393 protein-coding genes, 33 tRNA genes, 9 rRNA genes, 1 other RNA gene, 8 pseudogenes, 4 riboswitches and 3 other annotated features (2 of these 451 cut by a window edge) are annotated in these 461,373 nt (G+C 36.4%); of the genes and pseudogenes, 358 read left to right on the plus strand and 86 right to left on the minus strand.

All coding sequences use genetic code 11. The features are described from left to right. The 9 genes from BR50_RS06890 to BR50_RS06930 form a co-directional block, all read left to right on the plus strand. A 23S ribosomal RNA gene (locus BR50_RS06890) occupies window positions 1–2,013 on the plus strand (it extends 908 nt beyond the left edge of the window). 89 nt (window positions 2,014–2,102) lie between these two features. Then, a 5S ribosomal RNA gene (rrf, locus tag BR50_RS06895) occupies window positions 2,103–2,218 on the plus strand. A 12-nt stretch (window positions 2,219–2,230) separates the two neighbouring features. Beyond that, a tRNA-Asn gene (locus BR50_RS06900) sits at window positions 2,231–2,303 on the plus strand. 40 nt (window positions 2,304–2,343) lie between these two features. Then, window positions 2,344–2,416: transfer RNA gene (locus BR50_RS06905), tRNA-Thr, on the plus strand. 1,679 nt (window positions 2,417–4,095) lie between these two features. After that, window positions 4,096–4,371 carry a GNAT family N-acetyltransferase gene (locus BR50_RS06910; RefSeq protein ID WP_034547386.1) on the plus strand — a complete coding sequence of 92 codons (276 nt, stop codon included), beginning with the start codon at window positions 4,096–4,098 and terminating at the stop codon, window positions 4,369–4,371. Between the two features lie 192 nt (window positions 4,372–4,563). Further along, a tRNA-Glu gene (locus BR50_RS06915) sits at window positions 4,564–4,635 on the plus strand. A gap of 22 nt (window positions 4,636–4,657) precedes the next feature. Then, window positions 4,658–4,730 (plus strand) — tRNA-Thr (locus tag BR50_RS06920). Between the two features lie 42 nt (window positions 4,731–4,772). Beyond that, window positions 4,773–4,856 (plus strand) — tRNA-Tyr (locus BR50_RS06925). A 4-nt stretch (window positions 4,857–4,860) separates the two neighbouring features. Further along, a tRNA-Gln gene (locus BR50_RS06930) sits at window positions 4,861–4,932 on the plus strand. Window positions 4,933–5,345: 413 nt separating this feature from the next. On the opposite strand, the gene BR50_RS06935 is transcribed toward BR50_RS06930, so the two are convergent. Further along, on the minus strand, window positions 5,346–6,683 hold the full coding sequence (locus BR50_RS06935; RefSeq protein WP_034547388.1) for a M20 family metallopeptidase: 1,338 nt from the start codon (window positions 6,681–6,683) through the stop codon (window positions 5,346–5,348). Between the two features lie 45 nt (window positions 6,684–6,728). Next, window positions 6,729–8,237 (minus strand): YfcC family protein, encoded by a 1,509-nt coding sequence (locus BR50_RS06940; protein ID WP_034547390.1) that lies wholly within the window; start codon window positions 8,235–8,237, stop codon window positions 6,729–6,731. Window positions 8,238–8,599: 362 nt separating this feature from the next. On the opposite strand from BR50_RS06940, the gene rrf (BR50_RS06945) reads away from it, so the two are divergent. The 6 genes from rrf (BR50_RS06945) to BR50_RS06970 all read left to right on the plus strand — a co-directional run bounded on the left by rrf (BR50_RS06945) (window position 8,600) and on the right by BR50_RS06970 (window position 14,639). Continuing rightward, window positions 8,600–8,715: ribosomal RNA gene (gene rrf, locus BR50_RS06945) — 5S ribosomal RNA — on the plus strand. A gap of 19 nt (window positions 8,716–8,734) precedes the next feature. Further along, a tRNA-Lys gene (locus tag BR50_RS06950) sits at window positions 8,735–8,807 on the plus strand. 179 nt (window positions 8,808–8,986) lie between these two features. Next, window positions 8,987–9,823 carry a diadenylate cyclase CdaA gene (gene cdaA / locus BR50_RS06955; protein ID WP_034547392.1) on the plus strand — a complete coding sequence of 279 codons (837 nt, stop codon included), beginning with the start codon at window positions 8,987–8,989 and terminating at the stop codon, window positions 9,821–9,823. 3 nt (window positions 9,824–9,826) lie between these two features. Beyond that, on the plus strand, window positions 9,827–10,990 hold the full coding sequence (locus BR50_RS06960) for a CdaR family protein (RefSeq protein ID WP_051905759.1): 1,164 nt from the start codon (window positions 9,827–9,829) through the stop codon (window positions 10,988–10,990). 55 nt (window positions 10,991–11,045) lie between these two features. Beyond that, window positions 11,046–12,404: a phosphoglucosamine mutase gene (glmM, locus tag BR50_RS06965; RefSeq protein WP_034547396.1), complete on the plus strand. Its 1,359-nt coding sequence runs from the start codon at window positions 11,046–11,048 to the stop codon at window positions 12,402–12,404. A gap of 254 nt (window positions 12,405–12,658) precedes the next feature. After that, window positions 12,659–12,838, plus strand: a riboswitch (Lysine riboswitch). A gap of 97 nt (window positions 12,839–12,935) precedes the next feature. Further along, entirely contained in the window at window positions 12,936–14,639 is a 1,704-nt protein-coding gene (locus BR50_RS06970) for a Na+/H+ antiporter NhaC family protein (RefSeq protein WP_034547398.1), read from the plus strand. Window positions 14,640–14,734: 95 nt separating this feature from the next. On the opposite strand, the gene BR50_RS06975 is transcribed toward BR50_RS06970, so the two are convergent. Further along, a complete protein-coding gene (locus BR50_RS06975) occupies window positions 14,735–15,424 on the minus strand; it encodes a zinc metallopeptidase (protein WP_034547400.1) in 690 nt (229 codons plus the stop codon). 371 nt (window positions 15,425–15,795) lie between these two features. Between BR50_RS06975 and BR50_RS06980 the strand changes: the two genes are divergently transcribed. From BR50_RS06980 to BR50_RS06990, 3 genes are all read left to right on the plus strand, one after another. Continuing rightward, window positions 15,796–18,468: a cation-translocating P-type ATPase gene (locus tag BR50_RS06980; RefSeq protein ID WP_034547402.1), complete on the plus strand. Its 2,673-nt coding sequence runs from the start codon at window positions 15,796–15,798 to the stop codon at window positions 18,466–18,468. Between the two features lie 202 nt (window positions 18,469–18,670). After that, on the plus strand, window positions 18,671–20,026 hold the full coding sequence (locus BR50_RS06985) for a DUF1576 domain-containing protein (RefSeq protein ID WP_034547404.1): 1,356 nt from the start codon (window positions 18,671–18,673) through the stop codon (window positions 20,024–20,026). A 256-nt stretch (window positions 20,027–20,282) separates the two neighbouring features. Further along, complete coding sequence (locus BR50_RS06990) at window positions 20,283–21,674, plus strand: L-cystine transporter (RefSeq protein ID WP_034547406.1); 1,392 nt, start codon at window positions 20,283–20,285, stop codon at window positions 21,672–21,674. Window positions 21,675–21,960: 286 nt separating this feature from the next. On the opposite strand, the gene BR50_RS06995 is transcribed toward BR50_RS06990, so the two are convergent. Genes BR50_RS06995 through BR50_RS07005 form a run of 3 tightly spaced genes read right to left on the minus strand, consistent with a single transcriptional unit; the run spans window position 21,961 to window position 24,760 of the window. Then, the gene (locus tag BR50_RS06995) at window positions 21,961–23,187 is read right to left on the minus strand and encodes an ABC transporter permease (protein WP_034547408.1); all 1,227 of its coding nucleotides are present in this window, start codon (window positions 23,185–23,187) and stop codon (window positions 21,961–21,963) included. Further along, on the minus strand, window positions 23,184–23,885 hold the full coding sequence (locus BR50_RS07000; protein ID WP_034547410.1) for an ABC transporter ATP-binding protein: 702 nt from the start codon (window positions 23,883–23,885) through the stop codon (window positions 23,184–23,186). The genes BR50_RS06995 and BR50_RS07000 overlap by 4 nt, the downstream gene beginning before the upstream one ends. Window positions 23,886–23,899: 14 nt before the next feature. After that, on the minus strand, window positions 23,900–24,760 hold the full coding sequence (locus tag BR50_RS07005; RefSeq protein WP_034547412.1) for an efflux RND transporter periplasmic adaptor subunit: 861 nt from the start codon (window positions 24,758–24,760) through the stop codon (window positions 23,900–23,902). A 177-nt stretch (window positions 24,761–24,937) separates the two neighbouring features. Here BR50_RS07005 and BR50_RS07010 point away from each other — a divergent pair, with 177 nt between their 5' ends. The 15 genes from BR50_RS07010 to BR50_RS07080 all read left to right on the plus strand — a co-directional run bounded on the left by BR50_RS07010 (window position 24,938) and on the right by BR50_RS07080 (window position 42,890). Continuing rightward, a complete protein-coding gene (locus BR50_RS07010; protein ID WP_034549054.1) occupies window positions 24,938–25,672 on the plus strand; it encodes a metallophosphoesterase in 735 nt (244 codons plus the stop codon). A gap of 39 nt (window positions 25,673–25,711) precedes the next feature. After that, the gene (locus BR50_RS07015) at window positions 25,712–26,692 is read left to right on the plus strand and encodes an ABC transporter ATP-binding protein (RefSeq protein ID WP_034547414.1); all 981 of its coding nucleotides are present in this window, start codon (window positions 25,712–25,714) and stop codon (window positions 26,690–26,692) included. Window position 26,693: 1 nt separating this feature from the next. Beyond that, window positions 26,694–28,211, plus strand: coding sequence for an ABC transporter permease/substrate-binding protein (locus BR50_RS07020; protein ID WP_034547416.1), 1,518 nt, complete (start codon window positions 26,694–26,696; stop codon window positions 28,209–28,211). Window positions 28,212–28,246: 35 nt separating this feature from the next. Continuing rightward, entirely contained in the window at window positions 28,247–29,077 is an 831-nt protein-coding gene (locus BR50_RS07025; RefSeq protein WP_034547419.1) for a metallophosphoesterase, read from the plus strand. Between the two features lie 145 nt (window positions 29,078–29,222). After that, window positions 29,223–31,406, plus strand: a complete 2,184-nt coding sequence (locus BR50_RS07030; protein ID WP_034547421.1) for a Tex family protein — start codon at window positions 29,223–29,225, stop codon at window positions 31,404–31,406. A 168-nt stretch (window positions 31,407–31,574) separates the two neighbouring features. Then, window positions 31,575–32,030, plus strand: coding sequence for a SprT family protein (locus BR50_RS07035; protein WP_034547423.1), 456 nt, complete (start codon window positions 31,575–31,577; stop codon window positions 32,028–32,030). A 34-nt stretch (window positions 32,031–32,064) separates the two neighbouring features. Further along, window positions 32,065–33,474, plus strand: coding sequence for a glycosyl hydrolase family 28-related protein (locus BR50_RS07040; protein ID WP_034547425.1), 1,410 nt, complete (start codon window positions 32,065–32,067; stop codon window positions 33,472–33,474). A 100-nt stretch (window positions 33,475–33,574) separates the two neighbouring features. Next, entirely contained in the window at window positions 33,575–35,044 is a 1,470-nt protein-coding gene (locus BR50_RS07045) for a nicotinate phosphoribosyltransferase (RefSeq protein ID WP_034547427.1), read from the plus strand. A 114-nt stretch (window positions 35,045–35,158) separates the two neighbouring features. Next, window positions 35,159–35,986, plus strand: coding sequence for an ammonia-dependent NAD(+) synthetase (gene nadE, locus BR50_RS07050; protein WP_034547429.1), 828 nt, complete (start codon window positions 35,159–35,161; stop codon window positions 35,984–35,986). A gap of 130 nt (window positions 35,987–36,116) precedes the next feature. Next, window positions 36,117–37,061 carry a glycosyltransferase family 2 protein gene (locus tag BR50_RS07055; RefSeq protein WP_034549057.1) on the plus strand — a complete coding sequence of 315 codons (945 nt, stop codon included), beginning with the start codon at window positions 36,117–36,119 and terminating at the stop codon, window positions 37,059–37,061. Between the two features lie 31 nt (window positions 37,062–37,092). Next, window positions 37,093–38,994, plus strand: a complete 1,902-nt coding sequence (locus tag BR50_RS07060) for an LTA synthase family protein (protein ID WP_034547431.1) — start codon at window positions 37,093–37,095, stop codon at window positions 38,992–38,994. Window positions 38,995–39,067: 73 nt separating this feature from the next. Continuing rightward, window positions 39,068–40,198 carry an N-acetylglucosamine-6-phosphate deacetylase gene (gene nagA / locus BR50_RS07065; RefSeq protein ID WP_034547433.1) on the plus strand — a complete coding sequence of 377 codons (1,131 nt, stop codon included), beginning with the start codon at window positions 39,068–39,070 and terminating at the stop codon, window positions 40,196–40,198. A 32-nt stretch (window positions 40,199–40,230) separates the two neighbouring features. Continuing rightward, window positions 40,231–40,938 (plus strand): glucosamine-6-phosphate deaminase, encoded by a 708-nt coding sequence (gene nagB, locus BR50_RS07070; protein ID WP_034547435.1) that lies wholly within the window; start codon window positions 40,231–40,233, stop codon window positions 40,936–40,938. A 10-nt stretch (window positions 40,939–40,948) separates the two neighbouring features. Beyond that, window positions 40,949–41,665 (plus strand): GntR family transcriptional regulator, encoded by a 717-nt coding sequence (locus tag BR50_RS07075; protein ID WP_034547437.1) that lies wholly within the window; start codon window positions 40,949–40,951, stop codon window positions 41,663–41,665. 145 nt (window positions 41,666–41,810) lie between these two features. Further along, complete coding sequence (locus tag BR50_RS07080; RefSeq protein WP_034549060.1) at window positions 41,811–42,890, plus strand: glycosyltransferase family 4 protein; 1,080 nt, start codon at window positions 41,811–41,813, stop codon at window positions 42,888–42,890. 85 nt (window positions 42,891–42,975) lie between these two features. Here the strand turns inward: BR50_RS07080 and BR50_RS07085 are convergent, their stop codons facing one another. Together BR50_RS07085 and BR50_RS07090 are read right to left on the minus strand one after the other, a co-directional pair. Then, window positions 42,976–44,025, minus strand: coding sequence for an LCP family protein (locus BR50_RS07085; protein WP_034547439.1), 1,050 nt, complete (start codon window positions 44,023–44,025; stop codon window positions 42,976–42,978). 149 nt (window positions 44,026–44,174) lie between these two features. After that, window positions 44,175–44,813: a YigZ family protein gene (locus tag BR50_RS07090; protein ID WP_034547441.1), complete on the minus strand. Its 639-nt coding sequence runs from the start codon at window positions 44,811–44,813 to the stop codon at window positions 44,175–44,177. A gap of 201 nt (window positions 44,814–45,014) precedes the next feature. On the opposite strand from BR50_RS07090, the gene BR50_RS07095 reads away from it, so the two are divergent. The 56 genes and pseudogenes from BR50_RS07095 (at window position 45,015) to ssrA (ending at window position 108,607) form a co-directional block, all read left to right on the plus strand. Next, window positions 45,015–45,866, plus strand: coding sequence for a DegV family protein (locus tag BR50_RS07095; RefSeq protein ID WP_034547443.1), 852 nt, complete (start codon window positions 45,015–45,017; stop codon window positions 45,864–45,866). 88 nt (window positions 45,867–45,954) lie between these two features. Then, complete coding sequence (locus tag BR50_RS07100; RefSeq protein WP_245792758.1) at window positions 45,955–47,307, plus strand: ATP-dependent helicase ComFA; 1,353 nt, start codon at window positions 45,955–45,957, stop codon at window positions 47,305–47,307. After that, complete coding sequence (locus BR50_RS07105; protein WP_034547447.1) at window positions 47,304–47,990, plus strand: ComF family protein; 687 nt, start codon at window positions 47,304–47,306, stop codon at window positions 47,988–47,990. Before BR50_RS07100 ends, BR50_RS07105 begins: the two co-directional genes overlap by 4 nt. 137 nt (window positions 47,991–48,127) lie before the next feature. Then, on the plus strand, window positions 48,128–48,670 hold the full coding sequence (hpf, locus tag BR50_RS07110; RefSeq protein WP_034547449.1) for a ribosome hibernation-promoting factor, HPF/YfiA family: 543 nt from the start codon (window positions 48,128–48,130) through the stop codon (window positions 48,668–48,670). Window positions 48,671–49,035: 365 nt separating this feature from the next. Further along, window positions 49,036–51,273 (plus strand): annotated as a pseudogene (gene secA, locus BR50_RS07115) (preprotein translocase subunit SecA); the annotation flags it as partial. 144 nt (window positions 51,274–51,417) lie between these two features. Beyond that, a pseudogene (locus tag BR50_RS13130) lies at window positions 51,418–51,501 on the plus strand (SEC-C metal-binding domain-containing protein); the annotation flags it as partial. 101 nt (window positions 51,502–51,602) lie between these two features. Further along, window positions 51,603–52,716 (plus strand): peptide chain release factor 2 gene (gene prfB, locus BR50_RS07120; protein WP_178377443.1). Its coding sequence is split into 2 segments (ribosomal slippage): window positions 51,603–51,674 and window positions 51,676–52,716, totalling 1,113 coding nucleotides; the frame shifts between segments, so codons are not numbered across the junction. A gap of 377 nt (window positions 52,717–53,093) precedes the next feature. Then, window positions 53,094–53,780, plus strand: coding sequence for a cell division ATP-binding protein FtsE (gene ftsE / locus BR50_RS07125; protein WP_034547453.1), 687 nt, complete (start codon window positions 53,094–53,096; stop codon window positions 53,778–53,780). Then, complete coding sequence (gene ftsX / locus BR50_RS07130; RefSeq protein WP_034547455.1) at window positions 53,770–54,660, plus strand: permease-like cell division protein FtsX; 891 nt, start codon at window positions 53,770–53,772, stop codon at window positions 54,658–54,660. Before ftsE ends, ftsX begins: the two co-directional genes overlap by 11 nt. 53 nt (window positions 54,661–54,713) lie before the next feature. After that, entirely contained in the window at window positions 54,714–55,931 is a 1,218-nt protein-coding gene (locus tag BR50_RS07135; RefSeq protein ID WP_034547457.1) for a C40 family peptidase, read from the plus strand. A 576-nt stretch (window positions 55,932–56,507) separates the two neighbouring features. Beyond that, window positions 56,508–57,692, plus strand: a complete 1,185-nt coding sequence (locus BR50_RS07140) for a PDZ domain-containing protein (RefSeq protein ID WP_034547458.1) — start codon at window positions 56,508–56,510, stop codon at window positions 57,690–57,692. 51 nt (window positions 57,693–57,743) lie between these two features. Beyond that, window positions 57,744–58,472: a response regulator transcription factor gene (locus tag BR50_RS07145; protein WP_034547459.1), complete on the plus strand. Its 729-nt coding sequence runs from the start codon at window positions 57,744–57,746 to the stop codon at window positions 58,470–58,472. Further along, window positions 58,469–60,244 carry a two-component system histidine kinase PnpS gene (pnpS, locus tag BR50_RS07150; protein ID WP_034547460.1) on the plus strand — a complete coding sequence of 592 codons (1,776 nt, stop codon included), beginning with the start codon at window positions 58,469–58,471 and terminating at the stop codon, window positions 60,242–60,244. The genes BR50_RS07145 and pnpS overlap by 4 nt, the downstream gene beginning before the upstream one ends. A gap of 432 nt (window positions 60,245–60,676) precedes the next feature. Beyond that, window positions 60,677–61,540 (plus strand): phosphate ABC transporter substrate-binding protein PstS family protein, encoded by an 864-nt coding sequence (locus BR50_RS07160; RefSeq protein ID WP_034547464.1) that lies wholly within the window; start codon window positions 60,677–60,679, stop codon window positions 61,538–61,540. Between the two features lie 118 nt (window positions 61,541–61,658). After that, entirely contained in the window at window positions 61,659–62,579 is a 921-nt protein-coding gene (pstC, locus tag BR50_RS07165) for a phosphate ABC transporter permease subunit PstC (RefSeq protein WP_034547466.1), read from the plus strand. Beyond that, the gene (pstA, locus tag BR50_RS07170; RefSeq protein WP_034547467.1) at window positions 62,579–63,463 is read left to right on the plus strand and encodes a phosphate ABC transporter permease PstA; all 885 of its coding nucleotides are present in this window, start codon (window positions 62,579–62,581) and stop codon (window positions 63,461–63,463) included. The genes pstC and pstA overlap by 1 nt, the downstream gene beginning before the upstream one ends. Before the next feature lie 90 nt (window positions 63,464–63,553). Then, on the plus strand, window positions 63,554–64,321 hold the full coding sequence (pstB, locus tag BR50_RS07175; protein ID WP_425429672.1) for a phosphate ABC transporter ATP-binding protein PstB: 768 nt from the start codon (window positions 63,554–63,556) through the stop codon (window positions 64,319–64,321). Between the two features lie 12 nt (window positions 64,322–64,333). After that, the gene (pstB, locus tag BR50_RS07180) at window positions 64,334–65,098 is read left to right on the plus strand and encodes a phosphate ABC transporter ATP-binding protein PstB (RefSeq protein ID WP_034547470.1); all 765 of its coding nucleotides are present in this window, start codon (window positions 64,334–64,336) and stop codon (window positions 65,096–65,098) included. A 40-nt stretch (window positions 65,099–65,138) separates the two neighbouring features. Next, window positions 65,139–65,819, plus strand: coding sequence for a phosphate signaling complex protein PhoU (gene phoU, locus BR50_RS07185; protein ID WP_034547471.1), 681 nt, complete (start codon window positions 65,139–65,141; stop codon window positions 65,817–65,819). Window positions 65,820–66,021: 202 nt separating this feature from the next. Beyond that, window positions 66,022–66,666, plus strand: a complete 645-nt coding sequence (locus tag BR50_RS07190; RefSeq protein ID WP_034547473.1) for an HD domain-containing protein — start codon at window positions 66,022–66,024, stop codon at window positions 66,664–66,666. Window positions 66,667–66,818: 152 nt separating this feature from the next. Beyond that, window positions 66,819–69,662 (plus strand): excinuclease ABC subunit UvrA, encoded by a 2,844-nt coding sequence (gene uvrA, locus BR50_RS07195; protein WP_034547475.1) that lies wholly within the window; start codon window positions 66,819–66,821, stop codon window positions 69,660–69,662. 400 nt (window positions 69,663–70,062) lie between these two features. Further along, window positions 70,063–71,655, plus strand: coding sequence for a daptomycin-sensing surface protein LiaX (liaX, locus tag BR50_RS07200; RefSeq protein ID WP_034547477.1), 1,593 nt, complete (start codon window positions 70,063–70,065; stop codon window positions 71,653–71,655). Window positions 71,656–71,684: 29 nt separating this feature from the next. Next, window positions 71,685–71,990, plus strand: coding sequence for a PspC domain-containing protein (locus BR50_RS07205; RefSeq protein WP_034547479.1), 306 nt, complete (start codon window positions 71,685–71,687; stop codon window positions 71,988–71,990). Next, window positions 71,990–72,337, plus strand: coding sequence for a phage holin family protein (locus BR50_RS07210; RefSeq protein WP_034547482.1), 348 nt, complete (start codon window positions 71,990–71,992; stop codon window positions 72,335–72,337). The genes BR50_RS07205 and BR50_RS07210 overlap by 1 nt, the downstream gene beginning before the upstream one ends. Before the next feature lie 228 nt (window positions 72,338–72,565). Continuing rightward, window positions 72,566–73,501, plus strand: a complete 936-nt coding sequence (gene hprK, locus BR50_RS07215; RefSeq protein ID WP_034547483.1) for an HPr(Ser) kinase/phosphatase — start codon at window positions 72,566–72,568, stop codon at window positions 73,499–73,501. A 16-nt stretch (window positions 73,502–73,517) separates the two neighbouring features. After that, on the plus strand, window positions 73,518–74,378 hold the full coding sequence (lgt, locus tag BR50_RS07220) for a prolipoprotein diacylglyceryl transferase (RefSeq protein ID WP_034547485.1): 861 nt from the start codon (window positions 73,518–73,520) through the stop codon (window positions 74,376–74,378). 24 nt (window positions 74,379–74,402) lie between these two features. Next, a complete protein-coding gene (locus tag BR50_RS07225; protein ID WP_034547487.1) occupies window positions 74,403–75,407 on the plus strand; it encodes an NAD(P)H-dependent glycerol-3-phosphate dehydrogenase in 1,005 nt (334 codons plus the stop codon). Between the two features lie 46 nt (window positions 75,408–75,453). Next, window positions 75,454–76,335, plus strand: coding sequence for a UTP--glucose-1-phosphate uridylyltransferase GalU (gene galU / locus BR50_RS07230; protein ID WP_034547489.1), 882 nt, complete (start codon window positions 75,454–75,456; stop codon window positions 76,333–76,335). Window positions 76,336–76,471: 136 nt separating this feature from the next. Next, window positions 76,472–76,903, plus strand: a complete 432-nt coding sequence (locus BR50_RS07235) for a tetratricopeptide repeat protein (RefSeq protein WP_034547491.1) — start codon at window positions 76,472–76,474, stop codon at window positions 76,901–76,903. A 104-nt stretch (window positions 76,904–77,007) separates the two neighbouring features. After that, complete coding sequence (gene trxB, locus BR50_RS07240) at window positions 77,008–77,973, plus strand: thioredoxin-disulfide reductase (protein ID WP_034547493.1); 966 nt, start codon at window positions 77,008–77,010, stop codon at window positions 77,971–77,973. A gap of 265 nt (window positions 77,974–78,238) precedes the next feature. After that, the gene (locus tag BR50_RS07245; RefSeq protein WP_034547495.1) at window positions 78,239–79,966 is read left to right on the plus strand and encodes a phospho-sugar mutase; all 1,728 of its coding nucleotides are present in this window, start codon (window positions 78,239–78,241) and stop codon (window positions 79,964–79,966) included. Window positions 79,967–80,323: 357 nt separating this feature from the next. Continuing rightward, complete coding sequence (gene rapZ, locus BR50_RS07250) at window positions 80,324–81,211, plus strand: RNase adapter RapZ (protein ID WP_034547497.1); 888 nt, start codon at window positions 80,324–80,326, stop codon at window positions 81,209–81,211. Next, window positions 81,208–82,221, plus strand: a complete 1,014-nt coding sequence (locus BR50_RS07255; RefSeq protein WP_034547499.1) for a gluconeogenesis factor YvcK family protein — start codon at window positions 81,208–81,210, stop codon at window positions 82,219–82,221. The genes rapZ and BR50_RS07255 overlap by 4 nt, the downstream gene beginning before the upstream one ends. Before the next feature lie 33 nt (window positions 82,222–82,254). Beyond that, entirely contained in the window at window positions 82,255–83,211 is a 957-nt protein-coding gene (gene whiA / locus BR50_RS07260) for a DNA-binding protein WhiA (RefSeq protein ID WP_034547501.1), read from the plus strand. Between the two features lie 186 nt (window positions 83,212–83,397). Continuing rightward, window positions 83,398–83,469, plus strand: a tRNA-Arg gene (locus BR50_RS07265). 163 nt (window positions 83,470–83,632) lie between these two features. Continuing rightward, window positions 83,633–84,229 (plus strand): ATP-dependent Clp endopeptidase proteolytic subunit ClpP, encoded by a 597-nt coding sequence (gene clpP / locus BR50_RS07270; protein ID WP_034547503.1) that lies wholly within the window; start codon window positions 83,633–83,635, stop codon window positions 84,227–84,229. Window positions 84,230–84,403: 174 nt separating this feature from the next. Then, the gene (locus BR50_RS07275; RefSeq protein WP_034547505.1) at window positions 84,404–84,940 is read left to right on the plus strand and encodes a thioredoxin domain-containing protein; all 537 of its coding nucleotides are present in this window, start codon (window positions 84,404–84,406) and stop codon (window positions 84,938–84,940) included. Window positions 84,941–85,233: 293 nt separating this feature from the next. Further along, entirely contained in the window at window positions 85,234–86,271 is a 1,038-nt protein-coding gene (locus BR50_RS07280) for a sugar-binding transcriptional regulator (RefSeq protein ID WP_034547506.1), read from the plus strand. Window positions 86,272–86,312: 41 nt separating this feature from the next. Further along, complete coding sequence (gap, locus tag BR50_RS07285; protein WP_034547507.1) at window positions 86,313–87,317, plus strand: type I glyceraldehyde-3-phosphate dehydrogenase; 1,005 nt, start codon at window positions 86,313–86,315, stop codon at window positions 87,315–87,317. Window positions 87,318–87,441: 124 nt separating this feature from the next. After that, window positions 87,442–88,629, plus strand: coding sequence for a phosphoglycerate kinase (locus BR50_RS07290; protein WP_034547509.1), 1,188 nt, complete (start codon window positions 87,442–87,444; stop codon window positions 88,627–88,629). A gap of 31 nt (window positions 88,630–88,660) precedes the next feature. Beyond that, window positions 88,661–89,416 carry a triose-phosphate isomerase gene (gene tpiA / locus BR50_RS07295; RefSeq protein ID WP_034547511.1) on the plus strand — a complete coding sequence of 252 codons (756 nt, stop codon included), beginning with the start codon at window positions 88,661–88,663 and terminating at the stop codon, window positions 89,414–89,416. Further along, window positions 89,416–90,945 (plus strand): 2,3-bisphosphoglycerate-independent phosphoglycerate mutase, encoded by a 1,530-nt coding sequence (gene gpmI, locus BR50_RS07300; protein WP_034547513.1) that lies wholly within the window; start codon window positions 89,416–89,418, stop codon window positions 90,943–90,945. The genes tpiA and gpmI overlap by 1 nt, the downstream gene beginning before the upstream one ends. Window positions 90,946–91,155: 210 nt before the next feature. Then, complete coding sequence (eno, locus tag BR50_RS07305) at window positions 91,156–92,454, plus strand: phosphopyruvate hydratase (RefSeq protein ID WP_034547515.1); 1,299 nt, start codon at window positions 91,156–91,158, stop codon at window positions 92,452–92,454. Window positions 92,455–92,809: 355 nt separating this feature from the next. Then, entirely contained in the window at window positions 92,810–95,632 is a 2,823-nt protein-coding gene (locus BR50_RS07310) for a sigma-54-dependent transcriptional regulator (RefSeq protein WP_034547517.1), read from the plus strand. Between the two features lie 86 nt (window positions 95,633–95,718). Beyond that, window positions 95,719–96,216, plus strand: a complete 498-nt coding sequence (locus BR50_RS07315; protein WP_034547519.1) for a mannose/fructose/sorbose PTS transporter subunit IIB — start codon at window positions 95,719–95,721, stop codon at window positions 96,214–96,216. A gap of 226 nt (window positions 96,217–96,442) precedes the next feature. Then, window positions 96,443–96,679 (plus strand): preprotein translocase subunit SecG, encoded by a 237-nt coding sequence (gene secG / locus BR50_RS07320; protein WP_034547521.1) that lies wholly within the window; start codon window positions 96,443–96,445, stop codon window positions 96,677–96,679. A 187-nt stretch (window positions 96,680–96,866) separates the two neighbouring features. Beyond that, the gene (locus tag BR50_RS07325; protein ID WP_034547523.1) at window positions 96,867–97,619 is read left to right on the plus strand and encodes an alpha/beta hydrolase; all 753 of its coding nucleotides are present in this window, start codon (window positions 96,867–96,869) and stop codon (window positions 97,617–97,619) included. Between the two features lie 3 nt (window positions 97,620–97,622). After that, window positions 97,623–99,974 carry a ribonuclease R gene (rnr, locus tag BR50_RS07330; RefSeq protein WP_034547525.1) on the plus strand — a complete coding sequence of 784 codons (2,352 nt, stop codon included), beginning with the start codon at window positions 97,623–97,625 and terminating at the stop codon, window positions 99,972–99,974. A gap of 32 nt (window positions 99,975–100,006) precedes the next feature. After that, window positions 100,007–100,465 carry an SsrA-binding protein SmpB gene (gene smpB, locus BR50_RS07335; protein WP_034547527.1) on the plus strand — a complete coding sequence of 153 codons (459 nt, stop codon included), beginning with the start codon at window positions 100,007–100,009 and terminating at the stop codon, window positions 100,463–100,465. Between the two features lie 115 nt (window positions 100,466–100,580). Continuing rightward, window positions 100,581–101,054, plus strand: coding sequence for a glutathione peroxidase (locus tag BR50_RS07340; RefSeq protein ID WP_034547529.1), 474 nt, complete (start codon window positions 100,581–100,583; stop codon window positions 101,052–101,054). 175 nt (window positions 101,055–101,229) lie between these two features. Then, window positions 101,230–103,203 carry a fructose-bisphosphatase class III gene (locus BR50_RS07345; protein WP_034547531.1) on the plus strand — a complete coding sequence of 658 codons (1,974 nt, stop codon included), beginning with the start codon at window positions 101,230–101,232 and terminating at the stop codon, window positions 103,201–103,203. A gap of 149 nt (window positions 103,204–103,352) precedes the next feature. Beyond that, window positions 103,353–104,033 (plus strand): histidine phosphatase family protein, encoded by a 681-nt coding sequence (locus BR50_RS07350; protein ID WP_034547533.1) that lies wholly within the window; start codon window positions 103,353–103,355, stop codon window positions 104,031–104,033. Window positions 104,034–104,090: 57 nt separating this feature from the next. Continuing rightward, complete coding sequence (locus BR50_RS07355) at window positions 104,091–104,873, plus strand: Cof-type HAD-IIB family hydrolase (RefSeq protein WP_034547534.1); 783 nt, start codon at window positions 104,091–104,093, stop codon at window positions 104,871–104,873. A 562-nt stretch (window positions 104,874–105,435) separates the two neighbouring features. Next, window positions 105,436–106,674: a bifunctional ornithine acetyltransferase/N-acetylglutamate synthase gene (gene argJ, locus BR50_RS07360; RefSeq protein ID WP_342741928.1), complete on the plus strand. Its 1,239-nt coding sequence runs from the start codon at window positions 105,436–105,438 to the stop codon at window positions 106,672–106,674. 134 nt (window positions 106,675–106,808) lie between these two features. Continuing rightward, entirely contained in the window at window positions 106,809–108,008 is a 1,200-nt protein-coding gene (gene argD, locus BR50_RS07365; protein WP_034547538.1) for an acetylornithine transaminase, read from the plus strand. A 232-nt stretch (window positions 108,009–108,240) separates the two neighbouring features. Next, window positions 108,241–108,607, plus strand: a transfer-messenger RNA (tmRNA) gene (gene ssrA, locus BR50_RS12590). 1,228 nt (window positions 108,608–109,835) lie between these two features. On the opposite strand, the gene BR50_RS07370 is transcribed toward ssrA, so the two are convergent. The 6 genes from BR50_RS07370 to BR50_RS07395 all read right to left on the minus strand — a co-directional run bounded on the left by BR50_RS07370 (window position 109,836) and on the right by BR50_RS07395 (window position 115,549). After that, the gene (locus BR50_RS07370; RefSeq protein WP_034547540.1) at window positions 109,836–110,210 is read right to left on the minus strand and encodes a hypothetical protein; all 375 of its coding nucleotides are present in this window, start codon (window positions 110,208–110,210) and stop codon (window positions 109,836–109,838) included. A gap of 130 nt (window positions 110,211–110,340) precedes the next feature. Continuing rightward, window positions 110,341–111,591: a phage major capsid protein gene (locus tag BR50_RS07375; RefSeq protein ID WP_034547542.1), complete on the minus strand. Its 1,251-nt coding sequence runs from the start codon at window positions 111,589–111,591 to the stop codon at window positions 110,341–110,343. A 7-nt stretch (window positions 111,592–111,598) separates the two neighbouring features. Continuing rightward, window positions 111,599–111,991 (minus strand): hypothetical protein, encoded by a 393-nt coding sequence (locus BR50_RS07380; protein WP_034547543.1) that lies wholly within the window; start codon window positions 111,989–111,991, stop codon window positions 111,599–111,601. A 279-nt stretch (window positions 111,992–112,270) separates the two neighbouring features. Next, a complete protein-coding gene (locus tag BR50_RS07385; RefSeq protein ID WP_034547544.1) occupies window positions 112,271–114,805 on the minus strand; it encodes a DNA primase family protein in 2,535 nt (844 codons plus the stop codon). Between the two features lie 95 nt (window positions 114,806–114,900). Further along, window positions 114,901–115,206, minus strand: a complete 306-nt coding sequence (locus tag BR50_RS07390; protein ID WP_034547546.1) for a hypothetical protein — start codon at window positions 115,204–115,206, stop codon at window positions 114,901–114,903. A gap of 67 nt (window positions 115,207–115,273) precedes the next feature. Continuing rightward, window positions 115,274–115,549 (minus strand): hypothetical protein, encoded by a 276-nt coding sequence (locus BR50_RS07395; RefSeq protein WP_034547548.1) that lies wholly within the window; start codon window positions 115,547–115,549, stop codon window positions 115,274–115,276. A gap of 238 nt (window positions 115,550–115,787) precedes the next feature. Here BR50_RS07395 and BR50_RS07400 point away from each other — a divergent pair, with 238 nt between their 5' ends. From BR50_RS07400 to BR50_RS07465, 14 genes and pseudogenes are all read left to right on the plus strand, one after another. Beyond that, window positions 115,788–116,186: a helix-turn-helix domain-containing protein gene (locus tag BR50_RS07400; RefSeq protein ID WP_051905761.1), complete on the plus strand. Its 399-nt coding sequence runs from the start codon at window positions 115,788–115,790 to the stop codon at window positions 116,184–116,186. 211 nt (window positions 116,187–116,397) lie between these two features. Then, the gene (locus BR50_RS07405) at window positions 116,398–117,549 is read left to right on the plus strand and encodes a tyrosine-type recombinase/integrase (RefSeq protein WP_034547553.1); all 1,152 of its coding nucleotides are present in this window, start codon (window positions 116,398–116,400) and stop codon (window positions 117,547–117,549) included. 708 nt (window positions 117,550–118,257) lie between these two features. Next, window positions 118,258–119,373, plus strand: a complete 1,116-nt coding sequence (ald, locus tag BR50_RS07410; protein ID WP_034547555.1) for an alanine dehydrogenase — start codon at window positions 118,258–118,260, stop codon at window positions 119,371–119,373. A 90-nt stretch (window positions 119,374–119,463) separates the two neighbouring features. Continuing rightward, window positions 119,464–119,694, plus strand: coding sequence for a DUF2969 family protein (locus tag BR50_RS07415; protein ID WP_034547557.1), 231 nt, complete (start codon window positions 119,464–119,466; stop codon window positions 119,692–119,694). Window positions 119,695–119,827: 133 nt separating this feature from the next. After that, a complete protein-coding gene (locus tag BR50_RS07420) occupies window positions 119,828–120,814 on the plus strand; it encodes a YihY/virulence factor BrkB family protein (RefSeq protein WP_034547559.1) in 987 nt (328 codons plus the stop codon). Window positions 120,815–120,980: 166 nt separating this feature from the next. Next, the gene (locus tag BR50_RS07425; protein ID WP_034547561.1) at window positions 120,981–122,156 is read left to right on the plus strand and encodes an FtsW/RodA/SpoVE family cell cycle protein; all 1,176 of its coding nucleotides are present in this window, start codon (window positions 120,981–120,983) and stop codon (window positions 122,154–122,156) included. A 29-nt stretch (window positions 122,157–122,185) separates the two neighbouring features. Next, window positions 122,186–122,553 (plus strand): annotated as a pseudogene (locus BR50_RS07430) (arsenate reductase family protein). A 20-nt stretch (window positions 122,554–122,573) separates the two neighbouring features. Continuing rightward, complete coding sequence (locus BR50_RS07435; RefSeq protein WP_034547563.1) at window positions 122,574–122,924, plus strand: glycine cleavage system H family protein; 351 nt, start codon at window positions 122,574–122,576, stop codon at window positions 122,922–122,924. A gap of 48 nt (window positions 122,925–122,972) precedes the next feature. Beyond that, window positions 122,973–123,236 (plus strand) — a binding site (T-box leader). A gap of 67 nt (window positions 123,237–123,303) precedes the next feature. Further along, entirely contained in the window at window positions 123,304–124,344 is a 1,041-nt protein-coding gene (locus BR50_RS07440) for a methionine ABC transporter ATP-binding protein (protein WP_034547565.1), read from the plus strand. Beyond that, window positions 124,328–125,032: a methionine ABC transporter permease gene (locus BR50_RS07445; protein ID WP_034547567.1), complete on the plus strand. Its 705-nt coding sequence runs from the start codon at window positions 124,328–124,330 to the stop codon at window positions 125,030–125,032. The genes BR50_RS07440 and BR50_RS07445 overlap by 17 nt, the downstream gene beginning before the upstream one ends. A 111-nt stretch (window positions 125,033–125,143) precedes the next feature. Then, window positions 125,144–125,998, plus strand: coding sequence for a MetQ/NlpA family ABC transporter substrate-binding protein (locus BR50_RS07450; protein ID WP_034547569.1), 855 nt, complete (start codon window positions 125,144–125,146; stop codon window positions 125,996–125,998). Window positions 125,999–126,131: 133 nt separating this feature from the next. Further along, on the plus strand, window positions 126,132–126,614 hold the full coding sequence (locus BR50_RS07455) for a PH domain-containing protein (RefSeq protein ID WP_034547571.1): 483 nt from the start codon (window positions 126,132–126,134) through the stop codon (window positions 126,612–126,614). Further along, on the plus strand, window positions 126,607–128,136 hold the full coding sequence (locus BR50_RS07460; RefSeq protein WP_034547573.1) for a PH domain-containing protein: 1,530 nt from the start codon (window positions 126,607–126,609) through the stop codon (window positions 128,134–128,136). Before BR50_RS07455 ends, BR50_RS07460 begins: the two co-directional genes overlap by 8 nt. Beyond that, a complete protein-coding gene (locus BR50_RS07465; RefSeq protein WP_245792759.1) occupies window positions 128,118–128,591 on the plus strand; it encodes a PH domain-containing protein in 474 nt (157 codons plus the stop codon). Before BR50_RS07460 ends, BR50_RS07465 begins: the two co-directional genes overlap by 19 nt. 77 nt (window positions 128,592–128,668) lie before the next feature. On the opposite strand, the gene BR50_RS07470 is transcribed toward BR50_RS07465, so the two are convergent. Beyond that, the gene (locus tag BR50_RS07470; RefSeq protein ID WP_034547575.1) at window positions 128,669–129,397 is read right to left on the minus strand and encodes a gamma-glutamyl-gamma-aminobutyrate hydrolase family protein; all 729 of its coding nucleotides are present in this window, start codon (window positions 129,395–129,397) and stop codon (window positions 128,669–128,671) included. A gap of 245 nt (window positions 129,398–129,642) precedes the next feature. Between BR50_RS07470 and BR50_RS07475 the strand changes: the two genes are divergently transcribed. The 9 genes from BR50_RS07475 (at window position 129,643) to BR50_RS07515 (ending at window position 138,650) form a co-directional block, all read left to right on the plus strand. Continuing rightward, on the plus strand, window positions 129,643–131,028 hold the full coding sequence (locus tag BR50_RS07475) for an ISLre2 family transposase (protein ID WP_034547577.1): 1,386 nt from the start codon (window positions 129,643–129,645) through the stop codon (window positions 131,026–131,028). Window positions 131,029–131,291: 263 nt separating this feature from the next. Then, window positions 131,292–132,065: a Fe-S cluster assembly ATPase SufC gene (sufC, locus tag BR50_RS07480; RefSeq protein WP_034547579.1), complete on the plus strand. Its 774-nt coding sequence runs from the start codon at window positions 131,292–131,294 to the stop codon at window positions 132,063–132,065. Between the two features lie 11 nt (window positions 132,066–132,076). Then, on the plus strand, window positions 132,077–133,363 hold the full coding sequence (gene sufD / locus BR50_RS07485) for a Fe-S cluster assembly protein SufD (protein ID WP_034547581.1): 1,287 nt from the start codon (window positions 132,077–132,079) through the stop codon (window positions 133,361–133,363). Next, on the plus strand, window positions 133,360–134,598 hold the full coding sequence (locus tag BR50_RS07490) for a cysteine desulfurase (RefSeq protein WP_034547583.1): 1,239 nt from the start codon (window positions 133,360–133,362) through the stop codon (window positions 134,596–134,598). Before sufD ends, BR50_RS07490 begins: the two co-directional genes overlap by 4 nt. Then, entirely contained in the window at window positions 134,585–135,013 is a 429-nt protein-coding gene (gene sufU, locus BR50_RS07495; RefSeq protein ID WP_034547585.1) for a Fe-S cluster assembly sulfur transfer protein SufU, read from the plus strand. Before BR50_RS07490 ends, sufU begins: the two co-directional genes overlap by 14 nt. A gap of 36 nt (window positions 135,014–135,049) precedes the next feature. Next, complete coding sequence (gene sufB / locus BR50_RS07500) at window positions 135,050–136,444, plus strand: Fe-S cluster assembly protein SufB (RefSeq protein ID WP_034547587.1); 1,395 nt, start codon at window positions 135,050–135,052, stop codon at window positions 136,442–136,444. A 190-nt stretch (window positions 136,445–136,634) separates the two neighbouring features. Next, window positions 136,635–137,714, plus strand: coding sequence for an IS30 family transposase (locus tag BR50_RS07505; protein WP_034547589.1), 1,080 nt, complete (start codon window positions 136,635–136,637; stop codon window positions 137,712–137,714). A 430-nt stretch (window positions 137,715–138,144) separates the two neighbouring features. After that, window positions 138,145–138,399 carry a type II toxin-antitoxin system Phd/YefM family antitoxin gene (locus BR50_RS07510; RefSeq protein WP_034547591.1) on the plus strand — a complete coding sequence of 85 codons (255 nt, stop codon included), beginning with the start codon at window positions 138,145–138,147 and terminating at the stop codon, window positions 138,397–138,399. Then, window positions 138,384–138,650 carry a Txe/YoeB family addiction module toxin gene (locus BR50_RS07515; RefSeq protein WP_034547593.1) on the plus strand — a complete coding sequence of 89 codons (267 nt, stop codon included), beginning with the start codon at window positions 138,384–138,386 and terminating at the stop codon, window positions 138,648–138,650. The genes BR50_RS07510 and BR50_RS07515 overlap by 16 nt, the downstream gene beginning before the upstream one ends. Window positions 138,651–138,802: 152 nt before the next feature. On the opposite strand, the gene BR50_RS07520 is transcribed toward BR50_RS07515, so the two are convergent. After that, window positions 138,803–139,738, minus strand: coding sequence for an IS30 family transposase (locus BR50_RS07520; protein WP_034547595.1), 936 nt, complete (start codon window positions 139,736–139,738; stop codon window positions 138,803–138,805). Between the two features lie 40 nt (window positions 139,739–139,778). Further along, the gene (locus BR50_RS07525; RefSeq protein ID WP_034547597.1) at window positions 139,779–140,774 is read right to left on the minus strand and encodes a GGDEF domain-containing protein; all 996 of its coding nucleotides are present in this window, start codon (window positions 140,772–140,774) and stop codon (window positions 139,779–139,781) included. A 320-nt stretch (window positions 140,775–141,094) separates the two neighbouring features. Between BR50_RS07525 and BR50_RS07530 the strand changes: the two genes are divergently transcribed. From BR50_RS07530 to BR50_RS07585, 11 genes are all read left to right on the plus strand, one after another. Further along, a complete protein-coding gene (locus BR50_RS07530) occupies window positions 141,095–142,609 on the plus strand; it encodes an IS3 family transposase (RefSeq protein ID WP_034547599.1) in 1,515 nt (504 codons plus the stop codon). 658 nt (window positions 142,610–143,267) lie between these two features. After that, complete coding sequence (locus BR50_RS07540) at window positions 143,268–144,584, plus strand: IS1380 family transposase (protein ID WP_034546678.1); 1,317 nt, start codon at window positions 143,268–143,270, stop codon at window positions 144,582–144,584. A 275-nt stretch (window positions 144,585–144,859) separates the two neighbouring features. Further along, window positions 144,860–145,015: a DUF305 domain-containing protein gene (locus tag BR50_RS07545; RefSeq protein ID WP_245792760.1), complete on the plus strand. Its 156-nt coding sequence runs from the start codon at window positions 144,860–144,862 to the stop codon at window positions 145,013–145,015. A 224-nt stretch (window positions 145,016–145,239) separates the two neighbouring features. Continuing rightward, a complete protein-coding gene (locus tag BR50_RS07550; protein WP_034547601.1) occupies window positions 145,240–145,866 on the plus strand; it encodes a class I SAM-dependent methyltransferase in 627 nt (208 codons plus the stop codon). Window positions 145,867–146,074: 208 nt separating this feature from the next. Beyond that, the gene (locus BR50_RS07555) at window positions 146,075–146,710 is read left to right on the plus strand and encodes a YdhK family protein (RefSeq protein ID WP_034547603.1); all 636 of its coding nucleotides are present in this window, start codon (window positions 146,075–146,077) and stop codon (window positions 146,708–146,710) included. Window positions 146,711–146,978: 268 nt separating this feature from the next. Then, window positions 146,979–147,404, plus strand: coding sequence for a CopY/TcrY family copper transport repressor (locus BR50_RS07560; protein WP_034547605.1), 426 nt, complete (start codon window positions 146,979–146,981; stop codon window positions 147,402–147,404). A gap of 16 nt (window positions 147,405–147,420) precedes the next feature. Further along, window positions 147,421–149,883, plus strand: coding sequence for a heavy metal translocating P-type ATPase (locus BR50_RS07565; protein WP_034547607.1), 2,463 nt, complete (start codon window positions 147,421–147,423; stop codon window positions 149,881–149,883). A gap of 136 nt (window positions 149,884–150,019) precedes the next feature. After that, window positions 150,020–152,101 (plus strand): heavy metal translocating P-type ATPase, encoded by a 2,082-nt coding sequence (locus tag BR50_RS07570; protein WP_034547609.1) that lies wholly within the window; start codon window positions 150,020–150,022, stop codon window positions 152,099–152,101. A 241-nt stretch (window positions 152,102–152,342) separates the two neighbouring features. Beyond that, window positions 152,343–153,344: a type I glyceraldehyde-3-phosphate dehydrogenase gene (gene gap / locus BR50_RS07575; RefSeq protein ID WP_034547611.1), complete on the plus strand. Its 1,002-nt coding sequence runs from the start codon at window positions 152,343–152,345 to the stop codon at window positions 153,342–153,344. A gap of 42 nt (window positions 153,345–153,386) precedes the next feature. Then, window positions 153,387–153,587: a hypothetical protein gene (locus BR50_RS07580; protein ID WP_034549066.1), complete on the plus strand. Its 201-nt coding sequence runs from the start codon at window positions 153,387–153,389 to the stop codon at window positions 153,585–153,587. Window positions 153,588–153,713: 126 nt separating this feature from the next. Beyond that, the gene (locus tag BR50_RS07585; protein WP_034547613.1) at window positions 153,714–153,917 is read left to right on the plus strand and encodes a heavy-metal-associated domain-containing protein; all 204 of its coding nucleotides are present in this window, start codon (window positions 153,714–153,716) and stop codon (window positions 153,915–153,917) included. A gap of 261 nt (window positions 153,918–154,178) precedes the next feature. On the opposite strand, the gene BR50_RS07590 is transcribed toward BR50_RS07585, so the two are convergent. Both BR50_RS07590 and BR50_RS07595 read right to left on the minus strand, forming a co-directional pair. Further along, complete coding sequence (locus tag BR50_RS07590; RefSeq protein ID WP_074200261.1) at window positions 154,179–154,826, minus strand: TIGR01906 family membrane protein; 648 nt, start codon at window positions 154,824–154,826, stop codon at window positions 154,179–154,181. 22 nt (window positions 154,827–154,848) lie between these two features. Next, window positions 154,849–155,046: a hypothetical protein gene (locus BR50_RS07595; protein ID WP_034547614.1), complete on the minus strand. Its 198-nt coding sequence runs from the start codon at window positions 155,044–155,046 to the stop codon at window positions 154,849–154,851. Window positions 155,047–155,614: 568 nt separating this feature from the next. Between BR50_RS07595 and BR50_RS07600 the strand changes: the two genes are divergently transcribed. From BR50_RS07600 to BR50_RS07610, 3 genes are all read left to right on the plus strand, one after another. After that, the gene (locus tag BR50_RS07600) at window positions 155,615–156,973 is read left to right on the plus strand and encodes a M23 family metallopeptidase (RefSeq protein WP_034547615.1); all 1,359 of its coding nucleotides are present in this window, start codon (window positions 155,615–155,617) and stop codon (window positions 156,971–156,973) included. A gap of 113 nt (window positions 156,974–157,086) precedes the next feature. Then, the gene (gene lgt / locus BR50_RS07605) at window positions 157,087–157,953 is read left to right on the plus strand and encodes a prolipoprotein diacylglyceryl transferase (RefSeq protein WP_034547617.1); all 867 of its coding nucleotides are present in this window, start codon (window positions 157,087–157,089) and stop codon (window positions 157,951–157,953) included. A 21-nt stretch (window positions 157,954–157,974) separates the two neighbouring features. Beyond that, a complete protein-coding gene (locus BR50_RS07610; RefSeq protein ID WP_034547619.1) occupies window positions 157,975–158,208 on the plus strand; it encodes an SHOCT domain-containing protein in 234 nt (77 codons plus the stop codon). A gap of 214 nt (window positions 158,209–158,422) precedes the next feature. Here the strand turns inward: BR50_RS07610 and BR50_RS07615 are convergent, their stop codons facing one another. Further along, window positions 158,423–159,739 carry an IS1380 family transposase gene (locus BR50_RS07615; RefSeq protein WP_034546789.1) on the minus strand — a complete coding sequence of 439 codons (1,317 nt, stop codon included), beginning with the start codon at window positions 159,737–159,739 and terminating at the stop codon, window positions 158,423–158,425. A 391-nt stretch (window positions 159,740–160,130) separates the two neighbouring features. Here BR50_RS07615 and BR50_RS12980 point away from each other — a divergent pair, with 391 nt between their 5' ends. Together BR50_RS12980 and BR50_RS12985 are read left to right on the plus strand one after the other, a co-directional pair. Beyond that, on the plus strand, window positions 160,131–160,319 hold the full coding sequence (locus BR50_RS12980; protein ID WP_051905762.1) for a hypothetical protein: 189 nt from the start codon (window positions 160,131–160,133) through the stop codon (window positions 160,317–160,319). Window positions 160,320–160,322: 3 nt separating this feature from the next. Continuing rightward, on the plus strand, window positions 160,323–160,667 hold the full coding sequence (locus tag BR50_RS12985) for a YncE family protein (RefSeq protein WP_051905763.1): 345 nt from the start codon (window positions 160,323–160,325) through the stop codon (window positions 160,665–160,667). 169 nt (window positions 160,668–160,836) lie between these two features. Here the strand turns inward: BR50_RS12985 and BR50_RS07625 are convergent, their stop codons facing one another. From BR50_RS07625 to BR50_RS07635, 3 genes are read right to left on the minus strand one after another with little or no spacing between them, the layout of a single operon-like run. Then, on the minus strand, window positions 160,837–162,231 hold the full coding sequence (locus BR50_RS07625) for a sensor histidine kinase (RefSeq protein WP_034547621.1): 1,395 nt from the start codon (window positions 162,229–162,231) through the stop codon (window positions 160,837–160,839). Then, on the minus strand, window positions 162,215–162,916 hold the full coding sequence (locus tag BR50_RS07630; RefSeq protein ID WP_034549069.1) for a response regulator transcription factor: 702 nt from the start codon (window positions 162,914–162,916) through the stop codon (window positions 162,215–162,217). Before BR50_RS07630 ends, BR50_RS07625 begins: the two co-directional genes overlap by 17 nt. A 44-nt stretch (window positions 162,917–162,960) precedes the next feature. Then, window positions 162,961–164,466: a multicopper oxidase family protein gene (locus tag BR50_RS07635; protein WP_034547624.1), complete on the minus strand. Its 1,506-nt coding sequence runs from the start codon at window positions 164,464–164,466 to the stop codon at window positions 162,961–162,963. A gap of 385 nt (window positions 164,467–164,851) precedes the next feature. On the opposite strand from BR50_RS07635, the gene BR50_RS07640 reads away from it, so the two are divergent. The 10 genes and pseudogenes from BR50_RS07640 to BR50_RS07685 all read left to right on the plus strand — a co-directional run bounded on the left by BR50_RS07640 (window position 164,852) and on the right by BR50_RS07685 (window position 174,101). After that, window positions 164,852–165,208 carry a hypothetical protein gene (locus tag BR50_RS07640; protein ID WP_034547625.1) on the plus strand — a complete coding sequence of 119 codons (357 nt, stop codon included), beginning with the start codon at window positions 164,852–164,854 and terminating at the stop codon, window positions 165,206–165,208. A gap of 18 nt (window positions 165,209–165,226) precedes the next feature. Next, window positions 165,227–165,340 (plus strand): annotated as a pseudogene (locus BR50_RS13135) (DUF1541 domain-containing protein); the annotation flags it as partial. 192 nt (window positions 165,341–165,532) lie between these two features. Next, the gene (locus tag BR50_RS07645) at window positions 165,533–166,135 is read left to right on the plus strand and encodes an adenylate kinase (protein ID WP_281247047.1); all 603 of its coding nucleotides are present in this window, start codon (window positions 165,533–165,535) and stop codon (window positions 166,133–166,135) included. Window positions 166,136–166,266: 131 nt separating this feature from the next. After that, window positions 166,267–166,506 (plus strand): annotated as a pseudogene (locus BR50_RS07650) (glyceraldehyde 3-phosphate dehydrogenase NAD-binding domain-containing protein); the annotation flags it as partial. Between the two features lie 247 nt (window positions 166,507–166,753). After that, window positions 166,754–167,320: a helix-turn-helix domain-containing protein gene (locus BR50_RS07655; RefSeq protein WP_034546224.1), complete on the plus strand. Its 567-nt coding sequence runs from the start codon at window positions 166,754–166,756 to the stop codon at window positions 167,318–167,320. Then, window positions 167,284–168,150, plus strand: coding sequence for an IS3 family transposase (locus tag BR50_RS07660; protein WP_081884465.1), 867 nt, complete (start codon window positions 167,284–167,286; stop codon window positions 168,148–168,150). The genes BR50_RS07655 and BR50_RS07660 overlap by 37 nt, the downstream gene beginning before the upstream one ends. Window positions 168,151–168,300: 150 nt before the next feature. Beyond that, window positions 168,301–169,625 (plus strand): IS3 family transposase gene (locus BR50_RS12600; RefSeq protein ID WP_143298344.1). Its coding sequence is split into 2 segments (ribosomal slippage): window positions 168,301–168,427 and window positions 168,427–169,625, totalling 1,326 coding nucleotides; the frame shifts between segments, so codons are not numbered across the junction. Window positions 169,626–170,072: 447 nt separating this feature from the next. Then, entirely contained in the window at window positions 170,073–171,545 is a 1,473-nt protein-coding gene (locus BR50_RS07675) for a C69 family dipeptidase (RefSeq protein ID WP_034547631.1), read from the plus strand. A 396-nt stretch (window positions 171,546–171,941) separates the two neighbouring features. After that, window positions 171,942–173,291: a dihydrolipoyl dehydrogenase family protein gene (locus BR50_RS07680; RefSeq protein WP_034547633.1), complete on the plus strand. Its 1,350-nt coding sequence runs from the start codon at window positions 171,942–171,944 to the stop codon at window positions 173,289–173,291. 186 nt (window positions 173,292–173,477) lie between these two features. Beyond that, the gene (locus BR50_RS07685; protein ID WP_034547635.1) at window positions 173,478–174,101 is read left to right on the plus strand and encodes a flavodoxin family protein; all 624 of its coding nucleotides are present in this window, start codon (window positions 173,478–173,480) and stop codon (window positions 174,099–174,101) included. A gap of 348 nt (window positions 174,102–174,449) precedes the next feature. On the opposite strand, the gene BR50_RS07690 is transcribed toward BR50_RS07685, so the two are convergent. Then, a complete protein-coding gene (locus tag BR50_RS07690) occupies window positions 174,450–176,498 on the minus strand; it encodes a methyl-accepting chemotaxis protein (protein ID WP_051905765.1) in 2,049 nt (682 codons plus the stop codon). Between the two features lie 883 nt (window positions 176,499–177,381). Here BR50_RS07690 and BR50_RS07700 point away from each other — a divergent pair. Then, a complete protein-coding gene (locus BR50_RS07700) occupies window positions 177,382–177,828 on the plus strand; it encodes a GNAT family N-acetyltransferase (protein WP_034547639.1) in 447 nt (148 codons plus the stop codon). A 244-nt stretch (window positions 177,829–178,072) separates the two neighbouring features. Here BR50_RS07700 and BR50_RS07705 read toward each other — a convergent pair whose 3' ends face one another. From BR50_RS07705 to BR50_RS07715, 3 genes are all read right to left on the minus strand, one after another. Beyond that, complete coding sequence (locus BR50_RS07705; RefSeq protein ID WP_034547641.1) at window positions 178,073–178,345, minus strand: type II toxin-antitoxin system RelE family toxin; 273 nt, start codon at window positions 178,343–178,345, stop codon at window positions 178,073–178,075. Next, window positions 178,346–178,567 carry a type II toxin-antitoxin system RelB family antitoxin gene (relB, locus tag BR50_RS07710; RefSeq protein WP_034547643.1) on the minus strand — a complete coding sequence of 74 codons (222 nt, stop codon included), beginning with the start codon at window positions 178,565–178,567 and terminating at the stop codon, window positions 178,346–178,348. It lies immediately after the preceding gene. Between the two features lie 297 nt (window positions 178,568–178,864). Continuing rightward, window positions 178,865–180,205, minus strand: coding sequence for a DUF2254 domain-containing protein (locus BR50_RS07715; protein WP_034547645.1), 1,341 nt, complete (start codon window positions 180,203–180,205; stop codon window positions 178,865–178,867). Between the two features lie 530 nt (window positions 180,206–180,735). Here BR50_RS07715 and BR50_RS07720 point away from each other — a divergent pair. The 13 genes from BR50_RS07720 (at window position 180,736) to BR50_RS07775 (ending at window position 195,055) form a co-directional block, all read left to right on the plus strand. Beyond that, window positions 180,736–182,085 carry a dihydrolipoyl dehydrogenase family protein gene (locus tag BR50_RS07720; RefSeq protein WP_034547647.1) on the plus strand — a complete coding sequence of 450 codons (1,350 nt, stop codon included), beginning with the start codon at window positions 180,736–180,738 and terminating at the stop codon, window positions 182,083–182,085. Window positions 182,086–182,098: 13 nt separating this feature from the next. Further along, window positions 182,099–183,130: a thiamine pyrophosphate-dependent dehydrogenase E1 component subunit alpha gene (locus BR50_RS07725; RefSeq protein ID WP_425429667.1), complete on the plus strand. Its 1,032-nt coding sequence runs from the start codon at window positions 182,099–182,101 to the stop codon at window positions 183,128–183,130. 19 nt (window positions 183,131–183,149) lie between these two features. After that, entirely contained in the window at window positions 183,150–184,202 is a 1,053-nt protein-coding gene (locus tag BR50_RS07730; RefSeq protein ID WP_034547648.1) for an alpha-ketoacid dehydrogenase subunit beta, read from the plus strand. Window positions 184,203–184,218: 16 nt separating this feature from the next. After that, window positions 184,219–185,526 (plus strand): dihydrolipoamide acetyltransferase family protein, encoded by a 1,308-nt coding sequence (locus BR50_RS07735; RefSeq protein WP_034547651.1) that lies wholly within the window; start codon window positions 184,219–184,221, stop codon window positions 185,524–185,526. A 524-nt stretch (window positions 185,527–186,050) separates the two neighbouring features. Then, window positions 186,051–186,191: a hypothetical protein gene (locus BR50_RS12775; protein WP_156097504.1), complete on the plus strand. Its 141-nt coding sequence runs from the start codon at window positions 186,051–186,053 to the stop codon at window positions 186,189–186,191. A gap of 202 nt (window positions 186,192–186,393) precedes the next feature. Beyond that, window positions 186,394–187,434, plus strand: a complete 1,041-nt coding sequence (locus BR50_RS07740) for an ABC transporter substrate-binding protein (protein ID WP_034547653.1) — start codon at window positions 186,394–186,396, stop codon at window positions 187,432–187,434. 25 nt (window positions 187,435–187,459) lie between these two features. After that, the gene (locus tag BR50_RS07745) at window positions 187,460–188,527 is read left to right on the plus strand and encodes a FecCD family ABC transporter permease (RefSeq protein WP_051905821.1); all 1,068 of its coding nucleotides are present in this window, start codon (window positions 187,460–187,462) and stop codon (window positions 188,525–188,527) included. Between the two features lie 2 nt (window positions 188,528–188,529). Then, complete coding sequence (locus tag BR50_RS07750; protein WP_034547655.1) at window positions 188,530–189,288, plus strand: ABC transporter ATP-binding protein; 759 nt, start codon at window positions 188,530–188,532, stop codon at window positions 189,286–189,288. A gap of 369 nt (window positions 189,289–189,657) precedes the next feature. Beyond that, on the plus strand, window positions 189,658–190,695 hold the full coding sequence (locus BR50_RS07755) for a zinc-binding dehydrogenase (protein ID WP_034547657.1): 1,038 nt from the start codon (window positions 189,658–189,660) through the stop codon (window positions 190,693–190,695). 186 nt (window positions 190,696–190,881) lie between these two features. Next, complete coding sequence (locus BR50_RS07760; protein WP_034547659.1) at window positions 190,882–191,694, plus strand: alpha/beta fold hydrolase; 813 nt, start codon at window positions 190,882–190,884, stop codon at window positions 191,692–191,694. A gap of 384 nt (window positions 191,695–192,078) precedes the next feature. After that, the gene (locus BR50_RS07765) at window positions 192,079–192,867 is read left to right on the plus strand and encodes an enoyl-CoA hydratase/isomerase family protein (RefSeq protein ID WP_034547660.1); all 789 of its coding nucleotides are present in this window, start codon (window positions 192,079–192,081) and stop codon (window positions 192,865–192,867) included. A 151-nt stretch (window positions 192,868–193,018) separates the two neighbouring features. Next, the gene (locus BR50_RS07770; RefSeq protein ID WP_074200263.1) at window positions 193,019–193,960 is read left to right on the plus strand and encodes an ABC transporter permease; all 942 of its coding nucleotides are present in this window, start codon (window positions 193,019–193,021) and stop codon (window positions 193,958–193,960) included. Continuing rightward, window positions 193,961–195,055 carry an ABC transporter permease gene (locus BR50_RS07775; RefSeq protein WP_034547662.1) on the plus strand — a complete coding sequence of 365 codons (1,095 nt, stop codon included), beginning with the start codon at window positions 193,961–193,963 and terminating at the stop codon, window positions 195,053–195,055. Window positions 195,056–195,883: 828 nt separating this feature from the next. On the opposite strand, the gene BR50_RS12605 is transcribed toward BR50_RS07775, so the two are convergent. Next, window positions 195,884–196,659 (minus strand): IS5 family transposase gene (locus BR50_RS12605; protein ID WP_143298334.1). Its coding sequence is split into 2 segments (ribosomal slippage): window positions 195,884–196,320 and window positions 196,320–196,659, totalling 777 coding nucleotides; the frame shifts between segments, so codons are not numbered across the junction. 154 nt (window positions 196,660–196,813) lie between these two features. Here BR50_RS12605 and BR50_RS07785 point away from each other — a divergent pair. The 3 genes from BR50_RS07785 (at window position 196,814) to BR50_RS07795 (ending at window position 200,266) form a co-directional block, all read left to right on the plus strand. Next, window positions 196,814–197,800, plus strand: coding sequence for a tRNA dihydrouridine synthase (locus BR50_RS07785; protein ID WP_034547664.1), 987 nt, complete (start codon window positions 196,814–196,816; stop codon window positions 197,798–197,800). A 455-nt stretch (window positions 197,801–198,255) separates the two neighbouring features. Next, window positions 198,256–198,912: a potassium channel family protein gene (locus BR50_RS07790; RefSeq protein WP_034547665.1), complete on the plus strand. Its 657-nt coding sequence runs from the start codon at window positions 198,256–198,258 to the stop codon at window positions 198,910–198,912. 64 nt (window positions 198,913–198,976) lie between these two features. After that, complete coding sequence (locus BR50_RS07795; RefSeq protein ID WP_245792761.1) at window positions 198,977–200,266, plus strand: TrkH family potassium uptake protein; 1,290 nt, start codon at window positions 198,977–198,979, stop codon at window positions 200,264–200,266. A gap of 267 nt (window positions 200,267–200,533) precedes the next feature. Here BR50_RS07795 and BR50_RS12610 read toward each other — a convergent pair. Both BR50_RS12610 and BR50_RS07805 read right to left on the minus strand, forming a co-directional pair. Next, window positions 200,534–201,309 (minus strand): IS5 family transposase gene (locus tag BR50_RS12610; protein WP_143298345.1). Its coding sequence is split into 2 segments (ribosomal slippage): window positions 200,534–200,970 and window positions 200,970–201,309, totalling 777 coding nucleotides; the frame shifts between segments, so codons are not numbered across the junction. Window positions 201,310–201,530: 221 nt separating this feature from the next. After that, window positions 201,531–202,940 carry an ISLre2 family transposase gene (locus BR50_RS07805; protein WP_034545297.1) on the minus strand — a complete coding sequence of 470 codons (1,410 nt, stop codon included), beginning with the start codon at window positions 202,938–202,940 and terminating at the stop codon, window positions 201,531–201,533. Window positions 202,941–203,226: 286 nt separating this feature from the next. Here BR50_RS07805 and BR50_RS07810 point away from each other — a divergent pair, with 286 nt between their 5' ends. Then, window positions 203,227–205,005, plus strand: coding sequence for a DUF2207 domain-containing protein (locus tag BR50_RS07810; RefSeq protein ID WP_051905768.1), 1,779 nt, complete (start codon window positions 203,227–203,229; stop codon window positions 205,003–205,005). A 333-nt stretch (window positions 205,006–205,338) separates the two neighbouring features. Here BR50_RS07810 and BR50_RS07815 read toward each other — a convergent pair whose 3' ends face one another. Then, on the minus strand, window positions 205,339–205,710 hold the full coding sequence (locus tag BR50_RS07815; RefSeq protein WP_034547669.1) for a Zn-finger containing protein: 372 nt from the start codon (window positions 205,708–205,710) through the stop codon (window positions 205,339–205,341). 288 nt (window positions 205,711–205,998) lie between these two features. Here BR50_RS07815 and BR50_RS07820 point away from each other — a divergent pair, with 288 nt between their 5' ends. Beyond that, window positions 205,999–207,183 carry a CapA family protein gene (locus tag BR50_RS07820; RefSeq protein WP_034547671.1) on the plus strand — a complete coding sequence of 395 codons (1,185 nt, stop codon included), beginning with the start codon at window positions 205,999–206,001 and terminating at the stop codon, window positions 207,181–207,183. Between the two features lie 20 nt (window positions 207,184–207,203). Here the strand turns inward: BR50_RS07820 and BR50_RS12615 are convergent. Next, window positions 207,204–207,979, minus strand: a protein-coding gene (locus BR50_RS12615; protein WP_143298346.1) for an IS5 family transposase whose coding sequence is annotated in 2 segments (ribosomal slippage) — window positions 207,204–207,640 and window positions 207,640–207,979 — 777 coding nt in all. Because the reading frame shifts where the segments join, the coding sequence is not laid out codon by codon here. Window positions 207,980–208,103: 124 nt separating this feature from the next. Between BR50_RS12615 and BR50_RS07830 the strand changes: the two genes are divergently transcribed. The 15 genes and pseudogenes from BR50_RS07830 to BR50_RS07900 all read left to right on the plus strand — a co-directional run bounded on the left by BR50_RS07830 (window position 208,104) and on the right by BR50_RS07900 (window position 224,769). Further along, window positions 208,104–209,018 carry an ABC transporter ATP-binding protein gene (locus tag BR50_RS07830; RefSeq protein ID WP_034547675.1) on the plus strand — a complete coding sequence of 305 codons (915 nt, stop codon included), beginning with the start codon at window positions 208,104–208,106 and terminating at the stop codon, window positions 209,016–209,018. A gap of 2 nt (window positions 209,019–209,020) precedes the next feature. After that, window positions 209,021–210,619 carry an ABC transporter permease gene (locus tag BR50_RS07835; protein WP_034547677.1) on the plus strand — a complete coding sequence of 533 codons (1,599 nt, stop codon included), beginning with the start codon at window positions 209,021–209,023 and terminating at the stop codon, window positions 210,617–210,619. A 118-nt stretch (window positions 210,620–210,737) separates the two neighbouring features. Continuing rightward, window positions 210,738–210,853: riboswitch (FMN riboswitch) on the plus strand. Between the two features lie 154 nt (window positions 210,854–211,007). Next, window positions 211,008–211,122, plus strand: a riboswitch (FMN riboswitch). A gap of 142 nt (window positions 211,123–211,264) precedes the next feature. Next, complete coding sequence (gene ribD, locus BR50_RS07840; protein WP_178377459.1) at window positions 211,265–212,338, plus strand: bifunctional diaminohydroxyphosphoribosylaminopyrimidine deaminase/5-amino-6-(5-phosphoribosylamino)uracil reductase RibD; 1,074 nt, start codon at window positions 211,265–211,267, stop codon at window positions 212,336–212,338. 24 nt (window positions 212,339–212,362) lie between these two features. After that, window positions 212,363–213,016, plus strand: coding sequence for a riboflavin synthase (locus BR50_RS07845; protein ID WP_034547681.1), 654 nt, complete (start codon window positions 212,363–212,365; stop codon window positions 213,014–213,016). An 18-nt stretch (window positions 213,017–213,034) separates the two neighbouring features. Continuing rightward, window positions 213,035–214,228, plus strand: a complete 1,194-nt coding sequence (locus tag BR50_RS07850) for a bifunctional 3,4-dihydroxy-2-butanone-4-phosphate synthase/GTP cyclohydrolase II (RefSeq protein ID WP_081884489.1) — start codon at window positions 213,035–213,037, stop codon at window positions 214,226–214,228. A gap of 51 nt (window positions 214,229–214,279) precedes the next feature. Then, window positions 214,280–214,741 (plus strand): 6,7-dimethyl-8-ribityllumazine synthase, encoded by a 462-nt coding sequence (gene ribH, locus BR50_RS07855; RefSeq protein WP_034547683.1) that lies wholly within the window; start codon window positions 214,280–214,282, stop codon window positions 214,739–214,741. Between the two features lie 9 nt (window positions 214,742–214,750). Next, on the plus strand, window positions 214,751–215,416 hold the full coding sequence (locus tag BR50_RS07860) for an HAD family hydrolase (protein WP_034547685.1): 666 nt from the start codon (window positions 214,751–214,753) through the stop codon (window positions 215,414–215,416). Window positions 215,417–215,783: 367 nt separating this feature from the next. Further along, on the plus strand, window positions 215,784–216,773 hold the full coding sequence (locus tag BR50_RS07865; protein ID WP_034547687.1) for a mannose/fructose/sorbose PTS transporter subunit IIA: 990 nt from the start codon (window positions 215,784–215,786) through the stop codon (window positions 216,771–216,773). Window positions 216,774–216,814: 41 nt separating this feature from the next. Beyond that, a complete protein-coding gene (locus tag BR50_RS07870) occupies window positions 216,815–217,615 on the plus strand; it encodes a PTS mannose/fructose/sorbose transporter subunit IIC (RefSeq protein WP_034547688.1) in 801 nt (266 codons plus the stop codon). A gap of 21 nt (window positions 217,616–217,636) precedes the next feature. After that, window positions 217,637–218,548 carry a PTS system mannose/fructose/sorbose family transporter subunit IID gene (locus BR50_RS07875; RefSeq protein ID WP_034547690.1) on the plus strand — a complete coding sequence of 304 codons (912 nt, stop codon included), beginning with the start codon at window positions 217,637–217,639 and terminating at the stop codon, window positions 218,546–218,548. 146 nt (window positions 218,549–218,694) lie between these two features. Next, a complete protein-coding gene (locus BR50_RS07880) occupies window positions 218,695–219,072 on the plus strand; it encodes a DUF956 family protein (RefSeq protein WP_034547692.1) in 378 nt (125 codons plus the stop codon). Window positions 219,073–219,280: 208 nt separating this feature from the next. Further along, window positions 219,281–219,682 carry a (deoxy)nucleoside triphosphate pyrophosphohydrolase gene (locus BR50_RS07885; RefSeq protein WP_034547694.1) on the plus strand — a complete coding sequence of 134 codons (402 nt, stop codon included), beginning with the start codon at window positions 219,281–219,283 and terminating at the stop codon, window positions 219,680–219,682. Beyond that, a pseudogene (locus BR50_RS07890) lies at window positions 219,679–222,552 on the plus strand (DEAD/DEAH box helicase). Before BR50_RS07885 ends, BR50_RS07890 begins: the two are co-directional and overlap by 4 nt. Before the next feature lie 248 nt (window positions 222,553–222,800). Next, entirely contained in the window at window positions 222,801–223,721 is a 921-nt protein-coding gene (locus BR50_RS07895) for an alpha/beta fold hydrolase (protein ID WP_034547696.1), read from the plus strand. 451 nt (window positions 223,722–224,172) lie between these two features. Next, window positions 224,173–224,769, plus strand: coding sequence for a polymer-forming cytoskeletal protein (locus tag BR50_RS07900; protein ID WP_342741929.1), 597 nt, complete (start codon window positions 224,173–224,175; stop codon window positions 224,767–224,769). 110 nt (window positions 224,770–224,879) lie between these two features. On the opposite strand, the gene BR50_RS07905 is transcribed toward BR50_RS07900, so the two are convergent. Then, window positions 224,880–225,839: an IS30 family transposase gene (locus tag BR50_RS07905; RefSeq protein ID WP_034545409.1), complete on the minus strand. Its 960-nt coding sequence runs from the start codon at window positions 225,837–225,839 to the stop codon at window positions 224,880–224,882. Between the two features lie 189 nt (window positions 225,840–226,028). Between BR50_RS07905 and BR50_RS07910 the strand changes: the two genes are divergently transcribed. Both BR50_RS07910 and BR50_RS07915 read left to right on the plus strand, forming a co-directional pair. Beyond that, the gene (locus BR50_RS07910) at window positions 226,029–226,838 is read left to right on the plus strand and encodes an aldo/keto reductase family protein (RefSeq protein WP_034547697.1); all 810 of its coding nucleotides are present in this window, start codon (window positions 226,029–226,031) and stop codon (window positions 226,836–226,838) included. A gap of 14 nt (window positions 226,839–226,852) precedes the next feature. After that, a complete protein-coding gene (locus BR50_RS07915; protein ID WP_034547698.1) occupies window positions 226,853–227,293 on the plus strand; it encodes a VOC family protein in 441 nt (146 codons plus the stop codon). 339 nt (window positions 227,294–227,632) lie between these two features. Here BR50_RS07915 and BR50_RS07920 read toward each other — a convergent pair whose 3' ends face one another. The 5 genes from BR50_RS07920 to BR50_RS07940 form a co-directional block, all read right to left on the minus strand. Then, window positions 227,633–227,965: an MGMT family protein gene (locus BR50_RS07920; RefSeq protein WP_034547699.1), complete on the minus strand. Its 333-nt coding sequence runs from the start codon at window positions 227,963–227,965 to the stop codon at window positions 227,633–227,635. 112 nt (window positions 227,966–228,077) lie between these two features. Further along, window positions 228,078–228,701, minus strand: a complete 624-nt coding sequence (locus BR50_RS07925) for an amino acid ABC transporter permease (RefSeq protein ID WP_034549095.1) — start codon at window positions 228,699–228,701, stop codon at window positions 228,078–228,080. A gap of 43 nt (window positions 228,702–228,744) precedes the next feature. Then, window positions 228,745–229,392 carry an amino acid ABC transporter permease gene (locus BR50_RS07930; protein ID WP_034547700.1) on the minus strand — a complete coding sequence of 216 codons (648 nt, stop codon included), beginning with the start codon at window positions 229,390–229,392 and terminating at the stop codon, window positions 228,745–228,747. Window positions 229,393–229,460: 68 nt separating this feature from the next. Beyond that, window positions 229,461–230,261 carry a transporter substrate-binding domain-containing protein gene (locus tag BR50_RS07935; protein ID WP_034547702.1) on the minus strand — a complete coding sequence of 267 codons (801 nt, stop codon included), beginning with the start codon at window positions 230,259–230,261 and terminating at the stop codon, window positions 229,461–229,463. Between the two features lie 21 nt (window positions 230,262–230,282). Then, the gene (locus BR50_RS07940; RefSeq protein WP_034547703.1) at window positions 230,283–231,011 is read right to left on the minus strand and encodes an amino acid ABC transporter ATP-binding protein; all 729 of its coding nucleotides are present in this window, start codon (window positions 231,009–231,011) and stop codon (window positions 230,283–230,285) included. 604 nt (window positions 231,012–231,615) lie between these two features. On the opposite strand from BR50_RS07940, the gene BR50_RS07945 reads away from it, so the two are divergent. From BR50_RS07945 to BR50_RS07960, 4 genes are read left to right on the plus strand one after another with little or no spacing between them, the layout of a single operon-like run. Continuing rightward, complete coding sequence (locus BR50_RS07945; RefSeq protein ID WP_034547704.1) at window positions 231,616–233,007, plus strand: bifunctional metallophosphatase/5'-nucleotidase; 1,392 nt, start codon at window positions 231,616–231,618, stop codon at window positions 233,005–233,007. 26 nt (window positions 233,008–233,033) lie between these two features. Then, a complete protein-coding gene (locus BR50_RS07950) occupies window positions 233,034–233,858 on the plus strand; it encodes a YutD family protein (protein WP_051905770.1) in 825 nt (274 codons plus the stop codon). 30 nt (window positions 233,859–233,888) lie between these two features. Then, on the plus strand, window positions 233,889–234,653 hold the full coding sequence (locus BR50_RS07955; RefSeq protein ID WP_034547706.1) for a TIGR01457 family HAD-type hydrolase: 765 nt from the start codon (window positions 233,889–233,891) through the stop codon (window positions 234,651–234,653). 44 nt (window positions 234,654–234,697) lie between these two features. Beyond that, the gene (locus tag BR50_RS07960; protein ID WP_051905823.1) at window positions 234,698–235,282 is read left to right on the plus strand and encodes a TIGR01906 family membrane protein; all 585 of its coding nucleotides are present in this window, start codon (window positions 234,698–234,700) and stop codon (window positions 235,280–235,282) included. A gap of 95 nt (window positions 235,283–235,377) precedes the next feature. On the opposite strand, the gene BR50_RS07965 is transcribed toward BR50_RS07960, so the two are convergent. From BR50_RS07965 to BR50_RS07975, 3 genes are all read right to left on the minus strand, one after another. Beyond that, window positions 235,378–235,884 carry a phosphatidylglycerophosphatase A family protein gene (locus tag BR50_RS07965; RefSeq protein ID WP_034547708.1) on the minus strand — a complete coding sequence of 169 codons (507 nt, stop codon included), beginning with the start codon at window positions 235,882–235,884 and terminating at the stop codon, window positions 235,378–235,380. A gap of 52 nt (window positions 235,885–235,936) precedes the next feature. Further along, window positions 235,937–236,929, minus strand: a complete 993-nt coding sequence (locus tag BR50_RS07970) for an NAD(P)/FAD-dependent oxidoreductase (RefSeq protein WP_034547710.1) — start codon at window positions 236,927–236,929, stop codon at window positions 235,937–235,939. 154 nt (window positions 236,930–237,083) lie between these two features. Continuing rightward, window positions 237,084–237,587 carry a divergent PAP2 family protein gene (locus BR50_RS07975; RefSeq protein WP_034547712.1) on the minus strand — a complete coding sequence of 168 codons (504 nt, stop codon included), beginning with the start codon at window positions 237,585–237,587 and terminating at the stop codon, window positions 237,084–237,086. 210 nt (window positions 237,588–237,797) lie between these two features. Here BR50_RS07975 and BR50_RS07980 point away from each other — a divergent pair, with 210 nt between their 5' ends. Continuing rightward, window positions 237,798–238,388, plus strand: coding sequence for a peptidylprolyl isomerase (locus tag BR50_RS07980; RefSeq protein WP_034547714.1), 591 nt, complete (start codon window positions 237,798–237,800; stop codon window positions 238,386–238,388). 90 nt (window positions 238,389–238,478) lie between these two features. Here BR50_RS07980 and BR50_RS07985 read toward each other — a convergent pair whose 3' ends face one another. Further along, window positions 238,479–239,660, minus strand: coding sequence for a MalY/PatB family protein (locus BR50_RS07985; protein ID WP_034547716.1), 1,182 nt, complete (start codon window positions 239,658–239,660; stop codon window positions 238,479–238,481). 222 nt (window positions 239,661–239,882) lie between these two features. Between BR50_RS07985 and BR50_RS07990 the strand changes: the two genes are divergently transcribed. The 4 genes from BR50_RS07990 to BR50_RS08005 all read left to right on the plus strand — a co-directional run bounded on the left by BR50_RS07990 (window position 239,883) and on the right by BR50_RS08005 (window position 242,931). Then, complete coding sequence (locus BR50_RS07990; RefSeq protein ID WP_034547718.1) at window positions 239,883–240,272, plus strand: CvfD/Ygs/GSP13 family RNA-binding post-transcriptional regulator; 390 nt, start codon at window positions 239,883–239,885, stop codon at window positions 240,270–240,272. 55 nt (window positions 240,273–240,327) lie between these two features. After that, window positions 240,328–240,711 carry a hypothetical protein gene (locus BR50_RS07995; protein ID WP_034547721.1) on the plus strand — a complete coding sequence of 128 codons (384 nt, stop codon included), beginning with the start codon at window positions 240,328–240,330 and terminating at the stop codon, window positions 240,709–240,711. 132 nt (window positions 240,712–240,843) lie between these two features. Then, window positions 240,844–242,190, plus strand: coding sequence for a glucose-6-phosphate isomerase (locus BR50_RS08000; RefSeq protein WP_034547722.1), 1,347 nt, complete (start codon window positions 240,844–240,846; stop codon window positions 242,188–242,190). A 294-nt stretch (window positions 242,191–242,484) separates the two neighbouring features. Continuing rightward, entirely contained in the window at window positions 242,485–242,931 is a 447-nt protein-coding gene (locus BR50_RS08005) for a hypothetical protein (protein ID WP_034547724.1), read from the plus strand. A gap of 24 nt (window positions 242,932–242,955) precedes the next feature. Here the strand turns inward: BR50_RS08005 and BR50_RS08010 are convergent, their stop codons facing one another. Beyond that, window positions 242,956–243,849: a LysR family transcriptional regulator gene (locus tag BR50_RS08010; RefSeq protein WP_034547726.1), complete on the minus strand. Its 894-nt coding sequence runs from the start codon at window positions 243,847–243,849 to the stop codon at window positions 242,956–242,958. A gap of 175 nt (window positions 243,850–244,024) precedes the next feature. Here BR50_RS08010 and BR50_RS08015 point away from each other — a divergent pair, with 175 nt between their 5' ends. The 33 genes from BR50_RS08015 to BR50_RS08175 all read left to right on the plus strand — a co-directional run bounded on the left by BR50_RS08015 (window position 244,025) and on the right by BR50_RS08175 (window position 256,074). Next, entirely contained in the window at window positions 244,025–244,288 is a 264-nt protein-coding gene (locus BR50_RS08015; RefSeq protein ID WP_245792762.1) for a CidA/LrgA family protein, read from the plus strand. Between the two features lie 121 nt (window positions 244,289–244,409). Continuing rightward, window positions 244,410–245,114, plus strand: coding sequence for an LrgB family protein (locus BR50_RS08020; RefSeq protein WP_034547728.1), 705 nt, complete (start codon window positions 244,410–244,412; stop codon window positions 245,112–245,114). 98 nt (window positions 245,115–245,212) lie between these two features. Next, window positions 245,213–246,172 (plus strand): IS30 family transposase, encoded by a 960-nt coding sequence (locus BR50_RS08025; protein WP_034545409.1) that lies wholly within the window; start codon window positions 245,213–245,215, stop codon window positions 246,170–246,172. 56 nt (window positions 246,173–246,228) lie between these two features. Continuing rightward, window positions 246,229–247,347, plus strand: a complete 1,119-nt coding sequence (locus tag BR50_RS08030; protein ID WP_034547730.1) for a lactate oxidase — start codon at window positions 246,229–246,231, stop codon at window positions 247,345–247,347. 269 nt (window positions 247,348–247,616) lie between these two features. Next, the gene (locus tag BR50_RS08035) at window positions 247,617–248,147 is read left to right on the plus strand and encodes a GNAT family N-acetyltransferase (RefSeq protein ID WP_034547731.1); all 531 of its coding nucleotides are present in this window, start codon (window positions 247,617–247,619) and stop codon (window positions 248,145–248,147) included. 544 nt (window positions 248,148–248,691) lie between these two features. Continuing rightward, a 16S ribosomal RNA gene (locus BR50_RS08040) occupies window positions 248,692–250,253 on the plus strand. 225 nt (window positions 250,254–250,478) lie between these two features. Then, window positions 250,479–253,399 (plus strand): 23S ribosomal RNA (locus BR50_RS08045). A gap of 89 nt (window positions 253,400–253,488) precedes the next feature. Beyond that, window positions 253,489–253,604: ribosomal RNA gene (gene rrf / locus BR50_RS08050) — 5S ribosomal RNA — on the plus strand. Together the 16S, 23S and 5S rRNA genes with 25 tRNA genes alongside form the textbook arrangement of a ribosomal RNA operon. A gap of 22 nt (window positions 253,605–253,626) precedes the next feature. Next, window positions 253,627–253,702, plus strand: a tRNA-Val gene (locus BR50_RS08055). A 1-nt stretch (window position 253,703) separates the two neighbouring features. Further along, window positions 253,704–253,776: transfer RNA gene (locus tag BR50_RS08060), tRNA-Lys, on the plus strand. Between the two features lie 40 nt (window positions 253,777–253,816). Further along, window positions 253,817–253,898: transfer RNA gene (locus tag BR50_RS08065), tRNA-Leu, on the plus strand. 33 nt (window positions 253,899–253,931) lie between these two features. Continuing rightward, window positions 253,932–254,004: transfer RNA gene (locus BR50_RS08070), tRNA-Thr, on the plus strand. A 7-nt stretch (window positions 254,005–254,011) separates the two neighbouring features. After that, window positions 254,012–254,083 (plus strand) — tRNA-Gly (locus BR50_RS08075). A 50-nt stretch (window positions 254,084–254,133) separates the two neighbouring features. After that, a tRNA-Leu gene (locus BR50_RS08080) sits at window positions 254,134–254,222 on the plus strand. Between the two features lie 3 nt (window positions 254,223–254,225). Beyond that, a tRNA-Arg gene (locus BR50_RS08085) sits at window positions 254,226–254,299 on the plus strand. A gap of 26 nt (window positions 254,300–254,325) precedes the next feature. Beyond that, window positions 254,326–254,399, plus strand: a tRNA-Pro gene (locus BR50_RS08090). A gap of 11 nt (window positions 254,400–254,410) precedes the next feature. Next, a tRNA-Ala gene (locus BR50_RS08095) sits at window positions 254,411–254,483 on the plus strand. Window positions 254,484–254,512: 29 nt separating this feature from the next. After that, window positions 254,513–254,586 (plus strand) — tRNA-Met (locus BR50_RS08100). A gap of 18 nt (window positions 254,587–254,604) precedes the next feature. Continuing rightward, window positions 254,605–254,678 (plus strand) — tRNA-Ile (locus tag BR50_RS08105). A gap of 37 nt (window positions 254,679–254,715) precedes the next feature. Continuing rightward, window positions 254,716–254,805 (plus strand) — tRNA-Ser (locus tag BR50_RS08110). A gap of 25 nt (window positions 254,806–254,830) precedes the next feature. Continuing rightward, window positions 254,831–254,903: transfer RNA gene (locus tag BR50_RS08115), tRNA-Met, on the plus strand. Window positions 254,904–254,940: 37 nt separating this feature from the next. Further along, a tRNA-Asp gene (locus BR50_RS08120) sits at window positions 254,941–255,013 on the plus strand. 5 nt (window positions 255,014–255,018) lie between these two features. Beyond that, window positions 255,019–255,089 (plus strand) — tRNA-Gly (locus BR50_RS08125). An 8-nt stretch (window positions 255,090–255,097) separates the two neighbouring features. Beyond that, window positions 255,098–255,171: transfer RNA gene (locus BR50_RS08130), tRNA-Ile, on the plus strand. A gap of 31 nt (window positions 255,172–255,202) precedes the next feature. Then, window positions 255,203–255,290, plus strand: a tRNA-Ser gene (locus BR50_RS08135). A 22-nt stretch (window positions 255,291–255,312) separates the two neighbouring features. Next, window positions 255,313–255,384: transfer RNA gene (locus BR50_RS08140), tRNA-Glu, on the plus strand. 47 nt (window positions 255,385–255,431) lie between these two features. Beyond that, window positions 255,432–255,521 (plus strand) — tRNA-Ser (locus tag BR50_RS08145). Window positions 255,522–255,546: 25 nt separating this feature from the next. Further along, window positions 255,547–255,619, plus strand: a tRNA-Met gene (locus tag BR50_RS08150). A 36-nt stretch (window positions 255,620–255,655) separates the two neighbouring features. Next, a tRNA-Asp gene (locus BR50_RS08155) sits at window positions 255,656–255,728 on the plus strand. A gap of 15 nt (window positions 255,729–255,743) precedes the next feature. After that, window positions 255,744–255,816: transfer RNA gene (locus BR50_RS08160), tRNA-Phe, on the plus strand. Between the two features lie 11 nt (window positions 255,817–255,827). Next, window positions 255,828–255,898, plus strand: a tRNA-Gly gene (locus tag BR50_RS08165). Between the two features lie 11 nt (window positions 255,899–255,909). Beyond that, window positions 255,910–255,983, plus strand: a tRNA-Ile gene (locus BR50_RS08170). Window positions 255,984–256,002: 19 nt separating this feature from the next. After that, window positions 256,003–256,074, plus strand: a tRNA-Glu gene (locus BR50_RS08175). A 70-nt stretch (window positions 256,075–256,144) separates the two neighbouring features. Here BR50_RS08175 and BR50_RS08180 read toward each other — a convergent pair. Next, entirely contained in the window at window positions 256,145–257,104 is a 960-nt protein-coding gene (locus BR50_RS08180; RefSeq protein WP_034547732.1) for an IS30 family transposase, read from the minus strand. Between the two features lie 331 nt (window positions 257,105–257,435). Here BR50_RS08180 and BR50_RS12990 point away from each other — a divergent pair. Beyond that, window positions 257,436–257,643, plus strand: a pseudogene (locus BR50_RS12990) (IS30 family transposase); the annotation flags it as partial. A gap of 201 nt (window positions 257,644–257,844) precedes the next feature. Next, window positions 257,845–258,186 (plus strand): zinc ribbon domain-containing protein YjdM, encoded by a 342-nt coding sequence (locus BR50_RS08185; protein WP_034547733.1) that lies wholly within the window; start codon window positions 257,845–257,847, stop codon window positions 258,184–258,186. A 293-nt stretch (window positions 258,187–258,479) separates the two neighbouring features. Here the strand turns inward: BR50_RS08185 and BR50_RS08190 are convergent, their stop codons facing one another. Then, complete coding sequence (locus BR50_RS08190; RefSeq protein ID WP_034545409.1) at window positions 258,480–259,439, minus strand: IS30 family transposase; 960 nt, start codon at window positions 259,437–259,439, stop codon at window positions 258,480–258,482. A gap of 1,211 nt (window positions 259,440–260,650) precedes the next feature. After that, window positions 260,651–260,738: riboswitch (SMK box riboswitch) on the plus strand. Between BR50_RS08190 and metK the strand changes: the two genes are divergently transcribed. Beyond that, window positions 260,736–261,926, plus strand: a complete 1,191-nt coding sequence (gene metK / locus BR50_RS08200) for a methionine adenosyltransferase (RefSeq protein ID WP_034547735.1) — start codon at window positions 260,736–260,738, stop codon at window positions 261,924–261,926. Its footprint overlaps the riboswitch before it by 3 nt. Before the next feature lie 220 nt (window positions 261,927–262,146). Here the strand turns inward: metK and BR50_RS08205 are convergent, their stop codons facing one another. Continuing rightward, window positions 262,147–262,785, minus strand: a complete 639-nt coding sequence (locus BR50_RS08205) for a phosphatase PAP2 family protein (RefSeq protein ID WP_034547737.1) — start codon at window positions 262,783–262,785, stop codon at window positions 262,147–262,149. 313 nt (window positions 262,786–263,098) lie between these two features. Between BR50_RS08205 and BR50_RS08210 the strand changes: the two genes are divergently transcribed. From BR50_RS08210 to BR50_RS08230, 5 genes are all read left to right on the plus strand, one after another. Continuing rightward, entirely contained in the window at window positions 263,099–267,091 is a 3,993-nt protein-coding gene (locus BR50_RS08210) for a LysM peptidoglycan-binding domain-containing protein (RefSeq protein ID WP_034547739.1), read from the plus strand. 110 nt (window positions 267,092–267,201) lie between these two features. Next, window positions 267,202–267,531 carry a heavy metal-binding domain-containing protein gene (locus BR50_RS08215; protein ID WP_034547740.1) on the plus strand — a complete coding sequence of 110 codons (330 nt, stop codon included), beginning with the start codon at window positions 267,202–267,204 and terminating at the stop codon, window positions 267,529–267,531. A gap of 87 nt (window positions 267,532–267,618) precedes the next feature. Next, window positions 267,619–267,864: a binding site (T-box leader), on the plus strand. 67 nt (window positions 267,865–267,931) lie between these two features. Then, window positions 267,932–270,349, plus strand: coding sequence for a leucine--tRNA ligase (gene leuS, locus BR50_RS08220; RefSeq protein ID WP_034547741.1), 2,418 nt, complete (start codon window positions 267,932–267,934; stop codon window positions 270,347–270,349). Window positions 270,350–270,563: 214 nt separating this feature from the next. Continuing rightward, on the plus strand, window positions 270,564–272,243 hold the full coding sequence (locus tag BR50_RS08225) for a putative polysaccharide biosynthesis protein (RefSeq protein ID WP_051905771.1): 1,680 nt from the start codon (window positions 270,564–270,566) through the stop codon (window positions 272,241–272,243). A gap of 71 nt (window positions 272,244–272,314) precedes the next feature. Then, window positions 272,315–273,031, plus strand: coding sequence for a pseudouridine synthase (locus tag BR50_RS08230; RefSeq protein WP_034547742.1), 717 nt, complete (start codon window positions 272,315–272,317; stop codon window positions 273,029–273,031). A 57-nt stretch (window positions 273,032–273,088) separates the two neighbouring features. Here the strand turns inward: BR50_RS08230 and BR50_RS08235 are convergent, their stop codons facing one another. Beyond that, window positions 273,089–273,595 carry a hypothetical protein gene (locus BR50_RS08235; protein ID WP_034547743.1) on the minus strand — a complete coding sequence of 169 codons (507 nt, stop codon included), beginning with the start codon at window positions 273,593–273,595 and terminating at the stop codon, window positions 273,089–273,091. A gap of 153 nt (window positions 273,596–273,748) precedes the next feature. Then, entirely contained in the window at window positions 273,749–274,585 is an 837-nt protein-coding gene (locus BR50_RS08240) for an NAD(P)H-hydrate dehydratase (RefSeq protein ID WP_034547744.1), read from the minus strand. Window positions 274,586–274,772: 187 nt separating this feature from the next. Here BR50_RS08240 and pepV point away from each other — a divergent pair, with 187 nt between their 5' ends. Continuing rightward, window positions 274,773–276,173, plus strand: a complete 1,401-nt coding sequence (gene pepV, locus BR50_RS08245) for a dipeptidase PepV (protein ID WP_034547745.1) — start codon at window positions 274,773–274,775, stop codon at window positions 276,171–276,173. Between the two features lie 549 nt (window positions 276,174–276,722). Further along, window positions 276,723–276,956, plus strand: a complete 234-nt coding sequence (locus tag BR50_RS08250; RefSeq protein ID WP_034547747.1) for an SHOCT domain-containing protein — start codon at window positions 276,723–276,725, stop codon at window positions 276,954–276,956. Window positions 276,957–277,042: 86 nt separating this feature from the next. On the opposite strand, the gene BR50_RS08255 is transcribed toward BR50_RS08250, so the two are convergent. The 3 genes from BR50_RS08255 to BR50_RS08265 are packed head-to-tail and all read right to left on the minus strand — an operon-like array spanning window position 277,043 to window position 280,683. Next, window positions 277,043–278,437, minus strand: a complete 1,395-nt coding sequence (locus BR50_RS08255) for a sensor histidine kinase (protein ID WP_034547748.1) — start codon at window positions 278,435–278,437, stop codon at window positions 277,043–277,045. Next, complete coding sequence (locus BR50_RS08260) at window positions 278,421–279,122, minus strand: response regulator transcription factor (protein ID WP_034547750.1); 702 nt, start codon at window positions 279,120–279,122, stop codon at window positions 278,421–278,423. The genes BR50_RS08255 and BR50_RS08260 overlap by 17 nt, the downstream gene beginning before the upstream one ends. Window positions 279,123–279,165: 43 nt before the next feature. Beyond that, window positions 279,166–280,683 (minus strand): multicopper oxidase family protein, encoded by a 1,518-nt coding sequence (locus BR50_RS08265; RefSeq protein ID WP_245792763.1) that lies wholly within the window; start codon window positions 280,681–280,683, stop codon window positions 279,166–279,168. A 295-nt stretch (window positions 280,684–280,978) separates the two neighbouring features. Here BR50_RS08265 and BR50_RS08270 point away from each other — a divergent pair, with 295 nt between their 5' ends. The 5 genes from BR50_RS08270 (at window position 280,979) to BR50_RS08290 (ending at window position 285,584) form a co-directional block, all read left to right on the plus strand. After that, window positions 280,979–281,764, plus strand: coding sequence for an SDR family oxidoreductase (locus BR50_RS08270; protein ID WP_034547754.1), 786 nt, complete (start codon window positions 280,979–280,981; stop codon window positions 281,762–281,764). A gap of 89 nt (window positions 281,765–281,853) precedes the next feature. Further along, on the plus strand, window positions 281,854–282,861 hold the full coding sequence (locus BR50_RS08275; RefSeq protein ID WP_034547756.1) for a glycosyltransferase family 2 protein: 1,008 nt from the start codon (window positions 281,854–281,856) through the stop codon (window positions 282,859–282,861). Window positions 282,862–282,973: 112 nt separating this feature from the next. Further along, window positions 282,974–283,687 (plus strand): DUF975 family protein, encoded by a 714-nt coding sequence (locus tag BR50_RS08280; protein WP_034547757.1) that lies wholly within the window; start codon window positions 282,974–282,976, stop codon window positions 283,685–283,687. 200 nt (window positions 283,688–283,887) lie between these two features. Continuing rightward, a complete protein-coding gene (locus tag BR50_RS08285) occupies window positions 283,888–284,457 on the plus strand; it encodes a DsbA family protein (protein WP_034547759.1) in 570 nt (189 codons plus the stop codon). Between the two features lie 326 nt (window positions 284,458–284,783). Next, window positions 284,784–285,584: a formate/nitrite transporter family protein gene (locus BR50_RS08290; protein ID WP_034547761.1), complete on the plus strand. Its 801-nt coding sequence runs from the start codon at window positions 284,784–284,786 to the stop codon at window positions 285,582–285,584. 148 nt (window positions 285,585–285,732) lie between these two features. On the opposite strand, the gene BR50_RS08295 is transcribed toward BR50_RS08290, so the two are convergent. After that, on the minus strand, window positions 285,733–286,623 hold the full coding sequence (locus BR50_RS08295) for a mechanosensitive ion channel family protein (RefSeq protein ID WP_034547763.1): 891 nt from the start codon (window positions 286,621–286,623) through the stop codon (window positions 285,733–285,735). Between the two features lie 246 nt (window positions 286,624–286,869). Between BR50_RS08295 and BR50_RS08300 the strand changes: the two genes are divergently transcribed. Continuing rightward, window positions 286,870–288,669, plus strand: coding sequence for a DUF4153 domain-containing protein (locus BR50_RS08300; protein WP_034547765.1), 1,800 nt, complete (start codon window positions 286,870–286,872; stop codon window positions 288,667–288,669). A gap of 48 nt (window positions 288,670–288,717) precedes the next feature. On the opposite strand, the gene rpoN is transcribed toward BR50_RS08300, so the two are convergent. Then, window positions 288,718–290,067 carry an RNA polymerase factor sigma-54 gene (gene rpoN, locus BR50_RS08305; protein ID WP_034547767.1) on the minus strand — a complete coding sequence of 450 codons (1,350 nt, stop codon included), beginning with the start codon at window positions 290,065–290,067 and terminating at the stop codon, window positions 288,718–288,720. A 388-nt stretch (window positions 290,068–290,455) separates the two neighbouring features. On the opposite strand from rpoN, the gene BR50_RS08310 reads away from it, so the two are divergent. From BR50_RS08310 to BR50_RS08320, 3 genes are all read left to right on the plus strand, one after another. After that, the gene (locus BR50_RS08310; protein WP_034545409.1) at window positions 290,456–291,415 is read left to right on the plus strand and encodes an IS30 family transposase; all 960 of its coding nucleotides are present in this window, start codon (window positions 290,456–290,458) and stop codon (window positions 291,413–291,415) included. A gap of 10 nt (window positions 291,416–291,425) precedes the next feature. Further along, window positions 291,426–291,806, plus strand: a complete 381-nt coding sequence (locus tag BR50_RS08315; protein WP_081884491.1) for an LURP-one-related family protein — start codon at window positions 291,426–291,428, stop codon at window positions 291,804–291,806. A 110-nt stretch (window positions 291,807–291,916) separates the two neighbouring features. After that, window positions 291,917–292,303, plus strand: a complete 387-nt coding sequence (locus tag BR50_RS08320; RefSeq protein WP_034547769.1) for a general stress protein — start codon at window positions 291,917–291,919, stop codon at window positions 292,301–292,303. A gap of 109 nt (window positions 292,304–292,412) precedes the next feature. Here the strand turns inward: BR50_RS08320 and BR50_RS08325 are convergent, their stop codons facing one another. From BR50_RS08325 to BR50_RS08335, 3 genes are all read right to left on the minus strand, one after another. Beyond that, the gene (locus tag BR50_RS08325; protein WP_034547771.1) at window positions 292,413–293,633 is read right to left on the minus strand and encodes an MFS transporter; all 1,221 of its coding nucleotides are present in this window, start codon (window positions 293,631–293,633) and stop codon (window positions 292,413–292,415) included. A 300-nt stretch (window positions 293,634–293,933) separates the two neighbouring features. Beyond that, on the minus strand, window positions 293,934–294,749 hold the full coding sequence (locus BR50_RS08330; protein WP_034547773.1) for an aldo/keto reductase: 816 nt from the start codon (window positions 294,747–294,749) through the stop codon (window positions 293,934–293,936). A gap of 221 nt (window positions 294,750–294,970) precedes the next feature. After that, window positions 294,971–295,453, minus strand: a complete 483-nt coding sequence (locus BR50_RS08335; protein WP_034547775.1) for an ECF transporter S component — start codon at window positions 295,451–295,453, stop codon at window positions 294,971–294,973. Window positions 295,454–295,617: 164 nt separating this feature from the next. On the opposite strand from BR50_RS08335, the gene BR50_RS08340 reads away from it, so the two are divergent. The 3 genes from BR50_RS08340 (at window position 295,618) to BR50_RS08350 (ending at window position 299,134) form a co-directional block, all read left to right on the plus strand. Next, a complete protein-coding gene (locus BR50_RS08340; RefSeq protein ID WP_051905772.1) occupies window positions 295,618–296,475 on the plus strand; it encodes a pyridoxamine kinase in 858 nt (285 codons plus the stop codon). A gap of 155 nt (window positions 296,476–296,630) precedes the next feature. Next, a complete protein-coding gene (locus BR50_RS08345) occupies window positions 296,631–297,572 on the plus strand; it encodes an NADP-dependent oxidoreductase (protein ID WP_034547779.1) in 942 nt (313 codons plus the stop codon). A gap of 236 nt (window positions 297,573–297,808) precedes the next feature. After that, window positions 297,809–299,134: an IS3 family transposase gene (locus tag BR50_RS08350; RefSeq protein ID WP_034545653.1), complete on the plus strand. Its 1,326-nt coding sequence runs from the start codon at window positions 297,809–297,811 to the stop codon at window positions 299,132–299,134. A gap of 393 nt (window positions 299,135–299,527) precedes the next feature. On the opposite strand, the gene BR50_RS13065 is transcribed toward BR50_RS08350, so the two are convergent. Then, a complete protein-coding gene (locus tag BR50_RS13065) occupies window positions 299,528–299,950 on the minus strand; it encodes a cytochrome b5 domain-containing protein (RefSeq protein ID WP_081884492.1) in 423 nt (140 codons plus the stop codon). A 35-nt stretch (window positions 299,951–299,985) separates the two neighbouring features. Continuing rightward, entirely contained in the window at window positions 299,986–301,317 is a 1,332-nt protein-coding gene (locus BR50_RS08360; protein WP_034547781.1) for a ferredoxin reductase family protein, read from the minus strand. A gap of 149 nt (window positions 301,318–301,466) precedes the next feature. On the opposite strand from BR50_RS08360, the gene BR50_RS08365 reads away from it, so the two are divergent. The 5 genes from BR50_RS08365 to BR50_RS08385 all read left to right on the plus strand — a co-directional run bounded on the left by BR50_RS08365 (window position 301,467) and on the right by BR50_RS08385 (window position 307,176). After that, window positions 301,467–302,150, plus strand: a complete 684-nt coding sequence (locus BR50_RS08365) for a response regulator transcription factor (protein ID WP_034547783.1) — start codon at window positions 301,467–301,469, stop codon at window positions 302,148–302,150. Then, window positions 302,147–303,490 carry a sensor histidine kinase gene (locus BR50_RS08370; protein WP_081884494.1) on the plus strand — a complete coding sequence of 448 codons (1,344 nt, stop codon included), beginning with the start codon at window positions 302,147–302,149 and terminating at the stop codon, window positions 303,488–303,490. Before BR50_RS08365 ends, BR50_RS08370 begins: the two co-directional genes overlap by 4 nt. A 773-nt stretch (window positions 303,491–304,263) precedes the next feature. Next, a complete protein-coding gene (locus BR50_RS08375) occupies window positions 304,264–305,601 on the plus strand; it encodes a murein hydrolase activator EnvC family protein (RefSeq protein WP_034547787.1) in 1,338 nt (445 codons plus the stop codon). Window positions 305,602–305,743: 142 nt separating this feature from the next. Further along, window positions 305,744–306,508, plus strand: coding sequence for a TrmH family RNA methyltransferase (locus BR50_RS08380; RefSeq protein WP_034547789.1), 765 nt, complete (start codon window positions 305,744–305,746; stop codon window positions 306,506–306,508). Window positions 306,509–306,666: 158 nt separating this feature from the next. Next, on the plus strand, window positions 306,667–307,176 hold the full coding sequence (locus tag BR50_RS08385) for an HD domain-containing protein (protein ID WP_170206185.1): 510 nt from the start codon (window positions 306,667–306,669) through the stop codon (window positions 307,174–307,176). Window positions 307,177–307,245: 69 nt separating this feature from the next. Here BR50_RS08385 and BR50_RS13000 read toward each other — a convergent pair whose 3' ends face one another. Together BR50_RS13000 and BR50_RS13005 are read right to left on the minus strand one after the other, a co-directional pair. After that, window positions 307,246–307,641 (minus strand): hypothetical protein, encoded by a 396-nt coding sequence (locus BR50_RS13000; protein ID WP_248699991.1) that lies wholly within the window; start codon window positions 307,639–307,641, stop codon window positions 307,246–307,248. Window positions 307,642–307,985: 344 nt separating this feature from the next. Further along, complete coding sequence (locus BR50_RS13005) at window positions 307,986–308,237, minus strand: hypothetical protein (protein ID WP_245792768.1); 252 nt, start codon at window positions 308,235–308,237, stop codon at window positions 307,986–307,988. A 326-nt stretch (window positions 308,238–308,563) separates the two neighbouring features. On the opposite strand from BR50_RS13005, the gene BR50_RS08395 reads away from it, so the two are divergent. The 8 genes from BR50_RS08395 to BR50_RS08430 all read left to right on the plus strand — a co-directional run bounded on the left by BR50_RS08395 (window position 308,564) and on the right by BR50_RS08430 (window position 320,563). After that, window positions 308,564–309,088 carry a GNAT family N-acetyltransferase gene (locus BR50_RS08395; RefSeq protein WP_034547793.1) on the plus strand — a complete coding sequence of 175 codons (525 nt, stop codon included), beginning with the start codon at window positions 308,564–308,566 and terminating at the stop codon, window positions 309,086–309,088. Window positions 309,089–309,616: 528 nt separating this feature from the next. Continuing rightward, window positions 309,617–311,178: ribosomal RNA gene (locus tag BR50_RS08400) — 16S ribosomal RNA — on the plus strand. A 225-nt stretch (window positions 311,179–311,403) separates the two neighbouring features. Beyond that, a 23S ribosomal RNA gene (locus tag BR50_RS08405) occupies window positions 311,404–314,324 on the plus strand. Window positions 314,325–314,413: 89 nt separating this feature from the next. Continuing rightward, window positions 314,414–314,529, plus strand: a 5S ribosomal RNA gene (rrf, locus tag BR50_RS08410). A gap of 275 nt (window positions 314,530–314,804) precedes the next feature. After that, window positions 314,805–315,170: a winged helix-turn-helix transcriptional regulator gene (locus tag BR50_RS08415; RefSeq protein ID WP_051905773.1), complete on the plus strand. Its 366-nt coding sequence runs from the start codon at window positions 314,805–314,807 to the stop codon at window positions 315,168–315,170. Window positions 315,171–315,241: 71 nt separating this feature from the next. After that, window positions 315,242–315,488, plus strand: a binding site (T-box leader). A gap of 91 nt (window positions 315,489–315,579) precedes the next feature. Further along, window positions 315,580–316,626 (plus strand): phenylalanine--tRNA ligase subunit alpha, encoded by a 1,047-nt coding sequence (pheS, locus tag BR50_RS08420; RefSeq protein ID WP_034547795.1) that lies wholly within the window; start codon window positions 315,580–315,582, stop codon window positions 316,624–316,626. 4 nt (window positions 316,627–316,630) lie between these two features. Beyond that, on the plus strand, window positions 316,631–319,048 hold the full coding sequence (gene pheT, locus BR50_RS08425; RefSeq protein ID WP_034547796.1) for a phenylalanine--tRNA ligase subunit beta: 2,418 nt from the start codon (window positions 316,631–316,633) through the stop codon (window positions 319,046–319,048). A 183-nt stretch (window positions 319,049–319,231) separates the two neighbouring features. Beyond that, window positions 319,232–320,563 carry an APC family permease gene (locus tag BR50_RS08430; protein WP_034547798.1) on the plus strand — a complete coding sequence of 444 codons (1,332 nt, stop codon included), beginning with the start codon at window positions 319,232–319,234 and terminating at the stop codon, window positions 320,561–320,563. 60 nt (window positions 320,564–320,623) lie between these two features. On the opposite strand, the gene rnhC is transcribed toward BR50_RS08430, so the two are convergent. After that, window positions 320,624–321,562: a ribonuclease HIII gene (rnhC, locus tag BR50_RS08435; RefSeq protein ID WP_034547800.1), complete on the minus strand. Its 939-nt coding sequence runs from the start codon at window positions 321,560–321,562 to the stop codon at window positions 320,624–320,626. Window positions 321,563–321,718: 156 nt separating this feature from the next. Here rnhC and BR50_RS08440 point away from each other — a divergent pair, with 156 nt between their 5' ends. The 5 genes from BR50_RS08440 to trxA all read left to right on the plus strand — a co-directional run bounded on the left by BR50_RS08440 (window position 321,719) and on the right by trxA (window position 327,203). Continuing rightward, on the plus strand, window positions 321,719–322,015 hold the full coding sequence (locus BR50_RS08440) for a cell division protein ZapA (protein ID WP_034547802.1): 297 nt from the start codon (window positions 321,719–321,721) through the stop codon (window positions 322,013–322,015). A gap of 23 nt (window positions 322,016–322,038) precedes the next feature. Next, on the plus strand, window positions 322,039–322,590 hold the full coding sequence (locus BR50_RS08445; RefSeq protein WP_178377444.1) for a CvpA family protein: 552 nt from the start codon (window positions 322,039–322,041) through the stop codon (window positions 322,588–322,590). 148 nt (window positions 322,591–322,738) lie between these two features. Continuing rightward, window positions 322,739–325,105 (plus strand): endonuclease MutS2, encoded by a 2,367-nt coding sequence (locus BR50_RS08450; protein WP_034547804.1) that lies wholly within the window; start codon window positions 322,739–322,741, stop codon window positions 325,103–325,105. A gap of 116 nt (window positions 325,106–325,221) precedes the next feature. Then, a complete protein-coding gene (locus BR50_RS08455; protein ID WP_034545297.1) occupies window positions 325,222–326,631 on the plus strand; it encodes an ISLre2 family transposase in 1,410 nt (469 codons plus the stop codon). 260 nt (window positions 326,632–326,891) lie between these two features. Next, complete coding sequence (trxA, locus tag BR50_RS08460; RefSeq protein ID WP_034547806.1) at window positions 326,892–327,203, plus strand: thioredoxin; 312 nt, start codon at window positions 326,892–326,894, stop codon at window positions 327,201–327,203. Window positions 327,204–327,275: 72 nt separating this feature from the next. On the opposite strand, the gene BR50_RS12625 is transcribed toward trxA, so the two are convergent. Together BR50_RS12625 and BR50_RS08470 are read right to left on the minus strand one after the other, a co-directional pair. After that, the gene (locus tag BR50_RS12625) at window positions 327,276–328,610 is read right to left on the minus strand and encodes an IS3 family transposase (protein ID WP_034547808.1); all 1,335 of its coding nucleotides are present in this window, start codon (window positions 328,608–328,610) and stop codon (window positions 327,276–327,278) included. 116 nt (window positions 328,611–328,726) lie between these two features. Continuing rightward, window positions 328,727–329,620, minus strand: a complete 894-nt coding sequence (locus BR50_RS08470; RefSeq protein WP_034547810.1) for a helix-turn-helix domain-containing protein — start codon at window positions 329,618–329,620, stop codon at window positions 328,727–328,729. Window positions 329,621–329,929: 309 nt separating this feature from the next. On the opposite strand from BR50_RS08470, the gene BR50_RS08475 reads away from it, so the two are divergent. Continuing rightward, window positions 329,930–330,154 carry a hypothetical protein gene (locus BR50_RS08475; protein WP_034547811.1) on the plus strand — a complete coding sequence of 75 codons (225 nt, stop codon included), beginning with the start codon at window positions 329,930–329,932 and terminating at the stop codon, window positions 330,152–330,154. Here the strand turns inward: BR50_RS08475 and BR50_RS08480 are convergent. Further along, on the minus strand, window positions 330,118–331,077 hold the full coding sequence (locus tag BR50_RS08480) for an IS30 family transposase (RefSeq protein ID WP_034546336.1): 960 nt from the start codon (window positions 331,075–331,077) through the stop codon (window positions 330,118–330,120). The genes BR50_RS08475 and BR50_RS08480 overlap by 37 nt on opposite strands. A gap of 332 nt (window positions 331,078–331,409) precedes the next feature. On the opposite strand from BR50_RS08480, the gene BR50_RS08485 reads away from it, so the two are divergent. The 6 genes from BR50_RS08485 to BR50_RS08510 all read left to right on the plus strand — a co-directional run bounded on the left by BR50_RS08485 (window position 331,410) and on the right by BR50_RS08510 (window position 336,653). Next, the gene (locus BR50_RS08485) at window positions 331,410–332,132 is read left to right on the plus strand and encodes an alpha/beta fold hydrolase (protein WP_034547812.1); all 723 of its coding nucleotides are present in this window, start codon (window positions 331,410–331,412) and stop codon (window positions 332,130–332,132) included. A gap of 284 nt (window positions 332,133–332,416) precedes the next feature. Next, entirely contained in the window at window positions 332,417–333,064 is a 648-nt protein-coding gene (trhA, locus tag BR50_RS08490; RefSeq protein WP_034547813.1) for a PAQR family membrane homeostasis protein TrhA, read from the plus strand. 166 nt (window positions 333,065–333,230) lie between these two features. Further along, window positions 333,231–334,487 (plus strand): UV DNA damage repair endonuclease UvsE, encoded by a 1,257-nt coding sequence (gene uvsE, locus BR50_RS08495; protein WP_034547814.1) that lies wholly within the window; start codon window positions 333,231–333,233, stop codon window positions 334,485–334,487. A 106-nt stretch (window positions 334,488–334,593) separates the two neighbouring features. Next, the gene (locus BR50_RS08500) at window positions 334,594–334,755 is read left to right on the plus strand and encodes a UV damage endonuclease UvsE (protein WP_034547815.1); all 162 of its coding nucleotides are present in this window, start codon (window positions 334,594–334,596) and stop codon (window positions 334,753–334,755) included. Between the two features lie 380 nt (window positions 334,756–335,135). Continuing rightward, window positions 335,136–335,927, plus strand: a complete 792-nt coding sequence (gene heR, locus BR50_RS08505; protein ID WP_034547816.1) for a heliorhodopsin HeR — start codon at window positions 335,136–335,138, stop codon at window positions 335,925–335,927. An 87-nt stretch (window positions 335,928–336,014) separates the two neighbouring features. Beyond that, entirely contained in the window at window positions 336,015–336,653 is a 639-nt protein-coding gene (locus tag BR50_RS08510) for a ferritin-like domain-containing protein (RefSeq protein WP_051905774.1), read from the plus strand. Between the two features lie 153 nt (window positions 336,654–336,806). Here BR50_RS08510 and BR50_RS08515 read toward each other — a convergent pair whose 3' ends face one another. Then, the gene (locus BR50_RS08515) at window positions 336,807–337,406 is read right to left on the minus strand and encodes a carboxymuconolactone decarboxylase family protein (RefSeq protein ID WP_034547817.1); all 600 of its coding nucleotides are present in this window, start codon (window positions 337,404–337,406) and stop codon (window positions 336,807–336,809) included. A gap of 601 nt (window positions 337,407–338,007) precedes the next feature. On the opposite strand from BR50_RS08515, the gene BR50_RS08520 reads away from it, so the two are divergent. The 4 genes and pseudogenes from BR50_RS08520 to BR50_RS08530 all read left to right on the plus strand — a co-directional run bounded on the left by BR50_RS08520 (window position 338,008) and on the right by BR50_RS08530 (window position 340,895). Further along, on the plus strand, window positions 338,008–338,592 hold the full coding sequence (locus BR50_RS08520; RefSeq protein WP_051905775.1) for a general stress protein: 585 nt from the start codon (window positions 338,008–338,010) through the stop codon (window positions 338,590–338,592). Window positions 338,593–338,743: 151 nt separating this feature from the next. Beyond that, window positions 338,744–339,434 (plus strand): annotated as a pseudogene (locus BR50_RS08525) (ABC transporter ATP-binding protein); the annotation flags it as partial. Beyond that, window positions 339,422–339,643: a DUF4162 domain-containing protein gene (locus BR50_RS13140; protein WP_425429673.1), complete on the plus strand. Its 222-nt coding sequence runs from the start codon at window positions 339,422–339,424 to the stop codon at window positions 339,641–339,643. The pseudogene BR50_RS08525 and the gene BR50_RS13140, both read left to right, overlap by 13 nt. Next, window positions 339,627–340,895, plus strand: coding sequence for an ABC transporter permease (locus BR50_RS08530; protein ID WP_245792770.1), 1,269 nt, complete (start codon window positions 339,627–339,629; stop codon window positions 340,893–340,895). Before BR50_RS13140 ends, BR50_RS08530 begins: the two co-directional genes overlap by 17 nt. A gap of 48 nt (window positions 340,896–340,943) precedes the next feature. On the opposite strand, the gene BR50_RS08535 is transcribed toward BR50_RS08530, so the two are convergent. Then, window positions 340,944–341,531 carry a YslB family protein gene (locus BR50_RS08535; protein ID WP_245792772.1) on the minus strand — a complete coding sequence of 196 codons (588 nt, stop codon included), beginning with the start codon at window positions 341,529–341,531 and terminating at the stop codon, window positions 340,944–340,946. 196 nt (window positions 341,532–341,727) lie between these two features. Here BR50_RS08535 and BR50_RS08540 point away from each other — a divergent pair, with 196 nt between their 5' ends. The 7 genes from BR50_RS08540 (at window position 341,728) to BR50_RS08570 (ending at window position 348,154) form a co-directional block, all read left to right on the plus strand. Further along, window positions 341,728–342,687 carry an IS30 family transposase gene (locus tag BR50_RS08540; protein ID WP_034546336.1) on the plus strand — a complete coding sequence of 320 codons (960 nt, stop codon included), beginning with the start codon at window positions 341,728–341,730 and terminating at the stop codon, window positions 342,685–342,687. 130 nt (window positions 342,688–342,817) lie between these two features. Next, window positions 342,818–343,636: a glutamate racemase gene (gene racE / locus BR50_RS08545; protein ID WP_034547821.1), complete on the plus strand. Its 819-nt coding sequence runs from the start codon at window positions 342,818–342,820 to the stop codon at window positions 343,634–343,636. Between the two features lie 40 nt (window positions 343,637–343,676). Next, the gene (gene rph, locus BR50_RS08550) at window positions 343,677–345,041 is read left to right on the plus strand and encodes a ribonuclease PH (protein ID WP_034547823.1); all 1,365 of its coding nucleotides are present in this window, start codon (window positions 343,677–343,679) and stop codon (window positions 345,039–345,041) included. Window positions 345,042–345,069: 28 nt separating this feature from the next. Continuing rightward, the gene (locus BR50_RS08555; RefSeq protein WP_034547826.1) at window positions 345,070–345,588 is read left to right on the plus strand and encodes a metallophosphoesterase; all 519 of its coding nucleotides are present in this window, start codon (window positions 345,070–345,072) and stop codon (window positions 345,586–345,588) included. A gap of 124 nt (window positions 345,589–345,712) precedes the next feature. Further along, on the plus strand, window positions 345,713–346,192 hold the full coding sequence (cbpB, locus tag BR50_RS08560) for a cyclic-di-AMP-binding protein CbpB (protein ID WP_034547828.1): 480 nt from the start codon (window positions 345,713–345,715) through the stop codon (window positions 346,190–346,192). Between the two features lie 30 nt (window positions 346,193–346,222). Next, a complete protein-coding gene (dapD, locus tag BR50_RS08565) occupies window positions 346,223–346,924 on the plus strand; it encodes a 2,3,4,5-tetrahydropyridine-2,6-dicarboxylate N-acetyltransferase (protein WP_143298350.1) in 702 nt (233 codons plus the stop codon). A gap of 90 nt (window positions 346,925–347,014) precedes the next feature. Continuing rightward, window positions 347,015–348,154 (plus strand): N-acetyldiaminopimelate deacetylase, encoded by a 1,140-nt coding sequence (locus tag BR50_RS08570; protein WP_034547834.1) that lies wholly within the window; start codon window positions 347,015–347,017, stop codon window positions 348,152–348,154. 172 nt (window positions 348,155–348,326) lie between these two features. Here BR50_RS08570 and BR50_RS08575 read toward each other — a convergent pair whose 3' ends face one another. Together BR50_RS08575 and BR50_RS08580 are read right to left on the minus strand one after the other, a co-directional pair. Next, window positions 348,327–349,493: an MGDG synthase family glycosyltransferase gene (locus BR50_RS08575; protein WP_034547836.1), complete on the minus strand. Its 1,167-nt coding sequence runs from the start codon at window positions 349,491–349,493 to the stop codon at window positions 348,327–348,329. Between the two features lie 36 nt (window positions 349,494–349,529). After that, window positions 349,530–350,432, minus strand: coding sequence for a mechanosensitive ion channel family protein (locus BR50_RS08580; protein ID WP_034547838.1), 903 nt, complete (start codon window positions 350,430–350,432; stop codon window positions 349,530–349,532). A 279-nt stretch (window positions 350,433–350,711) separates the two neighbouring features. Between BR50_RS08580 and BR50_RS08585 the strand changes: the two genes are divergently transcribed. The 3 genes from BR50_RS08585 (at window position 350,712) to BR50_RS08595 (ending at window position 353,407) form a co-directional block, all read left to right on the plus strand. Further along, the gene (locus BR50_RS08585; protein WP_034547577.1) at window positions 350,712–352,097 is read left to right on the plus strand and encodes an ISLre2 family transposase; all 1,386 of its coding nucleotides are present in this window, start codon (window positions 350,712–350,714) and stop codon (window positions 352,095–352,097) included. 265 nt (window positions 352,098–352,362) lie between these two features. Then, window positions 352,363–352,797 (plus strand): DUF948 domain-containing protein, encoded by a 435-nt coding sequence (locus BR50_RS08590; protein ID WP_034547840.1) that lies wholly within the window; start codon window positions 352,363–352,365, stop codon window positions 352,795–352,797. Between the two features lie 58 nt (window positions 352,798–352,855). Continuing rightward, window positions 352,856–353,407, plus strand: a complete 552-nt coding sequence (locus BR50_RS08595) for a YtxH domain-containing protein (RefSeq protein WP_034547843.1) — start codon at window positions 352,856–352,858, stop codon at window positions 353,405–353,407. Window positions 353,408–353,530: 123 nt separating this feature from the next. Here the strand turns inward: BR50_RS08595 and BR50_RS08600 are convergent, their stop codons facing one another. After that, complete coding sequence (locus BR50_RS08600) at window positions 353,531–354,625, minus strand: M24 family metallopeptidase (protein ID WP_051905777.1); 1,095 nt, start codon at window positions 354,623–354,625, stop codon at window positions 353,531–353,533. Window positions 354,626–354,854: 229 nt separating this feature from the next. Here BR50_RS08600 and ccpA point away from each other — a divergent pair, with 229 nt between their 5' ends. Next, on the plus strand, window positions 354,855–355,865 hold the full coding sequence (gene ccpA / locus BR50_RS08605; RefSeq protein ID WP_034547845.1) for a catabolite control protein A: 1,011 nt from the start codon (window positions 354,855–354,857) through the stop codon (window positions 355,863–355,865). A gap of 93 nt (window positions 355,866–355,958) precedes the next feature. On the opposite strand, the gene BR50_RS08610 is transcribed toward ccpA, so the two are convergent. Then, the gene (locus BR50_RS08610; protein WP_034547847.1) at window positions 355,959–358,799 is read right to left on the minus strand and encodes a transglycosylase domain-containing protein; all 2,841 of its coding nucleotides are present in this window, start codon (window positions 358,797–358,799) and stop codon (window positions 355,959–355,961) included. A gap of 580 nt (window positions 358,800–359,379) precedes the next feature. Here BR50_RS08610 and BR50_RS08615 point away from each other — a divergent pair. From BR50_RS08615 to BR50_RS08625, 3 genes are read left to right on the plus strand one after another with little or no spacing between them, the layout of a single operon-like run. After that, window positions 359,380–360,366 carry an ABC transporter substrate-binding protein gene (locus BR50_RS08615; protein ID WP_034547849.1) on the plus strand — a complete coding sequence of 329 codons (987 nt, stop codon included), beginning with the start codon at window positions 359,380–359,382 and terminating at the stop codon, window positions 360,364–360,366. A gap of 26 nt (window positions 360,367–360,392) precedes the next feature. Beyond that, window positions 360,393–361,283 carry an ABC transporter permease gene (locus BR50_RS08620; protein WP_034547851.1) on the plus strand — a complete coding sequence of 297 codons (891 nt, stop codon included), beginning with the start codon at window positions 360,393–360,395 and terminating at the stop codon, window positions 361,281–361,283. Continuing rightward, the gene (locus tag BR50_RS08625; protein WP_034547853.1) at window positions 361,280–362,083 is read left to right on the plus strand and encodes an ABC transporter ATP-binding protein; all 804 of its coding nucleotides are present in this window, start codon (window positions 361,280–361,282) and stop codon (window positions 362,081–362,083) included. Before BR50_RS08620 ends, BR50_RS08625 begins: the two co-directional genes overlap by 4 nt. Before the next feature lie 41 nt (window positions 362,084–362,124). Here the strand turns inward: BR50_RS08625 and trhO are convergent, their stop codons facing one another. Continuing rightward, on the minus strand, window positions 362,125–363,090 hold the full coding sequence (gene trhO, locus BR50_RS08630; RefSeq protein ID WP_034547856.1) for an oxygen-dependent tRNA uridine(34) hydroxylase TrhO: 966 nt from the start codon (window positions 363,088–363,090) through the stop codon (window positions 362,125–362,127). 151 nt (window positions 363,091–363,241) lie between these two features. Between trhO and BR50_RS08635 the strand changes: the two genes are divergently transcribed. From BR50_RS08635 to BR50_RS08645, 3 genes are all read left to right on the plus strand, one after another. After that, window positions 363,242–363,787 (plus strand): DNA-3-methyladenine glycosylase I, encoded by a 546-nt coding sequence (locus BR50_RS08635; protein ID WP_034547859.1) that lies wholly within the window; start codon window positions 363,242–363,244, stop codon window positions 363,785–363,787. 138 nt (window positions 363,788–363,925) lie between these two features. Beyond that, the gene (locus BR50_RS08640; RefSeq protein WP_034547862.1) at window positions 363,926–365,422 is read left to right on the plus strand and encodes a C40 family peptidase; all 1,497 of its coding nucleotides are present in this window, start codon (window positions 363,926–363,928) and stop codon (window positions 365,420–365,422) included. A gap of 264 nt (window positions 365,423–365,686) precedes the next feature. Further along, window positions 365,687–366,595 (plus strand): diacylglycerol/lipid kinase family protein, encoded by a 909-nt coding sequence (locus tag BR50_RS08645; protein ID WP_034547864.1) that lies wholly within the window; start codon window positions 365,687–365,689, stop codon window positions 366,593–366,595. A gap of 41 nt (window positions 366,596–366,636) precedes the next feature. On the opposite strand, the gene BR50_RS08650 is transcribed toward BR50_RS08645, so the two are convergent. Further along, window positions 366,637–368,448 (minus strand): M3 family oligoendopeptidase, encoded by a 1,812-nt coding sequence (locus tag BR50_RS08650; protein WP_034547866.1) that lies wholly within the window; start codon window positions 368,446–368,448, stop codon window positions 366,637–366,639. Window positions 368,449–368,661: 213 nt separating this feature from the next. Here BR50_RS08650 and BR50_RS08655 point away from each other — a divergent pair, with 213 nt between their 5' ends. The 13 genes from BR50_RS08655 to nusB all read left to right on the plus strand — a co-directional run bounded on the left by BR50_RS08655 (window position 368,662) and on the right by nusB (window position 376,940). Next, complete coding sequence (locus BR50_RS08655) at window positions 368,662–369,192, plus strand: VanZ family protein (protein WP_034547868.1); 531 nt, start codon at window positions 368,662–368,664, stop codon at window positions 369,190–369,192. A 102-nt stretch (window positions 369,193–369,294) separates the two neighbouring features. Continuing rightward, window positions 369,295–370,020 carry a YebC/PmpR family DNA-binding transcriptional regulator gene (locus tag BR50_RS08660; RefSeq protein WP_034547870.1) on the plus strand — a complete coding sequence of 242 codons (726 nt, stop codon included), beginning with the start codon at window positions 369,295–369,297 and terminating at the stop codon, window positions 370,018–370,020. Window positions 370,021–370,180: 160 nt separating this feature from the next. Next, complete coding sequence (comGA, locus tag BR50_RS08665; protein ID WP_034547873.1) at window positions 370,181–371,248, plus strand: competence type IV pilus ATPase ComGA; 1,068 nt, start codon at window positions 370,181–370,183, stop codon at window positions 371,246–371,248. After that, the gene (comGB, locus tag BR50_RS08670) at window positions 371,202–372,260 is read left to right on the plus strand and encodes a competence type IV pilus assembly protein ComGB (RefSeq protein ID WP_034547875.1); all 1,059 of its coding nucleotides are present in this window, start codon (window positions 371,202–371,204) and stop codon (window positions 372,258–372,260) included. Before comGA ends, comGB begins: the two co-directional genes overlap by 47 nt. Continuing rightward, the gene (comGC, locus tag BR50_RS08675) at window positions 372,257–372,577 is read left to right on the plus strand and encodes a competence type IV pilus major pilin ComGC (protein ID WP_034547878.1); all 321 of its coding nucleotides are present in this window, start codon (window positions 372,257–372,259) and stop codon (window positions 372,575–372,577) included. The genes comGB and comGC overlap by 4 nt, the downstream gene beginning before the upstream one ends. After that, window positions 372,577–373,014 carry a competence type IV pilus minor pilin ComGD gene (comGD, locus tag BR50_RS08680; RefSeq protein WP_034547880.1) on the plus strand — a complete coding sequence of 146 codons (438 nt, stop codon included), beginning with the start codon at window positions 372,577–372,579 and terminating at the stop codon, window positions 373,012–373,014. Before comGC ends, comGD begins: the two co-directional genes overlap by 1 nt. Beyond that, the gene (locus BR50_RS08685; protein ID WP_034547883.1) at window positions 372,992–373,342 is read left to right on the plus strand and encodes a type II secretion system protein; all 351 of its coding nucleotides are present in this window, start codon (window positions 372,992–372,994) and stop codon (window positions 373,340–373,342) included. The genes comGD and BR50_RS08685 overlap by 23 nt, the downstream gene beginning before the upstream one ends. Continuing rightward, window positions 373,308–373,793 (plus strand): competence type IV pilus minor pilin ComGF, encoded by a 486-nt coding sequence (gene comGF, locus BR50_RS08690; RefSeq protein WP_074200283.1) that lies wholly within the window; start codon window positions 373,308–373,310, stop codon window positions 373,791–373,793. Before BR50_RS08685 ends, comGF begins: the two co-directional genes overlap by 35 nt. Beyond that, window positions 373,786–374,175: a hypothetical protein gene (locus tag BR50_RS08695; RefSeq protein ID WP_034547888.1), complete on the plus strand. Its 390-nt coding sequence runs from the start codon at window positions 373,786–373,788 to the stop codon at window positions 374,173–374,175. Before comGF ends, BR50_RS08695 begins: the two co-directional genes overlap by 8 nt. Window positions 374,176–374,340: 165 nt before the next feature. Next, complete coding sequence (locus tag BR50_RS08700) at window positions 374,341–375,372, plus strand: M24 family metallopeptidase (RefSeq protein ID WP_425429674.1); 1,032 nt, start codon at window positions 374,341–374,343, stop codon at window positions 375,370–375,372. Between the two features lie 89 nt (window positions 375,373–375,461). Then, the gene (gene efp / locus BR50_RS08705; protein WP_034547893.1) at window positions 375,462–376,019 is read left to right on the plus strand and encodes an elongation factor P; all 558 of its coding nucleotides are present in this window, start codon (window positions 375,462–375,464) and stop codon (window positions 376,017–376,019) included. Between the two features lie 52 nt (window positions 376,020–376,071). After that, window positions 376,072–376,497: an Asp23/Gls24 family envelope stress response protein gene (locus BR50_RS08710; RefSeq protein WP_034547895.1), complete on the plus strand. Its 426-nt coding sequence runs from the start codon at window positions 376,072–376,074 to the stop codon at window positions 376,495–376,497. Continuing rightward, a complete protein-coding gene (gene nusB, locus BR50_RS08715; protein ID WP_034547897.1) occupies window positions 376,497–376,940 on the plus strand; it encodes a transcription antitermination factor NusB in 444 nt (147 codons plus the stop codon). The genes BR50_RS08710 and nusB overlap by 1 nt, the downstream gene beginning before the upstream one ends. 100 nt (window positions 376,941–377,040) lie before the next feature. On the opposite strand, the gene BR50_RS08720 is transcribed toward nusB, so the two are convergent. Continuing rightward, entirely contained in the window at window positions 377,041–378,360 is a 1,320-nt protein-coding gene (locus BR50_RS08720; protein ID WP_034546213.1) for an ISL3 family transposase, read from the minus strand. A 346-nt stretch (window positions 378,361–378,706) separates the two neighbouring features. Between BR50_RS08720 and BR50_RS08725 the strand changes: the two genes are divergently transcribed. The 5 genes from BR50_RS08725 to BR50_RS08745 are packed head-to-tail and all read left to right on the plus strand — an operon-like array spanning window position 378,707 to window position 382,944. After that, entirely contained in the window at window positions 378,707–379,573 is an 867-nt protein-coding gene (locus tag BR50_RS08725) for a bifunctional methylenetetrahydrofolate dehydrogenase/methenyltetrahydrofolate cyclohydrolase (protein WP_034547898.1), read from the plus strand. A gap of 30 nt (window positions 379,574–379,603) precedes the next feature. Further along, window positions 379,604–380,953 (plus strand): exodeoxyribonuclease VII large subunit, encoded by a 1,350-nt coding sequence (gene xseA, locus BR50_RS08730; RefSeq protein WP_425429668.1) that lies wholly within the window; start codon window positions 379,604–379,606, stop codon window positions 380,951–380,953. Continuing rightward, entirely contained in the window at window positions 380,950–381,186 is a 237-nt protein-coding gene (locus BR50_RS08735; protein WP_034547902.1) for an exodeoxyribonuclease VII small subunit, read from the plus strand. The genes xseA and BR50_RS08735 overlap by 4 nt, the downstream gene beginning before the upstream one ends. Before the next feature lie 15 nt (window positions 381,187–381,201). Beyond that, complete coding sequence (locus BR50_RS08740; protein ID WP_034547904.1) at window positions 381,202–382,101, plus strand: polyprenyl synthetase family protein; 900 nt, start codon at window positions 381,202–381,204, stop codon at window positions 382,099–382,101. 18 nt (window positions 382,102–382,119) lie between these two features. Further along, entirely contained in the window at window positions 382,120–382,944 is an 825-nt protein-coding gene (locus BR50_RS08745; protein WP_034547905.1) for a TlyA family RNA methyltransferase, read from the plus strand. Between the two features lie 241 nt (window positions 382,945–383,185). On the opposite strand, the gene BR50_RS08750 is transcribed toward BR50_RS08745, so the two are convergent. Continuing rightward, entirely contained in the window at window positions 383,186–384,265 is a 1,080-nt protein-coding gene (locus tag BR50_RS08750) for an IS30 family transposase (protein ID WP_034545658.1), read from the minus strand. Window positions 384,266–384,462: 197 nt separating this feature from the next. Here BR50_RS08750 and argR point away from each other — a divergent pair, with 197 nt between their 5' ends. Together argR and recN are read left to right on the plus strand one after the other, a co-directional pair. Next, the gene (gene argR, locus BR50_RS08755; protein ID WP_034547908.1) at window positions 384,463–384,912 is read left to right on the plus strand and encodes an arginine repressor; all 450 of its coding nucleotides are present in this window, start codon (window positions 384,463–384,465) and stop codon (window positions 384,910–384,912) included. Between the two features lie 34 nt (window positions 384,913–384,946). Then, on the plus strand, window positions 384,947–386,665 hold the full coding sequence (gene recN, locus BR50_RS08760) for a DNA repair protein RecN (protein ID WP_034547909.1): 1,719 nt from the start codon (window positions 384,947–384,949) through the stop codon (window positions 386,663–386,665). A gap of 83 nt (window positions 386,666–386,748) precedes the next feature. On the opposite strand, the gene msrA is transcribed toward recN, so the two are convergent. From msrA to BR50_RS08770, 3 genes are all read right to left on the minus strand, one after another. Further along, window positions 386,749–387,396 (minus strand): peptide-methionine (S)-S-oxide reductase MsrA, encoded by a 648-nt coding sequence (msrA, locus tag BR50_RS08765; protein ID WP_034547911.1) that lies wholly within the window; start codon window positions 387,394–387,396, stop codon window positions 386,749–386,751. Window positions 387,397–387,471: 75 nt separating this feature from the next. Further along, the gene (locus BR50_RS13050; protein ID WP_143298351.1) at window positions 387,472–387,624 is read right to left on the minus strand and encodes a DUF4044 domain-containing protein; all 153 of its coding nucleotides are present in this window, start codon (window positions 387,622–387,624) and stop codon (window positions 387,472–387,474) included. Window positions 387,625–387,676: 52 nt separating this feature from the next. Then, the gene (locus tag BR50_RS08770) at window positions 387,677–388,633 is read right to left on the minus strand and encodes a magnesium transporter CorA family protein (protein ID WP_034547913.1); all 957 of its coding nucleotides are present in this window, start codon (window positions 388,631–388,633) and stop codon (window positions 387,677–387,679) included. 281 nt (window positions 388,634–388,914) lie between these two features. Between BR50_RS08770 and gndA the strand changes: the two genes are divergently transcribed. From gndA to BR50_RS08785, 3 genes are all read left to right on the plus strand, one after another. Further along, complete coding sequence (gndA, locus tag BR50_RS08775) at window positions 388,915–390,348, plus strand: NADP-dependent phosphogluconate dehydrogenase (protein WP_034547914.1); 1,434 nt, start codon at window positions 388,915–388,917, stop codon at window positions 390,346–390,348. A gap of 283 nt (window positions 390,349–390,631) precedes the next feature. Further along, the gene (locus BR50_RS08780; RefSeq protein WP_034547916.1) at window positions 390,632–391,324 is read left to right on the plus strand and encodes a response regulator transcription factor; all 693 of its coding nucleotides are present in this window, start codon (window positions 390,632–390,634) and stop codon (window positions 391,322–391,324) included. Between the two features lie 146 nt (window positions 391,325–391,470). Next, entirely contained in the window at window positions 391,471–392,868 is a 1,398-nt protein-coding gene (locus BR50_RS08785; protein WP_081884519.1) for a sensor histidine kinase, read from the plus strand. 42 nt (window positions 392,869–392,910) lie between these two features. Here BR50_RS08785 and yidC read toward each other — a convergent pair whose 3' ends face one another. Next, window positions 392,911–393,834, minus strand: coding sequence for a membrane protein insertase YidC (gene yidC / locus BR50_RS08790; protein ID WP_156097505.1), 924 nt, complete (start codon window positions 393,832–393,834; stop codon window positions 392,911–392,913). 68 nt (window positions 393,835–393,902) lie between these two features. Next, on the minus strand, window positions 393,903–394,274 hold the full coding sequence (locus tag BR50_RS08795) for an acylphosphatase (protein WP_143298352.1): 372 nt from the start codon (window positions 394,272–394,274) through the stop codon (window positions 393,903–393,905). Window positions 394,275–394,484: 210 nt separating this feature from the next. Between BR50_RS08795 and BR50_RS08800 the strand changes: the two genes are divergently transcribed. From BR50_RS08800 to BR50_RS08980, 37 genes are all read left to right on the plus strand, one after another. Next, complete coding sequence (locus BR50_RS08800; protein WP_034549119.1) at window positions 394,485–396,563, plus strand: DNA topoisomerase 3; 2,079 nt, start codon at window positions 394,485–394,487, stop codon at window positions 396,561–396,563. Window positions 396,564–396,690: 127 nt separating this feature from the next. After that, complete coding sequence (locus tag BR50_RS08805; protein ID WP_034547921.1) at window positions 396,691–399,039, plus strand: FtsK/SpoIIIE family DNA translocase; 2,349 nt, start codon at window positions 396,691–396,693, stop codon at window positions 399,037–399,039. A 257-nt stretch (window positions 399,040–399,296) separates the two neighbouring features. Next, on the plus strand, window positions 399,297–400,349 hold the full coding sequence (locus BR50_RS08810; RefSeq protein ID WP_034547923.1) for a BMP family lipoprotein: 1,053 nt from the start codon (window positions 399,297–399,299) through the stop codon (window positions 400,347–400,349). A 251-nt stretch (window positions 400,350–400,600) separates the two neighbouring features. Then, entirely contained in the window at window positions 400,601–402,148 is a 1,548-nt protein-coding gene (locus tag BR50_RS08815) for an ABC transporter ATP-binding protein (RefSeq protein ID WP_034549121.1), read from the plus strand. Then, the gene (locus BR50_RS08820) at window positions 402,141–403,208 is read left to right on the plus strand and encodes an ABC transporter permease (protein ID WP_034547925.1); all 1,068 of its coding nucleotides are present in this window, start codon (window positions 402,141–402,143) and stop codon (window positions 403,206–403,208) included. The genes BR50_RS08815 and BR50_RS08820 overlap by 8 nt, the downstream gene beginning before the upstream one ends. A 1-nt stretch (window position 403,209) precedes the next feature. Continuing rightward, window positions 403,210–404,169: an ABC transporter permease gene (locus BR50_RS08825; RefSeq protein ID WP_034547927.1), complete on the plus strand. Its 960-nt coding sequence runs from the start codon at window positions 403,210–403,212 to the stop codon at window positions 404,167–404,169. A 110-nt stretch (window positions 404,170–404,279) separates the two neighbouring features. Continuing rightward, complete coding sequence (yfmF, locus tag BR50_RS08830; RefSeq protein ID WP_034547929.1) at window positions 404,280–405,542, plus strand: EF-P 5-aminopentanol modification-associated protein YfmF; 1,263 nt, start codon at window positions 404,280–404,282, stop codon at window positions 405,540–405,542. Continuing rightward, complete coding sequence (gene yfmH, locus BR50_RS08835) at window positions 405,542–406,843, plus strand: EF-P 5-aminopentanol modification-associated protein YfmH (protein ID WP_034547931.1); 1,302 nt, start codon at window positions 405,542–405,544, stop codon at window positions 406,841–406,843. The genes yfmF and yfmH overlap by 1 nt, the downstream gene beginning before the upstream one ends. Beyond that, window positions 406,840–407,565: an elongation factor P 5-aminopentanone reductase gene (ymfI, locus tag BR50_RS08840; protein ID WP_034547932.1), complete on the plus strand. Its 726-nt coding sequence runs from the start codon at window positions 406,840–406,842 to the stop codon at window positions 407,563–407,565. The genes yfmH and ymfI overlap by 4 nt, the downstream gene beginning before the upstream one ends. Window positions 407,566–407,646: 81 nt before the next feature. Beyond that, on the plus strand, window positions 407,647–408,513 hold the full coding sequence (locus BR50_RS08845) for a helix-turn-helix domain-containing protein (RefSeq protein WP_245792774.1): 867 nt from the start codon (window positions 407,647–407,649) through the stop codon (window positions 408,511–408,513). A 90-nt stretch (window positions 408,514–408,603) separates the two neighbouring features. Continuing rightward, window positions 408,604–409,185: a CDP-diacylglycerol--glycerol-3-phosphate 3-phosphatidyltransferase gene (pgsA, locus tag BR50_RS08850; protein ID WP_034547934.1), complete on the plus strand. Its 582-nt coding sequence runs from the start codon at window positions 408,604–408,606 to the stop codon at window positions 409,183–409,185. 176 nt (window positions 409,186–409,361) lie between these two features. Beyond that, a complete protein-coding gene (locus BR50_RS08855) occupies window positions 409,362–410,297 on the plus strand; it encodes an IS30 family transposase (protein ID WP_034546361.1) in 936 nt (311 codons plus the stop codon). A gap of 134 nt (window positions 410,298–410,431) precedes the next feature. Beyond that, on the plus strand, window positions 410,432–411,712 hold the full coding sequence (locus BR50_RS08860) for a competence/damage-inducible protein A (protein WP_034547937.1): 1,281 nt from the start codon (window positions 410,432–410,434) through the stop codon (window positions 411,710–411,712). Between the two features lie 139 nt (window positions 411,713–411,851). Then, window positions 411,852–412,898, plus strand: coding sequence for a recombinase RecA (gene recA, locus BR50_RS08865; RefSeq protein WP_034547939.1), 1,047 nt, complete (start codon window positions 411,852–411,854; stop codon window positions 412,896–412,898). Window positions 412,899–413,203: 305 nt separating this feature from the next. Then, entirely contained in the window at window positions 413,204–414,763 is a 1,560-nt protein-coding gene (gene rny / locus BR50_RS08870; RefSeq protein WP_034547940.1) for a ribonuclease Y, read from the plus strand. A 165-nt stretch (window positions 414,764–414,928) separates the two neighbouring features. After that, on the plus strand, window positions 414,929–415,735 hold the full coding sequence (locus BR50_RS08875; RefSeq protein WP_034547941.1) for a TIGR00282 family metallophosphoesterase: 807 nt from the start codon (window positions 414,929–414,931) through the stop codon (window positions 415,733–415,735). Window positions 415,736–415,790: 55 nt separating this feature from the next. Further along, window positions 415,791–418,415 carry a DNA mismatch repair protein MutS gene (mutS, locus tag BR50_RS08880; RefSeq protein WP_034547943.1) on the plus strand — a complete coding sequence of 875 codons (2,625 nt, stop codon included), beginning with the start codon at window positions 415,791–415,793 and terminating at the stop codon, window positions 418,413–418,415. A 28-nt stretch (window positions 418,416–418,443) separates the two neighbouring features. Further along, window positions 418,444–420,414: a DNA mismatch repair endonuclease MutL gene (gene mutL, locus BR50_RS08885; RefSeq protein ID WP_034547945.1), complete on the plus strand. Its 1,971-nt coding sequence runs from the start codon at window positions 418,444–418,446 to the stop codon at window positions 420,412–420,414. Between the two features lie 82 nt (window positions 420,415–420,496). Continuing rightward, entirely contained in the window at window positions 420,497–420,934 is a 438-nt protein-coding gene (msrB, locus tag BR50_RS08890; RefSeq protein WP_034547947.1) for a peptide-methionine (R)-S-oxide reductase MsrB, read from the plus strand. A 185-nt stretch (window positions 420,935–421,119) separates the two neighbouring features. Beyond that, window positions 421,120–421,734, plus strand: a complete 615-nt coding sequence (ruvA, locus tag BR50_RS08895) for a Holliday junction branch migration protein RuvA (RefSeq protein WP_034547950.1) — start codon at window positions 421,120–421,122, stop codon at window positions 421,732–421,734. A gap of 33 nt (window positions 421,735–421,767) precedes the next feature. After that, entirely contained in the window at window positions 421,768–422,781 is a 1,014-nt protein-coding gene (gene ruvB, locus BR50_RS08900) for a Holliday junction branch migration DNA helicase RuvB (RefSeq protein WP_034547952.1), read from the plus strand. 10 nt (window positions 422,782–422,791) lie between these two features. After that, window positions 422,792–423,823 carry a tRNA preQ1(34) S-adenosylmethionine ribosyltransferase-isomerase QueA gene (gene queA / locus BR50_RS08905; protein ID WP_034547955.1) on the plus strand — a complete coding sequence of 344 codons (1,032 nt, stop codon included), beginning with the start codon at window positions 422,792–422,794 and terminating at the stop codon, window positions 423,821–423,823. 481 nt (window positions 423,824–424,304) lie between these two features. Further along, complete coding sequence (locus tag BR50_RS08910) at window positions 424,305–424,901, plus strand: TetR/AcrR family transcriptional regulator (RefSeq protein ID WP_034547958.1); 597 nt, start codon at window positions 424,305–424,307, stop codon at window positions 424,899–424,901. A gap of 256 nt (window positions 424,902–425,157) precedes the next feature. Continuing rightward, the gene (tgt, locus tag BR50_RS08915) at window positions 425,158–426,303 is read left to right on the plus strand and encodes a tRNA guanosine(34) transglycosylase Tgt (protein ID WP_034547960.1); all 1,146 of its coding nucleotides are present in this window, start codon (window positions 425,158–425,160) and stop codon (window positions 426,301–426,303) included. Window positions 426,304–426,403: 100 nt separating this feature from the next. Further along, window positions 426,404–426,745, plus strand: a complete 342-nt coding sequence (gene yajC, locus BR50_RS08920) for a preprotein translocase subunit YajC (protein ID WP_034547962.1) — start codon at window positions 426,404–426,406, stop codon at window positions 426,743–426,745. Between the two features lie 145 nt (window positions 426,746–426,890). After that, entirely contained in the window at window positions 426,891–427,178 is a 288-nt protein-coding gene (locus BR50_RS08925; protein WP_034547964.1) for a post-transcriptional regulator, read from the plus strand. A 230-nt stretch (window positions 427,179–427,408) separates the two neighbouring features. Continuing rightward, the gene (gene adhE, locus BR50_RS08930) at window positions 427,409–430,036 is read left to right on the plus strand and encodes a bifunctional acetaldehyde-CoA/alcohol dehydrogenase (protein WP_034547966.1); all 2,628 of its coding nucleotides are present in this window, start codon (window positions 427,409–427,411) and stop codon (window positions 430,034–430,036) included. Between the two features lie 147 nt (window positions 430,037–430,183). Next, window positions 430,184–431,518 (plus strand): IS3 family transposase, encoded by a 1,335-nt coding sequence (locus BR50_RS12635; protein ID WP_034547968.1) that lies wholly within the window; start codon window positions 430,184–430,186, stop codon window positions 431,516–431,518. Between the two features lie 167 nt (window positions 431,519–431,685). Then, window positions 431,686–432,333 (plus strand): metal-dependent transcriptional regulator, encoded by a 648-nt coding sequence (locus BR50_RS08940; RefSeq protein WP_034547970.1) that lies wholly within the window; start codon window positions 431,686–431,688, stop codon window positions 432,331–432,333. A gap of 14 nt (window positions 432,334–432,347) precedes the next feature. Then, complete coding sequence (locus tag BR50_RS08945) at window positions 432,348–433,280, plus strand: metal ABC transporter solute-binding protein, Zn/Mn family (protein WP_034547972.1); 933 nt, start codon at window positions 432,348–432,350, stop codon at window positions 433,278–433,280. Between the two features lie 26 nt (window positions 433,281–433,306). Further along, window positions 433,307–434,077 carry a metal ABC transporter ATP-binding protein gene (locus BR50_RS08950; RefSeq protein ID WP_034547974.1) on the plus strand — a complete coding sequence of 257 codons (771 nt, stop codon included), beginning with the start codon at window positions 433,307–433,309 and terminating at the stop codon, window positions 434,075–434,077. After that, window positions 434,078–434,989: a metal ABC transporter permease gene (locus BR50_RS08955; RefSeq protein WP_034547976.1), complete on the plus strand. Its 912-nt coding sequence runs from the start codon at window positions 434,078–434,080 to the stop codon at window positions 434,987–434,989. It begins immediately after the preceding gene. A 2-nt stretch (window positions 434,990–434,991) separates the two neighbouring features. After that, window positions 434,992–435,903, plus strand: a complete 912-nt coding sequence (locus BR50_RS08960) for a metal ABC transporter permease (RefSeq protein ID WP_034547978.1) — start codon at window positions 434,992–434,994, stop codon at window positions 435,901–435,903. Window positions 435,904–436,075: 172 nt separating this feature from the next. Beyond that, window positions 436,076–437,209 (plus strand): DNA polymerase IV, encoded by a 1,134-nt coding sequence (gene dinB, locus BR50_RS08965; protein WP_034547980.1) that lies wholly within the window; start codon window positions 436,076–436,078, stop codon window positions 437,207–437,209. A 102-nt stretch (window positions 437,210–437,311) separates the two neighbouring features. Beyond that, window positions 437,312–438,001: a metal-dependent hydrolase gene (locus tag BR50_RS08970; protein ID WP_034547982.1), complete on the plus strand. Its 690-nt coding sequence runs from the start codon at window positions 437,312–437,314 to the stop codon at window positions 437,999–438,001. A gap of 15 nt (window positions 438,002–438,016) precedes the next feature. Further along, window positions 438,017–439,348 (plus strand): DRTGG domain-containing protein, encoded by a 1,332-nt coding sequence (locus tag BR50_RS08975; RefSeq protein ID WP_034547984.1) that lies wholly within the window; start codon window positions 438,017–438,019, stop codon window positions 439,346–439,348. An 18-nt stretch (window positions 439,349–439,366) separates the two neighbouring features. Next, window positions 439,367–440,311, plus strand: a complete 945-nt coding sequence (locus BR50_RS08980) for a DHH family phosphoesterase (protein ID WP_178377462.1) — start codon at window positions 439,367–439,369, stop codon at window positions 440,309–440,311. Window positions 440,312–440,369: 58 nt separating this feature from the next. Here BR50_RS08980 and BR50_RS08985 read toward each other — a convergent pair whose 3' ends face one another. The 3 genes from BR50_RS08985 to BR50_RS08990 all read right to left on the minus strand — a co-directional run bounded on the left by BR50_RS08985 (window position 440,370) and on the right by BR50_RS08990 (window position 443,260). Beyond that, complete coding sequence (locus tag BR50_RS08985) at window positions 440,370–441,530, minus strand: ISL3 family transposase (protein WP_051905780.1); 1,161 nt, start codon at window positions 441,528–441,530, stop codon at window positions 440,370–440,372. A gap of 9 nt (window positions 441,531–441,539) precedes the next feature. Then, on the minus strand, window positions 441,540–441,689 hold the full coding sequence (locus BR50_RS12780; protein ID WP_156097506.1) for a hypothetical protein: 150 nt from the start codon (window positions 441,687–441,689) through the stop codon (window positions 441,540–441,542). 233 nt (window positions 441,690–441,922) lie between these two features. Continuing rightward, window positions 441,923–443,260 carry a hemolysin family protein gene (locus BR50_RS08990; RefSeq protein ID WP_034547988.1) on the minus strand — a complete coding sequence of 446 codons (1,338 nt, stop codon included), beginning with the start codon at window positions 443,258–443,260 and terminating at the stop codon, window positions 441,923–441,925. 492 nt (window positions 443,261–443,752) lie between these two features. Here BR50_RS08990 and BR50_RS08995 point away from each other — a divergent pair, with 492 nt between their 5' ends. From BR50_RS08995 to BR50_RS09015, 5 genes are all read left to right on the plus strand, one after another. Further along, a complete protein-coding gene (locus tag BR50_RS08995; protein ID WP_034547990.1) occupies window positions 443,753–445,897 on the plus strand; it encodes a PBP1A family penicillin-binding protein in 2,145 nt (714 codons plus the stop codon). Between the two features lie 103 nt (window positions 445,898–446,000). Continuing rightward, a complete protein-coding gene (locus BR50_RS09000) occupies window positions 446,001–446,345 on the plus strand; it encodes a YlbF/YmcA family competence regulator (RefSeq protein WP_034547993.1) in 345 nt (114 codons plus the stop codon). A gap of 120 nt (window positions 446,346–446,465) precedes the next feature. After that, window positions 446,466–447,710 (plus strand): metallophosphoesterase family protein, encoded by a 1,245-nt coding sequence (locus BR50_RS09005; RefSeq protein WP_034547995.1) that lies wholly within the window; start codon window positions 446,466–446,468, stop codon window positions 447,708–447,710. Then, entirely contained in the window at window positions 447,691–450,537 is a 2,847-nt protein-coding gene (locus tag BR50_RS09010; protein WP_245792776.1) for an ATP-binding protein, read from the plus strand. Before BR50_RS09005 ends, BR50_RS09010 begins: the two co-directional genes overlap by 20 nt. 34 nt (window positions 450,538–450,571) lie before the next feature. Next, window positions 450,572–451,537: a 3'-5' exoribonuclease YhaM family protein gene (locus BR50_RS09015; protein WP_034548000.1), complete on the plus strand. Its 966-nt coding sequence runs from the start codon at window positions 450,572–450,574 to the stop codon at window positions 451,535–451,537. Between the two features lie 98 nt (window positions 451,538–451,635). Here BR50_RS09015 and BR50_RS09020 read toward each other — a convergent pair whose 3' ends face one another. The 3 genes from BR50_RS09020 to BR50_RS09030 all read right to left on the minus strand — a co-directional run bounded on the left by BR50_RS09020 (window position 451,636) and on the right by BR50_RS09030 (window position 453,674). After that, the gene (locus BR50_RS09020) at window positions 451,636–452,622 is read right to left on the minus strand and encodes a peptidylprolyl isomerase (protein WP_034548002.1); all 987 of its coding nucleotides are present in this window, start codon (window positions 452,620–452,622) and stop codon (window positions 451,636–451,638) included. Between the two features lie 273 nt (window positions 452,623–452,895). Then, window positions 452,896–453,243: a YtxH domain-containing protein gene (locus BR50_RS09025; RefSeq protein WP_034548006.1), complete on the minus strand. Its 348-nt coding sequence runs from the start codon at window positions 453,241–453,243 to the stop codon at window positions 452,896–452,898. Further along, complete coding sequence (locus BR50_RS09030; RefSeq protein WP_034548008.1) at window positions 453,243–453,674, minus strand: HIT family protein; 432 nt, start codon at window positions 453,672–453,674, stop codon at window positions 453,243–453,245. Before BR50_RS09030 ends, BR50_RS09025 begins: the two co-directional genes overlap by 1 nt. 194 nt (window positions 453,675–453,868) lie before the next feature. Here BR50_RS09030 and BR50_RS09035 point away from each other — a divergent pair, with 194 nt between their 5' ends. The 5 genes from BR50_RS09035 (at window position 453,869) to trmB (ending at window position 458,786) form a co-directional block, all read left to right on the plus strand. Next, the gene (locus BR50_RS09035; RefSeq protein ID WP_034548011.1) at window positions 453,869–454,606 is read left to right on the plus strand and encodes an ABC transporter ATP-binding protein; all 738 of its coding nucleotides are present in this window, start codon (window positions 453,869–453,871) and stop codon (window positions 454,604–454,606) included. Continuing rightward, window positions 454,603–455,829, plus strand: a complete 1,227-nt coding sequence (locus tag BR50_RS09040; RefSeq protein WP_051905781.1) for an ABC transporter permease — start codon at window positions 454,603–454,605, stop codon at window positions 455,827–455,829. The genes BR50_RS09035 and BR50_RS09040 overlap by 4 nt, the downstream gene beginning before the upstream one ends. Window positions 455,830–455,936: 107 nt before the next feature. Continuing rightward, window positions 455,937–456,797: a D-amino-acid transaminase gene (dat, locus tag BR50_RS09045; RefSeq protein ID WP_034548014.1), complete on the plus strand. Its 861-nt coding sequence runs from the start codon at window positions 455,937–455,939 to the stop codon at window positions 456,795–456,797. A 415-nt stretch (window positions 456,798–457,212) separates the two neighbouring features. Further along, window positions 457,213–458,013 (plus strand): phosphotransferase family protein, encoded by an 801-nt coding sequence (locus BR50_RS09050; RefSeq protein WP_034548020.1) that lies wholly within the window; start codon window positions 457,213–457,215, stop codon window positions 458,011–458,013. A gap of 122 nt (window positions 458,014–458,135) precedes the next feature. Beyond that, window positions 458,136–458,786 (plus strand): tRNA (guanosine(46)-N7)-methyltransferase TrmB, encoded by a 651-nt coding sequence (gene trmB / locus BR50_RS09055; RefSeq protein WP_034548023.1) that lies wholly within the window; start codon window positions 458,136–458,138, stop codon window positions 458,784–458,786. Window positions 458,787–458,834: 48 nt separating this feature from the next. Here trmB and BR50_RS09060 read toward each other — a convergent pair whose 3' ends face one another. Next, the gene (locus BR50_RS09060) at window positions 458,835–459,173 is read right to left on the minus strand and encodes a membrane protein (RefSeq protein ID WP_034548026.1); all 339 of its coding nucleotides are present in this window, start codon (window positions 459,171–459,173) and stop codon (window positions 458,835–458,837) included. Between the two features lie 176 nt (window positions 459,174–459,349). Here BR50_RS09060 and pepA point away from each other — a divergent pair, with 176 nt between their 5' ends. The 4 genes in view from pepA to ytpR are tightly spaced (at most 60 nt apart) and all read left to right on the plus strand, a layout consistent with a single transcriptional unit that may run on beyond the window. Next, window positions 459,350–460,429 (plus strand): glutamyl aminopeptidase, encoded by a 1,080-nt coding sequence (gene pepA, locus BR50_RS09065; RefSeq protein WP_034548029.1) that lies wholly within the window; start codon window positions 459,350–459,352, stop codon window positions 460,427–460,429. Window positions 460,430–460,489: 60 nt separating this feature from the next. Then, on the plus strand, window positions 460,490–460,771 hold the full coding sequence (locus BR50_RS09070) for a thioredoxin family protein (RefSeq protein ID WP_211249849.1): 282 nt from the start codon (window positions 460,490–460,492) through the stop codon (window positions 460,769–460,771). 34 nt (window positions 460,772–460,805) lie between these two features. Next, window positions 460,806–461,300 (plus strand): universal stress protein, encoded by a 495-nt coding sequence (locus BR50_RS09075; RefSeq protein ID WP_034548035.1) that lies wholly within the window; start codon window positions 460,806–460,808, stop codon window positions 461,298–461,300. Further along, window positions 461,293–461,373, plus strand: partial view of a YtpR family tRNA-binding protein gene (ytpR, locus tag BR50_RS09080; RefSeq protein ID WP_034548038.1) — the 5' portion only. Its footprint extends 528 nt past the window's final position; only the first 81 of its 609 coding nucleotides appear in the window; its start codon is at window positions 461,293–461,295; its stop codon lies off the right edge, out of view. Before BR50_RS09075 ends, ytpR begins: the two co-directional genes overlap by 8 nt.

The raw sequence follows: 461,373 nt of genomic DNA on the forward strand, positions 1-461,373 counted from the left end.
AGCAACTGTTTGGACTAGGGGCCCTTCTAGGGTTACCGAATTCAGATAAACTCCGAATGCCATTGATTTATATCCGGGAGTCAGACTGCGAGTGATAAGATCCGTAGTCGAAAGGGAAACAGCCCAGACCACCAGCTAAGGTCCCAAAGTTTATGTTAAGTGGAAAAGGATGTGGAGTTGCTTAGACAACTAGGATGTTGGCTCAGAAGCAGCCATCATTTAAAGAGTGCGTAATAGCTCACTAGTCGAGTGACCCTGCGCCGAAAATTTACCGGGGCTAAACATAACACCGAAGCTGTGGATAGAACCATTGGTTCTATGGTAGGAGAGCGTTCTAAGGGCGTTGAAGCTAGATCGTGAGGACTAGTGGAGCGCTTAGAAGTGAGAATGCCGGTATGAGTAGCGAAAGACGGGTGAGAATCCCGTCCACCGAATGACTAAGGTTTCCTGGGGAAGGCTCGTCCTCCCAGGGTTAGTCGGGACCTAAGTCGAGGCCGAATGGCGTAGACGATGGACAACAGGTTGAGATTCCTGTACCAGTTTGTTTTGTTTGAACAATGGAGGGACACAGTAGGCTAAGGAATACGTGCTGTTGGATATGCACGTCCAAGCAACAAGTTTTGAAGTGAGTCAAATGCTTGCTTCTTTAAGAACAAGTTGTGATGGGGAGGGAAATTAAGTACCGAAGTTCCCGATGTCACACTGTCAAGAAAAGCTTCTAGTTAGAAACAAACTGCCCGTACCGCAAACCGACACAGGTAGTCGAGGAGAGAATCCTAAGGTGTGCGAGAGAACTCTCGTTAAGGAACTCGGCAAAATGACCCCGTAACTTCGGGAGAAGGGGTGCTGACCAATTGGTCAGCCGCAGTGAATAGGCCCAGGCGACTGTTTATCAAAAACACAGGTCTCTGCAAAATCGTAAGATGACGTATAGGGGCTGACGCCTGCCCGGTGCTGGAAGGTTAAGAGGATGGGTTAGCTTTAGGGCGAAGCTCAGAATTGAAGCCCCAGTAAACGGCGGCCGTAACTATAACGGTCCTAAGGTAGCGAAATTCCTTGTCGGGTAAGTTCCGACCCGCACGAAAGGCGTAACGATCTGGGCACTGTCTCAACGAGAGACTCGGTGAAATTATAGTACCTGTGAAGATGCAGGTTACCCGCGACAGGACGGAAAGACCCCATGGAGCTTTACTGCAGTTTGATATTGAGTGTTTGTACAGCTTGTACAGGATAGGTAGGAGCCAATGAAGCCAGGACGCCAGTCTTGGTGGAGGCGTTGGTGGGATACTACCCTTGCTGTATGACCACTCTAACCCACAGCCCTTATCGGGCTGGGAGACAGTGTCTGACGGGCAGTTTGACTGGGGCGGTCGCCTCCTAAAGTGTAACGGAGGCGCCCAAAGGTTCCCTCAGAATGGTTGGAAATCATTCGCAGAGTGTAAAGGCATAAGGGAGCTTGACTGCGAGACCTACAAGTCGAGCAGGGACGAAAGTCGGGCTTAGTGATCCGGTGGTTCCGTATGGAAGGGCCATCGCTCAACGGATAAAAGCTACCCTGGGGATAACAGGCTTATCTCCCCCAAGAGTCCACATCGACGGGGAGGTTTGGCACCTCGATGTCGGCTCATCGCATCCTGGGGCTGTAGTCGGTCCCAAGGGTTGGGCTGTTCGCCCATTAAAGCGGTACGCGAGCTGGGTTCAGAACGTCGTGAGACAGTTCGGTCCCTATCCGTCGCGGGCGTAGGAAATTTGAGAGGAGCTGTCCTTAGTACGAGAGGACCGGGATGGACACACCTCTGGTGTACCAGTTGTTCTGCCAAGGGCATTGCTGGGTAGCTATGTGTGGACGGGATAAACGCTGAAAGCATCTAAGCGTGAAGCCCCCCTCAAGATGAGATTTCCCATCACGTAAGTGAGTAAGACCCCTGAGAGATGATCAGGTTGATAGGTTGGAAGTGGAAGTATAGCGATATATGGAGCGGACCAATACTAATCGGTCGAGGACTTAACCAAAGATTTAAACGGTGATAGACGGTCAATGAACGGAAACGATTTTTAACTTATCCAGTTTTGAGAGAATAATGTTCTCTTGATTGAAATTGTGTGGTGATGATGGCAAGAAGGTCACACCTGTTCCCATGCCGAACACAGAAGTTAAGCTTCTTAGCGCCGATGGTAGTGAAGGGTTTCCCTTTGTGAGAGTAGGACGTTGCCACGCAGATTCAATTATTCCGCAATAGCTCAGCTGGTAGAGCGCATGACTGTTAATCATGATGTCGTAGGTTCGAGCCCTACTTGTGGAGTTTTTTTTTTTGCAGATAAATAATAGGTTAATCTAGTAGTGCCGCTTTAGCTCAGTCGGTAGAGCGCTTCCATGGTAAGGAAGAGGTCGCCGGTTCGAATCCGGCAAGTGGCTTCATGCAACTGAAAAAGAAACCTTATGAAAATAAGGTTTCTTTTTTTTGCGTAGATCGTAAGATCAAGGTTCTACGTCAAAGGGTGTGGATACCTCAAAATGAAATTTTTTTCTGAAATGATCGGGTTTGCTTATAGAAAAGAGCTCTCTACTCGGAAGATAATGAGTAATCAAAATAATTTTGTTATCTGTTTTTCAGATTCAGAAATACCATCCCAATAAGCTTTAAATGAATATTTTAACAGCCTACTCCAAAAAGGTAGCTCACCAAAAGAAATAGATTTTAATCAAGTGGATCAATCATTTGTTTCCATCGCATCTGCTAGAAGAAATCAAATCCCAAGAAAATCTCTCCATTATTTAGAGGATACTAGAAGTGTCTTTAAGCTATATTTAATGAGCAAGAAAGGGATAACTTAATTTGATAAATGAAAATGCTGGAAAATTTAAGCATATTAATTACCAAATAAAAAAATATAGTAAACAGAAGAAGTAAAGAATTCTCATCTCTGCTTCTTCTATCATTCAAATGCTTTAGGATATTCAATAATCCCAGATACATCTTTTAATCCATCCGCAACTAAAGGTTTAATCATAAAGGCCTCATCTGGAACATCGAAAGGTGCTCTTATGTTAAATTTGCTGACGATTTGATAATCGAATTTTGTATAATAATCAGGATCTCCTAATATATTGATAAATGGATAAAAAAATTCACATGCCCTAATTTCTAATTTATGGATTAAAAATTTGCCTACATTTTTTTAGGTAACTTGGTAATACAGCAAAAGGTACTAATACTAAGCCAATAAATTCCATATTTTTATCAACAACTTTTATTTCACTCATTAGACCATGCCGATGATTTTATTCTCCTCAAATGCTGCAATTTCTAATTCATAATTATACCTTGGTTCTAAACGAAGCTTATCTACAAGTTCCGATTCGTTGCTATAACCATATTTTGATTTTAAAAATGCTTCTCTGATTAGTTTATCTACAGATGTGCAATCCTCTTTTTTAATAGTTCTTAAATCAATTAGATTCCTCTTATAATAAATAGTACTAGTTCTGCAGAACGTTTTCTGAGTAAGTTATCGAGTATGTATAATCATATATATGGTTACAAGCAACCCTACTCTTCTAGAAATTTTTGGATAAGCAGTTGGTTTAAATCTATTACCACTAAAATTATAGAACCCAACTTTGCAGAGGTTATAAGTCGAGAAGGAGAATAAGCAACAATATTTAAGATAGGCGATGAAGCCATCAGTAAACCCTAATATAGGTTGGCTAGATAATGCGTCAGTACACCCAGGTGCTTTAACAGTCTGCAGGTCATTTTCTTGCAAAAGGCGACAATCTAATCAGCAAACAATCATAGTTCCAGGAATCAGCGCTAGAAGGGCGGATAACTTATTTCAATTCGTTAAGACAGTCAGTGCAAAAGTTTATGTTAAATCACGATCAGAAAAAAGTGAATAAGCCTATAAAAATTTGAGAGAGTTCTTTTAAGGATTCTAAAATGGTTTCTAATAGATTAGAAGCAGTGAAGTAAATAGAGAAGATTAGGATATGTATCAGCAAAAAAAAGTGCCTTTATTTTTTGTAAGGCTTTTCTTGGTATCTAATTTAATAAGTGTTAAACTGAATGAAGTAAATATAAAGGAAGTGTTAATATGGAATTTGAAAAGAGTGAGAATCGTTTCTTTAAAAATGATGAATCTGGAAAAATGATTGCTGAAGTGACCTATATTCCTTCAGGTGAAGATAAAGTGATCTTAGACCACACATTTGTTGATCCATCTTTAAGAGGTCAAGGTATTGCTGCTCAACTAGTAGACAGAGTTGTTGAGGAAATGCAAAGTGAAGGGAAAAAAATTGTTCCGCTTTGCCCATATGCAAAAGAATTATTTAATAGAAAACCTGAAAAATATAAAATGATAGAAGCTTAATAGTGATCGTCACATTGAATACAATTTTTTTGTCTAAGTGACTACGGGTAGAAATTATTCGTAGTTATTTTTTTGATTAAGGATGAAATATTATAAAATGATTAAAAATACAAAAAAATGGAAGAATAGACTTTACATTCTGATGAATTATTTATATAATAAATCTTGTGCTTGAATATTTTTAGCGCGTATGACCCGTTGGTCAAGCGGTTAAGACACCGCCCTTTCACGGCGGTATCACGGGTTCGATTCCCGTACGGGTCATATTCTTTATTATTGATTTCTTGCCGGCTTAGCTCAGTTGGTAGAGCATCTGAATCGTAATCAGAGGGTCGAGGGTTCAACTCCTTTAGCCGGCATACATTTAGAAAGTCGTTTAATAGTATAGATTATTTTATTGCGGAGGGGTAGCGAAGTGGCTAAACGCGGCGGACTGTAAATCCGCTCCTTCGGGTTCGGCAGTTCGAATCTGCCCCCCTCCACCATTAATGGGCTATAGCCAAGCGGTAAGGCAAGGGACTTTGACTCCCTCATGCGTTGGTTCGAATCCAGCTAGCCCAGTTGATTAAGTACAAATAAATAGATGGGTTTTTTGTTACCCATTTACTAATGATCATTTCGCTGTCGTCTAGCAGTGGAATGGTCTTTTTTTTATTTTATACTCTTGTAAGAAATTTGGAAAAATAAAGTATCCTTTAACGAAAAAACAAAAATGCTGATGAGTAAAAACTCATCAGCATTTTTGTTTTTTATTATTTAGGTTCTATAATTATTAGTGTTGATAAATTTAATCCAATTACTTACCTAAAAGTTCTGAAGGAATAGGGTTGCTTGCAGCATGAAATGAAGCACTATGGGCAATTAATGCCCAAGTATATCATGGTTTGCAGTCGGTCCAGCGGCTCAACAAGCAGACCCGTTCATTTCAGAAGAAATTTTATTTTGAAGTATCCGTATCATTTGACGTAGAACCACTATTTGCAAGCTAGGCGGTAAACAGCTTCTGCATAAATGTCCATTGCGTTATAGATGTCGCGTAAGGTCATTTTTTCGTTAGGCATATGGAAAGTAACTTCAGAATCTGGGAATACAGCACCAAAAGCCACACAATTTTTCATTGTTCTCGCAAATGTTGCTCCTCCGGTAGTTAGTGGGTCACTTTTATCTCCAGTTTTTTCACGATAAATATCTAATAAAGTTGTGATCAATAAACTATCTTTTGGAACATAAAGGGAAGCAAGATAATCATATTCCTCATAGTTCAGTTGATACTCTGCTGCACTAGCTGTTAATTTTTTGACGATTTCTTCTTTATCAGCTGTAACTGGAATTCTTAAATCTAATCCAATCGTGGACTCTTTATCGTCAATAGATAGAGTGGCTAAGTTTACAGTAAGTGGTCCAGAAATATCATCTTTTATTTTACCGAAAATAGTCTGACCAGTTGCATCATCTTTTAGTTTCTCAGTAATAAAGGCAAGCGTCTCATTTTTTATAGATGAAGAAAGTGCAGTGACTAGCCGAGTTATAGCGTTGACTCCTTCAGGTGCATCTTTAGAGTGAACAGCTTTACCTTTGACGATCACCTGCCCATCTGATAATTGGTATTCATAACCCAATGACTTTAATTCATTTTCTAATGTAACGTTAAGGGGACCTTGATAAGCTGCTTCATCCGGAACAATGTTCAAAGATTTTCCGCAGTTTACTCTTAATTCTTGATCTCCAGGTCCATGAAGTTTGACTTGCAATAATCCCTTTTCAGCATAAGTTAATGGGAATTCAGCGTCAGGAGTAAAACCCATCGTTGAAGGCTCTTCTAATTTATTGTAACGATCTAGGCATCTCCATAGCGTTTCCTCATCTGTACCAAAAATGAAACGTACGCGCTTATTAAATGTAGCTCCGGAGTCTACAACTGCTTTAAAAGCATAAAGAGCAGCCATTGCTGGTCCTTTGTCGTCTTGAGATCCTCTTCCATATAGTGCCTCGTTCTTTTCAATGGCTTCAAAAGGATTGGTATCCCAAGAATCTAAATTACCCGGCGGTACAACGTCTAGGTGACAGAGGATAGCTAAAGATTCCTCTCCTTCACCATAATCCGCGTATCCATAATACCCTTTTGGATCAATAAAAGATTTCATACCTAAGTTTTCGCAAATTGTAAGTGTTTTTTCTAAAACAGCTTGGATATCATCACCAAAAGGAGTTTTTCCTTGGTGGTCTTCTCTTAAATAAGAAGGATAAGAAATTAATGTTTTGATTGCTTCAATGCAATCTACTTTATGTTGTTCTTGAATAAAATTTTTCATGAAATTCTCCATTCATTTATAAAAGTAATAAAGCTATCTATCTGCTCAGCTAACTGCGGCAGCTATACCAAGAATAATACAAGAGATCACGAAAATGATAACCATTAGTTTAAACATGAATTTCCACCAAACGGTTACGTCAATTCGAGCGATGGCTAAAGCGCCCATAACAACTCCAGAAGTAGGAGTAATCAAATTAATGAACCCGCTAGCAGCTTGGTAAGCAGTAATGACTAAATGTTCAGGTACGCCAGAGAAGTTCCCTAGTGGCCCCATAATACCCATAGTAGCAGCGGCTAATCCTGAAGTAGAAGGAATTAAGAAAGACATTGGGATGTAGAAGATATAAGTCAAGATAGAGAAAATAATTGGAGATAATCCACTCAATCCTTTTTCTCCCCAATTTAAAATAGTAGCAGTAATCAGGCCATCGTTCATAACCACCTGTATACCACGAGCAAGAGCTACAACTAAGGCTACGCTCAATAAGTCTCTTGCTCCATCCATGAATGAATCAACAATTTCACCTTCGGGCATTCTATAAAATAATCCAATTAAAACAGCCATTAAGAAAAATAACATGGTGATTTCTTGGAAATACCAGTCGCCTAAAGGAATCATTCTTTCGCCAAGAAGAGTACCAATGAACGGTATACCAAGTAGGAAAGCGTTAAGACTTTCAAAGAATGTCCAATTTTCGCTCAGAGCTGTCCAAGGGATCAAAGACATAATCATAATAAGAAAAGATAAAGCAAATAAAATCATTACATTTCGTTGACGTTTATTCATTTCTTCTTGATCTTCTGGAATTTTAAAGTAAGCGATATTTTCTTCTCTTTGATAGGCAACTAAAGAACTACTTGGATCTTTTTCAACTTTCATAGCATAACGATAAACATAAAGTGTAGAAACGGCGTACATGGCAACAAAAAAGATTAGCCGCCAAATGATTCCTTCTCCGGGACTGATAGACAGTGCCTGAGAAGCAACTCCGGTAGCAAAAGGATTTACTGTCGAAGCTAAAACACCTATTTGTGAACCAACTAAAACAATTGCAACCGCTACGATAGTATCAAAACCAACACCGATCATAACTGGAATGATTAAAGGATAAAAGGCCATTGTTTCTTCAGCCATCCCGTAAGTAGTTCCTCCTATAGCGAACAATAGCATGAGTATAGGAATTAATTTTTTTTCTTTTCCTTTATAATTTTTAACAATTGATGCGATACCCGCATCAAGAGCACCTGTTTTTGTGACAACGCCTAAAAATCCTCCGAGAATTAAAATAAATAGAGAAATTTCAATAGCGCCAGGTGTTGTTTCTGTACCTAACATCCCTTTTATAGGGGAAATAAAGATATCCCAGATACCTTGTGGTTGTGAATCTACGGTGTGGTACGTACCTGACAAAATATTACCAGCATCGTCCATATCGTATACTCCAGCAGGGATGATCCAAGTCAAAATTGCTATAAAGACGATAATAAGGAATAAAACAGTAAATGACGATGGCATTGAAAATTTCTTTTTAGTTTTTTTATTGTTTTCCAAAATAATCTCCTCCTCTATGCTTATCAAATGACTTTTCTTAAGTTGCACTTGTTTAAATAGTACCTTTAGCCTCCCTTCTTTAATAAAAGCGATAACGTAAATGTCGTTCGAAAAAAACAAGAAATGAAATCCCTATTAAGTAAGAGCTTACAATCTAATTATAAAAAAATAAAAAGTTATTTCACGATAAATTAGGCATAATAAATAAGAAATAGACGACATTTAACACTTTTATTTTAAATAAGCTTGAAATATTTACTAAGATGCGGTAAGATTTAAAAAGACGTTTTGGGATTTCATTCTATTTCGTTGATTATACCAAGTATTATAAAAAGAAACAAATTTAATAAGTTAAAACTATGTGTGGTGATGACGGCAAGAAGGTCACACCTGTTCCCATGCCGAACACAGCAGTTAAGCTTCTTAGCGCCGATGGTAGTGAAGGGTTTCCCTTTGTGAGAGTAGGACGTTGCCACGCAGATTAACTTGTTTTATTTGAGTCATTAGCTCAGTTGGTAGAGCATCTGACTTTTAATCAGAGGGTCGCAGGTTCGAATCCTGCATGACTCATATTTGAAACTTGCAACGGCGTTATTGTTGCAAGTTTTTTTGTATTTGAAATTAAAAGTAGACATATTAGTTAAGGATAGTGAGGGGTTATCGATCAGATGGAATAATATTATTCGTATACGATATTATGGTATACTGTAAAATAGGTGACAATGAGAAAGATTATCGGAGGTGCGTATATGTCTATAGATTGGTCACAATTAGTAACGTGGCGAAATTTTATTAATGTAGCAGATATATTAGTGGTTACATTTTTTATTTACCAACTTATTAAAATTTTGCGTGGTACAAGAGCCGTTCAATTATTAAAGGGAATTGCTATAATCATGTTAATAAAAGTAGCTAGTTTTTTTCTAGGATTACAAACAGTGGACTGGATCGTTGATTTAGTGATCCAATGGAGTGTCCTTGCCGTTATCATTATTTTTCAGCCAGAATTACGAAGAGGGCTAGAGCATCTTGGTCGAGGATCTATTTTTAATCGAACAAAAAGAAAAATCAATCCTGGAGAAAATTTAGTTCAACAATTAGTAAAGGCTGTTCAATATATGGCGAAAAGAAGAATTGGTGCTTTGATCTCTATCCAAATGGATACAGAATTGGATGAATTTATCGGGACAGGAATTGCCCTAGATGCGGATATCTCTAGCGAGTTATTGATTAATATCTTCATTCCGAATACACCATTGCATGATGGAGCAGTAATTATTAGAGATTATAAAATAGCCTCTGCTGCTAGTTATTTACCATTATCTGAGAGTACATTGATTTCTAAAGAACTAGGAACAAGACATAGGGCTGCAATTGGTTTAAGTGAAGTAACCGATGCTGTGACTATTATTGTTTCAGAAGAAACTGGTGGAGTGAGCGTTTCATATAAAGGTGAATTGTTACGAGAATTATCCAAAGAAGATTTTGAGAAATTCTTAAGTAAAAATTTGATTATTGATGAAGAAAAAGTAAAGAAAAATTCTTTCCAAGAATTGGTGGATAGTTTTAAAAAAGGGGGCTTCTAAATAATGGAGAAGATTTACAATAATCCATGGTTTATAAAAATAGTTGCACTCGCATTTGCTATTCTTCTCTTTACGTATGTAAACAGTAGTAATAATAGGGGGCAAACAGCCAGTAATGTTGATGGGCTCAGTGCGACTACAACGGATACTATACTTGAGGTGCCAATTGTCGTTGAAATCGACCAAGATAATTATTACGTAACGGGTTTTCCGGAAACTGTTTCAGTTGATATATCAGGACCTTCTAGTATTGTATTAAATACAAAAACGACTAAAAATTTTGATATTGTAGCAGCTGATTTAGATAGTTTAGGGGTCGGTACTCATACAATTGAATTAGTTGCAGAAGGTCTTTCACCGCAACTAGATTATAAAGTTTCACCAGAAGAAGTGACGATAACTATCGAAGAAAAGAAAGTGGAAACATTTAGTGTTGAAGTTGAGTTCGACGATTCCTTGATTGAAGAAGATTTTGAAGCGGGTACACCAACTATTGATTACGAAACCATAGAATTAACCGGTACGGCTTCTACGATCGATCAAGTTGAAGAAGTTAAAGTAGTTGTAAATGGAGAAGAGGGTATCACAGAAGATATCGTTCAAACGCTGCCTGTTGTAATTAGTGACGCTGATGGAGAAAAATTAGATGTTGAACTTAATCCTAGTGAAGTAACGGTGAGCATACCGGTCGATCCAATCAAAAAAGAAGTACCAATCGTATTAAACCAAATGGGTACTGCGGATGCTGATTTAAGCTATGAATTGGGCATTAGCAACCAGTCAGCTACCACAGTTGCTGTACAAGCAGATAATGAAATCTTAAGTAGTTTGAGCAGCTACCCAATCGATATTGATGTAACAGATATAACTGAAACAGCAACTCAAACAATTGATTTGCCCTTGCTTGATGGTGTAACAATTATAGATCCAGAAAAAATTGATGTAACTATAACAGTTACTAAAAAAAACTCACAGGAAAATGAACAGAATACTACTGAAATAAACGATGAAAGCTCAAGTTCAAATAATTCTAGTTCATCTAGTGAATCTACACAAATTGAAAGTGAAGAATCAGAGAGTGAACCTGCTTCAGACTCTGCTTCAGACTCTTCAAGTGAAAAATCCGATGAGTCATCAAGCGAATCTAGTCAAGAAGTAAGCGAATAGGAAAAAAGTAAGCCTGTATGAATAAGGTTTGAACTTTGAAAAGGGGTAAAGTAAAATGGGAAAATATTTTGGAACAGATGGAGTAAGAGGTGTTGCTAACTCTGAGTTAACTCCAGAATTAGCTTTTAAATTAGGAAGATATGGCGGGTTTGTTTTAACCCAGCATGCTGAAGGTGAGGAACATCCACGTGTTTTAGTTGGAAGAGATACTCGTATTTCTGGTGAGATGTTAGAATCTGCCTTGATTGCTGGTCTTTTATCAGTCGGAATCGAGGTAATGAAACTAGGCGTCATAACAACTCCTGGAGTAGCTTATTTAACACGTATCCAAAGAGCAGCAGCAGGTGTAATGATTTCAGCTTCACACAATCCTGCACCTGATAATGGTATCAAATTCTTCGGATCAGATGGTTATAAATTATTTGATGCTACTGAATTAGAAATTGAAGCATTATTAGATGAAGATATTGATAATTTGCCTCGTCCAAGTGCAAAAGGTTTAGGTACGGTTGATGAATATCCAGAAGGTGCTTTAAAATATACTCAATTTCTACAACAAACGATTCCAAATGATCTAGCTGGATTACAAGTTTGTTTAGATGGTGCTAATGGAGCAACGAGCCCTCTTATTAATCGGTTATTTGCAGATTTAGAAACAGAGTTCGACGTAATGGCATCAACACCAAACGGGTTAAATATTAATGATGGTGTTGGTTCAACACATCCTGAGAAATTAGCTGAATTTGTAGTTGAAAAAGGTGCCGATGCTGGATTAGCTTTCGACGGTGACGGCGATAGAGTCATAGCGATTGATGAGTTAGGCAATATCATTGACGGAGATAAGATTATGTTTATTTGTGGGAAATATTTGCAAGAAAAAGGCCGTTTGAAAAAAGATACGATCGTCTCTACGGTTATGAGCAACTTAGGATTCCACAAAGCAATTGAGGCAAACAATATGATTGCTCTTCAAACGAAAGTTGGCGATCGTTACGTAGTTGAAGAAATGCGTAAAAACGGCTACAATTTTGGTGGGGAACAATCAGGACATTTGGTGTTTTTAGACTACAACACTACTGGTGATGGAATGTTATCAGGAATTCAATTGTTGAATGTTATGAAAGAAACAGGAAAAAAACTTTCAGAACTAGCTGCAGAAGTTCAAACGTATCCTCAAAAATTGGTCAATATTCGCGTTAGTAATAAAAATGGAGCAATGGATGTGCCAGCAATTAAGGCCATCATTGATGAAGTTGAGAGTGAAATGAACGGTAATGGACGTATTTTAGTTCGTCCTAGCGGAACTGAGCCGTTACTTCGTGTAATGGCAGAAGCTCCTTCGCAAGAAAAAGTAAATCTTTATGTTGATCGAATTGCTGCTGTTGTAAAAGAAGAAATTGGTTTGGCTGAATAAAAATTATTTCTTAGTCGTTCTGATATAAATACAACTAAAAAAAGAGCTCTAAATCATTGATTTAGAGCTCTTTTTTTTTTTTGGAAAGTAGTGTAGGAGCTCTTTTAATAATCGTGGATTATATGCCAGTCGTTTTTGATTAAATTGTTCTTGAATTATTTTAACAGAGTGCATAAATCATGAATTAAAAAGATTTAAGGTAACTTTTGTTGCATAATGATCAGCGATATAGTATATTTAAAACCATAATTTAATAGAAAGATAGAGGTGCAATTTTTAAGAGTACAGTTATTGTGAAGGCACAATCTGATAGCTGGAAAGGAGAAATTGCCGAAGTGTACAGTATTGCCAAGTACTGTATGCTGGGGTTAAACAGAATATGTTTAACACTGTCGAAAATTTCAATATGAAGTTTTTGAAGGGCTATCAACAAAAGGGTTAAAGGGACATTACATATGGAACTATTCTAACACCTTGAGTTGTATAGAACTCAAGGTGTTTTTTTGTGCACAAGTAGAGAGGGAGTTTAGAATGAAAAAGAAAGTTGCTATCGGTTTATTCATTAGTGCGTTTATCTTATTTTCAATGAATGGAGAGTTTCGAGATGCTACTGGTGACACAGTGGACTTTGGTTGGTTTTCTCTAGTACCGCCAGTTGTATCCATTATTTTAGCGTTTATTTCAAAGGATGTTATTATTTCATTGTTCTTTGGTATTTTTGCTGGAGGGTTTATCTTGCATTTAGCAGATGGATCGATTTTCTATGCGATCGTTCAATCATTTTTAAGTATAGTTGATTATACGCTAAACTCATTAGCTGATCCGTGGAACGCAGGAATCATTTTACAAGTGCTCACTATTGGTGGATTGATCGCACTGATGACAAAAATGGGAGGAGCAAAAGCTATTGCAAATGCACTATCCAAAAAAGCAAAAGGTCCTATTAGTGCTCAAATCATCACTTGGATTTTAGGCATTTTACTTTTTTTCGATGACTACGCAAACTCATTGATTGTTGGTCCAGTTATGCGTCCAGTAACGGATGAAAAGAAAGTATCACGTGAAAAACTGTCCTTTATCGTAGATGCTACAGCTGCTCCGATTGCTGGAATTGCATTGATTTCTACTTGGGTCGGTTACGAAGTAGGATTGATCAAAGATGGGTATGAAGCTATCGGTCAAGAAGTCAATGCTTATAGTATTTTTGTTGAAACGATTCCTTATCGCTTTTATAATATTTTAATGCTTTTATTTGTATTATCTACAGCTGTATTTTTAAGAGAATTTGGTCCTATGCTGACAGCAGAAAGAAGAGCGCGAAAATACGATCAAACAAATGAAGCAGATATCAATCCTAATGCTTCAAATGAAATTGATGAAATGGAGCCAGCTGAAGGGATACACCTGAGCATTTGGAACGCGATTGTTCCGATCAGTACCTTGATCGGTGTTGCTATTGTTGGTTTTTACGTCAATGGATATCAGGCTATCTTAACAGGAGAAGATACTGCATTAATAAACTCGCTAAAAGAAAGTCCATTTTCATTTACGTCCATCCAAGAAGCTTTTGGGGCATCGGATGCGAGCATCGTATTGTTCCAAGCAGCACTGTTGGCAAGTATCGTAGCTATGACTATGGGAGTATCACAAAAGATATTTACATGGGGTAAAGCAGTTGAAACGTGGATAAATGGGATGAAATCACTTGTTATCACAGGGGCCATCCTATTACTGGCATGGTCATTAAGTGAGATTATAACCGATTTAGGAACGGCTCAATTTTTAGTTTCATTATTATCTGATTCTATGCCGGCATTCTTGCTGCCATCTGTTATTTTTATCTTAGGTTCCATCATTTCCTTTGCAACTGGGACGTCTTATGGCACAATGGGGATCTTGATGCCTCTGACGATACCTTTAGCAGCAGCTTTATCACCAGATCCAGAATTTATTGTTATGTCTGCGGGAGCAGTCTTAACAGGAGCGATTTTTGGTGATCATTGTTCGCCGATTTCAGATACAACGATTCTTTCTTCAATGGGTGCAGGTGTGAACCATATGGAGCATGTTAAAACCCAAATACCTTATGCCATGTTAGTTGGTTCTATTGCTGTTTTATTCGGCTTCATCCCAGTCGGGTTAGGTATGCCGATAGGGATCGTCCTTCCCATTTCGATGATCATCATCGTTTTAGCCGTTTATTTCTTTGGTAAACCGATCGAGGAAAAGAAATAGAAGACTAAATTTTTTAAATTTCATCAACTTAATGATTGACTAAAAAAAGAGAATCCACAAATTGGATTCTCTTTTTTTGTATAATGGATCGTTGGTTAGTCATTCCTTCTGCCGCCAAATAATAGAACTAATCTAAGAACTTGCAAGAAGGATGCAATTGCTGCCGCAACATAAGTAAGTGCTGCTGCACTTAAAACTTTCTTAGCTTGTGAGACCTCATTAGGACTTAAAATCTGGTGATCTCTTAAAATAGCAACGGCCCGGTTAGAAGCGTTAAATTCAACGGGTAATGTAACCAATTGGAAAAGCAATGCTATAGAAAAGAAAATGATACCCAGATTGATCAACGTTTGATTGTAACCAAAAATAAAACCTAACAAAATCATGGGAAAAGAGATTTTTTGTCCGAAATTTGTTGCTGGAACTAACGCACTTCTTAGTTTTAATGGAATGTAGTTCCTTTGATCTTGGATGGCATGCCCTACTTCATGAGCAGCAACACCAATAGCAGCAACAGATCGTGACTGACGTGTGGTATCTGAAAGACGTAAAATATCGGTACTTGAGTCGTAATGGTCTGTTAAATCACCACTAACGGCCTCAATTTTGACATGCTGTAATCCCGCATTATCTAAAATCAGACGCGAAACTTCAGTTGCAGTATAGCCTTTTGAATTATTAATGCTGCTATATTTTTTATACGTACTTTTAACGAAGGAGCTCGCAATTCCAGACAATATAACACCAATAATAATTAAAATATAGGTTGGGTCAAAGAAAAACATCTTAGTTTCCACCTTTCGACTTCTTTTTGATTAGTATAACATAAGCGGTGAATGCCAGATATGAAGATTTTTATAATATTATGGAATTTTTGAAGAAATATAGGTACTGCTTGTAGCTGTGTAAATGATGCGGATCGTCTCTTGGTTCTCTACAAGTAGAACCATCAATTCACCAGAAGAGCTTTTGTGGTGTTGCAGGAATACTAGGTGTTAAACAGCTACTAGTATTCCTACTCTATTTAATAAAAAACGTTAAAACACGTATACTTTGCTTTAAAAAACAGTGAAAGTTATAATCAGATTGATAAATGGGAATCAATTTTTTTGTCTTTAATGATAATTTTGATTGGACCGGAAAGGATGGATGATAGATGGAAAGAAAGCAGCAACTTAAAGAAGCTTTTTTTACTCAGGATGAAGAAACCGTTCTAAAAAAAATGGGAACAACTCAAAAAGGACTCACATCTAATGAGGCCGAAAAGCGCATCATAGAATATGGACCAAACGAATTAGATCAAGGGAAAAATAAGAGTATAATCGTTAAATTTCTAGAGCAGTTCAAAGATTTTATGATTCTAGTCTTGTTGGCGGCAGCGCTCATTTCCGCTATTTTTGGAAATATCACGGATGGCATTATTATCTTAGTCGTTGTTGTATTGAATGCGGTATTAGGTGTTTATCAAGAAGCAAAAGCAGAGGAAGCTATTGATGCTTTAAAGAAAATGTCATCTCCGGAAGCAAGAGTTAAGCGAGATGGCAATGTTATTTCTTTAAAAAGTGACCAATTAGTTCCTGGAGATATCTTGTTATTGGAAGCTGGTGATGTAGTAGCGGCTGATCTACGGTTATTTGAAAGTGCTTCACTTAAAATAGAGGAATCTGCATTAACAGGAGAATCAGAAGCGGTAGAAAAAGATGTTACTGTGATCGAAAATGAAAAGGTAGGCATTGGTGAGCGACTAAATATGGCTTTCATGAACAGTAATGTGACTTATGGTCGTGGAGAAGGAGTCGTTGTTGGAACAGGCATGAATACAGAAGTAGGTAAAATTGCAGATATACTGGCAACCTCTGAAGAAACAATGACTCCTTTGCAAGAAAATTTAAACCGTTTAGGAAAATATTTAACCGTTGCAATTTTGATTATTGCGGTAGTGATGTTTGGTGTAGGGATGTACAATGGCCGTGAATGGTTAGATATGTTGTTGACATCGATTTCTTTGGCAGTCGCAGCTATACCGGAAGGACTGCCGGCAATCGTGACTATTATTTTAGCTTTAGGTACACAAAAGATGGCAAAACGCAAAGCACTGATCAGAAATTTACCAGCTGTTGAAACGTTGGGCAGCACTGATATTATTTGCACAGATAAGACAGGGACCTTAACGATGAATAAAATGACTATTGAAAAGGTCTACTTCAATGGAGTGATACAAGATGTTAAAGAAGATATTGATTTAGGGACTCAAGTTGTTCGAGTCATGACCTATAGCAATGATACACAGGTCGCGAATGACGGAACATTGATTGGAGATCCAACAGAAACAGCGATGGTTCAATACGCTATCGATAAAGGAATGAATGTTCAAGAAGAATTATCTAAAGAGCCGCGAATTGCTGAAGTTCCTTTTGATTCAGATCGTAAATTGATGTCAACGATCCATCAGCTGCCGGATGGGAAATTTTTTATTAGTGCAAAAGGAGCGCCGGATGAACTGCTGAAAAGATGTACGCAAATAGACAATAAAGGAAAGATAGCACCATTAGATGAAAAAACTAATCAAACCATTTTAGATACGAATCATGATTTAGCAACTCAAGCTTTAAGAGTGTTGGCGATGGCTTACAAAATCGTAGACCAAATGCCTAAAGATATCACAACGCAAGGAGTCGAACAAAATTTGGTCTTTGCTGGTATGACCGGGATGATCGATCCAGAGAGGGCCGAAGCTAAAGATGCGGTCAGAGTCGCTAAGGAGGCTGGAATCCGTTCGGTCATGATTACGGGAGACCATAGAGATACAGCTGAAGCTATTGCACGCCGATTGGGTATTTTAGCAGAAAACCAACAAGGCGGTGTGCTGACGGGTACCGAATTAAACCAAATTGATGATAATGATTTTGCTTCTAGGGTAAAGGATTATTCTGTTTATGCTAGGGTATCTCCTGAACACAAGGTTCGTATTGTTAAAGCTTGGCAAAAAGCGGGGAAAATCGTGGCTATGACTGGTGACGGTGTCAACGATGCACCTGCGCTTAAAATTGCTGATATTGGCATAGGAATGGGAATCACAGGTACAGAAGTCTCAAAAGGTGCAAGCGATATGGTCTTAGCAGACGACAACTTTTCAACGATCGTCATTTCGGTAGAAGAAGGGCGCAAGGTATTTTCAAATATCCAAAAAGCTATCCAATTCTTATTATCGGCTAACCTAGGAGAAGTTCTGACATTATTTATCGCTACTCTACTAGGATGGAGCATTTTAGCACCCGTTCACATTTTATGGATCAATCTTGTGACCGATACATTTCCAGCAATCGCACTAGGCTTAGAACCAGCAGAAGCAGATGCGATGAAAAAACCACCAAGAGGACGAAAAGCAACGTTCTTTTCAAATGGTGTTTTGCCAAGCTTGATCTACCAAGGGATTTTTGAAGGAATAATCACTTTATTTGTTTACTGGTGGGCAACTAACAACCCAGTGCATGCAAATGATGTAGAGTTGGTCCATGCAGATGCGTTAACCATGGTATTTGCCACATTAGGATTGCTTCAGTTATTCCATGCCTTTAATGTCAAATCGATTAAAAAATCATTGTTCACGGTTGGCTTCTTTAAAAATAAAGCTTTCAACTTAGCAATTCTATTGTCAGCTGCATTATTAAGTGTGGTTATCTTAATACCGGGGTTAAATGATGCGTTTAGTGTATCTCCATTAAATGTTGAACAATGGTTGTTGGTATTTGGAGCAGCTATTTCAATTATTCCTTTAGTGGAAATAGTGAAGTTCTTTATGCGTAAGTTTTCTAATGATGAACAGTAATGAAGGATAAGAAATTGAAATTTTGAAAAAGCATCCCTATATATTTAGGGGTGCTTTTTCTCAAAAAAGTTATTTTTAGTTAAAATTAAATTGTATCAATTGAAAAATCGTGTTATTATTTTTCTAATAGCAAGTACTCGCTTTATCTAAAAAAAGGTTTTAAAGTCTAATTAAGCTTTTTAAAGAAAAGAGGTTGATGCTTATGGGAAAATTATGGTTCCTACCTTTACAGGATGAGAATCCAGTAGTAATGGAAAGAATAAAATATATGATTGCTCTTTTTTTCTCTTTTACGTTAGTCGGATTAGCACTGCACTTCAATACACTTGAAGAAATTTGGCAGGGAAGTCTTAAAATTCTCATTTCTCCAGCTAATCTAGTAACAGATTATTTTGAATTGGCAAATGTTGGCGCAGCATTCATCAATGCAGCATTGATGATCATAAAAAGTCTATTCATTATCCGATCAACAAAAGTTGCATTATCTGGTCCATTACTTGCGGCTATCTTCACGATAGCAGGATTTTCATTGTTTGGTAAAAATTTGTTTAATTCTATCCCAATTATTTTGGGAGTGTTTTTGTACGCTAAATTGACTCGTACTCCGTTTAAGAATTATTTGTTATCTGCTTTATACGGGACGGCTTTAGGGCCATTAGTGAGTGAAGTAGCGTTCAACAGCGGATTCTCATTTTTTACAGGGATTTTTTTAGGATGGATAGCTGGAGCCATTGTTGGTCTTATTTTGCCGCCTTTATCACGTCATTTTGTAAGTTTCCATAAAGGGTTTAGTCTATATAATATAGGGTTTACTGCTGGAATTATTGGTATGGCTTTCATTGCTTTTTTTAGAGCCTACGGAATAGAAGTAGATACGGTTCATTTAGTATCAAGTGGTTACAACCAACCGTTATCCATCTATCTTTATAGTTTATTTTTATTATTGTTTAGTGGCGGACTATACTTTAATAAGAGTTCATTTTCCGGATACGCTGCTTTTTTGAAAGAAGACGGAAAAGGCGGCACAGATTTTATAAAGAATCATGGTTTAGGCTTAACTTTGATAAATATGGCTTTATTAGGTTTTCTGACGACAACGCTTGTTTTAACCGTAAGGGGAGAATTAAACGGTCCAGTTATTGGAGGAATATTTACAGTAGTTGGATTTGGAGCCTATGGAAAGCACGTGAAAAACGTTTTCCCCATTCTGTTAGGAGTATTGATCGTAGGTTGGCTGACATCAGCTGAATTATCAAGTACCAGTTTTTTACTTACGGCTTTATTTGGGACAACTCTAGCACCAGTTAGCGGACACTATGGAGTGATAGCTGGAATTTTGGCAGGTGGTTTGCATATGGTTATCGTAACGAATATAAGTTATTTACATGCGGGTATGAATCTTTACAACAATGGGTTTTCAGGAGGATTTACAGCGGCTATAATCGTTCCTTTATTGGAAGTCGTTTTCTTCCATAAAAAAGAAAGAAAAAATAAAAGTATTGTAAAGCCTTTAATCAATACTGAACCCGTTGAAGACTTAGAAAAAAACAAACAATGATCTGAATAGTATAATTGAAATAATAAAAAATAAAGTTTTCAAACTAATGATCCATCATTAGTTTGAAGACTTTATTTTTTTGCGTTTTTTCTTGATTTCCTTACAAAAGTAAAGTAAACTTTAAGAATCACTGAAAATGCAAGGAATTTCCTCGTTTTTAGGGTAGTTACTTTGGACTGGGCTACTTGAGACCTTTAATCTTATGATGGATCTGTTTTCTTAACGCAATTAAGGAAGCAAAAAAGGGAGGATCATTATGACAAATCTTTATATTGGTATGGTGTTGGTATTATTCATTGCCGTACTTGTTGGATTCTGGCAATTACAAAAAAAACACATAAAATTTTCAACACGTGTTTTTATTGCTTTAGGATCAGGTGTTGTGTTTGGAGCTATATTACAGCTTATCTTTGGAGCTGGCAGTGAGGTCACTACTGGATCGATCGATTGGATCAATATCGTCGGAAATGGCTATGTTAAATTCTTACAAATGTTGATCATGCCACTAATTTTTGTGTCTATTGTAGGAGCATTTACAAAAATTGAAGGGTCAAAAGACCTCGGCAAAATAAGTTTTACAGTATTAGCAACACTTTTAGGAACAACGGCTATTGCCGCATTGATTGGAATATTGAGTGTTATGGTATTTAATTTAGATGGCGCAGAATTTGTACAAGGTACAGCTGAAACGGCACGTATCGAGGAATTAAATATCAGCCAAGAGCAAGTCGCTGATTTAAGTATTCCAGAACAAATTATAGCATTTATCCCTGTAAACTTTTTCGCTGATTTATCAAACTCACGCTCGACAAGTACAATTGCGGTTGTTATTTTCTCTGCTTTTGTTGGAGTAGCCTATTTAGGAGTACACCGTAAAGATCCAGAAGCAGGAGAGTTTTTTGCTAAAATAATTGAAAGTTTGTATGCTATCGTAATGCGCATTGTTACCTTAGTATTGCGATTAACACCCTATGGAATTTTTGCTTTAATGACTAAGGCACTTGCTACAAGTGACTTTAATGCCTTGCTTAGTTTAGGTATGTTTGTTATTGCTTCATACGCAGCTCTTATCGCTATGTTTTTGATCCACATGTTGATATTGATGGGAGTAAAAGTTAACCCCATTCAATACCTTAAAAAGACATTTACGGTACTGAGTTTTGCCTTTACTTCTCGTTCAAGTGCAGGTGCATTACCTTTGAATATTGAAACACAAACAAAATCTTTAGGAGTCGATCAAGCGTCAGCAAACTTCTCTGGAACATTTGGATTATCGATTGGTCAAAATGGGTGTGCAGGTATTTATCCAGCTATGCTGGCAGCTATCGTAGCACCTACTGTAGGAATAGATATTTTTAGTCCTGCTTATATTCTTACTATCTTAGCTGTTGTTACAATCAGTTCATTTGGTGTTGCTGGTGTTGGCGGCGGAGCAACATTTGCTGCGTTGATCGTGCTAGGTGCATTAGATTTACCAGTAGCAATCGTAGGGTTGGTTATTTCTGTAGAACCGCTTATTGATATGGGACGTACATTGTTAAATGTAAATGGCAGTATGATTGCTGGAATCATCTCATCAAAGAGAATTAAGAGCTTTGATGCTAAAATATTAAATGATGATTTAACAGCTATAAAATCAGATATTTAAAGCAATAATAAAGTAAATAAAAAGCGTTCAAGAATACTCTTGTGCGCTTTTTATTTGGATACTGATCCTTTTTCACTACGTATTTAATATGAAAAGGGATTTTGTTTAGGGTTATTGATCAGAGAAGTACCAGATAAGGCTTTTTTTGACTAATAAATTTAATATATTGATTAAATGAGCATAACATATATTTTCATTTGACTAATAAAGAAGGTTTATTGATCTAATGAGTATCAAAAAAGTTTTCGTTTGACTAATAATGCAGACTCAAAGACCTTTTTTTAAATTATTCGTATCTTAAAGCTTCTATTGGATCTAATTTTGCAGCTTTTCGAGCAGGATAAATACCGAAAAAGATTCCTACTGCAGTAGAAAAGAGGAGAACGAGGACGACAGATCCTAAGGTAATAGTAGGGACGATATTTAAAGCACTAGATATTCCATTTGCAAGGAGTATACCCAGGAATAAACCAAGAATTCCACCAATCAGAGTTAGGATGACGGCTTCCATTAGGAATTGGAAAAGAATGGTAGTCGTTGTCGCGCCTAAAGCTTTTCTTGTCCCAATCTCACGTGTTCGTTCGGTTACAGATACCAGCATAATATTCATGACGCCAATCCCGCCTACCAATAAAGCAATCGCCGCGACGGCAGCAATAAAGTTAACAAATAAACCTAAAACTGAATCTACTTGATCAAGAGCTTGTAAGAAGTTAGTTGCTGTATAAAAGTTTTCTCCTACAGTGTCATGTCTTGTTTCTAATAGTCGGACCATACGATTAGAGACCGATTCGATTGCATCCTTATCTGTCACTTGAACCGTCAAATTGTTCATAAGGGGCAGTGTAGGGTTTAACTTTTCTATTGTTGTAAGAGGAAGGGCTAAAAATAAGGGCATTTGGCTTAAGTCGAATGAGCCTTGTAATTCTTTGAAGGTTCCTTCTACAATACCAATAATGGTTAAATTAACGGTGTTTCCGGCACTGCTGAGTAGCTGGATATCCTCACCGATCACATTTTGACGCCCATTGAATAAAGTTGTAGCTGTATCTTCAGTAATCACGACTACTTCTTTTGCATCATCGTAATCATTTTGATTGAAGTAGCGTCCATAGATGAGTGTACTTTCCATTGATCGATTAGTATATTGTAAATCGGTTGTACCGCTGAATGCTACAGCTGTGCGGCTTTCGAAATCTGACTGTACGGTTGTAGTGACCGTATTGTCTGGTGAAATACGCGTGATCTCAGGGATCGATTTTTTTAGTGCGTTGATGTCTGCATCTGTGATCGTTGCATCAGTTGAAGCATTGTCGCTTAGAGATAATGAAATAGTAGAAGCTCCAAAATCATTGAACGTTTTAGTTATTTCTGAGGTAGCACCATTTCCTATTGATAAAATAGCGATAACCGCTGCGATACCTATAATGATTCCCAACATAGTCAAAAGAGAACGTAATTTGTTTGAAAAGATACTATCGACGGCCATTTTGAAATTTTCACGAATAGTCATGCGAAAGCTCCTTTATAGACTGATTTTTGAGGCTGGTCATCCACTAATGCACCATCATTAAATGTGAGGATCCGCTTAGTGTATAAAGATACTTCGGATTCATGGGTGATCATCAGAATTGTTGTTCCTTCAGCATTTAACTCTTGAAAAATACGCATAATGTCGACAGTTGTCTTGGAATCTAGGTTTCCGGTGGGTTCATCTGCCATTAATACAGAAGGGTTATTTACGATTGCTCGGGCAATGGCCACTCGCTGTTTTTGACCACCCGAAATTTCGTTTGGTTTATGCTTGACGCGATCGCTTAAACCGACCCGTTCTAAAGCTTTTAGAGCTCGTTCTTTTCTTTCTTTAGATTTCACACCTGCGTATACTAAAGGTAATTCAACATTTTCTAAAACAGACATACGAGGCATCAAATTAAAGGATTGGAAAATAAAGCCGATCTCTTTGTTGCGAATTTTGGCACTCTCTTTATCATTTAAATCACTTACGTTTTGACCGTTGAGTATATAAGTGCCTGAATCAAAACGATCTAATAGCCCTAAAATATTCATTAACGTCGATTTTCCTGATCCGCTTGGGCCCATTATTGCAGTAAACTCGCCAGCCATTATTTCTAGTGAAACATTATCTAATGCAACTAATGTTTCGTCACCAGTAGTATAAGTTTTAACGATATTTTTTATACTGATCATGTTTGAGCTCCTTTCTATTTACTAGTTACCATGGTGCCGTCACTGATCGTATCATCTGGAGATAAGATGATCGTGTCATCCAACGTTAGACCATCTGTTACTTCTACGTGTGTAGCGGATTGGATACCAGATTCTATCGGTGTATTTATTGCTTTTTCATTTTCAACAACATAAACATATGGTTTATTGTCTTCATCATATAATAGAGCTTCGATTGGAATGGCCAAAACATTGTCTGCAGTGTTTGTTGTCACATCTACATCAATATCGAAACCAACAAATAGGCCTTCAGGCGGTTTATCAAAAGAAACAATAGACTTTAAAACCATAGATGTACTGGTCGGACTTGTCACAGTAGAAGCGGTAGGATCAATATGCGATACAGTACCATTAAATGAATTATCGCCAGTCATTAAGAGGGCAACTTGCCCTTCTTCAATAAGAGCTGCATCTGATTTACTTAAATTGATCGTAACTTGTAAATCGCTCAAGTCAGCGATCGCAACAGCGGGCTCACCATTTTGACTGCTTAAATCGATTTGACCGTTTTTTGCATTAACGATCGTGACTGTTCCATTAAAATCAGCTGTCCGATTTGTTCCATCACTATAAGAAATAAGATTAGCGCCTTCTTCAACGGCATCTCCTACACTTACAGGCACATCTTGAATAAGTCCTTGACCAAAAATAGCTTGTGTTTGAGTAGATTCAATTATTCCAGTTGTACTTAATGTTTCTTTGATCGTCTCTTGCGATACTTTCGCAGTTTGCACAGTGATTGCTTCTTCCTCAGTGTTAGAATTTACAACACTATAAAAAATAAAAGCGATGATGGCAATAGCAATGACAATTCCGATTCCTTTTTTCCAATTCATGGTTTGATACTTCCTTTCTGTATTATCATTAGCAATGGTAAACGTTTTACTAATTATAATGATTCTGGTTTTTATAGTCTAGATTAACGTCTTGTAAACTAAAGTATAAAATCATTATTTTATAAAATTCATTGATCAACTGGTATAATAATAAAAAGTTCAAAGAGGTGTTGGATGATGAAAAAAGAATTATTTGCAATCGGAGATGTTCATGGACAAATTTCATTGTTTAAAAAAATGTTGACTCATTGGAATGAAGAAACACAGCAGCTTCTTTTGATCGGTGATTTAGGCGATCGCGGCGAAAATCCAAAAGATTGTTTTTTATTGGCAAAGATGTTGGTAGAACAAAAAGGAGCAATCTATTTAAAGGGCAATCATGAAGCGATGTTGTTGGCATTTATGAACCACCCAGAAAAAAATTATGGCCTTTATTGTCTAAACGGTGGTATGAAAACTCTTGAAACTTTCTTGCATCCTGGTTTAGACGATGAATACTCACCTACTGAAATTGTGATGATGTTGACTAGTCGTTATCCAACGCTGCAACCATTCCTTGAAACATTGCCTCTGTACTACGAATGGGGAGATTTTTTATTTGTTCATGCTGGTGTTGATTTAACTAAAAGTGACTGGCGCCAAACAGCTGATTATGATTATGTTTGGATCCGTGAGCCCTTTCATAAAGAAAAAAATAATACAGGAAAGACAATTGTATTTGGTCATACGATTACGCCTGCTTTATATGGAGACAATCAAACAACTGATCTATGGATAGAAGATCATAAAATCGGTATAGATGGGGGGGCTGTGTATGGAGGAGCCCTTCATGGTGTTTTATTCAATAAACAAGAACTAGTCAAAGATGTCAAAATAGACAACGCAGGATTTGTTTGGGATGGAAGAGTATAAATGAAAGCAGCTAAAAAGGAAAATTGAAGGAGAGATGAAATGATACTTTTTGAAAATGTTTCTAAAGAATATGAAAAAGGTAAACCGGTTGTGTCAAATATCAATTTGGAAATAGAAGATGGGGAATTTTTTGTGATCATTGGACCAAGTGGAAGTGGGAAAACGACAACACTTAAAATGATCAATCGCCTGATTCCATTAACGTCAGGTTTTATCCGAATAAATGAAAAACCGATCAGCGATTATAACTTGCAAGAATTACGATGGAACATTGGATATGTATTGCAGCAAATCGCTTTGTTCCCAAATATGACGGTTGAAGAAAATATTATGATTGTACCAGAAATGAAAAAATGGTCTAAAGAAGATATCCAAAATAGAGTGACAGAGCTGCTTGATAATGTTGGACTGGATCCAGAAACATACCGAAATCGCAAACCGTCTGAACTTTCAGGTGGAGAGCAGCAGAGAATCGGTGTGATCAGAGCCCTAGCTGCTAATCCGGATATCATTCTAATGGATGAGCCATTTAGTGCGTTAGACCCAATCAGCAAACGTAATTTACAAAATGATGTAGCTAAGTTGCAAAAAAAATTGAATAAGACAGTCGTCTTTGTAACACATGATATTCAAGAGGCACTAGCTTTGGGAGACCGTATCTGTTTGATGAATAAAGGAAAAATAGAACAAATAGGAACACCAAGTGAAATTCAAAAAAACCCTAAAAATGATTTTGTCCGTAAATTTTTACAAACAGGAATCAGTGATTTTAAAAACACCCCAACGATCCAACAGATCCTTACAACCGGAAAGATGGAAATCGTTGAAGCAGTTGAAGAAATAGGACCTTATTTGACAACGGAAGATACAGTTGATACATTAGTTGTTGCTCTAGCTAAGGAAGAGTTTGTTATCATCAAAGAAAAAGAAGGCAATAGGATAGGCAAGATCACAAAACAACAGCTGCTCAATTATTTAGCTCAAGAAATTCATGTTGAAAAAGAAAGAGTGGTGCTATAGTATGAATGAATTTATCGCTACCTTTCAAGAACGTAAAGGTGAATTAGTGACAGCACTGATTGAACATATGCAATTATCATTTGTTTCATTATTTATAGCGGTCGTTATAGCTATTCCGCTAGCAATCTACTTAACTAGACATAAAAAAATGGCAACCGTCATGATACAAATCACCTCTATTTTCCAAACTATCCCGTCACTTGCTCTTTTAGGATTGATGATACCTTTAGTAGGAATAGGAACTTTACCAGCTATTATAGCATTGGTGATTTATGCCCTGTTGCCTATTTTAAGAAATGCATATACCGGAATAATGGAAGTTGATCCATCGTTAAATGAAGCGGCAGACGCAATGGGAATGAATCGATTCAAGAAACTTATTAAAGTACAGATCCCGATTGCTATGCCGGTCATCATGGCGGGGATCCGTACTGCCATGGTGCTGATCATCGGAACTGGTACTATCGCAGCTTTAATTGGAGCCGGTGGACTAGGAAGTCTTATTCTATTAGGGATCGATCGCGGAAATAATTATTTGATTTTATTAGGAGCGATTCCAGCAGCATTACTAGCCATCTTATTTGATTACCTTTTGAGCTTGTTTGAAAAAATCTCTTTCAAGAAAACAGTGATCACATTGGGTATTCTTAGTGTTATTATTTTAAGTTTACTAATTGTACCTTTGTTGGCGAAAGACAAAGAAGAATTGGTCATTGCTGGTAAATTAGGTGCAGAACCTGAAATTATTATGAATATGTATAAATACTTGATTGAAGAAGAAACAGATGTAGCCGTTACGCTGCAGCCGAATATGGGGAAAACAACTTTCGTATTCAACGCATTAGAATCAGGAGATATCGATATTTATACGGAATATACTGGAACGATTTTGGCAACTTTTTTAAATGAAGAAGTGACTTCAACAGATGGACAAGCTGTTTATCAACAAGCTAAGGAAGGTTTGGCGAAGCAGTATGATATGTCTTTGTTGGAACCGATGGCCTTTAATAATACGTATACGCTTGCAGTTACTGCAGAACTAGCAGAAAAATATCAACTTGAAACTATTTCTGATTTGATTCCGATCGCAGATGAAATCAAAGCTGGCTTTACATTAGAATTTTCTGATCGTCAAGATGGGTATTTGGGAATTCAAGAGTTATATGGACTAGCTTTTGGGGATGTTCAAACAATGGAACCAAAACTGCGCTACACAGCTATTGAAACAGGGGATATTAACTTAGTTGATGCTTATTCAACAGACAGTGAACTTGCTCAATATGATCTAGTTGTTTTAGAGGATGATCGCGGCTTATTTCCACCTTATCAAGGAGCTCCTTTAATGCTGACTGAAACGTTGGCAGATTTCCCAGAATTAGATGATATTTTAAACCAATTATCTGGTGAAATTACTGATGCAGAGATGCGGGAAATGAATTATGCTGTAAATGTTGAGGGAAAGAGCACAAGTGAAGTTGCCCAACAATTTTTAACAGAGCAAGGCTTGATAGAAGAATAAAAAGCAGCTAGTATAAAGTTATAAGGGAGAGGTTTATGAAAATTGGTGTATTATCAGATTTGCATATTGATACCAATCAGAAAAAACTAACTGGAGAAGAAACGTTTTCAGAAATTGTTAGTAAACAAATCAGTCAGCAGCAGATCGATTTGATGCTGATTGCTGGCGATATCAGCAGTGATTATTTAGTATCACAACAGTTTCTAGATGAAGTGACCAATAAAAGCGGTATTCCTGTTTTATTTGTCCCAGGGAATCACGACTTTTGGTCGTTAAAAAATGGAGAAACAGATACGAAAAAAATCTACCGATTTTTCAAAAACCAAACGAATAGTTTGTTAAATAAACCGTATATTTTGAATGATGAATGGGCAATTGTTGGAAATGCTGGATGGTATGACCATGGCTACGGAGATCAAACAAAATATACACAAGCAGAATTTAATGAAATGACATTAAGATTTGGGACATGGCAAGACAAGCGTTATGTTCATTGGGGAGAAGAAAATAGGGAGACTGCTCAATGGATGCTGGATAAGATAGAATCAGATCTTCAGTCAGTTGGGAAACGAAAGATCATCTTAATGACGCATGTGGTTACTCATCCAAAATTCGTCGTTTCTTTGCCACATAAAATTTATGACTATTTCAATGCTTTTCTAGGAAGTTCTTCATATGAAAAGCTGTATCAAACATACCCGATCGCTTACAGTATTATGGGACATGTCCATTATAGGAAAACTTTAGTGGACAACCAAGTAAATTACATCTGCGCTTGTTTGGGTGGATCTAAACATTGGCTGACCAAAGATCCAGCAGCAGAAATCAGTAAAGCGATAGTGGTATTTCAATTGCCAGAAAAGTAAAAAGTACGCAAAAAGGGTAAAACCTTTTTGCGTACTTTTTTTTTGAAAAGATAAAATCCTCCTATGCATATGAGAGTGATTTGGATAGCCCGCTATATTTATGGTAAAATAGCTAAGCAAAGTGGAACAAGAGAGGGAGAACTACATGACTGAAACAAATGAATCGATTGTATTAGATTTACTAAAAAACGAATTGAAAAGCTATTCTAAAAAGCAATTAACAACGGTCTTAGACTTACTAGCTGAAGGCAACACTGTCCCTTTTATAGCCCGATACCGCAAAGAAATGACTGGGACTTTGGATGAAGTCCAAATACGCGAAATAGAAGAACGTCATAATTACCTAACGAATTTAGAAAAAAGAAAAAATGATGTTTTAAGAACGATTGAAGAACAAGGGAAATTAACTCCAGAACTTGAAGAAGAAATAAAAAAGGCAGCAAAAATGCAGCTAGTGGAAGATTTGTATCGTCCATTTAAACAAAAACGTCGTACAAAAGCAACGATTGCAAAAGAAAGTGATTTAGAACCATTAGCAGAATGGCTGTTGTCTTTTCCAAACGACAATGTACAAGCGGAAGCAGAAAAGTATATCAATAAAGAGAATAAAGTTGCAACAAGTGAGGATGCATTAACTGGAGCACACGAAATTCTGGCGGAACAAATCGGAGATGAACCTAGATATCGGACTTGGATCCGTGAGTATAGTGCTAAAAATGGGGCTATCACAGCTAAAGTTAAAAAGGTAGAAAAAGATGAAAAAGGAACTTTTGAGATGTATTATGACTACAGTGAACCGTTGTCAAAAGTAGCTTCACATCGTGTTTTAGCCATGAATCGTGGCGAAAAAGAAGATATTCTGAAAATTTCTTTTGTTTTGGATGAAAATAAAATCCATGAGTATTTAGAAAAACAATTGATCAAGCAGCCAAAATCAACAGCTGCACCGCTTATAAAGGCAGCTTACGAAGATAGTTATAAGCGATTTATCGGACCATCGATCGAACGTGAGATCCGTGCTGAATTAACTGAAACAGCAGGAGAACAAGCCATTCATATCTTTGGCGAAAATTTACGCAATTTACTATTGCAAGCACCGCTAAAAGGTAAAATTTTATTAGGTTTGGATCCAGCATACCGCACAGGGTGTAAGTTAGCTGTTATTGATCCTACAGGTAAAGTATTATCGATCGATGTGATTTATCCGCATAAGCCGGCAGGTGTAAACGCACGTGCTGAAGCAGCTGTTAAATTCAAAGAATTAGTTGAGTCTTACCAAGTTGAAATGATTGCAATTGGAAATGGGACCGCTAGTCGTGAATCTGAAACATTTGTTGCTGAAAACTTAAAGGAAATGGGACGACAAGTTTTCTATGTTATTGTAAATGAAGCAGGTGCATCGGTCTATTCAGCCAGTAAAACAGCTCGAGAAGAATTTCCTGATTTACAAGTTGAGCAAAGAAGTGCCGTTAGTATCGCACGTCGTTTGCAAGATCCATTAGCTGAGCTTGTTAAAATCGATCCTAAATCGGTTGGAGTGGGTCAATATCAGCATGATGTTTCTCAAAAAAAATTAGAGGAACGACTTGATTTTGTAGTAGAAACGGCCGTTAACCAAGTTGGGGTAAATGTAAATACTGCCAGTGCACCTTTATTGCAACACGTAGCAGGATTAAATAAAACGACCGCAACGAATGTAGTGGCTTATCGTGAAGAAAATGGCCGGTTTGAGAGCCGTGCTCAATTGAAGAAAGTTTCTCGCTTAGGTCCAAAAGCTTATGAACAAGCAGTCGGGTTCTTGCGCATCATTGGTGGGAAAAATGTATTAGATAACACTGGGATTCATCCTGAAACCTACAAAGAAGCAAAACAAATTATTGAATTAGCAGGATTAGCTTTGTCAGATGTAGGTAGTATGGAAGCCAAAAAAGTTCTAGAAAAAATGGATCTAGCAGTATTAACTGATCAAGTTGGTCTAGGTAAGGAAACGGTAAAAGATATGGTGCAAGCTTTGTCAAAACCTGGCCGTGACTTACGTGATGAATTAGCTGCACCATTGTTGCGCACAGATGTCTTAAGCATGGAAGATCTAATACCAGGTATGGAATTAGAAGGTACTGTCAGAAATGTTGTTGATTTTGGCGCCTTTGTAGACATAGGGGTTAAACAAGACGGGATGGTCCACATTTCTAAACTAAGCAAAGGGTACGTCCAACATCCAACAAATGTTGTTTCAGTCGGAGATGTTGTAACTGTTTGGGTCGATAACGTGGATCTGAAAAAAGGACGAATTGCTCTAACGATGTTGAAACCAAAAGAACAAAAATAGAAATATCTTAGTATAATCATTCAAACATAGAAAGGGGTTGGGATTTTTTCTCAATTCCTTTTTCGTGATGGCTTACATTTGTAGAACAGTTTGCAAACTTGTAAAATAAAACATAAAGAAACTGTTGGAAAAGTGAAAACTAAGATTTAATTAAAAGGAAGAATGTATATGAATCAAGACGAACTACAGGTATTAGTGGAAAAGATATCACGCGATTGCTTTGGGCTGCCTTTTCAGCATCAAGCAGTATTTAATAATCGTTTGCGTACAACAGGGGGACGTTACCATTTAAATTCCCATAATCTAGATTTCAATCCTAAAATTCTTGAAACCTTTGGAACAGGTGAATTTTTAGGAGTGATCAAGCATGAACTTTGCCATTATCATCTGCATTTATTGGGCAAAGGCTTTCAACATAAAGACAAAGAATTTAAATGGTTATTAGCAGAAGTCGGTGGTTCGAGATTTGTAAAATCATTAAACGAGAAGGCTAAACCAGTAAAGAAAAGAATCCTTTATCAATGTCAAGGTTGTTCACAGTTTATCTATCGACAGCGTAAAGTTAATACTCAAAAGTACGTTTGTGGCCAATGCAAAGGAAAGTTAACGCATATTGAGATTTGAAAAATAGGATAGGGAACTTTAAGGGGTGAAGAGAATGGATCAAGAACAAATCATTCAGCAAAAATTAACGTCTATTTTCCCTGCATATGGCAGCCCGATAAAAAAATTAGAAGCTGTTGATAAAACGGAAAAACTTTTCCGAACTTTAACAGGAAGTTTGGCAAAACAAAAATCCAGTTGGTTAAGCGTAAATGCACTCAGCTATGAGAAAAACGATTTTATGACAGAACCACCAGTTTTAGTAAGTAAAGCAGGAAATGTTTTTCCTCTTTGGAAAATGGTATTGGATTTTGAAATGACTTGGTTAAAAAAAAGGACAAAAACAGTTTCTATTCTTGATTATGGTGCAGTGGGAGATGGGAAAAAAGATTGCACAAAATCCTTTGAAAAAGCTATTTCCAAGGGATTTAGACGTGTGGTCATACCTCCTGGAGAATACATTGTTAGAGGGATAGAACTCCCTTCTCATACTGAATTGATCGGAAGCGGCATAAATCAGACCGTTCTTATTTTGCATCAGAATGCTCCAAAAAAAACACGTTTGATCACCAACAAGCATCATTTAAATGGGGATCATCATATTTATATCGAAGGAATGAGTTTAGATTGGAATGTCAAAAGATTGAGCAGCACTGAAAAAACTGCTAGTGGAGGAACTTACTCAAGCGGGATCACGTTAGCTCAAGTAACATATGCCATGATCCGTAATGTCAATATAACTGATCCAGGTTTGCACGGCGTCGATGTTACCGCAACACTTTATAATTACGCAGGAGATGGCCGTAGAGCAAATGGAGGCAGTCGGTATGTTTGGATCGATCAAATAAAAACTAGTGGATTTGGTGATGATGGGATCACCACACACCATAGTGATTATATTTTTATTTCTAATTCTTATGCCCATCATCCTAGTGGCCGTTCGCATAAAAAAGGCTACTCCAATTCAAATGGAATTGAGGTGGATGACGGATCGCAACATGTCACTTTGGTGAATAATCATACAGCTTTTTGTTTTGGAGGAATCGAGATAAAAGCTCATGAAACAAGTTCTGCCGCATCCGATATTCAAATCATTGGTCATCTTTCGGAACATGATAATCGTTCTTACAATTTTAGACACATTGGTCACCATCAAGGAGACGATGCTTATTCCAAAACAGCATTTGGTATACGGGGAACTTTTCTTGCCGCTTGTTATCCACAATTAACAGAGCTTTACACAGCTTCTACCCCAAGAGCATTGGTTATATCAGCCTACCAAAAAGTAGCCATTCACCATTTCTTTGCTGTAACCAAACAAGAGGATCGCTCAGATAAAATCGCCTTATCAATCCAATATCGTGCAGGAGAAGTAGCAATCAAAGAAGTTCGTCTAAAAAATTATGAACAAGCAATAAAATCTGTTCGTATTGGAAAAGAAACCGGTAGAGTATATATGGATTGATATAGGGTAGGATATAGCTAGCCAATATCGTGAAATCTCTATATTTACACTGATTTTATGTTATGATTAACGGGAATAAATTAAAGATAGGGGAAGAGTAATGAATACGATACATCCAGATGACAGTTGGGCATTACACACTGATCTATACCAAATAAATATGATAAAGACCTATTGGGAATTAGGAAAATCAGATTCTCATGCGGTTTTTGAAGCATATTATAGAAATAACCCTTTTCAAAGCGGCTATGCTATTTTTGCTGGCTTAGAACGTGTGATCAATTACATTCAAAAATTGAAATTCACAAAGAGTGATATCGATTATTTAAGAAGTTTAGCTACTTATCCTGAAGAATTTTTAGATTACTTAGGAAAATTCAAATTTAGAGGAACGATCCGCTCCATGATTGAAGGGGAAGTTGTTTTTGCAGGTGAACCGCTCATTCAAGTGGAGGGACCATTAGCCGATTGTCAATTGGTAGAAACGGCTATTTTAAATATTTTGAATTATCAGACTTTGATTGCAACTAAAGCCGCTAATATCAAATCGATCGTAAAAGATGAACCAGTATTAGAATTTGGAACTAGAAGAGCGCAAGAAATGGACGCTGCTATTTGGGGAACAAGAGCAGCATATATTGGCGGATGCGACGCTACCAGCAATACACGTGCGGGTAAGATTTTTGGGATCCCAGTCAGTGGAACGCATGCTCATTCATTAGTGCAAGTTTATCGAAATGATTATGATGCTTTTATGGCATATGCTACAACGCATAAAGATAGTGTGTTTTTAGTGGATACGTACGATACTTTAAGATCCGGTGTTCCAAATGCTATTCGAGTTGCAAAAGAACTAGGCGATAAAATGAACTTTTTAGGTGTACGTATTGATAGCGGTGATATGGCATATATTTCAAAACGGGTACGCCAACAGCTTGATGATGCAGGCTTTACTGAAGCAAAAATATATGCATCAAATGATTTAGATGAAAAAACAATTTTAAATTTAAAAATGCAAGGTGCCCGCATTGATGTTTGGGGTGTGGGAACAAAATTGATCACGGCTTATGATCAACCTGCTTTGGGAGCTGTTTATAAATTAGTTTCTATTGAAGATGAGCAAGGAAATATGGTAGATACATTGAAGCTTTCCAGTAACGCTGAAAAAGTTTCCACCCCCGGAAAAAAACAGGTGTGGCGTATTACCAAAAATGATGGTGGAAAGTCTCAAGGAGATTATATTACACTATGGGAAGAAAGACCGGATCAAAAAGAAGAGTTGTTTATGTTCCATCCCGTTCACACCTACATTAATAAAACAGTAACCGATTTTAGCGCTAGACCCTTATTAAAAGACATTTTTGTGGATGGAAAATTAGTGTATGACCTGCCGAAATTAATCGAAATCAAAATGTATGCTAAAAACAGCTTAGGTATGCTCTGGGAAGAATACAAGCGTAACCTGAATCCAGAAGGTTATCCAGTAGATTTATCACAAGCTGCTTACGATCATAAAATCAAGTCTATTGAAAATGCACGTGATAATGTAAAGCGATTTTCTGAAAAATAGTGCAAAGTAGATCATTAAATAGTCTCAACCTCTTGAACTAAAAAATAATAGAGTCATGGAGGAAATCATGCAATACTCCATTTAACGATCAATCGAAGAGAAGAGGATGCAGATATGTCAAAATTAAAAGAACAAATTATTAAAGAAATGCGTGTTGATCCATCTATTGATCCAAAAGTTGAAATCCAAAAAAGTGTCGATTTTTTGAAAGACTATTTGAAAAAGCATTTATTTTTAAAAACGTTGGTACTCGGTATCAGCGGAGGACAGGACTCAACATTAGTCGGAAAATTAAGCCAATTGGCTATAATTGAATTGCGAGAAGAGACTGGCGATAACGAATACCAATTTATTGCTATACGTCTTCCTTACGGCGAACAAGCAGATGAAAAAGATGCTATGGATGCCATTGAGTTCATCGGGGCAGATAAAATCGTTAAAGTAAACGTTAAGCCCAGCGTAGATGCAACAGTACAGACACTAGAAGATGGAGGCATATCCATTAGTGATTTTGTTAAAGGAAATATCAAGGCTCGTCAACGTATGATCATTCAATATGCTATAGCTGGAAGTCATAACGGAGCTGTAGTAGGAACGGATCACTCTGCGGAAGCTGTTACCGGATTTTATACAAAATTTGGCGATGGTGGGACAGATATCAATCCAATCTTTAGATTAAATAAACGTCAAGGAAAAGCCCTATTAAAAGAACTGAGAGCTCCTAAAGAGCTATACGAAAAAATACCTACGGCTGATCTAGAAGAAGATAAACCCTCTTTACCAGATGAAAAAGCCTTAGGTGTGACCTATGATCAAATTGATGATTATTTAGAAGGCAAAGAAGTACCAAAAGAAGCAGCTCAAAAAATTGAAAGCTGGTTCTTAAAAACAAACCATAAACGTCACTTACCGATTACGATATTTGATGATTTTTGGAAATGAAGGTTAATTTTATAAAGAATAAAGACCGATAAAAGGCTGGAACATAAATTCCAGCTTTTTTGTTATTGTAAATTCGGTAATTTTTTATAGCTTTTTTCAAAAATTAGACAAGGAGGTGAAAGGGGTGGAAATGGAAAAGCTTTCGCTTGTTGTTCCCTGTTACAATGAAGAGCAAACGATTCCCCTCTTTTTTACTGCGGTTGAAAAGATTCGAGCAGCGTTAACGAACATAACTATCGAATATATATTTGTCAACGATGGTTCAAAAGATCACACTTTGGCCGTATTAAGAGAAATGGCACAACAATACCCCGATTCTATTAAGTATTTATCTTTTTCACGAAATTTTGGCAAAGAAGCTGCTTTATATGCAGGAATGGAATATTCCACTGGCGACTACGTAGCTGTAATGGATGTCGATTTGCAAGATCCGCCTGATTTGTTGCCTCAAATGCTCCATTTGATAAGACATGAAGCATATGATTGCATAGGTACAAGAAGGATAAGTCGAAAGGGTGAGCCGCTTTTTCGCTCATTCTTGGCTAAAGAATTTTATCGGATCATGAATCGTATTTCAGCTGTTGAATTCGTAGACGGAGCAAGAGACTACAGACTAATGACTCGTCAAATGGTCGAGGCTGTTCTTTCTATGACTGAAGTCAATCGTTTTTCAAAAGGGATGTTCAGTTGGGTAGGGTTTGACACGAAATATTTAGAGTATGAAAATAAAGAACGGGTGGCTGGCAAATCTTCTTGGTCGATATGGTCTTTATTTAAATATTCATTAGATGCAATTGTCGATTTTTCAGATATCCCCTTGGCAATAGCTTCTTTTGTTGGATTGACGTCTTTTATAATGGCTATTTTCTTCATGATCGCAATTATCATTCGAACGGTATTATTTGACGATCCAACTGCAGGATGGCCTTCTCTAGTGACTATTATACTGGCTATTGGAGGGTTACAATTATTCTGCTTAGGAATAGTAGGCAAATACCTTGGGAAAACATATCTTGAAACGAAGAAGAGACCAATCTATATTCTGAAGGAAACAGATAAAAAAAATAAAAAATAAAGTAAATATTATTTTAGCAAAGGTGGATAGAATGAAAAAAATAAACAAACACAAAACGAATCGATCTGTATATAAAGAGTCAAGTATTTTTATAAATAGTTTGAAAACGGTTTTAGTAGGGCTGAGTACAGCCTTCATTGGGAATTTTTTACTCCAACTTTTTCAAAATCACTATAGTTTTTCCTTAGCTGTTAATTTTATTTTTCTGTGGCATACAGAATTATTTTTACTGGGAGTATTTCTATTATTTCTGCTGTATTTATGGATAGCAGCAGTGATCGGTTCTCGTTGGTTGAGTGTTCTGGTTATGACAGTCATCATAATAGCAATAGGAGTGGCGACGCAACAGAAAATGGCCTTGCGAGGAGAACCGTTGTATCCTTCCGACTTTCTATTGATCAATGATTTGCCTTTTTTGATTCAAATGGTCGATAGTAAATTGATCTTAGCTGTTATTATTTTTTTGATCGGTGTAGTGAGTTTAAGTATTTATATTCTTATTAAAAAGAAAAAAAATAGTTCCAAACGATTGGATAAATCGGTCGAAAAGAAGTTGAGCTGGCTAACGAGAGGGAGTACTTTCATCATTACCAGCAGCATTCTTTTTTACAGTATGGGTTTCAGTCAGCCAGGTAATGTACTAAGGTATGCATATGATCGATACGCTCATTGGATACCTTATAGCCAGCAAATGAATTATTATAATAATGGATTTATAGGAGGGTTTTTGTATAATATTGGCGTAGATGCAATGGAAAAACCAGCTGATTATTCGAAAAACCAAATAATAGATATTGTTCAAAAGTATGAAGAAAAAGCATCTGAAATAAACGAAACCAGACCAGCGGTAATAAATGATGTGAATATTATATATGTAATGAATGAAAGCTTTTCAGATCCTTTAGCGCTTGATGGGGTAACCGTTTCAGAAGATCCTATTCCAACAATACGATCTTTGAAGGAAAGAGCAGTGAGTGGGAATATTTTATCTCAAGGTTATGGAGGCGGAACAGCCAATATTGAATTTGAAGCATTGACCGGATTGTCAATGGAACCAATGTCTGCGAGTCTAACGACACCTTACACGCAACTGGTTTCTAGGATGAGCGAGCTGTCATCAGTTGTCTCTTACCTAAAACAGCAAGGTTATGCAACAACCGCTATCCATCCTTACAATACAACAATGTATAAACGGAATGAAGTGTATCAAAATTTAGGATTCACAACATTTTTAAATGAAACAAATATGACGTTTTTAGATAGAAAAGATCAAAATCCTTATATTTCAGATGAATCTGCTTACCAAGAAATTTTGAAAAAAATGCAAACGACAGAAGAATCGGATTTTATTCATTTGGTTACTATGCAGAATCATATGGTTTACAGTGGTAAATACCCTAACACAGATTTTTCAGCTCAAGGAACGGGCAATGCCGAAGAAGCAGCTAATTATTTGCAGGATCTAGCTTATAGCGATGAGGCATTAGATGGTTTTTTGACCACTATAGAGCAGTTACCTGAAAAAACAGTCGTTGTTTTCTGGGGAGACCATCTGCCTAGCTTTTTTAGTGAAACTAATGTACAAACCAACGGAAGTTTAAAAATGCATCAGACTCCGCTGCTTATCTACTCTAATTTTACTGAAAATAATGATACGGTAGGGACCATTAGTCCAATCTATTTTATGAATCATATTTTAGAGATTGCTAATGCCCAAGTCACACCTTTTTATGCTCTTTTGATGGAATTAGAAGAGGCATTACCGGCTTTTGAAAAAGGGTTATATATTGAACGAGATACAAAAGCAGTGTCCGAAAAACGAGGTGAACTCTCAAAAGAAACGCAAGAGCTATTAAAGGTTTATGATGCGATTCAATACGATGTCACTGTTGGTGAAAATTACAGTAAAGCACTTAACTTCTTTGAAGATTAAGTGCTTTGTTTTTTATTTGCTTTTTTGGTCTATACCACTTATAATGATAAAAAAGAGTAAAGGAGATAAAAAAATGGTTAATGTATTGAAAAATGTAACTGTATATACAGGAGAAGAAAAAATTGAAGATGCTTTTATTCGTTTTTCTGAAGAAATTTTAACGGTAGGAAAAATGAGTGATTATAAAAAAGAACCAACTGATCAAGAACAAGATGCTGCTGGAAAAATAGTTTTGCCTGGTTTTATTGATGTTCACAGTCATGGCGGGTATAGCTACGACAACATGGATAGCAGTGCGGCTGAAATCAATCAGATGCTCCAAGAAATGTATAAAGAAGGCATTACTTCTTACTTTGCGACAACAATGACACAGTCTTATGAAGCCATTGATAAAGCACTTATCGCCATCAATGAAGCAGCAACTAAAAATCCGGTGATTCAAGGGATCCATTTAGAAGGCCCTTTTGTGTCAAAAGAGTTTAAAGGGGCTCAACCAGAAGAATTTATTCGCATACCGGATGCAAAACAAATGGAAAAATGGAATAAGTTAAGTGGAAATCGTATTCGTTTAGTCACTTATGCTTCTGAAACAAGTGATGCATCAGAATTTGAAGATTATTGTGTGAAACATAATATTATCCTTTCAATCGGTCACAGCAACGCAACTAGAGCGCAGCTGATGGACTCTAAAGCTTCTCATATTACACATTTGTATAATGCACAAAGAGGGTTGCATCACCGTGAGCCAGGAGTAACGGGGCATGCCTTTCTAGAAGACGCTATTTATACAGAAATGATTGTTGACGGCTATCATATTCATCCTGATATGGTCAACTTAGCGTATAAAATTAAAGGCCCAGACCGAATTGAAGTCATTACTGATTCGATGCGTGCAAAAGGATTGCCTGATGGCGAGAGCGAATTAGGTGGTCAAAAAGTCCTAGTAAAGAATAATCAGGCCAGATTAGAAGATGGAACATTAGCAGGAAGTGTATTGACGTTTAATGACGCATTTAAAAATATTATGGCTTTTACAGGTTGCTCCATTGAGGATGCTGTAAAAATGACTTCTGTCAATCAGGCAAGAGAATTCGGTTTGAATAAAAAAGGCAATCTCAAAGTGGGTAAAGATGCCGATATGATAGTGATGAATAGTGAATTTGATGTAGAGCATACATTTAGTTTTGGAAAAATGGTTTATTAAACTAGAATCGAAAAGAAAAGGTGGAAATTCAAATGGAAATAATTATTGTGAAGGATAACGTAGAAGGCGGAAAAAAAGCATTCGAATTGATTAAGGAAGGTATGGACCAAGGAGCAAAAGTATTAGGATTAGCTACAGGTAGTACACCTATTTCGTTGTATCATGAAATGATCAAAAGTGACGTAGATTTTTCAGATATGACGGCACTTAATTTAGATGAATATGTTGGACTTGCTCCTACAGATCCACAAAGCTACCATCATTTTATGGAAGAACAGCTGTTTTCTAAAAAGCCGTTCAAAGAAACTTTTGTGCCCGATGGAATGGCTAAAGATGCAAAACAAGAATGTGAACGCTATGATCAAATTATTAAAACACATCCAATTGATATTCAAGTTTTAGGTATTGGAAGCAACGCACATATTGGATTTAATGAGCCTGGAACTTCTTTTGATTTAACAACTCATAAAGTAGAGCTATTGTCATCCACCATTGAAGCGAATAAACGCTTTTTTGATCATGCTGAAGATGTTCCGCGCTTAGCTTATTCAATGGGTATAAAATCAATTATGAAATCTAAAAAAATTATCTTGATGGCTTACGGCGAAACAAAAGCAGAAGCAATAAAAAAGGCCCTTGAAGGACCGATAACCCAAGAAGTTCCCGCAAGTATCTTGCAAAATCATGAGAATGTGACTATGATTGTAGACGAAGCAGCGGCGAAATTAATTCAACGATAGGAGCAAAATCATGGTTAAGGCGACACCAATTTATATTCAAATTCATAATCAAATACGAAAAATGATAGAACAAGAAGTATGGAAGATAGGAGAGCGTATTCCTTCCGAAAGAGATTTAGCTATCCAATTTAATGTCAGCCGAATGACACTGAGACAAGCTGTACAAACTCTTGTAGATGAAGGAATATTAGAGCGGAAAGTGGGTTCTGGCACTTATGTATCCAATAAAAAAGTACGAGAAAAAATGGCGGGCATCCAAAGTTTTACAGATATTATGACTTCACAAGGAAGAAAACCCACAAGTAAAACGATTTCCTATCATGTCAAGCCTGCGAGTGTAAGTGAAGCGGAAAATTTAAAGCTTGAACCAGAAGAAATGGTTTTAAGGATGGAAAGGATTCGATACGCTGATGAGGTCCCAATTTGTTTTGAAGTGGCAACGATTCCGTATCATCTTGTTGAATCATTAGGAAAACAAGAAATTACCAAATCACTCTACAAAGTATTGGAAGCTGAACAAGGAATTACCGTTAAGCGAGCTGAACAAACCATTTCTGCTATGTGCGCTTCCGAGAAAATTGCTGAATATTTATCGATAAAACGTGGTGAGTCTATTCTCCAGTTAAAACAAATCAGCTATTCAAAAGAAAATTTGCCTTTTGAGTATGTTCGTACTCAATACGTAGGTGAACGATTTGAATTCTATTTAGAAAAAGATTTACACTAACCAATAGTTAGTGTAAATCTTTTTTTTTATTATTTCTACAGTACGCATAAAAGGCAAAACTAAATTGCAATTGTATTTTCGTAATTATATTTGTATAATGAAAGAAAGAATGGCTTTGAAAGTAGGTTTCTCTTTTATGTATAATATGTTCGAAGTTTTAGTATTCTGTTTATTAACAGTCATCATCAGTTTTATACTAACACCACTAATAAAAAAAGTAGCATTAAAAGTAAATGCTATAGATAAACCTGGTGAAAGACGAGTGAATGTAAAGCCTATGCCAACATTAGGTGGACTGGCAATCTACTTGTCTTTTTATTTTTCATTATTTTTTATGCAAGCTGTACCTTTTAAACAAGTTTTGCCTCTATTTATTGCTTCGACCGTTATTATTGTTACTGGGATGATCGACGATTTAATCGAAATAACGCCAAAAATGAAATTGTTGGGTATCACTATAGGAGCCCTTATCATTTATTATGTCGCTGATATTCGTATGGATCTAGTTACATTGCCTTTAATTGGAGAGATAGAGTTAGGTATTTTTAGCTTGCCGATAACATTATTATGGATATTAGCTATTACAAATGCGGTTAATTTGATTGATGGATTAGATGGATTAGCAACGGGAGTTTCAATAATTGCTTTAACAACTATGGGTATTATTGGCTTTTTCTTTTTAACGATTGATGATGTTGCCGTTCCTATAATGATTTTTACATTAGTTGCTGCAGCCACCGGTTTTTTACCGTATAATTTTTTTCCAGCTCGCATTTTTTTAGGAGACACAGGGGCTTTATTTCTTGGATTTATGATTTCGGTCATGTCGCTTCAAGGGTTGAAAAATGCTACATTGATCACAGTCATCGTACCGGTCGTCATACTAGGCATACCGATCACTGATACGATTGCAGCAATATTACGACGACGTCTAAATCGCAAACCAATCTCTAGTGCGGATAAAATGCATTTGCACCACCGCCTAATGGCATTAGGTTTGACTCATAGACAGACAGTACTTGCTATTTATAGCATTGCGGCTATGTTTTCATTAATTGCATTGATGTATCCATTGTCTAACGTTATAGGTTCTATTATGCTGACCATTGGCTTGCTGCTTGGATTAGAGTTGTTCATGGAATTGATCGGTTTAGTGAGTGAAGAAAGAAGACCCTTATTATCAAGATTAAAACGATTTGCTAATAGGTTGAATAGAAAACGCTAAATACAAAATGGGCACAAAGACGAAGAGTCTTTGTGCCCATTTTGTATTTGATCAAGTTGTGTAAGAAATGATGAGTTAAATTATTCTAGTAAGCGTAATTTGTTATGCCGTTTGTTTCAAATTCATAGTCTTCAGCATCTCGTTCATCTAAAGAATCTAATCCTAGTGCTACTCTGAAACGGTGGCTGACAAAATCGACGCTATCGGGATAAAGTTCAACCATACTTGCTCCGTATAGTGTGAAATCTGTCCACTCAAAAGTATAAGAGTTGAATTTATAAGGACCCTCTAGTCCAGTTTGAGCAATTCCCAGCATTTCATTAAACGTTAAATCAGTACGCATGTTTGACCCAACGGCTTCAATGACGTTCGTGTATTTAGTGATTGAACCGACGCTAAGGGCTTTTTCCACGATGGCTTGGATCAGCAGTTGTTGTCTTTCGCCACGCATAACATCATTGTCAATTTTTCTTGTACGAGCTAAGGCCAAAGCTTCTTCACCATTTAGAGTCTGATAGCCTTTTTCTAAAGTGATTTGATCCATCTTGCCGTCAGAGTTTTGTTCTGAAAAAGTTATTGGAACATCCATTTCTATCCCGCCTAAAGCATCTATGATTTTCAAAAAGGCATCAAAATTAAATGTTACATAGTAATGAATAGGAACATTGAGTAATTCTTCAACAGTCTCGATCGTTGCTTGCTCTTCTCCTGCACTATAAGCGGCATTGATTTTATCTTCTCCTAAGTATTCCTCTTGGTACATGATTGGAGTATACGTGTCTCTAGGAATACTGACCATATTGACTTCATGGCTATTAGGGTCGATAGTAAGGTAGATAAGTGAATCTGTTCTTGAACTGCCAAGGTTTCTATCTTCGGTATCATCAATGCCCATGATCAAGATAGAGGTTGTTTCTTTAATTGGATCTACTTCAATCTCTTTGTTGCGTCCTAGTTCATGATAAGAATCGTCAATCGTTTTTTGAGCAGTTGCGTAAAGTATAGCTGCATAAACAGCTAATCCTAAAACGATGACCAAAATTGGAATCAATATACTTAGGATAATAATATTTTTCCGTTTTTTTCTTTTGGTGGTATATGATGCACTTCTACTAGTATTAGAATGTTTCTTCACGCTCATTCTCCTTCAAAAATCATTTTGCTTTTTAGGTAATCAAGTAGAGGCTCATACGAGAAAACTGTGGTTTCAAACAACCTGTTTATTTTATCATGAATAAAAACAAGTAGAAAGTTTATTTGAAAAAAGTAACGATTTCTTAATATTCAGCTTGTGATTTTTTTGTCACAATAAACGTCTTTCCCTATTTTAAAACTTACTTGTCCATTAAGCCACTCAATAATTTCTGTTTGAAATTGGTTCAGTTGCTCTTGATCAACTAGACATACGAATGCGACAACATCTGAATAAAGAATATCCTTGATCATGTAGCCTGCTTCACGAAGAGCATTTTCTAATTTTCCTGAGACCGGGTATGCAGTGACAACGACGATCTGAGTGTGCAATCTTCTCTCAACAATTCCGCTATTATTCAATCCTTGGCTGACAGCTTTTCCGTAAGCACGTATCAATCCACCTGCTCCAAGTTTTATACCTCCAAAATAACGTGTGACCACCACAACAACATTTTTTAATTGTCTTTTTTTCAAAACCTCCAACATAGGAACACCAGCCGTACCAGAAGGTTCTCCATCATCGTAAGCACGTTGGATCTCATCATGTTCGCCAATCAAGTAAGCTACACAATTATGATTGGCTTTGTGGTGCTCTTTTTTAATAGATTGAATAAAGTTTTGAGCTTCTATTTCACTCGTTACACGTTTTAAATGGCAAATAAAACGAGATTTTTTAATTTCTAATTCAAATTGGCCATCTTTTTCAATTGTATAGTAGTGATTTAACATAAATAGTCCTCTCATTAATCGGAATGAATTGCTCTATCTAGATAGTGTACCTTTAGTATGAATATTCAACAAGACCAATCATAGAAAAAAAGCGAATATGGGTAGAGTAAATAAGATGGTTGAACAGCAAAAGAAATATGCTATACTTTTAGTTTGAACGCTAGACTGTGAATACAAAAAATACGATAGTGAGGTGATGATTTGAGAATTGCCGTGGTAACAGATAGTACCGCTTATCTAACGGATGAACAATGTGAACTGTATTCTATTTACCGATTGCCATTATCGGTTATTATGGGCACTGATGCTATAGAAGAAACAAGTATAACTAATACTGATTTTTTTGAGAGAGTCAAAAAAATGGATTCTTTGCCAACAAGTTCTCAACCAGCTATTGGCCAAGCGATTGCTTTATTCAATGAACTTTCAAAAAAATATGATGCTGTTATAAGCGTTCATCTGTCAAGTGAACTTAGCGGCACCTACAATTCAATAGCAAGCTTAGATACTATGTATGAAAATTTTAAAATTTATCCTTATGATTCAGGGATCAGTTGCTCAGCACAAGGCTACTTTGTTCTAGAAGCAGCAAGAATGGCAAAAGAAGGAGCTGCCGTTGGAGACATACTTCAAAAATTTGAAAAAATGCAAATAACGTTGCAATCGTATTTTGTAGTAAGTGATTTGCATCATTTGGTTCGCGGAGGGCGACTTTCAAATGGATCAGCAATTATTGGTTCTTTATTAAAAGTGAAACCTATTCTGTATTTTGAAAACAAAAAAATTACTGTCTTTGAAAAGATAAGAACCAAGAAAAGAGCTCTCAAGAGGATTGAACAGTTATTAGGAGAAGACGTTGCAAAAGGATATCCGATCGTTGCGACAATTATTCATGCTAATGCTGAAGCAGAAGCTTTAGAATGGATAGGGAAATTGAAACAACAATATCCAGCTATACGTTATGAAATCAGTTGTTTTGGCCCCGTCATTGGTACACATCTAGGTGAAGGTGCTTTAGGAATAACATGGGTAGAAGATCAGACAAAGGCTTAAAGCTATTATATTATTTTTATATACGAAAGGAGTTGAGATTTTTTCTCAACTTCTTTTTTTTGCGTATATTAATAAAGAGAGGTGAGCGATGATGAGTAATTTTTTGATGGGAAGAGAATTATTGCAGAATGAGCTGAATGAAGACTTATCTGAGGGGTGGGAAGGAATCATTTCAACAGGTTTTATTACAGTAGGAAAACAGGTGAAGTGTCGTCGTTGTGGATCTGATCGGTTGCAAGATCGACAATCAAATCCCTGTAGTTGCGGTGAAAATTGTTTTTATTGTATCCATTGCCTTGAAATGGGCAAAATCAAAAAATGCAGTCTGCTTTACTACCTTCCAGAAAAAAATCGGTTTTTCCCGATAAAAGAACCTATATTAACTTGGCAAGGCCGATTATCAGAGCAGCAAGCATTCGCTTCTAAAGAAATTGAAACAACAATAAAAGCAGCAGAAACAAGATTGATCTGGGCGGTAGCTGGTGCTGGGAAAACAGAAATGCTTTTTAGCGGGATCGAATTGGCAATAAGGCAAGGGAAAAGAGTATGCATTGCTTCACCACGTACAGATGTGTGTCTAGAATTAGCCCCTCGTCTAAAGAGTGCATTTCAAAATGTAGCACAGATTACACTCTATGGAGATATGGAAGCACCTTATCGATACACACAATTGGTCATAGCAACCACGCACCAATTGATGCGGTTTAGAGAGGCATTTGACGTTTTGATCATTGATGAAATCGATGCTTTTCCATTTGATACGGATAGAGGCCTTCAATTTGCAGCACAAAAAGCTAAAAAGCCGATAGGAACACTTATTTATTTATCGGCCACTCCAAATAAAACGATGAGACAGGATATCACGCAAAAAAAACTAGCGGCTTCTATTTTACCAGCACGCTATCATGGATTCGCTTTGCCAGAACCAAAAGCGATATGGACGGGAAATTGGCGCAAAGCGATTATTAAGCGGCAGAAAAAAGCTTTCGTTTATAAGGAAATCAAGCGGCTGCTGCAAGCACAACGCCGATTTCTTTTATTTATGCCGGATATTGAATTGATGGTTGAGTTGACCAGTCATCTTGAGGAAATTTTCCCACAGTGCTCATTTACAAGCGTCTCTTCAGAAGATAAAAAACGCAAAGAAAAAGTACAACAGATGCGAGATGGAGTCTACCAGTTTATTCTGACAACAACAATTTTGGAAAGAGGCGTAACCTTTCGAGATATCGATGTCATCGTTCTGGGTGCAGAAGATCGGACGTTCACAGAAGCTGCACTGATTCAAATTGCAGGTCGTGCAGGCAGACACCGTGATTTTCCAAATGGAGAAGTGCTCTTTCTCCATTACGGTCAAACGAAAGCTTTGAAAAATGCTATCAGCCAAATTAAAAAAATGAATCGTTTGGCTCGTGAAAGGGGACTGTTGATAAAAAAGTGAATTGTTTATGGTGCGGAAGAACGCAAAAAGAAGTTATCAAGTTAAGAGAATTAGTTGCTTTTACTAAAATTGATCCTACTGTTAGATGTGATTCATGTTCTGGAAAATTAGTCTCATTACTAAAAGGAACGGTCTGTTTAGGTTGCAGTCGCTATTGGATCGAAGAAGGGCTTTGTCCAGATTGTCAAAAATGGAAAGCAGCATATCCTAATTATCCATTCAAGCATACAGCTCTTTATCAATACAATGAATTTATAAAAGAATGGATAGAAGCCTATAAATATGCTGGAGATTACCGGCTTGGTGAATTGTATAAAAAGGAGATCCAAGCTTTCTTCTGTAAGCAAAAAGAACTAGTTATTCCTATTCCAATAAGTGATAAAAGTAAAATGTTGCGAGGCTTCAATCAAGTGGAAGGCTTGCTGGAATTTGCAGGAGTAAAGTATACTCCTGCTTTGATCCACTGTGGAACTGGGGAAAAACAGTCAAGTAAAAATCGGAAAATGCGTATGCTTTCTCCTCAACCGTTTAAATTAAATGACGTTTTCCAAGATAGTATAAAAGGGAAATCTGTTATTTTAGTGGATGACATTTATACAACAGGACGGACTTTTTTTCATGCTGCAGACTGTTTATTAAAAAATGGAGCACAAAGTATCGAAACGTTCTCAATTTCTCGCTAAAAATTGTCTAAATGTAATCGATTTTATTTGCAATCTTTGAGGGTTAATATATAATTAACGTAAGCAGATCATCATTTGAGTGGTCCAATTGATGATGCTGATTCTGATATACAATCAGATGAAAGGGGAGAGTGTTTATGTTTAAATATAATGTCCGTGGCGAAAATATCGAGGTAACTGCAGCTATTCGTAGTTATGTTGAAAAAAAAGTGGGGAAAGTTGAGAAATACTTTAATGATGTACCTGAAGCAACAGCCCACGTTAATTTGAAAACGTATTCCGATAAAACTGCTAAAGTGGAGGTAACAATTCCATTACCTTATTTAGTATTACGTGCGGAAGAAACCTCACCTGACTTGTACGGAAGTGTGGATCTGGTAACAGATAAACTTGAACGACAAATGCGTAAATATAAAACTAAAATTAATCGTAGAACTCGCGGGTCCAATGCTGTTGTTCCTCCCACTTTACCAGGTGAAGAGCAAGAATCAATGGAAGATGAAGTGAACATTGTTAGAACAAAACGTCTTTCATTAAAACCTATGGATAGTGAAGAAGCAGTTCTACAAATGGATATGTTAGGTCATAACTTCTTTATTTTTGAAGATGCAGATACAAATGGTACAAGTATTGTCTATCGTCGTAAAGATGGGAAATACGGTTTAATCGAAACAGAATAACGAAACGTACTGAAAAATTGAAAAACTTCAAAGCAAGAGAAACTTCTTTCTTGCTTTGAAGTTTTTTCATTTTCTGTTTTTTGTCAAAAAGCATCTTAGAAGCTGTACCTAATGTAGATAAAAAGGTTTCAATTATGAATCAGTAATGATAGAATTAACAAGAATAGAGACCTTTGTCAGAAAAAAGAAATAGCGCAAATGTCAAGCTGAAGTCAACATGTCTAAAAAGAGAAATTAAACCAAACTAAACTCAAATAAACAGAAATATAGATAAAGATAATAGGGGAGAAAGACTGATGGCGAATTTTTTACGCAACTTAATTGAAAATGATAAAAAAGAATTGAAAAATCTAAGTAAAATTGCTATGCAAGTTGAAGAGCTTGCGAATGAAATGGCTAACTTATCCGATGATGGATTAAAAGCAAAAACACCTGAATTCAAGAAGCGATATCAAGATGGAGAAACGTTAGATGCATTACTACCAGAAGCTTTTTCAGTTGTACGAGAAGCCGCTAAACGCGTGTTAGGGTTGTATCCATATCATGTGCAATTAATGGGTGGGGTTACTCTTCACCGCGGAAATATTCCTGAAATGAAAACAGGTGAAGGGAAAACCTTGACAGCCACAATGCCGGTATATTTAAATGCATTAACAGGAGAAGGCGTACATGTCGTAACCGTAAATGAATATTTATCTAGCCGTGATGCTACTGAAATGGGAGAGTTGTATGAATGGTTAGGCTTATCAGTAGGCTTAAACTTGAATTCAAAATCTTCAGAAGAAAAACGTGAAGCTTATTTAGCAGATGTTATGTACAGTACGAATAACGAATTAGGATTTGATTACCTTAGAGATAACATGGTCGTTTACAAAGAACAAATGGTACAAAGACCATTAAATTATGCTATTGTCGATGAAGTCGATTCTATTTTAATTGATGAAGCTAGGACACCTTTAATTATTTCAGGTCAAGCAGCAAAATCGACCGCTTTTTATAATCGAACAGATTTTTTTGTGAAAGGTTTGAAGGAAGAAGAAGATTTCACAATTGATGTTTCTTCTAAAACGATCGCTTTAACGGAAAATGGTATTGAAAAAGCTGAAAAAACGTTTAGAATCGATAATTTATATGATGTAGAAAATCAAGCTTTGACACATCATATTGACCAAGCTTTGAGAGCCAATTTCATTATGCATCATGATGTAGATTATGTTATTCAAGACGGCAAAGTAATGATCGTGGATCAATTTACTGGTCGTATTATGGAAGGTCGCCGTTATTCAGACGGCTTGCATCAAGCTATTGAAGCAAAAGAAAATGTAGAAATACAAAACGAATCAAAAACAATGGCGAATATAACATTCCAGAACTATTTCCGTATGTACAAAAAATTAGCAGGTATGACTGGTACAGCGAAAACAGAGGAAGAAGAATTCCGTGAAATTTACAATATTCATGTTGTCGCAATACCAACGAATAAACCGCTGATCCGTGACGATAAACCAGATTTGCTTTATCCGACATTGGAAAGCAAACACAATGCTGTTGTTGAAGAAATTCAAGAACGTCATGCTAATGGGCAACCAATTTTAGTTGGAACGGTAGCTGTTGAAACATCTGAATTGATATCAGGGTTATTAAGAGAAAATAAAATACCTCATCAAGTTCTGAATGCTAAAAATCATTTTAAAGAAGCTGAAATCATTACAAATGCTGGCCAAAAAGGCAGCGTTACTATTGCAACAAATATGGCTGGACGTGGAACAGATATCAAGTTAGGTGCAGGTGTTCGTGAAGTAGGCGGATTATGTGTTATTGGTACAGAACGCCACGAATCACGTCGTATCGATAATCAGTTGCGAGGACGTTCTGGTCGTCAAGGAGACCCAGGAGTTACTCAATTTTATCTTTCTTTAGAAGATGAATTGATGAAGCGATTTGGTTCAGAACGTATCCAAGCTGTTCTTGAACGTTTGAAAGTTAGCGAAGAAGATGCCGTGATCCAAAGTAAAATGATTTCGCGTCAAGTAGAATCTGCTCAAAAACGTGTCGAAGGAAATAACTATGATACGCGTAAAAATGTTTTACAATATGATGACGTTATGCGTGAACAGCGTGAGATCATGTATAATCAAAGGCTTGAAGTTATCATGGCTGAAGAGTCATTAAAACATGTTACCATCCCGATGATCAAACGTACGATTGAACGTATTGTTCGAATCAATACTCAAGGAATACCAGAAGAATGGAAATTACAAACGATTCTTGATTTTGCACAAGCTTCGTTAGTTCATCCTGACGATATTGCAATGAGTGATTTAGAAAATAAAACGGTTGAAGAAATCGAGAACGTACTATTAGATGCAGCACAAGCTATTTATACTGAAAAAGAAAAACAGTTAAATGGTAAAGAACAAGTCTTAGAATTTGAGAAAGTAGTTATTTTACGTGTAGTGGACAGCAAATGGACAGAACATATTGATACAATGGAACAATTGCGCCAAGGGATAGGGCTTCGTGCATATGGACAAAGTAATCCGTTGGTAGAGTATCAAGCAGAAGGATTTAAATTATTTGAAGAAATGATTGCTTCTATTGATTATGAGGTTACACGTTTATTAATGAAATCACAGATCCGTCAAAACTTGAAGAGAGAACAGGTTGCAAAAGGAACCACTGCACGCTCGACTGGTGATGGCCAAGTAGTTCAAGAAGCTCAAAAAAAACCGGTTAAAATAGATGACTCTAAAATAGGTCGTAATGACCCTTGCCCATGTGGGAGCGGTAAAAAATATAAGAATTGCCATGGAAAAATAGATGAAAAATAAACAGAAATGATTTTTTAATAGTCAGTTAAACTAGAATAAACATAGGAAAGGACACGATTTGTTAGTTGAGTCGTGTTCTTTCTAAATTGGAGTGGACAATAATGGAATTAAGCGAAATTAGAAATTATTTAGAGACAGCGGATAAAAAAATAAATAGCTTTGGGAGGTCTCTTTGACTTAGAGACTTTGGAAAGAAACATTGCTGAATACAATGACAGAATGACAGAACCAACTTTTTGGGATGATGCTCAAAAAGCTCAAACAATCATTAACGAAGCGAATGAATTAAAAGAAAAATACAATCAATACACAAACCTTGTAACCGAAAAAGAAGATTTAGAAGTGTTGTTAGAAATGGTAAAAGAAGAAAATGATGAAGAATTAACAAAAGAATTGGATAGTAAAATCAGTCCTTTCTTAAATAAATTAGAGCAATATGAATTAGATTTATTACTGAGTGATCCATATGATAAAAATAATGCTATTATTGAGCTTCATCCAGGGGCAGGCGGAACTGAATCACAAGATTGGGGTAGCATGTTGCTTCGAATGTATACTCGATGGGCTGAAAAAAGAGGTTTCAAAATTGAAACGTTAAATTATCAATCTGGAGATGAAGCGGGTATTAAGAGTGTAACCTTGCTGATTAAAGGTCTAAATGCATATGGGTATCTGAAAGCTGAAAAAGGGGTGCATCGCTTAGTACGGATCTCGCCTTTCGATTCTGCAGGACGAAGACATACATCGTTTGTTTCTATTGATGTTATACCGGAACTAGATGATAGTGTAGACATTAAAATTAATTCAGATGATTTAAAAGTAGATACCTACCGAGCAACTGGAGCAGGTGGACAGCATATCAATACAACCGATTCAGCTGTTCGAATCACACATTTACCAACAGGTGTAGTCGTTGCAAGTCAAGCGCAACGTTCGCAATTAAAAAATAGAGATCAAGCTATGAGTATGTTGAAGGCAAAATTATATCAACTTGAAGTAGAAGAACAAGAAAAAGAAATGGCTGCTATCAGAGGCGAGCAATTAGAAATCGGCTGGGGTTCTCAAATCAGATCCTATGTTTTCCATCCCTATTCAATGGTAAAAGATCATCGTACAAATTTCGAAACAGGGAATATCGCTCAGGTCATGGACGGTGGAATAGATCCATTTATACAGGCTTATTTGAGAAGTAAAGTTTCTGCTATAGAAGAATAAAGAATTAAAAAGAAAAAAGTCAAAATTCCGACATATTTGATTTAATTGTCTGGATTTTGCTTTTTTTTATTTGTAACAAAAGAAATCTATCCAATCCCAAAAAAAGGTCGTTTTATAGAGATAAATGGGGATATAAACCTATTTTGAAAATTTTCTGACCAGTTTTTTTTAAAATACAAGTAAAATATTTGAAAAAAATAAAATAAAACAGTAAGGTTACAGGGATGATAAGAATTGAAATAAATTTGTAAAGAAAATACAACTGACATAAATTTTTATAGTGATATAATGATTAAGCGTTGAGGTGGAATACTTTAAAATATAGATTGAACACCTGAATTGTGATGTAAAAACTAATAAAAGTTAGGTGATAAAAAATGATTGAGATGCTAAATGTCTATAAGAAATATCCTAATGGCATTACAGCAATTAATGGCTTATCTGTTCGTATTGAACCAGGTGAATTCGTATATGTTGTAGGACCTAGTGGTGCTGGTAAATCAACTTTTATTAAGATGATTTATCGTGAAGAAAAAGCAACTAAAGGAACAATCAAAGTCGGTGGTTTTGATTTAATGACAATAAAAGAAAAGAACATTCCGTATTTAAGACGTTACGTAGGAGTAGTTTTCCAAGATTTCAAATTATTACCTAAGTTGACAGTGTATGAAAATATTGCATATGCGATGGAAGTTGTCGAAAAAAATCCTAAATCTATTCAAAAAAGAGTGTTAGAAGTTCTCGAACTAGTTGGTTTAAAACACAAAGTGCGTATGTTTCCTAATGAATTATCAGGTGGAGAGCAGCAACGAATTGCAATAGCAAGAGCGATTGCAAATACTCCACATATTCTAATTGCAGATGAACCTACAGGAAATCTTGATCCAGATACTTCATGGGAAATCATGAAAATCCTAGAAGAAATCAGCAATCAAGGTACAACCGTAATTATGGCTACTCATAATAGTCAAATCGTTAACGTTGTTAAACACCGTGTTCTTGCGGTTGAGAATGGACGCATTGTCCGAGATCAATTGGAAGGAGATTACGGTTATGAAGCTTAGAACAGTAAAGAGACATATAATTGATAGTTTTAAAAGCTTAAAAAGAAATGGCTGGATGTCTATTGCAGCTGTAAGTGCTGTGACAGTAACGCTCCTATTAGTAGGAACCTTTATTGCTATGCTGATGAATGTCAACAAGCTGGCTACAGATATTGAAAACGATGTAAGTGTCAGAGTTTACATTGATTTAGCTACAAACGAAGAACAGCAAAAAGAGCTTCAGTCAGAATTAGAATCACTTGATAATGTAGACTCTGTTGAATTTTCAAGTCGTGAAGATGAACTAGAACAAGTAGTTGGCAGCTACGGTGATGAATTTAATTTATTTGATGGAGACGATAATCCTTTATATGATGTTTTTATTGTAAATACGGATGTTCCAGAAAATACGTCGCTTGTTGCAAAACAAATTGAAGAATTAGAATATGTCACTCAAGTCAATTATGGTGGAGCAACAGCAGACAACTTATTTAAAACAATGAATACCGTTCGTAATATTGGAGCAGTCGTTATTGTAGCTTTAATTCTAACCGCCGTATTCTTAATTTCGAATACGATTCGAATCACTATTTTCTCACGTAGTACTGAGATTGAGATCATGAAATTAGTCGGGGCGACAAATTGGTATATTAGATGGCCATTCTTAATTGAAGGAGCGTTGATTGGACTTGTTGGTGCAATCATACCAGTAGCTATTTTAAGTTTCGCCTATGTAGCTGCCTTTGATATAGGAACAGATTTCTTAGCTGGTACGTATTTTGGATTATTAACACCAAATCCATTTTTATACCAAGTTGGAGGATTAATGTTGGGGATCGGTATTATTATCGGTGCAATCGGATCATTTATGTCAATTAGAAAATTCTTAAAAGTATATTAACTTTAACTAAAGGCAAAAACTAAAAACAATCGGGAAAACGGGGGATAACAAAATTGAATAAAAAGTTCATTAACATAGCATTAGTTGCAGCAGTAGGTTTTACAACCTTTGTTGCACCTGTAACAGCATTTGCAAGTACAGATAAGGATATCCAAACATCTACAGAAAAATTGGCAGATCTTGAAAATAAAGAAGTCTCAGCGGAATCTCAATTAGCAGCTATTACAGCTACTATTACAGATAATGAAAAAAATGCTGAGTCATTGATGAATGAAATGAAAAACACGCAATCTAGTTTGAAAAAGTTGGAAGTACAAGTTTCTGACTTGAATACAGCTATTGAGAAACGTGAAGCGAAATTAAATGAACAAGCACGTTCTGTACAAGTAGATGGAGATAACCAAAATTATGTAGATTTTATTGTGAATGCTGAATCAATGGCTGATGTTATTGGACGCGTAGATGTTGTTTCTCAAATTGTTTCTGCAAACCAAGATTTAGTAAAAGCTCAAGCAGCTGACAAAAAAACTTTAGCTGCAAAACAAAAAGAAACTGAAGAAAAAGCAATAGAACAAACTTTATTAGCTGCAAAATTAGAAACTTCTAAAATAGATTTGGAGCAACAAAGTTTAGAAAAAGAGGCTGTCGTAGCATCGATCGCTGCTGAAAAATCAGTTGTAGAAGCTGAAAGAGAACAATTTTTAGCTATTCAAGCAGCTGCTGAGAAAAAAGCAGAAGAACTAGCAGTTGTTAAAACAACAGCTACTTCAACTCCTGTAGAAGTCATTGCAACAGCAGTTGAAGCAACAAATTCTGATGAAAAAGCAACTACTACTTCAAAAACAGTAGCTAAACCAGTTGAATCAAAAGAAATTGCCGTAACAACAAAAACAGCAACTGCTTCAAATGGCTCATGGGCAACAATAAAAACAGCAGCCTATGGTGTTATTGGTACACCTTATCTTTATGGAGGAACGAATACTAACGGTTTTGACTGTTCAGGTTTTACCAGCTATGCATTTGCTGCAGCTGGAATCAGTCTTCCAAGAACAGCTGGTGCTCAATACGCAGCTTCAACTAAGGTTTCACAATCTGAAGCACAACCTGGAGATTTAGTATTCTTTAATCAAACAGGAAGTATTGATCATGTTGGTATTTATCTTGGAAACAATCAATTTATTGGTTCTCAATCTTCAACAGGTGTCTCTGTTACGACGATCAGTCAAGCATATTGGGCTCAATACCTAGTTGGTTTTGGTCGTATAAACTAAGAGTGTCTATCTAATGAATAAGTTATTCTGACCGTTTCCCCAAAAAATAATTCTAAAAACACGTACTAACAATTTGTTAGTACGTGTTTTTTTGCTTTTCAGTAGATAGTACAAGTGCAGTAAACATGGCAATTACGGATCTATAATTTTTAGTGTTGATAGACTTAATCTAATGGCATTACTTACTCAAGTTTATGGAGGAATAGGGTTGCTTGTAGTCATGTAGAGGATTCAATGAGAATTACACAACGTTGGCACTTCAGACGTTCCTTGGGCTCTCCACAAGCAAACCCGTCCATTTCAGAAGAAATTTTTTTAAAGTATCCACACCATTTGATTTAGAACCGCAATTGCAGGCTTCAGACTATAGCGTAACTCCAAAAGAAATTTCATTTAAATAATTCAAATCGATTACCAGTATAGAGAAATAGAGTCTTTTTTTTAGATAAAAGAAGAAATATTACGTATAAACTGTTTTAAGTGTAAAAATCAGGTAAACTATATTTAGAAACGGATAAATTCGTGATCATATTGATTTAGTTTGATAAAATAGAAAAATAAGTAGAAAAGGAGTAGATGCAATTGGTAACGAATTTTTTTATTGCACTAGTACTGTTTTTTATTCAACCCATATTTGTTGTGGGATTGATTTTTACAATTTGGACAAGTTATCGCAGGATCAACCATGAAAGAAGTAATCACCGTGTAGCAATTTATAATACATTGTACGAAATTAGAAATTATTTACTATTAGGACTTTTTTTTGGGGCAATTGGATCCATTCTCTTAACCGTAGTAGGAATTCCGGTTACATTGGATTGGATCATAATCTATCAAATTGTAGCAATTGTGAGCTTAGTTTTTGGCTATCGCTTCATTCATCCTTTGTTTACGTTTTCGATAAGTTCTTTGATTCTTTTAGGAGTATCGTTTGTTCTAGATAGAAGCGATTTTTCTTTTATACCAAATACGTGGTATCGTCCTTTAAGTCAAAGTGAATTTAATGGAACACCATTGTTTATGAACATTTTTATTATTCTTATTTTTATATTAGTGATCTCAATTTTCACGATCAAGAGAAACGCTGATCGTCATTTATCAGTACGCTTTTTGAAAACAAAACGGGGTAAAAAAATTGCGAAATATCCTATAAAACCATTTTGGGTGTTACCACTTTTGCTGATTGTTCCTGGTGAAAGCTTTCAGGCTTTATTTAGCTGGTGGCCAGTCTTTTCAATTGGAAATGAACAGTATGCATTCTTTTGGTTGCCAATTCTAGTAGGCTTTCAATTCACAGTCCAGGCTCAGGTTCCGAAAGAGGCGATAGCAAAATTAGCCAACGACTTAATGATTTTAACAGGAATTGCTTTAATCATTGCAATTAGTTCAATCTGGGTACCTTATGCTCCGATTGTTGGTTTTATCTTTTTAATTATTGGTGGATCAATTGTGTTATACCGCCATCGTAAACGTGAAAAAAACTGGAATTTTCTTTTCGGGCCAGCTGAAAATGGTATAAAAATTATTGGCATTCGTCCTGGTACGCCAGCAGAGAAAATGAATTTAAAGATTGGAGATACCATTACCGACTGCAATAATCTCAAAATTGAAACGGAAGCAGATTTTTATCAAGCCTTATCGAAAAACAGCGTATATTGTCATTTGAAAGTTAGAAATTTGGATGGTGAACTCCGATTGACTGAAACAGCTATTTATGCTGATTCGCCACATGAAATTGGAGTGGTCATTTTAGAAAAGTAGTTTAGATCAAAGGAATATGAACTTGAAAATTCTGTATAGGTGGGATGAAAAATGAAAAGAGTATTAATTGTCGATGATGAACAATCAATTTTAACATTATTAGCTTTTAATTTAGAAAAAGAAGGCTATCAAGTAGATACAGCTTTGGATGGTTTGGAAGGCTATAAAATGGCATTAGCCTATCCGTATGATTTTATTATTTTGGATCTAATGTTGCCGTCAATGGGTGGTATGGATATCTGTAAAAAGCTGCGACAAGAAAAAATTGAAGCACCGATAATGATGCTAACGGCTAAAGACGATGAGCTTGAAAAAATTATTGGACTTGAATTAGGTGCAGATGACTATATGACAAAACCCTTTAGTCCGCGTGAAGTGCTTGCGAGAATGAAAGCTATTATGAGAAGAATGAACAGTAAAAGCAATGTAGAAGATAGTTTAATCAATTCAGATGGCAGCACAGAAAATTATGAACTGATCAAAGTAGGGGACATCCAAATCGATCCTAGCCAATATGAAGTAATCGTAAGAGGGAAAAAAATTGAAGTTACACCAAAAGAATTTGAATTGCTGATGTATATGATCAAGCGGGTCAACCGCATTTTGAGTAGAGAGCAGTTGTTGGATGCTATTTGGAATTTTGATTACGCTGGTGAAACTCGTATTGTAGATGTGCATATTAGCCACTTAAGAGAAAAATTAGAAGTAGATACAAAAAATCCTGTTTATATTCAAACAGTGAGAGGCTTCGGTTACAAATTTGAGGCACCTAAAAAATGAAGAAGCTGCAATTTAGGATAGTAATCATTTTTATTGCTATATTTACAATTTTTAGTATCTCTATCAGCCTCTTCTCAACTAATTTGTTACAAGACTACGCTGGCGATAGTCAACAAGAAGCTTTGAGCAGTCAGGCAAAAACAATCGCGAATATGCTCCAAATGAATGTAGAAAAGACAACAAATCTCGAATCAGTAACGACTGATTTATCAACTTTAGAAATGCAATCTGAAGAAAGAATGACCATTATCGATCCTTCCGGCATGGTTGTTTTCGATTCTGCAACCGATAAAGAAGCATTAGAAAATCATAGTGACCGTGAAGAATTTCAAGCGGTATTAAATGGGGATGAAGTAGGGACGTCGGTTAGAAAAAGCGAAAGTACGAATGAAACGCTGTATTATGTTGCTGTTCCCTTAATTGGTGAACAAGGTGAATTATTAGGTGTCTTACGCTTAGCTCGTCCAGTTGCTGAGATCAATCAGATCAGTGATCAGATAAAAAATTCTCTGTTGATTTTTAGCTTACTTGCACTAAGTTTAACTACATTCGTTACACTTATCATAACCAAACGGATAGCCAAACCAATCAATGATATTATGGAAGTAGCAGAAAGTCTTTCTGCTAAACAATATCAAGTTAGGTACACGGGGAGTGCCTACGGAGAAGTGGCAGATTTAGGAGAAACAATCAATGATTTAGCTACAAATTTAGAAGAACAAACACAAGAGCTTGTTCAAAATGATAAGCGTCTTTCTGAGCTGATCAATCATCTGGTTATCGGGGTTATGCTGATTGATGAGCACCGAATGATAAAAATGGTAAATCCCGCTATGAATATTATTTTAGGCGAAGATATTAGCAAACTGGTTGGAAATTCTTATATTGAGGCAACAAAAAGTTATGGATTGAGCCACCTGATCGAAAAAGCTTATCAAAAAAATGAAAAGCAAAATGATGAAATTTACTTTTATTACCCTAAAGATAAAATTGTAGATGCAAATATTGTTCCTATTGAAGGAAAAGAACCGGGCGAACAAAATTTAATTGTCTTGCTTTATGACATCACAGAAATCAGAAGATTAGAAAAAGTTCGAACAGACTTTGTAACGAATGCTTCACATGAATTAAAGACACCAATCACAGCTCTTAAAGGTTTTTCAGAAACATTATTAGATGGAGCAATGGAAGATAAAGAAGTGTTAAAACAATTTTTAGAAATCATGTTAGCTGAAAGCAGTCGGTTAGATTTATTAGTGAATGATATTCTTGAATTATCAAAATTGGAACAAAAACAAGTACCGATGAAAGTTGAAAAAATCAATCTCATAGAAGCCGTTAGTTCAACCTTTCAACTCGTTAAGCAAAAAGCCGAAGAGAAAAAAATAGAACTTAATATTCTTGAAGAAGATAAGCTGCTTATCACTGGAGACAGTAGTCGATTAAAACAAATATTAGCTAATTTAATCAATAATGCAGTCGTCTATACTCAAGAAGGCGGTAAAGTAGAGGTCACTATAAAAAAAGAAAACGAGTATGCTGTCATCAAAGTATCCGATAACGGGATAGGGATACCGGAAGATGAGCAGGATCGGATTTTCGAACGTTTTTATAGAGTAGATAAGGCCCGTAGCCGTAATTTTGGTGGGACTGGATTAGGATTGTCCATCGTTAAGTATTTAGTCGAAAATTTGAATGGATTTATAACTGTTGAAAGTAAACTTGGATTAGGAACCACCTTCATTGTAAAGTTGCCGATCCAATCAAAATGATTGTTCAGGCATAATGGATGCAGTAAAAAAATATGAATTTTGTATCGAAAAGAGCCTTGAGATCAGTCTTAAGGCTCTTTTTGTATTCAAATGGACTAAAGGGTCTTTACAAATGCTTAATAACCTTTACGAATCAGGTGAGGTTACTATAAAATTAAATAGAAATTTGATAAAATTAATCACCATTAAAGTTGGAATTAGATAAAAAAGTTCTCATTTATTTTTTAGATCGATAACTAAATAAAAAGCGTCAAGTAGAGATGAAATGCTGTTTGACAATGTTTTCTTTACTCTTTTAATTTTAAAAAGTTAAAATACTAACAGAGCGTAAATTGCCTTTACACAAAATTTACAATTATGCTATTTAACTTTTTTTATATTACGTTATTATTAAGAAGTATGTAATTTAGGTAAATACCTAGGAGGTATAAAATGAAACTAAAAAACAGTGGGCTGATGTTAATCATCGCATTAGGATTTGCTCTGACAGCATGTGGACCTGTAGTAGAACAAGAATCCATTACAGTAGTCGGATCAACAGCTTTGCAACCCCTTGTGGAAGCTGCCGGTGAACAATACGGTGCTGAAAATGCTGGGAAATTTATTAATGTGCAAGGCGGAGGTAGTGGAACTGGATTGAGCCAAATTGCTGCAGATGCAGTGGATATTGGAAATTCAGATATTTTTGCGGAAGAAAAAGAAGGTATAGATGTCTCTAAATTAGTTGATCATCGTGTAGCTGTAGTGGGTATCACGCCTATCGTTACACCAGGTACTGGAGTAACGGATATCAGCTTAGAAGAATTAAACAAAATTTTTAGAGGAGAAATCACTAATTGGTCAGAACTTGGCGGTAAAGATTTGACAATAACAGTCTTAAATCGTGCTTCTGGGAGTGGTACCCGTGCAACATTTGAACAATGGGTACTAGAAGAAGGCCAAAAAAGTATCATTACGCAAGAACAAGAGTCAAGTGGTACAGTACGACAAATTGTTGCCAGTACTCCTGGTACGATAAGTTACGTTGGTTTTTCCTACGTAAATGAAGACGTTGTTGCATTTTCAATAGATGGAGTAGAACCAACAGTTGAAAATGTAAAAACAGGTGATTGGGTCATCTGGTCTTATGAACACATGTATACGAATGGAGAACCTACAGGATTAACAAAAGATTTTCTTGAATACATTTTATCTGACGAGGTCCAATCAACACTGATCGAAGCAGTAGGATACATTCCGACTAGTCAAATGGAAGTGGAACGAGATATTGAGGGGAATAGAATACCTGTAGAGTAGATACATTAATACAGGTCAATATTAAACACAAGAATAGATAGCTTATAGTTGAAGACGACTGTTCGATATGAAAAGTCGCCTTCAACTTGTTATATTTGATATAAGAGGAGGGCTTCTTTTGGAAGAGATTCAAGCAAGATTACTTGGAAACTCAAAAAAAGGCAGACTGGAAAAATTAGGAAAAATGATTAGTTTTATTTGTATCGCTATCATCGTACTTGTGGTTGTTTCAATTTTATATTTTGTTACCAGCAAAGGACTCGCTACGTTCTTTACAGATGGTGTTTCTTTTTGGGCATTCTTAACCGGTTCAGTATGGAATCCTGGTAATGTTGGTGAAAATGGTCAGCCGCTTGTTGGAGCACTTCCGATGATTACTGGATCATTTTTAGTTACCTTGCTTTCAGCAGTATTAGCTACACCTTTTGCAATCGGTGCAGCAATTTTTATGACAGAAATTTCACCAACAACTGGTAAAAGAATTTTACAGCCGGTAGTTGAATTATTAGTGGGAATCCCATCCGTTGTTTATGGATTTATTGGATTGACTGTAATCGTTCCTTTTTTTCGTTCTATTTTTGGAGGTACTGGATTTGGAATTTTATCCGCTACTTTAGTATTATTCGTTATGATCTTGCCAACAGTAACAAGCATGGCGGTAGATGCACTAAATGCTGTACCAAGATATTACCGCGAGGCTTCTCTTGCTATGGGCGCAACAAGATGGCAAACTATTTATAAAGTTGTATTGAGAAGTGCAACACCGGGCTTGTTGACAGCAGTTGTTTTTGGAATGGCACGTGCTTTTGGAGAAGCCTTAGCTGTACAAATGGTTATCGGGAATGCAGCGTTAATGCCGACCGATTTAATTACACCAGCTTCAACGCTAACCAGTATTTTGACCATGGGTATGGGAAATACAGTTATGGGTACCTTAGAGAATAATGTTCTTTGGTCTTTAGCTTTGATTTTAATGGTCATGGCACTATTCTTTAATATCTTAACGCGTTGGATCGGTAAGAAAGGGGCTATAAAATAATGGATGCAAAAAAGTGGGATAAATTCGCAGTCGGCGTCTTATACGCCTTATCAATCGTTATCGTTCTTATTTTATTCAGCTTATTAGCCTTTATTTTAGTACGAGGCGTACCGCAAATTTCATGGGAATTTTTAACCCGGCCAACAAGATCATTTCAAGCCGGGGGTGGGATCGGAATTCAATTATTTAATTCATTTTATCTATTGTTCTTAACGATGTTGATCAGTACACCTCTAGCTTTAGGTGCGGCTATTTATTTATCAGAATATGCACGACAAAATTGGTTGACAGATGTCATTAGAACGGCGATAGAAGTCTTGAGTTCTTTGCCTTCTGTAGTTGTAGGGCTTTTTGGATTTCTGATTTTTGTTATTCAATTTGGTTTTGGATTTTCGATCCTTTCAGGAGCTCTTGCATTGACGATCTTTAATCTACCATTATTGACAAGAACCATTGAAGATTCTCTGCAAGCTATACCAAGCATTCAGAGAGAAGCCGGACTAGCTTTAGGATTGTCTCGTTGGGAAACAGTCACTCGTATTATTTTACCCGCAGCGTTACCTGGTATTTTAACCGGTATGATCTTAGCAGCTGGGCGTGTTTTTGGTGAAGCAGCCGCTTTGATTTATACTGCTGGGCAAAGTGCACCTGCACTAGATTTTACCAACTGGAACCCGCAATCGATCACTAGTCCATTAAATATTACGAGACCAGCTGAAACCTTGGCGGTCCATATATGGAAGATCAATAGCGAAGGCGTAATGCCGGACGGAGTACAAGTATCGGCAGGAGCTTCAGCTGTTTTGGTCATTGCAGTATTGCTATTTAATTTAGTTGCCCGTTACTTAGGAAGAAGACTTCAAAAGAAAGCTACTTCTGCTTAATAAATAAATAGAGTGCTGTAAGGATTCAGTTAGACAAGGAGGATTTGAGTAATGCCCAATCAAGCTAAATTAGAAACAAATATTTTAAAGATGTCCCCTAATAAAACGATTGATCTATCTACCGAAGACCTGCACGTATGGTATGGAGAGAACGAAGCAATCAAAGGAGTTTCATTAGAATTTGAAGAAAACAAGATCACTTCTCTCATTGGACCCAGCGGATGTGGAAAATCAACTTACTTGCGTTCTTTAAACCGCATGAATGATGAGATTGAAGCTGCTAAAGTGACAGGAAAAATTATGTATAAAGGTATCGATGTAAATGCTCCAAATATCGATGTATACGAAGTACGTAAAAATATTGGAATGGTATTTCAACGCCCTAACCCATTTAGCAAATCGATTTACGAAAATATTGCATTCGCTTTAAAACGGCATGGGATCAAAGATAAAAATGCATTAGATGAAGCAGTCGAAACTAGCTTAAAGCAAGCCGCTTTATGGGATCAAGTAAAAGACCAATTAAATAAAAGTGCCTTAGCATTATCTGGCGGACAACAACAACGTCTATGTATTGCAAGAGCCGTTGCTCTTAAACCAGATATTTTATTATTAGATGAGCCAGCAAGTGCATTAGACCCTATTTCTACTAGTCAAGTAGAAGAAACACTGCTGCAATTGAAAGAAAACTATTCTATTGTTATCGTTACTCACAATATGCAGCAAGCTTCAAGAATCAGTGACTATACAGCTTTCTTTTATGTTGGAAATGTTATTGAGTACGATGAAACAAGAAAAGTGTTTACTCGTCCAAAAATTCAAGCAACAGAAGATTATGTATCCGGTCATTTTGGTTAGGAGGAAAAAATAGTGAGCAACGAAAATTTTATTATCGAATCTAAAGACGTGCATTTATATTATGGAACGAATGAAGCTTTAAAAGGCGTGTCGCTAAATTTTAAGCCAAAAGAAATCACAGCATTGATTGGCCCTAGTGGTTGTGGGAAATCAACATTTCTAAGAACATTGAATCGAATGAATGATTTAATACCAAATGTCACTATTACTGGTAGTGTGATGTTTGAAAATAAAGATATCTACAGTCCTAAAATGGATACTGTTGAACTAAGAAAGAAAGTTGGGATGGTATTCCAACAGCCTAATCCATTCCCTTTCTCGATATATGAAAATGTTGCTTATGGTTTGAAAATTGCAGGAATGAAAGATAAAGCTAAAATGGATGCTATTGTTGAAGAAAGCCTTAAAAAAGCTGCTGTCTGGGAAGATGTTAAAGATAAATTGCATAAAAGTGCTCTTTCCCTTTCAGGTGGACAGCAACAACGGGTTTGTATTGCACGAGTATTAGCAATTGAGCCATCTGTTATTTTGCTGGATGAGCCAACAAGTGCTTTAGACCCAGGTTCAAGTGCAAAAATTGAAAACATGTTATTAGAATTAAAAAAAGAGTACACACTGATAATCGTTACTCATAATATGCAACAAGCTTCAAGAATTTCAGATAATACAGCTTTTTTCTTAGATGGACGTTTAATTGAGTATGGGAAGACAAGACAAATTTTTACAAGTCCAAAAGAAAAAGAAACTGAAGACTATATTTCTGGACGTTTCGGATAATTTATTGCATAATTAAGAAAAAGTATTGGAGTGATGGAAATTGAGACGAGTATTCGAAGAAGAACTAAATAGTCTACATGTCCATTTTTTTGAAATGGGTAAAATGGTCAATGAAGCTATCTATAAATCAGTAAAGGCATTTGTAAACCACGATAAAGAGCTTGCTCAACAAGTAATTGATGGAGATTTGGAAATCAATAAACATGAAGTCGAGTTAGAAAAACAATGTTTTGAAATGATTGCTTTACAACAACCAGTCACAACAGACTTAAGAAAAATTGTAACAGTTATGAAAGCTAGTGCTGATTTAGAAAGAATGGGCGACCATGCAGTTAGTATTGCAAAATCAACTATTCGCGTAAAAGGTACTAAACGTATTTATGAAGTCGAAGCAGAAATTGCTGAAATGTCTGAAAAAGTTAAAGTGATGGTTCAAGGCGTTTTAGATGCGTATATAAATTTTGATACGAAAAAAGCTAAAGCAGTAGCTTTAAGTGACCGAGCAGTAGATAAAGATGCAAAAAGAATTAATCATGACTGTATTGAACATATGAAAGCTGATCCGGAAATTGTACTTGGAGGATCCGATTATATGCTTGTAACCGGATATCTAGAACGAATTGGTGATTATGTTACTAATATCTCTGAATGGATCGTGTATTTGAATTCTGGCAAAGTAGTCGAATTAAATACTCATAATAAAAGCACTCCTATAAAATAAATTAAGCAAAACGACTAGAATAACTATTCTAGTCGTTTTTTTAGGTTCTACATCAATTAGCGTGGATATTTAAAAATGAAATTTCTTCTCGAACAGGTTCACATGAATAGTCAACTAGGCTTGTGAGATCAGGATTCTTTTGCTTTATTTGACATACTATGTTAGGATTATGAAAATTTATCAAAGGGAAGGATGAAGTGAAATGGGAATGCACCAATACATTAAAAGTTTAAGTGATTTAGAAAATATTTTTCGCTGTCCCGGAAAGTTTAAATACGAAGAACACTCTGTCGCAGCACATTCGTTTAAAGTTTCTCAGATTGCTCAATTTTTAGGAACGGTAGAGGAACAAGCTGGATTTGAAGTCGATTGGCGTGCATTATATGAAAAAGCGCTTAATCATGATTATACAGAGCTGTTTATAGGGGATATAAAAACACCGGTCAAATATGCTACACCTGAACTAAGAGGATTGTTAGCGGATGTAGAAGATTCAATGACCGAAAACTTTATAACAAAAGAGATCCCAAAAGAATTTCAAGCCGCTTATTTTGAACGATTGAAAGAAGGAAAAGATGATACTTTAGAAGGTCAAATCTTATCTGTTTCAGACAAAATCGATTTGCTGTATGAATCTTTTGGAGAAATCCAAAAAGGTAATCCTGAACGGGTGTTTACAGAAATATATGAAGAATCCTTAACAACAATTCTAAAATTTAAGCATTTGACGTGTGCAGACTATTTTTTGAAAGAAGTGTTGCCTGATCTATTAAGCAGCAGCTTTATCAATCAAGATCAGTTGCAAAAAATAACGCAAAGAATCATTTCAGATTCAATAACAAACTAACAGTGAACAAACGTTCGCCAAAACGAATGAGTTGTGATAAACTAATAAGATAAGAATAGGGTGCAAGTTGCTATCCTATTTTTTGTGTTCTCGTTAAATTAAATGTATAAATAAATTAGAAAAAAAACTAACCCAAAAAAGGAAGTAAGTATATGGCACATGATAAAATTACGGTCAAAGGTGCTCGTTCACATAACCTGAAAAATATTGATGTAACCATACCTAGAGATAAATTAGTTGTAGTGACAGGATTATCAGGGTCTGGTAAAAGTTCTTTAGCTTTTGATACTTTATATGCGGAAGGACAAAGACGTTATGTTGAAAGTCTTTCAGCTTACGCCCGTCAATTTCTTGGTCAAATGGATAAACCAGACGTAGATAGCATAGAAGGACTAAGTCCAGCTATCGCTATCGATCAAAAATCAACTAGCAAAAACCCACGTTCAACCGTTGGAACGGTTACCGAAATCAATGATTATTTAAGATTGCTCTATGCTCGTATAGGCCATCCTATTTGTCCAAATGATGGCACTGAAATTTCTAGTCAGTCTGTTGAACAAATGGTAGATCGTATACTGGAGTATCCTGAGCAAACTAAGATCCAATTATTAGCGCCAATTGTCACTGGTAAAAAAGGACAGCACAAGAAAATTTTTGATAAAATTAAATCTGAAGGCTACGTACGTGTACGTGTAGATAAAGAAATGTATGATATTTCCGATGATATCGAGTTGGAAAAAAATAAAAAACACGATATTGAAATTGTTATCGATCGAATCGTAGTGAAAGAGGGTATTCGTTCACGCCTATTTGATTCTTTTGAAGCAGCTTTACGCTTAGCAGAAGGGTATGCAATTGCCGATATTATAGGACAAGAGGAAGTTCTATTTAGTGAGCACTATTCATGTCCTCACTGCGGATTTAGTGTAGGCGAATTAGAACCTCGATTGTTTTCATTTAATTCACCCTTTGGTTCTTGTCCTGATTGTGATGGTTTAGGTGTTAAATTAGAAGTGGATATCGATTTGATTGTTCCGGATAGAAGTTTATCGTTAAAAGATGGAGCTATTTTGCCCTGGAATCCAATCAGTTCGAACTACTATCCACAGATGTTAAAACAAGCGTGCAAACATTTTAAAATTGATCAAACGATTCCGTTTGAAGAGTTGCCGCAAAAAGATCAAGAATTAGTTTTGTACGGTTCAAAAGGAGAATTATTCCATTTTCATCATAAAAATGATTTTGGCGGTATGCGTGATGTAGATATTCCTTTTGAAGGTATACTGACGAACATTGAAAGACGTTACCGTGAAACGAGTAGTGATTATACAAGAGATCAAATGCGATTGTATATGAATGAGTTAACTTGTCAAACGTGCGGGGGAAAAAGATTAAGTCCAGAAGCGTTATCAGTAAAAGTAGCTGGAAAAGATATTGGAGAAGTCTGTGAATATCCTATTGAGAATTCCATTCAATTTTTTGCTGACCTGTCTCTGTCTGAGCAAGAAAAGATGATAGCAAAACCTATCTTGAAAGAAGTAAATGATCGTTTGTCTTTCTTGAAAAATGTTGGATTAAATTACCTAACACTCAGTCGAACGGCTGGAACGCTGTCAGGGGGAGAAGCTCAACGTATTCGTTTAGCAACCCAAATTGGATCTAATCTATCAGGTGTCTTATATATATTAGATGAACCTTCAATTGGACTCCATCAAAGAGATAACAATCGACTCATTGAATCGTTAAAAAAAATGCGTGATTTAGGAAATACGCTGATTGTAGTTGAACATGATGAAGACACCATGAGGGCAGCGGATTATTTGATCGACATAGGTCCAGGTGCTGGTGAAAAAGGTGGCGAAATCATGGCTATTGGAACACCTGAGGAAGTTGCTAATAGTAAGAATTCCTTAACCGGTGCTTATTTATCCGGGAAAAAATTTATACCTGTTCCAAAAGAGCGAAGAGCAGAGGACAGAGGTGTTATTCGTGTTATCGGAGCAGCTGAAAACAACTTAAAAAATGTGGATGTCGATTTTCCACTAGGTCGTTTTATAGCCGTTACGGGTGTTTCGGGATCGGGTAAAAGCTCTTTAGTCAATGCTGTTTTGAAAAAAACATTGTCTCGTGATTTAAATCGTTCAAAACAAAAACCTGGAAAATATAAATCGATTGAAGGGCATAAAGGATTAGAAAAAGTCATTGATATTGATCAAAGTCCGATCGGGCGTACGCCTCGAAGTAACCCAGCAACATATACAAGTGTATTTGACGATATCCGCGATTTATTCGCTCAAACGAATGAAGCTAAAATAAGAGGGTATAAAAAAGGACGTTTTAGTTTTAATGTAAAAGGCGGACGTTGTGAAGCTTGCAGAGGAGATGGGATTTTAAAGATTGAAATGCATTTCCTTCCTGATGTGTATGTACCATGTGAAATATGCCATGGTACACGCTACAACTCAGAAACTTTGGAAGTTAGGTACAAAGGTAAAAATGTCTCTGACGTGCTGAATATGACAGTAGAGGAAGCTGTTGTCTTTTTTGAGAATGTTCCTAAGATCCGTAAAAAGCTTCAGACTATTATCGATGTGGGATTGGGCTATGTGACACTTGGTCAACCTGCCACGACGTTATCAGGTGGGGAAGCACAACGAATGAAGCTAGCTAGTGAATTACGTAAAAGTTCAAATGGGGATAATTTCTATATCTTGGATGAACCTACGACAGGTTTGCACACAGATGACATCGCACGTTTACTAGTGGTGTTAAACCGATTAGTAGAAGCCGGTAATACGGTCTTAGTCATTGAACATAATTTAGATGTGATCAAAACGGCTGACTACGTGATCGATTTAGGACCAGAGGGTGGTGCTGGAGGTGGTACTATCGTCGCTACAGGCACACCGGAAGAAGTAGCAAAGGTGAAAAAAAGCTATACTGGTAAGTACCTAGATGAAATCTTAAAAAAAGATAAAAAAAGAGAAAAAATGTGACCTTATGTTATAAAATTAAAAAATCTCAAAAAAGATAAACCAAGCTGTTTCATTACAGTTTGGTTTATCTTTTTTTTAAGGGCTATAATTTTTGTGCTGCATAAGCAAACCCGCCCATTTAGGGAAAAATCTTATTTCGTAGTACTAACACTATTTGCTGAACGAACCTAATGTAAAGTGTTTCTTTTTTAAAATGTTTTGTTTCATGTTAAACTAAATGTGAAAAGTTGGCCTCCCATTGAGACTATATAACGACCAGAAAATCGTACTTAAGTCCTATGACAAACTTCTTTAGATGACGCATAATGACGATAAGAACAAAGGACATTCTAAAAAAACAGCAGCTAACCATTATCTATCACTACTAAATAACTTAGAAGAATTTAAGGAGGAATTGACCATGAAACAAAGAGAAAGAATACTTGAGCTAGTTAAGCAAGGAATTATCTCCACTGAAGAAGCTTTAATTTTATTAGAGAATGCAGCAAAAAAAGAAGGCAAAGAAGCAATCAAGAAAGAACAAGCGTATACTCAAACTGAAGAACAAAAAACTACTTCAACTGTTCCATCTGAAAATCCAGAAGAAACTCAATTTGAAGAGTCAAATAATATTCCTGAATTCCCAAAATCAGAAGAAGATGTTCAAAATGGAGGTTTTTCGAAAGAAGAACAAAAAGATCGCGAGCAGCTTGAAAAGATTTTAGAGAGGTTATCCAACGAAGCATCCTCTTACTCTGTTAAATTAGATGAAAAAAACTTGGAAATTGCTGCAATCAAAAGCAAACTTAGATTGATCCAAGAAAAGTTAATGGTGCTTGAAACAAAAGAAGATCTAGAAGAGTTAAATGCTGAAAAGTTACCAGAAATGAAGCAAATGAAAAACGAAGTCAATGAATTAAAAGCGCAACTAGAAGATTTAGAAGAAGATAAAGCGGAATTGGAAAATCAGTTGAAAACGGTGAAGAGAAAACAATGGGGAACACAAAAAAAACAAATTTCAGAAAAATTCGAGATACCTGAAGATTGGAAAGAAACAATGGACGAAACGTTGAACCAGGTAACGGGTAGAGTAGTAGACACTGGAAATCAATTTGGTAAGTTCATGAAAAATACCTTCTCAACCGTAATGGAAAGTATGGATTGGAAAGATGTAAATGTTCGTATTCCTGGTCTAGCTTCAACTAAGTTCACTCATGAATTTAATTATCCTGAAAGTTCTGCATCCATTCTAGATGTAAAGGTTGCAAACGGAAATGTATTATTTAAAAGTTGGGACAGTCAAGATATCAAAGTAGAAGCAGAGATTAAAATCTACGGCAAGTTAGATACAGCAACTCCTTTAGAAGCTTTTGAAAAACGAAGCACTGTTGAAGTAACGGACGAAAAAATGTTATTCCATGTTCCGAATAAACGGATACGTTGTGACGTAACCTTCTACCTTCCTGAAAGAATCTACGATCATACAGCAATCAATTTATTGAATGGAAATGTGAAATTTGAAGATTTTGAAGGAAAAGATTTTTATGTTAAATGTACGAATGGAAATGTATTTTTCCAAAATCTTACAGCTACAATGTTGGAAACAGATGGCGTCAATGGAACTGTTACAGTAGTTGATAGCACGGTGAGAGATTTAATGGTGAAAAGTGTAAACGGTGGAATCGTGGTACAAGGTGAAATCAAGAGCGGAAATCTGTCAACAGTTAATGGAACGGTAAAAGTTACGTTAGAAGGCGAGAACTTGACCCGTATGACAGCTTCTTCGGTCAATGGAAGTGTGAAAGTAGCTTTCCCTAAAAATTATAGTATCGAAGGCGAAGCAAAAAGTAATTTAGGAACCATTCAAACCCGTGTTGAAAATCTTGAGACTCTGAAAGAAAGAAAAGACCGTATAAGCCAACTGCTAGAGTTTAGAAGAATAACAGATACACAACTATTAATGTTAAAATTAGAAACAACAACAGGAAATATCTTATTGAAAGAAGCAGAATAAAATCCAAAAAATAAGTGAGGCGAAGAGACATGAAAAAATTAACAAAATCAAGAGATAATAAAATGGTGAGTGGGGTACTAGCTGGAATTGCTGAATATTTTGGTTTCGACCCAACATTACTCCGCATTATTTATGGTGCAGCAACTTTGATTGGCGCGGGCTCACCTTTTATTCTTTATATCGTTCTGGCTATAGTAATGCCTGAAGCACCTATGTCTAACGATCCGAAAGATCCTACTGCTCATGGATTTAACCAAGGAAATAAGCAACCAGAAAAACCAGCATCACGCAAAGAAGCTGATAAAGTTGAAGAGGAAGACTGGAGTGACTTTTAGTGAGATTTCTGCAAAAAATTATTGTTAATGCAGTGCTCTTCTTGGCCTTAGCCGGTTTTTTGCAAAATATGTTCTATGTGGAAAACATTTGGGTATCGTTAGGGGCTAGTATTGTACTGGCACTACTGAATATGGCTGTGAAACCGGTGTTGTTCATCTTGTCATTGCCCATTACGATATTAACTCTGGGATTGTTTACTATCGTTATAAATGCAGGAATGTTGAGTTTAACATCTGCCATCGTAGGGAGCGGTTTTGAATTTTCATCGTTTGGAGCAACTATGCTGATTGCTATGATAGTGTCATTAGTCAACATGTTGATAAATAACCAATTAAGACAACCTTAATAAGCAAAAAAGGATTGGGACAATTTTGTCTTGATTCTTTTTTATTACCTAAAATAAAAACAAATATTCTTAACGCATTTTATTTTTTTGAATAGGTTTTCTTTTGATTTCCTTTAAACGGAAACATTAAAATGGTAAAATGGAAATCATGCAGTAGTTTAAAGCGAAAAAAATCAAATAATAAAAAGTGAAATAAAAAAAAGAATTTAAAACAAAGGAGAAAAAAACATGAACAAAAGTGTAACTGTAAAAAAAGTAGTAGACTCGCTGGGTTTGAAAATACATAACGGAGAGGAATTTCTTGATCGTGAAATTTTAACAGAGGATATTTCACGACCAGGTTTAGAACTTACTGGATATTTTAATTATTATCCTCAAAATCGTATTCAATTATTCGGCAAAACAGAAATATCATTTTCTGAACAAATGACCAGTGATGAACGTCTGATCGTAATGCAAAAAATGTGTCAGCCGGATACCCCTGCTTTTCTTGTTTCAAGAGGTTTAACACCTCCAAAAGAATTGATCCAAGCAACTACTGAAAAAGGTATTCCTTTACTTGGTTCTAAGCAATCCACTACAAGGTTATCGAGTAATCTAACAAATTTTCTAGAAGCACAGTTGGCTGAACGAATATCTATGCATGGTGTATTAGTAGATATATACGGAATGGGTGTCATGATCATTGGAGACAGCGGCGTCGGTAAAAGTGAAACAGCCTTAGAATTGATTCAAAGAGGACACCGTTTAGTAGCAGATGACCGTGTTGAAATGTACATGATGGATGATAGGAAAATTGTAGGAGAACCACCTGAAATTTTGAGTCATTTACTTGAAATTCGCGGAATCGGTATTATAGATGTTGTGAATTTGTTTGGTGTTGGTTCAATTCGGTTAAATAAGGTAGTTAATTTAGTAGTTAACCTAGAATTATGGGATAAAGAAAGAACGTACGATAGACTTGGCAGCGGAGATGAAAAGGAACGAATTTTAGATGTGGATGTTCCAAAAATTTCAATCCCTGTTAAAACGGGACGAAATTTAGCTGTTATTATTGAAAGTGCAGCTATGAACACAAGAGCAAAAAATATGGGGTATAATGCCACTGAAACATTTGAACGGAATTTAGAAAATTTAATCAAAAAAAATTCACTTGAGCAGTAAGAATGGAGATTAAAAGATGAACAGTTTTTTAGGGATTATTGATCCGATAGCCTTTTCACTTGGACCTTTGGAAATTTATTGGTACGGAGTCATTATAGCTTTAAGTATATTTTCAGCTATTTTTCTAAGCACACGCGAAGCAGAAAAAAGAGGGATCGAAGGAGATCATGTCGTGGATATGGCTCTTTGGGCCTTGCCAATCGCTTTTATTGGAGCACGATTGTATTATGTGTTGTTTGAATTAGGTTATTATCTTGAAAATCCCGGCCAGATCTTGGCGATTTGGAACGGTGGTATAGCGATTTATGGCGGCTTGATTGCTGGCGGATTAACGGTGTACTGGTATACAAAAAAGAAAAGCATTCCAATATGGCTGATGCTAGATATTTTGGCGCCTAACGTTTTGCTTGCTCAAGCTATTGGCCGCTGGGGAAATTTTATGAACCAAGAAGCACATGGTGGAGAAATAACTAGATCATTTTTAGAAAAATTATTTTTACCTGAGTTTATTATCAATCAAATGGAAATCAACGGCGTTTACTATCACCCTACTTTTCTCTACGAATCATTATGGAGCTTAGCAGGCTTTATTTTGATTATTGTATTGCGCAATAAAAACCATTTACTGCGACAAGGTGAAGTTACATTGAGTTACGTACTGTGGTATTCATTTGGACGTTTCTTTATTGAAGGTCTTAGAACAGACAGTTTATGGATCTTCGATCTAATTCGTGTGTCTCAAGCCTTATCATTAGTCTTCTTTGTAGCAGCGATATATCTATGGATCCATAGAAGAGGAGATTATCCGCCGGTCCCGTATTACACAGATGGAATGAAGCAACAAAAAAAGAATAAGCTTTCAAAAAAAAGCAAGTAATTGAGGTAAAGGAGCCTAAATAAGATGTCAAAGAAGGTAGCTGTTTTAGGAGCAGGTTCTTGGGGAACGGCTTTAGCAATGGTGTTAGAAGAAAATGGAAATGATGTTTGCTTATGGAGCCATAAAGCGAAACAAGCAGATGAAATCAATTTTAAACACACTAACAAACTTTATTTGCCCTCTGCTGTTTTAGCAGCGAATATTAGAGCAACTTCTCATATTGAGGAAGCGATCAAGGATGCAGAGGTCATAGTTTTTGTGATCCCAACAAAAGCGATTCGTGAGGTGGCAAAAACCGTAGCGCCCCTTTTAACTAAGCCAACGGTCATTGTTCATGCAAGTAAAGGTTTGGAGCAAGAGAGTCATAAACGTATTTCAGAAATTTTAGAAGAAGAAATCCCGGAAAGTAAACGACAAGCAGTTGTAGCTTTATCCGGTCCTAGTCACGCTGAAGAAGTAGCAGTCAAGGATTTAACAACAATTACAGCAGCTTCAACAAATGAAAAGGCTGCTAAGGTAGTACAGGACTTATTCATGAATGATTACTTTAGGGTATATACAAATAACGATATTATTGGGGTTGAACTAGGTGCTGCTTTGAAAAACATCATTGCAGTAGGAGCTGGAGCATTGCAAGGATTAGGCTATGGCGATAATGCAAAAGCTGCTTTGATGACTAGAGGATTGGCTGAAATAAGCCGTTTAGGGGTCGCTTTTGGAGCAGATCCTATGACTTTTATAGGGTTAAGCGGTTTAGGAGACTTGATCGTTACTTGTACAAGTGTTCATTCTAGAAACTGGCGAGCTGGTCACATGTTAGGCAAAGGCAACAGTTTGAAGGAAGTTCTTGAAAGTATGGGGATGGTTGTAGAAGGAATTGCAACGACAAAAGCAGCCTATGAATTAGCCAAGCAAAAAGAAATTGAAATGCCAATTACTGCAGCAATTTACGAAGTATTGTATAATGGAGCTAACGTGGAAGACATCATCGTTTCTTTAATGAAACGGGATGGTAAATCGGAAGCATGAAAAGTTAAAGAATAAAATAATCTAATCAATTGGAGGTATACAACATATGCAAAAAGTACGTAAAGCGGTTATCCCGGCAGCAGGATTAGGAACAAGATTTTTACCAGCAACAAAAGCAATGGCTAAAGAAATGTTACCGATCGTAGATAAACCAACGATTCAATTTATCGTCGAAGAAGCAATCAATTCAGGGATTGAAGATATTTTGATTGTAACGGGAAAAAGTAAACGACCTATTGAAGATCACTTTGACTCTAATCCAGAACTGGAAGCTAATTTAAAATCTAAAGGTAAAATGGAACTATTAGAATTAGTTGAAGAAACAACGGGCTTGAATTTGTTTTTTGTCCGCCAATCGTATCCAAAAGGTTTGGGCGATGCTGTCTTGCAAGCTAAAGCATTTGTTGGAAATGAGCCATTCGTCGTTATGCTTGGAGATGACTTAATGGAAGACGAGGTCCCATTAACGAAACAATTGATCAATGGGTATGACAAAACGCATGCATCCAATATTGCAGTTATGAAAGTACCGCATGAAGAAACATCTAAATATGGGATCATTGATGTTGAAGGGCAAGTAGATGAAACAACGTATAATGTGCGTCGTTTTGTTGAAAAACCAAAACCGGAAGATGCGCCAAGTGATTTAGCGATTATTGGTCGTTATTTATTAACTCCTGAAATTTTTGATATTTTAGAAACACAAGAACCAGGAGCTGGAAATGAAATCCAATTAACAGATGCGATCGATACCTTAAATAAAACACAACGTGTATTTGCTCATGAGTTCAAAGGGATTCGTTACGATGTTGGAGATAAATTTGGGTTTTTAAAAACAAGTATTCAATATGGCTTAAAACATCCAGAAATTAAAGATTCGTTAAATGAATACATTATTGAATTAGGTAAAAAATTAGAAAAAGAATAAAATTAAATAGAACAGTATAAAAGATGAATGCAACATAGTTCATCTTTTTTTGTCCAATGGGATGAACAAGAATTGTTAAAAAAGTTGTCTATATGCTATAATGGAATGCAAATGTTACTTTAGAGGAGGGTTGCACATGACTGAAATAGAAAATCAAAAAGCGACGATCATAGAAGTAATTCCGACAAGTGAATTCTATTTTCAACGCGGAATAACCGCATTTCAAAAAAATGAAATGGATCGTGCAAAGAAATACTTCTTACGAGCGGTAACGTTATCTAAAAATGAAGAGGAAAGTATTTTTGCCTCTTGTCAGTTAGCTATCTGTTGTCAACATACCGGCGATTATAATGAATCAATTGAAATTTTAGATGAATTAATTGAAAAAAACGGCGATATTTTTGCGGAGGCTTATTATTTTCAAGCAAATAATTATGCCTTTAAAGATGATTTAGAACAGTCATTGATATTGGTAGAACAGTATCTTGCACTTGATCCAGAGGGTGATTTTGTTGAAGAAGCATCAGAGCTGCAAGAAACACTCAAAATGGAATTGAATGAAATTTAATGGACTGATCTAATTACTTTTAATTTGTAAGTGAAAAGGATGGCAGTTTTGTTCTAAAAGGTGTACACTGATTGAAATGATTAAGGAAAAAGAGGGATCTTATTATGGAAACAGAAGAAAAAATCTATGATGTAGTCGTGATTGGAAGCGGCCCAGCTGGAATGACAGCTGCTCTATATGCTTCAAGATCTAATTTATCAACGCTTATGTTGGAACGCGGATTACCTGGTGGACAAATGAACAATACGGCAGAAATAGAAAATTATCCTGGATTCAATAGTATTTTAGGACCAGAATTATCTGAAAAAATGTTCGAGGGTTCAAAACAATTTGGAACAGAATATGCTTATGCAGATGTTCAAGAAATCCAACAAGGGATAGAATACAAAACTATTATTGCTGGAAAAAAAACCTTTAAAACACGTTCAATTGTTATAGCAACGGGTGCAGAATATCGTAAATTAGGTATCAGTGGCGAGAATGAGTACAATGGCCGTGGAGTGTCTTATTGTGCCGTTTGTGATGGAGCTTTCTTCCGTAACAAAGAATTAGTAGTCATTGGCGGAGGAGACTCTGCTGTTCAAGAAGGAACGTATTTAACTCAATTTGCAAAAAAAGTAACGATCGTTCACCGTCGTGATGAGTTAAGAGCCCAAAAAATTCTGCAAGACAGGGCATTTAAAAACGAAAAAATTGATTTTATCTGGGATTCTATTGTAGAAAGTATTTATGGTGATGACAATAAAGTAACGGGTGTCAAAATTAGAAATGTTCATACAAATGAAGTGCAAGAATTTGCTGCAGATGGCGCATTTGTTTATGTTGGTATTCTGCCAAATACGGATAAATTCAGAGACTTAGGAATCACAGACGAAGAAGGTTGGATTCCAACAAATGAAACGATGGAATCTTTACAAACTGGGATTTTTGCAGTAGGAGATGTCCGTTTAACACCTTTACGTCAGGTTGCAACAGCGGTTGGCGATGGCAGCTTGGCCGGTAATGCCGTTTTTCATTATGTTGAAAAATTGAAAGAAAGTTTAGAAGGAAAAGTAATCAATCAAAAATAAAAAGCAAGTAGAGTTCACGGTCAATAAAAGTGAATAAGTTTCAAAAAAAGAAATAAGAGAAATCTTATTTCTTTTTTTGATTAGAAATAAAGGACAAAAATGTCTTTTTTTCTACCGAAATCATTCCATAGCAAACTAAGAAAATAATTGAAGAATCAATTAGATTGAAATGTGTGTAAGCAAGAAGAAGAAGTGGTATACTTACATGGTAAGCGTTAACGAAAAGCAAAAAATACACTACTAATTGAGTAAAGGGTGAATTAAAATGAGCTGGAGAGAGACTTATCAACTTTGGGAAAATTTTAACGACTTAGAAACCGAATTAAAAAATGAATTAAAATCTTTAAAGGATGATTCGGATACATTAGAAGATGCATTCTATGCTCCTCTAGAATTTGGAACTGCGGGAATGCGCGGTATTATTGGTGCCGGTGTCAACCGTATGAATGCTTATACTGTTAGACAAGCAACGGAAGGATTGGCTCTTTTCATGGATAGCCTCGGAGAAGAAACAAAAAAACGCGGAGTTGCCATCGCGTATGATTCAAGACATAAATCACCAGAATTTGCTATAGAAGCTGCAAAGACACTGGGAGCACATGGAATCCCAGCTTTTGTTTTTGAGAGTCTTCGACCAACACCAGAACTATCCTTTGCTGTTCGTCATCTAAATGCATTTGCAGGTATCATGGTTACAGCAAGTCACAACCCAGCAGAATATAATGGGTATAAAGTGTACGGAGAAGATGGTGGTCAGATGCCTCCTAAAGAAGCGGATGCTTTAACAGCATATGTTCGCAGCGTCAAAAATATGCTTGAAATCAAAGTATTATCGAGAGAAGATCTTGAAGCTCAAGGATTGCTTACGATTATTGGTGAAGAGGTAGATAGCGAGTACTTAGAAAATATAAAAAGTGTTACCGTTAATCCAGAACTAGTGAAAGAAATGAGCAAAGAGATGAAATTAGTCTATACGCCGCTTCATGGAACTGGAAAAATGATAGGCGAAAGAGCTTTGAAAAATGCCGGTTTTGAATCTATATATCTTGTTCCAGAACAAGCTGAAGCAGACCCTGATTTTCCAACTGTTAAATCGCCTAATCCTGAGGAACCAGGTGCATTTGAATACGCGATTAAATTAGGTAAAGAAATAGACGCTGACGTATTAGTGGCGACAGACCCAGATGCTGATCGTTTGGGGATAGCAGTTAAGACATCTGAAGGCCATTACGAAGTATTGACCGGAAATCAGATTGCGAGCTTGATGTTGCATTATTTATTGACTGCACATAAAGAGGCTGGAACATTACCGGGAAATGGTGTCGTACTTAAATCAATCGTTTCAAGTGAATTGCCTACACAAATTGCCGAAAGTTTTAATGTTCAAATGGTAGATGTGTTAACAGGTTTTAAATTTATTGCTGAAAAAATCAAGCAATATGAATCGGATGGAAGCAAAACCTTTTTATTCGGTTTTGAAGAAAGCTACGGTTACCTTGTATCACCATTTGTACGTGATAAAGACGCCATTCAAGCTCTTGTATTGATTGCAGAAGTGGCTGCTTATTACAAAAAAAGCGGAGATACGTTATATGACGGATTAAAAAGAATTCTTTATGATTATGGCTACTTTAAAGAAAAAACGATTTCAATCAGCATGCAAGGAATCACCGGAGCTGAAAAAATAAAAGCACTAATGGTAAAATTCCGTGAAGAATCACCAAAAGAATTTGCAGGCATTGCGGTAGAATGTGTAGAAGATTTTTCAATCGGCAAACGCACGCTGCAAGATGGCACGATAGAAGAAATCGATTTACCTGCAGCAGATGTGTTGAAATACAAATTGGTAGATAACAGTTGGATCGCTGTTCGACCTTCTGGAACTGAACCAAAAATCAAATTTTATATTGGGGCATTTGATGACTCAGGTGTCGAAATTGAACGTAAAGTTGTTCTGCTAGAAGAAAGTATTAATTCATTCGTAAACGAATAAAAGGGCTAAGGTGATTCTAGATAAAATCAACGTGGCTAGGACATAAATAGTTAAGAATAAAGAATCTGTTTATCAGGAAACTGATGAACAGATCCTTTTTTTGTTATATATCGATTGTTTGAAAAATGGTTTCTATGTCAAATGGTGTGGACATCTTATAAAGAAATTTCTTCTGGAATAACGGATCTGCTTGTGTAGAGACAGGGATAAGAAATGTATGAGAGCCATCTTATTGAGTAAACGATTAGCGAAGGACGAAGATTTATTGAAAAGGTCAAGATGACTATACATGGAACACCCGGAGTGTTATAATTAGTAGGATGGAATAAAAAGTACCAAAAGAAAGAGGCGAATAAGATGGTAGATAGTCTACAATTAGTCATTCTTACTGGAATGAGTGGAGCAGGCAAAACAGTAGCAATGCAAAGTTTTGAGGACATGGGTTATTTTTGTGTGGATAACATGCCACCAAGCTTATTACCGAAATTTTGGGAACTAGTTAAAGAATCAGGGAAATTAACAAAAATTGCTTTAGTGATCGATTTACGTTCGAGAGCTTTTTTTGAAGAAATTGTAAAAGCTTTAGAATCAATGGATAATACATCTCTTGTCACGACAAAAATCGTTTTTTTAGATGCTAGTGATGAGGAATTGGTGTCTCGTTATAAAGAAACCCGTCGAACACACCCATTAGCAATGAGTGGGCGCGTTATCGTAGGCATAAAAAAAGAGCGAGAATTATTAGAAGAAATAAAAGGTCGGGCGCAAATTGTTATCGATACTTCGAAATTAACACCGCGTCAATTAAGAGAAAAAATCAATAGTGATTTTAAAACGGCTGATACCGAGTTATTTAGAATTGAAATGGTCTCATTTGGATTTAAATATGGATTACCTATTGATGCAGATGTCGTTATGGATGTTCGCTTTTTACCTAACCCTCATTACATCGATAATTTGAGACCGTTGACCGGGGTGGATAAGCCTGTATATGACTACGTGATGAAACAGCCAGAAACGGAAATGTTTTACCGTAAATTCACAGATTTATTGGAGTATATTTTACCAGGCTACAAAAAAGAAGGTAAAAATAATGTAACGATCGCCATTGGCTGTACAGGTGGGAGACACCGTTCAGTAGCTTTAGTAGAACGCATTGCACAAAAAATTAAAATTGATGGCTATCCAGTTCATATTACTCATCGAGATAAAGGAAAGGTTAAAGAATCGGTGAATCGTTCATGATACAAGAAAGAAAAAAAAACAGGCCTAAAATAGTTGTCATTGGCGGAGGTACTGGGTTACCTGTTATTCTGAAGGGCCTTAAATCAAAGCAAGCAGATCTAACGGCGGTTGTAACAGTAGCGGATGATGGAGGAAGCAGCGGAACACTGAGGAATTATGCCAACATTGTTCCGCCAGGAGATATTCGCAATGTTTTAATTTCACTCTCCAATATTCCAATATCACAAAAAGATATTTTTCAGTATCGATTTGATACGCATGATAATTTTTTAGCTGGACATTCAATAGGGAATTTAATTATTGCTGCAATGTCCGAAATGAGAGGAAGTATTTTTGAAGCAATCCAATTGTTGTCTAAAATGATGATGGTAGATGGCCATGTTTATCCAGCGGCAGAAGAAGCTTTGATTTTGCATGCTATTTTTGAAGATGGATCTAAAATAGCAGGAGAATCTAAAATTGCAATCGAAAGAAAAAAAATAGAACGAGTGTATATAACGACAGCAGAAGATGACCACGCAGCCAAAGCTTCTAGAAAAGTGATCGCTGCTATTCATGATGCAGATATGGTTGTATTAGGTCCGGGAAGCTTATTTACGAGTATCTTACCTAATTTAATGATTGAAGATTTAGGGAAAGCAGTCACAGAAACAAAAGCAAAAGTAGTCTACATTTGTAACATAATGACTCAATTAGGTGAAACAGAGAATTTTACTGATGCAGATCATGTCAGCGTATTGCATAAGCACTTGGGTGAAAAATTTATTGATACAGTTTTGGTCAATATCGGTGAAGTACCAGAAAATTATATCGATGCTGAACGCTACAATGAATATTTAGTACAAGTAACACATGATTTTAAAAAACTTGCTGAGGAAGTTCCTTCTATTATATCGGATGATTTTCTTGAATTAAGAGATCAAGGAGTTTTCCACAATAGGGAAAAAGTTGTGGATGAATTATTTAAAATAGCTTTCGATAATAGACGCTTAGAAAGAAAAAATAGTTAGTAAATCAATTCAAAAAAGAAAGGAGGCTATTATATGTCTTATGCTTCAGAGGTGAAGAAAGAATTAACGCAATTAGAAGTTCACAGAGAGCATGCTAAAGCTGAATTAGCTGCGTTGATTCGTATGAATGGAACAGTTGGTTTGGTCGACAAAAAATTTATTTTAAATATTCAAACTGAGAATGCAGCAATTGCACGTAGAATTTATGTTTTATTAAAAGATCATTTTGATGTTGAAAGTGAACTGTTGGTTCGCCGGAAGATGAAATTAAAAAAAAATAATGTTTATGTCGTACGATTAAAACATGGAACTCAAGAAGTTCTTTCAGATTTATCAATTATGGAGGGAATGTTTTTGCATAGCCATGTTTCAGATGAAGTGATAGGCAATACACAAAAAGTCAAATCTTATCTACGCGGCGCATTTTTAGCGGGAGGATCGGTCAATAATCCAGAAACGAGTCGTTACCATCTTGAAATCTACTCAAGTTACGAGGAACATAATGATGATATCTGTCAAATGATGAATCAATTTAATATGAATGCTCGCACATTAGAAAGACGTAATGGATACATCACCTATTTGAAAGAAGCAGAAAAGATTGCCGATTTTTTAGCCTTGATTGGGGCAACTAGTGGTATGCTTAAATTTGAAGATGTTCGTATTATCAGAGATATGAGAAATTCGGTCAATCGTTTAGTTAACTGCGAAAATGCTAATTTAAATAAGACGATCGATGCTGCAGGTAAACAAATCGAAAGCATCAAGTTTATTGATGCTAGAATTGGATTAGATAAGATTCCAGTAAAATTAAGAGAAATCGCGCTTGTTCGTTTAGAAAATCCAGAAGTAACTTTAAAAGAATTAGGAGAAATGATCCCGAGCGGAACGATCAGCAAGTCTGGGATCAATCATCGATTACGCAAGTTAAACGAAATGGCAGAAAAATTAAGATCTAAAGACCTCGCGAAAATTGACAAAAGGAACTGAAAAAATTAAAACAAATGAATCTATTCAGTAAAGCAAAAAAATCTCTTTACGAGAAAATTCATGCGTCGTTAGTCTGGAAGTTCTGCTTGTCTTTTTATTATAACTGGGCTACACTATAATAGTTGGTATTTTGCTAACATCAGAGAATAATGGACCCTTCATTAGGTTAGCATTATTGTAGTAGTAGTCCCCTTAGTGTAATGGATATCACGTAAGATTCCGATTCTTAAAATGGGGGTTCGATTCCCTCAGGGGGCATTTTTGTGATTAGAGCAAAACTTCTAATCACTTTTTTTTATCAAAAAAATAACGAACAAAAAAATTGACCTTCATTGACCAATGGAGTAGAATACAGTTAGTAATGTATTGAGTCGATGTTTAGTCACTTAAAAGTAGTAAACAATTGAGGAGGAATCAAATTATGAACTTAGTCCCTACAGTAATCGAACAGTCATCAAGAGGTGAACGTGCCTATGATATTTATTCTCGTCTTTTAAAAGACCGTATTATTATGTTAAGTGGTCCAGTAGATGATGATCTTGCAAATGCTGTAATCGCTCAGCTGTTATTTTTAGATGCACAAGATTCTGAAAAAGATATTTATATTTACATCAATTCACCAGGAGGCAGTGTAACTGCTGGATTAGCAATTTTCGATACAATGAACTTTATCAAAGCAGATGTCCAAACGATAGCAATGGGTATGGCTGCGTCAATGGGAAGTTTCTTATTAACAGCTGGTACAAAAGGTAAACGTTATGCTTTGCCAAATGCTGAAATCATGATCCATCAACCATCAGGCGGATCACAAGGACAAGCAACAGAAATTGAAATTGCTGCCCGTCATATTTTGAAGACACGTGAACGTTTGAATAAAATTTTATCAGAACGTACAGGACAACCAATTGAAGTTATCCAAAGCGATACAGATAGAGACAATTATATGTCTGCAGAAGATGCAAAAGCATATGGTTTGATTGACGAAATTATGGAAAATAGTGCTGCTTTAAGCAAATAAGCAGAAACAATCTATGTGAGTAAACTAATTGAAGAATAAAATAAAAAAAGATTGGAGCAACGCTCCAATCTTTTTTTATTGATAGCCTTTTTAAAAAGAATAAGCCAAATCCTTTTAATTGACTTACTATAATCTGTATAATGAAAATAATTAGCGAATAAGGGAGGACTTTTAATGGATGTCAGCAATATAAAATCGGACAAGGTCAATACAACCACTGGAATTAAGGTTGGAAGTGAAAGTGCTCCAGTTAAAGTAATCGAATTTATTAACTTGGCATGCCCGTATTGTAAAATATGGTATGAGGATTCAAAAGATCTATTAACTGAGTATGTCTTTGCAGGTAAAGTACAGCGAATAATCAAACATTTTGATAAAGAAACAGCGGGGTTGAGAAAAGGAAATGTTCTGCATCAATATTTAGACTACTCTGATCCTGAGAAGGCACTTGAAGAAATAGATTTCTTTTTTGCTCACCAAAAAGAGTGGGGAAGATTAACGAATTCTGATGAGATCGCAGCATATGCAGTCGAAAAAAGAAACTTAACGCTTCAATCAAATGGAACTAAGGTTAAAGAAATCGTACAAGAAGCAAACGGAGCAGAGATTGTATTGGTTCCTACAGTTTTTATTGAAGAAGATATTTTTGATGAGAATATCAAACAACAAGAACTTAAAGGCTTGATCAAAGCGCGTATTGAACAAGTGTAGAAGTTGAGAGCAGTATTTTTTTGTGAAAAAGACATAATTCATTCAAACTTTCTTTGTGTAATTTAATGAAAAACTTAGAAACATAATAGTTGAAAGATAATCGGATAACTGTTACAATAATTGATGTGAGAGATGGTAATAGTGCTTTTCAGTACTATTGATTAATGATAATAAAACAGAACCAGGAAACTGATAGTTTAATTTTCATTTTGATTCTCTTGTTTTTTTAAGTAACAAGGGTCGCCAAACGACTAACGCGGTCACAAAGCGTCCAACGTAGAAAGAGGTCGCTCATGCAAAGCGTAGTATCCGTTATTGAAGAAGTCATTCCAGACATCATGTATACACTTCAGAATCGTTACCATATTTTGCGCAATGTTTTTTTATTAGGTCCGGTGGGCAGAAGAGTTTTAGCTGATCGTATGGGAATCACAGAACGTGTTTTACGTACAGAATCAGAAGGCCTTAAGAAGCAAGAGCTAATAAAAACTTCAAAAATGGGAATGGAATTAACTGAAAAAGGCGAAACCGTTTACCACCAATTAGACCAATTAATGGGTCAATTATTGGGAATGAGAGAGAAAGAAAAACAACTTGCCTCTTATTTGGAAATAGAACAATGTGTGATAATTTCCGGTGATATAGACGATCAGCCCAAATTACGTGAGGAAATAGGCCGTGCTGCAATGGAAGCTTTGAACTTTTTGCTTCCGGAAGGCGATAATATTATTGCTGTAATGGGCGGTACAACTATGGCAGAAGTGGCAAATCAAATGAATGAAACTCTTTCTCGAAAAAGAAAGCTGCTATTTGTTCCAGCTCGAGGCGGCTTAGGAGAATCACTTAATATACAAGCGAATTCGATCACTTCTTTGATGGCACAAAGGACAGGCGGCGAAAACCGTGTTCTGTATGTTCCGGAACAAGTAAGTGAAGAAACATATAAACCGCTCTTGCAAGAACCTGGAATCAAAAAAACGCTTAAGTTAGTAAATGATGCGAATTGTGTTTTGTTTGGTATCGGTGATGCAAAGCTTATGGCGGAACGCAGAGGAATGAATGAAGATGTTCTAGCTCTGATTAAAAATAAAGCGGCAGTTGGAGAAGCGTTTGGAGAATTTTACGATCAGTCTGGTGAAGTGGTATATAAAATACCCCGAATTGGAATGCAGTCAAAAAACCTGGCAAACATTGCTAGTGTGATTGCTGTAGCTGGTGGAAAATCCAAAGCTAAAGCAATTGAAGCTTACATGAAAAAAGCACCCGGTCATACGTGGTTGATCACAGATGAAGGTGCTGCTAATGAGATTTTAACAGGGATAACCCTTTAAAATAAATTTATTGTATGATTCCTAAAGGAGGAAATATATTTATGACAGTTAAAGTAGGTATTAATGGTTTCGGACGTATTGGACGTCTTGCATTCCGTCGTATTCAAGAATTAGAAGGTATCGAAGTGATTGCGGTTAACGACTTAACAGAACCAAACATGTTAGCTCATTTACTAAAATATGATACAACACAAGGCCGTTTCAATGGTGAAGTTGAAGTTAAAGAAGGCGGATTTACAGTTAATGGTAAAGACGTTAAAGTTTTAAGCAACCGTAACCCACAAGAACTTCCATGGGGAGAACTTGGAGTTGACATCGTATTAGAATGTACTGGTTTCTTCACTACTCAAGAAGCTGCTGAATTACACATCAAAGCAGGAGCTAAAAAAGTTGTTATCTCTGCACCAGCAACTGGTGACATGAAAACAATCGTTTACAATGTAAACCATGAAACTCTTGATGGTTCTGAAACAGTTATCTCTGGTGCTTCATGTACTACTAACTGTTTAGCTCCTATGGCTAAAGTATTGAATGACAAATTCGGTATTGAATTAGGCTTAATGACAACAATCCACGCTTACACAGGTGACCAAAACACATTAGATGCTCCGCATCCAAAAGGCGATTTCCGTCGTGCCCGTGCTGCAGCAGCTAACATCATTCCTAACACAACTGGTGCTGCAAAAGCAATTGGCCTAGTATTACCAGAATTAAAAGGAATATTAGATGGAGCTGCACAACGTGTGCCAGTTGCTGCTGGTTCATTAACTGAATTACAAACTGTATTAAAAACGAAAGTAACTGCTGAAGAAATCAATGCAGCAATGAAATCAGCTTCTGACGAATCTTACGGATATACTGAAGATCCAATCGTTTCTTCTGATATCTTAGGTATGTCATTTGGTTCATTATACGATGCAACTCAAACAAAAGTTATCACTGTTGGTGACAAACAACTTGTTAAAACTGTTGCTTGGTATGACAACGAAATGTCATATACTTCACAATTAATTCGTACTCTAGAATACTTTGCTAAATTAGGTTAATCTTTAACGAGAGACTTAAATTAGGATAGAAATAGTAAAAAGCGGGGAGGCAACGCGCTTCCTCGCTTTTATTTTTTCAAAAATCAATATTTACAGATAATTGCTCTTCAGAGGAGGAACCTTCATGGTGAAAAAAGTTGTAACTGATTTAGATTTAAAAGGTAAAAAAGTTTTGGTTCGTGCGGACTTTAATGTGCCAATGAAAGACGGCGTTATTACTAATGACAACCGTATTCAAGCAGCATTACCAACTATCCAATATGTGATCGAACAAGGTGGAAAAGTTATTTTGTTCTCTCACTTAGGTAAAGTGAAAACAGAAGAAGACAAAGCTGGCAAAAGTTTACGTCCTATCGCTGAACGTTTAGGCGAATTATTGAAAAAAGACGTTACATTTGTACCTGAAACACGCGGTGAAAAATTAGAAAATGCTATCGACCAATTAAATGCTGGCGATGTATTAGTATTTGAAAACACACGTTTTGAAGATGTTGATGGTAAAAAAGAAAGCAAAAATGATCCTGAACTTGGCAAATACTGGGCAAGCTTAGGCGACGTTTTTGTCAATGATGCATTTGGTACGGCTCATCGTGCACATGCTTCTAACGTAGGAGTGGCTTCAAATCTTGAAACAGCTGCTGGTTTCTTAATGGATAAAGAAATTAAATTTATCGGTGGCGCAGTTGACGAACCTAAACGTCCGTTTGTGGCTATCTTAGGTGGCGCAAAAGTCAGCGATAAAATTGGTGTTATTGAAAATCTATTAAGCAAAGCGGATAAAGTTCTTATCGGCGGCGGAATGACTTACACTTTTTATGCTGCAAAAGGCATTGAAATCGGTAAATCATTAGTCGAAGAAGATAAAATTGAATTAGCTAAAAGCTTGATCGAAAAAGGCGGAGATAAATTGATCTTGCCAATCGATTCAATTACATCTCCAGAATTCAGTAATGATACACCAACTGAAATTCATGAAGGTGCTGTACCGGCTGATCAAATGGGACTTGATATTGGACCAAAAACAACTGCACTATTCACTAAAGAATTACAAGGTGCTAAAACAGTTGTATGGAATGGACCAATGGGCGTATTTGAAATGTCTAACTTTGCTGAAGGAACAATTGGTGTTTGCGAAGCAATTGCTAACTTAACTGAAGCAACTACCATTATTGGTGGAGGAGACTCTGCAGCAGCAGCAATGGAATTAGGTTTTGCAGAACAATTCACTCACATCTCTACAGGTGGCGGAGCATCATTAGAATACCTTGAAGGCAAAGAACTTCCAGGTGTATCATCTATTTCAAACAAATAATTCATTTCAATTAGAGAAAGGAAGTTATGTTATGCGTAAACCAATTATTGCAGGTAACTGGAAAATGAACAAAACAGCTGCTGAGGCTGCTGAATTTGTTGAGGCTGTTAAAACAAAAATCCCTTCTTCTGAACAAGTAGATTCAGTTGTTGGAGCTCCTACTTTATTTTTACAATCTTTAGTTAAAGCTTCAGAAGGAACAGAATTAAGAATTGCTGCTCAAAACAGTTATTTTGAAGGAGCTGGAGCATTCACAGGCGAAACTAGCCCTGTAGCTTTAGGAGATCTAGGAGTAGACTACGTTATCATCGGTCATTCTGAACGTCGTGAAATCTTCCATGAAACTGATGAAGAAATCAATAAAAAAGCACATGCTGTTTTTAAAAATGGTATGATTCCAATCATTTGCTGTGGTGAAACGTTAGAACAACGCGAAGCTGGAGAAACAAATGAATGGGTTAGTGGTCAAGTTAAAGCAGCAATCGCTGGCTTAACAAAAGGTCAAGTAGCCGCATCTGTTATTGCTTACGAACCTATCTGGGCAATTGGAACTGGTAAATCATCAACTTCCAAAGATGCAAACGACACGTGTGCCGTTATTCGTCAAACAATTGCAAAAGCAGTTTCTCAAGATGTTGCTGATGCTGTACGTATTCAATACGGCGGCAGTGTAAAACCTGGGAATATTGCTGAATACATGGCTGAGTCAGATATTGATGGAGCTTTAGTAGGAGGAGCAAGCTTAGAAGCAGAATCGTTCTTAGCACTATTGGAGGCTGTTAAATAATGACAAAATCACCAGTAGCCATCATCATTCTTGATGGATTAGGATGTCGTAGTGAAGTCATGGGTAACGCAGTAGCCCAAGCTAAAAAACCAAATCTTGATCATCTTTTAGAAAAATACCCTCATGGTACATTAAAAGCGTCTGGTTTAGATGTAGGTCTTCCAGAAGGACAAATGGGGAATTCTGAAGTAGGACATACAAATATTGGAGCTGGACGAATTGTCTACCAAAGCTTAACACGCATTGATAAAGCAATTATGGACGGCGATTTCCAAACAAATCCTGTTTTAAGCGGTGCAATGGAAAGTACGATCAAACAGCAATCTAATTTGCATTTGTTCGGACTTTTATCAGATGGTGGAGTGCATAGCCATATCAATCATTTGATTTCATTGATCAAAACAGCTAAAGAAAAAGGTGTGCCAAATATCTATGTACATGCTTTCTTAGATGGCCGTGATGTTGCACCTGACTCTGGTATCAACTATGTTAAACAGTTAGAAGAAGCTATCATGGAAATTGGAGCAGGCGAAATTGCGACTGTTTCTGGCCGTTTCTATGCCATGGACCGCGATAAACGTTGGGAACGTGTAGAAAAAGCTTACAATGCTATAGCTCATGGTGAAGGCGTTAAGGCTTCTAATGCATTAGAAGCTGTACAAGCAAGCTACGACAAAGAAAAATTTGACGAGTTTGTTATGCCGACCGTTATTGAAAAAGACGGAAAACCAGTTGCAACTTTACAAGATAATGATTCAATCATTTTCTTTAACTTCCGTCCTGACCGTGCGATCCAATTGTCAAATGCTATAACAGATGATGAATGGGAATTCTTTGATCGTGGACAAAGAGCACAAAATCTTAAACTTGTTACAATGACCATGTATAATCCTAGTATCAAAGCTGAAATAGCTTTCCCACCAATTGCTTTAAAAAATGTTGTCGGGGAAGTTCTTTCAAATAAAGGACTCACTCAATTACGTATTGCGGAAACTGAAAAGTATCCACACGTTACATTCTTTATGAATGGCGGACGTAATGAAGAGTTTCCAGGCGAAAATCGTATCTTGATTCCATCTCCAAAAGTGGAAACATATGATTTAAAACCTGAAATGAGTATTTATGAAGTTACAGATGCATTAGTGGCAGATATTGAAGCCGACAAACACGACGCAATCATCTTAAACTTTGCAAACCCAGATATGGTTGGACATTCAGGCATGCTTGAACCAACGATCAAAGCGGTCGAAGCTGTTGATGAAAACCTAGGTCGTGTGGTAGATGCAATCACTGCTAAAGGCGGACATGCAATTATCTTTGCTGACCACGGTAATGCAGAAACAATGCTTACACCTGAAGGCAAACCGCATACTGCACACACTACCGTACCAGTCCCTGTAATTGTAACTAAAGAAGGCGCAACATTACGCGAAGGCGGTCGCTTAGCTGATATCGCACCAACAATGTTAGATCTATTAAATATTGAAAAACCAGTTGAAATGACTGGTGTATCGTTGATTCAAAAATAAAATCAAATCAAATCAATAGAACGTCACATTGAAAGACAACCCATGTAAAAGCTGCAGACTTTGCATGAATTCTTTTAATAAAATAATTTTAAAAATAAATAGTCAAATAAAACTTAAATTGTTTGCATTTGACAGCTAAACTCATTAAAATAAGGCCATGGGCAAAGCCCTGGCACTAAAAATTTTTTACACTAAAAGGAGAGAAATTAAATGCCATTTATTACAGATATTTTAGCTCGCGAAGTATTAGATTCACGCGGTAACCCAACAATCGAAGTAGAAGTTTACACAGAAAGCGGAGCATTTGGCCGTGGAATGGTTCCATCAGGAGCTTCAACAGGAGAACATGAAGCAATTGAATTACGTGACGGAGACAAATCTCGTTACCTTGGAAAAGGTGTTTTAAAAGCAGTAGATAACGTAAATAACATCATCTCTGAAGCTCTTATCGGTTTTGACGTTCGCGATCAAATGGCAATCGACAAAACAATGATTGAATTAGACGGAACTCCAAACAAAGCTAAATTAGGCGCTAACGCTATCTTAGGTGTTTCTATCGCTGTAGCACGTGCTGCTTCTGATTACCTAGATGTTCCTTTATACCAATACCTAGGTGGATTCAATACTAAAGTATTGCCAACACCTATGATGAACATCATCAATGGTGGTTCACATGCTGACAACAGTATCGACTTCCAAGAATTCATGATCATGCCTGTAGGAGCTCCTACATTTAGAGAAGCTTTACGTATGGGTGCTGAAGTATTCCATGCATTAGCTGGAATCTTGAAATCAAAAGGATTAGCTACTTCAGTTGGTGATGAAGGTGGATTCGCTCCAAACCTAAGTTCTAACGAAGAAGGTTTCGAAGTTATTATCGAAGCAATCAAAAAAGCTGGTTACAAACCTGGTGAAGACGTTATGCTTGCAATGGATGCTGCTTCAGCAGAATTCTACAACAAAGAAAAAGGTGTTTACGACTTAGCTAGTTCAGGCGAAGGCGAAAAAACAGTTGATGAAATGATTGAAATTTACAAAAACTTGGTTGAAAAATACCCAATTATCTCTATCGAAGATGGATTAGATGAAAATGACTGGGAAGGTACTAAAAAATTAACTGAAATCTTAGGCGATAAAGTTCAATTAGTTGGTGACGATCTATTCGTTACAAACACTGAAAAATTAGCTAAAGCAATTGATATGGGAGTTGCAAACTCTATTCTTATCAAAGTTAACCAAATTGGTACATTGACTGAAACATTCGATGCTATCGAAATGGCTAAAAAAGCTGGCTACACTGCAGTAGTTTCTCACCGTTCAGGTGAAACTGAAGATTCAACAATTGCTGATATTGCAGTTGCAACAAATGCTGGACAAATCAAAACAGGTTCTCTTTCAAGAACTGACCGTATTGCTAAATACAACCAATTGTTACGTATCGAAGATCAATTAGGCGACTTAGCAGTATACGAAGGTAAAAAAGCTTTCTACAACCTAAAAAACAAATAAGAATTTAAGTAAACTAAATTTTTAAATAGAGGAACACTTCATTAGTTGAGGCAACGCAACTAATGAAGTGTTTTTATTATTAAAGAACTATGATCTTTGGTATTGTTAGATCAGTTAAACAAATTATAGAATCAGATAGTCTAATGGCTTTTACGCAAGCAAATTTGTCCGTTTCAGAAAAAAATTAAAGCATTAACACTATTAGTCAACTAACTTTTTATTAAAAGTGAACAAAAAATGGACAATGAAATCATCTTTTGATACACAAATTTTACTGTATCAAAAATAATGATACAAATTGATTTATTTGTGATAAAATGTAAGCGATTAAGACTAAAAGAAAGCAGGTGACTAAATGAAAAGAAAAGATTTAGTTTATCAGTTTGTTAAAAATCATACTGAAAACCTTACCAGTGATGAAATAGAATTCGGATCAGGGATGACTACTATTGAAATTTCTGATGCGTTAAATATTATTCGCAATAATGTGAGCAAAGAGTTGAATCTTTTAGTTCGTGAAGGAAAGATAGTTAAACTTGAAGGAAGACCTGTGCGATATGCTGATAGCAGTTGCTTAAAATGGAAACCTTTATCTAAAATCGTAAAATCTTATAAAGATGGAACATTAGTCAAAGAGCAGGTAATGGACCAACAAAATGACGCTATAAAAAATGATCATAATTTATTTGAATACATGATTGGTTCGAATGGCAGTTTGAAAAATCAAATGGAACAAGCAAAGGCAGCTATTTTTTATCCGCCTAAAGGATTAAATAGTTTAGTTATCGGTCCAACTGGATCCGGAAAGACCTTTTTTGCTAATGCTATGTATCAATATTCGCAGGATAAGGGAATTATTGAGCCAGGTCAATCTATGATCATTTTTAATTGTGCAGACTATTCGCAAAATCCGCAATTACTGATGTCTCATCTCTTTGGACATGCTAAGGGAGCATATACTGGAGCTACAGAAGCAAAAGATGGATTATTGCTGAAAGCTGATAATAATATGCTGTTTCTAGATGAAATACATCGTTTGCCTCCTGAAGGACAAGAAATGCTTTTTTATTTTATGGATACCGGAACATTTCAGCCAATGGGTGAAACAGATAAACGCTATTCGGCTAAAGTCAGGATTATTTGTGCAACAACTGAAGACCCTAATTCGGCATTATTAAAAACTTTCGTAAGACGTATTCCTATTACGATCCAACTGCCAGCATTCAATGATCGACCGGCTAAAGAACGCATTCAATTACTCAAATTATTATTGTCCATTGAAGCAAAACGAATCGATAAACGAATCGTTGTAGAAGAAAATGTCGTTAAAGCATTACTTGGAACTGTTACTTATGGAAACATTGGTCAATTGAAATCAAGTATTCAGCTGGCTTGTGCTAAAGCCTTCTTAAATAGTATGGATAACAATGAAGAGATGCTGATCAATATGGAAGGATTAACGGGTGAATTGCAAGAAGGACTGATCAATATTGCGAGGAACCGAGATGAATTGAATGAAATATCCAATTATCTTGAACCCTGCATGACCATCCAGCCAAAAGATTCTGTTTATATATTAGACAAAGATTCTTATGAATTGCCGTTTAATTTATACGAGATCATTGGCGATAAAGCGGTGATGCTGAAAGATGAAGGGTTAACGCAAGAAGACATTGAAAATTTTATTACGACAGATATTAATCTTCATTTGAAATCTTTCTATAAAACCAATCAATTGATCCCAAATAATGAACACAATTTAAGAGACATTGTTGAACAAGAAGTCATCACATTAACAAAAGAAGTTTGGAAAATGGCAGAAGAACATTTAGGCTATAATTTTAAACAGAACTTTTTATACGCAATGAGCTTGCATCTTAGTTCATTCATTAAACGTTCAAAAGAAGGTTTTGTTCAAATAAAACAAAATAGTGAATTAGATAAATTGATTTTAAATTATCAAAAGGAATATGAAGTAGCCATTATTATTAAAAATCATATGAAAGATAACTACCAAATTATTGTTCCAGAAGTAGAGTGCTGGTATTTGACGATGCTGCTTGTATCTTTAAAAGAACAAAATAACTTGGGTGATGTTGGGATAGTTGTCGCTGCACACGGCCAATCAACCGCTACGAGTATGGTTCAAGTGGTATCAAAATTATTAGATGTTAAAAATATTGAAGCTGTTGATATGCCATTAGAAATGAGCCCGCAACAAGCGTATAAATTGGTATCGGAAGCCATTCGAAATGTTAATGAAGATAAAGGTGTGTTACTGCTGGTTGATATGGGCTCGCTAACCACGTTTGGTGTAAAAGCTATGCGGGAAACCGATATTCCTATACAAACACTAGATATGGTGACGACTCCGCTTGTATTGGAAGCTGCGCGTAAAACATCCTTAATGGATAACCAATTAGATGAAGTTTATTGGTCTTTGAAAAATTTTAGAGGATACAGTAACCTTCCAGAAGAGAAATCGTTTAGTTTGACAGCATCTCAACAGCAAAAAATCAATAAACCTAAAGCTATTATTACGATTTGTTCAACAGGTGAAGGAACAGCTGTACGAATAAAACAACGTGTAGAAAGTGTATTGGAAGATTTTATAGATGAAACGATTGAAATTTTTTCGGTCTCTTTAGTTGGTATAGAGGAAGAAGTTACAAAAATTTCGCAAAACTATCAAGTGTTGGCGACAGCTGGGGTTGCAAAGACATCCTTGAATGTTCCGCATCTTTCCTTAGAAGAATTATTTCAGTCTTCAGGAGATGAAAAAGTTAAACAAGTTATTCTAGAGCAGCAATATGCTGAAGGGAATTATGCTGCGTCAATGGACACGAAACAGCTTTGTGAAGAGTATCTAGCTACTTATTTCACTTTCCTAAATCCACGTAAATTTATTAATATATTATGGGATTACACAGAAATTATCGAAGAAAAATTGAATAAAACACTTAGTAATAGTGTTCAAATAGGTTTATTGATGCATATGGCTGGAGTGATCGAACGCGTTTTATTCAGAGATCCGCTCAATCAGCCAGAAGAAGAGCTTGATAAAACGTCTATTTATTACCAAGCTATCAAAGATGCAAATCTAGTGCTTGAATCAAAATTAAATATGAGTATTCCAGATTCAGAATTATTTTATATTGTTAAAATAGTTGATGCATAAAATGAATCAATTTAAAGTGGAAATACGATCAGCCTGCTAAAGTACTTATGATTTTAGAAGATGATGTACGAGGAGAATAGATAAGAATGCCTATGGAAATTCGTTTAGTTCGTATCGACGATCGGTTGATTCATGGTCAGGTTGCAACAGTATGGGCGAAAGTGACAAAAGTAAACCGTATTCTAGTGGTCAGTGATGATGTAGCAAAAGATATATTAAGAAAAACATTACTAAAACAAGCATCCCCCCCAGGTGTCATTGTAAATGTGATCACTATTGATAAAATGATCTCGATTTTTAATGATCCTAAATTCAATGATTTTAAATCAATGTTGTTGTTTACAAGTCCGCGTGATGCAAGAAGAGTAGTAGAAGGCGGAGTTAAACTTGATACCATCAATATTGGAGGGATGAGTTTCTCAGACGGTAAAAAAATGATCACAAATGCAGTTGCGGTAAATAGCGAAGATATAGAAGACTTGAAATATTTAAATGAACAAGGAATTAAATTAGAAATCCGTAAAGTAGTGGCAGATAATAAGGTATATATGATGGATTTATTGAAAAAAGAAAAAATGATTTGAAATTTTTAACAGTCAACCATAGTGACGACACCAGCAAAAAGAATCATCTGCAAAATAGAGTCGATTCCGATCAATGTTGTCAGGTAGATTGGTTGTATATAGCCTTTAAAGCGACTGAAAGAATAAGGAAACTGTAAGATAAGAACTTCACTTATTTTCTAGTAATTTACTGAGTTTTATGTTAGAGTTAGGGGTAGAAGAAACGTTAGACAGGAGGGCAATGAAATTGTACGATACACTTTTAATTGCTGAGCTAATTATTTCAGTTATACTCATCATTGTAGTAACTATGCAACCTTCAAAAACAAATAATGCTGCTAGTGCATTTACTGGCGGAGCTGAACAATTATTTGGAAAACAAAAAGCACGCGGATTCGAGGCAGTATTGCAACGTACTACCGTAGTACTAGGGATCTTATTTTTTGCATTGGCATTGGCTCTTGCTTATATAGCAATTAATTAACAAACTTAGTGAAGCTACCTGAATCTTCAGGTGGCTTTTTTTTCTAAAAAAATTAATTTTCTCTACTAGAATTGTGTTAAGCAAAAGGCATTTTATAGTGTTAGCAGTGTTTGAGTATGAAAAGAATTCATTTTACAGTAAAATGGTAGAATAAGAACTTAAAGGAAATGCGAAAAGGGAGAATAAAATGGCAATAAAATCATTTTTTTTTGAAAAAGGGCCTAAAGCAGTCATCTTGATGCATGCTTACTCAAGCACTCCCAATGATGTACGGATGCTGGGAAGAGCACTAGAAAAAGAAAATTATACGGTTTATGCACCATTATTCAAAGGACATGGAACGACTGAACCAGAAGATATTTTAAATACATCGCCAAAAGATTGGGTCAATGATGCGAAAGAAGCGATCCAGTTCCTACATGAAAAAGGCTATAAAGAGATAGCTGTATTCGGATTGTCTATGGGTGGCGTAATAGCAACAAAGTTGCTGGTAGATAAAGAACCGGTACTAGCTGGTGGAACGTTTTGTTCACCGGTAATGAATTTCCGTAATGGAAATAATGTGAGAAAAGAATTTTTAGCTTATGTACAGATACTGAAGAAAAAAGCTGGTTATTCTGAACTAGAAATAAATGACCTTATGCCGGAAGTCGAAAGAAAATTAGATAACCAATTAGACGAAATAAGTGAACTGACGGAATCAATGGAACCTCACTATAGTGAGATCAATCATCCTATTTTTATTGCACAGGCTGGTCAAGATGAATTAGTCGATCCACAGATAGCTATTTCATTTAGAAAGTCATTAAAAAAGGCTTCAATAGTTGATTTTCATTGGTATGAGAACAGCAAACATGCGGTAACGGTTGGAGTAGATAGAAAAGCTTTGCAAGCAGATGTTAGTAATTTTTTAAAACAGTTAGATTGGAATGGAGGATAAAAAATGAACGACAAAAAAACGTTACAAGAAGCAATTATAGTTTTTATGAGTGAACACAAAAAAATCTCGTTTCAAGTAAGTGACATCAGTGAAGGAATGGGTATGACAAGTGCGGTCGATTTTAAGATCCTTGTTAGTTCATTAGCTGAAATGGAACGAGAAGGTAAGCTCTTTTTAAATAAAAAAGGGCATTTTAAGTTGCCAAGTAACGATCCGGTTTTGACTGGTATTTTCAGAGCAAGCGACCGAGGATTTGGATTTGTGGCTATTGAAGATGTAGAAAAAGATATTTTTATTCCACCTAATATGACCAATTATGCACTAGATGGCGATAAGGTGACAGTCGATATTATCAAACCTGCTGAACCATGGTCAGACAAAGGCGCTGAAGGAAAAATAAAGGCCATTATTGAACGTAACTTTACACAATTAGTTGGAGAGTTCTACGCTTACAGCGAAGATGGAATCGAAGAGACCGGTTTATACGGATATATCGATCCACAAGATAAAAAAATTACAGACTTGCGCGTCTTTATTGAGTCAGAAGGTATTAAACCAGTTGACGGTTCAATTGTTGTTGTAGAAATAACTTTGTACCCAGATGATGAGTTTCCTAGAAGTATGCAAGGAATCGTTAAAAAAGTCGTAGGACATATAAATGATCCAGGAATCGATATCTTAACTATCGTGTATAAACACGGAATCCCGACTGAGTTCTCACAAGAAGCTTTGAAACAAGCAGATGAAGTTCCAGAAAAAATCAGCGAGTCTGATCTTGAAGGTCGTCGTGACTTAAGAGATGAAGTTCTGGTGACGATCGATGGAGCAGATGCAAAAGACTTAGACGATGCGGTAGGCTTGAAAGTATTGGATAATGGAAACTATCTATTGGGCGTTCATATAGCAGATGTATCCTATTATGTGACAGAAGATAGTCCTTTAGACAAAGATGCCTTTGAAAGAGGAACCAGTGTATACTTAACCGATCGTGTTATACCAATGATTCCACAACGATTATCTAATGGGATTTGTTCGTTAAATCCTCATGTCGATCGTTTGACGATGAGCTGCGAAATGGAAATGACACCTGATGGAGAAATTGTCGGACATGACGTTTTCCAAAGTGTGATACGAACAACTGAACGGATGACTTATACTGAAGTAAATGAAATATTAACAGATAAAAATCTAGAGACCCGTAAAAAATACAGCAGCTTAGTAGCTATGTTTGAATTAATGGAAACTCTGCATCATACCCTAGAGGTAGATCGTAAAAATCGTGGGGCCATTGACTTTGATACAAAAGAAGCTAAAATCATTGTCGATCCTACAGGTAAGCCATTGGATATCGTATTGAGAGAACGTGGTGTTGGTGAGCGCTTGATCGAATCGTTCATGTTGGCAGCAAATGAAACGGTATCTGAACATTTTTCAAAAATGGAAGTTCCATTGATCTATCGTATTCATGAACAACCTGACAGTGATCGTATGCAAAAATTCATGGAATTTGTTACGGCTTTTGGTATTACCGTTAAAGGGACCAGCAAAGATGTTTCTCCTATGACGTTACAAAAAATTGCCAATAGTGTCAAAGGAAAACCAGAAGAACAAGTTGTTTCAACGATGATGTTAAGAAGTATGAAACAAGCCAAATATGCTGTGGAACCATTAGGCCATTTCGGTCTTGGAGCAGAATTTTATTCACATTTCACTTCTCCCATCCGTCGTTATCCAGATTTGATCTTACACCGTTTGATCCGTTCTTATGGAGAAGAAGGTACTGGATCTGCTCAGAAAACAAAATGGGAAAATCGATTGCCCGCAATTGCAGAAGATACGTCAAAAGCGGAACGTCGTGCAGTTGATGCTGAAAGAGAAACCGATGCATTGAAGAAAACTGAATATATGGCTGACAAAGTTGGCGAAATCTATGAAGGAATCATCGGTTCAGTCTTGAAATTTGGTATATTCGTCGAATTGCCGAATACGGTTGAAGGTCTGGTCCATATTTCAAATATGAAAGATGACTACTTTAACTATATCGAAGAGCAAATGATGCTTGTTGGAGAACGAACGGGTGTTGTTTACCGAATTGGACAAAAAGTAAAAGTGAAAATAACAAAAGCTGATCCTGAAACTCGTGAGATCGATTTTGAACTTGTTCCAGATCCGGATGCACCTAAATATGAGGGACCCAAACATCTAGTAAAAGGCAGAGGCCGTGAAAATAGCCAACGTCGCGGAAAAGAAAGCACTTCTTCGTATAAGCCTAAACAAGATGGAAGCAGTAAAAAGAAAAGCAAACCTTTTTATAAAGATGCAGCTAAAAATAAAAAGTCTAAAAATAAAAATTAAGTAAGAGCGAATGAATCAGGAGGCGATCATTGATGCCAAAAGGTACAGGTAAAGTATTGGCTCAAAATAGAAAAGCAGGCTATGATTTTTCTATATTAGATACCGTAGAAGCTGGGATAGTGTTGCAGGGAACGGAAATCAAGTCTATCAGAGCGGGTCGGATCAATTTAAAGGATGGCTACGCTAAGATTCAGAATGATGAAATTTATTTGCATAATGTCCATATCAGTCCTTATGAGCAAGGAAATCAATTCAATCATGATCCATTAAGAACGCGGAAATTATTGATGCATAAAAAACAAATCATGCGCTTAATGAACGAAACGAAGTCTAGCGGAAATACATTGATTCCCTTAAAAGTTTATTTAAAAGACGGTTATGCAAAAGTATTGATCGGTCTGGCAAAAGGGAAGAAAAAATACGATAAACGCGAAGATCTGAAGCGAAAAGATCAAAAACGTGAGTTGGACCGTGCGTTAAGAGCTAGATAAACAGATGAATCAGTGCAAAGACGGTCTCATGGGCGTTGCTAAAATAGGTAAGGTAAGTTTAGGATAAGAAATGAACTAGCTTCTAAAAAAATAGTAGACGAAAGAAGGTCTATCGATGTCTGTTTACGATTATAAGGTCAATGAAATCAGTGGCGAAGAAGTGTCCTTATCAAAGTACAAAGGAAAAGTTTTACTAATTGTGAATACAGCAACGGAATGTGGTTTAGCTCCTCAATTAGAAGATTTAGAAAAATTGTATCAAACGTATAAAGAACAAGGACTAGTCGTTTTAGGGTTTCCTTCCAATCAATTTATGAATCAAGAACCTCGTGAAGGAGAAGAAATCGCTAATTTTTGTCAGAAAAATTATGGTGTTTCTTTTCAACTTCATGAAAAAATACTCGTAAATGGAAAAAATGCCGATCCTCTTTACCAATACCTAACATCAGAAACGGGTAACAAGAAAATCAAATGGAATTTCACAAAATTTCTAATTGGTCGAGATGGCGAAATCATCAAACGATTTGGTTCAACAACACAACCTAAAAAAATGGAAACCGATATAGCTGAAGCAGTAGCAAACGGCTAACCTTGCTAAAAGGGTCTTAGACAAACAGTCTAAGGCCCTTTTTCTGATTAGCAACGTGTTGAAAAAGAATTAGATCCTCATGAAATAGAAAATTTTCAAATAACATTCAGAAAAAAACAATCTATAAGAAACATGGTATAATGATGTGGTATAGATAATAAAGGGGTGAGTAAACATGGACGCAACTAAAAAATATTTGAATTTATTAGCTAAAGACTACCCAACCATTGGAGATACAACGGCTGAAATTATTAACTTAGAGGCTATTATGAACCTGCCTAAGGGTACAGAACATTTTGTTAGCGACGTTCATGGAGAATATGAAGCCTTCCAACATGTGCTTAGGAATGGATCAGGCAATATAAAAGAAAAAATAAAAGAGATCTTTCATGATCGTTTAAGCCAAAAAGAAATGAATAGCTTAGCAACATTGATTTATTATCCTGAAGATAAAATTCGGTTGATCAGTAATGAATTTGAGGACCTAGAAGAAACAAATGAATGGTACAGGATCACGTTGTCTAGATTAATTGGATTATGTGTCTATATTGCTTCAAAGTATACGCGATCCAAAGTACGAAAGGCTTTGCCCGATGAATTTGCTTATATTATTGAAGAGTTGTTAGCAAAAGATGGCGACGGTTACACAAATAAAGAAGATTACTATAGTGAGATTATTGACAGTATTATTTCGTTGGATAGAGGAGCTGAGTTTATTACAGCTATATCTTACTTGATTCAACGTCTTGTCGTCGATCAGCTGCATGTAGTAGGAGATATTTATGATAGGGGTCCTTATCCAGATAAAATCATTGATACACTGATGGCGCATCATTCTGTTGATGTCCAATGGGGAAACCATGATATATTATGGATGGGCGCGGCCAGCGGTTCAGCTGTTTGTATTGCAAATGTACTGCGCATAAGTGCTCGCTATGATAATTTAGAAATTATAGAAGATGCTTATGGGGTTTCATTACGTCAATTACTCACATTTGCAGAAATGACTTATCCCGAAGATTTAGAAAGTTGTTTTTATCCTAAAGTGGACTCGGAAAAAAAAGATTATTTTGAAGATGAAATACGCCAAATCACTAAAATGCATCAAGCGATTTCTGTGATTCAGTTTAAACTTGAGGGTGATATCATTAACAGGCATCCTGAGTTTAAATTAGATCATCGTTTAGTATTAAATAGCATCGATTATGAAAATGGGACGATTTCAATCAAAGGAAAAGATTATCCATTGTTAAATACCAATTTTCCAACAATCGATCCAGCTAATCCTTATAAATTAACCTCAGAAGAAGAATTAGTTGTCGAAAAATTAGTCACAGCCTTTAAAAATTGTGGCCGCTTACAACAACACATTTCTTATTTGTATAGCAAAGGCAATATGTATCTCACATATAATGATAATTTATTGTTCCACGGCTGTATGCCGCTAACAGAAACCGGCGAATTTCTGGGAATGGACATTCAAGGAAAGCAATATGCTGGTAAAAATTTACTGGATAAATTTGAAGAAGTACTAAGAAAAGGGTATCTAAATAAAGGACATAAAGACAATGACAAGTACTTAGACTACGTTTGGTATTTATGGACGGGTCCAGTTTCTTCACTTTTTGGAAAAGATCAAATGACGACATTCGAACGCTATTACGTTGCAGACAAGGCCACCCATGAGGAAAAGAAAAATGCTTATTATGCCATGCGTAATGATGAAAAAACGTGTGAAATGATATTGAGTGAGTTCGGGCAGAATCCGCTTAAAGGGCATATCATTAATGGACACACACCCGTAAAAGAAAAGCGCGGTGAAGATCCTATTAAAGCAAATGGCCGTATGATTGTGATCGACGGCGGTTTCTCAAAAGCTTATCAAGGAACGACGGGATTAGCAGGATATACACTTTTATACAACTCTTATGGAATGGTTTTAGTTTCGCATCAGCCGTTCACTTCTGTAAAGGATGCCATTAAAAACGAAATAGATATCATGTCTACAAGAAGAGTGATCGACAGGGAGTTGGATCGTAAAAAAGTAAGAGAAACGGGTGTGGGCAGAGAATTGGCTGAGCAAGTCAGCGATTTGAAGGAGTTGTTAAAAGCTTACCGCAATGGGGATATTGTCGAAGAAACGAAATAAGATTTGACAGCTATCAAGTGAAATTTAGAGATATTAACGAAATGTTTACCTAAAGATAAACGGATATTCATAAAAATCATCTTTTTTTTGGTACAATAAGAAGCGTAGGGAAATTATAGATATTACTAAGATATAGGAGGCGATTTTCCATGAAAGAAGGCTGTACTTTTTATTTTATCCGTCATGGACAAACTTATTTCAATCATTACAGAAGAATACAAGGGTGGTCTAATACCCCTTTAACACCACAAGGTCGTGAAGATGTTCGCAGCAGCGCAAGAGGCTTAGCAGATGTTGAATTTGATGCAGCATATACAAGTGACCTAAGTCGTACGATTGAAACAGCTAACATTATTTTAGAAGAAAATAAAAAAGGAAAAGAAATGACGTTGCAATCGATGCCGGAATTTCGTGAAGTTTTCTTTGGTTCATTTGAAGGCAGCAATGTAGATGAAACCTGGGAAAAAGTGAATGAACAAATGGGATATCCAAGTGTTGCTGAGATGTGGGCAGAAACGTCTATTCCTGAACAAATGAATGCTTTTAAAAAAGCAGATCCTTATCACGATGCGGAGGATTTTTTAACATTTTGGTTAAGAGTAGAACAGGGATTGATCAAATTAATCAACAAACACCGTGATACAGGAGAGAAAGTCATGATCGTTGCTCACGGAAATACGATTCGCTATTTATTAAATAATTTAGTTCCAGAACTTGAAAATCCACAACCATTATTAAATGCAAGTGTCTCAGCTGTTAGATACCAAAATGGAAAATACCATTTAGAGCTGTACAATGGAGTAGGTCATTTTAAGACTTTAGAAGACTAATTCAATAATGCTGTAAATGAGGTTCAAAAAAAATACTGTTATAAAAGGGAGATTAATATGATACTGCCAAAAGCTTTAGTTTTTTTTGATTTAGACGGAACGTTGTTAAATGGTAGATCTGAAGTAGACCAAGAAGTGACCGCTGCTTTAGAAAAATTGAAAGAAAATGGCGGGATTCCATTTATCGCAACGGGAAGAAGTCCACTTGAGATCCAACATGTACTAGACACGACACCGATTGAATCTTTTATCACGCTTAATGGTCAGTACATTATGTACGAAGGCAAAGAAATCTACCGCAGTCAAATACCGCAAGAGACGTTGATCCGTTTGAAAGCAGCAGCTGATGAATTAAGGTTAGCCGTTTCTTTTTATACGAGTGATAAAATACGTGTCACTTCTACTTCGAAAGAGGTAGATAAAGCGTATGATTTTATTCATGCAAAATCACCGTTAGTTGATGCGGAAATTCATTTGAATGAAGAAGTATTGATGGCATTGATCCTGACAACAGATAACGCTGATGTTGAGTGGTTTAAAGAAGCATTTCCAGAATTGTCTTTCTATCGAAATACGCCTTACAGCATAGATGTGATCACGAAAGGCAATTCAAAAGCCACAGGCATCCAAGAGTTGGTCAAACTAATGCAGTTTGATGAAATCCCTATCTATGCGTTTGGAGATGGTCCGAATGATTTAGAAATGGTGACGCATGCTGACCATGGTGTGGCAATGGAGAATGGGACCGATATCTTGAAGAATGCTGCTGATTATATAACTTCTAGTCATATCGAAGGCGGAATTGTTGAAGGATTAGAATTTTACGATTTAATTAAATAGATTTTTTCGCTTAATAGGTTATTTTATAAAAGGTGTTGGATAATTGATTAACTGGATCAGCGACACTGAAAATTTTAGCCCTATATAAATAGGTTTTACATCAAATGGTGTGTATATTTAAAAAATAAATTTCTTCTGGAATGGACGGGTTTGCTTGTGGAGCCATTGGACCGTCTGTAAGCCTGTAGTCTTACAGACTTTCAAGCTTCAAACAAAACCTAATCGCTGAAGCGCCAACGTTTTGTAATTCTCATTGAATCTTATACATGGCTACAAGCAACCCTATTCCTCCAGAAATTTGGGTAAGTAATGCCATTAGATTAAGTCTATCAACACTGAAAATTATAGAACCTAAAAATAGAGCCAGCAGCATTATTACGCTGAAAGCTCTATTTTTTTGTCTGAATAAGTTATTTTGTTATAATGAGGTTAATTAAAAGGATATGAAAAAAGTTAAGAATATTTTGGATCAGCTATTGTTGGCGGAACTAAGCAGAGTACCTTAAAGCTTATCGATTTGGTAGAAAACAGTCCAATCCATCCTTGGAAAAAGAGGAGATGAATGATGGTGACCCATAAAAAAAAACCCATACAAGCATTCCATGTAGTAGAGGACGGTCATGTAACCTCTCCAAAAGGCTTTACTGCTGGAGGCGTACATACTGGTTTGCGAAAGGCAGTCCTTGATTTTGGTTGGATCCACTCGGAGATACCTGCCACGGCAGCAGGTGTCTACACCTTGAATAGTTTTCAAGCTGCTCCGCTTAAACTGACAAAACGACACGTAGATAAAATACGGAAAATTCAGACGATAGTAGTAAATTCCAGCAATGCTAATTCTTGTACAGGTGAAGACGGGATGAAAAAAGCTCAAGCAACAGTGGAACTTACAGCTAAAGAAAAAAACATTGATGAGCATTTAGTAGCTGTTGCTTCAACAGGAATCATTGGTGTTCCATTGCCTTTTGGGCCGATCAAGAAGGGTATCAGCTATTTGAATGATCCGCTTTATCAAAAGGTAACAAATTTTGAACGAGCTATTTTAACGACCGATATTGAAACAAAACATGTAGCTGTTGAGCTGGAAATTGACAGTAAGACGATTACTATTGGCGGAGCTGCAAAAGGGTCGGGAATGATCCACCCTAATATGGCAACCATGCTAGCGTTTATTACAACAGATGCCGCTGTTGACAATGAAAGCCTTGAGTACGCATTGAAATCAGCGACTAACCGGACATTCAATATGGTCACCGTTGATGGAGACTCAAGTACGAACGATATGGTTCTTGCCTTAGCAAATGGAATACAAGAGAATCTTCTGTTAACTAAAACTCATCCGCAATGGAATGAGTTTTTGGCAGGCTTTCAATATGTCTGCGAGAAACTTGCTAAGGCTATTGCACGCGATGGAGAAGGGGCTACTAAATTAATAGAGGTAGAAGTTTTAGGAGCAAAAACAGTAAAAGCTGCTCAAGCTGTTGCCAAATCAGTTGTTTCTTCAAATTTAGTTAAAGCAGCGATGTATGGTTCAGATGCCAATTGGGGAAGAATAATCTCGGCTATTGGATACAGCAATCAAAAAATAGAACCAGAACGTGTAGAAATTTCAATTGGTGATACAATAGTTGTTGAAAAAGGTGTGGGGATACCTTTTGATGAAGCAGCGGTCATCCTTACTTTAGTTAAAGATGAAGTGAAGCTGTCGATCGACTTGCAGCAAGGCAGTCGATCTGCAAAAGCATGGGGCTGTGATCTAACCTATGATTACATTCGAATCAATTCATCTTATCGATTATAAGATGAGAAAAGGGCTATACTGCCATAAAAATTGAGTAAGCGATTCACTATGTCTACCAACGCTAAAAATGGAAGACCCTTGTCTACAAGGAAATGAAATGGGAATAAAATTAATTTATAAGGAGGAAGTGGCGTATGTTTAAAGAAAACGATCGATCTGCACTTATGTCAACTTATGCGCGTTTTCCTATCACTATTTTAAAAGGAAAAGGAACCTATGTATGGAATGAGAAAAATGAAGCATACCTGGATTTCACTTCGGGTATTGCTACTTGTAATTTAGGCCATGTTCCTGATCAAGTTACCCAAAAATTACACCAACAATTAGACACCTTGTGGCATTGTTCCAATTTGTACGATATCCCTTCTCAAACAAAACTAGCTGAAGGACTCACCCAGCATTCTATATTTAATCAAGCCTTTTTTTGCAATAGCGGGGCAGAAGCAAATGAAGCAGCATTAAAAATTGCGCGTAAATATGCAAAAGATCATGGGCATCCAGAGCGGACATCTGTTGTATCCTTCAAAAATTCATTTCATGGAAGAACCTATGCTACGTTGTCTGTAACGGGACAAGAGAAAGTTCAGATTGGATATGAACCTTTGATGCCCGGAGTACGGTCGCTACTCTTTAATGAGGTCGCTGATTTAGGGAAAATCCATAATGGAAAGACAGCAGCAGTGCTGCTAGAGCTTGTGCAAGGTGAGGGTGGAGTCAACCTAGCACAAAAAGAGTGGCTCCATTCATTGCAAGATATATGCAATAAGCATGATATCCTTTTAATAGTAGATGAAGTCCAGACGGGAATGGGAAGAACAGGGACATTATTTGCTTACGAACAATACGGCATCGAACCCGACGTTATGACGCTAGCTAAAGGATTGGGGTCTGGCTTTCCGATTGGAGCTATGCTAGCTAAAAAATACATTGCTGCATCGTTTACACCAGGAACACATGGCACCACGTTTGGTGGAAACCCATTAGCAGCAACGGCTGGCATGGCTACCTTAACAGAAATGACTAAGCCTGGATTTATGAAAGATGTACGGCAAAAAGCGGCTTATTTTAAAGAGCAATTGGAACGATTGGCCCGGCAGTTTAGTGTTATCAAGAAAGTAAAAGGACTGGGATTTCTAATGGGAATCGAAGTAGATATGGAAGCAATAAAATTGGTGACATTATTACAAGAACAGCATGTGTTAACCTTGACAGCTGGACAACAGGTTTTACGTATTTTACCGCCATTAACGGTCACGATCGAAGAAATAAATGAGTTTATTCAAAAATTGGAAAACGTGTTGCTGGTTATCCAAGAAAAAGATGACCTGGAATAAATGGATAGCAAGTGAACAAATAACTTATCATGATGAAAAAACAAGAGTTGGTTCAGTGACTGTGTCATGCAAAAAGGCAGGTACTCCTCACAAGTAAATTTAAAAAAGTGTTTCTTAAGTGAAGCGACGTATTTTATTTTCTAGTAAAATGTGTTATAATACTTGTAGAGAGTTAACTTAAAGATGATTAATGCTCAGACAAATCATTCTTTCTGTATACACATCCCATTTAGGGGGCGTTACGGAATCGACAGGTATAGGTCGAGCTTGGATCGCGTTTCGTAGGTTACGGCTACGTAAAAACGTTACAGTTAAATACAACTGATAAAAACAATAATAACTCTTACGCTTTAGCTGCGTAATAACAGCTTAGTGTAGATCCTCTCGGCATCGCCCATGTGCTCGAGCAAGGGTCCTATAATAAGTGGGATACGCTAAAACTTTCCGTCTGTAAGTTTTAGAAGAGATCATCAGACTAGCGACGTATGATGCCTGTTGTGCGGCTAATACTGAGCGAAACCTTAATAGCATAACTATGAACGTAGACGTCTAGGTGCCGATATATTTGGACAGGGGTTCGACTCCCCTCGCTTCCATCTTGCTGAATAAAGTCATTTCAACTAACGTTGTTATGGCGGTATATCAGCTTTTTTTATTGCTTTTTTTCTAATAGATAACAAACAATATCATTCAAGGGGTAGTCAAAGGGGTAGTCAATTTATTATAAAAAACTAATAAGCATAACGTGGGTGTCTATTGTTTTTCGATAGGCTTTTTATTTTGTCTATTTTGTAGGGTGTGTGTACTGATCTTAGAGAAAAAAAGAACCATCACAATTAAGTAATGGTAGAGGAGGTTTTTAATATGAACAAAAGAGCGAACACATACATAGCAACCGAGCGACTAAGTCACTAAATTTGAAAGAATTACTTTATAAAATAATCATGTCTTTATACCCTCATTATACCATGAGTAGCAGTGTTTGTAAACGATAAAGCGAACTATTAAATCATTTTTTTAAATATCGTTCGTGTTTAAACGCGCGTTTTTCAAAGGTTTTCAGCAATACTAAGACATTGCAAAAGGTTGCTGTATAAGGGTTTTGCCCATTTTACAAAAGTCGTCATAAAAGGCTATTTTTTCGCGGAAAGCCTATATGTGTTCTATCAAGGTATACCAATCAAGTTTAAAGACTGGGGTATCAATGTTATTTAGGTATACCAATCATTTAGGTGGATTGATTTTATGCTTATGATTTGCTGAAAGATAGCAGGTGAAATGTCTAATAAATTATTACAAATAACTCTGATAATATATTTCTGGTATTCCTACATACATTCCACTGTTGTTATCATATATCATATGCTGTTACTACTCAATAGACATTAGTCAAAGCAAGGTAGTGAACAGTACTCCATCTTGTTCAGCATTGTCATATGTAATCAGTATGATCCTTATATCCTGTTGTATCTATTCAAGATAAGAAGCGAACCCACGACAAAGTATGTTAGTATTATCAATCTATTATCAATCTGTTAAAGAATCCAAACAAGCAATGGTTCAATGTTGAATAGATACTACATGATCTAGCTTACGTGTGTGCGTGTGTTGGTATTAAGGTATGTATCAAGTGACCTATTCTTGCAGGTATAGTGCTGAATGGTTAGTGGTATTAAGTAGTCGTATCAGCTTGCTACATTAGGATAATCGTTGGTATATCAGTGTTATCTCTTAATGTCGTTGTCTCTCATGAACGTTTTAAGCTCATTTCAAAAGAGTAGATGAACAAGTATGTGTGAATTGATCTGTGATATCTCCTAAGAGTTCTTAAATAATAAATATAAGTAGTAATAGCAGTATGCCGACTACAAATACAAGACACCCTAATCCAAGCATGCTATTTGCAATGCTGTTTGTTGATTTAGAAACATTTCCAAGAGATTTACCACCTTTTTCTAGTGCGTCGCCAATTCGATAGATAGTGCTATTCTTTTTACCGTTCTCAATATACCAGTGCTTATAACTCTTCATTGTTCTGTGAGTAGGATCTACTGTATATCCTTCATGTTCTAAAAAAACTGCTACTTCTTCACCATAAATTATTTCTTTTTCACACTGTTTACATTTTGCTTCACCTCTAACTTGACCACCACAGTTGGAACAATTGACGTCCTCTAACTTTAGTTTTTGTCCGTATTCCATTTAAAACCCTCCTTATACTTTCCATTTTAATGATAGTCTAAAAATGTTATAAATTGCAAGCGTTATCCTAAAGACAAAAAACTACCACTGCATTAAGCAATGATAGTCTATTGTCAATTATTCAATATTCTTATTTGATACCGTCCACGATCACAAAGGCTTCATCATGAATAGTTGTAGCGTCTGCACGTAAGTAACCTCGGAAGTCTACTGCAAGATGATTGAAAGCATTGTCCGTTGTACGTGATACTTCGATAATAATTTCAGTTCTCATACCTACAAGTAATTGTGTCATATCTCCTACAAGTGCAAAGGATAGGTTTGTTGTATCTCCTAAGTTGTTAGGGATTTGAGTTGTAGTCATTTTGTTAGGGATTTTAATGTAACTTGGTAACGGTTGAATAGGTTGTCCTAAAGTATCTACAAACATATCTAGTTTACCTGCAATAGAAGGATTGAATACAATTGCATTAGGTTCATGATTTTTACCTTGAATCTTAGTAATAGCTTGTGAGAATGGAACATAATTTGCAATATCTCCACCTTCAATTTTTTCAATGCCTTCAATGTTGTAAATTCCTAATAAATTAGGATCAACGCCATTCCCTGTTAATACTTGACGGTCAAGCTCTAACGCAAGACTAGCACTAAGTGATTCAATTACTTGTTGATCTAGTCCAGAAGCGTCCTCTAGTAACTCAACGGAAGCTGTTCCAGAAGCTACAATAGTTTTTGCTTCAAGATTTACTGGTTCAAATGTTGCATTAGATTTTACGATTTCATCTAATTCGAGTTTAGAGTGAGAAGTAAAGTCACTAACTTGTTTAGCGATTGTCAAAGTTCGGCTATTCATTGGGATCATGCTTGCTAGTTGCATGACAACTGATTTAGCACGTACTGTTTGAATGATCTTTTCTGATAACTCTTTAGGAATCATCACTTGACCGTTACTGATATTGTTAGAAGCTGCTACACGTTGTTCTGTACCTGCTCCACTCCAGTTACCTGTTGATAGTCCACGTATCATTTTAGCAAAGGAGAAGTCTTTCAATTCTTCGTCTCGGTTGTTTACTCGGTATTCTTGGTTAGGTGCTAAAACTCTGTGTTGCACCCCTTTTATATCTTCAATAATTTTTGTCATGTCATCTGCTCCATTTCTATTTTCTGTATTTTCAAGTACTAGTACTGGATTTTCTGTATAATTGACAAGTTTGTCTGTTGCTTTGTCTACTTGCTCACGTATTTCTTTAATTCTGTTAGATGATTCTCGCATTTGTTTGATATTCTTTTCATATTTATAACGATCAAATTTCAATACTTCTTCCTCTAAACTTTCTTTCGATTCTCTTACTTCACGTTTTAACCAGTCTACTGCTGCCATAATTTTTTTAATTCCCTTCATTTTCCATTATTTTTTTTAGTTGTTTTGTTGCTTTGACAAGTTTTTCTGTAAATGCTAGTTCGGTCATATTATTCAATGTTGCCACTTTACTAAGTAAGGGGAGTTGAGTTTCATATAAACAACCACCAATCCTACTATTAGCTATATAGTAGCTTTCAAGAATCAAGTATGAAATTCTACTCCTATATTTTAATATCTTTAAAGATTTTAGCAGTTGTTTTTTGCCCTCTGCTCCATTAAGTCTATCGTATGTAAAGTTTTTAAAATATAACCATTTTTTGAGTAGAAGATTTGTTTGCTTTAACTTAATATCAGAACCTTCTTGCTTACGTCCAACACGTGTTAAATAAATAGGCTTTTGCTCTTTTTCATATGTCATTTGAATACTCACTTTCTTATTTTTCGGGTAGTTTGGTAGTTATCTTAACTACCCGGGTAGTTATCTAAAACGGCTGTAACCCTTGGGAGAGTAAGGCAGGTAGTTTAGTAGTTAAGTTTTGCCAAATCATATTATAATATATATTATTTTTTATTATTTTTTCTATAAAGATTATTAAAAAGATAGCTACTTAACTACTCACGTCCTTCAATCCCTTGGTATGACTGGTTTATTTCGGGTAGTTATCTAGGTAGTTATCTGTTTTAGATAACTACTTAACTACCTGCTCATTAATTGTTCCTTTTCTTTCCTCAATGCCTTCAATTCTCGTTCGTTGTCGTCTTTATTTAATACCTTAAAATTAGAACGTCCGCTCATTATTGAAGTGTTAGTTGTTTCCATTTCGTTGATTTTGCTATCAAGTTTTTCAATATCAATTTGTGTCTCGTTATCATGGTTCACATAACATGTTTTTCTAGCTTTCTTATATGTCTCATCAAAAGCTATTCCATCATCTAAGAACACATATTCTTCTCGGTCATTATCTTCTTTTAGGAAGTAATCTAAAACGGATATCGCTGTTTGTCCTGTATGGCTCCAATCGTCTGTTTTCTCAATAAATTGGTTCAATCTTGTAACAAACATGCGTTGTGATAGCTTACTAGGTTTGCCAACTTCTTGCGACCATTTCACAAAATACTTGTAAACAAAATCTACTCTCAAACGTCCGCTCTTAAATGTTGAAAATACGTTTTCAAAGAAATCTGCAACAATATCATTTTCTAAGGTAAATTCACGCATTAGGTTTTCGGAAGCTTTTGGTTGAATGAATAGTGTGAAATCTTCAATTTGTAAAGCACACTGCATTATCCAACTTAGAATTTCTGGATCACGTGCATATTCACTTTTTATTTTTGGGTTGCCTTTACTACCTTTGTAGCTGTTTACAAATGGAACCATCAACATTCTTCTCTTGAAAGCGTCTGTTATATCTGATGTTCGCAAGTGTCCGTTTACTGATTGAACGACAAGGGGTGTACCTTGATATTTGAACCGTTTTAGTCCTTTAGGGTTTACACTGAACATATCGCCTGTAACGAGCGATTTTAGCACTCTAGGTTCATCTACAAAGCTTGAAGTGTCATTGTCATCGCCAATCACAATCTGGGCAGTTTCGATTCCTTCGGTCTGATGGTTTTGTTGCATTTCTTTAACAGTCAAGGGGAGGATATTGTCCTTTCCTACCAAAGAAGAAATAAATTCTTGGAAGGTTCCTTTTCCTGATCGCCCCATACCGCTATCACGTAACAGTACAAATTGTTCTCTATTTTTCAATTGAATACTAGCACGAACAATCTGCCATAAAAGTGATTCGAGTTCTTTGTCATCGTTCGACCATTCTTGAAGCATGTTGCTGAAAGTCCAACCATCACGCATAGGCTCGCTATCCATTTGAATGTAATTTGTATCAATTTTTGAAGTGAAAACAATTTCTGGATTATATGATTCTAACTCCATTGTTTCAAAGTTAAACAAACCGTTTCCAACACATATATAGTCACTACCTGCATATTTTTGTTTTATTTCAGATTCGTTTTTTAGATGGAACATGACGTTTTTCGCTAGTCTTTCAGTCAATGTATTTTCTACCCACGAGATAATTTTGAAGAAATAAGATTCTGTTGCTGTATAGATTCCTTCGTCTACTAAAAACATACTCACTGGATTTTCAATATTTCCAACAATTACAAAATCGAGATAGTCTTGAAGCACGTGTGCGACTTCTAAAGGCGTCAGTCTCGGTTTTTTAGTTTCAGCGTTATCTCTCTTACCCTGTGAGTACTCACGATCCGCACGTTCTTGGTTACCACGTTCAGTTAATTTGTGTTTTAGTTCTTCAAGAGTATTTACATCTTGTTTTTGAACCTGCTTATTGTTATTGAAAAATTCTTTGAAAGAAACATTCAATCTACTGATAGCTTTATCTCTTTTGAAGTGTTCAATATTTTGATGTTGCCATTCTTGATTGTCACCTGCTAAAATTTGGATACATGTTTCTGCAATGTTCTCGGATATTTCCGCCACCTGTAAAGCATGTTTGACACACATATATGGTTTAAGGTAGTTATCCCTTTCTTGAAGCCACACTTCATTTCGAGTTGCATATTCAACTACAAGATCAATAGCTTCTTTATCCTCAATGTTAGTAAATGAATATTGTTTATTTTGGTTAGTTGTTTCTTTAATCGCAGTGACTTGTAAAAGTGCGTCAATTGGATAAGATTTTCCTTGATTGACAATGATATTACTTTTATAATCATCTAAAGAACCATTGACGATTACTGGTAAACCCATATGCTGTGAATAGGTTTTTGAAGCTGTATCGCAAGGAAAAATACCAATCGTATCAATCATTGATTGAATAAGAGCCTCGTTCTCATTCTCAACATAGTTCCTTGACGGTTCAACGATCATTCTTAGTCTTGTATTATCGCTAGTATTTGATATAGTAGGATATATAAGATAGTTGTAAGAACCTAGCTTTTCTTTAACCACCTGCATAAACTCTACAATTGGTAGGGTTACCTTGTCGTAGTCCAATACGATCAAGGATTTATAAGATAAATTTTCGTTGGAACGTGTACTATTTTTTAGGTCGCCACTTAGAAAATACTTTGCGTTCTTTTTCTTTAGGGTTTCTTTATCTCCACTCAAGATATCGGGTTCGTATTGAACCAAGTATTCAAAATCACTTAACAGTGTTTCAACTCGTGTGTATTTTTCGCTTCTTACGCCTGTTGTCAAATTTATCAATTGAAGTCACTTCTTTCAAATTTAGTAGCCTTCACACATTTATACACATATCACATAGTCCTCCTCAAGACAGCGTAACGAGCATATCATTTTCATTATGCTTCTAATTCTTCTAGCGGTGTATCGTCAATTTTTTCTAATAAAGAAAAATAGTTATCAAATGGATATGTTGGTTTTTCCTCTAAAACGTTCAAAATCCGAATAACTTCCTCGGTTAAGTCGTCTAAAATCTGATATGAATCATCACTCAATGATTCAGTGGCATCATTCATAAAGTTTGTTAAATCTGCACAAACATTTTGAAGATCTAAAGTTTCTTTTCTCAATGCTGTTACAATTTCATTCGTTTGCCCTGCTAGTTCTTGAATAATTTCATCTTTTTCGTTAGCTGTTTTGTTCATGTTAAAAATCTCCCGTCATATTTTTATTTTTTGTTCTACCCAAGCAACGGACTTCCACGTACCGCTTTTATATTTTGTGATCCTGTAAGAATTTCTCTGCGTCTCTCATATCTATCATTGTTATTTGTTCAACATGGATTACCTTTAATCCTTTGGTTAGCCATTTAGCTAAAGTTCCATATGAGATTCCAATTTCTTCACAAAAATCTTTTTTCTTAAAATATCTTTTACCACCTTTGTTTTTGCTTTCTTCGGCTACATTTCCAAGCATTGTTTCTAAAAATTTGGCGATTTGTTCTTGAATTTCTTTCGAGAAAAGACCAAATGTTTGTTGTTCCATCATTTTTTTACCTCCTTAATGGTTCGTTTGTACCTTTTTTAACTGGTATATACATAGTATAAGGTACATACGTTACTTTGTCTACCTGAAAAATTCGATAAATGGGCTTATTTGATAAGTTTTTTTATATTTTCACTGATATATAGGCTTATTTAATGTTTTTAAGAGTGGAAAGGTTCATTTGTTCTCTTTTTTATGATATATTATATATGATAATTAACTAAAAGGAGGGGTGAGTGAAGTGTTGATAGGTGAAATGATTAAACAACTAAGGATAGAAAAAGGTTTGAAACAAAAAGAACTAGCTGAAGTAGTTGATATTTCTAGAGAGAGTATAGGTAACTACGAGCGAGGTACTAGAGCACCTAGTGCTGAAATAGCAAGCAGGATAGCAAATGCATTAGATGTTCCTGTTGGTGTTTTAATAGGGGAAGATGCAGATGTTATATTTTCAAAATTAATTGAACTAAATGATGGATTAGAAAATGGCTTTTCCTTAAATTATGATCCCATAGACAAGCATGAACAAACCTTGTTACGATCTGTAATTGATTATATGAAGCAAAGTAAACAAAGAGAAATGGAAAAGTATTATCAGGGATTAGAACAAGGTAGAAAAGACAACACTGACAAGCCCTAAACAGTGCTTACAGCACTCTCAAAGGCTTCAACCAATCTACAACATACTTTTACTTTATATAGAAGAAACATTGTCATAGGCTCTTGAATAACCACCTAAAACATTGTTTACAATAAGCAGGGTAACGATATATAATAGGCAAATAGTTACTTAAATACCTTATAGCCCCAAGCAAAAACTTCCACGTTATGCTTCAAAAGGGGAAACAATAATGGCAAATATTAAAAAGTATATTAAAAAAGATGGTTCTACGGCATATGAATTTAGTTTGTATCTAGGCATGGATCACGTTACTGGTAAAAAGCGTAGAACGACAAGGCGAGGTTTTACGTCCTTAAAGGGTGCTAAAACTGCTATGAATAGACTGCAATACAAGGTACAAGAGAACGGGTTTAAGAAGCAAAAGAGTTATACCTATAATGAAATCTATCTGTTATGGATTGAGCAGTATAAAAACACTGTCAAAGAAAGTACGCTGCAAAAGACAACTAAGCTATTTGAACATCATATTTTGCCCTTATTTAGTGATTTAAGGATAGATAAGGTAGACACTGCATATTGTCAAAAGGGTATAAACAAGTGGTTCAAAAAAGGCTTAACAAGCTATAAGATACTACTTCGATACACTTCAAAAGTCTTTAAAATGGCGGTCAATATGAACATTATTGAAACAGATCCTACTGCAAAAGTAACGGTTCCTGTTAAAAGAGAAAATGAAGTTATTGAAAAGTTACCTCGATTTTACGATAAGGAAGAACTGGAACAATTCTTTTCTTCACTTGCAAAAGAGGGTAACAAAAAAAACCTAGCACTTTTTAGGGCGTTAGCCTTTAGTGGTGCTAGGATAGGCGAGATTTTAGCCCTTGAATGGCGTGACATAGACTTTAACGCAAGTACCTTATCAGTCAACAAGACGCTTACAAGGGGCTTGAACAATCGCTTAATGGTAGACGTTCCCAAAACTAGAAAGTCAATTCGTGTGATAAGTTTAGATCCTATCACTATGCAGGTTTTGAGAGTATGGAAATTAGAACAAGCTGAAAGCTATTTCAAATTAGGGTTCAATACTGGTAGGATCAAGCAACCTGTGTTTACAAACAGTAAAAATGCTTATATAAACAGCTCCAAAATTTATAGAGATTACAGCAGAGTAGTGAAAAAGTATGACCTTAAGAAAATCAACATACATGGCTTTAGGCACACACATTGCAGTTTATTATTTGAAGCAGGTGCGAGCTTGAAAGAAGTACAAGACAGATTAGGTCATACAGACGTTCAAACTACTATGAATATCTACGCTCACGTAACGAAAAGAGCTAAAGATGAGACAGCTTCTAAGTTTGCGGATCATGTCGGTTTTTAATTAGGGGTAGTCAAAAGGGTAGTCAATGCAGAAATGAATACAGCAAAAAGGTTGTGAAACGTTGATTTAAAGGCGTTTATAAGGTGTCTACTGCTATTTAGCATAGAAACCCCTCGCTTCCATCGAGTCAAACTAAATAAGTTGTTAAAACGTTGATACAGGAGTATCTTTAAGGCGTTTTAACGGCTTATTTTTTTGGCTGTATAATTTTTAGTATTGATAGAATTAATCTAATGGCATTACTTACCCAAATTTCTGGAGGAATAGGGTTGCTTGTAGCCATGTATAAGATTCAATGAGAATTACAAAACGTTGGCGCTTCAGCGATTGGGTTTTGTTTGAAGCTTGAAAGTCTGTAAGACCAAAGGCTTAAAGGCGGTCCAATGGCTCCACAAGCAAACCCGTCCATTCCAGAAGAAATTTTTTTGAAGCATCCACACTATTTGTTATAGAACCTTTTTTTTGGATACATCTATATCCACGTCTATTCTTAAAAATCCACGTAGTTTGCGAGCTTTTCAGCAATTTTTTCTTTAATCTTTTCAGTCGCATGAACTCAGATAGCCATTACCATTTGAATATTTCAGCGGTTAAACGGTGGAAGAATATAGAGTGGGCGCGTCGAAATGTTTGGGTTTTATATTTGTAAGCGTTACAATAAAGGGGCAAGATGTTAGAGTTGACGCAAAAAAAAGGAGGATACATATTATGAAAATTGGAATACCAAGGGAAATTAAAAACAATGAAAATCGAGTTGCTATTTCGCCAGCAGGCGTTAAAAGTCTTGTGAGCAATGGTCATGAAGTTATGATTGAAGTAAATGCAGGTAAAGCAGCTGGATTTCCAGATGAAGAATATAAATCAGCAGGTGCCGTATTAATTGAAGAAGCTGCACAAGTTTGGAATGCTAAAATGATCATAAAAGTTAAAGAACCGATATCAACAGAGTACAAGTATTTTAAAAAAGGAATGATCCTTTTCACGTACTTACATTTAGCTCCAGCATTAGAATTAACTAAAGCATTGTTGGACTCAGGAGTTACTGCTATTGGTTATGAAACAATGGTTGGAAAAGATGGAACATTGCCTCTTTTAACTCCTATGAGTCAAATTGCCGGCAGAATGGCTGCACAAATTGGAGCCGAATTTCTTGAGAGCGTAAACCAAGGTAAAGGTATCTTGTTGGGTGGAGTACCAGGAGTACAAAAAGGAAAAGTAACTATCATCGGCGGCGGAGTTTCAGGAACAAATGCGGCTAAAATTGCAATCGGTCTTGGAGCAGATGTGACGATTTTAGATGTGAATCCAAAACGTTTAGAAGAGTTGGATGATTTGTTCGAAAATAAAATCAATACACTTATGTCAAATGAATTGAATATTGCAAAATCAGTCAAAGAAGCAGATTTAGTTATCGGTGCTGTATTGATCCCAGGTTCAAAAGCTCCAACATTAGTGACCGAAGAAATGGTCAAACAAATGGAAGCAGGTTCTGTTATCGTTGATATAGCAGTTGACCAGGGTGGTATTATTGAAACAGCTTCCGAAGTGACAACACATGATAATCCGGTTTATCTAAAACATGGAGTCGTTCATTATGCTGTTGCAAATATGCCAGGTGCTGTTCCTAAGACTGCTACGTTAGCTTTAACTAATGTAACGATTCCTTATGCAGTACAAATCGCAAATAAAGGATTAGTCAAAGCGGCTAAAGAAAATTCAACAATTTATACAGGTATCAACGTTATGGACGGAAAATTAACTAAAAAAGAAGTTGCACATGCTTTGGATATTCCTTTTCATGAAGCTTTGAACTCATTTAATTAATAGAGGCTTTATTATCTGAATAAATAAATGAATTTTTTCCCGAAATGCAGTATACTGATTAGAGAAACTAACTGCAAAAGGAGCATTCAAATGTCTAAAGGAAATAAAAAAGTTCAAGTTGAAGTAAAAGAAACCCCTAATAACAGAGAAGGTTTAACTGAGTTAGAGTTATATGTGAATGGTAAAAAAATTGGTCAATTGCAACAAAAAGAAGGCCAGACAGTTACTATAACAACTAATTCAGGAACAGAATCTAAAGCTAGATCTGTCGATGATGGAATAAATAAATTAATCATGGACTATAATTTATACCAAATGTAAGTCAAAAAAATCAATCCTGTTTTTCAGGATTGATTTTTTTTATGATTTGGCATTATCTAAAAGCTTCCTAAATGCTTTTTAAATTCAATTATGCTATGCTTTTTTTATACATAATGTAAAGGACGTGGCCGCTGTGAAGACAAATACCGAACAAGCTTATTTTAAAGATAAATTAAAGTTTTTCCTAGAAGTCATTAAACCTAATTTGGGACGAGCTGAAGTTTCCTCTAATGCAGCTGAGTTAGCATACTTTACGCTATTATCTTTATTTCCTATTTTATTAGTTATAGCTAATATTATCCCGCTTTTTCCGATCAAAGCATCAGATATATTGCCGATGTTAGAAACAGGTGTCCCACCAGATATTTACAATGTCCTAGCACCGATACTAGAAAATTATTTAAGTAGTTCAAGTGGAGGAGCTATTTCTATCGGACTTATCACGTCATTATGGGCTGCTAGTAAAGCTTTTAACGCATTACAAAATGTGTTGAATAGTGTTTATGGAGTGGAAAAGAGAGAAAATTTCATAATCGTTCGATTAGTATCATTTCTAGTTCAGTTGGCTATCGTAGCTATCGTAGGATCATTGGTTTTTGCCTTTGTTTTTGGAGAACAAATTCTGTTGCTCATCCAAGATTTTGTGGGGATCGATTTGGGGATCATTCTGCAAGTATTGAGCTATAGATGGTTAGTTTTATTCATTGTCTTGACGCTCGTGTTAACAATGGTTTACTTTTTAGTACCAAATAACCGTTTGAATATTAAATATGCTTTTCCAGGAGCTGTATTTACTACAATAGGTTGGTTGGTTCTATCCGAAGCATTTACGCTTTATATTCGATTTGCTGGAGGAGAAGCAGCTGCTAGTGCAACATTTGGGGTGTTTATTGTTTTGATGGTGTGGCTCTATTTATCGGCGATCATTTTACTATTAGGCGGGCTGATCAATACGATTTACTTTGAATATAAAATAGGTAAATCAGTCAATGAAGCTAAGCTCGAAAAAGATGAAGCTGAAAAAGACGACAGACCAAAAGAATATCCAGACAATTCAGATTCGATTCAACATAAAAAATTACTGAAAGTGAAAACGGTCGAAAAACAAAAGGAAAACTGATTCTTTAATTGGTTTTCCTTTTGTTTAATTTTTTCTAGAGAGGCAGCACTGTAAGATTTTTCTAAGAAAGACAAGAAGTCTTTTTTTTAGATCTGATTTCTTATATAATGAATGAAGTTTGATAAAGAAATTTTTGACAGATAGGACACAAGGAGAATTTTAAAAAATGACAGAAAATAAAGAAACGAAAATAGATTATGGAATCATTTTATCCGTCTTGTTGCTTGCAATTATTAGTATCGCTACTATCTTTTCAACCACCTATTTAGATGCTGGTGATGGCATTCGAGCTACGTTAATGCAGGTGGTCTGGTTTGTAGTTGGAACGGTTGCCATTATTGTTATTATGCAGTTTGATTCGGAGCAGCTATGGAAGCTCGCACCGGTGGCCTATGGTGTAGGGCTCTTTCTCTTAGTGATGGTCTTATTCTTTTATGATCGCCCTACTATGCTGAGTACCGGAGCTAAAAGTTGGTTTAAGTTAGGCCCAGTGACTTTCCAGCCATCTGAAGTTATGAAAATCGCCTTTATTCTAATGCTCGCTCGTGTAGTCACAAAACATAATGGCGATTACGCAAACCATTATCCTAAAACTGATTTCTTATTACTGGGGAAAATCATTTTAACCTCTATCCCTCCATTGATACTGGTCATGTTACAGAATGACTTAGGCTCAACACTTGTATTTATTGCCATTATTATTGGTTTAGTGTTGATATCAGGTATTACATGGAAAATCATTCTGCCACTGTTTTCAGGAGTTGGAGCACTCGGAGCGACTTTACTTATTCTAGTAATATACAATCGTGAATTTTTACTACGATTAGGTTTTAAACCGTATCAATTTTCCCGAATAGACTCTTGGCTGAACCCTTATGGTGATTCAGGAGATACTTCCTACCAATTGATCCAAAGTATAAAAGCGATAGGCTCAGGTAAAATGTTTGGTAAAGGATTTGGAACTTCAGAAGTATATGTACCGGTTCGAGAGTCTGATATGATTTTTGCAACAATCGGTGAAAATTTTGGCTTTCTTGGCAGTTGTATTTTGATTTTTATTTACTTTTTACTGATTTACCAAATGATCCGTATTTGTTTTGATACGAAAAATGAATTTTATGCCTATATTGCAACGGGTGTTATCATGATGATTTTATTCCATGTATTTGAAAATATCGGTATGAGTATTGGGTTGCTTCCATTGACTGGGATACCATTGCCGTTTATTTCCCAAGGTGGAACGGCACTATTAGGAAATATGATGGGTGTTGGACTAGTTATGTCCATGAGGTACCATTACCGCAGCTACATGTTCTCTGAAGAAGATGAAGATTTCAAATAAAAGAAATGTAATTTTAGAAGTGATCTGATTTGCTCGAACTATATCAACACCCTACTTGTTCAACATGTAAAGCAGCAAGGAAATGGTTAGATCAACATGCGATAGAGTATCAGGCGATAAATATGATTGAGACTCCGCCAACACAAGAAGCCTTAGCTAATTTAATAAAGCAATCCGATCTTCCTCTGATCCGGTTCTTCAACACTAGCGGGAATAGGTACCGCGAATTAGGCTTGAAATCACGTGTACCAGATATGGCTGTCAGCGAAGGCGCAGCGGTATTGGCTTCAGACGAGACGGTATGTTGATCAAACGGCCGTTACTGACAGATGGGAAGATAACGACTCTCGGATTTAAAGAGGATGTTTATGAAACCATCTGGGGAAACAGAAACTAAAAAAGACAGGAGCGATTAGAATGGAACAACAAATGAGATACAGCGAAAACGGCTTATGGGTACTAAAAGAAGGCGAAAATTACCGCATCGGATTGTCTGAAAAAGGCCAAGATGATTTAGGTGAAGTCATGTTTGTAGAGTTACCCAACACATTAGCTGAAGTAAAAGAAAGTGATGTTTTACTAGGAGTCGAAGGAGCAAAAGCGGTCACTGAATTGCTGTCTCCGCTAACAGGTGTTGTTGTTAAGTTTCATACTGAGTTGACGGATGATCCTGAAAAATTAAATAGTACAGATAAAAAAGACAATTGGATCATAGAAGTAAAAGACGTAGAACCAGATGCTTTTAAAAAATTATCAGTTAAGATCTAAAAAAAGTTGACAGAAAAAAACAGCTCTGTTAAGATATATTAAATATCAATTAACGCGATGATGAGAAGAGTAAGTTCGTAATAACCATTTGTAGAGAGCCTTGTTTGCTGAAAAAAGGCAATGGAAATTGGACTGAAGATGGTCTTTGAGCAGAATAAGTGAATGCTTTGCATAAACCTATTCCGGATGCACCCGATAACGTGCCGCAGTATAAAAAAGTTGAAAAAAACTTAAGTACTGTAAGAGGTTAATTTAGTGATAAATTAACAAATTAAGGTGGTAACACGAAAATTCGAAACTTTCGTCCTTATAGTAAGCAGTGTGCTTAGTATAGGGACGAAAGTTTTTTTATTTCAAGAAAATAGGAGGTGTGGCTGAAATGATTGAATTAAAAAATATAAAAAAAGTGTTTCAAACGAAACAAGGCAGTTTAACAGCTGTAAAAGATATAAATATCTCGATCAAAGATGGTGAGATTTATGGGATCGTTGGTTACTCCGGAGCTGGGAAAAGTACATTGGTCAGAATGTTCAATGGCTTAGAAATGCCAACAGAGGGCACAGTTGCTATTGAAGGGAATGTTATTTCACAATTACAAGGGAAATCGCTTAGGAAAGAACGTCAAAAAATTGGAATGATTTTTCAACATTTCAACCTTTTATGGTCAAGAACAGTAGAAGAGAATGTTTTATTCCCGCTTGAGTTAGCGAAAATACCTAAAGAAGAACGTGAAGCTAAAGCAAAAGAGTTGATTGGTTTAGTTGGATTAGAAGGAAGAGAAAAAGCCTACCCTTCACAGTTATCTGGTGGCCAAAAGCAGCGTGTGGGGATCGCAAGAGCACTAGCCAATGATCCAACATTGTTGCTTTGTGATGAAGCAACAAGTGCGCTTGACCCGCAGACAACGGATGAAGTATTAGATCTACTATTAGATATCAATAAGCGTTTAAACTTAACTATCGTATTGATCACACATGAAATGCATGTTATCCGAAAAATTTGTGATCGAGTAGCGGTCATGGATGACGGGAAAATTGTTGAAGAAGGCTCAGTTATTGATGTGTTCAAAAAGCCGCAACAAGACATTACTAAACGCTTTATTCGTCAAGATGCAAATCCAGACAGTGAAGATACCGACATGATTTTTGAAGAATTGTTGGCAGAATATCCTGAAGGAAAAATCGTTCACTTAACGTTCCACGGGCATCAAGCTAAGATGCCGATCATGTCAAAAATCGTTCGAGAAGATGGCGTCGATTTAAGCATCATTCAAGGAAGTATCCACCAGACACAAGAGGGTGCGATTGGCTCACTGTATGTTCAACTAACCGGTGAGAATGAAAAAATCCAGGTAGCTATTGAAGAATTAAGAAAATTACAGGTAGAAGTTGAGGTGCTAGAACATGTTGTTGAAACTTAATTTTGGGACCAGTGTTTTATCACAGTATCTTGACTTTGCAGAAGTCGATTGGGAAAAAATGCAACAGGCAACCATAGAAACCATTTTCATGACAATTGGATCTGTTGTGATCATCTTCTTTGCTGGATTGCTACTAGGGCTATTATTGTATGAAACAAACGGGAAGAATACACTGTTCGCTAAAATACTATATCGAGTAGTGGCTATATTAGTCAATGTCTTCCGTTCTATTCCTTTTATCATTTTGATCGTACTACTTATTCCTATCACTAAAACACTTGTAGGATCCATTATTGGACCAACAGCTGCATTGCCGGCGCTGATCCTTTCGTCAGCACCATTCTTTGCAAGGCTAGTCGAAATTGGTTTCAGAGAAATCGATAAGGGAGTCGTTGAAGCAGCTGAAGCTATGGGAGCTAGCAAATGGGAAATCATTTATAAAGTTTTGATTCCAGAAAGTCTACCAGCCATTGTTTCAGGTATCACGGTCACAACGATTTCTTTAGTTGGAGCAACAGCGATGGCGGGAGTTATCGGAGCAGGCGGTTTAGGAAACTTAGCCTACCTGGATGGCTTCCAACGTAACCAACCGGCAGTAACTTTGGTCTCAACGTTGATTATTTTAGTGCTCGTATTCATCATTCAAGCTATTGGAGATGTGATCGTTAAAAAAGTAGACAAACGTTAAAACAGCTAAATGAAAAGCAAGCGATAGTCATTAGCTGATAAAAAGTACCACCGTTTAAATAGGGGATTTAAATGCAATAAAAAACAGATCGAAAACAAGGGGGATTTAAAGATGAAAAAGAAAACTATTTTATCAGCGTTAGTAACAACGGGCGTGCTATTGACTCTAACAGCATGTGGCAGTGAAGGAAGCGATGAAGCAAGCAGTGAAACAGGCGGATCAGCAGCAGAAGAAACAACGATCAAAATTGGAGCAAGTAATGTTCCTCATGCTGAGATCCTTGAATTTGTTGAACCGATCCTTGAAGAGGAAGGCATAACATTAGATATCACGACTTACAATGATTATGTTATCCCAAATGTCGCATTAGATGAAGGTGAAATTGATGCTAACTATTTCCAACATGTTCCATTCTTTGAGGCAGCAGTAAAAGAAAATGGGTATGATTTTGTTAATGCTGGAAGCATTCATATCGAACCGATAGCTATTTTTTCTCAACGCTACAAAAGTTTAGATGAGGTAAAAGATGGTGCAACGGTCTTGGTCAGTAACAACCAATCAGACTGGGGACGAATTCTTGCGATTTTTCAAGAAGCCGGCTTAGTAACAGTGAAAGATGGCGTAGATCTTACAACAGCCACATTTGATGATATCGACGAAAATCCTAAAAACTTAGTCTTTGAATACGATAATGACCCAGCATTGATGACAACATTGTACCAACAAGATGAAGCAGAATTAATTGCGATCAACTCAAACTTTGCAGTAGATCAAGACATCAGCCCAATTGACGATTCAGTTGCTCTTGAAAGCTCGTCTTCGCCTTATGGTAATATTATTGCCGTTCGTTCAGAAGATGCTGAAGATCCAGCTATTTTGAAATTGGTAGAAACATTGAAATCTAAAGAAGTACAAGAGTTCATCTTAGAAGAATGGGATGGAGCAGTTGTTCCGGTAACAGAATAATAAAAGAAAAGTAAGAAGCAAATGAATGATTTTGCTTCTTGCTTTTTTTTGTGCTCTAAAGGTTGGTTAAGATAGTACTATTTTCAAGATAGTGCTACACTCAAAGTAAGATATTAGGTAAGGAGTGGGTGGTATGTACAAAGAATTACCAGCAAAAAAATTAAATGAAAGTGCCATTCGATATGAACGAACAAAAGACAGCATTGGAAGTTTCTTTACGTTAGTTTTTTTTGGGGTTTTAATGTTCTTAACACTTAAATTTGACTGGCCAAAAGGCTTAATGGTTATTTGGATCATTTTGCCGATCATTGATTTTTCATTGAGTTTGTATGTCCTTCCGTACTTGAAATTAAAATCGGTGCGCTATGAAGTGCATGCGCTTCATCTAGAAATTATGACTGGCATTTTTTTTAAAAAGAGAGTGTTGATCCCAGTTGAACGCATCCAGCATGTGTCAGTAAAAGAAGGTCCGCTAACTCGGCATTATGCCCTCCAGATCGTAGAAGTTTTTACAGCAGGAACAGTCCATGAGATCCCGTTGCTGATAAAAAAAGAGGCGGAAGAATTGAGGGTCCAATTATTAGAACGACTAAAGGCGGTGAAATTAGATGTATGATGAAAAAAAATTACACCCGTTAACGCTTATCACAGATGCCTACAATCGTTTGGTTTCATTTGTCATACCGATTCTTTTCTTTGCTTTTTCAAGTTCTAGATTGGAAGGCTTAGGCCTTATTTTGACACTGCTCTTCTTTACCATTTTTGGTTTAGTGTATCTAGTAGATGTTTTGAAATTTATACGGACATCGTACTGGATCGATAACAATCGATTTGTTGTAAAAAGCGGATTATTCATTCAAAAAGAAAAAGATGTCCAAATCAGCCGTATTCAAAGCATAGATTACAGCGAAAATTTGATTCACCGGGTCTTTAACGTGACAAAAATTGAAATCAAGACACCGGGAAAAGGGATAGCTCTAGATGCTTTATCTAAAGAAAATGCGCTAAAGTTGGCTAACCAGCTGCATTATCTAAAAGAAACACAACGTGAAGGCTTCAGCCAGAGTGCTCAAGGAATGAGTGGAAAGCAAATTGATCGGCATAAAGGATTCTCGCTGCAAGAAGAGGGAGTGACAAAAACCGTTTACGCAATGAGGTTAGTCGATATTTTAAAAATGAACCTGATGGGAGGATCCATTCTTAAAGGACTGATCGTTTTAGTAGGGGCTGTGAATGTCTTTGAAGAGTTGATTTCAGATGCTTTATTTGATCAAGCGGGAACGATTATTAGTCAAACATCGGTCGTATCACAGTTGATAATTGTTGGATTGCTGTTTATCATTTTATATGTTGTGGGTAGCGTTATTTCCGTTATCAAAAATTTTGATTATAAAGTTGAATTGACAAAAAATCATTTAACTATTGAAAAAGGGTTATTGGAAGTGAAAAGCCAAACAGTCGCTTTAGCGAATATTCAAAGTGTCTGGGAAGAACAAAATTGGCTGCAAAAATTATTTGGCTATACGACATTTTCAGTTGGGATCACAAGTGATGAAGAAGCAGCTAAGAAGGATGATACAGGCGAAAATAATGAAAAAGGTAAAATTATTTTGCTGCCGCTTATAAAGAAGAAGCAGCTTGCCTCGTTAAGAGCCGAGATCGTACCGCATTTCAACTTCCTGCCTACTCAACAAGTTGTTCCTATTCGCTCTTTGAGACGATTTGTTCAATGGCCGCTTTTATTCTGGATCAGTTTAACACTTTTAGCTTCCTACTTTTTATGGCCATTAGCTTGGACGATCGGGGCAGCAGGCAGTCTAGTGATTCTTCTGTATGGATACCGCAGTTATAAAAAAACCGGCTACGCTCTTTCAAAAGAAGAAGTAACGTTTCAACTGCCTAAATTGATCAGTACTGAAACGATTTACTTACGTAAAGACCGGATTTTAAATCTGACGGTCAAACAAAATCCTTTATTAAAAAGAAGCCGTTTAGGAAAAGTAGAAGTATTCAGTGCACTTGGAGATTCCGCTCAAAATAAAAAAGTGTCTTTTATTGAAGAAGCCGACTGCGAACGGTTATTTGATTGGTTTTTAGTGAATGAGAGGAGTGTAGAGCCATGGGACCAAAAAACATGATCGATCCTCAAGTGTTGAAGTTGTGGCGTATCAGAGGATGTTTCAATAGTCTTCCTCTAGTGGGTGTCGCCTTAGTGTATAACTTTTTTATCCAAGTCATGCCAAATACCGGTTTACCTGATGTGGGCATTTACATCACTATTGGACTGGCACTTATTGGCGGATATGTCTTTATCTACTTGTTGCCAACGTTAACTTATCAATCTTGGCGAGTAGATTACAATAAGGATGAAATTGATTTTATTTCAGGTATTTTAATCACAAAAAGGGTCACGATCCCGATCATCCGAGTTCAAAATGTTGAATCAAGTATTGGACCATTAGCCAAAAAAATGGGTATGATGTCTTTAACGATCTCGACAGCTGCGACAAGTCATAAGCTGCCGGAATTGCCTGAAGAAGAAGCTCTTGAAGTCCAAAAAAAGATTCGACGTTTGATTCGAAATAGTCTGTAAAAAAAAGCTGATTCTTGATCTTATCCTCAACTAGTAGTTTATCTACTATTGAGGGCAAGAAACAAAATCAGCTTTTTTTAAATCATTTTTTTTATGACTCGCTTAACAAAATCCGTAAATAAACGCTGCATCATTAAATCGTACGGGATCATCAATTCAGGATGCCATTGCACAGCTACGATACTTTGATGGGGTGATTTTGCTTCAAAGGCTTCAATCAAGCCATCTTTACTCCAAGCCACAGCTCTAAATGGCTCAGCCAATTCCTTGATTGCTTGGTGATGGTACGTATTGACAACATATTGATTACCAAAAATCTTGCCGATCGTACTATCAGGCTCGATATCAATCGTATGAGCGCCTGTTTCAAAATGAGTTAATTGAACATGTTGGACAGCTAAATTGGGATAGTCTGAGACATCTTGATAAAGAGTTCCGCCGTAAGCGACATTCACTAATTGCAGTCCACGACAAACCGCAAAAATCGGTTTAGCTTGATGGATCGCTTCTTTGACAAGTGCAATCTCAAAAGCATCGCGAGCTGGATTAGTGGCGCCTAGTTTCAAGCTTGGTTCTTCGCCAAACAATAATGGCGATACATCTTGTCCGCCAGCTAATAAAACGCCATCTACTTTTGATAAGTAATCTTTGGCCTCAGTCGGGTCACTGATCGGAAAAACAACTGGGATGGCGTCAGCTTGCCGAACGCCATTAACAAATCCTTGAGGTGTATACGTGATCGGCAAGCCATTTACATCGGCATTATTTAATAAAACATTGCCGGCAATTCCAATTAAAGGTTTCATAAATATCACATTCCTTTCATCAATAAAATCAAACTAAATAAAATACAGAATAGTAGGTGTTGTTGATTTATTTGACGGGGTAAAATCTTTATTCTTAGTTTACCTGATTTTAGTAGAAAAGTAACCCCTGAAACAATTGGCAATAAGGTTAGTGTAAAATAATTGTTGGAAAATAAAAAAAAGAAACAACTCCTGTGTTAAACTGTTTTTACCTACTAAAAACATAGAACAGGAGTTGTTCCTTAATGGATATTATACAGCATGTCATGACAGAAATCAGCAAAATGATGAGTAGAAATATTGAATTGACCCAAAATAAACAATTGCCTTTTAATGAATTGATTTCAAACGTTCAAGAAACAATGAATCAAGTAGGGATTGCATTGGTAGAAGATTATATTGTCCAACTGGACACTATTTTGAGAAAAGACACGACACGAAAAGAGTTGTATCATGTCCAACGGAACAAGGATCAGAAACTAATTGCGACTACTATGGGAGATATCATTCTAGACAGAACGTATTACAAAAACAAGCAAACAGGTGAGTTTTCTTATCTAGTGGATGATTATTTAGAACTCGAACCGCATGCCCGGATGGATTTAGGATTAACAGCTGCCATCTTAGAAAAAGCGAAAGATTTGTCGTATCAAAAAACAATCGATAGCTTTAAAAACATTTCAATCCATAGTCGGAGTTCAGTTATGAACGTTGTTCATAAACATTTAGTAGAGCCTACAGAAGCAGATTTACCAGCGCATAAGAAGTCCATCGACCGATTATATATTGAAGCAGATGAAGATCACGTGGCTTATCAAGATGGCACCAATCGCTTCATGAAATTGGTTTATGTCTATGAAGGACGGAAAGAATCCACGGGAATCACTAAAAGAGTTGAGTTACAGGGGAAACGCTACTTTACCGGTCTTTATCCAGATAATGATGACTTATGGGAAACTGTACTCGATTACTTGGAAGAAGCGTATGATTTAAATCAAGTAAAGAAAATCTACATTTCTGGCGATGGAGCAGCTTGGATTAAATCCGGTACGAAAATGATACCCAAAAGCGAATTTGTCTTAGATTATTTTCACTTATCAAAATACATTAAAAAAGCCTGTATAGGGCATCATGAATGGATTTCTAATCTCTATAGGTGGATTTATAGTAACGAAAAAGAGTTGCTTAAATTGTACTTTAAAACACGTTTAGATGATGATTTAAGAGAATCTGAAAGAAAAGCTTTAGAAGAATCAAGACGCTATATTCTAAGGCACTGGGAAGCCATCCAAAAGCAAAAAGATCCCAATTATTATGGTTGTAGTGCCGAAGGGCATATTAGTCACATTCTATCTGCTCGACTTAGCTCCCGACCATTAGGCTGGAGTTTAACCGGTGCAGAACATATTGCGAAATTGAGAGCCTACACTTTTAATGGTGGAGACATAAAAACAGCTTTAAAAAGAGAAAATAAAACACGTATTCGTCAACTAGCGATTAAAAAATTAGATAAACGAGTCAATCGGAAATACACCCAACAATTCCAACCAGTGTATGGAGGGCTTCCCGCGCTGACTCAGTATAAAAAAAGTCCGTTATCATTTGTATTAAAAGGAATACGTGGAAAATAGATTTTTAATGTGATTCCCTTCAAAGCTAAAAGGAATTTTTCCTTTTAGCTTTGAAGGGAATGAACCAAGCGGAGCGCGGTAGGCGATTCCTTAAGATAAAAAAGAACGATTTAGCTAGGAGAATTTTTTTCCAACAATAAATTGACACTATCGGCAATAAGTTTGCGAAAGCATAAAGGTTAGTCTAAAATAAAAGGTAGCAAGACCATTAGCTCTACCAGTAGTGATTTTAAAAATTTAAAGCATAGGGGCGAAACTAAGCTATGTCCATATTAGAAGTAAAAAACTTGCATGTATCTATTGAAGACAAAGAAATTTTAAAAGGTGTCAATTTACAGATGAAAACCGATGAGATCCATGCCATCATGGGACCAAATGGAACTGGAAAGTCAACTCTTTCAGCAGCCATTATGGGACATCCCAGCTATATCGTTACTGAAGGCGAAATTTTATTGGATGGACAAAATGTTTTAGAAATGGCCGTCGATGAACGCGCAAGAGCTGGATTGTTTTTAGCTGTCCAATACCCAAGCGAAATTGCCGGCATTACCAATGCCGAATTTATGCGTGCAGCAATCAATGCTCGTCGACCAGAAGACGATAAAATCCCGGTCATGAAATTCATCAAAAAATTGGATGAAAAAATGGCTGTTTTAGATATGGCAGAAGAAATGGCAGAACGTTACTTAAATGAAGGTTTTTCGGGCGGTGAGAAAAAGCGCAATGAAATCTTGCAATTGATGATGATCGAACCGACATTTGCTATTCTGGATGAAATCGATTCAGGTTTAGACATTGATGCCTTAAAAGTAGTATCAAAAGGGATCAATGCGATGCGCGGCGAAAAATTTGGCGCATTGATCATTACCCATTACCAACGTTTATTGAATTATGTGACACCCGATGTCGTGCATGTCATGATGAATGGTATCATCGTAAAAACAGGCGGAGCTGAATTAGCTAAAAGGCTTGAGGCTGAAGGCTATAAAGGCATCCGTGATGAATTAGGCTTAGATTTTGTTTTAGAAGACGATTAAGGAGGATCAAGATGAAAGAGACAAATTATTTAGGTTATCTTGACCTTGTGCAGCAATTTTCTCTGATGCATGAAGAACCATCTTGGATGACCGAATTCAGAGAAGCAGCATTGATAAAAATCAATTCTTCCGATCTACCATCTTTTGAAAGAGTTAAGTACGAGCGCTGGCCTTTATTGCAAGTACCTGATTTTTTCAGCGATGAAGAAAGCATTTTACTAGCAGAAGATTTTTTGACCGGAGATGACGATGCTCCGCGAGTTATCCAAGTCGGCAATCAAACGGTTTTCGAACAGCTGCCGATGAAATACATTGAACAAGGCGTGATTTTTACCGATATTTTTACAGCATTGCAGGAGCATTCAACGCTGCTCAAAAAAATATATATGAAGTTAGCTGTCGAATATGATGAAGACAAATTGACGGCTTTTCATGTGGCCTTTATGAACAGTGGCTTATTTTTGTATGTACCTAAAAACGTTGTGATCGACGAACCGTTGGAAGCTCTATTCGTACAAAATAGCAATGTGAAAAATAGCTGGATCAAACATGTTTTGATTTTTGCGGACACAAACAGCGAGTTCACCTATGTTGAGAAGTATGAAACGATTGGAACTGAAAAAAATGCTGCCAATATTATTGTGGAAGTCATTGCCAATCCGGGTGCGAAAGTGAAGTTCTCAGCAGTCGATCAAATTGGTGCAACGACCACTACGTATATCAATCGTCGCGGACATACACTAAAAGATGCAACAATCGAATGGGCGATTGGAGTCATGAATACTGGGAATGTGATCGCCGATTTTGATACCGACTTGATTGGAGAAGGCTCACACAGCGAAGTGAAAGTCGTCGCGATCAGTATGGGCAAACAAATCCAAGGGATCGATACACGCGTGACGAATTATGGCCGAAATACGATCGGACATATTTTGCAGCACGGTGTGATCCTAGATAAAGCAACATTGACCTTTAATGGCATCGGCCACATCATCAAAGGAGCTAAAGGGGCAGATGCCCAACAAGAAAGTCGGATCCTTATGCTGTCTGAACACGCTAGAGGAGATGCTAATCCGATTTTATTGATTGATGAGAATGATGTGACGGCTGGACATGCCGCCAGTATCGGCAGAGTCGATCCGGAAGAACTGTATTATTTGATGAGCCGAGGCATCCCGAAACAAGAAGCTGAACGTTTAGTGATCCGTGGATTCTTGGGTTCAGTTATTGCAGCGATTCCATTAAAAGTCGTCCGTCAAGGATTAGTAGATACGATCGAAAGGAAGTTGGATAAATGAGCTTTCCGGCTGATAAATGGAAAAAGGACTTTCCTATCTTAGCGCAAATAGTCAATGACGAACCGTTAGTGTATTTAGATAATGCTGCGACGACTCAAAAGCCAACAGCTGTGCTAAAAGCCATTGAAACCTATTACTGTGAATCAAATGCTAACGTACACCGCGGTGTCCACACTTTAGCTGAACGAGCAACAACGCAGTATGAAGCGGCCCGTGAAAAAGTGCAACACTTTATCCATGCTGCTGAGTCAGCCGAGGTTTTATTTACCCGCGGCACGACGACCAGTTTGAACTGGGTAGCCAAAAGCTATGGAGAAGCCAACTTGCAACCGGGAGACGAAATCTTGGTTTCCGTGATGGAACACCACTCCAACTTGATCCCTTGGCAGCAGTTAGCCAAAAAAACACAAGCTGTATTAAGCTATGTTGAGTTGACCGAAGAAGGTCTGTTGGATCTAGACAGCTTGCGTGGTCAGTTAAGCGAGAAGACCAAAATCGTGGCCTTAGCACATGTTTCTAATGTGCTTGGGGTCGTTAACCCGATTCAAGAAATTGCACGACTGGTCCATGCAACAGAAGCCGTACTCGTCGTCGATGGAGCGCAAGCTGTTCCACATATGCCGGTCGATGTCCAAGAATTAGAAGTTGATTTTTATGCTTTTAGCGGTCACAAAATGGTGGGACCTACCGGTATCGGTGTGCTATATGGCAAACGCCATTTGCTAGAAAAAATGGAACCTGTTGAATTCGGCGGAGAAATGATTGAATTCGTCTATGAACAAGAAAGCACGTGGAAAGAATTGCCGTGGAAGTTTGAAGCTGGGACACCTAATATTGCTGGAGCAATCGGGCTAGGGGCGGCGGTTGATTATTTATCGACTGTTGGACTTGTTGCGATCCAAGACTATGAACACGAATTGATGGCTTACTTATGGCCAAAATTAATGGAGGTACCAGGATTAACGATTTATGGCCCCTTGGATACTGCGAAACGATCCGGCATAGTGACCTTTAATCTGGATGGCATTCACCCGCATGACGTTGCGACCGCAATGGATATGCAGGGAGTAGCGATTCGAGCCGGCAATCATTGTGCTCAGCCGCTGATGCGAAAATTAGCAGCTGATTCAACAGCTCGTGCCAGTTTTTATTTTTATAACACAACAGCAGATGTGGATCAATTTGTTGAAGCATTGCTGGCGACAAAGGAGTTTTTTACTCATGGCCTTAACTAAACTAAACCAATTGTACCGTCAAGTGATTTTAGACCACTCCAGCCACCCGCATCACCATGGGGATCTGGAGCATGCAACAAATCGCAGTGACTTGACCAATCCGACTTGCGGCGATGTGCTGCAGCTTCAACTGGTAATAGAAGATCAGATCATTAAAGACATTCGATTTGATGGAAGCGGTTGTACGATCAGTCAAGCCAGTGCGAGTATGATGACTGATGTTGTGATTGGAAAAACAGTCGCTGAATCTTTACTGTTGGCAGATCAATTTTCGCTGCTCGTGCAAGGAAAAGAAGTCGCCAAACTAGAAGAACTAGGAGATGCGGCACTTTTAAGTGGGGTCGCACAATTCCCAGCCCGTATCAAATGTGCTACGTTGTCTTGGAAAGCACTAGAAAAAGCCTTAGTAAAATAGACCGTTTAAATGAGTAAAAGCAAGGAGTGAAGAATTATGGGAAAATTACCAGAACGCGAGAATTATCAATTCGGCTTTCATGATGAAGTGGAATCAGTCTTTACGACTGGAAAAGGGGTTTCTGAAGCAACCGTCAGAGAGATTTCCAACCGGAAAAAAGAACCCGACTGGATGCTGGATTACCGTTTAAGAGCCTATGATCACTTTACCAAACGGCCGATGCCGGAATGGGGAGCGGATCTTTCAGAAATCGATTTTGATGACATTACCTACTATAAAACCGTCAGTAATCAGCCCGAACGTAGCTGGGAAGACGTACCGGATAAAATCAAAGAAACCTTTGAACGCATCGGGATCCCGGAAGCTGAGCGCAAATACCTAGCCGGAGCCGGAGCGCAATACGAATCCGAAGTGGTTTACCATAACATGAAAGAAGAATTTGAAAAGCTGGGTATCGTGTTTACCGATACCGATTCAGCCTTAAAAGAATATCCTGAGATTTTCAAAGAATATTTTGGAAGCATCGTACCTGCGACAGATAATAAATTAGCTGCTCTGAATTCAGCGGTCTGGTCTGGTGGAACCTTTATTTATGTTCCAAAAGGGGTACGTTGTGATGTGCCGCTACAAATGTATTTCCGGATCAACGATGAAGCGATGGGCCAATTCGAGCGCACCTTGATCGTCGTCGATGAAGGCGCAAGTGTGCATTACGTCGAAGGCTGTACGGCACCAACCTTTTCATCCAGCAGCTTGCACGCTGCTATAGTTGAGATCGTCGTCAAAAAAGACGCATACTGCCGCTACACGACGATCCAAAACTGGTCCAACAATGTCTACAACTTGGTCACCAAACGTGCTGTAGCCGAAGAAGGCGCTACGATGGAGTGGATCGACGGCAACCTTGGAGCGAAAACAACGATGAAATACCCAAGTATCCTATTAAATGGACGCGGAGCCAGAGGAACGATGTTGTCGATTGCAATGGCCGGAGCCGGACAAAACCAAGATACCGGTGCTAAAATGATTCATAATGCACCAAACACGTCCAGTTCGATCGTCTCAAAATCGATTGCTAAAGACGGTGGCGAAGTCAATTACCGCGGACAAGTCACGTTTAGCAAAAACTCCGGCGGATCAATCTCACATATCGAATGCGATACGATCATTATGGATGATCTATCCAAGTCAGATACGATTCCGTTCAATGAGATACACAACGGAAACGTCTCGCTCGAACACGAAGCCAAAGTCTCTAAAATCTCAGAAGAGCAACTCTATTACCTAATGAGCCGCGGCTTGACTGAACAACAAGCCACCGAAATGATCGTCATGGGCTTCGTCGAACCCTTCTCCAAAGAACTCCCAATGGAATATGCAGTGGAATTGAACCGATTGATTGCATATGAGATGGAAGGCAGTGTGGGGTAGTGACAGTACAGTAGGTGATAATAACTTTTTTAAAAGAGAGTAACTATTTTAGTGAAGATATCAGTCTTAAGTCAAATTGTGTATGCTGGATTGTAGAATGAAGTTAGCCACTGCTAACTAAAAAACGCCACGTGAATTTCATGTTATATTGAAGTTACCACTAACTCTCAATAGACAAGGATGAATTCACATGACGCAAACTAAGAATAACATAGATTCACATAAGGGAAAACACCTTTCGTATGCAGAGCGCTGTAAAATTGCTGTTCTCAAAAAAGAAAATTACACCAACCGACAGGTTGCTACGGTCTTAAATCGAGCACCACAAACGATTAATAATGAAATCAAGCGTGGAACAATCACAAACTTAAAACGCCAAGTACAGAAAGAAAAAACCTATGACTACTACACTTCAATTTATGACGCTGATGCTGGACAAACATTTTATGAAGAGCAACGAATGAATTGTGGTCGGCGCCCTAAATGGACAGATACAGACACTTTTATTGAATGGGCTGATGATAAAATGTTAATTGAGAAATGGTCGCCAGACGTTCTTATCGGATTTGCTTTGAAACAAGAGCTGTTTGATAAATCTATTATCCCGTGTACTTCTACTCTCTATCAGTGGATAGATCGAGGAGTTATGAGAACAAAAAATATGGATTTACTTGAAAAATTAACTCGGAAAATAAAGTTACCTAAGCACGGGAATCCTCCAAATAAAAGGGTGCTAGGAGTATCTATCGAAAAACGTCCAGAGATAATCGATTCAAGAAAGACCTTCGGCCATTGGGAAATTGATACAGTTGTAGGCCGAATAACAAAATGTGATGCCGTATTATTAACTTTAGTAGAACGACAAACACGTTTTGAAGTTATTTTCAAATTAGATGGCAAAGATGCAAAGTCGGTCGACAAGGCTATTGAGAATTTAAGAAAACGATCAGGCGATTATTTTACAAAGCTTTTTAAGACCGTAACGTCTGACAACGGTTCTGAATTTTCAGGGTTACATGAAGCCTTACAAGATGCAGTAGATGTGTACTTTAGCCACCCCTATGCTTCTTGGGAACGAGGAACCAGCGAAAATCAACATAAACTAATTCGACGATTTATTCCCAAAGGAAGTCCGATTAGCAATGTAAGTGAAGAGCAATTAATAAGAATACAACAATGGATGAACGACTACCCTAGAAAAATTCTTAATTATCAGACACCACATAACTGCCTGGCAAAAGCGTTCCGAGAGGAATGTCTTGTTGCTTAGAATCTAGGGTGAAATTCTAGCTCTTGACTAAAAGGTAGTTGATACTAGAAAACGATTAATTTAGCCCGTAGGGATAGGGATCTGCTTAGTTAACAGATATTCATATTTTATGTTTTAACCAAGTGGCTAACTTAAACTTGAAATTTACGCAAATTTTTGCAGAAAAAATATTAACGAGGAAAAATAATTAATTCGAATAGGGTCTACCAAAAATTGACACTTACCAAGTATTGATCTGATTGATTTTTCGCTGTCTATTATAAGTGTCGATTAAAATATTCAGGTTTCCTAACTTAAAAACCATGTATATATACCCTTGATTTAATAAGGTTTTATATACACGACTTTAAGCATTTTCATGTATTCATATCGTTTTGACGTACTTGAATAAGTACGTTATAATAAAAGAAACTAAAAGGAGGAATAGTTTATGTCGATCGTAAACCCTAGTCAAGCTAGAAAAGTCTTTTACCAATTATTGAAAGACGTTAATAAAACTAATGAACCCGTTTATATCTCAGGAAAAAATGAAGAAAGTGAAGCGGTTATGGTCAGTAAAAAAGACTGGGATGCTATTCAAGAAACCTTGTACCTTCATTCTTATGGAGTAGCTGATGTGATTCACCAGCGTGAACAAGAAAATGAATTTGTTGCATTGGAGGATACCGATTGGGATACTCTGTAAAATTAGCAAAATCAACTATGAAAGACCTTAAAAATTTAAAATCTGCTCATTTAGATCAAAAATTTAAAGATTTAATGGACGTATTAAAAGAGAATCCTTTTCAAAATCCGCCGCCTTATGAGAAATTAGTTGGTAATTTAAAAGATAAATATTCACGCCGTTTAAATATCCAACACCGGTTGGTTTATTCGGTAGATAATGACGCAAAAGAAGTCATTATTTGGTCTGCTTGGACGCACTATGAAAGATAGAAACTTATTTTTTAAAGTAAGTTTCTATCTTTTTTGATTAAAATGATGAGAAAAAACCTTGTCAAAGTAAGTTCTTCGATACATTATTTTATCTAATTTCATGAATTCATTTTTTGGAGTAAAATATAAATATTAATAGTATTGACGGTTTGTCAAATTAAGTGCAACACCTTTTCCATAAACGCTTCGTAGGGTGTTTTCCAGTCCAGGCATTTTCTGGGCCGATTATTAATCAAGGAAAGAGCTTCTTCAACTTCCTCTGTGAGAATGGTATCAAAATTCGTTCGTTTTGGGAAAAACTCCCTGAAAAGGCCATTACTATTTTCATTACTTCCTCTCTGCCAAGCAGCGTACGCATCAGCGAAGTACATTGGAATGTTCAACTCTGATTCAATCACGGTATAACAGGCAAATTCTTTTCCTCTATCCGTTGTAAAGCTTTGAAAGGCTTCTCGTGGATAAAGAGCATGAAGAGTTCGAATGGCTCGCTCCATTGACTTTGCGGAACGATCCGGTATAAGAATGGCTTTATACCAACGGGTTTGACGTTCTACAAAGGTGGCAACACAGCCCTTCGCTTGACCACGACCTGAGACAACAGTATCCAACTCCCAATGACCAAAAGTCGTGCGTTTTCTGATTTCTTTTGGCCGTTTGGAAATCGGTGTGCCGACAACAAATCGACCTCTTGTTTCCTTTGGTTTTTGACGCTTCCCTTTCTGGCGCAAGACCGTCAAAGGCACGTCAAGCAAACCGGCATAAATCCAGCGGTAAATGGTTTTGAAGGTCAAGGATCCTTGAAGTAAACGGCCACTAATTTGTTCTAGAGACCACGTTTGATCCAACTTTTCTTGGATAACTATTTTTAGCGAGGCTGTTAGTTTAGAATGAGCCCCGCAGGCAGCTTTCCTTTGATTATAAGATGTTTGAGCTTTTTCCGCTTGGTAGTTTGGGTTTCGTTGGCATTCTCTAGAAACGGACGAGGGAGAGCGATTTAGCTTTTTCGCAATTGTACGAATGGACATCTTAAGTTCAAGATAGACTTCTATTTTGGAACGTTCGGTTATGGTAAAATGAGTGTAGCTCATGACAACTCCTCCAATCGAATGGTAGTGTGGTAACTTCATTCTATACGAGGACGTCATGGGTTTCTTTTATTTCGTCTTGGGTGATGCACTTAATTTGACAAACCGTCATGATAAAAAATAAATTTTCCATTATTTTTCTTAAAGCATCGGCTTTTTCATATGCTTCATTGTGGCTACAGTTATTGAGCAACACTGAAAATTCTTCTCCACCATTTCTAGAAATAATATCCTCAGGATCTTGACTCATCTTTAAAATGGCAGCTACTTTTTTCAGTACTAAATTGCCTTCTAAGTGACCGTAAGTATCATTCACCTGTTTAAAATGATCAATATCTAAGATCATAATAGAAATACTTTCATTCGATTTTTCAAGTTTGCTTTTTGCTTTATTAAACGCCAAGTTAAAACTACGAACATTATTCAGGCCTGTCATTGAATCTGTAAAGGCATACTTGCTGTTTCTTTTAAATGCAATCTTAGTTTCATTCAAGTAATCCATCATATAAACAGCGATAAGTCCTCCTAAAATACAACTGATCCAATAGGTTGCTATTAAAGATATATTGAGACCTTTACCTGCTGAAAGAATAGCAGTCAATACGGTATAAACAGTATTGCTTAAAGTAAGCATAACTATAATAGAAATCCATCGATTTTTAATTTTTTTAAAGCAATAACAGAAGATCATCCATGAAGCAAGGATAAAAATAATATTAATAGCTGAATAAATATGTACACCCATCATAAACCGAATAGAAATAATTAAAGCAGCCGTTATAGAAGTTGATAACCAATTCCCATAAAGAATAACTAACATGAAGGGAATAATTCGAAGATCAATTAAAGCATTCGCACTAGTTTCAATATTAAAGTGCATTAAAATAGCCGCTAGAAGGCCACCTAATAAACCATTTATAATAGTTATCCTTATAGTTTGTATTTCGAAAGAATTCTTTTTTACGAGTTCTTCATACACAAATAGTGATGCAATCAACACACATAGATTAAGAAAAAAACCATCATAAAACGATAACATCTTGATTCTCTCCCTTCCGTTCTTTTAACTTTTTTTGTAAATAAGACTTTATATTCATCCAAATTATAGTACCTTTATTTAACCTGAATGATTAATCATACCCATATAAAAAAGTAGCAAATCAAAATTAGATTTGCTGCTTTTTTTAATACATGAATCTATATAAAAATATGTATCTAGAACCTCGTTAAATCAAGGCTATTTTCAAGTAATCATAACCTAATCTTGCTGTTTGGTACGTAGATGATATCCGCCACTATGAATTACCACTAGGAGATGCGGACAAATACTTGGACTCAAATTGAGTCAGGAGGATGTTAATGTACTCTCATGAGGAACGATTGAAAGCCGTAAAATTATATATAAAATATGAACACTCACTAGCAGCTACTATTCAAAAACTTGGATACCCTTCTCCAAAAGCTTTATATAATTGGCATCAGGAATATTGTGAAAATGGAGAACTTCGTGATTCATCTATTAGAGGTACTAAATTTACTCTAAAAGAAAAAAAGATAGCTGTTGAGCATTACTTTGAATATGGTCGGAATTATTCTCGGACAGTTCGAATGCTTGGCTATCCAGGCAGGGAAACATTAAGACAATGGTGTGAAGAATTAGCCCCAGAAGCTCGTAAAATTCGACGGAGTGCGCTAAACTATACGCAAGAGCAGAAAAAAGAGGCTGTAATCAGGCTCTTTAGCCGAAATACTTCTGCCAAAAAAATCGCAGAACAGACAGGTGTTGGTAGAAAGACGCTCTATGACTGGAAAAGTGATTTAGTCGGAAGGGATTTTCCTCTAACCATGCTAAAACAACCTATTGAACAAACGGTAGATACACTGAATTCAGAAGTCGATGATCTGCAAAAACAAGTCTACCAGTTACGAATGGAAAAAGAGATTCTTGAAAGAGCAGCTGTTCTAATAAAAAAAGAAACAGGCATTAATCCAATAAACTTAACAAATAGAGAAAAGACTATTTTGGTTAATGCCTTACGTACCAATTTTCCTTTAAAGAGCTTATTTCAACAATTAGAGCTACCAAAAAGCAGTTATTTTTATCACAGAAATCAATTAACTTTGACAGATAAATATGAAGAAAAACGTCTTTTACTAACAGAGATTTTCAATGAAAACGATGCAAGATATGGCTACCGTAGACTGCATGCAGAAATGAAAAATAAGGGTGTCCTATTGTCAGAAAAGGTTGTTAGAAGGCTGATGAGAGAAGAAAATCTTTCTGTTAGAATAGCGCGGAAAAAGAAATATAGTTCTTATGCTGGCGAGATTACACAAGCAGCCCCAAATCTTTTGCAACGAAATTTTAAGGCAGAAAAGCCGAATATGAAATGGCTGACTGATATTACAGAATTTCGCATGCCTGCTGGAAAGGTCTATTTGTCACCTATTATTGACTGTTTTGACGGAGCAGTCGTAAGTTGGACAATTAGTACTGAACTGAACGCAAAGTTAGTCAATACAATGTTCGATAACGCTGCAGAAACACTAGGAGTTAATGAGCATCCAATTATTCATTCTGATCGTGGCGCGCATTACCGATGGCCAGGATGGATAGAGCGAATAAAAACCTCCGGTTTGACACAATCCATGTCCAAGAAAGGTTGTTCTCCAGACAATTCTGCCTGTGAAGGCTTCTTTGGGCGCTTGAAGAATGAATGGTTTTACGGGGTATCCTGGAAGGACATCAGCATAGACGAATTCATGGAACGTCTAGACCATTATATTCATTGGTATAATGAAAAGAGAATCAAAATGTCATTAGGTGGAATAAGTCCTCTTCAGTATAGACGAAGTTTAGGATTAGCTGCTTAAACAGTCCAAGAAAACATCCGCATCCCCTGTTGGTAATTTACGGTGGCGGATATCACGTAGATAATAAATATAGGGTATAAGAACGCAAATAAAACATATTCCGCCTACGATTAATCCGTTTATTGAACCAGATTTACCCGTGAAGGGTACAAAAATCCAACTGCAATAGAAATAAGTGCAATAATAATGAAACTAACTTATTCATTAAAAAAGCTATTAGAAGATTTTTTTGATTTAATAGGATCACTTTTATTTTATAGTTTCTGATTTGTCAAATTAAGTCAGCTAATATTGTCCAATATTCTTTATTTCTAGACCTTGAAACAAAGCTATAACCATTTTTTTTTACCTCAGCAATATTATTTCCTTTAATTTGAATAATATTATCGTTAAAAGTTGCAACGTTATTAATAGTTTTAGGATACATAATAATAACTAATGCTTCCCCTTTATTTCGTTAAAAATGAGATGCTACCTTTTTTTGATTTAGAGAAGAGTATAGTACCTGAATAATTCATACTTTTTCTAAAACGCTCTGGAAAAGCTGTTATAACGCTAGTTTGAGTTAATTTTCTCAGCACCCTTTGGGTGTGCAAAAAGAACCCCAATCTGCTATGGTTAAAGCGACTAAACATAACCAAAGAAAGGGGTTCTCTCTATGGCAACTTTACATGAAAATCGTTTGCTTTTCAATTCAAACATTACGGTATCTCACTCTGGGGGTAATTTATCCTCAGATTCCGGATTGATATTAGTTAAGGAATTCATGCACACCATTAATTTCTCTAACATTTTGAAACAAACCCTCACTATTAACGATGATCGACTTTACTATAACCATGCTAATCATTCAATTATTGAACAAATCCTTTTTCAATTGATTGCTGGATATCAAACGGATTCTTCGGCTGACGTTTTATCAAAAGATCCCATTTTCCAGAGTCTATTAGCTAAAGAGCAACTCGCTTCACAACCGTCTATTTCTCGTTTATGGGATCGGTTAAGTCAAGAAAACATTTCCCAATTACAAGAAGTCAATCAAATCCTGATTGATAAAGTACGTACTGCTCGTAATACAACTGAAATGATTTTTGATCTAGACTCAACACATTCGGATACCTTTGGCAATCAGGAGAAGTCGAATTATAATGCCCATTACCAAACGAATGGCTATCATCCACTTGTTGCCTTTGAAGGTCTGACTGGCGACTTTTTGAAAGCAGAACTTCGTTCTGGTAATGTGTACACATCCAATGGTGTTGCAGATTTTGTCCGACCACTTTTTGACCATTACCAAGAAACCGTACCTGTAAGTTCTATTCTAGTGCGTGCAGATAGTGGTTTTGCAACTCCTGAATTATATGAACTGTGTGAAAAACGTCAAAATTTTTATATTGTTCGATTGAAATCGAATCGCAACTTAGGAAAAATCGCTGAGCAATTTGTATCTATAAATGACCAGCAGGATTGGGATAAAAAAGAAGTTCACTACGCTTCTACACTCTATCAAGCTAAGAGCTGGACACATCCACGAAGAATTTGTATTAAATCTACGCGCGAAGCAACCGAATTGATTGCTCGACATGAATTTATCATAACCAATTTATCAGAGAACCTTTCTGCAGAAGCGGTCTTTCAAACCTATTCTAAAAGAGGCACCATGGAAAATTACATTAAAGAGGCCAAAAATGGATTTTATTTCGATAAAACCAACAGTCCTCGTTTTTTAGAAAATCATGCACGTATGATGGTGAGTGTACTAGCTTACAACATCGTCAATTTTATGCGTACTCTTTGTTTTACGAAAGAAACCAAAGGTTTTCAAGTTTCAACTATTCGTTTGCTCTTATTTAAAGTAGCGGGTAAACTTGTTCATTCTGGACGAAAAACCTTTTTAAAACTCAGTTCCTATCACGTTTACCATGAACTCTTCCATAAAATCTTGCGGAATATTCAGCATTTCAAATGGCAGTAGCACTCACACCTAATGGAATAGTTTAAAAAAAAAGGCTAATTTCAAGGGGTTAGTATGCCTAAAAATCTTAATTTTCTGACAAAAAAATGAGTGACTTGGAAATTTGAAGTAAAATAAGTAAACCTAACAAACTAATGACCTGAAAGAAGTGAAAAATGCACCAATTATTATTTTTTTTAAAAGTATGAATCATTCAGGTTTTAGTAAGTATTTTAATTTTTACAGGTTCTTTCTTTTTGATGCGAAACCAAACTACGATAGATGAGGTTGATTATATGCAGGGAATGATTCCACATCATTCTATCGCTATACTAACGAGTGAGAGAGCAGATATTGAAGATCCAAGAGTCAGAAAACTTGCAGATGATATTATTAAAGCTCAAAAGAAAGAAATTAAAGAAATGAAAGAATTGATTGAAGAACTTAAGTAGCAGTTCTTTATTCAAATTAACTTGTTAAAGATATTAATAGCCGCAAAAGAATGAGTTACTATTAAGTAGTCCATTCGTTTATTTTTTGAATGGACTTTTTTATATTTAGATTATACCTAATCCAATATATTGAGGGATAATTTGATTGTACTAAAGATGTATACGATTACCTATAAGATGTAAGGCTCTTATATACTATGATTTTCAATAAAGGAGATGAAGTAATGAGTAATGAAACTAAAAAAATTAAAGGGCGCTACAATCGTATTTCGAAAATTTACGATATTTTAGAACAACCAATGGAAGTAATGACAATGAGCAAATGGAGAGAAAAATTAATTGAAAATATTGCGGGTCCGAAAATTTTGGAAGTCGGAGTTGGTACTGGAAAAAATTTGCTTATTTACCCGAATAAATTAGAAATAACAGGTATAGATTTTAGTGAAAATATGTTAGAAAAAGCAAATCAAAAGATAAAAGGAAAAGAAAACATCACATTAATTGAGATGGATGCTCAGAAAATGAGCTTTGCGGACAATACATTTGATACGATAGTTACTTCTTGTGTATTTTGTTCAGTACCGGACCCTGTAGAAGGACTTAAAGAAATGAGAAGAGTCTGTAGACCTGACGGTAAAATTATTATGCTAGAACATATGAGAAGTCATCATAATATAGTTGGTGAATTTATGGATGTGGTGAATTTTATCCCATTACATACTTGGGGAGCCAATATTAATAGAGAAACAATTGCAAATATATTGAAAGCTGGATTTAAAGAAGAAGAAATAGAGACCCAAGATTTATGGAGTGATATTGTAAAATTAATAGAAATAAGAAATAAGAAATAAGAAATAAGAAATAAGAAATAAAGATGTAGAGTCCTTTATTAAAGAGGGACTCTAATTTACTTATGCTGGTTTAGGGTGTACTCATAATTGACTAGGTACACAATTTTACCCTAATGTATTGCACTTAATTTGACAAACTGTCGTTAAAAAAGTTAGACTCTAAGTATAAATTTACAGACGTAAACAAACAAAGAAAGAAGGGTATATTATGAATAAGAAGGCAATTATTAATGGGATAATAACCATATCCTCTTTAGCTCTGCTAGCGGCTTGCTCACCTCAAGATAGTGAAAACCAAGAGTCCGTTGATTCAAGTGTACAATCCAGTATTCCAGCTGCTGAAAGTAGTTCCGATTCTCAAATGATGAGTGAATCAGAAGATATGTATAATGAAATGGACGGCATGATTCCTGATGATTATGGGGAAATACCAGAAGGTTTGGAAGAGGCAGAAAATCCAACCTATTCAGTTGGAGACAGGGTGACTATCCAAACCGATCATATGAAAGGTATGAAAGGGGCTAACGGAACGATCATGGGTGCATTTGATACAGTTGCCTATGAGGTGACTTATGAACCGACGAACGGGGATACCATAGTAGAAAATCATAAATGGGTCTTAAAAGAAGAAATACCAGAGGCACGCAATCAAGAAGAACCTTTGAGCGAAGGAACAGAAGTAACGCTAGAGGCCAGCCATATGGAAGGCATGGAAGGTGTGACTGCTACTATAGATTCTGCTAAAGAAACAACCGTTTATATGCTAGACTATCAACCAACTGATGGTGGGGAAATGGTTAAAAATCACAAGTGGGTTACAGAAGATGAATTAGCACCAGAATAAAGGATAGATAAAGACTATTTTTACAATTAGTTAAGACTGTTCTAGTCCTAAAAGCTCTGCCTAATGTTTTCATTAGGTAGAGCTTTTTTTCTTATGCGACAAAATAAATGGAGTACCTGATAGAAATAGTGAGAATGAATCAAATTTTTTGAAATATATAAATAATAAAAGTTGAAAGTTAATAAATTACTTGACATATTTCGTTTACAAATGTAAACTATAAATATCAAGAAAGATTACATGTGTAAACGTAAAGGAGAGAAATAATATGGTGACAACTAATTCAATAAAAATAACAGATGCAGAATGGGAAGTCATGCGTGTAGCTTGGGCAAATGAAACGGTTACCAGTAGAGAAATCACGTCCATTCTCGAAAATAAAAAACAGTGGAAAGCACCTACTATCAAAACATTAATCGGTCGTTTAGTCGATAAAGGCGTCTTACAGACTATAAGAGAAGGGAACAAATTTATTTACTCTGCGGCGGTTACTGAAGAAGAAAGTATGGATTCTTATACGAATGATGTCCTTTCTCGAGTCTGTCATAAGCAATCGGGTCATGTTATCAGTAACATGATAGCTGAAGCTACTCTAAGCAAGGTAGATATTGCTATGCTAAAAAAACTATTGGAACAAAAAGAAAACACAGCATTGGATGAGGTGCCATGCGAATGCCATTTGCACCATCACTAAGAAAAAGAGGGATAAAATGGAAAACAAAGTTTTTAGTATAGAGGGTATGACGTGCGCCTCTTGTGCACAAACAATTGAAAAAGCTACAAGTAAGTTACCAGGTGTAAAAGCGGCAAATGTTAATTTGGCTACTGAAAAAATGACTATCCAATTTAATGAATTATCTTTGACAGAAGCAGATATTCAAAAAGCTGTAGCAGATGCTGGGTATACAGCGATAACCAATACGCTTAAAAAGACATTCATTATTGAAGGTATGACCTGTGCCTCTTGTGCACAGACGATTGAAAAGGCCACACAAAAACTTTCCGGTATGAACCATTCGACTGTTAATCTGGCAACCGAAAAAATGAGTGTGCAATATGATCCAGTTGTACTGAATGTATCAGATATAACAAAAGCAGTTGCAGATGCTGGATATGAAGCTCATGAGGAAGTTGGTTCTGCAGAATCAGTTGATTTGGATCGTGAAAAGAAACAACGGCATATTAAAGAGATGTGGCACAGATTTTTAATGTCGACTATTTTCACACTACCATTATTATATATTGTCATGGGGCATATGTTGGGTTTACCACTACCAGAAATTGTTGATCCAATGATGTATCCTATAACCTTTTCTCTAACTCAATTAACATTAACACTTCCAGTCATGTATTATGGTCGCAGTTTCTTTACGGTTGGATTCAAAACCTTATTTAAAGGACATCCAAATATGGATTCTCTTGTTGCACTAGGCACCAGTGCCGCATTTGTTTATAGCCTGTTTGGAACCTATATGATTTATTTGGGCGATACTAGCTTTACGACGGTTCTCTATTATGAATCTGCAGCTGTCATTTTAACGCTGATTACATTAGGAAAATATTTCGAAGCAGTTTCAAAAGGTAAAACGTCAGAAGCGATAAAAAAACTGATGGGTCTAGCACCAAAAACAGCACGTGTATTGCGCAACAATCAAGAAATGGAAATAGCGATTGATGAAGTTCAGGTTGAAGATATTATTGTTGTTCGACCAGGTGAAAAATTACCGGTTGATGGAATCGTAATGGAGGGAAATACCTCAATCGATGAGTCGATGTTGACAGGTGAAAGTATGCCGGTGGAGAAGAAACCAAGCGACAACGTTATTGGTGCAAGCATTAATAAAAACGGAAGTTTCCAATACAAAGCAACAAAAGTTGGGAAAGATACTGCCTTATCTCAAATCATTAAATTGGTTGAAGATGCCCAAGGTTCAAAAGCTCCGATTGCAAAATTAGCTGACCAAATTTCTGGCATTTTTGTTCCAATTGTAATAGGTCTAGCTGTTCTAGCTGGTCTAGCCTGGTTCTTCTTAGGACAAGAATCTTGGATTTTTGCTTTAACTATTATGATTTCTGTACTGGTTATCGCTTGCCCATGTGCATTAGGCTTGGCAACACCAACAGCTATCATGGTTGGAACGGGTAAAGGGGCAGAAAATGGCGTTTTGATTAAAAGTGGTGGGGCTTTAGAAACCACTCATAAAATTGGGACAATTATTTTTGATAAAACAGGAACGATTACAGAAGGAAAACCAAAAGTAACCGATATCGTGACTACAAATGGTCTTTCTGAAACGGATCTATTGATTTTAGCGGCCTCTGCCGAAAAAGGTTCTGAGCATCCACTGGGTGAAGCCATTGTGAATGGAGCAAAAGAAAGAAGCCTAGCGTTAATTAAAACAGAATCATTTAATGCTATTCCTGGATTGGGTATTCAAGTAATTATTAACGGTCAACATTTATTACTGGGTAATAAAAAACTAATGACTGAAAGCCATATTTCGTTGGAAAATTTAGCTGCGGATTCAGATAGATTAGCTGATCAAGGTAAAACGCCTATGTATATTGCGAAGAATGGAAAAATTGCTGGTATTATTGCTGTTGCTGATACCGTTAAAGAAAATAGTTTGAAAGCTATTGAAAGATTGCACAGAATGGGTATTGAAGTAGCTATGATTACAGGAGACAACAAACGAACTGCTGAAGCAATTGCTAAACAAGTTGGTATCGATCGTGTACTGAGTGAGGTATTGCCAGAAGATAAAGCTAATGAAGTGAAAAAGTTGCAAGCTGAAGGTAAAAAAGTTGCAATGGTTGGGGATGGTATCAATGATGCTCCGGCCTTAGCGCAAGCGGATACTGGTATTGCTATTGGTTCCGGTACAGATGTTGCAATGGAATCAGCTGATATTGTTTTGATGAGAAGTGATTTGATGGACGTTCCAACAGCTGTGGAATTAAGTAAAGCAACGATTAAAAATATCAAGGAAAATCTCTTTTGGGCATTTGCCTACAACATATTAGGTATTCCAGTGGCGATGGGTTTACTATATCTCTTTGGAGGCCCCTTATTGAGTCCAATTATTGCAGCGGCTGCAATGAGCTTTAGTTCAGTATCGGTGTTATTAAATGCATTACGCTTGAAGAGATTTAAACCATCTAATATAAAATAGAAGATGAGATAAGAGTAATTAGTAATAAGGCGTTCATCTAATTTATAGATTTTAATACTAGCTATAAAATAGCCTAGTATAGAAAGACAATGAGATTCATAGTTTTCAAGAGTTAATAATAAAGGAGGAAATGAATATGGACAAAAAAAAGAATCATACGAGTAGTAAAGAGAAGCAGTCTTCTCATAACCATATGAACCATAATCATGAAGAAAATAAGGAATCAGATTCTCTTCATGATTCTCACGAGGGCCATGAGGATCATGGTAGTCATGGTGGCTTGCATGAACACCACCACCACGGTAGTTTTAAAGAAATATTTCTGAAATCGCTCCCCTTTGGAATTATTATTATGCTGTTGTCTCCAATGATGGGTGTTACTTTACCATTCCAATTTTCGTTTCCTTATTCAGACATCCTTGTTTCTATACTCGCAACCATATTAATTATCTATGGAGGAAAACCTTTTTATATGGGAGCGATTGATGAATTTAAGAAAAAGGTACCAGGAATGATGGCCCTTGTAACTCTTGGGATTGGAGTTTCTTATTTTTATAGTCTTTATGCTGTTGTGGGTGGATACCTCACCGGTGAACATATAATGGATTTTTTCTTTGAGTTCGCTTCTTTACTTTTAATTATGTTACTGGGTCACTGGATTGAAATGAAAGCCGTTGGAGAAGCTGGAGACGCTCAAAAAGCACTTGCTGAATTAATGCCAAAAGACGCTGATCTTGTTTTAGAAGATGATTCTATTGAGTCTCGTCCAGTATCACAGTTAAAGGTCGGAGACATAATTCGTGTTCAGGCTGGAGAAAATATTCCAGCAGACGGAGTGATCCAAAGAGGACAATCAAGAGTCAATGAGTCGTTATTAACCGGTGAATCAAAGCCGATTGAAAAAAATACTGGAGACAAAGTAATTGGTGGCTCAACAAATAATGAAGGGGTCTTGTATGTTGAAGTACAAGAAACGGGAGATAAATCTTTTATTTCTCAAGTACAAACGCTAATAAGTCAAGCGCAAGACCAACCTTCACGTGCTGAAAACCTTGCTAACAAGGTAGCGAGTTGGTTATTTTATATCGCAATAGCCGCAGCTGTCATTGCATTTACTGTTTGGCTATTCTTAACAGATGTACAAACCGCAGTACTGTTCACGGTAACTACTTTGGTTATCGCTTGTCCACATGCATTAGGTTTAGCTATTCCTCTTGTTACTGCACGGAGTACTAGTTTAGGTGCGAGTCGTGGATTATTAGTAAAAGATCGTGAAGCGTTAGAACTAGCAACAAAAGCAGATGTAATGATTTTAGATAAAACCGGAACCTTAACTACTGGGGAATTTAAGGTTTTGAATGCAGAAACAGTAAGTGAAATTTATAGCACAAACGAAATTCTAGCATTAATGGCTGGAATTGAAGGTGGATCTAGTCACCCTATTGCTCAATCTATCGTGGGTTATGCTGAAAATGAAGGAGTAAAACCAATTAACTTTGATTCCATTGATGTGGTATCGGGCGCTGGAGTTGAAGGGGAAGCAAATGGGCATCGTTATGAATTAATCAGTCAAAAAGCATTTGGACAGAATATTGAATTTGATGTTCCAAAAGGAGCAACAGTTAGTTATTTAGTGGAAAAAGGAAAAGCAATTGGTGCGGTTGCTTTGGGAGATGAATTAAAATCAACTAGCAGAGAGCTAATGAATGTACTAAAATCTCAAGGAATCAAGCCTATTATGGCAACTGGGGATAATGAAAAAGCAGCTAAAGGTGTTGCAGAAGAATTAGGGATTGAATATAGAGCGAATCAATCTCCACAAGACAAGTATGATTTAGTAGAATCACTAAAAAATGAAGGGAAAACTGTCATTATGGTAGGAGATGGAGTAAATGATGCACCTTCTCTTGCTCTAGCCGATGTCGGGGTAGCTATAGGAGCAGGTACACAAGTAGCACTTGATTCAGCCGATGTCATTTTAACGCAATCGGATCCAGGCGATATTGAGTCCTTTATTGAGTTAGCTAATAAAACAACACGTAAGATGAGACAGAACTTAATCTGGGGAGCTGGCTATAACTTTATTGCAATCCCAATAGCTGCGGGGATTTTAGCCCCTATTGGGATTACCTTAGCTCCAGCTATAGGAGCTGTGCTAATGTCAGTTTCAACGGTCATCGTAGCTATCAATGCAATGACTTTGAAATTGAAAAATTAATAAATTCTAAAGTATAGGCTAAAGATAAAAATACGGGCAGTGTGTTCTTGAACAATTTAATTTACTTTGAATATAAGGACACATTGCATTATTAATACACTGAAAATTTTTTATAGTCTACTCCAATATTTATAACTAATTTTTTGAAAAGAACACCTATTCAATTTATCTGTTTTAGTTACAAAGGATCCCATTAACATACTTTATTTTTAAATAGATACAAAAGGAGGATGCAATAGTTATGACAATAAAAGTAGCAATTAACGGGTTTGGTCGCATTGGGCGATTAGCATACCGTCGAATCAAAGAATTAAATAGTACAGAATTAGAGGTCGTTGCGGTTAATGATTTAGCTGACATTGAAGACTTGGCTTACTTGCTAAAATATGATACTGCACAAGGACGTTTCCCATACGATGTAGAGGCTAAGGATAATGTGATTACAGTAGATGGAAAAGAAATCAAAGCTTATAAAGAAAAAGATGCGAGTAAATTGCCATGGGGCGAGCTAGATATTGATATTGTACTTGAGTGTACTGGTTTTTATGTGTCTTCAGAAAAATCCAACGCTCATTTAGAGGCAGGAGCTAAAAAAGTGATGATATCTGCTCCCACTAAAGATGATGTCACAAAAATTGGCGTATATGGAGTCAACGAGAAATCATTGACGGGGAATGACCGTATCGTTTCCGCCGCTTCCTGTACAACGAATGCACTAGCATTGATGACAAAAGTATTAGTCGATGAATTTGGTGTTCAAAGAGGACTAATGACAGGTTCGCGTGCCTACACAGCCTCACAATCTCTTCAAGATGCTCCTGGTGGCCGCAAGAAACGTGCAGGCGCACAAAATGTTATTCCAACAACAACTGGTGCTGCTAAAGCATTAGGAAAGGTTATACCAGAAGTGGATGGAATAATAACAGGGACTTCAACTCGCGTTCCGGTTATTACAGCAGGTTTTGTCGAACTTTATTCAGTACTTGACCAGAATGTGACGATTGATGAGATAAATAAAGCTATGAAAGCCGCTTCGAGTGAGGCCTATGGTTATACTCAAGATGAAGTGGTGTCTTCGGATATAGTTGGCGACACTCACGGATCTACTTTTGATGCAACTTTGACTGAAGTAATGGATGCAAACGGTGGTCAGCTGGTGAAAACAGTTGCCTGGTATGATAACGAGTATGGGTTTGTTTCAAATACGATTCGACTACTGGAATATTTTGCGAAACTTGACTAATTCAACAGATGAGGCCCTAAATCTCACGTTAGGGGTATAGAGATGAAAACGTGGATAACTATTGCAGGGATAGAGTGTGCAGCCTGTTCAGAAGAAATTGAGGCAGAACTCCTAGCTACACATACCGTAGAAGACGTATTTAATGGCCTACACAAAAAAATACTCTTTGTTCATTTGAAAAAGGGTGTCACTAAAGAAATATTTTTGAATTCGATGAGCAGGATACCCGTAATGTTAAACTGAGTTATAATGAAGTATGAGTGTACCTGCCAGTGTTGTGCAGATATACAGATTGATCTTTCATTGGATTAAGAAGCTTACTCAAGTTAGAAATTAACTAAAAAATTAAAACGAAAAGAGGAAGAAATTATGAGAAAAGAAGTATTGGTAGAAGGTATGAAGTGTAAAGGTTGCGCTAATACGGTTCAAGAAAAATTTGAAGCAATAGAAGGTGTAGAATCAGTAGAAATAAACTTAGAAAGTAAAAAAGTTATTGTAGAAAGCAAAACAAAAATTGACGCAGAAACATTTAGATCTGCTTTGTCAGGAACAAAATACTCTGTAGTTGACTAAGATAAAAATGGACGCTACTATTTTCTGAAAGTAACTACTTTTATCTTTTAAATCTAATGTAATTTGAACAAGAATTGGACATATGAATTTTCTTTTCTAGTGAGTTGTCGTGACTTTATTCTAACTGGAAAATTCATTTGTTTCTATTTTTTTGCACAAAAATAGGTGCGAATGAATTTCTTCATCCACACCAAAAATTATACAGCCATAAAAAAGACTCCTTGAATGAAATGGACCCTGTGTCAAGGACATTTTAGAATATCAAGGAGTCTTTTTTTCTTGTTTTACCCATTGTTTCTTTGAAATGAAATACCCTATTATTAACAGAAATTCAATTACTCCAAATACCAATATAAAACTATGCATAAAGAATGCTTCGGGCAAAGCTAATATAATCGAATCGTTGCTAGGATTGAATAACCAAGCATCATTGTTAAAAAATATTTTATGGAACAAGACAAATAGTGTATCAAAATTGATAAACAAAGTGACAATCAATAGTGGCGGTATGATGAATCCCCATTGAAAGAAATGAACAAGTTTCCACATTCCTTTTTTTCTTTTTAGATAGTTTAGAAATAAAATAGATCCGATACCGGAGATTACTAAGGTAACGTAATCAAGCAGGAACAACTTTTTCACTTCGAAAAAATGAAATAAGCCTCTTTCAGAGCTTGGAAAGTCAGACATTTTAAGCTCCGTTATCCAAGGGAAATTTAAGTAATTCATTAATACACTGTAATTCTTTAATATAACCTCTTTTGTCATTCCAATTTCATCTGCTATGTTCAGATAAGTGATATCAAATGTGTATAGCGGTGTAAAGTTGATGGTAATGGCAATTGATACTGAAAGAATGAAAAAGAATAGACAAAAAAATCCCAATAAGTAAATGACTTTTGATTTCATGGTTAGTATACCTCGTATCTAATTATCTGTTTAATTTTGATTTCACTGCATGCAGTTCTTCTTTTAATTCTTCGTTTTTTGTTTTTAATAGTTCTACATCATCTGAAGAGTTCCCACTATGATTATGTTTTTTCCCATGCCCCCCATGCATCCCGGGCATCATAAACATCATTAATCCATGCCCAACAATCATAATGATAAAAAATAGAAGAATTTCCATTAAAATCATCCTTTCCTTTATTAAGTAGGTTAGATAAAGAGCTAAACCGTATATTTTGACCTTTAGGTACGGTAAACTCTTAACAATTACAGAATAACAAATCATTGTGTGGAAGTTATGTAGAGAGAAAATTTATAGTAACTACATAAAATCCACACAATTGAATTGTATAGTAGTGAAGTAGGAAACCATATCAATAAAGGGTTCACCAGGATAAACTATTTTATGACTACAACAGGAAAGGTGAGGGAGTGAATAATTTTCATGGTAATTTTTAGTTGTCGTAATCAATTTTTTTGAAAGCTTCTTTTTTAATTATAATCAAATAAAAAAAGACGTACTTAATCTGGAAAATTCCAATAGCTAGTCTCTACTGTAAGAACTTTTAAACTACAATAGAAGACTACTTTAAATAGAGGAAATAGACAGGAATACCCATTGGCATAAGAATACGGTTTAAAATAATGATAAATAATTTATAAAGGCTATTTGTATAATCTTGGCACAATACATAATATTAAGCCTATGATCGAAAATGAAACCACAAAAATACTTAATGGAGGAACATATGCAAAAAAGACTATTAGCCAGTGTGTTTGTTGCTGTTTTAATGATAAATTCAAGTTATTTACCTCTTACAGTAAATGCAGAAACGACAGAGGAATTAGAACAGAAAAGACAAACACTTGAAACGCAGTCAACTCAGATAAATAGAGACATCCAAGAAAAAGAAGATCAACTGGGCAGTTTAGAAATAGAAAAAGAAACTTTTACGGAAGATACGCAACAATTACAGCTGAAAATTGATGGATTTATTCTACAATTACAAAAAGAAGAAAAAAATTTAGAAGAATCGAAAATGAAAATTAAAAAGTTGCAAACAGAAATTGATTCCTTGAAAGAACTTATTTTACAACGTGAAAAAAAATTGAAGTCTCAGGCACGTGCAGTACAAACAGACGGTAATGTCTCCAATCTAGTAGATGTTGTATTTTCTTCTGGAACCTTCACAGAGTTGGTTGGTCGTATAGGCATTGTTAACCAATTGGTAACTGCTAATAAAGAAATCGTTATTGTCCAAAAAAATGATGAAAAACTTCTGGAAAAAAATGAAAAAAAAGCAGAAGAAGAGAAATTGGCAATTGAAAAATTAAAAAGTAGTATTGAAATAAATAAAAGTAATCTCGTAGCTCAAAAATCAGAACTAGATGACAAAATTACTAAAGTGGCTGCAGCTTATGATCTGACAGCATTAGAAAAAACAGCATTTGTCAAAGAGCAACAAGCAGTTGCTGCCCAAACTAGTATGTTATCAGGCGAATTAGAAGAAAAGCGTGAGAAAATTATTGAAGAAGAAAATACGAAACAAGCAGCGGCTCAAAAAGCAGCTGAAGATTCTGCTGGTGAAATCATGTCTGAAGAGTTTGAAGAAGAAAGTATAGTCGTTAACAAACAAGATAGCTCCATCAGCTCTAATAAGTCTTCACTTGCTGGTTCTAAGAATCCTTCATCTAATGAAATACCTTTGAAAACCAGTAATACTGATTTTATTCGCCCGAGCAATGGCTATACTACCTCACCATTTGGCTATCGAATCCACCCGATTACTGGCGAGCGTAAGTTACATGGTGGAATTGATTTTGCTGGGGGCGGTCAAATCGTAGCTGCTAAAAGTGGCACAGTGCTAGTAGCTGGGTACCATAGCTCATTTGGATACTACGTGAAAATTGATCATGGGAATGGGTTTCAAACTCTTTATGCTCATATGAAGGCAGGTAGTTTGTTAGTTTCCCCTGGACAACTAGTATCACAAGGTCAGCAGATAGGAACAATGGGGACAACAGGAGCCTCCACAGGCGTTCATTTACACTTTGAAGTTTACGACAACAACATACGAGTAGATCCTGCGCCGTACTTAGGCTTATAGATTTAGGCTAAAAGCACTAAAAGTAGCTCTCAATTATGTAGGTGATTAGCTGTAAATAAGTTTTCCTAAATAGTTGAACATTAGAAAGTAATTTATAAAAAGGAGATTTAAGAATGAATGTATTACTTGGTGTAATTGATCCTATTGCTATCTCAGTTGGACCGTTTCAGATCTACTGGTATGGTATTATCATTGCTGTAGCAATGTTTGTAGCTATTTCTTTAGCTACAAGAGAAGCAAAAAAAAGAGGGCTTAAAGAGGATACAATTATTGATATAGCTTTATGGGCCATTCCGATTGGTTTCGTAGGTGCTCGTCTCTACTATGTTTTATTTGAATGGGATTATTACCTGCAAAATCCAGGCGAAATCATAGCCATCTGGAATGGCGGAATTGCGATTTATGGCGGCTTGATTGCAGGTGGACTTACCGTATATTGGTATACAAAGAAAAATGGAATTCCTTTAGCTCTTCTGTTAGATATCTTAGCACCTAGCGTGCTACTGGCTCAATCTATTGGTCGATGGGGAAACTTTATGAACCAGGAAGCACATGGAGGACCTGTCAGCCGTCAATTTTTGGAAAATCTCTATTTGCCTGAATTTATCATTGAACAAATGAATATTAATGGCACTTATTATCACCCGACATTTTTGTACGAATCATTATGGAGCCTATCAGGATTTGTGATCATCATCATTCTACGGAATCGTAAAAATTTGTTACGACAAGGGGAAGTAGCGTTAAGTTACATGATCTGGTACTCAACTGGAAGGTTCTTTATTGAAGGCATGAGAACGGATAGTCTATGGATTGGTGATTTTTTACGTGTTTCACAAGCTTTGTCTCTTGTCCTCTTCATTGGAGCCATCCTTATAGGGTATCTCCGTAGACAAGTTTATCCCTCAAAACTCTATTATCTAGAAGGAATGACGGATCTAAGAACTAGTAAAAAGCTTGAATCAGATAAAAAAGTTTAATAAAGAAAAGGAGGAACAGTCATGTCTGAGTGTCTAAATCTTTTTAATAGAGGAGGAGTGGGATCTATGATGTTTATGGGATTTTTTTGGATTCTATTGTTGGTTGTGGTAGTGGTTCTGATTGGGAAATTATTTTTCAATCAATCAAATCAAAGTTTTAATAGGGAAACACCTTTGGAAATTCTTCAGAAAGAATATGCGAAAGGAAATATTTCTGAGGAAGACTATTTGGAAAGAAAGAAACATCTACAATAATATGGTTATAAATAAACCTGAATGATTCATACTTTTTTCAAAAAATAAAAATTAGTGTGTTTTTCACTTCATTCAGGACAGTAGCTTGTTTGGTTTACTGATTTTACTTCAAATTTACAAAGCACTCATTTTTTTGTCAGGCAATTAAGATTTTTGGGCATACTGACCCCTTGGAATGAGCCATTTTTTTTAACTATTGTATTGAGTATGAGTGCTACTCCCATTTAAAATGCTGGATATTCCACAAGATTTTACGAAAGAGTTTCTGATAAACGTGGGAGGAACTGAGTTTCAAAGAGGTTTTCCTTCCCGAATGAACAAGCTTACCTGCCACTTTAAATAAGAACAAGCGAATGGTTGATACTTGAAAACCTTTGGTTTCTTTCGTAAAACAAAGAGTACGCATAAAATTGACCATGTTATAAGCTAGTACGCTCACCATCATGCGTGCATGATTTTCTAAGAAACGAGGGCTGTCGGTTTTATCGAAATAAAACCCATTTTTGGCCTCTTTAATATAATTTTCCATGGTTCCTCTTTTAGAATAAGTTTGAAAGACCGCTTCTGCAGAAATATCTTCTGATAAATTAGTTACGATAAATTCATGTCGAGCAATCAATTCTGTTGCTTCACGCGTAGATTTAATACAAACTCTTCGTGAATGTGACCAGCTCTTCGCTTGATAGAGTACAGAAGCGTAGTGAACTTCTTTTCTATACCAATCGTGTTGATCATCTATAGAGATAAATTGCTCAGCGATTTTGCCTAATTTGCGATTCGATTTCAATCGAATAACATAAAAATTTCGACGTTCTTCACATAGCTCATATAATTCAGGAGTTGCAAAACCACTATCGGCACGCACTAGAATAGAACTTACAGGTACGGTTTCTTGATAATGGTCAAAAAGTGGTTGGACAAAATCTGCCACACCATTGGATGTGTACACGTTACCAGAACGAAGTTCTGCTTTCAATAAATCACCGGTCAAGCCTTCAAAGGCAACTAGCGGATGATAGCCATTCGTTTGGTAATGAGCGTTATAATTCGAATTTTCTTGATTCCCGAAGGTATCCGAATGAGTTGAGTCTAAATCAAAAATCATCTCAGTTGTATTACGTGCAGTCCGTACTTTATCAAGCAGGATTTGATTGACTTCTTGCAATTGGAAAATATTTTCTTGATTTAACCGATCCCAAAAGCGAGAAATAGACGGTTGTGAAGCAAGTTGTTCTTTAGCTAATAGGCTCTGGAAAATGGGATCTTTTGATAAAATGTCAGCCGAAGAATCTGTTTGATAGCCACCAATCAATTGAAAAATAATTTGTTCAATTATCGCCTGATTAGTATGTTTATGATAAAGTCGATTATCATTAATGATGAGGTTTTGTTTTAAAATATTAGAAAAATTAATGGTGTGCATAAACTCCTTAACTAATATTAACCCGGAATCTGAGGATAAATTACCACCAGAATGTGATACCGAAATGTTTGAATTGAAAAGTAACCGATTTTCATGTAAAATTGCCATAGAGAGAACCCCTTTCTTTGGTTACGTTTAGGTGATTTAACCATAACAGATTGGGGTTTTTTTTGCACACCCAAAGGGTGTTGAGAAATCCAGCTTAAACTAGCGCTAGAACAGTTTTTCCAGAGCATTTCAAAAAAAGTATGAATTATTCAGGATAAAGATTATTTAATAAAGTTAATATCTGCTATTAGCCTGAATTATTCATAGGTCAAAAATAGCGGTTGTATATTCTTTATTAACTCTCCATTTTGGACAAAAAGGGTTCTTGCCAGAATTTTTTGTACTTTTCGTGATGAAATGATATTGCCACAATCTTTTCAGAGATCTGTAGTAAAAAAGGGAATATTAAAATAAAAAAATCACTTTAATAATATCGTCATCAGTGAGTCTCTTGCTTGCATCTTGTAGTCAAGAAGATTCAACAAGTAGTCAAAATTCTTCTCAACAAGAAATTGTATCAACGTCACAAGAATCTAGTGAGTCTCAATCTAGTTCTAAAGAAGAAAATAAGGAACAAACAGAATCCTATTACACTTCCGATACCGGAAGTGTAACCAAAGTAGATGCTCAAACACACTAAGTTGTGGATACGATTGCCATCGATGGCTCCACGCATAATGTACAAATTTCACCTGATGAAAAAATCATTGGTGTAACACATGATGATCAATATGCAGTTGTGGCAAATAAAGGTACAGAAGAAAATCCTTCCAATACTGTTTCAAAAGTTGATTTAAATAGTAATGAAGTGGTCGAAACGATCGAAGTGGGTAGCGGTACACATGGAATTATCATTAGCAAAGATGATCAATACATCTTTGTCACAAATGCATTCGATGATACGGTCAATGTTATTGAGAATGAAACCAGTGAAGTTATTGCCACGGTTGAGGTTGGGGAAACACCAAATGGGATTACTCTGAAATAATTACTATGGTTAAGTTAAACTAAAAAATCAACTTAAGGATTTCTGAAAAGGGATAAAATAGTCTAACGTTTAAAAATCTTAATTAGTCCTAAATTAAATGAAAAACTTTAGCATGAAGCTAAAAAGCGGTTCACTTTTATGTAAAGTGAACCGCTTTTTTTGATGAGTATTATCTTTTGACAGGAAGAATAACGGTAAAAGTAGAACCTTTTCCATAATCACTTTTGACTGTTATAGTTCCCTTATGGGCCTTAATAATGGTTTTTACGATCGATAGACCAATACCTTGACCGCCTAGAAGACTATTTCTTGAAAAGTCAGACATATAAAATCTCTCAAAAATATGATTGATTTCTTTTGGGGAAATGCCTTCTCCAGTATCGGTTACACTCAGTAAAGCTTGATTTTTTTCTTGACTGATTTTTAGTGTTATTTTCCCCTCAGAAGGTGTGAATTTAATAGCATTTGATAAAAGATTGGTGATGACCTGACTTATTTTATCCTTATCAGCGGTAATGAATAGGGAGTTACCATCTAATGAATAATGAATATTTTTCTTAGCAAAAAGAGCTTCAAAATTAGAAAAAATAGTTTCTGCAAGGACATATAAATCGAAAGATGATTTGTTTAACATATCCTGATGATTTTCTATTTCATTAATTTTATCAATGCTTCCTATAAGGCGAGTGATACGGTTCACTTCATCATAACTGCTTTGAAGTCGCTCATCGGTTACTTCCCATATGCCATCTATCATGGCTTCCAGATTTCCTTTTAATGTCGTCAATGGGGTTCTGATTTCGTGAGAAATATCAGAGGATAATTGATTTCTGATAGCTTGTTGATTTTCAAGTTGAATGGAGAGATCATTTACCGATACAATAAGTTCATCTATTTCTTTGATATTCGTTTTTTCAGGAGACGAACTTGAGTAATCTCCTTTAGCAATTTCTCTTGTAAAGTCTTTTACTCTCACTATAGGCCGACTTATTTTTTTAGCAACCAAAGCAGCAAAAAAGAAAGAAAAAACTAACGCTACCATTGCTACTATGATAAAATTGTTTTTCATATCTGCAATAAATGAAGCATCATATTCTGAATAGGCAGTTGGCCCCATATAACTGATAAGAGCTTCTCCAATTTTTTGCTCATCATTAAATAAAGGAACTGTTTTTTCTATAGGGGTATTTTCTATCGCTCCCATCATGTTCCCCGTATTCGGAGCGTTTCCCTGCATGTTTTGTTCATTTCCCATCATATCTGAAGACGAAGGACTCCAGAGTAAATTCTTTTCATTGTCATATACTTTCAAGGTAATTGAATTGTGTAATGACTCTAAGCCGATGGGATCAAAAGCAGCAGTAGTTGGCCATTCCCCCTTTTCTTCGTAAAGTCTTTCTAAACCAGTGGTATATTCTATTAAATCAGACTCTTGTCTCTCAGCAACATATTTTGCAAAGTGATTATCCATTAGACTTAGTGTCATCACACTAAATGCGCCAATTATAATGAAAGAAATAGAAACAAAGGAAAATATAAACTGCCACTTAATTGTATGATTCATCTTTTTCCCCGCCAAATCGATAGCCCATGCCGTACACTGTCAAGATAAAAAAGGGCTGTCTTGTATTATCCTCAATTTTTTGTCGTAAGTTTTTGATATGAGAATCAATGATACGATCAAGAACGTTAAATTCAAGTCCTTTCACGTTTTTTAATAATTGTTCTCGAGAAAATATTTGTTTTGGATAGGAAGCTAATAGTGTCAATAGTTCAAATTCAGTAGGCGTCAAGATGACTTCATTCTGATTTTTAAAAGCCTGTTTGTTCTCAGGATAATTTATTAACATTCCTTTATCAAATGACCCCTTAGTTTCAGTTACAACAGGCGAAGCTGAGCGACGCAGAACGGTTTCTACACGTGAAACCAATTCTTTAGGACTGAATGGTTTTACTATATAGTCATCAGCCCCCATCTGTAGAACGTTTAGAATATTATTTTCTGTAGACTTCGCAGTTAGCATAATAATGGGTAAGTCAGAAATTTTTCTTATTTTTTGACAAATAACTGTGTCAGATATATCCGGTAACATGTGATCTAGCACGATTAAATTTGGCTGCACCAATTCAAATTTTTTCATCGCTTCCGTTCCGTTAAAAGCACGGAATACTTGAAACTTTTTTATAGTGAGATAAGCTTCCACAATATCCAAAATCTTTGGTTCATCATCTACAATTAATATTTTCAAAATCCTTGCCTCCGTTAATTTGTCTGTAACAATTATTGGAAATTTCATTCTACAATTATTTGTCCCATCATCCCATTGTCCTCATGTTCAAGAATATGGCAATGGTACATGAAAATTCCCTTTTCTGGAAATTCAACTTCAATCTGAACTTTTTCTCCAGGATATAATGCTATCGTATCTTTCCATCCTTGTTCGTTTGCAGGTGGAACTTTTCCATTCCGATCTAGTACTTTGAACTGAACGCCATGTAGATGGAAAGGATGTATCATTCCACCCATCATATCATTTGAATTATTTATTTCCCATATTTCTGTGGTACCTGTTTTTGCCTGTAGATCTATCCGTTCCATATCAAATTGTTTTCCATTAATAGCAACCATATTTCCCATACCGCTGAAGGTTAATTCTTTATCTGGAACAGAAACGCTATTAAAACTAGTTGAAATTTTATTTAAAGTTTCCGGTAATGATTTAATCTCTGGATTTATTCCTTCCACAACATTTATGGAAAGGACTTCAGCATTTCCGTTCATTAATTTTACATTATCTCCTTTTTTATAGTCGCTTACATCTACTACAATTTCAGCTCTTTCACCAGGAACTAATTGAAGAGTATCCATCTGTACTGGTTCATTCAGAAAACCTCCATCAGAGGCAATCTGATAAAAACTTTCCTTACTCGACAGATTAAATTGATAATTACGTGCATTTGAGCCATTGACCAGACGTAACCTTATTTTTTCGTTTTTCACCTCTATATAAGGATTGATTGTTCCATTTACTAACAGAGTATCTCCTTGTGTACCATCCATATTTTGGATGTCTTGATAATTAAATTGGTTGTCTTCGTCAAAAAAACGGTCTTGAACAATGATTGGAAAATCATTGATACCATAATCTTTGGGAAGATCCAATGAATCAGAGTTTTCGTCTTCAACATAAATTAATCCAGCCAATCCGTTATAAACTTGTTCACCAGTACGACCTTCAGGATGGGGATGAAACCATAAAGTAGCAGCTTCCTGCATTACTGTGAAATCAACGGTGGCTGTTCCATTTGGTTTAATAGGGCTGTGAGGGCCACCGTCAACATTAGAGGGTATTTTTAAACCATGCCAATGAAAAGAAGTATTCTCTTCCAATTTATTTACGGTAGTGAGATGTACATTCTGACCTTTTCGAATACGAATGATTGGGCCAAGGTAAGATCCATTATAGCCGAATGTTTGCGTAGCGTTGCCTTCTTTAAATTGTGTGCCTCCTTCTTGTGTGGCAATAGTATAGGAGATGCTACCATCTGAGGAAAGGGTGCCTTCCAGCAAAGGAGGCAATGCTAGTTCCTTCGTCTCTTGTTTAGAAGGAACTAATTCCATAGTCACTTCTCCACCCATGCCCATGTTGGGATTCATTCCCATCAGAGGCGTTCCATTATCTTGGTTAGTGAAAGGATTTGGCGACTGCGTAGAGATTTGGCGGAATAAAAGGACAGATACAATGGCAAGTAAGAGTAAGGAAATTCCCAAAATAATGGATATAACCGGCTTTTTCATAATGCTTCCTCCTTGATTTTCTTGTTTGATATAGTTTATCATTTAATTGTGTAGGTTTTATGGATATGGAGAGGAGCCTTATTTTTTTAAATAGGCAGAAGACCGATTTCTTTAGGAATACTAATTAAAGCCTTCAAAAAAACTAGTATAAACTATTTGTTTTCTCCATATTGTCTACACAATGATGCGTTATCTTGATAGTATAGATTTATAGAATTGGAGGTATGCCGAGTAGTAAAAAGTAGTAGGTGCTATTTTTTCGTTCAGCGTGCCAATCGACAATTCGCAAGCTCTATAAGGCAAAAATAACTAAAAAAGGATAGCTTTTGCTAACTTTGCTTATCTCTTAATCAAGTTAGAAGAATTAGAAAGAATGTAAGAAAAAATGAATAAAAAAATAATTGGAACTGGAATACTTTCCTTTGTTTCTCTAACGATGCTCTCCGCGTATACTCCGGTTCAAGTAGAGGTAAAATCGGAGGCCTCTGTTCAGGCACATCAAATGAGACATCATGAAAATCATGGTCAACATATCAGCGAATATGCATCTCAAAATAAGGGAAGTCGTACTAACCATCACGGTTTAGCTGTCAGCAATTACAACAAATTATACAATTATGAAATTGTACCCGCAGACATAGAGCCAGCAATGGATTCAACGTACAATCCTGGTGAAGAAGCAATCATTACGAAAGACCATATGCCTGGAATGATAGGTGTGGTGTTCACTCATAAATTGTAGGGGACTTTTTATACCCATGCGTATTCCGTAACCTACTATCCTACCGATGGCGGAGAGGTGGCCCGAAATCACAAGTGGGTGACTGACCACGAATTAGCACCTGTTGCTGATGAAACGGACATGAAGGAGTAACACGCCGGTTAATGTAGGGAGAAATAGATGCACATAGGCTACTTTATAGGCGAAGGGACTATGTGCATTTCTTTGATAAATGGACCTTAGAGGGAAAATTTTTTTGGTTAACGAATTGCAAAAATTGTAGAAACTCCTTCAAACGATTCGTAAGAGGGTGTAAGATAGATAGGAGGGTTACAACTGAATATTATTGTAATGGGCATGCCAGGCTCGGGTAAGGGAACGCAAGCGGAGAGAACCGCAGCTACCTATCAGATTCCGCATATCTCTACAGGAGATATCTTCCGTTCCCTCGCTCAGAGTAAGAGTCCGATTGGTTTAGAAGCCCAAACATATATGGATAAGGGTAATCTGGTACCAGATGGATTGGTGAATAAGATTCTATGGGATCGGCTGGGAGAGAAGGACACGGTAAAAGGCTTCGTTTTGGATGGGTATCCGCGAACCTTGTCACAAGCAGAAGCGCTGGAAGTATACTTGCAGAGCAAGGGAGTACCATTGGATGCTGCCCTTTATCTCGCAGTTGGAAAGCAGGAATTACGGAAAAGGTTAGAGAAACGACTCCATTCCCCTTCCGTCTCTCCTGATTTCCCTGAGAGGGGTGAGAGTCATTCCTCCCGCGTTGATGACCAATCAGAAGTCGTGGAAAGACGGCTAAAAGTGAGTGAGTCTGAAGTAGAAGCACTCTTACACTTCTATCAGGGATTGGGAATCGTTTCTATCGTAGATGGGGAGAAGGAACCTGACATTGTGTTTGCAAAGATACAAGAATCCCTTCAATTCCATTCTTGATGCTGGTTTTCTAAGTGCTAGCGATCGTTTTTACCCCTGTCCTTAGAGTGTGCGTCACGGTATAGAGTATTAAATAAGGTAAAGTACTACTGGTTGCAATAAAACTCATAAAAAGCAGGAGAAATACAAGAATGAAAAAAATAGGAATCAATGGTTTTGGTCGCATTGGCCGGTTAACTTTCCGTAGAATCGCGAAAGTAACGGATGACATAGAGGTGGTAGCTGTCAATGATTTGACCGACCCGAAGGTACTGGCACACCTCTTGCTATTCGATTTCATATATGGGAGATTTCCAGGTGCGGTTGAGGCTACCGAAGATTCCATTATCGTCAATGGGAAAGAGATACACGTCTATGCTGAAAAAGAAGCCGATGTATATATTGGACTACTAAAACCGACAGTATTAATCGGATTTATCAAAGATGATAATTTAACAATGATTGCTAGAGAAGTTGATTCAACATTAAAAGAAGTAGTAGACGCTGCTAAATAAATATAAAAAAAGACTTTCTCGTGAAATAAAATGGACCCTATAGAATGGACACTAAAAAAAGTGCCCTCTATGGTAGCGACCCCCAAAAGTTAGAGTGAAATCTAAACTTTTGGGGGTTGTTTTTATGACAAAATATAGTGAAGAATTTAAGTTACAAGTTGTTCAAGAGTATCTAAACGGCCCTTTGGGCTTTCAATTACTAGCGAAGAAATATGCTCTTTCCTCTACAACTCCCCTTAATAATTGGGTAAAGGCATACCGAAAACTTGGTTTGGACGGTTTAAAAAGGAAACAGACGAAAGCAGCTTACTCTGTTCAATTTAAGGTAGATGTATTACACTTTATAAAACAGACAGGCACTTCTTATTCAGATACAGCCATTACCTTCGGCATGAATAATCCTTCCCTTATCGCAAATTGGAATCAAGCTTTCCAAGGCAAGGGAATTGAAGGCCTAAAACCACACCCAAAGGGGCGTCCTTCAATGACTAAAAAACCAAAAAAACAGCAACTGAAACCAGGCACATCAGCAGATTGTTCTAGACAAGAATTAGAACGAGAAATTGAACTACTGAAATTGGAGAATGCCTATTTAAAAAAGTTGAAAGCTTTTCAGAAGAATCCCGACGTCTTTCTCGAAAAGCACAAGCAGCAGTGGCATACGAACTTAAAGAAGAAGGATTCAAACTAAAAGATATCCTTCTGGTGGTGGGTATTCCAGAGTCAACCTATCACTATTACGTAAAGCAATTAAAAAAAATAGATAGTAATCAGCGACTAAAAGAACAGATTGAACAACTTTTCTTTCAGTTCAAAGAGCGATTTGGATACAAACGCATTACAAATGAACTGAAGAAACTAGGTTATAGTGTCAATCACAAGAAAGTTTATCGTCTCATGAAAGAAATGGGTTTGAAGTGTGTTAAATTTATTAGAAAATCTCGGAAATATAACTCTTATAAAGGAAAAGTAGGCACTATTGCCAAGAATAAGTTAAATAGACGCTTCTCTACATCCATCACTTTACAGAAGCTCGTCACCGACGTGACAGAGTTTAAATGTACAGGCGGAGAAAAGCTCTACCTTAGTCCTATTCTAGATCTATTTAATAGTGAAGTGATAGCTTATGGAATAAATAAACGACCTATCCTGGACTTAGTGATGAAACCTTTAGAAGAAGCCATCGGCATGCTTAAAGAATACGCCACGGTTCGTACCACTCTTCATTCTGATCAAGGTTGGCAGTATCAGCATAATCATTGGGTCAAAACACTAAAGAAAAATAACGTTTTTCAGAGTATGTCTCGCAAGGCGACTTGTGCAGATAATGCGGCAATAGAAAATTTCTTCGGCATCCTAAAACAAGAAATGTATCATGGGGAGAAATTAGTCAGTTATGAGGAATTGAAATCAAGAATTGAAGAATATATCGAATGGTATAATCATGTTCGATCAAAAGCAAAATTGGCTGGCTTAAGTCCGGTAGAATACCGAATTCAAACCAGCCAATCAGCTGAATAATAAAAACTCTAACTTTTAGGGGTCAGCACCTATAGGGTCTATTTTTGTATACTTATATAGAAAAATATAAGTATAGTTGATTTAAGATTATTCAGTCCATTAAAATCGTATTCCACATTAACTGCACTACGTGCAGAAAGGAGCTGCTAAATGTCAAAGTTAACATTTACACCAAAACAAATCCAATTTTTAAAGACAAACCCTTATGTAAAAAATGTATCTGAAAAAAGCATTACTTATTCCGATGAATTCAAACGCCATTTTGTTTCAGAACATTGGACTCAAAAACGACTAAACAACTATTTTTTGAAGCAGGATTTGATTTGGAAATGCTTGGTGAAAGCAGGATAAAAGCATTCTCTAAGAAATGGCGAAAAAGATATCGGGACAATGGTGTTTTGGCGTTGAAAGACACTCGACAGGGCCATTCAGGCAGAGTTCGAAAGACAGAACTAACACCTGAGCAACAAATTGAAAAGTTACAAGCCAAAATTTCATTGTTAGAACAAGAAAATGAATTGTTAAAAAAATCAGAATGGAGCGAAAGGAGGCTAGAAAAAAACGAAAAGACTAGCGAAATCTTCGCAAGAATCCATAAATTGAAAACAGATGGTTCCTACACAGGAACGATTGTAGATGCATGTGATGTGTTGGAGGTTTCCCGTTCCGGTTACTACAATTATTTGAAGAGTTCAGGCACTAGGAATGTACGAGATGAGGAAGATCAGGCTTGGAGAACCAAAATTGAAAAAGCTTATAGTTATCGTGGTTACGAGAAAGGCTCTCGAAGCATTGTCATGTATTTCAAGAATATTCTGGGTATCACAATCAATCGTAAAAAGGTACAGCGTTTGATGAGGAAATTTAATATTTTCTGCCCCATTCGTAAAGCGAATCCCTATAAAAGAATGGCAAAAGCTACCAAAGAACATCGCACTGTTGAAAACAAGCTGGAACGTCAATTTGATCAAGGGATGGCTCACAAAGTTCTATTAACAGATATTACTTACCTGCCTGGAGCTGATGGTTTCCTGGGTTATTTATCAACCATTAAAGATGGTACGACGAAAGAAATTTTAGCTCATTATGTATCTGATAATCTAAAACTTGATATTTCGCTAAACACCGTAGATGTTTTAATGAGCGCCCACGGTGCAACGTTACATAAAGATGCTTTTATCCATTCAGATCAAGGCGTACATTACACTAGCCCTAAATTTCATAAGAAGTTGATAGAGAATCATTTAGGTCAGTCCATGTCCAGAAGAGGTAACTGTTGGGATAACGCTCCCCAGGAGTCATTCTTCGGACATTTGAAGGATGAAATGAACTATAAAAATTGTACGAACTTAGAAGAATTGCGAGTAACTGTGAGTGATTACATTGACTATTATAATAATGAACGTGGGCAATGGAACCTAAAAAAATTGCCCCCTGTTCATTACAGGGAACAATTTTTATCAGGTATTGCATAAGGTCTCTTTTTTTAAATGTCTTTGACATAGGGTCCATTTTAATTTGTGATACATCCTTTTTTAAGAAGTTGATGATGGTGCAAATGGGTATTCTTAGTTATTTTAAAAAGGTAATTATTCAATCAGTAGATAGATGCATCCGCAATCATTTCTATGCTTTCTTTAAGTCGAAATTATATTTTGAAGGTACTATGAATAGCTTTTTTTATTTGATCTTTTCTTAATACTTTACTTGAAATTTTGTAAGCGTTATTATATGTGTGAGAAGGTTAATGGATAAGCAATCGCTATATCACAGGTAATATTTTTTTTAAAAGAATTCTGTTATCATAGAAGCAATTATTTTATAGTGAAAGGTGGCATTGGATTTTATCTAGCCAAAGTCGTTTGATGGGCACATAGTTAACTATATTCAACAATGCTAGTAAATTAGGGAGGAAAACAAAAATGAAAAAAAAAGCATTATATAAAAGCACCTTCGTCCTTGTGACAACCGGTATATTATTCATGACTAGTTATACGACAGCTGAGGCTTGTACAACTGTTTTGGTAGGGAAAGATGCTTCGAAAGACGGATCAACTATGATTGCAAGAAATGAAGATATGGGAACAGCCTGGGCCAAACATTTTTTTGTGAGAGAAGCAAATAAGAATAAAAGAAATTTTGTATCAGATGGAAATGGATTCTCCATCGAGTTACCTAAAAAACATTTAAAATATACTGCTACTCCCGAGTGGGATGTCTCAGATGGTTTATATGAAGAATCAGGAATCAATAGTAATAATATTGCGATGAGTGGAACAGAATCTACTACAGCTAAGGAGAATGTTTTAGAACTCGATCCTTTAGTAGAAAAAGGAATCGCAGAAGATGCAATGGTGACTGTCGTATTGCCATATATTGATTCGGCTGAAGAAGGAATTGAGAGATTAGGTAAGATTGTTGAAGAAAAAGGTGCTGCAGAAACAAACGGAATCATTTTTTCTGATAATAACGATATCTGGTATATGGAAATACTTACTGGGCATCAATGGGTAGCGGCAAGAGTACCAGATGATAGTTATGCAGTCATTGCAAACACAATTTCAATTCAAAATTTTGATTGGGATGATTCAGATAATTTTCTTTATTCTAAAAACTTACAAGAGTTTATCAGCGATAATAAGCTAACAGACGATCTAGAAAATACATCCATCAGAGCTATCTTTGCAGACACTAAAGAAGATGCTCAGTATAATACTCCTCGAGTATGGTACGGCCAGAAAATGCTAACAGAATCTGACAAAAAAGTTGACGACACGGATTTTGAACTTTTTGTTAAAGCAGATGAACTAATTACGACACAAGCAATCGCTGACATATTAGGTTCACATTACAATGATACAGACTATGATACTTTCGGGGAAAAGGAATCAGATAAATACCGCCCAATAAGCGTACCGAACACGATGGAATCTCATATTCTACAAATCAGAAACAATGTTCCAGATGAAATAAGCGCCATTCACTGGTTAGCTCTTGGTGTAGTAGATACAAGCAACTATATTCCATTCTACAGCGGAATAACAGAAACACCTAAAGAGTATCAGATAGGTAGTGATGAACCTGATGAAAAATCAGCCTATTGGACTTACCGAACAACTAATGCTTTGACTAATCCGTACCATGACGAATTTAAAACTGAAGTGGTTGCACCTGTACAAGAAAAGGTCTGGGAGCATATGACTAAAGCAGTAGAAGAAATAGACAAAGAAGCAGGAGAAATAGCTGAAAAGAATCCTAAAAAATTAGATTCATATTTAAATAAAAAAACAAAAGAATTATCTGATTACTCATTAAAAGAATACAAACAAGTAAATAAGAACCTTATTAAAAAATTGACTGAAAAAACTAATGTCCAACACAATGCTGATCTATAAATAAAGACTCTTTATAAGTAAATTATTTCTGTAAACATAGGTAATAGCAACGCCGATTGAAAAATTAAGCTAGACAAATAAAAAAAGCCATCCGTGGTACAAAATGGACCCTATAGGATAGACGAATAGACGCGAGTCCAATAATCGATATATACAGGTCTGTTTTTCCATAAACAATAGAATTTTGATTGACGTTTGAATAATCTATTAATATACCGTTATTGTCTACATCTCTAATTCTACACGCTAGTTCGGGCTTTTGTGGTATTTTATTACCCTGATTTTAGAAACTGAATCAGTTCGTTGCAGGATGGCTAGTGGAAAAGTAGGGGCTAGCATGATAAAAAGTAGAGGGAGAAAGGTGATTTCTCTGTTTATATAGAAAGGATGAGGGAAGTGGAAGAGAAATTTGATTTGATTGTTATTGGGACGGGTTCGGGCGGTTCCGCTGCTGCTTTCAATTGTAATAAAGCAGGATGGAAAGTCGCAATAGTCGATTCACGGCCTTTTGGCGGTACTTGTGCTCTCCGAGGATGCGATCCGAAAAAAGTACTTGTGGGAGCTGCAGAAATGGTTGATGGTATTAATAGAATGAAAGGGAAGGGCATCAGTTCTGATTCCAGCATTAATTGGCCAGAATTGATGGCCTTCAAGCGTACCTTTACCGAACCCGTACCGGATAACAGGGTGAAAAACTTTCAAGAAGCAGGAATTCACACCTTTCATGGACGCGCTTCTTTTTTGAGCGAAGATAAAATTCAAGTAGGCGAAAACGTTTTAACCGGAAAGCATATTTTGATCGCAAGCGGATCTAAACCTGCCCCTTTGCCAATTGAAGGGACGGAATACCTCACATATAGCGATGAATTCTTGGAATTGGACGAGCTCCCAGCAAAAATGGTGTTTATTGGTGGCGGATATATCTCTTTCGAATTTGCCCATATCGCTGCAAGAGCCGGATCGGAAGTGCATATCATTCATCAAGGAAAATGTCCGCTTGAGAACTTCGAACCGGATTTAGTGGAACTGCTGATGGAAAAATCGAAAGAAATTGGAATTCATCTCCATCTCAATACAGAAGTAAAATCGATTGAAAAAAAAGGATTTTCTTACATCGTAAATGGAGTTAATAATGGCCAACAGGTTTACTGGGAAGCTGATCTGGTTGTACATGGTGCAGGACGTATACCCGATTTAGAAGATATGCAACTTGAAAAAGGGAACGTAGAGTGCGAAAAAGGAGGCATATCCGTCAATGAATTTCTTCAAAGCCGCACCAATCCAAGAGTATACGCAGCCGGGGATGCAGCCGCAACCGAAGGACTTCCGTTAACCCCGATTGCATCGATGGAGTCGCATGTAGTGGCATCAAATCTGCTTAAAGGAAATCACCGGTCACCTAATTACAAAGTGATGCCGACTGTGGTGTTCACTCTTCCCAAACTGGCATCTGTTGGATTATCTGAAGATCAGGCGAGGGAAAAGGGCCATCAAATCAAAGTGAATAAAATGGGGACATCTGATTGGTACACCTACAAGCGCACAAATGAAAAATTTACAATGGTGAAAGTCATCATCAATGAAGAGACTGGTAAAATACTTGGCGCCCACTTAATCAGCCACGGAGCGGATGAATTAATCAATCATTTTGCGATAGCCATTCAGTTTGATTTAGCGGTCAAGGATCTCAAACAGATGATCTATGCTTATCCAACGGCAGCTTCTGATTTAGGATATATGCTGTAGGAACAATTGAAGATTCAGTTTAATAAAATATGGACAATAGTGCAGTACTGCAGCCAATAATCAGGGATTGGACACTTTTGATTTCCAGAAATACTTGTTGTCAAAAGCGGCATTGAATGATTTTGAATATAAAACAGTATTAGAACAAAGAAGAAAACATTAAATGAATTGAAGGGGAGTAATTAGATGCAACCATTAAAAGTGTTATTCTTAAATACTTCATTAAAAAGCACAGGCGAAATGTCCCATACAGAAGGATTTATGAACGATGTGCAAGTTCATTACAAACAGTTGGGAGTCGAATCTGAAATTATCAGACTGGCTGATTATAAAATTGCGCTTGGCGTGCAAGAGGATATGGGTGGAGAGGATGAATGGCCAGAAATTTATGAAAAAGTCCAAGCAGCAGATATTCTCATTATTGGAACTCCGCTATGGCTGGGAGAGAAAAGCTCATTAGCTACCCAAGTTATTGAGAGACTCTATGGCAGCAGCAGCAAAACCAATGATAAAGGACAAGCTGTTTTCTATAACAAAGTCGGAGGAGTAGTAGTGACGGGTAATGAAGACGGTGCCAAGCATGCGTCTGCATCTTTATTATATGGATTGTCTCATATCGGATTCGTGGTTCCACCGAATGTGGATGCATATTGGGTTGGAGAAGCCGGTCCAGGAGCTTCCTATATGGATGCTGGACGGGAAAATGAATTTACGAAAGCTGCTATTAAAAGGCTCGCTTACAACACATATCACCTTGCAAGTATGCTGAAGAACACACCTATTCCTGCAGAAGGAAATACACTGAACTGAAAAAAGATGTCTGCCGGACTACTAGAAAATCTTGGCAGACATTTATATAATGTTGGAAAAGGAGCTGTATATACGGACAAACAGATTAAAGCTTCTGTTTCCGATGTTTATGGTAACACAGCCAAAGGGGCGTCCTTCAATATCTAAAAAACCAAAAAATCAAAAAAACAGCAACAGAGACCAAACACCATTGGAAGTATTTTTGAGCTACATGAGTGAAGATATTTTGTCTAGCTTAATTTTACAAATCAGACGACTAAAAATTATGGACCGAAGATATCAAAAAGCAGACCAGATTAGAGGCCTGCTTTTTGATTTGTCTAGCTTAATTTGACAATCTGCGTAATGCTAGGACAATTTAAAGTGTCCAGCAGATTCTTTTAATTTTTCTGCTATTCCTTCTAGTTGAGAAATGTTAGATGAGAACTCTTCCATTGTTGCTAAAATTTCTTCAGCATTAGCAGAAACTTCTTCTGTCCCAGCAGAAATTTCTTCAGCAGAAGCCGCGATGTTTTCTAAAGATACTACTACATTATCTTTATTTTTATTGATTTCTTGACTGCTTTGAGAGGCTAATACAATAGTTTCAACTAATTGCTTCACTTGATCAACTACTTCTTCATTAGAATTGATTGCTTGTCGAATCATCTCAGTTTGTTTCTCGCTACCGGTTGAAGCTGTATTTAATGTTGATACCATAGCAGTAGATTTCCCCTGAATCGTTTGAATAATTTTGTTGATATTTTGTGATGATGCATTGCTTTTTTCAGCTAATTTACGTATTTCTTCCGCTACTACAGAGAAACCTTTTCCAGCTTCACCTGCGCGTGCAGCTTCTATAGAAGCATTTAAAGCGAGTAAGTTGGTTTGTTCAGAGATACTTTTAATAACTTGTGTGATTCCTTCAATACTTTGGATTTCCGTATCCACTTCTTTAATGTCACTTTTTAAATTATCTAAAATTCCACTTGTTTCATCCCAATTATGACTCACTTCTTGCATGGAAGTATTATTATTTCCACTTGCTACTATTGTCTTATCTGCCATTTTACCCATTTTACCCATTTCAGATTTAATGGTCGAAATTGAATCTGCTAAATGATTCATAAGGTCCAATGTGTTTTCTGTATCTTGTGTTTGTGATCCAGTACTTTGAGCAATTTCATTTATGGTTTCTGAAACTCCTTCTGTAGCTGAGTTTGTCTGGTCGCCAATCTCGTTTAACGTTTTAGACATATCTAAAATTGTTTGGCTATTCCCTTGGATCATGGAAACCGTATTATAGAAACTATCCATCGTATCATTAAATCCAATGGCAATTTGATGAAATTCATCGCCATTATGATTCAATTCTTTTTCTTTATAATTTTGATCACCACTTTTTTTCCTTGAACTAAATAAATCATTACCGGTTAAACGTATGGATAAATCTCCAAGTTTAGCTTTTTCTAAGGCATTTTCAATTCCACTTGTGATTGTAGTTAAATATTTAGTAAGTATATAAGCAGCGACTATGGCTAATAATAACGAAATACCTAAGACCAGCAATGCGATAGTTAAAAATGAGCGTATTTCATTTCGCATTTCTGTCTCATCAACTGTTCCGTAGACAGTAAAACCTAAAGCTGGCTCAGTTTCATAGTAATCTGCGAAGCCACCATGTTCATCCGCATTGTTCAAGTACCCCACTTCATCAGTAGTTTCCGTAAAAATCGCTTCTTTACTTATATCGGTACCTATCCATTCATCATTTTTTGACATTTGAACGTAGCCATCTTCTGAAATAACATACACTTCTCCAGTATTCCCGAAACTAACTTCAGCCACTTTAGCAGCAACTTTTCCTAAACCGATATCTAACCCAATGACTCCCATATCTCCAATAGCTTGCGAAGCCGTGACTGTTACTTCTCCTGTTCCAGCATCTGTATAAGGTAATGACCAATACGTTGAGCCGTTTTCATCCATCGCATCTATATACCAATCACGACTCGTTCCATCATAATCGGAAGGGATACCTTCTGTGCTCCCTACCATTCCAGTTTCTGGTGCATAATAATATGTATATAAAAATTGAGGATTGCTATCTCTAACTATATCCAGTTTGTCATCTAAAATAGCTAAATTATCACTATTATTCGCATCTAGAGTACTTTCATTTGCCGCCATGATACTGACTGACTGCTCTGCTGTTTCTACCGTCTCATTTAACATCGTCACAACCGCAGAAGTTGCTTGTTTCTGACCTGTTATTACTCTGTTTTCGAGTAAATTCATCGTTTCATTATAAGACAAAAGCAGGCCTATTATAACAGGTGTCATAGCTAATCCTATAAACAAAGGAAATAATCGAGTCCTTATAGATTTTTTGTTGTTTTTTTTCTTTTGTAGTGACATTCATTTCATCCCTCTCTATTTTCGGTATAAAGTTTTATAAAAATCATCTGATACTAATTAAAAAATCAGTCAATTTGTTTATGATAAAGTAGATGAAATCAAATCCACATTTCATTCCTGCTACGCTTATATATAGATTATAATCGGTAATTTCATTGTGAAGTTAAGTTTATTTTTTTTATGTTTTATTTACTCTTGTATTTAAAGAGAACGCTTTTAATTTGAAAATGTTCACAGGTATTCTATTGTTTTTCTATTTATGGAAAATTCATTTCTAAAAAAAGCAAATCCGGTAAAATAACATACTTTGATAAAAGTGACATGCTCAAACATCTAAAAGAATAAGTTCTAAGTAAGAGCACAGAAAGATTCTGATTTTCTAAGTGTTTATATGATTTTTTTATGATAGTCTTAAAAATATGGGAAGGAGATTCCAAATATAAGAGAGATACGCTGGGTAAGAAGCAACCCAAAAGAGCTCAAACGGTAGTAGATAGTTTAATACCGTTTGGAATGATAATTGGTTGTATTATGGCCATAATTCTTAGTTTACTTTTAGCAACTGCTTTACTAAATATGATAGTTTTAGGTTCTATAGTTGGCTTATTATTTGGGTACTTTGTTTATGAAATTTATAGTAAAACGGAAGAAAAGTAATGCTAGAAAGAATAGAATTAACTACACATGAGCAATTATGATGAATCAGTTGAAATTTTGCTTCAAAAATATGGTCCTGCGCAGAATGATTATTTAGAGAAAAATCATATCAGAGGTTTATGAATCAAAAAATAAAAAATATTACAAAAGGAAAATTTTCAAGAACGAGTGAGAGTTTAAGGGGACTGGTTAGTTAAAATATAGGTAAAAAAAGGAGGAAAAAACTGTGGAGTGGAAAATAAAAACATTTAACGAATTGAGTAACGATGAGTTATATGAAATTATAAAACTTAGAAGTGAAGTGTTTGTAATAGAGCAGCAGTGTATTTATGAAGAATGTGATGGTAAAGACAAAAAAGCCTATCATTTATTTGGGGAAGAAGATGGAGAAATTCTGGTATATTTAAGGATACTCGAGAAGGGTGTTTCATTTAATGAGGTATCTATAGGGAGAGTATTAGTTAATAAAAAATATCGCAGCAAGGGCCTTGCAAAAAAAATGATGTCACGTGCAATAGCATTTATTGAGGACAATTTAAATGAAAAAGTAATTAGAATATCTGCACAGGAGTATTTGCTGGAATTTTATTCGAGTTTAGGGTTTGTGAAGGTTTCGCAGGTGTATTTGGAAGATGGTATTCCACATATGGAAATGTTATACAATAATCTTTAAAAAATATGGAAAGTCAAAAAGATTATATTCAAACAGTTATATGAGGTGAATATTAAGCAATCAGCAAACGTATATGTGCCAATCAATAACACTATCTTGTTACTTGTTGAAGAAATAAAAGAGTGTCTGAAAACGCAATTTTTAATTCAAGCCACTCAATAAGACAATATAAATAAAAAAATTCTACCATTTAAAAAGTGGTAGAATTTTTTTAGATTAACATGCTGTACTCAATTTTAATGGTTCATTTGTAAATACCTTTCTTATGGCTAATCTCTAACATCAAAATAGTGACTGTCTCGTCATTAATATCAGCGATTAAGCGATAATTTCCAATGCTGTAACGCCATTCTCCTGAACGATTAGCGGTCAATCCTTTGTCCTGTTTCCTAGGATCTGTACAGTTCACTAGATTCTTTTGGATCCAACCCATAATTAAAAGAGACTGGTGTTTATCCATTTTTTTTAAAGCCTTTTGAGCTCCTTTTTCAAACGCTACTTGATGACCTGAATTCATTTAATCCGCTAACTTCTTTAGCATATCTTCAAAAGAAATACTTTTTGGATCTTCTTTGTGTTCAGACATCGCTTGGTTATATAAGCCCAAATCAATTTCATCTTCAATTTTTTCTAAAACAGCATTTCTAAATAAAGCTGAAACCGAGATATTATTAGCTTTAGCATATTCTTTGATTAATTGTTCTTCTTGGGTATCAATTCTTAGGGATACTACAGTCATTAGAATCAACTCCTTCTCTTTACCTTATAAAATAGCGTAAAACACTCAAAAATCAACTCTTATTAACGAAAAAAGAACCTCGATATATAAAGGTTGTGAGTACACGATTCTTTGCAATTTCATGTATTGGGATCTGATTTTGTTTTGACATTAAGAAAAATACGATGTACTGAAAGTATAGATTATAGAAGAACAAACTCCTTTTTTTGTTTCCTTTCCTTCATTTGCAACTGAAAGCCTGTCAAATAAAGGACAAAAATAGGATGATAAACAGTAACTCTGAGGAACGATTTGAAACTACTCGCTGATACCTTTTTCGATGGCCAAAAGACGCTGATGCCTTTCATCGATATTTTGTTGGTCCAACCTCTCGGAAAAGTTTGGACTGGTCAAGTTATACAAATAATTGCTGTAGTCCTTGATATAGGCCAATTTCTCGTTGTCTGCTTTATAGGCAATAGTCAGTAAATAATCGAACAGAGCAGATACTCCAGAAATATCTTCTTTCATGTAATGAATCAACTGCCAATTGCTTTCATATAAATCTTTCGGAAAATTATTAAAGTCATAAAAAACACAACCGATGTAACGCAAAGTCTCATCTTTTGTTATCTCCTGATTTTTTTCTTCTCCGAGCACAACAAACCTTCCAGCAATAGCAGCAAACTTCGCATCCAATAAAGCTTTGTATCGTAAAATATGGATTGCGGTGTTGGGATCATTGATTCCCGGCGAGACAGCCCGAAGTGCGACTTCTACTAATTTTTGTCGAGCAAAATTCGGATCATACATGATAGAAGGTTCGGTTTCATACGTCAACGTTCTATTGATTTTTCCGCTCAATTGATTATTCTCGTCTATACCGTTTTTGTGGTTTGTATAAAAGGTGCCTACTGGTTCATTCTGCGAAATAAACACACCAATTCGAATGTTTAATTCTAACACCCCTTCATATTCTTCGCTCAACGCTCTCAACCTATTGAAATTGATAGACTCTACATATCCGTTTCTATCTGCTCGAATCGGATATTGATGCAACGTATGGATATCTGGCAAGTGATTGACCTTCGTTTCTTCTTGAAAAAAATTGATGGTGTCATTCATAACCGTGTTTGCTTCATTGTAAAGTTTGTTGACTAACGTTCCTAGCTGAATGGAAGTCGCCACATTGTAAACAAATTTTATGAAATAAACGACACAGGCCAGTGCATATCCCAGTGCAACAGATGCTGATATAACTAAGTATTCATTTTCTGAACTACGCATAAAAAAAAGTGAAGATAGACAGTATATAAAACCACCTAGGAAAACCCCAAGTGTTTGTATGGAGGTTTTATGTAAAAGAAAGTTCTCCACCGTTCTCGGACTGAAGTTTGAAGAATAAAAAGAGATAACAGATAGCATCGTCGCAAAGGTAAAGGTAGCCACTGAAAAAAGAGACCCCGCTAAAAGACTAAGAATTTCTTTCGACAGATCCACGCTCGTCAACAAAAAAGACGGAGAATAATCCAGCAAATTAACCATACGGGTATCGAGTAAAATGACTCCAATCGCCAGTAAAAATGAAAAAAGGACACTCCCCCCTAAGGTAACCCAAATTCTTTTCTCTTCAAAAAATAATCGCAATGTTTGTATCATTAAAGTTACTCCTTTCAAAAGCAATATTCGTATAAAAACTGCTTTCTTTTATTGTATTGTAGCATAATCCCAATAATTCCATTACAAGGAAACACTCTGCTTACTGGTTTCTTTCTTGTCAGCAACACAACAAAAGGCATTAGCAAGTTTTCACTCGCCAATGCCAAACATTGTACTATATAGAATGAATTAATTTCCTACCAACGCTTTCGCAATGTAATAAAGAAAACTGGAAAGGACGATCTCTCATGGTTTCCAAAAACACATGCCATGAATTGAAGGAAACGATGGCTCAGCTGTCTTAGAAAAAATTGTGAAGAGAAAAAACATATATTAATAAACTGATAATATCAATAATAGAATATTTTTTATAATACCTCCTTTTCATTATTAGTTCACCTCGTTAAAATTTTTCCGAAGGGCGTTTGGTTGACAACATTTCCAAAGTACGTTATACCTACATTGTAAGCGTTATCATTATATTGAAATTCTTTACAGGTTCCTAATATGGAAGGGAAGTGGTAAATAGAATGGATATTTTTGATGTAGTCGTTATAGGTGCTGGTCCGGGTGGTTATTCAGCGGCTATCCGGTTGGCTCAGTATGGAAAAAAAGTAGCTATAGTGGAGAAAGGGAACATCGGAGGGACATGTCTAAACACGGGGTGTATCCCAACAAAAGTAATGATTGAACATAGTCATTTGGTCAATCAAATTAAAAAAGCGAATCAATTAGGCATCGGTTCTGTAGAAGAACCTTTGAAAATCGATTTCGCAAAGTTGATGAAACGAAAAGAGCAAGTTGTCCAACAACTGACTTTCGGAGTGGAAAGTATTTTGAAAAAAAATCAAGTGAAGATTTTTAAAGGAGAAGCATCTGTAAACCCTGATTTGACAGTTGCAGTAGGGTCTGAAATCCTTCAAACAAAAGATCTGTTGTTAGCTACTGGAGGAACTCCAAAGATACCAGACATTCCGGGAATTGAAGATGTGCCTTTCTTAACACATAAAAACTTTTTCGAATTGAAAGAACTGCCGATAAATTTAGTCATTATCGGCCAGGGGATCCATGCGGTTAATTTAGCCTTTACGCTTGGACCTTTAGGTACAGAAGTTACTATTGTTTCTGAACAGTCCTCTGTTTTAGGAAATATAGATGATGATGCAGCAAAAATTGTAAAACATTCAATGAAATCTAATAACATCCGAATGGTGACCAAAGCCAACTGGAAGAAAATTACCAATACTGAATTGGTATTGATGGATGAAACGATTCCGTTTGATCATGTGCTTTTAGCTGGACAGAACAATCCAAATACGGATGTTGTTCGTTCATTGAATTTGGAACGAGAACTATTTTTGAAAGTGAATGGAAATTACCAAACTTCCCATCCTCATGTTTATGCCATTGGTGATGTAATCGGAGGATCCACATCCGCTGGTGCAGCGTTGCAAGAAGGACCTTATGTTGCTGCCCAAATTGCAGGAGAGATCGTACCTTTTGTTCAATACGACGCTATCGCGGGCACGATGTATTCCAGCCCAGAAGTGGCATTTTTTGGATTGAATGAAAAATCAGCGAAAGAAGGAGGTCGGGAAATCAACGTTGCAAAATCACTATTATCAGGAAACGGAAAAGCATTGGCGATTGGAGAAACAGAGGGATATATCAAATTGATCTCGGATAAAGAATACGGAGAACTTCTAGGTGGAGTTGTAGTTGCACCAAATGCTACTGATTTAATTTCAAGTCTGTTGACCGTTAAGAAAAGTGAAGGAACGCTGTATGAATTGGCACATATGTCGTTTCCTCATCCAAGTATTTCAGAAGCATTTTGGGAAGCCGCCAATTCAAACTGGAACCAAGCCATTCATATGTGAAGGAGAGTTGACAATGATAATAGAAAATGAATCTATAAAAGAAGTTATGCAGGAAGTCGAATCAACAGAACAAACAGTTGATAAACAGGTAACATTGGATAGAGGAAAAGCATTGTGGATTTACCAAAAGATGAATGAAATCCGTCACTTCGAAGATAAGATCCATGAAGTTTTTTCTACAGGAGCTATTCCGGGATTTGTTCACTTGTATGCCGGAGAAGAAGCGATTGCCACAGCGGTAATGGCTCAGTTAGATAAAGAGGATTCTATCACTAGTACCCACCGAGGACACGGGCACGCCATCGCTAAAGGTTGTAATATCAACGGTATGATGGCAGAAGTCATGGGGAAAAAAGATGGCTTGAATAAAGGGAAGGGCGGTTCAATGCATATTGCCGATTTAAGTACTGGTATGCTTGGGGCAAACGGAATTGTAGGCGGTGGAATTGCAATGGCGGCTGGGGCCGCATTAAGCCACAAAACCTTAGGTCGGAACAATGTTGCAGTATCGTTCTTTGGAGATGGGGCTTCCAATGAAGGGACGTTCCATGAAGGTTTAAACTTAGCTTCTATTCTCAAACTACCAGTCGTTTTCGTCTGTGAGAATAACCAGTTTGGCGAAGGAACACCTTTTGCCTATTCGAGCGCTTCTAAAACAGTCTCTGAACGGGCAAGTTCTTACAATATGCCTGGAGTGCGAGTAGACGGGAAAGACGTCATCGCCATTTATAACGCTTTTGAAGAAGCTAAAAAACGTGCACTCAATGGTGAAGGTCCTACATTGATTGAATGCGACACTTACCGGAATTACGGACACTTTGAAGGGGACGAGCAGAAGTACAAATCTCCAGATGATTTAAATGCAAATCGAGACCCGATTCCATTGTTTAAGGAAGAAGCAATTACACAAGGTTGGTTCACTGAAGAAGAAGCCAAAAAAATTGAGCAAGAAGCACAAGAAACCATTGAAAAGGCAGAGGAATTTTCTAGAAACAGTCCTCTTCCTGACGAATCTGAATTGTACACTGATGTATTCGCAGACTGACAAAGGAGGACGAGATAATATGGCAGATAGAACTCTTACATTTATGGGTGCAATCACTGATGGAATGGTCACAGCAATGAAAAAAGATGAATCGGTAGTACTTATTGGAACTGATGTGGCGGGTGGAGCCGGAGTTGATCACTTACATCATGATGATGGGCGCGACGAGGATGGTTTTGGTGGTGTCTTCGGATTATCAAAAGGAATGGCCGGTGAATTTGGAAGAAATCGTGTCATTGATACTCCAATTGCCGAGCATGGGTATTTCAGTGCTGCGGTAGGAGCGGCGGCGACTGGATTGCGTCCAATCGCTGAACTCATGTTTAACGACTTTATTGGATTTATGCTCGATCCGATTCTCAACCAAGGAGCTAAAATGCGTTACATGTTTGGTGGAAAAGCGACAATTCCACTTACAGTAAGGACGGTTCACGGTGCAGGTGTAGGGGCAGCTGCTCAACACTCGCAAACATTATATGGTATATGGGCATCTATTCCGGGTGTGAAAGTGGTTGTGCCGTCTAACCCATATGATGCGAAAGGATTATTGCTTGCGGCTATTGAAGACAATAATGTAGTTGTGTTCTCTGAAGATAAATCACTTTATGGAATGAAAGGTGAGGTTCCTGAAGAATACTATACTGTTCCAATTGGAAAAGCAGCTATTGTCCAAGAAGGAGAGGATATTTCTATCGTCGCTATTGGAAAAATGGTTCAAGTGGCACAAAAAGTGGCAGATGCGTTGTCGAAAGACAACATTTCTGCAGAAGTCATTGACATGAGAACTCTTGCTCCGTGGGATGAAGAAACAATCCTTAATTCTGTAAAGAAAACTGGACGACTCGTATTGATTGATGAATCTAACCCACATGTAAACATTATTGGAGATGTAGCAGCAACTGTTGCCGATAAAGCGTTTGATTATTTGGACGGACCAATTAAAAGAGTCTCCGCTCCAAATACGCCGGTGCCATTTGCCAGCAATTTAGAAAAAGCTTATATTCCCGATGAAAAGAAAGTATTGAAAATAGCGGAAGAATTGATTACTGATCTTAAAGAGCAAAAGCGATGAGGGAGGTGACGAACATATGAGTAAAGAAATTGTGATGCCAAAATTAGGAATGACGATGACAGAAGGAACTGTTGAGGTTTGGGATAAGCAAGTTGGAGAAACAGTCAAAAAAGGAGAAACGGTTTGTACAATCAGTTCAGAAAAATTAACACAAGACGTAGAATCTCCAATTGATGGTGTCGTTTTAAAAATTTTGGTTGACGAAGGTTCTCTGGCTAAGGTTGGAGAAGTCCTTGCGTTAGTTGGAGAAGAAGAAACAGAGGAAACGCAACAAGTAAGTAGTGAAATGGAAGTTCCGGTCGAGGCAGTAGTGAATCAATCAGCAGAAGAAGGCGTATCTGAAATTGATCAAGCCGCATCTGCAGGAATAAAAGCCGATATTTTTGAGATTACAGACACTTCCGATAAATCACGTCAAGGAGTTACTTCCAGAAGTGCGTCAAAAGAAACCGGACGTCTTTTCATTACACCTTTAGCTAAAAAGATGGCAAAAGAAAAAGGCCTAGACATGAGTCAAATTCATGGGACTGGCGGCAACGGACGAATCACTAAATATGATGTATTAACAGCTGTACAAGCTCAAGCTGCTTTTGTTCCATCAGGTCAAAAGATTGCTCCACAAACGCAAGAAACAGTAGGTGAAGGACTTAGCGGCATGCGTAAAGTCATTGCCCAAAATATGCGTCGTAGCCTTTCTCAAACTGCCCAGTTGACTCTGCACCGCAAAGTAGATGTAGAAAAATTGATGGAATTCCGGAGTATGTTGAAGAAAGAGTTGGCTGACTCAGGCTCGTATACAAAAATAACAATTACTGCGCTTTTAGCTAAAGCTGTGGCTCAGGCATTGAAAGAAGACCACCGATTAAATACTCGTTATGACGGCCAACAATTAGAGCAACCGAAGGAAGTCCATATAGGTATTGCTACCGCATTGGATGAAGGATTGGTTGTTCCGGTTATTCAAAATGCCGATACGAAATCCATAGGAAAGATTGCGGATGAAATCAAAGACTTAAGTGAACGAGGACGTCAAGGCACTCTTTCAGCGGATGAAATGCATGGTAGTACGTTCAGTATCACCAATATGGGAGGCGGCGGAGTAGAGTACTTCACTCCAATATTGAACAACCCAGAAGTAGCAATACTGGGTGTCGGAGCTCTTCAAAAGGAATTGAAACTGGATGAAGAGGGTAACGTTAAAGAACATTCTATGATCCCGCTTAGTTTATCATTCGATCATCAAATTATTGATGGTTCTGTAGCAGGTGAATTCCTCATCACACTGGCACGATATATAGAACACCCTTACTTGCTAGTTTTGTAAGTTTGCTTGTGTAAATTAGAGGAGACTGCCTCATTATAAAATGAACCTAATAATTAGCGACCCACAAAAGTTAGAGTAAAATCTAACCTTTGGAGGTCGCTTTTTCATGGCAAAATATAGTGAAGAATTTAATTGGCCTATATTCAATCAATAAATACCTGAATAATTCATACCTTTTTCAAAAAATAATAAAAATTATGTTTTTACCGCTAGTTTTACCTTAACTTTTGGCTTTCTATTTTGAGATGATCGAACTAAGGCTTGTTGCATATACTCAAACGGAAAAATGGTTCTGAGTTGACCGAACTAAGGCTAGTTGGGCATACTCAAACAGAAAAATGGTATTGAGTTGATTGAACAGAGGCTTGTTGCATATACTCAAACAGAAAAATGGTTTTGAGATTATCGAACTGAAGCCTGTTGGGCATACTCAAACGGAAAAATGAGTTTGAGATGACCGAACTAAGGCTTGTTGGGCATACTCAAACAGAAAAATGGTATTGAGTTGATTGAACAGAGGCTAGTTGGACATACTCAAACAGAAAAATGGTTTTGAGTTGATCGAACTAAGGCTTGTTCCACTAGCTCAAACAGAAAACGGTTCTGAGTTGATCGAACAAAGGATTATTGCATATACTCAAGCAGAAAAAGATACTAAAATATGAAAGGGTATTCTAATGTTTTGTGAATATTTTAACATTGCTATTTACTTTAATAAAATTCAATCATATAATTAGAAATGAAAACTGTTCTGAATTAAAAAGCTTGATTCGCTTTAGCTAGTTCTAGATATTGTGTATAAGTAAAATAGTGAAAGAATAGGATTGAACGAATAAAAAAATAAATAGTATAAATGGAGTGAAAAAAATGAATACATTAAAAATGGCAAAATATATAGGACTTGTTACGGTTTCAAGCTTGTTGCTAGGTGCGTGTGGACAAGAGAATGCTGCAGAAGAGCAGGCAAATGTGGATGAAAAGGCAACTGAACAGGCAGCGGAAACAACTTTTCCATTAACACTGAATAACTATACTGTATCGTCAGAAGGCGCAGTATTTTCTAAAAAAGAAATCACTTACGAATCTAGTCCAAAATCGATTGTTGCTAATAATCAGGGAACAGCGGAGTTGCTGCTTCAAATTGGCTTAGCTGAGGATATCATTGGTGTAGCTGCATTATACGGTGAAGGTGACGAAACAGTAGCTGAGGATTTCGCTAGCATACCTGTTTTGGCAGAAGGATATGTTGGGAAAGAATTGGTCGTAGGTGCTGATCCGGATATCGTTGTGGGACGAGGACAGCTGTTTGCAAGTACCGAGTGGGGAACGGGAACGGTTGAAGAATTGAACGAAGTGGATATTCAGACTTATGTTCAAGCGACATCAACGGCCGACGCAACTTTTGATGATTTATATACAGATATTGCTAATTTAGGGAAATTATTTACAGTTGAAGAGAAGGCACAACAATTTTCAACGGATGTGAAAATACGGATGGATGCGATAGTCTCAGGTATTCCTGCTAACCAGGAAGCACTTGAATATGCTTACTTATTTGGAGCAGAAGGTACTAACGTAGAAATATATAGTGGTGCAGCAGACACTTACTTAAATGATGCTTTAAGTTATATGGACTTGAATAATACATTTGCAGATGCAACGGGAGAAATCAGTGCTGAAGCCTTATTGGAAGCTGATCCAGACGTGTTATTTCTGGTCAACTACACTGGTGGACGCGATCCCAAAGAAAGTTTAGCCGATTTGAAAGCAAATGACGCACTGTCAAGTCTAACTGCGATCAAGGAAGACCGGATTTATACTATCGATTACAATCAGTTCTGGAGTTACGGTTACCAAATCTTAACCGGTATGGAACAACTCAGTGCCGAATTGTATGGCGAAAATTAATTTATAGCTAGGAAGGAATAAAATGATGAACCGCATCAACAAACAACGCCGATTATTCTATATAAGTTTGCTTCTATTTATCGTATTGATTGTTTTTTCAGTTGGGATCGGCGTCGCAGTCGGACAGGTCGCGGTACCTCTAAAAGAATCTTTTCAGATACTGCTTAAAAACTTGTCAGGTGGGATAGTTGATAATTTAGCTGGCGTTTCTTCTAGTGCTCATGAGAATATCATCTGGCAGATTCGGTTTCCAAGAGTACTTTTAGCGATGCTCACGGGTATGGGGTTATCATTAGCCGGTGCGGTCATGCAGACAACAGTCCAGAATCCACTCGCAGATCCTTATATCTTAGGTATCTCGTCGGGTGCATCTCTAGGTGCGACTTTTGCTATCATGATTGGCTTTGGCGGGACCAGTATATTGGCTCAACTTGGTTTATCTTTTTGGGCATTCCTAGGTGCTGTGACAGCTGCGCTTCTGGTCTTACTTTTATCGAATGTGAATGGCCAAATGAATTCTACCAAACTGATTTTATCAGGGATGGTATTAAATGCCCTTTTTACAGCATTTTCTAATTTTATTATTTATATAGCTAATGATGCGGAAGGTATTCGTTCAGTAACTTTTTGGATGATGGGAAGTTTGGCAGGAGCAAGCTGGTCCAAGCTTCCGTTGATAGCCACAGTTGTCCTGATTTGTTTTTTATTCTTCTTAACACAAGAACGTATTTTAAATATCATGCTATTGGGCGATGAAGCAGCTATTACGCTTGGGGTGAATTTGAGGTTTTACCGTAAATTGTATCTCGTTATCACTTCGATTTTAACCGGTATTATTGTTGCAAATAGTGGAATGATTGGATTTGTGGGGTTGATTATTCCACATATTGTCCGAGGGATAGTCGGATCAAATCATCGTTACTTTTTACCATTATCTGTTTTTTCGGGATCCTTATTCATGGTGTGGTCCGATATTTTATCTCGTATTATCCTGCCAACGGTTGAATTGCCTATCGGTATTTTGACATCTTTGATCGGCGCACCACTGTTCATTTATATTTTTATCAAAAAAGGCTACGAGTTTGGAGGGTAAGCATGAAGTTAACGATCGATAACGTATCAGTATCTATTGCCTCCCATAAAATTATAGAAGATGTTTCCTTACACGTCAGTAAGAATCAGTTCGTAGGTCTGATTGGACCGAATGGCTGTGGGAAATCGACTTTATTGAAAAGTGTTACTAAAATACTTGAACCCAATAAAGGAGTCATTACGCTGGGTGACGAGAATGTTCAGGAACTTTCAAATAAACAGCTCGCAAAAAAATTAGGTGTGGTGGGACAGTTCCACCAAGTCAATTTTGATTTTTCCATCCGTGACATGTTATTGCTCGGACGGTCACCCTACAAAGGTTTGATGGAGAGAGAAAATGCTCTGGATTATGAAATTGTTGAGAAGGTCCTTATCCAACTGGAATTGGAAAAAATCGCTGACAGGAGTTTCTTATCACTGTCAGGTGGCGAAAAACAGCGGGTCATATTAGGCAGAACTTTAGTCCAACAGCCTAAATTTCTAGTTTTAGATGAGCCCACCAATCATTTGGATATCAAATATCAATTGAGTATTTTGAAAACAGTCAGTTCCCTATCGATTGGTGTATTAGCTGCTTTACATGATTTGAATTTGGCTGCACGTTTTACGGATTACTTGTACGCTATGAAAGATGGACAGATCATTAAAGAAGGAAGACCTGAAGAAGTTTTAACACAAGCGGTCATTAAAGATCTGTATGAAGTCGATTGTCGCACATATATTAATCCTATTTCAGGTAAACAGACTATTGAATTTCTATGAAAATAAAAAAATTGAAAAACACTTAAATAAAAGGAAATAATGAAATATAGTCTTCTACAGAATTACACAAATCCTGAAGAGTTTTCTTGCTAACGCTTTTATAAAAAAACCAAAAACTAAAACACTCATTTTCGGTTAGGGGCCCATCCCCTTAAGTAATGAGTTTTTTTAGCGAGCACTTTTTGAGGACTAGTCCTAGCTTTTAAATTGTATTTCCTCTACTTCATCATAAGTTTGTTTCAATTAAGTTCTATACACATAGTTCACCTTCCTAAAATAATCGGAAGCTTACCTAATAAATAGTCGAAATATAATTATGATATAATGCAGTAATTACATTCACAGAAAATCAGAAAGGTAATGATATTTATGAAAACAGTACAAGTAACGGGATACGGAGATGTAGATAAATTACAATTAGTTGACCAAGCTATTCCAGACCCAAAAGAAAATGAAGTGCTGATCAAAGTCAAAGCATGCGCAATAAACAATACAGAGATTTGGATGAGAGAAGGGGCTTACGGCACAGGCTCAAAATCGGGATGGCGACCAGAAGGAGTTCATTTTCCTCGCACCCCAGGCTCTGATATAGCAGGAACCATTGTTAAGTCAGGTAGTGCTGTAGATAAGACCATGATTGGAAAGGATGTTGTCCTTTTCCCATTTACCTCAAGTGGAAAGCCCGGGTTCGAACATATTTCAGAAGATATGTCTTTCATAGGTTCTGAATATGATGGTGGATATGCGGAATTTGTGGCGTGGCCTGCTCACCTTTGCTTTGACATGCCTCTCTCCGACTACACAGAAAGTTCTGTGTTCACAGTTAGTGGTTTGACAGCATGGCATATGAACGAACAAATTCAAGTTCAGCCTGAAGAAACGATAATGGTAACTGGATCAAATGGCGGCGTGGGATCCTTAAATGTACAAATTGCCTCAAAAGTATTTGGCGCTAAAGTAATTGTGATTGTTGGAGACTTAACTTTGGAAGGAAAAATGAAGGAACTGGGTGCAACACATGTATTATCTTATAAATCAGATAACCTTGCTGAAGAAATCATTCAGGTGAACGGTGGTCCGGTTGACTCGGTACTAGACGTTGTCGGAGATGCTTTGTTCTCTACTTCTTTAGAAGTACTGAAAAAAGGCGGGAAATTCTGTACATCTGGATCTGCTGGCGGTCAGAAAACAGAACTTGATTTTAGAAAAATATATTTAAAACATATTACGCTTTATGGCTCTGTATTAGGTACTAGAGAAGAGTTTAAACGCCTACTTCAGGCTGTATCTGAAGGGAAAATAAAACCAGTAATTGATCGTACTTTTCCTTTAGAAGAAGCACGAGAAGCTCAACTTTATTTTAAAAAAGCAGGAAAATTAGGGAAAGTGGTCCTGATTAATTCATAACTCTCAATTATGTGTTCATTTTCTAAAATTATATCGCTTAATTGTCTCTTTTGAGATTTCACTCTAACATGGGTGAATCATGAATCCTATTCACGATAAATAAGTATTAGATCCTAGTCTGTATCCCTTTAAAAAAGAAGCAATTCTATTATACTTAGGTTGAAAAGGTAATAGGAGGAAATTAAGATGAAAAAAATCATTAAAGGAAAGAATGATGTGTCTATTGCAGTAGAAGATATAGGCTATGGGCAACCAATTATTTTCTTGCATGGCTGGCCGTTTGATCATCAGATGTTTGAATATCAGTACAATTATTTTTTGCCTAGAGGCTATCGAGTGATTGGAGTCGATTTTAGTGGGTTTGGTGACTCAGATCTGGTTATTGAGGAGTATGGCTACGATACATTGGCTGATGATATCAAAGTGGTTTTAGAAGAACTTCAAATTGAAGAAGCTATTTTAGTTGGATTCTCAATGGGTGGAGCAGTAGCAACGCATTACATGGCTCGCCATCAAGGATTTGGAATCAAGAAGTTGATCTTGATCAGTGCGGCGGTTCCACAATTCGCTAAGAAACCTGCTTACTCAATCGGTATTAAAAAATCGGAAATTACTTCCATGATTGACCAAATCCAAATTGATCGGCCTAAAATGATTCAAGACTTTATTAAAAAGTTGTTTCATGAGAAAACCTATGGCTCCTATAAAGATTGGCTGACAAGCTTAGCATTAAGGGCTTCTTCTTATGGGATGATTCTTTCAGCTCTTGCTATGCGGGATGAGAATGTACAAGCAGATCTTGAACAGATTACAGTGCCAACTTTGATTTTTCACGGTGAAAAAGACACTGTTTGTTCGTACGAAGTTGTTGAAGAGATGACCCAATTGATCCCTAAAAATATTGTTGTACCTTTTAGAAAAAGCGGTCATGCGATTTTTCATGATGAAACAGACAAGTTGAATCGGACGATGCTGATGTTTATTCAAAATAAGAACTAAAGAAAAAGCTAGGAACAGAAATTGTTGCTAGCTTTTTTATCGTTCGCTAGCCGAAATTTTATTTTTCTTAAGCTAAAACCTCATAAATCTAGTCAATGGCTGTTGAATCATCTTTCCAATAGATGAAAATGGAAACTAGTCAATTTTTAAACTAAAAGGATAAAGGTGTATATAAAATAGTTTGTTTAAGACATTCGCAGCTGGCATTAGTAAGGCTAATATCAGCTATGAAAAATAGTAATTTGTATCATATCAGCCATAGGGATATACTTAAAATGCGAATGGAAGCGCTTTTTTAAAATCGAAGAATGATTTCGTAAAATAGACTTATTACTGGTTATGAAAGAAAGCAATGGTTGCCATAAAAGAGAGGTGGAGTAAAAAGTGTATAAAACAATCTTGTATGAAGAAAAAGAGACTATTGCGTACATTACTTTTAATAGACCTGAGGTGGGAAATGCTTTCTCAGAAGATTCATTTCGAGAAATTCCAGCAGCTTTAACGAAGGCATCAGAAGATGCTTCTATCCGTGCAGTAGTTTTGACAGGAAAAGGAAAGTTGTTTTGTGGCGGGGGAGACGTCAACCAATTTAAAGAAGTTATTGAAAGAGATGATGGGGGGATCCCAGAACAGTTGGTAGAAGCTACTGGAGCAATGAGTCGTGCTATCCGAAACTGCAGCAAACCGGTTATTGCTGCTATTAATGGAGCGGCAGCTGGTGCGGGTGTCGGGGTTGCGTTGGCAGCTGATTTTTGTATCATGGAAAAACGCAGCTCTCTTGTTACAGCTTTTGTAGGCATGGGATTACCAGGAGACACAAGTGTGCTCTATTTCTTACAAAAGATGGTAGGGACCGCAATAGCTACCGAATTATTGATGCTTTCTAAGCCGATCAAAGGTGAGCGTGCCTCTGAGTTAGGTTTGGTAAATCAAGTCGTTGAAGATGGTACATTAGAGGAAGAGACATGGGCATTTGCCAAAAAAGTAGCTTCTTTACCAACTCAAACGATTTCCTATCAAAAAGAACTGTTCAATGAGTTTTTTTATAGCGATTTAGAGAAATTCAATCAGAGAGAGGCACAACTGATGCATCTGGCTTCTTTAACAGATGATCATAAAGAAGCTGTTACGGCCTTTCTTGAAAAAAGAGCCCCTCACTTTAAAGGTCACTGAACAAAGATACTTACGAAAAAAGGTAATTACCATCTTAATGAAACATAATCGCATCAGGTCTGACGAAGTTGCATCTTAAATACAAAGGATGCAGCTTCTTTGCTGTGACTCCATATACGAGCTGCTTGAAGATGAAAATTTTGCAGAGATCATGATTGTGGAGGAGTTTGATAATCTAAGTTCAGCAACTCAAGCAATGAATAAAGATGAAATTGCCGGGTTCATCACAATTCCAGAAAATTTTAGCTATCATGTATGGCAGTCTATCTATCATGAAGAAGACACGTCAAGTGCTTTAAATATGACTGTAAATGAAGCTGAAAATATGGCCTCGATTATTATTGAGAGTGTGGTCACAACGTTTGTTGCGCAATATAATTTGGAGACATCTATTGCTTTAGCGACTAACGGACAAGCTGAGGCAGAAAATCAAACGATACAACAGGGTGAAAAAGTACAACTTTCGGTCGAAGAGCCGGTAAGTGCGTTCCAATATTATACGATTGGAATGGGAGTCATGTTTGCACTCTCAACAGCTCCAATCATAGCAACTCGTGCTTTCAAAGAAAAAGAGCAACATGTTTTTGGGCGCATCATGCTATCTGGTACAAAACCGTTGACGTATCTAAGCAGTAAAATGATTTCTGGAACCTTGATTACATTTGTACAATTAGCTATCCTTTTCGCGTTATCTACATTGATTTTTGGGACATTCAAAGGGAGAGATAGTGATTTTTGGATAAATGTAGTGTACACGACAGGTTTATACTCATTATTAGTTGGAAGTCTAGCGAGCATACTCACTTCTATTTCTTTGTATGCAAATGATAACAGAACAGTTGGATTCTTCGGATCTTTTGTCAGTGTATTTGCCTTTTTAGGTGGTAGTTACACCCCTGTAGAACAATTTTCAGAATATTTAAAACAAGTTGGGAATTGGACTCCAAATGGAGCAATGATGACTTCTTATTTGCAATTGCTGCAAGGATTTGATTTTCAAGAAGTGCTTCCTTTGATGCTGAGAGTGATTGGGATGACGGTCATTTCATTACTTATGGCAGTCATCATATTTCCAAAAAGGAGGTTAGATTAAATGGGCAATGTATTTATACTCCAATGGAAAAGATTGATGAAGCATCCTCTGGTCGTCGTAATGTTTTTAGGATTAACCATTTTATTTGTTTATTTTATGGGTGGAAGTCAAGGGAGTTCGTCTATAAATGTACAATTATACAGTGAAAGTTTAACGAAAGAAGAATTAAATAGTTGGATAGATCGCTTAAATAAAGATGATTCGATTATTTTTGAAGCAACTGATTATGAAACCGTAGAAGAAGAAATACGAATGAATGAGATTGGCTATGCGATGGAAATAGGAGCAGAAACCTATCAATTTTTAGTTGGTAGAGAAGATGAGCGCTTACCGGTAGTAGACCAACACGTCAACCAAATTTTTAGGGAGCAGGTCCGTCTAGAAAAGGTTAGAGCGGAGTTTCCAGATAGCGAAATTGAAGTACGGGAATTTTTAACGGTTGAAGGAATAACACAAACTGGGGATTCAGGGACCCTGAATCGGTATCAATTGAGTATTTTAACTGGAATGACTTTTTACTTTGCGATGTTTACTATTTTGTACCTACAAATAAACGTAGTAGAAGAGAAGAAAAAGGGAACTTGGAATCGATTGATTTTTTCTCCACTTTCTAAGACCCAGATTTATTTAGGTTTGCTTTCGCATTATTTTTTAGTAGGATTAGTGCAGATAGTGATTGCCTTTTTCATTTTAACTAATCTATTAGATCTTGATTTAGGGACAAACTATGTATCGATGGCAGCTGTTACTTTGGCATTTATTTTTACCATCGTTTCTTTAGGGATGCTGATATCAGCTTTAGTACCTTCGCCGCAATCGCTACAAGTCGTTATTCCGATCGTCGCTACGTCGATGGCGATGTTAGGTGGAGCCTTCTGGCCTTTAGATATAGTTGATAACCGATTCTTACTCTTCATAGCTGAGTTTATTCCTATTAAACACGGTCTAAATGGAATGGTAGATGCTATCTATTCAGGATTTCCACTTAGCCAACTGCTGCAACCCATTGGGATTCTACTCCTTATGGGGGATCTTATTCATGGGAATGGGGATCAACTTGATGGAGCGCGTATCAAATGTATAGATGCTAAATAATTGTAAATATTAGTAAGAAAAGCTGTTCTGGAATGAACAGCTTTTTTTGTCTGTTTTTTTTAATTGTTGATAGATCAGGTAGATCACTTATTTGGAAATTTCTGTAGGAATAGGAGTTGCTTGTAGCCATGTAAAGGATCCATGGCTCTCCACAAGCAAACCCGTTATTTCAGAATATTTTTTTTCTTAAGAAAAGTAGCTACGAGTAGGTTGATGGTGATTGTTCATTCATTCGGCTAACTTAGCTTCATACTACTCATTAGGAGCTGGAACAGTTATCGTCTATTCCTGAGTCTTGCCATCGTCTTTAAAGCGATATAAGTCTTCATTGCTACTGTGGGGTTGTTTCAAGCATTGATGAGGCTATGCTTGCTTTTTTGTGTAGAAAGTGTAGCTTGAATCTCGTTACTCTGTTATAATGGCGTTCGACGTAGTAAAATACAACGAGACACTATGCCTCTGGTTTTTTCGAAAGCTATAAAAAAACTTTCAAATTAGCTATAATTTTTAGTGTAGATAGACTTAATCTAATGACATTACTTACCCAAATTTCTGGAGGAATAGGGTTGCTTGTAGCCTAACATGAAGCACTGTGGGCAAATAACACTAAGTGTATCATGTTTGTAAGCAGCTAAAGCAGCAACAACCATGACAACTTTTGGTTGTAGGCTTCAGGCGTTCCCTTGGCTCTCCACAAGCAAACCCGTCCATTCCAGAAGAATTTTTTTGAAGTATCCACGCCATTTGATGTAGAAATTTTTTAAAGAGATTTTATAAACTAATTTTTGAGAGAAATCTATTTCTGTTATACTAGGTTGTGTCTTAAAACTATTTGGTTAAGAGAAAAATAGCTGCTATATATACAAAGGCTAAGTAGGACGTTGCGAGTTTATCATAACGTGTCGCGATATGACGGAAATGCTTTAACTTATTAAAGAAACACTCCACCAAATGACGTTCTTTATATAGCCACCAATCAACAGTCCAAGGTTCTTTTGTATTTTTCTTTGGTGGAATGGTATAAGTCGCATCGTGATTCGTCACATAAGTCCGAATGTCTAAAGAACCGTATGCACGATCGCCAATAACATTACTGCCTTGTATTTCAACGTGTTGAAGAACTTCAATAGCGAGAACACTATCATGGAGATTTCCACCTGATAGCTGAAAATATAATGGATTTCCTAATCCGTCTACGATGACATGTATTTTTGTTGTGTGCCCACCACTGCTTTTACCGATATGTTGCGAGATGACAGAATTTAGCCCCCTTTTTTTGCACCGGCACTCTGCTGATGCGCCGTTACAACGGTTGAATCGATACTCAAGTTTTCGTAATCTGCTTCATAATTCAACGTAATAAAAAGGGATTCAAGTAAACCAGTATCACGCCATAAACAAAAGCGGCTATAGACCGTTTTCCATGATCCGTAGCGTTCTTTTGGCAGATCTCGCCAAGCAGCACCGCTTCTAGCAATCCATAAAACAGCATTGAACATTATACGATTGCTTTTAGGTGGTCTACCTGTGTGATATTCGGGAAACAGATTTTTGATTTGATTCCACTGCACATCAGTCAGCTCATAACGTTCAATACTCATCATGATCACTCCTGTTTTCTTTTATTATACCGAAAATCAGGATGGCAGTCAGTTTTCAGACACGCCCTAATTAAAATAAAAATAAAAATATAAAGGTAATAGAGAAGAAGCAGATTCTTTTTGTTTTTTTTCAATTTTTATACGAAAGGATTGTAAAATGAAAGATAATTTTTGGCAAGAATTGCCGCGACCGTTTTTTGTATTGGCACCCATGGAAGATGTGACAGATGTTGTGTTTCGCCATGTTGTCGCTAAAGCAGCAAAACCCGATGTTTTTTTTACTGAATTTACGAATAGTGAAAGCTATTGCCACCCTGATGGCAAAGAAAGTGTGCGTGGACGTTTGACGTTTACTGAAGACGAACAGCCTATGGTCGCTCATATTTGGGGAGATAAACCTGAATTCTTTAAAGAGATGAGTATTGGTGTGGCCGAACTCGGCTATCGTGGAATCGATCTCAATATGGGATGCCCAGCACCTAACGTTTTTAAACATGGTAGAGGTTCAGGCTTGATTCTTCGTACAGAAGTTGCTGCTGAATTGATACAAGCATCCAAAGCAGGAGGTATTCCTGTAAGTGTTAAGACTCGATTAGGTCATGCTAGTATAGATGAATATACTGCGTGGCTCACTCACTTATTGAAACAAGATATTGCTAATCTATCTATCCATCTGCGTACGAAAAGAGAAATGAGTAAGGTAGATGCTCACTGGGAACTCATTCCAGAGATAAAGAAATTACGTGATGAAATTGCCCCACAAACGTTAATAACGATTAACGGAGACATTCCTGATTACAAAACCGGTATGGAGCTGGCTGAAAAGTATGGCATTGATGGAGTGATGATTGGACGAGGTATCTTTCATAATCCATTTGCTTTTGAAAAAGAGCCAAAAGAACACGGTCCAAAAGAATTATTAAATCTTTTTAAACACCACTTAGATTTATTTGATCAATTTTCAGAAAAAGGGACCAATGCCTTTAAGCCACTTCGTCGTTTCTTTAAAATTTATATTCGCGAATTTAAAGGAGCGAGCAGTTTGAGGGTTCAATTGATGGATACGAAGACAACAGATGAAGTTCGTGCATTATTAGCTGAGTTTGAAGAGAAGCACCTTTTAGAAGAGAAAAGCAGTTTATAAGTAAAGAGCAAGCCTAAGAAATCGCATTGATTTCTTAGGCTTTTTCTATGAAATTTAGTGAAATGATTTTTTTGAAAGTGGTCATCGATTTGAATGCTGTCATCTTCTAAGGGCATAATATTCAGCTCTTATTGAGTACCTATAAAAATGAAACAAAACAGCTCTTTAAAGTGTTATTATTGAAGTAATTAGTTGGTCGAAATCACTTGAATTATGAAAGTGTACATACTATGATGACTAATGAAGAATGAACTTATATTCGAATAGATCAAACAGCTAAATTGTACAAATGAATTTTAAAACTTTTTTAGATTCTCTGCTTATAAAAGACTCAATAAAGTCGTTAGCTGTAGTTAAGAAAATTTTAAAAAAATGAAGTATTGACGCAAAGTTAGTTGGCTGAGAGAGTTGGACTCTCCAGTCTGTAATTGCTCGAATAGAAGAGGAGCTTAATTATGAAAAAAGATTTCGTAGTTATTGGGTTAGCAAGATTTGGTAGTAGTGTATGTAAAGAATTGTATCGTTTGGGCCATCAAGTTTTGGCAATAGATACAAATGAGGCAAAAGTGAATGCTGTTTTAGATCATAGCACAAAGGCTGTAATAGCAGATGCTTCCCGTGAAGATGTTCTTAAGTCTTTAGGTGTTGGAAACTTTGATTACGCTATAGTTGCCATTGGAGATAATATGCAGTCTAGCATACTATGTACCCTATTGTTAAAAGAAATGGGTATAAAAAATGTTTGGGTAAAGGCTCAAGATTCTAACCACGCAAAAGTCCTTACTAAAATCGGTGCGGATAGGATCATTCAGCCAGAATACGATATGGGGATCAGAGTTGCTAATCAATTGGAATCTGGAAAACTACAAGAATATATTGAGCTATCTGAGGATTATAGCATCTCAGAACTATATATAACAAAAAAATTAGCTAATAAGACGCTCAATGATACAGATATCAGATCAAAGTACGGTTGCACTATTTTAGCTGTAAAGAATGGGAAAAAGGTGAATATCTCTCCTTCACCTGATGACAAACTATACGAAGGCGATATGATCGTTGTCATTGGAAACAACGAAGATATAAAACGTTTTGAAGAGAAAGGGCTGTAAATAAATGAACAAGGTCAATCTGAAAAAATATTTAAAACGATCTACTAGGCGCTTTAGTCCACCTATGACAGTCGTTTTCAGTTTCTTTACGCTTATTTTAATTGGTACAGCATTATTAAAATTACCCTTTGCGACTACACAAACCATTTCTTGGTTAGATACGTTATTTACAGCCACTTCTGCTGTTACGGTAACAGGATTGATCGTAGTCGATACGGGGACAGCCTTCACTCTATTCGGACAAACAATCATTATAATGCTCATGCAACTTGGAGGATTAGGATTAATGACCTCTGCCGTTTTTATCTTTTTCATATTCAAACGAAGAATTGGCATGCAACAAAGAGATCTCGTTAAAGAATCTTTAAATCAAGGCTCTTCAGGGGGCGTTATCCGCTTGGTGCGTCATGTGCTTTTTTTCTCTTTAAGTATCGAACTGATTGGTTTTACCTTATTGTCCATTAAATGGATCCCAGAATTTGGAGTTTGGAAAGGTGCCTTTTATAGTTTATTCCATACTGTTGCAGCCTTTAATAATGCTGGGTTTTCTCTGTGGGCTGATAATTTATCCGGCTATGTAGGAGATCCTGTCGTTAACTTAACGATTACAAGCCTATTTGTTTTAGGAGGAATAGGATTTACTGTTCTTTTAGATGTGTGGAATAAGAAAAAATTTAAGTCATTGACTCTGCATTCAAAAGTTATGATCGTAGGTACCCTGATCATAAATGCCATTGCAATAATTTTAATTTTTGTGCTAGAATATTCAAATCCTCAAACTTTAGGCAGTTTATCACTTGGAGATAAAGCATGGAGTGCTTATTTTCAAGGTTTGACTCCTAGAACAGCCGGTTTTAATTCAATCGATATCACTGCGTTAACAGCACCTTCTATGCTCTTGACGATCCTCTTGATGTTTATTGGGGCAGGGAGTGCGTCAACTGGTAGTGGGATCAAGTTAAGTACTTTTATTATTTTACTTTTAACAACGACTACAAGTCTAAGAGGTGGAGAAGAAGTATCTTTATTTGGACGAAGGATCAGGAATAGTGCTGTTTTTAGAGCTTTAACGTTGACAACAATAAGCTTTTTATTAGTTTTTATAGCTATTTTCATCTTAACGATAACTGAAAATGGATCGTTTATCGATATCGTTTTTGAAGTTGTTTCAGCATTTGGAACAGTAGGACTCTCAGCAGGCTTGACACCTGAACTATCCATTATAGGTAGATTTGTGATCATGTTCGTCATGTTCATAGGGCGTATCGGACCTATTACGATTGTCTCTATATTGATTGCTAGAAAAGGAACTTCCTTGATACGTTACCCTCAAGAAGATCTATTCATCGGATAATATCGACAGCCCAAAAGAAGGTCAATGGTTGACCTATTTAAGAATAGGCAGCATCAGAACTGAAACTAATGGGAGTATAAAATTTTAGCGTGAATTTATTGGAGATACAATTCTAACCGGTCATCGATGAAGAGAAGAAAGCTTTGCGTTAGTTCTAGGAATTAGTTTTATACTGATTTTCTAGAAACTAATAATAAAGCTTTCTTTTTTTTCTAAATAATTTTCCAAATAATATAATGGAGAAAATTATTAGGTTGTGTCTTAAAACTATTTGGTTAAGAGAAAAATAGCTGCTATATATACAAAGGCTAAGTAGGACGTTGCGAGTTTATCATAACGTGTCGCGATATGACGGAAATGCTTTAACTTATTAAAGAAACACTCCACCAAATGACGTTCTTTATATAGCCACCAATCAACAGTCCAAGGTTCTTTTGTATTTTTCTTTGGTGGAATGGTATAAGTCGCATCGTGATTCGTCACATAAGTCCGAATGTCTAAAGAACCGTATGCACGATCGCCAATAACATTACTGCCTTGTATTTCAACGTGTTGAAGAACTTCAATAGCGAGAACACTATCATGGAGATTTCCACCTGATAGCTGAAAATATAATGGATTTCCTAATCCGTCTACGATGACATGTATTTTTGTTGTGTGCCCACCACTGCTTTTACCGATATGTTGCGAGATGACAGAATTTAGCCCCCTTTTTTTGCACCGGCACTCTGCTGATGCGCCGTTACAACGGTTGAATCGATACTCAAGTTTTCGTAATCTGCTTCATAATTCAACGTAATAAAAAGGGATTCAAGTAAACCAGTATCACGCCATAAACAAAAGCGGCTATAGACCGTTTTCCATGATCCGTAGCGTTCTTTTGGCAGATCTCGCCAAGCAGCACCGCTTCTAGCAATCCATAAAACAGCATTGAACATTATACGATTGCTTTTAGGTGGTCTACCTGTGTGATATTCGGGAAACAGATTTTTGATTTGATTCCACTGCACATCAGTCAGCTCATAACGTTTAATACTCATCATGATCACTCCTGTTTTCTTTTATTATACCGAAAATCAGGATGGCAGTCAGTTTTCAGACACGCCCTGTCTGTGTCAAGTTTTTCTCGGTCGTCCTATTATCCTGCTAGTTTAGGCGTTCTACTTTTGTACACTCGTCTACTACCGCACGGCTCCGCCGTTTGCTGGCCCATCCGTTTGGAGAAGGTTCCTAAAACAAGGAACCTTCCCCAAACAGAAGGGAATTAACGAAAACTTTTTATGAGTTTCCCCATTGCTGATGAATGAGAAGCATACAACGGCATTGTCCCATCCTTTGCACCAACCGACTGACGTGTCTTCTGATGCAATAGCGACGATAAACGAACCGTTTGTTTCAGCTTGCGTTGTTGTCTCGTACTCCTATTTTGTTGGTGAAGATAGGCGTCACGTAACGTGTGATTTAAGATGCCTTGTTTTACCTTTACCATGGCTTCACAGCCTTCTTCGCTCCAATGCATCCCACGCTTTTTCATCCGAAAAGAAATATGCCGCTGATTCGACTCCATTGCGCCTAAACCTCTTGCGTCCTGCGGAACCTGTTCTACTTTTTCACGCCAATCGAAAATTCGATCCCAATTCCGTAATACGTATGTTCTAAAGGTAGTCAGTTTTTCCACTGCTGGTGTCTCGTCTAGTGTGCTTTCATAAGTATCCAACCAGATTGTTAACTCATTTAAATCATGTGTTTTTAAAGCTTGATTGACCTTCTGTTTAAAGAGGCTAGTCTGTGAACCAAACGCGCGATTTAAGCCTTGGAAGATGTGATAAGAGTCTAACTGATTGACTACAGGATAGTTCGACTGAGAAAAGGCTTCTTGAAATTTGTCTGCGGTATAGCCTTGTCCACCGTCACTATTGGTAATGACTTGAGCTTGTTGTAACGCATAATGACTCGCAGTAAAGGCTTGAACTTCTGCCCAAAAACCAGCCGTTTTTTTAGTCGTCATGATCGCTTTAGGCTCCTTTAAGGAGACTCTCTTTCCATTTTTCTCCCAGCCTTCGTAAAGTAGCGCATGACGAACTTCTAAGCTTTTTCTCTTTTCCGTCCCACGAACAAAAATGCCATCAGCCTCGGCGTAAAAATAGTCCACTTTTTTACCTTCTGGCAACTCGACGGCTTCGTCTAGTTCTACTACCATTTCTTCATCTTCACGTGCTTGTGCTCCTCCAACTCGTTTAAGAAGACTGCCGACTGTTTGGTGACTAATAGTGACTGCCGTCCATTCTTTCAATAATTCAGCGGTGTCCCGGTAGGTACACTTACTAGCTAGTTCTGCTACTTTCACTTCTACGAGTGGACTATGGCGTTGGTAGTTTCGAATGCCTAACCAGTCATCTAGCGGATAATGATTTTGACTCTCTTGATCGACCATTAAGGTACGGCGATAACGAACAGGACCAAAAATAAACTGAACGGTTTTCCAATCGTCTCGTTTCACTTTCCAGCCTTCGCCTTGTTTTTGTTCTTTGATCACTTGATTCATATGGGTGAAGATATCTCCTACTAATTCAGTGAATACTTCATACATATAGAGTTGTATAGACTCCTCTGTAGCGATTAAATCGCTCGATTCCTTTATTATTTCATATAATTTTGTTATAATTCTATCCATAAGAAGGCCTCTTTCATCTATGTATTTGCCGCTCAGCATACATTTATGATAGAACGCCTTCTTTCATTTTGCTAGTAAAAAATAAAATCATCTCGAGAACTATTTTACACATACGACACGCCCTAATAACGATTATTTAGAGGAAACGTTTCCTAGATTAGAGTATTAGTGTGTATACTATAGATAAATAGAAAACCTCGACCAAAAATTGTTGCCAAAATGGGTCGGAAATAGTTCGTACAATAAAAAAATTGGGTCAAGTACATATAGAGAAAGGGGTAACGAGATGAATAAAAGAGTAAGAATGTCATTGTCTATTGGAGCAGCGTTTCTGTTTAGTATGGCGTTTGGAGAAGTCGTTTTTGCAGAAAATGAATTAACGGATATCACGATCGAAATTGAACTGCAAGAAGACGGCTCTGGAATCGTCAAAGAACATAGAAAGATGAACATGGATGATGGTACTGAATTATATATTGTGTTAAATGATCTGCAGGATTCTAAACTGCTGGATTTTTCGGTTATGGGTTTTCAAAAAATAGATCCATGGGAACCAGATGCTTCCTTAGAGGAAAAGGCTGATCACTATGGCATTGTCGGGACAGATGACGGATTAGAACTCATATGGGGTATTGGTAAATATGGCGAAAATGACTACGAAGTGACGTACGCTTTATCAAACTTAGTGCGCGAATTGGAAGATGGACAAGGCTTACTATGGAATTTTGATACATTTTCTGATATTCCTGCAGAAAAATTGACGGTTAAAATCACTGGATTTGAGCCCTTTACAGAAGAGAATGTCCGTTTCTGGGGTTTTGGATTTGAAGGCGATATCCAATTAGAAGGCAACACGATCGTATGGGAAGCGGAGGAAGTAGTAAACAATAGCAAAGATGTAACGGTATTGCTGCAATTTCCACAAGTCCTTTTCGCTACACAAGCCAATGTTGGTATGACATCGGAAGAACAGCGTGAAATGGCAATGAACGGCTCAGCGTATAATGATGAGGCTACTTCTAATACAGTTCCTATCGTCATCCTCTCTCTCATTGCAGTTACTGGTGGAGGAGCCACAGTTTTTGCTATCAAGTATTATAAAAAATTGAAACAAGCAAAAGAAGCAGCTGGACAAATGCGAACAGGGAAACAACGAGTCAAGGAGAATAAAACGGTTATATTAGAGGGAATCCCCTATCAAGGAGAAGACTTTGCCGGTATTGCTTATTTGCTGCAAGATATAGACAAGGGCTATTTTGAAGATTACTTCTCAGCTTATTTATTGAGATGGTCGTATGAAAAGCGGATCATTATCCATACTGCCGAAGATAAGTCATTATTTAGCGATGGATTTGATACTGAAATAGAGATCCCTCATTTTGAGGAAGAGCGTGCGCGTTATCCCCAATCATTCACAAAATTTGTTGATAAAATCAAGACAAATCATGGGGAGACTTATGAAACTGGTTTATGGCTCATGTTATTGGACGCTTCAAACAGTAACGGGTTTATTGAAGATAATAAAATGAAAAAATGGGCAAAAAAACATGCTAAAGAAGTAGGGAAGTTTGCGGATTATTTGATAGATTATTCAAAAGAGTTCTTAGAAAAAGAAAGACTTATTTCATTCAAAGAAATCAAAGTATGGGGAACGAAAAGCGAAGTAGCCATTGCAAGTCCTGAAGGTGATAAATTATTTGATCGTCTGGTTCAATTTGATAATTATTTGGAAGAAATCGATTTAGAAGGTTTTGCGGATAATACTAATCCATTCACTTTTGAAGAATTTTTGTTCTGGAACACTTTGTACTATAGAAGTGAAGAACTGACAGAAGAGTTCAAGGAAATGATCCCGAATCCGAATAATATCTCTGGGGAAAATCAATTCATTTATTATTACTGGTATTGGAATGGGGTAACAGGATTTAGAAATAACTGGTCTAGTGGATTAGCAAGCGGCGGATTTCACTCAAGTTCTTCATCAGCAGCATCCGGAACAGGCGGTTCAACTTCCTTTGGTGGAGGAGGAGGTGCCGGTGGTGGAGGCGGTGGAGGGGCTCGATAGGTGAGTCTCCTAATAGTTTGATGTGTATTAATTAGTTTTAAATACTAAAAAAGACAAAACATCTTTTAAAGATGTTTTGTCTTTTTTTGTTATAGATTTAGTTCATTCCATCTCTAATCGAATCCTACATAGACTCTTTCACTTTGGATATTACAAGGTACTCCATTGCTATCAAGAGTGCTGATAAAATCATTGTGTTAGATCAAGGGGATATTTTAGGAGTTAGAAAGTTTTTTTACAGCAAAAAAACAGCAGCTCGATTTGATTTTCCGAAAAGTCTGGCAAACGGTTAAGTGGCTGCTGTTTCTAGAGGAATATCGCTAAAGGGAACCGTTAAGTTTTTTTAGTGAATTGCTCTTCGCAGTGAGAGCATTTGATTGTGATTTTTCCTTTTTTTCGCGGGACACGCAATTTTTTATGACAGTTAGGACAAGAATAGTATTTATATACTTTTCGCTCCTGAATTTTTTTAAGTTGTTTTCTCCATTTGCTATCGATCCTTCGTTTGAAGGTTAGAAATTTTTGATTCTCCTGATACCGTTTTGATCGGTTACGGGAAAAGGTTCGATAGTAACCTAGAATGACAGCTATCCATCCAAAGAAACCGCCGATTGGCCAATTTAGTAAATTAAATAAGACAACAATAGCAAGTCCTCCGTAAAGCAAATAGTTTGACAGCTTATCGACGCCATATCTGCCAATCATAAATTTTTGAAATCCAATTTTTAATTTTTTTATTTGATATTGTCGCCTCTTTCTCTATTTTTCCATAAAAGTACTGACCAATAGTGTAACATGCTGTAAAAAATCCAACGACCATCTTTAGTCTGATTTTAATAATAAATTTGTTCTTATAATAGGGGACTTATAAAGCTTTACATTTAGAAAGAAAACGCTTACGATTATTTTGAATAGAGAGCTAATGATATTTAATGAGCAAGTTAAAAAAATGAAGAGAATAATCAAAAAATTCGTCTGAGAAGGAGAAAAAATATGAAGAAAATTGGATTCTTATTAGCTGCATTAATCGTAAGCGGGTGTGCAAATGACGTTAGTGAAAATTCTGAGCAAGCCTCATCAGAAATCGTTTCTACCAGTGAGGCATCAGTTGAATCGGAAGACCAGCTAAGCGAAGAAAAAAGAATTTCCTTTATGGGAGTAGGGGATAACCTGATCCATACAGGGATATTTGAAGAAGCACAGTTAGAAGATGGGACCTACGATTTTAAACCTATGTTTGAAAATGTAGCAAACGATATCGAAGCTGCAGATTTAGCCTTTATTAATCAGGAGACACTGTTGGGTGGGGATGAATTCGGTTTTTCTGGCTATCCAGCGTTTAATACACCTAGCGACATGGCGGGAAATTTAAATGAATTGGGTTTTGATTTAGTTAACGGAGCATCCAATCATTCATTAGATAAAGGAGAAAAAGGTGTTTTGAATACTTTGGAAATATGGAATGAACAAGAGAACATGGTCTTTACAGGAGTATTTGATTCCCAAGAAGATCGTGATGCTATTCCGGTTATTGAACGTGACGGCGTAACTTTTTCATTTTTAGCCTATACATATGGTACAAATGGAATTGAGCCAGATGTTTCTTACCGATTGAATTATTTTGACGAAGCGTTGATCACTCAAGATATTGAACGAGCAAAGCAAGTTAGTGATTTCGTCATCGTATCTGCACATTGGGGCGAGGAGCACATGCTTGAGCCAAATGAATTTCAAAAACAATATGCTCAATTGTTTACCGATCTAGGAGTGGATGTTGTGATTGGGACCCATCCTCACGTGATCCAACCGATTGAGTGGATGGAAGGGGAAAACGGCAATCAGACATTGGTCGTTTACTCATTAGGTAACTTTCTTTCCGCTATGTCAACAGGAACTGAAAATAATATGTTGGGTGGAATGATTTCATTTGATTTCGTCCTGACCGAAGAAGAAAAAGCTATTAAAAATGTCAAATGGGATGGGATAGTGATGCATTACAAAGGCAATAATACTGATAGCACTGATTCAAGAAGAGGCTTCAAAATCTATCCGTTAGCTGATTATACTGAAGAACTGGCTACTCAGCACACCCTTAACAGTGCTCAAGGAAATCAAATTTCTAAAGAATCTTTACAGCAGACGACTGAAACAGTCATTGATGCTGATTTTTTAAAATAAGACTAGGTTGTGTCTTAAAACTATTTGGTTAAGAGAAAAATAGCTGCTATATATACAAAGGCTAAGTAGGACGTTGCGAGTTTATCATAACGTGTCGCGATATGACGGAAATGCTTTAACTTATTAAAGAAACACTCCACCAAATGACGTTCTTTATATAGCCACCAATCAACAGTCCAAGGTTCTTTTGTATTTTTCTTTGGTGGAATGGTATAAGTCGCATCGTGATTCGTCACATAAGTCCGAATGTCTAAAGAACCGTATGCACGATCGCCAATAACATTACTGCCTTGTATTTCAACGTGTTGAAGAACTTCAATAGCGAGAACACTATCATGGAGATTTCCACCTGATAGCTGAAAATATAATGGATTTCCTAATCCGTCTACGATGACATGTATTTTTGTTGTGTGCCCACCACTGCTTTTACCGATATGTTGCGAGATGACAGAATTTAGCCCCCTTTTTTTGCACCGGCACTCTGCTGATGCGCCGTTACAACGGTTGAATCGATACTCAAGTTTTCGTAATCTGCTTCATAATTCAACGTAATAAAAAGGGATTCAAGTAAACCAGTATCACGCCATAAACAAAAGCGGCTATAGACCGTTTTCCATGATCCGTAACGTTCTTTTGGCAGATTTCGCCAAGCAGCACCGCTTCTAGCAATCCATAAAACAGCATTGAACATTATACGATTGCTTTTAGGTGGTCTACCTGTGTGATATTCGGGAAACAGATTTTTGATTTGATTCCACTGCACATCAGTCAGCTCATAACGTTCAATACTCATCATGATCACTCCTGTTTTCTTTTATTATACCGAAAATCAGGATGGCAGTCAGTTTTCAGACACGCCCTAATATAATAATTGTAATCAATACCGCCAGCCAGAAAGTGTAGCAGTAGGAGGAGTGAAAATGAATGTCGTAGAAGTAAAAGGATTGACTAAACGATTTGGGAAATTTACAGCTTTGAAAAAAATCGATCTATCCATAAATGAAGGTGAAATATATGGCTTTATTGGTCCAAATGGTGCTGGTAAGTCGACGACTATTCGTGTGTTGTTAGGGATGTTAAAACCTAATGAAGGACAAGTGACGATTTTTGGAAAAGATGCCTGGAAAGATGCTGTAGAAATTCATAAAAGAATAGCGTATGTTCCAGGTGAGGCTGATCTATGGCCTAATCTAACCGGTGGTGAAGTGATTGATTTATTTTTAACTATGCGTGGTAATGGCAATAAAAGCCGGCGCGATGAGCTGATCCAACTGTTTAAACTAGATCCAGCGAAAAGATGTCGGGCATATTCAAAGGGGAATCGACAAAAAATAGCCTTGATTGCAGCTTTTGCGTCAGATGCTGATCTATATATTCTTGATGAACCAACTGCAGGATTGGACCCGCTAATGGAGCGTATTTTTCAGGAGTGTATTTTAGAGGTGAAACGACAAGGAAAGACCGTCTTATTATCGAGCCATATTCTTTCAGAAGTTGAGAAATTATGCGATCGGGTAGCTATTATTCGCGAAGGTGAACTGATTGAAACAGGGACGCTTTCCCAAATGCGCCATTTGATACGCTCAAAATTGATCGTTGAAACGCAGGAGACGCTGACTGGATTGTCCGATTTAAAAGGGGTACATGATGTCATCCATACAAAAGCGGGTTGGACGTTTCAGGTAGATAATGAAGAAATGGCAAAAATCATTAGTCATATCAGCCAATTCGGCGTTTTAAAGCTTGAAAGTGGTCCGCCAACGCTAGAAGATCTATTTATCCGTCACTACAAAGGAGATAGTGAGAAACCAAGCGCCACAAAGGAAGGTGTCTAATAATGGTCGCTCAGTTATTTAAAGGAACAACTCGAATCATACGACTGCTTTTTCAGCGGAATAGATTGAAAATCAGTTTGTGGTTAATCGGTTTGGTTGGTGTTTCAATGGCATCCTTAACGGCGTATACAACTATATATACAGGTCAAAAAGAAATCGTTGAATTTGGCTTAACGATGCAAAATCCGGCTATGGTAGCCATGCTGGGAAAGGGTTATGAGATTGAATCATTTAATCTAGGAACCATTTTTGCAAGTGAATTATTGCTGTTTTCAGCTATTGCAGTGAGTATTATGAATATCTTGCTTGTCACCTCAAGTACGAGAATGGATGAAGAAGAAGGCCGTTTGGAACTCATTCGAGCGTTACCAGTTGGACGGTTGTCTTATTTATCAGCTGCTGCAATAATGATGGCCATTGTAAACACCTCAATCTTCATGCTTTTATCGATAGGTTTAGAATTAGTTGATCAAGAAGTGTTTTATTTAGAATCTTCTTTACTCTATGGTGCTGCTCTTGCAAGTACAGGCTTATTCTTTGCAGGAGTTGCAATGATTGCTGCACAAGTTGCACAAACGACAAGAGGAGCGATAGCTATTTCTTTTGGAACATTGATAACAGCTTATATTATAAGAGCAATCGGAGATGTCAGTAATGAAACATTGTCTTTATTTTCTCCGTTAGGATGGACTGTTCGAACAAATGTATTTGCTGGAAACGAATGGTGGCCGGTTATTGCTTTGGTCTGTGGAGCTGCAGTTTTGTTGGTAGGTGCCTTTTATCTGGATCATAAAAGAGATATCAATGCAGGCCTGCTGTCTGATCGAAAAGGAAAGATCCATGCCTCACCTTTTTTAAAAAGCCAGCTTGGTTTAACTTGGCGGTTAGAAAAAGGAACCATTATTTCATGGGCTATTGGTATTTTTTTAATGAGTATTGCTTACGGTGCCATTTTAGGAGACTTAGAAGCTTACTTCTCAGACTTTGAATTGGTCCAAGGAATTTTATCAGATAGTACGACTGCTTCTATGACAGAACAATTTGTCACATTATTGATTGGTATCGTGTCTGTTTTTGCAGCTATTCCTGGTATTTCTATCTTATTAAAATTAAAAAAAGAAGAAAGGCAAGGAAGAACGGACAACTTTTATAGCCGAGCTGTTTCTCGCAATAAAATTTTGGGTAGTCGCTATGCCATAGCATTTTTTACAGCGATAGTGATGCAATTGTTGATTGGACTAGGGCTGTATGCTTCGGCAAGTCAAGTAATGGAAAAAAGTATTGATTTAGGGACCATTTTAATGTCTTCACTTGTCTATATTCCAGCTATTTGGGTGGTGCTGGGTTTAACGACATTACTAGTAGGAGCTTTCCCTAAGGGAGCGATTTTAGTTTGGACCTACGTATTTTTTACCTTTTTAGTCCTTTATCTGGGCAACCTACTCGAATTTCCAGCGTGGTTGAAAAATTTATCAGCTTTCTACCACATACCGCAACTTCCAAATGAAGAGCTTGCTTGGTTTCCTTTGAGCACGTTGAGTATAGTAGGAATAGTTCTTTCTGGCGTCGGATTTATAGGCTACAATAAAAGAGACATCTAACAGAGCCAAAATTAGTTGTGGCTGCACATTTTACTCCTTAACAAAGGTGTCAGAAAATTAAAACTTGAAAAATATTGACATATACTGTATTTCAAGATACTCTTACCTTATAAAATTAAATAGTCTTCAGGGCAGGGTGTAAGTCCCTACCGGTGGTAAAAGCCCACGAGCCGTAAGGCAGATTCGGTCAGATTCCGAAGCCGACAGTATAGTCTGGATAAAGCGAAGACAAATCGATTGCAGAAAAACTTGGATAACTGAGGTCTTATTTTAAGATCTATGGGAACCATAAGTTTATTAAGCAACTATTAAATAGTCTTATTTAGCCATAAGTCGAAGCCCTGGATGTAAAAGTCTGGGGCTTTTTTGTGTAGAGTTGTAAAAATTGAATAGTCTTCAGGGCAGGGTGCAAGTCCCTACCGGTGGTAAAGCCCACGAGCCGTAAGGCAGATTCGGTCAAATTCCGAAGCCGACAGTATAGTCTGGATAAAGCGAAGACAAAGTTTAAAGAGTTCAAAAGTAACCGAGTACAGCGTATGCGGATTTATTTGTTGAGCCTTGCAAACAAAAATGATAAAAGCCCTGAGAATTAATTCTTTGGGCTTTTTTATTTTGAATGGAGTGAGAGTGTTGGATGAACTATATATGAGAATGGCACTGGACCTAGCCAAAAAAGGCAAAGGCTGGACAGCCCCGAATCCCTTAGTTGGAGCTGTGATCGTGAAAGCTGGACGAATTATCGGACAAGGCTATCACGAAAAATATGGACAGCCCCATGCGGAAGTAAATGCTATCGCATCAGCAAAAGAAGATGTGAGCGGAGCAACGCTATATGTCACACTAGAACCTTGTTCCCATTTTGGGAAGACGCCTCCCTGTTCAGACTTACTGATAGATAAGAAAATTAAGCGGGTAGTCGTGGGAACACTCGATCCAAATCCGCTAGTTGCTGGAAAAGGAATTGAAAGGCTTCGTAAGAATGGGATTGAGGTAGTCTCAGGTCTTTTAGAAGAAGAGAGCCAACGATTGAACGAGATTTTTATAAAATACATTGTCACTAAAGAACCTTTTGTCGTTATGAAAAATGCGATGTCCTTAGATGGTAAAATTGCCACGGTGACTGGCGAATCGCAATGGATCTCTGGTGAAAAAGCTAGAAAACAAGTACATTGCCTACGACATGAATTGTCTGGAATCATGGTAGGAGTAGAAACAGTTATTAAAGATGATCCGCAATTAACTGCTAGAATTCCAAACAGCAATAATCCTATTAGAATCGTTGTGGATAGTCAGCTAAGGATCCCGATTGCTTCAACCATATTGACGGATCAAGATAAAGCTAAAACAATTATCGCCACTACTAAAAGAGCAGACAGAGAAAAATTAGCGACCTTAAAGCAAATGGGTATTGAAGTCATCATGACCAAAGAGAAGTCTGGGAGAGTAAATTTACGAGAATTAATGAGAACATTAGGAGCTATGGGTATCGATAGTATTTTGTTGGAAGGTGGAGCTACCTTGAACTTTTCGGCTTTGGAAGAAAATATTGTGGACAAAATACAGACCTATATTGCACCAAAAATCATCGGAGGAAAAAATGCTAAAACGGCTGTTGAAGGAGCAGGTATCCTATCATTAAAAAATGCTTTCCAAATCAATCGGTTGACGGCTGTGATGGTCGGAGAGGATCTGTTTTTGGAAGGATATATGGATAAGTAAAAATCGGTTAATAGGAGGTAATATATGTTTACTGGAATTATTGAAGAAATGGGAATCATTAAATCAATCAAACAAGCTGAAAAGTCCTCAGTTCTTAGAATTAAAGGTCAAAAAGTGTTGCAAGGAACGCATGTCGGAGACAGCATCTCGACAAACGGTATTTGTTTGACAGTGACAAAAATAGAAAAAGATTTTTTTGAGGCGGATGTCATGTCCGAATCCTTGAAAAGGACTAACATAGGCGAATTAGCTCCTGGAAGTTACGTCAATCTGGAACGGGCATTGAGTTTGGCAACTCGGCTTGGCGGACATATGGTTAGTGGTCACATCGACGGGACAGGTCAGATAAGAGAATTTAGACGTGATGGCAATGCTGTTTGGATCACGGTTGAAACAAGTCCTGAATTGTTACGGTACATTATTGAAAAAGGCTCCATAGCTATTGATGGTGTAAGCTTGACGGTCGTGACGGTGGATGACCAGTCTTTCCAAGTCTCTGTGATTCCGCATACAGGAGAGGAAACAGTTTTGCTGCAGAAGCAGCCTGGTAGCACCGTCAATCTTGAATGCGATATGATCGGAAAGTATGTCGAAAAATTATTAGGAATAGATTCGAAAGAGCGCGTTCAAGAGAGTCAAGTAACGGAAGGCTTTTTAAAAGAAAATGGGTTCTTTTAGAACAGAATGGAGAGAGATATGTTTAATACAATTGAAGAATTACTTGCCGATTTGAGAGCTGGAAAAAATATATTACTGGTAGATGATGAAGATAGAGAAAACGAAGGAGACATTATCTGTGCTGCTGAGTTTGCTACGACAGCTAATGTGAACTTTATGGCTAGTTATGCTAAAGGTCTCATCTGTATGCCCATAGCCAAAAGCTATACTAAAAAGTTAGGCTTGTCACAAATGAGTCTGGATAGTACAGATAACCATGGAACAGCTTTTACTATTTCAGTAGATCATGTAGAGACCACAACTGGGATTTCGGCTGTGGAACGATCATTGACAGCTATGAGATTGGTTTCCGATGATGCAAAACCGGAAGATTTTAGAAGACCAGGGCATATGTTCCCGTTAGAAGCTGTTGACGGAGGTGTATTGGTCCGGAATGGACATACAGAAGCAACGGTCGACTTGATGCGTTTAGCAGGGTTACAACCTGCTGGGTTATGTTGTGAGATCATGAGTGAAGATGGAACAATGGCAAGGAGAAATGAGTTGTTGGATTTGGCCAAAGAGCATCAGTTGAAAATCGGTACAATTGCCGACTTGGTTGAGTATCGTAAAACCAAAGAACAGATTATTTTCCGTCAATCTAAAGCACTATTGCCCACCAAATACGGCGATTTTGAAATTTACAGCTATGAACATGCAATTACGGGTGAACACCATGTTGCTTTGGTCATGGGTGATGTCAGCGATGGGGAGCCGGTACTTTGCCGTATCCATTCAGAATGCTTAACAGGTGATGTGTTTGGTTCTAAAAAATGCGACTGTGGTCAACAGTTGGATGCAGCAATGAAACACATTGCTGATGAAGGCCGTGGTGCTTTGGTGTATATGCGACAAGAGGGTCGTGGTATCGGATTGGTCAATAAAATAAGAGCATATGCACTTCAAGATCAAGGATACGATACAATCGAAGCGAACTTGGCGCTAGGTTTCCCGGCTGACATGCGAGAATACTATGAAAGTAAACAAATTTTTGATGACTTGGGTGTTTCTCAACTGCGTCTGATGACCAATAACCCACTAAAAGTAGAAAGTATGAAAAAATATGGTTTAGATATTGTGGAAAGAGTTTCGCTTCAAATGGAGGCTTATAAAGAAGATGAAGCCTATCTAAAAACCAAGCAAGAAAAAATGAAACATTATTTGAACTATTAAAATAAAGAATTATGCACCACTAAAAAAATAGCTTAACTGGAGGAATAAAAAATGAACGTATTCGAAGGACAATTAATTGCTAAAGATTTAAAAGTAGGTATCGTAGTTGCACGGTTTAATGAGTTTATTGGTTCAAAATTATTGAGTGGTGCATTGGATGGGTTGAAAAGACACGGCATGTCAGAGGAAGAAATCACAGTTGCCTGGGTACCAGGAGCTTATGAAATTCCGTTAATTGCACAAAAAATGGCAGCTTCAGGAAAGTATGATGCTATTATTACTTTAGGAGCTGTGATCAAAGGAGCTACATCGCACTACGATTATGTGTGTGCTGAAGTTTCAAAAGGAGTAGCTACAGCTGCAATGAACACAGGTGTACCTGTAATGTTCGGTGTCTTAACGACAGATAACATTGAACAAGCAATTGAGCGTGCCGGTACTAAAGCTGGAAATAAAGGGTATGACTCAGCTGTTTCGGCCATTGAAATGGCTAATTTACTGAAAGCTATATAAGTTCTGATCATGGATGAACCAAGACTAAAGAGCACTCAGACGATTGTTTTTGATTATGATGGTACTTTACAAGATAGTACGGCAAACTATATTACTGCTTTCAAAACTGCTTACAACTACTTGGTCGATAATCAAAAGGCTGTCCCAAAAGATTGGAAAGACGAAGAAATCACTAAATGGTTAGGGTATAGCAGTAAAGATATGTGGGAAAACTTTATGCCTGATTTAGATGCTGAATATCAAATAGCAGCTTCAAAAATCATAGGAGAAACCTTATTAAAAAAAGCTCTTGCAAAAGAAGCGATACTATATCCAAGAGTTTTAGAAACCTTGGCTTACTTAAACAGTAAGGGATATAACCTTATCTTTTTAAGTAATTGCAGCAATGATTATATGAAAGCACATCAGCAAGCTTTTCAGTTAAATCATTACTTCGTTGATATGTACTGTACAGAATCTTTTGGGTATATCCCTAAATATGACATCTTTCAAATGTTTAAAGATCAATATAAAGAAAACTTTCTTATTGTAGGAGATCGCATACATGACTTTGAAATTGGCCACTACCATAATATAGTTACTATAGGCTGTAACTATGGTTTTGGAACGGAGGAAGAACTGCAGAAATCAGATATAAGGATAAATGATATCCAAGAATTACAAGAAATGTTGTAAACTTAAAATTTAAATAATACACTAAAGATAAAAAAGTTAAAAAACGAAAAACACGTTACCGATACACTAATTAGTGTATCGGTAACGTGTTTTTATTCCACTTGATAACGTTGGTGTTTAAGTGTTTTTTATTGATACACTAAAATTGGCACGATATTTGCATTATAATAAGTAATGGACAATATTAATAATACAATTAAAGTAATCTAAACTGTAAACGGTTAGATTGCGAATGAAAGGTGGCGGTGGTGTTAGCAATTAGGAAGATGTTCGAAGGTTAGACGAAAACTAATAAAAAGGAAAAAATCAATTCTGTTAGTCGAGTCTAATTAGAAAAATAGAAATAAACTATTTAGGAGGTAGAAGTATGGTAGGAATTATACTAGCAAGCCATGGCGAATTCGCTGAAGGCATCTTGCAATCTGGCGCAATGATTTTTGGAGAACAAGAAAATGTTAAAGCTATTACCCTTATGCCAAGTGAAGGCCCAGAAGATGTAAAAGCAAAAATGAAAACTGCAATTGCATCGTTTGACGATCAAGATGAAGTATTATTCTTAGTTGATCTATGGGGAGGTACTCCATTTAATCAAGCTAACACATTGTTTGAAGAACGCAAAGATAAATGGGCAATCGTTTCTGGATTGAATTTACCAATGGTAATTGAAGCTTATGCATCTCGTTTGTCAATGACTTCAGCTCAAGAAATTGCAGCACATGTTATTGAAACAGCAAAAGAAGGCGTAAGAATTAGACCAGAAGAATTAGAACCAGCACCAACTGCTAGTGCAGCTGCTGCACCAGTACAAGGTTCGATCCCACCAGGTACAGTAAGGGGTGACGGTAAAATCAAACTAGTTTTGACACGTGTTGATTCTCGTTTGTTGCATGGTCAAGTAGCAACAGCTTGGACAAAATCTGTGTTACCAAGTCGCATTCTTATCGTTTCAGATGATGTAGCTAAAGATGATCTTCGTAAAAGATTGATCGAACAGGCAGCACCACCGGGAGTTAAAGCTAACGTTGTTCCAATCAATAAAATGATTGAAATTTCTAAGGATCCCCGTTTTGGAGATACGAAAGCATTATTGTTATTCGAAAATCCAAGAGATGTTGTCAGAGCTATGGAAGGCGGCGTAGACATTAAAGAAGTTAACGTTGGTTCACTAGCACATTCAGTTGGTAAAGTTGTCGTTAATAAAGTTCTTTCTATGGGACAAGAAGATGTAAAAGCTTTTGAAGAGATGAAAGCAAAAGGCATTAAATTTGATGTACGTAAAGTACCAAATGATTCTAGTGCTAATATGGAAGACCTTCTTAAAAAAGCAAAAAATGAATTAGCACGTGCAGTAAAATAAAATAGAATTAAAATAAAATTAAATTAAATAGGAGGCCTATTATGTCTATTATATCAATGATTCTAGTAATTCTTATTGCTTTCCTAGCAGGTATGGAAGGAATCTTAGATGAATTCCAATTCCATCAACCACTAGTAGCATGTACATTAATCGGTTTAGCAACTGGTAATTTGACAGCAGGTATTGTTCTTGGCGGAACACTTCAAATGATTGCACTTGGTTGGGCAAACATTGGAGCAGCCGTAGCACCAGATGCTGCATTAGCATCAGTTGCATCAGCAATTATTTTAGTATTAGGTGGACAAGGCGTTGCCGGAGTTCCATCAGCGATCGCAATTGCGGTTCCACTTGCAGTAGCAGGACTTTTCTTAACAATGGTTGTTCGTACATTAGCTGTACCTATCGTACATTTAATGGACAGTGCAGCTGAAGATGGTAATTTCAGAAAAATCGAAATGTTACATCTATCAGCAGTAGCTATGCAAGGGGTTCGTATTGCAATTCCTGCAGCAGCACTTTTATTCATCCCAGCACAAACTGTTCAATCTTTCTTAGAGTCAATGCCAGCATGGTTAACTGAAGGTATGGCAATTGGTGGAGGAATGGTTGTTGCGGTTGGTTATGCATTAGTAATCAACATGATGGCAACAAGAGAAGTATGGCCGTTCTTCATTATCGGTTTTGTAGTAGCAGCTATTTCACAATTAACACTTATTGCTCTTGGTGCAATTGGCGTAGCTCTTGCTCTAATTTACTTGAACCTTTCTAAAATGGGAGGCTCATCAAATGGCGGCGGAAGCAGCTCAGGTGACCCACTAGGCGATATCTTAAACGATTATTAATTCCGAAGGAGGAGAAGAGACATGGCAGAAAAAATCGAGTTATCAAAAAAAGATCGCTTATCCGTAGCATGGCGCTCAACGTTCATCCAAGGTTCTTGGAACTATGAACGTATGCAAAATGGTGGTTGGGCATATGCAATGATCCCAGCAATTAAAAAATTATATTCAACTCAAGAGGACCAAGCAGCAGCGTTAAAACGTCACTTGGAATTCTTTAATACTCACCCATATATTGCTTCACCAATTCTTGGAGTTACATTAGCACTTGAAGAAGAACGTGCTAATGGCGCAGCAGTTGATGATGTAGCAATTCAAGGGGTTAAAGTTGGGATGATGGGTCCTTTAGCCGGTGTTGGCGATCCAGTCTTCTGGTTTACTGTACGTCCGATGTTAGGTGCTCTAGGAGCATCATTAGCAATGGGTGGAAGTATTCTTGGACCAATCATTTTCTTCGTAGCTTGGAACCTAATTCGTTGGGGATTCATGTGGTATACACAAGAACTTGGTTATACAGCCGGTTCTAAAATCACTGATGACCTTTCAGGCGGCTTATTGCAAGATATTACAAAAGGTGCATCAATTTTAGGTATGTTCGTACTGGCTGCGCTGGTACAGCGTTGGGTATCAATTAGTTTCCAACCTGTCGTTTCCGAAGTTCAATTAGACGATGGCGCATTTATTGTATGGAATGAACTTCCTAATGGCGGTGAAGGTGTTCGCCAAGCTTTTGAACAAGTAAATTCAGGATTGGCACTTTCACCTATTAAAGTAACAACTTTACAAAACAACTTGGATCAATTGATCCCAGGTTTAGCTGCATTAGGTTTAACAATGGGTTGTATGTGGTTGCTTAAGCATAAAGTTAATCCAATCGTCATCATTCTTGGCTTATTCGTAGTCGGAATCCTTGGACATGTAATCGGACTTCTATAATATAATGCATATTTGAAATCTGTGAAGCGCTAATAGTTTTAATATAAAAAGTGGCTGGGATTCTCTCAGTCACTTTTTATATTGCCTAAATCATTTAAAACAACGTATAATGAATGTAACAAGTTAAAAGAAATGGAGCGGATAGAATGGTTGAATCAATTAATACACAGGTAGACTTGGTAATAGATGCCACCGCTTTTACGGGATTAACGGATTATGGGAAAATTATGATTGGCGATAATGGGTTCGAATTTTTTAATGCCCGTGACCCTCGTAAATATATCCAAATTCCGTGGGAAGAAGTAGAAGAAGTTATCGCCTCTGTGGTATTTAAGGGGAAATGGATCCCACGTTATGCGATTAAAACGAAGAAATCAGGAACGTTTACTTTTTCTTCTAAAAATCCTAAGAAAGTTCTTCGAGCTATACAAAAATATATAGAGCCAAGTCATATGGTACAGTCCCTAAGTTTTATGGATGTTATGAAACGCGCTGCTAAATCAATTTTTAAAAAGAAAAAATAAAGCTTATCAAATCTATTTTTTGATTGATATTTTTTGCCTAGAACGGTTAATTTCTAGGCTTTTTTTGTGGATTTATTCATATTTGCAATAGAATAAGGAAGAATCGTTTACTTGTATAGGTAGCTTTCTTTCTTGTAAATTGATCTTTAAAGTTAGGAACTCTAATGATAAAATGAGAATATGAAACGAAAAGAAAGAAGTGGATCTATTGAAAGCTATAGATGTTGTAGGTGCTATCATCATAAAGAATGGTATGGTTTTATGTGCACAAAGAGGAGAAGAGCGATCTTTGGCACACATGTGGGAATTTCCTGGCGGTAAAATTGAAGTCGGTGAGACGCCCCATGAGGCTTTGATTCGCGAATTAAGAGAAGAATTAAGGATCGAAGTAGATGTCCAATTTGAGAAATTTGAAGTAACTAGCTACCAGTATGATTTCGGTTTAGTAAACTTGACAACCTTTGTTTGCAGCCTGAAAAAAGGTACACCACAGTTATCTGAACATAGTGCAGTAGAATGGTTAAAGCCAGTAGAACTAAATAGCTTACAATGGGCACCAGCAGATATACCAGCAGTTGAAAAATTAATGAAAGAAAAAGTAAGCTTATGACGGATATTTTAGAGCAGTCTTTGAAAAAAGCTTTTATTGATCATAAAGTTGGAGCTTCTTTGTATGATCCAAAATTTATTATTAATGACACAAAGAATAAACAATTTATGTTAAATGTGTTACAAAATGAATTAGATTCTTGTGAAGAATTCTTTTTTTCCGTAGCTTTTTTAACTCAAGCTGGATTAGCAGCATTAAAGACCAAATTAGCCGATTTACATACACAGGGAATCAAAGGGAAGATAGTGACTTCAATTTACTTAGCATTCAACCAACCGGCTGTCTTTGAAGATTTATTAAAGATACCGAATATAGAAGTGCGTATTTCAAAGCAGCAAGGATTTCATTCTAAAGGCTACCTTTTTAAGCAACAAGGGTTTCATTCTTTTATTATCGGCAGTTCAAATTTAACGATAAGTGCATTAAAAATCAATTATGAATGGAATGTTCGATTGACATCGTATGAACATGGTCAAATGTTGCGAGAGATACAAGTGCATATGGATCAGGAATGGCAAGAAGCTCAAAGGCTGACGCATGAATGGGTCCGTAATTATAAAAAGACTTATCAGCCTATGACTTTTTCTAGGGAAGTAAATAATATTCAGGAACAGACATTAACTGATGAAGGAATCGCTTATATCACACCGAATAAAATGCAAAGAATGGCATTAAACAATCTAAAAAAATTGAGAGAAACTGGAGCAAAAAAAGGGTTGATTATTTCAGCTACCGGGACAGGGAAAACCTATCTATCCGCTTTTGATGTCTTGCAGGCTAAACCAAATCGAGTCTTATTTATAGTTCATAGAGAATAAATTTTAAATAAAGCAAAGAGTGACTATCAAAGAATTATTGGTGGGAACAAAGAAAATTTTGGTATTCTTTCTGGAAATAAAAAAGAAACAAGTGCAAATTATTTGTTTGCAACGATCCAAACGATTTCAAAAGATCTTGTTCTGCAAAAGTTTGCTAAAGATTACTTTGACTACATATTGATCGATGAAGTCCATAAAGCTGGAGCTCAATCTTATCATAGAGTATTAGATTATTTTCAACCGGATTTTTTATTAGGAATGACAGCAACTCCAGAAAGAACAGATGGATTTAATGTTTTCGAATTATTTGATTACAATATTGCTTATGAGATTCGTCTTCAAGAAGCGTTAGAAGAAGAGATGCTTTGTCCATTTCATTATTTTGGAGTCACGGATTATGAAAAAAATGGTGAACTGATATCTGAAGCCACCGATTTGAAGAATCTAATTGAAGAAGAACGGACGGCTTATTTACTAGAAAAACTTGCTTACTATAGTTGTTCTGGTAATACTCCCAAAGGGTTAGTTTTTTGCAGTCGTAAACAAGAAGCCAAGGCTTTAGCCTTATTATTCACTGAAAAATACCATCCTAGTTCTTATCTTTCTGGAGATCATTCGTTAGACGAACGAGAAAAACAAGTTCAACGGTTAGAAAATGGCGAAATTGAATACATCTTTACCGTGGACATTTTTAATGAAGGTATCGATATTCCAAAAATCAATCAAGTGGTAATGCTTCGAAATACAGCCTCCAACATTATTTTTATCCAACAATTAGGGCGTGGTTTAAGAAAAGATTCTTCAAAAGAATATGTCACTGTGATTGATTTTATCGGTAACTATAAAAATAATTATATGATTCCAATGGCGTTGTCTGGAGATATGTCCAGAGATAAGAATAATTTACGTAAAGACACATTTGATACCAATTTTATTTCAGGCGTTTCCTCTGTGAATTTTGAAAGAATTGCAAAACAACACATTTTCTCGTCAATCAATCAAGTATCGATGGATAGCATGAGCGAATTAAAAAAGGCCTTTGAACTGCTCTTCAACCGTCTTGGACGAGTACCATATCTGAAAGACTTTCAAGAACAAAAAACGTTAGATCCTGTCTTGATAGCCAATAAAAAGACGAGCTATTATGACTTTTTAGCGAATATCAAACAAAATGAAGGAACCCTTTGCCAAATGGAAAATCGATTTTTAACGATTGCTTCACGCGAACTCTTACCTGGGATGCGTAAACAAGAATTAATTTTATTACAAAAAATGATGAGTGAACCTGAAAAAAATCTGACATTAGAAGAAATTCATCAGTTGTTTGAACACCATCGTGTCCTAGCAACTGATGAAATGGTGAATTCTGTTTTAAATACATTAAGTTTGGACTTTTATACCGGTTCGATTGCTTCCACTTATAAAGGACAATCATTTATTGAGAAGACGAATGATCAAGTCGGTTTATCGTCATTGTTTAAACAATCAGTGACCAATGATTACTTTACCCATTTGATGACAGATATTCTTTTAACTGGACAACTCAAATCAACAAGCTATAATTCTTCAGAGCCATTAACACGCTATCAAAAATATAAGCGAAAAGATGTCTTGCGTCTATTGAACTGGGAAAAGCAAATGGTTGATCAAAATATTGGTGGGTATACAGCAAGCAAAGGAGAATTTGTTATTTTTGTAACGCTCAAAAAAGGAGAGAATTTCTCAGGGGCACAAATGGCTTATGAAGATGAACTATTGGATACTTCAACGATGAAGTGGTTCACAAAAGCGCCTAGAACGATGAACTCTCCTGAAGTTCAAAAATTAATGCACCCAGATGACTGGAATATACGTGTTTTTGCCAAAAAATCAGATAATGAAGGAACTGAATTTTATTATTTAGGTGAAGTGATACCGTTAAAAGAGTCTATTGTTGAATTAGAAAAACCTGTTCAAAATGGTGGCAAGAAAAAAGTTGTTGAAATGCTTCTAAAATTTATAACACCAATGGATAGTAATCTATACCGTTATTTAGAAGCTGGGCAAGAGTAACAGTACAAAATAATGGGATTAAAATTGCATAAAAGGTATCGTTTCCATTAGTATAAAAGATATATTATAACTTTTAATTGATAAATGGGTAAATTGAGAAGCTTCTGAGGTATAAGTAAATCGCTTATTCCAGAAGAATTTTTGTAATACCAACGCTATTCGTTAAACAATTGAGATGTATAAGTTTTTTAATGAATTAGCATGGAGAATTCATGCTACAGTTGAAAAGTATTCAGGAGGGGTAATTTATGAGAAAGTCATTACTAGTTTCTTTCCTAGTTATTTTATTTGGGTTTATAAGTATGGGGTGTGGAAATGAGAAAATAACGGAGTCTGTTAAAGAAGGTCAAGTACCGGATGCATCCAATTCAATAGATACTAGTGAAATCAATCTGTCCAGTAGTGACTCGTCTGAGCCGCTGACTCCAGATGAGATAGACGTTCCAACGTTGTTTATTCACGGCTACAAAGGATCTGAAGGCACCTTCAGTGGAATGGTGTCGCGTTTTGAAGCCCGTAGTTTTGGAAAGAAAGTTTTAACGGTAACCGTTCAGCCGGATGGCAGTGTTTCTGAAACAGGTGAATGGCAAGAGCAAACGAATAACCCATTGATTCTGGTAGTATTTGCAGACAGTGAAAACAATGAATGGAACCAAGCTGATTGGATCAAAGCTGTGTTGTCCTATTTAAATAACATGCACCAAATCGATGAAGTTAATTTAGTCGGTCACTCCATGGGAGCGGTGAGCAGTTTAAGGTATCTGATTACCTACGGGAGTGAGGGCTCTCTTCCAACGGTCAATAGATTTGTTGCGATCGGTGCACCCTTTAATGACTTTGTGACAGGCAATGAAGAGCAGACTCTTGACGAGCTGAACCAGAATGGTCCTTTGGTCATGAGTGAGCGGTACAGAGATTTTGCTGCTGGTATCCAGAATTACCCTAAAGAAACGACCATGCTGAATATCGTGGGGGACATACAAGATGAATCAGAAGGAGATGGTATCGTTCCGATCAAAAGTGGACTAGCTATTAGTCATTTAATGCAAACGAATGGGCTAGAGTATCGCTACGAAGTCATTACTGGATTAAAAGCCTATCACAGTCAACTGCATGAAAATACTCAAGTAGATGCACTAGTAGCCGATTTTTTATGGGATACTCCATAAGCAAATGATGATCCTTAACCTGTTTAACGTTTTAGAAAATCAGCAAGAAACACAATATACTTAGTCTCCTGTAGGTAGGCATTGATAAACTGGCTTCTATGTGCAGTAGTTCACTAGAAGAATAGATAAGGAAAGTTAGTATGAAATCAGAGAGTAGTAATCAACTGAAAATCTAGAGAATAACAGTATAAAGAGTGAATATAATCAGTGTTTTCAAGTCAAGCTAGTTTGAAAAGGAATAAAGTGATAAACGGGTCCTTGAAAAAAGAGAAGAATACCCTCCGATTTCTGTCACAAAAACAATAAAATATTATTTTTTAAGCGAAACAAGTTGAATAATTCACAAAGATATTGTATGATATAACTAAAGGTATTAATACGTTTGAATTCTTCTTCAAAAATTGTGTTGGTAGCTTTGGAAACGCATAAAAAAAATTGGGGATAAGGAAATATGATGGTTAAATCAAGTAAAAAAAGAGGTTTATTTTTAGGAGTTTGTGCATCACTTATTATTTTGGCAGGTTGTGGCAATAATGAAGAAACGGCAGAAGATTCTTCAACAGCTTCTTCAACTGTAGAGAGTGCAGAAATGGCTTCTTCAACTACAGAAAGTGCAGAAGTAGTTACAACTGCGTCAATCAGTAATGACCCTGCAGATGTAGTGGCAGGACTTAGTGCAGAAGGAACTTGGATTTATGCTATAACAGATGACGTTACTGTATCTGAAGATCTAATTGTTGCTGGGACTTTCTACGACAAAGATGATGAAAGTACAGATGTTTACCGTAAATTAGCATTGTATGCTCAAGATGAAGACCGCAATGTAACGGATGAATTTACTTTAACAGCACCTATGATGACTGTTGAATCACCTAACTTTAGAATCCAAAATGGAACATTCGTTGGAGATGTTATCGTAAAAGCTGAAGGATTCGAACTTTTTGAATCAACAGTTGAAGGAGACGTAACATTTGATTCTCAAGAATTAATGGATGCTGCAAAATTAGATGAAGGTACTGTTACTGGAGAAACTACTGTTGCTGAATAATTAATAAAATATGTTTGATAAAAACTGCTTCTATCTAATAGAGAAGCAGTTTTTTTATTTGAGCAACAACTGTAACTAATTTTACATAGATTTATTTAATATCTGATTTGTCAAATTAAGCTATACAAACTATCTTCATCCATATAACTCATAAAAACTTCCAACGGTGTTTGGTAATTTAGTGACTTCCTTGGAATGTTATTTCGTTTGTGTGCAACAGATGATACGAAAGTCTGGTCAACTTCGTTGAAATCCATTTTTTTTGGCAATCCATCTTTTCGAAGAAGTCCATTAGAATTCTCATTTAAAGCTCGTTGTGAAGGCGTTCCAGGATCAGCGAAGTAAATAGCGACATCATGTTGGTTGCACAAAGATTTCCAGTTGGAAAACTCCTTTCCGCAATCAAACGTAATGGATTTGAATAAATTTTTTGGTATGGCTTGGAACCATTGATTCATGGCATTCTCAATGTCGCAGGCTTTACGCCCTTTGGGCTTTAAGGTAATGATAGCTTTTGATAAAATCTCTACTAGAGTAATAACCGCACTTTTGTGGTGAACACCTACAATGGTATCTCCTTCGATATGACCAAACTCTTCTTTAAATGTGGGATAGTCTATTATTCTTTCAGAGATATTTCGTTTATAAGCTTGTCTACCTCTACGTTCTTGATGTCCGTTAGGTTTTCTTTTCCCTTTCATCGGGAGTGTAACTTCATCGAATATTCTTTCTTTAAACTGCCTATAAAGTGTTCGTACGGAACAGTCTATTGTCATTTCTTTACGGCCAATAATGACATCCGGCGTCCAGCCCTCAGCTACTTTTCCCTTGATATAAAGCTGTTGTTCTTTTGGTAAATCAATTTTTTTGCGTCCACACTGTTTCTTGTTTTTTTTATACCGTAGGTAATGGTCGAAAGCTGTGTGTCCTGCTTTGAAGAACCTGATAACATTATTAATCGGTGTACGAGTACGATTCAAGTAAGTAGCTATTTTAGCAACTGGAACACCTTGGTGGTAATAAGCTTCTATCATCACTAGTTCATCCATGGTAATATGGGTATAGGTCATTCGTGATCACTCCTTGTTTTCTGTGGTTGGAAATACAATTAGAGTGTATCACGAATGGCTTTTTTATTTGTATAGCTTAATCTTACAATCGACGATATAAGAACACTTGAAACTTGACTTAGAACAATTAGAATACTTATTATTAGGGTAGAGAAGTAATTTAAGGAAATAGTAAAGGGGAACGAGCCAATGCAAACTATCACTTTAGCAAATGGACTAGTTATACCAGCAGTTGGAACGGGAACGAATACGTATGGTAAAGAAGGCAACCAATATAATGGAGAATTGAATGGAGATTTCAGTGCATTGAAGTCAGCTATAAAAGCTGGATACCGCTTAATAGATACCGCTATTTCTTACCGAAATGAAGCGGGAGTTGGAACAACTATTCTTGAAAGCGGTATACCTCGCGAAAAATTTTATATTATAACAAAAATTCCTGCAGAGGATGCTTTTATTGGTTCAAAAGAATCCGTTGAAAAAACGGTATTGAAGAGTTTAGAAAACTTGAAAACAGATTATATCGATTTATATTTGATCCATCAACCGATCGAAGATGAAGAAAAGTTAAAACATACATGGGAAGTTTTAGAATCATTTGTGGATAAAGGACAAATCAAGTCGATAGGAGTATCTAATTTTACAATGGAGATGTTGGAAACTGTGCATAACTTTGCTCGTATTCAACCGGTAGTGAACCAAATTCAATCAAATCCACATACATGGAATCATGAATTGATCGATTATTTACTTAAAACGGACGTTGTGCCAATAGCTTGGGGACCGCTAAGTAAAGTCACTCCAGAGCAAATTAATAAATTAAATCATATTGCTGAAAACTATGGGAAAAATTGGGTACAAGTTTTATTGCGTTATCAAATCCAAAGAGGTGTGGTAGTTATCCCCAAATCACATAACGAGGAACATCAGATAACTAATTTAAAATTATTTGACTTTGCATTAACAAAGGAAGATCAATTCTTGATCGAATCGTTATAGGAGGGGACCTTAAAATGAATCGGATCAATTTAGTTTGTCTAGGTGTAAAAGATATAAAAGCTGCGCTAACTTTTTATAAAGGTATCGGGTTTGAAACCTATGAAAAAGCTGATACACCGGCTATTGTTTTTTTTAATAATCAAGGCAGTAAGCTAGAATTATTTCCGATAAAAGAATTAGCCAAGGATATTAATGAAGCCGATCCGCCAGTGATCAAGGACAGAGGATTTAACGGGATCACATTAGCCTGCAATGTGAAATCAGAAAATGAAGTGGATGACTTGATCGAACTCGTAAGGCAAAATGGTGGGAAGATCGTAAAAGAACCTGTGAAAGTTAGCTGGGGCGGATATAGTGGTTATTTTCAAGATGTAGATGGCTATTATTGGGAAATCGCCTATAGTTCTAGCTGGAAATTTGACGAAAATGATATGCTTATAATAGAAAACGTATAAATTCAGGTGAAGGATAAAGTGGAGGTTCAGAAATAGGATGAGTTTGATGTAGAGCCTTGTTTCAGTCTGTTGATAACTGTGTATAACCATAAATGATGACATGAAAAATGGACAATATCAAGCGATTAAAATCATTTTAGCAGAACTTATCCACTGAAAATACCTGTTTTTGTGGATAAGTTGATCCTTATTGGAACATATTTGAGAGGAACGGAAGGTACTGTGGATGAATTTCATATTCATCCACAGTACCAACAACTAGGCAAAAAAAACATTGAATCATTTAAAAAAGACTCAAGGCAACTTCCTTTCTGAGAAGGGTGAGTTGACTTGAGTCTTTTAAAGATCTTCTAGCAGCCAGTCGACGGTTGGATGATAACGATAAACAGCTAAATCAACTTTGCCGGAATCGCTCAAGGCAATACCTTCTGATAATAAATAATCTTTTTGAGTAAAAGCTCCTTGGGTATCTTTGATCGCCACTTCGCCTTTAGCGTTGATGATGCGATGCCATGGTAAATTGTACTTTGAGCTCATGGAATGCAAGATACGGACTACTTGTCTTGCTCCGCGCGGATTGCCAGCGAGAGCAGCTACTTGACCGTAAGTCATTACTTTTCCACTTGGAATCGATTGGATGATTTGGATCACTCGTTCTGTAAAGGGAGTCATAGGGAGGTCCTTTCAATTTTTTATTGACTAAGAAACTTTTTTCTATCGTAACTGAAAAAAAGTCAAAATAATAGCCGTTCACTAAAGTTATTCTCAGTGAGCGGCTATTTGATTAAGTTAATTTTGCTTCAAAACGTTTAGCAAATTTTGCTAAAGTGTAACAGATAATAAAGTAAAAGAATGCTAAAGCAATAAACATCGGAATCACGTAAGTGGTATTTTGACCATAGATGATCCGGGCGTTATGCGTTAATTCTGGTAAAGAGATGATGGTTGCCAGTGAAGTATCTTTGATCAAAGATATCAGCTGACTGACGATTGGAGGAACCATAGCTTTAAAAGCTTGCGGGATAATAATAAACCACAGCGTTTGAAGATAAGTTAATCCGGTAGAACGTCCAGCTTCCATTTGTCCAGAAGGGATAGAATTTAAACCAGCACGAATAATTTCTGAAAGCATAGCAGATTCAAAAATAGTCAATGCAGCTACTGCTGACCAAAAGATATCAAATCGAATACCGATCTGCGGTAAAGCAAAATAAGTGAAGAAGATAATTAAGAGCAAAGGCAAATTACGTACTAAATCAACAATAGCCCCAACAATTTTTGAAAAAATGGGAATTTTCATATATCGGAGCAAACCTAAAATAGCTCCGATAATGAAACTAAAGACAATTGAAAGTAAAGCTACTTCTACTGTTACGAGAAGTCCATCCAGTAAGAAGCGGATATTCATCCATGAAAAAGCTTCTATAATAGTCAAATGATTTCTCCTCCTTTTAAGATGTTACATTTAAGCGACGTTCGATATAACCCATCAAATAAGTTAAAGGTAATGTAATGATGAGGTAAATTGCGCCAATCAAGATGTACGTGTCAAACGTATTAAATGTTTCACTGGCAATTAAATCGCCTTGGTACATTAAATCAAGCCCAGTGACCATTGCTAGAACAGATGAATTTTTCACCAAATTAATAAATTGATTGCCAAGTGGCGGAATCACAATTTTAAAAGCTTGTGGCAATACAATATAACGCATCGTTTCATTTTGGGTCAAACCAGTTGAAAGACCAGCTTCTGTTTGACCTTTAGGTACGCCCATGATCCCAGCACGTACTGTTTCCGCAATAAAGGCAGAAGTATAGATCGTTAAACCAATCGTACCGGCTGTGAAGCCATTCATCGAGAACCAATATAAGGGAATGACGACGTAAAAGAACATCACAATGATCAAAAGCGGAATGTTTTTGAAAAACTCTACGTAAGCATTTGCCAAGATGTTGATCCATTTAGTTTTAGATAATTGTAAAATAGCCATCAAAGTACCAATAATCAGACTAAAAAATAAGGCAATAATACTTGAGTATAATGTATTTAGAAACCCATCAATTAAAACATCTGGGTAGGTTGTTAAGATCGTTAACATAGGTGCACCTCGCTTTTTTATTTCTTAGCAGTAAATGTACTGCTTTTTTACATGCAGCTCTAAGATGATCAGTCTAATTTAGGGATCCAATCAGCGTAAATTTCATCGTATACACCATTGGCTTTGATAGTATCCAAGGCTTCGTTTACTTCATTTAAAAAGGCATCCTGGCCTTTATTGATTGCAATACCATAAGGTTCTTGCGTAAAAATCCCACCAGCTAATCGGTAACCTGGGTTATCTGCAATGATCCCTAATAAAATAGCATTGTCTGTCGTAACGGCATCCCCTTGTCCGGATTGTAAAGCTGTAAATGCTTCAGAATAATTTTCTAATTCTAAAACATTCGCTTCAGGAGCCAATTCACGAATATTTTTTGCGGAAGTAGATCCTTTAACCGCTAGAACGGTTGTATCAGCAGATACATCGTCTAGACCTTGAATAGAGCTGTCGTTTGGAACTAGTAGAGCTTGCCCAGCATCAAAATAAACATTTGAAAAATTGACTTGTTCTTTTCGTTCTTCGGTAATCGTCATCGTCGCGATAATAGCGTCAATATTGCCGTTTTTTAATAGTGGGATACGCGTCTTAGAAGTTACTTCAACGAATTCAGCGTTAGCTGCATCACCGGTCAGTTCTTCTGTAATGGCTTTAGCAATGTCGATATCGAAACCACGGATCTCACTAGATTTGATATCATAAAGACCAAAAAGATTGGTATCCACTTTTACACCCCATGTAAGGGTTGGTTTTTCTTCTATGCGTTCTGTTATATCTACTGTAGCTGCACTCTGAGAACCACAGGCAGCAAGCAAAAAGACTGGCAGGAGTAAAAGAAGAAAAAGAGATGGCTTGTTTAATTTTTTCATCTGAAAAGTCCTCCTATTAAATTAATGATTGATAATTTTACTTAAGAATTGTTTGGCACGTTCATCTTTAGGATTTTCAAAGAACGGAATCGTTTCGCGATCTTCAAGGACTTCTCCGTCAGCCATAAAAATGACCCGGTCAGCCACTTCACGTGCAAATCCCATCTCATGGGTAACAACGATCATTGTCATGCCTTCTTTAGCTAATTTTTTCATAACGTCTAGCACATCTTCAATCGTTTCAGGATCTAATGCACTGGTTGGTTCATCAAATAATAAGACATCAGGACCCATAGCTAATCCTCGTGCAATGGCAATACGTTGTTGTTGTCCACCAGATAAATTAGAAGGGTAAGCATCTTTTTTACCTAGCATATTTACTTTTTCCAAAAATTTCTCGGCATCTTTTTGGGCCTCTTCTTTAGAGCGTTTCAATACTTTCATCGGTGCCAACATAATATTTTCTAAAACAGTTTTATGCGGATAAAGGTTAAAGTGTTGGAATACCATCCCAACATTTTTACGAATTTCATTAATATTCGTATTCTTATCATGAACATTTTGTCCTTCAATCAATAATTCTCCTTCAGAAATTTCTTCTAAACCATTGATACAACGTAGCATAGTACTTTTACCAGAACCAGAAGGCCCAATCACAACGACTACTTCACCTTTTTTAAAGGTAAGATTGATGTTCTTTAAGGCATGGAAATCACCATAATATTTTTCAACATTTTTAAATTCGATCATTTAGACACACTCCTTATTTGTTATATTTGAGTAGGTAAATCAAGAAAGATGAAAGGAGGGAACCCTTGCATATTCTTGATAGAGGAAAAAATTTTGAGCAATAAAAAAAGCTTAGAACAGATAAAGAGATTTCTAATGCTTACAGTAGATCTAGAGAGTATTCTATTTTTTTGTAAAGCATTTGTTCCTAGTTAGCAGGAATTCAGTTTTTTCGAATAAACGGACTGAACAGAATGGATGACTACACTATTAACTAAATTTATCAAGTTGAAAAATGAGATAAAAAATTCTAAGATCATAGAAATAGTATAGTGCACTAGCTATTTCTGTAATTATGAATGCTTCTCTTGATAAAACTAACGGACAAGAAAACAGCTGATTTTTGATACAAATTTATATGAAATATAGTAGCATTGAAAATTTTATCATTAAAGAAGATTCTTTGCAAATTATTTCGGTTTTTTTTAGTTCATCAAGTAACTGATTGAGTCTATTTCGTGTTAATTTGAATCGGTTAGTGTTTCTTCTTCAATACACAAGATATTTTTTTTGAAGATTGGTATAATGAAAGTAGTATAAATTTCTGAAATAAAGGGTGAAGCAAATGGAACGTGTCCACATTTATCATACAAACGATATTCATTCTCACCTTGAAAATTGGCCGAGGATATCTGCTTATCTACATGAAGAGTCTAAACGATTGAAACAAGAAAATGAAACAGTATTTTCATTTGATATTGGGGATGCTTGTGATCGAGTCCATCCTCTGACGGAAGCCACTGATGGAAAAGCCAATATTCGTTTATTAAATGAAGTGAAATATGATGCGGTAACGATTGGAAACAACGAAGGTATCGGAAGTTCAAAAAAACAATTGAACCATTTATATGACGAAGCCAATTTCCCAGTTGTGATTTCAAATCTATATGATTATAAAACAGGATACCCGCCGGAATGGGCAAAAATATTCCATATCATTCAAACAGAATCTGGTCATAAAATTGGTCTGTTCGGACTGACGGCCCCTTTTCCCACTAGTTATAAACCTATTGGATGGAACGTGAAAAACCCTGATGAAGTAATAGGGGACATCTTGGAACTTTTATCTCCTTTGGTCGATTCCATTATTCTATTGTCTCATTTAGGAATTGGTGAAGATCAGCGAATTGCTGAGATGTATCCTATGATCTCCGTTATTATCGGGTCGCATACGCATCATCTATTACCAAATGGAAAAAAAGTGCGGAATACGCTGCTAGCTGCTGCTGGAAAATATGGTCAATATGTTGGTCATATTGAATTGGAAATCGATGAAAATAAAATCATAACAGCTGAGGCAACGGTCAAAGAGATGGCTACGATGAAACCGCCTAAAAATGAAAAGTGGATAATTGAAGGTTATGAGACAAAAGGACATCAATTGTTAAATGAACAAGTAATTGCTACGATTCCTTCTAATTATTCTGTAAATTGGCAAGGCAATTCCGAGTTGGTTACACTAGGATTAGAGTCTCTTAAAGAATACGCACATACAGATGCAGCAATTTTAAATGCGGGTTTATTCATGCAGCCTTTAATTGAAGGAACAGTTACAAAGGATGCTTTGCATCAGGTTTTACCACATCCTATGCGCATCTTGAGGTGTACATTAGATGGAGAAAATCTGACCCGTCTTATTTATGAAATGGAAAAGAATCGCTTATTTCTGAGGAATTTCCCAATCAAGGGAATTGGATTTAGAGGCAAAGTTTTTGGCGAAATCTGTTACAATGGGGTAACTTATGATAAAATAACCGGTGAAGTCAATTGGCTAGGTGAACCGATAGAACCGGCTAAACAATATACATTTGCTACAGTAGATCATTTTATGTTTATTCCATTTTTTCCTACCATTGAAATCATAGGAACGAATGAAGTGTTGTTCCCATTTTTTATACGAAATGTCTTAGGCCAATATTTGAAAAAGCATTACCCGGCAAAAAAATCAGCCGAATGAATGGATGAAGAAAGCAGGTGAACGCGATGACAAGCGAAAACGAAACAACTAAAGAACAGACACAAGAGACACACCGACCTAAAAAAGAGGTTCATGCAAAAAAACGTCCGGTTAAACCAAGACCAAAAAAACGTGTAAAGGAAACACAACCATTTGTACCTAAAGCAGAAGAAACATTTGATACGGAAGATTTGACGAAGAATGAAATAGACAAAGAAGTCAATGGATTGGTCAACCCGGTTGAAGAACCAGTCGTTAAGAGAATCGATGCTACGACTATTATGATAGAAGATAAGAAATTCGAAATCGTCAAGGACTACCGAGAGGCGTTTGATTCGGAGCGATTGGGTGAGCGTTACAGCGAGATCCTAAACAAATACGATTATATTGTTGCGGACTGGGGATTTGAGCAACTACGGTTGAAAGGGTTCTATGATAACCGCAATCGAAAAGTACCACAAGATCAACGCATTGCAAATCTGCAAGATTATCTATATGAGTACTGCAATTTCGGCTGTCCTTATTTCGTTTTGCAACGGATCGATGATAAAAAAGAGCGGACAGCAACTAGTAAACCAAAAAGACGTAGAACACAAAAAAGTAAGAGCCCCACAAATGAAAAAGTAGTCAAACAAGTTCAAGCAAAAAATCCAGCTTTAAAACAAACTGATACGGTTAATTCAAAAAAAGCATCTGATAGAATGAAAGCAAAAAAAGATTTTGTCAAAAAAGAAATTTCGCCAGTTGAAAAGACGAGTGAAAAAAAAGTTTCAAAAGAAACAGTTGAAACAGTAAAAGATGCTAAAGGGAAACGTCAATACAGTATCCGTCGTAAAGTAGTTCCCAAATAAACAAATAAAACTAAAGGTTGGGTTAGGTAAATGAAATACAAAGGATATTTAATTGATTTGGATGGTACGATGTACCTAGGTAAGGAACCAATTCCAGCAGCTTCACGGTTCATTAAAAGACTGCAAGAAAATAAAATTCCTTATTTATTTGTGACAAACAATTCTTCTAAAACACAAAAAGAAGTAGCCGATAATTTGATTCAAAATTTTGGTGTTCAAACTGCTGAAGATGAAGTGTACACTAGCTCGCTAGCTACTGCAGATTATTTGACTTCATTAGGTGGAGGAAAAAAGGTCTATATTATAGGAGAAACAGGCATCAGGAGGGCTTTGAAAAATGCTGGTTTTGTTGAAGATGAAACGAATCCAGATTACGTAGTTGTAGGACTCGACCGACAAGTCACGTACCAGGACTTTGAAACGGCTACTTTAGCCATTCAAAAAGGTGCTCGTTTTATTGCAACAAATAAAGATACTAATTTACCGAGTGATAAAGGAATGGTACCTGGTGCTGGTTCGTTGGTGGCCTTATTGATAGCATCAACAAGAGTCCAACCCACTTTTATAGGTAAACCGGAAGCCATCATCATGGAAGCAGCTACTAAAACGATCGGCTTAACAAAAGAAGAAGTCATCATGGTAGGTGATAACTATGAAACGGATATTCTAGCAGGGATCAACAATGATGTGGATACGCTATTAGTACTGACTGGATTCACTTCATTAAAGGATTTAGAACATGTGGAACAACAGCCGACCTATTTATTGAATTCCTTGGATGAGTGGGTGTTCTAGTGAGAGAAAAAGGCTTGCACTTCATAGGAGTGATCTGCTTATTTTTGTTTATTTTATCGTTTTCTATTGCACTAACAATCAATTTAACACCGTTATACAATTTTGATATCAATTACTTAGGGATCTCTAAAAGTGTTGGTTTATCAAAGGAAACATTAATGGAAAATTATCGAGTACTGCTAAACTATCTGAACTTGCCTTGGGTATCCGAGTTGGATTTTCCAGATTTCCCGAGTTCAGAAAGTGGCTTGTTTCATTTCTATGAAGTCAAACGACTATTTATGTTGGACTATGTAATTGCTTTGGTCACTGCTATAGGATCTTTTTTCTATATTCGTTACATTAAAAACAATCAGCTGTTTTGGAAATTGGTTCGTCCGTTTCAACTAGGGATAGCTGTTCCGTTTGTTGTACTGTTCATGATAGCTGTTAGTTTTGATCAATTATTCGTAGCTTTTCATAAATTGTTTTTTAATAATGACGCTTGGTTGTTCAATCCGTCTACGGATCCGATTATTTTAGCATTGCCCGAAACATTCTTTATGCACTCCTTTATATTGGCTTTCGTGTTGATTGAAATTCAAATCATTTTTGGTTATTTTTATACTAAAAAGCAAGCTTTCAAATAAAATAGGGAATCTTCCAAAGTAAATAGTTGATAGGAAGCAAAGGAGGAGATCGAGACATTGTCTCGATCTCCTCCTTTGCTTATTTTTTTCGGGAATTATTGTGTGATCCTACTCTTTTCTGGTTGAGTATGTGCTAAACGACTAGCAGCTGCAGCAGCAATTGCTCCAATGATATCATCCAAGAAAGTGTGGACTTGATTGCCTTCATGTTTATTTAATTTGCCTAAAATACCAGGCTTGATTTTATCAATGTATCCGTAATTTGTAAAACCGATCGATCCATAAACATTTACAATAGAAAGGGCTAGGATCTCATCAATTCCATAAAGACCTTCATCATCAACAATAATATCTAATAGAGGATTCATTAACTGTTTAGTCTCTGCTAAAATATCCAATTGAATGCCTGTAAGAATGGTATTTTGAACTTCTCTTTTTTTAAGAACAGCTTCTACATGTTCCAAACAAAATTCAAGCGTTAAACCATTAATATATGGCTGTTGTAAGAACATCACCAATTCGGCAATATCTTTTAATTGAACGCCACGCTGTTCTAACAATTCTAAGGCTTTTTCATGTAACTCAGTTGTATCTTTTACCATTTATATCCCTCCAATTTAAGTATGGTTTAATTATACTAGAAAGGGTATCAAATCAAAAGAGACTCGTACTATGCATAGGTTGTACTCGTTCATCTGGATCAATGTAACTCATGGCATTATTGATGGCCGTCGGTGCTTCGCCAAACCCAGTGGCAATCAATTTTATTTTCCCATCATAAGTACAAATATCTCCAGCTGCATAGATCCCAGGAACAGTTGTCTCCATCTTAGTATTTACCGGGATTTCATTGCGGACAACGTCAAAGCCCCAATTTTTCATAGGTCCAATAGAAGAAGTGAAACCATAATTGATTAAAAAGTTATCAATTTCAAGTTCTTTCTCGTTTCCTCCTCGGACTTCTTTTAATTGAACAGATCGGATCTTTGAATGTTCTCCTTGAATAGCAAGTGGAATATAAGGTGTGATCACTTCAACACTCGATTGTTCTAACAAAGAAACACTATGTTCCAGTGCTCTAAATTTATTTCTTCTATGAATCAGGTAAACTTTTTTGGCAAGTGGTTCAAGAGCCAATGCCCAATCCACTGCGGAATCACCACCACCGCAAATAGCTACAGTACGATCTTTAAATTGTTCAATGTTATTGACATAATAATGCAGAGTTTCGCCTTCATAATCATCCGCTTGGTCTAACTCCAATCTGCGAGGTTGGAAAGCGCCATTCCCAGCCGTTATAATAATGGCTTTTGAATAATGAACAGATTTTCCAGTGGTCAATTCAAAAATTCCATTATCATTTTTAATGACGTCGATAACTTCTTCTTCTAAACAAATCGTCGGATCAAAACGAGAGATCTGAATGGATAGATTGTCTATCAGTTCTTGTCCTTTAATTATAGGAAGCGCCGCAATATCATAGATATCTTTTTCAGGATACAACATACTTAGCTGTCCGCCTAATTGAGGCAGACTTTCAATTATTTTAACTTTTGCATTTCGCATACCGCCATAAAAAGCAGCGAACATGCCAACAGGTCCGCCGCCGATAATTGTAATGTCAAAGATTTCTTGAGTAGTATTCAAAACTAAATTCCTCCATAAATGCAATTTTTCATTCAAATTATTTTAAAGTATAGTGTACTAGATATAAGTAGTCATAGACACAAATAAAAATAGTCCTTTAACTGGGTATCTTTTTCAAGACAGCTAAAAGGACTAATAGATAGGGTCAAGAAAATTATATAAGTGAAAAATAAGTCAATACAGCTCTTGTTGCAAAAGCGACAAGAATACCGGTAAGGATACCAAAAGAAACTTCGATTGGTTTATGCCCAAGATATTCTTTTAAATGTCGTTCTTTTTGTTCTTTAACAAGGACTGTCGGTTCATGAGACAGTTTGACTACTTTTTTTCTTAACATGTGGAAATCAATTACTAGTTGATTCAATAAGACTCCTTGTTCGCCACTTTGTCTACGGACGCCCATAGAATCGAACATGACAATAACGCCAAAAGTACTCGCTATGGCTACAAAAGGAGAAGCGACACCATATTGTAAAGCTAAAGCTGTGATAAGGGCAGCTACGGCAGCTGAGTGTGAACTTGGCATTCCACCAGTAGAAGTAGCTAATGCCCAAGTTGTTTTCCTTTGTAATAGAAAAGCTACTGGGATTTTAATCAATTGTGCAAATGTAATAGCTGTAAAAGCCGCAATAAGCGGAAAATTCGTCAAAATAAGCATCGTGTACCATCCTTTTAGAAATCTCAATATTATTTTCTTATCATACCATGAAATGAACTTTTCTTTGCCAAAAAATATTTAGGAAAGATAAAAAAAAAGAGCAAAGCAGTTGTTTTCTAGGCCCATGGATAAAAAATGACTAAAAAAATAGCAATACAAGTAAGAATTCGGTATGATAGAGAAGTAAATATAAAATAGGAGGACGATAAAATGTCTGAATTTCCACAATTATCAAATGAAGTAGCAGAAAATGAAAAAGTTGCTACACTTAAAACAACTATGGGTAATTTGAAAATTAAATTATTTCCTGAAGTTGCCCCTAAAGCTGTAGAAAACTTTGTTAAGTTAGCCGAAAGCGGCTATTACAATGGAATTATTTTCCACCGTGTTATCCCTGATTTCATGATCCAAGGTGGAGACCCAACTGGAACTGGTATGGGCGGAGAAAGTGTTTGGGGAAGTGCTTTTGAAGATGAATTCTCAGATAAAGCATTTAACCTTAAAGGTGCTCTTTCTATGGCAAATGCAGGTCCTGGTACAAACGGAAGCCAATTCTTTATCGTATCGGCTTCTCAAACACCAGCAAACATGATAGGTCAACTTGAAGCTGCTGGTTATCCTGCAGAAATCGTTGAAGCATACAAAGAGAATGGTGGAACACCATGGTTGGACAACCGTCATACTGTTTTTGGTCAAGTAATTGAAGGAATGGATGTTGTAGATGCGATCCAAAGTGTAAAACGCGGACCTCAAGACAAACCAGTAAACGATATTGTTATCGAAAGCATTGAATTAGCGTAAAAAAAAATAAGCTAGGGAAAGCCTTCTAGTTAAATAGAAAAAATGATGATTGAGTTTTCTCAGTCATCATTTTTTCTGTTTTTTTTTATTTTAACCAGTTGGATGATCAAAAGCATACTTTATGCGATCCAATCCGTCGATAACTACTGCATGAGGAGCAGCAAAGTTTAAACGCATGTATTGTGCTCCGGCGGGACCATAAGCTGAACCAGCATTTAAACCGATTTTGCCAACCTTTGCAAAATGGTTGGTCAAGCTCTCATCAGGAATACCTATAGTAGAGCAATCGAACCAGAATAAATAAGTTCCTTGAGGTTTCATATAGGAAACCTCAGGTAATTCAGTATCAAAAAAAGTGCAAATAGTATCTAAGTTGATTTTTAAATAAGCTAAGAGTTCTTCTAACCAAGGACCGCCAGTTGTAAAAGCCGCTTCTGTAGCTGCATAGCCAAACGTATTGATGCTGTTTTGTTCAGTTTTTGCTTGGGCCAATACCAAGGCACTTCGCAACGTTTCATTTTGTACAAAAATCATAGAGTTTTTAGTACCTGCTAAATTAAACGTTTTAGTAGCTGCGGTAAGAGTTATGACGAATTCTTTGTACGCTTCATTGATGGCGGCAACAGGAAAAAAACTCTCGGGTTGATAAACGAGATCTCCGTGTATCTCATCGCTGCATAAAAGAACTTGGTATTTTTGGCAAAGATCCGCTAATTGAACCAATTCTTGTTTTGTCCAAACGCGTCCCCCAGGATTTTGCGGATTACTTAAAATAAACAATTTTATATTTTCATGAATAAACTGTTGCTCTATGTCCTTGAAATCCATTTTGAATAGACCGTCTATACTAATTAATGAAGATCGAATCACTCTTCGGTTATTCAACGTCACCATAGATTCAAAAGGATTATAAACGGGATCATGGATCATTACGGCATCTTGTTCTTTTGTAAACGTTTGGATCAACAAGGCAATACTTGGGACAACTCCAGGCGAAAATAAAATATCATGAGCGGTTAAAGCGAAATTATGGTGTTCTTCTTGCCAATTAATAATAGTTTGATAAAGAGTATCAGGAGGAAAAGTGTACCCTAAAATACGTTGATCTAATAATTTCTGTAGCTCATCTAAAATCAAAGGCGGATTTGCAAAATCCATGTCTGCTACCCACATAGGTAAAATAGGTTCATCACCAAATAATGTTTTTGGATAGCCCCACTTGATACTATTCTGTTCATGTCGATCGATGAATTCATCAAAATTAAAATCCATATATATCTACCTCCCCCATTCAAAAATTTAGCTATCAGCGCTTTAATAAGTATACTAATAAACGCAATAGATACCAAATTTGTTTGCGGTAGGTTACCAAATGGATCAAAAAAATCAAAGTAACGTTAAAATGAAAACGTATTCCAGACACGTATTGTTGTTATTTGTGCTAAAATAAAATTATAATAAAAAACTCTAGAAATGGATAAGTGAGGTGATAGGATGAGGTATAAAATCGGAATGGTCGTTAAAGGCAAAATTACTGGAATTCAACCTTATGGTGCATTTGTTTCTTTAGATGAAGAAACACAAGGGCTTATCCATATCTCAGAATGCAAACATGGTTTTGTTAAAGACCTAAGTGAAGTATTAGCAGTTGGAAACGAAATTGAAGTAATGGTACTCGATATTGATGAATATACAAAAAAAATCAGTTTATCTTTGAGAGCATTAGAAGAAAGTACGACATTTCAATACTATTATAAAAAGAGACGACAACATCATGAAAAATTTGGAGCGCTAGGTTTTGACACAATAAAAGAGTCGATACCTAAATGGATAGAAGAAGCAAAAGAAGATGAAAAAAAACAGAATCAGGTTTTAAAAGGATAATTGACCTATTGCAAACAAAAAATGCGTTTAAAACTATAGGCAGAGGTGTAGACTAATGACAGAAAAAAGATGGGTAGCTGGGACTATTATGGCCAAAGACCCAGAAGGTAAATATGTTTTTTTGGTAAAAAAAGAAACTGATATGGATTTTTTTACTGCTACTGAAATCAATAGTGCTAAAACAGGTTTAGCTAGTATAATAGATAAACTAAAAACTGTTTTACCGATTGAAGCATCCGACTTAAAATTATATGAACTGACAAATGCAATAGTTAATGACGACCGCATCCCTTTATTCGTTTTTGAATTTCTTAATGAAGAAGTCAATTATAGACTGTTAACTGAAAATAATGATAGATCTCTTTTCTGGCTGGATTCTGATGAACTTACAAAGACATTGGAAAGATGGGAAATTTCAGGAGTGCCGCAATTTAAATAAGATGATTTTTACCGGTATGTCTCATTAGCGAAATGCCGGTTTTTTCTTGCTTTTTTTTACTAAAACAACTAAAGTTAAGAGGTATGGGGATATTGTCTTTATCCTTTAAAACAATTAATTGGAGGGATTTACGTGGGTCACATTAAATTCGATTATTCAAATATTGAAAATGTTGTACAGCCGCATGAATTGACAAACTTACAACAACAAGTTACCACTGCAGACGAAATGCTGCGCAAAGGAACTGGAGCAGGCAACGAATACCTAGGTTGGATCGATTTGCCAAAAAATTACGATAAAGAAGAGTTTGGACGCATTAAAGCAGCTGCTAAGAAGATCCAAAGCGATTCAGAAATTCTTGTTGTTATCGGAATCGGTGGATCTTATTTAGGTTCAAAAGCTGCAATTGATTTTCTAAATCATTCTTTTGTTAACTTACTTGATAAAGAAGCTCGCAAAGCACCGCAAATTCTTTTTGCTGGAAACAGCATTAGTTCAAGTTACCTACACGACTTGATTCAAGTCATTGGAGACCGTGATTTTTCAGTTAATATCATTTCTAAATCTGGTACAACTACTGAACCGGCGATTGCTTTTAGAGTATTTAAAGAACTGCTAGAAAAAAAATATGGTTCAGAAGAAGCGAAAGCACGAATTTATGCTACTACTGATAAAGAACGTGGAGCTTTGAAACAAGAAGCAAATGCACAAGGTTATGAATCATTTATCATTCCTGATGATGTTGGTGGACGTTTCTCTGTTTTAACAGCAGTAGGTTTATTGCCAATTGCAGCTAGCGGAGCAGACATTGATCAATTGATGAAAGGTGCTGCAGACGCATCTGTTGAATTATCTAGTGATAAAATCGAAGAAAATGAAGCTTATCAATACGCAGCATTGCGTAATATCTTATACCGTAAAGGAAAAGATACTGAAATTTTAGTTAATTATGAACCATCATTACAATATTTTTCAGAGTGGTGGAAACAATTAGCTGGAGAATCAGAAGGTAAAGACCAAAAAGGAATCTATCCTTCAAGTGTAAACTTCTCTACTGATTTACATTCAATGGGTCAATACATCCAAGAAGGACAACGCAATATCTTTGAAACGGTTATTAAAGTTGCTAAACCAAAATTCGATATGGCTATCCCAACTACTAAAGAAGATTTAGACGGATTAGGCTATTTAGAAGGAAAAGGTATTGATTACGTAAATACCAAAGCTTTCCAAGGAACTCTTTTAGCTCATACTGATGGAGATGTGCCTAACATGATCGTAACGATTCCTCAACAAGATGCGTATACATTGGGTTACATGATGTACTTCTTTGAAATCGCAATTGGTTTATCTGGTTACTTAAATGGCGTAAATCCATTTGACCAACCAGGTGTGGAAGCATACAAGAAAAATATGTTTGCTTTACTAGGAAAACCAGGATTTGAAGAATTAGGTAAAGAATTAAATGCACGTCTATAATCAACAGATTAATAAAATAATAACTATTTAAAAAATAAAAGGTCTTAGCTTTCTCTTCTATCATAAGATAGGAATAGAGGTGCTAAGGCTTTTTTTTGAGTTGTATTAAATAGCTCATCTTAACAAAGAAAGCTGATAGAACTATATTTAGACAAATTGCTAACTCATTATTGGGCATGGAACATTTTCTGAATCTTGGTTTCAGGGCATTATTTCCAACGGTTTCCTGCTCTATGTGTGCTGTAGTGTTGGAAATATGATAGGATCAACATATAAGAAAGGGGAGTGATCGTAATGGAAAAAATAAGGAAAAGTAGTTTAATGAAGTATATTCTTGGAGTTCTATTGTTTATTATCTATGTGGCAGCTGATTTGACCATGGATAAAATGTTGTTCCCAATGCTAACAGAATCGCAGAAAGAACAGCATATTGAAATTGTTTCCAAGTATATGATTCTTTTAAACCTAGTATGGGTTTGGCTAGTAGGTTATATCTTATCTAGACAAATATTGAAGAAACATGAGAATAAGCTAGTGAAATTAACAACAATTGTCTTCGGGAGCGCTCTAGTTGCAACTGTTGTTTTTTCATTTATATCCTTACCATTGATTTGGACTGCGTATACGGTTCCGTTATTAGCACCTATATGTTTATTTTTTCATGACTATGGTCTTTTTGCCTACTTTGTTATTATGATACCTATACTTAGTTACAGGTATTTTAAAAAGCCTAGCCAATGATTTGCCGCTTAAAAGGTGGATGTATTACTCTCCGCCATAAGATTCTGCGAGTTCGATCATGGTTTTATTGAATTCGGTTTGAAAATGGTTGGTGTTGTTAAGTTTTTTATTTACGATAAGACTAATGTAAAAGTAGGGTGCATTTTCAATAGAAACTCTGACTAGCCTAGGGTGATCTTCTACTAATATATCACTCATAAAAGCAAGCATGTCAGTTGAAGAAGCAATGGATAGTGCAGTCTGGATTTCTTTAGTGTAAAGGGTTTTCGGCTGTTCAATGTGGCTGTCTTCAGTCCATTGTTCAAAAATTCGCTGATGAGTGTAACCTTGTTCCAATGAAATGAATAGTTCATCCTGAATTTCGGCTGCTGTAACACTATCTTTCTTAGCTAAGTGGTTTTCAGGTGATACCCAGAGTGCCACTTCTTCTTTTTTTAAAAGAATCTGCAATAAATTATCGTCTGCAAAAGTAGGATGATCACTTCCAATAATGGCTAAAGGAACCTGTCCTGATTTTACCAACTGCAACATCAAATCTGAACTTTTTTCTTCGATGAGTTTCATAGAGGCGGAAAATTTAGTCAAATGAGGCATTAGCCGACCCATAAATTGGCCACCAATAGTTGGCAAGAAACCAAGGTAAACCACTTGGTTTTTTAAATCATGAATTTCTTCTGTTACAGTATGGATGGTTTGTAAAATTTGCGCTGAATGTTTGTACAATACTTCACCAGTTTCAGTTAGGTTTAGGTTCTTGTGAATTCTTTTTCTATTTATTAAGACGGTATCTAGATCTTTTTCCAATCGTTTTAGAGACATTGAAATAGAGGGCTGAGATACATAGAAATGCTCTGCAGTTGCGGTGAAACTTAAAGTCTCAGCTAAGTAGTTGAAGTAAACTAAATCTTGTAAATTCATGGTGTCCTCCTTTGAAATATTGTGAAAGTGTTATCATAAACAAACGCTATACAATCATATGTTATCATAAATTATATTTATGATAACATAAAAAAATGCTATTTTCTAAATAAAATCAAACATGCTATAGTTAGTTTATTGAATGCGCTTACAAAAAAGAGAGGATATGAAATTTTTGAAAATAATCAAACAACTTTCTTGGATTTTCTTGTTTTCCTTTTTAGGAGAAGTGATTTCTACTTTAAGTGCTTCATTTATTGCGATTCCAGGAAGTGTTATCGGGATGGTTTCTTTATTCTTTGCTTTACATTTTAAATGGATCCGCATCAAGCAAGTAGATGAAGTTGGAACATGGTTAACAGATAATATTGGTATTTTCTTCGTTCCGGCTGGTGTTGGACTAATGTCTAACTTTGGTGTCTTGGCCAGTACGTGGTAGCAGCTGCTGATTATTATGTCAGTGACAATGACTCTCATGATAGGATTTGTCGGAAAAGTTGTACAAACAATAAAATGGCGTACTGAGAAAGACGTATTAGTGGAGAAGGGAGATAGAACTAATGCTTGACAGTATTTTAAATAGACCACTTTTGTGGATCGCTTTGACAGTTGTCTTGTACTTACTATCCGCTAGGCTGAAGGAGAAGTGGCCAAATCCATTATTTACACCATTAGTATTTGCGATCATCGTCATCATAATTCTGCTTTTAGTAACGGGTATCTCACTTGAAACTTATAATATAGGCGGACAATTTTTTAGTTTGTTTGTTACCCCAGCTACAGTTGCTTTAGCAATCAAGTTGGAAAAGAATTTTGTTTATTTGAAAAAACATTACACGGCAATCTTAACAGGAATATTTTCTGGCGTTATTTTCCATACGATCATGATCTATGCTTTCGCCTTGTTGTTCCAATTTGACCAGAACATAGCGGCGACGCTGATTCCAAAATCGATCACAACAGCGATTGCAGTTGGCGTTTCGGGTTCTCTAGATGGGATCGTCTCTCCAACTGTGGCCTTAGTTGTTTTCACTGGAGTAACCGGAGCCGTTGTCGGTCAAACAGTTTTCAAATTGTTCAATATTACTGATTCAGTTGCTCAAGGGGTTGCCTTGGGAAGTTCATCCCACGCAATGGGAACCGCAAAAGCCATTGAAATGGGAGATGTTCAAGGTGCTATGTCTGGACTGTCAATTGTTGTTACAGGAATTATCGTAGTTATACTAGCACCATTAACCGTACCAATCACAAATTTACTATTTTAATTTACGTCGATTGTAAGATTAAGCTATACAAATAAAAAAGCCATTCGTGATACACTCTAATTGTATTTCCAACCACAGAAAACAAGGAGTGATCACGAATGACCTATACCCATATTACCATGGATGAACTAGTGATGATAGAAGCTTATTACCACCAAGGTGTTCCAGTTGCTAAAATAGCTACTTACTTGAATCGTACTCGTACACCGATTAATAATGTTATCAGGTTCTTCAAAGCAGGACACACAGCTTTCGACCATTACCTACGGTATAAAAAAAACAAGAAACAGTGTGGACGCAAAAAAATTGATTTACCAAAAGAACAACAGCTTTATATCAAGGGAAAAGTAGCTGAGGGCTGGACGCCGGATGTCATTATTGGCCGTAAAGAAATGACAATAGACTGTTCCGTACGAACACTTTATAGGCAGTTTAAAGAAAGAATATTCGATGAAGTTACACTCCCGATGAAAGGGAAAAGAAAACCTAACGGACATCAAGAACGTAGAGGTAGACAAGCTTATAAACGAAATATCTCTGAAAGAATAATAGACTATCCCACATTTAAAGAAGAGTTTGGTCATATCGAAGGAGATACCATTGTAGGTGTTCACCACAAAAGTGCGGTTATTACTCTAGTAGAGATTTTATCAAAAGCTATCATTACCTTAAAGCCCAAAGGGCGTAAAGCCTGCGACATTGAGAATGCCATGAATCAATGGTTCCAAGCCATACCAAAAAATTTATTCAAATCCATTACGTTTGATTGCGGAAAGGAGTTTTCCAACTGGAAATCTTTGTGCAACCAACATGATGTCGCTATTTACTTCGCTGATCCTGGAACGCCTTCACAACGAGCTTTAAATGAGAATTCTAATGGACTTCTTCGAAAAGATGGATTGCCAAAAAAAATGGATTTCAACGAAGTTGACCAGACTTTCGTATCATCTGTTGCACACAAACGAAATAACATTCCAAGGAAGTCACTAAATTACCAAACACCGTTGGAAGTTTTTATGAGTTATATGGATGAAGATAGTTTGTATAGCTTAATTTGACAAATCAGATTATTTTAAACTTTAAAAAATATGATTTAAAAGGATGGTAGAAAATTATGGCAGATGAACAAACTATTAAATATGATGCACCAACAGTAGAACAAGAAATTGAAGTTATAAGCACTTATCGGCTTGAAGAAAAAGCTAGAGAAGTAGTTCCTAAAGGTGGTTTCGATTATATTTCGGGTGCTTCCGGAGATGAGTTCACCTTAAAACAAAACAATGAAGCTTGGTCTCATAAAGGGATTCTACCTAGAGTACTAGCTGATGTCGAAAATCCTGATACATCAACCTCTATCTTAGGGCATGATCTTAAAGTACCTTTCATTATGGCGCCAATTGCAGCACATGGTCTAGCTCATGTTACTAAAGAAGCGGGGACAGCCAAAGGAATTTCTGAATTTGGTGGAACAATCATGTCGATCAGCGCTTATTCAGGAGCATCTTTTGAAGAAATTGACAAAGGCTTAAAAGGGAATCCTCGTTGGTTCCAAATTTACATGAGTAAAGATGATGAAATGAATAAAAATATCCTAGACGAAGCAAAGGCAGATGGTGCTACAGCAATCATCTTAACAGCAGATGCAACATTAAGCGGCAATCGCGAAAAAGATATGTTAAATAAATTTGTTTATCCATTCGGTATGCCAATTGTATCTCGTTACTTGACTGGATCAGGTAAGAATATGTCGTTAAACAATATTTACGCTCAATCGAAGCAAAAAATCAATCCTGCAGACGTAAAATTCTTAGCTGAATACTCAGGACTACCAATCTTCGTTAAAGGGATTCAATCTCCTGAAGATGCTCTACTAGCGATTGGTGCTGGAGCTGCTGGCATCTGGGTATCGAATCACGGTGGTCGTCAGTTAGATGAAGCACCAGGTTCATTTGACACGTTAGCTGAAATTTCTAAAGCGGTCGCTGGTCGCGTTCCAATCGTATTCGACAGTGGAATTAGACGTGGAGAACATATCTTCAAAGCTATAGCAAGTGGTGCTGACATTGTCGCTGTAGGCCGTCCAGTACTATATGGATTAGCTCTTGGTGGATGGAAAGGTGTTAAATCGGTTTTGGAATATTTTGAAACAGACTTGAAACGCGTGATGCAATTAGCTGGAACACAAACGATCGAAGATGTGAAAAAGGCTCATTTGTTTGATATCAAAAAATAAAAGCTTATGATGCAATATCACTGGTACCCGTATTGGTACCAGTTTTTTTGTGTATGGACTCAGCATGAGCGTTAATCTAATAGTAAAATATTGTTATAGACTTACTAGAGAGAATTTTAATGAAAGAATAAAATTCAAATAATATAGAGTCGTAATGAATGCTCATAATAAAAACATATTGAATAGTAGTATTTTTTTATAGTAAAGTATTGTAATAACGAAAAATCAAATATAAGCTTCTAGTATCATATAGAAGAAAGGGGAATAATATGAGCGATAATTTTAGGTTTCATCAAGCAAGACCTGAAAACATTAAGATGATCGATAAGTTGCTTAAAGAAGCCGCACTATGGTTAAAAGCAAAAGGATCTCTACAATGGAATGGCATCCTTGAAGGAAAAGATAATCATGATACAGCAAGTGCTATCAATAGAGGAGAAGTATTTTATGGAACACGGAATGATGAATTAGTTGGGATGTTGATATTATGGGATCGCCAAAGTGAATGGGATGCTGCTTTATGGGGAGAGGATCATGGCGATGATTTTTACTATCTTCATCGATTAAACATAAAAAGAGACAAAGCTGGAAAAGGGAATTCGCATTTAATGATCAATGCAGCAAAAGAATACGCTCGTAAAGAGCAAAAAAAGGCTCTTCGTTTAGATTGTATTGCTGATAACGAGTTTTTAAATCAGATGTATCTCAAAGAAAAATTCAAGTTTATCGATTGTAAAGAAAACTTTAATGCTGGGGAACAACAAAATGACTTCAATTTATATCAATATAGGATAGAATGAATTTAAAAAAAGCGAACGATTATATAAAATGATTTTTTATAGATCGTTCAATTTGTTTGTTTCATATAGAAGTAATACAAATTAAAATACAAGGAAATGGTAAAATATACGCTTTTTTAAAAAAAACAAAAAAAACAATATCTTTTTATTGACCAGTAACAAAAAAATTGTTATAGTAATTGATGTTGCTAAGAGAGATAAGCGATATTCATAATAACGTTTGAAAATTTATTGTAAAAATAATGTTGACAAAACGTAAAAAAATATGTTAATCTATCTAAGTCGTACATGAATTAAACGAGTAAGCAAATGGATAAATATTCAATTAAAAAAATATTTTTTCAAAAATTTGTTGACAAGTTGAAAATCAACTGCTATAATTTAGAAGTTGTCATGAACTGATGCAACGCACTTTAGACCTTTGAAAACTAAACAAAGTAAGATGAAACAAATGTGAGGGTGACTTAGCAGTGCTAAGTCAACAGTAACAAAATTAGTGAATAATTATTCGCTAGCAATTCAATAATGAGCTTCAAGCATCATTTTATATGAGAGTTTGATCCTGGCTCAGGACGAACGCTGGCGGCATGCCTAATACATGCAAGTCGAACGCTTTGACTTCACCGGGTGCTTGCACCCACCGAAGTCAAGGAGTGGCGGACGGGTGAGTAACACGTGGGTAACCTGCCCATAAGAGGGGGATAACATTCGGAAACGGATGCTAATACCGCATATTTCTAAACGTCACATGACGAATAGAAGAAAGGTGGCTTCGGCTACCGCTTATGGATGGACCCGCGGCGTATTAGCTAGTTGGTGAGGTAATGGCTCACCAAGGCGATGATACGTAGCCGACCTGAGAGGGTGATCGGCCACACTGGGACTGAGACACGGCCCAGACTCCTACGGGAGGCAGCAGTAGGGAATCTTCCGCAATGGACGAAAGTCTGACGGAGCAATGCCGCGTGAGTGAAGAAGGTTTTCGGATCGTAAAACTCTGTTGTTAGAGAAGAACAAGGATGAGAGTAACTGCTCATCCCCTGACGGTATCTAACCAGAAAGCCACGGCTAACTACGTGCCAGCAGCCGCGGTAATACGTAGGTGGCAAGCGTTGTCCGGATTTATTGGGCGTAAAGCGAGCGCAGGCGGTTCTTTAAGTCTGATGTGAAAGCCCCCGGCTCAACCGGGGAAGGTCATTGGAAACTGGGGAACTTGAGTGCAGAAGAGGAGAGTGGAATTCCACGTGTAGCGGTGAAATGCGTAGATATGTGGAGGAACACCAGTGGCGAAGGCGACTCTCTGGTCTGTAACTGACGCTGAGGCTCGAAAGCGTGGGGAGCAAACAGGATTAGATACCCTGGTAGTCCACGCCGTAAACGATGAGTGCTAAGTGTTGGAGGGTTTCCGCCCTTCAGTGCTGCAGCTAACGCATTAAGCACTCCGCCTGGGGAGTACGACCGCAAGGTTGAAACTCAAAGGAATTGACGGGGACCCGCACAAGCGGTGGAGCATGTGGTTTAATTCGAAGCAACGCGAAGAACCTTACCAGGTCTTGACATCCTTTGACAACCCTAGAGATAGGGCTTTCCCTTCGGGGACAAAGTGACAGGTGGTGCATGGTTGTCGTCAGCTCGTGTCGTGAGATGTTGGGTTAAGTCCCGCAACGAGCGCAACCCCTATTATTAGTTGCCAGCATTCAGTTGGGCACTCTAGTGAGACTGCCGGTGATAAACCGGAGGAAGGTGGGGATGACGTCAAATCATCATGCCCCTTATGACCTGGGCTACACACGTGCTACAATGGATGGTACAACGAGTCGCAAAGTCGCGAGGCTAAGCTAATCTCTTAAAGCCATTCTCAGTTCGGATTGTAGGCTGCAACTCGCCTGCATGAAGCCGGAATCGCTAGTAATCGCGGATCAGCACGCCGCGGTGAATACGTTCCCGGGTCTTGTACACACCGCCCGTCACACCACGAGAGTTTGTAACACCCGAAGTCGGTGAGGTAACCCTTTTGGGAGCCAGCCGCCTAAGGTGGGACAGATAATTGGGGTGAAGTCGTAACAAGGTAGCCGTATCGGAAGGTGCGGCTGGATCACCTCCTTTCTAAGGAATATAACGGAAACCCACACATTCATCTTATCTTTGTTTAGTTTTGAGAGGTCTAATCTTCTCAATCTTTTTAATCGAAACACCTTGTTCTTTGAAAACTGGATAAAGTTAAAAATCGTAATTTAAGTAAGAAACCAGAAACACACCGAAATTTTTAAATAATAAGTTTTTTAAGGTTCTCATCGAAAGATGAGTATTAAACATTAACGATTAACCATAGGTTAAGTTAATAAGGGCGCACGGTGAATGCCTTGGCACTAGGAGCCGATGAAGGACGGGACTAACGCCGATATGCTTTGGGGAGCTGTAAGTGAGCTTTGATCCAAAGATTTCCGAATGGGGGAACCCAGCATCTTTGATAGGATGTTACTGCTGACTGAATACATAGGTCAGTAGAGGTAGACGCAGAGAACTGAAACATCTAAGTATCTGCAGGAAGAGAAAGAAAAATCGATTCCCTGAGTAGCGGCGAGCGAAACGGGAATAGCCCAAACCAGAAAGCTTGCTTTCTGGGGTTGTAGGACTGAACATATAGAGTCATAAATGAAGTTGGTAGGAGAAGCGACCTGGAAAGGTCTGCCGAAGAAGGTAAAAGCCCTGTAACCGAAACCAATTTCACTCTGATCAGTATCCTGAGTACGGCGGAACACGAGAAATTCCGTCGGAATCCGGGAGGACCATCTCCCAAGGCTAAATACTCCCTAGTGACCGATAGTGAACCAGTACCGTGAGGGAAAGGTGAAAAGAACCTCGGAAGAGGAGTGAAATAGCCCCTGAAACCGTGTGCCTACAAATAGTTAAAGCCCGTTAATGGGTGATAGCGTGCCTTTTGTAGAATGAACCGGCGAGTTACGATCACATGCGAGGTTAAGTTGATGAGACGGAGCCGTAGCGAAAGCGAGTCTGAATAGGGCGAATGAGTATGTGGTCGTAGACCCGAAACCAAGTGATCTACCCATGTCCAGGTTGAAGGTGCGGTAATACGCACTGGAGGACCGAACCCACGTATGTTGAAAAATGCGGGGATGAGGTGTGGGTAGCGGAGAAATTCCAATCGAACTTGGAGATAGCTGGTTCTCTCCGAAATAGCTTTAGGGCTAGCCTCGGAATTAGAATCATGGAGGTAGAGCAACTGTTTGGACTAGGGGCCCTTCTAGGGTTACCGAATTCAGATAAACTCCGAATGCCATTGATTTATATCCGGGAGTCAGACTGCGAGTGATAAGATCCGTAGTCGAAAGGGAAACAGCCCAGACCACCAGCTAAGGTCCCAAAGTTTATGTTAAGTGGAAAAGGATGTGGAGTTGCTTAGACAACTAGGATGTTGGCTCAGAAGCAGCCATCATTTAAAGAGTGCGTAATAGCTCACTAGTCGAGTGACCCTGCGCCGAAAATTTACCGGGGCTAAACATAACACCGAAGCTGTGGATAGAACCATTGGTTCTATGGTAGGAGAGCGTTCTAAGGGCGTTGAAGCTAGATCGTGAGGACTAGTGGAGCGCTTAGAAGTGAGAATGCCGGTATGAGTAGCGAAAGACGGGTGAGAATCCCGTCCACCGAATGACTAAGGTTTCCTGGGGAAGGCTCGTCCTCCCAGGGTTAGTCGGGACCTAAGTCGAGGCCGAATGGCGTAGACGATGGACAACAGGTTGAGATTCCTGTACCAGTTTGTTTTGTTTGAACAATGGAGGGACACAGTAGGCTAAGGAATACGTGCTGTTGGATATGCACGTCCAAACAACAAGTTTTGAAGTGAGTCAAATGCTTGCTTCTTTAAGAACAAGTTGTGATGGGGAGGGAAATTAAGTACCGAAGTTCCCGATGTCACACTGTCAAGAAAAGCTTCTAGTTAGAAACAAACTGCCCGTACCGCAAACCGACACAGGTAGTCGAGGAGAGAATCCTAAGGTGTGCGAGAGAACTCTCGTTAAGGAACTCGGCAAAATGACCCCGTAACTTCGGGAGAAGGGGTGCTGACCAATTGGTCAGCCGCAGTGAATAGGCCCAGGCGACTGTTTATCAAAAACACAGGTCTCTGCAAAATCGTAAGATGACGTATAGGGGCTGACGCCTGCCCGGTGCTGGAAGGTTAAGAGGATGGGTTAGCTTTAGGGCGAAGCTCAGAATTGAAGCCCCAGTAAACGGCGGCCGTAACTATAACGGTCCTAAGGTAGCGAAATTCCTTGTCGGGTAAGTTCCGACCCGCACGAAAGGCGTAACGATCTGGGCACTGTCTCAACGAGAGACTCGGTGAAATTATAGTACCTGTGAAGATGCAGGTTACCCGCGACAGGACGGAAAGACCCCATGGAGCTTTACTGCAGTTTGATATTGAGTGTTTGTACAGCTTGTACAGGATAGGTAGGAGCCAATGAAGCCAGGACGCCAGTCTTGGTGGAGGCGTTGGTGGGATACTACCCTTGCTGTATGACCACTCTAACCCACAGCCCTTATCGGGCTGGGAGACAGTGTCTGACGGGCAGTTTGACTGGGGCGGTCGCCTCCTAAAGTGTAACGGAGGCGCCCAAAGGTTCCCTCAGAATGGTTGGAAATCATTCGCAGAGTGTAAAGGCATAAGGGAGCTTGACTGCGAGACCTACAAGTCGAGCAGGGACGAAAGTCGGGCTTAGTGATCCGGTGGTTCCGTATGGAAGGGCCATCGCTCAACGGATAAAAGCTACCCTGGGGATAACAGGCTTATCTCCCCCAAGAGTCCACATCGACGGGGAGGTTTGGCACCTCGATGTCGGCTCATCGCATCCTGGGGCTGTAGTCGGTCCCAAGGGTTGGGCTGTTCGCCCATTAAAGCGGTACGCGAGCTGGGTTCAGAACGTCGTGAGACAGTTCGGTCCCTATCCGTCGCGGGCGTAGGAAATTTGAGAGGAGCTGTCCTTAGTACGAGAGGACCGGGATGGACACACCTCTGGTGTACCAGTTGTTCTGCCAAGGGCATTGCTGGGTAGCTATGTGTGGACGGGATAAACGCTGAAAGCATCTAAGCGTGAAGCCCCCCTCAAGATGAGATTTCCCATCACGTAAGTGAGTAAGACCCCTGAGAGATGATCAGGTTGATAGGTTGGAAGTGGAAGTATAGCGATATATGGAGCGGACCAATACTAATCGGTCGAGGACTTAACCAAAGATTTAAACGGTGATAGACGGTCAATGAACGAAAACGATTTTTAACTTATCCAGTTTTGAGAGAATAATGTTCTCTTGATTGAAATTGTGTGGTGATGATGGCAAGAAGGTCACACCTGTTCCCATGCCGAACACAGAAGTTAAGCTTCTTAGCGCCGATGGTAGTGAAGGGTTTCCCTTTGTGAGAGTAGGACGTTGCCACGCAAATTCAATTGTTTTTTTATATGGAGGTTTAGCTCAGCTGGGAGAGCATCTGCCTTACAAGCAGAGGGTCGGCGGTTCGATCCCGTCAACCTCCACCATGAGTCATTAGCTCAGTTGGTAGAGCATCTGACTTTTAATCAGAGGGTCGCAGGTTCGAATCCTGCATGACTCATAGCTAATCATGCAAATATGTTTAGTTATGCCATATTTTTGCGGGTGTGGCGGAATTGGCAGACGCACTAGATTTAGGATCTAGCGTCGTAAGACGTGGGGGTTCAAGTCCCTTCACCCGCACTGTTTTTATTGAATGACTGAAGTATTCCTTTAGCCGGCTTAGCTCAGTTGGTAGAGCATCTGATTTGTAATCAGAGGGTCGAGGGTTCAACTCCTTTAGCCGGCATTCTTTTGCGAAAGTAGTTCAGTGGTAGAACATCACCTTGCCAAGGTGGGGGTCGCGGGTTCGAATCCCGTCTTTCGCTTACTAGGTTGACTAGTAAAATCATTCATAAAAATGATAAACTGTTCTAATGCCGGGGTGGCGGAACAGGTAGACGCACAGGACTTAAAATCCTGCGGTGAGTGATCACCGTGCCGGTTCGATTCCGGCCCTCGGCACCATACGCACCCATAGCTCAATTGGATAGAGTACTTGACTACGAATCAAGGGGTTAGAGGTTCAAGTCCTCTTGGGTGCATTTCTTTTGAAAGAAAGAATTAACAACGGGAAGTAGCTCAGCTTGGTAGAGCACTTGGTTTGGGACCAAGGGGTCGCAGGTTCGAATCCTGTCTTCCCGATTTTTAAATCAGGGGCCTTAGCTCAGCTGGGAGAGCGCCTGCCTTGCACGCAGGAGGTCAGCGGTTCGATCCCGCTAGGCTCCACTTTTTTAAAAAATCATCACTTTTATTATGGCGGTGTAGCTCAGCTGGCTAGAGCGTCCGGTTCATACCCGGGAGGTCGGGGGTTCGATCCCCTTCGCCGCTATTGTTTTTTTAAGATCTTGGACCTTTAGCTCAGTTGGTTAGAGCAGACGGCTCATAACCGTCCGGTCGTAGGTTCGAGTCCTACAAGGTCCATTAATCGGTTGAGATTAAAGTAACCTTGTATTGTTATGGAGGATTACCCAAGTCCGGCTGAAGGGAACGGTCTTGAAAACCGTCAGGTGTGTAAAAGCACGCAAGAGTTCGAATCTCTTATCCTCCTTTTTTAAATGATTCATTAATATTATCGCGGGGTGGAGCAGTTGGCAGCTCGTCGGGCTCATAACCCGAAGGTCACAGGTTCAAGTCCTGTCCCCGCAATTTATCTTTTTTTAAAAGATAGTTTTAAATGCAAAAAGGTCTCGTGGTGTAGGGGTTAACATGTCTGCCTGTCACGCAGAAGATCGCGGGTTCGATTCCCGTCGAGACCGTTTTTGCGAGTGTAGTTTAGTGGTAAAACCACAGCCTTCCAAGCTGTTGATGCGGGTTCGATTCCCGCCACTCGCTTTTTTTATGGGCCTATAGCTCAGCTGGTTAGAGCGCACGCCTGATAAGCGTGAGGTCGATGGTTCGAGTCCATTTAGGCCCATTGAATAAATTGATATTTAGTTTTAGTTTTTGGGGAAGTACTCAAGTGGCTGAAGAGGCGCCCCTGCTAAGGGTGTAGGTCGTTAACGCGACGCGAGGGTTCAAATCCCTCCTTCTCCGTATTTTGTTTTCATAAATTTTAGACCCGTTGGTCAAGCGGTTAAGACACCGCCCTTTCACGGCGGTATCACGGGTTCGATTCCCGTACGGGTCATTTACAATTTTGTCTAATTTAATAGTTCATCATTGTATCAGTCTTATGGAGGATTACCCAAGTCCGGCTGAAGGGAACGGTCTTGAAAACCGTCAGGTGTGTAAAAGCACGCAAGAGTTCGAATCTCTTATCCTCCTTTTTTAAATGATTCATTAATATTATCGCGGGGTGGAGCAGTTGGCAGCTCGTCGGGCTCATAACCCGAAGGTCACAGGTTCAAGTCCTGTCCCCGCAATTTATCTTTTTTAAAAGATAGTTTTAAATGTAAAAAGGTCTCGTGGTGTAGGGGTTAACATGTCTGCCTGTCACGCAGAAGATCGCGGGTTCGATTCCCGTCGAGACCGTTCAATTAAATAGTTGGCCCGGTAGCTCAGTCGGTAGAGCACTTGATTGAAGCTCAAGGTGTCGGCAGTTCGATTCTGTCCCGGGCCATTTCTTTTAATGCAGGTGTAGTTTAGTGGTAAAACCACAGCCTTCCAAGCTGTTGATGCGAGTTCGATTCTCGTCACCCGCTTTTTTTTTTTTGGGCCTATAGCTCAGCTGGTTAGAGCGCACGCCTGATAAGCGTGAGGTCGATGGTTCGAGTCCATTTAGGCCCATTGTACTAATGAAAATATAGACCCGTTGGTCAAGCGGTTAAGACACCGCCCTTTCACGGCGGTATCACGGGTTCGATTCCCGTACGGGTCATCAAATAATTAAACGAAAAGAGATTGGAGAAAATTATCTGGTCTTTTTTTTTGTTTAATTATCTGATTTGTCAAATTAAGCTATACAAACTATCTTCATCCATATAACTCATAAAAACTTCCAACGGTGTTTGGTAATTTAGTGACTTCCTTGGAATGTTATTTCGTTTGTGTGCAACAGATGATACGAAAGTCTGGTCAACTTCGTTGAAATCCATTTTTTTTGGCAATCCATCTTTTCGAAGAAGTCCATTAGAATTCTCATTTAAAGCTCGTTGTGAAGGCGTTCCAGGATCAGCGAAGTAAATAGCGACATCATGTTGGTTGCACAAAGATTTCCAGTTGGAAAACTCCTTTCCGCAATCAAACGTAATGGATTTGAATAAATTTTTTGGTATGGCTTGGAACCATTGATTCATGGCATTCTCAATGTCGCAGGCTTTACGCCCTTTGGGCTTTAAGGTAATGATAGCTTTTGATAAAATCTCTACTAGAGTAATAACCGCACTTTTGTGGTGAACACCTACAATGGTATCTCCTTCGATATGACCAAACTCTTCTTTAAATGTGGGATAGTCTATTATTCTTTCAGAGATATTTCGTTTATAAGCTTGTCTACCTCTACGTTCTTGATGTCCGTTAGGTTTTCTTTTCCCTTTCATCGGGAGTGTAACTTCATCGAATATTCTTTCTTTAAACTGCCTATAAAGTGTTCGTACGGAACAGTCTATTGTCATTTCTTTACGGCCAATAATGACATCCGGCGTCCAGCCCTCAGCTACTTTTCGCTTGATATAAAGCTGTTGTTCTTTTGGTAAATCAATTTTTTTGCGTCCACACTGTTTCTTGTTTTTTTTATACCGTAGGTAATGGTCGAAAGCTGTGTGTCCTGCTTTGAAGAACCTGATAACATTATTAATCGGTGTACGAGTACGATTCAAGTAAGTAGCTATTTTAGCAACTGGAACACCTTGGTGGTAATAAGCTTCTATCATCACTAGTTCATCCATGGTAATATGGGTATAGGTCATTCGTGATCACTCCTTGTTTTCTGTGGTTGGAAATACAATTAGAGTGTATCACGAATGGCTTTTTTATTTGTATAGCTTAATCTTACAATCGACGTTATAAAAGGTTTCATCAAAAAAGATAGTTTTATCTTTTAAATCGAGTGTAGTTCGGATACAATTATTATGAGACATATGAATTTTCCTTTCTAGTGAGTTGTCGTGACTTTATTCTAACTGGAAAATTCATCTGTTTCTATTTTTTTGTAAAAAAATTGGTGTGAATGAATTTTTTCATCCACACCAAAAATTATACAGCCGATTCCTCTCACCAACGTCCTTTATTGTATAATCCTTAAAAGAAAGCCATACAGCCCTTAAGTATTACTAACAGTACAAAGAAAAAAAGATGTTGTGGGCGTCACAGAATCGTTCTCCCAAAGAAACAATGGGCTTACATCAAAGATAGAGTCGCTCAAGGTTGGAGTCCTAATGTCATTGTCGGTCGGGCAGAAGAGTCCATTAAGTGTTCCGTTAGTACCCTTTATCGCCAATTCCAAGAAAATCATTGAAGTATCAAACACCATTGGAAGTATTCTTGAGTTACATGGATGGAGATAGTTTGTCTAGCTTAATTTGACAAATCAGAAAACAAATAAAATTCTACTTAAACAGATGCAATATATAAAATGAAAATATGCGTTGCCAATCCATTAAGGGTATGCCATTATATAGGTAACGATAGTCATTGGAGGAGAGAATACATGTCTAACTTACCAAATTGTCCAAAATGTAATTCAGAATACACTTATCAGGATGGTAATCTTTTTGTTTGCCCAGAATGCGGCCACGAGTGGGGAGTAGATTCAATTATTGAAACAGATAAAAGTAAAAAAGAGTTCAAAGATGCACATGGAAATAAATTAATCGATAGAGATTCAGTAATTGTTATTAAAGATCTTAAAGTAAAAGGGACTTCCAGTGTTGTAAAAAAAGGAACCAAAGTAAAGAATATTCATTTGGTTGACGGTGATCATGATATTGATTGTAAAATCGAAGGTATTGGTGCTATGCAATTAAAAACGGAATTTGTAAAAAAAGCTTAATGTCAGTGAAGAAAAACAAACTAAGGCCATTTCATTTAGCTTAAATGGCCTTTTTTTTTTTGAAATATGAGGAAAATCTCTTTTTAATTTGAATGTTTTTTATTCAAATTAGATTCTCTTTTCTATAATTTATACAATTCTTTTTATTTGATACTAATTTACAAGGGAGAACATGATTATTACAATAATGGAATAAATAATGATATGCATAATGCCATAGTTTCGATACTTTAATTATATAAGATGGTACCCTTTTTTGTTTAGGTTAAATCATTATTTTACTATCTGATTTGTCAAATTAAGCTATACAAACTATCTTCATCCATATAACTCATAAAAACTTCCAACGGTGTTTGGTAATTTAGTGACTTCCTTGGAATGTTATTTCGTTTGTGTGCAACAGATGATACGAAAGTCTGGTCAACTTCGTTGAAATCCATTTTTTTTGGCAATCCATCTTTTCGAAGAAGTCCATTAGAATTCTCATTTAAAGCTCGTTGTGAAGGCGTTCCAGGATCAGCGAAGTAAATAGCGACATCATGTTGGTTGCACAAAGATTTCCAGTTGGAAAACTCCTTTCCGCAATCAAACGTAATGGATTTGAATAAATTTTTTGGTATGGCTTGGAACCATTGATTCATGGCATTCTCAATGTCGCAGGCTTTACGCCCTTTGGGCTTTAAGGTAATGATAGCTTTTGATAAAATCTCTACTAGAGTAATAACCGCACTTTTGTGGTGAACACCTACAATGGTATCTCCTTCGATATGACCAAACTCTTCTTTAAATGTGGGATAGTCTATTATTCTTTCAGAGATATTTCGTTTATAAGCTTGTCTACCTCTACGTTCTTGATGTCCGTTAGGTTTTCTTTTCCCTTTCATCGGGAGTGTAACTTCATCGAATATTCTTTCTTTAAACTGCCTATAAAGTGTTCGTACGGAACAGTCTATTGTCATTTCTTTACGGCCAATAATGACATCCGGCGTCCAGCCCTCAGCTACTTTTCCCTTGATATAAAGCTGTTGTTCTTTTGGTAAATCAATTTTTTTGCGTCCACACTGTTTCTTGTTTTTTTTATACCGTAGGTAATGGTCGAAAGCTGTGTGTCCTGCTTTGAAGAACCTGATAACATTATTAATCGGTGTACGAGTACGATTCAAGTAAGTAGCTATTTTAGCAACTGGAACACCTTGGTGGTAATAAGCTTCTATCATCACTAGTTCATCCATGGTAATATGGGTATAGGTCATTCGTGATCACTCCTTGTTTTCTGTGGTTGGAAATACAATTAGAGTGTATCACGAATGGCTTTTTTATTTGTATAGCTTAATCTTACAATCGACGCTATAAAAAAAGAAATCATTATCCCCACAAAAAAGTGAGAATAAAGATTTCTTTTTTATTTTTTACTGAGACTTTTGTCCTAGCCTCTTTCCTACTACATTTCGTTTTTATTTAAGTAACATGAATGAGTAGAATAATACTAAGGGCTATAAAAAAAGAAATTGAATAGAGTTGTAAAGTCCTTTGTTTAATTTTTGAAGGAATTGTTTCTTCTTTAGAGAAGAGAGATCGGATAAGTTTAATAGCAAAAGGTAAGGTAAGTAGAAAGATAAAGGTTGATTTTTTGAAAATAGGGATAAAAAAAATTAAGCTTACTAGGTAAATTGACACTAACAAGCATAAAAAGATTAGATTAAATCTTTTTGCGTCTAAAAAAATGGTATTTGTTTTATTTTCATCTGAGTGTTTGGTAATTTCTGCATAGTTTAGTTGAAGCTTTCCCAACTCTACTAAAAATAGAGTTAAAATTAAAGGTATACTCCAATAAAAAAGAGTGATGGGGATGAAATTTGCTTGGATATAAAAACTTAAATAGGTTAGGATCCCTCCTTTGAATACGCTGGAAACAACCAATGTTAACCAAGAGTAGCCATGTCTGACTAAGTAGAGTTGTGAGTGTATCACTAAGCTATAGAAAAAACAAAGTAAACCTGCTAAGGGATGGATCGTATATGAAAAATAATAAATGAGCGATAAGTTGATCAATTCAAAAATAATAAAAGGGAGATGATTAAATGAAAGAGTTGTTTTGGTTGATTCAAATAAAAAGTTTCCTAATAAATGGTTTATAAAAATAAAACTATACAATAGAAAGAAACGGATGAAATTATGCTGGGTATATTGACTAGCGTAAATAGTGCCTACAAGTAAATAGGATAAGGGAATTAGAAATGTTAATAATAAAGGATGATAGAGATAATGAATGATCATTTTATAAATAGATTGCACCAATGAAAAACTCCTTTTAATTGCTTAATTATTCTTATTTTACCTAAAATAGGCAGTAGGGTACAGGTAAATAAATAATAAGCGAAATGAACTGATAAGAAAGCAAAGAGTTATTTATCAAATTTGATGGATTTAATATTAATGAATCATAAATTATGGTAAAATAGTTAAGGTTTGCAAATCGGATTCCCGAGAGGATTCACTTTTACAGTGGAGAAGCCTTGTAACCGAAAAATTAAAGGGGGAACAAATGAATGACAGAAAGAAAATTATTTACTTCTGAATCCGTTTCAGAAGGACATCCAGATAAGATGGCGGATCAAATCAGTGATGCGATATTAGATGAGATTTTAGCAAAAGACCCTGATGCAAGAGTTGCTTGTGAAACAGCTATAACAACAGGACTTGTATTAGTAATGGGAGAAATCTCTACAACGACTTATGTGGATATCCAAAAAACAGTGAGAGATACGATTCGCAATATAGGGTACACAAGAGCTAAGTTTGGATTTGATGCAGATACCTGTGCAGTAATTGTTTCTATTGATGAACAATCAAGAGATATTGCCCAAGGTGTGGATGATTCCTTAGAATCTAAAGAAACAAATCAAGATGAATTAGATCAAATTGGTGCAGGTGACCAAGGTTTAATGTTCGGTTTTGCAATAAATGAAACACCTGAACTAATGCCCTTACCTATTTCATTGAGCCACCGTTTGACGAAACGTCTTTCTGTTGTTCGAAAAGAAAAGATAGTTTCTTATTTGAGACCAGATGCAAAAGCGCAAGTTACGGTTGAATATGATGAAAATAACAAACCATTGCGTGTGGATACGATTGTTATCAGTACTCAACATCATCCAGATGTTACCTATGATCTATTGAAAAAAGATATGATCGAATTAGTAATCAAACATGAAATTCCTAGTGAATTACTAGATGAAGATACTAAGTACTTTATTAATCCAACGGGGCGCTTTGTTATAGGCGGACCGCAAGGAGATGCCGGATTAACTGGGCGTAAAATCATCGTTGATACTTATGGCGGTTATGCCCGTCATGGTGGTGGAGCATTCTCTGGAAAAGATCCTACAAAAGTAGATAGATCAGCAAGCTATGCAGCTCGGTATATCGCAAAAAATATTGTAGCTGCCGGATTTGCAGATAAATGTGAAGTTCAATTAGCCTATGCAATAGGTGTTGCATATCCTGTGTCTATTGCTATTGATACATTCAATACAGGAACAGTTGCAGAATCTCGCTTGATCGAAGCAGTACGTGCTATTTTTGATTTAAGACCAGCAGGTATTATCAAAATGCTAGACTTGCAAAGACCTATTTATAAACAAACCGCAGCGTATGGACATTTTGGACGTACTGATATTGATTTAACTTGGGAACATACGGACAAAGTTGATGGTTTAAAAGAATTTTTAGCCAAGTAAAAGAATAAGATGTAAAAAAGAAAGCCCAATGATATTTAATCATTGGGCTTTCTTATTTTTTAATTGAAATGAGGGAAAAGGAGCACTTTCGAGCACATCTAATTCCTCTTTACGTTCTATAAACGATTGAATCAGTTAGGGCTATTTTATCACATATTATTATATATTGGATCAGTAGAAAGAGAGGGATCATTTTCAGTTGAATCTTTTCGCGATAAGATTATCGGATAAAAGCAGCGAAAAGAGATAACCAAGAGCCTGCTAAGAAAAAACCTGCAATTACATCAGAAGGAAAATGAACTCCTAAATAGATTCGACTGATACCAACAGTAATAATGATGACTGTCGCCAAAAGACAAGCTAACAATCTGATCCAATTTCTTCGAGTTAAGTGAAAAACCAGTAAAACAATCCCTCCATAACAAATTAAGGCAGCCATAGAATGGCCGCTGGGAAAGCTGTACCCACCCTGTAAAACAAGATGTTCAATGGTTGGGCGCGTTCTTTGGAAAATGAGTTTAACAAGTTGGTTTAATAACCCGGCTCCTATAACAACATGAAAAATATAGGAATATGCAATTTTAGGATCTTTCTTTCTCAAAATAAAGTAAAGACTGACAAGAAGAGTTATTAAAATAATAACGTTAGTTCCTCCCATATCGGTTACAAAGGAATAAAAAGCCGTTCTTTTAGGAGATAGGTTAGTTAAAATAGGATTTGAAATAAATTGATCAAATGTATTAAGCCATTCTGTTTGCTGTGTTACTCCAAAAGCAAATAGGCTAAAAGGGATAAGTAGTAATAGACTGATAAAAAAATAATTTGTAGTGTAAAAAGGTTTGCTCGAAAAAAATCTCATATTTTTGCCTCAGACTTTCTATAAAATAATTTGTAAATTAAATAAAGAGATGATCGTAAAAAACAGTTTAGCATATCTAATGTATAGAATAAACTGAAAAAAGGTGCTACTGCACTAAAAAGATGTGTTATATAAATATAAATTGCTTTATAACCATAAACCATGTTACGTTTGTGTAACGTATATTAAAAAATAGAATTCTAATTAGGTTAACCTTTCATTATAAGTTTGTTAAAGATATAATAAAATAGCAATAGTATTATAAAAATTATCTCTAAAAGATACTAAAGAAAAAAATATGGGGGTACTCACTTTGGAAAAAACAAGAAAAGAAAGAATTTCAGCTGAAAAAAATAAAAAAAGTTTTGATCAATTAAGAAACTCTAATGGAATGATCAAAAAAGGCACAGCTGTTTTTAGTACAACTTTGTTAGTGAGCTTACTGGCGTTTCCAACCTTCTCTGTTTCAGCTAGTGCAAATGAATTAGCAGGAACCAGCATCAAAGAAATGGAAAAAGCTATCAAAGAAGACAACATCATAAAAGAAAATGAAGAAGGATCAGAAGTAACAGATAGCAGTAATTACATAACAGAAGATGGTTTAATCGAGAAAGAACAAAAAATTAATGAACTTAAAGCACTCATTTCACCTGAAATTTTTGAATCTTTAGAATTTGAAAAATTATCAGATGAAGAAATCGACGAGTTACTTTTAATTGCTCTAGAAAATAGCACGGAAGGAACAGAAGGAACAGAAGGAACAGCAATACCAGTAGTTAGCAAGTCAACGGATAAGCTAAGTACTGCTATTCCTGGAGAAACAATGATAACTGATGAAGCAATGACAGGACCAGAAGTTGCAGGAGAAACAAATGAACTTAGTGCTTCAGAAAAAGAATTAGTAGAAGAAAAAACTGAAGTAACAAGTGAAACAACCCAAGTAGAAGAATCAGATACAGGCGAAGCATCAAATGAAACAGGAAGTATCGTTCTAAAAGCAGCATTAGTTATCGAAAATGATAAACAAGTTGCTGAATCGGTTGAATTAGCTGATCAAGAAGTCCCTGATGAAGTAGAAATCAATACTTCAGAAAAAGCGGAAACAGCAGAGCTTGTTGAGACGGTTGTTGAAGTTGAAGAACCAGCAGCGGAACCAGTGGTGAAATCTGTAGTAAATCCAGTCGTAGAACCAGTAGTTGAAAAAGAAGCAGTCGTTGCTACGACAACTAAGACTGAACCAGCAGAAACAACAGCAACAGAAGCGGCCAAAGTAGAAGCAGCCAAAGCAGAAGCAGCCAAAGTAGAAGCAGCCAAAATAGAAGCAGCCAAAGCAGAAGCAACAAAAGCAGCGGCAACACCGACAGCTAAAACATATACGGTGAAATCTGGTGACACTTTAAATAAAATTAGCAGTGCTAATGGTGTAACGGTAACGCAACTGAAAACATGGAATAAACTGTCTTCAAATCTAATCTTAGTAGGCCAAGTTTTAGCTTTAAATGAAGCAGTGGCTAAAACAGTGACTGTAACAACTCCAGTTAAAACAAATGAAGCAATTGCAGATGCAACAACACCAGCTGGATTCGTTAATGCTATTACATCTTATGCAAAACAAGTTGCAGCTAATAATGACTTGTATGCTTCTGTTATGATCGCTCAAGCAGCTTTAGAAAGTGGATATGGTACTAGTAAACTGTCAACTAGTCCAAACTACAATTTATTTGGTATAAAAGGAAGTTATAACGGAAATACAGTCACGATGTATACTTCTGAATGGAGCTCTTCAACCGGCTGGATTTATATCCCGCAAAACTTTAAAAAATATCCTTCTTATGCTGAATCGTTGCAAGATAATGCTAACTTATTGAAGAGAGGTACTTCATGGGATAATGGATATTATGCAGGTGCATGGGTCAGCAATTCCGATAGCGCTTATGAAGCCACTGCTTGGTTACAAGGGCGTTATGCAACTGATCCGACGTATGCTTCTAAATTAAATAGTATTATAAATTCATATAATTTAACACAATATGATACAAAATCTTCAGGAGCTATAAATCAGACTACTCCAGTATCAAATGATAATAATAATGTCTCAGTGCCAAGTACAGGAACAACAAGCAGCACGTCATACGCTGTAAAATCAGGTGATACATTAACGGCTATCGGCGCAAAATACGGCGTATCTGTAGCGAACTTAAAAACATGGAACAACTTGACGTCAGATACGATCTACGTGAACCAAACGTTGACGATCAAAGGTGGAACAACATCCGTTGGCACAACAACACCAACAACAAATACAGGAACAACAAGCAGCACGTCATACGCTGTGAAATCAGGTGATACATTAACGGCTATCGGCGCAAAATATGGCGTATCTGTAGCGAACTTAAAAACATGGAACAACTTGACGTCAGATACGATCTACGTGAACCAGGCGTTGACAATCAAAGGCGGAACAACATCCGTTGGCACAACAACACCAACAACAAATACAGGAACAACAAGCAGCACGTCATACGCTGTAAAATCAGGTGATACATTAACGGCTATCGGCGCAAAATATGGCGTATCTGTGGCGAACTTAAAAACATGGAACAACTTGACGTCAGATACGATCTACGTGAACCAAACATTGACGATCAAAGGCGGAACAACATCCGGTGATACAACAGCACCAACAACAAATACAGGAACAACAAGCAGCACGTCATACGCTGTAAAATCAGGTGATACATTAACGGCTATCGGCGCAAAATACGGTGTATCTGTAGCGAACTTAAAAACATGGAACAACTTGACATCAGATACGATCTACGTGAACCAGGCGTTGACAATCAAAGGCGGAACAACATCCGTTGGCACAACAACACCAACAACAAATACAGGCACAACAAGCAGCACGTCATACGCTGTAAAATCAGGTGATACATTAACGGCTATCGGCGCAAAATACGGCGTATCTGTAGCGAACTTAAAAACATGGAACAACTTGACGTCAGATACGATCTACGTGAACCAGGCGTTGACAATCAAAGGCGGAACAACATCCGTTGGCACAACAGCACCAACAACAAGTACAGGCACTGCAAGCAGCACGTCATACGCTGTAAAATCAGGCGATACATTAACGGCTATCAGCGCAAAATACGGTGTATCTATAGCGAACTTGAAAACATGGAACAACTTGACGTCAGATACGATCTACGTGAACCAAACGTTGATGATCAAGGGTGGAACAACGGTTGGCACAACAGCACCAACGCCGACACTGACACCGACACCAACAACAAGCACTACAAGCAGCACGTCATACGCTGTAAAATCAGGTGATACATTATCGGCTATCAGCGCAAAATACGGCGTATCTGTAGCGAACTTAAAAACATGGAACAGCTTGACGTCAGACACGATATACGTGAACCAAGCGTTGACGATCAAAGGCGGAACAATAACTGTTGTTACAACAGCACCGACACCAACACCAGCACCAACAACAAGCACTACAAGCAGCACATCATACGCTGTAAAATCAGGCGATACATTATCGGCTATCAGCGTAAAATACGGTGTATCTGTAGCGGACTTAAAAACATGGAACAGCTTGACATCTGATACGATATACGTGAACCAAGCGTTGACGATCAAAGGCGGAACAATAACTGTTGGTACAACAGCACCGACACCAACGCCAGCACCAGCACCAACAACAAGCACTACAAGCAGCACATCATACGCTGTAAAATCAGGCGATACATTATCGGCTATCAGCGCAAAATATGGTGTATCTGTAGAGGACTTAAAAACATGGAACAACTTGACATCTGATACGATCTACGTGAATCAAGCGTTGACGATCAAAGGCGGAACAACACCCGTTGGCGCAACAACAGCACCAACACCGACATCAACACCCGTTGTCACAACGGCACCAACGCCGACACCGATATCAATAACAAGTATAAGCACTACAAGCAGCACATCATACGCTGTAAAATCAGGCGATACATTATCGGCTATCGGTGCAAAATACGGTGTATCCGTAGCGAGTTTGAAAATAGCTAATAACTTAACATCAGATACAATCTATGTAGGTCAAAAGTTAATTATAAAGACAACTAATACTGTTCCTAATGCAACCATAACAACAATTGCGACTAATTCAAATGTGCATGTTGTTGTAAGTGGAGATTCTTTATGGGATATCGCCCAAAAATATAGTATGTCTGTTTCAGAGTTAAAAGCAGCAAATTATTTAAAATCAGATGTTATATTTGTCGGTCAATCTTTGATTATCAAATAATGATAACGGAGACTCGCCAAAATTGTGGGTCTCTGTTTTTGTTCTTCGATTAAAATATTTTCTTATTGAAAAATCATTTTTAAGGGCAGATAAAAAGAGGAGTGGAAACTATGATCGTTACTACTACGGAATCTATTGAAAATTTTGGAATATCATCTTATGAAGGAATTGTGTTTGGGGAAGTCATTTCTGGGATCAATTTAGTTAAAGATAACGATGCTGGGCTGCTAAATAAAATTGACGAGCGTTATCAAAAATATGAGAATATATTGTCAGATTCTCGTGGCGTAGTATTAGAAGAAATGAAACTTAAGGCTGCAGAATTAGGTGCAGATGCTATTGTCGGAGTTAAAATGGATTATGAAACACTAGGGTCAGATAATGGGATGATTATTGTAACTTGTAGTGGAACAGCTGTAAAGGTGAAAACTTTTATGTGATTTTAAACATAAAAGAATAGTCAGGAATGGGCGGTTTGCTTTTCTTATTGCTCAAGAGGTAATTATTTGTTAGAATAAAACCAATAGAAAAAAACAGTGAAAAGGAATAGTAGAAATGATTTTTTTTTAAGAGAGTGCATGGATGGTGAAAATGCATAAAAAAAACTTTCGAACTCGCCTATAGAGTTGCTTTGTTGAAATAAAAGTAGACAAAGACGTGTTGCCCGCGTTAAGGGTATAAGAAGTCTACAATTATTTATTTTTTAAAAAAATAAATAATTGTAGAAAATATAGGTGGTACCGCGAATAATAAATTGTTTAATCGCCCTATGGATACAGATAGTAATCTGTATTCATAGGGCGATTTTTATTTTGAATAAGATATGAAAGAGGGATAAATATGAGCTTTAACCATAAAATGATTGAAAAAAAATGGCAAAATTATTGGGCTTCCAATAAAACATTCCGTACAACAGAAAATGCTGAAAAGAAAAATTTCTATGCGTTAGATATGTTTCCTTATCCATCAGGACAAGGATTACATGTAGGACATCCAGAAGGATATACTGCGACCGATATCGTTTCTCGTTTGAAAAGAGCTCAAGGATTCAATGTATTGCATCCAATGGGGTGGGATGCATTTGGATTGCCAGCTGAACAATACGCACTGGATACTGGAAATGACCCAGCTGAATTCACTGCCCATAATATTGAAACATTCCGCCGTCAAATAAACTCATTAGGATTTAGCTATGATTGGGAATGTGAAATAAATACTACTGATCCTGACTATTATAAATGGACACAATGGATTTTCATCAAACTTTATGAAAAAGGGTTAGCTTATGAAGCTGAAGTGGCTGTGAACTGGTGTCCTGAATTAGGAACAGTATTGGCTAATGAAGAAGTTATCGATGGGAAAAGTGAACGTGGAGGACATCCAGTCTACCGCAAACCAATGAAACAATGGATGTTGAAAATCACAGCATACGCTGATCGTTTGTTAGAAGATCTAGATTTAGTCGATTGGCCTGAAAGTATCAAAGACATGCAACGCAACTGGATCGGAAAATCGATTGGTGCAAATGTAGTTTTTGCTGTTAAAGGGACAGATTATAAATTTACCGTCTTTACAACTCGTCCAGATACATTATTTGGCGCATCTTATAGCGTATTGGCTCCAGAATTAGATTTAGTTAAACAAATTACTACTCCAGAACAAGAAGCAGAAGTTCAAGCGTATATTGAAAAGATCAGCTTGAAGAGCGATTTGGATCGGACAGATCTGAATAAAAATAAAACTGGTGTATTCACTGGTGCCTACGCAGTCAATCCAGTAAATGGCAAAGAAATACCAATTTGGATTGCCGATTACGTATTAGCTTCATATGGAACAGGAGCTATAATGGCCGTTCCAGCTCATGATGAACGTGATTACGAATTTGCTGAAACTTTCGATTTAGAGATTCTTCCAGTTCTTGAAGGCGGCGATGTAGCTAAGGCAGCATTCACTGATGATGGTCTGCACATCAACTCCGGCTTTTTGAATGGTCTTGGAAAAGAAGAAGCCATCAATAAAATGAATGAGTGGCTGGAAGAAAATGAAGCAGGTAAAAAAGAAACGACTTATCGTTTACGTGATTGGCTATTCGCTCGTCAACGTTATTGGGGTGAGCCAATTCCAGTTATCCATTGGGAAGATGGCACTTCAACAACTTTAGCGGAGTCTGAGTTGCCGTTGATATTGCCAAAAACAGATGAAATCAAACCTAGTGGAACAGGTGAATCTCCATTAGCAAATATCACTGAATGGGTAAATGTAGTAGATCCTGAAACTGGAATGAAGGGACATCGTGATACAAATACAATGCCGCAATGGGCAGGAAGTTCTTGGTATTTCTTACGATTTATCGACCCTAATAATACAGAAATGTTAGCTGATCCTGAAAAACTGAAACAATGGTTGCCAGTCGATATTTATATTGGCGGAGCTGAACATGCTGTACTTCATCTGTTGTATGCTCGTTTCTGGCATAAATTCCTGTACGATATTGGAGTTGTCCCAACGAAAGAACCATTCCAAAAATTGTACAATCAAGGAATGATTCTAGGCGAAAATAATGAGAAAATGTCTAAATCAAAAGGAAATGTCGTTAATCCTGACGATGTTGTCGAAAAATTTGGAGCAGATACATTGCGTGTATACGAAATGTTCATGGGTCCATTAGATGCTTCGATTGCGTGGAATGAAAATGGATTAGAAGGAAGCCGTAAATTTCTGGATCGGGTATGGCGCTTGATCATGGATGAAGACGGGAAAGTCCGTGACCGTATCACAACGATCAATGATGGATCTCTCGATGTGGTTTATCATCAGACAGTTAAAAAAGTTACAGAAGATTTTGAACAATTGCGTTTCAATACGGCAATTTCTCAAATGATGGTCTTCGTAAATGAGGCATACAAAGCAAAAACGTTATCTGTAAATTATATAAAAGCTTTTGTCCAATTGCTTGCACCAATTGCTCCACACATGGGAGAAGAATTGTGGTCTAATCTGACAAAGAGTGATGAAGGCATTTCGTATGTTGCTTGGCCGTTGTATGATGAAAAATTCTTAGTTGAAGATGAGATTGAAGTCGTTTTCCAAGTGAATGGAAAATTAAGAGCAAAAACTCAAACCTCAAAAGAAATCTCTAAAGCAGATCTAGAACTATTAGCTATGAGTAATGAAAAAATCAAAGAATCTATTGAAGGGAAAACAATCCGTAAAGTTATTGTTGTTCCTGGAAAATTGGTAAATATAGTAGCAAATTAAATGGGATTTTAACTTATATTGCTAAGAGAAACAGGCGTATAAGTAGAAAAGAGATAAGACGTCTGTCTTGTCTCTTTTCTACTTGTATATCCTAAGCAGATTTTAAATTTTCTTTAAAATTACATTTTAGACGTTCACTAAGCATTGCAACCCTCTTGTTTAAGAAGTAAAATAGAATCTTGTATACAAAAGTATGAGAGTAGGTATTTGAGTCATGTCAAAAGAAACGATCAGTGATAATAAATTAAAACAACCATTAGAAGAAATGAGCTCCAAAGACAAAATGATCAACGGATCAGCTTGGATGACGGGTGGAAGTATTTTATCCAGATTATTAGGAGCCCTTTACATTATTCCTTGGATGGCCTGGATGGGAAATCAAAGTATAGCAGAATCTGCGAATGCCCTTTACACGATTGGGTACACACCTTATGCATTATTTTTAAATATTGCAACAGCCGGTGTTCCATCAGCAATTGCCAAGCAAGTTTCTTACTATAATAGCTTGAATGAGTACGAAATAAGTCGCAACATTTATAAAAAAGGATTGCAAATCATGGCAGTTACAGGTATTGTGTCAGCGTTGATCATGTATGTTGCAGCACCATTTATAGCAGCAAGCAGTCCAAATGTATCGGTTGATAATGCAACTCAAGTTATCCGTTCGCTGAGTTGGGCATTGCTGATCATTCCTTGCATGAGTGTGACTCGCGGGTACATTCAGGGACACCATATTATGAAGTACTCAGCTATTTCACAGTTTATTGAACAACTAGCTCGGGTTATCTTTATGCTTGCTGCTGTTTACTTGATTCGTCAGGTATGGAATGGTTCAGTTGTAAATGCTGTTGCAGCTTCAACGTTCGCAGCTGTTATTGGAGCTGTGTTTAGTATTGGGTATTTATTCTACATTATCTGGCGCAAAAAACCAGAATTGGATGAACGCGCAGCCCAGAGTTTGAATAAAATAACTATCTCTACAAATGAAATTTTCAAATCTATTATCCGTACAGCTATTCCATTCATTATTATTGGTTCAGGTATTACGCTTTTTCAAATGATCGATCAATTTACGTTCCAACAAATTATGACGCAAGTTTCTAATTTATCGCCAAAACAAATCGTAAATCATTACGGAGTGGCTTCAGGTAACGTCAATAAACTGATCATGATCGTTATTTCTTTTGGAGGGTCAATGGCAATTACAGCTGTGCCACTTATTTCTGAGTTGATAGCAAAAAATGATTTGAAAAAAATTGCTCATCAAATCAGTGATAGTTTACAATTGTTTTCTTTTATCATGTTGCCTGCTTCAATTGGAATGATGATCGTAGCTGAACCTTTATATACGGTTTTCTATGGCCAGAGTGATCTTGGAACAACGGCATTACAAGTTGCTTCCTTTATGAGTTTATTTTTAGGATTATTTGTCCTTATGGGATCAACTATGCAAGCGGCGAATCAAACAAGATCTGCACTCTGGGCGCTAGTAATTGGGTTAGTTGTAAAACTAGCAACTCAATACCCAATGTTGGCATGGGCAGGTACTAATGGAATGTTCATTTCTAATATATTTGGTTTTGGTGTCACAGTCTTATTAATGTTGTGGAAAATGTACAAGGTTACGCGTTTTGATATGGGCTTGATTTTAAGACGTGTTTTATTGATGCTGATCCTTACTTTAGCGATGGCTATTGTGACGTTTGCAGTTAAAGAACTGCTTTACTTAATGATGGATTCAGAGAATAGCAGGACCAGCGCACTTTTGGTTATGGCTATTTCAGCAGGATCAGGTGGCATTGTTTATATGTATGGCTCTTTAAAAACCCGGTTAGCAGATCGTTTATTAGGAGCACGGGTTACAGGTTTAAGAACCAAACTACACATTAAATAAAAAAACTAGTTGAGACCCAAAAGGCTTCAACTAGTTTTTTACTTAAATGGTTAAAGAATGGAGCAAAGTAAATGCGATTAGATAAATTATTGGCCAATATGGGCTTTGGAACAAGAAAAACAGTAAAAGGTGTATTAAAATCAAAAGTGGTAACTGTAAATGGACTTATTGAAAAAGAGGGTAAAACGCAAGTGGATCCAGAGAAAGATACGATCATCGTTTCGGGTGAAGAGATTGAATACCATGAATTCGTGTATTTTATGCTGCACAAACCGCAAGGAGTCGTGAGCGCAACAACAGACAATGTTCATAAAACGGTAATTGATCTTTTAGAGCCGCAAGACCAATTGCGTGACCCGTTTCCAGTGGGAAGGTTAGATAAGGATACAGAGGGCTTATTGATTTTAACCAATGATGGAACTTTAGCGCATAACTTGCTTTCACCGAAGAAGCATGTGGATAAATGTTATGAAGCGATCATTGAGGGTATAGTAGAGGAAAAAGATATTCAAGAATTTGCGAGCGGCATAACGTTGGATGACGGTTTTAATTGCCAATCAGCTCATTTAGAAATCATATCAATAGATTTTGAGAAAGAACAGTCCATTATTCGAGTCACGATACATGAAGGAAAATTTCATCAAGTAAAGCGTATGTTTGAAGCAGTAGATAAGTCTGTTAGTTATTTGAAACGATTGTCTATGGGAAATGTGCAACTAGATGAAACATTAGAATTAGGGGATTACAGACAACTAACAAAAGCAGAATTGGATTCATTAACTGATTAATGAAGAAAAAACCAGGGAATCGAGACGGTGATCTCAATTCCTTGGTTTTTAAATTTCTTAATAAAAATCGGTTCTATCAGGCGACTCTGTAGGAGGAAAATCGTCTTCGATCTCTAAGTCCCCATCTGTATTGATATCTGTGATCAAATCTTCATCGTCGTAATCTAGATGTTGGGTCCTAATAGAACGTTTTTGGTTTCTACCTATGGATGAACTAAGAGGATCATCTTCGGCTGCGAGATCCGGAGCAGTCAGATTAATCCCTGCAGCATCGTCGGAAGGGGGACGTTCGTCTACAAGAATAAGGGTACTCCCTTTTTCAATTGCTTTTTTGTAATCAACTAAAATTTCTTCATCAGGGATTACTGAATGCAGCTCCTCTTTTTTTGATACAGAGGATAAAATGACTATCGCTACGTTAGTTTGGCTTTGTATGGTTTTTTTTGTATTAGGATTAGTTACTAAGGTAATAGACTCTTTTGAGTAGCCTTCAGTCAATAACTGATCGATTTTTTGTAAAGCTGTTGCTTCAGATCGATAACTTCCAATAATACGTTTTGCCATATATACCACTCCTCAATTAGTTTAACGGTTTTATTATAATTGAGTATACTTGGAAAAAAAAGAGATTACAATTAATACGGTACAGATGGCGTATCCTATAAAAAAAAGGAAAGAGGGCTAGTGAATAGACCCGTCTTTCCCTTTAATAGTAGATCAAAAAATAAACATAGTAGAAAATTCCTTCATCTCAGTAGGAATCCTTTCGATAATTTGAGATGGGAGAACAACATATTGCTTTTTAGCTAAATCGTCACCAATCTTACTGTGTAGGAAGACAGCAGTGATGATAGCAGAACGATTATTCTTAAATTGAGCACTAAATCCAGCAATCATACCTGCTAATGTATCTCCCATCCCGCCAGTTGCCATTGCGGGATTTCCATGAGTATTCTTCCAAACTTCATCTAAAAAATAAATTTCTGTTCGGGATTGTTTCAAAACGACCGCTGCCTTTAATTCTTTTCTAGCTTGAATGTTTAAGGTCTCATTTTGTTCAGTCGGCTTTAAGTGAGAGAGCTTTCGCCACTCACCTAAGTGAGGTGTATAAGTTGTTATAGCAACTGGTGTCTTCAAGTTATTTTTAGCCATTAAAGTTATCGCACTGCCATCAATGATCAAGCGTTGTTCTTTAGTGACGGTCTTTAAAACGGATTTTAGAATGGCTAATGATTCAGAAGAAAGACCTAATCCAGGACCAATGACAATGACGGTCGCTGTTGAAAGTTTTTTAAGCAAGCAATCTTCGTTATACATATCAAAAACCATCGCTTCTGGAAGCCGAGCATGCAAAGCTGTATGATTTACTTTAGCTGTTGCAACGGTAACCAACCCAGCACCACTGTAAACCGCTGCACTAGCGGTAAGAATGATGGCCCCGCCCATATCTTCATTTCCACCTATAACAAGCACACGACCATAATCAGCTTTATAACTATCTTTATTTCTTTTTGGAATCATGCCATGAATGGCTTCTGGATTTATTTCTTTCACTTAAGACCCTCCCGATAACGACTAAAATTTTTGTAGTGATTCCAATTGATTATAGAACTAATTGTTAGTTTTTGCACGAATCTTTTTCTAAGGTGCAGACAGCAAAAAAATAGGACTAGGCGTTGGTCTTGGAAAGAAAAAGTGATATGATAGATATGTTGATAAAATATTAAGGAGTGTTGAATAGATGGCAATTGATTGGAAGAAAGAAGCTGCTGCTCGAAAAGAAGATTTTTTAGCAGACTTAATAGAATTACTTAAAATAAACAGTGTACGCGATAATAGCAAAGCTACAGCTGATGCTCCAGTAGGACCTGGACCAAAAGCAGCTTTAGAAAGTTTTTTAGCTTTAGGTGAACGAGATGGATTTGTGACTAAAAATGTAGGAAACTTAGCTGGACATATTGAATACGGTGACGGTGATGAAACAATGGGCGTTTTTGCTCATGTTGATGTTGTACCTGTTGGAACAGGCTGGGAAACTGACCCATTTAGCCCAGTGATCAAAGATGGCCGTATATATGCTCGAGGCTCTAGTGATGATAAAGGTCCTGGTGTAGCTGCTTATTACGCTTTGAAAATGATCAAAGACCTGGAATTGCCAGTTTCTAAAAAAGTTCGTTTTATTATTGGAACAGATGAAGAAAGCGGCTGGATGTGTATGGACCATTATTTAGCGAATGAACCAACTCCAGACTTTGGTTTTTCACCAGATGCAGAATTCCCAATTATTAATGGTGAAAAAGGAAATCTTACTATTTATATAAATACAAAAGGGAATAATAAAGGCGGAAAAAATGAATTGTTGAGTTTTGATGCTGGTATGCGTGAAAACATGGTTCCGCAAGATGCTACGGCTGTATTTACAAGTGAAGAAGCTGACCAAATCGAAAAAGACTTTTACGATTTTATTGAAGTTTCTCCAATTACTGGGACAATAAAAGTAGAAGGTACTAAAGTCACGATTGAAGTAGGAGGAAAAGCTGCTCACGGTATGGCACCACATTTAGGCGTAAATGCTGGTACTTATTTAGCCGCATTTTTAAATCGTCATTCGTTTGGCGGAGATGTTAAAAATTACTTGCAATTAACAGCTGAATATTTACATGAAGACACTAAAGCTGAAAAATTGGGATTGAATCACATCGATGAAGTTATGGGAGACTTAACAATGAATTTAGGAATATTCACATTCACTCCTGAAAAGGGCGGATTGATTGCAGTGAATATCCGTTTTCCTAAAGGTGTATCCCCTGAAGGAATTGAAATTAAAATGGAACATAAACTAGCTGGTTTTGGTGTAACGTTAAGCCGTGGTAGAGAACAAATGCCGCATTATGTATCTGCTGAAGATCCATTAGTCAAAACATTATTAGATGTTTACCAAAGACAAACTGGATTAGAAGCTCACGAAAAAACGATTGGCGGCGGTACTTACGGACGCTTATTAGAACGTGGAGTAGCTTTTGGAGCTATGTTCCCTAATAGTATCGACACCATGCACCAAGACAATGAATTTATGGCTATTGATGACTTGATGAATGCAATGAGTATTTACGCAGAAGCTATCTACGAATTGATCAAATAGTCACTACGATAAATCGACCTTGATCCTTCTTAATCGATAATGTTTGACCATGATAGAATTAAAAAGGGATCGAAAATAAAAGTTATCCGGAGAATATATGGAAAAAGCATGAATAATCTGCTTTTTTTCAAAAATACTCTAGGTAACTTTTTATTTTTAAATCAGTCAGTAAATACAAGTGCCAAAATTATGAGTTGAAATAGATAGATGGTTTACTAATATACTGTGATTTTTCGGTTCGTTTTTTAACACAAGTGTAGAAGCTGTATAAGAATGAAATTTAGTCCAACTACATAAAATCCACACATTTAAGGTGTACAGTAATAAAGTAAGAAGCCAAATGATCAGAAGTTATTTACTATGGTCTTTGATAAGCCTGATTGATTGAATACATCAATGAACAAATGAACAGTAATGGTAATTAGTAATCAGGTCATGTTTGTATGAGTTATCATAGAGCCTGTTAGTATTTGTTTTTTCAATAGTATGCTAGACTGAAAAGAGCTTAGATTTAATGAAGAAATCTGATAAGAAAAAGGAGGAACAGTCATGTTTGAATGTTTTAATTTTTTTAGTAGAGGCGGAATGGGATCTATGATATATATAGGCTTTTTTTGGATTCTATTATTAGTTGTAGTAGTTTTTCTAGGCGCAAAATTATTCTTCAATCAACAAAATAAAGGTAACGATAGAGAAACACCCTTGGAAGTTCTTCAAAAAGAATATGCAAAAGGAAATATTTCTGAAGAAGAATACTTGGAACGAAAGAAACATCTACAATAAAGGTAAACATTGATGTAGGACTATTTAGTACCTACACAAAAAGCGTTACACTTTTCAGATAAAGTGTAACGCTTTTTGTATGGGCACTATTTTGTGATAGGAAGACTAATGGTAAATATAGAACCTTTCCCTTTATCACTTTTAACCGTTATGGTTCCCTTATGGGCCTTAATAATGGTTTTTACGATCGATAGACCAATTCCTTGACCGCCTAGAAGACTATTTCTTGAAAAGTCAGACATATAAAATCTCTCAAAAATATGATTGATTTCTTTTGGGGAAATGCCTTCTCCAGTATCGGTTACACTTAATAAAGCTTGGTTTTTTTCTTGACTGATTTTTAGTGTTATTTTCCCCTCAGAAGGTGTGAATTTAATTGCATTTGATAAAAGATTGGTAATGACCTGACTTATTTTATCCTTATCAGCATTAATGAATAGAGAACCACCATCTAATGAATAATGAATGTTTTTCTTAGCAAAAAGAGCTTCAAAATTAGAAAAAATAGTTTCTGCAAGAACATATAGATCGAAAGATGATTTGTTTAACATATCCTGGTGACTTTCAATCTCATTGATTTTATCAATACTTCCTATAAGGCGAGTGATGCGATTCACTTCATCATAACTGCTTTGAAGTCGTTCATCGGTTACTTCCCATATGCCATCTATCATAGCTTCCAGATTTCCTTTTAAAGTTGTCAAAGGGGTTCTGATTTCATGAGCGATATCAGAAGATAATTGATTTCTGATATTTTGCTGATTTTCAAGTTGAATAGAGAGATCATTTACGGATACAATTAGTTCATCTATTTCCTTGATATCTGTTTTTTCAGGAGACGAACTTGTGTAATTTCCTTTAGCGATTTCTCTTGTAAAGTCTTTCACGCTCACTATTGGCCGACTTATTTTTTTGGCAAACAAAACAGCGAAAAAGAAAGAAAGAACTAACGCTGCAATTGCCGCTATGATAAGATTATTTTTCATATCTGCAATAAATAAAGCATCATGTTCTGTATAAGCTGTGGGTCCCGTATAACTGATAAGAACTTCTCCAATTTTTTGTTCACCATTAAATAAAGGAACCGTTTTTTCTATAGGGGTATTTTCCATCGCTCCCATCATGTTCCCCATATTCGGAGCATTTCCCTGCATGTTTTGTTTAGTTCCCATCATATCTGAAGATGTAGGACTCCAGAGTAAATTTTTTTCATTGTCATATACTTTCAAGATAATCGAATTATGCAATGACTCTAAGCCGATGGGATCAAAAGCAGCAGTAGTTGGCCATTCCCCATTTTCTTCGTAAAGTCTTTCTAAACCAGTGGTATATTCTATTAAATCAGACTCTTGTCTCTCAGCAACATATTTTGCAAAGTGATTATCCATTAGACTTAGTGTCATCACACTAAATGCGCCAATTATAATGAAAGAAATAGAAACAAAAGAAAATATAAACTGCCATTTAATTGTACGATTCATCTTTTCTCCCACCAAATCGATAACCCATGCCATAAACCGTCAATATAAAATAAGGCTGTCGTGTATTATCTTCAATTTTCTGGCGCAAGTTTTTGATATGAGAATCAATAATACGATCGAGAACATCAAATTCAAGTCCCTTCACACTTTCTAATAATTGTTCTCTAGAAAATACTTGCTTTGGATGAGAAGTTAGTAGTGCTAGTATTTCAAATTCAGTAGGTGTTAATATAATTTCCTGTTGATTTTTAAAAACCTGTTTGTTTTCAGGATAAATTACCAACATTCCTTTATCAAATGACCACTTAGTTTCGGTTACAATAGGAGAAGCTGAGCGACGTAGAACAGTTTCTACACGTGCCACTAACTCTTTGGGGCTGAAAGGTTTAACTATATAGTCATCAGCACCCATTTGTAAGCCGGTTAAAATATCTTTTTCTGTTGACTTAGCAGTCAGCAAAATAATAGGAACATCAGATGTTTTTCGTATGTTTTGGCAAATGACTGCTCCAGATATATCAGGCAGCATAAGATCCAACACGATTAAATTCGGTTGTACCAACTCAAATTTTTCCATCGCTTCTGTTCCGTTGGAAGCTCGGAATACTTGGAACTTTTTTACATTGAGGTAAGCTTCTACAATATCCAATATCTTGGGTTCATCATCTACAATTAATATTTTCAAATTTTCCTGCCTCCATTGTTCACTCTGTAATTCTTTATGACTATTATTCTACAATTATTTGTCCCATCATTCCATTGTCTTCATGCTCAAGAATATGACAATGGTACATAAAAATGCCTTCTTTTGAAAACTCAACTTCGATACGGACAGTTTCCCCCGGATATAATGCAATCGTATCTTTCCATCCTTGTTCATTTAGAGGTGGAATTTCCCCATTCCGGTCTAATACTTTGAACTGAACACCATGCAAATGAAAGGGGTGTATCATTCCACTCATCATAGCATTTAAATTAGTTATTTCCCATATTTCTGTGATTCCTTTTTTTGCCCGCAGATTTATCCGATTCATATCAAACTGTTTCCCATCGATAGCGACCATATTCCCCATCCCACTGAAGGTCATTTCTTTATCTGGAACAGAAACATTATCAAAATTAGTTGATATGTCATTCAAAGTTTTAGGTAATGGTATACCGTCAGGATCTATTTCTTCCACAATCTTTATGGAAAGGACTTCAGCATTTCCGTCCATTAACTGTAGCGTATCTCCATTTTTATAATCACTCAGATCTATTGCAATTTCGGCTCTTTCACCAGGAACTAACTGAAGGGTATCCATTTGTATGGGTTCATTTAGAAACCCTCCATCAGAGGCTATTTGAGAAAAAAATTCTTCATTCGATAATTTGAACTGATAATTGCGCGCATTTGAACCATTGACAAGACGTAACCTTATTTGTTCGTTTTTTACCTCTATATAAGGGCTTATGGTTCCGTTCACTAATAAGGTGTCTCCTTGAGTACCATTTATATTTCGGATATCTTCATAATTAAATTGATTGTTTTCGTCAAAGAAGCGATCTTGAATAATGATTGGAAAATCATTTACGCCATAATCTTTTGGAAGATCCAATGCATCAGAATTTTCATCTTCGATATAAATTAATCCAGCTAATCCATTATAGACCTGTTCACCAGTAAGACCTTCAGGATGGGGATGAAACCACAAAGTAGCAGCTTCTTGCATCACTGTAAAATCAACAGTTGCTGTTCCATCAGGCTGAATGGGACTGTGTGGGCCACCGTCAACATTGGAGGGTATTTTTAAACCATGCCAATGAAAAGAAGTATTTTCATTTAATTTATTGATGGTAGTAAGATGGACATTTTGACCTTTACGGATACGTAAAATAGGACCGAGATAGGAACCATTATACCCATATGTTTCTGTTAAAGGCCCATCTTTGAATGCTGTTGTTCCTGATTGGGTCGTTAGTGTATAAAAAATATCTGTTGAGGTTTCTTGGTCACTTTCCAAAAGAGGCGGCAGCTTGAGTTTATTCTGTGTCTGAGAATCATTGATAATGTCAGCTGTATTATTTGATCTCATCTGACCATTTCCCATCATAGGATTTGTATCAGTATTGAACATTCCTGTTCTGTCCTCGTTATTGGTCAAGAGACGATTTGTTTTGTTGAAGTTTAGCAATAAAGTAATGGATACAACAATTAATAAAAGCAAAGAAAATAGGAATAGTGTAATGAGTGTATTCTTTTTCACTATAATTCCCCCTTAATTAGCTATATGTAATAGTATAATGTGAATTTATGGAGAAACGATGGAGAAGAAATTAAAATTATAACTATCATAATGAATAAGATAAGATCTGCTCCATCTATTAGTATACGTTGTGAAAACCTTTTCATTGGTGTTGAAAGTATACCACCCCCATTAATTAGAAGAAAGAAAGAGGCTTTTAAAGAATACTTCAAGGTAAAAGTTTACATTTGTGTTAAGTTATGAAAAAATGAAATAAGATGAAAAGACAATGAATGAATTAAAGGAGGCGTTTTTAGTGGATCTAAATTTGGCAGGTAAAACAGCATTAGTGATGGCTTCAAGTCAAGGATTAGGCAAAGCAGTAGCAACTGAATTGGTAAGAGAAGGAACAAATGTGATGATTTCTAGCCGGAATACTGAGAAATTAAGAAAAGTTCAAGAAGAATTAAACGCAATTGGAAAAGGGAAAGTCTCTTTCTACCCTGCTGATATTACAAAAAAAGAAGATATTCAACAACTCGTAAAAGAAACGAAAAGAGTATTCGGTTCCATCGACATCCTTATCAATAACGCTGGTGGACCACCAACGGGTTCTTTTGAAGAATTTTCAGATGAAGATTGGGAAAATTCTTTTCAACTGAATTTATTGAGTTATATTCGCGCTATTCGTGAAGTTTTACCAGATTTAAAAGAGAACGGTGGAAAAATCATTAATATTGCCTCTTCATCGATCAAACAACCGATTTCAGGGTTGATATTATCGAATACATTTCGTCTTGGTGTTTTGGGTCTTAGCAAAACGTTAGCAGAGGAGTTAGGACCTTACAATATTTTAGTGAATACTGTTGCACCAGGACGAATTGCAACTGATAGGATCGCGATGTTAGATGAAATAATAGCCAAAAAACAGAATGTTTCTAAGGAAGAAATAGCAAAAAAAACACAAGAATCAATTCCACTTGGTCGCTATGGAACGCCAGAGGAATTTGCAAAATTTGTTGTTTTTCTAGTTTCAGATGTAAATTCCTATGTTACAGGATCGGCTTTGATGATTGACGGTGGAAGTGTCAAAGCAATTTAATGATGATGTTAATTCTCTAGGTGGGTAACAAAGCTTGAAGAATAACCTAGCAAAAAAAAGTGGTTTAAAGTATTCAAGGAGGAAAGAATATGTTGCTAAGTGTCATTATGCCTGTATATAATACAAGCGCAACTTTAGGAGATGCAGTTAAAAGCGTTTTACAACAACAATATAGCGACTTTGAACTCATCTTGATCAATGATGGTTCTTCAGATAGTTCACCGGAAATTTGTGATTTATTAGCAAAAACGGATGAGCGTATTAAAGTTGTCCATCAAGAAAATAAAGGATTATCGGCCGCTAGAAATCAAGGGATAAAATCGGCTTCTGGTGAATTCTATGCGTTTATCGATAGCGATGATCGATTTGATAAAGAGGCTTTTTTGAATTTCTATAAAGAAAAAATTCAACACCCAGATATGACCATGTATGTAATGAATTTTGATAAAGTATACGGTGGTATCAGTGTCCCTAAAAAACGCAGTAAGGATAAAATTATTATTGAGCCGAAAGAACTAATTAAATTGATATTCAGTTTCTCAGGAGTAGCTTTTTATACGTGGAATAAAATCTATCACCATAGTTTATTTCATGAAGTTTCTTTTCCAGAAGGAAAAATTTTTGAAGATATTGTGACGACTTATAAACTTGCTAAAATATCTAGCAAGACAATTGTGACGACTACTGTTGGTTATCATTATATCAGAAGATCAAACACTATTGTCAGTAGCACTTTTTCACCAAAATATTATGATATTCTAACTGAGACTGAACAATTATATGCTTTAATAAAAAAAGATTTTCCTGAATTAAAACATGAAGGCCTGCAAAAGCTGATAGAGAGTATCAATTCTGTGGGCTATAAATTAAGTCAAGCTCCTGAATCTATAGATACCGAAGTTTTTGGAGAGAGACTTCAACAAGATATCCAGCGCTATCAAGAAGAAATCGATAGCGATAAAAAAATACCATTGTATTTTAAAATAGGATTAAAATTACTGCAAAGTGATATCAGTTCTTATAAAGACTATTATAAAACTAACTTAAAAAAATTCATTATGGGAAAACAATCGAAAACGGAAGATAAGTCTTTATAAGAGACTAACATTGGGTTGTGCTTTTTAATTAACATTCCATAATAAATTTATTTTAGCTCTAAACACTATACGATATAGATTCTAAATTTTCTATACGAGGAGACCATAAGAAATGAAAAACTATAAAACGAGTAGAGAATTAAAATACGATACGAAAAAATTGCTTAAAGGAAGATGGAAAGATGCTATTTTATTAAATTTTATTCCAACAGTAATTCTGATAGTTATTACATTAGTATTTGCAGCGTTCATAATTGCATTAGTTCTTTATTCGGATACTGAATTTGGCAGTTGGGTAAATAGTTCTATGATGTCTGATGATGGAAATGGAAATGGAACAAGTAATGTCGGTAGTGCAATGCTATCAACACTTTTTACAGTAGGTATATCATTTACATTTTTAGATTGTTTCAGAAATCCTAGTATGAAGATCCACCCAATAAAAGATGGACTACAAGTATTTTCTAAAAAGTATTTTCTTAGAGTATTGCTTATCTATGTTATATCCACTATCTTTATCACGTTATGGAGCCTATTATTTATTATTCCAGGAATCATTAAATCATATGCTTATTCACAAGCATATTTAATTTATAAAGATCGTTCTAAGCAATTATCAAATGAAAAAATTTCTTCGCTAGACTGTATTACGGAAAGTAAAAACTTGATGAAGGGTCATAAATGGCGCCTTTTTGTATTGGATCTAAGTTTTATAGGTTGGGGGATATTATCCGTTTTATCTTTAGGTATAGGGTTAATATGGTTACTTCCTTATCAAAATGCAACAAAAGTCGCTTTCTACGAAGATTTGATCAAAAATAATTAAATATGAGTTGACGGAATAAAAGGGATGAGATAAAAACTCATATCCCTTTTATTTTTTTAGATGAATAAAATAACTGGAAGGTTAAAAAATGAAGCTCTCGAATTTCATATTAAAACAGTATTGAGCAAATTATTTTTTGTGAAACTTATTTACTGTTATGATAGAAACATAAGATGGTATGGAATTGAGGGGAATTATTTATGGTAGAAAGTACTAAGCAAGTTGAATTGTTCTTATTTGTTAATCCAATCAGTCTTGCTTCATTGAAGATGGAAGAAGAAGCATTTAAGTTTATTGACACCTATAAAAAAAATGCACAAATAACTATTTTTACTTATCACAATATCTATACACTCTATAGTTATATGATAAAAAATCAATTAGCGCCTGAAAGTACCGCTTTATGGAACAAGCTTCATAATGATAGTTACCATCTATCGCTAGCCTTTATTGCAGCTACTATACAGGGTAAAAAGAAGGGTAGAAAATTTTTAATGAACATTCAACGTAAGATGTTGAAGCAAAAAGAACCATTGTCAAAATCGCTATTACTTGATTCGGCAAAAAAGGCAAATTTAGATATTGATATGTTTCTATCAGATCTCCATTCTCCTTTTGTTCAAAAACTTTTTCTATCTGATCAAAAAGTTTCAAAATCTTTAGGAATAATAGGAACACCATCGTGCTTGCTAGTAACAACTGGCGAAGAAAAGAAGACGACGCTGATAGAAAATTTTGTTACCGCAGAAGACTTGTATCAAATGATTTAAATAAAAGTACGTAAAAAGAATAAAAAATGATACTTAGATATATTTCACCCAAAAAATTAGAGAAAATGAACCACTTTGTAAACAATAGGTTAGAAATTTTGGTTGTTTCTAATATCTGTTGTTTGGAGAGTGTATCAAATAATCTAGTGTTTAGGGTGTTTTTTTATGGCTAAATCTAGCGACAGTTGAATTTATCAGTGAATAGATTTTGACCTTTATAAAAAAAAAAAAAATGAAAACGTATTTCTTCCCAAAAATGTTTTTCAATGAAGTATAATGGTAATATTGTTAAAAAGATAACAAATTAAAAAGGTGGTAGGAAAGTAATGGAAACACAAAATACAGGTTTAATGTACAATATTGAAAAAAGTGTTATGAAAAAGCAAAGCTTATATGATAATAGTAAGTCACGTTATTTTGTTCGTGCGATGTTAGCTTGTTTATTCTTAACATTAGGAACAGCAGTTGCGGTTATGATCGGACAATCAGGCGAAGAGATCGCCCCCGGATTAGGAAAAATGCTTTACGCATTTATGTTTAGTTGGTCGCTAGTTATGATTATTTATATGAATGCAGAATTAGGCACATCAAATATGATGTATATGACAATTGCAATGCAAAGAAAGTGGTTGAAACCTAAAAAAGCTTTAGCAATCTTATTTTATTGTGTGTTATTCAACTTAATCGGCGGAATTATTGCAAGTTTAGTTATATCTTTCACCTATAAGTTTCACGCATTGCCAAGCGACCATTTTCTGTTTACTGCGGTAGCCGGAAAATTAGCTAAAACGCCTGTACAAGTCTTTTCAGAAGGTATTTTTGCAAATATTATTGTTAATACAGCCGTTTATTGTACGATACGAATGAAAGATGATGCTGGTAAAATTATTGCGATGATCTTCATCATTTTCATTTTTGCTTATCTAGGCTTTGAACACGTTATTGCCAATTTTTCTTCATTTTCATTAGCCTTTTTTGCTTCTGGCGGAACAGTCCCTGGTATGACGTTTAGTGCTGTAACGGTAAACTTGATCGTGGCTTTCCTAGGGAATTATGTTGGAGGAGCATTAATGATTGGAATGCTGTACTCATGGTTAAATAAAAATCAAACAGATTACGTGGATTAAATAAATCGATTGTATGAAAAAAGAGACTGGGATATATATCCCAGTCTCTTTTTTCATACAATCGATTATAGTCAATTAAAATTTTTTCTTCGTATCGAACTTTACTTTGCTTAATAAAACGTTAAAAATCAGCAACAGATCAGTCTAGTTACTTAATTTTTGTAGTGCCGCCAGAAATCACTTCAAGCGTCTCGGATGCTATTTCGAGGCGCGCTCCTTCTTGTTTGAATCGTTGGAGGATTTCTGAAGAAATTTTGTCTTTTACGATACGGCGTTCTCGGTAATCGACTGCATATCGGAGACTTATTTCTACCCAATTGTCGTTAAAAGAAAGAAAAACTTGGGTGTCTAAAGAAGCATTTTCTAGTTTGTAGTGTTTCTTCATATTTTCCCAAGCAAGAATAGCTTCTTTGTTGTATTGTCCTGTATGCTTTTCCGCTATCTCTAATAAAAGAGTTTTGGCTAACTTTATATCACTTTCAAAGCGTAATGGAATTATGATTTCATCCCATAAAAATTTAAAATTAGCGGTATAGTTATATACAGGCGAGCTAAAGATATAAGTATTTGCGACACGAACGATTCTACCTGTGTATTGATCACCGTTTACCCATTCTCCAATTTCCATTAAGGTGGTTCGCAATACACCGATATCCACGACATCTCCTTTGATTCCTCCTAGGAGAACTCGATCGCCTGTTTCAAAAAAGTCAGCAAATAAAATCGCAAACCATCCTGCGATACTCATGATTACTTCTCGTAAAGCGTATGTAATTCCAGCCCCAGCCAGGCCGATTGCTGTCGAAAGTCCAGTAAGATTTCTTCCAAAGATATACATAAATAGGACAAATAAAATAAGGTTATTTAGCCAACGAGCAATTTTTCGAGTAACATGCCAATGTCCTGAGTTCTTTAAATTTTCGTACAGACGATTCAAAATAAAGCGACGTGACAGATAAAGAATCATAAAGAACAAAAGAAACCAGATAATATTAACTAGTAAGGGATATGATTCAATAAAGTTACGGATAAATTCCATATGGGTAATTCCTTCCTCTCTATAAAAAGATGTTTATTCGGATTTGTTACCATTATACTATATATTGATTGACAAACGCGAAAAATGAACATTGCCACTTTGAAAAAGAAAGAGGGATATATTCCAGTTTTTTTATTTTCAAAAAATATAGCTAATTATTGACATAAGTTTGAGCTAGGCTTCATAATAAAGGTAAGTAGGAATTAGGATGGGTTAAAGACTTTTTTTTAAAAAGGAGGGTCAATAATGAAATTAGTACAGATAATACAGGGGAAATTTCAAGGACTTATTCAAGCAATCAGACGCTATCCGCTCACTGTCATATTTTTAGTAGCTGTTGCTGGACTCAATGCTTATTTGATTCAACAAGAAACAGATGATTACACGAGATATTTGTATAGCTTTATAGTTGGCGTATTTTTAAGTGTGGTAGCTCAACACCTATATGAAAGTCTCTTTGGAAAAATGTATCAACGGATAGTGTTAATGGTTGGAACACTTCTTTTGACGACTTTATACTATTATACAATTGGAACATCATCTGGTTATGATCTTGAAATGTATGTTAAAACGGGAATTATTATCTTTATACTCACTATTGCGTTTATGTGGATCCCTACTATAAAGAATAGGATCACATTTAATCAAAGTTATCTATCTGCTTTTAAAGCGTTGTTTATAACCTTGTTGTTTACGATGGTTTTATTCGCGGGCATTAATTTGATCATTGTAGCTATTGATCAATTATTATTTTCAGTAGATGAAAAAGTAAATATGCATACTTTTAATTTAATTGGTTCACTTTTTTCACCTATTTTTTTCCTATCCTATACCCCTTTATATGTGAGTAAAAAAGACGAATCCACTCTAACGCCTGAAAAAATTGCTGCTAAGCAGGAACAAATAAAAGAAGATATCTCAGTTCCTAAAGTACTTGAACTATTGATTTCATATATTATTATTCCGTTAACAGCAATTTTCACGATTATCTTATTAATCTACCTTTTACAGAATATCACAGGTGATTTTTGGACAAATAATTTATTAGAGCCAATGTTGGTTTCTTATTCGATCACCGTCATTGTCGTTTATCTTTTAGCTAGTAACATAGAGACTAAATCGGCTGTTCTCTTCAGAAAAATTTTCCCAAAAGTATTGGTCCCAATCGTTTTATTTCAAACCATTTCATCCATTTTGAAGATCCAAGAAACAGGGCTGACACACGGTCGCTACTACGTCATTTTATTTGGATTATTTGCAGTAATTGCAGGATTGATTTTTAGTATTTTGCCTATAAGAAAAAATGGGTGGGTCGCGGTAGTATTGATCGTACTTTCCGTTATTTCCTTGATACCTCCAGTAGATGCTTTTACAGTCAGTCGGGTATCACAGACTAACTTACTAAAGGAAACACTTGAAAAAAATCAAATGTTAGAAGGAAATAGCATCATTCCTAATGCTGATATTCCTAAAGAAGATAAAATTAAAATCAGTCAAACCATTCATTATTTAACCAGCATGGACTATAGTAAAGAAATAGCATTTCTAGAACCCTATGATCAAGAGCTGATCTATCAATTTGAAGAGGTAGTCGGTTTCAAACCTATATATGACGGAATCGATTTTGTAAGCAACCAGCTAACTCAGGACTCTTATCATGCAACATTGGATTGGAATGAAAATCAGCTGATTTCAATTGAGGGTTACGATAAGATGGTCGCGTACTCTTACTATGATTCAAATGAAATTTCAGCTATCGATTTCAAGGTTGAAGATTCAGCTTATACAATTGGTTCCGAGGTGGAAGATGAACAAACGAATCTCGTTTTAACTGATGAAAATGACAAAACGATTTTGAGTATTGATCTTCAAGAGACAATGGAGCAAATCGCTACAACTACACAAACTAAAACTTTACTGACTGTAGAAGAAGCAACTGTAATAACCGGAAATGAACAAGCCGAAATGAAGTTGGTGTTTAGGGCAATTGATTTCTACAATAACCAGTACAATAGTGAGTTTTATCTATTCATTGATATTAAATAAATTAAAAAGCATGGAATCTATCCTCTAGTGGATAAATTCCATGCTTTTTTAGTCAAATCGCTTTCGCTTTGGAGAGCTGGCAATAAAAAGAGCCTCACGGTATTTTGTAACAGTCCTTCGTGATATTTCAATGCCAGCTTTCTTTAAGAGATCCACAAGTTTTTGATCTGACAATGGTTTCTTAGAATCTTCTTCTTGAATAAATAGTTCGATTTTTTTCTTTATTTGGTTAGAAGAAATGGAACCATTACCTTCGATAGAAGTTGTAACCAAAGCATTTGTAAAGAAGTGCTTTAATTCAAATAAACCAAATTCAGTTGTAATGTATTTCCCGTTGATGGCGCGGCTTACTGTAGATTCATGAATATCCAGCTCTTCAGCAATGGTTTTAAGGATCAAGGATTGAATGGGATGATCCTCGGATAAAAAGAAAGATTTTTGTGCGTGTACAATGGCAATACCGATTTTAAGAATGGTATCTTCCCGTTGGATAAGGGTGTTTTTTAGCCACTCATATTCAGATTGCTTTTCTTTTATAAACATAGCTACTTCTTTATCCTTAATAACGCTTAATTCCTCATAATAATCTTTTTGGAAAACGATAACTGGAAGACCTGATTTAACAGAACTCACTATAATTTGTTGATCATCGGTTATCTTAACAGATAGATCCGGGCGAATGTATTGAGTAGGAGCATTTGAAAAAAGTGCTCCAGGATGAGGTGTGAGAGTTTTAATAAAATCAGAAACTTCTTGAACATCATGTAATGATATAGCATAACGCTTTGCAATGTGGTCCCATTTCCGATTAGCAAAAGCTTCAAATTCTTCTTCAAGGATCAGATATGCAAGATCCGGGGCCTCATCATTTCGTTCTGTTTGAAGCATTAAGCACTCTTGCAAATTTCTAGCGCCTACACCAGCAGGTTCTAACTGTTGTAAAAGAGTCAATGCATCGAGTAACTGAAGTGAGTCAGCTTGAGTTCGAGTGATGGCATCCTCCAACGAAAGAGTTAAGTAGCCATTATTATCAAGGTATTGAGCTAGCCAAATGATTAAATCACGTAAGGTAGTTTCTCTGAAAGATAAATGGATTTGATCGATAACTGCGGAATAAAGAGAAGTAGTCGAAATCACTGCTAGTGTATCCCATATAGAACCGCTAGTTGATTGATCTGTTCTGGATTGATTGCTATTGTATTTTTGTGGTAAAGTTCCTTGGGTTTTTGGTGTTGATTTAACTGAAATAGAAATAAGAGGATTTTCTAAGGACTTCTGTTTTAAAAAATCAACTAAATCTTTACGGTTGTATTGCAGCATTTGAATGGCCTGTTGCAATTGGGGCGTCATAGTTAATTGCTGTTTTTGTAATTGAGTGTAATTTTGTTCGAAATTCAAAATGGTTTCACCTCTATTAGCAATAAGATTTGATATGTTCATCATAGCATATCGAACTTTAAATGAGAATAATCTAAAAGAAAGAAAAAATCGAAATGAAATAGTGTGGAAAAATTTTCACAACTAGCTTAGGAGTGGCTAACAGTCAATTGGATGATTATAATTAAAGTGAAGCCTATTCAATAAAACGAAAGCAGGTGTTTCGATAATGAAGCTATATATTAAAGAAAAACGTTTTTCATGGCGAAATCAGTTGATTGTACAAGATGAGCAAAATGAACTGGTTTATAAAATCGTCGATTGTAAGATTAAGCTATACAAATAAAAAAGCCATTCGTGATACACTCTAATTGTATTTCCAACCACAGAAAACAAGGAGTGATCACGAATGACCTATACCCATATTACCATGGATGAACTAGTGATGATAGAAGCTTATTACCACCAAGGTGTTCCAGTTGCTAAAATAGCTACTTACTTGAATCGTACTCGTACACCGATTAATAATGTTATCAGGTTCTTCAAAGCAGGACACACAGCTTTCGACCATTACCTACGGTATAAAAAAAACAAGAAACAGTGTGGACGCAAAAAAATTGATTTACCAAAAGAACAACAGCTTTATATCAAGGGAAAAGTAGCTGAGGGCTGGACGCCGGATGTCATTATTGGCCGTAAAGAAATGACAATAGACTGTTCCGTACGAACACTTTATAGGCAGTTTAAAGAAAGAATATTCGATGAAGTTACACTCCCGATGAAAGGGAAAAGAAAACCTAACGGACATCAAGAACGTAGAGGTAGACAAGCTTATAAACGAAATATCTCTGAAAGAATAATAGACTATCCCACATTTAAAGAAGAGTTTGGTCATATCGAAGGAGATACCATTGTAGGTGTTCACCACAAAAGTGCGGTTATTACTCTAGTAGAGATTTTATCAAAAGCTATCATTACCTTAAAGCCCAAAGGGCGTAAAGCCTGCGACATTGAGAATGCCATGAATCAATGGTTCCAAGCCATACCAAAAAATTTATTCAAATCCATTACGTTTGATTGCGGAAAGGAGTTTTCCAACTGGAAATCTTTGTGCAACCAACATGATGTCGCTATTTACTTCGCTGATCCTGGAACGCCTTCACAACGAGCTTTAAATGAGAATTCTAATGGACTTCTTCGAAAAGATGGATTGCCAAAAAAAATGGATTTCAACGAAGTTGACCAGACTTTCGTATCATCTGTTGCACACAAACGAAATAACATTCCAAGGAAGTCACTAAATTACCAAACACCGTTGGAAGTTTTTATGAGTTATATGGATGAAGATAGTTTGTATAGCTTAATTTGACAAATCAGAAATTAAAAGCGAACGGATCTCAATAGGGGATAAGGTGCATATTTATGATCATAATGAGGAAGAGATCCTGTCAATTGAAGAGAAAAAAATAGGCTTTTCCCCTAAATACAATATTTATCAAAAGGGTGAAAAGATTGCTGCAGTAAAACAAATAAAAAATTTAGTTGCACCGGATTATGAAATTGAAAAAGTAAACTGGAAAATTAAAGGAGATGTTGAAGAAGAGGATTATGAAATCAAAGCAGGATTCAACGAAATTGCTTCTTTCAAAAAGAAATGGTTTTCTTATGGAGATTCCTATGTATTAGATATCAAGGAAGAAAAAGATGCCTTATTAACTTTAGGTATCGTTATTGCAATTTGGGGCTTACAATTAGATTGAAAAAATTTTAGCTTTATCTGTAAGGTCTATCGTTTGAGTATCGATTTCATAGACCTTACAATAATGATATAGCTGTCTTTTACAGATGGTAAATACGAGGAGGGGAAAGAATGAAAAGACAAGTTGTTGGAAGCTATGCAAAGTCGCAAGAAGCAGTAGAAGCAGTCAAAGAATTACAAGGAAAAGGCTACCAAAAACAAGATATTACATTGATTTGTAGCTCAGAAGCTAGAAATTTGATTTCTAATACTACAGATGTAGAAGTAACTACTGATGAGGCTATTACAGGTGAAGCAGCTAAGGGAAATAGGACAGACCATCAGTCGATTTGGGAAAGAATCAAAGAAACTTTTTCTACGGATGATTATGATGATAGGGTATTTACAAGCACTGACGATGACCCTCTGTACGCTTACCAAAAAGATATAGCAAATGGAAATATTATTGTTATGGTCAATATAGAACGAAAAAGAACTGGCTTAGATGGAGCCGAATAGAATAGATGGTGCTAAAACAAAAATTTATATTAAAAACGATAAAAGGCTTATAAACTGATTGAATCGGTTTATAAGCTTTTTATCGTTTTTACTTATTTAGTAAGAAAACTCAATAGGTCGACTTTTTGACATCGTATAAGCTTGAAACAACAAAATAAATACCAGCAACTCCTAGAATAATGATATAGCCACTAATCAAACTGGCTGTAAGATAGCCGCCTAAAGTTAAACCGACTGCTGCTATCAGTTGAGAGATTTGAAAAGAAAGAGAACCAAAACTTAAATAAGAAGCTTGCTTATCTTCAGGAATCAAATCAACTTGTCGTGCTGTTAGAATAGGGGCCGAAGCTAATTCTCCAAAGGTTGCTAAAATTGTTAAAGGAATCAAAAGATAAATACTATTTGCAGAAGCCATCAATCCGTACCCACTAATATAAATAAGTAGGCCCACAATAATAACGGTACGCTCCGTTTTTTTCTCTGTTATTCTTGAAACAATAAAAGTGAAAAAGACAACCATGATAGTATTGATTACTTGCAGAATACTTAACATTCTTACTCCATCAATATTGACAGAGAAAAGAGTGATGGGTTCAAACTCTTTTGATAAGCGAATACCGGTATAGTTTTGTAAGGAAAATTCAGCAGCACTATAAAGAGCGATACCTAAGATCAAAATAACCCAACGCTTATCTTTGGCGGCGATGTAGTAATTGGTAAACAAATCATGGAAAATAGTTTTCCCCTTAGTGTGGGAAACTGAGTTTTTATAGCTGAGATTTTTTTGTAGAAAAGCAGAAACTGCAAATTGTAGAAGTGCTGCTCCAAAAAATAGATAGAAAAGATAATACTTAAACAAGAAACCAGCTATAGAAGCACCTAAAGCCATGGATAAATTAAAGGACCAATATTCAAGCTGATAGACTTTTTTTCGTTCAGCAGGAACAGTTGAATCAAGCAGGACGGCATCAAAGGCAGAGTAATATAAATTATAAGTGATACCACAAATAAGATAACCACCGATAAGCCAAAAATGATGAGACAGAATACCCGTAAAATTCAAAGCAACAACAAACAGGGATACGCCATATAAATTTTGGAAGATCATTAGAATTTTTTTGCGTTGAAAATTATCAGCTAAATAGCCGCCAATGATCCCAGCTAAAAATGAGGAGACGACATTTATCATAACCAATATTCCAAGCAGTTCTGGACTGAATAGACCGGCCAAATAAATAATTAGGTAAGGAATGGTACAAGCATAAACTAAACTGCTAAAAAAAGAGGTGACTAAGGTTGTTTGAATGTTTTTTGAAAAAGATGATAGCATAACGATCTCCTTATAAAGTAAAAGAACCAGCTGATAGTTTATCTACTCAGTGTTCTTATCTAATTTTTAGTTTATTTGAAACGATAGAAGTGCAGAACAAGAACTAACAAGTCTAAAAATAGTCTTTCAAATGAGCTTCTTAAAAATAGAGTAGCATAATTTTAAGAATATAAGAATATAAAAATATAAAATTTAGAAAAAATAATGAATAGAGGAGATCTAGCTTCTTTTCATTTTTTTTGTATAAAAAAAGGCACTGCAAAATTTCAGCAGTACCTCTAAAGAAATGCGATTATAAACTTATTTACGTACGTCTTCTACAGCATTTAATTTTTCCACATCTTCTGGAGAGATGGTGAAATCTAATTGGCTGTTTTCGATGATTCGCTCTTCGTGGGTTGATTTTGGAAGTGGCAAGGTTTTACGTTCTAAGCAGTAACGAATACATAATTGTGCAGGGGTTACGCCATATTTTTTAGCCATTTCTTTGATCTCTGGACTATTCAATGTTTGACCTGTTGCTAGTGGTGAGTATGCTTCTACTACAATATTGTGTTTTTCACAAAAAGTAAGAAGGTCTTCTTGATCATGTCCAACATAGAAAGGAATTTGATTAACCATGGGTACGATATCACAAGCGTCAATAAGAGCTTGAATATCAGATTCAGTAAAGTTTGAAACCCCAATCGCACGAATTTTTCCGTCATTATATAATTTTTCCATTGCTTTCCAAGATTGAATATTGCCTTCAGTATGGTCGGTGCCTATTGCATCCCAAGGCCATGGAGCATGGATAAGATAAAGGTCTAAGTAATCTACCCCTAAATTTGTAATGGTTGTATTGAAAGCTTCTAAAGTTTCATTGTACCCTTTAATTTGAGCGGGCAATTTGCTAGTGATAAAAATTTCTTCACGTGGCAAATCGAAGTCTTTGATAGCTTTTCCAACGTTTTCTTCATTTTTGTAAGCTAATGCTGTATCAATATGAGTGTAACCATTTTTAAGGGCCATCGTTACTGCAGCGTAAGCTTCCTCATTTGGGATCTGCCACGTACCAAATCCGATATTTGGAAGCTCAACGCCATTGTGAAACACAAAAGTTTTTTCTTTCATCATAAATTATTTCCTCCTCATTTTTAAAGATGTTACTTTTCTATTGTAAGCTTTTTCAGAAGGTAAGTAAAATAATGTTGTATACGTTTTCTGTTTTTTAAAATACATTATCGATAAGAAAAATAAAGCAATCGTTTGTTCTTTTTAAATATCAATTTTAAAGCCAGTAAATCAAAAGAAGTGTTAGTGATGGATACTCATCACTAACACTTCTCCAGCTACAATTAATACTTTATTTTTGTACCGACACTCTTTTCCAATAAAACAGCACCTAATGCTCCAACAATTCCTTGAAGTAAATTTCCTGGAATCGAAATTGCTGCTCCAGCTAAACCATACATGAAGCTTTCAGCCACAAAATAACCAAAAGCCATAAAAAGACCAGCCGGAATAGTAGCTAAAAGAGGCTTATGATAACCTGTTTTTTGAAAGATCCAACCACAAATATATCCTTGGAGCCCTTTTACTACAAATGTGATAGGAGCATAAAAAGCATAACCAACTATAATATCAGCAAGAGCGCTTCCTAATCCGCCAACAAGAAAGCCGGCTTTTTTTCCTAAAAAAAGGGCTGCAAACAACAAAACCATATCTCCTAAATTAATATAGCCGCGAAAGGTCGGAATACGAATGACGATCGTCATTACTATAGTCATAGCCATGAATAGAGCAATTGTTACAATTTTTTTAGTGCTGATTTTTTGCATGATCCTCATCCTTTATATATATGCATAAAGTTATCTTATCTTTTTTTAGGGACAATGTCATGATTTTTTTTCGAATTTAAAAAATAATAAAAAAGAACCGATTCTATAATGTGAAATATGCTAGACTAGACAGAGATATGAACCAAGTAGAAGAGGAGAAAAAGATGAAACAGCCTAGAATTTTAGTGATTCAAGATATTTCAACAAGCTGCCGGATTTCAATGAATGTGGCAGTGCCGATTTTAAGTTGTTTAGAAAACTGGGTAAGTATTTTGCCTACAGCACTCTTATCAACACATACCGGCAAAGGCTTTGAAGGATATACTTTTTTAGATTTAAGTGCTGAGATTCCAGCTATCTTAAACCATTGGCGCTCTCTAGGAATAAAATTTGACGGGATCGTCATTGGCTATTTAAGCTCTGTAGAACAAATAAGATTGATGAAAAATATCATTACTCAGTTTACAACTGAAGAAGCTCTGATTGTGTTAGATCCAGTGATGGGCGATCACGGAACCTTATATCCAGGTTTTTCTTCGGAACATGTTAAAGCGATGCGTGAATTATGCCAGTTTGCAGACGTGTTGATTCCAAATGTAACGGAAGCCTGTTTGTTAACGGGAACAACTTATCCTAAAAAGCCTCATACTAAAAAAACAATTGATCCAATCATCAGCAAACTAAACAAACAGAATAAGCAAAGTATTGTGTTATCTGGTGTGACTGGAACTGAGAAACAAGTAGGGGCTGCTTTTGTTACCAAAGGAAGCTCAGAAATTTGTTATGCTTTTTCGCAGGTTCATCCAGGACATTTTGATGGGGTAGGAGATTTGTTTACGAGCGTAGTAGCCGGATTTTTATTTCAACAACAGAGTTTGAGAAGAGCTAATGAAGTAGCGGTAAACTATATTTCAAAAGTTGTTAAGCGAACCATTGATGATAAAATCGATCCGCTATATGGGATAGCATTTGAGAAAGATTTAAGGTATCTAATGGAAGAATTAAAAAAAGAAACGTTCTGATTTACGCAAACAAGCAAAAGTTGCAGCTTTTGGTTGTTTTTTTATTTTTTTTAATTCAGTCAAAATAGTAGCAATTTGTTATTAGTTTAGTTATACTTCTTATTAGTAAGAGGATTTATTTTGAAACAACTAATATGTGTTTGGAGGAAAGCAAAATGAGAGCTGTTATTATCGAAGAATATGGTGGAAAAGAAAAGTTGAAAGAAACAGAAGTACCAATGCCAATAGCTAAAGCACATCAAGTTATTGTAAAAGAAAGAGCAACTTCAATTAATCCTATTGACTGGAAACTACGTGAAGGATACTTGAAAGAAATGATACCATGGGAATTTCCTATTATTTTAGGATGGGATGTTGCTGGAGAAATTGCTGAAGTAGGCAGTGAAGTAACCGATTGGAAAGTTGGAGATCGAGTATTTGCACGTCCAGAGACAACACGTTTTGGAACATATGCTGAATATACGGCAGTAGATGATAACCTATTGGCTCATATTCCTGAAACTATTTCATTTGAAGAAGCAGCGGCTGTTCCTTTAGCTGGACTGACTGCTTGGCAAGCACTATTTGATTATGGAAAATTGGCTGCAGGAGAAAAAATCTTGATTCATGCTGGTTCTGGCGGTGTAGGAACCTACGCGATACAATTAGCAAAGAGTAAAGGAGCTTTTGTTATTTCTACAGCAAGTGAAAAAAATCGCGATTTATTGCTGAGTTTAGGTGTCGATCAATTTATTGACTACAAAAATGAAGACTTTACCGAAATTTTAAATGATGTAGATGTTATTTTTGATACTATGGGTGGAGAAGTATTAAAAAATAGTTTTAAAGTTGTTAAACCTCATACTGGGAGAATTATTTCCATCGTTGCGGAAGCAGACAAAGAGTTGATCGAGAACGCAGATGTTGCATTTCATAATATCTGGTTAGAACCAAATGGCAAACAATTGACAGAATTGGCTAACTTGATGGAACAAGGAAAAGTGAAATCAATTATCGGAGCCACTTATCCATTGAGTGAAAAAGGCATTTACGATGCTCACGCAATGAGTGAGACCCATCATGCGGTAGGCAAAATCGTTATAAAAGTAGGAGAATAAGGAATTCTATTAAAATAATTCTTATCTATAGAAGGAAAAGAAGCGACTGTATTATTCAGTCGCTTCTTTTTTTTATTTGCACCAAAAATGTTTGGGTATTAAAATATAGAGCCGACTAAAATGGACCCTATAGAATGGACACCAAAAAAAGGTGCTCTCTATAGGGTCTATTTTTGTATACTGATATAAAGAAGAATAGGTTAATACTTGCACTTCGTGCAGAAAGGAGCGGATAAATGTCAAAATTAACATTTACACCAGAACAAATTCAAATTTTAAAAGCAAACCCATACGTTAAAAATGTATCGGAGAAAAGTATTACTTATTCCGATGAGTTTAAACGCTACTTTGTTTCAGAATCATTGGGTTCAAAAACGGCTAAGCAACTATTTATTGAAGCTGGATTTGATCCGGAAATGATTGGTAAAAGTAGGATAAGATCATTCGCTGGTAAATGGCGAAAAAGATACCGTGATAATGGTGTTTTGGCATTGAAAGATACACGACAAGATTGTTCAGGCAGACCTCGAAAAACACCATTAACACTTGAACAACAAATTGAAAAGTTACAGGCCAAAATCCTATTATTAGGACAAGAAAATGACTTGTTAAAAAAATCAGAATGGAGCGAAAGGAGGCCAGAAAACAGCGAAAAGATTAGCAGAATCTTTTCAAGGATCCATGAAATGAAAACCAAGGGTTCCTATACAGGAACCCTCATAGATGCCTGTAAAGCGTTGGGTGTTTCTCGTTCAGGTTACTACAATTATGTTAAAAGTTTAGACAGTAGAAATGCACGTGATGAGGAAGATCAAGTCTGGAGAACTCAAATTGAAGAAGCTTATAACTACCGTGGTTACGAGAAAGGTTCTCGAAGTATCGTAATGTACTTCCTAAACGTTCTGGGCATTACCGTCAATCGTAAAAAAGTACAGCGCCTGATGAGGAAATTTAATATCTTCTGTCCTATTCGTAAAGCAAACCCCTATAAAAGAATGGCAAAAGCCACCAAAGAACACAGCACTGTTGAGAACAAGTTGAAACGTCAGTTTGATCAAGGAATAGCCCATAAAGTTTTATTAACAGATATCACTTATTTACCTGGAACCGGCGGGTTTATAGGTTATTTATCAACTGTAAAAGATGGAACAACGAAAGAAATTCTAGCTCACTATGTGTCTGACAGTTTAAAACTTGATCTTTCATTAACAACGGTTGATTTATTAATGAGTGCCCATAGCACAACGCTACATAAAGATGCCTTTATCCATTCAGATCAGGGAGTCCATTACACCAGCCCTAAATTCCATAAGAAATTGGCTGATAATCAGTTAGGGCAATCCATGTCCAGAAGAGGGAACTGTTGGGATAACGCTCCACAAGAGTCGTTCTTTGGACATTTGAAAGATGAAATAGAGTATAAAGATTGTGGGAATTTGGAAGAACTTCGAGCAATTGTGACTGATTATATGGACTATTACAACAATGAACGTGGACAATGGAATCTGAAAAAACTGCCCCCTGTTCATTACAGGGAGCAGCTTTTATTGAGTGTTTCATGAGGTCTCTTTTTTAAAATGTCCTTGACACAGGGTCCATTTCAGACCATGACTGGTAGAAAGTGACTTTTTTATATTAAAATACTAAGACATTAACTACGGTATTGCCTTTATTGGCTATTCGGCGATGATTTTGTTGCACTAAAAGTGACTTCAGAAACTTTCACAGCCAACAACGGTGACTTCAAAAAAGCTTTTTATGGAACAATTGTTGGTGCAACTTGCGGGTTGATATTGGGTCTTTTCTATAATAAAAAAACGAGAGTATCGAAAGAAACAGCAGAAATGATTCAGTAGAGAAAACATTAACAAGAAAGTAGCCACCGGCCAATTCATATCTCAGAATTGACTGGTGGCTACTTTTATTATCATGCAATTTCATGAAAGCTTGTTAGATCATTCAACCAATGTTCCAACGATAATCAGACCATCTAACACGGAGCTGCCGTGCGGAGAACTGTTGATGGCGGTTGTGCAGTCGGTACCCGCCTGTACACCATAGTGATTTCCGTTCTGCCATTTATCCGCATTGGTGACATCATAGACGTTGCCTGCAACTGCGACATAGGCATCATTCCCATTTTTCCCATCATATTGCGATAATTCATCAAGGGTAAAGTTTTTTGTATTCGATTGGGCATCAGAAGATGAAGCAGCATTGGATAAAGGTACAGCTTCCGAGGATGAAACAGTTGAACTGGCAGCACTACTAGTAGAAGCCCTTTCAATAGTAGCCCCCTGAGTCGTCCCGCATCCCCCGAAAAGTAAGGCTGCACCTAGTAAGAATGTAATCACTTTTAATTTATTGTTGTTTTTCATTTTTGGTTCTCCTTTTTTTAGACTCTCATCATTTTTTACAGCCCAAATGACTCAAAGTGGATTTTTTGTTTTGAAACATTTTTGGAAACCAACGTTGATTCAATGGTATGCATGAACTTTTTGGGACCGCAGAGAATAAACTCGCTAGTCGAACAGGGGACTTTAGCTGATTCGAAAATAGCTTCCGTTTTTTCCGCATCCAAGTAGCCGTTCTTGGTTGAATAAAAAGGAACGAATATGAAATTGGGCATATCTTTCTGGAAAGAAGCTAGTTCTGTTGCATAAGCGAGTTCATATTCGTTGCGCAAACTCCAGATGAGTACTGTTCTATTTTTGAATTTTTTTTGGCGAAGGCTTTCCAAGATGCCCAACATAGGTGTAACACCTATACCTCCGGCAAACAGCACTAAGCTCTTATCTGTTTTTTGGATGTTTTCCAACGGCTGCCATAACCCACCATAAGGACCTTCAACAGTCACTTTCGTTCCCACCTTGATATGTTGGATGATATGCGTGTAATCCCCGGAATCTTTGATGGATACGGAAAGGACATGCGGATTTGCGGGTGCGGAAGTCAGAGAAAAAGGGTGTTCTTCAAAAGTGTATTTTTCATCCTTGACCCTTAAATAGATGAACTGTCCGGCGTTGTAATCAAAAATTTGTCCGCTTTCAGCTTCTAGTGTCAAGCTGACGATCTGGTCAGTTTCATTTACTGCATTGGTTATGGTATAAATGTTTTTCTTCAATAAAAAAGGTCTGATCAGCTTAAGGTATACAAAGAAACTCAAAGAAACAATGAAATAAAGGGCGTACATCATAGTCAACGTCATATCGGACCGGACAACATAGGCGATGGTGATGACATGCACAGATAGTGAGATAATGGCAACAATATTGAAATTATGCAGAAATTTCATGGTTCCGTATTTAGCGAGGGCAAAATTTCCTAATGTATCCAACATTACATTTATTATTTTGATTCTTCGCAGCCAGCCAGTCATGAAAAGCAAAGATAAAACGGTCAACAGCAAGAAAAGCATGATGGCAAAATCTCCGAAGACAGTCGAAAATTCGAACTCTCCCCAAGCAAAATTGGCCCATTCTTTATGAAGCATGCCAAGTGCCAAAGCGACAATGGCCATAATGCCATGGAAGCGATGGAATTTATCCAGACTAAAGTATTTTTCGATGAACTTAGGTCTTGCGGCGGTTATCAGTTCAGACAATAACCAGGTGTAACTGATGATTCCAATAAAAGCAGGTGCTGCGATGCTGAAGTTTAGCCCTCTTAGTGATATGAAAGCAATTGGCAAGGGGCTCAAAAAATAAATAGCGAGAATCATAATTTGGATTACTTTTCTTTTCATAAGCATTTCCTCCGTTTTCTTATTTATATTCAGTATAGATAAGAAAGTTGAGGACGGCATGAAGGTAAGCTGAAGATTAGCTGAAGATGACGTTTTGCGGTCAATCAGAAATTGAAAACATGATATAATAAGGCAAAGAGGTGAATGCAATGAACGGGAAACAAACGTGTGTTTTGGTAGTGGATGACGAACAGAGTATCCGCGATTTTTTAACGATGGGTTTGGAAGATGAAGGATACAGCGTCGAAACCGCAAAAGATGGCTTATCAGCATTGACGAAAATGCATCAAAATCCCTTCGACATCGTCATTTTGGATGTGATGATGCCAGGTATGGACGGCTACGAATGTTGTCGCATGCTAAAGCAGAAATACGAGGTCGTCGTCATTATGCTGACCGCGAAGGACCAAGCGGAAGATACTGTAAAAGGGCTGAAAATCGGGGCGGATGATTATCTGGCCAAACCCTTCAGCTTTATGGAGCTGCTGACGCGGATGGAGGTCCGCTTGAATAGTCGCTTCCCGCAAAAAAATTCAGTTATCAGTAAAGGTCCCTTTTCCGTCGATGATGCCCGCCATGAGATTATGTTCGAGGATAAAAAGCTCGATTTGACACCCACGGAGTATAAACTGATGTGTCTGCTGTTCGATAATGTGAACATCGTTATCTCAAAAGAAACAATCATGAATCAGGTCTGGGGTTATGATTATTTCAGCAGTTCGAACGTGGTGGAAGTGTATATCCGCAACTTAAGAGAAAAACTGCAGGATACAGAGCACCGTTACATAAAAACGGAGCGTGGATTCGGCTATAAATTGGACGTGGAAGGATGAAAACAAGGAAAAACTTGAATAGGCAACTGTTCCAAAGGAGTATGTTGTTGCTGCTGTTGTTTTTGGTGATTATTGGTTTTTTGCAGACGAGCTTAATTTATCTCTATACGGAAAATCAAAGAAAATCGGAAGTGACCAGCTACCTACAGGCTCTACAGCAATCTGACAATCTGTTCGGTGAAGGAGAACTGTTGTCTGAAAAGGCAACAGAGCTTGCTGAGGATATCATTTCAAATGCGAACATCATATTTTATGCGAGTTCCGGGGAAAAACAAATGATTCACATCAATCGAGTATTTTTAAAGGATAAACAGATAGCGACATACACTGAACCTGTTTATTATGAAGGGAAAACAATTGGGACGATTGAAGTCATCTATTCCATCCACGAGTCTTTGGAGTTGATGCTTACGCAGTTGATTATTTATGTGATTGCCAGCATTGTTATTCTGTTGTTAGCCTGGCTAGTCTATAAACGCATGTTGAGGAAAACGCTGGACCCCTTAGATCGTGTTATTGCATCGGTTTCTGAGGTTGTTGTCGGCAATTTGGATGAGCTTATTGTTATCGATGATGCTCAAGCGGATATAGCTAAATTAGTCGATTCGACTAATGAGTTGAAAGCAAGGTTACATGATTCCTTTCAAACTATTGAAGAGAATCAGCGTAAGCTGCAACAATTCGTTTCTGATGCTTCACATGAATTAAAGACGCCGCTAACGACAATCCAAGGCTACTCAGAAGTTCTGTTACGGGGTAAACTGGATAACCCTGAGAGAATACGCTATTCTCTGGAGAGCATGCTCGATCAGACGAAGCGCTTGACAAATATTGTGAATGAACTGCTAGAATTATCAAAGTTGGATCGAAAGGTTCAGATGGGGAAAATCGAATTGAACCTGAATGACATTCTAGAGGAACTTTCTCCATTACTGAAGATGATCCAAGAAGGCCGGGAAATCAAACTGACGTTAGGTGAGGTACCGAATGTTCTGATGAACCGTAATAAAGTAGAACAGGTCATTTTAAACATTGTCCAAAATGCTATATTCCATTCCGATAAAAACACACCAATACTGATGCGTACCTACTATGAAAATGAAAAAGTCATCATGGCAATCACTGATTACGGAGAGGGTATTGCCGAGGAGCATCTACCATTCATCTTTGACCGATTTTATCGCATCGATACTGATCGCTCACGCGAAATCGGAGGAACGGGTCTAGGTTTGGCAATCTGCCAAGATATCATGCATGCGCATAACGGGGAAATCAAATTGCAAAGTATTATAGGAAAAGAAACGACATTCTTTATCTCGTTTCCTATGATGAATGAATAATTGACCTTGCATGGTAGGCAATGTACCTTATTCTGCAGGGCGAATCAACTATAAATAGAACACGGGGCTGACTCATTCGAGACAGCCCCGTGTTCTATTTATAAAATTGATTGGGTTTACGGTCATCTTTATGTGAGTACTAAATTTGGTTTTCATAATTTCTTAATTGGTTGATAAATGTTAACGGTTTATTATCAAGTGATGAGTCTTTATCCAGAATTTCGCCAATATCAGTATCGACTGCAATGCCCTCAGTGCTGAAAGACGTGTGGTTCAATTACTTAAACAATAGCATTTGACAAATTAGAGCAACAATCAAAGTGTCAATAGCATGATGTTGATGGCTATCATATCCAACCAACACTAGAAAAACTGATAACTAAACCCAAAATCAATTTCACTATAAAAATTCTCCTGCCGTGATTATGTGAAACTATTAAGACAAAAAGATTGATGCTATATCAATTATTCAAGAGCGGATACAATTAATAAGGATGAATCATCTTTATTTATTTAACAATAGCTCTGAATAAAAAATAATAGTCAAGAACGGCGTATGTTTAAATAGGTTGTTAAATATGTACAAAATATGGCTAAATATGCAAAACAATCGTTTCTTAAATTAAAAACAATATGTAATCGTTTGCAGAAATGAAAATGTAATAAAGTAGGCAGCTTTGTTAAGTAATTAGCATCATTTTAGTGAAGTTTCTATGCTATAATAACGAATGTGAGAAAAATAAGAAGGTATAAAAAACCACGGAGGGTATGCTTTGAAAAAGAAATTGATGACTGGAATTATCGCAACTCTATTATTTGCCAGTCCTATCGTAATGCCAACTGTGACAGAAGCAGCGAGCGTCGAAGAACTTGAGAACCAAAAAGCTGAATTAGAAAATAAATCAGCCGACTTAAATTCAAAAATCCAATCACAAGAAAATACACTAAATAATCTAGAAGCTGAAAAAGCAAATCTTGAATCAGAAGTTGAAAAATTACAAACAGATATTGATACAGTCGTTTTAGAATTAAAAGCACAAGAACAAAAATTAGCTGATTCAGAAACTAAAATCGAGAAATTAAAAGCTGAGATTAAAAAACTGAAAGATCTAATCGCTAGACGTGAAGAAAAATTAGAGCATCAAGCGAGAACTGTTCAAACAGATGGAAGTACATCTAATATGGTTGAGCTAGTGTTGGCTGCAGACAGCTTATCCGATTTGATTGGCCGCGTTGGTGTAGTAAATCAATTAGTTTCTGCAAATAAAGATATCGTAATACAACAAGAGAATGATAAAAAAGAAGTAGAAAAAAATGAACAGGCTGCTCAGAAAGAAAAAGTAGCTATTGTATCACTAAAAGCTAAAATCGAAGTGAATAAAAGTAACCTAGTTGCTCAAAAAGCAGAATTAGACGATAAAATCATTCAAGTAGCAACTAAATACGATATGACAGAGTCTGAGAAAAAACAATTTGTAAAAGAACAAGCCGTTGTTGCTACTCAAACAAGTGTCTTATCTAGTGAATTACAAGAAGAGCGTCAACGCATCATTGTAGCAGAAGAAAAAGCGCAAGAAGCTGCTAAAAAAGCAGAAGCAGAAGCAGAAGTTAAAGCTGCAAAAGCAGAAGCTGCGGCTGCAGCAAAAGCTGTAGAAGTTAAACAAACGAGCAAGTCCAGCACTTCAACAGTCACTGCTGCACCGTCAATTAGTTCATCTTCTGCAAATAGTTCAGGTTTTATTAATCCAAGTGCAGGATATACTACTTCTTCTTATGGCTACCGTATCCACCCGATTACAGGTGTAAATAAATTACATGGTGGGACTGATTTTGGTGGCGGTGGTCCGATCGTGGCAGCCCAAAGCGGAAAAATTGTTTTCGCTGGTTACAGCAGCTCTTGGGGTTACTATGTAAAAATCGATCATGGAAACGGAGTTCAATCACTTTATGCACATATGGTGGCAGGAAGCTTGCTCGTTTCTTCTGGACAACAAGTTTCTCAAGGTCAACAAATTGGAACAATGGGTACAACCGGTTCTTCCACAGGAGTCCATTTACACTTTGAAGTCTATGTAAATGGTTCGCGTGTTGACCCTGCAAGTTATCTATAAGAAAAATGGTCCCATAAAAAATTGATCTAAGTACAGTAACTTATAAATTTTAAAATAGAAACAGCTGAAGTCCGCTCTTTAAAAGAGCGGACTTTTTTAGTAGAATGAATAAGAAGTAGAAGAAACGAGCGGAGGATCACAAATGGAAGTAATTTTATCCACAAAAAATGAACGCGTAAAAAATTGGAAAAAGCTGCAAACTAAAAAAGGACGCCAAAAAGCAGGGGTCTATTTGATAGAAGGTTTCCATTTAATAGAAGAAGCTTTAAAAAATCATGCAATAATTTTGGAAATGATGATAAGTGAAGAAATTGCAATTGAAGATATTCCGCAATTTGATGAAGAAAAACAAGTCGAAATTTCTATTGAGATCGCAAAACTCTTAAGTGAAACAGAAACTTCCCAAGGTGTTTTTGCGGTTGTCCAAAAAGTAGACCTAATCAATGAACCAATTTTAGATAAACCATTTTTATTACTCGATAATGTTCAAGATCCAGGAAACGTTGGAACGATGGTTCGCACAGCAGATGCTGCTGGTTTTGGCGGAGTGGTTTTAGGAAAAGGTTCTGTAGATCTTTACAATAGTAAAGTCTTGCGGTCTATGCAAGGCAGTCATTTTCACTTGCCTATTTATCAAGGCGATTTAAATGAATGGTTTGACTTATTCTTTAAAAATGGCTTTCCAGTTTATGGAACAGAATTAAATGAAGAAGCTGTTTCTTATCGGTCTATTGAACCGCAATCTGTTTACGGATTAGTCATGGGGAATGAAGGAAATGGGATGTCTGCTGAATTATTAAAGCGAACTACTAAAAATATTTACATTCCAATTGTTGGACAAGCGGAGTCTTTAAACGTTGCAGTAGCAGCTGGAATAGTGATGTTCTGGTTAACAAAAATAGAATGACTTGTGTTGCAAGGTTGTGTCTAAAGAATAAGTTTTCCTAATATTTCTTTAAGTTTAAGCTGTTCATCTTTAAAAAAAACGTCATACAATGTAAAATTAAAACCAGTTAGAAAAAAATATAAAATATAAAATATTAAATAGAAGGAAGTCATGTGATGATCGAACCAAAGTGGAAGCAAGATTTAGAATACATTGCTCTTGTTGAAGATTTGTTGGAATTTGAAGAAGTGAAAAAGCTGAATGACTATACACAACATTATTTTACCACAAGGTTAGAACATTCAATTAGTGTATCTTATATCAGTTATGGTATTGCCAAAAAACGTGGATTGAATGTTAGAGCAATAGCTCGCGCAGGATTACTTCATGATTTGTTTTATTATGACTGGAGAATAACGAAATTTGAGGAAGGCTCCCATGCTTATGTCCATCCTCGAATGGCTTGTGAAAATGCCAAGAAATTAACTGAGTTAAGTGAACTAGAATGCGATATTATTATTAAACATATGTGGTTAGCCACAGTAGCTTTACCCAAGTATAAAGAAAGTTATATTGTGACATTTGTTGATAAATATTGTGCGGTAAAAGAAGTAACTGTTCCTTTGACTGATAAAATGAAAACATCTGTAAAAAATGCTTGGGCACGTTTAAAACCGGCTACAGCTTAATAAAAATATAGATTAATTGTAATAGATAATTTTAAGTTAAAAATAAAAAGACTAAACCTTAATTGAGGCTTAGTCTTTTTTTGCTTCAGTTAAAAGGTTCTTTAGAATTTCAGTTCGTGTTTCAACTAATTCTGGAAATTGATAAAAAAAGTTTTGCTTTTTTTGTGCAATGGTATCATTACTTTGTTTAGGAGAAAGAATAAAAAAAGTCCATGATTCAGCAATATCTTCTTCAGGATGTGTGACAGCATAACTTGTCAAAAAATCATCAGCATGTTCAAGGTAAAAGGCTTGTTGAGCTTCTGAATTTGATTGGACATTGAGGTGTTGCCACTCTTTGTAATAATCAATCCAAAATTCGTCATAATATAAATTCATATACGAATCAGGAGTGCTTTCTCCATAGAAAGAAGAGTAAGTAGTTTCTTTTTGACTAGGGGTTTTCCAATCGTAATTGCTGACCATTTGCTTATTATTTAAAGTTAGAAGGTGGCCATATTCATGAATTAAAGTGTAATAAAAGTTTTTTTATCAGTGCTATCCACAAAGTCAACGCCAAGTTGCCAAGTATCTCCATTGTAGTCTAACGGTTCAACGTAGCCTAAAAGATTGTTAGCTCCATCTGAGAAAACGGAGAAAGAATAAATGTTTGTGCGTAAATCTTTCGGAATGATAGTCCTAAAGGTGTCCCATAGTTGATTATGAGCAATCGTATTTCTAGCAAATTCAGTCTGATTAGTATTAGCAGTATTGATGATTCCTTTGGAAAGAGCATCATTAGTAACTTGGTAGGTGACAATGGTTGATTTTTAGATTAAAGCACTTTGACTTTGTTCTATGTTACTACCAGCTTTTTTAGGAGCTCCAGATGTGAAGTCTAAAGGATGGCCAATAAGTTCTTTTATTTCATTAAGGTAAGCATCCCCCTCTTCAATAATGACTTCACTGCTAGGCTTTTCAATGGCATCGTTAATAGGCCCTTGCATTGTGATGACATCATAAGAGAAATAGCCTAGAAACAATAATGAGCTAGTGAAAATCCAAAATAAGATTCGTTGCATCTCGTTTTCACCTCCAAAAATTTCGTTATTTAGATACTGTAAGTTTAGTGAATGTAAATAAAATTATAAAGCAAAGATACCTTTCAACATGCAAAGAAACGCATTCGTTAAAGTAATAGAAAGACTATTTTTAAAGACACACAAACAATACATAAAATTTTCAAAAAAAAGATTGTCGAAGCATAACTCAGAGTATATAATAATCCTTGCCGTATAAGTTGTAAGAGATAATTTATGTCTTCTTAAGCTAGTGAGATAGCAATGTAAACGGTTCAATAAATACCACAATAAAAATGAATTTTTAGATAGGATTGGAGGAAGCTTAAATGATAGAGGTAACTTTTACCAAACAAAAAGCACTTATTAGAGAAGCAAGTTTAGTAGACTTGCCAGAAATGGTAGATATCTATAATAAGGCAATACTTACAGGAGGAATCACCTGTGATCTTGATCCGTTTATAATAGAAGAAAGAAAATCATGGTTTGATTCTCATCAAATAGAAAAATATCCGCTGTTCGTTTATGAAGTTGATGGAAAGGTTGCTGGATATAGTCATTTAAGTGGATACCGAGTAGGAAGAAGAGCGGTAGATCAGGTCGCTGAAATTAGTTACTATGTAAATGGTGATTACCGGAATCGTGGTATTGGATCAAAGTTAGTTGATTATGCGCTACAGCAAGCTAAAGAGATTGGTTATCAAAACGTTATTGCAATGATTGTAGAAGGCAACGGAGCAAGTGAATACATTCTTGGGAAATTTGGTTTTAAACAATGGGGAAGAATGCCGAAAATTGCTGAATTTAACGGAGTGTTACACGATCATTTGTATTATGGATTGAGAATCAACTAAAAAAATTAATAAAAAGTAAAATCAGATAGGCTTGAAAAGGGTTTGATTCTACTTTTTTTTAATTGAACTTTAAATTATGAATAGATTTTTATTTAATTGAATAAATATTCTTTAGACCTAGCGGATGATTCAATGAGAAAAGACTTAATTAGTTCGTGTTTACTTAAAAAAAGAGTCGAGAGTTTAGAAACAACGAATTAATGTTTGTGGTTAATAGAAATGTGTTTTTTTTGTAAAAAAAACATTGACGATACTCTGAATCCCTGTTATATTAATACATGTCGCTGAGACAGGTTGAAACAAACCGACAAAGCGAGAAACAAAAATTAAAAAAGTTGTTGACAGACAGTTTGAGACATGATATTATAAGTAAGTTGTCACAAACAAACAACACGCTTTAGACCTTTGAAAACTAAACAAAGTAAGATGAAATAAATGTGAGGGTGACTTAGCAGTGCTAAGTCAACAGTAACAAAATTAGTGAATAATTATTCGCTAGCAATTCAATAATGAGCTTCAAGCATCATTTTATATGAGAGTTTGATCCTGGCTCAGGACGAACGCTGGCGGCATGCCTAATACATGCAAGTCGAACGCTTTGACTTCACCGGGTGCTTGCACCCACCGAAGTCAAGGAGTGGCGGACGGGTGAGTAACACGTGGGTAACCTGCCCATAAGAGGGGGATAACATTCGGAAACGGATGCTAATACCGCATATTTCTAAACGTCACATGACGAATAGAAGAAAGGTGGCTTCGGCTACCGCTTATGGATGGACCCGCGGCGTATTAGCTAGTTGGTGAGGTAATGGCTCACCAAGGCGATGATACGTAGCCGACCTGAGAGGGTGATCGGCCACACTGGGACTGAGACACGGCCCAGACTCCTACGGGAGGCAGCAGTAGGGAATCTTCCGCAATGGACGAAAGTCTGACGGAGCAATGCCGCGTGAGTGAAGAAGGTTTTCGGATCGTAAAACTCTGTTGTTAGAGAAGAACAAGGATGAGAGTAACTGCTCATCCCCTGACGGTATCTAACCAGAAAGCCACGGCTAACTACGTGCCAGCAGCCGCGGTAATACGTAGGTGGCAAGCGTTGTCCGGATTTATTGGGCGTAAAGCGAGCGCAGGCGGTTCTTTAAGTCTGATGTGAAAGCCCCCGGCTCAACCGGGGAAGGTCATTGGAAACTGGGGAACTTGAGTGCAGAAGAGGAGAGTGGAATTCCACGTGTAGCGGTGAAATGCGTAGATATGTGGAGGAACACCAGTGGCGAAGGCGACTCTCTGGTCTGTAACTGACGCTGAGGCTCGAAAGCGTGGGGAGCAAACAGGATTAGATACCCTGGTAGTCCACGCCGTAAACGATGAGTGCTAAGTGTTGGAGGGTTTCCGCCCTTCAGTGCTGCAGCTAACGCATTAAGCACTCCGCCTGGGGAGTACGACCGCAAGGTTGAAACTCAAAGGAATTGACGGGGACCCGCACAAGCGGTGGAGCATGTGGTTTAATTCGAAGCAACGCGAAGAACCTTACCAGGTCTTGACATCCTTTGACAACCCTAGAGATAGGGCTTTCCCTTCGGGGACAAAGTGACAGGTGGTGCATGGTTGTCGTCAGCTCGTGTCGTGAGATGTTGGGTTAAGTCCCGCAACGAGCGCAACCCCTATTATTAGTTGCCAGCATTCAGTTGGGCACTCTAGTGAGACTGCCGGTGATAAACCGGAGGAAGGTGGGGATGACGTCAAATCATCATGCCCCTTATGACCTGGGCTACACACGTGCTACAATGGATGGTACAACGAGTCGCAAAGTCGCGAGGCTAAGCTAATCTCTTAAAGCCATTCTCAGTTCGGATTGTAGGCTGCAACTCGCCTGCATGAAGCCGGAATCGCTAGTAATCGCGGATCAGCACGCCGCGGTGAATACGTTCCCGGGTCTTGTACACACCGCCCGTCACACCACGAGAGTTTGTAACACCCGAAATCGGTGAGGTAACCCTTTTGGGAGCCAGCCGCCTAAGGTGGGACAGATAATTGGGGTGAAGTCGTAACAAGGTAGCCGTATCGGAAGGTGCGGCTGGATCACCTCCTTTCTAAGGAATATAACGGAAACCCACACATTCATCTTATCTTTGTTTAGTTTTGAGAGGTCTAATCTTCTCAATCTTTTTAATTGAAGCACCTTGTTCTTTGAAAACTGGATAAAGTTAAAAATCGTAATTTAAGTAAGAAACCAGAAACACACCGAAATTTTTAAAAAATAAGTTTTTTAAGGTTCTCATCGAAAGATGAGTATTAAACATTAACGATTAACCATAGGTTAAGTTAATAAGGGCGCACGGTGAATGCCTTGGCACTAGGAGCCGATGAAGGACGGGACTAACGCCGATATGCTTTGGGGAGCTGTAAGTGAGCTTTGATCCAAAGATTTCCGAATGGGGGAACCCAGCATCTTTGATAGGATGTTACTGCTGACTGAATACATAGGTCAGTAGAGGTAGACGCAGAGAACTGAAACATCTAAGTACCTGCAGGAAGAGAAAGAAAAATCGATTCCCTGAGTAGCGGCGAGCGAAACGGGAATAGCCCAAACCAGAAAGCTTGCTTTCTGGGGTTGTAGGACTGAACATATAGAGTCATAAATGAAGTTGGTAGGAGAAGCGACCTGGAAAGGTCTGCCGAAGAAGGTAAAAGCCCTGTAACCGAAACCAATTTCACTCTGATCAGTATCCTGAGTACGGCGGAACACGAGAAATTCCGTCGGAATCCGGGAGGACCATCTCCCAAGGCTAAATACTCCCTAGTGACCGATAGTGAACCAGTACCGTGAGGGAAAGGTGAAAAGAACCTCGGAAGAGGAGTGAAATAGCCCCTGAAACCGTGTGCCTACAAATAGTTAAAGCCCGTTAATGGGTGATAGCGTGCCTTTTGTAGAATGAACCGGCGAGTTACGATCACATGCGAGGTTAAGTTGATGAGACGGAGCCGTAGCGAAAGCGAGTCTGAATAGGGCGAATGAGTATGTGGTCGTAGACCCGAAACCAAGTGATCTACCCATGTCCAGGTTGAAGGTGCGGTAATACGCACTGGAGGACCGAACCCACGTATGTTGAAAAATGCGGGGATGAGGTGTGGGTAGCGGAGAAATTCCAATCGAACTTGGAGATAGCTGGTTCTCTCCGAAATAGCTTTAGGGCTAGCCTCGGAATTAGAATCATGGAGGTAGAGCAACTGTTTGGACTAGGGGCCCTTCTAGGGTTACCGAATTCAGATAAACTCCGAATGCCATTGATTTATATCCGGGAGTCAGACTGCGAGTGATAAGATCCGTAGTCGAAAGGGAAACAGCCCAGACCACCAGCTAAGGTCCCAAAGTTTATGTTAAGTGGAAAAGGATGTGGAGTTGCTTAGACAACTAGGATGTTGGCTCAGAAGCAGCCATCATTTAAAGAGTGCGTAATAGCTCACTAGTCGAGTGACCCTGCGCCGAAAATTTACCGGGGCTAAACATAACACCGAAGCTGTGGATAGAACCATTGGTTCTATGGTAGGAGAGCGTTCTAAGGGCGTTGAAGCTAGATCGTGAGGACTAGTGGAGCGCTTAGAAGTGAGAATGCCGGTATGAGTAGCGAAAGACGGGTGAGAATCCCGTCCACCGAATGACTAAGGTTTCCTGGGGAAGGCTCGTCCTCCCAGGGTTAGTCGGGACCTAAGTCGAGGCCGAATGGCGTAGACGATGGACAACAGGTTGAGATTCCTGTACCAGTTTGTTTTGTTTGAACAATGGAGGGACACAGTAGGCTAAGGAATACGTGCTGTTGGATATGCACGTCCAAGCAACAAGTTTTGAAGTGAGTCAAATGCTTGCTTCTTTAAGAACAAGTTGTGATGGGGAGGGAAATTAAGTACCGAAGTTCCCGATGTCACACTGTCAAGAAAAGCTTCTAGTTAGAAACAAACTGCCCGTACCGCAAACCGACACAGGTAGTCGAGGAGAGAATCCTAAGGTGTGCGAGAGAACTCTCGTTAAGGAACTCGGCAAAATGACCCCGTAACTTCGGGAGAAGGGGTGCTGACCAATTGGTCAGCCGCAGTGAATAGGCCCAGGCGACTGTTTATCAAAAACACAGGTCTCTGCAAAATCGTAAGATGACGTATAGGGGCTGACGCCTGCCCGGTGCTGGAAGGTTAAGAGGATGGGTTAGCTTTAGGGCGAAGCTCAGAATTGAAGCCCCAGTAAACGGCGGCCGTAACTATAACGGTCCTAAGGTAGCGAAATTCCTTGTCGGGTAAGTTCCGACCCGCACGAAAGGCGTAACGATCTGGGCACTGTCTCAACGAGAGACTCGGTGAAATTATAGTACCTGTGAAGATGCAGGTTACCCGCGACAGGACGGAAAGACCCCATGGAGCTTTACTGCAGTTTGATATTGAGTGTTTGTACAGCTTGTACAGGATAGGTAGGAGCCAATGAAGCCAGGACGCCAGTCTTGGTGGAGGCGTTGGTGGGATACTACCCTTGCTGTATGACCACTCTAACCCACAGCCCTTATCGGGCTGGGAGACAGTGTCTGACGGGCAGTTTGACTGGGGCGGTCGCCTCCTAAAGTGTAACGGAGGCGCCCAAAGGTTCCCTCAGAATGGTTGGAAATCATTCGCAGAGTGTAAAGGCATAAGGGAGCTTGACTGCGAGACCTACAAGTCGAGCAGGGACGAAAGTCGGGCTTAGTGATCCGGTGGTTCCGTATGGAAGGGCCATCGCTCAACGGATAAAAGCTACCCTGGGGATAACAGGCTTATCTCCCCCAAGAGTCCACATCGACGGGGAGGTTTGGCACCTCGATGTCGGCTCATCGCATCCTGGGGCTGTAGTCGGTCCCAAGGGTTGGGCTGTTCGCCCATTAAAGCGGTACGCGAGCTGGGTTCAGAACGTCGTGAGACAGTTCGGTCCCTATCCGTCGCGGGCGTAGGAAATTTGAGTGGAGCTGTCCTTAGTACGAGAGGACCGGGATGGACACACCTCTGGTGTACCAGTTGTTCTGCCAAGGGCATTGCTGGGTAGCTATGTGTGGACGGGATAAACGCTGAAAGCATCTAAGCGTGAAGCCCCCCTCAAGATGAGATTTCCCATCACGTAAGTGAGTAAGACCCCTGAGAGATGATCAGGTTGATAGGTTGGAAGTGGAAGTATAGCGATATATGGAGCGGACCAATACTAATCGGTCGAGGACTTAACCAAAGATTTAAACGGTGATAGACGGTCAATGAACGAAAACGATTTTTAACTTATCCAGTTTTGAGAGAATAATGTTCTCTTGATTGAAATTGTGTGGTGATGATGGCAAGAAGGTCACACCTGTTCCCATGCCGAACACAGAAGTTAAGCTTCTTAGCGCCGATGGTAGTGAAGGGTTTCCCTTTGCGAGAGTAGGACGTTGCCACGCAACCAAAAAGACATCATCTTCGGATGGTGTCTTTTTTCTTCATTAATTGAGTCACTATCAAATACTTCAGTTTATACTATGTGATCTCTTCGGAAAATAATTGTTTTTGATAGTCCAAAGTTGTAAAGTGAAAAAGTATTCGTTTGTTTTTTTTAAAATGACGGAAATTTGTCTGAATAAAACAATTAATTGAATAAAAGGTTGACAAACGATGGCTGATTACTTACTATTTATAACTGATAATGCTATAATGATAAAAAAGAGGTGAAGAAGATATGATAACTATTAAAAATGAAAGAAAAAAAGTCTCTTGTGAAACTATGCAAAAAACTATTTGCCCTAAATTCGAACATACATTTGCTATTTTAGGCAAAAAGTGGATGGGACTTATCATTGAAGTGTTATTAGAAGGTCCTCAACGATTTAAAGATATTGCTGCTTCTATTCCAAATGTTAGTGATCGTGTATTAGTTGAACGTTTAAAAGAACTTGAACAAGAAGGTCTTGTGTCTCGTACGGTAGATCCAGATGCAACGATGAGAGTAGCATACAGCTTAACTGAAAAAGGTCAAGACCTTAAAGTAGTAATGGCTGATGTTCAAAAATGGGCCGATAAATGGATATGTGCACCAGAAGCCTAATCTTATTGAAAAGTACTTGACCTTTAAGTCAAACTTACGTTAAACTAAATGTGTCTATAAAAAGAATAGCAATAAATACAATGATGGAAAAAAAGTAATTTGGATAATCTAAATGAGAGAACAAGTGTCGTTGGCTGAAAACACTTGATTAGAAACCAAATGAACATTCACTTCCTGAGTTGACTTTGGGAATTACACTAAGCTTGTAAAAGTAATGAATAAAGTTCCGGTCTACGCCGTTATGTAAATGAAGTGTGAATTTTAGCGTAAGCTTGGTTCAAACAAGGGTGGTACCGCGAATGTAGCCTCGTCCCTTTTTAGGGATTGGGCTTTTTGTGTGCTCAAAAACAGCTTAAAAAAATCGATTCATTAAAGGATAGATCATAAATTTATTTAAAGGGGAATAAAGATGGACTTAAAAGATAACTTACAATTGTTAAGTAAGGAAGCTGTAGAAAAAATTGAAGCAGCAAAAGATTTAAAAACACTTGATCAAGTACGTGTAGCCTATTTAGGTAAAAAGGGTCCAATTACTGAAATTTCAAAAGGGATGAAGACTGTTTCTCCTGAAGAACGTCCGATTCTAGGCGCACTTGTAAATGAAGTGCGAAATGAAATTACTACAAACTTAGAAGCAAAAAAAGCAATTTTAGAAATGGAAAAAATCAATCGAGATCTAGAAAGCGAATCCATCGATGTGACATTGCCTGGTAGCCATGTAGCTGTAGGTCAATCGCATGTATTGACTCAAATAATGGAAGAAATCGAAGACTTATTTATTGGAATGGGGTATCAAATTATAGAGGGGCCTGAAGTTGAGGAAGACAGCTACAACTTTGAACGGATGAACTTGCCTAAGGAACATCCTGCTCGAGACATGCAGGATACTTTCTATATCACAAATGAAATTCTAATGCGTACCCATACATCTCCAGTCCAAGCTCGAACAATGGACAAACACGACTTTTCAAAAGGTTCGTTGAAAATGATCAGCCCTGGGAAGGTTTACCGTCGCGATAGTGATGATGCTACCCACTCTCATCAATTCCATCAAATGGAGGGTTTAGTGGTAGCAAAAGATATCACAATGGGAGATTTAAAAGGTACCTTAGAAGTTTTTGCTAAAAAACTATTTGGCGCAGAACGCGAAATACGCTTACGTCCAAGTTATTTCCCGTTTACGGAACCTTCTGTAGAAGTAGATGTCAGCTGCTTTAAATGTAGTGGAAAAGGTTGCAATGTTTGTAAACACACAGGTTGGATCGAAATTCTAGGTGCTGGTATGGTTCATCCGAATGTACTTGAAATGTCTGGGATCGATGCAACCATCTATAGTGGTTATGCATTTGGGTTAGGTCCAGATCGTGTAGCGATGTTAAAATACGGGATTGATGATATTCGTCATTTTTATCAAAATGATGTTCGTTTCTTAAATCAATTCAAGGTAAAGGAGTAAGAGCATGAAGGTATCTTATCAGTGGTTAAAAGAATATTTAGATTTATCAAATGTAACACCAGAAGCGTTGGCAGACAAAATGTCACGAACTGGTATCGAGGTTGAAGACGTCAGCATACCAGAGACAGGTTTGCAAAAAATCGTTGTTGGACATACAGTTGAAGTGGTCGATCACCCTGATTCTGATCACTTGCATATTTGTCAGGTAGATATTGGAGAAGAAGAACTATCTCAAATCGTTTGTGGGGCACCTAATATAGCTGCTGATCAAAAAATCATTGTTGCCTTGCCCGGATCTCGCATTACGGGAAATGTAAAAATCAAAAAAGGGAAAATGCGCGGTCAAGTATCAAACGGAATGATCTGTTCATTAGGTGAATTGGGTTTCTCTGAAAAAGTTGTTCCCAAAAAATATGCAGAAGGCATATATGTATTGTCAAAAAATGCTGTACCTGGGGATGCCGTATTTCCTTATCTTGCGATGGATGACGCAATTCTTGAATTGTCGATCACACCTAATCGTGCGGATGCTTTGAGCATGCGTGGGGTTGCTCATGAAGTAGGAGCCATCTACGATCAAAAACCGGTGTTTCCTTCTTTTGAATTAACAGAAGACGAAACAGATTCAGTGGAAAACTACATTAAAGTTGCTGTAGAAAACAGTGAAGATGCACCTAGCTATAATGTCCGCATCGTTAAAAATGTGAAAGTTGCTGAAAGTCCAATGTGGTTACAAACAAAATTAATGAATGCCGGTATTCGTCCTTTGAACAATGTAGTAGATATTACGAACTACATTTTACTTGAATACGGACAGCCTTTGCATGCTTTTGATTATGACCAACTACAATCAAAAGAAATCATCGTTCGTCATGCGAAAGATGGGGAGGCTCTAACCACTTTAGACGGTGAAGAACGTTCGTTAACTTCAGAAGATATCGTGATCACTAATGGTTCTATACCAGTAGCATTGGCAGGGACAATGGGCGGACTTGATTCAGAAATTGAAGAAGAGACTGTGACTGTTGCAATTGAAGCAGCTGTCTTCGAACCGATCTCTATTCGTAAAACAGCTAAAAGGTATAATTTAAGAAGTGAAGCGAGTTCTCGTTTTGAAAAAGGGATCAATCCTGCAACTATTGTGACTGCAGGAGATCATGCAGCAGCCTTAATAGCTGAACTAACTGGGGGAACAGTAGTAGCAGGCACTGCTTCTGAAACGGCTTTAGAAATAAAAAATAGTGTTGTCTCTATTACATTGGACAGGATCAATGGTTCTTTAGGAACTTCTATTACAATTGAAGAAGTAATGGTTATTTTTGAGCGACTTGGTTTTGATGTTAGTGAAAAAGATGGTTTATTCGAAGTTGTGGTTCCACCGCGTCGTTGGGATATTGATATAGAAGCAGACCTAGTAGAAGAAATTGCTCGTATTTTTGGGTATGATAATCTGCCTTCTACTTTACCAGTAAGTGCAGCTAGACCTGCAGCTTTAGATGACAAACAGCGTCTTATTCGCCATACACGCCGCTTTTTAGAAGGAGCAGGCTTATCACAAGCCATTAGCTATGTGCTCACTACTCCAGAAAAAGCTGCTCAATATACGATGCGTGAAAGTGAAGCAACTCAACTAGAAATGCCTATGAGTGAAGACCGCAGCACATTGCGGATGAATTTATTGAGCGGTTTGCTAGATGATGTTAGTTATAATAAAGCGCGAAAAAATAAAGATGTTGCTCTTTATGAAATCGGTCGTGTATTTTATAAAGAGGAAAGCCGAACGCTGCCAATTGAAGAAGAGCATTTGGGGGGAGTATTGACTGGATCTCTATTAGAAAAAGATTGGAAAGGTCAGCCTCAAAAAGTCGATTTCTTTGTTATGAAAGGCATATTAGAAGGATTACTAGCTGCATATGGATTAACAGAGGTTATAACTTTCGTTTCAGATAACAAACGTGAAGGAATGCATCCAGGACGTACAGCTGCTCTTTACTTAGGAGAAAAGGAAATTGGATTCGCTGGTCAAATTCATCCTTTAGCAGCAAAAGCATATGAGTTAGATGAAACTTATGCTTTCGAATTAAATGTACAAGCAATTGTAGATGCTGAAAAAGAACCGACTATTTATGAAGCTATCCCAAAATTCCCAGGAATGACAAGAGATATTGCTTTATTGGTAGATGAAACCATTACAAATCAACAACTAGTCGATTTGATTTATAAAAAAGGCGGCAAATATTTGATCAACGTACGCTTGTTTGATATTTATCAAGGTCAGAATATTGAAGATGGCAAAAAATCAATGGCTTATACATTGTCTTATTTAAACCCTACTGCAACTATGGTAGAGGAAGAAGTTTCGAAAGCTTTTGATAAAGTAACAAATGCGTTAGTTGAAGAGTATCGAGTTGTTGTTCGTTAAATCTAATTGCTATAGAAAAATTAGACAAGCGCGTTGATCGTATCGATATTGAATAATTTTTTAAAAAAATACAAAAGAGTCTTGCTAATAGCAAGGCCTTTTTGTTATGCTAGCAAGCACAAAACAAAAAAAGATTACAGTATCTTTTTTGCAGTCTAAAAAAGGCAATCCAGGGGGAAATTTATGGAAAAGAATGAGTTAAAAAAAGAAGTAAGTGGTCTTACGGCGTTAACTGTTGTAGTTGGAACAGTCATAGGGGCAGGTATTTTTTTCAAGCCAACAGCTGTTTATGGTGCAGCCGGTGCCCCGGGATTAGGCCTGTTAGCTTGGTTTGTAGCAGGAGTTATTACCATTGCTGGTGGATTAACGGTTGCAGAAATTGGAACGATCTACCCTCAAACAGGTGGAATGATGATTTATTTAGAAAAAGTATATGGAAGATGGTTAGGTTTTCTAGTTGGATGGGCTCAGATGATCATCTATTACCCAGCGAACATAGCAGCGCTAGCTATTATTTTTTCAACGCAATTTGTTAATTTATTTTCTTTATCCGATAATGTGATCGTACCAACAGCTATTTTAACGGCTATCTTTTTAATGGGCGTAAATTTTTTAGGAACAAAGTATAGTGGGCGGATCCAGACAGTCGCAACTATTTTAAAGTTGATTCCTCTTTTAGTGATCATTGTAGCAGGATTACTCTATCCTGGTGGAGGCGTAATAAGGTTGATACCTCTCTCAGTAGAAAGTCATCCAGTATTGACTAGTTTTGGATCAGCTCTTATTGCTACCTTGTTTGCCTATGATGGCTGGATCAATGTCGGAACACTTGCTGGGGAAATGAAAAATCCTGGCAAGATGCTGCCGAAAGTGATTATTGGAGGATTATCAATCGTTATGGCTGTGTATTTATTAACCAATATTGCTTATTTGTTTGTCTTAGACAGTACACAACTAGCCGGAACAGATACACCCGCTGCTTTAGTTGCTTCTCGTCTTTTCGATGGGATCGGCAGCAAGTTAGTGACGATAGGAATATTGATTTCCGTATTCGGAGGAATAAATGGCTATATCATTTCTGGGTTACGCGTTCCGTATGCTTTAGCAACTCAAAAAATGTTGCCGTTTAGCAACTGGTTTGCCAAAGTCAATCCTAAAACGAATTTACCAATTAACGGTGGTATTGTTATTTTAGGAATCGCCATTTTGATGATTTTGACTGGACAGTTCAATCAGCTGACAGATCTAATTGTTTTTGTTATTTGGTTTTTTATTACTTTAACCTTCATTGCTGTTATTATTTTAAGAAAAACCCAGCCAGACATTGAACGACCGTATAAGGTTCCTTTATATCCGTTCATCCCGTTGATCGCTATAATAGGAGGATTATATATCATCCTTAATACTTTGATTGTTCAGCCAGGAAATGCCTTTATCGGTATTTTTCTAACACTGATAGGAATACCGGTTTACTTCTATTGCAAAAAGAAATATGGAGTACCTGGAAAAGACTAAATGAATCAAAAAACCTCCACTCGCGGATGATCAACGAGTGGAGGTTTTTTTGAAGCATGATCAGCTTATGCCACTGATCTTCTTGGCTTTTTCTGTGTTCGCAAAATGCAACTTAGCGTATTTTCTAAGTAGCGGTATTCCACCTTGTTTTAAAAGTTTTGCAGCAACTAAATCAACAGTGCTGCCAGCCCCAGATGGGATTTTAAGACCTGCTTTTGCAGTTAATTCATCTAATCCTTTTAAGAAAGCATAACGAGCAATAATAGATGCAGCCGCTACAGCCAAATGATGGCCTTCGCCTTTTGTTTGAAAATAAACACTTTCTGTTATTTGATTTGGTTGATCATTGATGTGTTTAAAATAAGTCGCTGGCAGTTCAAATTGATCGATTAAAATGCCATCTGGTTTTTGAGGGCTGATTTTCTCAAGGACATGACCTAAAGCTTGATTATGTAAAATAGCTTTCATTTTACCTTGTGTCATTGTTGGTTGAATAGTATTGTATTTTTCAGGCATAACATTCAGTAAACTGTGCGGTAAGAAAGTAATCAAGTCTTTTGCTACACGAATAATTTCAGGATCCTTCATATCCTTCGAATCGCGCACGCCCAATTCCTTTAACAAAGCCAGTTGAGAATGGTCGGCATAAGCGGCAACAACCGTTAATGGACCAAAATAACTTCCGGTTCCGACTTCATCGCTGCCAATAACTGACCAGTTGCTAAAATCTTTTGGTAAAGGGGTATTCAAAGATGAAGCGGACGATTCTTTTTTTTTTGGTGCGACAATGGAGGCTTTGGATTTCCAAACAGCCGCTTCTTTTTCAGAATTTGCACCTTGAAATAATACTTTGCCGGAATTATACCCCGTTATATTTACGGCTTCTTTTTTAGCAGCAAAAAAACCGCCAGGAGGAGTAGATGATTTCAAATAATCAGTGTAATACTGTTTCATATCTATTAACGTTTTTTTGGAAACTAAGAGTACTTCATTAGACATTGTGTCACTCATTTCTTATTATTAATGCATTAGATAATAGTTTACCATATAATTCCAACCATTATAGGAGTGATATTAAAATGAAACGAAAAAATGTGCAACTATTAGGTGATTCATGGTAAAATAAGGGAAATGTAATTTTTAGGAGGGGCGGCCATGTCAAAAGGGAAAATTCGGTATAAAACTACTATAGCAGGAAGACCTTACACGATTATCGGAGCTAGACCCGAAGAACACATGAGGTCAGTGTCTAAAATGGTAAATGAGCAAATGCAACAGATTGAATCATTATCAAAAGGGTTGGACTCCGAACGTAGAGCAGTTTTAGTAGCGGTAAATGCTGTATCGGATCAAATTAATATGCAAATAGAATTAAATACTTTGCAAAAACAAATAGTAGAATTAGAAAAGAAATTAGAGAAAGCTCAGGAATTGAAAATAAGCGAAGAATAAATTCCTGAATAAAGGTGATAAATATGTTGATGACAGTTCTTATAATAGTTGTTTTGGCCATAGGAGCTTACAGTGGAGCTAGAAGAGGTTTGATTCTTCAATTCGTTTTGACAGTAGGTTACTTTGTTTCATACTTATTGGCAAGTCAGTATTATCAAATACTGGGACCACATTTAGAATTGATCGTCCCATATCCGTCTGCATCTGAAAGTAGTCAATTCGTTTTTTATGATCAAGCATTAGCTTTTAATTTGGATGGTGCTTTTTATAATGGTGTTGCATTTATCATCATCTTATTTATTGGGTGGTTGATCACACGGTTTATTGGCGGGTTATTAAATGTTGTAACAGTTATTCCTGTCATAAAGCAGTTGAATGCTTTAGGTGGGGCATTGTTGAATTTTATCGTTTCATACGTTGCTGTATTTTTAATTTTATTTTTATTGACGATGCTTCCGGTAGATGCAGTACAAGAAGCATTTAAGAATAGCTGGTTAGCACGTACGATTTTAGAAGACACACCAGTCATTTCAACACAATTGTATAACTGGTGGATAGAATTATCATTAAAGTAAGCAATCAGTTAAATAGTTTTAAAAAAATCGTTTCTCTTAAATTAGGGGGACGATTTCTTGATGTCAGCCAGATAATCATAACTTTCAACAGAAATAAGTTTAGAAAAATGAAACTTAATTAAATAAAATTAAGTACGAGGTGGAACAGATGAATAAAAAAATCCTTCAAACACTAGAATTCAATAAAATTATCCAAGCTGTCGTAAATCTTGCAGCATCTGATTTAGGGAAAGAACACGTCTTATCTTTAGCTCCTTCAATCAATAAGGAAGAAGTAGAATCGTGGCAAGATGAAACAGAAGACGGAACAAAAATTTTGAAATTACGAGGTAGAATGCCGATTCCAAAATTACAAAATGTTCGTCCCCATCTAAAACGTTTGGATATCGGTGCTAGCTTAAATGGATTAGAAATCGCACAAATCGGAAAAATTTTGCGTACAACTTCTGAAATAAATCGTTTTTTCGAAAAATTAAAAGAATCTGGAATTGAAATGAAACGGTTATATGATTTAGCTGAAAACTTTATTACAACACCTGCTTTGAATCAATCGATTCGTGAAAAAGTAGATGAAGACGGCCTTGTTATGAGTGATGCAAGTCCTGCTTTAAAAGGAATACGCACGGGCATTAAACGAGGGGAAAATAACGTTCGTGAAAAATTAGATGGGATCGTTCGCGGAAAAAGTGCGCAGTATTTAAGTGATACGATCATAACGATCCGCAATGATCGGTATGTCATCCCTGTGAAACAAGAATACCGCAGCCATTTTGGCGGCGTGGTACATGACCAAAGCTCGACAGGTCAAACCTTATTTGTTGAGCCGCAAAGTGTAGTAGAATTGAATAATCGCTTACGTCAGCTTCAAATTGAAGAACGTCGTGAAATCGATCGTATCTTAGCTGAAATTTCAAATGAAATCGCCCCATATAGCAAAGATATTTTAAATAATATGTTTTTATTAGGGAAATTAGATTTTATTGGTGCAAAAGCAAGTTATGCTAAAACAATTGCTGCTAATCGTCCATTTATCAATGATGAAAATGAAGTGAAATTATTAAGTGCACGCCACCCTTTACTGGATCCTGAATCTGTTGTAGCGAATGATATTTTAATTGGCGGAGAAAATCAAGCAGTCATTATCACAGGCCCAAATACCGGTGGGAAAACCATAATCCTAAAAACATTAGGATTATTGCAATTGATGGGACAATCAGGGCTGCAAATACCTGTTGCTCCAGATAGTCAAATCGGCATATTTACTGAAATATTTGCTGATATTGGAGACGAACAATCGATCGAACAAAGCTTAAGCACCTTTTCTTCACATATGACAAATATCGTTTCTATTCTAGACCGGATGGACAACAAAAGTTTGATTATTTTTGATGAACTGGGAGCAGGAACAGATCCACAAGAAGGCGCTGCTCTGGCAATAGCTATTCTGGATAAAGTAGGTACTGTCGGTAGTTATGTTATGGTAACGTCGCATTATCCTGAATTAAAAGCCTATGGCTATAATCGCCCACAAACAATCAATGCTAGTATGGAGTTCGATGTAGATACATTGAGTCCAACTTACCGTTTATTGATTGGCGTCCCAGGACGCAGTAATGCTTTTGAAATCTCTAAGCGATTAGGTTTAAGTGAAGAAGTGATCGATTCGGCTCGCCAATTGATTGATGGAGAAAGTCAAAATTTAAATGAAATGATCACCGATTTAGAAAATAGACGTAAAATGGCTGAAACGGAATATCTTGAAGTACGTTATTATGTAGATGAAGCTGAACAACTGTATATTGATTTACAAACAGCTGTGCAGCAGTTTTATACAGAACGTGAAGAACTAATGAAAAAAGCTCGTAAAAAAGCCAATAGTATTGTCGAAGAGGCAGAAGAGACAGCAGATCAAATTATTAAAGAGCTACGTAAAAAACAAATTTCAGGCCAGTATGAAGGTGTAAAAGAACATGAACTGATCGATGCTAAAAAGCAACTGTCTGGATTAAGACAAGAAGAAGCTTTAGCAAAAAATAAAGTGTTGAAAAAAGCCAAAGCGAAGCAAGTTATGAAACCAGGTGATGATGTTATGGTACAGTCATTTGGGCAAAAGGGCGTTTTAATGGAAAAAGCAGACAAAAACTTTTGGGTCGTTCAAATGGGTATGTTGAAAATGAAACTTAAAGAAAGTGATTTAACTCTGACTGAGCCAGAAAAAGAACCTAATCGTAAAATGATCACTTCAGTACGTTCAGAATCAAGCAGTCATGTTTCGCCTCAATTAGATTTAAGAGGTGAAAGATATGAGAATGCTCTAGCAGAACTAGACAAATATTTAGATGCAGCTCTTTTAGCTAATTATCCTCAAGTTACGATCGTACATGGAAAGGGAACTGGAGCTATCCGCCAAGGCGTGACTGATGCATTAAAAAAACATCCTTCAATAAAAGAATTCCATTATGCTCCACCTAATCAAGGAGGAAATGGCGCAACGATAGTAGAATTCAAATCATAAACGTATGTGTAAAATAGTTCTCGAGATGATTTTATTTTTTACTAGCAAAATGAAAGAAGGCGTTCTATCATAAATGTATGCTGAGCGGCAAATACATAGATGAAAGAGGCCTTCTTATGGATAGAATTATAACAAAATTATATGAAATAATAAAGGAATCGAGCGATTTAATCGCTACAGAGGAGTCTATACAACTCTATATGTATGAAGTATTCACTGAATTAGTAGGAGATATCTTCACCCATATGAATCAAGTGATCAAAGAACAAAAACAAGGCGAAGGCTGGAAAGTGAAACGAGACGATTGGAAAACCGTTCAGTTTATTTTTGGTCCTGTTCGTTATCGCCGTACCTTAATGGTCGATCAAGAGAGTCAAAATCATTATCCGCTAGATGACTGGTTAGGCATTCGAAACTACCAACGCCATAGTCCACTCGTAGAAGTGAAAGTAGCAGAACTAGCTAGTAAGTGTACCTACCGGGACACCGCTGAATTATTGAAAGAATGGACGGCAGTCACTATTAGTCACCAAACAGTCGGCAGTCTTCTTAAACGAGTTGGAGGAGCACAAGCACGTGAAGATGAAGAAATGGTAGTAGAACTAGACGAAGCCGTCGAGTTGCCAGAAGGTAAAAAAGTGGACTATTTTTACGCCGAGGCTGATGGCATTTTTGTTCGTGGGACGGAAAAGAGAAAAAGCTTAGAAGTTCGTCATGCGCTACTTTACGAAGGCTGGGAGAAAAATGGAAAGAGAGTCTCCTTAAAGGAGCCTAAAGCGATCATGACGACTAAAAAAACGGCTGGTTTTTGGGCAGAAGTTCAAGCCTTTACTGCGAGTCATTATGCGTTACAACAAGCTCAAGTCATTACCAATAGTGACGGTGGACAAGGCTATACCGCAGACAAATTTCAAGAAGCCTTTTCTCAGTCGAACTATCCTGTAGTCAATCAGTTAGACTCTTATCACATCTTCCAAGGCTTAAATCGCGCGTTTGGTTCACAGACTAGCCTCTTTAAACAGAAGGTCAATCAAGCTTTAAAAACACATGATTTAAATGAGTTAACAATCTGGTTGGATACTTATGAAAGCACACTAGACGAGACACCAGCAGTGGAAAAACTGACTACCTTTAGAACATACGTATTACGGAATTGGGATCGAATTTTCGATTGGCGTGAAAAAGTAGAACAGGTTCCGCAGGACGCAAGAGGTTTAGGCGCAATGGAGTCGAATCAGCGGCATATTTCTTTTCGGATGAAAAAGCGTGGGATGCATTGGAGCGAAGAAGGCTGTGAAGCCATGGTAAAGGTAAAACAAGGCATCTTAAATCACACGTTACGTGACGCCTATCTTCACCAACAAAATAGGAGTACGAGACAACAACGCAAGCTGAAACAAACGGTTCGTTTATCGTCGCTATTGCATCAGAAGACACGTCAGTCGGTTGGTGCAAAGGATGGGACAATGCCGTTGTATGCTTCTCATTCATCAGCAATGGGGAAACTCATAAAAAGTTTTCGTTAATTCCCTTCTGTTTGGGGAAGGTTCCTTGTTTTAGGAACCTTCTCCAAACGGATGGGCCAGCAAACGGCGGAGCCGTGCGGTAGTAGACGAGTGTACAAAAGTAGAACGCCTAAACTAGCAGGATAATAGGACGACCGAGAAAAACTTGACACAGACTCATAAACCTTTTGGTAGATATTAAAAGAAATTTTTGCTATAATAAACTGATGATGCAGCTTACTATTAATAAGCTGTAAAAATAGTTTTTGGGAGGAATAGTAATGGTACAAGCAGTAACCGATGCAAATTTTGAAGCAGAAACAAAAGATGGTTTATCAATAACAGATTTTTGGGCAGCATGGTGTGGCCCTTGTCGCATGCAATCACCAGTATTAGAAGAACTAGATGAAGAAATTGGGGATAAAGTAAAAATAGTGAAGATGGATGTTGACGCTAATTCTGAAGTACCAAGCTCTTTTGGTATTATGAGTATTCCTACGTTATTAGTTAAAAAAGACGGTCAAGTTGTTGAAAAGTTGATTGGTTATCACAATAAAGAACAAATCGAAGATGTTATCGCAAAATATAAATAATCAAAAATAATAAAAACAGGATTGGGACATTTTGAATTACTACCTTTAAACTAGACACTTAAAAAAACGATATTATGCAGTCCATAGAAGATGATCCCGATAAGCAACGGGGGTCATCTTCTTTAATTTTTTTTGATAACGACTATGATTGTAAAACGAAATATATTCTTCTACAGAATTCCACAAACCCTGAAGGCTTTCATGTCTTTCTGAGAGGATTACGTCCTTCATATGACCAAAAAAGGACTCCATTGGGGCATTATCCCAGCAGTTACCTCTTCTAGACATGGATTGTATAAATCCCATTTTTTCAACATTACTTTGATATGTAGGATTGGTGTAGTGGAAGCCTTGATCAGAATGCAAGTATCTTTCTGTATAAGGCATATCACTTGTGATGCATTCTAATTTTCCCAAAGTTTGATAAACCAAATTCATCTTTAAAGAAGTAGCGAAGTGGTGGGCAACGATCTCTCCTGTTGCACCATCCTTAACGGCAGAGAGGTAGGCCATTTGGCTATTACCGTAAGGTAAATATGTAATATCAGTAAGCAATACTTTATAAGGCGTTCCTCTATCAAAATCACGATTAACAAGATTTTTCTTGGTTTTGTGTTCTTGTGTTGCCTTCATCATTTTCTTGTAAGGTTTAGCTTTTCTAATGGGCGACATGATACCGTAGATTCGAAGGATTCTTCGAATTTTTTTATGGTTCATTACGATATCATATTCAGCTTCTAATGCCATCTTTATTTCTTCTACACCACATTTGTTTTTCTCAATGTATACTTGATAAAGCAATTCGAAATCATTGCTGTCCTGTTCGTACCTCTTATAACGTGTGGCCTCATTGTTCTTCCAATAATAATAACCACTACGACTAACTTCGGCAATTTCACACAAAGACTTAACCATGCCTTTAAGACTATATTCTCGTATGATTGAATTGATTAATTCATACCGCTCACAGGTTTTCAGAACGTTTCCTTTCTCGTTTTTCACGCTCCTTCCTTGAAATTCTAATTTTTTTACTAAATCTAAATTGCCTTCCAGATACGCTATACGTGCTTTTGCTTCTTCCAGCTGCTCCTCGATAGATCCCATTTTTCCGCCTTCTGATCGTGTACCTTTCCCGCGAGTTTCGGTATGGAAGCCTTCTTGTCCTCTTATTGCCATACTATTTTTCCAACGACGCACACATTGATGAGCTTTTCCTTTGCCTAGAAGATCTTCAGGCAGACCAGCATTTTCAAATATGGCCGTTGAGGTCATTCCACTCTTACTTTCCTTTACTACTTTAATTTTAAAAACAGGCGAGTAGGTAATGCTTTTTGAAGATGCTGATTTTACATTAGGATTTTTTTGCAATATCTCTATTTCATATTCTGTATATAATTTTTTGCTCATCAAAGAAACCTCCACTTAGAAACAATTCTATTAAAGTATAACGAAAATAAAATAAAAAAATAACCCAAAAACTAAAAACACTCTTTTTTTTGAGTGTCTAGTTTTCGGGTAGGGTATCATTTTGATTCTTCCCCCGAATAATGATCTAAATAATAAACAATTTCTTTTTTGAGTTCTTCCTTTAATGAAAAATCTTCAATGGCTTCCAATAAATAAAAACCTTTTTTGATCCATAGTTCTGATTCAGTTTTACCTAATTTAGTTAAAACAATACCTTTTCGTACATACAGTACGCCAAGCATGCGGTACCTTCCATTTTTTTTACTTAATGCGATTAAATTATCTGCTTTTTCAAGAGCTTGTATATAGTTTTTATTTTCCATTAGCAAGTAAATTAAATTCATGGAGTATGCCAACTTTAATGCTGTTGCCTCATGAAAATGATCGTAATTTTCTAATTCTACTAAGGCACGTTTTGAAATGAGAAGAGAAGTATCAAAATCAAAGAAGAAAAGGATATTATTCAATAAATGTAATTCTGTTAAGTACCACTTATCGAGCTGAGCAATTCGATGCCAAACTTTTTCGGCATGAGGTGCTGCTTGTGTTAAGTCATTGGTTTTTGAAAGTGTAATAAGAGCACTACAAATGTCAAAAATATCTTGTATAACATTATCTTTGTGTTCGGTTAAATAGATTTTCGCTGTTTCTTTAACTTTAAACAGAATCTTTAAATCACTATTTATGGCAATCGTTCTAAATTGATAGAGTATGGCATCTTTTCCCTGTAATTGATAGTCGTTATGAATGTAGTTGAATTCTTCATGGCTCATATCTAAATTATTTAAAACTTCAAAATATTTAGTGATGGTTGGAACAATACTGCCCATTTCAAACTTAGTGTAGGTCGAGCGTGCCATTGCATCTTTTGCAACATATTGTTGGGTATAGTTTTTATTTTCTCTTATTTTTTTAAAATCTTCACCAAAAGTTTGACAGATATATGTCATTAATAAACCTTCTTCCAAAAAAAAATGTGATTATATGAACATTATATAGGAAAGTATAAATCATTTGCTATAATGAAGTCAAAGTTAGGAGGGATTACATGAAGAAGATGTTGAAAAGGTTGGTAGCATTTTTGCCAGTAATCTGGTTCGTTGGCGGCGGAGGCTAAAGCAAGTCTAAGTTTGTCTTTCATTGCTTTGACCTTAGCTGGTTTTTTGAATGAGTAAGAGTTGGATAATCTACTGACGGCTTCTTGCTCATCTTTGGATCATAACAAATAGGCCTGTCGTTTTAAGAGTGGGAGGGACATTATGGAAGCAGATGTATTAGGAGTAAGAAATAGCTATGCTTATATTCTTGAGGGGAAAAATATTTTCAATACTTTACCTGTAGATGAAGATGATTTGATTGAAAATGCTGATGGAATTCTTGATTGTCCTTTTGACGGAGTTCTAAGAAAACATAAATTATCTTTAAGAGATTTAAATGATCTGATTTGTCAAATTAAGCTATACAAAATATCTTCATCCATGTAACTCATAAAAACTTCCAGCGGTGTTTGGTAATTTAATGACTTTCTTGGAATTATATTCCGTTTGTGTGCAACAGACGATACGAAAGCCTGATCAACTTCGTTGAAATCCATTTCTTTTGGCAATCCATCTTTTCGAAGAAGCCCATTAGAATTCTCGTTTAAAGCTCGTTGTGAAGGCGTTCCAGGGTCAGCGAAGTAGATAGCGACATCATGCTGGTTGCACAAAGATTTCCAGTTGGAGAACTCCTTACCGCAATCAAAAGTAATGGATTTGAATAATTTTTTTGGTATGGATTGGAACCATTGATTCATAGCACTCTCAATGTCGCAGGCTTTACGCCCTTTGGGCTTTAAGGTAATGATAGCTTTCGATAAAATCTCTACTAGAGTAATGACCGCACTTTTGTGGCGGACACCTACAATGGTATCTCCTTCGATATGACCAAATTCTTCTTTAAATGTTGGATAATCTATTATTCTTTCAGAGATATTTCGTTTATAAGCTTGTCTACCTCTACGTTCTTGATGTCCGTTAGGCTTTCTTTTCCCTTTCATTGGAAGGGTAGCTTCATCGAATGTTTTTTCTTTAAATTGTCTATAAAGTGTTCGTACGGAACAGTCTATTGTCATTTCTTTACGGCCAATAATGACATCAGGCGTCCAGCCTTCAGCTACTTTTTCCTTGATATAAAGATGTTGTTCTTCTGGTAAAACAACTTTTTCGCGTCCACACTGCTTCTTGTTTTTCTTATACCGTAGGTAATACTCGAAAGCTGTATGTCCTGCTCTGAAGAACCTGATAACATTATTAATCGGTGTTCGAGTACGATTCAAGTAAGCAGCTATTTTAGCAACTGGAATACCTTGATGGTAATAAGCTTCTATCATCACTAGTTCATCCATGGTAATATGGGTATAGGTCATTTGTGATCACTCCTTGTTTTCTATGGTTGGAAATACAATTAGAGTGTATCACGAATGGCTTTTTTATTTGTATAGCTTAATCTTACAATCCACGTGATATGAAAACCACAAAATTACTATTTGTAAAATTAGAGGGCGAAAAAACCATAGTTTTGAATACGATTTGTCTTAATTTAAATATGTAAGTACTTAAAATTAAATAAATGGACCGTAAAGCGTTGATCCTAAATTAACGCTTTTTAAACTGTTCAATTAAAAATATTGTTATACTTAAAGGGAGTACTTAGTATTATTTTCTAATAGACAAAATTATTAAGGGGTGGGTAGTTTAGATGAGAGCGATGTATATCCGATCAGAAGATGAGTACCTCTACTGCAGAGTTTTAGGAGATGGGGAACCTTTATTATTACTTCATGGAAATGGCGAAGATCATCAAATATTTGAGCAACAATTGCTGTATTTTAGTAAAAAATTTAAAGTCATCGCATTAGATTCGAGAGGACATGGATGCTCCAATCATGGGGAAAAGCTGTTAACATTTCAAAGAATGGCTCAAGATATCCTTGTAGTTCTACGCTACCTTAATGTATCAAAAGTAACGATCATGGGTTTTAGTGATGGAGGAAATTTAGCACTGTATTTCGCTAGTCATTATCCAGAAAAGGTAAACAAACTTATTGTGGTTGGTGCTAATTATAAAGTAGATGGATTAGAAAAAAAATCATTAACTGAAGTGAAAAGAGACTACATTTTATTTGCTATTTTAAGTAAATTTTCTTCGAAAGCTGAGAGAAAAAAACAAGTCATTGATCTTATGTGGCATAAATTAGATTTGAAATCTGTTGATTTAATAACCATAAAAGCTCCTACATTGGTAGTAGCGGGTGAGTATGATGTTATTGAAGAAAGTCATACTAAAAAACTGCATAAATTGATCAGCACCAGTAAGCTAGTCATCGTACCAAAAGCAAGTCATTTTTTGATGGTTGAAAAATATAAAGAATTCAATCAACTCGCAGAGAATTTTTTGTACGACAAAACCAGATTTTCTTAACTCATTTGAGCGTGTGAATAATTAGGAAGCAATCATATAGAAAGTCAGAACTAATTTCTTGAATAGTTTCGATGATATAAATTATACTAACAATGTAGAACTGTTAGTATAATTTATTATGAGTTGAAATTTTGCTTAATCAATTACTATTCAAACTAGTTTCGATAACTAGGTTGAATAGTAATTGAAACTGTGTTAATCTAATGTTAAATAGAAAATAAATGACAAAGATTTTTTTCAGCAATAGTGCTTATTTGCCATGGGTTTTCAAGGAGGAAATAAATATGAGAGAAGAAACAATGTATACAAAGAAATACTTAGTCACCAATGAAGTTCTGAATGCAATCACTCATGGCATAGGAGCTATTCTAAGTATAGTAGGAATGGTATTACTCATTATGAAAGCTGTGAACACAGGAACCACTTTAGAATTGGTTTCTTATTGTATATATGGCTTTTCACAATTTTTACTCTACTTAAGTTCAACACTTTACCACAGCCTTATTTTTACACGTGCAAGAAAAATTTTTAAAATCTTTGATCACAGCAGCATCTTTCTGTTGATTGCTGGGGCATATACGCCTATCGCTCTGATCACGATCGGTGGGGCAATAGGATGGACCTTATTTGGGATTGTTTGGGTAATTGCTATTTTTGGAATTATTTATAAATGTCTCTGGATTGAAAAATTCAAAAAAATGTCGACTCTTTTATATATTGGTATGGGGTGGCTCAGTATATTTGCTGTCAAACCAATGTATATCGGATTAGGTTTTGAGGGATTTGCTTTATTGTTAGCTGGAGGACTCTCATTTACAATTGGGACCATTTTTTATAGTATGCGTAACGTTAAGTATATGCATGTCTTATGGCATTTATTTGTTTTAGCAGGTACTGGATTTATCTATTTTTCAATCTTGCTCTATGGATAAAAAAAAGTTTGAGGAAAGCAGATTGCTTTCCTCAAACTTATTTTTTGTTGCTAACTAATACATATGGCTTTAAGTGACTGGCTAGCCGCTAGAACTTTTCTTGTGTTTTTTTTAAAATAAGTTGTATAATTAGACAGTTGAATAAGATTATTCAAGGAGGAATGAGATGAGTATTGGCTATGCTTGTTTAACAATAGGAATTCCAGGAACAAGTATTAGAACTTGTCGGAAAGTAAATGCAACAGAAGAAAAACTAAAAGAATTGATTCTTTTTAATTTGGAGTCACTTGAAAATATTATAGATTACAATATAAAAAATAAAATCAAATTATTTCGTATTAGCTCAGATATCATCCCTTTTGGTTCAAGTCCGGTCAACACATTAGCATGGTGGGAACTATTTAAACCTCAATTTGAACAGATCGGACAAAAAATCAAAGCTGGTGGAATGCGAGTATCGATGCATCCTGGACAATATACGGTATTAAATTCACCAGATGAAGATGTTGTATCGAGAGCGATTGAAGATTTAAATTATCATGCACGCTTTTTAGATAGTCTTGGAGTCGGTTCCGAACATAAAATAGTGTTGCATATTGGTGGTGTCTACCAAGAAAAAGAGATTGCTGTGAAGCGTTTTGTCAGCAGTTATCAAATGTTATCAGATACAATAAAAAAAAGACTGGTAATTGAGAATGATGACCGTTCTTATACCGTTTCTGATGTATTATCTGTTAGTCTAACGACAGGAGCTCCGGTTATTTATGATAATCTTCATAATGCTATCAATACAAGTGATGTAACAAAAGATGATGCTTATTGGATCGAACTGACCCGCAAAACATGGAAGCCTGAAGATGGTCCTCAAAAAATACATTATTCTCAACAAAGTGCAATGAGCCGAATAGGGGCACATACGCGAACAATTTCACTTGATCCATTTATGGATTTTTATCATCAGGTCTCAAGAGAAGACTTGGATATTATGTTAGAGGTAAAAGATAAGAGTCTTTCTGCTATAAAATGCATTATTGCGACAACACCGCAGCAGCATGTCAAATTATTGGAAAAAGAATGGAGTCTTTATAAATACAGTGTTTTAGAAAGATCACCAAAGCTATATGATAAGATACGTCAATTATTAAAAGATAAAAATAGTTTTCCTGCACTAGATTTCTATCGTTTAGTGGATCAATCATTAGAAATGGAAGTGACAACAGGAACTGCGGTGAATGCTGCTGCTCATGTTTATGGTTATTTTAAAAATAAAGCAACAGAAAAAGAAAAAATTGCTTTTTTCAAACAATTAGATAAAGTTGAAAAAAATGATGGCTCACTAAAAACATTAAAGAAAATGTTGTGGAAATTAGCTGTAAACTACAATGAACCTTATTTGCTTGAATCATATTATTTTATACTTTAAATTAAATAATGCTTGAAAAATGATTGATGATGGGTAAAAATTGCAGTATACTACTTTATTGGATCAAGAAAAATTCTATTAATTCACATATGAAAGAGGTTAAAATATGAATATACAAAAAATTGTCGCCTTAGTTATTTTACTTTCAGGAGTTATTTTACTTGTTTACGGATTTGTAGAGAGCAATCAGGTTTCATTTATTACGGGAATTGTTCTGATCGTGATCACGATTTTAGATTATATGAAATTAAAAAACAAGGAAAAATAACGGTAATAAGTCACTATCCATTAATTAACATATGAAAAAATGCCTAGTTTTTTTAACCCTTCTTTGACACTTATAGAAAAAACCAATAAACGCTGATGGTACAGCTTTTATTGGTTTTTTCTATGTAGTTAAAAAGGGTGCTTTTTTTTCGAAGATAAAATTTTCTTTCAACAGTCAGTATGTAATGTATACTGCGATTTATTTCTTTAAGGGGCATTACAGTAAACAAATGGAGTAGTAGGTGTGGAGTGTACTTAATGATTGGGTCATTCTGGTGGAAATAACCATCCGAATAGAATATAATAAAATTAATAAATAGGATAGCGGTCCACACTTGCTTGAGAGACATTTTATTTTAAAAGAGAGAGGGGTTTTAACTGATGAGAGAGATTACACATGCTAAATTAAGGAAATTCAACATGATCATGGGAGGCCTTCATTTGCTTCAAGGGCTTGCAATGCTTTTTCTGGCGACAAGCGTGATCCAAACAATTGGAGAATTTTCGCCACAAATCACGCAAAATTATTTGGCGTTCAATCAAGAGACGAGTTCACTTGAACTGGAATCAAAAGTATTGTTCGACTTGCCGTTCGGTATTTTAGTGGCTTCATTTTTATTCATCTCGGCTGGTGCTCATGCACTTATTTCGATACCAAAAAAACTGAATGATATTTACAATTCAGATTTGGAAAAGGGTATTAATAAATTCCGTTGGTTTGAGTACGCGATTAGTTCTTCTATTATGATTGTTTTGATTGCGACGTTGTTCGGAATCTATGATATTGCATCGCTTGTATTAATATTCGCAGTCAATGCGACGATGAACTTATTTGGTTTAGTCATGGAACAATTGAATACTGGTAAATCAAAAGGAAACATCATCTGGGGGCCGTTCATTTGGGGTTCAATTGCCGGTATCGCACCTTGGATAGCCATCCTGTTGTACATGTTCGGCAATGGTAATTTTGATCAGGTCCCTTGGTTCGTATGGGCCATCGTCGGGACGTATTTTGTGGCATTCAACACATTCCCCGTAAACATGATTTTACAATACAAGAAAATTGGGAAATGGAAAGATTATGTCTATGGTGAAAGAATTTATATCATCTTAAGTCTTGTTGCCAAATCTATTTTGGCTTGGCTGGTTCTTTTCGGAGCGATGCAGCCTTAATTTATAAAGATTGAAAAATTGAGTGTTACTTCATTTACGATTTTTTCTGTATAAGGTACTTTGATGAATCCGAAGGAGTGATCAAGTATGAGAAGTCAGATGAAACAGCTGCTTGCGTGGTTTACCTTGATTTTGAGTTTGGGCTTAATGGCAGGTTGTTCCAACACCGACGAGGGAATATCAGGTGATTCTTCAGCAACGCTATCATCCACAGGGTCTGAAAAGAGTGCGACAGAATCTAGCAGTGCTGACATTTCATCCGAAAGCTCTAGTTCTGAACCTTCAGCCGCAGAGAAGGCCGGCTATGGAGCAGTTGGAGCGCTTGCGGATTCGGAGATGACAATAGAGGATATGCTGGTATACGCCATCCAAGATGAGCATTTGGCGCACGGGGAATATGCTCTTGTACTAGAAAAATTTGGTGACCAAAATCCGTTTAATAATATCGTACTTTCTGAAGAACAACATATAGCCGAATTGACCGCCATTTTTGAAAAATATGGTTTTGCGATTCCAGCAGATGAATCGGCTGAACATGTTTTTGTTCCTACGACAGTTAAAGAGGGATTGGAAAATTGCGCAGACGGTGAAGTCGATAATATTGCGATGTACAATAAATTTTTAGAGCTAGAAATTCCCGAAGATGTTCGGATGGTATTTACCTCTTTGCGGAACGCTTCTGAGGGACATTTGAAATCTTTTCAGCAGAATCTCGAAAAATATTAAAAAAAATCAAATAAAAATAAGAATGAAAGCCTGCTATTTGAGAGGTCTTCGTTCTTATTTTTTTAGGAAATGATAAATTTTCTAAGTGTAAAATTACTTTTTAGGTCAAATAGTATCCTCGTTAAACATTGCTAAACGAATCAAGACAGCCTCTCATGAAAAACGGATGATTGGCTTTTTCAAAAAGTCAGCAATAATTGCTTGAAAGATAGCCACAGGAAGATAAATGATGAGGCTGGAAATCATGCCCAGTTCATAGAACAGGCTGCTTTTCTTGATGGCCTTGCCTTTTATGCGACTAAATAAAGCGCTCAATGCGATGCCGTGGACATTCCCAATCATGATGGAACGGATCGCCCCTAAGATTCCTGTTGCTTTATTTTCTCCATATAGTGACACGATACGGTTCCATGATTCTTCAGTGGGGTTGCCACGAGTATCTGCATAGTGTTGAGCAAACAGAAAGGCAGGCATTTCATCGGAAGGGATATCATCAGCTGTTCCGGTCAATAGATTCTGTATTTCCTGATTGCTAAAACCTTGTTCAAGAAGAGCCATCTTTGTGTGGGCATAAGAACAAACTTCGCAACCGTTGACCTCCGTCACACCCAACATGATCCTTTCAATGAGTTCAGATTGCAATGATTTGTCTTTTTTGGCTTTGATCATGTATTTCATTGTCCGTATCCCTTGATAAAGAATGGGATAAAACTCTTGGATTGAATAGTTTTTTTTGTAGAATTCTTGTGCCATTTCAGTCTCCTTTTACTTTGTCATCGTCACATTATAGTCTTACCAGTAATCATTATACCCCGCAGCGTATATGTTGTACATTATTATGTTTAACTATAAAAAGTAAAATAAGAATTTGATGCTTTTAAATGCATAAGAATATTTTTTTATCATAGTAGATCACGTGAAATAGCGTCATTTGCAATAAAGGAGTTTGTCAAAAGATAAGCTATTTCGATTCTTAAGCTATTGTTCGATAGATAAATACTGAAATATCGCGTCTATATCTACTAGTTAGTGAAAAAGAGCAAAGTAATTAGTGCTTTTAAGAACTAAGTGTGGTATACTATTGGATGTAGATGTACGTGGTGTTTCACTTTTTAGAGGTCAAACGATTGTTTTTTCTTGTGTTTAAATAAGGTATAGGTTCGAATCCTATCTTCTACATTCTCAACTACCTTAACTAAAGGTAGTTTTTTTTTTACTTTATAAGGAATTAATACAAAAGCTATTTATGGTTTTGTAAGGTTAAATAAATTTTAAACCGTATTATTTGGGAACGCCTTCTTTATTTGGTACTATTATGTTGTAGAAATTAAATATGATAGGAGGGCAAATAAGTATGGTGAAAAAATTCAAAGGTGCTTACCAATCAGTTGAGGAAGCTGCAGCTCAAGTTGAACATTTGATTATAGAAGGTTATCAGCCTGAAGATATAACTGTTGTTACTCATAAAGAAAATAAAGGTACGATTGAAAGTTTAACTATTGCAGAAGTGGACCCTATTCTTAATAAACAAAATAAATCAGTATGGGATCGTGCCAGAGATACGTTTAGTGAATCAGAGGTCGAGAACCCGCTTAAAAAATATAAATTAGATTTTGGAATTACCGAACGATACAATAAAACAATAAAGCATGGTGGTTATGTGATCATCACTGAGGAAACAGAAGCGAACCAAGTGGATCATCATCCAAGAAATAGATCGATAAAAGATAAAGATGATCCCACTTTGCCGACTATTGGTGAGGTATCAGCATCTGTTAAAGGAAAAATCCCGACTGGAAGTAACAAAGGACCTTCGATAGAAGGGATTCCTCTAAAAGAATCTGATGGAACATTCGGTGGGAATCATCCAATCGACAATCCAAGTATGCCTAGAGCACCAGGAACAGACTTGCAACGGGATATTCAAGTAGATAAATGAAAGTGTACCGAAAAGCGAATTGAGACAACTGTCTCAATTCGCTTTTTAGCTTTGATCAAGAAGAACAAAAGCTCCTTAGTTATTGATAGTTTATTGGTAGAAAGTCTGTTAAACTTAATGTCTAAATACATAGATATTAGGGGGAAAAGTTATGCTAGAAGTTAAGAATTTGAAAAAAACTTTCGGAGCACTGACAGCTGTTGATGATATCAGTTTTACGATTCCGGATGGTCAAATTCTAGGTATGATCGGTCAGAATGGAGCAGGAAAAACGACAACTTTTCGGTTGATATTAAACTTTTTAACAGCTGATTCTGGGGAAATTTTATGGAATGGACAACCAATAAAAAAATCAGATTATGATATTATCGGTTATTTACCAGAGGAACGTGGCTTATATCCTAAAGTTTCAATAGAAGATCAAATTATTTATTTTGCACAATTACGAGGGAAATCTAAAAAAGAAATCAAGCCTCAAATAGATAAATGGATGGAAAAGTTTCAAGTTAAAGGAAAGAAAACGGATAAAATCAAATCGTTATCTAAAGGCAACCAACAAAAAATCCAGTTGATTGCTACTCTGATCCATCAGCCTAAGCTCGTTATTTTGGATGAACCGTTTAGTGGATTAGATCCCGTTAATGCTAGTTTATTAGAAGCAGGGATCAAAGAATTGAAAAAGCAAGGAGCATCCGTTATTTTTTCTAGCCACAACATGAATAACGTTGAAGATATCTGTGATCATTTAGTTATGTTACGAGATGGTAAAATGGTATTAGATGGAACAGTTCGCGAAATCAGAGAGCAGTTCGGACGGAAAAAATTATTTTTGGAAACACTAGTTTCTAGTGATGAATTAAAAAAAATGCCAGGAGTATTGAAGGTCGAAACGACAAAGGATGGTTTAAAAGTTCTTGATTTAGAACATCCTGAAGATGGAAAGGCAATTTTTGGAAAAGTGACAAAAAATGGGTATATCACTACTTTCAGTCAGCAGCCACCCACTATAGAAGAAATCTTTAAAATGAAAGCTGGTGAACCTATTGAATAAGTTTTGGGTGATCGTGAGTGATGTCTACAAAAAAAATGTTAAGTCCTTTAGTTTTTTAACAATGGTACTTTCACCTATAGTGATGCTCTTGATCATTGGTGGAGTTGTCTACTTTATCGACCAAACTGAAAATGATACGCCTGAAATTGCTATTTTAACAACTGACCAAGAAGTACAGACGCTATTAGCAACAGAAGAAAATCAATTTACCATCAATAAAGAAATTACAACTAAAGAAGCTGCAGAAGAAGCTATGAAGCAAGAAGAGTTAGATGGTTATTTAGAAGTCAGCTCTGAAAATCAACTCGTTACCGCTAAGTATGTGGATACGTCGTCCAGTGATACTTTGGATGTGACTGTTTTAAGCGGTCTTTTGACAGCTATTCAGTTAAATAGAAAAGCTGCGGAATATGGATTGACACAACAAGAAACCAAGGAATTAATATCGCCAGCTAATTTAGCAACTGAAACGATCGATTTTGAAAATGGCGAAATAACAAGCAAAGACAGTACTGCTGAGACCATCAAAATGTGGAGCTCCTATATTGTTGGGATCGCAATTTTTATTTTTATTATTAATTATGCAAGCATTATTGGGACAGAAATTGCATCTGAAAAAGGGACACGGATCATGGAAGTTATTTTATCAAGCGTTTCTTCAACTGTTCATTTTTTCGGGAAATTATCAGGTATTTTATTGGTTTGTCTGACACAAATCATTATCTATGTTATTTTGATCTTGATTGCTTATCCTTTTGTGAAAAATATGGAATTTATTCAAGAATTCTTGCAAGGCATTGATCTTGGAGAGTTGTTGAGTAATTTAATTGGCACAACACTTATTTACTTTGTATTAGGGATCATTCTGTATGCTGGATTAGCAGCCTTCTTTGGTTCACTAGTAACTAAAATCGAGGATGTCAATAAAGCTGTTACACCTTTGATTTTCTTGGCAATGATTGGATTTTATGGTGGGTTATTTGCTTTTGCTAGTCCAAATCAACTTATTGTTAAGGTTGGTTCATATATTCCTTTTTTCACACCATTCATTATGCCGTTTAGGGTAGCAAGTGAAACGGTCTCAACTGCTGGAATAGGGATTTCTATCATAGTGATGATTGTGTTCACTATACTATTTACCTTGTTATCGCTAGTTATGTACCGCTCAAATGTGCTAGTCTACTCAGATGCTGGAATGATGAAAACGATGAAAACATCTTGGAGTATTTTAAAAAATGAACGAAAAAAATAAAATCAAAAAAAAACTGGGCTATTTGCATCCCAGTTTTTTTTGCTTCGATCATAATTTATGCCTGGAAGATCTTGAAGGTAAAGCTTGTTCATCTGATTCAGTAAGTTCATCATTCATCAGACCATCTTTTTCATCTCGATTATCATTATGATCATCCAAAATAAAATGAGTCAGTGGTTCTTCAATTGATAAACGGTCTTGTGCATCTGATTGCACGATAAAAGTAATGATTTTTGTTTTCTTATTGACTTCAGTTAGAGCTTCAGTATACAAACTATCTTGCATTTGAATTTGTTCAGCTAGAAATCCAGCTTCTAAATTAAAACTAGACTGTACGTGTTCTAAACGAGCCTGCACAATTTCACCGGACAAAGTATAAATCTGTTTGTTGTGTTGATCCTTACTCAATTTTAGTAGGCCAAAACCGGCTTTATCAAAAAAATGAATAATATCTTGTCTGTTTTTAAGTGGGTATTGTCTAGCCAATTCTTTGCCAGCCCAATATAAAATTTCATGTGTATCTGCTCCTAATAAATTGGGTATCAATATATCTCTGATCAATTCGTATCCAAACAAGGAAGGCATATCATTAAATTTTTCTAGATCCACTTGTTGTTCATTTTTGCTTCTACTCACTTGCTCATTCACCTCTTCTGTCATTGAAGATTTATTATAACGTGATTTGAAACAGAAACCTACACTTTTACAAAAAAATACGATTCAGTGGTTTTTAACAAACGTGGATTGTAAGATTAAGCTATACAAATAAAAAAGCCATTCGTGATACACTCTAATTGTATTTCCAACCATAGAAAACAAGGAGTGATCACAAATGACCTATACCCATATTACCATGGATGAACTAGTGATGATAGAAGCTTATTACCATCAAGGTATTCCAGTTGCTAAAATAGCTGCTTACTTGAATCGTACTCGAACACCGATTAATAATGTTATCAGGTTCTTCAGAGCAGGACATACAGCTTTCGAGTATTACCTACGGTATAAGAAAAACAAGAAGCAGTGTGGACGCGAAAAAGTTGTTTTACCAGAAGAACAACATCTTTATATCAAGGAAAAAGTAGCTGAAGGCTGGACGCCTGATGTCATTATTGGCCGTAAAGAAATGACAATAGACTGTTCCGTACGAACACTTTATAGACAATTTAAAGAAAAAACATTCGATGAAGCTACCCTTCCAATGAAAGGGAAAAGAAAGCCTAACGGACATCAAGAACGTAGAGGTAGACAAGCTTATAAACGAAATATCTCTGAAAGAATAATAGATTATCCAACATTTAAAGAAGAATTTGGTCATATCGAAGGAGATACCATTGTAGGTGTCCGCCACAAAAGTGCGGTCATTACTCTAGTAGAGATTTTATCGAAAGCTATCATTACCTTAAAGCCCAAAGGGCGTAAAGCCTGCGACATTGAGAGTGCTATGAATCAATGGTTCCAATCCATACCAAAAAAATTATTCAAATCCATTACTTTTGATTGCGGTAAGGAGTTCTCCAACTGGAAATCTTTGTGCAACCAGCATGATGTCGCTATCTACTTCGCTGACCCTGGAACGCCTTCACAACGAGCTTTAAACGAGAATTCTAATGGGCTTCTTCGAAAAGATGGATTGCCAAAAGAAATGGATTTCAACGAAGTTGATCAGGCTTTCGTATCGTCTGTTGCACACAAACGGAATATAATTCCAAGAAAGTCATTAAATTACCAAACACCGCTGGAAGTTTTTATGAGTTACATGGATGAAGATATTTTGTATAGCTTAATTTGACAAATCAGAAAATAAAAAAGGGGTATTTAAATATTTATCAAAGTTAATTTACTTAATCCCTTGAATTTAAGTGTAAAAAAAGGGAAAATAAGAAGAGTGTACAAATGAAACTAAATTGAGGTTGTTAAAAATGAAAAAACAAGCGATAGGTTTTATAGATTCAGGAGTTGGTGGTTTAACTGTAGTGAAAGAGGCTATGCGACAACTTCCAAATGAATCCATTTATTATGTAGGAGATACTGCTCGTTGCCCTTATGGCCCAAGACCTGAAGAACAAGTTAGACAGTTCACTTGGGAAATGACGCATTTTTTATTGAATAAGGATATTAAAATGCTCGTAATTGCTTGCAATACTGCTACTGCAGTAGCTTTAGAAGATTTGAAAAAGAAATTAGCTATACCAATCATCGGTGTTATCTTACCCGGAAGCCGTGCTGCCATCAAGGCAACAAAAAATAATCGCATCGGAATCATTGGAACTGAAGGTACGGTAAATAGCGATAAATATAAAAAAATGATTCAATCAAAAGACCTTTTGACATCCGTGAATAGTTTAGCTTGTCCAAAATTTGTCCCTTTGGTTGAAAGTAATGAATACAGAAGTTCGATTGCTAAAAAAATTGTCGCAGAAACTTTGAAACCGATCAAAAATAAAAAAATCGATACATTAATTTTAGGCTGTACTCATTACCCTTTGTTGAGCTCTATAATCCAAAACGTGATGGGAGATTCAGTGACATTGATTGATTCAGGTGCGGAAACGATCAGTGAAGTGAGTACTATTTTAGATTACTTTAATCTTGCAGAATTAAGTGAAAACAAAGAAGTTTCCGAACGAAAATTTTTCACCACAGGATCTACCCACATGTTTAATGATATTGCCTCTCAATGGTTAGGCGATGAGGCATTAGATATTGAACATATTAAGTTAGGAACAGAAAAAATTTAAACTAGAGCTAAAAGCTCGACTAAAAAAGTGAGGTTCAAGTATGCGTGCAGATGGTAGAAAAAATGACGAAAATCGATTGATGACAATAGAAACCAATTATTTGAAAAATCCTGAAGGATCGGTATTAGTTTCTTTCGGTGATACGAAAGTAATTTGTAATGCGACAATTGAAACTAAAGTTCCACGTTTTTTAAAGGGAATGAAAAGCGGCTGGGTCCATGCTGAATACAGTATGCTGCCTAGGGCTACTAATACGCGAAATATTCGTGAAGCAGCTAAAGGTAAACTAAGCGGCCGTACAATGGAAATCCAACGGCTGATTGCTCGTTCATTACGCTCAAGCATCGATTTAGAAGCGTTAGGAGAACGTTCTATCACGGTAGATTGTGACGTGATCCAAGCAGACGGTGGAACGCGTACTGCTAGTGTGACAGGCGCATTTGTAGCTTTGAAATTAGCTATTCAAACATTGTTAGATAGTGGTGAATTGGCACTTAGTCCTATAAAAGAAAATGTAGCCGCTATAAGCGTAGGAATTTTAACGGATGGACAAGCTGTGTTAGATTTAAATTATTTAGAAGATAGTGCAGCAGATGTGGATATGAATTTAGTTATGACTTCTGGCGGACAATTTGTTGAAATTCAAGGTACAGGTGAAGAAGCTACCTTTTCTGCCGATCAACTTTCAGTATTATTAGAATTTGGGAAAAAAGGAATCAAAGAATTGATACAAATACAAAATGACGCTTTTGATCAAGCGGTCGCTTTAAAAAATGAAGAAGTAACGATTCATCCGGCGGTTGCCAAAGATGAAATTTTAATTGCGACAAATAATGTTGGCAAAGCAAAAGAATTCGAAGCGTTGTTTGCTGAAAAAGGATTCAAGGTGAAAACATTGCGTGATTTCCCAGAGATTCCTGAAGTTGAGGAAACAGGAATTACATTTAAAGAAAATGCACTATTAAAAGCAGAAACGATTGCCCATACACTCAATATGGTAGTGCTAGCTGATGATTCAGGATTGAAAGTTGATGCACTAGATGGTGCACCAGGAGTGTTTTCTGCTCGTTATGCTGGGGAATTTAAAAGTGATGCCGCGAATAATGCAAAATTATTGCATGAATTAACAGATATACCCAAAGAAAAGCGGACTGCTCAATTTCATTGTACTCTTGCACTTGCTTTGCCAGGGAAAGACAGCTTGGTTGTTGAAGGCGAAGTAGAAGGATCCATCTTGACCATTCCTAAAGGGGAAAATGGTTTTGGCTATGATCCGTTATTTTTTGTTGAAAGTAAAGGCAAAACAATGGCCGAGTTGTCTCAAGAAGATAAAAATACTTTAAGTCATCGTGCAGTAGCATTAGAAAAATTAGATGAAGTATGGGATGAATGGATAAACCGTTAACATAATGCATCATTAATGGGGGTAAAGCATGAAAGTATTAGTTATAAGCGATAGTCATGGGGATCGGGAGATTTTAGTTGAACTCGTTGAACGCTATAAGGATAAAGTGGATCAAATCTTTCATTGCGGTGATTCCGAATTGGAAGCAACAGATCCAATTTGGGATTCAGTGATGGCAGTTAGAGGGAATATGGATTTTACTGATGAGTATAAGTTGACACAAATCGCTGATGTAAAAAATGAACGCATATTTATGGCTCATGGGCATCGATTTAATGTTAATCATGGCATGCAAGAGTTAGTTTATGCAGCCCAAGCAGAAAATGCAGATTATGCATTTTTTGGGCATACTCATCAAGCTAAATCTGAAAAAATAAACAATATAGTAGTATTGAATCCTGGCAGTATTTCAGAGCCGAGGGGTCACTATCAAGTTCCAACTTACGCCATTGTCGAGAGCGATGAGCACCAAATAGCGGTTACTTATTACAATAGAGCACATAAATCCATGGATGAGTTAAACAGTCATTTTTCTAAAAATAAGTAAACAAAAAGCTTTTTAAATTGGCTTATCATTTTTTATTTATTTCCATTGAGTTACTACTCTTTAACGAACTTTTAACGTAGAATAGTACTTGGATCTAGTAATCTAAAGAAAGGAAATGAAGATAATGATTGGGAAAGAAATTGGTAAGATGTTACTGGAAAATAAAGAGAATCTTTTGATTCCAGCTGACAGAGTAGCCCATGTTCAAATGAATAATCGATTGAATCATGCATTATTAGTTCTTACAAAAATAGGGTATTCAGTTATTCCGGTTCTAGATAATAATTATAAAATTAGAGGCCTTATTTCTATGCCCATGATTATTGAAGCGATAACAGGATTAGAAGATATCAACTTTGATAAATTAGGTGATATAGTGGTTTCAGATGTGATGAACACTGATTTTGCTGTGGTAAACGACCCTTATGATCTAGAAGAAGTTCTTCATTTATTAGTGAATCATGCATTTATATGTGTAGCAAGTGACGATGGCAGTTTTATTGGGATCATCACGAGAAGTGAAATCTTAAAAGGAACGAATCGAATTGCCCACGAGTTTGAAAATAAATATGATGTGATCCGAAAAACAGAACATTTGCATTGAAAAGTTACTAATTAGAAAAGGATGATGAAAATGAATGCTAATGAAATTATTGAATTTATAGCTAAAAGTGAAAAAAAAACACCAGTAAAAGTTTATTTAAAGGGTAAATTAGATCAACTAAATTTTCCTGAAACCATCAAAAATTTCACAACTGATGAAGTAGGCACTATTTTTGGTGAATGGAGTGTGATCGAACCTTTCTTAGAAGAGAATAAGGAATGGATCGAAGATAAAGTAATTGAGAATGATCGCCGTAATTCTGCTATTCCATTAGTAGATATGAAAAAATTTAAAGCCCGAATTGAGCCAGGTGCTTTTATACGGGATCAAGTCGAAATAGGTGATTCAGCCGTGATCATGATGGGCGCTGTAATTAATATTGGTGCAATCATCGGTGAAAAAACAATGATCGATATGGGTGCTGTATTAGGCGGGAGAGCAATAGTTGGGAAAAACTGTCATATAGGTGCAGGCACAGTATTAGCAGGTGTAGTCGAACCTGCTAGTGCTCAACCCGTTATTGTAGAAGATAATGTTTTGATCGGAGCTAATGCAGTTGTATTAGAGGGTGTTCGAATTGGAGAAGGTGCCATTGTTGCAGCAGGTGCTATTGTTATCCAAGATGTTGAACCTTATACCGTTGTAGCTGGAACACCGGCAAAAAAGATCAAAAACGTTGACGAAAAAACAAAAAGTAAAACAGGTTTAATTGACGCTTTACGCGAACTATAAATATAAAAAAGATAAAATCAAAAGAGCATGAAACAGTATAGGAGAAATCTCATTCTGCTTCATCTCTTTTTTTAGAAGAGAGTGAAGAAAATGACACAAGAGAACCCTTTTATCCAAATGCGAAGAGAATTGCATTTGATTCCTGAAATTGGTTTAGAAGAGTACAAAACGCATGATTATCTAATGTCTAAAATCAAAGAGTTGCCACAGGAAAATTTAAAGATAAAAACATGGGAAACAGCTATTGTAGTCCGTGTAAAAGGCAGTGTTGGGGAAAAAACGATTGGTTGGAGAACCGATATAGATGGTTTGCCAGTAATAGAAGAAACAGACTTACCTTTTCGATCTACTCACGAGGGAAGAATGCATGCTTGTGGTCATGATGTACACATGTCGATTGCATTAGGATTATTAACGTATTTTAGTTCTCATCAAACAGTAGATGATTTAGTGTTTATTTTTCAACCAGCTGAAGAGAATGTGAGCGGAGCAAAAATCATTTATGATAGTGGTTTTTTAAATGATTATATGCCAGACGAAATTTATGCACTGCATGTGAAACCGGATTTACCAGTTGGAACTTTAGGAACAAAAGTAGGAACGTTATTTGCTGGCACATGTGCGATCAATGTAGAATTTCGCGGTACAGGCGGACACGCTGCATACCCGCATGAATCGAATGATATGATAGTAGCTGCAAGTCAATTTATCAATCAAATTCAAACGATCATTAGTCGAAGTGTTAACCCAATGGAAGGCACAGTGATTACTTTAGGAACAATGCATGCTGGAACAGCTGGAAATATTATTAGTGGATATGCTAGCCTTACTGGGACTATAAGAACATTAACCTCTGAGATGAGTAAGTTGACCCAACAAAGAGTAAGAGATATTGTTAAAGGGATCGAGTTGTCTTATAATTGCAAAATTTATTTAGATTTAGACCAAGGTGGTTATTACCCTGTAGTCAACAACGAAGTAGAAACGCTAGCCTTTATTGATTATATGACAAAAAAAAAAGGTATCGAATACAAAGATATGGAAACAGAAATGACAGGTGAAGATTTTGGCTATTATTTAGACAAAATTCCTGGCACGATGTTTTGGTTAGGTGTCGATTGTCCTTATGGTTTGCATCACCCTAAAATGACACCAAATGAAAAAGCTATTCCCTTTGCTATTGAACATGTAGGTGATTTTTTAGAAAAAAAAGCTAACAAACTATTGTAAAATAATCAAAAAGTTCCTAGTTTAAATCAATTGATTTAAACTGGGAACTTTTTTGATTATCTTGAATTTGGCATCGGTCACTTAATGAATAAATAAAACAAATCCATTAAAAAGTAAAGTACGAACGTATTCAACGAACATCAATTGAATACGTTGAAACAAGAATTTTTTATCAACTTTCAATCTCATTTGAGTTATGGTCAGCCTCATTAAAAATAGAAGGTTTTTCAATCAGCGCTAAAACTTTATCTATTATGAGTGCAGATGCATGCGGATGGAAGTGGTTTTCCATTTGATCGGTCAAATTTTTTGCTAAAAGAGGTTGTTTTAATAAAATTGAAATAGCTGGTACAATCTCATCTTCTGATTTTGTAACAATGGCCATTCCTTCTTTTTCGAAAAATCTTGCATTATCTTTTTCTTGTCCAGGAACAGCAGGTGTTAAAACTAAAGGGATTCGAATTGCCAGAGCTTCTGAAAGAGAAATCCCCCCAGCTTTGGTAACCATAATGTCAGATTGATTCATTAAATCGGCCATATTTGAAACGTACCCAAGAATGGTTACGTTACCATCACTTTTATAAGCTTGCATAAGTTCATTGGAAAGTAGTTTATTAGAACCGCAGACGACTGTTATATGCAAATTTTCTTTCACTTTTAATTCTTCGATAATTTTAGCTAAATCTTTTACTACTCCGTAAGCACCAGCAGAAATTAGTAAGTTCTTTGTTTGAATGGAGATATCAGACTCATGAGAAGAAGGCTTATCATAAAGGTAAAATTCTTCTTTTATAGGAATACCTGATACGGTAATTTTATTTTCATTTATTCCAGTATCTACTAATTCTTTCTTCAAACTATCACAAGCTACAAAAAAATAATCGATGCCGTCTGAAATCCAGCGGGTATGCAAGCAGAAATCAGTTAATACATTAATAAATGGGATCACAGCCTTGGTACTTTTGGTATGCTGTTTGTAGATAGGCAAAGCTTGCATTGGAAAAGTATTGATCACAAGATCAAAATCATTTTCTTTCATCAGCTGACTGATACGCATATAACCATATCTGTCGATCATTCGATCAATTCTAAAATCAGTTAATCTAAAATCAGATTTATAATAAAGAAAACCATAGATGTTTTGCCCTTTAGTAAAACTTTTAATGTAAAGTTTCCTAGTAACGTTAGTCAAAACAGGATGTGCTTCGTAAAATAAATCTGATGTAATAATATTGGAGATGCCACGTTTATTTAATTCTGTAATTAGGGAACGAGTCACCTCAAGATGACCATTTCCATAACTTCCAGTTAAAATTAATATTTTAGGTGGTACTGACATTAACGTTTGCCTCCTTAGGTTAAAGATACGAAATTGTTACTGTACAATATTAAGCGGATTGACAGGTATTTCAATGCCCTCTTTTGTTAAAGCAGTTACGTATGCTTGAGAAAAAGCATTCTGTATTTCATATTCATGTCCATGTAAGACAAATATCACAATTCTTACCCCGTAGTAACCATTTCCAAGATGAATCAAGCCTAAGCTAGTAGGAGGTTCGGTAATATCTGGATACTGTGGAACAATTTGATCATTCACATTTGCGATGATCAAATTTACTTTTTCGATATCAGTATTTGGTAAAAGCCGAATGTCAACTTGAGCACGCATGTCTTCACGTGATTTATTGCTTACGATAGTAATATAGCGATTAGGTACAAAGTTAAGCGTTCCATCAAAGCTTTTTACTTTAGTCGTTTTTAAATTCACATCAACAACAGTACCCGAAACAGTATCTAAGTTAACAATATCGCCGACGTCTATTTGCTTTTCAAGCAGCAGAAAAAACCCATTTACTATATCGCTGACGAATCCTTGAGCCCCAAGAGATAAAGCTAAACCGATGACCCCAGCCCCAGCAAGCAGAGTACCGACAGGAATACCAATAGCTGAAAGAATCGCATAGAATAAGAAAAAGCCTACAAAGGATTGAAATAAATTTTTGGTCAAATTATAGAGTGTATTTAAGCGATTTGTAGATATATCTTTTTTCTTTCGGTAATTTTCAAATGTTCGTTCAATAAAAAAGTTTCCAATGATTTTTACAACGAAAAAGAAAATCATGAAAAATAAAATTTGAATGACACTGGCTGTCACCATGGAAATAATACTGCTCCAATCGATTGAAGTCCAAAATTTCGAAAAAATATTGGTCTGTTCTGTAAAAGTATCAACAACATCAACTGCAATTGAACTATCTAATTGATTACTACTGTCCATAAACTAAATACTCCTTTAAATAAATATATTTCTATTTGAATGTTCTTTATCATAATAACAAATATCTAAGCAAAATTATAGTGACAGCTGTATTAAGAAAAGTCTAAATTTTTAAATGAAAATGAAAGAATAAAAATAACGAATATAATATAAAAGAAGGAGCATAAAAGTATTCGGTTTCGTTAGTGTAAAATAATTGTTGGAAAATAAAAAAAAGAAACAACTCCTGTGTTAAACTGTTTTTACCTACTAAAAACATAGAACAGGAGTTGTTCCTTAATGGATATTATACAGCATGTCATGACAGAAATCAGCAAAATGATGAGTAGAAATATTGAATTGACCCAAAATAAACAATTGCCTTTTAATGAATTGATTTCAAACGTTCAAGAAACAATGAATCAAGTAGGGATTGCATTGGTAGAAGATTATATTGTCCAACTGGACACTATTTTGAGAAAAGACACGACACGAAAAGAGTTGTATCATGTCCAACGGAACAAGGATCAGAAACTAATTGCGACTACTATGGGAGATATCATTCTAGACAGAACGTATTACAAAAACAAGCAAACAGGTGAGTTTTCTTATCTAGTGGATGATTATTTAGAACTCGAACCGCATGCCCGGATGGATTTAGGATTAACAGCTGCCATCTTAGAAAAAGCGAAAGATTTGTCGTATCAAAAAACAATCGATAGCTTTAAAAACATTTCAATCCATAGTCGGAGTTCAGTTATGAACGTTGTTCATAAACATTTAGTAGAGCCTACAGAAGCAGATTTACCAGCGCATAAGAAGTCCATCGACCGATTATATATTGAAGCAGATGAAGATCACGTGGCTTATCAAGATGGCACCAATCGCTTCATGAAATTGGTTTATGTCTATGAAGGACGGAAAGAATCCACGGGAATCACTAAAAGAGTTGAGTTACAGGGGAAACGCTACTTTACCGGTCTTTATCCAGATAATGATGACTTATGGGAAACTGTACTCGATTACTTGGAAGAAGCGTATGATTTAAATCAAGTAAAGAAAATCTACATTTCTGGCGATGGAGCAGCTTGGATTAAATCCGGTACGAAAATGATACCCAAAAGCGAATTTGTCTTAGATTATTTTCACTTATCAAAATACATTAAAAAAGCCTGTATAGGGCATCATGAATGGATTTCTAATCTCTATAGGTGGATTTATAGTAACGAAAAAGAGTTGCTTAAATTGTACTTTAAAACACGTTTAGATGATGATTTAAGAGAATCTGAAAGAAAAGCTTTAGAAGAATCAAGACGCTATATTCTAAGGCACTGGGAAGCCATCCAAAAGCAAAAAGATCCCAATTATTATGGTTGTAGTGCCGAAGGGCATATTAGTCACATTCTATCTGCTCGACTTAGCTCCCGACCATTAGGCTGGAGTTTAACCGGTGCAGAACATATTGCGAAATTGAGAGCCTACACTTTTAATGGTGGAGACATAAAAACAGCTTTAAAAAGAGAAAATAAAACACGTATTCGTCAACTAGCGATTAAAAAATTAGATAAACGAGTCAATCGGAAATACACCCAACAATTCCAACCAGTGTATGGAGGGCTTCCCGCGCTGACTCAGTATAAAAAAAGTCCGTTATCATTTGTATTAAAAGGAATACGTGGAAAATAGATTTTTAATGTGATTCCCTTCAAAGCTAAAAGGAATTTTTCCTTTTAGCTTTGAAGGGAATGAACCAAGCGGAGCGCGGTAGGCGATTCCTTAAGATAAAAAAGAACGATTTAGCTAGGAGAATTTTTTTCCAACAATAAATTGACACTATCTTCGGTTTCATATTATTTGATGTAAAAAATAAATAATGGTATTCTATACGTGTAGAAGATTTTTTATTTCTAAATAAAAAATGAAAAGATATAGAAGGAAGTGAGGAGTTTATATGACAGGTGGAGAAATTGCAGCATTGATAGCTGCTGTAGCTTTTGCAGCATTGGTTGTGTTTTTAATCATTGTATTGTTAAAAGTTTCTAAGGTAATTGGAGAAGTCCAAACAACAGTTAATGAAGCTAACAAAAGCATTAGTATACTAACAAAAGATGCGGATAGTCTTCTGATCGAAGTAGAAGGTTTATTAAATAAATCCAATGCTACATTAGATGATGTCAATGGGAAATTAGGTAAAACTGACCCAGTATTTAAAGCCATTGGTGATTTAGGGGCAACTGTTTCAAGTTTAAATGATTCTACTCGTAATTTAACTACACATGTCACTGGAGCAACTAAGAAAACAGCTCAAGCAGGCATGGTAAGCAAAATGGGTAAAACAGCAGTAAATATGAATAAAAAGCGTAAAAATAAAAAAGAGCACGTTTAAGTTATCAAATAAGAAACTAAAACATTCATAATGGATCAAGAAAAGGGGAGAAGTATAGATGGCTAAAAAATGTGGATTTCTTTTAGGAGCAATTATAGGCGCTGCAACGGCAGGAGTTACAGCTTTATTGTACGCACCAAAATCTGGTAAAGAATTACGTGAAGAGTTGAATCAACAAACAACTGATGCTAAAAGCTCAGCAAAAGAATATGCAGATATCGCTAAGGAAAAAGGAAAAGAAGTGAAAACTGTTGCTAAAGATGCATCAGATGAGATTAAAATCAGCTTGAAAGAATCAGCTTCCCAAATAAAAGAACAGTTAACACGTGCTTCAAAAGATGTAGGAGAAGAGTTGAATAGTCTTAAAAAATCAACAACAGACATAGCACAAGAATTGAAAGAAATCGCTGCTGAAACAGCAGAAGATATAAACGTAACAGCAAAAGATACATTAGAAGAAGTTAAATCAACTACAAAAGAAAGTAAAGAAGATATTGAAAGTAGTACGATGGATTTTGATAATGATCAAGAAAAAGTTGAAGAAGATTTTGATTATTCAACAACAAATATTAATTCAGAACAAACTGAAGAAGATGGAAAGAAAGATTAGCATAGAACAACTAATACAAATAAACGAATTTAACTTCAAAAGTAAAAAGCAGTGAACCTCTGAGGGATTCGCTGCTTTTTACTTTTGTTGTATAAAATAGCTTTAATTTTTCAAGTTGTAGATTTAGATGGAAGTATACGTAATGGGCGTATGAGTGAAAACTTTGCAACCGTCTTTTGTGACGACCACACAATCTTCTATCCGAACGCCTGCAATACCAGGTAAATAGATACCAGGTTCGATTGAGAAACACATACCTTCTTGAATAACAAAATCACTATCTTGCATGATAGACGGAAATTCATGAACTGAACTTCCTAGACCATGACCTAAACGATGAGTAAAGTATTGACCGTAACCTGCTTTAGTGATAATATCCCGAGCGATTTTATCTAATTCGCCAGCGGTTATGCCTGGTTTAACGGCTGTCAATGCAGCGTTGTAGGCTTCTAATACAACGTCATATATTTCTTTTGCTTGTTTTGAAGGTTCTCCGAAAGCAATTGTACGAGTAGCATCACTAGTGTACCCATTATAAACGACACCTAGATCAAATAAAACAAATTCATTTAATTGTATTCGTCTTTTTCCAGGTGTACCATGTGGACTAGCGGCATTAACTCCAGTCAAGACCATTGTTTCAAAACTCATTTCTTTAATGCCTTCTTTTTTTAAGGCGTATTCAATTTCTGCCACGATTTCTTCTTCGGACACACCTTCTTTAATTGCCTTAAAGCCAATTTCAAAAGCTCTGTCAGCCCATTTGCCCGCCTCCATCATTTTATTTATCTCATCTGGCGTTTTGATCAACTTCATAGCTTGTATTTTAGGAGTGACATCTGAAAAAGGAATGACTGGGAAAAAAGATTGGAGTTTTTCAAATCGTCCAACGGTTAAAAAATCTTTTTCAATAGCTATACTGCTAAGATCACTTTTACGAGATGCTAAGTGGATTGCAATAAGAGCCCATGGATCCTCATTGTCTAAATAGCCATAAACATCATGTGACCAGTCACTTTTCAAGGCATCTTCTTTTTCAAGTTCAGGTGTAAAGAGAAAAGGTTCTCCAGTAGCAAAAACGGCCAAAGCTAAAATACGCTCGTGCGGATCACTTTCATAGCCACTTAAGTAGGCAATTGTACTAGGTTCATTAATAAAAGCAACATCTATCCTCTGTTCGACTAACCATCTTTGTAATATATTTAGGTGTGTATTCACAATAATTATCCCTGCTTTCGTATGAATGTATTAAGGTAATTGTAGCACTATTAATAATGATTTTCTTAAAGAAAACTAAAAAATAAAAATAGTGAAAAGTATAATTAATGAAAGAAATTATGAAATTTTCATGAAAATGAAAATGAAACGCTTGCATTGCTAGTGTGAATTTGCTAAATTAGTAGTATACAAAAAGTAAACGAATCTAATTATTTAAAGGAGATTAATCATGGAAAAACAAACTATCACTATTTATGATGTTGCAAGAGAAGCAAATGTTTCAATGGCAACTGTTTCACGGGTTGTAAACGGCAATCCAAATGTAAAACCAACTACTCGGAAAAAAGTATTAGAAGTAATCGATCGTCTAGACTATCGTCCAAATGCAGTTGCTCGTGGATTGGCAAGTAAAAAGTCAACAACTGTAGGGGTTATTATTCCTGATGTAACGAATCTATATTTTTCATCTTTGGCAAGAGGAATCGATGACATTGCAACAATGTATAAATACAATATCATTTTAGCTAACTCTGATCAAAATGACATTAAAGAGATCCAAGTGTTGAATACACTGCTAGCTAAGCAGGTAGATGGCATTATTTATATGGGTCATAAAATTTCAGACGAATTAAGAGCAGAGTTCTCACGTTCGAAAACGCCTGTTGTTTTGGCAGGAACAGTTGATCCAGATGAACAAATGGGCAGTGTGAATATTGATTACGAAGCTGCAACAGAACAAACAATTACACAATTGATTGCTAGTGGACATGAACGTATTGCTTTCGTTTCTGGATCGATCGCTCAAGAGCCTATCAATGGTATTTACCGATTAAAAGGGTATAAAACGGCCTTAGAAACTGCGGGTATTGCTTATGATGAAAGTTTGATTTTTGAAACAGCCTATACGTTTGTAGCTGGAGAAGAAGTTTATACTAAATTAGCTGAAGCGGGAGCAACTGCCGTATTCGCTGGTGATGATGAAATTGCTGTAGGGATCATGAACGGAGCTTTAGATCATTTCGTTAAAATACCGGAAGAATTCGAAGTCGTTACTGCAAATAACTCTAAATTATCTGAAATGGTAAGACCTAAATTGAGTACCATTACTCAACCATTATATGATATTGGTGCCGTATCTATGCGTTTATTAACTAAGTTGATGAATAAAGAAGACGTAGATGAAAAAACGATTATTTTACCTCACCACATTGCAAATAGAGGAACAACTAAAGAAAACTAAAAAAAATAATAAGACATCGATTTTGTAGTATCCCTTAAAAGTTAGAGAAAACCAACTTTTGCGAGGCGTATTACAATTCGATGTCTTATTTTTTTATTCTCTCTTCTTAGCTTCTTCAGCTTTCTTCTTAGCGGCTTCTTGCGCTTGTTTATCTTTTTCTACTTTCTTTTTATCTGCTTCAACTTTTTTATCTTCTTCAGCTTTTTCCGTTTCAGCCGTTTTCTTATCTGCCGCAGCTTTTTTAGCTTCTTGAGAGCTAGCTGTTTTAGAAACATTATTCCAATAATCTGCTAATTCTTTTTCAGAAGCGCCAATCGCAAAGTTGTAGATAGTTGTTTTTGGGGCAAACTTCTTATTGAAAATTTCTGTTTTAGTAGCACCAGATGCGGTGACTTCTTTGCCATCACTTAATTTTACTTTTCCCGGCAGCATACCAGTTGCATTAAGAACCTTTGCTTCAACGATGCCTTCTGGTTTTTGGAACGTTTGGTCAATACCTAAAACGGTCGGGTTTGCATTGTAGATAGCATTCATTAAACGAGCCCAATGTCTTCTGTTTCTCAAGCTTGGACTTTCAGAACCGGAGTTAGTTAAGTCGTTAACAGAAGTATCGACAGCATTATCATATCCGATCCAAGAACTTAGGGTAACTTGAGGTGTATAACCGATAAACCAGATATCTTTTTGGCCATCTGATGTTCCAGTTTTACCTGCGATATCGGCTTTGAAATTTAATTGTCCTTCTATATCTTTCGCAGTACCAGACTCTAATACATCACGTAAAATATCGGTTGTCAGATAGGCTGTCTCGGCAGAAAATACTTCGACAGGTTCTGCTTCATGTTGATAGACGATAGTTCCGTCAGCCGCTTCAATTTTATCAATCACATGACCTTCTGTATAATTTCCGTCATTTGCTAAAGTAGAGAAGCCGTCTGTTTGATCTAAAACAGTAGTCCCCTTGGTGATCCCACCGATAGGAAGAGTGTAATAATCCCCTTGGTATTCTTCTGTCGTGATGACGTCAGATCCAAAGCCCATTTTGTGCATATATGATTCAAGTTTTTCTGCCATATTATAAGTGTTTTTCATTTGTTCATAGATTTTTGTTGTTACGATATTACTTGATTTTGATAGACCTGAACGCACATTGGTCCATTTATTCGGAGTCACATCTCCGAAGTTGGTTATCTCATGAGTACCTAAAGAACCATTTTCCCAGCTTGGTACTTTAGCAGAGCTTTCAAAAACCATAGTAGCTGGTGTGATGATGCCCTCTTCCAGCGCTGGGGCAAAGGCTAGTAAAGGTTTCATCGTTGAACCTGGGGAACGTGGAGCTTGGTATGCGTGATTAACTTGAGTGATTTCATAATCGACACCGCCTATAAAGGAGATTATTCTGCCAGTAGCGTTATCTCTTAAAATTGCGCCATTTTGAACTGGTTCAACTAGTTTTTTTGTTTCACCGGTTTCGGCATCAAAATAATCAACAACTTTGACTGTGCCCAAATCGCTCGTGTTGTTCACGATTGGATCGTTATTTTCGTCATAAGAAATTTCTGGTGATGCATACTGCTTAACTACATCATTCATAGCTTCATAAACGCCTTTATCAATGGTTGAATAAACTGTATAACCTTTTGTCCTTAAATCTTCGTTTGCTTGGTTATAATAAGAATCCCTCAAATCTTGATCATTAGAAAGGTCTTTAGCTGAAAAACCATCAGCTGTGTATAATTGATCCATTAGAATTTGTCTGGCTTGTTGTTCTACAAAGTTATATACATAATCAGTACTGTCTTTAATATCCATTTCTTGAGGTAAAAAGTCTTTCGCTAAATCGTAGGCTAAAGCAGTATCATATTCTTCTTTAGTAATGTATTGTTCACGGTACATTCTGAACAACACTTCGTTTTTACGGTCCATACCAGCAGAAAAATCTTCTTTAAGAGCGCCTGTTTGGGTGTAAGGGCTATAAATAATTGGATTCTGAGGCAGACCAGCAAGAAAAGCAGCCTGTGGTAAAGTCAACTCACTGGCTTTCAAACCAAATATACCTGTTGAAGCTTCATTCAAACCTGCGATGTTTTGTCCTTTATTATTTCTTCCAAAAGGGGAGACGTTTAAGTAATTTTCTAAAAGCTCCTCTTTTGTAAAGTAATTTTCAATACGAAAAGCCAATAAAATTTCATTTGCTTTTCTTTTAAAGGAAACTTCATTTGTCAATATTTGTTGTTTTACCAGTTGTTGAGTAAGAGTTGATCCGCCAGATGTCGTACCTGCACCGGAAACCTCTTGGAATAATGCTCGGACAACAGCTTTTGGAACCACTCCGGAGTGCTCATAAAAATATTCATCTTCAGTAGCGATAATAGCGTTTTGAACTAAAGGCGACATTTCACTTAAAGGGATCTCAGATCGTTTTAAATCAGTCTTTAAATCGCTGATTTTTTCTCCAGTAGCGTAATACATGGATGAGGTTGCTGAAACATTCTCAATATCTGTTTTCATTTCCTCATACGTTGGGATTTTTTCACCCGAAACTAGCGAAGCAAAGAATCCTAAGCCTATCCCACCTACAAGTGCCCCACCAATCAGTCCAATAATAACTATCATAATGAATAGGTTTTTGATTACACTATAGCCGACATTGAAGCCGAATAAAAATTTGCTTAATGTAAAATTTTTCCCTTCTTTATTTAACGCTCTTTTTTTATCACCATTTTGCTGCTTATCATTAGTAGCTGTTAAGGACGATGATTCATCTTGAGATTTTTCTTTATGTGGATTTATTCTTTTAAAACGAATGGATCGATAAAAATCTGTTCTCTTGAAAGAAATCCATTGTTTCTTCATAAATTGTATCGTTTTTTGAGAGACAATTTTTGTTTTCTCTAGCAATGTTGATCCATTAGTATTTCGTGGACTGTTCAAATTTAAGTCACCTCATAAAATTATATTTAATTACTCTAATTACTTGGCCTATTATAACAAAAAGAGAGTGGAAAGAGCAATTTTTGAAGAAACATTGCAGAAAATTAATATTTTATAAAGAACGAAGGTATAAAAGCGTATAGTTTTTACATTGAAGAATATTATAATAATCAAATGAATTTTAGATGAGTTTATTTTAATTTAACTATTGACTTTTCTCATTTGATTTTTTATACTTGTAACAACAAATACAAATCGAAATTGTGAGGGATTATTATGAACAGTCATGTAGCTAACCAAACACAATTAAATAATTATTACTTTAGCTATTTTAGGAGCTGTTTGTAGACCTGATTCATTATGGATACAAACAGGAAACAGAAATGTTTGTATCTATATGGCTAAAGCAATTTGATTTGCTAAGTATTTGCCACATAGAGATTATCTAAGTGGTGAATCATAAAGAATTTATTGTTTATTTTTACATAAAATAAACGCCCACTTAGGTAGTTTTCAATACTAAGTGGGCGTTTTTATTTTTTGTAAAAGAATAGATTCAAAAAAATAGGGGGAAATAAAGATGAGAACAAACGGGATGAAGAAAAAAATACTGACAGGTTTAGCAACCGTTTCAACAGGTTTATTGTTAGCAGCTTGCGGGAACACAAGTGAGACTGGAGATCCAGAGGAAACAAATGTGAACGTAGGTATTTTGCAATATATGGAACATGATTCATTATCAAAAGCGCGCGAGGGGTTTATCAGCGAATTAGAGGAAGCAGATTATATTGAAGGAGAAAACTTAACCATAAATTACCAGAATGCCCAAGGAGATCAAGCAAATTTACAAAGTATGAGTGAAAGTTTGATAGGTGAAAATGATGTTATCTTATCTATTGCAACACCAGCAGCACAGTCTTTAGCAACAGTGACACAAGAAGATCCTATTTTATTTACAGCAGTAACAGATCCAGTTGATGCCGGATTAGTTGCTGATAATAAAGTTCCAGGCGGGAATGTAACCGGAACGAGTGATATGGTTCCGATAGAAGCCCAAGTTGCTTTGCTTTTATCATTAGCAAAAGATGCTGAGACGGTTGGGATCATCTATAATTCAAGTGAACCAAATTCAAAAATCCAAGCAGATTTAGCTCAAAAAGCCATTGAAGCGGAAGGCTTAGAAGTGAAAACGTTAACCGTTACAACTACAAATGATGTTCAACAAGTAATGACAACATTAGCTCAGGAAGTTGATGCGGTATACATTCCAACTGATAATACATTAGCAAGCACAATGCCAACAGTTGGCGAGATCGCATTAGAATACAAATTGCCTGTTATACCAGGTTCAGCGGAAATGGTAGAAGCTGGAGGATTGGCAACTTATGGGATCAATTACGAAGAATTAGGACGTCAAACAGCTCAAATGGCACTCCAAATTATTGAAGAAGGTGCAGAAACAGCAGAAATGCCGGTTGAAACTTCTAATAACTTAGAACTTGTTATTAACGAAGAGGTGGCCGAATCATTAGGCATAGATCCTGAAAGTATTGTATTGCCTGACTAAACTGTAAAAGATAAAGGAGAATTAAAATGGATATTATATTATCAAGTATTTCTCAAGGACTATTATGGTCTGTTATGGCGATAGGTGTTTACCTTACTTTTAGGATTCTAGATATCGCAGATTTAACTGCTGAAGGAAGTTTCCCATTAGGTGCCGCTATTTGTTCGGTAGCTATTGTTTCCGGAATATCTCCTTTGATTGCCAGTTTATTGGCACTAGTAGGAGGAATGCTCGCTGGGAGCGTATCGGGTTTGTTGCACACAAAACTTAAGATCCCCGCTCTACTCACAGGGATCTTGACCATGACAGCTTTGTATTCCATCAACCTAAGAATAATGGGACAAGCAAACGTCACTTTATTGGGGCAAGAAACAATGATGCGTACTTTGCAGTCGTTTGGTTTAGAAAATCGTTTAGCTGTTTTAATTGTTGGCGCAATAGCAGTTGGAGTAGTTATTTTAGTGCTTTACTTATTTTTCAGTACTGAAACTGGATTAGCACTAAGATCTACTGGTGATAACGAAGAAATGAGCGAAGCAAATGGTATTCACACAGATGCTATGAAAATAATAGGCTATATGTTGAGCAATGGATTGATCTCTTTATCAGGGGCACTGATTGCTCAAAATAATGGTTATGCAGACATTAGTATGGGAATTGGAACGATTGTGATCGGATTGGCCTCTGTTATTATTGGTGAGGTGATCTTCCATAATTTATCTTTTGCGAAGCGTTTAATAACAATCGTGATTGGAGCAATCGTCTACCGCTTAATTATTGATTTGGTATTACAATTAGGTGTAGAACCGCAAGATATCAAGTTGTTCTCAGCAATCATACTGGCAATTGCTCTTTCTACTCCACTATTGAAAAAGAAAGTAAAAAGGATCAACCGGAAAGGAGCCAAATTAGTATGACCGCAATTTTAGAATTAAAGACTATCCATAAAAGCTTTGAAGTAGGAACCGTTAATGAAAACCATGTTTTAAAAGGGATCGATTTAACGATCGAGAAAGAAGAATTTGTTACGATCATCGGAGGAAATGGCGCTGGAAAATCAACATTACTAAATAGTGTGGCTGGAACCTATGTAGTGGATGAGGGTGCTGTTTTTTTGGATGGAAAGGACGTTACCTATAAAAGAACAAATGAAAGAGCAAAAGACATTGGACGAGTTTTTCAAGATACAAAGATGGGGACTGCAACACGACTGACAATTGAAGAAAACTTAGCGGTGGCTTTCAAAAGAGGGAAAAAAAGAGGATTGACTTTGGGTGTAAAAGACAAGCAACGAGAATTGTTCAAAGAGCAACTGAAATTACTGGAGTTAGGCTTAGAAGACAGATTGAAAATGGAAGTCGGATTATTGTCAGGCGGCCAAAGACAAGCCTTGACGTTATTAATGGCAACGATCGTTCCACCAAAATTACTTCTATTGGATGAGCATACAGCAGCGTTAGACCCTAAGACGAGTCAAATGGTATTGAAATTAACGGATAAAATCGTCCGCGAAAAAAAGTTGACAGCACTAATGATCACTCATAATATGGAAGATGCAATCAAGCATGGAACGCGATTGATCATGTTACACAACGGAAAAATAGTAGTAGATATTTCAGGAGAAAAGAAAAAAGAATTAACTGTACCAGATTTATTAGCATTATTTCAAAAGAACAGTGGAGAAACAGTAACTGAAGATGTACTGATATTAGGATAAATAAAAAAGGAATTGAGAAAAATCTCAATTCCTTTTTTTTATTAAACTGATGCTGGAAGTTTCTCTCCAATAACAGCTAACCGTTCTGCAACATCTTCTTGACTCAAATTGTTGCGTTTTACGTATAAGTTTGCTGGAGTTATGCGGCATTCATGGCTGCATCCACGTAAATATTTATGCTCATTACTTTCAGAAGCTAAAATTTGACGGTTGCAAGCAGGGTTTGCACAGTTTAAATAACGTTCACATGGAGTGCCGTCAAACCAATCAAGTCCAACAATCACATGTTCTTTTTGATTGACGGGAACACTGATGCGTTCATCAAATACGTACATTTGACCATCCCATAGATCCCCCTGAACTTCAGGGTCTTTTCCATAAGTAGCGATTCCTCCATGCAATTGTCCAACATCCTTAAATCCTTCTTTAACTAACCAACCAGAAAATTTTTCGCAACGAATTCCACCGGTACAGTAGGTTACCACTCTTTTATCCATAAAGGTTTCTTTATTATCACGGATCCATTGAGGCAACTCTCTAAAAGTTCTAATTTCAGGGCGTATGGCTCCTCTGAAGTGTCCTAAGTCGTATTCATAATCATTTCGCGCATCGATAACAATTGTATTTTTATCAAGAATAGCTTCACGGAATTCTTTCGGTTCTAAATAATTCCCAGTTACTTCATTTGGATCGATATCGTCTAATAAGTTCAGGGATACAAGCTCGGGACGTAAGCGGACAAACATTTTTTTGAAAGGTGGGCGCTCTTCTTCATCTATTTTAAAAACTAAATCTGAAAAGTAAGGATCAGCATGCATGGCATCGATATACTGTTGCGTTTGTTCGAAAGTACCTGCAATTGTTCCATTGATGCCTTCTTCAGCGACTAAAATTCTTCCTTTTAAACCAACTTCTTTACAAAAAGCTAAATGCTTTATTGTATATTCTTCTGGATTTTCGATGTGAACATATTTATAGTAAAGTAAAACACGGTAATCTTTAGACATAGCAAATCCTCCTAATCTGATTCTTAACAATAGGTAGGCGAACTACCTTAAAAGTTGATCTATACTAACAATACACTATACACTAACCAAATAATAGAAAGCAAGACTTCAAAAGGTAATAATATCAAATAAAAGTAAAGGCTGTGCACAAATGAAAAGATGTACTTGGGCTACAACTGATTTGATGAAGAAATATCATGATGAAGAATGGGGCAAACCGCTTCATGATGACCAGGCTTTATTTGAATTATTGATTCTTGAAACGATGCAAGCTGGATTAAGCTGGTCTATAATTTTAAATAAAAGAGAAAATTACCGAAAAGCGCTTGATGGATTCGATCCTTATAAAATCGTTCTCTATGATCAAAAAAAAATAGAAGAATTACTTTCAAATCCTGGAATTATTCGAAATAAATTAAAAATCAACTCTCTTTTAAAGAACGCAGAGGCATTTTTAAAAGTAAAACAAGACTACGGTACATTTGATGCCTACATATGGTCATTTGTGAAAGGAAAGCCGATCGTCAATCATTTTAATAATACAGAGCAAGTACCAGCTAAAACAGAGTTGTCCATAACTATATCAAAAGAAATGAAAAAAAGAGGTTTTACATTCTTTGGACCAGTAACTTGTTATGCATTCATGGAAGCTGCAGGTTTGATAAACGATCACCTCAATGATTGTTCATTTAAATAAATCGTTTATTTGACACACAGTTGTAATCTAAACGATACGATTCTATCATATGTCCTATGTTATAATAAAAGCCAATTAAGGAATCTTAAAAAAAGTAAGATTTTAAATAACAGAAATTCTATTTGGAGGGTAAAACACGTGAATAAAAAACTATTAACTGTTGCAATACTAGGAACCATGTCCTTTAGTTCTCTTATTTTACCAACTGCCGTTAGCGCTGAAACTTTTACAAATCAAGTTTCTGAATCTGAACAACAACTAAATCAATCTGAAACAGCAATTAAAGCAGCTCAACAAAAAGTTGATGGTCTACAAGCTCAATCAAGCCAAACAGAAGCTGAATTAGCAGCAATCACAAATTCAATCAATTCAAATAAAGATAAAACAACTACATTATTAGCTGATATTGAAGCATCTCAGAAAGAAAATGAAACATTACAAAAAGAAATTGAATCACTCAAAGAAAAAATCGAACAACGCAGTGAACAACTTGAAAATCAAGCACGCACAGTACAAGTAAATGGTGATACAAAGAACTACATAGAATTTGTTATTGAAGCTGAATCTATGTCTGATGTACTTGGACGAGTTGATGTGGTTACCGATTTAGTGAAAGCAAACAAGGATCTTGTTCAAACGCAAGCAGATGATAAGAAATCAGTAGTAGAAAAGAAAGAAAAAACTGAACAATCAATTGTTCAACAAAATGCTCTTGCTGCTCAATTAGAAAATGCAAAAGCTGAAATGGAACAACAATCATTAGAAAAAGAAGTAGTGGTTTCTCAATTAGCTATTGAGACAGCTGGTGCGCAAGCAGATAAAGATAAGTATATTGCTCAAAAAGCTGAAGCAGAGAGTCAAGTGGCAGAATATACTGCAGCTCAAGAAGCAGCAGAGTTGGCTGTATTAGCAAGTTATGAAGTAGAACAATCTGAAGAAGCAGTCATAGAAGAATCTTCTGAAAATGAAATTGAAACGTCAGAAATAACAGAAGTAGTTGAAGAAAGTGTTGAAACTCAAATAGCAGTCAAAGTATCTCAACCAACTGAAACTTCAAGTGAATCTTCAAAAGCAACTAGTTCTACTGTAGTAAAAGCTCCAACTCAGTCTGTAAAAACAACTAATATTGTTTCAACAAAAGCTCCAGTAAAAACAAATGAAGTTACACAAACTAAAGCACCAGTTAAAGTACCAGTTAAAGCACCAGTAAAGAAAGTTGAAACAGAAACGAAACCAGTAGCACCTAAACCAATCACTCAAACTCAGCCTTCTAATTCTGGAACCTCTTGGTCAGCTTTACAGCCAAGTGTTTCTAAAGTTTTAGGAACACCTTATTTGTGGGGTGGAACTTCTACAAATGGATTTGACTGTTCTGGTTTTACATCTTATGTTTTTGCAAAGGTAGGAATTACTCTGCCGCGGACAGCAGCAGCACAATATGCATCTTCTACTAAGGTTACAAATCCACAACCTGGCGATTTAGTTTTCTTCAAAGATGGGGGATCAATATCTCATGTAGGGATCTATGTAGGCAATGGTCAATTTGTTGGATCTCAGAGCAGCACGGGAGTTGCTTATACTTCAGTTAGTTCTTCATACTGGGGACCAAAAATTGTAGGATATGGACGTTATTAAAAAATAGAAAAAATCGTTGCCAATTAGGCAACGATTTTTTTTGTTCTCCTAGGGTTCTCTCATCCTTTCCTTTCTAATTATAAACTTATAGAAAGGAAGCATAATAGTCGGAAAAAACAGAGTTTGTTATAGTAAATCAGAAAATCACCTCTTGTCGTTAAGAAGAGCCTTTTATTAGCAATCGAATAGAGCTTAAGTTAAACTAAATCTATAAAAGACGATTTTTACATAGGTATACATAGGTATAGGAAGGGTTGATGGAAAATGACTAAAGTGGTACTGATCGTAAATCCTTCTTCAGGAGGAGAAAAGGGAAAAGAGTATACGGAGCTTGCTCTAGAAGTTTTAGAATCAATGTATGATGAGGTCATACTTAAAGAAACAGCTAAAGGCGGAGATGCTGAAGAATTTGCTGAAAAAGCTGCTAAAGAACGCGTAGAAGCAGTTATTGTCATGGGTGGTGACGGAACAGTAAATGAGTGTATAAGTGGTTTAGCAGAGGAAGCCTATCGTCCAAAATTAGGCATCATTCCTTTGGGTACTGTCAATGATTTAGGTCGTGCTTTGGGCGTTCCACTTGATCCAAAAGCAGCCATTAGCATGTTGCCAGACGCAGTCACAAAGAAACTAGATGTCGGAAAAGTAAATGATAGTTATTTTGTTAATGTCATCGCGATTGGGAAAATCCCAGAAGCAGTTAAAGATGTAGGCGTTGATCAAAAAACAAAATTAGGATCGTTATCTTACTTTATTGAAGGAGCAAAGGCTTTTAACGATAATCAAAGCTATCCTTTTAAATTAGTCTTAGATGATGAGGTCATTGAACAAGAATCTAGTTTAGTACTTATCGTATTAACGAATTCTGTCGGAGGATTTGAAAATATGTTGCCGCATGCGAAAATAGATGATGGATACCTGCATTTAGTTGCATTAAAAGGGAAGACTTTAATGGACAAAGTTAAATTAATTCCTAAAGTGATTTCAGGAAACGCAACTGAGGCAGATGAGACACTATACAGAAAATTTAAATCAGGTAAAATAGCTGTCGTAGAAAAAGATATCCAATTGGTAAGTAATATTGATGGAGATGAGGGAGACAAACTTCCTCTTACCGTTCAAGTTTTACCTAGTCACATCACGATTTTTGTCCCAGGAGATTCAAAAAATGAATAAAAAATAAGACAATCTTTTTAAAGATTGTCTTATTTTTTATGTTATTTCACGTATTCTTCAGTTAAGGACATAAAAGTATCGACATCATTTTTCATGATGGCAATACCAGCTTCCCAAAAATCTGGTTTAGTTAAGTCGGCATTTAGATGTTTCTTAGCTAAATCTTCTGTAGACATTGAGGCAGTGTCTCTCAACAATGCAATGTATTTATCTTCAAAACCAGCTCCTTCTTCTAAAGAACGAGCATAAATTCCTAAACTAAATAAATAGCCAAAAGTATATGGGAAATTATAAAAAGGAACATCAGCAATAAAGAAGTGGAGTTTACTAGCCCAAAAATGTGGGTGATACTCACTTAAAGAATCTTGATACGCTTCTTTTTGAGCCTCTTCCATCAATTCACCAAGGCGATCCTCTGTTAAAATACCGTTTTGACGTTCATTATAGAATCGTGTTTCAAATAAGAAACGCGCATGGATATTTAGAAACATGGCTAAGGCGTTTTGTATTTTCGTATCCAATAAAGTGATTTTTTCTTCTTTAGAAGTCGCTTCTTTAACGGTAGCATCGGCTATGATCATTTCTGCAAAAGTACTTGCTGTTTCAGCAACATTCATGGCATATTGTTGGTTAAGAGTTGGTAAATCAGTCATTACATGGCTATGAAAAGCATGACCTAATTCATGTGCTAATGTGGATACTTCACTTGGCGATTCGGCATAAGTCATAAAGATACGAGATTCTTTACTTTCTGGCAACTCTGAACAGTATCCACCAGGTCTTTTTCCACCACGGTCTTCGGCTTCGATCCAACTGTGGTCAAAAGCGTATTGAGCAAAATCAGCCATTTTCCCACTAAACTTACGGAAATTTTTTACAATAAAATCAGCACCATCATCATATGGATAAACCTTAGCAGATGCATTTCCGATTATCACTGGTGCTTCAGTATCTTGCCAAGATAATTTGTCTTTTCCCAGCAATTGAGCCTTACGATTTAAGTAATCAACAAAAGGTTTTTTGTTGTCGCTAACGGCTTTCCACATTGTATCTAAGGTTTCCTGGTTCATCCGATTATATTCTAAAGGACGTTTTAAAAAATCTTTAACACCATGAGCTTTATAGTCTGCTAAACGAAACCCAGCCAAATGATTTAATGTGTCGCTGAATAAAGGAGCCATGCCCCCCCAGGTTTCCTCCCATTTCTTGAATAATTGCTCGCGAACTTTTGCATCCGGATCAGTATTCATTTTATTATAGGCCTGTCCAACTGACAACTGATGGATATGACCTTCACCATCTTCAAAAGGAATCTCAATAGTTGCTACTAATGAATCGTAATGATCGCTCCATCCTTGGAAACCATCGATGGAAAGAGCATTGATCAAGGCTTCTTCTGTTTCGCTTAATAGTTCTTTACCATGTCTACGCGTTTCATTTAGGCTGAATTCAATTTCTTTAAAAGCAGGTAGTTTAACTAGCTCATTCCAATTATTATCAGGCATAGCGACCATTTTTTTTGTTAAAATAATTTGAAGCGTACTAAAAGCGCTACTCAATTCGATTACTTGGCCAAGAAGGGCCCCTGCTTGTTTATCAAGTACATCTGCAGATTGAACAGCTTCTACAAAAGTAAAAACTTGAGAAAGTCCCTTTGTTAATTTTTCTTGAACAAGCAGAATATCGGCTAGCTCTTTAAATGCGGGACCATCTTTTTCAGTATCCCACTTAGTAGTAAGTAAAGATAATTCATCTAGCTGATTTCGGATAAGAGCTAATTTTTCTTTTAGTTGTGGTGAACTGCTGCCGCCTGGAAAAATAGATTCAAGATCCCATTTTATATTGTATTTCATATTGTAACTCCCTTTCACACTTTGAATAAATCCATTATACTCTAGTTTGTCAAAGTTTTAAAATCAGTAGTTATTCAAACTAAATAAGTGTAATAAGCCTGACTTAAAAATAACTGCCAAAAATACTTCACTATAATGTAAAATAGACATAGTTAGCTTGATGATAAATAAAAATAAATTTTAATACAAAGTTATGAAAGAAGGAAGATACAGATGCGTTCAACTACAAAAGATAATTTTTTTATTCTACTAGCATTTATAATAATGGCAGTATTATTTTACAGTTCTTCTCAGCCTTATGGAGAACAATCGTTGACAAGTATGCTAGATGAAATTTTAGCTAAAGAACCATTGAAGGAACTCTTAAGCTTGATTCAATTCAATTATGCAGGCGATGAAGTGAGCATCGCTGCACAAGGATATAGTTCGTTCATTGAATTCTTCATTCGAAAATTGGCTCATTTTGGAATCTATTTTTTATTAGGATTATGTTGGTTTTTAGGATTGAAAAATAAAATGACAAGTATTGGGTTAGCAGCGTTTGTATCATGGCTATTAGCATCTGGTTATGCAGCTTTTGATGAGTTACATCAAAGTATCACACCTGATCGGACTCCTTTGATGGAAGATGTCATTTTGGACGCTACAGGAGCATTGACAAGTATTTTCCTAGCTATAGTATTTTTCCTGTTCTATTCTAAAAAGAAAAAAAATAGATCTTTATTTAAAAAGATAAAACGATAGATAAATTAGTGAATAGTTGCTCTGTAATGGGTTTTTTGATAAAATAAGGACAGCTATTTATTCTAGCTTAATACACTTATACTATGAAATGGGGAGTTTGGAGTGTCAGGACATTCAAAATGGAACAATATCCAAGGGCGTAAAAATGCACAAGATGCAAAACGCGGGAAAATATTCCAAAAAATATCAAGAGAAATATACATGGCTGTGAAAAGTGGTGGGCCTGAGCCAAACATTAACCCTTCATTACGTATGGTGATGGATAAGGCTAAGTCTAATAATATGCCGAATGATAATGTTGAACGCGCTATAAAAAAAGGAAGCACAACAGGTGAAAATGAAAACTATGATGAAGTGATTTACGAAGGGTATGGCCCGAAAGGAACAGCTGTATTGGTTCATACTTTAACAGATAACTTAAATCGTACTGGGACTAATGTTCGTGTCGCTTTTAACAAAAATGGCGGCTCTATGGGCGAAAAAGGTTCTGTTAGTTATATGTTTGATCGTAAAGGGTATATCGCAATTGAACGTGAAGGGCTGGAAGTTGATGAAGATACCATGCTGATGAGTGTCCTAGAAGCTGGCGGAGATGAAATGGAAACGTCAGATGAAGTATTTGAAATTTATACAGATCCTTCTGATTTACCAGATGTACGTGATGCTTTAGAAAAAGAAGGTTATACATTAGCGCAAGCTGAGGTAACTATGATTCCACAAACGATGGTTCAGTTGCCGGAAGATAAAAAAACTTTATTCAATCAAATGATCGATAAACTTGAAGAAGATGACGATGTAACTGAAGTTTTCCACAACGCTGAATTATAAGCTATTAACTAAAAATTGAAGAATCCCTGCCTTTCTAGCACAAATAGAAAGGTAGGGATTTTTTTGTTAAAAATTAGTAAAAAGAATAACGCAATACTAACTTGACTGCACATATTTAAATTAAGAACAATAACAAAAATGCGGATAAGGGAGGTGGATAATGGAGATTGAAGAGTTTACACAGTATGTTGTTTTAAAAGCTCAAGAAACAGGCACAAGTGATATTCATATTTTGCCTGAAGATAATCAATACCGATTTTATTTTCGGATCGGTGGAAAGATGAGTTTCTGGAATACTGTACCAGAAGAAGAAGGTAAACGATTTATTTCCTATTTTAAATATTTAGCGAATATGGATGTAGGTGAAAGAAGAAAACCGCAAAGTGGAGCTGCTCAATTGATAATTGAAGGAAATACTACTGCATTAAGGTTTTCGACTATTACAAATTTTCGCGCTCAAGAATCTATGGTTATAAGAATTTTAAACCAATCGATGCATCTATCTTTGTCGAAAACAACTTATTTCAAAAAAGAAGTTCAAATGATTGAACAGTTGGCTCAATTTAATAGTGGGTTACTCATTTTTTCAGGCCCCGTTGGATCAGGTAAGACGACAACGATGTATCAACTTGTTCGTGAAAGTTATCTAACAAGTAGACAACAAGTTATAACAGTCGAAGATCCCGTTGAAATTGAAGAACCATTGTTTTTACAAACACAGGTAAATGAAAAAGCTGGAATTACTTATGAGACGCTTTTAAAGTCTAGTCTGCGTCATCACCCCGATATCATTATTATTGGTGAAATAAGAGATGAAGAAACAGCGAAAATGGTTATAAGGGGAGCTTTAACCGGGCACATGATCATTGCAAGTGTTCATGCAAAAAATACTGTTGGAGTTATTTCACGGTTGTTGGAACTTGGGGTGACACAAGAGCAGCTAAAGCAAACTTTACTCGGGGTAGTCTTTCAAAAGTTGATTCCGAGATATTGTCCTTTTTGTAAAGGAGACTGTGAACCGGCATGCCTCCATATAAATTTGTATGAAAAAAGAGCAATATTATATGATGTTTTATCAAGGGAAGAGCTTAAGCAGTATCTTAACCAGACTCAAACAGAAGAACAAATTCAAGAGAAACAAACCAGGTCTTTTAACTTATTGTTAAGAAAGGTGTATGCATATGGCTACATCAGTGAAAAAAGTTTTATTCAGTTCCAAATCCCCTAAAAAAAAATCACTGTCTATCCAAGCTTCATTTTTAATTAAACTCTCTGCATTGATGACAGAAGGATTTTCTTTAAAAGAAGCATTATTATTTTTAAAAATGATAGTGCCAAGAGAAGCGCATTGGATCCAAGCCATTCTTGAAGAATTAGAAAATGGAGAGCGTTTTGATCGCAGCATAAAAAAACAAGGATTCTCTGAACGAGTTTCTTCTCAAATTTATTTATCTTTTATCCATGGTAATCTAACAGAAGCATTAGAGGCGAGCGGGAATTACTTAGAAGAAAAAGTGAAACAACAAAGCCAACTGACAAAATTATTGCAGTACCCCATATTTTTATTGCTATTTATGATTGGTATTTTAATGGCGATCCGCTATACGATACTGCCTAATTTTGAGCAAATGAATGCTACAAAGGGTTCTATTGTTAATAGCGTTGCGATTGGATTTGTCTACTACTTCCCAGCTATTTTAGGTATCGGTTCAGTAATAGTCTCCTTGATTATTTTAACGATTCGCTATCAATTAGGAAAACAGACAGCTATTCAACGCACAGCTTTTTTCATGAAAATCCCTATTATTTCTACGTTATTAAGGTTGTATTATACAAATTTATTTAGTTATGAGTGGAGTCAATTATTAAAAAGTGGTCATCAAATGAATAAAATTATTGAACTCATGCAATCGAAGGAAACAACGCAACTCATGCAAGAGGTTGCGGGTAAGATAGAAAAAGAGCTAAGAATGGGCCGGAATTTTAAAGAATCAATGGACAGTTTTTCTTTTTTTAATAGTGAACTTGGATTCATTATTATGCATGGTGAAGCAACTGGCCGTTTAGGAATAGAACTGGCTGTCTATGCAAAAGATTGTCAACTGCGATTGACGGTTCAGATTCAAAAAATATTTAGTTGGATCCAACCTGTTATATTTTTAGTTATTGCCTTTTTTATTATGTGTGTTTATCTAGCTTTGTTATTACCAACGTTCACAATGATGGAGGAAATCTTATGAAAATGAAAAAACAATTGAATCAAAAAGGATTTACACTGATTGAAATGGTAATGGTGTTATTCATTATTTCAGTATTGATGCTGTTGATTGTACCCAATGTAGTGAAACAAAAAGATTCGATCGATGCTCAGGGGACAGAAGCATTGGTTACCGTTATTCAAACGCAAGTTGAGCTTTATGAATTAGAGGGTGAAGAGGGGGCAGTATCCTTAGACGCATTACAGCAACAAGGATATCTATCAGCGAAACAAGTTAAGCAAGCAAGCGCTAAATCTATTACTATTACGAACGGCATAGTGAGTTCGAGTCAAAATTAATGGAATCATTAAATGAAAAAGGGATACTGCTCTTTGAAATGCTCCTTGTTTTGTTAATTGCTGCTAGTTTATTACTTATTCCAACTATTTACACAAAACACACTAAAAATACGTTAGAAAACCAGTTGTTTGTTGAAGAATTACAAAGTCATATGACAGCTATTCAAAATTATGCCATTTTATCTGGGAATACAACGACAATGATTGTGTCCTCTCAATACAAGACGATCCAATTTAAAGTTATTGATGATGAACAGAATGAATTGAACCAATTGATCCATTTACCAGAAACGATAACCACTCCTGATCGTAAGACCTACTATTTTAATGGCTACAGCGGGAATTTACGTAATTTTGATACTTTAGTTTTTTTTATTAACAATACAAGGCATACCATGGCCTTTCAGTTAGGAAGTGGCAGGTATAATTGGCAATAAGAAACTGAATCAAAAAGGGTATTTATTGATTGAAAGTTTAGTAGCATTTTCTATTTTAAGTTTGTGTATGGCTATTTATATTCCTTTCATTGTAAGTATGCTAAAAAAAGTTGATGCAGAAAAGACAGCTGTTGAAATGTATCGCATCCAGTACGAACAAGTACAGAAAATTGAGCAGCTTCAAACAACGGATAACACTTGGAGAACGGGAGGGAAAGTTTTTACCATCGAACAAATAACAACTACTGCTCAAAAAGGAGTACGTATAAAACATGAGAAAGAAGAAATTTCCATTGAAATCCTGTCTTTTCAAAAGGTTAACCCTTGACCAAAAAGGGTTTACTTTAATAGAAGCCTTAGCAGCTTTATTTATTCTAGTTTTATGCATTTCTCTTTTAAGCTTTGCAACGATGCAATACCAAGCGATACGTAAACAAACCTTTGAAGAGCGACAACTTGAATGGCATATGTTTTTGAACCAATTCGAATACAATATAGAAGGACTCGTTTTTGTTAGTGCTAAACCAAGTGAATTACAGTTTAAATTACTGGACGAAAAAGGCCAGTTTAAGGAAATGATTTATTATGAAAGACACTTTGAAGTACTAAGACGTCGAACGGGGTCTGGAGGACATCATCCTATGCTAATGAAAGTCAAAGCAATAAATTTTGTTCAAAATAATTCATTTATAGAGATCACAGTAACTTTTTTAAACAAAGAGACCTATCATGCACAATTATCTATTGAGGATAATTTAGCAGGTGTTCAAAATGAATGAAAAGGGAGCTGTTTTACCTTCAGTGATGGTGTTTGTCTTATTGATGAGTATCATACTTTTAGGGACAAATAAAATTTTTGAGAATCAAATGAACCAATTAAGAATGACAAAACATTATTATAATGTAGAAAGTATGCTGATCCTTTCCAAAATGGAACTCAAGAATCAGTATGAACTAAATCAAGAAATAGAAAATGGAATCGTTACTTTTTCTGATGGAACAGTGACTATCCAAAAAAAAAGCATGGATTCATTTACTTTAAAAGGAACACTTAAAAATGTCTTTTCAAAACAGATGGAAGTCCAACTAAAGCAACAACCTATTGGAAATTCGAATGATATGGAAGCACAAGAAGACAGAATAGCTATTACAGAAAATTAAAAAATTGAGAAATAACTTCATTGTAAGCGTAAGTGAGGTTATTTCTTTTTGTGGTTCGATTTGATATAATGATCGAATAGAAACGGCTACTTAAAAAAAGATTAAAATACATACAAAAATAAGGAGTGAAGAATAGTGACTAAATTAGCTAAATTACGTGAAGGTATGAAAGAAAAAGGTATTGAGGCATTATTGGTAACAAGTCCTTATAATTTACGGTATATTTCAAATTTCACAGGTACAACTGGTCTATGTGTTATAACAGTAGATAAAGCTTACTTTGTGACCGATTTTAGATATACTGAACAAGTGGCAACACAAGCTGTAGGATTCGAAATTATTACAAACGTTGGACCTATTTTCGATGAAGTCGCAAAGTTGCTAGATAAAAATAAAATTCAAACTTTAGGTTTTGAAGAAGATTTTGTCACATACAGTACCTTTGAATTATTAGAAAAAATTATTCCGAGTGAATTGATTCCAGTAAAAGGATTAATTGAAGAACTAAGAGAAGTTAAAGATGAAACGGAAATTGAAACGATCAAGAAAGCCTGTTCTATTTCTGATGCGGCATTTAAATTTATCTTAGGAGAAATAAAACCTGGTATGTCAGAAATTGAAGTTGCCAATTTGCTTGATTTTCATATGCGCGGCTTAGGAGCAACAGGCGTGTCATTTGAAACGATCGTAGCTAGCGGGATCCGTTCAGCAATGCCTCACGGAGTAGCCAGCCATAAGAAAATCGAAACAGGAGATTTCGTTACAATTGACTTCGGCTGTTATTATGAAGGGTATGTTTCTGATATGACGAGAACATTTGCAGTGGGTACACCAAACGAAAAATTAAAAGAAATCTATGCTATTACACTTGAGGCACAGCTGAAAGTTATTGATGCGGCTAAACCAGGCATGTCGGGTGTCCAGCTAGATGCTGTTGCACGAGACCATATTGCAAGCTATGGTTATGGAGAGGCTTTTGGGCATTCAACTGGTCATGGGATCGGGTTAGAAATTCATGAAGGACCAAATGTTTCCAAGTTAGCAGAAAAAGTATTTGTACCTGGAAATGTGATTACTAATGAGCCAGGAATCTACCTTCCAGGATTTGGTGGGGTCAGAATTGAAGATGATTTGGTGATCACTAAAAATGGAAATGAGGTCATTACTCATTCTCCAAAAGAATTAATCATTTTGTAACAGTATTTATTTACAATTTATTAGGCAGAACACTGAAAAAATGATACACTTATATAGAAAATAGGAACGGACTCATAGGAGGAAATTAAATGATTTCAGTAAACGTTTTTAAAACAGGTTTAACAATCGAAGTAGACGGTTCAATATGGCGTGTTATAGAATTTCAACATGTAAAACCTGGTAAAGGTGCTGCTTTCGTGCGTTCAAAACTTAAAAATTTGCGTTCTGGTGCTGTACAAGAAAAAACTTTCCGTGCAGGCGAAAAAGTGAAAAAAGCTCAAATCGATAATAAAAAAATGCAATATTTATATGAAAGTGCCGGCGCTTATGTATTTATGGATAGTGAAACATATGAGCAAATCGAATTATCAAGGGATGCAATCGTCGAAGAATTAAAATATTTGAAAGAAAACATGGAAGTTCATGTTTTGATGTACGATACAGAAGTATTAGGTGTCGAATTGCCAAATACAGTTCAACTGCGTGTTGCTGAAACAGAACCTGGTATTCGCGGAGATACTTCCTCAGGTGGAACAAAACCAGCAATCTTAGAAACGGGAACATCCGTAAACGTTCCTTTCTTTGTGAATGTGGATGATGTATTGATTGTTAATACTCAAGACGGTTCTTACGTATCACGTGCATAGTCATTCAATCGCAATGGTAAAAAGAAATTAGTGAATATAGGAGGTTTGCCTTATGGCTGAAGAAGCGACAGTTGCAATACATGATACTAAAGGTACTCTGGGTGAAATAGAAGTAGCTCCTCAAGTAATTGAAGTAATCTCAGGTATTGCTGCAAATAAAGTAGATGGAGTCTATGCAATGCGAGGGAAAATATCTTCTGGTGTTTCTGAGTTATTCGGACGAGTAGACCATAAAAAAGGGGTCCATCTAACATCTAGTGAAGAAGGCTTAAAAGTAGATATTTACTGTTACTTTGTTTATGGAGTATCAGTACCAAAAGTTGCTTTAGAAATTCAAGAAAAAGTAAGAGAACAATTACTTCAAATGACAGACATAGAATTAGCTGAAGTAAATGTTCACATCGTAGGAATTGTACCGGAAAAAACAGAATTACAAGAATTATTAGATCTTGATAAAGAAGAAGATGGTGAAGAATAGTGAGCTTAACACGACGCGATATTAGAGAAAAAGCATTACAATCGCTTTTTCAACTTTCCGTTAATGATGAATTGTCAAAAGAAGAAGCGATGCAACAAGCTTTAACGAGTGAAAATGAATTAGTTGATGAAGTTGAAACAGTTCTTGTACCAAGTTATTTAGATATGCTTGTATCAGGTGTAATGGAAAAACAAGATGAAATAGATGAAAAAATAAAAAGTCATCTAGAAAACTGGTCGTTAGATCGCCTTGCTAAAACGGATTTAATTATTATTCGAGTAGCAATTTTTGAGATGATGTACGTTTCAGATGTACCAGATAGAGTAGCACTAAATGAAGCACTGGAAATTACTAAAAAGTACAGTGATGAAAAATCAAGAAAATTTGTTAACGGTGTTTTAGCAAATATAGTAAATGAAAACAATGAAGATGAAGCTGAATAATCTTTGTTTTTAGGCTATACACTTTTTGGTGTGGATGAAGAAATTGGCTCTACGTCAAATGGTGTGGATGAGCTAAATTTAGTTGGAAATAACGTCTTGTTTAAGCAGCGTGAGAGAATCTTCTCGCGCTGCTTTTTTTTGCTTTAAAACTAATCAAAATACGACATCTAAAGTTCTGAAAATTCCGATAACCATAAGCAACCCGTTTGATGACTTTTATTTTATTGATTGACCCTTCTAAAGCACCGTTAGAATAGGGATACATAAAAGTATGTTTTATCCTAGGCAAGTGTTTACGCAGGGTTTTAAGGGCAGTCTGCATAAAAGGAGATAACTCTTTAGGAGAAGCCTTAAGTACAAGGTTTTTAAACCCTTTATAGTCATTTTTTTTAGAATAATAAAGAAGATTTTGATACAAATCATACGTCGCTTTAAGAGTCTCGTCGAGCGTAAGTAGGTAGTCGATGATTTCTGTATTCGGTAAAGGTTTTTTAAAGAGTCGTTGATAGCGGTAATCCTTAAAATTTAAGTCGTCTGAATCCTTTAACAGGAGTTGCCAGTACCTTTTAAATTTTCTGTAATTCTTTAAATCTTCTGAATTAGAGGTATGGAATTGTTTCATTGTTTGAACTCTGGTTTGATTCAACGAGCGTGATATCAACTGAACGATATGGAAACGGTCAATGATCACTTTAGCATTAGGAAAGAGATCTTTAACTAATGTAAAGTAGGCCGCGTTCATGTCTACGACAATCGTTTTTACGTTCATCCTCGTCTTATAGGGATAGCGAAGAAAGTGACGGCGTAAAGCTAGTAGCAGCCGAGTTGGCAAGATATCGATTGGTTCATGTGTGTCTGCATTCGAATAAATAAAGCTCATTTTTCCTTCGACGTTTTTAACGGATTGAAATTCATCGAAAGAGAGGTGTTGCGGCAAGGATTTGAAGGTATTTTTAACAGACTGATTGAGTTGTTTCAAGACTCTGTCTACAGTGGTAGGAGAAACAAAATGCCGTTTAGACAGGTCTTTTATAGAAATAGTGTCGGCTAATTCAACCGCGATAGACTGTTTGACCCGTTTAGCGATGAAGCAACCTTCTTCAATTTCAGGAGAACGTGCAACAAAGGTAACACCGCATGCTCTACAAAGAAACCGCTGCTTCTTTAATCGAATAGACGTTGCATAATGAGTCGAACTGACCCATTTAACCCTAGAGGTTAAATACCCATTCTTTACAATAGAGTAGGCGTGGTTCTTCATCCCACAACACTCACAGTGAGTGGGTTTGTACGTTAAAGTGGCATAGAAAACTTTTGATCTGAACCCTTTGATTCGTTTCTCCTCGCAAAATTTTTCATCAAAAAAGATATTTTTATCTTTTAAATCAAGTGCAGTTCGGATACAATTATTATGAGACATATGAATTTTCCTTTCTAGTGGGTTGTCGTGACTTTATTCTAACTGGAAAATTCATTTGTTTCTATTTTTTTATAAAAAAATAGGTGCGAATGAATTTCTTCATCCACACCAAAAATTATACAGCCAAGAAATTCATCCACGCCTATTTTTTTACGAAAAAGGGACTACCATTTTTCGTGTTAGCAGATTAGGTGAATCCTTTACTTGAACTTTCTGGATGCATAAAGGTTATTTTTAGAAACTTTCGCAATGGAGATTTGAGGGTATAACTGTTCGAATTCTTATGATAAGATAGTTATGATGAAATTATTTTTACTTCAGTTGAGACGAAAAGGGTGGGATTCTTATGAGTGCAATAATTATGAGCGGTAAGCTATTAGCCGATGAAATGACGATCGAGATGCAGAATAATGTCAATAAACTTAAGGAAGAAGGAATCATCCCTGGTTTAGTTGTATTATTAGTGGGTGAAGATCCTGCAAGTCAAACGTATGTTAGAAATAAAGAAAAGCGTGCAAAATCTTTAGGATTTCACTCGCTCGTAAAGCGTTATCCAGCAGATATATCAGAAGAAAAATTATTGAATGAAGTCATCCGATATAATGAAGACCCTTCTTTTCACGGGATATTAGTCCAATTGCCTTTGCCAAAGCAGATCGATTCAGATAAAATATTAAATGCTATTGATTCTGTAAAAGATGTTGATGGGTTCCATCCTGTGAATATGGGAAAATTACTTATAGGACAACCGGATAAAATACCTTGTACACCATATGGTATTATGAAACTATTGGAACGTTATGAAATAGAAATCGAAGGAAAAACAGCAGTAGTCATAGGCCGTAGCAATATTGTTGGAAAGCCTATGGCACAGCTGTTAATGATGAAGAATGCAACTGTGACTGTGGCTCACTCTAGAACAAAAAATTTGGCCGAATTGGCTCGTACGGCTGATATTTTAGTTGTTGCGATAGGCAGAGGCAACTTTGTTACAAAAGAATTTATAAAACCAGGTGCCGCAGTTATTGATGTAGGGATGAATCGTGACCAAAATGGAAAATTGATCGGTGATGTAAAAAGTGATGAAGTAGCTGAAGTTGCAGGCTACTTAACGCCAGTTCCTAAGGGAGTAGGCCCAATGACGATCACAATGCTATTGTATCAAACGATTGAAAGTGCTAAAAAAATTGCTGCTAGCTCAAAAAAAAGATAGCATCTTTAATACTGCAATACCGCTAAAGGAGTGAATAAATTGTCAGATGATTACTTAACGGTCACCGCATTGACTAGATACATTAAACGAAAATTTGAACGGGATCCTTATTTAGAAAGAATCTATTTGACAGGTGAAATTTCTAACTTTAGAAACAGACCAAATGCACATCAATATTTCAGCTTAAAAGATGACCATGCAAAAATTTCTGCTATCATGTTTAAACCAGCTTTTCAAAAACTTAAGTTTACTCCTGAAGAAGGAATGAAAGTATTAGTTATTGGGCGTATTTCGTTATATGAAGCAAGTGGGAATTACCAAATAACGATTGAACATATGGAACCCGATGGAGTTGGGGCTTTATATCAAGCCTTAGAAGAAATGAAGAAAAAACTTAAAAATGAAGGATTATTTGATGCTCCAAAGCAATTGATTCCTACTTTTCCTAAAAGAATTGCAGTTATAACGAGTCCTAGCGGCGCTGTTGTAAGAGATATTATGACCACGATCAAAAGACGATTTCCTATTGTACAATTGGTTATTTACCCTACACTTGTCCAAGGAAATAAAGCTGCTGATGCAATCGTATCAAGTATCCGTATGGTAGAAGAAAAAGGTTATTTCGATACAATGATCATTGCGCGTGGTGGAGGTTCGATTGAAGATCTATGGCCTTTTAACGAGGAGAAAGTTGCGCGTGCGATATTTGAAGCTCAAACACCCATTATCTCTTCTGTAGGACATGAGACAGACACGACTATTGCAGATTTAGTAGCAGATGTTCGAGCAGCAACTCCAACAGCGGCGGCTGAACTATCCGTCCCTCTATTGTCTGATGAGTTGATTAAAATTGATCAGTTGAAATTGCGCCTTGTTCAAAGTTACGCTCGGAAAGTAGAGGTCTTAAATCAACGACTCAACAGTCATTTAAGTTCTTATATATTCAGTCAACCGCAAAGATTGTATGAGGGATATGCTCAAAAATTGGATCTTTCATCTGAAAGGCTCGTTCGAGCAATGGAAGAGAAAAACCAGCAATTAAAAAATGAGTTAAATGTACAAATGCTGCAGCTAAATGCACAAAATCCAACGCAATTGGTAAAGCAAAAATTTAGTGATTTGAGTGTAATAAACCGCCAGTTGACGACGCAAATGGAATGGTATATGGAAAATCAAACTAAACGATTTCAATACGCTGTACAGTCGCTAGATTATTTGAGCCCGTTAAAAATCATGAACCGAGGATACAGTTATGCGACAAAGGACGGAAAAGTTATTAAAGACAGCAAACAAATTGAATTAGAAGATAAGATACACGTTCATTTGCACAAAGGAAACTTTGAGGCAAAAGTGATAAAGAAAGAAGAGGAATCTAAATGAGTACAGCTAAAAAAATGAAATTTGAAGAAGCTATGCAGCAGTTAGAAGAAATCGTGACGAATTTAGAACGTGGCGATGTTCCATTAGAAGAGGCGTTAGATCAATTCCAAAAAGGTGTAAGTCTAAGTAAGTTTTGTAAAGAAACCTTACAAAATGCAGAACAAACATTGACTAAAATAGTAGACGAGAATGGAAAAGAGAAATTGTTTGAAGAGAATAGTGAAAAGGAATAGGAAAGCGGGCCGACCATGGATCTAAATTCGTTTAAAGAAAAGGTAATGCCGTCATTTGAAAAAGAAATGCTGGCATATATAGGGAAAGACTTAACTAAGAAAGAAAAACTGCATGAAGCTATGTCTTATTCTTTAGCAGCAGGTGGAAAAAGAATTAGACCCTTACTCCTTTTGGCAACGATCCAAACGTTGGGCGGCAATGTCAAAAAGGGCTATGCTGCTAGTGCAGCTTTGGAATTTATCCATACGTATTCCTTGATCCACGATGATTTGCCAGCCATGGATGATGACGATCTACGCAGGGGAAAACCAACAAGTCATATTGTATATGGTGAAGATATAGCAATTTTAGCTGGAGATGCTTTGCTGACACAAGCCTTTGAAATCGTTGCAGCATCTGAAATACAACTAGAAAAAAAACTGAAATTAATTTTAGCATTAGCAAAAGCAGCAGGTCCAGAAGGTATGATCTTAGGGCAGATGGCGGATATTCAAGGAGAAGGCAAAAACCTTAACTTGGAAGAACTTCAGCTTATTCACAGAAATAAAACTGGTGAATTATTAAAATTCCCAATTTATGCAGCTTGTGTGATCTCTGATGCAATACCAGAAGTAGCAGAACAATTGGTAAAGTATGCTGAACATATCGGATTAGCTTACCAAATTCGTGATGATATTTTAGATGTAATCGGCGATGTAGAAGAAATAGGTAAAAATATTGGAATGGATGAAGCCCATAATAAAAGCACTTATCCTGGTTTGTTGACACTTGTAGGAGCAAAAAAGGCTTTGGATCAAGAGTTAGCAGCTGCAAAAGAAAATTTGATGGCCGTTGAATACATTAGCAAGGATTCAACGAAACCAATCAAAATTAATTTATTGGAAGAAATTATTGATCTATTGGTGATCGATTAAAAAGATAGGAGCCGTTACATGAAAAAAGAGCGAGTAGATATCCTCTTAGTCGAACAAGGCCTTGTAGAGTCTATAGAAAAAGCGAAAAGTATGATCATGGCTGGTCAAGTATACACAGCTAAAGAAGAACGGATCGATACTGCTGGAGAAAAAATTGCATCCGATACGCAACTCCAATTAAAGGGAAAGCATTCTCGTTACGTGAGTCGCGGGGGATTTAAATTAGAAAAGGCTATGGAATTTTTTGATGTGACTATTGCAGATAAAATCATGCTAGATATTGGATCTTCTACTGGAGGATTTACAGATGCTGCTTTGCAACACGGAGCTAAAATGAGCTATGCTTTGGATGTCGGAACTAATCAGTTAGCGTGGAAACTTCGTCAAGATCCAAGGGTCGTTGTTATGGAACAAACGAATTTCAGGTACTGTAAGCCAGAAGATTTTTCAAAAGGCAGACCAAACTTATCATCGATCGATGTTTCCTTCATTTCTTTACGCCTTATTCTTCCGGTTTTAAAAAATATTATTGCTTCCGGTGGAGATGTTTTGGCTTTGATAAAGCCTCAATTTGAAGCTCGTCGTGAAGATGTGGGTGAAAAAGGAATTGTCAGTGATAAAAAGGTCCATGAACAAGTTCTAACAGATATGCTGTCATTTGCGGTAAGTATTGGGTATGATGTACTAAATTTGACATTTTCACCTATCACTGGTGGAGAAGGAAATATCGAATTTTTAGCTCATCTACAATGGAATGATAAAATGCACGGTGAATTAGCTAAGACCGTAGATATAGAGTCAGTTTTAACAGAAGCATATGCCACACTAAAAAAACAAAAATAAATAAAAATACGAGTGTGCTAATTGAATTAGTACACTCGTGTTTTTATTCTAGGATCTTTTATTTTTTTCTTTTTGTAAATTTCAAGTTTAAGTTAGCCACTTGTTAAAGAATTATTTCATGTGAAAATTAAAGAGCTTAATTCATTTTGTAAGGCTTGGTGCTACACTGAGATATCACAAGTTTATCGACGAACTGTCTACGGTCATCTTCCCAGCTTTCAAGTTATGCCGAAAAAGGCTTTTAAGCTGTTTGTCGTTCTAGGCGAAGTGCGTTCACAAAGCAGTCATGTGGGGTCCTATAATCTAATATTTTTCTGGGATAATCATTCATCCATTGTTGAATTCGCAGGCATTGTGTCTCAGTGAATTGGCTGATAGGCTTCCCTTTAGGAATGAATCGACGAATAAATTTATGTTGATTCTCACTCGTTCCTCGTTCAAAAGAAGCATAAGGGTGGCTGAAATAAACATCTAAAGTGTCTTTCAAAGCCTCATCTAGTCCCGCGAATTCAGAACCATTATCTGAGGTAATCGTTTTGAAAAAAGTTGGAAAGTCCTCTCTGGATCGTGCTTGAAGAGTACGAATCGCTTGATTTACAGATTCTTGATCTTTACCATTTATTTTCATAATAACTTCAAGGCGTGTTTGGCGTTCAACCAAAGTGAGTAATACGGCATCTGTCTTTATTTTGTTGCCAATCACAGTATCGATTTCCCAGTGACCAAAGGTTTTACGATTATCAATTTCTTTTGGACGGTTGTCAATTGATTGTCCAAGTATACGCTTATTTGGACGCTTCTTCAGAGATAATACCTTCGGTTTCCGAGACAGCTTTTCTAGAAGGTCGAGGTTTTTCGTTCTCATAATCTCTCTATCTATCCAGTAATAAAGTGTCGTGGTACAAGGGATAATTGTGGGATCAAACAGCTCATGCTTTAAAGCAAAGCCAACCACTACATCAGGTGACCATTTATCAGTCAACATTTTATCATCGGCCCACTCTATAAAGGCATCTGTATCCGCCCATTTTGGTCGACGGCCACAGTTTAAACGATGCTTGTCATAAACAGCCTGACCGGTACCAGCATCATAAATTCTAATAAAATAATCATAAATCTTACTCTTTTGCTTTTGACGTTTAAGTTGAGTAATTGTTCCACGCTTTATCTCATTATTGATTGTTTGAGGTACTCGATTCAGGACAATAGCAATAGGACGATTCGAATAATCTTCCTGTTTCAAAATAGCAATTTGAGATCGTTCTGAATAAGATAAGTGTTTCCCCTTACGTGCTGGTGTGTTATCGTTAGAGTGCGTCATGTGAATTCATCCTGTCTATTGAGAGTTAGTGGTAACTTCAATATAACATGAAATTCACATGGCGTTTTTATATTTTAGCCTTAGTGGCTAACTTCATTATATAATCCAGCATTTATTTTTTTCTTTTCTATCTGAAATAAGTACGCTATGATAGGAGTATTAAATGAATAATACAGTTATGAGAATGAGGTGGAAAGATGAAGAAAAGAGAACGTCACCATTTATTACAAGAGTTGATTAGAGAAAATGTTATTGAAAAGCAGGAAGAGTTTGTGCGTATGTTAGAAGAAAGAGGCATAGAAGTCACACAAGCAACTATTTCACGGGATATCAAGGAACTGCAATTAGTAAAAGTTCCCTCACAAACAGGAGGATACCAATATAGTTTGCCGCCTGATATCCAATATGATACATCAATAAAATTGGAGCGTTTATTTAAAGATGCTTTTGTTTCAGTGGATACACAAGATTGTTTTCTACTCATTCGAACCATTCCTGGAAACGCTTTCGCTCTAGGAAGCTTGATTGACTCTTCAAATTTTGAAAGTGTCTTTGGAGCCATTTCGGGAGATGATACAGTATTTATTATTTGTCGTTCACCTGAAGAAGCGGTACAGTTAAAAAATCATTTTATACAATTAATTTAAGTGTCCAAGAGAGAAGTATTGGAGGTGTTAAACAGTGCTTCAAGAATTAACAATCAAAGATTTTGCTATCATAAAGAATTTGAATCTTAGTTTTAACCGTGGCATGACCGTATTGACTGGAGAAACAGGAGCAGGTAAATCAATTATTATCGATGCTGTTGGATTACTTGCGGGTGGAAGAGGATCTAGTGAGTTTATCCGACATGGTGCTGCTAAGTGTGTATTAGAAGCTTTGTTTTCGTTGGAAGGAAATTCGCTTACTTATGAATTGTTAAAAACTTATGATATTGATAGTGATGAAGGTATCGTTATCATTCAACGTGACATTCATCGCAGTGGAAAAAATATTTGTCGCATTAACGGCCGATTAGTTACTATAGCAACGTTGCGTTTAATTGGAGAATCCATTATTGATATCCATGGTCAAAATGAACATCAAGAATTGATGAATCCTGAACGCCATCTAAGTATGTTAGATCATTTTGGCGATAAAGAATTAGTCGGATTAAAAAAGGATTTTCAAGAAACCTACACGCAATATAAAAAAGTCGAAAAAGCCTATGAAAAATGGCAAAATGGCGAACAAGAATTAGCACAACGTTTAGATATGCTGCAGTATCAAACAAGCGAAATTGAAATGGCAGAACTTCTTGATGGAGAAGAAGAAGAATTGCTAGAAGAAAAAAACATCCTATCTAATTATCAAAAAATCATGTCAGCCTTATCTTTGAGCTATGATGTGCTGCAAGGGGATGAGGTCAATGGTATTGACTTAGTTGGGAATGCAATGACTGATATGAGCTCTCTGGAAGAGATAGATGAAAAATATAAAAATTTATCAGAAGCTATTTCAAATAGTTACTTCCAGCTCCAAGAAGCGGCTAGTGATATTTTGAGGGAAATAGATCAGATGGCTTATGATGAGAACCGGTTAAATGAGATTGAGAAAAGATTGGAAATCATCAAACAATTAAAGCGAAAATACGGTGATTCTATTGCAGAAATAAAGATTTATTATGAAAAAATTTCAGCTGAACTAGATCAAACCATGAATCGTGAAAATCATTTAACGAATATGACAAAAGAATTAGCTGATTTATCAAAAAAATTGATAAAAAAAGGCTGTCAACTTTCTTTAAAACGTAGAACAGTAGCTAAAGACATTGAACGGTCTATTCATGAACAATTACAAGAACTATATATGGAAAAAGTAGTTTTTGAAGTCCAATTCTTTAAACCAATTAAAGAATTTTTGAGTGAAGAAGCACATGAATCAGGCTTTGATGCGGTTGAGTTTTATATTGCTACAAATATGGGTGAGCCGTTAAAACCTTTAGCTAAGGTAGCTTCTGGAGGAGAATTGTCTCGTATGATGTTAGCGATGAAGACAATATTCTCTAAATCTCAGGGGATCACAAGTATTATATTTGATGAGGTAGATACAGGTGTGAGCGGACGAGTTGCACAAGCTATTGCAAATAAAATTTATATGGTAGCTGTTCATTCTCAAGTTCTGTGTATTACTCATTTACCTCAAGTAGCGGCGATGGCAGATAATCATTTATATATTTCAAAAAGCGTTGAAAATGACCGAACAAAAACGCATGTAAATGCTTTGGAAACTACAGAAAAGGTTGAGGAAATTGCTCGTATGTTAGCGGGAACCGAAATTACAAAACTAACATTAGAACATGCGAAAGAATTAACGGTATTAGCTAAAATAGAAAGACAAAAGCAAAAAAAAATTAGTTAAAACAAATGATCTTGCAATCAATCGGACTTTAAGGTCTGATGTATTGCAAGATCATTTTTATTTAAAACTAGTTACAATTAATTTTACCAACGGATAGTATCAAGTAATTCTTCTAAGATATATTTTTCATTTTCATTTAGACCCCAAAATTCCAGTTCTTTCTTGATATCTGCTAGAAGTCCAAATTCTCTAACAAAACTATTTAGACGTGCAGCGATAGTAGAATCAATATAGTCAGAATAAGTTGGGAAAAGATAGGTAATAGAGGAATGGGCTTTAGGGTAACGTTTCAGAAAATACTTTTGGTGGCGGTCTTCGGCTTGATAAAAATGAGTATAGGGCTGGATTTCTGTTTGTATTTTTTTGTGATGTTTATTTTCCCAGTCTTGTTTAACTTGGTGAGCTATTTTTTGTTGCTCGGCATCATGATAGAATAAAAGAGAAAGATACTGGCGTCCTTTATAAGTACGATCTTTAGCAGCATCATGGCTGTCCCAAAATAAAGTTACAATAGTTGAGTAAGGAATAACCTCAGGATCAAAATCGATTTCTAAAGTTTCAGTATGGTCTCCCATCAAATGGTAGGTAGGATCAAGCGCAGTCCCTCCGGCATAACCAACACGCGTACGAATCACACCAGGCAGATGGCCAAATTGACTATCTGGCCCCCAAAAGCACCCCATACTAAAGGTAGCTGTTTGAAAACTAGTTGAACGTCTATTCAAATCCATTATTTATTGTCCCTCCAAATTTCAAAATAAAAACCCTAGGAAACGATTTAGCGAAATCATTTCCTAGGGTTGACTTTAATTCATTGTAACTAGTGTATAGAGAACAGAAAAAAATCCTGAACCTAACATTGCAACAAGCATTATCCAAACAAACGCCTTCGTGAAGCGCTGCGTTTTAGATGCTTTTTTCTTGTTTTTTGTTGCCACGAGGTGATCCCTCACTTTCATGTACCTATTTCTTATAGTTTACAACAAAGAAGCTGGCAGAATCAATAGGCTATTAAAAATAATCTTTTTTTCTTAACATCCAGACCGTTATAGCACAGATAATGAGGCTAATCAAACAAATGATCCAAAAAGCACCGGATGTGTCTTCTAGCGGTAAAGAGACATTCATTCCCCAAAGTGCTCCAATAATAGTTGGAATCGTTAATACAATAGTAATTGAAGTCAAAACTTTCATAATATTATTCAAGTTATTTGAAATAACAGAAGAAAAAATAGCACTAATTTGCTCTAACATTTTATTAGACTGCCGTATCATAGCTTCTGCTTGCTGATTTTCAATCACGACATCATGCAAAAAAGAAAGATTACTTTTATTTTTATTGAAACGCTCAATTGACTTCAGCTTTTTGAAAATAGGATGATTGCTTCCAATAGCCGTGCTAAAATAGACTAAGCTTTTTTGTAAAGCCATTAGAGAAAATAGTTGGCGGTTCTTTGTAGTGGTGGTTAAGTTTTTTTCTAGTATTTCAACTTTAGAATTGATTTCTTTTAGATAAGAGATGTAATCAGAAGAAATGTGCCAAGCAATGTCTAGCAAAAACTGTTCTTGATTTGTACTATCAATTGAGTAGTTCAATTTGTTCTCAATCATATTTGAAATGAAAATAGGTGTATCAACAGAAGCTGTAATGATCGTATTAGCTGTTGAAATAACAGCCAGTGGTCTCGTAATATATTCGTTATCATTTGGGTTGCTAGTGATTTTTATTGGGTAAAGAAACATAACTAATGATGAACTTTTATTTTCTCCCATTTCTAAATTTTCATACCGGGAAACTTCGTCTGGATCTAACACACCATCGAGGTAATCTTTTGGAAAGTTAAACTGACTAATTACTTGATGAATTTCATCAGCTGTTGGATCGGAAAGGTGTATCCACTCTCCATGGGTAAATTCGGTATCTTGAACAATTTTGCCTTGGTTTGTTGTGTAATAGGACTGGATCATCGCAAACGCTCCTTAAAATGGGATTGATAAAAATTACAATTAAGCGATAAAGTCTACTTTATCACCTATTTTACACCAATTAGTTATAAAATAGGTGAAACCTGTGTTAATTATAGAGAAATTGACCCAGTTTAGCCAAAAGGGCTATAAAATTATTTTTTAAAGTCGTTAGTTTAAATGAAACAACTTTTAATTTCCTCTTTTTTTTGCTACGATAGTGGAGAACAGAGAAATACCATTAAAATAAAAATAGTTTTTAATTGAAGGGAGTTTAAATAAATATGAGTAAGCAACAAATTGGTGTAGTTGGAATGGCCGTTATGGGGAAAAATTTAGCTTTAAATATTGAAAGCAGAGGATATTCTGTATCGGTTTACAATCGAACAACTTCTAAAACAGAAGCAGTTGTTGCAGAGAATCCAGGCAAAAAATTAGTATTGACTCGTACAGTCGAAGAATTTGTAGCATCTATTGAAAAACCAAGACGTATTTTATTAATGGTGCAAGCTGGTAAGGGAACAGATGCAACGATTCAATCTTTACTGCCGCATCTTGATAAAGGTGATATATTGATTGACGGAGGAAATACGTTCTTTAAAGATACGATTCGCCGTAGTAAAGAACTCGCTGAATCAGGAGTTAACTTTATTGGAACAGGCGTTTCCGGTGGAGAAGAGGGAGCCTTAAAAGGACCAGCAATTATGCCTGGCGGACAAAAAGAAGCCTATGATTTAGTTGCTCCTATCCTTGAAGAGATTGCTGCTGTAGCCGAAGATGGCGAAGCTTGCGTAGCCTACATCGGACCAAATGGTGCGGGACATTATGTTAAAATGGTACACAATGGTATCGAATATGGAGATATGCAATTAATTGCTGAATCGTATCACCTATTACGCAACGTTGCTGGCTTATCTGTTGAAGAAATAGCTGAAGTATTCACTGAATGGAATAAAGGCGAATTAGATAGTTTCTTGATCGAACTTACAGCGACTGCTTTAACTAAAAAAGATCCTGAAACGGGTAAACCAATGGTCGATATCATTTTGGATCGTGCTGGAAATAAAGGCACAGGTAAATGGACATCGCAAAGTGCATTAGATTTAGGTGTTCCACTTCCACTGATTACAGAGTCAGTTTTCGCGCGTTATATCTCAGCACTAAAAGAAGAACGAGTTGAAGCAAGCAAAGTTTTACCAAAGCCTGCTAGTTATATAGTTGAAGAAGACAAAGCTGAACTAATCGAAAAAATTAGACAAGCCTTATACTTCAGTAAAGTTATGAGCTATGCTCAAGGATTTGCGCAAATGCGTACAGCTAGTGAAGAGTATGACTGGAATTTACAATACGGTGAAATAGCTAAGATATTCCGTGCTGGTTGTATTATTCGTGCTCGATTCTTACAAAAAATCACTGATGCTTATGATCATAAACCAGAGCTTAAAAACTTAATGCTGGATAGTTACTTCATGGATATCGCTAAAAATTACCAGGATTCTGTTCGTGACGTTATTGGTATTGCGGTTAAATCAGGCGTCCCTATCCCAACATTCTCTTCAGCAATTTCTTATTATGATTCTTATCGTACGGCTGATCTGCCAGCAAATATCATCCAAGCTCAACGGGATTATTTCGGTGCACATACTTACGAAAGAACGGATAAAGCAGGAACATTCCATTTTGATTGGTATGGTAATGAAGGAGAAGAACAACTGTAATTATTGAATCTATCAAAAAATCTAAATAAATGTAATAACAAAAAGAGACTAAAACTTGAATTTAGTCTCTTTTTGTGGTCTAAAATAGCGGAATATAAGAGAAAACTGTTTAAAGGCTTAAGTATCCCTTAAATCTAAGTTTCAATGCTCTCATTTATTTTTAATTTATGGTAAAATGATAACGGACACATTAAAAATTGATTGTGAAAAACTATTTATCGTGGTATCGTAACAAGAGCAAAATAGAAAAAAAGTGATTTTAGAGGAGCAGGTGTGCAATAGCATGAATAAAATTTTAATTATTGAAGATGAAAAGAATTTAGCTCGATTTGTAGAACTTGAATTAAAACATGAAGGTTACGCGACAGAGGTCCGTTACAATGGACGCAGTGGATTAGAAGCAGCAGTTGCAGAAGATGCACATTGGGATGTTATATTATTAGACTTAATGTTACCAGAATTAAATGGAATAGATGTTTGTCGTCGTATTAGACAAGTAAGCAAGGTGCCTATCATCATGATGACGGCTAGAGATTCTGTCATCGATCGAGTTTCTGGATTAGATCATGGTGCAGATGACTATATTGTTAAACCATTTGCTATTGAAGAATTATTAGCACGATTACGTGCCTTGTTCCGTCGTATTGAAATTGAGAGTGAGCAAAACATTACAAAACAAACAACCGTTACGTACAGAGATCTAAAGGTTGAAAAAGAAAATCGCGTTGTGCGCCGTGGAGAAGAAGTTATCGAATTAACAAAACGTGAATATGAATTATTATTGGAATTAATGGAAAATGTGAATGTCGTTTTAGCTCGTGATGTATTATTAAATAAAGTATGGGGATACGAAACTGAAGTTGAAACGAACGTTGTAGATGTCTATATTCGTTATTTGCGCAATAAAATAGACGTTCCTAACGTTGATAGCTATATTCAAACTGTTCGTGGTACGGGTTACGTGATGCGTTCGTGAAATTCCCGTTTAATGACAAAAAAAAGAATAGAAAGAAAAAAAAACGATTTTCGTTAAAATGGAAGTGGACTATTGGGGCTACGCTTGCAATTTTCTTAACAATTTCAGTTTTTTCTATTGTGATTTTTGTAGGTTTTAGGCAGATTATGTTTACGCAAGAAGAAGAAAATTTTAGAGAAGTTTTATTTGGTGCTTCCAAACGTCTAGTTGATGAGAATAAACTAACGGATAGTGACTCAACTGCTTTATCAAAAGCAACTGTTTATTCTGCTTTTAATCCTTCGTACTCTCCAGATACGATGAGATCAACGGAAGAATACGATCAGCGAAATACAACTTTTGAAGATGCTGGAAATTACCAAGATACGTTATATGCAAAAATGAATGAGGAAGATGTAATCGTAAAAGTCTATACTCCAACATCAAGACTACTTTTTGAGTCTAAATTGGGTGATTTTTCTTTTAAAGGAAGCTCAGAACCAGTTATCAAAAGGATAGAAGTAAATGGTGAAGAAGGCTATTACGGGGTCATGCCTGTTATTTCTGATGAAACAAACCAAATTATTGGTTATGTGCAAGTGATTGATGGTATGACTGAGTATCATAATATGATTGATGTCACGATCATCAGTCTAGTAGCGATGAATTTTGCTGCGCTTATTTCTAGCGGTATTATAGGTTACTTGTTGGCATCTAATTTCTTAAAGCCAATAAAAACCATTACTAATACAATGAATGATCTTCGTCAGGATACGCAATCGACTTCTAGGATTGAAGTTACAGAAGGAAATGATGAATTGGATCATCTTTCAATGGTGTTTAATGATATGTTAGATAAGATGCAGAAGTATATTGAGCAGCAAAAACAATTTGTAGAAGATGTTTCTCATGAGTTAAGGACACCAGTCGCCGTTATGGAAGGGCATTTGAAGTTATTAGATCGATGGGGAAAAAAAGATCCTGCAATACTAGATGAATCACTTTCTGCTTCATTACAAGAAATCACACGAATGAAAAGTCTGGTCCAGGAAATGCTTGATTTATCTAGAGCTGAACAAGTAGAAATTCATTATAAAAATGAAAAAACAGCTATAAAAGCAGTTATTCAGCAAACATATAATAATTTTAGTATGATCCATCCTGATTTTATATTTAATTTAGATGATGATATTTACGATGATATTTATGTTGCTATTTACCGAAATCATCTTGAACAGATTTTAGTTATTTTATTAGACAATGCTGTAAAATATTCTAATGAGCGTAAGGAAGTTCATATTTCAGTTTCAACTGATGATAGAGAAGTTCAAATTGCTATTCAAGATTTTGGTGAAGGAATGACTCAAGAAGATACAGAAAAAATTTTCAATCGTTTTTATCGTATCGATAAGGCTCGCAGCCGGTATAAAGGCGGAAACGGCCTCGGATTAGCCATTGCAAAAGAATTATTAAATGGGTATAACGGAAATATAACAGTTGAAAGTGTTTTAAATCATGGAACAATCTTTAGAATATCATTACCTATCTACCGAGAAGAATCATAACAACAAAAAAATACCTGCTCATTTGAGCAGGTATTTTTTATTTCAACGTTTCTTTTGTTGTTTGCCAGCGTTTCTTCTATTAATATTTTTATTGTTGGAAGGCTGACTTAAAACTTTAGTTTGTTGTTCAACAGGCTCAGCTTGTTTAATCGTCCGTTTTGGTTTAGCGGGACGCTTTTTAGCTTCTGCTTCTAACTGAGCTCTTATTTTTGGTTTAAAGATGAAATTGGTAATAAGCGTTTGGAATACCGCGAAAATTCCTCCGACGAACCAATACAATCCTAATCCAGCAGGAGAGGTAAATGAAACCATCAAAATCATTATCGGACTAACATACATCATTGTACGCATTTGTTTCTTTTGTTCATCCGGAAGGCCAATCATAGAAACATAAGATTGAACAAAATAAACTGCACCGGCTGCAATAGCAAGAGCGATATTTTGATTTCCTAAACTAAAACCTAAGAAAGTGCTGCTTCCGATTTCTTTAGACAAACTAATAGCTTGGAACATAGCAGTAAAGATAGGCATTTGGATCAATAATGGTAAACAACCAATACCACCTAACATACTCATGTTGTTATCTTTATATAAGCTCATAAGTTCTTGTTGTGCAGCCGCCTTTTCTTCAGCAGTAACAGCAGCTTTTTGTTTCTTCTGGACTTCATCCATTTCTGGTTTGATTAAAGCCATTTTTTCTTGTTGAATGATTGATTTTTTAGATTGACTTAAGTTTAAAGGTAAGATAATTAAACGCACAGCTAATGTAATAGCTATAATAGACAGGCCATAACTACCTCCAAATAAATCAGCCAATTGAATGATCACTCGTTGCGTTGGAACTACTAATAACTCATAAATTGTACCACTAGGGTTACCATCAGAGTCATGACCCATACAACCTGACAAAAAAATCATGACACTTAAAAGCGTTCCCGATAAAAGTAATTTTTTAAATTTTTTCATTGTTCACTATCCTTCATTTTTTTTAAATTAAGTAACATCACTTACTATACAGGATTCTTGTACGGTTTTCAATTGCTTATTGTGAACTTGTCTCTAATCTTCAAGGAAGGGAGTTCTTCTACTATTATAGAATCAACATAGCCGCTTGGTGAAGGTGAGTTTCTTATTTTTTCTATAAAGAGGTCGATTTTTTCCGGGTCCCCATTGGCTTCTATATAGACACTTCCATCAGGCTCATTTCGAACAATACCATAGACACCTATCTGATCGGCCACTAGTTTAGTTGAGAAACGAAAGCCAACACCTTGTACCGATCCTACTACACGAATAGAAACTTTTTTCATAGAAATCCCTCCATTGGTTATCTGATTATTTGAAGAATCGTATGATTTGCTTATTGGAAAAAGAAACTGTTTGATTGTTCGAAAAAATGAGGTCATTAATATCCCATCCTTTTCCAAAAAATAGTTTGCTTATTTAGTCTATTTTAACGATTACCTTGAAGTTGGTCAAACATTCTTTGTTCTGAACATAAAAGAATAGCATTCACTTTGGGATTGTTGCATTGAGTATAGAGATAATTTACAATGACTGTACAGCGTTTCATAGGAAAAAGAGAAATGATAAGCGGTTTTAAGAAAGGAACGATCATGAAGACATTGATTATCGCCGAAAAACCAAGTGTAGGAAAAGAAATTGCACGAGTACTCGGAGCAACACAAAAAAGTAAAACGCATATTGAAGGAAAAGACGTTATCGTAACGTGGGCATTAGGCCATTTATTAGGGTTGAAAATGCCTGAAGAGTATAAAAAAGAATGGGCAACTTGGGATCTAAACACCCTGCCGCTTGTCCCAGAAAAAATGTTGATCACACCATTAAAAAATACAAGAGGTCAATTAAAAGCGATCAAGCAGCTGGCTGATCGAAAAGATATTGGATCAGCCGTTATTGCTACCGATGCCGGGCGTGAAGGGGAACTAGTTGCACGATGGATATTAGAGTATGTTCACTTTAATAAACCAGTAAAAAGACTTTGGATATCTTCGCAAACCGATAAAGCAATCAAAGATGGCTTTGATCAATTACAGCCTAGCAAAAAATATGATACATTGTATGATTCTGCTGTTGCACGCTCAGAAGCAGACTGGTTGATTGGTTTAAATGTTACTAGGGCATTGACTGTGAAATACCAAGATAGTTTATCTGCTGGACGGGTCCAAACACCTACGTTAGCCATGGTACGTAAGCAAGAAGCTAAAATACAGTCTTTCGTTCCAGAAACTTTTTACACTGTTCAATTAATAGTTGATGGAAAAAAGGCAGTAGTGCAAGAGGGTGCACCCCGTAAATTTAGTGAACGAGAAAAAGCAGAAGCTCTAGTAGCTTCATTGAAAAATAACCCAGTTGTAGTTGTAGATATAAAAGAAAAGCAAACAGTTCAACAAGCTCCATTGCCTTATGATTTGACTGAACTTCAACGTGAAGCAAACCAGCGCTATCAATTTTCAGCAAAGAAAACACTTAGTTTGATGCAAACGTTATATGAACGCCATAAAGTGCTCTCTTACCCAAGAACAGATTCAAAATATTTAACCCAAGATATGATCAGCACGATGAAAGAAAGAGTAACGGCTATTCAAAATTTTGCTCCTCAGGAAGTTAAGGGAATTTTGAAAAATGGAACCAAAGTAACTCAAAAAGGTGTTTTTAATACTGCAAAAGTAACGGACCATCATGGTATTATCCCAACCGAAGAACGTCCGCGTCCTGAAAAAATGGAAGCCGACGAGTTAAAAATCTATCGCATGGTTGTTGAACGATTTATAGGATTATTCTTACCGGCGTACAAAGTTTCTAAGACGACCATTGTTTTTTCGGCAGCTAATATCTTATTCGAACTGCAGCAAGAAGAAGTTCTCGAAAAAGGATGGAAAAAGGATATCCAAAAACAATCGGAAAGTGTGTATACATTAAATGAGCAAATAATGCATCCAACTTATACAATAAAAAAACAATTAACAGAAGCACCAGCTCGCTTATCTGAAGGTGCACTCCTTCAGAATATGGAAAAAAATGGATTAGGAACACCTGCTACCCGTGCTGAAATCATTGAAAAACTCATTAAGAGTGATTTAATGGAACGGAACCAAAATAAATTAAGTACAACTCCTAAAGGGCAACAACTGCTAACATTAGTAAATCCGGCACTAGTGACTCCAGAACTCACAAGCGAATGGGAGAAGTCATTAGAAGAAATTGCAAAAGGTACGTTAAAAAAAGAGGATTTCTTAAAACAAATAAAAAAAGAAACCGCCCAATTGGTAGCAGAAATTAAACAAAGTACAGAAACGTATAAAGATCATGCGTTAACAAATAAGATATGCCCTGACTGTGGTGAATTATTGAAAGAGCGAAGTGGTCGTGATGGGAAATTGCTTATTTGCAGTAGCTCAACGTGTTCTTATAAACGGAGAAAAGACCCAAAAATTTCTAATCACCGATGTGCACAGTGTCACCGTAAAATGGAAATCCATGAGGGGAAAAGCGGGAATTATTTCAAGTGTAAATATTGCAATATTTCTGAAAAAATAGAAGGTAAAACTAGTAAAAAACCTAGTAAACATGAAACAAATAAATTAATGCAAAAAATAAATAAGCAGCAAGAAGAAGTAGAGAGTCCATTGGCTTTAGCGATGAAAGCTGCAATGGAGAAAAAGAATGATTAAAATTAAATTTTAATGAAGAAAGGGGTAAGGCAGCAAAGGCTGTCTTATCCCTTCCTTCGTTTACTGCATTCCGTTTGAGCGTTATTTTGTGTATAATCAAAGAGAAATGTAAGGAGGGAAGAAAATCGTGGCAGTGAAAAAAAAGAATAAAACAATCAAAAAAAATGCGGAATACCATCTTTCTTTTGAAATTATTGGTTTGATTTTTATTATTTTAAGTGTTTTTTCAATCTCACAAACTGGTTTTGCGGGAATTTTTAGTGCGAATTTATTCCGTTTTTTTGTGGGCAATACTTTTATCATAGCAGCAATTTTAGTGGGGATCTATGGAGTCTACTTAGTTTTTAAAGGTAAGGAGCCTCTGTTTAGAAATAAACGAATCATAGGTTTTTCCCTTGTTTACAGTAGTTTGTTGTTAGTTCTACACGCCCGTTTGTTCGCACCAATTATCCATTCAGATATCAATGTGATCTCTGCTACTTTTCGTTTTTTTATAACAGATATGGCAAATAATGAAATCACACAACAACTTGGCGGAGGGATGATTGGAGCCACTTTTTATGCGGCTAGTTATTTTTTATTCTCACAATGGGGTACGTATTTCATCGCAGGACTCAGCTGCTTTTTTGGGATCTTCCTATTGTTTCAATTATCTTTTAAATCATTTTTGAGAAAATTAGGTCATATAGCGATATTTATTTGTCAAAAATTTAAGTCTGTAATGAGCAAGTTTAAAATCGCTATCCAACAAAAAATAAAATACGTAAAAAAATCATCTGAAACAGATGATACAAAAAAAGATAAGAAAGAAACGAAAGAAAAGAAAAATACAATAAAAACAGTAATAAACAAAGATCCAAGGAATCAATCAGTTGAAGAAGATAAAAATGAACAATTGAAGTTAGAGATTGACAACTATCAGAGTCGGGTTGAAAAACCTATGACAGAGAAAACAGCAGAAGTTGGCCTTGAGGATACTGAAGGAGGAACAATCGATTTCGAGATAGGAACTGAAAGAGAAAATATAGATTATCAGTTACCGCCTTCTCATTTGTTAAATGAAATACCGCAAAATGATCAGACCAACGAGTACGCTCTTATACAAAAAAATGTTCAAAAATTGGAAAAAACATTTAAGAGTTTTGGAGTAGATGCAAAAGTTACTAAAGCAAATTTAGGTCCTGCCGTGACAAAATATGAAGTTCAACCCGCTATTGGGGTGAAGGTAAGTAAAATCGTCAGCCTTAGTGATGATATTGCACTAGCGTTAGCAGCGAAAGATATTCGAATTGAAGCACCTATTCCAGGGAAATCATTTATTGGCATTGAAGTTCCAAATAATGAAGTGAGCTTAGTTTCTTTTAGGGATGTTATTGAAGGTCAAGTTCATAATGAAGAAAAGATGCTAGAAGTGCCTCTTGGAAGAGACATATCCGGCAATATTACGATGGCCGATTTATCAAAAATGCCTCACTTGCTTGTCGCAGGGTCTACAGGTAGTGGGAAATCGGTTTGTATTAACGGTATTATCACCAGCTTATTGATGAAAGCTAAGCCAAATGAAGTGAAATTAATGATGATAGATCCTAAGATGGTAGAATTGAATGTCTACAATGGTATCCCACATTTATTGACACCTGTTGTGACCAATCCTAAAAAAGCAGCTCAGGCTTTACAAAAAGTAGTTACTGAGATGGAAAGAAGATATGAACTATTTGCTGCTAGTGGAACGCGTAACATTACGGGATACAATCAGCATTTAAAAACGCACAATGAAGAAAATGGAGAAAATTATCCGATATTGCCTTTTATAGTGGTAATCGTTGATGAGCTGGCAGACTTAATGATGGTAGCTAGTAATGAAGTTGAAGATGCCATCATTCGTTTAGCACAGATGGCTAGAGCGGCTGGGATCCATATGATTCTAGCGACCCAAAGACCAAGTGTCGATGTCATCACTGGTATTATTAAAGCTAACGTACCTTCGCGTATTGCCTTTGCTGTTTCGAGTGGTGTAGATTCTAGAACAATAATAGATGGCAGCGGAGCAGAAAAATTGTTGGGTAGAGGAGATATGCTGTTCTTACCCATGGGAGAAAATAAACCAGTTCGTGTCCAAGGTGCATTTATTTCAGATGAAGAAGTTGAGCATATTGTTGCTTTTGTGACTGATCAACAGGGGGCAAACTACGTTGAGGAAATGATGCCCACAGAAGAAGCTAAAACGACACAGAGTGAGGTCCAAGACGAAGTTTATGATGATGCTGTAGCCCTGATTGTTGAAATGCAGACAGCTAGCATCTCTTTATTGCAACGTCGCTTTAGAATTGGGTACAATCGAGCCGCTCGGTTAATTGATGAAATGGAAATGCGCGGTATTGTTGGCCCATCTGAAGGAAGTAAACCCCGTAAGGTAAATATTACTCAAGTTCCCGGTGATGATCAATTATCAGAAATAGAAGTAGAGGAACATTAGTAAAAGTATCGTTTAAGTAATCAACTTTTTAAGAATGTTTTTTTAGAAAATGTCTTTTTAAACAAATGAAAGTCTCGAATGCAGACTAGATCGAGTGCAGTAAATTAAAAGTAGATTAAAAACTGAACGTTTTTCGGCTAAAACGTTTTCAACAATCACTTTTGTTGTTTATTTATTAAAATAAAGGTGGTAATATAAATACGAGGATGAATTAATGAGATATTAATTCGTACTAAAAAAAAATGGGGGTTTTTTGAGTGAAGAGTAGAAATTTCAAGAGTTTATTAACACTAGGTTTATTGTCAAGTTTAACATTGGCAGCGTGTGGTGCTGATGAAGGAAGTGATACTGCCTCAACTTCTTCAGGTTCAGAAAAAGATTATTCAATTGTCATGGTTACCGACGTAGGTGGAGTAGATGATAAATCATTTAATCAATCTGCATGGGAAGGTATGCAAGCTTGGGGAGAAGAACAGGGACTTGAAGAAGGACCCGAAGGTTACAGCTACATTCAATCTGATGAAGATTCTCAATTTGTTACAAACTTAAATACCGCTGTAAATAATAATTTTGATTTAATTTATGGAATTGGATATAAATTACAACCAGCAATGACAGATGTTGCTACTCAAAATCCAGACCAAAATTTTGTGATCATTGATGAAATGATTGAAGCAGATAACGTTGCTTCTGTATTATTTAAAGATCATGAAGCTGCATTTTTAGCAGGTGTTGCTGCTGCAGAAACAACTGAAAAAGACCATGTTGGATTTATTGGTGGACAAGAAAGTGCCGTTATCGACCGTTTTGAAGCCGGTTTTGTAGCAGGTGTTACAGCCGTTAACCCAGATATCAAAGTTGATGTTGAATATGCTGGTTCATTTGGAGATGCTGCTTTAGGCAAACAATTAGCAGCTGCAATGTATAGTTCAGGAGCAGATATCATTTATCATGCATCTGGAGATACAGGTAATGGTGTGTTTTCTGAAGCTATTGACCGCATGAACGCTAACCCAGATGAACAATTATGGGTAATCGGTGTTGACCGTGATCAAACTGCTGAGGGCGAATACGATGGTGGAAACTTAACTCTTACTTCAACACTTAAAGGTGTAGGTCAAGCTGTTCAAGATATCGCAAATGCATCAATGGAAGGAAACTTCCCAGGCGGTGAAGTCAGCAACTTTGGTTTAGCTGAAGACAGTGTAGGTATTACAGAGGGTGCTTTATCTGAAGAAGCAATCAAAACTGTTGAAGATTACAAACAACAAATTATCGATGGTGATATTACCGTTCCAGAAAAACCATAATTTTAGAGTAGACAATAGTTTAAGGAATAGATAAAGATAAAAGGACCGGGTAATTATATACCGGTCTTTTAGTCTCTATTGAGTTATAAAATGAGGTTTGAAATTTTCTATAAGTTGGCATTTATTTTTCTATTAAAATTAAAAGAGAAAATTTGATAATCGCTTGTCTGTAAAACAACTATAATAGATAATGGATTGAGCAAGAGAAAAGGAGTGAAACTATCGTGTCAGAATCAGTAAATGTCATCGAGATGAAGGGCATTACGAAACAATTTGGTGTTTTCAAGGCTAATGATAATATTAATTTGCAGCTTAAAAAGGGAGAAATACATGCTCTCTTAGGAGAAAATGGTGCTGGTAAATCGACTTTAATGAATATTCTTTCAGGATTGTTAGAACCTACTTCAGGAGAAATTTTAGTGAATGGACAAGTAGTAAACATAAGTTCACCGAGTGTCGCAAATAAATTAGGTATTGGAATGGTTCACCAACATTTTATGTTGGTTAAAAAATTTACTGTGACTGAAAATATCATTTTAGGAATGGAACAAACAAAAAATGGTTTCTTGGATAGAGAATCGGCAAAAAAAGACATAAAAGAATTGTCTAAAAAATATGGTCTGTTGATCGATCCTAGTGCAAAAGTCGAGTCTATTTCGGTGGGGATGGAGCAAAGGGTAGAGATTTTAAAAACGCTCTATCGTGGGGCTGATATCTTGATCTTTGATGAACCAACAGCAGTGTTGACTCCTCAAGAAATTGATGAATTGATCAATATCATGAGAGCCCTAACAAAAGAAGGAAAATCCATCATCTTAATTACACATAAACTTGACGAAATTAAAGCAGTTGCAGATCGTTGTACAGTTATCCGTCGTGGGAAAAGTATTGACACGGTAGATGTTTCCACCACATCTCCACAAGAGTTAGCAGACATGATGGTAGGGCGATCTGTATCTTTTAAAACAAAAAAGAAAGCTTCGCAACCAAAAGAAACAGTGTTATCGATCGAAAACATTGTTGTAAAGGAAAATCGTGGTTTAGAGGCCGTTAAAGGACTAAGCTTAGAAGTTCGGGCTGGAGAAGTTGTTGGAATCGCTGGAATCGATGGAAACGGACAAAGTGAATTGATCCATGCGATAACAGGTTTAACAAAGACTGAAAGTGGAAAAATCAAATTAAACGGGCAAGAGATCCAAAATAAATCACCACGTAAAATTACAGAGGTAGGATTAGGCCATATCCCAGAAGACCGTCAAAAATATGGACTTGTTTTACCAATGTCATTAGAAGAAAATCTGGTATTACAAACCTACTATAAAAAACCTTTGAGCCAGTATGGGATTCTAAATCAAAAAGAAATAAATAAATTTGCTTTGAAATTGATTGAAGAATTTGATGTACGTACGCAAAGCGAATCTGCTCCTGCTGGATCACTATCAGGTGGGAATCAGCAAAAAGCTATTATTGCTAGAGAAATCAATCGTGATCCTTCTTTGTTGATCGCTGCTCAACCAACTCGCGGACTTGATGTAGGAGCAATTGAATACATACATTCACGTTTGATTGAACAACGGGACAATGGAAAAGCTGTATTGATGATGAGTTTTGAATTGGATGAAATTTTAAATGTTTCTGATCGAATCGCTGTTATGTATGAAGGGAATATTGTTGCCATTGTAGATCCTAAAGAAACAACGCAACAAGAACTTGGTTTATTGATGGCAGGTACATCGCTTGAAAAAGCGCGCTCTTTGATCAAGCAAGAAAAGGGAAAGGAGGGTGTCAAAATTGACTAATAAAAGAGAAACATTAAATAATTTATTAGTGCCTTTACTATCTGTCGTCATGGGATTTATTCTTGGTGCTATCATCATGGTCATTTTTGGGTATGACCCGATAAGTGGATATTCAGCGATGGTCAATGGCGCTTTTGGCTCAAACTTTTATATTGGTGAAACGTTGAGGCAAGCAACACCGCTTATTTTAACGGCATTAGGTTTTTCTGTAGCCTATACTGCTGGATTCTTTAATATTGGGGTCGCAGGTCAAGCCTTACTAGGATGGCTCTGTTCTGTCTGGGTGGCTAATATATTTGCGGATCTGCCAGGATTTATTTTACTTCCTTTAAGTATATTAGGAGGAGTGGTAGCTGGTGCACTTTGGGCAGGGATCGCTGGATTTTTAAGAGCATATTTTAATACTAGTGAAGTTATTGTTACGATCATGCTAAATTATATAGCTCTTTATACAACAAATTATTTGATTCGAAATATTTTGACGGATTCAGCAGATGCAACGCCGCGTATTTCAGAAGGTGCTAGTTTGCGAGTTGGATGGATAACCGAATTAACAAGTAATTCTACACTCCACGCTGGGATCTTTATTTCATTAGTTATGGCGGTTGTTGTTTGGTTCTTAATGAAAAAAACAACTACTGGATTTGAAATCAGAACAGTTGGATTAAATCCGAGTGCTTCTGAATATGCTGGTATGAGTTCTAAACGTAACATTATTATATCTATGCTTATCAGTGGTGGTTTAGCTGGTTTAGGTGGAGTAATGGAAGGACTGGGAAATTTCCAAAATATCTTTACACAAGGTGCAATGCCAACAATTGGATTTGATGGTATGGCTGTAGCTTTGTTAGGGCTAAGTAACCCTGTAGGAATCATCTTTTCAGCTATTTTGTTTGGCGCATTGAAAATTGGTGGAAACAGTATGCCAATGATCTCAGGAGTTCCAACTGAAGTTGTCGATATTGTTATTTCATCTATTATCTTCTTTGTAGGAGCTAATTACTTAATTCGCTACTTTATTGACAAACGAGCTAGAGTGAATAAAGGAGGAGTGAAATAGGATGGATATCATAAGCTTACTTCAATTAATAGTTGCCTCATCGCTTGTCTACTCAGCTCCTCTTGTCTTAACGGCCCTTGGTGGAACATTCTCTGAACGAAGTGGTATCGTTAACGTAGGATTAGAAGGAATAATGGTTATAGGAGCATTTAGTTCAATTGTGTTTAATTTAACATTTGCAGGAGTTTTTGGTGATTGGACTCCTTGGATCGCCGCTTTAGTTGGTGGACTGATCGGTGTGATTTTTTCATTGATCCATGCGGTAGCGACAGTTAATCTAAGAGCAGATCACATTATCTCTGGTACAGTAATTAATTTAATGGCTCCAGCCTTGGCCATTTTCTTTACACGGGTATTGTATAATGGTGCTGGACAAACAGATCGAATTACAGAAAGCTTCGGTAAAGTAACGGTCCCCTTATTAAATCGTATCCCAATTATTGGCGATATTTTTTTCAAAGGAACTTCAGCACCTGCTTTTGCAGGAATATTAGTTGCCGTTATTTGTTGGGTAGTGCTCTTTAAGACCCGCTTCGGATTACGATTAAGATCTGTAGGAGAACATCCTCAAGCGGCAGATACACTAGGAATAAACGTTTACTTAATGAAGTATGCCGGTGTTATGTTATCTGGTCTGCTAGGTGGTATGGGTGGAGCTATTCAAGCTCAGTCTATCTCGTTAAGTTTCTCAGCTTCAACGATTGCTGGGCAAGGATTTATTGCCATGGCTGCAATGATATTTGGTAAATGGAATCCTCTAGGCGCAATGGGAGCAGCCATATTCTTTGGGTTTGCTCAAAGCCTAGGCGTGATTGGAAGCTATATTCCGATTATTCAAGACATTCCAAGTGTATGGTTGCAAATCGCACCATATGCTATCACGATCATTGTATTGGTTGGAGTAATCGGTAAATCTGAAGGGCCAGCAGCGGGTGGCAAAACATATATTAAATCAAAATAAGCATCATTTTTGCAACAACAGACGGATATGTCTGTTGTTGCTTTCTTTTTAGCACTTTTTATTTTAAGATAGACAATGAACAGTTTTTAAGTAAGAGGAGGAATAAAAGTATGTCTATTCAATTAAATGAAGGAGTTCATTTACACGTACTCCCCACTAAAAAGTATAAAACAATCCGTATCATGTTGAAATTTCGTGCCCCATTAAATAAAAAAACAATCACAAAACGGGCTATGCTAGCAAATTTATTAGAAACAAACAGCCAAAAATACCATACACAAACTGCCTTAAGAAGTGCCCTTTCAAATATGTATGGAGCTAACTTTGGAACAGCTGTCAGCAAAAAAGGGAATACTCATATTTTCTCTATCAATTTAAATCTAGTCAATGAAAAATATCTTTCAAAAGGGGATAATGTCTTACAAGAAGGAATTGATTTCTTAAAAGAAGTTATCTTCCAACCAAATGCAGAAAATGGTCATTTTAATGAAAAAACCTTTAAGAGAGAAAAAGAAAATTTAGTCGATTATTATGATTCACTTCTTGATGACAAACAAACATACGCGAGCCTTTCTTTGCAAGAGTTCTTCTTTAAAGGTGTCGATCAACAAACACCAAGTGTCGGTTCAAAAGAAGACTTAAAAGAAATATCGGCTACATCATTGCATGATTATTATCAAGATGTACTAAATCAAGATAAAATCGATATCTATGTTCTAGGCGATGTTAATGAAAATGAAATTCAGTCTGCTTTTGAGCAATTTGCTTTTTCTCCTCGTGAATCAATAAAAACAAGCAGTTTTTATGATGAACCGGCAGCTAGTGAAGTAGAAAATAAGACGGAGCAACAAGAAATTACCCAAGCCAAATTCAATCTAGGTTATACAACGAATGTTTTTTACCACGATCCGACGTATTATGCAGCACAAGTATTCAATGGTCTATTTGGTGGTTTTCCGCATTCAAAATTATTTATGAACGTACGCGAAAAAGAAAGTCTAGCTTACTATGCTGCTAGCTCCATGGATACATTTAGAGGGATGATGACTGTTCAAACAGGGATCGATGTTCAAAAAGTAGATCAGGTCAGAGAAATTATTGCATTGCAGTTGGAAGAAATGCAAGCCGGAAACTTTACAGATGAATCGATTTCTCAAACAAAAGAAATGTTAAAGAACCAACTATTCCAATCAGAAGATAACCCTGGATCCGTTATTGAACGTATCTATGCACTAGAGTTAGCTAAAGGAAAGATTCTTTCAATTGATGAATGGGTAGCGAGAATTGAGAAAGTTACTAAAGAAGATATAATTGAAGTAGCTAACAAAGTAAAGCTAAAAGCAACATTCTTTTTAACAGCGGAGGCGAAATAATGGAGAAAAAAAATTACGAACAATTACAAGAAACAATTTATACAGAAACACTAGACAATGGCTTACAAGTAACTTTATTGCCTAAAAATGATTTTCATAAAACCTATGGCTTATTTTCAACAAATTTTGGTTCGATCGATAATCAATTTGTCCCTCGTGGAAAAATTGAAATGATCACTGTCCCAGATGGTATTGCTCATTTTTTAGAACATAAACTATTTGAAAAAGAAGACGGAGATGTATTCAATACATTTGGTCGGTTGGGTGCCTCAGCTAATGCTTTTACAAGTTTTACTAGAACAGCGTATCTTTTTTCTAGCACTGATCATGTTTCAGAAAGTTTAAAGACATTATTAGATTTTGTTCAAGATCCCTATTTTACAGAAGCGACCGTTAATAAAGAAAAAGGTATCATTACTCAAGAAATTCAAATGTACGAAGATGAACCAGATTGGCGTTTATATTTTGGTATTTTAGGTAATATGTACCCGAAGCATCCATTACACATCGACATTGCTGGAACAGTGGATAGTATTATGAATATCACACCTGAATTGCTGCACGAGAATCATGCAACTTTTTATCATCCTAGCAATATGAATTTATTTGTAGTGGGAAAATTAGACCCTGAAGAAATGATACAGTTGATTCGAGAAAATCAGGCAAAGAAAAACTATCTCCCAGTCGAAACAATTGAGCGTATCTTTCCTGAAGAAACCATACATGATATTAAGGCATATGACTTTATTAAAATGCCTGTTAATCGACCAAAAAGCATTGTTGGAATAAAAGGAATAGATATAATACCAAATGGTATAAAAGCATTGAAATATAAAACGACCATGGATTTACTATTGACTTTATTGTTTGGTCCTACATCAGCAAATTATTTAGATCTATACGATAAGGGTATAATAGATGATAGTTTCTCTTATGAGTTTAATTTGGATCGTACATTCCATTTCGTTGATATTAGTGGAGATACGAAAGATTCTGCCATTTTCAGTGATGAAATTAAAAAGTTGTTACTTGATACTAAAAATAGTTCAGAATTAACTGAAGAAAATTTAGTGATAGTAAAAAAACGAATGATTGGCCAAGAACTTCAGTCTTTAAATTCGTTAGAATATATTGCTAATCAATTTAGTCAACCCTCTTATGGAGAAGCAACTTTATTTGATATTGTTCCCATTATCGAAAGCATCACACTGACAGATATTAAAAAAGCTGCCGAAAATTTTATGATTGAAGAGCATATGACTACTTTTCATATTTTACCAAAAGAGGCGAATGAAGCGTGAAATTTGCCTTGATCATGGGAGCAAGCGGTGATATTGGAAAAGGGATCGCTCAGGAATTAGCAGAAAAAGGTTGGTCCCTGTATTTGCATTATCATTCGAATACAGAAAGTGTTACAGCTCAGCTGTGGGATTACCAAGAGCGCTACCGTACACAAGATTTTTATGCAGTATCTTTAGATATGACTAAGGAAGAAGACATTCCTTTTTTTCTTAAGTCAGTCTACCAGGTAGATGTCGTTATTTTTGCTAGCGGCTTCACGACTTATCAATTATTGACAGAAGAGTCTTCTATGGATATGGAGCGCATGTGGGCAGTACATGTTAAAACACCCATCATTTTAATTCAACAGTTGCAAGATAAACTAGCCCGTTCGAGGCATGGAAGAATTATTTTTATCAGTTCTATTTATGGCGAAACAGGAAGTGCAATGGAAGTCCTTTATAGTACAACAAAAGGTGCTCAACTAGCCTTTGTTAGAGCTTATAGCAAAGAAGTAGCCAGCTTAGGGATAACAGTAAATGCTATTTCTCCAGGGGCTATTGATACTAAAATGAATCAAGAATTCACTTCAGCAGAAGTGAGGGAATTGGAAAGTGAGATACCATTAGGACGATTAGGAAGTATATCTGAAATCAGCTTTTGGGTTCTTCAACTAGTCGATAAAAGAAGTGCCTACATGACAGGTCAATCGATGGTCATCAGCGGTGGTTGGTTAAAATAGAAAAATTAATGTTTCTAAAGTATTAGGTATGTTATAATGCAAATGATATGAGATTTTCTCTTTAAGCAAGAGAATAGGTAGGTGAGACAGTTGAATGAAATTGGTGAAAAATTAAAACAAGCAAGAAAAGTAAAAGGATATACATTAGATGATTTGCAACAAATAACAAAGATTCAAAAACGTTACCTAATAGCAATCGAAGAAGGCAACTACGATGTCATGCCGGGGAAATTTTATGCTCGTGCATTTATTAAACAATATGCAGATACTGTTGGCTTAAATGGGGACCAATTACTAGAAGAATATACAGATGCAGTGCCACATGCCCATGATGAAGAATTTGTCGAAAAAGTTTACACGGGTCAAACACGTTCTGGAAAGAATATTGAGAATGAATTCTTGACAAAAGTTCAAAATAATCTGCCTACAATTTTGATTGGTATCCTAGCAGTAGCAATTGTGGCAGCTATTTATTTTGCTGTGATCCAAACAAGCAATCAAGGTGAGGAAGCCATGATCACAAAAGATTCTGAAGCAATAACTGTCTCTAGTGCTGAATCTATCTCGGAAAGCGAATCAGAGCCAACAACGGAATCAGCAGAGTCCGATGAAAGTGAAGAGGACGCTCAAGGAATAGAAATTTTATCTTCTACTGGATCGACTACAACTTATTCTGTTACCGGAACTTCTGAAGGCAGCATTTTGACATTAACAGCAACAGGTGGGGATTCGTGGATCAGTGTTGAAGGAGACGGGGCAATGATTGACGCTCAGTTAATAACAGATGGTTCTAATTTAGAATCAAAAATTCCAGATGACACGTCATCTTTAGTTATTGTAATTGGAAATACGCCTGCAACGAAGGTCAATCTTAATGGGGAAGATGTTCCATACGCTCCAGAATCAGAAAATTCTGTTCGACAAGAAATTGAATTTCAATTTGAATAAAATACTTTAATGTTTGACTGATAAAAGTTTTTGATAGGAACATCCTTACAAATATTTAACATATATCAATAAAGAGAGGAAGCAAAAAAGTTGAACTTGCCGAATAAACTTACTGTATTGAGAATTTTTATGATTCCGATATTTGTTATCATCGTATTAGCACCATTTGATTGGGGCGTTATTCATCTATTAGGTTCCACAATTGAAGTTACTCAATTGATAGGAGCTGTGCTATTTGCTTTAGCAAGTTTCACAGATTGGCTAGATGGGAAAATTGCACGCAAGCAAGGACTAGTAACAAATTTTGGTAAATTTGCTGATCCTTTAGCTGATAAAATGTTAGTTATGACTGCTTTAATTATTTTAGTTGGACAAAATCTAGCTCCTTCTTGGGTCGTCTCTATTATTGTTTGTAGAGAATTAGCAGTCACTGGATTAAGATTATTATTAGTGGAGCAAGGTGGAACAGTTTTGGCTGCTGCATGGCCGGGGAAAATTAAAACCGCTACGCAAATGATAGCTATTATTTTATTATTTGTTGATAATCTGCCATTTGAAGGAATCGGTTTACCACTTGCTTCAATCATGTTATATATTTGCTTGTTCTTTACTATTTATTCTGGTGTAGACTATTTTGTGAAAAACAGTGCAGTATTTAAAGGTCCAAAATAATAAAAATTGAAAAATAATTAGAAAAGATGGTGCTTTGAAATTGATTTCAAAATACCTTCTTTTTTTTTGGATGAATTGTAATATTAAGTGCAACACCCAAGACGAAATAAAAGAAACCCATGACGTCCTCGTATAGAATGAAGTTACCACACTACCATTCGATTGGAGGAGTTGTCATGAGCTACACTCATTTTACCATAACCGAACGTTCCAAAATAGAAGTCTATCTTGAACTTAAGATGTCCATTCGTACAATTGCGAAAAAGCTAAATCGCTCTCCCTCGTCCGTTTCTAGAGAATGCCAACGAAACCCAAACTACCAAGCGGAAAAAGCTCAAACATCTTATAATCAAAGGAAAGCTGCCTGCGGGGCTCATTCTAAACTAACAGCCTCGCTAAAAATAGTTATCCAAGAAAAGTTGGATCAAACGTGGTCTCCAGAACAAATTAGTGGCCGTTTACTTCAAGGATCCTTGACCTTCAAAACCATTTACCGCTGGATTTATGCCGGTTTGCTTGACGTGCCTTTGACGGTCTTGCGTCAGAAAGGGAAGCGTCAAAAACCAAAGGAAACAAGAGGTCGATTTGTTGTCGGCACACCGATTTCCAAACGGCCAAAAGAAATCAGAAAACGCACGACTTTTGGTCATTGGGAGTTGGATACTGTTGTCTCAGGTCGTGGTCAAGCGAAGGGCTGTGTTGCCACCTTTGTAGAACGTCAAACCCGTTGGTATAAAGCCATTCTTATACCGGATCGTTCCGCAAAGTCAATGGAGCGAGCCATTCGAACTCTTCATGCTCTTTATCCACGAGAAGCCTTTCAAAGCTTTACAACGGATAGAGGAAAAGAATTTGCCTGTTATACCGTGATTGAATCAGAGTTGAACATTCCAATGTACTTCGCTGATGCGTACGCTGCTTGGCAGAGAGGAAGTAATGAAAATAGTAATGGCCTTTTCAGGGAGTTTTTCCCAAAACGAACGAATTTTGATACCATTCTCACAGAGGAAGTTGAAGAAGCTCTTTCCTTGATTAATAATCGGCCCAGAAAATGCCTGGACTGGAAAACACCATACGAAGCGTTTATGGAAAAGGTGTTGCACTTAATTTGACAAACCGTCTTTGCTTATAAAAGTATGTTAAAATCAAGTTACCGAACGATAGACTTTTTTATCCTCTTTTCAAAGAAACTACAAAATAAAAATCAAGAAAAAATTTTGCGTATTATAAAAATAGGAGTGAGCAAATGAATGCTGAAATCATAGCAATTGGAACAGAACTATTAATGGGACAAGTAATAAACACAAATGCATCTTTTCTGTCTCGCGAACTATCCTTATTGGGAATAGATGTCTATCATCAAGTAGTTGTTGGAGATAACCCGAAACGACTATTAGAGGTTATACAGGTTGCAGAGCAAAGAAGTGATTTAGTAATTCTGTCAGGAGGTTTAGGACCTACAAAAGATGATATTACAAAGCAAGTGTTAGCCGATCATTTGACTAAAAAACTAATTTTAGATGAAACTACAATGGAAAAAATAATTACTTTTCACGAAAATAGAAAACGAACTATGACAGATAATAATCGATTGCAAGCCATGGTTATTGAAGGCTCTACTATTTTAAAAAATAAGACAGGACTTGCAGCTGGAATGTTTTTAAAACAAAAAAGCAAAGCTTTTATCTTGTTACCGGGTCCACCCAGTGAATTAGAACCAATGTTTATAAATGAGGTCAAACCATTATTAATGGGTGAATCCAAGGAAGATATTCATCTCATATCGAGAGTGTTGCGTTTTTTTGATATTGGTGAATCTCAATTAGCTGCTGAATTAGATGACTTGATCGAACATCAGCAAAATCCTACTCTTGCTACCTACGCTGGTAAGCATGAAGTAAGGTTGCGTATAACAGCAAACGGAAGCACAGCAGTAGCTTGTTTTCTATTATTGGACAATATGGAAGCTATCATACAACAGCGTATAGGGAGTTATTTTTATGGATATGGAGAGGATAATAGATTAGTAAATGTAGTTGCAGATTTATTGAAAGAACAAAAAATGACTCTTACAGCTGCCGAAAGTCTTACCGGTGGTGCCTTTCAAAGTTCTATGACAAGTATTTCAGGTGCCAGTGATTATTTCAAAGGCGGCATCGTAACATATAGCAACGAAATAAAAACAGCTGTTCTAGGAGTTTCTAAAGAAATAATTGAAAAATCTGGCGCAGTTAGTGCTGAATGTGCTATCGAAATGGCAAAAAATGCACAACGGATGTTTGGTACAAATCTTGCAATTGCATTTACAGGAGTTGCAGGTCCCAATATGCTTGAAAACAAGGAAGTGGGTACGGTCTGGATCGGGATTGCGGTCAATGGAAAAGCAGCCTTTGCTAAAGAGTACCATTTAGGTAAAGGACGCGACAACAATCGAGAGAAATCGATCATGTCCGGTTTAGACTTGATCCGAAGAGTGCTGTTAAATCTTCCTATACAACAAAAAGTTTTTGAAACAATAAATAATTAACTACTTAGGAAAAAAGACCGAATGTTTGTTCGCTTTTCCCTTGCTTTTTTTATGGAAGAAAGGTATGATATTTGTTGTAGCAGATGAAATTATGAATGATTAATCAATGGATAAAAGAGACTTGAGGAGGATTTAATTAATGGCAGACGATCGTAAACAAGCATTAGATGCAGCATTAAAAAAAATTGAAAAAAACTTTGGTAAAGGTTCCGTTATGAAATTAGGCGAGAAAGTAGATACGCGTATTTCAACCGTTCCTAGTGGCTCATTAGCGTTAGATGTAGCATTAGGTGTAGGTGGATTTCCAAGAGGAAGAATTATTGAAGTGTACGGCCCTGAAAGTTCAGGTAAGACAACAGTAGCATTGCATGCTGTCGCAGAGGTCCAAAAACAAGGTGGGATAGCTGCATTTATTGATGCTGAGAATGCCTTGGATCCAAAATATGCAGCTGCTCTTGGTGTAGATATTGATGAATTATTGCTATCTCAGCCTGACACAGGTGAGCAAGGTTTAGAAATTGCAGACGCTTTGGTTTCCAGTGGAGCAGTAGATATCGTTGTGATCGACTCAGTTGCTGCATTGGTACCACGTGCAGAAATTGAAGGAGAAATGGGAGACTCTCATGTAGGGCTGCAAGCTCGTCTGATGTCTCAAGCTTTACGTAAATTATCCGGATCGATCAATAAAACAAAAACAATTGCGTTATTTATCAACCAAATTCGTGAAAAAGTTGGAGTAATGTTTGGTAATCCAGAAATTACACCGGGTGGTCGAGCTTTGAAATTCTATGCTACGATTCGTTTGGAAGTTAGAAGAGCTGAGCAAATTAAACAAGGTACAGAAATCATGGGTAACCGTACAAAAATTAAAGTTGTAAAAAACAAAGTTGCTCCACCATTCAGAGTAGCCGAAGTAGATATCATGTATGGAGAGGGTATTTCTCAAGTAGGAGAGCTAGTAGATATGGGTTCTGACAAAGATATCATCGATAAATCTGGTGCATGGTACTCTTATAATGGCGAACGAATTGGTCAAGGCCGTGAAAACGTTAAAAAATTCTTCAAAGAAAATCCTGAATTAAGAGCTGAAGTTGAGAAAAAAGTTCGTGCTGCTTATGGTTTTGGAGAACCTGGAACTAAAGAGCCAGAAGTAGAGAAGTCTGGAAAAGAGTCATTAGAAGATTAAAATGAAGAAATAAGATCAAATAAAACCAATAAGCACTATGCTTGTTGGTTTTATTTGAATGTTTTTCCGAGATTGAATGGAAAAAGATACATAAATAAATCATCCTAGGCTAATGAAAGTTTATGAAAGGGCTACAAAACCATTATTTAAGTTGACATGTCTCGTCACTACAATTAAAATTAAGTTATCTATTACTTTACAATTAAATATCGGGTAGATTTTATTGGTACAAAGCTATGCATAATCTACCAAATAATGGATAAATGATAAATGACAAATTAAATAGATGATACGGAGGTGGAAGAATGGATTTTAGAAGTGTTACCTTCGCTATCGTTACTTTAGTTGTCGGTCTTATTGTTGGATATCTCATCCGCAAAGCAACCCACGAAAAAGAGTTAGCTGGTGCTAGAAACACTGCAACTGGAATATTGGAAGAAGCAAAAAGAGAAGCAGAAACCATGAAAAAGGAAGCGATGTTAGAAGCGAAGGATGAAAGCCACAAATATCGAACTGAAATTGAAGCAGAGCTGAAAGAGAGAAGGAATGAAGTTCTAAGACAAGAAAATCGTTTGCTGCAACGCGAGGATAATATTGATCGCAAAAACGATAGCTTAGAAAAGCGTGAACGAACACTTGAAGCTAATGAAGCAAAATTAAGTTCTAGACAACTACATGTTGACGATTTAGAGAAGAAAGCCATTGAATTGGTGAAAGAACAAGAAAGTGAATTAGAACGAGTAGCTGCTTTGTCACGAGAAGAAGCAAGACAATTGATTTTACAAGAAACAGAAAATGAGCTTTCTCATGAAGTAGCCGTAATGGTAAAAGATTCTGAACAAAAAGCAAAAGAAGAAGCTGATCGTAAAGCTAAGAATTTAATTGCGTTAGCCATTCAACGTTCTGCAGCTGATCAAGTTTCAGAAACAACAGTATCCGTTGTAACCTTGCCTAACGATGAAATGAAAGGTCGTATCATAGGTCGTGAAGGGCGTAATATTAGAGCACTAGAGACGCTGACTGGTATGGATCTAATCATAGACGATACTCCAGAAGCTGTTGTGCTTAGTGGATTTGATCCAATACGTCGCGAGATCGCTCGAATGACTCTTGAAAAATTGATCCAAGATGGACGGATCCATCCAGCTCGAATTGAAGAGATGGTGGAAAAATCACGTAAAGAAATGGATGAAAGAATCAGAGAAATTGGAGAACAAGCTACTTTTGATGTAGGAGTCCATTCGTTACATCCAGACTTGATCAAAATTTTAGGACGCCTGAAATTCAGAACAAGTTATGGTCAAAATGTTTTAAGCCATTCTATTGAAGTTGCTAAATTAGCAGGTGTGATGGCTGCTGAATTAGGCGAAGATGTTACATTAGCTAAACGAGCTGGTTTGCTTCACGATATCGGTAAAGCACTAGATCATGAAGTTGAAGGTTCCCATGTTGAAATTGGTGCAGAAATTGCGATGAAGTACAAAGAGAATGAAACAGTTGTGAATTCAATTGCTTCACATCATGGTGACGTAGACGCAACATCCGTCATTTCTGTTTTAGTAGCTTCAGCTGATGCAATATCTGCAGCACGTCCTGGTGCAAGAAGCGAGTCACTTGAAAACTATATTCATCGTCTTGAAAAATTAGAAAGTATTTCTAATGATTTTGAAGGGGTTGAACAAAGTTTTGCTATCCAAGCAGGTCGCGAAATTCGAATCATGGTCAAACCTGAAAAATTAGATGATTTAGCAGCAAGTAAGTTAGCGCGTGACGTTAGAAAACGTATCGAAAGTGAGCTAGATTATCCTGGACACATTAAGATAACTGTTATTCGTGAAACAAGAACAATTGAATATGCTAAATAAGATTAGTTGAACTAACCGATACGAGCCAATGATAAATCTGGCTCATATCGGTTTTTCTATTGCAATCTTTAAAAATCAATTCTAACTAAAATAAAAGGCCAGCTTTTATTTTAGATCATTTATTGTTAAAATAAGTAAGATGAAAAAGAGAAGAGGAATAACTGTATGAAATTATTATTTATTGGAGATGTTGTAGGTTCGATGGGTCGCGAAATGGTTCATGATTATTTACCTAAACTGAAAAAAATGTATAGACCACAAGTAACGATTTTAAATGGCGAAAATGCAGCAGCAGGTCGTGGGATCACAGAAAAAATTTATAAAGGTTTTTTACAAGATGGTGTGGATATCGTAACGATGGGAAACCATACATGGGATAACCGGGATATTTTTGAATTTATTGATGAAGCTAAAAAAATGATTCGTCCAGCTAACTATCCTGAAGGAACACCAGGTAAAGGAATCTCTTATATAAAAGTCAATCAACTTGAATTGGCCGTTATAAACTTGCATGGGCGTGTTTTCATGACGGATGTCGATGATCCTTTCAGAAAAGCTGATGAATTAATAGACGAAGCGTTAAAACGGACACCTTTGATTTTTGTTGATTTTCACGCAGAAACGACAAGTGAAAAACAATCAATGGGTTGGTATTTAGATGGAAGAGTATCGGCAGTAGTTGGAACCCATACCCATGTGCAAACAAATGATGCACGTATTTTACCAAATGGTACAGCTTATTTGACAGATGCTGGAATGACGGGTCCTTATGATGAAGCATTAGGGATGGACCGCGATGCTGTGTTAAGAAGGTTTTTGACCCAAATGCCGACACGTTTTGAAGTGCCTAAAGAAGGCCGGAAAATTCTTTCAGGTTGTTTTATTGAAATTGATGATGTTACTGGCGAAGCTAAAAAAATTGAAAACATTGTTATCAATGACGATCATCCATTTAATGGCGGATTTGAATAAATTAGTCGAAATAAAAGAGTGCTGAATACTAAATAATCACAAAGGGGCGAAAAAGATGCCGCAAAAAACAAAACAAACGCCTATGATGGAACAGTACCTAGGGATAAAGGCAAACTACCCAGATGCTTTTTTATTTTATCGCTTGGGAGATTTTTACGAACTGTTCAATGAAGATGCTGTCAAAGCCTCACAACTGTTAGAAGTAACATTAACAAGCCGTAATCGCAATGCAGATGAGCCGATTCCTATGTGTGGTGTGCCTTATCATGCTGCTAAAGGATACATTGATAATTTGATAGAAAAAGGATACAAAGTAGCTATTTGTGAGCAAGTAGAAGATCCTAAAACAGCAAAAGGTATGGTGAAGAGAGAAGTCGTCCAATTGATCACACCGGGGACAGCTATGGACACTAAATCAATGGATGCTAAAACAAATAATTATTTGGCTGCTTTGATGAGTACCGAAACAGACGGTTATTATTTAGCCTATGCTGATTTAAGTACTGGGGAATTAAAAACGACGAAGTTAAATTCAATAGAATCCGTGATGAGTGAACTGATGAGCTTGAAAACGAAAGAAGTTGTTTTTAAAGAAGCGATGGAAATAGAATTACAAGCGAAATTAAAAACAACATTAGGGATCATGGTATCAACTCAAGAAGAGATGGTTGAAAGTGCAGAATTTTCTTATTTGACGGATGAGATAGAAAATAGCGAATCGATCAATGTTGTAAAATTACTATTGTCCTATTTATACGTTACTCAAAAAAGGAACCTAGGTCATCTTCAAAAAGTGGAAGTCTATTCTCCTGCCAATTATTTGAAAATGGATCATTATTCTAAGCGTAATTTAGAATTGGTTTCTTCGCTTCGTACAGGGCAAAAAAAAGGAACGCTATTGTGGTTACTGGACGAAACTAAAACGGCCATGGGAGGAAGACTTCTAAAGCAGTGGATCGATCGTCCTCTCATTCAAGAAAAGCAAATTTCTATGAGACAAAATATTGTTGAAAGTTTAATCAATCATTTTTTTGAAAGAACCGATTTAAATGAAGCTTTGACAAGAGTATATGATTTAGAACGGTTAGCTGGGAGGGTAGCGTTCGGCAATGTTAATGGGCGTGATTTAATTCAACTCCAAGCCTCCCTGCGTCAGATCCCTCAGCTGATTGAGGTCATACAGCTGATGAACAAAGGTGAGTGGGATCAATTCATCACCGAATTGGATCAAGTTCCTGAAGTTGTTGAGTTAATTGATCTAGCAGTAGATGAAGATGCGCCTCTTTCTATAAAAGATGGTGGGATCATTAAAGATGGTTTCAATGAGAAATTAGATACTTATCGGGATGCTATGCGCAACGGTAAGAAGTGGATCGCTCAGTTAGAAGCAGAAGAAAAAGCCGCAACCGGAATCAAAAACTTGAAAATTGGATATAACCGTATCTTTGGTTACTACATCGAAATCACTAAAGCTAACCTTGTCAATTTGCCGGAAGGGCGTTACGAGCGAAAACAAACGTTAGCAAATGCCGAACGATTTATTACGCCGGCTTTAAAGGAAAAAGAGATTTTAATACTGGAAGCGGAAGAAAAGTCGATGCTTCTAGAGTACACTTTATTTACGGAAGTTAGAGAAACAATCAAACAGTATATTGAACGATTGCAAAAATTAGCAAAAACAGTAGCAGCTATTGATGTATTGCAAAGTTTTGCAACAGTAAGTGAAAAATACCACTATACTCGTCCTGTTATGGCAGCCAATAGTCAAGAAATTGACTTAATAGAAGGACGGCATCCAGTTGTTGAAAAAGTACTAGGTCAGCAGACGTATGTACCAAACAGTGTTGAAATGAATCGAGAAAATGAGATCTTACTTATCACAGGACCTAATATGTCCGGTAAAAGTACGTATATGAGGCAACTAGCTTTAACGGTTATCATGGCTCAGATGGGTTGTTTTGTCCCTGCTGATAAAGCATTAATACCGATATTCGATCAAATATTTACGCGTATTGGTGCAGCAGATGATTTGATTGCCGGACAAAGTACGTTTATGGTCGAAATGATGGAGGCGAATGAGGCTCTAAGATACGCTTCTAAAAATAGTTTGATTTTATTTGATGAAATAGGCCGTGGTACAGCAACCTATGATGGGATGGCTTTAGCGGAAGCAATCATTGAATACATTCATGAAAAGGTTCATGCGAAAACGTTATTTTCAACCCATTATCATGAATTAACGCTTCTGGATGAACGTTTGCCTCGTTTGAAAAATGTCCATGTTGGTGCAGTAGAAGAAGAGGGAGAGTTAGTTTTTTTACACAAAATGCTTCCTGGTCCTGCTGATAAAAGTTATGGGATACAAGTAGCTAAACTGGCTGGCCTTCCAGACGAATTATTGTCACGCGCAACTGTTATATTAGAAGAACTAGAACAAAAAGAAGAAATTGTGTTAAATCATATAGGTCAAATAGATCCGATTAGTGAAGTTCAAATTCCAAGCAAGATTTCACAAAAGGAAAAAAACAAAGCAATGGATGATGGTCAACTTTCCTTATTTGGGCTTCTTGAAGGTTCTGAGTCCGAAGTTGTTAAAGCGGTTCGGAAAATGAATCTATTAACGATGACGCCTTTAGAAGCAATGAATTGCATTAATGAGTGGCAACAAAAATTGAATTGATCTTAGTTAGTGGAAAGGAATGGAATAGATGGCAAAAATCCAAGAACTTTCAGATGTATTAGCCAATCAAATTGCAGCTGGAGAAGTAATTGAGCGCCCGGCTTCTGTAGTAAAAGAATTGATTGAAAATGCAATTGATGCAGAAAGCAGCCAGATTGACATTCTTATCGAAGAAGCTGGATTAAAAAAAATACAGATCATTGATAATGGAGTAGGTATTGAACCAGAAGAGGTTCAAAATGCGTTTAAGCGTCATGCAACCAGTAAGATTTATTCACGAGACGATCTTTTTCGGATCCGTACGCTAGGTTTTCGTGGTGAAGCTTTACCAAGTATTGCTTCTGTTTCAGAAGTTGTTTTAGAGACGTCAACTGGTGGAGAACGCGGGACGTATCTTTCTTTAAAAGGCGGAAAAATAATCGAAGAAAGACCAAATGAAGCAAGAAAAGGCAGCAAGATCACTATTGAAAATCTTTTTTTTAATACACCTGCACGTTTGAAATATGTAAAGAGTCTACAAGCAGAACTATCGAATGTAACAGATATAATAAATCGATTGGCTATCAGTCATCCTAAGATTGCTTTTCGTTTAATTAGCGATGGCAATCAACTTTTAAGAACAGCTGGTAACGGTGATTTAAAACAGACACTTGCAGGAATTTATGGAGTGGCTACAGCAAAAAAAATGAGAGAAATAAAAAAAGAAGATTTGGATTTTAGAGTATCTGGGTTCGTTTCATTACCAGAACTTACGAGAGCCAGCCGGAATTATATTTCAATTATTATTAATGGACGCTATATTAAAAATTATTTATTAAATAAAGCTATTATTTCAGGTTACCGATCTAAATTAATGGTTGGACGTTATCCAATCGTTGCTATTAAAATCGATATGGATCCTTTACTAGTAGATGTAAATGTTCATCCGACAAAGCAAGAAGTTCGGATCAGCAAGGAAAAAGAATTGATGCAACTGATAGAATCAGCAATCCAAGACTGTTTAAGTAAGGAACAATTGATTCCAGATGGGCTAGAAAATTTATCATTTAAAAAGAAAATAGATCTACCCATGGAAGAGAATGAGCAAACAACATTTAGGTTCCAGCAAGAAAGAACTCCTGAAAAAGAAAAAAGAGAATCTGAAAACTTTCAACCATTACCCGAATCCCATTATTCAAAGCAACAGCCTCTTTCTTTTGAAGGTGGAACGGATCATGAAATTAAAAAAGAACCCTTTTTATTGCAAGAAGAGCAAGAAGATACGCTTGTAGAGCTGCCGGAGAAAAATAAGAGCAGTGAGTTTCATGATGAAACAATTAGTGAATTAATCGATTACCATCAAGAGTCCCCTTTAAAGGCAGCGGATAAACTAATGAAGAAACAAGCAACAGTTGAAGAATCCATTGATCAATTTCCAACATTAGAATACGTTGGTCAAATGCACGGCACTTATTTATTTGCTCAAAATGAAAAAGGCTTGTATATTTTGGATCAGCATGCTGCTCAAGAACGAATAAAATACGAATATTTCCGGGAAAAAATCGGCGAGGTCAGCACTGACTTACAAGATTTATTGGTACCCATTATGTTGGATTATCCGAATAGTGATGCCATTAAAATCAAAGAAAATAACGATGCATTAGAAATGGTTGGTATTTTCTTAGAACCGTTTGGCCAAAATAGTTTTTTGTTGAGAAGTCATCCGGTATGGTTTAATCAGGGTGAAGAAGAAACGATTGTAAGCGAGATGATCGATTTACTGTTGGATCATGGAAGTGTGAGCGTTGCTAAATTTAGAGAAGCAACGGCAATAATGATGAGTTGCAAAGGGTCGATCAAAGCAAACCATTACCTTAATGATGCGGAAGCTAGAGCACTGCTAAAGGATCTGAAAAAGATGGAAAATCCTTATAACTGCCCACATGGAAGACCAGTGGTGATCCATTTCACCAATAAAGATATGGAGAAAATGTTCAAACGGATACAAGATCCGCATTGAATTACCTAAAACAAATTCAATAAATTGTAGCGATTCCTTAAAAAGTGTAAAATGTAAGTTAGATACAAAAAGGAGGATTTTCATGAATAGCTATGATAAAAACGAATTGAAAGATAAACTTACAGATATTCAATTTGAAGTGACTCAAAATGAAGCTACTGAACGTCCGTTTACAGGAGAGTATGACGATTTTTATGAAGACGGCATTTTTGTAGATGTTGTAAGTGGAAAACCGCTATTTTCTTCAAACGATAAATACGATGCAGGATGCGGTTGGCCATCTTTTACAAAACCGATAGAAGAAAAAGAAGTTATTGAAAAAGTGGATACTAAATTTGGTATGCGCCGTACTGAAGTGCGAAGCTCAGAATCGAATTCTCATCTAGGACATATTTTTACAGATGGCCCTCAAGATAAAGGCGGTCTACGTTACTGTGTTAATTCGGCAGCGTTAAGATTCGTACCTGTTGATAAGTTAGATGAAGAAGGTTATGGCAGTTACCGTAAATTATTTGTTTGATCTATTTTGTGAAGTTTTATAAGCACTCTCTAGCTGCATAAGCAGCTAAAGAGTGCTTATGATTTTTTTACATAGGCTTTTTTTGGCGGCAACTCCTTTTTTCTATACAAATGTGGTAAACTAAAAAGCGAACAGGTGTGCCTTTTTCCGCCTAGTAAAATGAGTGAATGAATGGAGAAAATAATATGTATGAATACATTAAGGGGATAGTAACATTTGTTAGTCCTGCGTATATCGTCCTTGAAACGAATGGAATAGGGTATCAATTGTTTATGGCTAATCCATTTCGTTTTTCGAGTAAATTAAACGAGGAAGTAACCATTTATATCCATCAAGCTGTTCGAGAAGATGCTATTACGTTATATGGTTTCAAGGATTACACTGAAAAACAATTGTATTTAAAGTTGCTTAGTGTTTCAGGAATAGGTCCAAAAAGCGGATTGGCTATTTTGGCAAATGATGATCATCAAGGTTTAGTACAAGCAATCGAAAATGAAGATGCAGCTTACTTAACTAAATTTCCAGGAGTAGGTAAAAAGACTGCTTCACAAATTGTATTAGATTTGAAAGGGAAGTTAGCTGATTTAACCCATACACAATCAGAAAATACGGTCGATTACCAACAAGAATTGGTTTTACCAACGAATTATAGTCATGTTACTGAAGCAATCGAGGCTTTAGAAGCGCTAGGGTACAGTGCAAAAGAAATCAAAAAAATCGAACCACAAATCCGTAAATTAAATAAAGAATCTACAGATGCTTATTTAAGAGAAGCATTAAGACTATTGATGAAGAAATAACCGATAAGTAAAATGAGAAAAGTGGTGAAAACAATGAATCCAGAAGAACGAATCATTTCCGGCGACAGCAGCACGACAGAAGAGATGTCATTAGAAAAATCGTTGCGTCCGCTTTATTTAAAAGAATATATTGGCCAAGAAAAAGTGAAAAAAGAATTGTCGATTTATATAGAAGCAGCAAATAATCGCGAAGAAGCCTTAGATCACGTTTTGCTTTACGGCCCTCCTGGATTAGGGAAAACAACTATGGCAATGGTTATTTCAAATGAAATGGATGTAGCTATACGAACGACTAGCGGCCCTGCGATCGAGAAAGCAGGAGACTTAGTTGCTCTTTTGAATGAACTAGAAGCGGGAGATGTCCTTTTTATCGATGAGATCCATCGGATGCCAAGACTTATTGAAGAGATGTTGTACTCTGCTATGGAAGATTATTTTGTGGATATCATCGTGGGACAAGGACCAACTGCACATCCTGTCCATTTTCCTTTACCACCATTTACTCTAGTGGGTGCAACTACAAGAGCAGGACTTTTATCAGCACCTTTGCGAGATCGTTTTGGGATCGTATCGCATATGGAATATTACACGGTAGAAGAATTGAGCGATATTGTTTTACGTTCAGCTGATATATTTAATACTGAAATAATCGAATCAGGTGCAATCGAAATAGCTAGACGCTCGAGGGGAACGCCTCGTGTAGCAAATCGTCTATTAAAACGTGTAAGAGATTATGCACAAGTAAGATCTAATGGTGTGATAAAAAAAGAAATAGCAGATGAGGCATTAGCTATGCTGCGAATCGATCAAGAAGGACTCGATTTCGTTGATCAAAAACTATTGAAAACGATGATTGAGAACTATAATGGCGGACCGGTTGGGCTGTCTACGATTGCAGCTAATATTGGAGAAGAAGTTGAAACGATTGAAGATATGGTTGAGCCTTTTTTACTGCAGGCAGGCTTTCTTCAACGCACACCCCGTGGAAGAATCGTAACCCGTTTAGGCTATGCTCATTTGGGTTACCCAATTACTTATACAGATTAGGAGTATGATTATGTTAACGACAAAAGATTTTGATTTTAATTTACCAGAAGAATTAATTGCTCAGACCCCTTTAGCAAATCGATCAAGTTCAAAACTATTAATTTTAGACAAAGAAATGGGTAAAGTAGAAGATAAGTACTTTACGGACATCCTTGATGAATTGAACAAAGGTGACGCATTAGTCATGAATGATACACGCGTGTTGCCTGCACGTTTGCATGGCATAAAACCAGAAACTGGTGCACATATTGAACTATTATTATTAAAAAACACAAAAAATGATCAATGGGAAACACTTGTTAAACCAGCTAAGAAAGCAACTGTAGGGACCGTTATTTCTTTTGGAGATGGAAGACTGACAGCTACAGTAACAGAAGAGTTAAATCATGGCGGAAGAATCGTTGATTTTTCTTATGAAGGTATCTTTTTAGAAGTTTTAGAGTCATTAGGTGAAATGCCACTCCCTCCTTATATCAAAGAAAGATTAGAAGATGGCGAACGGTACCAAACGGTTTACGCAAAAGAAAATGGTTCGGCAGCTGCACCGACAGCAGGGTTGCATTTTACTGAAGAATTATTAGAGCAGATCAAGTTAAAAGGTGTACAGTTGGTTTTCTTAACGTTACACGTGGGATTAGGTACATTTAGACCAGTTAGTGTTGATTCGCTTGAAGACCATGAAATGCATTCAGAATTTTATCGTTTAACAGAAGAATCAGCAGCTATTTTAACAGCTGTTCGAAATAATGGTGGGAGAATAGTTGCAGTTGGGACAACTTCTATTCGGACACTGGAAACGATTGGTACAAAGTTTAATGGCGAGATAAAGGCAGATAGCGGATGGACAAGTATTTTTATTTCACCGGGGTATACATTTAAAGTTGTTGATGCTTTTTCAACTAATTTTCATTTGCCAAAATCAACATTGGTGATGTTGATCAGTGCTTTTGCAGGAAGAGAAAATGTTTTATCAGCTTACCAGCATGCTATTGATAAAAGATACCGGTTTTTTAGCTTTGGAGATGCCATGTTTATCAAATAAATGACTTTATTCCCTTAAACAAAATAAAAAATAGAAGTTGGCTTTTTAGGCCAACTTCTATTGGTTTTTAGAGAGGATAGAAGCGAATCAGCGAATCGTTGAAACGAAACTTTTTACTTGAACTTCTTCTAAAAACGACATACAGCTTCTTTACTACTTTTTTAAAACTGTCTTTAAATTTGTTAACGGTACTAATTTGAAGCTGGTTTTTCAAATAAATGTGACAGTGAATCTGGTAACTCAAAACAGAATGTTGATTTTAAATGTTTTTTCTGAATCTAAACACTAAAGAAATTCGACTAATTCACTTCTATAAGCATCTCTCTATCCACCTATAATATACCACATTTAGAAAGCGGTTACCATTTATGTGTCTCGAAATTCAAAAAAAGTTTTATTTTCTAAAAATAGTGTGATAAACTATTATATTGAGTGAGCACGTACTTGATTTAAGAGATGTTGAATTTGGAGGTCTAAGTAAGTGGCAAACGTAAACGAGGAAGCTGTAACAAATACGCAACAACGAATTATTGACGCAGCGTTAGATTTAGTTTCACATGTGGGGTATAAAAGTACCACAACTAAAATGATTGCACAGAAAGCCGAAGTTAATGAAACAACCATTTTTAAAAATTTTCAGTCTAAACAAGTTTTGATGGACACAGCATTTAAACAGCATACTGTACAAATCACCAAAGAAGTAGATGAATTTTTTTCTCAAAGTTTTGAAAATACCACAGATTTAATGAATCAATCTGGACGATTTATTGCAACTATTTTTGATAAACATCGGCAAATTGTTATTGGGACTATTAAAGAGGTAGGAAATGAACAAACAAAAACGATTTTCACCTATAAACAAGAGTATATCCAACAACAACTGTGCAATAAGTTAAAAGAATGCTCAAATGACCATTCACTAACGGATCAACAGTATGAAACGATTGCTTTTATTTTTAATAGTGCGATCATGAGTCTTCTAGTTGATAAAGCCAGAAAAGAATATTCGGATGATGAACAATCTATGACGATCCACTTAGATGATGTGATCGAGTTGATATTAAAAACAGTGAGTTGATTTTATTGAACGTAATTAAACAACCAATTAAATAAATGGTTCTACATCAAATGGTGTAGACACTTCAAAATGAAAATTTCTTCTGGAATGGGAGGGTTTGCTTGTGGAGCCATTGAATCTTATCTATGGCCGCAAGCAAGTCTATTCCTCTAGAAATTTTGGGTAAGTAGTGCAATTAGATTAAATCTATCAACACTAAAAATTATAGATCCAAATAAATGAGTAACCTCAGTTGAACGAAAGTAGGAATGGAAGCATGACAGAACCAGCAATTAAATACCGATTAATAAAAAAAGAGAAACATACAGGCGCAAGACTTGGAGAAATTATTACTCCACATGGAACTTTTCAAACGCCTATGTTCATGCCGGTTGGCACGTTGGCAACGGTCAAAAGTATTGCACCAGAAGAGTTAGAGTCAATGGGAGCAGATATTATTTTAAGCAATACGTATCACTTATGGCTGCGCCCAGGTGAAGATATTGTAGAAGAAGCAGGCGGACTTCATAAGTTCATGAACTGGGATAAAGGTATTTTGACAGATTCAGGCGGATTCCAGGTATTTTCATTAAGTGATATGCGAAAAATTGAAGAAGAAGGTGTTCATTTTAGAAATCATTTGAATGGTTCTAAAATGTTCTTGTCACCAGAAAAAGCGATCAATATCCAAAATAAATTGGGTCCAGATATTATGATGAGTTTTGACGAGTGCCCACCTTTTGACGAGAGTTTTGATTATGTAAAAAAATCAGTTGAACGAACGAGTCGTTGGGCTGAACGAGGGTTAAAAGCTCATGGGAAACCAAATAGTCAAGGGCTATTTGGAATCATTCAAGGTGCTGGATTCAAGGAACTTCGTCAACAAAGCGCACGTGATTTAGTATCAATGGATTTCCCAGGTTATTCTATTGGAGGATTGTCTGTAGGAGAGCCCAAACAAAGCATGAATAGAGTATTAGAATACACGACACCTTTTATACCAGAAGACAAACCACGTTACTTGATGGGTGTAGGAACAGCTGATTCGCTGATCGATGGTGTTATTCGAGGAGTAGACATGTTTGATTGTGTGCTACCTACTCGTATTGCTCGTAATGGAACATGTATGACGAGCAAAGGCCGTGTTGTAATTAAAAATGCTCAATATGAAAGAGACTTTGGACCATTAGATGCTAAATGTGATTGCTATACTTGCCGCAATTATACAAGAGCCTATATACGCCATTTGATCAAAGCTAATGAAACTTTTGGCTTACGCCTGACAAGTTACCATAATCTGTATTTCTTATTAAATGTAATGAAAGAAGTCAGACAAGCTATCATGGATGATAATTTACTAGAATATAGAGAAAGTTTCTTTGAAGAATATGGTTTTAATAAACCAAATGCTAGAAATTTCTGAAGGTTTTATAAGATTATCTGTTAAGAGATAGCAATAAGACTTAATCTTTGGTAAAGTAATGAATGAAAAGATGATTTAAAAGAAGAATGGAGTGAAAAAAATGGAAATAATTCTTAATTTTCTACCTTTTATCGCGATTATGGCTTTGATGTATTTTATGATGATCCGTCCGCAAAAAAAGGCAGCTACAAAAACACAAAATATGCTTAATGCTATGAAAAAAGGAAACTCTGTCGTTACCATTGGTGGTCTACACGGCGTTATTGATGAAGTAAACACTACTAATAATACTGTCGTAATTGATTGTGATGGAATCTTTTTAACATTTGAAAAGAAAGCTATTGCCCGTGTGGTAACTACTGATGTTTCAAACGCTGTCGAAGATCTTGGCACGAACACGCCATCACATACAGCAGAAGAAGATAACGAAGAAAAACTTTAATATAGGCAATCAAGAGTTTAAAAAGGGTGCTATCAGAATAAAACTGGCGGCATCCTTTTTAGTGTTTCAGTTTTATTTTAAAGTTCTACAGTGATCAGATATAAATAAAATGGGAATAAGATAGTTTCGAATAAGGAAGGAGCTTATGCTTTTGATCAACGAATCAATTACTTACTATACTAAATATGAACCTTGGTTAAATTTGAAAATTCAAGAGTTTAACCAGTTAGGATATCATCAAATAAATAAAGAAGATTTGTGGAAATATGTTGTGGATTTGTGCTGGAAAAGGAATGTCCCAGCGCACTACTATCAACAAATTAGTGATATTATGAAAATTACGCCCAATCATTACTTAGATTATGCTGCGGTAGAAGCGCAAGTTTATAAAGTTACATCACTTGATGATATGAATTTCGAAGGGTTATTTTAAAAGGAATCAGATGATTTATTCTGATTCCTTTTATTTAATGGTTTTATGTGAAATTATTATCATATTATATTGAAAAGGTGAAAAAAAATTCAAAAAAAAACAATCATTTAATGGTTGTTTAGTAGGCTTTTTCATCTTTTTTTCAATTAAAAACGATTTAATTCTTTACAAAAAAAAGAAAATGAAGTATGATGATTGTGAAATAGATAACAATAACAGGAGGGTTCAATATGATGGAAGTTAATACTAAAGAAAAAATTAAAACTAATAAAAAAAGTAATTTGAACAATCAAACTAGTGTATCTGATGATATCGAGCTATTGGTCAACCAAGGAAAAGAAGCGTTAAGTATTTTAGAAACTTTTGATCAAGAAAAGATCGACTTTATTGTTCATCAAATGGCAATGGCTGGTTTGGATCAGCATATGCCTTTAGCTAAAATGGCAGTAGAAGAAACAGGTAGAGGGATCTATGAAGATAAATGTATCAAGAATATGTTTGCAACAGAATCAATCTGGAATTCGATAAAAGATAATAAAACAGTGGGGATCATTAGTAGAGATAGCCAAACAGATTTGATAGAAGTAGCCACTCCAGTGGGCGTAGTATGTGGGGTCACACCGGTTACTAATCCAACATCTACAACAATGTTCAAAGCGTTAATTGCTTTGAAAACACGTAATCCAATTATTTTCTCTTTCCATCCAAGTGCTCAAAAATGTTCTATAGCTGCAGCAACTGCGTTGAAAGAAGCAGCTGTAAAAGCCGGAGCACCAGAAAATTGCATTCAATGGATCGAGAAAGGCTCTTTAGAAGCAACAAATAGCTTGATGCAACATCCAGGAGTTGCTGTCGTACTTGCAACTGGGGGAGCTGCTATGGTAAAAGCAGCTTATTCAACTGGTAAACCAGCATTAGGAGTTGGACCAGGAAATGTGCCAAGCTATATTGAAAAATCTGCAAAAATCAAACGTGCGGTAAACGATATCATTGCATCAAAAACATTTGATAATGGGATGATATGTGCTTCAGAACAAGCCATTATTGTGGATAAAGAAATTTACAGTGAAATAAAAGAAGAATTCAAACAACATAATATTTATTTTGCTAAACCAAATGAATTAGAGAAATTTGAAAGTGCGGTAATGAATGAAGCAAAAGTTGCTGTTAATCCAGGAATTGTGGGACAATCCCCATACAAAATTGCTGCATTAGCAGGCATAGAAATTCCAAAAGAAACAAAAATGATTGTTGTAGAATTAAACGGAGTAGGTGCAGACTATCCTCTATCTCGCGAAAAGTTATCTCCAGTTCTAGCTATGATCAAAGCAGATTCTACTAAACATGCATTCGAACTTTCTCAACAAATGCTAGAATTAGGTGGGTTAGGTCATTCAGCAGCGATCCATACTCAAAATGATGCTTTAGCAGAAAAATTTGGTGAAGAAATGAAGGCTTGTCGTATTTTAGTTAACTCACCAACGTCTCAAGGAGGAATAGGTGACTTATACAATAACATGATTCCTTCATTAACATTAGGTTGTGGATCATATGGTAAAAACTCAGTTTCTAAAAATGTTACAGCTATCAACTTAATGAATATTAAAACAATTGCGAAACGGAGAAATAATATGCAGTGGTTTAAATTGCCAGCAAAGATTTATTTTGAAAAAAATTCCCTTGCTTATCTACAAGAAATGGAAGGCATCGAACGCGTTTTTCTAGTATGTGATCCAGGTATGGTTAAATTTGGTTATGCAGATAAGGTTACACAAGAGTTGATGAAACGAAAAAATAAAGTTCAAGTTGAGATTTTTTCAGATGTAGAACCAAATCCATCTACTGATACTGTTAAAGCTGGAACAGAAGCAATGAATCATTTCCAACCAGATACCATTATCGCAATCGGTGGTGGTTCAGCAATGGATGCTGCTAAAGGAATGTGGTTATTTTATGAAAAACCTGAAACAATTTTCTTTGGAGCTAAACAGAAGTTTTTAGATATCCGTAAAAGAACGTATAAAATTCCAAATTTAACAAAAACACAATTTGTCTGCATACCAACTACATCTGGTACAGGATCAGAAGTTACACCATTTGCAGTTATAACGGATAGTGAAACTCACGTCAAGTACCCATTAGCAGATTATGCGTTGACTCCTGATGTCGCAATAATCGATCCACAGTTTGTAATGAGTGTACCGAAATCTGTTACAGCTGATACAGGCATGGATGTATTAACGCATGCGATCGAATCTTATGTTTCCGTAATGGCCAGCGATTATACAAAAGGTCTAAGCCTTCAAGCGGTCAAACTTGTATTTGAAAATTTACGCACATCGTACGAATATGCTACAGAAGAATCTCGCGAAAAAATGCATAATGCATCTACTATGGCTGGAATGGCATTTGCAAATGCTTTCTTAGGAATCAATCATTCCATTGCCCATAAAATTGGAGCTGCATATAATATCCCTCATGGACGTACCAATGCAATATTGTTACCTCATGTTATTCGATATAATGCTAAGGATCCTGCGAAGCATGCTTTATTTCCAAAATACGAATATTTCCACGCACATGAAGATTACGCTGAAATAGCTAGATTCATGGGATTCAAAGGGAATACTATAGAAGAGTTAGTAGAATCATTAGTCCAAGAAATCAACAAATTAGGTAAAGATGTTGGAATCAAGATGAGTTTGAAAGATCAAGGAGTAAGTTCTGAAACATTACACGATACAGTTGATCATTTGTCAGAATTAGCCTTTGAAGATCAATGTACAACAGCAAATCCAAAACAACCATTGATCAGTGAATTAAAACAAATTATCATTGAAGCATTTGAAGAAATATAATAGAAAATAAAAAACGGAAACTAAGGCTTTGATACCCTACCCGAAAACTAGACACTCAAAAAAAAGAGTGTTTTAGTTTTTGGGTTATTTTTTTATTTTATTTTCGTTATACTTTAATAGAATTGTTTCTAAGTGGAGGTTTCTTTGATGAGCAAAAAATTATATACAGAATATGAAATAGAGATACTGCAAAAAAATCCTAATGTAAAATCAGCATCTTCAAAAAGTATTACCTACTCACCTGTTTTTAAAATTAAAGTAGTAAAGGAAAGTAAGAGTGGAATGACCTCAACGGCCATATTTGAAAATGCTGGTCTGCCTGAAGATCTTCTAGGCAAAGGAAAAGCTCATCAATGTGTGCGTCGTTGGAAAAATAGTATGGCAATAAGAGGACAAGAAGGATTCCATACCGAAACTCGCGGGAAAGGTACACGATCAGAAGGCGAAAAAATGGGATCTATCGAGGAGCAGTTGGAAGAAGCAAAAGCACGTATAGCGTATCTGGAAGGCAATTTAGATTTAGTAAAAAAATTAGAATTTCAAGGAAGGAGCGTGAAAAACGAGAAAGGAAACGTTCTGAAAACCCGTGAGCGGTATGAATTAATCAATTCAATCATACGAGAATATAGTCTTAAAGGCATGGTTAAGTCTTTGTGTGAAATTGCCGAAGTTAGTCGTAGTGGTTATTATTATTGGAAGAACAATGAGGCTACACGTTATAAGAGGTACGAACAGGACAGCAATGATTTCGAATTGCTTTATCAAGTATACATTGAGAAAAATAAATGTGGTGTAGAAGAAATAAAGATGGCATTAGAAGCTGAATATGATATCGTAATGAACCATAAAAAAATTCGAAGAATCCTTCGAATCTACGGTATTATGTCACCCATTAGAAAAGCTAAACCTTACAAGAAAATGATGAAGGCAACACAAGAACACAAAACCAAGAAGAATCTTGTTAATCGTGATTTTGATAGAGGAACGCCTTATAAAGTATTGCTTACTGATATTACATATTTACCTTACGGTAAGAGCCAAATGGCCTACCTCTCTGCCGTTAAGGATGGTGCAACAGGAGAGATTGTTGCCCATCACTTCGCTACTTCTTTAAAGATGAATTTGGTCTATCAAACTTTGAACAAATTAGAATGTATCACAAGTGATATGCCTGATACAGAAAGATACTTGCATTCTGATCAAGGCTTCCACTACACTAATCCTACATATCAAAGTAATGTTGAAAAAATGGGATTTATACAATCCATGTCTAGAAGAGGTAACTGCTGGGATAATGCCCCAATGGAGTCCTTTTTTGGTCATATGAAGGACGTAGTCCTCTCAGAAAGACATGAAAGCCTTCAGGGTTTGTGGAATTCTGTAGAAGAATATATTTCGTTTTACAATCATAGTCGTTATCAAAAAAAATTAAAGAAGATGACCCCCGTTGCTTATCGGGATCATCTTCTATGGACTGCGTAATATCGTTTTTTTAAATGTCTAGTTTAAAGGTAGTAATTCACTTGCCTTAGTTTCCGTTTTTTTGTATTGAATATCTGATTAATTGTCAATAAAGACTTGTAATTAATTTATTTCAAGGTATACTTTTAATATAAGTTAGGTTAGCCTAAAAAAGGTAGGGGAAAATTATGACGCCAAATAAAGAAGATTACTTGAAAATGATTTATGAGCTTGGTGGAACAACTAAAAAAGTAACAAATAAACAGCTTGTTTCAGGACTTAAAGTATCTGCAGCTTCTGTAAGCGAAATGATCACTAAGTTATTAAAAGAGGGATTTGTTAAACATATTCCTTATCATGGAATTCATTTGACCGAAGAGGGACTCCAAAAAGCAAGCACATTAGTACGGAAACATCGACTTTGGGAAGTCTTTTTAGTAAATCATTTGGGCTACGCATGGAATGAGGTCCACCAAGAAGCTGAAGTATTGGAGCATGTTACTTCTATTGAATTAGCGAGGCACTTAGATAAGTACTTAGATTTTCCAACAGTTTGTCCTCATGGAGGAATGATCCCAACCGAAAAAGAAATTGTTTATGAAAAGATACTTCCGACTTTAGCAGATAAACAAGTTTATGATGTAGTGAAAATTAAAAGAGTAACTGATGAGAAAGAGCTGCTCGATTATTTAGCATCCTTAGAGGTTGATATAGGTGACGTATTTAAGATTATTGATATAGGCGCGTATGAAGGACCTATAACCCTCGAAACAGAAGGCAAACAACTTGTAGTTAGTTACAAAGCAGCTGAAAATATTTTTATTGAAGTAGTATAGAAAGTAGGAGAAAGATGAAAACAACTAAGCGCATTTTTTTTGGATCATTGTTTATTGCACTAATTTTTTTAGCCGGTTGTTATAATTTTAGCTCGGATCAGGCTTCGGAAAAATTGCAAGTTGTAGCGACTACGACTATGCTAACTGATTTATTGAAAGAAATAGGTGGCGAACATGTCGATGTAAACGGACTGATGCCTTCAGGAGTAGATCCTCATTTATATAAAGCAAGCGCAAGAGATGTCATTTTTATGCAATCTGCAGATATAGTAGCCTATAGTGGATTAGAACTTGAAGGAAAAATGGGTGAAATATTCCAAGGACTTGAAAACCAGAAAAAAATTGTTATAGCATTAGAAAATGGTTTGAATGAAAATGATGTTATTTCTACTGGAGAAAACAGCAAATCGATTGATCCACATATTTGGTTTGATGTAGAGCTATGGAAAAAAGCAGCTATAGAAGTATCTAAGGGATTGATCGCTGCTGATCCTGAAAATAAATTGAGTTATCAGTCAAATGTAGAAAGTTATTTGCTTGAATTAGAAGAATTAAATCAATATGTAACCAATCGTGTAAATGAAATACCAGAAGAAGATCGGATATTAGTAACAGCTCATGATGCTTTTAGTTACTTTGGTAAAGGATATGGTTTTAACGTCATTGGACTTCAAGGATTAAATACAAAAGCTGAAGCTGGTACAGGCGATATTAGCCAATTAGCAGATTTTATTGTAGACAATGGTATAAAAGCTATCTTTATTGAATCTTCTGTTCCAACAAGGACCATTGAATCCTTACAGGCGGCTACTAAAGCAAAAGGTTTTGATGTTGTAATTGGTGGAGAGCTTTATTCTGATTCTTTGGGAGATCAAGAAAATGACACCGAAACTTATATAAAAACAGTGAGATCTAATGTAGATACTATTGTAGATGCATTGAAATAAAACAAAGAGACTGGAGTGCATAATGTATGGAGATCGAGCGAATAGAAAAAACAACTGCAATACGTTTGAATCAATTAACGGTAGCGTATGAAGCACAGCCGGTTTTGTGGAATATTTCAGTTGATATTCCTAAAGGTACATTGACCGCAATCGTTGGACCTAATGGGGCGGGTAAATCGACATTGATCAAATCTTTGATCAATTTGATCAAACCCGTTGCTGGCAAAGTAGATTTTACTTTTGAGCAGACAACAGATGAAAAGTATGGGAAAAATAAAAATTTAGTTGCGTATGTACCTCAAAATGGAAGTGTAGATTGGGATTTTCCAACAACTGTTTTAGATGTGGTCGTAATGGGAAGATATGGTCACTTAGGATGGTTTAAAAGACCCAAGAAAAAAGATAAAGCCTTAGCAAATGAGATGCTTGTAAAAGTAGGTATGGCGGATTTCAAACATAAACAAATCAGTCAATTATCGGGTGGACAAAGACAACGGGTATTTTTAGCTCGTGCATTGGTTCAAGAAGCAGAAATTTACTTGATGGACGAACCTTTTCAAGGTGTGGATGCCCAAACCGAAAAAATTATTATTCAATTATTAAAGGAATTGAAAACAGAGGGAAAGACGATAGTCGTTGTTCACCATGATTTACAAACTGTTCCAGAATACTTTGATGAAGTTATTTTAATTAATCGTGAATTGATTGGAAATGGACCAGTTGAAACAACTTTTACTAAAGAATTGATTGCTAAAACTTACCGCCAAAATCAAACAAAACCATGGGAGGAAGAGTAAATGGATGTACTAAAGACTCTTTTCTTTGATTATACTTTTCAAGTAGTCGTGTTTGGCTCGAGTATTTTAGGTCTATTAAGCGGTGTTATTGGAAGCTTTACTGTTTTACGCAAACAGAGTTTACTTGGAGATGCAGTGAGTCATGCAGCTTTGCCAGGAATCTGTTTGGCATTTATCCTTACCTCAAACAAACAAATGGAAATTCTTTTACTCGGGGCGCTCATTTCAGGCTTACTTGCTACTTGGTTGATCATGGTGATCGTCAAACACTCTAAAGTTAAATTTGACAGTGCACTAGCGCTGACTACGGCAATTTTCTTTGGTCTTGGTTTAGTCTTGCTGACCTTTATCCAAAAAAGTCCAAACTCTAATCAAGCTGGTTTAGAAAGTTTTATTTTTGGGCAATCGTCGACTCTTTTAGAGCGTGATGTGAGAATTATGTTCTTAGCAGGAGTCGTACTGTTGATCCTAGTAGGTGCGTTTTGGAAAGAATTCAAACTAATGGCTTTCGATCAAACATTTGCTACAAGTATTGGACTACCGGTCTATTGGTTGAATAGTCTTTTAGCCATACTAACGGTGATCGTTATCGTAATGGGGTTACAATCAGTAGGCGTTATCTTAATGAGTTCTCTTCTGATTGGACCAGCTGTAGCCGCTAGACAATGGACTAATCATTTATCAATCATGGTCGGGTTGGCAGCATTATTTGGTTCTCTTTCCGGCATAATCGGAACGATGATCAGTTCATTAGGCCAACAAATTCCAACGGGCCCAACAATTGTATTAGTGATCAGCTTGATTGTGCTAGTCAGTATTTTGTTCTCCCCAAATAGAGGGATCATTTGGAAAGTAGTTAAAAATAAACGACGTGAAAAAGAATTTGCGATGCAATTAAAGAAAGGCGGATAAGTATGAACCCTGTTTTTGAAATACAGCTCATTGCAGTTTTAGTTGCTGTAGCTTGTGCATTACCAGGTGTCTTTCTGGTGATACGCGGGATGGCCATGATGGCAGATGCCATCACTCATACGATTTTGTTGGGGATCGTCGTAGCTTTCTTTATTACCCAAGATTTAAATTCGCCGTTCCTGATTTTAGGTGCTGCATTTGTAGGGATTCTTACTGTGTGGTTAACTGAATTGATCCATCAAACAAAATTACTGGATAAAGATGCTTCTATTGGGATTATTTTTCCTTTATTGTTCAGTATAGCTATCATTTTGATTACTCGATATGCGGGTGATGTGCATTTAGATACAGATTCAGTGTTATTGGGAGAATTAGCATTTGCTCCTTTTGACCGATTGATTCTATTTGGTATCGATATTGGTCCGCAGGCTGTGTATTCAATGTCTATCATACTTGTTATACTACTTTTGTTCATTGGATTCTTTTACAAAGAACTCAAACTGACTTCATTTGATTCTTTATTGGCAGCATCGTTAGGTTTTTCACCTATTTTACTACATTATGCATTAATGTCTTTAGTATCCGTCACAGCAGTAGGAGCATTTGAGGCCGTTGGATCAATATTGGTAGTAGCCTTCATGGTAGGACCGCCAGTATCAGCGTACCTTTTAACAAATCGACTAAGTTACATGTTGGGGATCAGTGCTGCTTTAGGAGCTTTTAATAGTTTGATTGGTTTTCAATTATCGATGTACTTTGACGTCTCCATAGCTGGTATGATTGCAGTCACTACTGGTTTAACATTTGCAGTAATTTTTGTTTTTTCTCCAAAAAATGGACTTATTAATGAAATGCATCGTAAAAAAAGGCAGCAAAAAATATTGAAAAAAGCGTTGGAAAATAATTTAAACTAAAAAAATTCAAGGAGCTGAGGAAATTACTTCAGCTCCTTCTTTGTATTCAAATCGTTAGTTTAATATGTGTTCTAATAAAAGATTCAAGACGTGCTCTATTTATACCTTATTGATTAGAAATCTTGATTCAGAATATGTGTTCCCTTATAATGGATTGGAGGAGGTGAAAGGGATGGACATTGGTGTAGTAAGATTTGATGAACCAAAAAGAGACACAACGAGGAAAATCATACACATTGACATGGACGCTTTTTTTGCCTCTGTAGAAGAACGAGAGAATCCTGATCTAAAAGGAAAACCTGTGATCATTGCGCGACATCCAAAAGAAACAGGTGGAAAAGGAGTTGTCGCGACAGCAAATTATGAGGCTCGTAAATTTGGTGTTCATTCTGCAATGAGTGCTCAAAAAGCCTTTGAATTATGTCCGCATGGGAATTTTATTTCTGGTCATTATGAATTGTATCGAGAGGTATCAGCAGAAGTCCGTGCAATATTCGAGAGATATACGGATATAATTGAACCTCTCTCTCTAGATGAGGCTTACCTAGATGTTACGGAGAATAAAAAAAAAATAGCAAGTGCAACGCGTATCGCTAAACTCATTCAAAGAGATATCTGGCAAGAAATACACTTAACTAGTTCAGCTGGAGTATCATATAATAAATTCATCGCTAAGCTCGCTTCTGATTACCATAAACCTGCTGGAATAACGGTTATCCCTCCTGATAAGGCCTTAGCTTTTTTACGAGAGCTGCCCATTGAAAAATTTTATGGAGTAGGAAAAAAGACGGTTGAGAAAATGCATGAAGCAGCTATTTATACAGGGGAAGATTTGTATCAAAAAAATGAAATGGAACTGATCCAAGGGTTCAAAAGAATGGGGTATTCTCTGTACCGTAAAGTTAGAGGAATAGATAATTCCCCGGTCCAAGTAAGTCGTGAGAGAAAATCGGTTGGCAGAGAGCTGACTTATGGGAAAAATCTAACAACAGTACAAGAAATTTTAAGCGAATTAAGATTTATTGCAAATAAAGTTCAACTATCGCTCCAAAAAAATCAAAAGCACGGTAAAACGGTTGTATTAAAAGTGCGGTATTCTAATTTTGAAACGGTGACGAAGCGTCTAACATTACCTAATTATGTTAAAGATGGTGAAGAAATCTTTTTTCATGCTCAGAATCTTTGGGATGAAATTGGAATAATGGACAGAGGTATACGATTATTAGGCATTACAGTAACGAATTTGGATCCATTGTCCTACGAAAATATCGTCTTACCATTATGGGATAAAGAGATTAGTTATTGAATGTTGTTATATAACAACACCAATTGCAATCTCTTTTTCTCAACTGTATAATAAAATTATCTGCTGTTAACTTTTAGTTAATGATGAAAGGGGAACAAAAATATGAAGATTTCTTGGCACGGACAGTCTTGTGTACAAATACAGACAAATTCAGGAGTTACTATTTTGATTGATCCTTTTATTACTGGAAATCCTAAAAGTGATTTAGATCCTAATACTGTTAAAGCAGATGTGATATTTTTGACACACGCACATAATGATCACATAGGGGACACAGAACCTATTGCAAAAAGAACAGGAGCATTAATTGTAGCAAATGTAGAAATAGCGACTTTTTTTAAACGAAGGGGTTTTAAAACGCATGGTATGCAGATGAGTGGAAAACATCAATTTGATTTTGGTGAAGTCAAAATGACACAAGCTATCCATGGTTCTACTTATGAGATAGAAGGAGAAGCCCTTACCTTGGGACTTGCTGCTGGAATCGTCTTTAGTGTAGATGGACAAACGATTTACCACGCAGGGGATACAGCTTTGTTTACTGATATGAAGTTAATTGGAGCTTATAAGATGATAGACGTAGCCTTCTTGCCGATCGGCGATAATTTTACTATGGGACCAGAAGATGCAACTAGTGCTGCAAGCTACGTTCAAGCAAAAAAAGTTGTTCCCATTCATTATGATACATTCCCGTTAATTAAACAGAATGCTGAAGAATTTTGTATCAGTTTACCGGAAAATCAGGGTCTATCATTAAAAGTAGGAGAAGTATTCGATGTATCTTATGTGTAGTATGGAGGTAAGAGAATGGCTACAAAACATGACCAAATCATAGCATATATTGAAACTTTACCGGTTGGAGAAAAAATTTCAGTTCGATCGATCGCAAAAAATTTAGGTGTGAGTGAAGGAACGGCTTATCGAGCTATTAAAGAGGCAGAAACAAACGGGTTAGTTTCAACGATCCAAAGAGTTGGGACCATTCGTATTGAACGTAAAATAAAAGAAACGTTTGAAACGTTGACTTATGGAGAAGTCGTGAAGATCATAGATGGCGATATCTTGGGCGGCAAAGAAGGATTAGATAAAGATTTAAGTAAGTTTATTATTGGGGCCATGACTGAGGAAGCAATGGTTCGTTATATCACACCAGGTTCTTTGATGATCGTAGGGAATCGCGAAAATGCACAAAAACTAGCTCTTGAATACGGTGCTGCAGTCTTGATCACTGGTGGTTTTAAGACAAACGAAGAAATTATTTTATTAGCGGATAAATTAAAAATGCCTGTATTAAGTACAACGTATGATTCTTTTACTGTAGCGACATTGATCAACAGAGCAATCACAGATCAACTGATCAAAAAAGAAATTATGCTTGTGGATGATATTTATACAAAGGCTGATCAAACACTTTATTTAACGGCTAATCAATTAGTTTTAGATTACCGTAAGCTAAATGATCAGAGCCAGCATACACGCTTTCCAGTAGTAAATAAAAAGAATCGTTTGATAGGGATGGTTACGGCTAGAGATATTATTGGTAAGCAAGACCATGTCAGTATTGAACGTGTAATGACAAAAAATCCTACATTTGCAAAAACGCATATGAGTGTGGCAAGTGTTGGACACTTGATGATTTGGGATGGTTTGGAAGTTATTCCTATCGTTGAAGACGACTTAACACTTATGGGGATTGTTTCAAGGCAGGATGTCATGAAATCTATGCAATCCTCTCAACATCAACCACAGATGGGTGATACGTTGTCTGATCAAATCAATGAAAATATAGAGGTTTCAGCACCTTCTTCAAAATCTGATTTTTCTGACATTCCTTATTATAAATTTAAAGTAACCCCACAGATGACCGATGATGTTGGAACACTTTCATTTGGATTATTGAGTGAAGTTATCACTACTGTGACAAAGAATACGTTAGTGGTTTTTCAAAAAAAGAACGCTATACTTGAACAAATGAATCTATACTATTTGAAATTAGTTCAACTTGGAAGTGAAATAGAAATCAGGCCCCGTGTCTTTGAAATAGGCAGAAGGACTGCAAAATTGGATATTGAAGTTTACACAGATACTGTTTTAGTAGCGAAAGCAACAGTAGCCTGCCAGTTGATGCAAAAAACCTAAAGGAGAGAGAGAATGGTTATAAAATTATACAATCAAATACTTGAGGCAATTAAAGAATCGGAAACGATCATTATTCATAGACATAAAAATCCTGACCCAGACGCTCTTGGATCTCAAGGTGGATTATCAGAAATTATAAAAGCTAGTTTTCCAACTAAAAATGTTTTAAAAGCAGGTGGTCCAGTAGGTGATTTAGGCTACCTAGCTGAAATGGATGACATTCCAAACGAGTCCTATCAAGAAGCTTTAGTGATCGTGATGGACACAGCTAATACACCCCGTATCAGTGATGAGCGTTATAGTAAAGGAAAGATATTAGTTAAAATAGACCACCATCCAAATGATGATGCTTATGGGGATATTGTGTTAGTGAATACGAATGCTAGTAGTTCAAGTGAAATAATTGCAGATTTTTGTTTTTATCATAAAGAAGAATTAAAAATGACAACTAAAGCTGCTAAATTATTGTATGCAGGTATAGTAGGAGATACTGGCCGATTTTTATACCCAGCTACTACACCTAAAACTATGCGGATCGTTGCTGATTTAATGGAATTTTCTTTTAAGCCTGATGAAATCAATCGTAAGATGACCGAGATGTCGCGAAAAGTAGCACAGTTATCAGGGTATGTTTTACAAAATATAGATATCCATCCCTCTGGTGTAGGAATAGTTGTTCTTACTAAAGCTATTATGGAACAATTTGGGGTAACAGATTCTGAAACTTCTGCAATTGTTTCTCTACCTAGTGCATTAGGAGAAATTGTTTTGTGGGGCATATTTGTTGAACAGCCTGATGGTCACTATCGTTGCCGATTACGATCTAAAGGGCCTATTATAAATGAGGTAGCTAAAGAACACGATGGCGGCGGGCATCCGCTAGCGAGTGGAGCCAATGCAAAAGATTTACATGAAGTGAATCAAATTATCCAACAATTGATCCAAGTAGCTGAACAACGCTAAAGAGGCTCTACGTCAAATGGTGTGGATGAGCTAAATTTAGTTGGAAATAACGTCTTGTTTAAGCAGCGTGAGAGAATCTTCTCGCGCTGCTTTTTTTTGCTTTAAAACTAATCAAAATACGACATCTAAAGTTCTGAAAATTCCGATAACCATAAGCAACCCGTTTGATGACTTTTATTTTATTGATTGACCCTTCTAAAGCACCGTTAGAATAGGGATACATAAAAGTATGTTTTATCCTAGGCAAGTGTTTACGCAGGGTTTTAAGGGCAGTCTGCATAAAAGGAGATAACTCTTTAGGAGAAGCCTTAAGTACAAGGTTTTTAAACCCTTTATAGTCATTTTTTTTAGAATAATAAAGAAGATTTTGATACAAATCATACGTCGCTTTAAGAGTCTCGTCGAGCGTAAGTAGGTAGTCGATGATTTCTGTATTCGGTAAAGGTTTTTTAAAGAGTCGTTGATAGCGGTAATCCTTAAAATTTAAGTCGTCTGAATCCTTTAACAGGAGTTGCCAGTACCTTTTAAATTTTCTGTAATTCTTTAAATCTTCTGAATTAGAGGTATGGAATTGTTTCATTGTTTGAACTCTGGTTTGATTCAACGAGCGTGATATCAACTGAACGATATGGAAACGGTCAATGATCACTTTAGCATTAGGAAAGAGATCTTTAACTAATGTAAAGTAGGCCGCGTTCATGTCTACGACAATCGTTTTTACGTTCATCCTCGTCTTATAGGGATAGCGAAGAAAGTGACGGCGTAAAGCTAGTAGCAGCCGAGTTGGCAAGATATCGATTGGTTCATGTGTGTCTGCATTCGAATAAATAAAGCTCATTTTTCCTTCGACGTTTTTAACGGATTGAAATTCATCGAAAGAGAGGTGTTGCGGCAAGGATTTGAAGGTATTTTTAACAGACTGATTGAGTTGTTTCAAGACTCTGTCTACAGTGGTAGGAGAAACAAAATGCCGTTTAGACAGGTCTTTTATAGAAATAGTGTCGGCTAATTCAACCGCGATAGACTGTTTGACCCGTTTAGCGATGAAGCAACCTTCTTCAATTTCAGGAGAACGTGCAACAAAGGTAACACCGCATGCTCTACAAAGAAACCGCTGCTTCTTTAATCGAATAGACGTTGCATAATGAGTCGAACTGACCCATTTAACCCTAGAGGTTAAATACCCATTCTTTACAATAGAGTAGGCGTGGTTCTTCATCCCACAACACTAACAGTGAGTGGGTTTGTACGTTAAAGTGGCATAGAAAACTTTTGATCTGAACCCTTTGATTCGTTTCTCCTCGCAAAATTTTTCATCAAAAAAGATATTTTTATCTTTTAAATCAAGTGCAGTTCGGATACAATTATTATGAGACATATGAATTTTCCTTTCTAGTGGGTTGTCGTGACTTTATTCTAACTGGAAAATTCATTTGTTTCTATTTTTTTATAAAAAAATAGGTGCGAATGAATTTCTTCATCCACACCAAAAATTATACAGCCGCTAAAGAAGGCTAAAAGATAGTAGTGAGAAAGATTGTTAGCTATAAAATAGACAAAAGAGCACAGCGTTGATTCAATGCTGTGCTCTTTTGTCTATTTGAAAATAAATCAATCTATTTCATTCGTAGCAACTTGTGGCGTTTTCTTTATAATATCAATGACTTCAAGTGTTCCATTTCCAGCTGTGATAACGATAAAGCCGTGATTATTATAAATTAGTTCTTCACCGATAGAAATATCGTATTTTTGGTTCATCATCCAACCACCGATGGTATCGGCATCTTCTTCTTCAATAGAAAGACCAAAAATGTCATTTACATCATCGATCAACATTCTTGCACTCACGCGGTAATGATGGTCACCAATTTTTTTGATTTCTGGTTCACCAACAATTTCGTAATCATCGCTAATATCTCCGACGATTTCTTCTACAATATCTTCCATTGAAATAATGCCGCTAGTTCCACCATATTCATCTACAAGAACGGCTATTTGATTGCGTTCTTTTTGCATTTTTACTAAAAGTTCCTTGATAGGGATTGTTTCAATAACTGAAATAATAGGTCTAATGTATTCTGCAAAGCTAAATGTCTCAGATAGCTTCGCTTCTACGGCGTCTACATAGACGGCAAAAATTTCTTTTGTGTTTATGATGCCTAAGACAATATCCTTATCGCCATCTTTGATTACCGGATAACGTGTAAAGCGTTCTTTACTAACCAATTGAGCTATTTCTCTTAGGGTCATCGACGTTGATACGGTCACCATTTCCGTACGAGGTACCATGATTTCGCGACTCATTCGATCGTCAAATGCAAATACATTTTCTACAAATTGGTATTCATCACGATTGATCTCACCACTTTTTAGGCTTTCACCCATGATGATGCGCAGTTCTTCTTCAGAGACACCTTCTTCAGGTTCACTGATATTTTTCATACCGATTCGGCGTGAAATACCATTTGCAGTACGGTTCAATATATAAACTAGAGGATACATGATGCGATACCACATCTGTAGTGGTTTAGCAATGAATAACCCGATTTGTTCTGTTTTATTGATTGCGATATTTTTAGGTACCAATTCCCCAATGATAACTTGAAGAGTAGTTAAAATGGTAAAAGATAAAATAATTGAAGCAATCGTTGAGACAGAAGAGGGGATAGCAAAAGATGAAAACATAAGATCAAATAAGCGACCAAAGGTAGGATCTCCTAACCAACCAATAGCTAATGAAGTTATCGTTACACCTAATTGGGTAGCTGAGAGATAAGTATCTAATTTTTGAGTCATTTCTTTTAATAAAATCGCTTTTTTATTGCCATTCTCAATCAAGTAATCCAGCCTTGACGGGCGGATACGAACCAGTACAAATTCTGACATCACGAATAGTGACGCAAGAAATAAAATAATAAAGAATACAATAATTCCGGTTATAATTGACAAATTGTTGTCTACGCTGAATAAGGTAACGTAGACTTCACCTCCTTATAATATAGTTTCTAAATGATATGTGCTAATAATTGTTGATTATACAAAGATTATTTCAGTGGTCAAACAGTAATATCCTCAGGATGAGAGGGAATACAAGGCTGAAAAAGACCAAAAGAAATAGCTTTATAGACTAAACTATTCTTTTGATGGATCAATACCCATATTTTATTTTCTGTCCCAAGGTCTCACCTCATCCTTAATGTATAAAACTTGTATTAAACATTAAAATTCCATTTTTTATTTTAATAAAGTCTTTAACTTTACTCTACATCAATATGGTAAAATGATAAAGAAAAAAGTATAAAAACTGAGTAAATTGTCTACTTTCAAACTAATTGATCTCGGGCATGTCCTACTTAAGTAGGATGTGTCTTCATTATTTTTTTGCTACACTAGGTAAAATCATGGTCAATTTAAAAAACTATTATTAAGGAATGAATGCGAATGGATGAATCCTCTTTTTTAACTAAGATAAAAAAAATTCTGCTGATATTTTGGAAATGGGCTAAACCCTATTTAATAAAGTTCCATCAAAAACGGCAAAGATTTTGGAAAAGGTACCATGTCAATAAACTAATCATTTTGGCTATGTTGACTATAGCTTTAGTTGCAAGTGCGTATTTATTGTTTTTAGCAAAAACAGCAAATGTTTCTACACTAAAAGCAGGTTTGGAACAAACAACGACGATTTATGATGTTAACAACGAAGAGGCTGGGACACTTTATTCACAAAAGGGAACGTTCGTTTCAATTGAAGAGATATCCGGATCAATCGAACAAGCTGTTATTTCAACTGAAGATAAACGTTTTTATAAACACTCAGGATTCGATCCAATCGGGATTGCAAGAGCAGCTGTTGGATATGTTATTAATGGTGGGAATATTGTTGGGGGCGGGAGCACAATTACCCAACAGTTAGCTAAGAATGCTTATTTAACGCTAGATCAAACTGTTATTCGAAAATTAAAAGAACTATTTTTGGCTATTGAAATCGAAAAAGTTTATACAAAAGATGAAATTTTAGAAATGTACCTTAATAATTCCTACTTTGGAAATGGAGTATGGGGTGTGGAAGATGCTTCTCAAAAATATTTTGGAAAGTCCGCAGTAGATATTACTCTATCAGAGGCGTCAACAATAGCTGGAATGTTAAAAGCACCTACAAATTATAATCCTATCGATAATTACGACGATGCTATTTCTCGAAGAAATACAGTCCTGGATCTAATGGCAACAAATGAAATTGTGACCCAAGAAGAAGTTGATGCATTAAAAGCTAAAGGGTTGATATTAGTAGATACTTATTCGGACAGAGAAGGGTATCAATACCCTTCTTACTTCGATGCGGTAGTAAATGAAGCAATCTACACATACGGTTTGAGTGAAGAAGAAGTTTTAAATAAAGGATATAAAATTTATACTTCATTAAATCAAGATTATCAACAAGCAATGGATACAACCTATGAAAATGATTATCTATTCCAAGACGCATCAGATGCAACACTTCTAGAAAGTGGTTCTGTTGCCTTAGACCCAGAGACGGGCGGCGTTTTTGCAATTTATGGAGGACGGAAAGAGCATACATTTAGAGGTTTCAATTACGCTACTCAAACTGTTAGACAGCCAGGCTCTATTATGAAACCTTTAGCCGTATACACTGAGGCTTTGGAACAAGGTTATACGATTGATTCAATGCTTGTTGATGAGCCGCTCTCATATGGTGAGGATAATTATACTCCTGAAAATGTTGATGATCAGTATGAAGGCGAAGTTCCCATGTATCAAGCATTGGCAGAAAGCAAAAACACTTCTGCGGTATGGCTTCTAGATGAAATTGGACTAGATAATGGATTTGAAAAAGTTGAAGAATTCGGTATACCTCTCGTTGAGGGCCCTGAAGGGGATGGCTACTTAGGGTTGGCATTAGGAGGTTTGAGTAAAGGTGTATCGCCACTCATGATGGCGAGTGCTTACACAACGTTTGCAAACGAAGGATTCATGAGTGAGGGGCATTTTATTACTAAAATCGTTGATGCTACAGGCGCAGTGATTGTTGATAATACTGAGCCTGAAAAGAAAAAAGTTACTACTCCAGAAGTGGCAGATCAAATGACTAGTATGCTGATGGGAGTATTTTCAAATGGAACAGCACGAAACAATGATCCATCGGGTTACACAATAGCTGGTAAAACTGGGAGTACTGAAGTATCCTTTAATGACAAAGGCGGTACAACGGATCAATGGACAGTTGGTTACACACCTGATATCGTGATTGCAACTTGGATGGGATTTGATCCGACAGACGAGGAACATTATATGACAACAGGCAGCTCTACAGGTGTAGGTCCATTGTTTAAACTACAAATGGAAAACATTCTACCATACACAGAATCAACAGCTTTTAATACAGAAAGTGCTGAAAAAATTGTCGCTGCAGAAGAAGAGAATGAAACAGGTTCTAATGATTGGAAGCAAGAAATAAAAGATACTGTTGATTCAATAGGTGGGAAGGTCAAAGAAGGATCAGACATTTTGAAGGATAAAGTTGGAAGTTTATTGGATGGATTTACAAATAAAGTGCCACAATAGAAAAATTCTAATAATTCAGGCAAGAATAATGGAAAAAAAATGTATAAAATGATATAGTTAACTATGATGAGAACAAAATTCGAATTGGAGAGTGAAGTTTATTATGAGTACAAATATTTATGATACAGCTAATAATTTAGAAAAAGAATTAAGAGATAGTGAAGAATATGTTACATTAGTAGCAGCTTTTGGTGAAGTAAAAAAAGATGAATCAGCCAGCAAAATGTACCATGATTTTCAAGAAGTTCAAATGAAATTACAACAAAAACAAATGGCAGGCGAACAAATTACTGAAGAGGAAATTGCTGAAGCTCAAAACTTAGCTCAAACTTCTGGTGATAATGAAGTTATCAAGGCGCTAATGGAGTCTGAACAACGTTTAAGCACATTGATTGAAGACTTAAACCGTATCATTATGAAACCTGTTCAAGATGTATACCAAGGATAAAGATGAATGATCAAAAAGAACTCACTATTATAAAGAGTGGTGAGTTCTTTTTTTCTGGTGTTAACGGAACGTATGTGCCCTTTTAAATGGAATATATGAGAAAGGAGATGAATGACCAAAATGGTTAAATTTATTCATGCAGCTGATTTACATTTGGACAGCCCTTTTATAGGCTTAAAAACTTTACCCGAATTTATTTGGAATGCTATTTATCTATCTACATTTTCAGCTTTAACTAAAATAGTGGATAAAGCGATTCAAAAAAACGTGGATTTTGTCTGTTTAGTTGGCGATATTTATGATAATGATGAACGAAGTGTTAAAGCTCAAGCTTATCTGCGAAATGAAATGGAACGGTTAAATAAAATGAAAATACCAGTTTATCTATTGCATGGCAATCATGATTACATAGAAAATACTGGATTGCATTTAGACATGCCAGAAAATGTCGTTTTATTTAATGAAATGGTGGAAACAAAATGGTTTACTACTAAGGAAGATGAACAAATTGCCATTACTGGTTTTAGTTATGATAAAAGATGGGTTCTTGAAAGGAAAATCAAAGATTACCCAGAAAAACATCCACGAGCAACTTATCATATAGGATTATTACATGGCTTCTCAGAAGGATCAAATTCAGAACATGGAAATTACGCTCCTTTTACATTATCTGAGTTAAGAAGCAAAAAATATGATTATTGGGCTTTGGGTCATATTCATAAAAGACAGCAATTAGGTGAAAACCCTCCGATTATTTATCCTGGAAATACTCAAGGAAGAAGCAGCAAAGAAAGTGGAGAAAAAGGATTTGAATTAGTAAAGTTGACCGAATCTGGTGTGGCAGCTGAATTTTGTTCTACTGCAGCAATTCAATGGAGAACCATTGAACTCTCTGTCAAAGAAATGAAAAATTTAGATGAAGTCTATAAAGCATTGAGAACAACTATTGAAGAACAAAAAAATGAGGATTACAGTCTTTTTCTTTCAATCCATTTAACGGACAATGAACAGTTACTCGAAGGAGTTATAAAGAAAATTAAGCAGGGTGAATTACTGGAAGCTCTGCAGCAAATCTCGAAAACAGATACTTTTGTTTGGGTTCACAAGATAGAGTTGCAAACAATAGTTGAGAATAATATACCAGCCATCCAAAAGCTCTTTCCAGATGAATGGAATAAAGTTCAGAGTGAAATTGAAAAAGAGGGCTTATTTAACGATTCAACAAATGCACTTTTTGATTTTCCTGGAATAGAAGACGTTGTAGAAACTCGTGAAGAACAGTATCGGAAAAAGATTGTACTGGAAGCTATAGAATTGGTCCGTAATCAACTAGGATTTGAAAGAAGTGATAACCTTGAAGATTGAATCAATTGAGATATATGGCTATGGAAAATGGGTAGATTATAAAATCGACAATATAAATAAGTTGCAATTATTTTATGGGAAAAATGAAACAGGAAAAACAACCATTATGTCATTTGTTCATAGCATTCTTTTTGGCTTCCCTTCTAAAATAAGTTCTGAGTTAAGATACGAGCCTAAAAGCAGCAGCCAGTATGGTGGGAGGCTTTTTTTAACTGGAACACAATATGGGGATGTCCAAATTGAACGCGTGAGAGGAAAGGCTAATGGAAACGTAACAATAACTTTTGCTAACGGGGAAACAGGTGGAGAAGAATATCTTGAAAAAATCTTATCTGGATTGGATAAAGCAACGTATCAAGCTTTATTTTCTTTTAACCTAGCTGGCCTTCAAAAAGTACAACAATTAAATCGTGAAAAATTAAATCGCTATTTTTTAAGTGTAGGAACAATTGGAAACGAGCAGTTATTAAAGGTTGCAGATAAGTTTCAAACAGAAGCAAGCAAGTTATTTAAACCTAATGGACGAGTGACGGTTATCAATAAAAAAATGGCTGAAGTTGAATCAAAAAGAAAACAAATGAAACTAGCTAAAGAAAAAAACAGTCAGTATATGGATTGGCTTCTTGAAAAAGATGATTTAGAAAAAAGGTTAGTTAGCTTAAGAGAACAACGAACGCACTACGAAGATAAATTGATTAAGTTAAACCAATTAGAAGTTAACTGGATACTTTTTAGTGAAATGCAAGATATTCAGCGTCAAATAAATAAAGAACAGACTGTCGAACTGCCTAAAGATGGATTGTATCAGCTGAACCATTATAATCAAGAAATTAATCAATTAAAATTAACCATTAATCAGCAACAAGAAAGACTGAATTATCTTAATAACAAGACTGAAGAAACACGACTATTGAAAGTCTTGATTGAACATAGGGATGAAATTGCTACATTGATGCATGAGTTAGATGATATCCAAGCAACGTTACAAGAGACAGAGTTTATTAAAAAGAACCTTTTAGAGACTCGACATCAATTTTTACGTGAAAAGCAACAATTAGGACTGCAAGAGCAGCAAGATATACCTGATGTTCTAACTGAAGACTGTCGAAATAAATTAAATCGATTACAAGATAAACAAAATCAAGTTATTTTAAGAGAAAAACAGGTAACTGAGCGCATAGCATTTTTGAATTTTCAGCAAGAATCATTAGGAGATCAACTTGATAAATTAGAAAAACGATTATGGAATAATCAAACTTATCAAGAAGTAAATGATCAATTAGAAAAAAGTAATCTTGACCAACGTGCGGATACTGAAGTAGCAAAGAAAACAGTAAGGCCATTAAGCAAAAAAAATCTTGTTAGCTTGATAGTTGGATTGCTTATAAGCGTATTAGGTCAATATCTTTCCAATGAAATTGGTTTGATTCTCGTAGCAGCTGGTTTAGGATCAGTTTTATACAGTATATGGTCAATGGTTAAAAAGAGTGAAACTGTGAATAAAATAGAAGAAATTAGAGAGTCTTTATATTCATTTGAAGAATATATTCAGCAAACGGAGATTCGAAAACAATGGAGAGAAAAGCTTGCAGAAATTGATCAAGTGATTCTTGAATCAAATGAAAAACAGACTCAAAGTGAAAAAACTGAGAGTGAAAAAGCCGATATTGAAAATGAATTTCGACTATTGAAACAGGAATATGGTTACCCATCACATTATTCAATAAAAGAATTAGTACAAGAAGTTGATGTCTTTGAAGGGATAAGAGAAAAAGCTAGCAGCATACATGAAAAACAAGAACAATTAGGGGAAAAAGAAAAAAGAGTTGCTATTTGGAAAGAGAAAATCAATTACTTGGAACCTGTAATTTTTGTTGATTGGACTAACCATGAACAGTTGATTGAAGGAATAAAACATTTTTTCAATGAGGCTACAGCTGATGAAGAAAGAATCAGAACTAGTGCAAAGCAGCAAAAAGCAGTACACCAATATATTGAACAATTTATTATGCAACAAAAAGAATTTGAAAAAAAACGTATCCGCCTGTTACACTCTGTTAAAGCAAAAACTGAAGAGGAATTTCGTAAGAAATATGTTTTAAATGAAGAACTCACAAAAAAAATAGCTCGATTAAATCTATTAGAACAGCAAGTTGGCGAGTACAGTGAGTTACTTGAAACGTATCGCGACAAGGCTGCTTTACTGGAAAGTATTCAAAGTATGAAAATTAAACTTCAACACTTAAAAGAAACAATTGAAAGTAAATTAAACAAAAAAATTAAAATAGACGTTGCTTTGAAAAATCTAGAAGTTGGTGGAGCGTATTCTGAATTATTGCAAGAATACGCTAATTTAAAAAGCGAAATACAAACGCTAGTCGATGAATGGACTAAATACAAGATAGCGGCTGAACTCATTGAGCGAACATTAACTAAAGCCAGGAAAGATCGTTTCCCAGCTACTATTCGAGATACCACATATTTTTTCAATATCTTAACACAAGGTAATTATGAGAAGGTCTTCCTAAAAGATCAGGCAATTACGGTTCAACGTAAAGATGGTACTTTATTCGAAGCTTTTGAGCTGTCTCAAGCAACGGCTGAACAACTCTATGTCGCTTTACGTTTTTCATTTGTAAAAAATGCTAGCGACTTAATTCAATTGCCATTATTGGTCGATGATGGTTTTGTGAATTTTGATCAACAACGTAAAAAAGAGATGTACCAACTGTTAGAGAAAATTAGTGAAGATGTACAGGTGTTTTATTTTACATTTGATGAAACTGTTACAGATGTTTTTCGAAAAGAACAGGTAGAAATGTTATAATAAAGAAAAGTTTTGAATAGAAAGAGGGATTCGAATGGAAAAAAAATTATTTGAGTATACGAACGATGAGACATTTGAAATCTATCTATTAATTAAATCGGCAGATATTAGAGTTGCAAAAAATGGCAAAAAATTTATTGCTTTTACATTTCAAGATAAAAGTGGTCAAATGGATGGTAAATACTGGGATGCACCAGAGGGAGATATTGCTGCCTTTACTGCTGGAAAAGTTGTGAAGGTTTCAGGAAAACGAGAATTATACCAAGGAAACCCTCAAATCAAATTGTTTAAAATTTCAGTAATAAAATCAGGCGATTCAGATAATCCTGATTTGTATGTTGAAAGGGCTCCATTAAAAAAAGAAGATATGATGGAAGAAATAAATGATACCTTATTTGAAATAACGAATGCTAACATGAATCGTATTGTACGTTATTTATTAAATCAATATCAAAAATCTTTCTTTCAGCATCCAGCAGCAAAAAGGTTCCATCATGCTTTTACTGGAGGGTTAGCTTTTCATACTGTATCAATGTTAAGGATTGCGAAAACGTTAGCCGATCAATACGAAGAAATCAATAAACCGTTACTTTATTCGGGAGTTATCTTGCATGACTTAGGTAAAATTGTTGAACTTTCTGGAGCAATCGCTACTGAATATACTCTAGAAGGAAACCTTTTAGGGCATATTGTTATAGTAGATGAAGAAATCACAAAAGCATGTATGGCACTTAAGATTGATGAAAAAAATGAAGACGTACTCCTTTTAAAACATATGGTTTTAGCTCATCATGGACAACTTGAATATGGTTCACCAGTTAGACCAAAGTTAAGAGAAGCTGAAATTTTATTTATGATCGATAATTTGGATGCGACTATCACTATGTTGAATTCTACGTTGAGCAGAACAGAGCCAGGTTTGTTTACAGAGAGAATTTTTGGTTTAGATAATCGTTCTTTTTATAAGCCTAATGAATCTGAAAAGGCAAATGAAAATTAAATAGCTAAAGCAAAAAGGGTTTAGGACATTAGTCCTAAACCCTTTTTGCTTATTTAATATAATTGATTGTTTCATTGAACGGCCAAAGACCTGACTGATTATTCAGCAGCAGATTCTTCAACAGCAGACTCTTCAGTAGCAGACTCTTCAGTAGCAGACTCTTCGGTAGCAGGCTCTTCGGTAGTAGGCTCTTCGGTAGCAGACTCTTCGGTAGCAGGCTCTTCTTCAGTTACCAAGTAAGTGTCCATTGCAGTAGACAAGTCTTTATCTTCGATGATAATGTTAGCATCTTGCATAATTCCTGAAATAACTTCTTGAATATATGCACTATCAGCTAATTTAGTTGTTAATAATTGATCTTCGATTGTATCTGTTTCTTCTTCAAGTGTTCCTTTTTCAGGTTTTTCAATCATTTTGATAATGTGGTAACCATACTCTGTAGCAACTGGTTCAGTTGTCATTTCGCCTTCTTTTAAAGCAAATGCGGCTTCTTCAAATTCAGCAACCATTTCACCGGATGAGAAAGTCACTTCTCCGCCATTAGCTGCACTAGCAGTATCAGCTGAATTTTCAGTAGCAAGTTCTGCGAAATCAGCACCATCATTTAATTGAGTAATAAGGTCTTTTGCTGTTTCTTCATCCTCTACAAGAATATGAGCTGCAGTGACGGCAGGTGTATAAGCATCATAAGCGGCTTTTATTTCTTCTTCAGATAATTTAGTTTTGTCTTTTACTGCTTCTTCAATTAAAAGATTTAAACGGATCGTATCTTTATAATTATCGGGGGTATAACCTTGTTGTAACATGATATTTTCAAATGCATCAGCTCCACCCATAGCTGTTTCTTCAGTAGTATATTGTTTATCTACTACTTCATCGGTAACAACGTCACCATATAGATCTGTTAAAACATCTTCTATAATTAATTGTTGCAACATGCTTGTTCCAACAGTTTCTTTCATTGCTTCATAAAAATCGTCTTCCGTGATTTTTCCTGCAGTTGAAGATGCAACAGTACTATCAGAACATCCTGCAATTGTAAGTCCTGCTAGGATAGTAATTGTAACTAGTAATGATTTTTTCATTCCTTAACACATCCATTTCTTTTGATTTACTGTAAAAATAAATTTTTCATAATAACAGCTATAAATATACCATACTCATTTGCATAAAAAAAACTAAAATTCCAATATTTAATTTAAAGTCAATTAAAAATCACACAAAAATCATAAACCTGAATAAATCGCGGATGGTCATGAGTTTTTTTTCATAAATTGGACCAGAATTGCATCAGGAGACGAAAAAAAGATTGAGACTAATATCCCAATCCGACTAAAAAATAATACAATAGCGCTACTTTATTTCATACTTTGGGTTAAATCTTCCATATCAGCTGTTAACTTTTCAGTATGTTCTTGGATGCGGTGCATACGAGGCTCAGCTTCATATGAAAATTCATCAACAGATTCTTTTATATCCTGTGTAAATTCTTCAGCCAGTGTTTTTCCTTCATTTGTTAATTGAGCAATAGCTCCTTTTAAGTCATTGACACTTTTTGAAACATCATTTACGAGTACCGTTGTGTCATCGATATAAGATTTTAATACAACTCTGTTTTCTTTACCAGTATGTGGAGATTTAAGTAGACCGTAAATTCCTCCAGCAGCAGCTCCTAAAAATAGGCCATTCATAAAGTGTTTAGACATTAATACCCCTCCAATTTGCTTTTTATTGTTAACGCTATGCTATCTAATTCTTCAGATGTGAAATTTTTAGAATTATCACCGAAGTGAATAGAAAAATCATCTTGCTCATCAAAACGAGGCAAGATATGTATATGTGAATGGAAAACAGATTGGTAAGCTACTTTACCATTATTATTTATAATATTCATTCCTTTGATTTTAGGATTGGATTTCTTGATTGCTTTTGCAATTTTTGGGATCTTACCGGCAACAGTAGCTGCTAAAACTTCATCGACTTCAAAAATATCGGCTACATGTTTTTTTGGGACCACTAGCGTATGACCGGGTGTAGCTTGAGTAATATCTAAAAAGGCTACTACATCATCATCTTCATAAATTTTTCTGCTAGGTATTTCATTATTGATAATTTTGCAAAAAATACAATCTGTCATTTAGTATCCTTCTTTCTACTATTAAATCTTTATATATAAGGTAAAGTGAACAGAGAAATAGGTTCTCTTGTTTAATAAATGTATCATAAAAGTTAAAGAAAGTGAAACAGTAAAGCATTAAAAGAGAAAAGATTCTCTCCAATTCTTATGGTACAATAACTACAATAACTTGTGCAGAAGGGACTAAAATAATTATGAGTTTAAAAGTATCAAATATCACAGGAGGCTATAGCCAAATTCCTGTATTAAAAGATGTATCGTTTGAAGTAGGTGATGGAAAATTGATTGGGTTGATTGGCTTAAATGGGGCTGGTAAAAGTACGACAATAAAACATATTATTGGACTTTTGCAACCTCAAAAAGGGGAAATCAATATAGACGGTTTGACACTAGGTAAGGATAAAGAAGCCTACCGTAAAAAATTTGGGTTCATCCCTGAAACGCCTGTTTTATATGAAGAACTCACATTAAAAGAACACATTGAAATTACAGCAATGGCTTATGATATACCAATTGAGATTGCTCATGAGCGTGCAAAAAAATTATTAAAAAAATTTAGATTGGAAAATAAAGTAGAATGGTTTCCAGCTAATTTTTCTAAAGGAATGAAGCAAAAAGTTATGATTCTTTGCGCCTTTTTGGTAGAACCAAGCTTATACATTATAGATGAACCTTTTGTAGGTTTAGACCCACTAGGTATCAATGCGCTTTTGGAATTAATGGAAGAGATGAAAAAACAGGGAGCTTCTATTTTGATGTCTACTCATATTTTAGCGACAGCTGAAAGACAATGTGATAGATTTGTTTTATTGCATGACGGTAAAGTTAAAGCTGAAGGTACTCTAGAAGATTTGCGAATGACTTTTAACATGCCAAATGCAACGTTAGATGAACTATATATTCAATTAACAAAAGAAGAGGATAGCAAATGATGATAGAAGTATGGAAGCGACGAGTTAAACAACATCAAAAGAAAATGATGAAATATTTAAAGTATATATTTAATGATCATTTTGTAATTGTTTGTTTATTTTTAGTCGGGGCTATGGGATACGCCTATTCAAATTATTTGAAAACAATAACGTCTTATGATGTAAAAGGTCAATTAATAGGAATAATTATTTTTACAGGAGTACTAAGTATTGGAAAGTTAGCTACACTTATTCAAGCAGCTGATGCTGTGTTTATGCTGCCTAAAGAAGAAGCTATGGAAGAGTATTTTGAACAAGCGAAATGGAGAAGTTTGTGGCTGCCTAGTTTTGCCATCATAGTAACCGTTGGTGCGTTAATGCCGCTGCTAGTTGCAATGTCTGGCTTTGCGTTTTCTGATATGTTTTATTTTGTTCCAATGTTGATCATTTTAAAGGAAACAGATCTCGGCTCGCAAGTTTTAAATTTAAAATTAAAAGAATCAAAAGAATGGATCAAAATACGCTTTCTTTTATTTGGGATTTATTTTATTGTGTCAACCCTTGCCCTTTTTATCAGTCCTATAATAGGATTAGTAGGAGCTGTGGCTGTGGCAGTAAGTTATCGAGTGGTACTCAGTCGGAAAAGTAATGCTCAAACTTATCAATGGGAAAAGATGCTAAAAGATGAATCGAATAGAATGAAAAGAATTTACCAATTTATTAACTTATTTACAGATATTCCAGCATTAAAAGGTTCTGTTAAAAGAAGGGCTTACTTGGATGTTTTTTTAAAAAAGATACAAAAAAACAAGAGCAATGTATATTACTATCTCTATGCTAGAGCCTTTTTGAGAGGCACTGAATACAGTGGCTTGTACATTCGTTTAGTTGGGATTGCGATGTTGCTTAATGGTTTAGGCAGTTCCTTCATATTAAGTGTTTTCTTCACAGTAATCTTTTTGTATTTAACAGGTTTTCAATTGTTGCCGTTATATTTTCATTTTGATAACTTATCGTCAGCTGTGTTATATCCTATAAAACAAAACGATAAACTTCAATCACTTAAAAAACTATTGTCATTATTGATGATGTTCGAAGGATTATTGATTACCGCTGCATCTGCTATACACTTATCATTTATAGAAGTGCTTGTCTTATTGATAGGTAGCGTAGTTTTCAATTTAGGATTTTGCCAATTTTATTTGCCTATTCGAATAAATAAAATGATGAAATTACAGCAATAGTAGAGCAAATAAGACAATCAGTTAAAATTTCAAATGCGTAAGGCACTTTTTTTTGATATGATAGAAAAAAAATAAATCTATTTAGTTTGAAGAAAGAGGTAAAAAAAATGAAAGTAATTTGGAACAATGAAATCGTTGAACGTAGTGAAGTTAAGATCGATATGGAAGATAGAGGCTACCAATTTGCGGATGGAATCTATGATGTTGTACGGGCTTATAATGGTGAATTTTTCACTTTAAACGAACACGTAGATCGATTATTTTCCAGTGCTGAAAAAATCGATTTGGTTTTACCCTTCACAAAAGAGGAATTGAAACAGTTGTTAACCAAATTGATCGAAGTAAACAATATCGATATTGGCAATATATACATGCAATTAACTAGAGGTATTGGGATTCCAAGAAATCATTCATATCCTGATCCTGAGTTAGTTCCGTCAGTTTTTACAGCTACAACTACAATTGTTCCGCGAGATCAAGAAAAAATGGATCGAGGAATGTCTGCTTTTACCGTACCTGATATGCGATGGCTGAGATGTGATATTAAGTCGATTAGTTTACTTGGGAATATTATGGCTAAGCATGAGGCGCATAAAAAGGGTGGGGACGAAGCAATCCTTCATCGTGATGGAGTAGTTACAGAATGCTCATCTTCAAATGTTTGGATGATCAAAGATAATACGATTTATACTCACCCAGATGGAAACCTTGTTTTACCGGGTGTTACCAAAATAATGTTGTTAAAGGTTGCTCGAGAAGCAGGACTATCCGTTAAAGAAGAAGCTTTTACTATTGAGGATCTGAAGAAAGCAGATGAAGTATTTGCATCTAGTACTACTATGGAAGCAATGCCGATAACCTTTATAGATGGGAATCCTGTAGGACAAGGAAAACGCGGATCAGTAGTAGAAAGACTGCAACAATTATATGTAGATGCTGTAGAAGAACAGTGTGGAAAAATAAGATAGAAAACAACTAAGATAATCAGCCAAATATTCTGTTTGGCTGATTTTTTATGAAAAAAATTATAATTTATAAAAATAAAAATTTAGAAATATGAAATAAAATACGTCGAAAACTGCTTCTGTGGGTTCGTACCATCAGTTGTTAGAAAATCAAATAAGTATTTGTAGAAAAAGAACGTATATACGCTTGACGTATCAAGAAAATCTATCTAAAATAGAAAAGGAACAGAAAGATAGATGTCTTTTGTGATATCTATCCTTTTTTTGTCTTAAGTTGCAGGTAGACTAAATAAGAATTTAGTTCTATTAGTTTGACGGGTCTAAGCTTTTTGTTTTTCGAAAAGGACTTTACGATCCCGTTCTGCTTTTCATGTCTGTGTAGAAATGTTTCAGAATATAAAGCAAGGAATGATTCGGTATGGATTTTGAAATAGATTCTGGATGGAAGTTGCATCCCGTTGGTGGTGACACTGGTCAAGCTTATATGGGTACAAGGGCAGAAGAAAAGCTTTTTTTAAAGCGAAATTCTTCACCTTTTTTAGCTGCATTATCTGTTGAAGGAATTACTCCAAGGTTAATGTGGACGAAACGTATTGGCAATGGCGATGTGCTGACCGCTCAAGAGTGGTTGAATGGAAGAGTTCTTACAAAGAAAGAAATGTCTTCACCAGAGGTAGCAAAACTCATTGGTCGAATACATAATTCTGCGACATTAAGAAGAATGCTCGCCCGTGTAGGCGGCGAAGTTGTTACACCAAAACAGTTAATTCAAAAATATGAAGAAAAACTATCATTAGATCTACAAGATCATCCTTTATTATCAGTTATCTTAAAAAAATTAAAAAGTGAAGTAGATTTAATGAGCACAGTTGAAACAAAAGTCTGTCATGGAGATATTTACCGGAAAAATTGGCTTCTATCAGATCAAAATCGACTTTATTTAGTCGATTGGGATTCTGCTATGCTTTGCGATCCAGCTATGGATGTAAGCATGTTACTTTGCCAATATGTCTCAAAAGATAGTTGGGTAGACTGGTTAGAACATTATGATACGGAAGTGACTGAAGAGTTGAAAAGCCGTATTGTATGGTATGCTTTAATGAATTATTTGCTTGAAACAAAAAAACACCATCAAGACACTTGGTTTCATGAAATGAATAAGGATATCATCATGTTGCAAAGTCTTTATCAAGGGAAGAATTTTTTTGAGAAAAGATAAAACTTAGAAGTTTCTTGCAGTTATTTAAATCCTCTTTCTGTTTTTGAAGAGGATTTTTCTATGTAAAACGGTGAAAAGAGTAATGCAAAAATAAACAGACAAACAGAATGGAGAATAAAGAGATGCGTTTAAGATATAAACCAAATGCTCCACAAAAAATTGCTGAATTCCCTCAATATATACCAGAACAACCCGATAATTGGGTAGGTAAATGGCAAGAAAGATTTGACAATGACCGTCCAATTCATATAGAAGTTGGTACAGGCAAAGGACGCTTTATTACTGAAATGGCAAAGCTGCATCCAGAAATCAATTATATTGGTATTGAAATTCAAATGAGTGTCATAGTTGTTGCGTTAGACAGATTGGTTGAAGAAAAATTGCCAAATCTTCAATTGCTGCATGTTAATGGAGGTTCAGTGACACAATATTTTGCAGAAGGAGAAGTTGATCAAGTTTACTTGAATTTTTCTGATCCGTGGCCAAAAAAACGTCATGAAAAAAGACGGTTAATGTATAAAAGCTTTTTAGAAAGCTACGAAAAAATTCTTGTTCCTGAAGGAGAGATCCATTTTAAAACAGATAATCAGGGATTATTCGAATATTCTTTAGTTAGTTTCTCAAAATATGGTATGGTACTTGAACAAGTATGGCTAAATTTGCATGAAAGTGATTTTGAAGGGAATGTTATGACTGAGTATGAAGAGAAATTTTCTTCTCGCGGCAGTCGAATTTATCGCGTAGTTGCGAAATTTCCTAAAAAAATAAATTAAAAAAAAGCGTTAAAACAAGAAGATTTTCTTGTTTTAACGTTTTTTATGTTAGACACGGTATAAATCTAAAATGCTTCCAGTGTAAGCATCCGCAATGAATTCATATTGAATCAATTGGTCTTCTTCAATTCTTGAAATACCACCATAATAAACATCAGTTTTAAGAGCGAATCTTTGTAAAGGGACTTTTTGCAACTCGATCCAAGAGCCTTCTATTGGGCCTTCTTTTAAAAATAAATGTTTAACGTATTTTAAAATGGTGTCTCCATGGATGGTTTTCTTTTTAGTGATTAGCTTATGAAGAAAATAACCACAGGTTAATCCTGCTCCAAAAAGTAAGCCGCTAGCTAAAATATAAGGTGTTGTTTCTTTAGTTTTACAAGCCATATGATAAACTCCCCTATCTAATATATTTTTTTATAGTATACCATGTTTAAAAATAAATGAAATTAAAGCATTCCCACTTAAAATTAGCATGATTTAAGGTATAATGGAATAAATAAAGCTTATAAGGGGGATAGATCACATAGGCAGCAACAAAAAAACTATGTGGGTAGACAATAATGGAAGATAAAACATTTGATTTGATAAAGAAATTAACCGAAGCGCAAGGGACAAGTGGATTTGAACAACGCATACGAGAAATTATGCGTAAAGAAATGACTCCTTTAGTAGATGAAGTCGTACAAGATGGACTTGGAGGTATTTTTGGGATACGTAAAAGTAAAGTTGAAAATGCACCAAAAATCATGTTAGCGGCTCATATGGATGAAGTTGGTTTCATGGTAGCTAGTATTTCAAAACAGGGTTTGTTTAGAGTGGTTCCATTAGGCGGTTGGAATCCATACGTTGTATCGGCACAACGATTCACCCTTCAAACAGCTAAAGGAGATTATCCATGTGTCTCTTCATCTGTTCCACCACACTTATTAAGAGATAAAGATGGTAAGAATAATAAATTAGATATCGCTGATATTTTATTTGATGCTGGTTTTGATTCTAAAGAAGAAGCCGAGTCTTTTGGTGTTCGTCCAGGGGACGCAATTGTTCCATCCGTTGAAACAGTTAAAATGGCGAATGGCAAGAAAATTTTAAGTAAAGCATGGGATAATCGCTATGGAACGACAGTTGTTCTCGAAGCTTTAAAAGAATTACATGGTGAAGAATTGCCAAACACCCTGATTGCCGGTGCTAATGTTCAAGAAGAAGTAGGTTTACGTGGAGCGAAAGGTGCTGTTCACCAATTCAACCCTGATTTATTTTTCGCTGTAGACTGTTCACCTGCAGATGATTTAACAGGAGATGAAACTAAATTTGGCCATCTTGGAGAAGGATTCTTATTAAGGATCCAAGATCCAGGAATGATTACGCTAAAAGGAATGCGCGAGTTTTTACTCGATACTGCAGCAACACATAATATCCCCTATCAATATTTTGTTTCTAAAGGCGGCACAGATGCAGGAGCAGCTCACCAAATGAACAATGGAGTACCAAGTGCAGTCATCGGAGTCTGTGCTCGTTATATCCATACTCATCAAACCGTTTTTCACATTGATGATTATGCTGCTGCAAAAGAAATGGTCATTCAAGTTGCCCGTACGCTAGATCGAAGTGCATTTGAAACAATAATGAAAAATAATTAATTAGAAATAGAAAGGGGAAATAAATTGGAATTATTAAGTACGATTGAAGAATTTTATATAATGAGTAAAGAAAGCACAAGAAAGGTGATTTTCTTCTTTACAGCAGATTGGTGCGGAGATTGTCAATTTATCAAACCCGTTATGCCTGAAATTATCGAAAATCATTCTGAAATCGATTTTGTAGAAGTCGATCGTGATAAATTTATTGATTTATGCGGTGATTTATCAATTTATGGAATACCAAGTTTTGTGGCATTTGAAAACGGAGAAGAGGCTGGACGCTTCGTAAGTAAAAACCGTAAAACGAAAGAAGAAATACAACAATTTATAGCTACCCTTTGATTGATTACCTAAAAAAATAAGAGGAGATGTTATTATGTTAGATACACAACAATACCAACGTATCTTGATTGCACTAGACGGAAGTGAATCTTCAGAAAATGCATTTACTAAGGCCGCTAAGATAGCCGAAAGAAACAAGGGCGAATTGATTATTGCTCATGTATTTGATGTGAATGCCTATGCTTTAGGGATGATAGACAATGTAGGTATAAGTGCGTTAGATGCAACAGTAATAGATATTGATAGGAAAAGAATGGAAAAAATGTTAGAAGAACACAAACTAAAAGCTAAAGAATATAACATAGAAAAAGTTCAAGCAATTATGGCACAAGGAAAACCAAAAATCATTCTAGCAAAAGAAATACCTGATGAATACCATATTGATTTAATCGTGGTTGGACAAACAGGTTTGAATGTTGTTGAAAGATGGATGATGGGCAGTGTAAGTGAATATATAATTCGCAATGCTCCATGTGATGTCTTAATAGTACGAAATAAAATACAAGATGAGGAAGATAATAATGATTAGCATTTATAATAAAGAAGGTATTGGGGATACACTTATTGTCATGTTAGATACTAGTGAATCTAAGGAACAAAAT

Origin of the sequence: Carnobacterium alterfunditum DSM 5972 (assembly GCF_000744115.1) — a bacterium.
Classification (GTDB): Bacteria; Bacillota; Bacilli; order Lactobacillales; family Carnobacteriaceae; genus Carnobacterium_B; species Carnobacterium_B alterfunditum.

Excerpts from the sequence above, each read along its gene's own strand:
- racE (WP_034547821.1), top strand. The coding sequence starts at position 342,818 with ATGAAAAAACAAGCGATAGGTTTTATAGATTCAGGAGTTGGTGGTTTA.
- BR50_RS07635 (WP_034547624.1), bottom strand. The coding sequence starts at position 164,466 with ATGAAAAAGCCGGTTATATCCATTATTTTGGGAATTTCCTTACTCTTA.
- BR50_RS08035 (WP_034547731.1), top strand. The coding sequence starts at position 247,617 with ATGAGCGATAATTTTAGGTTTCATCAAGCAAGACCTGAAAACATTAAG.
- whiA (WP_034547501.1), top strand. The coding sequence starts at position 82,255 with ATGTCTTATGCTTCAGAGGTGAAGAAAGAATTAACGCAATTAGAAGTT.
- BR50_RS07060 (WP_034547431.1), top strand. The coding sequence starts at position 37,093 with ATGAAAAAAATAAACAAACACAAAACGAATCGATCTGTATATAAAGAG.
- BR50_RS08470 (WP_034547810.1), bottom strand. The coding sequence starts at position 329,620 with ATGACATATATCTGTCAAACTTTTGGTGAAGATTTTAAAAAAATAAGA.
- gpmI (WP_034547513.1), top strand. The coding sequence starts at position 89,416 with ATGACAAAATCACCAGTAGCCATCATCATTCTTGATGGATTAGGATGT.
- BR50_RS07015 (WP_034547414.1), top strand. The coding sequence starts at position 25,712 with ATGATACTTTTTGAAAATGTTTCTAAAGAATATGAAAAAGGTAAACCG.
- BR50_RS08300 (WP_034547765.1), top strand. The coding sequence starts at position 286,870 with ATGAAATTAGTACAGATAATACAGGGGAAATTTCAAGGACTTATTCAA.
- BR50_RS07475 (WP_034547577.1), top strand. The coding sequence starts at position 129,643 with ATGGATATTATACAGCATGTCATGACAGAAATCAGCAAAATGATGAGT.
- BR50_RS08360 (WP_034547781.1), bottom strand. The coding sequence starts at position 301,317 with ATGAAAAGAAAAGTAATCCAAATTATGATTCTCGCTATTTATTTTTTG.
- BR50_RS08860 (WP_034547937.1), top strand. The coding sequence starts at position 410,432 with ATGAATGCTGAAATCATAGCAATTGGAACAGAACTATTAATGGGACAA.
- glmM (WP_034547396.1), top strand. The coding sequence starts at position 11,046 with ATGGGAAAATATTTTGGAACAGATGGAGTAAGAGGTGTTGCTAACTCT.
- trhO (WP_034547856.1), bottom strand. The coding sequence starts at position 363,090 with ATGTCTAAAGATTACCGTGTTTTACTTTACTATAAATATGTTCACATC.
- BR50_RS08555 (WP_034547826.1), top strand. The coding sequence starts at position 345,070 with ATGAAAGTATTAGTTATAAGCGATAGTCATGGGGATCGGGAGATTTTA.
- BR50_RS08620 (WP_034547851.1), top strand. The coding sequence starts at position 360,393 with ATGGATATTATATTATCAAGTATTTCTCAAGGACTATTATGGTCTGTT.
- BR50_RS09025 (WP_034548006.1), bottom strand. The coding sequence starts at position 453,243 with ATGTCTAAACACTTTATGAATGGCCTATTTTTAGGAGCTGCTGCTGGA.
- sufB (WP_034547587.1), top strand. The coding sequence starts at position 135,050 with ATGGGAAAATTACCAGAACGCGAGAATTATCAATTCGGCTTTCATGAT.
- BR50_RS08025 (WP_034545409.1), top strand. The coding sequence starts at position 245,213 with ATGACCTATACCCATATTACCATGGATGAACTAGTGATGATAGAAGCT.
- cbpB (WP_034547828.1), top strand. The coding sequence starts at position 345,713 with ATGATTGGGAAAGAAATTGGTAAGATGTTACTGGAAAATAAAGAGAAT.
- BR50_RS07000 (WP_034547410.1), bottom strand. The coding sequence starts at position 23,885 with ATGATCAGTATAAAAAATATCGTTAAAACTTATACTACTGGTGACGAA.
- BR50_RS08710 (WP_034547895.1), top strand. The coding sequence starts at position 376,072 with ATGGCTGAAGAAGCGACAGTTGCAATACATGATACTAAAGGTACTCTG.
- ruvA (WP_034547950.1), top strand. The coding sequence starts at position 421,120 with ATGTATGAATACATTAAGGGGATAGTAACATTTGTTAGTCCTGCGTAT.
- BR50_RS07520 (WP_034547595.1), bottom strand. The coding sequence starts at position 139,738 with ATGAGCTACACTCATTTTACCATAACCGAACGTTCCAAAATAGAAGTC.
- BR50_RS07225 (WP_034547487.1), top strand. The coding sequence starts at position 74,403 with ATGTCAAAGAAGGTAGCTGTTTTAGGAGCAGGTTCTTGGGGAACGGCT.
- BR50_RS08985 (WP_051905780.1), bottom strand. The coding sequence starts at position 441,530 with ATGAAGAACCACGCCTACTCTATTGTAAAGAATGGGTATTTAACCTCT.
- BR50_RS08960 (WP_034547978.1), top strand. The coding sequence starts at position 434,992 with ATGAACCCTGTTTTTGAAATACAGCTCATTGCAGTTTTAGTTGCTGTA.
- BR50_RS08335 (WP_034547775.1), bottom strand. The coding sequence starts at position 295,453 with ATGCAAAAAATCAGCACTAAAAAAATTGTAACAATTGCTCTATTCATG.
- trxB (WP_034547493.1), top strand. The coding sequence starts at position 77,008 with ATGGAAACAGAAGAAAAAATCTATGATGTAGTCGTGATTGGAAGCGGC.
- BR50_RS07845 (WP_034547681.1), top strand. The coding sequence starts at position 212,363 with ATGTTTACTGGAATTATTGAAGAAATGGGAATCATTAAATCAATCAAA.
- BR50_RS07140 (WP_034547458.1), top strand. The coding sequence starts at position 56,508 with ATGCAATTGGTAACGAATTTTTTTATTGCACTAGTACTGTTTTTTATT.
- BR50_RS08855 (WP_034546361.1), top strand. The coding sequence starts at position 409,362 with ATGAGCTACACTCATTTTACCATAACCGAACGTTCCAAAATAGAAGTC.
- BR50_RS07380 (WP_034547543.1), bottom strand. The coding sequence starts at position 111,991 with ATGACATATGAAAAAGAGCAAAAGCCTATTTATTTAACACGTGTTGGA.
- recA (WP_034547939.1), top strand. The coding sequence starts at position 411,852 with ATGGCAGACGATCGTAAACAAGCATTAGATGCAGCATTAAAAAAAATT.
- BR50_RS06980 (WP_034547402.1), top strand. The coding sequence starts at position 15,796 with ATGGAAAGAAAGCAGCAACTTAAAGAAGCTTTTTTTACTCAGGATGAA.
- BR50_RS07585 (WP_034547613.1), top strand. The coding sequence starts at position 153,714 with ATGAGAAAAGAAGTATTGGTAGAAGGTATGAAGTGTAAAGGTTGCGCT.
- BR50_RS08590 (WP_034547840.1), top strand. The coding sequence starts at position 352,363 with ATGACAGGTGGAGAAATTGCAGCATTGATAGCTGCTGTAGCTTTTGCA.
- BR50_RS08580 (WP_034547838.1), bottom strand. The coding sequence starts at position 350,432 with ATGGACAGTAGTAATCAATTAGATAGTTCAATTGCAGTTGATGTTGTT.
- trhA (WP_034547813.1), top strand. The coding sequence starts at position 332,417 with ATGAGAGAAGAAACAATGTATACAAAGAAATACTTAGTCACCAATGAA.
- relB (WP_034547643.1), bottom strand. The coding sequence starts at position 178,567 with ATGACTGTAGTATCCCTAAGAATTGATACCCAAGAAGAACAATTAATC.
- BR50_RS07785 (WP_034547664.1), top strand. The coding sequence starts at position 196,814 with ATGAAAGATAATTTTTGGCAAGAATTGCCGCGACCGTTTTTTGTATTG.
- BR50_RS07505 (WP_034547589.1), top strand. The coding sequence starts at position 136,635 with ATGACGCAAACTAAGAATAACATAGATTCACATAAGGGAAAACACCTT.
- dat (WP_034548014.1), top strand. The coding sequence starts at position 455,937 with ATGAAAGTAATTTGGAACAATGAAATCGTTGAACGTAGTGAAGTTAAG.
- BR50_RS08695 (WP_034547888.1), top strand. The coding sequence starts at position 373,786 with ATGAATGAAAAGGGAGCTGTTTTACCTTCAGTGATGGTGTTTGTCTTA.
- BR50_RS07735 (WP_034547651.1), top strand. The coding sequence starts at position 184,219 with ATGAGTAAAGAAATTGTGATGCCAAAATTAGGAATGACGATGACAGAA.
- BR50_RS07705 (WP_034547641.1), bottom strand. The coding sequence starts at position 178,345 with ATGAATTCAGGTCATCAAGTAGCGTTTGAAAAAGGAGCTCAAAAGGCT.
- BR50_RS08585 (WP_034547577.1), top strand. The coding sequence starts at position 350,712 with ATGGATATTATACAGCATGTCATGACAGAAATCAGCAAAATGATGAGT.
- BR50_RS07465 (WP_245792759.1), top strand. The coding sequence starts at position 128,118 with ATGGGACCAAAAAACATGATCGATCCTCAAGTGTTGAAGTTGTGGCGT.
- BR50_RS07245 (WP_034547495.1), top strand. The coding sequence starts at position 78,239 with ATGAGCTGGAGAGAGACTTATCAACTTTGGGAAAATTTTAACGACTTA.
- BR50_RS07390 (WP_034547546.1), bottom strand. The coding sequence starts at position 115,206 with ATGAACAAAACAGCTAACGAAAAAGATGAAATTATTCAAGAACTAGCA.
- BR50_RS08950 (WP_034547974.1), top strand. The coding sequence starts at position 433,307 with ATGGAGATCGAGCGAATAGAAAAAACAACTGCAATACGTTTGAATCAA.
- yfmF (WP_034547929.1), top strand. The coding sequence starts at position 404,280 with ATGTCTATTCAATTAAATGAAGGAGTTCATTTACACGTACTCCCCACT.
- BR50_RS07395 (WP_034547548.1), bottom strand. The coding sequence starts at position 115,549 with ATGATGGAACAACAAACATTTGGTCTTTTCTCGAAAGAAATTCAAGAA.
- clpP (WP_034547503.1), top strand. The coding sequence starts at position 83,633 with ATGAACTTAGTCCCTACAGTAATCGAACAGTCATCAAGAGGTGAACGT.
- BR50_RS07815 (WP_034547669.1), bottom strand. The coding sequence starts at position 205,710 with ATGATTGGCAGATATGGCGTCGATAAGCTGTCAAACTATTTGCTTTAC.
- BR50_RS07345 (WP_034547531.1), top strand. The coding sequence starts at position 101,230 with ATGGACGCAACTAAAAAATATTTGAATTTATTAGCTAAAGACTACCCA.
- BR50_RS07590 (WP_074200261.1), bottom strand. The coding sequence starts at position 154,826 with ATGAAATCAAAAGTCATTTACTTATTGGGATTTTTTTGTCTATTCTTT.
- BR50_RS06985 (WP_034547404.1), top strand. The coding sequence starts at position 18,671 with ATGGGAAAATTATGGTTCCTACCTTTACAGGATGAGAATCCAGTAGTA.
- BR50_RS08180 (WP_034547732.1), bottom strand. The coding sequence starts at position 257,104 with ATGACCTATACCCATATTACCATGGATGAACTAGTGATGATAGAAGCT.
- gap (WP_034547507.1), top strand. The coding sequence starts at position 86,313 with ATGACAGTTAAAGTAGGTATTAATGGTTTCGGACGTATTGGACGTCTT.
- BR50_RS06960 (WP_051905759.1), top strand. The coding sequence starts at position 9,827 with ATGGAGAAGATTTACAATAATCCATGGTTTATAAAAATAGTTGCACTC.
- BR50_RS07975 (WP_034547712.1), bottom strand. The coding sequence starts at position 237,587 with ATGCTTATTTTGACGAATTTTCCGCTTATTGCGGCTTTTACAGCTATT.
- gndA (WP_034547914.1), top strand. The coding sequence starts at position 388,915 with ATGAGTAAGCAACAAATTGGTGTAGTTGGAATGGCCGTTATGGGGAAA.
- rny (WP_034547940.1), top strand. The coding sequence starts at position 413,204 with ATGGATTTTAGAAGTGTTACCTTCGCTATCGTTACTTTAGTTGTCGGT.
- BR50_RS07055 (WP_034549057.1), top strand. The coding sequence starts at position 36,117 with ATGGAAAAGCTTTCGCTTGTTGTTCCCTGTTACAATGAAGAGCAAACG.
- BR50_RS07580 (WP_034549066.1), top strand. The coding sequence starts at position 153,387 with ATGAAAACGTGGATAACTATTGCAGGGATAGAGTGTGCAGCCTGTTCA.
- BR50_RS09035 (WP_034548011.1), top strand. The coding sequence starts at position 453,869 with ATGAGTTTAAAAGTATCAAATATCACAGGAGGCTATAGCCAAATTCCT.
- BR50_RS08515 (WP_034547817.1), bottom strand. The coding sequence starts at position 337,406 with ATGGCACAAGAATTCTACAAAAAAAACTATTCAATCCAAGAGTTTTAT.
- BR50_RS07850 (WP_081884489.1), top strand. The coding sequence starts at position 213,035 with ATGTTTAATACAATTGAAGAATTACTTGCCGATTTGAGAGCTGGAAAA.
- BR50_RS07770 (WP_074200263.1), top strand. The coding sequence starts at position 193,019 with ATGATTGTGGAGGAGTTTGATAATCTAAGTTCAGCAACTCAAGCAATG.
- dapD (WP_143298350.1), top strand. The coding sequence starts at position 346,223 with ATGAATGCTAATGAAATTATTGAATTTATAGCTAAAAGTGAAAAAAAA.
- BR50_RS07565 (WP_034547607.1), top strand. The coding sequence starts at position 147,421 with ATGGAAAACAAAGTTTTTAGTATAGAGGGTATGACGTGCGCCTCTTGT.
- pstA (WP_034547467.1), top strand. The coding sequence starts at position 62,579 with ATGGATGCAAAAAAGTGGGATAAATTCGCAGTCGGCGTCTTATACGCC.
- BR50_RS07025 (WP_034547419.1), top strand. The coding sequence starts at position 28,247 with ATGAAAATTGGTGTATTATCAGATTTGCATATTGATACCAATCAGAAA.
- BR50_RS08440 (WP_034547802.1), top strand. The coding sequence starts at position 321,719 with ATGTCAAAAGGGAAAATTCGGTATAAAACTACTATAGCAGGAAGACCT.
- BR50_RS07655 (WP_034546224.1), top strand. The coding sequence starts at position 166,754 with ATGACAAAATATAGTGAAGAATTTAAGTTACAAGTTGTTCAAGAGTAT.
- hprK (WP_034547483.1), top strand. The coding sequence starts at position 72,566 with ATGAACAAAAGTGTAACTGTAAAAAAAGTAGTAGACTCGCTGGGTTTG.
- rapZ (WP_034547497.1), top strand. The coding sequence starts at position 80,324 with ATGGTAGATAGTCTACAATTAGTCATTCTTACTGGAATGAGTGGAGCA.
- BR50_RS07545 (WP_245792760.1), top strand. The coding sequence starts at position 144,860 with ATGCAGGGAATGATTCCACATCATTCTATCGCTATACTAACGAGTGAG.
- mutS (WP_034547943.1), top strand. The coding sequence starts at position 415,791 with ATGCCGCAAAAAACAAAACAAACGCCTATGATGGAACAGTACCTAGGG.
- BR50_RS07525 (WP_034547597.1), bottom strand. The coding sequence starts at position 140,774 with ATGTTATCGTTTTATGATGGTTTTTTTCTTAATCTATGTGTGTTGATT.
- ald (WP_034547555.1), top strand. The coding sequence starts at position 118,258 with ATGAAAATTGGAATACCAAGGGAAATTAAAAACAATGAAAATCGAGTT.
- BR50_RS07940 (WP_034547703.1), bottom strand. The coding sequence starts at position 231,011 with ATGATCGAATTTAAAAATGTTGAAAAATATTATGGTGATTTCCATGCC.
- BR50_RS07080 (WP_034549060.1), top strand. The coding sequence starts at position 41,811 with ATGTTCGAAGTTTTAGTATTCTGTTTATTAACAGTCATCATCAGTTTT.
- BR50_RS07445 (WP_034547567.1), top strand. The coding sequence starts at position 124,328 with ATGTTGTTGAAACTTAATTTTGGGACCAGTGTTTTATCACAGTATCTT.
- BR50_RS07865 (WP_034547687.1), top strand. The coding sequence starts at position 215,784 with ATGGTAGGAATTATACTAGCAAGCCATGGCGAATTCGCTGAAGGCATC.
- BR50_RS07405 (WP_034547553.1), top strand. The coding sequence starts at position 116,398 with ATGGCAAATATTAAAAAGTATATTAAAAAAGATGGTTCTACGGCATAT.
- BR50_RS06910 (WP_034547386.1), top strand. The coding sequence starts at position 4,096 with ATGGAATTTGAAAAGAGTGAGAATCGTTTCTTTAAAAATGATGAATCT.
- pepV (WP_034547745.1), top strand. The coding sequence starts at position 274,773 with ATGGCAATTGATTGGAAGAAAGAAGCTGCTGCTCGAAAAGAAGATTTT.
- ftsE (WP_034547453.1), top strand. The coding sequence starts at position 53,094 with ATGATTGAGATGCTAAATGTCTATAAGAAATATCCTAATGGCATTACA.
- comGB (WP_034547875.1), top strand. The coding sequence starts at position 371,202 with ATGGCTACATCAGTGAAAAAAGTTTTATTCAGTTCCAAATCCCCTAAA.
- rnr (WP_034547525.1), top strand. The coding sequence starts at position 97,623 with ATGAACGACAAAAAAACGTTACAAGAAGCAATTATAGTTTTTATGAGT.
- BR50_RS08235 (WP_034547743.1), bottom strand. The coding sequence starts at position 273,595 with ATGGCAAAACGTATTATTGGAAGTTATCGATCTGAAGCAACAGCTTTA.
- BR50_RS08650 (WP_034547866.1), bottom strand. The coding sequence starts at position 368,448 with ATGAAATACAATATAAAATGGGATCTTGAATCTATTTTTCCAGGCGGC.
- sufD (WP_034547581.1), top strand. The coding sequence starts at position 132,077 with ATGAAAGAGACAAATTATTTAGGTTATCTTGACCTTGTGCAGCAATTT.
- BR50_RS08205 (WP_034547737.1), bottom strand. The coding sequence starts at position 262,785 with ATGAGATTTTTTTCGAGCAAACCTTTTTACACTACAAATTATTTTTTT.
- BR50_RS12635 (WP_034547968.1), top strand. The coding sequence starts at position 430,184 with ATGAGCAAAAAATTATATACAGAATATGAAATAGAGATACTGCAAAAA.
- BR50_RS07355 (WP_034547534.1), top strand. The coding sequence starts at position 104,091 with ATGATACTGCCAAAAGCTTTAGTTTTTTTTGATTTAGACGGAACGTTG.
- BR50_RS08655 (WP_034547868.1), top strand. The coding sequence starts at position 368,662 with ATGCGTTCAACTACAAAAGATAATTTTTTTATTCTACTAGCATTTATA.
- BR50_RS08275 (WP_034547756.1), top strand. The coding sequence starts at position 281,854 with ATGTTGCTAAGTGTCATTATGCCTGTATATAATACAAGCGCAACTTTA.
- BR50_RS07930 (WP_034547700.1), bottom strand. The coding sequence starts at position 229,392 with ATGTTAACGATCTTAACAACCTACCCAGATGTTTTAATTGATGGGTTT.
- BR50_RS07950 (WP_051905770.1), top strand. The coding sequence starts at position 233,034 with ATGACAAGCGAAAACGAAACAACTAAAGAACAGACACAAGAGACACAC.
- BR50_RS08295 (WP_034547763.1), bottom strand. The coding sequence starts at position 286,623 with ATGGAATTTATCCGTAACTTTATTGAATCATATCCCTTACTAGTTAAT.
- ribD (WP_178377459.1), top strand. The coding sequence starts at position 211,265 with ATGAGAATGGCACTGGACCTAGCCAAAAAAGGCAAAGGCTGGACAGCC.
- BR50_RS08570 (WP_034547834.1), top strand. The coding sequence starts at position 347,015 with ATGACACAAGAGAACCCTTTTATCCAAATGCGAAGAGAATTGCATTTG.
- BR50_RS06975 (WP_034547400.1), bottom strand. The coding sequence starts at position 15,424 with ATGTTTTTCTTTGACCCAACCTATATTTTAATTATTATTGGTGTTATA.
- BR50_RS07160 (WP_034547464.1), top strand. The coding sequence starts at position 60,677 with ATGAAACTAAAAAACAGTGGGCTGATGTTAATCATCGCATTAGGATTT.
- BR50_RS08540 (WP_034546336.1), top strand. The coding sequence starts at position 341,728 with ATGACCTATACCCATATTACCATGGATGAACTAGTGATGATAGAAGCT.
- argD (WP_034547538.1), top strand. The coding sequence starts at position 106,809 with ATGTTTAAAGAAAACGATCGATCTGCACTTATGTCAACTTATGCGCGT.
- BR50_RS07895 (WP_034547696.1), top strand. The coding sequence starts at position 222,801 with ATGAGAAAGTCATTACTAGTTTCTTTCCTAGTTATTTTATTTGGGTTT.
- BR50_RS07750 (WP_034547655.1), top strand. The coding sequence starts at position 188,530 with ATGAAGTTAACGATCGATAACGTATCAGTATCTATTGCCTCCCATAAA.
- BR50_RS12780 (WP_156097506.1), bottom strand. The coding sequence starts at position 441,689 with ATGTCTCATAATAATTGTATCCGAACTGCACTTGATTTAAAAGATAAA.
- BR50_RS07935 (WP_034547702.1), bottom strand. The coding sequence starts at position 230,261 with ATGAAAAAATTAAACAAGCCATCTCTTTTTCTTCTTTTACTCCTGCCA.
- BR50_RS07980 (WP_034547714.1), top strand. The coding sequence starts at position 237,798 with ATGTCTGAATTTCCACAATTATCAAATGAAGTAGCAGAAAATGAAAAA.
- BR50_RS07900 (WP_342741929.1), top strand. The coding sequence starts at position 224,173 with ATGATGGTTAAATCAAGTAAAAAAAGAGGTTTATTTTTAGGAGTTTGT.
- BR50_RS13065 (WP_081884492.1), bottom strand. The coding sequence starts at position 299,950 with ATGAAAAACAACAATAAATTAAAAGTGATTACATTCTTACTAGGTGCA.
- BR50_RS07860 (WP_034547685.1), top strand. The coding sequence starts at position 214,751 with ATGGATGAACCAAGACTAAAGAGCACTCAGACGATTGTTTTTGATTAT.
- BR50_RS08625 (WP_034547853.1), top strand. The coding sequence starts at position 361,280 with ATGACCGCAATTTTAGAATTAAAGACTATCCATAAAAGCTTTGAAGTA.
- BR50_RS07510 (WP_034547591.1), top strand. The coding sequence starts at position 138,145 with ATGTCGATCGTAAACCCTAGTCAAGCTAGAAAAGTCTTTTACCAATTA.
- BR50_RS07790 (WP_034547665.1), top strand. The coding sequence starts at position 198,256 with ATGAAAAAAGATTTCGTAGTTATTGGGTTAGCAAGATTTGGTAGTAGT.
- BR50_RS07755 (WP_034547657.1), top strand. The coding sequence starts at position 189,658 with ATGAAAACAGTACAAGTAACGGGATACGGAGATGTAGATAAATTACAA.
- BR50_RS08255 (WP_034547748.1), bottom strand. The coding sequence starts at position 278,437 with ATGAATCGTACAATTAAATGGCAGTTTATATTTTCTTTTGTTTCTATT.
- BR50_RS08925 (WP_034547964.1), top strand. The coding sequence starts at position 426,891 with ATGCTTTTGATCAACGAATCAATTACTTACTATACTAAATATGAACCT.
- BR50_RS07880 (WP_034547692.1), top strand. The coding sequence starts at position 218,695 with ATGGTTGAATCAATTAATACACAGGTAGACTTGGTAATAGATGCCACC.
- ftsX (WP_034547455.1), top strand. The coding sequence starts at position 53,770 with ATGAAGCTTAGAACAGTAAAGAGACATATAATTGATAGTTTTAAAAGC.
- BR50_RS08735 (WP_034547902.1), top strand. The coding sequence starts at position 380,950 with ATGAGTACAGCTAAAAAAATGAAATTTGAAGAAGCTATGCAGCAGTTA.
- BR50_RS08480 (WP_034546336.1), bottom strand. The coding sequence starts at position 331,077 with ATGACCTATACCCATATTACCATGGATGAACTAGTGATGATAGAAGCT.
- hpf (WP_034547449.1), top strand. The coding sequence starts at position 48,128 with ATGTTTAAATATAATGTCCGTGGCGAAAATATCGAGGTAACTGCAGCT.
- BR50_RS07725 (WP_425429667.1), top strand. The coding sequence starts at position 182,099 with ATGATAATAGAAAATGAATCTATAAAAGAAGTTATGCAGGAAGTCGAA.
- sufC (WP_034547579.1), top strand. The coding sequence starts at position 131,292 with ATGTCCATATTAGAAGTAAAAAACTTGCATGTATCTATTGAAGACAAA.
- BR50_RS07455 (WP_034547571.1), top strand. The coding sequence starts at position 126,132 with ATGTACAAAGAATTACCAGCAAAAAAATTAAATGAAAGTGCCATTCGA.
- BR50_RS08340 (WP_051905772.1), top strand. The coding sequence starts at position 295,618 with ATGAAACAGCCTAGAATTTTAGTGATTCAAGATATTTCAACAAGCTGC.
- BR50_RS07570 (WP_034547609.1), top strand. The coding sequence starts at position 150,020 with ATGGACAAAAAAAAGAATCATACGAGTAGTAAAGAGAAGCAGTCTTCT.
- BR50_RS07090 (WP_034547441.1), bottom strand. The coding sequence starts at position 44,813 with ATGTTAAATCACTACTATACAATTGAAAAAGATGGCCAATTTGAATTA.
- ribH (WP_034547683.1), top strand. The coding sequence starts at position 214,280 with ATGAACGTATTCGAAGGACAATTAATTGCTAAAGATTTAAAAGTAGGT.
- comGD (WP_034547880.1), top strand. The coding sequence starts at position 372,577 with ATGGAATCATTAAATGAAAAAGGGATACTGCTCTTTGAAATGCTCCTT.
- sufU (WP_034547585.1), top strand. The coding sequence starts at position 134,585 with ATGGCCTTAACTAAACTAAACCAATTGTACCGTCAAGTGATTTTAGAC.
- BR50_RS09060 (WP_034548026.1), bottom strand. The coding sequence starts at position 459,173 with ATGGCTTGTAAAACTAAAGAAACAACACCTTATATTTTAGCTAGCGGC.
- BR50_RS08020 (WP_034547728.1), top strand. The coding sequence starts at position 244,410 with ATGCTTGACAGTATTTTAAATAGACCACTTTTGTGGATCGCTTTGACA.
- BR50_RS09040 (WP_051905781.1), top strand. The coding sequence starts at position 454,603 with ATGATGATAGAAGTATGGAAGCGACGAGTTAAACAACATCAAAAGAAA.
- adhE (WP_034547966.1), top strand. The coding sequence starts at position 427,409 with ATGATGGAAGTTAATACTAAAGAAAAAATTAAAACTAATAAAAAAAGT.
- comGC (WP_034547878.1), top strand. The coding sequence starts at position 372,257 with ATGAAAATGAAAAAACAATTGAATCAAAAAGGATTTACACTGATTGAA.
- BR50_RS07470 (WP_034547575.1), bottom strand. The coding sequence starts at position 129,397 with ATGAAACCTTTAATTGGAATTGCCGGCAATGTTTTATTAAATAATGCC.
- BR50_RS07965 (WP_034547708.1), bottom strand. The coding sequence starts at position 235,884 with ATGGTAAAAGATACAACTGAGTTACATGAAAAAGCCTTAGAATTGTTA.
- BR50_RS07440 (WP_034547565.1), top strand. The coding sequence starts at position 123,304 with ATGATTGAATTAAAAAATATAAAAAAAGTGTTTCAAACGAAACAAGGC.
- BR50_RS07835 (WP_034547677.1), top strand. The coding sequence starts at position 209,021 with ATGGTCGCTCAGTTATTTAAAGGAACAACTCGAATCATACGACTGCTT.
- BR50_RS07995 (WP_034547721.1), top strand. The coding sequence starts at position 240,328 with ATGACAGAAAAAAGATGGGTAGCTGGGACTATTATGGCCAAAGACCCA.
- BR50_RS07870 (WP_034547688.1), top strand. The coding sequence starts at position 216,815 with ATGTCTATTATATCAATGATTCTAGTAATTCTTATTGCTTTCCTAGCA.
- BR50_RS07685 (WP_034547635.1), top strand. The coding sequence starts at position 173,478 with ATGCAACCATTAAAAGTGTTATTCTTAAATACTTCATTAAAAAGCACA.
- BR50_RS08325 (WP_034547771.1), bottom strand. The coding sequence starts at position 293,633 with ATGCTATCATCTTTTTCAAAAAACATTCAAACAACCTTAGTCACCTCT.
- BR50_RS07945 (WP_034547704.1), top strand. The coding sequence starts at position 231,616 with ATGGAACGTGTCCACATTTATCATACAAACGATATTCATTCTCACCTT.
- BR50_RS09015 (WP_034548000.1), top strand. The coding sequence starts at position 450,572 with ATGGAAAAAAAATTATTTGAGTATACGAACGATGAGACATTTGAAATC.
- BR50_RS07760 (WP_034547659.1), top strand. The coding sequence starts at position 190,882 with ATGAAAAAAATCATTAAAGGAAAGAATGATGTGTCTATTGCAGTAGAA.
- yajC (WP_034547962.1), top strand. The coding sequence starts at position 426,404 with ATGGAAATAATTCTTAATTTTCTACCTTTTATCGCGATTATGGCTTTG.
- BR50_RS08940 (WP_034547970.1), top strand. The coding sequence starts at position 431,686 with ATGACGCCAAATAAAGAAGATTACTTGAAAATGATTTATGAGCTTGGT.
- BR50_RS08350 (WP_034545653.1), top strand. The coding sequence starts at position 297,809 with ATGTCAAAATTAACATTTACACCAGAACAAATTCAAATTTTAAAAGCA.
- BR50_RS07810 (WP_051905768.1), top strand. The coding sequence starts at position 203,227 with ATGAATAAAAGAGTAAGAATGTCATTGTCTATTGGAGCAGCGTTTCTG.
- BR50_RS07920 (WP_034547699.1), bottom strand. The coding sequence starts at position 227,965 with ATGACTCCCTTTACAGAACGAGTGATCCAAATCATCCAATCGATTCCA.
- BR50_RS07745 (WP_051905821.1), top strand. The coding sequence starts at position 187,460 with ATGAACCGCATCAACAAACAACGCCGATTATTCTATATAAGTTTGCTT.
- BR50_RS08280 (WP_034547757.1), top strand. The coding sequence starts at position 282,974 with ATGAAAAACTATAAAACGAGTAGAGAATTAAAATACGATACGAAAAAA.
- BR50_RS07075 (WP_034547437.1), top strand. The coding sequence starts at position 40,949 with ATGGTTAAGGCGACACCAATTTATATTCAAATTCATAATCAAATACGA.
- BR50_RS07350 (WP_034547533.1), top strand. The coding sequence starts at position 103,353 with ATGAAAGAAGGCTGTACTTTTTATTTTATCCGTCATGGACAAACTTAT.
- BR50_RS08005 (WP_034547724.1), top strand. The coding sequence starts at position 242,485 with ATGGAAAAAATAAGGAAAAGTAGTTTAATGAAGTATATTCTTGGAGTT.
- rph (WP_034547823.1), top strand. The coding sequence starts at position 343,677 with ATGCGTGCAGATGGTAGAAAAAATGACGAAAATCGATTGATGACAATA.
- BR50_RS07415 (WP_034547557.1), top strand. The coding sequence starts at position 119,464 with ATGTCTAAAGGAAATAAAAAAGTTCAAGTTGAAGTAAAAGAAACCCCT.
- BR50_RS07280 (WP_034547506.1), top strand. The coding sequence starts at position 85,234 with ATGCAAAGCGTAGTATCCGTTATTGAAGAAGTCATTCCAGACATCATG.
- BR50_RS06935 (WP_034547388.1), bottom strand. The coding sequence starts at position 6,683 with ATGAAAAATTTTATTCAAGAACAACATAAAGTAGATTGCATTGAAGCA.
- BR50_RS08795 (WP_143298352.1), bottom strand. The coding sequence starts at position 394,274 with ATGACCTCATTTTTTCGAACAATCAAACAGTTTCTTTTTCCAATAAGC.
- BR50_RS09000 (WP_034547993.1), top strand. The coding sequence starts at position 446,001 with ATGAGTACAAATATTTATGATACAGCTAATAATTTAGAAAAAGAATTA.
- nagB (WP_034547435.1), top strand. The coding sequence starts at position 40,231 with ATGGAAATAATTATTGTGAAGGATAACGTAGAAGGCGGAAAAAAAGCA.
- argJ (WP_342741928.1), top strand. The coding sequence starts at position 105,436 with ATGATGGTGACCCATAAAAAAAAACCCATACAAGCATTCCATGTAGTA.
- BR50_RS08225 (WP_051905771.1), top strand. The coding sequence starts at position 270,564 with ATGTCAAAAGAAACGATCAGTGATAATAAATTAAAACAACCATTAGAA.
- BR50_RS07310 (WP_034547517.1), top strand. The coding sequence starts at position 92,810 with ATGAAAAGAAAAGATTTAGTTTATCAGTTTGTTAAAAATCATACTGAA.
- lgt (WP_034547617.1), top strand. The coding sequence starts at position 157,087 with ATGAATGTATTACTTGGTGTAATTGATCCTATTGCTATCTCAGTTGGA.
- BR50_RS07145 (WP_034547459.1), top strand. The coding sequence starts at position 57,744 with ATGAAAAGAGTATTAATTGTCGATGATGAACAATCAATTTTAACATTA.
- msrB (WP_034547947.1), top strand. The coding sequence starts at position 420,497 with ATGAATAGCTATGATAAAAACGAATTGAAAGATAAACTTACAGATATT.
- BR50_RS12625 (WP_034547808.1), bottom strand. The coding sequence starts at position 328,610 with ATGAGCAAAAAATTATATACAGAATATGAAATAGAGATATTGCAAAAA.
- metK (WP_034547735.1), top strand. The coding sequence starts at position 260,736 with ATGACAGAAAGAAAATTATTTACTTCTGAATCCGTTTCAGAAGGACAT.
- uvrA (WP_034547475.1), top strand. The coding sequence starts at position 66,819 with ATGGCACATGATAAAATTACGGTCAAAGGTGCTCGTTCACATAACCTG.
- BR50_RS07315 (WP_034547519.1), top strand. The coding sequence starts at position 95,719 with ATGCCTATGGAAATTCGTTTAGTTCGTATCGACGATCGGTTGATTCAT.
- BR50_RS08750 (WP_034545658.1), bottom strand. The coding sequence starts at position 384,265 with ATGACGCACTCTAACGATAACACACCAGCACGTAAGGGGAAACACTTA.
- smpB (WP_034547527.1), top strand. The coding sequence starts at position 100,007 with ATGCCAAAAGGTACAGGTAAAGTATTGGCTCAAAATAGAAAAGCAGGC.
- BR50_RS08395 (WP_034547793.1), top strand. The coding sequence starts at position 308,564 with ATGATAGAGGTAACTTTTACCAAACAAAAAGCACTTATTAGAGAAGCA.
- BR50_RS07675 (WP_034547631.1), top strand. The coding sequence starts at position 170,073 with ATGAAAAAAAAAGCATTATATAAAAGCACCTTCGTCCTTGTGACAACC.
- BR50_RS07460 (WP_034547573.1), top strand. The coding sequence starts at position 126,607 with ATGTATGATGAAAAAAAATTACACCCGTTAACGCTTATCACAGATGCC.
- pepA (WP_034548029.1), top strand. The coding sequence starts at position 459,350 with ATGGAAGATAAAACATTTGATTTGATAAAGAAATTAACCGAAGCGCAA.
- BR50_RS07600 (WP_034547615.1), top strand. The coding sequence starts at position 155,615 with ATGCAAAAAAGACTATTAGCCAGTGTGTTTGTTGCTGTTTTAATGATA.
- BR50_RS08825 (WP_034547927.1), top strand. The coding sequence starts at position 403,210 with ATGGATATCATAAGCTTACTTCAATTAATAGTTGCCTCATCGCTTGTC.
- BR50_RS08380 (WP_034547789.1), top strand. The coding sequence starts at position 305,744 with ATGGAAGTAATTTTATCCACAAAAAATGAACGCGTAAAAAATTGGAAA.
- BR50_RS08310 (WP_034545409.1), top strand. The coding sequence starts at position 290,456 with ATGACCTATACCCATATTACCATGGATGAACTAGTGATGATAGAAGCT.
- BR50_RS09075 (WP_034548035.1), top strand. The coding sequence starts at position 460,806 with ATGTTAGATACACAACAATACCAACGTATCTTGATTGCACTAGACGGA.
- pstB (WP_425429672.1), top strand. The coding sequence starts at position 63,554 with ATGTCCCCTAATAAAACGATTGATCTATCTACCGAAGACCTGCACGTA.
- BR50_RS08780 (WP_034547916.1), top strand. The coding sequence starts at position 390,632 with ATGAATAAAATTTTAATTATTGAAGATGAAAAGAATTTAGCTCGATTT.
- nadE (WP_034547429.1), top strand. The coding sequence starts at position 35,159 with ATGTCAAAATTAAAAGAACAAATTATTAAAGAAATGCGTGTTGATCCA.
- BR50_RS08785 (WP_081884519.1), top strand. The coding sequence starts at position 391,471 with ATGTTTACGCAAGAAGAAGAAAATTTTAGAGAAGTTTTATTTGGTGCT.
- BR50_RS08700 (WP_425429674.1), top strand. The coding sequence starts at position 374,341 with ATGAAAGAAAAAGGTATTGAGGCATTATTGGTAACAAGTCCTTATAAT.
- BR50_RS07005 (WP_034547412.1), bottom strand. The coding sequence starts at position 24,760 with ATGAATTGGAAAAAAGGAATCGGAATTGTCATTGCTATTGCCATCATC.
- BR50_RS08445 (WP_178377444.1), top strand. The coding sequence starts at position 322,039 with ATGTTGATGACAGTTCTTATAATAGTTGTTTTGGCCATAGGAGCTTAC.
- lgt (WP_034547485.1), top strand. The coding sequence starts at position 73,518 with ATGAACAGTTTTTTAGGGATTATTGATCCGATAGCCTTTTCACTTGGA.
- BR50_RS07375 (WP_034547542.1), bottom strand. The coding sequence starts at position 111,591 with ATGGCAGCAGTAGACTGGTTAAAACGTGAAGTAAGAGAATCGAAAGAA.
- BR50_RS08995 (WP_034547990.1), top strand. The coding sequence starts at position 443,753 with ATGGATGAATCCTCTTTTTTAACTAAGATAAAAAAAATTCTGCTGATA.
- BR50_RS06995 (WP_034547408.1), bottom strand. The coding sequence starts at position 23,187 with ATGACTATTCGTGAAAATTTCAAAATGGCCGTCGATAGTATCTTTTCA.
- BR50_RS07730 (WP_034547648.1), top strand. The coding sequence starts at position 183,150 with ATGGCAGATAGAACTCTTACATTTATGGGTGCAATCACTGATGGAATG.
- galU (WP_034547489.1), top strand. The coding sequence starts at position 75,454 with ATGCAAAAAGTACGTAAAGCGGTTATCCCGGCAGCAGGATTAGGAACA.
- BR50_RS13005 (WP_245792768.1), bottom strand. The coding sequence starts at position 308,237 with ATGCAACGAATCTTATTTTGGATTTTCACTAGCTCATTATTGTTTCTA.
- BR50_RS09020 (WP_034548002.1), bottom strand. The coding sequence starts at position 452,622 with ATGAAAAAATCATTACTAGTTACAATTACTATCCTAGCAGGACTTACA.
- BR50_RS07795 (WP_245792761.1), top strand. The coding sequence starts at position 198,977 with ATGACAGTCGTTTTCAGTTTCTTTACGCTTATTTTAATTGGTACAGCA.
- BR50_RS08475 (WP_034547811.1), top strand. The coding sequence starts at position 329,930 with ATGGAAGCAGATGTATTAGGAGTAAGAAATAGCTATGCTTATATTCTT.
- BR50_RS07615 (WP_034546789.1), bottom strand. The coding sequence starts at position 159,739 with ATGGCAATTTTACATGAAAATCGGTTACTTTTCAATTCAAACATTTCG.
- BR50_RS07610 (WP_034547619.1), top strand. The coding sequence starts at position 157,975 with ATGTCTGAGTGTCTAAATCTTTTTAATAGAGGAGGAGTGGGATCTATG.
- BR50_RS08320 (WP_034547769.1), top strand. The coding sequence starts at position 291,917 with ATGAAAAGACAAGTTGTTGGAAGCTATGCAAAGTCGCAAGAAGCAGTA.
- BR50_RS07905 (WP_034545409.1), bottom strand. The coding sequence starts at position 225,839 with ATGACCTATACCCATATTACCATGGATGAACTAGTGATGATAGAAGCT.
- queA (WP_034547955.1), top strand. The coding sequence starts at position 422,792 with ATGTTAACGACAAAAGATTTTGATTTTAATTTACCAGAAGAATTAATT.
- BR50_RS08010 (WP_034547726.1), bottom strand. The coding sequence starts at position 243,849 with ATGAATTTACAAGATTTAGTTTACTTCAACTACTTAGCTGAGACTTTA.
- BR50_RS07020 (WP_034547416.1), top strand. The coding sequence starts at position 26,694 with ATGAATGAATTTATCGCTACCTTTCAAGAACGTAAAGGTGAATTAGTG.
- BR50_RS06990 (WP_034547406.1), top strand. The coding sequence starts at position 20,283 with ATGACAAATCTTTATATTGGTATGGTGTTGGTATTATTCATTGCCGTA.
- BR50_RS07275 (WP_034547505.1), top strand. The coding sequence starts at position 84,404 with ATGGATGTCAGCAATATAAAATCGGACAAGGTCAATACAACCACTGGA.
- trxA (WP_034547806.1), top strand. The coding sequence starts at position 326,892 with ATGGTACAAGCAGTAACCGATGCAAATTTTGAAGCAGAAACAAAAGAT.
- BR50_RS08500 (WP_034547815.1), top strand. The coding sequence starts at position 334,594 with ATGAATATACAAAAAATTGTCGCCTTAGTTATTTTACTTTCAGGAGTT.
- BR50_RS07325 (WP_034547523.1), top strand. The coding sequence starts at position 96,867 with ATGGCAATAAAATCATTTTTTTTTGAAAAAGGGCCTAAAGCAGTCATC.
- BR50_RS07435 (WP_034547563.1), top strand. The coding sequence starts at position 122,574 with ATGGAACAACAAATGAGATACAGCGAAAACGGCTTATGGGTACTAAAA.
- BR50_RS08430 (WP_034547798.1), top strand. The coding sequence starts at position 319,232 with ATGGAAAAGAATGAGTTAAAAAAAGAAGTAAGTGGTCTTACGGCGTTA.
- BR50_RS08645 (WP_034547864.1), top strand. The coding sequence starts at position 365,687 with ATGACTAAAGTGGTACTGATCGTAAATCCTTCTTCAGGAGGAGAAAAG.
- BR50_RS08945 (WP_034547972.1), top strand. The coding sequence starts at position 432,348 with ATGAAAACAACTAAGCGCATTTTTTTTGGATCATTGTTTATTGCACTA.
- yfmH (WP_034547931.1), top strand. The coding sequence starts at position 405,542 with ATGGAGAAAAAAAATTACGAACAATTACAAGAAACAATTTATACAGAA.
- BR50_RS07030 (WP_034547421.1), top strand. The coding sequence starts at position 29,223 with ATGACTGAAACAAATGAATCGATTGTATTAGATTTACTAAAAAACGAA.
- BR50_RS08215 (WP_034547740.1), top strand. The coding sequence starts at position 267,202 with ATGATCGTTACTACTACGGAATCTATTGAAAATTTTGGAATATCATCT.
- uvsE (WP_034547814.1), top strand. The coding sequence starts at position 333,231 with ATGAGTATTGGCTATGCTTGTTTAACAATAGGAATTCCAGGAACAAGT.
- leuS (WP_034547741.1), top strand. The coding sequence starts at position 267,932 with ATGAGCTTTAACCATAAAATGATTGAAAAAAAATGGCAAAATTATTGG.
- BR50_RS08185 (WP_034547733.1), top strand. The coding sequence starts at position 257,845 with ATGTCTAACTTACCAAATTGTCCAAAATGTAATTCAGAATACACTTAT.
- BR50_RS07625 (WP_034547621.1), bottom strand. The coding sequence starts at position 162,231 with ATGAATCATACAATTAAGTGGCAGTTTATATTTTCCTTTGTTTCTATT.
- BR50_RS07490 (WP_034547583.1), top strand. The coding sequence starts at position 133,360 with ATGAGCTTTCCGGCTGATAAATGGAAAAAGGACTTTCCTATCTTAGCG.
- BR50_RS07040 (WP_034547425.1), top strand. The coding sequence starts at position 32,065 with ATGGATCAAGAACAAATCATTCAGCAAAAATTAACGTCTATTTTCCCT.
- BR50_RS07425 (WP_034547561.1), top strand. The coding sequence starts at position 120,981 with ATGACAGAAAATAAAGAAACGAAAATAGATTATGGAATCATTTTATCC.
- BR50_RS08485 (WP_034547812.1), top strand. The coding sequence starts at position 331,410 with ATGAGAGCGATGTATATCCGATCAGAAGATGAGTACCTCTACTGCAGA.
- BR50_RS08770 (WP_034547913.1), bottom strand. The coding sequence starts at position 388,633 with ATGATCCAGTCCTATTACACAACAAACCAAGGCAAAATTGTTCAAGAT.
- BR50_RS08745 (WP_034547905.1), top strand. The coding sequence starts at position 382,120 with ATGAAAAAAGAGCGAGTAGATATCCTCTTAGTCGAACAAGGCCTTGTA.
- comGA (WP_034547873.1), top strand. The coding sequence starts at position 370,181 with ATGGAGATTGAAGAGTTTACACAGTATGTTGTTTTAAAAGCTCAAGAA.
- BR50_RS08190 (WP_034545409.1), bottom strand. The coding sequence starts at position 259,439 with ATGACCTATACCCATATTACCATGGATGAACTAGTGATGATAGAAGCT.
- BR50_RS07955 (WP_034547706.1), top strand. The coding sequence starts at position 233,889 with ATGAAATACAAAGGATATTTAATTGATTTGGATGGTACGATGTACCTA.
- BR50_RS08230 (WP_034547742.1), top strand. The coding sequence starts at position 272,315 with ATGCGATTAGATAAATTATTGGCCAATATGGGCTTTGGAACAAGAAAA.
- BR50_RS07035 (WP_034547423.1), top strand. The coding sequence starts at position 31,575 with ATGAATCAAGACGAACTACAGGTATTAGTGGAAAAGATATCACGCGAT.
- argR (WP_034547908.1), top strand. The coding sequence starts at position 384,463 with ATGAAGAAAAGAGAACGTCACCATTTATTACAAGAGTTGATTAGAGAA.
- pheS (WP_034547795.1), top strand. The coding sequence starts at position 315,580 with ATGGACTTAAAAGATAACTTACAATTGTTAAGTAAGGAAGCTGTAGAA.
- BR50_RS08970 (WP_034547982.1), top strand. The coding sequence starts at position 437,312 with ATGAAGATTTCTTGGCACGGACAGTCTTGTGTACAAATACAGACAAAT.
- BR50_RS07595 (WP_034547614.1), bottom strand. The coding sequence starts at position 155,046 with ATGGAAATTCTTCTATTTTTTATCATTATGATTGTTGGGCATGGATTA.
- BR50_RS07805 (WP_034545297.1), bottom strand. The coding sequence starts at position 202,940 with ATGGATAGAATTATAACAAAATTATATGAAATAATAAAGGAATCGAGC.
- tpiA (WP_034547511.1), top strand. The coding sequence starts at position 88,661 with ATGCGTAAACCAATTATTGCAGGTAACTGGAAAATGAACAAAACAGCT.
- BR50_RS08955 (WP_034547976.1), top strand. The coding sequence starts at position 434,078 with ATGGATGTACTAAAGACTCTTTTCTTTGATTATACTTTTCAAGTAGTC.
- BR50_RS08330 (WP_034547773.1), bottom strand. The coding sequence starts at position 294,749 with ATGATGAAAGAAAAAACTTTTGTGTTTCACAATGGCGTTGAGCTTCCA.
- BR50_RS07925 (WP_034549095.1), bottom strand. The coding sequence starts at position 228,701 with ATGAATATCCGCTTCTTACTGGATGGACTTCTCGTAACAGTAGAAGTA.
- BR50_RS08365 (WP_034547783.1), top strand. The coding sequence starts at position 301,467 with ATGAACGGGAAACAAACGTGTGTTTTGGTAGTGGATGACGAACAGAGT.
- BR50_RS08290 (WP_034547761.1), top strand. The coding sequence starts at position 284,784 with ATGGAAACACAAAATACAGGTTTAATGTACAATATTGAAAAAAGTGTT.
- BR50_RS13000 (WP_248699991.1), bottom strand. The coding sequence starts at position 307,641 with ATGGTCAGCAATTACGATTGGAAAACCCCTAGTCAAAAAGAAACTACT.
- BR50_RS07830 (WP_034547675.1), top strand. The coding sequence starts at position 208,104 with ATGAATGTCGTAGAAGTAAAAGGATTGACTAAACGATTTGGGAAATTT.
- BR50_RS07990 (WP_034547718.1), top strand. The coding sequence starts at position 239,883 with ATGAGGTATAAAATCGGAATGGTCGTTAAAGGCAAAATTACTGGAATT.
- heR (WP_034547816.1), top strand. The coding sequence starts at position 335,136 with ATGAGAGAGATTACACATGCTAAATTAAGGAAATTCAACATGATCATG.
- mutL (WP_034547945.1), top strand. The coding sequence starts at position 418,444 with ATGGCAAAAATCCAAGAACTTTCAGATGTATTAGCCAATCAAATTGCA.
- BR50_RS07820 (WP_034547671.1), top strand. The coding sequence starts at position 205,999 with ATGAAGAAAATTGGATTCTTATTAGCTGCATTAATCGTAAGCGGGTGT.
- BR50_RS08250 (WP_034547747.1), top strand. The coding sequence starts at position 276,723 with ATGTTTGAATGTTTTAATTTTTTTAGTAGAGGCGGAATGGGATCTATG.
- nagA (WP_034547433.1), top strand. The coding sequence starts at position 39,068 with ATGGTTAATGTATTGAAAAATGTAACTGTATATACAGGAGAAGAAAAA.
- BR50_RS08030 (WP_034547730.1), top strand. The coding sequence starts at position 246,229 with ATGGCAGATGAACAAACTATTAAATATGATGCACCAACAGTAGAACAA.
- BR50_RS07690 (WP_051905765.1), bottom strand. The coding sequence starts at position 176,498 with ATGTCACTACAAAAGAAAAAAAACAACAAAAAATCTATAAGGACTCGA.
- ccpA (WP_034547845.1), top strand. The coding sequence starts at position 354,855 with ATGGAAAAACAAACTATCACTATTTATGATGTTGCAAGAGAAGCAAAT.
- gap (WP_034547611.1), top strand. The coding sequence starts at position 152,343 with ATGACAATAAAAGTAGCAATTAACGGGTTTGGTCGCATTGGGCGATTA.
- BR50_RS08575 (WP_034547836.1), bottom strand. The coding sequence starts at position 349,493 with ATGTCAGTACCACCTAAAATATTAATTTTAACTGGAAGTTATGGAAAT.
- BR50_RS08520 (WP_051905775.1), top strand. The coding sequence starts at position 338,008 with ATGGTGAAAAAATTCAAAGGTGCTTACCAATCAGTTGAGGAAGCTGCA.
- BR50_RS09070 (WP_211249849.1), top strand. The coding sequence starts at position 460,490 with ATGAGTAAAGAAAGCACAAGAAAGGTGATTTTCTTCTTTACAGCAGAT.
- BR50_RS07640 (WP_034547625.1), top strand. The coding sequence starts at position 164,852 with ATGAATAAAAAAATAATTGGAACTGGAATACTTTCCTTTGTTTCTCTA.
- BR50_RS08615 (WP_034547849.1), top strand. The coding sequence starts at position 359,380 with ATGAGAACAAACGGGATGAAGAAAAAAATACTGACAGGTTTAGCAACC.
- eno (WP_034547515.1), top strand. The coding sequence starts at position 91,156 with ATGCCATTTATTACAGATATTTTAGCTCGCGAAGTATTAGATTCACGC.
- BR50_RS08285 (WP_034547759.1), top strand. The coding sequence starts at position 283,888 with ATGGTAGAAAGTACTAAGCAAGTTGAATTGTTCTTATTTGTTAATCCA.
- BR50_RS08635 (WP_034547859.1), top strand. The coding sequence starts at position 363,242 with ATGAAAAGATGTACTTGGGCTACAACTGATTTGATGAAGAAATATCAT.
- pnpS (WP_034547460.1), top strand. The coding sequence starts at position 58,469 with ATGAAGAAGCTGCAATTTAGGATAGTAATCATTTTTATTGCTATATTT.
- BR50_RS09050 (WP_034548020.1), top strand. The coding sequence starts at position 457,213 with ATGGATTTTGAAATAGATTCTGGATGGAAGTTGCATCCCGTTGGTGGT.
- BR50_RS08370 (WP_081884494.1), top strand. The coding sequence starts at position 302,147 with ATGAAAACAAGGAAAAACTTGAATAGGCAACTGTTCCAAAGGAGTATG.
- BR50_RS07370 (WP_034547540.1), bottom strand. The coding sequence starts at position 110,210 with ATGGAATACGGACAAAAACTAAAGTTAGAGGACGTCAATTGTTCCAAC.
- BR50_RS07910 (WP_034547697.1), top strand. The coding sequence starts at position 226,029 with ATGCAAACTATCACTTTAGCAAATGGACTAGTTATACCAGCAGTTGGA.
- BR50_RS08875 (WP_034547941.1), top strand. The coding sequence starts at position 414,929 with ATGAAATTATTATTTATTGGAGATGTTGTAGGTTCGATGGGTCGCGAA.
- BR50_RS07720 (WP_034547647.1), top strand. The coding sequence starts at position 180,736 with ATGGATATTTTTGATGTAGTCGTTATAGGTGCTGGTCCGGGTGGTTAT.
- BR50_RS08450 (WP_034547804.1), top strand. The coding sequence starts at position 322,739 with ATGAATAAAAAAATCCTTCAAACACTAGAATTCAATAAAATTATCCAA.
- BR50_RS07100 (WP_245792758.1), top strand. The coding sequence starts at position 45,955 with ATGATGAGTAATTTTTTGATGGGAAGAGAATTATTGCAGAATGAGCTG.
- BR50_RS08455 (WP_034545297.1), top strand. The coding sequence starts at position 325,222 with ATGGATAGAATTATAACAAAATTATATGAAATAATAAAGGAATCGAGC.
- yidC (WP_156097505.1), bottom strand. The coding sequence starts at position 393,834 with ATGAAAAAATTTAAAAAATTACTTTTATCGGGAACGCTTTTAAGTGTC.
- BR50_RS09030 (WP_034548008.1), bottom strand. The coding sequence starts at position 453,674 with ATGACAGATTGTATTTTTTGCAAAATTATCAATAATGAAATACCTAGC.
- BR50_RS07530 (WP_034547599.1), top strand. The coding sequence starts at position 141,095 with ATGTACTCTCATGAGGAACGATTGAAAGCCGTAAAATTATATATAAAA.
- BR50_RS08720 (WP_034546213.1), bottom strand. The coding sequence starts at position 378,360 with ATGTCTCATAATAATTGTATCCGAACTGCACTTGATTTAAAAGATAAA.
- BR50_RS08725 (WP_034547898.1), top strand. The coding sequence starts at position 378,707 with ATGAGTGCAATAATTATGAGCGGTAAGCTATTAGCCGATGAAATGACG.
- BR50_RS08800 (WP_034549119.1), top strand. The coding sequence starts at position 394,485 with ATGAAGACATTGATTATCGCCGAAAAACCAAGTGTAGGAAAAGAAATT.
- BR50_RS07010 (WP_034549054.1), top strand. The coding sequence starts at position 24,938 with ATGAAAAAAGAATTATTTGCAATCGGAGATGTTCATGGACAAATTTCA.
- BR50_RS08595 (WP_034547843.1), top strand. The coding sequence starts at position 352,856 with ATGGCTAAAAAATGTGGATTTCTTTTAGGAGCAATTATAGGCGCTGCA.
- cdaA (WP_034547392.1), top strand. The coding sequence starts at position 8,987 with ATGTCTATAGATTGGTCACAATTAGTAACGTGGCGAAATTTTATTAAT.
- msrA (WP_034547911.1), bottom strand. The coding sequence starts at position 387,396 with ATGGATTTGAATAGACGTTCAACTAGTTTTCAAACAGCTACCTTTAGT.
- BR50_RS07255 (WP_034547499.1), top strand. The coding sequence starts at position 81,208 with ATGATACAAGAAAGAAAAAAAAACAGGCCTAAAATAGTTGTCATTGGC.
- BR50_RS07915 (WP_034547698.1), top strand. The coding sequence starts at position 226,853 with ATGAATCGGATCAATTTAGTTTGTCTAGGTGTAAAAGATATAAAAGCT.
- BR50_RS08415 (WP_051905773.1), top strand. The coding sequence starts at position 314,805 with ATGATAACTATTAAAAATGAAAGAAAAAAAGTCTCTTGTGAAACTATG.
- dinB (WP_034547980.1), top strand. The coding sequence starts at position 436,076 with ATGGACATTGGTGTAGTAAGATTTGATGAACCAAAAAGAGACACAACG.
- liaX (WP_034547477.1), top strand. The coding sequence starts at position 70,063 with ATGAAACAAAGAGAAAGAATACTTGAGCTAGTTAAGCAAGGAATTATC.
- BR50_RS07550 (WP_034547601.1), top strand. The coding sequence starts at position 145,240 with ATGAGTAATGAAACTAAAAAAATTAAAGGGCGCTACAATCGTATTTCG.
- BR50_RS13050 (WP_143298351.1), bottom strand. The coding sequence starts at position 387,624 with ATGAAAGTGAGGGATCACCTCGTGGCAACAAAAAACAAGAAAAAAGCA.
- BR50_RS08510 (WP_051905774.1), top strand. The coding sequence starts at position 336,015 with ATGAGAAGTCAGATGAAACAGCTGCTTGCGTGGTTTACCTTGATTTTG.
- BR50_RS08740 (WP_034547904.1), top strand. The coding sequence starts at position 381,202 with ATGGATCTAAATTCGTTTAAAGAAAAGGTAATGCCGTCATTTGAAAAA.
- BR50_RS07290 (WP_034547509.1), top strand. The coding sequence starts at position 87,442 with ATGGTGAAAAAAGTTGTAACTGATTTAGATTTAAAAGGTAAAAAAGTT.
- trmB (WP_034548023.1), top strand. The coding sequence starts at position 458,136 with ATGCGTTTAAGATATAAACCAAATGCTCCACAAAAAATTGCTGAATTC.
- BR50_RS07715 (WP_034547645.1), bottom strand. The coding sequence starts at position 180,205 with ATGATACAAACATTGCGATTATTTTTTGAAGAGAAAAGAATTTGGGTT.
- BR50_RS07205 (WP_034547479.1), top strand. The coding sequence starts at position 71,685 with ATGAAAAAATTAACAAAATCAAGAGATAATAAAATGGTGAGTGGGGTA.
- BR50_RS07875 (WP_034547690.1), top strand. The coding sequence starts at position 217,637 with ATGGCAGAAAAAATCGAGTTATCAAAAAAAGATCGCTTATCCGTAGCA.
- BR50_RS07985 (WP_034547716.1), bottom strand. The coding sequence starts at position 239,660 with ATGGATTTTAATTTTGATGAATTCATCGATCGACATGAACAGAATAGT.
- BR50_RS08345 (WP_034547779.1), top strand. The coding sequence starts at position 296,631 with ATGAGAGCTGTTATTATCGAAGAATATGGTGGAAAAGAAAAGTTGAAA.
- BR50_RS07560 (WP_034547605.1), top strand. The coding sequence starts at position 146,979 with ATGGTGACAACTAATTCAATAAAAATAACAGATGCAGAATGGGAAGTC.
- BR50_RS08815 (WP_034549121.1), top strand. The coding sequence starts at position 400,601 with ATGAAGGGCATTACGAAACAATTTGGTGTTTTCAAGGCTAATGATAAT.
- pheT (WP_034547796.1), top strand. The coding sequence starts at position 316,631 with ATGAAGGTATCTTATCAGTGGTTAAAAGAATATTTAGATTTATCAAAT.
- ruvB (WP_034547952.1), top strand. The coding sequence starts at position 421,768 with ATGAATCCAGAAGAACGAATCATTTCCGGCGACAGCAGCACGACAGAA.
- BR50_RS07045 (WP_034547427.1), top strand. The coding sequence starts at position 33,575 with ATGAATACGATACATCCAGATGACAGTTGGGCATTACACACTGATCTA.
- BR50_RS07235 (WP_034547491.1), top strand. The coding sequence starts at position 76,472 with ATGACTGAAATAGAAAATCAAAAAGCGACGATCATAGAAGTAATTCCG.
- BR50_RS07555 (WP_034547603.1), top strand. The coding sequence starts at position 146,075 with ATGAATAAGAAGGCAATTATTAATGGGATAATAACCATATCCTCTTTA.
- tgt (WP_034547960.1), top strand. The coding sequence starts at position 425,158 with ATGACAGAACCAGCAATTAAATACCGATTAATAAAAAAAGAGAAACAT.
- rnhC (WP_034547800.1), bottom strand. The coding sequence starts at position 321,562 with ATGTCTAATGAAGTACTCTTAGTTTCCAAAAAAACGTTAATAGATATG.
- BR50_RS07340 (WP_034547529.1), top strand. The coding sequence starts at position 100,581 with ATGTCTGTTTACGATTATAAGGTCAATGAAATCAGTGGCGAAGAAGTG.
- BR50_RS07540 (WP_034546678.1), top strand. The coding sequence starts at position 143,268 with ATGGCAACTTTACATGAAAATCGTTTGCTTTTCAATTCAAACATTACG.
- BR50_RS08975 (WP_034547984.1), top strand. The coding sequence starts at position 438,017 with ATGGCTACAAAACATGACCAAATCATAGCATATATTGAAACTTTACCG.
- BR50_RS07450 (WP_034547569.1), top strand. The coding sequence starts at position 125,144 with ATGAAAAAGAAAACTATTTTATCAGCGTTAGTAACAACGGGCGTGCTA.
- BR50_RS07740 (WP_034547653.1), top strand. The coding sequence starts at position 186,394 with ATGAATACATTAAAAATGGCAAAATATATAGGACTTGTTACGGTTTCA.
- BR50_RS06970 (WP_034547398.1), top strand. The coding sequence starts at position 12,936 with ATGAAAAAGAAAGTTGCTATCGGTTTATTCATTAGTGCGTTTATCTTA.
- efp (WP_034547893.1), top strand. The coding sequence starts at position 375,462 with ATGATTTCAGTAAACGTTTTTAAAACAGGTTTAACAATCGAAGTAGAC.
- BR50_RS07190 (WP_034547473.1), top strand. The coding sequence starts at position 66,022 with ATGGGAATGCACCAATACATTAAAAGTTTAAGTGATTTAGAAAATATT.
- BR50_RS07775 (WP_034547662.1), top strand. The coding sequence starts at position 193,961 with ATGGGCAATGTATTTATACTCCAATGGAAAAGATTGATGAAGCATCCT.
- BR50_RS09005 (WP_034547995.1), top strand. The coding sequence starts at position 446,466 with ATGGTTAAATTTATTCATGCAGCTGATTTACATTTGGACAGCCCTTTT.